This window comes from Burkholderia sp. SCN-KJ (genome assembly GCF_024656005.1).
Classification (GTDB): Bacteria; Pseudomonadota; Gammaproteobacteria; order Burkholderiales; family Burkholderiaceae; genus Burkholderia.
Genome location: NZ_JANKOG010000007.1, coordinates 1 through 351,379, shown reverse-complemented (window position 1 = coordinate 351,379; position 351,379 = coordinate 1). Strand labels below are relative to the sequence as shown.

Sequence of the window (351,379 nt, the reverse complement as noted above, 5' to 3'; positions counted from 1 at the left end):
GCTGGCGAAGGAAGGCGCGAAGCACAACGTGCGCTCGCACGTCGTATGTCCGGGCTTCGTGCGCACGCCGCTGGTCGACAAGCAGATTCCGGAGCAGGCGAAGGAGCTCGGGATCAGCGAAGAGGAAGTGGTGAAGAAGGTGATGCTCGGCAACACGGTCGACGGCGTGTTCACGACGGTGCAGGACGTCGCGCAGACGGTGCTGTTCCTGTCGGCGTTCCCGAGCGCTGCGCTCACGGGCCAGTCGTTCGTCGTCAGCCACGGCTGGTTCATGCAGTAAGGTCCTCGCCTCTGTAACGGGAGGCGACTTCCACACCACCATCCATACCAGGGACGGCGTGCCGTCGGTCGACGCCACGCCATCCGTCACCGCCGTCCACGGCGGGATTTCTCGGAGCAACTGATGAAACCGCACGCGCGTACAGAAAAGCAGGCCGTCGATGCGGCGGACCTGCATCACGAAGCCGGCGCGCCGGCCGCTGCGCGATCGCTGCCGTACGAAACCATCGCGCTCGTCCTGCAGGGCGGCGGCGCGCTCGGCGCGTATCAGGCCGGCGTGTTCGAAGGGCTGCACGAAGCGGGCGTTCCGCTCGACTGGATCGCAGGCATCTCGATCGGCGCGCTCAACACCGCGCTGATCGCCGGCAATGCGCCCGAACATCGTGTCGAGCGGCTGCGCCAATTCTGGGAAACGATCTGCCAGCCGGCGTTCTTTCCCGCGATTCCGGCCGCGTTCGAATTCGCGCTGTTCAACAGCATCGACCAGGTCCGCACGTTCTTCACCGCATCGCAGGCCGCAAGCGCGATGATGCAGGGCCAGCAGGGGTTCTTCTCGCCGCGCTTCCCGCCGCCGCTGCCGGGCGTGTCCGATCATCCGGAAAAGATCAGCTGGTACGACACGTCGGCACTGCGCGCGACGCTGCTCAAGCTGTGCGATTTCGACCGGATCAACTCGGGCGAGACGCGCGTGTCGGTCGGCGCGGTCAACGTCGGCACCGGCAACTTCGTGTACTTCGACAACTCGCGCATTCGCCTCGAACCCGAGCACTTCATGGCGTCCGGCGCACTGCCGCCCGCGTTCCCGCCGGTCGAGATCGACGGCGAGTATTACTGGGACGGCGGCGTCGTGTCGAACACGCCGCTGATGGAAGTGCTGCGCGCGCGTCCGCGGCGCGACACGCTCGCGTTCCAGGTCGATCTGTGGAGCGCGCGCGGGCCGCTGCCGCGCACGATGGCCGACGTCGCGGAACGCACGAAGGACGTGCAGTATTCGAGCCGCACGCGTTTCGTCACCGATACGCTGCAGCGCGAACAGCGCTACCGCAACGTGCTGCGCCACGTGCTCGAGCAGGTGCCGGAAGAGCAGCGCAAGAACGACCCGTGGTGCATCGAGGCCGAAGCGATGTCGAGCGGGAAGAAATACAACATCCAGCACCTGATCTATCAGCAGAAGGCGTACGAGCACCACTACAAGGACTATCAGTTCGGTCTGTCGACGATGCGCGACCACTGGTGCGCGGGTCTCGACGACATCCGCAAGACGCTCGCGGTCAAGGACGGCCTCGCGCTGCCCACCAACGACGCGGGCTTCGTCACGCACGACATTCACCGCCGCCGGTGATGCCGCGTGCGACGGACCGGCGCGCAGGCTGCGCCGGTCCGTCCTCTGTTCCGATTCGACATGCCGATCTTCATTGCGCTATTCGCGCTCATCGCCCTGGGATGGGGCGCCGTCCACCTGTTTCACGTCATCGCCGCGCAGTTCGGCCAGCCGGTCGCGATCGCGGCCGCCGTGCTCGCCGCCGCGATCCTGATCGCGCTGATCGCATGGTGGATCAAGCGCCGCCGCGACATCGCACCGAACACGAAGGAACAAGGCTGGACCCACATCGTGCATCGCGCGTGGGGCGAGGTGCGCGTGTCCGCGACGCAGGGGCTGCTGTGGCTGTCGCATGACGGCGCGGACGGCCGCTATACGTTGTCGCAGCTCGACGGCTGCGAGGCGGCGCCGATCGGCGGCCGCTGGCATCTCGTCGTGCGCGTGCGCGACGCGGTGCGCGGCGAATGGAAACTGCCGATGATGGACAAGCGCGATGCGCAGCGCTGGGCGCGCGTGCTGATGCTCGCGAAGGACAACCGGCTGTAGGACGGCGGCGCGGTTCCCCGAGCGCCCTAGCGCGCGCCGAGCGCCCACAACGCGTCGAGCACGTGCTGGGTCGACCGCTCGACCGGGCCGGCCCGATGCGCGATGCCCAGTTCGCGCCACAACGCCGGACGCAGCGGCCGCGTGACGATGCGCGGGTCGGGCAGCGGGGCGCCCGCCTCGTGCGGCAGCAGCGTCGCGCCGTAACCCGCTGCAACCAGGCTCTTGATCGCATCGTTGTAGTTGAGTTCGATGCGCGGCTCGGGCCGGTGGCCGCCGAGCGCGAACCATTCCGTCGTGAGCCGCGACAGGCGGGTGGTCGCATCGTTGAGAATCAGCGGGCGCGCGGCCAGATAGGCCGGCGTCACGCGTGCCGGCAGCCGCCAGTCCGCGGGCAGAAAGGCCAGCACCGGATCGCGCCGCCACGCGCGGATCGACAGCCCCGCGACCGCCGCCTGCGGCAGGGCGACCAGCCCGACATCGAGCGAGCCCTGCGCAAGCCGCGCCAGTGTGTCGTGCGACGTGAGCACCGCGATCTGGACATCGATGTCCGGATGCTGCTCGCGCAGCCGGGCCACCGCCTGCGGCAACAGATGGGCGATCGCCCCGGTCGATGCGCCGAGGCGCACCCGCCCGGTCAGGCCCTGCACCTGCCGCTCCACGTCGTCGAGGGTCGACTCGACCTCGGCCAGCAGACGGCGCGCCCGCTCCACCAGCACCGCACCGATCGTCGACGGCTGTACGTTGCCGCGCGTGCGCGACAGCAATGGCGCGCCGATGCGGCTTTCGAGTTCGGCGACATGAAGGCTGACCGTCGGCGGCGCAAGATGCAGCAGCTGCGCGGCGGCCACGAAGGATCCCTGGTCGGCGATTGCGACCAGCGTACGCAGCCGGTCCAGACTGATCTCGCGCATGCCCACCTCTCGTTCAGGAAAACTGAATCCGGTCATCAGGAAATTCAACTTTTCCTATTCTAGGCGTTCGATGGACGATACGGCTTTCCCGATGCCCGAAACGAGGAACGCGACCATCATGAGCCTCTCTACTGTCTATATCGACGGCGACCAAGGTACGACCGGACTGCAGATCCACGAGCGCCTGCGGGATCGCACCGACCTGCGGCTCGTCACGCTGCCGGATGCCGAGCGCAAGGCCCCCGCGCGGCGCGCCGAAGCGATCAACGCATGCGATATCGCGATTCTGTGCCTGCCCGACGCCGCCGCGCGCGAAGCGGTCGGCTTCATCCGGAATCCGGCGGTACGCGTGATCGATGCGAGCTCGGCCCATCGCACCGAACCGGAATGGGTCTACGGTTTCCCCGAGATGGCCGACGGGCACGCGCAGACCATCGCACATGCACGGCGCGTCACCAATCCGGGCTGCTATCCGACGGGCGCGGTCGGGCTGCTGCGGCCGCTGCAACAGGCCGGCCTGCTGCCGCGCGACTACCCGGTGAGCATCCATGCGGTGTCCGGTTACTCGGGCGGCGGCCGCGCCGCCGTCGACGCATTCGAATCGAACGACGCCGCGCGCGCGAAACCGCTGCAGGTCTACGGCCTCGCGCTCGCGCACAAGCATGCGCCCGAGATCCAGCTGCATGCCGGGCTCGCGCACCGTCCGCTGTTCGTGCCGGCTTACGGCGCCTATCGGCAAGGCATCGTGCTGACGGTGCCGATCGAGCTGCGCCTTCTTCCGGCCGGCGTGACTGGTGAGTTGCTGCACACGTGTCTCGCGCACCATTACGCCGGCGCGCGCCATGTCGAGGTCACGCCGCTCGCGGATACGCGCACGATCACGCATCTCGATCCGCAGGCGCTGAACGGTACGAACGACCTGCGGCTGAGCGTGTTCGTCAATGACGATCACGGTCAGGTGCTGCTGTCCGCCGTGTTCGACAATCTCGGCAAAGGGGCATCCGGCGCGGCCGTGCAGAATCTCGACCTGATGCTCGGCGCGGCGAGCGCGGCGAAAGCGGCTTGAACGCCTGAGCCGCGGGTGTGAGCCGCGGTTTGGGTGCGGGTGCGGGTGCGGGTGCGGGTGCGGGTGCGGGTGCGGGTGCGGGTGCGGGTGCGGGTGCGGGTGCGGGTGCGGGTGCGGGTGCGGGTGCGGGTGCGGGTGCGGGCATCATCGTCGGTCGGGCCCGTGCCTCGCGGCCATCGACGTATCGCTGCCTGTTGCATCGTGTCGGCCCATGACGCGATGGCAAGCCCAAAACGGGCATGTGCCGACGTCGCAGACATGCCCCCGTAAAAGCTCACCTTTCGCCGATTTCAGCCCGCATCGTCGCTCGCCGCGGCATTCAACCCGGCGAGCGCCTCCGCCAGAAAATCGACGCACACGCGCACCTTCGCCGAAGCCGCGACGCGTTCCGGATAGACCGCCCAGATGTTCGCCGGCTGAATCACGTCCGGCAGCACGCGCCGCAGCGCGCCGCGTTCGATCAGCGGCCCCGCCTCCCAGATCGAGCGCAGCACGATCCCGCGCCCGGCCAGCGCCCATTGCACGGCCACCTCGCCGTGGTTCGTCGACAGCGCGCCGCCGACCTTCACCGTGGCCGTTTCTCCGCGCAGGTTCAGCCGCCACACGCCGAACGGATGGTCGCGCTCCTTGATCGCGAGGCAGTCGTGCGACGCGAGATCCGCGAGCGTGCGCGGCGTGCCGCGTCGTGCGAGATAGTCGGGCGACGCACACAGCACGCGGTAGTTCGCGGCAAGGCGGCGCGCGATCAGGCGATCGGCGATCTCGTCGCCGATGCGCACGTCGAGGTCGTAGCCTTCGCCCGCGACGTCGACGAGCCGGTCGAACAGATCGAGCCGTACGTTCAGTTGCGGATAGCGCGCGGAGAAGTCGAGCAACGCAGGCGCGACGACATGGCGGCCGAAGCCGAAGCTGCTCGAAATGCGCAGCGTGCCGCGCGGCACCGTGCGCGTGGTCGAGACGTCCTCGACGAGATGATCGACGTCGTCGAGAATCTTCTCGGCACGCGCGAACACGCGTTCGCCGGCCTCCGTGACCGTCACGCGGCGCGTCGAGCGATGCAGCAGCCGCGTGCCGAGCTGCGCCTCGAGCAGCGCGATGCGCTTGCTGACGTACGCGGGCGACACCGCGAGCTGCTCGGCGGCCGCGCTGAAGCTCGTCAGGCGGACGACCAGGCTGAAGACGCGCAGGTCGTCGAGATTCGGCGATTTGTTCACGATTCGTGGAAAGTCGATTAACCTTTCGCACGATTTTAATCTGAATGGAAATAAATAAAATGGCGTCACGTTCCGCTGCGCACGCTGCCGGCGGCCCGAACAGCCAAGGAGGCTTGCATGAGCGACAAGACGTACAGGATTGCCGTCATCCCCGGTGACGGCATCGGCCGTGAAGTGATGCCCGAGGGCCTGCGCGCGCTCGACGCCGTGACGGCGCGCTTCGGCATCCGTTTCCAGTTCGAACAGATCGACTGGGCGAGCTGCGACTACTACGCACAGCACGGCAAGATGATGCCGGACGACTGGAAGGCACAGCTGTCGGACATGGACGCGATCCTGTTCGGTGCGGTCGGCTGGCCCGCGACGGTGCCCGACCACATTTCGCTGTGGGGTTCGCTGCTGAAATTCCGCCGCGAGTTCGACCAGTACATCAACCTGCGGCCCGCGCGCCTGTTCGACGGCGTGCCGTCGCCGCTCGCCGGCCGCAACGCGGGCGACATCGACTTCATGATCGTGCGCGAGAACACCGAAGGCGAATATTCGTCGGTCGGCGGCACGATGTTCGAAGGCACCGAGCGCGAAGTGGTCATGCAGCAGTCGATCTTCACGCGTCACGGCACCGAGCGCGTGCTGAAGTTCGCGTTCGAGCTCGCGCAGCGCCGCGCGAAGCGCCTGACCGTCGCGACGAAGAGCAACGGCATCGCGATCAGCATGCCGTGGTGGGACGCACGCGCGGCCGAGATGGGCGAGCGCTATCCCGAGATCGCCGTCGACAAGCAGCACATCGACATCCTGTGCGCGCGCTTCGTGCTGCAGCCCGACCGCTTCGACGTCGTGGTCGCGTCGAACCTGTTCGGCGACATCCTGTCCGACCTCGGGCCGGCCTGCACGGGCACGATCGGCATCGCGCCGTCGGCGAACCTGAACCCGGATCGCACGTTTCCGTCGCTGTTCGAACCGGTGCACGGCTCCGCGCCGGACATCGCGGGCCAGTACGTCGCGAACCCGATCGCGATGATCTGGTCGGCGGCGATGATGCTCGACTTCCTCGGCAACGGCGCGGGCCGCGAACGCGAAGCGCACGATGCGATCGTCGCGGCGATCGAGGACGTGCTGCGCACCGGGCCGCGCACGCGCGATCTCGGCGGCCAGGCAGGAACGCAGGAAGTGGGTGAAGCGATCGCGGCGCGGATCGCCGGCTGACGAAACGATGTGAAGGGTGCGCGCTGGCCAGGTGGTCGATGGATGCGTGTTCAGGGGTGAGCAACGCGACCGGCTGCCGCGCACCTTGGTTGAATCCGATGCGCGGGCCTGGATGCGCGTGTGTCGGTATCGATGTCGAACGGTGAGCAACGCGATGCGGTGACCCGCACGGTCACGCGTCGATCCATCGCTGTAACCTGCATCACGTCGAAGTCGAGCGGTGAATTGCATCGCGCATCGCTACACACCGATTGAATCCCGCCAGTGTCGATGTCGCATTCGATTCGCTCGCGGGCAACGAAAGCGCGAGCACTACAATGCGTACGGCGCTTCCGTCAGCGCAATCGCGCCGTTTCCTGCGAAGATTGATCGGTGAGACGCGGGACGTGAAGAATCACACCGTCCCGCACGGAATCGCCCCTTCTCCCGAAAACACTCACCTCAATACACGGCTCCCGAATTTCCTCACCGTTGAGCACAGGCGGCACGCTCGATGCATGATTGAACGCGTTCACGCGTCGTCATCGTGCTGCATCACAGCCCGAGATCGGACAGGCCGGGATGATCGTCCGGACGGCGGCCGAGCGGCCAGTGGTACAGGCGGTCCGCTTCGCGAATCGGCAGATCGTTGATGCTCGCGTGGCGATGCGCCATCAAGCCGTTTTCGTCGAACTCCCAGTTTTCATTTCCGTATGAGCGGAACCAGTTGCCGGCGTCGTCATGCCATTCGTAGGCGAAACGCACCGCGATGCGATTGCCGCCGAACGCCCACAGCTCCTTGATCAGCCGGTAGTCGAGCTCGCGCGTCCATTTCCGCTGCAGCAGGCCGACGATCTCGTCGCGGCCCGTCACGAACTCCGCGCGATTACGCCACCGGCTCTGCGGCGTATAGGCGAGCGACACGCGCAGCGGGTCGCGCGTGTTCCACGCATCCTCCGCGGCGCGCACTTTCTGGCGCGCCGTGTCGAGCGTGAAGGGCGGAACGGGCGGACGAACTTCCGGGGAAGCGGACATGGGATGCTCCTGTTCAAGGTTGGGGCTGCGCACGAACGCAGCCGGTTGGGACGCGTTACTTCGACGCTCGAGACACCGTATCGAGCAAGCATTCGGCAGCCGCGCGCGCATCGCGCGCCGCGACGGCATCGCCGCTGACGAGCGCCACGGCGATCGCGCCGTCGATCAGCACCAGCCATTGACGTGCGACGCGGGCCAGCCCGCGGCGCTCGATCCCGGCTGCGTCGGCATACGCGTCGAACCGCTCGCGCACGAACGCGAGCAAGCGCGCCTTGTGCATGCGCGCGACGATGCGCACCGGATCGTCGGCGTCGGCAATTTCACCGGACGCGTTCAGGAATGCGCAGCCGTGAAAATCGGGTTCCCCGAACCAGTCGCGCAGCACATCGAACATGCCGAGCAACTGCGCACGCGGCGACTTGCCGCGCGCCAGCGTCGCGTCGACGAACCAGCGCATCCAGCGTTCGTCACGGCGCTCAAGTGCGGCCACGACCAGCGCCTCCTTCGATTCGAAATGCGAATAAAAGCTCTTTCGCGCGGCACCGGATCGCTTCACGATCGCATCGACACCCGTGGCGTGGATGCCGCCCGAGTAGATCAGCGCTTCGGCCGCGTCGAGCAGCCGGTCGCGAACGGCCGGTTCGCCGGAGAGGTCGTCATGTGTGTTCATGGGTTTACGGTAGAACGATCGTTCTCCCTCGTCAACAGCCGCGTGAAAAGGCCCTGTCGTCGGAAGGGCCGATCGCCGCATGGTCCCGATGGCGAGCGGCGCATTGCAGCCGGCGTTTACGACATTTTTTCTTGAAGCTGGCGCGGGGGGCTCACTACACTTCGGTCACCCTGTCTGGCCGAAAGGACATCATGCAGCGACCGGAATCCGCACGCTCCGCGCGTGCCTATGCGGCTTATGCGAAGCGGCTCGACGGCCGCGTGGTGGTAAGGCGTTTCGATCCGCGCAGCGATTCGTATGAGTCGCTGACCGCGTTGCTGCATCGTGCGTACGCGCCACTCGGCGCTGCGGGCTTCAACTGTCCGGGTGTCGACCAGCCGGCGTCGGCGACGCGCGAACGCATGCTCACCAGCGAGTGTTTCGTCGCGCTCGGCAACGCGCATCTGGTCGCGACGATCACGATGCAAGCGCACGATCCCGATTCGCGTTGCGATCCGTATCGCAGCCGACGCGTCGCGACGCTCGGCCAGCTGGCCGTCGATCCGGTCTGGCAGGACCGCGGCATCGGCCGTGCGCTGCTCGCGTTCGCGCAACGGCGGGCTGCCGCGCGTGGCGCGACGCACATCGCGCTCGATGCGCCGCATGCGGCTGTCCGGCTCGTCGACTTCTATCGTCGCGAAGGGTTTCGGTTGATCGACGTGATGCGGTTTGCAGGACACAGCTACGACAGCGCAATCCTGTGCAAGGCGGTTGGCGTAGCAGTCGAGCCGATGCCTGTATCCGACACGACATCGATCGACGTCGCGCAGCGCGCCGGAGCGGCGTCGTGAGACACGAAAGCGACGACGATCGCGCGCGGCTCGCACTACGTCATGCCCGCACGCGGGCAGCACTGCGCATGCGCGGGCTGGCGAAGCTGACGGTCATCACGATCGCGGTCACGCAGATGCTGACTCTCGCGTTCGACAACCTGCTCGTGTTGCTGGGCGACACGCCGGAAGCCGCGACATTGCTGCTGTTCCGCTTCGTCACGTGCGCGCTGGTCAGCTTCTGGCTTCAGGCGGACGCATCGCGTGCGTATCGGCATGCAGCGCAACACGGACTCGTGACGGTGTCCGGTGCGTATGGCGATCTGATCGAAATCGCACCGCAATGCCCGAAACGCTGGCTCGTCGTGTTGAGTCTGCAACTCGAGCCGCGATGGCCGAACGGTGAGCGGATCGAATAGCAGGCAGCGCACCGAGCGATGCCGGCTGGCGGGCTGATGGGTGAGTTGCACGTCGGTGATCGGCTCACGCCTCGAGGCCGGGCTGTGACTGACGACGTTGAATTCCACGCCTGCGCGACACGCGGCAGCATGATCGAGCCGCCGTTCGGTACGCAAACACAGCTCCCGAATATTCTCACCTTACGCGTTTGTCGAAGCCGCCCAGCCCCGACAAACGCTCATGCCCGCACGAGCGGGGCAGCCGGCAAACGTACCGAACCGCCCCGCCGGCACTCAGACCGTCCAGTCGAGAATCACCTTGCCGCTTTCACCGGACAGCATCGCGGCGAAGCCTTTCTCGTAATCGTCCGCCGCAAAGCGATGCGTGATGATCGGCGACAGATCGAGACCGCTTTGCAGCATCGCGACCATCTTGTACCAGGTCTCGAACATCTCGCGGCCGTAGATGCCCTTGATCTCGAGCCCCTTGAAGATCACCTGGTTCCAGTCGATCGCCGTCTGCGCGGGCGGAATGCCGAGCAGCGCGACCTTGCCGCCGTGATTCATCGCCTCGAGCAGGCTCGTGAACGCGCTCGGCACGCCCGACATCTCGAGACCGACGTCGAAGCCTTCCGTCATGCGCAGGTCGGCCATCACGTCGCGCAGCGACTCGCGCGCGACGTTGACCGCGCGCGTCGCGCCCATCTTGCGCGCAAGTTCGAGCCGGTAGTCGTTGATATCGGTGATCACGACGTTGCGCGCGCCGACGTGCTTCGCGATCGCGACGGCCATGATGCCGATCGGGCCCGCGCCGGTGATCAGCACGTCCTCGCCGACGAGATTGAACGACAGCGCCGTATGCGTCGCGTTGCCGAACGGATCGAAGATCGACGCGAGATCGTCGGAGATCTCGGGCGGAATCTTGAACGCGTTGAACGCGGGAATCGCCAGGTACTCGGCGAACGCGCCTTCACGATTCACGCCGACGCCGACCGTGTTGCGGCACAGATGCCGGCGCCCCGCGCGACAGTTGCGACAGAAGCCGCACGTGATGTGGCCTTCGCCGGACACGCGATCGCCGATCGCGAAGCCGCGCACTTCCTGCCCCATCTCGACGATCTCGCCGACGTATTCGTGACCGACGTGCATCGGCACGGGAATCGTCTTCTGCGCCCAGTCGTCCCACTTCCAGATATGGATGTCGGTGCCGCAGATCGCCGTGCGGCGAATCTTGATCAGCACGTCGTTGTGTCCGACTTCGGGGCGCTTCACGCGCGTGAGCGTGAGGCCCGGGCCGCGTTCGAGCTTTGCCAGTGCTTTCATGGTCGCGCCTCCGTCAGACGATGCCGAGCGACTTGCCGACGCGCACGAACGCGGCGACCGTCTGATCGATCTGTTCGGGCGTATGCGCGGCGCTCATCTGCGTACGGATGCGCGCGCGACCGCGTGGCACGACCGGGAACGAGAAGCCGATCACGTAGACGCCTTCGGCCAGCAGCTTGTCGGCCATGTTGGTCGCAAGCTGCGCGTCGCCGAGCATCACCGGGATGATCGGATGCGCGCCCGGCACGAGCGTGAAACCCGCGGCCGTCATCTGCTCGCGGAAACGCGCGCCGTTCTCGCGCACGCGTTCGCGCAGCTTCGCCCCTTCGTCACTGCCGAGCAGTTCCAGCACCTTCAGCGACGCCGCGGCAATGCTCGGCGTCAGCGTGTTCGAGAACAGGTACGGGCGCGAACGCTGGCGCAGCAATTCGACGATCTCGCGGCGGGCCGCGACGTAGCCGCCCGATGCGCCGCCCAGCGCCTTGCCGAGCGTGCCGGTGATGATGTCGACGCGACCGTCGACGCCGCAGTGCTCGGGCGTACCGCGGCCATGCGCGCCGATGAAGCCGACCGCGTGCGAATCGTCGACCATCACGAGCGCGCCGTAGCGATCGGCGAGGTCGCAGATGCCTTTCAGGTCGGCGATGATGCCGTCCATCGAGAACACGCCGTCGGTCGCGATCAGCTTGTGGCGCGCGCCCGCGGCGTCGGCTTCCTTCAGCTTCGCCTCGAGGTCGGACAGGTCGTTGTTCTTGTAGCGGAAACGCTTCGCCTTGCAGAGACGGATGCCGTCGATGATGCTTGCGTGGTTCAGCTCGTCGCTGATCACCGCGTCGTTCTCGTCGAGCAGCGTCTCGAACAGGCCGCCGTTCGCATCGAAGCAGCTCGAATAGAGGATGCTGTCCTCGGTGCCGAGAAACGATGCCAGCGCGCTTTCGAGCTGCTTGTGCACGGTTTGCGTGCCGCAGATGAAGCGCACCGACGCCATGCCGAAGCCGTCCTGGTCGAGACCGGCCTGCGCCGCGGCGATCAGGCGCGGATCGTTCGCCAGACCGAGATAGTTGTTCGCGCAGAAATTCAGCACGCCGGCACCGCCGGCGAGCCGCACGGCCGCCGCCTGGGGACTCGCGATCTCGCGCTCGGTCTTGTAAAAACCGTCCGCGCGGATCTGGTCGAGCGTCCCGCGCACCTGGGCGAGAAAGGCATCACGCATCGCAAAGCTCCTGACAGGGATTCGCATCCCGTCGCGCGCCACTCGTGGCGGCCGCGCAACGGCCTGCTACTGTTATAGTCGGTCGTTCGGTTGACCGCATTTATCCGATATTCCGAACTAGAATTCGAAATACCGAACAACTCTAAGCGAACGGAAACCAAATGGCAAGTTCCTCCGCGTCGCGGCGCACGCCTGCCGGCGCCGCACCGCAAGCGCCGGGCGTGACGCCGCCGCGCGTCGGCGAGCAAATCCAGCGCCTGCGCAACGAGCGCAAGCTGACGCTCGACGACCTGTCGCGCGCGGCTGGCGTGTCGAAGTCGATGCTTTCCGAGATCGAGCGCGACAAGGCCAATCCGACGATCGCGGTCGCATGGCGGCTCACGAACGCGCTCGGCATCACGCTCGACGAGCTGTTCTCTCAGCCGAAAGCGCCGGAGACGATCCGCGTGGACGGCCCGCACGACATCCCGACGCTCGCCGGCCACGACGGCCGCTATCAATTGCGCGTATGGGGCCCGATCGACCTGGCCGGCAAGTTCGAGTGGTACGAACTGACGCTGCCGGGCGGCGGCGCGCTCGTATCGAACGCGCACGAACCCGGCACGCGCGAGCACCTCACCGTGCTGCAGGGCGCGATGGAAATCGAAGCCGCGGCGGCGAGCCGACGCCTGAAGGCGGGCGACACCGCACGCTACCCGGCCGACACGCCGCACGCGATCCGCAACCCCGGCAAGGCCGAAGCGCGCGCACTACTGATCGTGATTCATCGCTGACGATGCGGGTAGCTGGCCGAAAGGCCAGTTGCGGAAAATACTGTATGTTTGTACAGTATACGAACATTCCGCCATGCATGGCCGGGGCGGCGCACCGAGGCGCCCGCGCCGGTCGACAGGAGCCTGCGATGACAGAAGAACAAGATTTGGCCGCGCTCAGCTTCAAGGCTGCCGCGCACGACCTCGAACTGATCGTTCGCCATATAGCCGGGCGTTACATCCGTCAGCGCGTCCCGCTGTCGTGGCGCCTGCTGCACGCGATCGAAGCCGAGGCGCTCGCCGATCTCGGTTTTGCCAGCCGGCACGAGGCCGGCATGCGTCAACTGTTCGAACGGCCGTCGGACATGACCTTTCCCGAAACAGACGATCCGATCGACTTCGGCCGATCGAACGCGCTGCCCGCCGTGTTCTCGTTCGCGGTCCTCGCGTATGAAGCTGCGGCCAAATCGCAGGAAGCAGCGCCCCGCGAGCGCGTTCACCGCCCGTCGAAGGCGTGGGGCGACTGACGTCAGGCCCCGAGCGTCCGACACGGTGGACGGCTCCCGCATCCTGCTGTCCGCGACGTTGCGGAAAGGGCTACCATATACGCAACTAACGGAATAAATAACATGTCCCTTCCCACGCCCTCCGACACCCCGGCACGCCCGGAAGAAAAGGATCTGTTCGACCGCGGCGCGTCCGACTGGATCATCTCGCCCGAAGCCGCGTTCGACGCGTGGCTTGCCATGCAGGACTACCGCCGTTCGTCGGCCGACGTCTACCGCGCGCAATGGGGCGCCTTTCTTGCGTGGCTGCGTGCAAACCAGAAAAACCTGGCCACCGTCGATACCGCAACGATCGCGAACTTCGTCGCCGAGCTTCCGATCCGGAAAACGCAGCGAATGCGTTATTTGCGGCTGATCGAACGCGTGCTCGACCACATCCGGCGCACCGAGTTCGCGTCCACCAACCCGGCCCGCTTCATTGCTCAGGATGGCGAAGCGAACTGGCGTCAGGCACGCGACAACGAGCCAACCGGTTTCCTGACGCCAGCCGAACGCGCAAAGTTGCTGGCCTACCTGTTTTCGCCGATCGGCGTGTCGGGCTCCGCATACTGGAAAGAGCGGCGCGACCGCGCGCTCGTCGCCGCGTTTCTCGGCGCCGGCGTGAAGACCGGCGAAGCACGCGTGCTCACGATTAGTTGCATCAACACGAGCGGAACGTCGCTGCAGATCCCGTCGACGCATCCCGATTTCGCGCGCGAAACCCATCTGGCGTCGTTCGCGATCGCGTTGCTCGAAGCATGGCTCGTGGAGCGCAAGCGCCAGGAGATTCCCGGCGAGCTCGTGTTTCCCGCATCGCACGCCGGGCGGCCGATGCACAAGGCGACGATGCTGCGCGCGATCGATGCGATCGTCGAATCCGCGGGGCTGACGTCGTCGCGCACCGCGCGCGCAAGTCCGCAAACGCTGCGCAATACCTATGCGGCGGAGCTGTTCGAACACGACGTACCGCCCGAGCGGGTCGGCAAATGGCTCGGCTTCGTGCGGCCGATCTCGTCGAACCGGCTGCACCGCGCGTGGAAAAACTGGCGTGACGATCTCGCGAATGGTGACGCGTCCGACCAGGACGAAACTCACTGATGCCGAACCGGCTGCTCACGCGACGTGATCCGTGAGCAGCCTTGTGTGGCGTAGCCTCACCATTTCGCTGCTCCCGAAAAACCTCACCTCACGCGTCCCGAATCACCTCACCTGTGCGATCGCTGTGCCGACCGGCGCGTCAATCGCGTGCAAAGCGTGCGACCGCTTCGAATCGTGAAGGCCAGGGCCCCGATGCATGTTCGCATTCGGGGCACGATACTTCGAACCCGTCGTCGCCATGCGACAACTCCGGTTCGCCGTCGCAATGCGGACACTGGGTCGGCACCGGAATTTCATGGTCCAGTGACGTTCCGATCGCGGAAAACGCATCGGCATCCAGCTGACCGGCATCGGCCAGGCGCCGGATCAGCGCGGAAATCTCCGGGTTCATCCCGCGGCTCGCGCGCAGCGTATTCACCTCGCGCGTCGCGCGCTCCAACTCGTCGCCCTGGCTGCGAAGCTGTTCCTCGAGCCGGTCCGCGCGGGCCTTGGTCGAACTCAGTTGCTGAAGGAAATCGAATTCCTTGCGTTGCACGTCGCGCAAACCGCTCTGATAGGTCGACGCCATGCTGCGCAGCGAGTCCAGCTCGACCAGCATCGGTTTGACGCGGCGCTCGGCTTCGGCCACCGCATCCTTGATCTGCTGCGCATAGTGTTCGGTGCGCTGCTGCAATTCGGCTTGCAGCGTGTCGATACGGTCGCGCAGCGCTGCGTTCTGCGTCTGTTCGGCATCGACGCGGCCGGCCATCGCGGCCAGTTCCTTTTCGAGTCGGGCGACTGTGGTGAGCAGCGTCGCCTCGTTTGCCGAACCGTGCGTCGATTGCGAGGCCAACTGCACCTCGAGCTCGGTCACGCGCGCCTGCAGCTGCTCGTTGCGGGCTTCGCTGCGCGTCAGCGCGCCCTCGAGGGTTTCCTGGCGAACCGTGGCGTCGCGCAGCCGCTGTTCCGCATCGGTCACGCCGGCGCGAATCTGCTCGCGGTCGACATCGAGACTTTCCCTCGCCGCTTTCAACGCCTCTTCATATAGCGCGCCGAGCAATGCGCCCGCCTTTTCCTCGACCGCTTTCGGAATCGCCGCACCGTCGAGCCGAACCTTCGACGCGGCACGGATCCGTTCCCAGAAATGATCGATGTCCTTCGGAATGTCGCTGGCACTGCCGGTCTGGGTCAGATCGCGGACATTGGCGGCCGACGGCCGGATGCCGAGATCGAAAAACAGGCGCTTGCAGGCATGCAGCGACAACTCCTGGCGGCGCGCGCCGCTCGCGCGTAGCGATTCGAGTTCTTCCCGGATGGCTTCACGTATTTCATCCAGCGTCATGGCAGGACTCACAGACATTGAAATGTTGTGATCATAACGGAATACGTATGTTTTGATACCTGTTTTTGTCGGCCGTGGTGAATTTACGTCGCTGTGCAGAGAAATCGGCGCTGTGAGCCGATCTGGATGAGCCAGCGTCCCGATTCCGTGAAACAAAGCGAAGAAAGCGAGCCAAGTACTTGTGCTGAAAGTGTTTTTTAGGAAGCCCCGAAAAAGGGCATTTGTTTCACATGATGGGCGTCACGCTCGCTGTCGGTGTTCAGGGGTTGGGGTCTCTGTGGAAAACTCGACGACCGATGTCTTGAGAGTATTAGAAGTAAACACCCTTGAACCCTTAGTTAAAAACGTTAACGCCACGGCACAGCCTTATGTAGCAAGGCTTTCCGGCCGACAAGGTGAAGTTTTACGGGAACCAAGGTGATCTTCTGCGGGAGCTGAAGTGATGGGGTTCGGGGATCTGCGTGAGCCGATGCAGGAAAGGTCGTGAGCGGATTCGGGATCACAGTGAAATGCGAGATTTCCCAAAGGTGAGGCTTTTCGGGGCTGCACAGCCATGGAACCCGCGCTGTGCCTGCGTGCACAGTTTTCTGCCTGTGCAGACATAGGTGAGAATTTGCGGGACCTTACTCGCGCCCCCATTCTGCCCATCTTTTGGGCAGTTTTCATGAAAGGTGAGGTTTCACGGGACTCCACAGGGATTTGCTGTGAGGATTTCCGGGAAACGACGGTCATTTTGCACAGCAAAAGTGCCCTGTGAAGCCTGAAAGGTGAGGTTTTTCGGGGGCGAAATCCGGGTTTTCCTGGCCGGATCCCGCTTAGGTGAGCTTTTTCGGGACATCGATCACAGGCTGCCGTTTGCCTGATAGGTGAGCCTTTTCGGGAGCGCCATTTGCTCGAAAATAGGGCAAAGGTGAGGCTTTTCGGGACCCATGACGGGGCGAATTCGCTGAAAAGCCCGTCGGGACTGGCAGAAATCTGATTTTCGCTGTGCCACTTTTTGGCACAGGTGAGAGTTTTCGGGAGTCGATACACAGCTTCCGCCGACGCTCGCCTGCCGCAAAGGTGAGGCTTTTCGGGGGACGATCGCCGGACACAGCGGAACGCCTGCTGCACATAAGTATCGGACGGCATTGACATTTTTGATACCGCGGCGGTTACGGTGAGGTTTTTCGGGAGCCGTATCCGCATCCGTTGGAGCGTCGCTTTTTTCAATAAGGTGAGGCTTTTCGGGAGGTCCTGGCTGGCGATCCCGCGTGTGCCGGGGACTCGTCGGGATCCGGGGCACAGAATCCCGAGCCATTGAGGTGAGAATTTTCGGGACCGAACGGTTTCCGTGCGCTGTACAATGCGCGCCCGGGCCTGTGAATCGGCTTCGATGGCGTCGCGGCGCATCCTTTCTGGGTGCGGTTTCCGGGGCTCGGGCGCGGTTGCGTCGCTCCGGTCAGCCGCGCCTGTACATGCATACAGGCCGGTGCGGGCCTGTCCGCTAGATGTCGCGACGTCCAGTGGCGACCCTGTGACGAGGACCCGGAAGCGCAGTCGTAAAATTACGACAAATCGAAAGGTGAGCCGATACGGGAGCAAGTTTCGCACGTGTCGAGCACAGGCGAAAATCTGTGAATCCGCGCATCCCGCGACACGTCTGGACGAGTCCGAAACGCTGTAAATCCGGACCGGTGAGGGTTTTCGGGAGAGGGTTGGGGTGAGTGCCATTTCATACGCGCACTTCACCCGCTATGGTGAGCATGTCGTTCTGGACGCACATCACCACAGGCGCTATCCTTCCGTGAAACTTCTCCTCCGACCCGACGCATGGCCACGAAGCGCGCCAAGAAAACCGATGTGGATGTGGTGAGTGCCAGTTCAGCCGAATTGCGTAAGGCCGTCGAGGCGATCGCAATTCAGCCGAAGAGCGGCAAGATCACGCTCCTTACCCGCAAGCTGTTCAACGTCCTGCTCGCCGTCGCGCAGCAGGCCGACGACTCGGGCGATACGTATCGCGCGCTGCTGTCGGATATCGTCGCCAACTCCGCCTTCGATTCGAACGACACCGCGCTGGTGAAGGAACACCTGCGCCGCATGGTGTCGGTCCAGGTCGAATGGAGCACGGGGACGTCGAGCCAGAAGCCGGGCCGCAAGTGGGGGATCTCGACGCTGATCGCCGATGCCGAAATTCTCGAGGATCCGGCCACCCGCCGCGTGTGGGTCGAATTCTCGTTCGCACCGAAGATCAAGAAGAAGCTGCTCGACCCGGTCCAGTACGCGCGTCTGAGCCTGCAGTTCCAGAGCCAGCTGCGCAGCAGCGCCGGTCTCGCGCTCTACGAGATCTGCGTGCGCTACCTGACGAACCCGAGCCACCTGACGATGCGCGAGCCGTGGGAATGGTGGCGGCCGATCCTGTCGGGCACGCCCGATACGGAAGCCGGCGACGAGGCGAAGCGCGAGTACAAGTACTTCAAGCGCGACTACCTGCGTCCGGCGATCGCCGAGGTCAATGCGGTCACCAACATCTTCGTCGAACTGATCGAACATCGCGAAGGGCGCCGGGTCGCGGAGATCCAGTTCCGCGTGACCGAGCGCAAGCAGCCGATGCTCGCGCTCGACGAGCATCCGAACGTGTTCGACAGCACGCTGGTCGACCGGATGGTGAAGCTCGGGATTCCGCTCAAGGAAGCGCAGACGCTCTACGCGGACAGCGAGGAAAACCGGATTCGCGCCGCGCTGCAGATGACCGAACAACGGATGCGCAGCACGACGCTGCCGCCGGTGCGCAGCGCGCCCGCGTTGTTCAAGGATGCGCTGAAGAAGGGTTATGCGCCGCCGGTCGAGTCCGTCGACGCGCTGCCGTCGGGCACGCCTGCCGCGAAGGTCGTCGCGGCGCAGCCGGACGATCTGAAGGCGCGTCTGTTGAGCGAATTCGCGGCGTTCCGCCGCAAGGAAGCGAAGGTGCTGTACGAGGAGCAGGGCGACGCGGAGCGCGAAGTGGCGCGCGAGTCGTTCGAGTCGGAAGTGCTGCCGACGATGGGCTCGCACCTGCGTGACGACTGGCGCAAGCGCGGCCTCGATTCGAAGCTGGCCGAGACGGCGTTTTTCGACTGGCTGGCCCAGAAGACCTGGGGCGAGCCGACCGACGGCGACCTTCTGTCGTTCACCCTGAATCAATCGCGGGCCGCCTGAGGCCTGCTCAGGCCCCTCTGACGGGCCGCCGCCGGCCGCCCGCCCAACCGGCGGGCCCGGCGCATCGCCAGGCCCTGCCGGCCGTTTCCATCAGTCCGACAACAGCATCCGCTCGAGCTGCTCGAGGATCGCGTCGCGCTTGTCCTTCGGGAGGCCGCGCAGGCGCAGTTCGATGCGGTCTTCGCCATACGACTTCAGGTCGCCGACCGACTTGCCGCCGAGCTTGATCTCGAGACGCTGCGCATAGCGCTGGCGGCCCGCCGGCTTCGGCGTTTCCTGCGCCGCGACGCGGCCCTTGACGATGTCCGACACCTGACGCGTGCTGAGATCGTCGGACACGATCTTGTTGATCAGCCGCAGCGTCGCCTCGGTGCCGCGCGCGTTGTGATAACGGCCGACCTGATACGCCATGTTCGAACCGAAACGATCGGGGCGCGCGACCATCTCCTGCATCACGCTTTCCGGCAGCTTGCCGATCGACAGCGCGACCGCGACCGTCGACTCGTCGAGGCCGAGATGCTCGGACAGTTCCTTCTGACTCAGGAAGTGCTTGTCGTCGAGGAAGCGGCGCCACACGACGGCGTTGTCGAACACCGTCTGCGAATCGCGTTGCACGTTCAGGTCGTAGCCGAGCTTGTAGCTCTGGATCCCGATCGGCACGTCGATCACGATCGCCTTCACCGACTCCTTGTTCGCTTCCTTCAGCGCGCGCACGCGGCGGCCGCCGTCGCTGACGAAATACGAGCCCGGATTGTCGTAGTCCGGAATCACGTGGATCGCCTGCTGCTGCCCCTGCTTCGCGAGGTTGACCGCGAGTTCGGCAATCGACGACTTCAGATAGAAGTGCCGCGGGTTGAACGGACTATGCTTGATCGTCTTCAACGGCAGTTCGATTACCTGGCCGGGCGCATAGCGGTTCTCGAGGCGCCACGCGCGATATTGCGGCGACTCGTCGATCGACGGATCGAGCAGGACGTCCGGAGACGGTGGCGGCGTGATGTCCTTCTTGGCGGACTTCGTCGGGGCCGGCGTGGCTGTCTCGGATTTGACGATGCCGTCGATGGCATTCAGCCGATCAAGCGCCGTGCGCTTCTCGCTCGTCGTGATATCCGGGCGCGCTTGGAATCCTTTTGCAAATTGGGAGGGTTTCATGTGACTCCTTTATGCGCATAAAGTCAGGGCAGCATGGCGACGATTTCGTCGGCACATGCGCGAATTTCCGCGGCGGCCAGCTTGGCGCCGCGATCGTTCATCTGCAGCACGGTCTGACCGAGCGCCATTGCCTGCTTGTACGCTTCCCGGGTCGGGATTTGCGTCTTCAGCAACGGGAAGCCGAGCTCCTCGAGCGCACGCTTGAGCTCGCGGGTCAGCATGCGCTTCTCTTCGGTCTTGTTCAGCAGGAAGACGGCACGGAGGTCTTCGTTCATCACCTGCGCCTGCTGGATCAGCTTGACCAGCCCGACGCTCGACCAGTAATCGGCTGGCGACGACGAAGTCGGAATCACGGCGATCGATGCGGCCAGCAGCACGACGCCGGAAACTTTCTCGGTGATCGACGGAGGGCAATCGACGACGATGATGTCGTAGTCGTTGATGAACTTCTTGATCTCGCGATGGATCTGGCCGCCGGCTTCGGCGAGATTGACGACCGGGAACGGGATGCCGGCGTCGCTGTCACCGGATGCGCTCGACCAGTGAACCAGTGTGTTTTGACCGTCTGCGTCGATGACGAGGACGCGCTTCCCTTTCTCATGGAATGCCGCGCCGAGGTGCATGGCAATCGTGCTTTTGCCGACGCCACCTTTTTGTTGAGTGACTGCAATGATTTCCGCGGCCAATTTTCACTCCTGTTTTTGGTCGTTGGAATTCTACAGGACGATATTTATATTTCAATGAAATTGTCGTTTGCCAACTACGCGTTAGCCATTCGGGCTATCGGTTTATGCGCATAAACGAATGGGGACGCTGGCTGACTGCAGCGGATGGCGGCGAGATTGCTGCGGTGGATGATGAGCGGATGGATCGTCGTGACGACAGGCGTTTCTGCGCGTCGTTCGAGAAGCTGATCGGCGCAATGTGTTGGCGCCTGCCCTCTCGATAGCCGAACGCACGGGGCCTTGGTGACGGAGGAGTTTGTGCGCATAAACTTCGGCGGTGCAGGAGAGTATCTACGGGTCGGCGTCCTCGCTTGAGCACGGGCCTGGATGACGAACGCGGCGCGGCTCAGGCCGGCGCGATACTCGCGCTACGCGCCGTGTGCCGTGTGCAGAGACGAAGCGCTGGCCGCCCCAAGTGTTTATGCGCATAAACCATCGAGAGACTCGGTAGCGATCGACGGCCCCACGTCGGTAAGCGCATCAATACGCCCCGCGACAATACCCCGGACGGACGCGATCGCGTATCGCCCCGCTGATCGATCGAGGCATCGTAGAGTCCGAGCCAGTCGCAATATCAGTGGACCTCCCCTCCTCGGGAAGCGACAGCTTTATGCGCATAAACCCTGCGACGGATAAACCGTGCGGTGGCCCTAGCGTCGGAACCTGCAACACGCCAGAGCGATGCGTCGTTGTTCACCTGCGCTCGCCACCGCAAACGGCCTTGGCGATTGTCCATGCAACGCACTTTATGCGCATAAAGGCATCACGCGCACCGCGCGCTCGTCGGCGCGACCGATTCTCCCCGCACGCCGCACCGAGACTCCAACTCCCCTTTCGCCCGCGCGCCGGTCCCCGCCGAAACGCACGCAACCAGACTGGCTACAATACGTGCCTTTCCTATCCAGGTCCGAATGATGATCACGATCTACCACAACCCCCGCTGCTCAAAGTCCCGCGAGACGCTCGCACTGGTCGAGACGTTGAACACTGCCGGCACGCAGGTGAATGTCGTCGAGTATCTGAAGACGCCGCCGACGGTCGAGGAACTGGAAGCGTTGCATCGTCAGCTCGGGCGCCCGGTGCGCGACATGCTTCGCGACGGCGAAGAGCCGTACAAGACGCTGGATCTGGCCCGTGCGAGCCTGACCGACGCGGAGGCCTACGAAGCGATTGCGGCTCATCCGATTCTGCTGCAGCGTCCGATCGTCGTGTATCGAGGCAAGGCGGCCATCGGCCGTCCGCCCGAGTCGGTGCGCGCGCTGTTCGAATAATTGTTGTTCGGCGTATTTTTCTTATCGCATCATCCCGGCGCGAGCGCGCCGGGAATAAGCGGGTTGAATTCGTGGGCCGCACCCGTCCACCGTGACTACGTTGCCAGCCGTCATCAAACGAACCACTCGTAGCAGCGATCACAAAGCACGCCGGATCGCCAACCGAATTCACACACCGCCAACGCCGCCCCCCGACGTCACGCAGCGAGCAACTCGCATTCGACACCCGCGAGCCACGTCCAGCGCCCCCTTCGACGTCAACAACGACATCGCCCGCTGCGACCCGTAACCTCACAACGACATCAGCAACTCACCCCTGCCCGCTGCCCGACGACTCATCCCGATCGCCACCCGCTTCATCCCCCGTCCCCCGCCCCGCCGCCGCATGCGCTGCCGTCCGCAGCAGCGCGATCTGCCCGCGATACACCCGGCATCCGCTGCAAGTCGGCAGATGCACATGCACCTGCATGCGCTCATGAAGCGTCAAGGACCGGTCGAGCGCATCCGACAGCAGTCGCGTCACGTCCCTACATTTCCCCGGCAGCATCTTCGGTCGTCATTCCTTTTTCGCTGAGGCAGGTGCGCAGGCGCGTGCGCGCCCGATACAGCAGCACGCTGCAATGATTCGTCGTCAACGTCAGTTCGCTGCAGATGTCGGCAATCTCGACGTCGAGGAATTCGCGCATCATGAACACGCGTCCGATGTGTTCCGGCAAGTGGTCGAGGCACACCTGGAACAGCATCCAGAACTGCTGTTGCTGCAATAGCGTTTCGGGGCGCGGCCACGGCCGCGGCTTCGTGTGCGGCGCCCAATGCCCGTTTTCCTTGAAGAGTTCGCGATCGAGCGCGGATTCGCCGTCGAGTTCCGCATCGAGCGCGGACAGGCTCACCGTCCGCTGCCGCGCGCGCAGGATGTCGATCAGCTTGTTGCGCAGGATGCCGAACACCCAGGTCTTGTGGGCAGACCGTCCCGCGAACTCGCCCGCATGCGACCACGCGGCGGTCAGCGCTTCCTGCACGGCATCCTCGGCCGCATCGGCGTCGCGGAGCTGGAGTCGCGCGAAGCGCAGCAGGTCGCGCCGCAGTTGCGCGAGATAGGCAGGGTCGTCGTACGCGGACAGCATGGCAGGTCGGGAGCCTTACGAAGCGAAAGCGCTCGCTTGCGCGCCACCGGCGGCGGGCGCATCGCGGTGTGCGAGCAGCTTACTGGGCGAGACGCTGCGCTGCAACGCATGTTCCGTCGCGAATTCACGAAGCCGGCTGGCGCGCTGCGCTATGCTTGCCGAAGCCTGGCGTCGCGCGCCGCGAAATCGCGACGCGGGCGGTCTGTAACATCAGACCATAACGGTCAAGTTATCCACAATTTCTGTGGAAAACCTTGTGGAAAGTCGGCCGGTCGGCCCCGTGGGACGGCTCGCGGGCTGGCTTGCCTATAAACAGACCTTTGTCGCCTGTCCAGAATCAATCGACCCGATTCCTTACTCACCGGAAGGAGAAAGCCATGTCCTATCGTGTTGCAGTCGTCGTCGGCAGCCTGCGTCGCGGTTCCTGGAACCGCGCGCTCGCGCATGCCGTGATCTCGCTCGCCCCCGCCGATTTCTCGTTCGAATTCGTCGAGATCGGCGAACTGCCGCTCTACAGCCAGGACTACGACGCGGACTTTCCGGACGTCGCGAAGCGCTTCAAGCAGTCGATCGAGGCGGCCGACGCGCTGCTGTTCGTGACGCCCGAGTACAACCGCTCGATCCCGGGCGTGCTGAAGAACGCGCTCGACTGGGGCTCGCGCCCGTGGGGGCACAATTCGTGGTCCGGCAAGCCGGGTGCGGTGCTCGGCACGTCGCCGGGTGCGACCGGTACCGCGCTCGCGCAGCAGCACCTGCGCAACGTGCTTGCGTATCTCGACGTGAAGACGCTCGGCCAGCCGGAAATGTTCATCAAGCACGACCCGGCGCGTATCGACGACGAGGGCCAGATCGTCAGCGAAGACACCCGCAAGTTCCTGCAGGGCTTCGTCGACCGCTACGTCGACTGGGTGCGCGTGCTGAAGGCGGCCTGATCGCCGTTTCCTTGCCGCCGCCGGCACCGGCCCGCATGCCGCGGGTCAGGCGCCGGCGTGCCGTGCATCGCGCGCTTCGCGGATGCCGAGCAGGATCTCGTCGAGCAGCGCGATGTCGAACGGCTTCGACAGCACGCGCACGTCGACGGTACGCGTGCGGTCGAGTTCCTCCGCGTAACCCGTGACCAGGATCACGGGCAGCTTCCCCGGCCGCTTGTCGATCGCTTCGGCGAGATCGATGCCGTTCAGACGGCCCGGCATGTGGATATCCGAGATCACCAGGTCGAATGCGTCGTTCGCGGCCGCGCCTTCGATCAGGCGCAGTGCGTCGTCGGCGGTGGGCGCATAGGTGACGCGGTGCCCGAGCAGCGTGAGCAGCGCCTCGGTGCCGGCCGCGACTTCGCTGTTGTCCTCGACCAGCAGCACGTGCAGGCCCGCAAGCCCGCCCGCTTCCTGCGCGGCGGCCTGCGGTCGCGCGACGATGTCCTCGACGCGTGCGCGCGGCAGGTAGAGGCGCACCGAGGTCCCGGCGCCGACCGCGCTGTCGATCGTCGCGAGTCCGCCCGAGCGCTCGCAGAACGCGAACACCTGCGGCAGCCCGAGCCCCGTTCCCATCCCCTGCGCCTTCGTCGTGAAGAGCGGCTCGAACGCGCGCGCGAGCACGTCGGGCGGCATGCCCGAGCCCGTATCGTCGAGCGAGATCTGCACGAAGTCGCCGGTCAGCGGAAAGCCGTCCTCGCGGCGCAGCGTCACGTTGCGCGCGCCGACCGTGAAGCGGCCGCCGACCGTCATCGCATCGCGCGCGTTGACGGCGAGATTGATCACCGCGAGCTCGAGCTCCGCGACATCGACCCGGATCGGCCATACGCCGGGCTCGATCGCGACGACCAGCAGCGATTTCGAACCGAGCGACGTCTTCAGCAGTTCGCGGCACGTGCCGAGCCATTGACCGACGTCGATCGTCTCGCTGTGCAGCGGCTGCTTGCGCGCGACGCCGAGCAGCTGGCGCGTGAGCGACTGGCCGTTCTTCAGCGCGCGTTCGATCGCGCCGAGTTCCTTGTCGAGATGCTGGACGCCGCGTCGCCGCGCGATCTGCACGTTGCTCGAGATGATCATCAGCAGGTTGTTGAAGTCGTGCGCGACGCTGCCGACCAGGTTGCCGAGCGCCTGCATCTTGCGCGACTGCCGGTACGCCGATTCGATCGAGCGCCGCATCGACGCTTCGGCCTGCCAGCGGTCCCAGGCCTCCTCTTCCGCCTTCAGCCGCTTCAGCGACAGCCAGATCACCGACCACAGCGCGATCGACGGCGCGAACATCGAGATGAACAGCACGCTCAGGTGTTCGTACCATTCACGCCAGATCGCCGACGTGCGGTACGCACAGGTCACGTACACGGGGTAGCTGCCGACCTGGCGGTACGCGACGATCTCGCTGCTGGCGCCGTCGTGGCGCACCCGCACGACGCCCGCGCGCGGATCGCTTTGCGCGTTGCCGAAGGTGGCCGTGAGATCGGTGTGCGCGAGCGACGGCGGCGGCGGATACGACGCGATCACCGCGCCGTCGGAGCGCGCGAGCGCCATCGTCATCGGAGTGGCCGCACCGCCGAGCAGGTCGCGGTAGAACGCATTGAAATACGACGACTTCAGCGCGATCGACACCATGCCGGCGAACGAACCGTCGCTATGGCGTCGCGCGACGCCCGTGTTGAACACGGGGATGTTCTCGAGCTTGAGCGGCCCCATCATCAGCTTCGAGATGTGTTCGATCACCCGGCCGTCCCGGATGCCGGCGAAGTCGTCGCGGTTCGCGATCGACGCATAGGGCGCCGGATAGTAGAGGCTGTTGGCGAGCAGCATCCCGCTCGCACCGAAGATCGACACCGCGGCCACCTGCGGATAGCCGCCGCCGATCGTGTTCAGCGCTTCGTGGATGTCGGATTCGTGGCGGCGCACGGTGGCGTCGTCCATGTCCTGCACGAGGTCGACGATGCGCGCATCGAGCGTCTCGCTCAGGTCGAACACCTTGAGCGCATGTTCCTCGGCGACGCGCACGGTGCGCATCGTCACGTCGCTCGCCGCGGCTTCGCGGGCCTTCAGGTCGTTGTACGCCATGACCGACACGTAGATGCACGGCAGCACGATCGCCGCGACCAGCAGCACGATCAGCGTCACGCGCCGGACCGCGAAATCGTGCTCGGGCGCGCCGGACGCATAGTTGCCGTCGTCCTGCCAGTCATCGGCGGGCGGTGCGGTGTGCGTGCGGGAGTCGGCGGGACGTTCGGACGTCATCGAAGAAAGCGGGTGAAGCGGAGGTGTTCCATCATAAACGAGTTGCGCACGTGCGCCGTACCGCCGCACCGATGTGCAACCTGGTGATTCCGACAGGGGCACGGTGAAAGTTTGAAAACGCTATGAATCCGGCAGCGCAAACGTACACAAAGAAAAATTTTGCGTGCTTATCTCGAAAATGGTCGCGGCTGTTTTCAGAATGCAGGGCGAATGAATCGATTTTGTTCGAAATGGTGAAAATGGCGAGTTGCACCGCCTTCGGTTTACTCAGAGAATCGCGCCTTGCTTTCCCCATGACAGATATATGCGCCCGCCGGCGTTTGCGGCGCGGTGTGTCGCGTGCCTCGCGCCGCGGCGCCCGCGCGCGGCCGCACGGCGGTGGCCGCGCTTGATCGCATGGCGCCTAAAGAAGCGCGCCGCGCGGTCGTTAACGCGAGAGAGACCATTCCGTATACCGCTTCGCCGCCATGCCTTTGCCGATCGTGATCGCCGACGACTCCTTGCTCGCTCGCAAACTTCTGACAAAGGCACTCCCGGGGGACTGGGACGTCGACGTCACGTATGCGGCGAATGGTCGTGAGGCCCTGGCGCTCTATCGTGACGGCAAGGCTTCCGTGATGTTTCTGGACCTGACGATGCCCGACATGAACGGCTATCAGGTGCTCGAGACACTGCGCCACGAAGATCTGAACACGTTCGTGATCGTGGTATCCGCCGATATCCAGCCGCAGGCGCAAGCACGCGTGCGCGAGTTGGGCGCGATCGCATTCGTTGCCAAGCCCGTGACGTCGGAGGCGTTGCTGCCCATTCTCAAGGAGTATGGGTTGTATGCCTGAATCGGTGTTCACGGCGGAGCAACGCGACGCGTTGCAGGAAATCGCCAACCTCGCGATGGGCCGTGCCGCCGCACGGCTCGCGCTGCTGCTCGGGCACTTCATCGAGCTGTCGGTACCGCGCGTGCGCGTCGTGAAGGCCGCCGATGCGGGCGACGCGCTGCGCGAGATGACGGGCATCCACGATAACGTGACGGCCGTGCGCCAGGGATTCCGTTCCGACATCAAGGGCGAGGCGATCGTGCTGTGCCGCAGCGCGGGCGTCGCGCGGCTCATGTCGCTGATGGAGCGCACGTTCGGCGACGGCGTGTATGCCGGCATGGCCACGCAGGACGAACTCGTGTTCGATGTCTCGAACGTGCTGATGAGCGCATGCGTCGCGTCGATCCTCGACGAACTCGGCCGCAAGCCCGTGTTTTTCCCGCCGGGGCTGCTCGGCGCGAACGTGTCGTTCGACGACGTGTTCCAGCCGACCGCGCTGGCCTGGAGCGTCGCGCTGCTGCTCGAAGTGAACTTCGGCCTCGAGGATCACGCGTTCCGCGCACATTTCGTGATGCTGATGGCCGAGGACTCGATCCGGCTGATGGGCGACGCGCTCGACGCGTTGCTGTCCGCGCTATGAACGCGATCCCCGCCGCCACCGCCACCGCCGTGTCGCTGAGCGACCTCGTGATCGAACGGGTCGGCTTCGGCCTGTTCGTGCTCGACCGCGCGATGACCGTGCTGATGTGGAATCGCTTCATGCAGGACCACAGCGGCATCCCGGCCGCCGACGTGATCGGCCGCAACCTGTTCGACTGCTTTCCGGCGCTGCCGCGCGCGTGGCTCGAACGCAAGCTCGAGAGCGTGTTCCAGCTCGGCAGCTTCGCGTTCAGCTCATGGGAGCAGCGGCCCTACCTGTTTCGCTTCGAGCACGACCGGCCGATCACGGGCGGCGTCGACTACATGCAGCAGGATTGCACGTTCATGCCGCTCACGCGCGGCCGTGAAGTCGAGGCCGTGTGCGTGACGATCTCGGACGTCACGCACGTGAGCGTGATGCAGCGCGAGCGCGAGGAGGCGGTCGCGAAGCTGCGCGAGCATGCGAATCTCGACGGCCTCACCGGCATCGCGAACCGGCGCTTCTTCGAGGCGCGGCTCAGTGACGAGTTCGCGCGCTGGCAGCGCTACGGCGGCGACCTGTCGGTGCTGCTGTTCGACCTCGACCACTTCAAGACGATCAACGACCGGTTCGGGCATGCGGCCGGCGATGCGGTATTGCGCGAGACGGCGCGCCGCGTCGCGTCGATCGTGCGCGCGCAGGATACGTTCGGCCGCTTCGGCGGCGAGGAATTCGCGCTGCTGCTGCCGTGCACGAATCTCGACGAAGCGATGCGGGTAGCGGACAAGGTGCGCCACGCGATCGGCAGCACGCCGGTCGACGCGGAAGGCGTCAGCGTGCCGGTGACGGCGAGCGTCGGCGGCGCGTGCGCGACGGCCGGCGCGCTGGCGTGCGACGTGCTCGTCAACGAGGCCGATACCGCGCTCTATCGCGCGAAGCGGCTCGGGCGCGACCGGTCGATCGCATACGCGTAAGCGCGGCGCGGCCGCAGCGCGGTTACCTGCGGCGTACCGCACACCGCACACCGCACACCGCACACCGCACACCGCACACCGCACACCGCACACCGCACACCGCACACCGCACACCGCACACCGCACACCGCACACCGCACACCGCGCGTGCCGCGCCCCCGTCAGCTTTTCGCGATATCCGCCAGCACGCCGGCCAGCACGGCCGGCTGCGACACGAACGGCGAATGGCTGCTGTCGAGCTGGTGCACGTGCGTCGGATTGCCGGGCACGAACGCGTCGGCTTCGTCGATGAAGCGCTGCTGCAGCGCGGGCAGGATCACGCGATCCGCCAGGCACTTGATGTAGTGACGGTCGATCGCGCCCCAACGCGCGGCGGTCGTCGGGATCGCGGTCGCGAACGGCGCGGCCGGCACGTCGCAGGTCATCAGGTTCGCCACCGCCTCGAAGTCGGCCTGCGGCACGTCGTCATACAGTGCGCGCTTCACGAGCCCGCGATACGCGGCATCGCCGCTGTGCGGATCGATCCGCAGCGCGCCCGCGACGCGCGGGCTCGCGAGCATCAGCGGGCCCAGCATTTCGCCCTTGTTCTCGGGTGCGCGCACGTAGTCGAGGCCCGGCACGCCCGACGCGGGCATGAACGCCGCGAGATAGACGATCTTCGCGATCTTCTCCGGCGCACGCTCCGCCGCGGCCGTGATCGCGAGGCCGCCCATGCTGTGCCCGACGAGCACGACCTTGCCGCGGCCGAGCGCGTACGCGTCGTCGACGGCCTGCATTACCTGCGTCGCGTAATCGTCGAGCGTGGTGTTCGCGACCGGCGACGGCTCGGCGCCGAAGGCGTCCTTGTCGAGCGGCCGTTCGAGATAGGACGCGGGAAAGCGGGCGTTGATGCCGTGCGCGGGCAGGTCGCGCGCGATCGACAGGTAGCCGCGCTCGGCCAGCGCGGCCGCGACGTGCGCGTAGCACCACGCACCGTGCCACGCGCCGTGCACCAGCACGAAAACGGGATGGTCGGATGGCGCGGTGGCGGTTACGTTCGTCTCCATGGTGTCCGTGTTTTTTTGAGAAAGATGTTCATCTTAGACGAAGCCGCGTCGACGAAGCTGCGCGCACCGGCATGAACGCACGGCCCGAGCGTGCGCGGGCGCGCACCGGCTGTCGGGATGCGGCGCTTTTGTCTCGTACAGGCCACATTTCGTCTCGATCTGATTTGAATTTGCGCCGAAGCGCGCTAATTTGACGCTTTGCTCCCGATTGCGCCCCATGAACGTCGATTACCTCTTCTACCGGCGGCCGGACAAACCCGGCCCCTATTCCCTCGACGACCTGGGCGAGACCGCGCCGCCGATCGGCCCGAGCGACATGGTGCGCGCGGGAATCACGCGCGTGTTCGAGCAGATCGACTGGCGGGAATCGCCCGACGTGCCGGGCGCGTGGTTCGGCACCGGCGGCCCGTCGTTCCAGTTCACGGCGGAGCCCGACGGGCGCGTGACGAGCTTCATGGGCTCGCGGCTCGAACGCCGCTCGATGCTTCAGCTGACCCGCGAAATGGGGCTCATCGCGCTCGACCTGCAGCGCGACATCGTCTACGGCTGACGGGCGGCGCGGCGCCGTTCCCCGCCGCGGCCGGCCCGCCAGGCCCCGCGCGGGCCGCCGGGCGCGGCGCGTGTCCGCCATCGAACTTCAAAGATTGCTATACTTTCGCCCAATTCCGGCTTCCGGCCGGTAATTTGTGCCTGTCTGCGTCGATCGTTCGCATATCTCGCACGCATTTGACGCCCTGACCAACCCAGCCGGGCATGGCTTCTTCAATCGCCCCGCGTGGGTGTCTCCGTGGAGCTCGTCTTGGCCGTTTCCAATCTCGTCGTGGACGAACAAGAAACCGACGCCGCTGCCGTCACATCGGGCAGTTCTTTCTATCTGGCGATGCGCATCCTGCCGGCGGTGCAGCGCGATGCGATGTTCCAGGTCTACGCATTCTGCCGTGCCGTCGACGACATCGCCGACAGCGACCTGCCGCGCGCCGAGCGCAACGCAGGCCTCGATCGCTGGCGCGCGGACATCGACGCGTGCTTCGCCGGCCAGCCGCCGCGCCATCTGGTCGCGCTCGAGCGCGAGATTCGCGCGTTCGACCTGAAGCGCGAGGACTTCCACGCGATGATCGACGGGATGGCGATGGACGCCGCCGAGGACATCTGCGCGCCGGACGAACCGACGCTCGACCTGTTCTGCGATCGCGTGGCGAGCGCGGCCGGCCGTCTGTCGGTGAGGATTTTCGGGATCCCGGAGGCGGCAGGCATCAAGCTGTCGCACCACCTCGGCCGCGCGCTGCAACTGACGAACATCCTGCGCGACATCGACGACGACGCGGCAATCAACCGCTGCTACCTGCCGCGCGAGCTGCTCGCGCGCGAAGGCATCGCGATCACCGATCCGGCGACGATCGTGCGCGACCCGGCGCTGCCGCGCGTGTGCGCGACGCTCGTCGAGCGCGCGCTCGAGCACTTCCGCGAAGCGGATGCCGTGATGGATACGTGCACGCGTGCGCAGGTGAAGGCGCCGCGCATCATGTCGGGCGCGTATCGCTGCATCCTCGAAGCCGCGATCGCGCGCGGCTTCGCCGCCCCGCGCGCGCCGCTGCGCAAGCCGAAGGCGCGCATGCTGATGATCGCCGCGCGCTACGCGCTGTTCTGAGCCGATGCCCAGAACCGTCCACGTGATCGGTGCAGGACTCGCGGGCCTGTCGGCCGCCGTCGAGCTGCAACGCCGCGGGCGGCGCATCGTGCTGCACGACGCGCATGCGCATGCGGGCGGCCGCTGCCGCTCGTGGTTCGACGGCGTGCTGAACACGACGCTCGACAGCGGGCTGCATCAGGTTTTCGCGGGGCAATCCGCGACCCAGCGCTACCTCCGCGCGATCGGCGCGGCCGATCGGCTCACGGGGCCCGCGCTGCCTGAATGTCCGGTGGTCGACGTCGCGTCGCAGCAGCGCTGGACGCTGCGTTTCGGCAACGGGCGCTGGCCGTCGTGGCTGTTCGACGCCGCGTCGCGCGCGCCGGGCACCACGCCGCTCGATTATCTTGCGCTGGCCTCGCTCGCGTTCGCGCGCACCGGCCGCTCGCTCGCACAGACGATGCGCTGCGACGGCATGCTGTGGGATCGTTGGCTGCGGCCGTATTTCATCGGCGTGCTGAACGTCGAGCCGCGCCATGCGAGCGCCGAGCTCGCGCGCGCGGCGCTGTGCGGCACGTTTGCCGCGGGCGGCCCCGGATGGCGCCCGCTCGTCGCGCGCCACGGGCTCGGCAGCGCATTCGTCGAACCGGCGCTGCGGATGCTGCAGCACGGCGGCGCGCAGATCCGGCTGAACTCGCGGCTCGATGCGTTCGAATTCGGCGCGCACGGCAATGCGGTCGATGCGGTCGCGATCGGCGGCGAGCGCGTCGATCTCGCACCGGGCGACGCGGTCGTGCTGGCCGTGCCGCCCGAGGTCGCGCAGCCGCTCGTCCCGGATCTCACCGCGCCCGACACGTTCAGTGCGGTCGTGACCGCGTATTTCGCGGTCGATGCACCGGCCGACGGCCCGCTGCAGACGACCGTCGTCAACGGCGTCGTCGACGCGGTGCGCACCGGCGGCGGTCCGCTCGCGGCGACCATCCGCGACGCGGGCCGCTGGCTCGACATGCCGCGCGATGCGCTCGCGCGGCGCATCTGGGAAGACGTCGCGCGCGTGACCGGCGCGAACCCGGAAACCATTCCCGCGTGGCAGCTCGTGGTCGAGCCGCGCGCGGGGTTTGCGGCGGTGCCGTCGCAGGAAATGAAACGTCCGGCCGTGCGTACGCGCTGGACCAATCTCGTGCTGGCGGGCGACTGGATTGCCACCGGCTTGCCCGCCACGATCGAGGGCGCGATCCGTTCCGGCCAGCTGGCCGCGGACGTGCTCCAGACACAGTAAGCAACAGAGGGACCGATGAACGATCTCACCGAAATGGCCACCCTGTCCGCCGGCACCGTGCCGGCCGGGCTCGACGCGGCCGTCGCCGGCGCGACCGACGCGCTGCTGGCCGCGCAGAACGCGGACGGACACTGGGTCTACGAACTCGAGGCCGATTCGACGATTCCCGCCGAATACGTGCTGCTCGTCCACTATCTCGGCGAGACGCCGAACCTCGAGCTCGAACGGAAGATCGGCAAGTATCTGCGCCGCATCCAGCAGGCCGACGGCGGCTGGCCGCTGTTCACCGACGGCGCGCCGAACATCAGCGCGAGCGTGAAGGCGTATTTCGCGCTGAAGGTGATCGGCGACGACGAGAACGCCGAGCACATGCAGCGTGCGCGCCGTGCGATCCACGCGATGGGCGGCGCCGAGATGTCGAACGTGTTCACGCGCATCCAGCTCGCGCTGTACGGTGCGATTCCGTGGCGCGCGGTGCCGATGATGCCGGTCGAGATCATGCTGCTGCCGCAGTGGTTCCCGTTCCACCTGTCGAAGGTGTCGTACTGGGCGCGGACCGTGATCGTGCCGCTGCTGGTGCTGAACGCGAAGCGTCCGATCGCGAAGAACCCGCGCGGCGTGCGCATCGACGAGCTGTTCATCGACCCGCCCGTCAACGCCGGCCTGCTGCCGCGCCAGGGCCACCAGAGCCCCGGCTGGTTCGCGTTCTTCCGCGTGGTCGATCATGCGCTGCGCGCGGTCGACGGCCTGTTCCCGAACTACACGCGCGAACGCGCGATCCGCCAGGCCGTGTCGTTCGTCGACGAGCGCCTGAACGGCGAGGACGGTCTCGGCGCGATCTATCCGGCGATGGCCAACGCGGTGATGATGTACGACGTGCTCGGCTATGCGGAAGATCATCCGAACCGCGCGATCGCGCGCAAGGCGCTCGAGAAGCTGCTCGTCGTGCACGAGGACGAAGCGTATTGTCAGCCGTGCCTGTCGCCGGTGTGGGACACGTCGCTCGCCGCGCATGCGCTGCTCGAGACCGGCGACGCGCGTGCCGAGGAAGCCGTGCTGCGCGGCCTCGACTGGCTGCGCCCACTGCAGATCCTCGACGTGCGCGGCGACTGGATCTCGCGCCGCCCGCACGTGCGTCCCGGCGGCTGGGCGTTCCAGTACGCGAACGCGCACTACCCTGACGTCGACGACACGGCCGTGGTCGTGATGGCGATGGACCGCGCGCAGAAGCTCAGGCAGACGGACACGTATCGTGACTCGATGGCGCGCGCGCGTGAATGGGTCGTCGGCATGCAGAGCAGCGACGGCGGCTGGGGCGCGTTCGAACCGGAAAACACGCAGTACTACCTGAACAACATCCCGTTCTCCGATCACGGCGCGCTGCTCGATCCGCCGACCGCCGACGTGTCGGGCCGCTGCCTGTCGATGCTGTCGCAGCTCGGCGAGACGCCGCTGAACAGCGAGCCGGCCCGTCGCGCGCTCGACTACATGCTGAAGGAGCAGGAGCCGGACGGCAGCTGGTACGGCCGCTGGGGGATGAACTACGTGTACGGCACGTGGACGGCCCTGTGCTCGCTGAACGCGGCCGGCCTGACGCCGGACGATCCGCGCATGAAGCGCGGCGCGCAGTGGCTGCTGTCGATCCAGAACAAGGACGGCGGCTGGGGCGAGGACGGCGACAGCTACAAGCTGAATTACCGCGGTTTCGAGCAGGCGCCGAGCACCGCGTCGCAGACGGCCTGGGCGCTGCTCGGCCTGATGGCGGCCGGCGAGGTGAACAACCCGGCCGTTGCACGCGGCGTCGACTACCTGATCGCTCAGCAGAACGAAGAAGGCCTGTGGGACGAAACGCGCTTCACGGCGACCGGCTTCCCGCGCGTGTTCTATCTGCGCTATCACGGCTATCGCAAGTTCTTCCCGCTGTGGGCGCTCGCGCGCTATCGCAACCTGAAGCGCGCCAACGCGACGCGCGTGACGGTCGGGATGTAACGCGTGGCGCCGACGCAGCACAACGGCACGTTGCCCGTCATCGCCGTCACGGGGATGGCGTTCGAGGCGCGCATCGCGCGCGGTCAGGGCGTCGAGGCCGTGTTCGCCGCGCGGGCCGACCGGCTCGAGCGCGCGCTGGCCGAGGCGACCGCGCGCGGTTGCGCGGGCATCGTGAGCTTCGGCACGGCAGGCGGGCTCGCGCCCGATCTCGCGCCCGGCGCGCTCGTGATCGCGGACGCGATCGACGGGCCGTTCGGCCGCGTTCAGACCGATCCGGGCTGGAGCGCGCGGCTCGTCGCCGCGCTGCACGACACGCCGGTATGGGCGCGCGTCACGCGCGGCACAATGGCGGCGGTCGGCGCGCCGGTCGTCAGCGAACAGGAAAAGACGTCGCTGCATCGCGCGAAGGGCGCGCTCGCCGTCGACATGGAATCCCATATCGCCGCGGCCTTCGCGGCGTCGCGCGGCGTACCGTTCGCGGTGTGCCGCGCGATCGTCGACCCGGCGTGGCGCACGCTGCCGCGCGCGGCGACGGCCGGCCTGCGCGACGACGGCAGCACGGCGATCCTGCCGATCCTGCGCGAACTGCTGAAGCAGCCGTCGCAGCTCGGCCCGCTGCTGCAGGTCGCGGGCGACGCGCGCGCGGCACGCACGACGCTGATCCAGGCGCGGCACGCATTCGAGCGTGCGGGCGCGATGCGGATCGTCTGAGCGGCGTTCGCCGCTTCTCCTCTCCCCCTTCCGTTCCCGTTTTCCTGACGCACAAAAAAAGCGCGCTGCGTGATGCAGCGCGCTTCGGCTTGTCGGCGGGTTCCGTGCCGCGTTACTGCGCGGCCGGTGCGCTCGCGGGCAGGGTCGGCATCGCTGGCGCGATCGGCGCGCCGTTGGAGGCCGGTGCCGTCGTCGCCCTGCTCGGCGCCGTCACGGGCGCAGCGGCCGAGGCCGCGGCAGGCGCGCTCGCGGGCATCGCGCCGTCCGCACCCGGATCGTCGTACTGCGGCAAGCCCGGCGCCGCCGGCGCGTTGTTCGGCGCGCCGCCTGACTCGCCCGGATCCTCGTAGTTCGGCAAGCCCGGCACGGCCGGCGTGGCCGCCGGCACCGCTCCCGCTTCACCCGGCTCCGTGTAGTTCGGCGGCGCGGCCGACGCCGACTGGCCGTGATACGTCAGCGACTTGCGCTGCTGCAGATACGCATCGCGGACGAACGAGTACGGATCGAGTGCCGCCTGCTTCAGCAGATCGGTCGCGCCGAGCAGGTCCGAACGCGCGCTGATGAACTGCGCGATGTACATCGGATTGCGCACGGCCGGCTCGATGTAGTTGAGCAGGTTGAAGCGGACGTCCACCGCGCGGCCGACGCCGTCGCGGATCGTGCTGGGCCCGAACACGGGCAGCACGAGGTACGGGCCGGACGGCATGCCCCAGCGCGCCATCGTCAGCCCGAAATCCTGGTGATGCTTCGGCAGCCCGGCCGGCGTCGCGATGTCGATCAGGCCGGCGACGCCGAACACCGAGTTCATCGCCACGCGCATCAGGTCCTGCGTCGCATCGGTGATGCGCAGCTGCAACAGGTTGTTCGCCATGTTGCCGAGATCGCCGAGGTTCGAGAAGAAGTTGCTGATCGCGGTACGCACGGGCGTCGGCGTGATCTTCTGGTAACCCTTCGCGATCGGCACGGCGATGTTCGTGTCGACCGTGTCGTTGAACTTGTACATCGCCCGGTTCATCGGCTCGAGCGGGTCGTTGGGGTTGCGGTTCGGGCCCGTCGCACAGCCGCTCAGCACTGCGCTGGCAGCGACGGTCGCCGCAATGATTCGCACCTTATTCATTGTTTCCTTGCAATTGGTTCTTGGCGCGTTTGACGCGCGGTTTGCCCATCAGGACGGGCTGAAACACCACGGCGCCGATCAGGGTGCAGGTCAACGCCAGCGCGAGCAGCTTGCCCATGCTCGACGTGCCCGGATGATGCGACAGCCACAGGCTGCCGAAGGCGGTTGCGGTCGTCGCGGCGCTGAACAGCACCGCGTGCGTGAGGCTCGAATGCAGCAGGCCCGTCTGGCCCGCGCGCCACGCCATCACGAAGTACACCTTGAACGCGACGCCGACGCCGAGCATCAGCGGCAGCGCGATGATGTTCGCGAAGTTCAGCGACATGCCGAGCACGACGCACATCTCGAGCGTGACGAGCCCCGACACGAGCAGCGGCACCAGCGTGCGCAGCACGTCGCCGAAGCGGCGCAGCGTGATCCACAGCAGGATCGTGATCGAGAGGATCGACCACAGCGCCGCGTGCAGGAACGCGTTGATGATCGTGTCGGCCGAATGCAGGATCGAGATCGGCCCGCCGGTCGCGCCGGGTTCCGCCGCCTTCACCGTCTTCGCGAAGCGGCGCAGCATCGTGTCGTCGTTCGGATCGACGCCCTTCGGCACCTTCGGCGAAATCTGCACGAGCGCGTGGCCGTCCGGCGCGACCCAGTCGCGCACGATCTGCGGCGGCAGCGATTCGCGCGTGATGTCCTGCGGCTGCAGCAGCGCCGCGAGCTGGTTGAGCGCGATGCGCAGCGTGTCGGAGAACGCGCGTTCGGCGCGGTCGCGCGCCGCGCTGTCGGCGGCGGCCAGCTTCGCGAGCGACGCCGACAGATGCTGCGCGGCGGCGGCACCCGGGCCCGGGTGATCTTCCGCCGCGTAGCTCAGCAAATCGGACACGCGCTTGAGCGCGGCGACGCGCTGCGCATCGGTCGCGGCCGGCGCGGCCGGCTGCGTCAGCGCGGGCAGCAGCTCGCTCGCGGCCGCGGCGATCGCCGCGCGCTTGGCCGGCTGGTCGGCCGGCACGAAGGTCGTGAGCGTCGTCGTGCGGCCGACTTCCGGCAGCGCGTCGAGGCGCTTCGCGGCCGCGTCGGCCTCGGCGAGCGACGGCGCGAGCAGCGTGACGTCGTTGACGGCCGCTTCGGGCGAATCCTTCAGCGCGAGCAGCGTCGCCATCGATTCGCTGTTCGGATCCTTCAGGTGCAGCGGGTTGAAATCGAAGTGCAGGAACGCGAGCAGCGGCAGCGCGCCGATCACGACCGCGAGCGTGCCGATCAGGATCGGCTTGCGATGGCGATCGAGGAAGTCGTCGACGGGGGCGAGCCACGGAAAGCCCGGCGTCTTCGATTCGCCCGGCGGCGCGAACAGGCGCAGCAGCGCGGGCAGCAGCGTGAGCGTGGTCAGCAGCGCGACGAACATCCCGACGCCCGCGATCAGGCCGAGCTCGGACACGCCGCGATAGGCCGTGGGGATGAACGAGAAGAAGCTCGCCGCAACCGCCGCGGTGGCGAGCGCGAGCGGCATGCCCATCGAGTGCGCGGCGCCGATCAGCGCGTGATCGATGCGCGGATCGCGGAAGCGTTCCTCGCGGTACTTCACGCCGTACTGGATCGAGAAGTCGACGCCGAGGCCGACGAACAGCACCATGAACGCGACCGAGATCATGTTCAGCGAACCGACCATCGCGAGGCCGAGCGCGGCCGTCACGACGAGGCCGACGAACAGCGTGACGAGCACCGAGCCGATCATCCGCTTCGAGCGCAGCGCGAGCCACAGGATCACGAGCACCGCCAGCAGCGTGAGCACGCCGTTGAGCGCGGCGCCGTCTTGCACCGACGCGAATTCGTCGTCGGCGAGCGGCTGTTCGCCGGTCAGGCGCACGACCGCGCCGTAGCGTTGCTCGAGACCGAGCGCATTCGCCGTGTCGCGGATCACCCGGGTCGTTTCGGCACCGGCCTTCAGCGCGCCATAGTCGACGACCGGCTGCACCGTGACGAACGCGCGTGCCGGCTGGCGTGCGGCATCGCTGTCGACCAGCCCGCGCCACGAGAACGCGGCGGGCCTGCCGGCCAGCACGTCGTCGACCGTCGCGGCGCTGCGCGCGAGCAGCTTCGCCATCGCGGGCAGCTTCACCTGGCCGGTCAGGAGCGGCTGGCCGAGCGTGGTGGACAGCGTGGTCGCGAGCCCGGTCAGGCTCGGGTTCTTCGCGAGTTCGTTGACGAGCGGCCGCGCGCTTGCGAGCTGCGACGTCGTATTCGACACTTCCTGCGGCGACAGGAACAGCAGCCCGTTGTGCTCGAAGAACGGGCCGCCGCCGGGTTCGGCGACCTGGCCGATGCGGCCGGCGTCGGCCTGCTTGCGCAGGGCTTCGGTGAGCGCGTGCGCGGCGGCCGTCGCGAATTCGGGGGCCGGTGCCTCGACCACCGCGAGGATCGTGCCGTTGCGTTGCGGGAAGGCCTTGTCGACGGCCTGGCCGAGCGCGGCCCACTGCGGTTCCGCGTCGACGAGCTTGCTGATGTCCGTGTTGATCTTGAAGTGCTGCGCGACGTAGACGCCGCTGAAGACGGCGATGACGAGCGACAGCACGACGACCCAGACGGGGCGGCGTACCGACAATGCGACGAGTCGGACGATGAGAGAAGTCACCATGTGGCGGTGGGGAGGGGCTGGCAAGGACAAGGCAAAGAGTATACCGGCGCCACGTGGCGTCGGTCGCCACGTTGGTGCGTAAAGGGGCGGGAAGGATATTTGCTTCGCCGGGAGGGAATCGTTGCGAATGGTCGGACGAATGGGCGACGGAAATTGACATAATCGGCGCCGATCGCGCTGCGGCCGGCACCCTGTGACAAAAGGGGCTGAAAGGTAACAGTCGGTCACCGCGCGGCAGGCGGGCCGCCGGGCCGCTATACTTCGACCCACCGGCCGATGCGATCGACGCAATCCGCCGTCCGTTTTTTTCACCGAGTGCGAATATCCGTATGAAACGTCATCTGTTTGCTTTCGTCGCGGCGGCCGCCGTGTCGGTTTCCGCTTTCGCGCAGAGCGCGCCGGTCGACATCGTCCGCAATGCGGTCGAAGGCACCGTCAACGCGATGAAGGCCGATCCGGGTGCGCGCGGCGGCGACATGGCGAAAGTCACGCAAGTCGTCGAGCAGCGCTTCCTGCCCGCGACGAACTTCGAGCGCACGACCCGCATCGCGGTCGGCGATGCCTGGAAGCAGGCGACGCCGCAACAGCAGCAGGAGTTGTACAAGCAGTTCAAGCTGCTGATGACGCGCACCTATGCCGCGTCGCTCGCGCAGCTCGGCAACCAGGACGCGAAGTTCTCGTTCAAGGCCGGCGGCGCGTCGGGTGCCGATGCGCTGGTGCAGTCGACGGTCACGACGCCGGGCGACAGCCAGTCGGTCGGCTACCGGCTCGGCAAGGTCGGCAGCGACTGGAAGATCTACGACATCGACATGTCGGGTGCGTGGCTGATCCAGGTCTACCAGGGCCAGTTCAAGAGCCAGCTCGCGTCGGGCGGGATCGACGGCCTGATCGCGTATCTGCAGAAGCACAATTCGCGGACGAATTGAGCGTCGCTGCGCGCAGTCTGGATGAGTGAAAGGCGCCTTCGGGCGCCTTTTTCGTTCGTGGTCAGTCGAGCGGTTGAGCGGCGATTGCCACTGCGCGATGCCGACTCGGCGAATCACATGCGAAGCGAGAAAAAACAGCACCGTAGGGCTAATCAATGTGACCGAGGCGCACAGTGCCTTTGCGGCGCCGCACGTCGCCGCCCTACCGCCGCCGATGCTCGACCGCGAACTTGATCAGCTCCGCCTGCCCTTCGATCTCGAGCTTGCGCTTCAGGTTGAGCCGGTGCGTTTCCACCGTGCGGACCGACAGCCCCGTCTGCTGCGCGATCTGCTTGCTCGACAGCCCCTCGGCCAGCGCATCGAGGATGTCGCGCTCGCGCGGCGTCAACCGGTCGAGCGGCGACGCGGTCGCGCTTGCCTGGATCATCCGCGCGGCGAGCCCTTCGCTGAAGAACGTCTGCCCGGCCAGCACCGAGCCGATCGCGCGCACGATCTCGCTCGCGGGCGAATCCTTCAGCAGGTAGCCGCTCGCGCCGGCGCGCACGGCCTGCGTCACGTATTCGATGTTGTCGTGCATCGACAGCATGAGCACGCGAATCCCCGGAAAGCGCTCGTGGAACACGCCCGCGAGCGTGATGCCGTTCATCCCGTTCATGCCGACGTCCATCAGCGCGAGATCGGGCTCGAGCGACGCGGCGAGTGCAAGCGCCTCGTCCGCGTTGCCGGCTTCGCCGACCACCGACAGGTCGGCCGCCTCGAGCCGCATCCGCAGGCCGTCGCGCACCAGCGGATGATCGTCGACCAGCAGCAGTCGGGCAGCGGGCCGGGCGGTGTCGGGGGCGCTCATGGGCAAGGGTCTCCGGTGATGGGGATCGTGTTCAGGCGGCGCGCAGCGGCACGCGCGCGGCCACGACGGTATGGCCGACCTGCGACGTGATCGTCAGCATGCCGCCGAGCGCGTCGAGCCGCTCGCGCATGTTGCGCAGCCCGATGCCGCGGCGCGCGTCGGTCTGCGTACGCTCGGCGTCGAAGCCGCAGCCGTTGTCGGCGATGGTCAGCGTGACGGCATGCGCTCCGACGTCGAGCGTGACGGCCGCGCGCGACGCCTGCGCATGATGCACGATGTTGCTGAGCGCCTCCTGCGCGATCCGGAACAGCGCCGTGTTGACCGGCGCGGGCAGCGGTCGCGCGCCGCTGTGCGCGACCTGCGTATAGCCGATGTCGATGCCGCTTTCCGCGCCGAGCTCGCGCACGAGCTGTTCGAGCGCGGCGGCGAGGCCGAGATCGTCGAGCATCGCCGGGCGCAACGCGTGCGAGATGCGCCGCACTTCGCGCAGCGTGTCGCCGAGCCGCCCGACGCCCGACGCGAGCGCCTGCTCGGCCTCGGGCATGCGCGCGGTGCCGCGCTCGAAGCGCGCGAGCGCGGATTCGAGCATCAGCTTCGCGGACACCATCATCTGGCTGATCCCGTCATGCAGCTCGCGCGACAGTCGCTCGCGCTCCTGCTCCTGCGATTCGACGACGCGCTGCGCGAGCTGCTTGAGCTTCGCGTCGGCGCTGCGCGACTCGCTGACGTTCAGCACCAGCGCACAGACGGCGATCGCCGCCGCGCCGGTCAGCGCGATCGCGGTGAGCCAGCTCATCGTGCGCTCGATGTTCGCGGACGCGCGCGCGTCGATGCGCTGCAGCGCGGTGTCGACGTCGTCGAGATAGATGCCGGTGCCGACCATCCAGCCCCAGCGTTCGAGCGCGACGACGTAGCCGAGCTTCGGCGCGGGCTTGCCCGTCGACGGCCGCTGCCACGTGTAGCGCACGTAGCCGCCGCCGTGCGACGCGGCGCCGATCAGCTGCTGGATCGTCAGCGCACCCTGCGGGTCGCGCATCGACCAGTAGTTGTGGCCGACGCGCTCGGGCTCGCGCGGATGCATCAGCGCATTGCCGTGCAGGTCGTACACGAAGAAATAGCCGTCGGGGCCGAAATCCATCTTCTGCAGCATCGCGAGCGCCTGCGTGCGCAGCAGTCCGTCGTCGCGCGCATTGCGGCCGCTCGCATCGTACAGCGGCATGATCGCGCTCGTCGCGAGCTCGACGTAATGCTTCAGCTCGACTTCCTTGCTCGACAGGTAGGCGGCCTGGATCGTCGCATGCTGCGTGCGCGCGAGCGACGTCGCCTGCTGGCGCACGCCGAAGCCGATGCCGGCGATCGCGAGCAGGAACGGCACGATGGCCAGAAGGAAAATCTTTGCCTTGAGTCTCATGGTGGTGTGAAGCGGGCGCGGGCCGGCGGGCGCGCGTGTCGCGCGGCGGCGGGGCGAGCCGACATTGTCGGCGATTTCGCCCGCGGCCGGCGTTGCGGCGGCCGGGCGGCCAGCCGTGGCTCAGGCGCGCCGCAGCGAGCGCTCGGCGGACGGGGCCGTCTGCACGACGACCTGGTTGCGCCCGCCTTCCTTCGCGCGGTACAGCGCGTCGTCGGCGAGCTTCAGTGCGGCCTGGATGCTGTCGTCGCGCTCCGGATAGCAGGTCGTCACGCCGATGCTCGCGGTCAGGCGGTCGGACGCGTCCGTGTCGTGCAGGATGCCGAGATCGAGGATGCCGGTGCGGATCGACTCGGCGATCGCCACGGCGCCGGGCGTGTCGACGTCCGGCAGCACCACGACGAACTCCTCGCCGCCGTAGCGCGCTGCATAGTCGGCCGGGCGGCGCAGGCATCCGGCGATGCAGCGGCCGACCGCGGCGAGCGCGTCGTCGCCCGCCTGGTGGCCTTGCGTGTCGTTGTAGCGCTTGAAGTGATCGACGTCGACGAACAGCAGCGACAGCGCGTGCTGCGAGCGCGCCGCGCGGCGCCATTCGCGCGCGAGCGTGACGTCGAGCATCCGGCGGTTGTCGAGGCCCGTGAGGCCGTCGGTGCGCGCGAGCGCTTCCAGCTCGGTTTCCGCGCGGTGACGCTTGCGCAGCTGGATGTCGAGCAGCATCGACAGGCCGACGAAGCCGAGCGCGAGCAAGGCCATCGCCGAGCCGATCGGGATCGCGCGGTCGTACCACGCGGCGTAGGTGTCCGCCTCCGAGCGCGCGACCATGATGATCAGCGGCAGGTGGTCGAGGTGCCGGAATACGTACAGGCGCCGCACGCCGTCGATCGACGCGGTATCGGCGAAGCTCCCTTCGTTGGCGGTCATGAACCGGCGGAACGTGCTGGCCTTGCTGATGTTGCGGCCGACGATCGCCGGATCGTAAGGCTGGCGCGCGAGCATCAGGCCCTTCGTATTGATCAGCGCCATCGACCCGCGATCGCCGAGCGAGAGGCGCGAGAACAGGTCCTGGAAATATTCGAGCCGGATCGACATCACGGCGACGCCGCCGAACGACCCGTCGGGCCGCGTGATTCGCCGGCTGAGCGCGATGCTCGGCGAGCCGCCGCGCAATCGCGAGTGGTACGGGTCGCTGACGTACAGGCCGACGTCCGGGTTGTCGCGGTGCACCGTGAAGTACGATTCGTTGCCGAAGTTGGCCTTGCGCGGCACGTCGCTCTTGCCGTCGACCGCGATGTCGCCGTTCGAGTCGAGCACGTAGATGCCGCCGAGATACTTGGCCGTCGTCGCGCGATCGAACAGCACCTGGCGGCGCAGCGGCATCGGCAGCGCGAGGACCGCGGGATCGTTCTCGCCTTCGACGACCGCCTGCAGCGACAGCGCATAGAACTCGATGTTGCGCTCGATGTCCCACGACGCCATCAGCGCGATGTTCTGCTGGGTGGTGCGCGCGCGATCGCGTGCGTCGATCCGGCCTTCGTACAGCAGGACGCCGCACAGCAACAACAGGATCAGTGCGATCAGCAGCCCTGAATAGAAGATCAGGTGCGTCAGCAGGAACCGGCGCAATTGGGCGGCGACGCGGCTTGTCAGGCCGGATTCGCTGGGCATTGCGTAGTTGGTTTCTGCCATGGTCCGTGGATCGATGGGCATCGTCGCCGGGCGGCGGGCCGATGCGATTGTTCGTATGATTTGCCGGCGATGATCCGGAATGCACCCCCCGGTGCGCATTCCGCCCGACCGACCTGGAACACGGTGCCGATGATCGGTGATGGCGGCCGGATAAACCGCGGAATCACCTGCTCACCGGCAAGAATTGCCGCGATTCGACGATCCGACGAATCGGGCGGCGCGGATTGGTCCGAGTATAACGCGCGCATTCGTGCACGCGGAAAATGTTGCGGACCGTTGATCCGGATCAAATTATCGTCCTGGCAAAGACTTGCCAATCGCGTGCGGAACGTTGCAGCGCAAGGCTGTGCGCCAGGAGGGGGCGGCGCGCATTCCGCCGTCGCCGATTTACCTGCTTTAAGGGCAGGCGCACCCGGAATCTGAAGTCGCGCGCTACGGATCGATTATCCGTTTTCAGCGTTTGCATGAATTCGCATTTGAAAACGGGCAGCCGTAATGGCTGCCCGCTTCGTGAAAACCGCATGCGGGAAAGCCCGCATGCGAAGGCTTACGCGCCGTGCTGTTGCGCCTTGTACGCGAGTCGGAACCGATGCAGCAGCGGCTCGGTATAACCGCTCGGCTGCGACGTGCCCTGCAGCGCCAGTGCGCATGCGGCCTTGAACGCGGTCGACTGGTCGTAGCCGGGCGCCATCGGGCGATAGTTCGGGTCGCCGGCGTTCTGCTGGTCGACGACGCGCGCCATCCGCTTGAACACGTCGAGCACGAAGGCCTCGGTGATCACGCCGTGGCGCAGCCAGTTCGCGATGTGCTGGCTGGAGATGCGCAGCGTCGCGCGGTCTTCCATCAGGCCGACGTCGTGGATGTCCGGCACCTTCGAGCAGCCGACACCCTGTTCGACCCAGCGAACGACGTAGCCGAGAATGCCCTGCGCGTTGTTCTCGACCTCGCTCAGGATTTCGCTCTCGCTCCACGCGGCGCGCTCGACGACCGGCACGGTCAGCAGCCCTTCGAGCAGCGTGTCGCGCTCGCTTGCGTACGGCGTCTTCTCGAGTTCCTGCTGGATGGCCTGCACGTCGACGAGATGGTAGTGCAGCGCGTGCAGCGTCGCGGCGGTCGGCGACGGCACCCACGCGGTGTTCGCGCCGGCGCGCGGATGCGCGATCTTCTGCTCGAGCATCGCGTGCATCAGGTCCGGCATCGCCCACATGCCCTTGCCGATCTGCGCGCGGCCGCGCAGGCCGGCCGACAGGCCCGCGAGCACGTTGTTGCGCTCGTACGCCTGGATCCACGCCGACGACTTCATGTCGCCCTTGCGGATCATCGGGCCCGCTTCCATCGCGGTGTGCATCTCGTCGCCGGTGCGGTCGAGGAAGCCGGTGTTGATGAACGCGACGCGCGCGGCCGCCGCCGCGATACAGGCGGCGAGGTTCACGCTGGTGCGGCGCTCCTCGTCCATGATGCCCATCTTCAGCGTGTTGCGCGGCAGGCCGTACAGATCCTCGATGCGCGCGAACAGCGTGTCGGCGAACGCGACTTCGACCGGGCCGTGCATCTTCGGCTTCACGATGTAGATCGAGCCGGTGCGCGAGTTGCGCTTGGCCTTCAGGTCGTGCAGCGCGCACAGCGTCGTGACGACACCGTCGAGGATGCCTTCCGGAATCTCGTTGCCGTCGCGGTCCAGCACCGCGCCGTTGGTCATCAGGTGACCGACGTTGCGCACGAACAGCAGCGAGCGGCCGTGCAGCACCAGCGTGCCGCCGGCCGGCGTAGTGTACTCGCGATCGGCGTTCAGGCGGCGCGTGAAGGTCTTGCCGCCCTTCGCGACCTCCTCGACCAGCGTGCCCTGCATCAGGCCGAGCCAGTTGCGGTAGAGCTGGACCTTGTCGTCGGCGTCGACCGCCGCGACCGAATCCTCGCAGTCGATGATCGTGCTGACCGCGGCTTCGAGCACGACGTCCTTCACGTTCGCGAGATCGGCGCGGCCGATGGGGGTCGACGCGTCGATCTGGATCTCGAGGTGCAGGCCGTTGTGCTTCAGCAGGATCGCGGACGGCGCGCCGGCCGCGCCCTGGTAGCCGACGAACTGCGCCGGCTGCGCGAGGTGCACGACGCCCTTGCCGGTTTCGACGGCGAGCTGGCCGTCTTCCACGCGATAGCGCAGCGCGTCGCGGTGCGAGCCGCTTGCGAGCGGCGCCGCGTTGTCGAGCACGCCGCGCGCGTAGTCGATCACGCGCTGGCCGCGCGTCGGGTTGTACGCCGTGGTGCGCTCGGCGCCGCCGTCCTCGGGCAGCGCATCGGTGCCGTACAGCGCGTCGTACAGGCTGCCCCAGCGTGCGTTCGCGGCGTTCAGCGCATAGCGCGCGTTCGACAGCGGCACGACGAGCTGCGGGCCGGCCTGCGTCGCGATCTCGCTGTCGACGTTCGCGGTGGCTGCCGCGACGTTCGACGGGACCGGCACGAGGTAGCCGATCTGTTCGAGGAATGCGCGAAATGCGGCATGGTCGCGCACCGGGCCGGGGTGCGCGCGATGCCACGTGTCGAGTTCCTGCTGCAGGCGGTCGCGTTCCGCGAGCAGCTCGCGGTTGCGCGGCGCGAGGTCGTGCACGAGGGCCGAGAAACCGCTCCAGAACGCGGCCTTGTCGATACCGGTGCCCGGCAGTGCTTCGTTTTCAATGAACTGGCTCAGCGCTGGCGCGACTTGCAGTCCTGCTTGGTCGATCATCGTGATTCCTCCCGGGGAAAAAATTCGCGCGCGGCTTGGCTGACTCATGTCGCGACGCTTTGTACGCCGGCGCGGGCGATCAGCGCGTCCTGCTCGGACTTTACGCCAGACACGCCGATCGCGCCCGCAATCCGGCCGTCGAACGCTACCGGCACGCCGCCTTCGAGCAAGCCCGTCAGCGGCACGCTGAGAAACGCGGTGCGGCCACCGTTGATCATATCCTCATACGCTTTCGTCTCGCGCCGGCCGAGCGCCGCCGCACGCGCCTTGTCCTGCGCGATGACGGCGCTGGCCGGCGACGCGCCGTCCAGGCGCGCGAACGCGAGCAGGTGGCCGCCGTCGTCGACGATGGCGATCGATACGGCCCAGCCGTGCCGTGCGGCTTCCACGCGGGCGGCCGCGAGCATGCGTTCGGCGTCGGCGAGCTGGAGTTCGGGTTTGGTTTGCATCATGTTCCTCCGGAATCAGCGGTCGGTGGAATCAGTCGATCCGTCGGTCGTCGACGAGCTCGATCCAGTGGCGCACGCGCGTGCGGCCCGCGCCGTTCAGGTGAGTCTGGCAGCCGATGTTGGCCGTGACAATCAGGTCCGGCCGCGCGGCTTCGAGCGCGTCGAGCTTGTTGTCGCGCAGCCTGGCCGCGAGTTCGGGCTGCGTCAGCGCATAGGTGCCGGCCGAGCCGCAGCAGAGATGGCCGTCGGCGACATTCGTCAGATCGAAGCCGAGCCGCGTCAGGATGCTTTCCACCGCGCCGCCGAGCCGCTGCGCGTGCTGCAGCGTGCACGGGCAGTGGACCGCGACGCGGCGTCGCATCGATTCGGCCAGCGCGTCGAGCGGCTCGGCCGCGATCACTTCCGCGAGGTCGCGCGCGAGTGCGCTGACGCGCCGCGCCTTGTCCGCATAGACGGGGTCGGAGCGCAGCAGGTCGCCGTATTCCTTCACGAACGCGCCGCAGCCGCTCGCCGTCAGCACGATCGCCTCCGCGCCTGCTTCGATCGCGGGCCACCACGCGTCGATGTTGCGGCGTGCGCGCGCGAGCCCGGCATCCTGCGCGTTCAGGTGATATTCGGTCGCGCCGCAGCAGCCGGCTTCGCGCGCGGGCGTCACGCTGATGCCGAGCCGGTCGAGCACGCGCGCGGCGGCCGCGTTCGTGTTCGGCGACAGCGAAGGTTGCACGCAGCCTTCCAGCATCAGCACGCGCCGCGCATGGCGTACCGGCGGGCGCGGCATGGCGGCGGGCACGGCGGCCGGAATCTTGTCCTGCAGCGTGCCGGGCAGCAGCGGGCGCAGCGCGCGGCCGGCCTTCAGCAGCGCGGCGAAGGTTGCCGGCCGCGGCACCACGTGACGCAGGCCCGCGCGCAGCAGGCGCTCGCGCGCAGGCCGCCGCGCGCGCTTCTCGGCTTCCGTGCGGCCGATGTCGAGCAGCGTGTGATAGCGCACGCCGGACGGGCAGGTCGTCTCGCAGTTGCGGCACGTCAGGCAGCGGTCGAGATGCTGCTGCGTGCGCTCGCCGCACGGCTCGCCTTCGAGCATCTGCTTGATCAGGTAGATGCGTCCGCGCGGCCCGTCGAGCTCGTTGCCGAGCACTTGATAGGTCGGGCAGGTCGCATTGCAGAAGCCGCAGTGCACGCACGCGCGCAGGATCGCTTCCGCTTCGTCGGCCCGGTCGAGGGCCTTGCTGGCTTCGCTGAGATTGGTTTGCATATCGGCGGTTCGAAGTCGGGTTGGCGTCAGACGTTCGCGTACAGGCGGCCGGGATTGAAGATCGCATGCGGATCGAGCTGCGCCTTCAGTTGCCGATGCACGCGCAGCAGCGCGGGCGGCAGCGGCTGGAACGGCTCGGGCGTCGTGCCGGGCGTGAAGCAGCTCGCGTGGCCGCCCCACTGCGCGGCGAAGTGCTGCACGTCGGCCGGCGCGGCGTCGCTTTTCAGCCAGCGCTGCGCGCCGCCCCAGTCGACGAGCAGCGCGCCGGGCAGCGCATCGAGCGGCGCGGCCGCCGGCACCGATACGCGCCACAGCGGGCGCGGATCGTCGAAGAACGGCAGCGACAGGTCGCGCAGCCGCGCCCAGAACCCGTCGTCGCGATCGTCCATCCGCTCGCCGCCGATCGTGTCGCGCGCGGCCTTCACCGAGCCCTCGCCGCCTTCGAGCCGCACGCGCAGCACGCCGTCCGCGTGGCACGCACCCGCGAGCGGCAGCCCCGCGCGACGCCATGCCGCGACGCGCTGCACCGCTTCGCCGGCACCGAGCGCCAACGCGAGATCGCCGGTCGCGCGCGGCTTCGGCAGCACCTTCAGCGATACCTCCGTCACGACGCCGAGGCAGCCGAAGCTGCCCGCGAGCAGCCGCGACACGTCGTAGCCCGCCACGTTCTTCATCACCTCGCCGCCGAAGCGCAGGTGTTTCGCATGGCCGGTGATCACGCGACAGCCGAGCACGAAGTCGCGCACCGCGCCGGCCCACGGGCGGCGCGGCCCCGACAGCGCCGCCGCGAACATGCCGCCGACCGTTGCCGTGCCGCCGAACGTGGGCGGCTCGCACGGCAGCATCTGGCCGGCCGCGTCGAGCATCGCTTCCAGTTCGGCGAGCGGCGTGCCCGCGCGTGCGGTGATGACGAGTTCGGTCGGGTCGTACGCGACGATGCCGCGGTGCGTGCGCACGTCGAGCGTGCGGCCTTCGACCGCGCGGCCGACGAACGCCTTCGTGCCCGCGCCGCGGATGTGCAGCGGCTGGCCCGCGCGGATCGCGGCGTCGACCTGCGCGACGAGCGCCGCGCTGTCGTCGATCGATTCGATTTCTCGTTCGTGTCGCATCAGAAGCGCTCCAGTTCGGGAAACGGCAGCTTGCCGTGATGGACGTGCATCGCGCCGAACTCGGCGCAGCGGTGCAGCGTCGGGATGTTCTTGCCGGGGTTGAGCAGGCGCTGCGGATCGAACGCGGCCTTCACCGCATGGAAGAACGTGATTTCGTCGGCGTTGAACTGCACGCACATCTGGTTGATCTTCTCGCGCCCGACGCCGTGTTCGCCGGTGATGCTGCCGCCTGCCGCGACGCACAGTTCGAGGATCTTGCCGCCGAGCGCTTCCGCGCGGTCGAGCTCGCCGGGACGGTTCGCGTCGAACAGGATCAGCGGATGCATGTTGCCGTCGCCCGCATGGAACACGTTCGCGACCGGCAGCGCGTATTGCGCGGACAGCGCGGCGATTCCTTCGAGCACGCGCGGCAGCTCGCGGCGCGGGATCGTGCCGTCCATGCAGTAGTAGTCGGGCGACATGCGGCCGACCGCCGGGAACGCGTTCTTGCGGCCGGCCCAGAAGCGTTGCCGCTCCGCTTCATCGCGCGCGACGCGGATCTCCGACGCGCCGGCGTCGCGCAGCAGCGCGGCCACGCGTTCGGCGTCTTCGTCGACATCGGTCGCGGCGCCGTCGAGTTCGCACAGCAGGATCGCCTGCGCGTCGACCGGGTAGCCGGCGTGGATGAAGTCCTCGGCCGCGCGGATCGCGAGGTTGTCCATCATCTCGAGCCCGCCGGGGATCACGCCCGCGCCGATGATCCGCGCGACCGCCGCGCCGGCTTCGGCGACGTCGTCGAAGCTCGCCATCAGCACCTTCACGCTCGACGGTTTCGGCAGCAGCTTCACCGTCACCTCGGTGACGATGCCGAGCATCCCCTCGGAGCCGGTAAACAGCGCGAGCAGGTCGAAGCCGGGGGCATCGAGCGCGTCGGCGCCGAGCGTCAGCGTGTCGCCGTCGATCGTCAGGATCTCGACCTTCAGGATGTTGTGCACCGTCAGCCCGTATTTGAGGCAGTGCACGCCGCCCGCGTTTTCGGCGACGTTGCCGCCGATCGAGCAGGCGATCTGCGACGACGGATCGGGCGCGTAGTAGAGGCCGTAGGGTGCCGCGGCCTGCGAGATCGCGAGGTTGCGCACGCCCGGCTGCACGCGCGCGATGCCGGCGTCGGCGTCGATTTCCACGATCCGGTTGAACTTCGACATCACGAGCAGGATGCCTTTTTCGAGCGGCATCGCGCCGCCCGACAGCCCGGTGCCCGCGCCGCGCGCGACGACCGGCACGCCGTGCGCGGCCGCGACGCGCAGCACCGCGCGCACCTGCTCGACCGTGTCGGGCAGCACGACCGCGAGCGGCACCGTGCGGTACGCGGCGAGGCCGTCGCATTCGAACGGCTTCAGCGCCTCGCGCTCGTGCAGCACGTCGAGGCCGGGCGCCGCCGCGCTGAGCGCGGCGACGAGCGTGTCGCGGTCGACGGTCGCCAACGGGCCGTCGATCCGTTCGTCGTAGGTGAAACTCATCGTGTGTCTCCGTCTCCACCATCTTCATCGTGCAGGCGGCCGCGGGACGCGCGGCACGCCGATGGACGGCATTCTTGGCGGGCGGCGGGGGCGTGTCCAGATGCCGTTGATGTGGTCATACCAGTTTTTGTTAGAGTGCCTTTGAGGGGCGGCTGGATCTGACGTAAAACGCAATCAGCACAAGGGTTTGTGCGAAAATCGGCGAGGTCCGTCCGAAGTGGTCATACCAGTATGGAAATCCAGAATCGACAAGCGCCGGCGCGCAATGTCGCCGATGTCGTCGCCGAGCGGATCGAGCAGCTGATCGTCGACGGCGTGTTGAAGGCCGGGCAGGCGCTGCCGTCCGAGCGGCGGCTGACCGAGAAGCTCGGCGTGTCGCGCACGGCCGTGCGCGAAGGGATGAAGCTGCTGCGCGCGCGCGGGATCATCGACACGACGCACGGCAAGGGCTCGTTCGTCGCGAGCCTGACCCCGCAGCGCGAAGTCTCGCCGATGATGCATCTGCTCGGCTCGCAGCCGCGCACGCTGTACGACCTGTTCGAGGTGCGCGGCATGCTCGAGACCGAAGCCGCGCGGCTCGCCGCGCTGCGCGGCACACCCGCCGACTTCATCCTGATCAAGCGCCGCTACGAGGAGATGACGGCGGCCGATGCGCAGGATCTCGATTCGGCCGCGCGCGCGAAGCTCGACCATGCGTTCCATCTCGCGATCTGCGAGGCGTCGCACAATCCGGTGCTGGTCAACACGCTGCAGTCGCTGACCGACCTGCTGCTCAGCTCCGTGTTCGCGTCGGTGAACAACCTCTATCATCGCGAGCCGCTGAAGAAGCAGATCGACCGCCAGCACGCGCGGCTCTACAACGCGGTGACGGGGCGGTTGCCCGACCAGGCCCGCAAGGCGGCGAGCGAGCATATCCGGCAGTGCGTCGAGTATCTGCGCGAGATCGAAGAGGAGGAGCAGCGGCTCGTGCGCTCGACGTTGCGGCTCGAAGGGTGGACTTGAGAAAGCACCGGCGCGTTCGTACGATGACGTCAATCAAACGAAGTGCATTGACGATGCGGTTTGATCGACTATTACATCTTAATGTGATGTATCCGGTGCGCGGCACGCCAGCCGGTGCCGGTACGATCATCGGTGCGACGATGGCTGCCAATGTGCGTTAGCAGAAAGCGTGGCATATATATCGTTTTGCCACATTCTGTGAAATTTAACGGTTGCCATCCAATTTCCGTGCAGGAAGGGAACGGCTGCTAATTTGAGATACTCCCGGCCCGGAAACGGGGTTGTTGCGCTAATCTTTCGAAAATATTTGAGATTATGAGTTGAGCGCACGGGGATCTCCATTTTCAGAGATAAACCATTTTCAAGTACTTGGTCACATATATAGTTCTGCTCAATCCTGAATAGAATCGAGCGAGCGACTCATCGTCGCAATGGCCGACCGTCACCCGCGTCGCTTCCTTGGCGGTTGAACCTGAGAGACAAGGAAAGGAAATGGTTTTTCCACCCGTCGATCCCGCAAGATTGCGGGCGGCTACGCTTTACGAGTCGATACATCGGGGCTTGATGCAGCACGAGCGACTGCTCATGTTCCGCTCCCCGCTGCGGGCGCAAACGCTCATTCCAGTGCGCGCAAAGGGATGGTCCAGAGTCGGGCGAGGCTATCGCTGGGTGGTCGACGTCGTTTCGTTACGTGACGATATCGATAACCTGGAACTCGAGCATCAGCCTGTCACGCTGTTTATTCAGCAAACCTCCAAGCCATTTGTTGAATCAGTCTATCGCCCGATTCACGGTTTCGTTCACAAATTCCACACGCTCGGGCAAGACGGAAATCTGACCGTCTACCAGATTGAGTTCGAGTCGGCGCTTTTCTTTCTCGGCAAGGCGAGCAAGAACGATCATTGGTTCAATAAAAGCGCACGGGAAATTCTCTCTGAGTTGCTGGGAGCCTACCCGCAACTTGCCGGGCGAGTACGTTTCGTCCTGTGGGACGAGCCACGTGCGCGATCGTACACGCGGCAGAGCGAAACAGATCTGAACTTTTTCCATAGAATTCTCGAAGACGAAGGATGGTACTTTTATTTCGAGCATGCGCCAGTCCAGTATGAAGACGATCCACGCGTGTCAACACTCGTCATAGTCGATCGGCTTTCTGCCTTGCCTGATGCGAAACCGATCGAATTTTTCAACGGTGCAATTAGCGACGAGGTAGATGGCTTCACGCAATGGGCGGTGACTCAGACTGCACAAAGTCTTGCCTACGCGACAACCTCCTTCAATTACAAGAATCCGCAACAGAATTATTCGGTGCGCAGTGACTTGGGTGACAGCGCAAGCACCTATGTGACCGAAGAGCGACGTCAGCACGTGAGGCGCAGCGTTCCGTATGCGCCCATGATTATTCGTGAAGCCCTGTCGTATGCCTACCCGAACTCGGACGAGGGGCGACGACGTGCATCCAATAGAACCCAGGCTTGGACTTCCGCCGCCCGGCGATACATTGGTCTCGGCGGTGTGCGATGGCTCGACGCCGGATCGCGTTTCACGCTCGAGCATCACACGCGGCATATGACGTTCGATTCGAACCTTCGGGAGTTCATGGTCGTCGAGGTTGAGTGGCTCATTGAGAACAATGTGCCGCTATCTAATCACGCTGCGACCTATCCACTGAGTTTGCAGAGCGCATTGTCCGACTTGCGCCAGGACTATGGCACGCAGTTTAGCTCGCGAGCCAATCCCATCGATGGCCTGGGCGGCATCTACTTGGTCAAAGTAGAAGCGCAGCGGACCAACATCGAGTATCGCAGTCCATTCGAGCATGGAAAGCCGCTGATGTATGCCGAGCACGCGCTCGTGAATGGCCCGGATAATGAGGAAGCATGGGCCGACGAGCGCAATCGCATTTACGTGATCTACCCGTGGGACGAGCGCGACGGAACGAACCGGACGCAAACGTCACCGCCACTGCTGGTGATGCAGGCCGACACCGGATATGGCTATGGTGGCGTTCATGTGCCGCGCAAAGACGAATGGGTCCTCGTCGACTACTTCCAGGGTGATTGTGACCGGCCGTATGTGCTCGGGCGCCTGCCATCCCAAACGACACCCCCACAATGGCATACCAACGTGCTCCTCTCGGGCCTCATGTCGAATGGCTTCGGTAAGAGTGGTGCTTACAACGCGTTCGTACACGACGATGCGACACATCAAGGGGCTACACGACTGACCACCTACACGGGCAGGGTCGGGAACAGCTACAGCCTGTACCACCAAGGGGTTCTGATTGACCATGCGGGCAATAACAACGCGCGGGGCCGATACCTCGGAAAAGGGGCTTTGCTGCATACGGATGATTATCTCGGTATGCGGGCGAATCGTGGTGCATATATCGGAACGCACGCGAAGGCGCACAACGATGATCAGCTTGACGTCAAGGAAGCGCTGGGTCAATTGATTAGTGCCGAAAGCCTCGTTGAGGCGCTGTCGAACGTCGGCGTGCAGCACCACGCGGACAGCTTGAAAGAGAGCCATGCTTCGCTCAAGCAGTTCACGGACGCCACCCAGCAGCCGGAAACGCTGGAAGCCGGCGGCGGTCGTACTGCAGGGGGCGGGACTGGCAGTGCGAACGCGTTCAAGAAGGCGATTCTGCTACTCGCTAGCCCGTTCGGCATCGGCACGTCTACGCAAGACTCGCTGCACATGACGGCAGATCGCCATATCAATGTGGTCAGCGGCCTGAACACGCATATCGGATCAGCAGGAGCATTTATCGTAAATGCCGCCAAAGCCATCGGGATGTTCTCGCAGACGGCGATCAGGCTGTTCACCAAGGGACCCGTGCAGATCCAGTCGCATGACGCGAATGTCGAGGTGATCGCTAAAGCAGTCCTCAAACTGCTGGCACAAGGCGACATCGAGATCGCAGCGGGTGGAAAGCTGGTGCTCACCGCGGGCGGCGCATCAATCACCCTTGAAGGCGGCAATATCCGCGGGCATGCACCCGGGACCGTCGAGTTCAAGGGAGCGCAGCATGCGTTTAGTGGGCCGAGCAGTATGCGCTATTCCATCCCGCCGCTTCCTGTCAGCACGTTGCAGCAAAACCTGACCCATGAATATACGCAGACTTTCGACGTATCTTCGGTCATCGCGAATCTTGGTGTCGGGGAAGCGCTGCAAGCACAGACATATCGCATTTATTTGCCGGACGGAACACTTCAGCAGCAGGGCGGGCTACTCGACGGCGAAACGGCAGCCGTTCACACACCTACACCAATGAACGTGAAGTGTGAGATCGGTGGCGGCGACTGGCTAGCGATTGAAGATGCTTACGACCATGACGAAGCAGTCGACGACGCGAGCGAAGACCCGGTCGATGAGCAGCAGGAAACTTGACCGATTCAACTTCTGATATCCGCGAAATCGATAGGGAGAGCAAGTGTCGAACGCACAATCCGCCGACGCACCGGCAACGAAGGATAAGGCTCAACCAGCTGCATTCGTGGTGGTAACCGTGCTTTTTCGCGACGTGTTGAAAAAGCCTATCGAAGGCCTGGCCGTCCAGTTGACGTCTGGCAAAAACGCACCGCCGGCCCCCGCGTGGGAAACCGGCCCCGATCCAACGATCATCCAAGAGCATTCGCCAACACAGAGCAATGCGTCAGCTGCGACACCCGCTTCCGGTGCCGCGGCCTTACCTGAAGCGGTATCCAGCTCGGCGGCGGCGCCTGCAAAAACGCCACCGAATAGCAAAGCCGAACCGACCGCTCCGCGCTCGTCGCCCATTTTGGACAACAAGACGGAGGCGACCACCGACAAGGATGGCTTTGCGGTGACGATCACGAATGCGGCGCGCAATCAACCGATAGATGTGTTCGTCAAGAATCGTCGTGGGGAGTTTGCCTGGAAAGCCCAAATTGTCCCCAAGAAGGATATCAGCGCGTTCACCATCGTCAGTCCCGAATATCACTTGGAGTCCACTACACAACCCACCCCAAAGGACGAGTTTGAGCAGAATCTAAATCTTCCGGTTGTGAAAGAGGGCGAAGTTATGACGATCGAGAGATTGGTCAAGGAATTTGGCCAATACATTGCATGGACGCAAAAAGTCACCGAGCAAGGCCGGGTAAAAAAATATTTTCCCAAGAAGAACAAGGAAGTCACTGTCGATCAAAAAACGCACAAGAAGAAAACCAAGATTACAATTGAGCACCACTATAAGGTGGTGAACACTGGTGAGCCGCGCACCGTAGCATTCAGCATTTTTGGTTCGAGGCTGAGTTACCCCAAGCCAGAGTTTTTTTCGGATGTGCAGTATCAGCGCATGGCTAGCGAACTTAACGTAGAAGTCGCCGCCATTAAGGCGCTGGTTCAACAGGAATCTCAAGGCCATCCATTTCTGGAAAATGGACTCCCTCCCATACTGTATGAACGACGGCACTTCTTTGATCTATCCGTAAAGAAGCGCGACAAGGAGGCAGAGGAGAGGGAAAGGGGGGCGGAAAAGGAAGCGGCAGAATCGAAGAGCGCAAAAGCGACTGGCGCTGCCAAGAAGAACGTGCATTCGTCCAAAAGAAAAGATTTCCCCGAAAATCCTTATCCAAAATTTCCCGATCTCTGCTTCCCAACCGGAGATCAATATGGCGGAGGCGGCTTGAATCAATATGAAAAGCTGGTTCGTGCTGCGGCTCTTGATTTTGATATCGCCATACAATCATGCTCTTGGGGAGGTTTTCAAATTCTGGGGGAATACTATTCATCGTGTGGGTGTTCGACGCCGGCGGAATTTGCCAATAAATTCATATCTGGAACGGATGGGCAGATGGAAATATTTATTGCATTTATGAAAAAAGAGAAGCGTGCTGGTGTTGACGGATTGAGAGAGCGCAAATGGGAGCAGGTTGCGACTTCATACAATGGTAGGCACTGGCGCACGAAGAATCCTCACTACGCTGAAAATCTCAAAAAATTCTATGAGCAGTTCAAGTAAATTCATTGTGTTTTTATTTGTTGCGTCGATTTCGCGTTTGTCCTTTGCTGGCGAGGCGATTCTGTTCAATGATCCAAGTTTAATCGGATTTCGCGATGGGAGGGCTATATCGGGTTTTTATGATTCGGAGAATGAAAAATTTTCTTGCAGCTTCTTGTTTGTAGAGGGCGGTGATAGGTCAAGTAGTGTGAGTGTTGAGGGTTATGTTGATACACCGTTACTTACTTTCGTTTTGGGTGAGTTGTCCCCGGAGTTTCAGAATAGGAATAAAGTATTCGACATCAAAGGGATTTTGTATCGACGCGACAGTGAGTGGGTTATACAGACTGAGGTTGGTCAGGCTGGGTGTGAAAATGCAACAGGAGTATTCGCGTTTGGGCCAAAAGATTTTAGATCGGTCACTTATCATGTAATTCGAGAGGTCCCGGCCATCGGAATTCGTATTGTGAAGGGTAAAGCGGCTTTTTATGACAATCGCGACGGAAAATTTGTGGCGCGAAAATCCTATCTTGTAGAGGGAGATGGTGTGATTGTAATGAAAAATCAAGGTGATTTTTCATACATTCGTTACGTAGGTGCTGGGCCGAAGTTCGAGGGGCGCGTTACTTTTGGGTGGGTGCGTACAAGGGATTTGGTGAATCCGTTTCCTCGGAAATAATATATTAATAATTATTTATCGAGGCATCAGGTTCTGCGTTGACCGATGCTGCTTGATAAATGGGGTGGTCGCGATTTTGCGCACTAGGGCGCGAGCGGCATTGTCGGGTCGAGTGGGGCCGAAAATACCGCTGCGATGTATCAGGTTGATCAAAATACCGGAAAAATCGCTCGGGCTTTGACCCGGAAAACCTGGGCGAATCAGGAAACCGTTCTATAAAGTCTCAACTGGTCAGGATAATATTGTGAAATTTTATGGATCTTTTGGGTAAGAGGCTGTTGTTTGCGGCGGCGTTGACAATGTCTGGCTCGGTATTTGCTGGAAGTGTTGTTCTATTTCAGCAGCCATACTTGATTGTGTTTGTTAGTTCCAGTCATGTAACCGGCGTTTGTTCAAGAATTGGTGAAACTGGATCTTGCTATTTTTTATTTTATGGTGCGTTTGATAAAAAATATCCTGACAAAGCGGATTGCTCTACCTTTAGGATCAGTACTTTTCTTAGTGGAGATAGATATCTCGATTTTGAGGGCCGGAACAAAGATTACGACATCGATGGCTATTTATACAAAAAATATGACGGATGGGCTCTTAGAACAGTGAGTCCACAGGCTGGTTGTAGCAGCGCGCAAGGCATCTTCTCTGCTGACCCGCCGGATATTTCGGCGAAGGAATTTTTCACTTCAAGTGAAATTCCGGCATTAGGTATTCGTTTGGTCGCGAAAAAATCCAACTTGCATGATATAAAAGGCGGCAAATTTATAGTCAAAAATTCTTACCTCATAAGTGGCGATGCCGTCGTTGTTCTAAAAGTGCGTGGTGAGTTCTCATATGTCCGCTACGTCAATACAGGGCCGAAGTTTGATGGTCGTATCACGTTTGGCTGGTTGCGCTCAAAGGATTTGGTTGATCCCTTTCCCCGGGGAGCGCAATGAAATCGACGCAGAAGGCCGTTTATTGAACGTCTTGTGTGGTGCACAGTAGGCGGATTCGAAACATAGTCTTGCGGTTGATCTGGGGGCCAGTTACAAGGTCGTGGATTGCAACCGATGGCTTAGGGCGTTGTGGTTGAGCGCTTATCCGACGCGGTAGGCTTGCACATTGTGATCGTTGAATTTGGTCTATGGCGAAAGTTTGCATCGCGGCGTCAAGCGACATCCATCCAACCTCGAAAAAATAAAAAAAGCCCGCCGAAGCGGGCAATCCTCTCGATGAAGAGGGGGAGATGCGAATCCGCGAGCAGACAGCCGCGATCAGCGCTCAGCGTCGGCTCAACCTTTCGTCGCCCCAAACGTGAGCCCCGCGACGAAATGCTTCTGCATCGCGAAGAACATCGCGACCGACGGCAACGCAGCGAGAATCGACCCGGCCGAAACAAGGTTCCAGGAAGTCGTCCATTGCCCCTTCAGCGCCGCCACACCCGCGGTAATCGGCGCGGCCTCGTCACCTTGCGTGAGACACAGCGCCCAGAAGTAATCGTTCCACACGAACGTAAACACGAGAATCGCGAGCGCGGCCAGCGCCGGCCGGATCAACGGCAACACGATCCGCCAGAACACCGTCCACTCGCCCGCGCCTTCGATCCGCGCCGCCTCGATCAGCTCGAACGGCAGCTGCTTGATGAAATTCCGCAGAAACAGCGTACAGAACCCCGTCTGAAACGCGACGTGAAAGAGAATCAGCGCCTCGACCGTATTGAACACCCCGAGCCTGAGCGACAGGTCGCGAACCGGAATCATCAGCACCTGCACCGGCACGAAATTCCCCGCGACGAAGGTCCCGAACAGCGCGGCATTCCCGCGAAACCGGTAAGTCGCCAGCGCGAATCCGGCCATCGCCGCGAGCGCGATCGACCCGAGCACCGACGGCACCGTGATCTGCACGCTGTTCCAGAAGTAATGCAGCATCGGCGACGTGGTCAGCGCGTCGCGATAGTTCTCGATCATCGAGAAGTGCCGCGGCCAGCCCCAGTAGTGACCTTCGACCAGCTCCTCGGTTGAGCGCACCGACGTGACGAACACCGCGATCATCGGCAGCAGCCAGATCACGAGCGCGACGGGCAGCGACAGCTTGTACAGCCGGCGCGATACCGGCTTCCAGTGGGCAACGGGTGTCGGAAACATGATGAACGGATCCCCTGAAGGTCAGGTCACTGCTCGTTGCGCAACATGCGGCGCAACTGGAACACGATGTAGACGAGCATGATCGCGAACAGCACGACCGCGATCGACGCGGAATAGCCGAGCCGGTAGTACTTGATCGCCTGGTCGTACATGTAATACGCGAGCACGGTCGAGCTCTCGAACGGGCCGCCGCCCGTCATCACCGAAATCAGGTCGAAGCTGCGCAGCGCGCCGATCACCGTGACGACGATCGCCATGAACGTGGTCGGCCGCAATTGCGGCAGCACGACGTGCCACAGCAGCGCGAAGCCGCGCGCGCCTTCCATCCGTGCCGCTTCGATCTGCTCCGGGTTCACCGACGTGAGGCCGGTCAGGTACAGGATCATGCAGTACGCGGTCTGCGGCCACAGCGCGGCGAACACGATGCCGAAGGTCGCATAGCGCGCATCGCCGAGCACCGGGATCCCGTGCCCGGCGATCAGTGCGAGCAGCCCGAAGGTCGGATCGTAGAACCACGAGAAGATCAGGCCGACGACCACGCCGGACAGCACGAACGGCGCGAAGAACAGCGACTTCACGAGCCGGATGCCGGCGACTGCCTGGTTCAGGTACAGCGCGAGCGCGAGGCCGAGCGGCGGCGCGAGCATGAACAGCCCGAGCCAGATCACGTTGTTGCGCAGCGCGGTGTAGAACGTCGGCGCTTGCAGCAGCTCCGCGTAGTTCGCGAGCCCGACGAACGTGCGCTCGGTCATCCCGTCCCAGTTGCAGAGGCTCAGCCACAGCGTCGACAGGATCGGCCAGATCACATAGACGGCAACCATTGCGCACGCGGGCGCGAGAAAGAGCCACGCGGCGCGCCGTTGTCGCCGCACGGCCGGCGACGGCCGGCGCGCGCGCAGCGCGGCAGGCGAGCTGCGGGCCGGCGGCGCGGCGGCCGGTGCGGCCGGGGCAGCCTGCGTTGCGACGGGTCTGGACGTGATCGGACTGGACACGGCAAGCCTCCTGGGCGGACGCGGCGGCGCTCGGCCGCCGCTGGGGTCACGCGGTTACTTCTTGTAGATCCGCTTGCGGGTCTGTTCGAGTTGCGCGAGCACGGTGTCGAGCTGCGCGGGATTCGCGACGAACTGCTGCATCCCCTTCATCCCTTCGTCGGCCATTTCCTTCGTCATGTCGCGGTCGTAGAACTGCGCGACGCCGCCCCGGGTGTCGGCGAGGATCCGGAAGCCGATGCGTGAGACCGGATCGGCCGGCTCCGGCGACTTGCCATTGGCCGACAGCGAACCGAGCCCTTCGGCGAGCTTCGCGCCCATCTCGGGCGTTTCGACGAACGCGAGGAAGGTATGCGCGTCGGCCTTGTTCTTCGCCTTGGTCGGGATGTGCAGCGATTCGACCGGGCCGTCCTCGGCGGTCGGCACCTTCGGGTCGATGACGGGGAAGCGGTAATAGCCCATTTCCTGCTTCACGTTTGGCGGAAAGCCGGCGGCGATGAAGGTGCCCATCAGCATCATCGCGGCCTTGCCCTGGAACAGGAACGGCTGCGCGCCGTCGAGATCGTAGGACAGCGCGTTGTCGATGAAGTAGCCCGAGTCGATCAGCGATTTCCACGTCGTGTAGACCTTCTTCACGCGTGGATCGGTGTACGGCACGTCGCCGGCCATCAGCTGCTGGTGGAACGCGTTGCCGTTCAGGCGCAGGTCGAGATAGTCGAACCAGCCCGCGAGCGTCCACGCGTCGCGGCCGCCGATCGCGATCGGCGTGATGCCGGCCGCCCTCAGCTTCCTGCATGCATCGAGAAACTGGTCCCAGGTCTTCGGCTCGTCGGCGATGCCGACCTTGCTGAACAGGTCCTTGCGGTAGAACAGCCCCCACGAGTAATAGACGGTCGGCGCCGCATACTGCTTGCCGTTGTACGACGATGCGCTGCGCGTCGACGCGTACATCGCGTCCCAGCCGTTCTTCTTCCAGTCGCCGCTCAGGTCCTCGAACAGCCCGCGCTTCGCGTAGTACGCCATGCGCTCGCCCGCGTGCCAGTTCACGACGTCGGGCGCGACGGTCGTGAGCCACGCCGGGAGCTGCACCTTGTACGCTTCCTCGTCGACGAAGGTGGGCTTCACGTCGATGTCGGGATGGGCCTTGTGGAACGCTTCGATCGTCGACTGCCAGACCGCGCGCTGGCTGGCGCCCTTGAACGCGATGTTGATCGTCAGCGTGCCCGCGTCGGCCGGCGCCGCGGCGCCGAACGAAGCGAACGCGATGGCGGCGGCGGTCGCAAGCCGGGCGGCGACGCGAAGGGGGCGATGTGTCATGGGTGTCTCCATTCCTTTCTGTCGTTGTGCGTGACCGGCGCATCGCGGCGCCGGGGGCGGTTGCTACGAACGGCTTCGATACACGGCGACGCCTTGCGGCTCGACCTGCGCGGCGCCGACCACGAACGCGGACGGCGGCACCGCATCGATCGTGTGCGGCGTGCTGCCGTAGTTGAATACGTAGGTCAGGCCGCCGCGCCGGCTTACGCGCACGCCGTCGCCGAGCGGCGACGGTGTCAGGCCGGCTTCGGCCGCGACGTCGGCGAACAGGCGCGCGGTGGTCGCGTCGTCGAACAGCGCGGCCCAGTAGTGCAGCGTGCCGTGCGACACACAGGCCGGATGACCGTCGGCGAAGCGCGCGCGCACGACGCTGCGCGCGTCGTCGTCGCGCAGTTCGACGAGGTCGCGCCAGTGACGCGCGTCGCCGGTGAGCGGCGCGCCGTCGCGCAGCGTGCCGTCGATCCGCTCGGTCACGTTCGGCCGCAGCGATTCGACGCGCCACACGCGCACCGGCAGGATCGACGCGAGCGGGCCGGGCGGCAGCGTCGGCGGAATCCGCAGGTCGGCGGTCTTCGAGCCGGTGCGCGGACCGAACACCGCATGCGCGCCGGAGGCGGCGAGCCGTGCCGCGAAGTCGTCCGGCACGACCGGCAGCGGCGGCACGACGACGAGCCGGTAGCCGTCGAGCGGCGCGTGCGCGGAAACGATGTCGACGTCGAGGCCGAGCGAACGCAGCGCCGAGTAGTACTCGAACGCGAAGCGCGGGTAGTGGAAATCGGCGCCTTGCGGCTGCACTTCGAACAGCCACTTCGCTTCATAGTCGAACACGAGCGCGACGGGCGCACGCACCGCGCCGTTCGCGTCGGCATCGGCACCTGCGTCGAGCACGGCGGCGATCTCCTGCGCGACGCGCTGCGCTTCGCGGCCGCCTTCGTCGAGCCGGTCGTCGGGCGTGTGCAGGCCCGCATGCATCTGCTCCTGCGCGAACGGCGCCTGCCGCCAGCGGAAGTACGACACGCAGCCGGCGCCGTGCGCGAACGCTTCCCAGCTCCACAGCCGCACCATGCCCGGCAGCGGCGCGGGGTTCCACTGCGCCCAGTTCACGGGCCCCGGCTGCTGCTCCATCACCCAGAACGGCAGCTTCGACATGCCGCGATAGAGGTCGTGATTGAACGACGCGAAATCCGGATGGCCGGTGCGCAGCCAGCGCGCCTTCACGTCGGGCGCGAACCATTGCTCCTCGAGCGCGCCGAGCGGGTAGCTGTCCCACGTCGCGACGTCGAGGTCGCGCGCCACTTCGTAATGATCGAACTCGGTGAAAAGCTGCATGAAGTTGTGCGCGACGGGGCGGCCCGGCGAATGCGCGCGGATCACGTCGACCTGCATCCGGTGATAGCGCGCGACTTCATCCGACGCGAAGCGCCGGTAGTCGAGGCGGTGCGACGGATGCGCTTCGGTCACGGTGCCGACCGGCGCATCGACTTCGTCGAAATGCCGGTACTCCATGCTCCAGAACACGGTGCCCCACGCACGGTTCAGCGCGTCGATCGTGCCGTGGCGCGCCTGCAGCCATCCGCGAAAACGCACGAGCGCGGCGGGCGAGTAGCTGACCACCGTCTGATGGCAGCCGAGCTCGTTGTCGGTCTGCCAGTAGCGCACGGCCGGGTGGCGGCCGTAGCGTTCGGCGACCGCGGTGCAGATGCGGCGCGACGCTTCGAGATAGGTCGGCGACGAGAAGTCGTAGTGGCGGCGCGAGCCGAACTTGCGCGGCCGGCCGTCCGCGCCGATCGCGAGGATGTCGGGGTGACGGTCGACGAGCCATTTCGGCGGTGTCGCGGTCGGCGTGCACATCACGATCTCGAGGCCGGCCGTGCCGAGCACGTCGATCGCGCGGTCGAGCCAGCCCCAGTCGTATTCGCCCGGCGACGGCTCGATGCGGCTCCATGCGAATTCGGCGATCCGCACCTGCGCGATGCCGAGTGCCTTCATCCGGCGGGCGTCGTCGGCCCACATCGATTCCGGCCAGTGTTCCGGGTAGTAACAGACTCCGAGGCGCATGCCCGATCCCTATGCGTAGTGGTGGACGGGAAGGCCGGCGCACGCGGGCACCGCGCGGCCGTCTTCGGTGAAGAGGTGGCAGGCGGCGGCCGTCGCATGCGCGTGCACGCGTTCGCCGCGGCGCAGCGGGGCGTCGCCGGGCACCTTCGCGATCAGCGGCGTGCCGCCGGGCTGGTCGAGGTGCACGTAGGTCTGCTCGCCGAGGCGTTCGACGAGCGCGACGTCGCGCGCGAGCGTCGTCGCGTTGTGCTCGGTGCCGAGCGTCAGGTGTTCGGGGCGGATGCCGAGCGTGACGGCCGCGCCGACCGCGAGCGCGGAACCGTCGCGCGGCAGCGTGAAGGTTTCGCCGGATAGCACGACGGTGACGATCGTGCGCCGCGCGTCGCAGGCGGTGACGACGGCCGGCAGGAAGTTCATCCGCGGCGAGCCGATGAAGCCGGCGACGAAGCGGCTCGCCGGATGGTGATAGAGGTCGAGCGGCGCGCCGACCTGCGCGATGCTGCCGTGCCGCGCGGTGTCCGCGCCGGCGTGCAGCAGCACGATCTTGTCGGCGAGCGTCATCGCTTCGGTCTGGTCGTGCGTCACGTAGACGACGCTCGCGCGCTCGAACTGCCGGTGCAGTTTCGCGATCTCGATGCGAGTCTGGCCGCGCAGCGCCGCGTCGAGGTTCGACAGCGGCTCGTCGAACAGGAACACGCCGGGCTCGCGCACGATCGCGCGGCCGATCGCGACGCGCTGCCGCTGGCCGCCGGACAGCGCCTTCGGCTTGCGCTCGAGCAGCGTGTCGAGCTGCAGGATCCGCGCGGCGTCGCGCACCTTCCGGTCGATCTCGGCCTTCGGCACGCGCGCGAGCTTCAGCCCGAACGCCATGTTCTCGTAGACCGTCATGTGCGGAAACAGCGCGTAGCTCTGGAACACCATCGCGACGCCGCGCTCGGCGGCCGGCACGTCGTCGACGCGGCGGCCGTCGATCGACAGCTCGCCGTCGCTCAGGTCCTCGAGGCCCGCGATCATCCGCAGCAGGGTCGACTTGCCGCAGCCGGACGGGCCGAGGAACACGCAGAACTCGTGCGCGCCGATCTCCAGATCGACGTCGCGAATGACCGGCGCGTGCTCGCCATAGGCTTTCTGCACGCGTCGCATCGAGATGCTCGCCATTGTCTCCGCTCCATGTTCTAATGCGCCTTCGTTGATGCTTAAGCGCTTAAGCAACGCGATCAAAAAAGAGCCGATCGCGATCGCGGCCGAGCCGCGCCCGTCGGTCGGGCGGCAGGGTGTGCGGCGATAGTGCGCCGCTTCGGTGAGCGAAGCAAATACTGGATCGACGTCTCATATAGTGGACATTGCATGGCGACACTCGATGAAGTGGCCCGCCGCGCCGGCGTGACGGCCGCGACGGTCTCGAACGTGCTGCGCAACCGCGGCCGGGTCGGCGAAGCCACCCGCGCGCGGGTGCTCGAAGCGGTGCAGGCGCTCGGCTACCGGCCGCATCTGGCCGCGCGGGCGCTGGCGGAAGGGCGCGCGCCGACGGTCGCGCTGATGGTGTCGAGCATCGCGAACCCGTTCTATCCGGAGTTCGCGCTCGCGGTCGAGCGCGCGGTGCGGCGCAACGGGCAATTCCTGATCGTCTGCAATACGAACGAAGATCCGTTGCAGGGGCGCGCGTATCTCGACCAGATCGCCGGCACGATTTCCGAGGGGATTCTCGTGACCAACGCGAACCTGCACCTGCCGGATCTGGTCGACGTCGCGCGGCGCGGCGTGCCGGTCGTGCTGTGTCTGTGGGAGCGGCCCGATGCGCCGCCCGAAGGATTGCCGTGCGTCGCGGTGGATTTCCGCGAGGCGGGGCGGATTGCGACGCGGCATCTGGTCGAACTCGGGCACAAGACGATCGGCGTGATCGTCGGCGGCTCGGCGAGCGGCGTGCAGGCGGCGCGCTACGACGGCTTCGTCGACGTGATGCGCGAAGCGGGGCTCGACGCGTCGATCGTCGCGGCCGAGCCCGATTCGATCGAAGGCGGTGTGCGTGCGGCGGGCCGGCTGCTCGACGCGCATCCCGGGCTGACCGCGCTGGTCGCGACCAACGACCTGCCCGCGATCGGCGCGCTGCACGCGGCCGCCGATCGCGGCCGGCGTGTGCCCGACGATCTGTCGATCGTCGGCATCACCGATATTCATCTGGCGAGCGATACGCGTCCTACGTTGACGACCGTCGCGATTCCGACCGCCGAGGCCGCGGGGCTCGCGGTCGAACTGCTCAACGCGTTGCGCGAGGCGGGCGGTCAGGTCGACGATGCATCGCGCGTGCGGACGGCGTCGGTGCCGAGGCTGGTGGTGCGCGGGACGACGGGGGCGGTGCGGGGGCGGTGCGCGATGGCTTAGCGGGAGAAGGCGGCCACGCGGGGCGCGTCGCGTAGTGTCATGCTTGCCGAAGCCGAAGCCGAAGCCGAAGCCGAAGCCGAAGCCGACGGGCTAAGCCCGAGTAGAGGCCGGCCGCGGGCCGGTAGATGGAATCGCAAGAGTGGCTCGATCACGCCCCAAGGCGCAGATCGTCCTCGACGAGCCGCATCACGATGCGCCGGGCCGAATCGAGATGCGCGACCGTCATCGCGCGCGCGCCACGTGCGTTGCGTTCGCGGCACGCTTGCAGGATTTCTTCATGCTCGACCTGGAATGACGGCGTATCCGCGAGCAACGTTGTCTGAAGTCGCTCGTAGCGCTCGACCTGGCTGCGCAGCTCCGCGATCGCCTTCAACTGCCGCTCGTTGCCGCAGCATGAATACAGCAGCGCATGGAATTCGCGGTTCAGCTCGCCTTGCCGGCGCGGCACGTTCGATTCGCCGAGCAGCCTGTGCACGAGTTCGGCGCGCGCGAGTGTTTCGTCGTCGAGCCGCTTCACGCTGCGGTAGATCGCGTCGCCTTCGAGCAGCGTGCGCATGTCGTAGATCTCCTGCACGTCGGATGCGCTCAGCATCCGCACGACCGCGCCGCGATTCCTGAATATATCCAGTAATCCTTCGCGTTCGAGGCGCTGGATCGCCTCGCGCATCGGAATCCGGCTGATGCCGAAGCGTTCGGCGAGGTCGCGCTCGACGAGCCGCTCGCCTGCCTGCAACTCGCCGTTGATGATCATCTCCCGCAACGATGCAGCCACCGCGTCCGCCGTCGAATCGAGTCTGGCTTCCATGTTCCTGCGCTCCTCATTTTGGAATAATGGTATACCAAACCGCATTCCGGTGCCACAATGATGACCTCACGTTCCGATATCGAAGGAGAGCGAGATGGCGCATGGCGAACACAAGTACCGCGTGGCAGTGGAGTGGACCGGCAACCGGGGAACCGGCACGTCGGGGTATCGCGAATATGGCCGCGATCATGTGATCCGCGCGGGTTCGAAGCCGGACATTCCGGGCTCGTCGGACGCGGCGTTCCGCGGCGATGCGGCGCGCTGGAATCCGGAAGACTTGCTGCTCGCGTCGGCCTCGGCGTGTCACAAGCTCTGGTATCTGCATCTGTGTTCCGATGCGGGAATCCGCGTGCTGGCGTATGTGGACGATGCGGAAGGGACGATGCTCGACAGCCCCGGGCCGGGGCGCTTCACCGAAATCGTGCTGCACCCGCGCGTGACGATCCAGGCGGGCGACGATCGTGCGCTCGCCGAGCGGCTGCATCACGACGCGCATGCGAAGTGCTATGTGGCGAACTCCGTGAACTTCCCGATCCGGTGCGAGCCGGTGATCGAGGTCGCGGAAGCGTGATGCATGCCGGGGAACGGGCGGGGTTCGCCGCGTACCGGGCGTAACCGAAACGCGGGACGCGAGCGCACGCGTGTCTTTCGACAGGCGAGCAGGCTCGACGAAACCGGGCCGCGTCGCGTTACAACACAACCCCGTACACCTCCCGCGCCGCCGCCCGAATCGCATCGGCCATCACCTCGACAGCCGGCGACGGCAGCCGGTCCGTGCGCGTGATGATCCCGAAATCATCCATCCGGCAATCCATCTCCAGCGGCAGCACCGTGACGATTCCGTGGCGCGCATAGTACTGCGCGACGTCCTCCGCGAGCACCGCGATCATGTCGCTCTGCTCGATCAGCTGCGTGATGAACAGCAGCGCGGCCGTCTCGACCACGTTCGCGGGCGGCGCGAGGCTCGCGCGCTGGAACACCAGCTCGAAGCGGTGACGCAGCACGCTGCCGGCCGGCGGCATGACCCACGCGGCGCGCTGCACGTCGGCGAGCGACAGCGGCGCCTGCGCGAGCAGCGGATGGCCCGGCCGCACGACCGCGGCGACCGGCTCGCCGGTCAGCGGCTCGTAGCGCAGGTGCAGCTTGTCGTGTTCGGCGGACAGCCGGCCGAGCACGATGTCGAGCTTGTCCTGCGCGAGGTGTTCGAGCAGCACGTTGCTCGTGTCGATCGTCACCGACACGCGCACGTTCGCATGCGTCCCCTTGACGGCCGCGACGGCCGGCGGCACGAGCCGCAACCCCGGCGACGTGATCGCGCCCACCGCCACGTGCCCGAGATGGCCGGCCTTCAGCGCGGCCAGCTCCTCGCGCGCCTGGTCGAGGCTGCCGAGCGCCGCGCGCGCGTGGCGGATCAGCGCGTCGCCGTACAGCGTCGGCCGCATCCCGCGCGGCAGCCGCTCGAACAGCACCGCGCCGATCGATTCCTCGAGCTCGCGCAGCAGCTTCGACGCGGCCGGCTGCGTCATGCTCAGCGCGGCCGCCGCGCGGTGGATGCTGCCTTCGTCGGCGAGCGCGACGACCAGCAGGAGCTGGCGGGTCTTCAGGCGGCTGCGGTTTCCCCACGGGCTGGCTTCAGGCATCGTACGGGTTTATATCGATATCGGAATCGATATCGTAATCGCCTAAAACGTCATTAGCCAGTTATCAAAATTCTGCCTAGACTGCGCCGGTATCCCGTCACCACAGGACTGACGATGTCGGCAACGAAACCCAGGCTGCGCTCCACCCAATGGTTCGGCACCAACGACAAGAACGGCTTCATGTACCGGAGCTGGATGAAGAACCAGGGCATCCCCGATCACGAGTTCGACGGCCGGCCGATCATCGGCATCTGCAACACGTGGTCCGAACTGACGCCATGCAACGCGCACTTCCGCAAGCTCGCGGAGCACGTGAAGCGCGGGATCTCCGAAGCGGGCGGGTTCCCGGTCGAGTTCCCGGTGTTCTCGAACGGCGAATCGAACCTGCGGCCGTCGGCGATGCTCACGCGCAACCTGGCGTCGATGGACGTCGAGGAAGCGATCCGCGGCAACCCGATCGATGCGGTCGTGCTGCTCGCCGGCTGCGACAAGACGACCCCCGCGCTGCTGATGGGCGCGGCGAGCTGCGACGTGCCGGCGATCGTCGTGTCGGGCGGGCCGATGCTGAACGGCAAGCTCGAAGGCAAGAACATCGGCTCGGGCACGGCAGTGTGGCAGCTGCATGAAGCGCTGAAGGCGGGCGAGATCGACCTGCACCACTTCCTGTCGGCCGAGGCCGGCATGTCGCGCTCGGCCGGCACCTGCAACACGATGGGCACCGCGTCGACGATGGCGTGCATGGCCGAGGCGCTCGGCGTCGCGCTGCCGCACAACGCGGCGATTCCGGCGGTCGATTCGCGCCGCTATGTGCTCGCGCACATGTCGGGCATCCGCATCGTCGAGATGGCGCTCGAAGGGCTCGTGCTGTCGAAGGTCCTGACGCGCGCCGCATTCGAGAACGCGATCCGCGCGAACGCGGCGATCGGCGGCTCGACCAACGCGGTAATCCACCTGAAGGCGATCGCGGGCCGCATCGGCGTGCCGCTCGAACTCGAGGACTGGATGCGCATCGGCCGCGACACGCCGACGATCGTCGACCTGATGCCGTCGGGGCGCTTCCTGATGGAGGAGTTCTATTACGCGGGCGGGCTGCCGGCCGTGCTGCGCCGGCTCGGCGAAGGCGGGCTGCTGCCGCACCCGGACGCGCTGACGGTCAACGGCAAGTCGCTGTGGGACAACGTGCGCGAAGCGCCGAACTACGACGACGAGGTGATCCGCCCGCTCGACCGGCCGCTGATCGCCGACGGCGGGATCTGCATCCTGCGCGGCAATCTCGCGCCGCGCGGCGCGGTGCTGAAGCCGTCGGCGGCGAGCCCCGAGCTGCTGAAGCATCGCGGCCGCGCGGTGGTGTTCGAGAACCTCGATCACTACAAGGCGACGATCAACGACGAAGCGCTCGACGTCGACGCGAACTCGGTGCTGGTGCTGAAGAACTGCGGGCCGCGCGGTTATCCGGGGATGGCCGAGGTCGGCAACATGGGGCTGCCGCCGAAGCTGCTGCGCCAAGGGGTGAAGGACATGGTGCGGATCTCGGATGCGCGGATGAGCGGCACCGCATACGGCACGGTCGTGCTGCACGTCGCGCCGGAAGCGGCCGCGGGTGGCCCGCTTGCCGCCGTGCGCAACGGCGACTGGATCGAGCTCGACTGCGAGGCCGGCACGCTGCATCTGGACATTTCGGATGACGAACTGCAGCGGCGCCTGTCGGACGTCGATCCGACCGCGGCGCCAGGCGTGGCCGGGCAACTCGGCAAGGGCGGCTATGCGCGGCTGTATATCGATCACGTGCTGCAGGCCGACGAAGGGTGCGACCTCGACTTCCTGGTCGGCACGCGCGGCGCGGACGTGCCGAGCCATTCGCATTGAGCGGCGCATAGCCGCGCAGGGACGCGGACCGCGGCGGGGCCTGAGGGAAACGAGTTTTGACGCGCCGGCCTTGGTCGAGCGCGAAGCATGGGGGCACGCAAGCACTAAAGCGCTAATGCGGGCCGACCGTAAAGCTTGGGGCGTACGCAAGCGCTAAAGCGCCAACGTACGCCGACCGCGAAGCATGGGGCCCCCGTAAGCGCTAAAGCGCCAACGGTGGCCGACCGCAAAGCATGGGGCGTACGTAAGCGCTAAAGCGCCAACGTACGCCGACAGGAGACAAGATGACGACGCAGTACCCCCCCGCGCACGCCGTGGCGGACCAGTCCGATTCGCCGGCAGCCGTCGACGAACGGCAACTGACCCGCCTGCTCACGCGCAAGCTCGTGCCGTTCCTCGCGCTGATCTACGTGGTCGCCTACGTCGACCGTACCGTCGTCGGCTTCGCGAAGCTGCACATGAACGCGGCGATCGGCCTCGGCGATGCCGCATACGGACTCGGCGCCGGACTGTTCTTCATCGGCTACTTCCTGTGCGAGGTGCCGAGCAACCTCGCGCTCGGACGCTTCGGCGCGCGCGTCTGGTTCGCACGCATCCTCGCGACGTGGGGCGTGATCACGATGGCGATGGCGCTGGTACAGGGGCCGGCCAGCTTCTACGTGCTGCGCTTCCTGCTCGGCGCGGCGGAAGCCGGCCTCTATCCCGGCATCCTGTACTTCCTCACGCAATGGTTCCCGATGCGCGACCGTGCCCGCGTGATCGGCCTGCTCGTCCTTGCGCAGCCGCTCGCCGGCATCGTGACGGGCCCGCTCGCCGGTTGGCTGCTGTCGACGCACGGGCTGTTCGGCCTGTCGGACTGGCAGACGCTGTTCGTCGTCAGCGGCCTGCCGGCCGTGCTGCTCGCGTGGCCCACGCTGCGGCTGCTGCCCGAATCGCCCGCGCATGCGCGCTGGCTGAACGACGACGAGCGCCGCTGGATCGCGCGGCAGCTCGCCGCCGATCGCGACACGTATCGCCCCGATTCGCACGGCAATCCGCTCGCCGCATTACGTGACCGCCGCGTACTGCTGCTCGCCGCGCTGTTCCTGCCGTTTCCGCTGTGCATCTACGGGCTGTCGCTGTGGCTGCCGACGATCATCCACGCGTTCGGCACCGGCGATGCGGCGACGGGGCTGCTGTCCGCGGTGCCGTACCTGTTCGCGGTGGTCGGCCTGCTCGTCGTGCCGCGTCATTCGGATCGCAAGCGCGAGCGTTACTGGCACATCGTCGTCGTGTCGGCGGCCGCCGCCGTGACGATGGCCGCGAGCGCGTGGGTGCGCGAACCGGCGCTGCAGTTCCTGTTCATCTGCCTGACCGCGTTCTCGCTGTATTCGATCCAGGCCGTCGTATGGGCGCTGCCCGGCGAATTCCTCACCGGCACGAGCGCGGCGGTCGGCATCGCCGCGATCAATTCGCTCGCGAATCTCGGCGGCTACCTGGGGCCGTACGGCATCGGCCTGATCAAGGCGTCGACCGGCAGCCTCGCGGCCGGCCTGTACTTCCTCGCAGCGACGTTGCTGTTCGCGGTGCTGATGACGTTCGTGGTGCGCGCCGCGCTGCGCGCGCCCGAGCCGGCCGCGGGCACATTCGCCGGCGAATCCTGAACCCCGTGTTTTCCGGCTGAACGCCGCTTCGACCGACGCAGGACCGAACCATGACATCGAGCAGCACGCCGCGCTATCGCGGCATCTTCCCCGTCGTCCCGACGACGTTTTCCGAGACCGGCGAGCTCGACCTCGCAAGCCAGAAGCGCGCGGTCGACTTCATGATCGACGCGGGCTCGGACGGGCTGTGCATCCTCGCGAACTTCTCCGAGCAGTTCGCGATCACCGACGACGAACGCGACGTGCTCACGCGCACGATCCTCGAACACGTCGCCGGCCGCGTGCCGGTGATCGTCACGACGTCGCACTACGGCACGCAGGTGTGCGCGGCGCGCAGCCTGCGCGCGCAGCAGCTCGGCGCGGCGATGGTGATGGCGATGCCGCCGTATCACGGCGCGACGTTCCGCGTGCCGGAAGCGCAGATCTTCGAGTTCTTCGCACGCGTGTCGGACGCGATCGACATCCCGATCATGATCCAGGATGCGCCCGCGAGCGGCACCGCGCTGTCCGCGCCGTTCCTCGCGCGCATGGCGCGCGAGATCGAGCAGGTCGCGTACTTCAAGATCGAGACGCCGGGTGCGGCGAACAAGCTGCGCGAGCTGATCCGGCTCGGCGGCGACGCGATCGAAGGGCCGTGGGACGGCGAGGAGGCGATCACGCTGCTCGCCGACCTGCATGCCGGCGCGACCGGTGCGATGACGGGCGGCGGCTTTCCGGACGGCATCCGGCCGATCCTCGAAGCATTCCGCGAAGGGCGGCACGACGAGGCGTTCGCGCGCTATCAGACGTGGCTGCCGCTGATCAATCACGAGAACCGCCAGTCCGGGATCCTCACCGCGAAGGCGCTGATGCGCGCCGGCGGCGTGATCGCGTGCGAGCGGCCGCGGCACCCGATGCCGGAACTGCACCCGGACACGCGCGCGGAGCTGCTCGCGATCGCGCGCCGGCTCGATCCGCTCGTGCTGCGCTGGGCGCACTGAGCAAGTGGCGAAGGAGAAACGCAGATGAGCGACGTTATTTCACTGGGCGTGATCGGGATCGGCAAGATCGCGCGCGACCAGCATTTGCCGGCGATCGCCGCCGAACCGGGTTTCGTGCTGACCGCGTGCGCGAGCCGTCATGCGGAAGTCGACGGCGTGCGCAACTACCAGGACCTGGGCGCGCTGCTGGCCGCCGAGCCCGAGCTTGACGCCGTGTCGCTGTGCGCGCCGCCGCAGGTGCGCTACGCGCAGGCACGTGCCGCGCTCGAGGCCGGCAAGCACGTGATGCTCGAGAAGCCGCCGGGCGCGACGCTCGGTGAAGTGGCCGCGCTGGACGCGCTCGCGCGCGAACGCGGCCTCACGCTGTTCGCAACCTGGCATTCGCGCTGCGCGAGCGCGGTGGAACCGGCGCGCGCGTGGCTCGCGACGCGCACGATCCGTGCGGTCCAGGTGCGCTGGAAGGAGGACGTGCGGCGCTGGCATCCGGGCCAGCAGTGGATCTGGGAGCCCGGCGGCCTCGGCGTGTTCGATCCCGGCATCAACGCGCTGTCGATCGTCACGCGGATCCTGCCGCGCGAGCTCGTGCTGCGCGAGGCGACGCTCTACGTGCCGAGCGACGCGCAGATGCCGATTGCGGCCGACCTCGAATGCGCCGATACGCACGGCGTGCCCGTGCGCGCGGAATTCGACTGGCGGCACGGCCCGGTCGAGCAATGGGAGATCGCGGTCGACACGTCGGACGGCGTGCTCGCGATCAGCCGCGGCGGCGCGCAATTGTCGATTGCGGGCGAGCCCGTCGAGCTCGGGCCGCAGCGCGAGTACCCGGCGCTGTATGCGCAATTCCGCGCGCTGATCGCGCGCGGCGCAAGCGACGTCGACGTGCGGCCGCTGCGGCTCGTCGCCGATGCGTTCCTGTTCGGGCGGCGCGTCGGGACCGACGCGTTCGGCCGCTGATACCATGCCGGCGCGCGCCACGCGAGCGCGACCGCGCACGACGCGAGTTGAAGACCCAAGCCAACAGACAAGGAGACACCGCATGAACCGCACGACCCACACGATCCGCCGTCACACGCTGCGCGCGCTGCTGGCCGCGCTTTGCCTCGCGCCGCTCGGAATGCAGGGCGCCGCGCACGCCGACGCGCCGCTGAAGATCGGCTTCCTGGTGAAGATGCCCGAGCAGGCATGGTTCATCAACGAGCAGAACGCGGCGTCCGCGCTCGGCCAGAAGGAGAACTTCTCGGTGGTGAAGATCGGCACGCCGGACGGCGAGAAGGTGCTCGCCGCGATCGACAACCTCGGCTCGCAAGGCGCGCAGGGCTTCGTGATCTGCGCACCCGACGTGCGCCTCGGGCCGGCGATCGCGTCGCGCGCGAAGCGCTACAACATGAAGTTCGTGACGGTCGACGACCAGCTCGTCGACTCGACCGGCAAGCCGCTGCCGAACGTGCCGCACCTCGGGATGTCGGCGACCAAGATCGGCAACCAGGTCGGCCAGGCGATCGCCGACGAGATGAAGCGGCGCGGCTGGAAGCCGGAGGAAGTCGGCGCGCTGCGCGTCACCAACTACGAGCTGCCGACCGCGAAGCTGCGCACCGACGGCGCGACGCAGGCGCTGCTCGCGAACGGCTTCCGCAAGGAAAACATCTTCGACGCGCCGCAGAAGACGACCGACGACGAAGGCGGCTTCAGCGCGGCAGCGCCCGTGCTCGCGCGCCATCCGAACATCAAGAAGTGGGTGGTCTACGCGCTGAACGAGGAAACCGTGCTCGGCGCGGTACGCGCGACCGAACAGCTGCACATCCCGGCCGCGGACGTGATCGGCGTCGGCATCAACGGCGCGGGCGAGGCGTTCGCCGAGTTCCAGAAGAAGGAGCCGACCGGCTTCTACGGGACGATCGCGGTCAGCTCGACGAATCACGGCAAGGACAGCACGCAGAACCTCGTCGACTGGATCCGCAACGGCAAGACGCCGCCGGCCGACACGCAGACGAGCGGCAAGCTGATGACGCGCGCGAACTGGCAGGCCGTGCGCGCCGAACTCGGCATCTGAACGTGCGGGGCGACGACGCGATGACGATGCAGATGATGACGGCCAGTTCGCGCCACGACGACGTGGCCACGCCCGGCACCGCGCCGCCGCCCGGCGGCGCGCTGCTCGCGCTCGACGGCATCACGGTGACGTTCCCGGGCGTGCGCGCGCTCGACGGCGTGTCGCTGTCGGTGCGCGCGGGCGAGGTGCACGGGCTGATGGGCGAGAACGGCGCAGGCAAGTCGACGCTGCTGAAGGTGCTGTCCGGCGTGAACCAGCCACAGGCCGGCACGCTGACGCTGAACGGCACGGTGCAGCGCTTCGCGTCGACGCGCGCCGCGCTCGAGGCCGGCATCGCGATCATCTACCAGGAGCTGCATCTGGTCCCGGAGCTGACGGTCGCCGAGAACCTGATGCTCGGCCAGCTGCCGAGCCGGCTCGGCGTGGTCGACGAGCGCGCGCTTGCCGTGCGCGCGCTCGATGCGCTGGAGCGGCTCGGCGAGCACATCGATCCGGACATCCCGGTGAAATACCTGTCGATCGGTCAGCGCCAGATGATCGAGATCGGCAAGGCGCTGATGCGCGACGCGCGCGTGATCGCGTTCGACGAACCGACGAGCTCGCTGTCCGCGCGCGAGACGACGCAGCTGTTCCGCATCATCCGTTCGCTGCGCGCCGAGGGCCGCGCGATCATCTACGTCACGCACCGGATGGAGGAAGTCGACGCGCTGTGCGATCGCGTGACGGTGTTCCGCGACGGCCGCCGGATCGAGACGTTCGAATCGGTCGCCGAGCTCGACCGCGACCGGCTGATCGGCTGCATGGTCGGCCGCTCGATCGAGGACGTGTACGGCTACCGGCCGCGCACGGCCGGCGACGTGCTGATCGAGGCGAAGGGGCTCGTCGGGCCCGGCCTGTCCGAGCCGGTGTCGTTCGCCGCGCGGCGCGGCGAGATCGTCGGCTTCTTCGGGCTCGTCGGCGCGGGCCGTTCGGAGCTGATGAAGCTGCTGTACGGGGCGGCGCGGCCCACGGGCGGGCATGTCGAGCTGGGCGGCAAGCGCGTGGCGTTCGCGAGCCCGCGGCACGCGGTGCGCGCCGGCATCGCGCTGTGCCCCGAGGACCGCAAGCAGGAAGGCATCGTCGCGATCGCGTCGGTGGCCGACAACCTGAACATCAGCGCGCGTCGTCATTTCAGCCCGGCGCGCGTGCTGCTCGACGCGCGGCGCGAACGCGAGCTCGCGCAGCAATACATCGAGCGGCTCGCGATCAAGACCCGCGACGGCGAGACGCCGATCGGCGCGCTGTCGGGCGGCAACCAGCAGAAGGTCGTGCTCGCGCGCTGGCTGGCCGAGCGCATCGACGTGTTCCTGATGGACGAGCCGACGCGCGGCATCGACGTCGGCGCGCGCGCGGAAATCTACAACCTGTTCTACGAACTCGCGGAAGCGGGCCGCACGGTGATCATCGTGTCGAGCGATCTGGCCGAGGTGATCGGCGTGGCGGACCGCATCATCGTGATGAAGGAAGGACGGATCGCGGGCGAGGTCGCGAAGGCGCAGGCGACGCCCGACGCGCTGATCAAGCTCGCGCTGCCGCGCTAGCGGCCTGCAGTCAACCGGAAAGCAAACGTTATGAGCCAGGCAATGCAACCCCAACGCACTTCCCCGTCCCCCGATGCCGCAGCCGCGCCCGCGCGAGCGCGCGGCGGCGTGTGGCAACTGATCAACCGCTCCGGCATCGTGATGGTGTTTCTCGTGCTGTTCGCGACGCTGTCGCTGACCGTGCCGGACTTCCTCACGCCGCGCAACATCCAGGGCCTGCTGCTGTCGGTCACGCTGATCGGCTCGATCGCAGTGACGATGATGTTCGTGCTGGCGCTCGGCGAAGTCGACCTGTCGGTCGCGTCGATCGTCGCGTTCTCGGGCGTCGTCGCGTCGACGCTGATCACCGCGACGCACAGCGTCGTGCTCGGCATCGCCGCCGGCGTGCTCGCGGGCGGCGCGGTCGGGCTCGTGAACGGCGTGCTGATCGCGCGCTGGCGGATCAATTCGCTGATCGTCACGCTCGCGATGATGGAAGTCGTGCGCGGGCTCGCGTTCATCACGTCGAACGGCGATGCGGTGATGATCTCCGAGGAGCGCTTCTTCGATCTCGGCGGCGGGTCGTTCCTCGGCATCTCGTATCCGATCTGGAGCAACATCGTCGGCTTCGTCGTGTTCGGCTTCCTGTTGCGCAAGACCGTGTTCGGCAAGAACGTGCTGGCGGTCGGCGGCAACGGCGAGGCCGCGCTGCTCGCGGGGCTGCCGGTGATGCGCATCAAGATCGCGGTGTTCGTGCTGCAGGGCCTCGTGACCGGCTTCGCCGGCGTGATGCTCGCGTCGCGGATGAGCCTCGGCGACCCGAAGACGTCGGTCGGTCTCGAACTCGGCGTGATCTCCGCGTGCGTGCTCGGCGGCGTGTCGCTGACGGGCGGCGTCGCGACGATTTCCGGCGTGCTGGTCGGCGTGCTGATCATGGGCTCCGTGCAGGATGCGATGAGCCTCTTGAACGTGCCGACCTTTTACCAATATCTGATACGCGGCGGAATTCTGTTGCTCGCGGTGCTGTTCGACCAGTATCGTCGCAACCAGCGGCGCGCGATGAAGATCTGACCTGACGCACGCGCGGCCGCCTGCGAATGAGAACGATATCGGGAGACGGCATGCAACAGACTCATCCGGGCACGGCGGCAGCGCTGCTGGTCGACAGCCGCAACACGCTCGGCGAAGGCGCGACGTGGTGCGACGCGACGCTCGCGCTGTACTGGACGGACATCGAAGGCGCGCGGCTGTGGCGCTGCCGCGCGGACGGCTCGGACCTTGCGCAGTGGCCGATGCCTGAACGGCTCGCGTGCTTCGCGCTCACGCATGATCCCGACGTGCTGCTGGTCGGGCTTGCGACGCATCTCGCGTTCTTCGATCTGCGCAGCGGCGAATTCACGCGGATCGTCGACGTCGAGCCCGACCTGCCGACGCGACTGAACGACGGCCGCTGCGATCCGTTCGGCGCGTTCGTGTTCGGGATGAAGGACGAAGGCGGCGATCCGCCGCGCGCGGTCGGCGGCTTCTACCGGCTCAATCCGGACCTCACGCTCGAACGGCTTGCATTGCCGGCGGCCGCGATCGCGAACAGCATCGGGTTCTCGCCGGATGGGGCGAAGATGTATTTTTGCGATTCGATGGTGCGCGAGATTCTCGTCTGCGATTACCGCGCGGGCGGCGACGTGGCCGACGTGCGGCCGTTCGTGCGGCTCACCGATGCGGACGGCGACCCGGACGGCTCGATCGTCGATCGTGACGGCGGGCTGTGGAACGCGCAGTGGGGCGGGCGGCGGGTGGTGCGTTATGGGCCGGACGGGATCGAGACGAATCGCGTTGAAGTGCCGACCGCGCAGCCGAGTTGCGTTGCGCTCGACGGTGACGGTCGGCTGTATGTGACGAGTGCGCGGGTTGGGCTGAGCGATGATGCACTGGCGAGCGATGCGCACGCGGGCGGTGTGTTCGTCGCGCAAACGCGGCATACGGGGTTGGCGACCGCGCGGTTCGCGGGGACGCGTACTGGATGAATGGCGAGTGCTATCGGCTGGCAACCCGAAGTTGCACAGAATGACGAAAGCCCCCGGCTTGTGAAGGTTCGGGGGCTTTTCTTTTGCACACACTCACCACAATTAAAATAAAGGTAGTCGGGCGCGAATCCAATCCCATTTGGTAGGCGGAATCGCAAGTAACTGCATCACATCGCTGCTTGAGCTATCGTAATATACGATTCCGCCGACACCATCTACCAGTTCTCGCTCAGTTGCCGAATTTACGTAGTATGAAAAATAGCGTTGAGCGCGCAATTCCCCAGTTCCGTCAAAAAGCTGAAGCCTCACTTCATGCCCATTCCGAACATTCGCTCCGCACAACTTTGCGTAATATTCCACACCTCCAAATTCTTTCTTCCCTCCATTCAGTTCTTTTTCAAAAAAATCACACCGACCATAATTTGGCCTGGTCATATGAATGGAAAGGCCAATCACTAAAAGCACAAGAGTGGCTAGCCCAGTGATTCGGAGGGCGCTAATCTGCATATTTCGCCAAGTTTTATTTCGACAGGTTTCTTCAACTTCAGATAGACGGGTTTTGAATATATCATAAAGTCCCCGCCCCTATGATGCTTGGCGCGCCTTTTTTACGTCAGCCATAAATAGATTTCGCCAATAGAATAATTGCCTGTTTCGGAATATTTGGTAATTAACAAAATTCTCGTCTCATGCTAACCCTTGTTGATTCCGGTATCGCAGTCACTCCGCCATGTGAAGATTGGAATGAAGCTGTTCTTTTACCCCATCGCGAAGTGGCGAACCATTTTCAAGATGAGAATCGATTGTTTTTGGTAATTTAATTAGTGTGCCGATCGATGATTTCGTACTTATACGAGGCAATTGACAACATGGAGGAACGCTGAGCGTGATGTCGCGACTATGCGTTCGTCCCCCCACCTGCTGGTAAGATGGCCCGCAATTCCATCCAGCACGCGCCATGAGTTCCACTCCGACCAAGCCCGCGAAACCGAAAAACGCCGCGACGAGCGCCACGGCCGCCGCCGGGAAAAGCGCCGCCCGCGCGACGGGCGACAAGCCGAAGGCGCGCGTGCAACAGCGCCTGACCTACGTGATCGGCGGCCTCGACCGGCTGCTGCGCCGTCACATGACCGACGCGCTCGCGCCGCTCGGCATCACGCTCGCGCAATACACGGCGCTGTCGGTGCTCGAGGCGCGCGGCGCCTCGTCGAACGCGCAGCTGGCCGAGCGCTCGTGGATCACGCCGCAATCGGCGAACGAGGTGATGAGCGTGATGGCCGCGCGCGGTTTCGTCACGCGCGAGGCCGACCCGTCGCACGGCCGCATCATCCTGCTGACGCTGACCGACGCGGGCGCGGCGATGCTGCGTGAATGCGAAGCCGTGCTGCGCCCGCTCGAGGCGCGCATGCTCGGCGACATCTCCGCCGACGACGCCGCGCACGTGCAGCGCGCGCTCGAACTGTTCTCGCGCAACCTGCGCGGCTGATCCCTTTCCGAACCTGACGACGCGGGCCCGTGCGGCCCGCGTTGGCCGCGCACGCGCCGTCGCCGGTCGCCCGACCGCGCCCCGATTCCCTCGTCACCACCGCTTTCCGCTCCGGGTTTACACCGGCGCTCATGCCGCTTGCAATATCAGGTAGCCTGATATTAAATGAAGCCGTCCGCAGCAGGAATGCTGCGCACCGAATCGCACAGGAACGAACGACAGGAACGAACGACAGGAACAGACATGAGCAAGTACGACAACCGCTGGCAGACCGTGAAAGTGAACGTGGAGGCCGGCATCGCGTGGGTCACGCTGAACCGCCCCGAGAAGCGCAATGCGATGAGCCCGACGCTGAACCGGGAGATGCTGGAGGTCCTCGACGCGGTCGAGTTCGACGACGAGGCGAAGGTGCTGGTGCTGACCGGCGCGGGCGCCGCGTGGACGGCCGGCATGGATCTGAAGGAATATTTCCGCGAGATCGACGGCGGCTCCGACGCGCTGCAGGAAAAGGTGCGGCGCGACGCGTCGGAATGGCAGTGGCGCCGCCTGCGGATGTACAACAAGCCGACGATCGCGATGGTGAACGGCTGGTGCTTCGGCGGCGGGTTCTCGCCGCTCGTCGCGTGCGACCTCGCGATCGCGGCGGACGAAGCGGTGTTCGGGCTGTCGGAGATCAACTGGGGCATCCCGCCGGGCAACCTCGTCAGCAAGGCGATGGCCGACACGGTCGGGCATCGCCGCGCGCTGCACTACATCATGACCGGCGACACGTTCACCGGCGTGGAAGCGGCCGAAATGGGCCTCGTGAACAGCAGCGTGCCGCTCTCCGGCCTGCGCGACGCGACGATCGCGCTCGCCGCGCGGCTGATGGACAAGAACCCGGTCGTGCTGCGTGCCGCGAAGCACGGCTTCAAGCGCTCGCGCGAACTCACGTGGGAGCAGTGCGAGGATTACCTGTATGCGAAGCTCGACCAGGCGCAGCTGCGCGATCCGGAGCGCGGCCGCGAGCAGGGGCTGAAGCAGTTCCTCGACGACAAGACGATCAAGCCGGGCCTGCAGGCATACAAGCGCTGATACGGGCGCCGAAGCAACCGCCAACGCAGCCGCAAGAGACAGGCAAGGCAGGAGACGACATGACCGACAGACGGATGCTGATCGCGGGCGAGTGGTGCACCGCCCGCGACGGCCGAACCTTCGACCGATTCAACCCCGCGACGGGCGCGCTGGCGTCGCGCGCGCCGGCGGCCGGCGTGGCCGACGCCGACGCGGCGATCGACGCCGCGCACCGCGCATTCCCCGCGTGGGCGGCGCTCGCGCCGACCGAACGGCGCCGCCGGCTGCTGAAGGCGGCCGACCTGATGGACGCGCGCATCGACGAGATCATCGCGACCGGCGTCGCCGAAACCGGCGCGACGCCCGGCTGGCTCGGCTTCAACGTGACGCTCGCGGCGAACATGCTGCGCGAGGCCGCGTCGATGACGACGCAGATCGACGGCGACGTGATCCCGTCCGACGTGCCCGGCAATCTGGCGCTCGCGATGCGCGTGCCGTGCGGCGTCGTGCTCGGCATCGCGCCGTGGAACGCGCCGGTGATCCTCGGCACGCGCGCGCTGGCGATGCCGCTCGCGTGCGGCAACACCGTCGTGCTGAAGGCGTCCGAGGCGTGCCCGGGCGTGCACGCGCTGATCGGCGCGGTGCTGGATGAAGCGGGGCTCGGCGCGGGCGTGGTCAACGTGATCACGCACGCGGCGGCCGATGCACCCGCAATCGTCGAGCGGATGATCGCGCATCCGCACGTGAAGCGGATCAACTTCACCGGGTCCACGCACGTCGGGCGCATCATCGCGCGCCATGCGGCCGCGCACCTGAAACCCGTGCTGCTCGAACTCGGCGGCAAGGCGCCGGTGCTCGTGCTCGACGATGCCGATCTCGATGCGGCCGTCGACGCGATCGCATTCGGCGCATTCTTCAACCAGGGGCAGATCTGCATGTCGACCGAGCGCGTGATCGCCGCGCGGCCGATCGCCGATGCGCTCGTCGAACGCCTCGCCGCGAAGGCGCGCACGCTCGTCGCCGGCGATCCGCTGGCGGGCCATGCGCTCGGCACGATGGTCGATGCGGCGGCCGCCGCGCGTGCCGCGTCGCTCGTCGAGGATGCGCGTGCGCACGGCGCGCGCCTGCCGCTCGGTTGCCGGATCGAGGGCGCGACGATGCAGCCCGCGATCGTCGACGGCGTCACGCACGACATGCGGCTCTATCGCGAGGAATCGTTCGCGCCGGTGGTCGCAATCATGCGCGCGGACAGCGACGACGAAGCGGTCGCGCTCGCGAACGACAGCGAGTTCGGGCTGTCGGCGAGCGTGTTCAGCCGCGACATCGCGCGGGCGATGACGGTCGCGCGCCGGATCGAATCGGGGATCTGCCACATCAACGGGCCGACCGTGCACGACGAGGCGCAGATGCCGTTCGGCGGCACGAAGGCGAGCGGCTACGGTCGCTTCGGCAGCCGCGCGTCGATCGCCGAATTCACCGAGCTGCGCTGGATCACCGTGCAGACCACGCCGCGTCATTACCCGATATGAGCGAGCCGACGATGAATGTTGCGACGCCCGCCAGCGGGCAGGTAAATGAAACGGGCGGCGTGCGTTATCGCGCGGCGGCCGTCGCGGTCGGCGCGGCCGAGATTCGCCGCGCGGACAACGGCGCGTGGTACCTGCGCTCGCGCGAACCGCTCGGCGACTACCCGACGCGCGTGACCGACTGCCTCGTGCGCGGCGCGCAAGCGCACCCCGACCGCGTACTGGCGGCACGCCGCGGTGCCGACGGCCGCTGGATCGCGCTCACCTATGCGCAGATGCTCGAACGCGCCCGCGCGATTGGACAGGGCCTCGTCGATCTCGGGCTGTCGGTCGAGCGTCCGCTCGCGGTGCTGTCCGGCAACGATCTCGAGCATCTGCAGCTGATGTTCGCGGCGATGCTGGCCGGCGTGCCGTACTCGCCGATCTCGCCCGCGTATTCGCTGGTGTCGACCGACTACGGCAAGCTGCGTCACACGCTCGGCGTGCTGCGGCCGGGCGCGGTATTCGTCGCGGAACGCGCGCCGTTCGCGCGTGCGCTCGACGCGACGTTGCCGGCCGATGCGGCGCTGATCGTCGCGCACGATGCCGATGCGGATACCGACGGCGACGCGGCGGGCCGCATGGTGCCGCTGTCGCGCCTGCTCGCGACCGTCCCGCGCACGATCGACGCGATCCATTCGGCGCTCGGCCCCGACCATCTCGCGAAGATCCTGTTCACGTCGGGTTCGACGAAGCAGCCGAAGGCCGTGCCGACCACGCACCGGATGCTGTGCAGCAACCAGCAGATGCTGCGCCAGACGATGCCCGAGCTGACGCGCGAGCCGCCGGTGCTGGTCGACTGGCTGCCGTGGAATCACACGTTCGGCGGCAGTCACAACCTCGGCATCGCGCTGTACAACGGCGGCTCGCTGTACATCGACGACGGCCGCCCGGTGCCGGGCCGCTTCGACGAAACCGTGCGCAACCTGCGCGAGATCGCGCCGACCATCTACTTCAACGTGCCGAAGGGCTGGGAAGAGCTGACCGCCGCGCTCGAACGCGACGCGGCGTTGCGCGACACGTTCTTCTCGCGCGTGAAGCTGTATTTCTTCGGCGGCGCGGGGCTGTCGCAGGCCGCGTGGGACCGGCTCGACCGCGTGACCGAAGCGCATTGCGGCGAACGCATCCGGATCATGGCCGGCCTCGGGATGACGGAGGCGTCGCCGTCGTGCCTGTTCACGACGGGGCCGCTGATGCGCGCCGGCTATATCGGCCTGCCCGCGCCCGGCTGCGACGCGAAGCTCGTGCCGTGCGGCGACAAGCTCGAGCTGCGTTTCAAGGGGCCGAACGTGATGCGCGGCTACTGGCACGCGGACGTCGATCCGCGCGACGTGTTCGACGACGAAGGCTATTACCGCAGCGGCGATGCGGGGGTCTTCGCCGATCCGCAGCGGCCGGAACTCGGGCTGCTGTTCGACGGCCGGCTCACCGAGGATTTCAAGCTGAGCAGCGGCACCTTCGTCAGCGTCGGGCCGTTGCGCGCGAACGCGGTGTCGAGCGGTGCGCCGTACGTGCAGGACGTGGTCGTCACCGGTATCGATCGCGACGACATCGGCCTGCTGGTGTTTCCGCGCGTCGATGCGTGCCGCGCGCTGGCGGGGCTCGCGGCCGATGCGTCCGTGACCGACGTGCTCCGCGCGCCGGCCGTGCGCGCGGCGTTCGCGGCATGGCTTGCCGTGCTGAACCGGCATGCGAGCGGCGGTTCGACGTTCGTCGCGCGCATCCGGCTGATCGACACGCCGCCTTCGCTCGATCTCGGCGAAGTGACCGACAAGGGTTCGCTGAACCAGGCGGCCGTGCAGAAGCATCGCGCGGCGACGATCGACGCGCTGTACGACCCGGCGCGACGCGATCCCGACGTGATTTACGCGTAAGCAGAAGCAGACCGAAGCAAACCGAAGCAAGCAGGCACGACGACCGGCCGGCCACGATACCGGCAGGCATTCTTGCGGCCAGCGAATCAGGCTGCCTGATAAGGGAGGCCGTTCGGACGACACCGCGCGCGCCGCTCCGCCACTGGCCGGCGGCGGCGCGCGGCGGCCGTTGCAGGGCCGACGACTACAAGACATGGGATTGGAGACAGACACGATGAACACCTACGTTGCCGAAAAACCCACGGTCGCGACCACGCTCGCGCTGTGTTTCGCGATCGCCCTTCTCGAAGGGCTCGACCTGCAGTCGGTCGGCGTCGCCGCGCCGCGCATGGCGCGCGAATTCGGGTTGAGCGTGTCGCAGATGGGCATCGCGTTCAGCGCGGGCACCTTCGGGCTGCTGCCGGGCGCGATGCTCGGCGGGCGGCTCGCCGACCGGATCGGCCGCAAGCGCGTGCTGATCGCGTCGGCCGTGCTGTTCGGGCTGCTGTCGATCGCCACCGCGCAGGTCTCGACCTTCGCGATGCTCGTCGTCGTGCGCGTGCTGACCGGCATCGGGCTCGGCGGTGCGATGCCGAACCTGATCGCGCTGTCGTCCGAAGCGGTCGAGCCGCGCTCGCGCAGCAGCGCGGTGGCGACGATGTACTGCGGCATCCCTTTCGGCGGCGTGATCGCATCGCTGATCGGCGTGCTGCTGGCCGGCGACACCGAATGGCGGCACATCTTCTACGTCGGCGGCGTGGGGCCGCTGCTGCTCGTGCCGCTGCTGGTGTGGTTCCTGCCGGAATCGCGCGCGTATCTCGACGTCGCCGGCACGCCGGCCGCGCGCGCGAGCGTCGCGCGCACGCTGTTCGGCGACGGCCGCACGACGTCGACGGTCGCGCTGTGGATCAGCTACTTCTGCACGCTGATCGTCCTCTACTTCCTGCTGAACTGGCTGCCGTCGCTGATGGCCTCGCGCGGGCTCGATCGCGCGCACGTCGGCCTCGTGCAGATCGCGTTCAACGTCGGCGCGGGGCTCGGCGCGCTCGGCATCGGCGCGGCGCTCGACCGGATGCGCGCATCGCGCGTGGTCGGCGGCATGTATGTCGGGATCGTGCTGTCGCTCGCCGCGCTCGCGGCCGCACCCGGCTTCGCGTCGCTTGCCGCGGCCGCGTTCGCGGCCGGGATGTTCGTGGTCGGCGGGCAGTCGGTGCTGTATGCGCTCGCGGCGATCTATTACCCGACCGCGATGCGCGGCACGGGCGTCGGCGCGGCGGTGGCCGTCGGTCGGCTCGGTTCCGTCGTCGGGCCGCTCGCGGCCGCGACGCTGCTCGCCGCCGGCCGCAGCGCGCCCGTCGTGATCGGCGCGAGCATCCCCGTCACGCTCGTCGCGGCCTTCGCCGCATTCGTGCTGATTCGCCGCCCGCAAGCCGGCGACTGAGCTTGCGTTTTTTTCGATGCGCGCCGTCAGAGCGCGCGATTCAACAAGGTCTGGAGACACGACGACATGAAGACGAAGACAAGGAACGGCCTGCTGGCCGCCGGCGCGTGCTGCGCGCTCGCCGCGCCGGGCGCGCACGCGCAGTCGAGCGTGACGCTGTACGGGATCATCGATACGGGCGTCGAGTTCGTGTCGCACGCGAACTCGGCCGGCGACCACGTCGTGCGCATGCCGGGCGTGACGGGCGAACTGCCGTCGCGCTGGGGCCTGCGCGGCACCGAGGATCTCGGCGGCGGCTACCAGGCGGTATTCACGCTCGAAAGCGGCTTCAACGTGCGCGGCGGCGATCTCGGCCAGGGCGGCCGGCTGTTCGGGCGGCAGGCGTTCGTCGGGCTGAAGAGCGGCTTCGGCACGCTCGCGTTCGGCCGCCAGTACACGATGACTTATCTCGCGCTGCAGGGCGCGGACATCATCGGCCCCGACATCTACGGGCTCGGCTCGTTCGACGCGTACGTGCCGAACGGCCGCGCCGACAACGCGGTGACCTACGTCGGCACCTATCGCGGCGTGACGCTCGGCGCCGCATATTCGTTCGGCCGCGACGGCGCGGGCACCGGCAACTCGCCGGGGCAGGGCACGTGCGCGGGGCAGGTGCCGGGCGATGCCGTCCAGTGCCGCAACTGGTCGGTGATGCTCAAGTACGACAGCGCGTATTTCGGCGCGGCGGCGTCGTACGAGGAGCAGCGCGGCGGCACCGGCGCGGCCGCGAACTTCTTCGATGGCGTGGCGCCCGTTCCTTTCACGAGCAGCGGCGGCAAGGACGCGCGCACGCACGTGAGCGCGTATGCGCAGGCGGCAGGCGCGCGGATCGGCGCGGGCTGGATCGGGCGGCGCGTGTCGACCGGTTCGCCGGCCGCGCCCGGCGCGCATTCGGACCTGTTCTTCCTTGGCGCGTCGTATGCGGTGAAACCCGATTTCGTCGTCGACGGCGAAGGCTACCGGATCGTCAACAGCGCGCACGACACGCGCGCGACGATGGCCACGCTGCGCGCGACCTATCTGCTGAGCAAGCGCACGGCCGTCTACGCGCAATCGTCGTATCTGTGGAACAGCGCGCATGCACGCTACGCGGTCAGCGGCGGCGGGCCCGGCACGATACCCGGCGCAGGGATGGGGCAGCTCGGCGCGATGGTCGGCGTGCGGCACATGTTCTGATCCGGCAGCCTGACGAACGGGAGCTATCTTGAACAAGAAATCTGCATTCCTCTGTATTGCGCCGCTGTCCGCGGCGGCCATGCTCGCCGGCTGCGGCGGCGACGATTCGGTCAGCGCCACACCGACGCACCTGAGCGCCGCTACGCCGGCCGCGATGGCGCAGACGTGCGACGCGCTCGCCGCGAAGCTCGCGTATGCGAACACGTCGTTCACGTCGGTGACGACCGCGGCCGCCGGCGCGCTGGCGGTGGCTGGCAAGCCGATCGCCGAACATTGCGTGATCGAAGGGAAGATGAACGAGCGCGTGAGCGCGGTGGACGGCAACACCTACGCGATCGGCTTCGAGATGCGCTTGCCGAAAGCGTGGAACGGTCGCTTCTTCTACCAGGCGAACGGCGGGCTCGACGGCAACGTCGTGACCGCGACCGGCGAGGTCGGCGGCGGCGGGCCGCTGACCGATGCGCTGAACCAGGGCTTCGCGGTGATCAGCTCGGATTCCGGGCACAGCGCCGCGCAGAACCCGCTGTTCGGCCTCGATCCGCAGGCGCGGCTCGATTACGGCTACGGCGCGGTCGACGCGCTCACGCCGATGGCGAAGCAGGTGATCCGGCTCGCATACGGGAAGACGCCCGACCGCAGCTATTTCGGCGGCTGCTCGAACGGCGGCCGGCACGCGATGGTCACGGCGGTGCGCAACGCGGGCGACTACGACGGGATCATCGCGGGCGATCCGGGCTTCCATCTGCCGAAGGCGGCGATCGGCGAGATGTACGGCGCGCAGCAGTTCGCGAAGATCGCGTCGGCGACCGGGACGAACGGGCTGCCGGACATCCGCAGCGGCTTCACCGATGCGGAGCGCCGGTTCGTCGGCGCGAAGATTCTCGACAAGTGCGATGCGCTCGATGGCGTGGCCGACGGGATGGTGCAGGACGTCGCCGCGTGCCAGGCGCATTTCAGCGTAGAGACGGATGTCCCGACCTGCGCGAACGGCACGCGCACCGGCGCGTGCCTCACGACCGCGCAGAAGAGCGCGCTCGAGAACGTGTTCGGAGGCGCGCGCAACAGCGCGGGCATGGCGCTCTATGCGAGCTTTCCGTACGATCCCGGCATGGCCAGCGGCGGCTGGGCCGCGTGGAAGCAGTCGAATTCGGTCACGCTCGACCCGGCCGCGATGGCGTTCACGTTCATGACGCCGCCGAAAACCGCCGCGACGCTCGCGAACCTCGCCGGCTTCGCGCTCGGCTTCGACATGGACAACGACGCGCCGGCGATCTTCGCGACGAACGGCGTGTACACGCAATCGTCGTGGTCGTTCATGACGCCGCCCGACGAGACCAACCTGTCCGCGCTGAAATCGCGCGGCGCGAAGTTGCTCGTCTATCACGGCACCGGCGACCCGGTGTTCTCGTTCAACGACACGAGCGACTGGTACGGGCGGCTCGCGCAGGCGAACGGCGGCGACGCGTCGGGCTTCGCGCGCTTCTATCCGGTGCCGGGCATGAACCACTGCTCGGGCGGGCCGGCGGCCGACCAGTTCGACATGCTGACGCCGCTCGTCGCGTGGGTCGAGCAGGGGCAGGCGCCCGCGGCGATCGTCGCCACGGCGCGCGACACGACCAACGCGGTGCCGAACGCGGACGTGCCGACGTCGTGGGGCGCGGGGCGCACGCGGCCGTTGTGCCCGTATCCGCAGGTCGCGCGCTACAACGGCTCGGGCGACGTGAATTCGGCGGCGAGCTTCAGTTGTCGATGATGTAGGGAAGGGGGATGTACCGACGCGCGGAAGCTTCGGTACATTCGCCGCTGTTCGGTAGCGGATGGCGCGAGCGTGCCGGTCCGTCCGGATGGAAACGGCGGTGCGCCGCGCATGACGATCGAGTTTGCCGCCCGACGCGGCATCCGGGGATACACTGTGGCGCTTTCGCGTCGGCGAGACACGTCCCGGCCGACGTGCGCCGCCAGCCATCCTTCCTCCGATTCGACCATGCAAACCGTAGCGGTACTCGACTTCGAAACAACCGGGCTTTCTCCGAACATGGGCGACAGGGCGACCGAGATCGCCGTGATCCTTCTCCGCGACGGGGAGATCGTCGACCGCTACCAGAGCCTCATGAACGCCGGCCGCCGCATTCCGTCCGACGTCGTCGCGCTCACGGGGATCACGAACGACATGATCGCGTCGGCGCCGCCGGTGGAGAAGGTCATGAAGGAAGCCGCCGCGTTCGTCGGCAGCCATCCCGTCGTCGCGCACAACGCCGGCTTCGACAAGCGGTTCTGGCAGGCCGAACTCGGGATGCTCGGGATGGCGGCCGAGCATGCGTTCGCATGCACGATGCTCGTCGCGCGGCGCCTCTACCCGCACGCGCAAAGTCACCGGCTGTCGAACCTCGCGACCATGCTGCGCCTGCCGCAGACGGGCCGTGCCCACCGCGCGATGGTCGACGCGGAGATCGCGAGCCATCTGTGGTGCCGGATGCAGCGCGACATCGGCGAGACTTACGGGTTGCGGCAGGTCGATCACGGGCTGATGTCGCGATTGCAGACGACGAGCAAGGCGAAGGTCGCGTCGTTTTTCGGTTCATTGGCTGCCGACAGGCGCTGACGTTCGAGCGTCACTCGCCGGGATCCACCGGCACCTCGAGCCCGACCTTCACGCGGCTCATGCTCACCAGCGTCTTGAAGCGCTTCACGTTGTTGTTCGCGAAGAACAGCTCGCGCGTGAGCGCGTTGTACTGATCCATGTTGCGCACGGCGAGGATCAGCACGAAATCCCATTCCCCGGTCACGTAGTAGCACTGCTGGATCTGCGGGCAGCGCTCGAAGGTCCGCTTCATCGCGTCGAGCTGGTCGATCTGCTCGCGCTCGACCTCCACGTTCACGACGATCGTCAGCGGATGATCGACCTTCTCCGGCGCGACGACCGCCGTGTAGCGCTCGATCACGCCGTCTTCGGCGAGCCGCCGCAGGCGGCGGTTCACGGCGGCGGTCGACAGGTTCACGCGGGCGCCGAGTTCGGTCTGCGGCGTGTGCGCGTCGCGCTGGACTTCCATCAGCAGCTTGCGATCGAACGCATCGAGTGGGGTGGGCATGATGGTGCGGCAGCCTCGAAAGAATGAGAAATTTTTGCGTCCGGAGCGCCGATTTGGCGATTTTATTGACCGAGGCGCGCAATATTATTTTTCGGACTGACGGCGCACGCAACCCGTATGCGCCCGCACCGCATCCACGGCCGGGCCGCCCGCGCGGCCCATTTCCGGAGCCCTTCCAGCCATGCTGATCGCCAATCCCCGCGCGTCGCGCACCGACTATCCCGACACGCTGCGCCGCATCATGAACATCGCCGCGGCCGACGAGAGCGGCGCGTGGCTCGCGCACTGGCCGCTCGTCGGTGCGGCCCGAACGCCTTTGCGCGCGTTGCCTGATCTGGCCGCGCGGCTCGGCGTCGCGAGTGTCAGCGTGAAGGACGAGGCATGCCGTTCGCCGCTCGGCAGCTTCAAGGCGCTCGGCGCGCCGATCGCGCTGATGCGGCTCGTGAAGCGGTTGCGGCGCAACGAGGCGCTCGATCCGCAGGGGCTCGTCACGGGCCGCTATGCGGAGTCGCTGGCCGACCTGACGGTGATCAGCGCAACCGACGGCAATCACGGCCGCGCGCTGGCCGCCGCCGCGCGCGCGATCGGCTGCCGCTGCGTGATCGTGCTGCATGCGCACGTCGACGCGGAGCGCGAGCATGCGATCGCCGCGCACGGCGCGCGGATCGTGCGGATCGCCGGCAACTACGACGAATCGGTCGTGCATGCCGCGCAGCTCGCGGATGCGAACGGCTGGCACGTGGTGTCGGATACGTCGTACGACGGCTACGAGGCGATTCCGCGCGACGTGATGCAGGGCTACGGCGTGATCGCGGCCGAGGCGCTCGCGCAGGCGGCGGGAGAGGGCAACCTCGGCGATGGCGATGGCGACGGCGGCGGCAGCGGCGATCACCGGCCGTTCACGCACGTGTTCCTGCAGGGCGGCGTCGGCGGCCTTGCGGCCGGTGTCGCGAGCTATCTGTGGGAGCATGCCGGCGCACGGCGGCCGCATTTCATCGTCGTCGAGCCGCGCCAGGCCGATTGCCTGTACCAGAGCGCGCTCGCCGGGCGCGCGACGAAGGCGACCGGCAGCGTCGACTCGGTGATGGCGGGGCTCGCGTGCGGCGAGGCGTCGCCGCTCGCATGGGACTTTCTCGAGCCGGGCATCGATCAGTTCATGCTGATCGACGACGACGACGCCATGCAGGCGATGCGCGCGCTGGCCGCCGGCAGCGAACGCGACGTGCCGTTCGTGTCCGGCGAGTCGGGCGCGGCGGGCATCGCGGGGCTGACCGTGCTGATGCGCGATCCGGCGCTGGCGCGGCAGGCGGGGCTCGATGCGAACGCGCGCGTGCTGGCGATCAACACGGAAGGCGCGACCGCGCCGAGCGTCTACCGGCGGTGTGTCGGCGAGACGGCCGACGCGGTGCTGGCGCGCCAGCGCGACTGGCTGACGCGGACCCGCGCGGCCGCGGAAGCCTGAGCGACCCGAACGACATGACGACCGACGAGGCAAGCACGATGGACGCAATGGCGGAAAGCACGCTGCAGGGCCGGCTGAAAACCTGGCGCCGGCATCTGCACCAGCACCCGGAGACGGGTTTCGAGGAAGTGAACACGTCGGACTACGTCGCGCGGATCCTGACGACACTCGGGCTCGACGTGCAGCGCGGGATCGGCGGCACGGGGCTCGTCGCGAACCTGACGGTCGGCACCGGCACGCGCGCGATCGGCATCCGCGCGGACATGGACGCGCTGAACATCGCCGAGCACGCGCCGGGCCGCGAACATGCGTCGCGCACGCCGGGCAAGATGCACGCGTGCGGGCACGACGGCCACATGTCGATGGTGCTCGGCGCCGCGCAACTGCTGGCCGAGCGCAAGGACTTCGACGGCACCGTGCGCTTCATCTTCCAGCCGGCCGAGGAACATGGCCGCGGCGCGAAGGCGATGATGGCCGACGGGCTGTTCGAGCGCTTCCCGGTCGACGCGATCTTCGGCGCGCACAACATGCCGGGCATGCGCGCCGGCACGTTCGCGACGCGCGCGGGCGGCATCATGGCGAGCGAGGACAACTTCGTGATCCGGATCGACGGGCGCGGCACGCATGCGGCGCGCCCGCACATGGGCATCGATCCGATCGTGATCGGCTCGCAGATCGTGCTCGCGCTGCAGACGATCGTGTCGCGCAATCTCGATCCGGGCCGGCAGGCTGTGATCTCGTGCACGGAGTTCATCACTGACGGCTTGCGCAACGTGCTGCCGTCGACGGTGACGATCAAGGGCGATACGCGCAGCTATTCGCGCGACGTGCAGGCGCTGCTTGAAACACGGATGCGCGAGATCAGCGAAGGGATCTGCCGCACGCACGGTGCGGCGTGCACGTTCGAATACACGCACGAGTTCGCGCCGACGGTGAATTCGCGGGAATGGGTCGAGACGGCCGTCGAGGCTGCGACGCACGTCGCGGGCGCCGACGCGGTGAACGCCGACGTGCAGCCGATGATGATCTCGGAAGACTTCGGCGCGTTCCTGCAGGCGGTGCCCGGCAACTTCGTGTTCATCGGCAACGGCGAAGCGGCCGCGCGCGGCGGGGTGCCGCTGCACAACGCGGCGTACGATTTCAACGACGAGATTCTGCCGGTCGGCGCGCGGTATTTCGCGGAGGTGGCGCGACGGGCGTTGAAGGCGGCGTAGCAGGCCTCCGACGGTCTGTTCGCAGGCCCCCGCTACGTGTTCGGTTCGCCCGGCACGCCGTTACGCTTCGGCCGCCCGCTTGGCCGACACGTCGGCCGTGCCGGTGCGATCGAGGATCGCCAGCACTTCGCGCGCGGTGTTCTCCGAATGGCTGCGCAGCACCTGCGGCAGCCGCGCGTGGTCGGGATCGGCGAGCGCAGCCATGATCGCTTCGTGCTCGTGCAGCGATTCGGCCCAGCGCAGCGTGTCCGCGTTCGCGGCGCCGCGCGCGCGGTGCACCTTCGACATCAGCGACGCATAAATGCCCGACAGCACCGGGTTGCCGGCCGCGTCGATGATCATCTGATGAATCTGCTGGTTCAGCCGGAAATACTCGACCCGCTTGCCGGCCTCGTGACACTCGACCATCCGCCGGTGCTTCGCCTGCAGCGCGGCGAGCGTCGACGTGCCGATCCGCTTGCGCAGCAATTCGCCCGCCATCGCCTCGAGCCCGTGCAGCAGCTCGAACGTCGACACGAGATCGTCGATGTCGATCGACGCGACGCGATAGCCGATGTACTGGCGATGCGTGACGGCGCCTTCCGCGACGAGCACCTTCAGCGCTTCGCGCAGCGGCGTCTTCGACACGTCGAACGCGAGGCTCAGTTCCTTTTCGTCGATCCGCGCGCCGGGCGGCAGTTCGCCCTCGTCGATCATCACGCGCAGGCGCGCGGCGATCTCCGCGGCCATGCCGCGCGTGCGCAGAAGCAGGGGATTGCGGGGTGTCTGGCTCATGATGGCGCAAGCTTATCACGATATCGGGGCTTACCCTGCACCACGATAGTGATAAAACAAATTCAATGAAACCAAGCGTTTACGCTAACGGTAATTATAAATTTCTAATCCTATACTCGGCTCAACGTTGCGCGACGTCCTGACCATCCTCGTTCATCCCTGGAGTCCGTTCATGTCTTCAACCTCCGGTGTCGCTGCCCTGACGGTCGGCAAGTCCGCCGTCCGCTGGAAGATATTCGTCGTCATGCTGAGCCTCATCGCGATCAACTACGTCGATCGCGCGTCGCTGTCCGTCGCCATGCCTTACATCTCGCAGGAGTTCAAGATCGGGCCGGCGATGGAGGGCCTGATCCTCAGCTCATTTTTCTGGACCTATGCGGTGATGCAGATCCCGGGCGGGATGCTGGCCGACCGGTTCAAGCCGCGCATCGTGATCGCGACGGCGACCGTGTTCTGGGGCTTCTTCCAGGCGATCGCCGCGCTGTGCACGAACGCGCCGTCGCTGCTGCTCACGCGCCTCGGCCTCGGCGCATCAGAAGCGCCGATCTATCCGGCCGGCGGCAAGCTCAACGCGATCTGGATGACGCAGACCGAGCGCGGCCGCGGCGCCACGCTGCTCGACGGCGGCGCGCCGCTCGGCGCGGCCCTGGGCGCGGTGCTGATCGCCGGCCTGATCGCGCTGCTCGGCTCGTGGCGGCTCGCGTTCGCGGTGGCCGGCGTCGGCACCGTGCTGGCCGGTTTCCTCGCGTGGTACTACATCCGCAACACGCCGCGCGAGCATCCGGGCGTCAACGATCTCGAGGCCGACTACATCGAGGCGTCGCACGCGAGCGACCTCGCGGCCGAGCCGGCCGGTGCATCGGGGCGCTCGCGCGACTTCTTCAAGTACCGCTCGGTGTGGTGCATGTTCTTCGGCTGGATGTGCTTCAACAGCGTGTTCTACGGGCTGCTCACGTGGATGCCGAACTACCTGCACAAGGTGCACGGCTTCGACATCAAGCAGATGGGCGGGTCGACCTTCATCATCTTTTTCTGCGGCTTCGTCGGCGAGCTGCTCGGCGGCTGGATCGCCGACAAGTGGAAAGCCGCGGGCGGGCGTCCGAACGTCGTGATGCGCACGCTGTTCGGCATCGCCGCGGTGATCGCGACCGTGTCGATCTTTTCCGTCGCCTACGTGAAGAGCCCGGTCGTGTGCGTCGCGCTGCTGTCGACGACGCTGTTCTTCCTGCGCTGGTGCGGGCTGTACTGGTGCATCCCGTCGTCGCTCGGCACACGCAACAAGATCGGCTTCCTCGGCGGCCTCATGAACCTCGGCGGCAACATCGGCGGCATCACCGTGCCGATCCTCGTCGGCGCGATCGTGCAGTTCACCGGTTCCTACTTCCTTGCGCTGATGGTGTTCGCGGCGGCCGGCGTCGGCCTGCTCGTGTGCTCCAGCGCGATCGACTACGAAAACAAGCTCCCCGTCTGACCGACCCCTTTCACTGCATCGACTGCATTTACTGGTAGAGAGAAAACCACCATGAAGAAACGTACCCTGCTCGGCATGCTCACCCCTTCGTCCAACACGTCGCTCGAACCGCTGACGAGCGCGATGGTCGCCGGCCTGCCGGGCGTGTCCGCGCACTTCGCGCGCTTTCCCGTCACCGAAATCTCGCTGACGGGCCAGGCGCTCGGCCAGTTCGACGACGACAAGATCATCCAGGCCGCGATGCTGCTCGCCGACGCGAAGGTCGACGTGATCGCGTGGAACGGCACGTCGTCCGGCTGGCTCGGCTTCGAGGCCGACGAGCGGCTGTGCCAGCGCATCACCGCGGCGACCGGCATTCCGGCCACGACGTCGGTGCTCGCGCTTAACGAGATCCTGAAGAAGACGAACGCGCACGAGTTCGGCCTCGTCACGCCGTATCTCGACGACGTGCAGACGAAGATCGTCGACAACTATCGCCGCTCGGGGCTGAACTGCATCGCCGAGCGCCACCTGAACCTGAAGGTCAATTTCTCGTTCTCCGAAGTGACGGGCGACCAGATCGGCGGGATGGTGCGCGAAGTGGCGAAGGCCGGCCCGCGCGCGATCTCGATCTTCTGCACGAACCTGAACGCCGCGCACCTGGTGCCGGCGCTCGAGGAAGAGACGGGCATTCCGATCTACGACACGATCTCGACCGTCGTGTGGAAGTCGCTGCAGCTCGCCGACTACGACACGCGGCAGGTGAAGGGCTGGGGGCGTCTCTTCAGCGACGTGATCTGAGGCGCGCGTCATGTCGAACGATCTCGATTTCGTGATCCGTCACGCGGACGTCGTGACGGCGGCGGACCGGTTCTCGTGCGACATCGGCATCCGCGCGGGGCGCGTGGCCATGCTCGGCCACGGGCTGCCGCGCGCGCCGCGCGAGCTCGACGCGAGCGGGATGCTCGTGCTGCCGGGCGGCGTCGATGCGCACTGCCACCTCGACCAGCCGATGCCCGACGGGCTGAAGATGGCCGACGATTTCCTGTCCGGCACGCGTTCCGCGCTGTGCGGCGGCACGACCACCGTCGTGCCGTTCGCCGCGCAGGCGAAGGGGCAGTCGCTGCAGGCGGCCGTCGACGACTATCACCGGCGCGCGGAAGGGCGCGCGCTGATCGACTATGGTTTTCACCTGATCGTCGCCGATCCGACGCCGCACGTGCTGGCCGAGGAGCTGCCGCGGCTGATCGCGAACGGCTACACGTCGTTCAAGGTGTACATGACCTACGACGACCTGAAGCTGAACGATCGGCAGATGCTCGACGTGCTGTCGGTCGCGCGCGAGCACGGCGCGCTCGTGATGGTGCATGCGGAGAATTCGGACTGCATCGGCTGGCTGACCGAGCGGCTGCTCGGCGACGGCCACGTCGCGCCGCATTTTCATGCGCACGCGCGGCCGGCCGTGGTCGAGCGCGAGGCGACGCATCGCGCGATCGCGTTCGCGGAACTCGTGGACGTGCCGATCCTGATCGTGCACGTGTCGGGCGCCGAGGCGATCGAGCAGATCCGCTGGGGACAATCGCGCGGCCTGCCGATCCTGGCCGAAACCTGCCCGCAGTACCTGTATCTGACGGCCGCCGATCTCGGTCATCACGGTCACGACGGCTACGAGGGCGCGAAATGCGTATGCAGCCCGCCGCCGCGCGATCCGGCGAACCAGCAGGCGGTGTGGAAGGCGCTGAAGCAGGGCGTGTTCTCGGTATTCTCGTCCGATCACGCGCCGTTCAACTACGACGATCCGTGCGGCAAGCATCCGGGCGGGCAGGCCGTCTCGTTCGACCATATCCCGAACGGGATTCCGGGGCTCGAGACGCGGCTGCCGCTGCTGTTCGATGGCGTGCGCAAGGGGAATCTGTCGCTGCACCAGTTCGTCGAGTTGACGTCGCTGCGGCCCGCGAAGCTGTACGGGTTGTATCCGCGCAAGGGGACGATCGCGGTCGGCGCCGATGCGGATATCGTCGTGTGGGATCCGGACAAGCGCGTGCGGATCGCGAACGCGTCGCTGCATCATGCGGTCGACTACACGCCTTATGAAGGGATCGAGGTGACGGGCTGGCCGCGTCATTGCCTGTCGCGCGGCGAGCTGCTCGTCGAGGACGGCCGGCTGCTCGCGGCGGAGCCGGGGCGCGGGCAGTTCCTGCCGGCCGGCAAGCCGTGTCTCGATTGACGTCGCGCGATGCGATTGCGATGTGAGCGCCCGCGCGACGCGGCGGGCGCCGTTTCAACAGGAGCTACGATGAGCGTTTCCCTCGCAATGCGCGGCCTCGCGGCCGCGGCGATCGTCGCCGGGTCATGCGGCGGCGGCCCGGCGCTGGCTGCCGGCGGCGCGCCGCAGGACCCGCCGAGCGTCGTGCCTGAGTCGGCCGGCGTCGATTCGGCGCCGCTCGTGCGGCTGTCCGAATGGCTGCGCCGCGACCGAATGGACGTGCGCAGTCTCGTCGTCGTGAAGGACGGCAAGATCGTGTTCGAGCGCTACGGCGACGGCCTCACGCGCGACAACAACTACGAGCTGTATTCGGTGACGAAGACGATCACCGCGCTGCTCGCCGGCATTCTCGACGGCGAGGGCCAGCTCGGCCCGTCGACGAAGGTCGCGCCGCTGATCGCGGCCGCGCGGCCCGATCTCGCGAGCGAACTCGCGGACAAGCAGGACATCGAGCTGCGCCACCTGATGTCGATGTCGAGCGGGTTGCGCTACACGACGCGCGAAGGCACCGACCCGCTGTACTACGATGCGCCCGACCGGCTGCACGTCGCGGTGACGAGCCGCGCCGCGCAGCCGCCCGGCACGCATTTCGACTACATCGACGTGAATCCGGTGCTGGTCGGCACGACCGTGTCGATCGCCGCGGGCGAGCGCGAGGACGACTTCGCGCGCAAGCGGCTGTTCGAGCCGCTCGGCTTCGCGCACTACCGCTGGAGCGGCGCCGACGGCACCGGCGCGGTGGCGGGTGGCTGGGGCCTGCGGCTGCGTGCGGTCGACATGGCCAAGATCGGCATGCTGCTGCTCGACAACGGCCGCTGGAACGGCAAGCAGGTCGTGCCGGCCGGCTGGGTCCGGCAGATGACGACGCCATCGCCGGCCGCGGCCGACTACGGCTACTACTGCTGGATCGGCCACGTCGTCGAGCACGGCACGCCGGAATTCGGCGCGATGGGCTTCAAGGGGCAGTTCATCACGGTGCTGCCCGCGCAGCGCGCAGTCGTCGTGATGACGAGCCTGCTGCCGACCGACGGCGGCTTGCGCGACGCGACCTACCTGAACCTCTATCGGCGGATGGTCGGCGACTACATCCTGCCGGCGCTCACGCCCGCGCGGCCGCCGGTCGAAAGCGCGGCAGCCACGCAGGCGCTGCGCGACGAACTCGAGCGCAGCCGGCAGACGAAGGGGGTGCCCGGTACCGCCACCGCGTTCAACGATGCACCGGAGATTTGATGAGGATTGCAAACTTCAGTGACCATTCGTCCGCGTGGCGTTCCGATGCGCGGCGGCCCGCTGCGCCGTTCATGCGCCGGCTGCTCGCGCGGGTTGCCGCGTTGCTGATCGGCGGCGGGGCGCTGGCGTCGGCATCGGCACCGATACTGTCCGTGGCGCACGCGGCCGACGCGTTGCCGCTGCCGCCGCTGCATGAAACCGGCATCGCGGCGGCCGCGCCCGAAGACGTCGGCGTCGATTCGCGCAGGCTCGTCGCGCTGTCGCGCTGGATCCGCGAGCAGAAGCTCGACGTGTACAGCCTGCTCGTCGTGAAGGACGGCAAGCTGATCTTCGAGCGCTACGGCGCGAACGCGTCGCGCGACTCGACGTACGAGCTGTACTCGGTGACGAAGGCCGTGACGTCGCTGGTCGCGGGCATCCTGGTTGATCAGGGCGCCGTGTATGTCGACGAGACGGTGGCCGCGCGGCTCGCCGCGTGGCGCCCCGAACTCGGCGGCGCGCTCGCGGACAAGCGCGGCATCGCGCTGAAGCACGTGCTGTCGATGGCGAGCGGGCTGCATTACGACTTCAGCCCGAAGGACGATCCAATCTACTACACGGCGCCGGACCGGCTGAAGCTCGCCGCGTCGGCCGCGCCGAAGGTCGCGCCGGGCACCGCGTTCGAGTACACCGACGTGAACCCGATTCTCGCGTCGGCGATGTTGAGCGCGGCGGCCGGCGAACCCGTCGAGCGCTATGCGCGCACGCACCTGTTCGGCCCGCTCGACATGAAGCGCGCCGCATGGGAGCGCGCGGACCGCACGGGGCTCGTGTCGGCCGGCTGGGGGCTGCGGCTGCGTGCCGTCGACATGGCGAAGATCGGCATGCTCGTGCTCGACGGCGGGCGCTGGCAGGGGCGGCAGGTGGTGCCGCAGGCGTGGATCGCGCAGATGACGGCGCCGCGCGTGTCGCCGCACTTCGGCTACTACTGGTGGATCAATAACATCGTCGACAGCGAGCCGGAATTCGACGCGATGGGCTTCAAGGGGCAATTCATCACGGTCCTTCCGAAGCGCAATACGGTGATCGTGATGACGGGCGTGCTGCCGGTGGACGGTGGCCTGCGCGACGCGGAGAACGTGAAGCTGTTCCGGCGGATGGTGAACGGCTACATCCTGCCGGCGCTCGATGGCGGCGCGGTGTCGGGGCAGGGCGGCGGCGATACGCGTGCGGCGCTGCGCGACGAACTCGAAGTGAGTGCGCGCACCGCGGGCGTGCCCGGCACGCAGGTCGATCCGACCGATCTGCCAAAGTAGGCGCGTCGATACGTGTGGGGCACTGCGTGTGGAGCGGGAAGTGAGTGCGCGCTCCGTGGGCGTGCTGAGCGCGCAGGTCGATTCGACCGATTTGCTGAAGTGGCCGCGTCGATACGTGTGGGGCGCTGCGTGCGGAGCGGGAAGTGAGTGCGTGCTCCGTGGGCGCGCTGGGCACGCCGGTCGATTCGACGGATCTGCTGAAGTAGCGTCGGGCAGGCGTCCGGTCGACCCGATGCAGGCGAGCCGGACGCACCGCGTGTCTCACATCACACCAGTTCACCCAGGCACGCGTCGAACTGCGCGACGAGCGTGTCGACATCGTCGGCCGTCGTCTGCGGACACACGAGCATCATGTTGTGGAACGGCGTGATCAGCACGCCGCGGTTCAGCAGATACAGATGCACGATGTGCTCGAGCTCGCTGTCGAGCTGCTCGCCCGCGATCGTGCCGTTGCGTGGCGGCACCGGCGTGAACTGGAACTCGGTACGCGCGCCGATGCGCGTCACGCACCACGGCAGCCGATGCTTCGCGATCGCCTGTTCGAGCCCGGTCGCAAGCCGCGCGGCCAGTTCGAACATATGCGCATACGCGGCATCGGTCGCGACGTCGGCGAGCGTCGCGCGCATTGCATGCATCGCGAGCATGTTCGCGGTGAGCGTCGTGCCGATCCCGGAATGGCCGGGCGGCGCGCTCAGCTTCGCCTGTTTCGCGCGTTCCGCGAAGTCGGCGCTGAACCCGTACACCGCGCACGGCACGCCGCCCGCGATCGGCTTGCCGACCACCAGCGCGTCCGGTTCGAGACCATGCGCGGCCGCGTAGCCGCCCGGGCCGCTGCTGATCGTGTGGGTTTCGTCGATCACGAGCAGCGTGCCGTAGCGGCGCGTGAGTTCGCGCGCCGCCTCCCAGAAGCCCGGCTCGGGCAGCACCATCCCGATGTTCGTCATCGCCGGCTCGGCGAGCACGCATGCGACGTCGCCATCCTTCAGCGCCGCCTCGAGCGCGGCCAGATCGTTGAACTCGACCACGCGCGTGTTCGCGAGCAGGTCGTAGGACTGCCCGAGCAGGCTGTCGCGCTGCACCGGGCGGCCGTCGGCGAGATCGACGAACACGTCGTCGACCGTGCCGTGATAGCAGCCGTTGAACACGACGATCGTGTTGCGGCCGGTGGCCGCGCGCGCCCAGCGCAGCACGAAGCGATTCGCGTCGCTCGCGCTCAGCGCGAACTGCCAGACCGGCAGCCTGAAGCGGCGCGCGAGTTCGCGCGACACCCAGGCGGCGTCCTCGCTCGGCAGCATCGTCGTGTAGCCGCGCGTCGCCTGTTCGGCGAGCGCGCGTGCGACCGGCTCGGGCGCATGGCCGAACATCGCGCCCGTATCGCCGAGACAGAAGTCCGCGTAGCGATGACCGTCGACGTCGGTGAAGGTCGCGCCGCGCGCCTCCTTCACGACCAGCGAGAACGGGGTCGACCAGTCCTGCATCCAGTGCAGCGGCACGCCGAACAGCAAATGCTCGGACGCTTCCGCAGACAACGCGCGGGAGATCGGCATGGCTTCGGTGAATGCACGGCGCTCGCGATCGAACAGCGCGCGGGCGCGGATGAGGTCGACTCCGTGGCGGGTCTGCAATTGAGGCTCCTGTGACGGTTTGAATGGAATGTTGACGTCTCCGCGAGCTTGTCATATTCCATGCGCGTGGTCGACTCGGACTCGACCGTGTACTCGCCGGACATGGAGTTTGTGCGCATAAACATACGACAACGGATATCTATGTCGAACGATCAGGAGGTGAGTGTGCGCACACATACCGGTCGATATATCGGCAAAGACGGGGAAAACGACGGTTATGTACGTGGTGGCGGCCACATCTAAGCCTCGCGACGTAGTGCGACGACGTATGAGTAGAGATATACCGCCCGGCGTATCGATACCTGACCCGCTGAAGGAGCAGCGCCCACGGCCGCAAGCCGCCGCCGTTCGTTTTCGCCCGTCCGATTGCTCGCGTCGCGCCTTCATCGGCTGGACCGGCGCGCTTGCCGACCGTCGTGTCGCCGGGGCCGATCCATGCGTTCAACGTGAGCGTGATGACGCTGACGAACGTGTCGATCGCCGGGCAGGCGGTCAACACGACGATCGGCGAAACGCGGTGACGTGACGGGGCAGGAGAGCGATCGCGTGCGGACGGCCGATGCTTGCGATCGCGACGCGTCATGCGAGCGTCTTGACCATGTGGTGTTCGTCGTAGAAGCGGCCGTCGACGAACAGCGAGCGCGGTTCCGTGCCGAACCGGACGAACCCCTGCGACGCGTACAGCCGTTCCGCGGTGCCGTTGATCTCGTTGACGCACAGCATCAGTTGCCTGCATTCCCACGCCTGTGCCGCGTGCGCGGTCGCGCCGTCGAGTAGCGATTGCGCAATGCCGCGGCCGCGGTACGCGGGGTCGACGAACACGCCCCAGATCGTCGCCTTGTGCGCGACCTTGGCGCGCGCGTCGCGGCGCACGCCCGTGATGCCGACGAGCGATGCGTCGTCGAATGCGCCGAACACGGCGCGCTCGTGGGTGGGCGTGATGCGCGTCGCGAATTCGTCGACCGGGACGCCGGCTTCCTCGTCGCGGGTCGGCAGGAACGAAGTTGGCGACGTGGCGACCGCGCGCAGGCGGACGGACTGGAATTGCGCCGCGTCGGCGGCATCGAGCAGGCGGATCGTGATCATCGGTCGGTGTGGTCGTTGGTGTGCCGGAAGGTCGGAATCTGCGGCGCGGTGCGCGGCAGGGCATCGACCATGCTAATCGGAACCACACGCATTTGCTGGTGCGATCGACACGCCGCATCGACAGGCGTGAAGCGCGGTACCGAGGCGCGAATGATGGCGGGGGTGACGCGTGGAGAATCGATGCGCGTTCGCGAAGTCTGCAGGCAATCGCGCGCGGCGCCGAACGCATGCACGCGGAAACGAGCCGGATGATGCGAACGCACCTGCCGTTGCATTGGATGCGAACGCGACCGCGGGTGGCGCGCGACGTGAGGAACGTGACGACGCAGTGCCGTGCGCGACAGGCATGTCGCGCCGACTCGTGGAAGGGGGATGAAGTGAAGCGCGTGCCCGCCGTTGCGCCGAAGCGCCGCCGGACACGCGAAATACGTCCGCGACGTGAAGTGTCCGCGATACGTGTGATGCACCCGATCAACTCAGGCGCATGCGACCCACCTCAATACCGCGACAACTGATTCCCGTTGATCTGCACACGATCGCCCGGGCGCAGGTCGCCGGGCGACTGCACGTCGAACGAGCGCGTCGAGCCGTCGCTCACCCGCACGTCGATCCGGTAGCTGCTCGGCGGTTGGGCCGCGCCCATCTGCTGACCGATCTGGTTGCCGGCGACGGCGCCGCCGAGCGCGCCGATCACGGTGGCCGCATCGCGGCCGTGGCCGCGGCCGAACTGGTTGCCCACCAGGCCGCCGACCAGCGCACCGACGACGGTGCCGGCGACGCCCGACGTGCCGACCGAGCCGTTGATCGGCTGGATGTTCGCGACGGTGCCGTATTGCGTGCCGTAGCCGTTGCCGTACTGGCCGCCGTAAGGCTGCGGGTTACCGTACTGGTCGTACTGCGGCGCCTGGTTCGGATAGGCCGGCTGCTGCGGCTGCACGTAACCCGGTTGCGAATACGCGGGCTGCGCGTAGCCGGGCGTCGCGTACTGCTGCTGCGGATAGCCCGGTTGCGCGCCGTAGTAGCCCGGCGCGACACAGGCGGTCAGCGGAAGCGCCGCCACGGCGACGAGCGTGGCGAACAGAACGGTCTTCGTGGAAGGCATGCGCATCATGATGTTTCCTGCATCGGCAACGTGTTCGCCGACGAATACCGGGACGGGTGGCGAACTCGGCGTGAGTATAAGGAATGGGCGGATGCGCGTCCGGTGCGGCCGGGTAACAACGTGTAAAGTCTGTTGCCGCGCAAATCGCGGTGCGGCGCGGCCGAGATTCGACGATGCGGTTCGCCGTCTCGCAGCCGCGTGAGGGCGCCGATTGCGCGACGATCGGCACCCGCGGGCGCCCCGCCCGGTGATCACGCCCCATCTTCGCGCCACGCCCGACGCGCAGCCCGCCCGCATATCGCGAAATCGAATGCGCGGCATCGCGACATTTAATTGGCCACTGGCCGCCCCGTCCGATATCGTGACCGCACATCCCTGCCAACGGTCGCGCCGTGCCGGCTGCGATGCCTTTCCCTGTCCGCGTCGGCGTCGCGCAGCGGCCGCCCCACTCATCCCGACTCATGACCGATCGTTTCTTCACCAACGCCGTCGATGCCGGCGGCCAGCCCGTCAACCTCGTCGTCCATGACGGCCGCTTCGTCGCGATCGGCGCCGCTTGCACTGCCGCGCCCGGCGCCGAGACGATCGACCTCGGCGGCCGCGTCGTGCTGCCCGGCTTCGTCGACGGCCACATCCATCTCGACAAGAGTTTCGTCGGCGACCGCTGGGTGCCGCACCAATCGGTCGACTCGCTGCGCGAGCGGCTCGTGGTCGAGAAGCGCCAGCTCGCGGCCGCGCCGCCGATCGTCGAGCGCGCGAATGCACTGATCGCGCAGGCCGCCGCATTCGGCACGATCGCGATGCGCAGCCACGTCGACGTCGACGCGACGACCGGCCTGTCGAACCTGCACGCCGTAATGGCCGCGCGCGAACAGTGGCGCGGGATCGTCGACATCGAACTGGTCGCGTTTCCGCAGGCCGGCGTGGTGACGTGCCCGGGCACCGCCGCGATCCTCGATGCGGCCGTGCGCGAAGGCGCGGACGTGGTCGGCGGGATCGACCCGACGACGCTCGACGGCGACGCGGACGGCCAGCTCGACATCGTGTTCGGCATCGCCGAGAAGCGCGGCGCGAAGATCGACATCCACCTGCACGAACCGGGCGAGACCGGCGTCGCGCAACTGCTGCGGATCGCGGCGCGCACGCGCGCGGCCGGCCTCGGCGGCCGCGTGAACGTGAGCCACGCGTATGCGCTCGGCCAGGTCGAACATGGCGAAGTCGAGCGTGCGGCCGCGGCACTCGCCGACGCCGGCGTGTCGATCCTGACCAACGCGCCGGGCGACTGCGCATTCCCGCCGGTTCAGCAGCTGCGCGACGCGGGCGTGTACGTGTTCGCCGGCAACGACAACATTCGCGACGCGTGGTGGCCGTACGGTAACGGCGATATGCTGCAGCGCGCGATGATGGTTGGCTACCGCTCGGGCTTCCATACCGACGAAGCGCTCGGCATCGCGCTCGACATGGCGACGCACGCCGGCGCGCGCGCGCTCGGCCTCGCGCACTACGGCATCGCGGTCGGCTGCGACGCGAGCTTCGTCGCGGTGCGCGCGCCGAATGCGGCGGCCGCCGTCGCCGGCGTGCCGGCCGAACGCTGGGTGTTCCGGCGCGGCGAAAGCGACACCGGCGCGCCGTTCGCGCCGGCGCTGCGTTTCACGCGCTGACGACCCGACCGCCGTCGCGGTGCGTGCATCGCGGCTGCTTCGCACTGACTGACCGACTGACCGACTGACCGATTGACCGACCACACCGGAACCGACATGACGAACCTGCTGATCCGCAACGTCCGCACGCACGCCGACGAAGCGCTCGACATCCTGATCGACGGCGAGCGCATCGCGCGCGTCGGCCCGTCGCTCGACGCGCCCGCCGGCTGTGCGATCGAGGACGGCGCGGGCGCGCTCGCGCTGCCCGGCCTCGTCGAAGGCCACACGCATCTCGACAAGACCCACTGGGGGATGCCGTGGTATCGCAACGCGGTGGGGCCGCGCCTCGTCGACCGCATCGAGAACGAGCGCAATTACCGCGCGACGAGCGGCCATGACGCGGGCGCCGCGTCGCTCGCGCTGTCGCGCGCGTTCCTCGCGGCCGGCACGACGCGCATCCGCACGCACGTCGACGTCGACACCGAAGCCGGGCTGCGCCATCTGCACGGCGTGCTCGCGACGCGCGAGACGCTGCGCGGCCAGGTGGAGATCCAGATCGTCGCGTTTCCGCAGTCGGGCGTGCTCAAGCGGCCCGGCACGGCCGCGCTGCTGTCCGACGCGCTCGGCGCGGGCGCCGACCTGCTCGGCGGCCTCGACCCATGCGCGATCGAAGGCGATCCGGTCGAAGCGGTGGACGTGCTGTTCGGAATCGCCGAGCGTCATGGCCGCGGCCTCGACCTGCATCTGCACGAACGCGGATCGATGGGCGCGTATTCGCTCGATCTGATCCTGCAGCGCACGGCTGCGCTCGGCATGCATGGCAAGGTCACGATCAGCCACGGCTTCTGCCTTGGCGACATCGCCGAGCGCGAGCGCGATGCGCTGCTCGCGCGGATGGCCGAACTCGGCGTCGCGATCGTCACGACCGCGCCGGCCGCGGTGCCGGTGCCGTCGGTCGTTGCGTGCCGCGCGGCCGGCGTGACCGTGATCGGCGGCAACGACGGCGTGCGCGACACGTGGACGCCGTACGGCTCGCCCGACATGCTCGAACGCGCGATGCTGATCGGCATGCGCAACGATTTCCGCCGCGACGACGCGCTCGAAGTCGCGCTCGACTGCGTGACGCACGGTGCGGCACGCGGTTGCGGCTTCGCCGACTATGGTCTGGAAGCAGGCAAGCGCGCGGACGTCGTGCTGGTCGATGCGCTGACGTTCGCCGAGGCCGTCGTCGCGCGGCCGACGCGGCGGCTCGTCGTGTCGTCGGGGAAGATCGTCGCGCGCGACGGCGCGCTGGTCTGAACCGGGCGCCGCATCGTGCCGGGTATGATCGGGCTTCCTTCAGCCTGATCTTCCGGGAGATGACGATGCGACGCACCCGCACGATGGCCGCACGGGCCGCAAGATGGATCGCCGCGGCGACGTTCGCAGCGGCGGCCGCGCACGCAATGGCGGCCGGCCAGGATGGTGCGGGCGGCGCGGACAGCGCGCAGCAGGAAGCGAATCGCCGCACGGTGCTCGCGTTCTACGAGAAAGGCCTGAACGAGAAGGACGCGGATGCCGCGCTTGCGTACGTCGGCGACCGGTACGAGCAGCACAACCCGAACGCGGCCGACGGCCGCGACGGTTTCCGCAAGTTCGTCGCGTTCCTGCGCGACAAGTATCCGCAGTCGCACAGCGAGATCAAGCGCTCGTTCGTCGATGGCGACTACGTGATCCTGCACGTGCACGCGGTGCGCGAACCCGGCACGCGCGGCAGCGCGATCGTGGACATCTTCCGGCTCGAACACGGCAAGATCGTCGAACACTGGGACGTGAACCAGCCGGTGCCGGAGCAGGCGGCGAACGGGAACACGATGTTCTGACGGGCGTCGGTTTTCTCGACATGCGCCGCCGCCCGGTCGATGCCGGCCCGCATCGCTGCGCTCATTCCTGCTCGTGCTCCAGCATCGTTGCGAGCGCCTTCGTCAGTTCGCTGACCATCGGATCGGCGGTCGGCCGATGCAGGATCGCGATGTCCATGTGCTCGATCGGCGCGAAGCCGCCGTGCGCGTCGGTCAGCACGACGTGGTCGTCGGTCACCACGCGCGCGGGCAGCACGCTGATGCCGAGCCCGTCCGCGACGGCTGCCTGGATCCCGCTCAGGCTCGACGTCGTGAAGCTGATCCGCCAGCGGCGGCCGCGTTCCTCGATCGCCTTGATCATGTCGTCGCGATAAAGCCCGCGCGGCGGGAACACGACGATCGGCACCGGATCGAGGTCGATCGTCGGATGCTGCGCGCTGTCGATCCAGCGCAGTTTCTCCGGCCAGCGCACCACCGCCTCGCGGCTGTCGCGCCGCTGCTTGATCAGCACGAGATCGAGCTCGCCGCGATCGTAGGCCGCGCAGATGTCGCGGCTCAGCCCGCACGTCACCTCGAGCTTCACCTGCGGATGATCGCGCTTGAACGCGGCGAGCGCATGGGTCGTGCGGCCCGCCGCGAAATCGTCGGGCACGCCGAGCCGGATCGTCAGCGCGACGGTCGCGCCCGACAGCGCTTCCAGCATCTCGTCGTTCAGCGCGATCATGCGCCGCGCGTAGCTGAGCACCGTCACGCCGGCGTCGGTCGGCCGCACGTCGCGCGTGCCGCGGTCGAGCAGGCGATGCCCGGCGATCTCCTCCAGCCGCCGCACCTTCTGGCTGACCGTCGACTGCGTCGAATGCAGGCGCGCGGACGCGGTTGTGAAGCTGCCGCAGTCGGCGACCATCACGAGCGCGCGCAACAGGTCGAGGTCGAACAAAGGTCTATTCATTTCTGCACTTTTGCGGATTCGAGCATTTCATTTTCAAATGCGTGCGACGACTTTTAACATGGCCCGAGATCGCGGGCAATCGCGGTTTCGCCGGACTCGGCGCGGCTGTGCGGGCGGACCTGCTTTTCAAACGGATGGCGATCGTCGGCACGCTCGGCGGCGCTGCGCGGCCTGATGGCGGCGGGAGCGCGGTAGCATCGAGGTGGTATAGATCGGAAGGCCGCTTTTCGGCAGCCAGCGATGGGTGGCGGTCTGATTCACCGTGAAATTTGGACCGCCACGGCTTGTGGATATTGAATCGAACCTACTCTCGGCCGACTGTGCGCATTATCGGGTAAACGCCTGAGCGTCAGAAAAATTACCGTAAATTGTTGCATATGTCGCGTTACATCGCTCTTTTTTGGCGATCTCTCCGTCCAATTCTCCTGGTCGGCCGCACCTCCATTCCTTCCGCTTGCGCTTGAAAATCAAGCGGTCTAGACTGCATCGCAGATTCATCGAAGTCCCTGTCTTTCGCGTACCGCGCCGGGCCAGCCGGCACGACGCTCCCCAATGGACGCCCGGCGCCTTCCCCCGCCACGTCGAGACCAAAAGGACACACCATGAACCGCACTGCAAAGCTCGTCGCTTCCGCGCTGGCGTTCGCGCCGCTCGTCTCGTTCGCGCAGGACACGGCGACGATCCGCTGGGGCATCGATCCCACCTATCCGCCGTTCGAGGCGAAGCAGCCCGACGGCTCGCTCGCCGGCTTCGACATCGACCTGCGCAATGCGATCTGCGAGCAGCTGCGCGCGAAATGCGTGTGGGTCGAGCAGGGTTTCGACGGGATGATTCCGGCGCTGCGCGCGCGCAAGTTCGACGTGATCATGTCCGCGATGACGGCCACCGACGAGCGGCTCAAGCAGATCGACTTCTCGAACAAGCTGTATGCGTCCCCGGGCGCGCTCGTCGCACCGGCCGGCTCGAAGCTGCTGCCGACCGCGGCGTCGCTTGCGGGCAAGCGCGTCGGGATCGACCAGGGCACGACGCAGGAGGCCTACGCGAAGGCCGAATGGGCGACCAAGGGCGTGACGATCGTGTCGTACCAGAACCAGGACCAGGTGTATCAGGATCTGGTGAACGGCCGTCTCGACGCGACCTTCCAGGACAAGACGCAGGCCGGCTATTCGTTCCTGAAGACGCCGCGCGGCAAGGGCTACGCGTTCGCGGGCCCCGACGTGACCGACGTGCGCATCACCGGCTACGGCGTCGCGATGGGCGTGCGCAAAGGCGACGCCGACATGAAGAAGCGGCTGAACGACGCGATCGTCGCGATCCGCGCGAATGGCACGTACCAGAAGATCGCCGCGAAATACTTCGACTTCGACATCTACGGCGCGAAGCAGCAGCTGACTTCCGCGCCGTGAACCCGTGACCCTGCCATTCCATGACCCCGTGGCTCAATCAATCGACAGGCAACCCATGACGAGTATCCAGGAACGCGTCGCGAAAGCCGTGACGCCCGAACTGATCGCCGCCTTCCGCGACGAAGGCGCGGTATGCATCAAGGGCATCTTCTCGCCCGACGAAGTGGCCGCGCTGCGGGCCGGCATCGACGCGAACCTCGCGCAGCCGAGCGCGCGCGCGAAGGTCGCGAGCCGGCCCGACGATCCGGGCTGGTTCTTCGAGGACTTCTGCAACTGGCAGCACAACGACGCGTATCGCGACTTCATCGTGCGGTCGCCCGCGCCGTCGGTGGCCGCGGCGCTGATGGGCACGCAGACGGTGCGGCTGCATCACGACCACCTGCTCGTGAAGGAGCCCGGCACGCGGCAGCGCACGCCGTGGCACCAGGACCAGCCGTACTACAACATCGAAGGCGACGACAACGTCAGCATGTGGATTCCGGTCGATCCGGTGCCGCTCGAATCGACGCTGGAATTCGTCGCAGGTTCGCACCAGGGGCCGTGGCTGATGCCGCGCACGTTCATGGACAAGGAGGCGAAGTGGTTCCCGGAAGGCAGCCTCGCCGACCTGCCCGACATCGAAGCCGACCGCGCGGCGTTCCAGATCCGTCACTGGGCGCTCGAGCCGGGCGACATGGTGTGCTTCCGGATGCTGACGCTGCATGCGTCGGGCGGGACGCAGAACCGCCGGCGCGCGTTCTCGATCCGCTTCGTCGGCGACGATATCCGTCACGCGCCGCGCCGCTGGAAGACGTCGCCCGATTTCCCGGGGCTGGCCGACGAACTGCCCGACGGCGCGCCACTCGAGCATGCGCTGTTTCCGGTCGTATGGTCGCGCGGCGCGGGGCAGGTCGGGGCGATCTGAGCGGCGCGGATCGACGACGTCACGCGACATCGAGTGACGTCAAGCCACGTCAAGTGACATTCAGCGACGTCATGCGCGCGGTGGCCGTTTCTTCGCGAAGCGGCGCGCCGCGCGTGGTCTCTCACTCGCGCTGAAGAAGGTTCAGGTCTGGTGACGTCCGGCGCCCGGCTTGAAGCGCGAGCCGAGCCGGTAGCGGTTGCCCGGATGCAGGAAGTGCACGAACGTGACGGGCAGCCCGTTCGTCCAGGTGCGGCGCGTGAGCGTGAGGCACGGCTCGTCGGCGCGCATGTCGAGCAGCCGCGCCTGTTCACCGGACGGCAGCGACGCGTCGACCACGTGCTCGATCTCCAGTTCGTAGTGCGACACGTTGTTGAACAGGTATTCGGACGGCGGCTCGGCCTGGAAATCCTGATCGATGAATTCGGGCGCGGCGGCCGGGTTCACGTAGCGATCCTCGAGCTGGATCGGGCGGCCGTTTTCCTCGTGTACGCACACCACGTGAAACACCGGCGTGTTGACCGCCAGCCCGAACGCGGCCGCGACGTCGAACGACGCTGGCTCGCGCGACTGGCTGAGCACGCGGCAGCGGTACTCGTGGCCGCGCGCGCGGATCTCGTCGCGGATGTGCGCGATCATCAGCAGGTTCGACTGCGGCTTCGCCTCGGCGACGAAGGTGCCGACGCCCGCGATGCGCTTCAGCACGCCTTCCTCGGTCAGCTCGCGCAGCGCGCGGTTGACCGTCATGCGCGCGACGCCGAATTGCGCGGCGAGATCGAGTTCGGACGGAATGCGGTCCCCCGGGCGCCAGTCGCCCGCATCGACGTTCTGGCGAACGAGCGTCTTGATCTGCTGGAACGGTGCGGTGGTCTTCGTGACCATCGGGGGATCCTTGGGGAAGGGCAATCGCGAAATTCTATCCCGGATCAGGACGCGGGCAGTTCGCGAACGTCGGCCGTCGGCACTGAACCGAACGCGTCGCTCAGTGCATAGCCGATCAACTGCCGCGCGGCCGCCTCGGGCGTCGACAGCGCGCCGCTCGCCTTCAGCTCGTCGAATTTCTCGCGCATCGGGAAGTTCGCTTCGCTGGTCGAGCGGATCGTCGCCTGCATGCCCGTATCGACGACGCCCGGCGCGACGCTGCAGATCCGCAGCGCGCGGTTCGCATCGAGCGCGACCGCGCGCGCGTGATGATCGAGCGCGGCCTTGGTCGCGCAGTAGACGCTCCAGCCCGCGTACGCGTTGCGCGCGGCGCCGCTCGACACGTGCAGGATCCGGCATTCGGTCGGCGCCGCTGCCGCCTGCACGAGCGCGGCCGACAGCATCAGCGGCGCCGCGACGTTCAGGCCGACCGCGCGCGCGACGAGCGCCGGATCCTGCGCGTCGAGCGGCCCGATCGGATCGACGATGCCCGCGTTGTTGAAGAGCAGCACGATCGACGCGCCATCGACGAAGCGGCGCAGCGTGTCGCCGGCGAGCCAGGCCGCGACGGCCGACGTGTCCGACAGATCGAGTTCGATTTCGGCGAAACGGTCGCCGGCCTGCGCGGCGAGCGACGGATGACGGCTGCGCGACACGCCGAGCACGGCGATGCCTTCCTGCAGCAATTGTTCGGCAAGCGACGCGCCGAGGCCGCGCGTGTGTCCGGTGACGATGGCGCGCACGTGCGGGGCGAGAGAGGAGGCGATCATGGCGGTGAACGAGTGAACGGTTGAAGCGTGTCGACAGGCGCGGCGCGCAGGCGGGCGGGACGGCGTGCGGGACGGGCGATGCACGGGTTTGACCTGGCGGACGAATCCGGCCGAGCGCCGCGCCGCGTGTCCGGGTGAACGCGTATCGTAGCGCCGGCCTGCGCAGCGCGCAAACGCGGGACGATGCCGCGCGCGAGCGTGGAGCCTGCGTTCGTGCGGCCGAATGGAGGCGTCGTCGTGCGCCGCCGCACGGCCGAACCGTTGGACGAAAACCGGCCGCGGCAAGTGCGCGCGCGGCGGCGGCGGCTGGCGCCGGGCCCCACGCCGCGAGCTATCATATGGCTCGCCCGTTCGCGACGCCGGACGGGCCGCGACCGTTTCCCTTCACCTGCTGCACGCTGCGACGCCATCCATGAACACCACGCCGGACATGCCCACGCCACGCGCCCTGCGCGAACTCACGCCCCTCGAGGCCCGCATTCTCGGGGTGCTCGTCGAGAAGCAGCACACGGTGCCGGACACCTATCCGCTGTCGCTGAATGCGCTGACCGCGGGCTGCAACCAGAAAACCGCGCGCTCGCCGGTGATGAACGTCAGCGAGGACGAAGTCACGACCGCGCTCGACGGGCTCAAGCACCTGAGCCTCGTGATGGAGGGCAGCAGCAGCCGCGTGCCGCGTTTCGAGCACAACGTGAACCGCGTGCTCGGAATTCCGAGCCAGGCGATCGCGCTGCTGACGATCCTGCTGCTGCGCGGCCCGCAGACGGCCGCCGAACTGCGCCTGAACAGCGCACGCCTGCACGGCTTCGCGGACATCTCGTCGGTCGAGGCGTTCCTCGACGAACTCGCGACGCGTGCGCAGCCGCTCGTCGTCCGTCTGCCGCGCGCGCCCGGTGCGCGCGAGAACCGCTGGATGCACCTGATGTGCGGCGAGGTGAACGTCGCCGACTACGCCGGTGCGGATGCGGGCGGCGGCGCGGATTCCGTTCCGCCGTCGGAGTTCGAGGCGCTCAAGGCCGAGCAGAAGCGGCTTGCGGATGAAGTGGCGCGGCTGAACGCACTCGTGCAGCGGATGGCGACCGAACTCGGGATCGACGTCGATACCCCGGGCGACGCTGGCTGATCGCCGGCCCGAGCCAACTCGATACCGGCGCGCATGGGAATCGCGGACGGAGAAGCGATTCAGCCGATGCTGATTCGCGTGGCACCTGCGTCGACGAGCCGGAACAGCAGATCCTCGACGGCCGCGCCCGGCGCCGAGCCCAGGTCCGCATTGACGCGCCATCCTTGCTCCGTACCCGCCGGTTCCGGTTCCGACAGATAGTGAACGATGCCGTGCAGTCCGTCTTCGGCCGGCTCGCCTGCGTCGTCGGCGTCGAACCACGCGAAGAACCATGTCCTGAACGCGTCGGTGGCCGCAGCCTCGCCGATGCCGTCGGCTTCGATCGTCGCCCAGTCCCACACGAACGGCCGGATCGTCACGGCCGCCGTTTCGAGTTCGAACGCGAACGGCTCGAAGTCCAGTTGCGCGGTCGAGTCGACCATCGCCGGCTGGCCGGCCGATTCGCCTTCGGTGTGGACGATGTCGGCGCGGCACGGCAGTGCGAGCGGGCCTTCGGTGGCCAGCGTGCCGTCGGCTTTCCGGTAGGCCGGTTCGACGACGGCCGCCGGTTGCGCTGCCGCTTGTGCGAGCAGGTCGACGTAGGGCTGGCGGATGGCGCTGAGCAGTTCGGATACGGTCATCGTGGCGTGTCGGGTCATGTTGCGAACGATCAATCACAGACAGGTGGTGCGTCGTGCCGCCTGCGCCGAAGGCGAGGCGTCATCGGCAGCGGACAGGCATGATCGTACGGTACGTCGGCGACACGCGACCACTCGGCCAAACGGCCGGCGCCCCGGGTCGCGTTGCGGCTGGCGACCGGCGGCGCCTGCATGACGCCCGTTCCATGAAGCCCTGTCGACAGGCGCGGAAACGTCGGCAGGCGCGCGCCCGAAACGCGCGGCATCGGCGCAACGCGCCGAATGCCGGGGCGATCCGTTGCGGATCGTCGTTCTTTCGTCCGTCGTCTTGACGCCGATCGCATGCCCCCCGCCGCGCCTCGCTGCCGCCTTGCGCGAGTGCCATAATCGAGCCTGCAACTCATTCCAGACGTCCCCCGGAGAATCACCATGCAGAACCTCGACAATCCTTCCCACGATCGCGAGGTAGGCAGTGCCGACGCGACGCAGGACACCACGCGTATCGACGACGTCCGCATCGGCGCCGTGCGTCCGCTGATCTCGCCCGCGCTGCTGCAGGACGAACTGCCGGTGCCGGCCGCCACGCAGACGCTCGTCGAGGACACGCGCCGCGCGATCGGCGACATCCTGCACGGCCGCGACGACCGGCTGCTGCTCGTCGTCGGCCCGTGCTCGATCCACGATCACGACCAGGCGCTCGAGTACGCCCGCCGCCTGAAGGCCGCCGCCGATGCGCTGAAGGACGACCTGCTGATCACGATGCGCGTGTACTTCGAGAAGCCGCGCACGACGGTCGGCTGGAAGGGCTACATCAACGATCCGCGCCTCGACGGCAGCTTTCGCATCAACGAAGGGCTGCGCGCGGCGCGGCAACTGCTGCTCGACATCAACGCGCTCGGCCTGCCTGCGTCGACCGAATTCCTCGACCTGCTGAGCCCGCAGTACATCGCGGACCTGATCGCGTGGGGCGCGATCGGCGCGCGCACGACCGAGAGCCAGAGCCATCGTCAGCTGGCATCGGGGCTGAGCTGTCCGATCGGTTTCAAGAACGGCACCGACGGCGGCGTGCAGGTCGCATCCGACGCGATCGTCGCCGCGCGCGCGAGCCATGCGTTCATGGGGATGACGAAGATGGGCATGGCCGCGATCTTCGAGACGCGCGGCAACGACGACGCGCACGTGATCCTGCGCGGCGGCAAGAACGGGCCGAACTACGACGCCGAGCACGTCGAGGCGAGCTGCGCGGTGCTGCGCAAGAGCGGGTTGCGCGAGCAGGTGATGGTCGATTGCTCGCATGCGAATTCCAACAAGTCGCACGAGCGGCAGATCGAGGTCGCGCAGGATCTCGCGCGGCAGCTGTCGCAGGGCGAGCACCGGATCGTCGGCGTGATGGTCGAGAGCCATCTCGAAGCCGGGCGCCAGGATCTGAAGCCGGGCGTGCCGCTGCAGTACGGCGTGTCGATCACCGATGCGTGCCTGAGCTGGACGCAGACGGAGCCGGTGCTCGATGTGCTGGCGGAGGCGGTGCGGCATCGCAGGGTGTATTCGCGCAACGCGTGAGGCGGTGTGGCGGGGGCAGGGTGCCGTCCGCCGCGTAGTCCGTGCGCCGGTGACGACCGCATGCCCGTCTCCAATGTTGTCCTGATCGACATGCCGCGGCGCGCGCTTTTCTCCGCCGCGCGCGCATCCTGTCCGCACGGACATTGATCTTCATCCGTCTCGGCCCACTTGTCACGTCGCACTCCGAACGCACGATCCGGCGAATGCCGCTACCATGAAGCCGTGTTGCACGCTGCGGTCCGGCCACGCCGGTCCGTCATGCACACACGCAGTGGCGGTGCGGCCGGCCGTCACGCGACCGACGAAGCGCGGGGCGCTCACCGATCAGCCGTTGCGCCCGCGTCGCTTCGCTCCCGGAATCAACAACAACCGAACCGGAGTGCAATACATGAAGTTCTACAAGACCCTCATCGCGGCAACCGTCCTCGCATCGAGCGTCAGCGCGCACGCGCAGATCGCCGGCACGCAGCCGCTCAGCGTGACCGTCGAGCAATCGCAGGCGCTGCTCGAAGGCTGGAGCGTGAAAAAGAGCGTGCTCGGCAAGGCCGTGTACAACGACCAGAACCAGAAAGTCGGCACGGTGCGCGACCTGATCGTCGCGCCGGACGGCTCGGTGTCGGCGGCGATCGTGTCGGCCGGCGGCTTCCTCGGCGTGGCCGCACATGACGTCGCGGTGCCGATCGCGTCGCTCGACGTGCGCAACGGCAACATCTACCTGCCGGGCGCGACGAAGGACGCGCTGAAGGCCACGCCGGCATTCCAGTACGCGAAGGTGCCGTCGCCGCCGAAGCCGAAGAAGGCCGACGACAAGCACTGATCCACGCGGCCCGGCGCGCGACCTGCCATGCCCGGCCGGCCGCGCGCCGGGCCGCGCCACGTCGCGTCGCGTCGCGCGTCGATCCATCTCGGGCGCACCGCGCGCCCGCGCTCGGGCTACGTAATTCTACGTAGCCCCGCATACGTAGTTGTGCGCTTGTAAGCTGCCCCCGTCGCGCGGAATACTACGGCCCATCGCCGCGGCATCCACGAGACGCGGCACGACGCATCGACGTCACGCGGGTTCGGCGCCTGGCCGGATCCACTCAAAACCACATTGGAGACCAGGAGACGCCATGAATCGGGCTTCCAGTACCCTGCTATGGATCGCCGTCGCGCTGCTCGGCGCATTCGCGTTCGGGACGATCGCACTCGCGCACGGCGAACGCGTCAGCGCGCTGTGGATCGTGATCGCCGCAGTCTGCGTATATCTGATCGCATATCGCTTCTACAGCCGTTTCATCGCCAGCAAGGTCATGCAGCTCGACGGGCTGCGGATGACGCCGGCCGTCCGGCACAACGACGGCCTCGACTACGTGCCGACCAACAAGTACGTGCTGTTCGGCCATCACTTCGCCGCGATCGCCGGCGCCGGGCCGCTCGTCGGCCCCGTGCTCGCCGCGCAGATGGGCTACACGCCCGGCATGCTGTGGATCCTGGCCGGCGTCGTGTTCGCCGGCGCGGTGCAGGACTTCATCGTGCTGTTCATCTCGACGCGCCGCGACGGCCGCTCGCTCGGCGACCTCGTCAAGATGGAACTCGGCACGGTGCCCGGCGTGATCGCGCTGTTCGGCGCGTTCCTGATCATGGTGATCATCCTCGCGGTGCTCGCGCTGATCGTCGTGAAGGCGCTGACGAATTCGCCGTGGGGCACGTTCACCGTCGCCGCGACGATTCCGATCGCGCTGTTCATGGGCGTCTACACGCGCTACATCCGTCCGGGCCGCATCGGCGAAGTGTCGATCATCGGCTTCGTGCTGCTGATGGCGTCGATCGCGTTCGGCCAGACCGTGCACGATTCGGCGGCGCTCGCCGCGTGGTTCACGTTCAGCGGCACGCAGCTCACGTGGATCCTGATCGGCTACGGTTTCGTCGCATCGGTGCTGCCGGTGTGGCTGCTGCTCGCGCCGCGCGACTACCTGTCGACGTTCCTGAAGATCGGCACGATCCTCGGCCTCGCGATCGGCATCCTGGTCGTCGCGCCGGAACTGAAGATGCCCGCGCTGACGAAGTTCGTCGACGGCACGGGCCCGGTGTGGTCGGGCAACCTGTTCCCGTTCCTGTTCATCACGATCGCGTGCGGCGCGGTGTCGGGCTTCCACGCGCTGATCTCGTCGGGCACGACGCCGAAGCTGATCGACAACGAAACCAACGCGCGCTTCATCGGTTACGGCGCGATGCTGATGGAATCGTTCGTCGCGATCATGGCGCTGGTCGCCGCGTGCGTGATCGAGCCGGGCATCTACTTCGCGATGAACGCGCCGGCCGCCGTGCTCGGCTCGACGCCGGAAGCCGTCGCGAACACGGTCACGCAATGGGGCTTCGTGCTGACGCCCGACATGCTGACGCAGACCGCGAAGGCCGTCGGCGAAACGACGATCATCGCGCGTGCGGGCGGCGCGCCGACGCTGGCCGTCGGCATGGCGCACATCCTGCACCAGGTGATCGGCGGCGAAGCGATGATGGCGTTCTGGTATCACTTCGCGATCCTGTTCGAGGCGCTGTTCATCCTGACGGCGGTCGACGCCGGCACGCGCGCGGGCCGCTTCATGCTGCAGGACCTGCTCGGCACGTTCCACCCGGCGCTCAAGCGCACCGAGTCGCTGCCCGCGAACCTGGTCGCCACCGCGCTGTGCGTGGCCGCGTGGGGCTACTTCCTGTACCAGGGCGTGGTCGATCCGCTCGGCGGCATCAACACGCTGTGGCCGCTGTTCGGCATCTCGAACCAGATGCTCGCCGCGATCGCGCTGGTGCTCGGCACCGTCGTGCTGTTCAAGATGAAGCGCGAGCGCTACGCGTGGGTGACGATCGTGCCGACCGCATGGCTGCTGATCTGCACGCTGACGGCCGGCTGGCAGAAGATCTTCGATGCGAACCCGAAGGTCAGCTTCCTCGCGCATGCGGCGAAGCTGCAGGCCGCGGTGGACGAAGGCAAGGTGCTCGCGCCGGCGAAGTCGATCGCGCAGATGCAGCGGATCATCTTCAACGACTACATCGATGCGGCGCTGGCCGGCCTGTTCATCTTCGTCGTCGTGGCGATCGCAGGGTACGGGCTGCTCGCCGTGCTGCGCGCGCGCCGCGAGTCGAAGCCGACCGTGCGCGAGACGCCGTACGAAGCAATGCCGGCCGCGCAGGCGCTCGGCAGCGGACGTTAAAGGGAGGCCGCGATGTTCAGCGATCTGGGCAGCGACCTGCGCAGCGCGGGGCGTTACCTCGGGCAGGCGTTGCGGCTGATGGTCGGCCTGCCCGACTACGACACCTACGTCGCGCACATGCGCGACACCCATCCGGACCGCGAGCCGATGACGTATGAGGAATTCTTCCGCGAGCGTCAGAATGCGCGGTACGGGTCGGGGGCAGGGAAATGTTGCTGAAGCGGGCCGGCGAAGCCGGCCGGTAAAGGCACCACCAAGGGCAGTCCGGTGACGGACCAGGAAGCGCCGCGAAGGCATTCGCGGCGCTTTTTCTTTGGAGGGCCGGGGCGGGCATGTTTGCTGCCTGTCGTGGTTGCGGCGGTTGGCCAGCTTCAGCGCGGCTTGATCCGGCCGCCGGTATCATAGGGCTCTGCTTTTTTCCGAAGAATCCGCGCAGGAGAACCCGTCGTGCATGTCGGTGAGCGTTTCAACAGCATTTCCCATCTCGTCGGCGCGGTATTGTCGGTGGCAGGGCTGGTCGCGCTGGTGACGATGGGCGCGCTCGACCGCGATCCTTACAAGATCGTGAGCTTCAGCGTGTACGGCGCGATGCTGATCCTGCTGTACGGGATCTCGACCGCGTATCACAGCGTGCGCAACCCGCGGCTCAAGGCGATCCTGCAGAAGTGCGACCATTCGGCGATCTATCTGCTGATCGCGGGCAGCTACACGCCGTTCACGCTCGTCACGCTGCGCGGCCCGTGGGGCTGGTCGCTGTTCGGCGTCAGTTGGGGGCTCGCCGCGTTCGGGATCGTGCAGGAGCTCACGCTCGGACGGCGCACGCGCATCGTGTCGATGATCCTGTATGTGCTGATGGGCTGGCTCGCGCTCGTCGCGATCCGCCCGCTGATCCATGCGTTGCCGCCGGTGGGTACCGCATGGCTCGTGGCCGGCGGCGTCATCTACAGCGCCGGGATTTACTTCTTCATCAACGACGAACGCATCCGCCATGGGCACGGTATCTGGCACCTTTTCGTGCTGGCCGGCAGCCTGTGCCAGTTCGTCAGTGTCGCGATGTATGTCGCGTGAGCGACGCGGGACGCCGGCGAAGGCGCAGCCGCATGCGGCTGCGGCCGTGTCAGCCCGAGCAGGCGCGCCGCGCGTTCTTCGTGGTCGTCGGCATCAGGTGCGACCGGCCGCTGGCGCGACGTTGCGCAGCGCGTCGAACCCGACCCACCCCCAGTAGACGCGATGATGCGCGATCAGCCCGTCGCGCAGATCCATCACCTCGACGAGATCGACCTGATCGCCGTCCGGCGTTTCGCGCGGATATTCCCACGTGAGTTGCTTGCCGTTCGAAAAGAACAGGCCCGTGCGGTACCAGCGTCCGAGCCGGTTGCCCGGATTGCGCAGCCCTGCCGCGAAGAACGCGCCGATCGCGGGCTTGCCGTGCAGCACGCCCGAGTCGTGATCGGGCAGCGTGGCGACGATCAGCGGCGTTTCGAGGATCGCGCCGTCCGCGTACAGCGACATCAGCGCGTCGAGGTCGCGCGCGACGACGGCGGCGTGCCAGTCTCGATGGATGCGGTGCGCATCGGTGTCGGCGTGAGTCATGGCGGGTTCCGGCAAGCGTGGATAACGGCACCACTGTATTGATGCAACGCTGCCGGACGTTTCACCGCAGGCCGAAACGTGGATGTTGCGTGCGCCGAGCGCAACCGCAACCGCGTTCCGTCGTTCGCGTCAGCCGCCCAGCGCGCCGAGATTCAGTTCATGCGACTTGCCGATCCATACCGCGCTGTCGCGATGGTCGCGCAGTTCGTCGTTGGTATTCGGATGCAGGAAGATGTCGAGCGCGCCGTGATTCAGCACGAGCCACGGCACGATGGTGTCGAACCGCGTGGCGTCGAACGCGATCTGGTACGACCAGGCCGGATGCGGGCCGACGAGGCGTTCGTGAAAGCGGCCGAGCTCGATGATCGCGCCGAACCGCTCTTCGACGACGAGGCGAAACGCCCAGGCCGCGTCGCGGCTGGCGGCGTCGAAGTAGACGTGTGCGTGCCAACTGTTGATCGCGGTGGAATCGATGTCAGCCATGACTGAACTCGTGAGAAGAATAGGGCAGGCATGAGCGCCGTCGCTTGCGGCGCGATGCGCAATTATCGCGCGTCCTTGTCGGACACGTCTTGTCGAGAAGCGATAAATCGGCATGAAGAATGGTTGCGCGTCAGAGAAACCGGCGGGTTCGTTGAAGTATTTCCCGCGCGGGCCGGCATGCGCGGCATCGCGCCGAAAGCCTTGCCGGCGTGGGTTCCGCGCGAAATTGCTTCGGCAATACGTCATTTCGAAAATTGAAAAAGCGATTCGCGCACCCGCATCGAATCGTCTGCAAAAACGCGATCAGGTCGTTGAATGAAATAAAGAAATTCCGTTCGGGCGGTATTGGCGAATCAAGCGGATCGCGCTTCGGCTGTCAGTGCCGAAAATATCAATTGCGGAATCGGCTATTCAAGCGCGCGGCCGCGCGACATACGATGGTTTCACCGCATCGACGTCGAAGTTCGATGCGGACGCAACCATCTGGAGGCCATGATGCGATCCGTTGTTTCTCTTGCTGTCCTGTCCGGCGCGCTTGCCGCGCTGCCCGCCGCGAGCTTCGCGCAGTCCGTCGACACCGAGTGGCAGTCGAACGTCGCGCCGTTGACCTGGTCGGCGGCGCGTGCCGAAACCGACGTGCAGCTGATGCAGATGACGCGCGCCGGCTATCGCGCGACGACGGCCGGCAACCAGAACTATCCGCTCGCGATGCAGCGTGCGCTCGAACGCGTACGGAACCCGGTGCCCGACCGCTCGCGCGACGAGAAGGCCGCGATGGAAGCGCGCGCGGCCAGCGCCGCGCAGAGCGGCCATCCGATCAAGGCGTTCTTCGTGAAGACCGCGTACTTCCTGAAAGGCGAGAACACGTTCTGATGCAGGAGACGAGCATGGCATGCGCGAACCGACTCGCCGACGCGTGGCGCGCGTCGACGATCCGCCGGCTGCCGCACGCGTGCGCGACGCGGCGGCGTGACGATCCGCACGCCGCGCGGCGCCGCGCGAACGGCCACCGCGCCGCGCGCCCCGGCGCCGTCGCGTGCCGCACCGGGTGCCCGCGCTTCGACGCGGACGACGTTGCCGCCAGCGAGAGCGGATCATGAAGGCCGTCCGGAAAAGCCGCCGCCATCCGCCGCTGACGCGCGAATGGCTGCTGCCGTTGCCGCCCGCACATGTGCGCGACATCTCGCTGAAATGCCACATGGCGCTCGTCGCGCTGCGCGGCGAGCACGGCAGCGAAACGTTGCTGATGCGGCTGCGCACGAGCGTCTACCTGGTGTTCCTCGCGCTCGACGATGCGGTATCGGCGGACGCGAGCATCGACCTGTGCGTCGATGCGGAGCGCGTGCTCGACGCGAGCGTCGCGCGCGCGGCGGAAAGCGGCGCATGGACGCTGCACGACGACGAATGCGCGGTGCTCGAGCGCATCCTCGCCGCGAACGACGCATGCGTCGCGACGCTCACGCGGCACCGGCTCGCCGAGCTGTGGCGTCACGTCAGCGCGTTCGCGTCGGCCGACCAGCCGGCCCTCGTCGCGCAAGCCGCGGCGAAGATGCGGGAACCGGCCGTTCTGCATTGAGCATCGTCGACGCGACCGGTGCCGCGCGATGTTTCATACCTGTCCCATTCCCCGGCGCCGACGCTCGCCGTCTAATGTCATGACAGGAACCGGACGGGTTCGGTCGATGACGAGCCATCCTCGCGTAGGCGATGATCGAGCGTGTCGGCGTGAACGCATCCGTTTCGATCAGGAGGAGCGATGGCGCTATACAGGATCGGCGGCTACTTCACGTGCGGAAGCGGCCGCGCATTCAGCGAGAACCTGCCGCCGGGCAGCGAAGTGACGATCGCGGGCATCTATCGATGCACCGTATGCGGCGACGAGATCGGCATTGCGAAGCGGCAGACGCTGCCGTCCGAAGACGAGCATCGGCACGATCTCGATCCGCCGTCCGACCCGCTGCTCGACCCCGGCCCGACCGCATGGCAACTGATCGCGGCCGCGGAGTCGAGACACTAGGCGAGCGGCGTTCGCCCGCTCATGTGTGCGCGCATGCGCGCCGCTCCCCGCACGAAGGCCGACACAACCCAAGCCCGACAAAACAAAAGCGCCACGGAGCGAACTCCGTGGCGCTTCTTCGATGCCGGCCGATGCGGAGGCGCGAACCTCCGCATGGCGACACGCGCTTAAGCCGCCGTTGCCGGCTTGGCCGGCTTCTGCAGCTTGCCCTTGCCGGCGCGCTGGATTTCCTCGAGCTTGATCTCGACGTGGCGCGAGAACACGTACTCGGCCGGACGCTGCTTCGCGATCGAGATGTCCGGCGCGAACGCGCCTTCGGTCTTGATACCCTTCCGGCTCACGGCGAACGCCTTCAGCGGATGCGCGATCGTGTCCATCACGGCGGTGGCTTCGAAGCCGCAGTGGACCATGCAGTCCGCGCACTTCTCGTAGTTGCCGACGCCGTAGTTGTCCCAGTTCGTGTCTTCCATCAGTTCCTTGAAGGTCTTCACGTAACCTTCGCCGACCAGATAGCACGGCTTCTGCCAGCCGAACACGGTACGCGCCGGGTTGCCCCACGGCGTGCACTTGTACGTCTGGTTGCCGGCCAGGAAGTCGAGGAACAGCGACGACTGGCTGAACGACCAGCGCTTGCCGCCTTCGCCGCGCTTCAGGATTTCGCGGAACAGGTTCTTCGTCTTGTCGCGGTTCAGGAAGTGCTGCTGATCCGGCGCGCGCTCGTACGCATAGCCCGGCGACACGGTGATGCCGTCGACGCCGATCGGACCCAGCGTATCGAAGAACTTCGCGACGCGCTCGGGGATCGCATCGTTGAACAGCGTGCAGTTGATGTTCACGCGGAAGCCGCGGCGCTTCGCTTCCTTGATGGCCGCGACCGCCTTGTCGTACACGCCTTCCTGCGACACGGAATGGTCGTGCATTTCCTTGTCGCCGTCGAGGTGGACCGACCAGACGAAGTACGGATTCGGCTGGTAGTCGTCCATCTTCTTTTCCATCAGGAGCGCGTTCGTGCACAGGTACACGAACTTCTTGCGCTTCATGATGCCCTTGACGATCTCCGGCATCTCCTTGTGGAGCAGCGGCTCGCCGCCGGCGATCGACACGATGGGCGCGCCGCACTCGTCGACCGCTTCCAGGCATTCCTCGACGGACAGGCGCTGGTTCAGGATCGGGTCCGGATAATCGATCTTGCCGCAGCCGTTGCAGGCGAGGTTGCAGCGGAACAGCGGCTCGAGCATCAGCGCGAGCGGATAGCGTTTGTTGCCGGACAGGTGTTGGCGCATGATGTATGCGCCGACGCGGACTTGCTGGAGCAGCGGAATAGACAAGAGATGTCCTCCTTAAACTTCGCGGGCGACAGCTTGCGTAAGCTTCGCCGGCAACTTGAATTCGACTTTTTCCTCACGGCCCGCCATCGTCGTGACATCGACGGGCCCCAGCGCGCGCAGCGCGCCGATTACATCCTCGACCATTTCCTCGGGTGCCGACGCGCCGGCGGTCAGGCCGACCGTCTGCACGCCCGCGAACCATTCGGCCTTCACTTCCGAGCCGTCGGCGACGAGATAGCTCGGTACACCGCTTTCAGTGCCGATCTCGCGCAGGCGGTTCGAGTTCGAGCTGTTCGTCGCACCGACGACCAGCAGCACGTCGACCTGGCCGCTCAGCTCGCGCACGGCGGCCTGGCGGTTTTGCGTCGCGTAGCAGATGTCGCGCGTGTCCGGGCCGACGATGTCGGTGAACCGGCGCTGCAGCGCTTCGATGATGCCGCGCGTGTCGTCGACCGACAGCGTCGTCTGCGTGACGTACGCGACCGGGGTGTCGACCGGCAGCGTCAGCGTATCGACTTCGGCCTCGCTCTGCACGAGGATCACCTCGGCCGGGATCTGGCCGATCGTGCCCTCGACTTCCGGATGGCCCGCATGGCCGATCAGGATCAGCCGGCGGCCCGCCGCGACGTACTGGCGGCCCTGCACGTGCACTTTCGTGACGAGCGGGCAGGTGGCGTCCAGCACGTCGAGCCCGCGCGTTTCCGCGTCGCGTTCGACCGTCTGGGCGACCCCGTGCGCGCTGAAGATCGCCACGGCGCCGTGCGGCACCTCGTCGAGCTCCTCGACGAATCGAGCCCCTTTATTACGCAGGTTTTCGACGACGTGCCGGTTATGCACGATCTCATGACGCACATAGACCGGCGCGCCGTGCTGTTGCAGCGCGCGATCGACGATCTCGATCGCGCGGACAACCCCCGCACAAAAGCCGCGGGGCTGGGCAAGGATGACTCGCATAAGTGAGCGAACTCCGACGACAGACGCCGGGTTCGAAGAGCTGGCACCGCTCGCTCGCCCCGGCTTGATGTTATGAAGGCAGGAACGAACCGGCCAGGCCAGGCCCCGGAACCCCGAATTAATCGCGCATTTTAACCCTATCGGGCCGTCCTTGCTCTGGTGCTGTATCGGCCGTGTTGCATCCACCGCAGCGCCGCGTCGGCGCTCGCGCGCGCGGAACCCGGTAAACTGCGCGGTTTCGCGGGCAGCCCGTCCGGCTGCCCCGCGTCGCGCTCATTTCAAGGCCATTCGATGACCGTCGATTCTTACGCGTATTGCCCTGCCGCCGGTGCGGTCAAGGGTGTTTTCACTCCGACCCTGATTGAGATCGAACGATCCGGGGCTGCTGGCGCCGGCGTCCGGCAGGAGGCGTGCCGATGATGCTGGCGATTACCTTTCTGGTGTCCGGCCTGTCGCTGCTGATCTGGATCGTGCTGCTGGTCGCGCGCGGCGGCTTCTGGCGCGCGCGGCCCGCGCGGGCCCTGCCGCCGGAAGCGCGCGGCGCCGCGGCCGAGGCCGGCTGGCCGGCGGTCGTCGCGGTCGTGCCGGCGCGCAACGAGGTCGACGTGATCGCGCAAGCGGCGACGTCGCTGCTCGAGCAGGATTATCCGGGCCACTTTCATCTGATCATTGTCGACGACCACAGCGACGACGGCACCGCCGCCGCGGCCCGCGCGGGCGCGCTCGCGATCAACCGCGCCGACCGGCTGACGGTGCTGGCCGCGAAGCCGCTGCCGGCCGGCTGGTCGGGCAAGGTGTGGGCGCAGTCGCAGGGCATCGCCGCGGTGCGCACGCTCGGGCTGCCGGCCGACTACCTGCTGCTGACGGATGCCGACATCGGCCATCCGCCCGACGCGGTGGCGCAGCTCGTCACGCGCGCGCAGGCCGAACAGCGCGATCTCGTGTCGCTGATGGTGCGGCTGCGCTGCGATTCGTTCTGGGAAAAGGCGTTGATCCCGGCGTTCGTGTTCTTCTTCGCGAAGCTCTATCCGTTCTCGTGGATCAACAATCCGCGCAACCGGACGGCCGGCGCCGCGGGCGGCTGCATGCTGGTCAAGCGCAGCGCGCTGGAAGAGGCCGGCGGCATCGAATCGATCCGCGGCGCGCTGATCGACGACTGCAGCCTCGCCGCGCAGATCAAGCATCGCGGCAGCGGCCGGCATCCGATCCGGCTCGACCTGGCCGAGCGCAGCGTGTCGCTGCGTCCGTACGACAGCTGGCGCGACATCTGGAACATGATCGCGCGCACCGCGTTCACGCAGCTCCATTATTCGCCGCTGCTGCTCGCCGGCACGCTGCTCGGGATGACGATCATCTATCTCGTGCCGCCTGTGGCCGCGCTCGCATACGGCGCGCGGGCCTGGCCGGCGTGGCTGGCATGGGCGTCGATGTGCACCGCGTATGCGCCGATGCTGAGCTATTACCGGCGCTCGCCGCTGTGGGCGCCCGCGCTGCCGCTCGTCGCGCTGTTCTACGTCGGCGCGACGTTCGCGTCCGCGTGGCGCTACTGGCGCGGCAAGGGTGGTCAGTGGAAGGCGCGCGTGCAGGCGCCGGTGGAGCGCTGAAGCGGGCCGGCGGATGCCGGCCGTCAGGACCATCGGATCGCTGAAAACAGACAGCCCGAATCGACGTGAGCCGATTCGGGCTGTTTGCTTTCCGGCCGACGTCCGGTCGCTGCGCGCGTGCTTACCGCTGCGTCAGCATCATGTACATCTGGATCACGACGTCCGGCGAGAACGTGAACGGCACCCAGCCGTAGCCGGTGTGGCGCGCGACCAGCAGACGATCGCCGTTCGACTGCTTCTGCACGGCCATCATCGGGTTCTTCGTCGTCACGAAGCGCCAGCCGGCCGGGATGCCCGGCGGCGGTTCCGGCTGCATCGACGCGCGCGCATGCGCGAGTTCCTCGATCAGCTGGCCCAGCTGCTCCGGGTGCAACGTGATCGACTGGCCGTTGACGGTCAGCGTCAGTTCGTTCTGCGACGGGCGCGCGACGTGCAGCGTCGCCTTGTCCGCGGGGGCGTCGGCGGCTGCTTCGGCCGCGGGCGCGACTTCGATCGCGGTGTCGGCGGTGGTGGTCGCGACGACGTCGGTGATCGCGTCGGCCGCCGCAGCGGCGACTTCATCGGCGGCAGCCGGCGCGGTGGCGTTCGTCATCGGCTCAACGGCGGACTCGACGGCCGGTTCGACCACGTCAGCCGCGACGGCCGGCTCGGTGGCCAAAGCTGCCGCGTTCGTCGCGGCGTCCTTCACGACGGCTTCGACCAGCGCTTCCGCGTCGGCGATCGCCTTCGCGTGACGCTCGGCGGCCGCTTCGGCCTGCGCGATCGCTTCGGTATGGCGCTGCGCGACGGCCTCGGCCTCCGCAGTCGCCTCCGCATGGCGTTGCGCGGCCGCGTCGGCTTGCGCGATCGCTTCGGCGTGACGTTGCGTGATCGCTTCGGCTTCGGCGGTTGCCTCGACGTGGCGCTGCGCAGCCGCTTCCGCTTCGGCGATCGCCTGCGTGTGACGCTGCGCGAGTGCCTCGGCCTCGGCGATCGCGGCCGCGTGGCGCTGCGTCGCGGCCTCGGCTGCGGCGGTCGCCTCCGCATGGCGCTTCGCGGCGGCTTCGGCTTCCGCGGCGGCCGCTGCATGACGCTGCGCGGCCGCGTCCGCTTCGGTCGCGGCGGCGTGATGACGCTGCGCGGCGGCCTCGGCTTCGGCGATCGCGGCCGCATGACGCTGCGACGCGGCTTCGGCATCCGCATGGCGCTGCGCGAGTGCCTCGGTCAGCGCGGTCGCTTCGGCGTGCCGCTGGACGGCGGCCTCGGCCTGCGCGGCGGCTTCGGTGTGGCGTTGGGCGGCGGCTTCGGCCGCGGCGGTGGCGTCGGCGTGGCGCTGCTGCGCGGCATCGGCGTCGGCGGCTGCGGCCGTGTGGCGCTGCGCGGCGGCCTGTGCTTCGGCTTCCGCGGCGGCGTGACGTGCGGCGGCGGCCTGGGCTTCCGCCGCGGCGGCGCGCGCGAACGCTTCCGCGCTGCGTGCCGCCTGCTGCGCGGCGTGGTGATCGTGGAGGAGCTGATCGACGCCCGCGTTGAGCGAATCGATCTGTTCGTTCAGGTTCATGCGTGTCTTCTCTACGTAAGACCCGCGATTTTAACCGCTGCGCCGGTGCCGGTCCGTCAGCGACGTGTAACAAAGTGCGCAAAGCGGCGTGAAATACGCCGCTTTGTGTTACTTCAGGTAGCCCGCCGAGCCGAACCAGTCGAGCGCATCGCGCAGTCCTTCGCGGTACGGACGCGCACGGTAGCCGAGCTCGCGCTCGGCCTTCGCGGACGTGAAATACATCTTGTTCTTCGACATCCGCAGCCCGTCGACGGTCACGAACGGCTCCTTCTTCGTGAACTTCGCGACGGCCTCCGCACCGACGGCGAGCGGGTAGAGCGGCCAGCGCGGCAGCGCGATCGTCGGCGCCTTGCGGCCCGTCATCTGCGCGATGTCGGCCAGCATCTGCTGCAGCGGCAGGTTCTCGCCGCCGAGGATGTAGCGCTCGCCGATCCGGCCGCGCTCGAGCGCGAGGAAGTGGCCGTGCGCGACGTCGTCGACGTGCACCAGGTTCAGCCCGGTATCGACGAACGCGGGAATCTTGCCGAGCGCGGCCTCGACGATGATGCGGCCGGTCGGCGTCGGCTTTACGTCGCGCGGGCCGATCGGCGTCGACGGGTTGACGATCACGGCCGGCAGCCCTTCGTCGGCGATCATCCGCTCGACCGCGCGCTCGGCCAGCACCTTGCTGCGCTTGTACACGCCGATCGCCTGCTCGGCGGTGAGCGGCCGGTTCTCGTCGGACGGATCGCCGGCGCTCGTGACCTTCAGCGTCGCGACGCTGCTCGTGTAGACGATCCGTTCGACGCCTTCGGCGCGCGCCGCGCGCATCGTCGCGACCGCGCCTTCGAGGTTCGCGCGCTCGATCTCGTGCGGATCCGGCGCCCACAGCCGGTAGTCGGCCGCCACGTGCAGCAGGTAGCGCACGCCGCGCAGCGCGGCGCGCATCGACGTCTCGTCGCGCATGTCGCCGGTGACGATCTCGGCGTCGAGATCCGCGACGTTCGTGCGCGGGCTGGTCGGGCGCACCAGCACGCGCACCGCATAGCCTTTCTGCTGCGCGATGCGTGCGACGGCCGAGCCGACGAAACCGGACGCGCCGGTGACGAGAACGAGATCGCGGGAGGTATCAGTCATGCGTTTCCTTCAGGGCCGCGCGCGGGCGGCGCGGCGGTTGTGCGTCGGCGAGATTGTACGTGGTCGGCGCGCCCGGCGACGCGAGCGCCGTCCTCCGGCACGCACGCATCGCCGGGCAGCAAACCCGCAGTTGCATGCTCGCGCGGGCGGCTGCACTGGCGACGGCGCCGAGCCGGCCCGCCGGGCCCGTGTGCGAAGCGGCCGACGCGACTACAATGCCGGGCTTGAATGGATTGCACGACGGGAGGGCGACGCGATGAGCCGCAATGAACTGGACGAACGGATCGAGACCTACTACGTGCGGGTGCGCGGCGTCGTGCAGGGCGTCGGTTTCCGTCACGCGACGGTGCGCGAGGCGCATGCGCTGAAGCTGCGCGGCTGGGTCGCGAATCTCGACGACGGCAGCGTCGAGGCGATGATCCAGGGCCCGGGCGCGCAGATCGACCGGATGCTCGCGTGGCTGCGCCACGGGCCGCCGTCCGCGCGCGTGACCGAGGTGACGTTCGAGGAGCGCCACGTCGAAAAGCGCTTCGAGCGCTTCCAGCAGCAGTAACGCGCAAGGCTAAAACAACATGACGGGGTATCCGGAGGCCGGGCGCGGCATCGCGCTGTCGGTGATGGCGTCGGCGCTGTTCGCGCTGATGTCCGCCTACGCGAAACTGCTCGCACCGCTCACGGGGCTCGACATCTTCGCGTGGCGCATCCTGTGGACCGCGCCGGGCGCGCTCGCACTGATCGCGCTGCGCGGCCGCTGGCCGGCGCTCGTCGAACTCGTGCGGCGCGGCGTGCGCGACTGGCGCCTGCTGGTCGCGCTGCCCGCGAGCGCGGCGCTGCTCGGCCTGCAGCTGTGGCTGTTCCTGTGGGCGCCGCTGCACGGCCGCATGCTCGAAGTGTCGCTCGGCTATTTCCTGCTGCCGCTGACGATGGTGCTCGTCGGCCGCTTCTACTATCACGAACGGCTCGATCCGCTGCAATGGGCGGCGGTCGCCTGCGCCGCGCTCGGCGTCGCGCACGAGGTATGGGCGACGCGCGCGTTCGCGTGGCCGACGCTCGTCGTCGCGCTCGGCTATCCGCCGTATTTCGTGCTGCGCCGCCGGATCAACGCCGATTCGCTGGCCGCGTTCGCGCTCGAGATCGTGCTGCTGTGTCCGGTCGCGTTCGCGATGGTGTCGGCGAGCGCGACGCCGGTCGCCAGCCATCCGCTGCTGTGGGCCGTGCTGCTGCCGGGGCTCGGCGTGCTCAGCACGCTCGCGCTCGCGAGCTACCTGAAGGCGAGCCGGATGCTGCCGATGGCGCTGTTCGGGATCCTCGGCTACGTCGAACCGGTGCTGCTCGTCGCGGTGTCGCTGCTGCTGCTCGGCGAGACGCTGAGCGTCGCGCAGCTCGCGACGTACGGGCCGATCTGGGCCGCCGTTGCATTGACCGCGTGGCACAGCGCGATGCTGATGCGGCGCCTGCCGATGCGCGGCTGAGCGTCGTCGCCCGGCCGCGCGACGGCGGCAACGAACGTGCCGCGCAGCGCGCATCGCTTGCGTCGCGTCACGCGATGCCGGCGTCGAACTGGCATCGCGCCGATGTGCAGCTGACGTCTGGCTGGCGGCCTCGCCAGCGTTGCATCGCCGATGTCACGCCTGTAATCGAACAGAAGATTCCGTTGCACTTTGTTACTTAGGGTATCCCCCGACCGGCCGCTAGACTGATCTGACCGTCTCCTCTTCGTATGCGGCTTTTCCATGAACGGTCATTTCCGTGCCGGGCCGGCCGGGTTGGCGCGATACGAGCATACGCGTAGCGCCGCCGATCGCGTTCGCCTTCTCCCTTCCGAATCCTCCTTCGGTGCATGCCGCACCGTCGTCGTGCAGGTGCGGCCATGTCGTTGAACATGCCGCCTGCCGTCCCGATGCCGCCGACCCGCAGCGCCCGCCTGATCGAAGTCGATTTCTTCCGCGGCATCGTGCTGCTGATGATCGTCGTCGATCACATCGGCGCGAGCGTGCTGTCGCGCGTGACGCTCCATGCATTCGCGCTGTGCGATGCGGCCGAGGTGTTCGTGTTCCTCGGCGGCTTCGCGACCGCGAGCGCGTACGGCGCGATCGCCGACCGGCACGGCGCGCGCGCGGCGCAGCGGCGGTTCGTGCGCCGCGCGATGCAGATCTATCGCACGTTTCTCGCGACGTCGACGCTGATGCTGGTCGTGTCCGCCGTGCTCGACCATTACGGGATCGACACGCCGAACCTCGCGCTCGACGACGTCAGCGTGATGCTCGCGTCGCCGCTCACGGGGCTCGCCGAACTGCTCACGTTCCAGCGCCAGCCGTATCTCGCGTCGGTGCTGCCGATGTACGTGCTGTTCGCGCTCGCGTCGCCGGTGATCGTGCCGTTCGCGCGCCGCCATCCGTGGCTGCTCGTCGCGTTCGGCGCAACGTCGTGGCTCGCGGCGGGCTGGCTCGGCCCCGAGCTGCTGGACACCGATGCGTTCCGCTGGAACTTCAACCCGTTCGCGTGGCAACTGATGTTCGTCGCCGGCGTGCTCGCCCGCTGCCAGCCTTTCTACCGGTACGTCGCGCTCGGGCGGTGGAGCGCCGCGGCGACCGGCGTCGCGTGCGCGATCGTGCTCGGTTGTGCGAGCTACAAGCTGTTCTCGGGGCTGCCGTTGCCGGAAGGTATTCTCAAGCGCGATCTCGCGCTGCCGCGCATCGTGAGCTTCGCGGCGATTGCCTGGCTGATGGCCGACTGCGTGCGCTACGGCTGGATCGCGCGCATTGCGCGGGCCGTGCAGCCCGTCGTCGCGGTCGGCCGGCGCGGCCTGATCTGCTTCGTCGCGGGCGCGGCGATCTCGCTCGTCATCGATTCGCTGCTGCATCCGGTCGCGAACGGCGCCGAGCTGCGGCATATCGGCGTGGGCCTCGCGGCCGACGCATGCGCGGTCGGGCTGATGATGGCGGTGGCCGGTTCGGGAACGTGGTTCGCACGCCGGCGCGGCGCGGCCGCGTGAACGGTGCGGGAAAACGCGCAGGCGGCACGCAACGTGCCGCGCGGCGTCGGTGCGCTCAGTGAGGTGAGCCGATACGGGAGCGGGGGACGACGGTCGCGTCGTCGGATTCGGCGTCGTCGCGTTCGTCGGACTTCGGATCGTCCTGCTGCGCGAGCACCGCGTCGGCTTCGGCCGCGGCCCGGGCGGCGCGCAATGTGGTGCAGCGCTGCGCGTGCCGGATGTCCGACAGTATCCTCAAGAGCCGAGTCGTCTTGTTTTTCATGATCTTCTCCCGCCAGTGCGCATCACGACGGAGCGGATGCGCCGTTGCAACCAGTGTAGGACGTGCTGGCCGCGCTGGCGGGAGAATGTGGCGTGCACGCCGCACGCCGAGGGATAGTACTTACTGCGCCGAGGCCATCGCCTGCGCCTGCACCGCTTCTTCCTCGCGGCGCTCTTCCGCGCAGCGCTGATGCTGGCGCGACAGGCGGTTCATCATCGGCAGCAGCAGCAGGGCGAGCAGCATGCCGATCGCGGCGAGCCAGCCGAGCTTCTCGAACAGCGACAGGTACAGCGGCAGCGATTCGGTGGCCGGCAGGTCGTGCGACGGCATCTGCGCGAAGTTCGCGACGACGCTGCCCAGATACTGCGACACACCCGTCGCGACGAAATACGCGCCCATCATGAAGCCGCTCATGCGCGCCGGCACGTAGCGGGCGATCATCGCGAGGCCGAGGCCGCTCACCAGCAGTTCGCCGAGCGAGTAGAGGCCGTAGCCCCACACCATGAACCACGACGACACGCGGCCGTCCACCGCGTAGCGGCCGCTGATCGTGAACACCAGGTAGCCGGCGGCTACCGCGCCGAAGCCGAACGCATACTTCGCGGCGACCGGCAGGTCACGGCCGCTCTTCGAGAACGCGTTGTAGACCCACACGAGCACCGGGCTCAGCATCATGATCCAGATCGGGTTCAGCGCCTGGAACTGCGCGGCGCTCCACGTGAACAGCGTCGTACCGAACAGGATGAAGCGCGGATCGACGTTGCGCAGCGCGAACAGCGTGAGCGACGTCGACATCTGCACGTAGAAGATGAAGAACAGGATCACCTGGCCGATCAGCACGAGCGCCGCGATCAGGCCCGCGCGTTCCGAACGCTCCGACTTCGCGATCATGTACGCGAAGATCGCGAGGATCGCGAACGCCGCCGTCCATACGCTCGCGACCGCGAGCTGCTTGTGCTGCAGCACGTACAGCGTGACCAGCGCGAGCGCCACGCCGCCCGCCGCCACGCCGCCGAGACGCTTCCAGCGGATCGGTTCGTCGTCGGGCTGCGAGCCGATGTGCGCGAGCGTGCGGTGCATCAGCATGAAGTTCAGGATCGCGAGCAGCATGCCGGCGCAGCAGACCGCGAACGCGGTGTGCCAGCCCCAGTGATCCTTGATCCACGGCGTCGCGAGCATCGACACGGTCGAGCCGATGTTGACCGCCATGTAGTAGATCGTGAACGCGCTGTCGATGCGCGCATCGTCGCCTTCGTAGATGCGGCGCACGAGGTTCGCCGCGTTGGCCTTGAACAGGCCGTTGCCGACGACGATCACGCCGAGCGATGCGTACATGTACGCCAGCGCGTCGTTCGGGATCGCCAGCATCAGGTAGCCGGCGCACAGCACGGCCGCGCCGATGATCATCGTGCGACGTGCGCCGAGCACCTTGTCGCCGATCCAGCCGCCGATCGACGGCGACGCGTAGACGAGCGCGGTGAACGCGCCCCAGGTCAGGTTCGCATGGCTGTCGGTGAAACCGAGCCGGTCGACCATGAAGAGGACCAGGAGCGCGGCCATGCCGTAGTAGCCGAAGCGCTCCCACATTTCGATGAGGAAGACCGTCGTAAACGAACGGGTCTGTGAAACAGGTGCGTGCATCATCAATCTCGTTTGAAACGGACGGCGCGGATCGCGCGTCGCCTTGGGGGTCGAACTGGCGCCGGAGCACGGTAGCCGGGTAGGCTTTGCGTCGGCGATGGAGCAGTCGGGCGGGTTAGCCCGGGCCGGGGTCGGACTCCGCCCGATAAGGCGGTGCGAGGCCCCGACCGGCGCGCGAGTGGTAACGTTTGCCGGTCCGGTGCGTCAGGTCCGCGCCACTCAGGGAAACTCCCGATATGGCAGCAGCTTTCAGGAAAATTTGTCTCATCATCTATTTGTAAGCTTCGCGCCCGTTCTCCGAAAATTCCCGGAGAGCCGCTTGCAGCTTGCCTGTGAAGCCGGCGAGTCTGGCAAGATAGCGCGTCGTTTCGCCCGCTTCGTGCCCTGTTTAGTGCACCGGGCTCAACACCGAAGACGTGTGCGAACCCGAAGATTAAGCTATCTCGTATTAACTTAGTTACTTTCCATCAAACATTTTTTGACGACCACTTTTCGGCCTGCTATGGTTCCCCCCACTGAAAACTCGCGAGCGGCAGACGCTGCCGCACTCGGCAGCAAGATTCGCGCGTTGCGCCAACGACTCAAGCGCACGCTCGACGACACCGCTACCGCCGCGGGGATTTCGAAGCCGTTTCTGTCTCAAGTCGAACGCGGGCTCGCGTCGCCGTCACTGACGTCGCTGGCCGGTATCGCACAGGCGCTCGGCGTGACGGTGCAGTACTTCGTGGATACGCCGAGCGAGGAACGCTCGGTCTGCAGAGGCGATCAGTTGCGCTTCTTCGGATTCGCCGATTCGGCGAACCTGTTCGCGAGGCTGACCAACGTGACCGAAGGGCGTCAGCTCGAGGCGATCCTCGTGCGGATGCCGCCGGGGCAGAAGCGGTCGGAGGTGACGACCCATGCAGGAGAGGAATTCCTGTATGTGATCGAAGGGGAAGTGTCGCTGACGCTGGAAGGCAAGACGTTCGTCCTGCAGGCCGGCGACAGTTCGCACTATCAGTCGACGGTCCCGCACAGCTGGGTCAACACCGCGAAGGTCGAGTCGGTGGTGGTCTGGGTCGGTACGCCGCGGCTGTTCTAACGCACAGGTATTCCTTCGTTTCCAAGACGGAATGCCTGTCGAAAGAAACGTAAGGAATACTAAGATGCAATACGAGAATCACGGGCCTCCTCAATCGCTGTACCCGTCAGCGTCTCACGCGTAACCGCGGCATCCGCCGCGCATCGCTCGCCGAACAACTTTCTCAAGACTGCCACGATGAAATCCTTGCATGCCATGTCGGCCGTGCTGGCCGCGCTCGCCCTGACGACGCCCGTCGCCCACGCCGTTACCGTTCCGTCGAACGTCACGCTCGCTCCTCAACAGGACCTGACGCGCCAGGTGCCCGCCGAAGTCGAGTCGCTCGACCCGGCGCACATCGAATCGTGGACCGGCAACACGATCGGCCTCGACCTGTTCGAAGGGCTCGCCCGCATCGACGCGGCCGGCCAGGTCGTGCCGGGTGTCGCGCAGTCGTGGGAGCGCAAGACGCCGCAGACCTGGATCTTCAAGCTGCGCCACGATGCGAAGTGGAGCAACGGCCAGCCCGTGACGGCCGCCGATTTCGTCTATTCGTGGCAGCGCCTCGTCGATCCGAAGACGGGCTCGAAGTACACGATCCTCGTCGAGTTCGTGAAGAACTCGAAGGACATCATCGCCGGCAAGGCCGCGCCGACGACGCTCGGCGTGCGCGCGGTCGATCCGTACACGCTGGAAGTGACGACCGACGTGCCGGTCGCGTTCTTCCCCGAACTGACCGCGATGGTGCCGCTCGCGCCGGTGAACAAGGACACCGTCGCGAAGTTCGGCGACGCATGGACGCGTCCCGGCAACATCGTCAGCAACGGCGCGTACCAGCTCGTCGACTGGCAGCCGAACAACCGCATCGTGATCTCGAAGGACGCGAAATACTGGAACGCGCCGAAGGTCGTGATCAACAAGGTCACGTACCTGCCGATCGAAAGCGACGAAACGGCGATGCGCATGTACCAGGCCGGCCAGATCGACTACAGCTACTCGATCCCGTCGGGCATCTTCCAGCAGGTCAGCAAGCAGTTCGGCGGCGAACTGCGCCCGGGCCTGCAGCTCGCGACCTACTACTACTACCTGAACAACAGCGACGCGGCGCTGAAGGACAAGCGCGTGCGCCAGGCGCTGTCGATGGTGATCGATCGCGACGTGCTGACGTCGAAGCTCACGCAGGCCGGCGAGAAGCCGATGTACGGCCTGATGCCGAACGGCACGAAGGGCGTGCACCCGTTCACGCCGGAATGGGCGTCGTGGCCGATGGCCAAGCGCGTCGCGACCGCGAAGGACCTGCTGAAGCAGGCCGGCTTCTCCGATGCGAAGCCGCTGTCGTTCACGCTCACGTACAACACCAACGACCTGCACAAGAAGGTCGCGCTGTTCACCGCATCGGAATGGCGCACGAAGCTCGGCATCGACACGAAGCTCGAGAACGTCGAGTTCAAGGTGCTGATGAAGGAGCGGCATGACGGCAAGGTACAGATCGCGCGCGACGGCTGGTTCGCCGACTACAACGACGCGATGACCTTCTTCGACCTGATCCGCTGCGGCAGCTCGCAGAACACGGTCGGCTACTGCAACAAGCAGGCCGACACGCTCGTCGACGAAGGCAACCAGAAGCTCGACGACAAGGCGCGCGCCACGCTGCTCACGCAGGCGCACGACGCGGCGATGAACGACACGCCGATGGTGCCGCTGTTCCAGTATTCCGCGGACCGGCTCGTGAAGCCCTACGTGGGCGGCTACTCGCTGAAGAACGTGATCGACATGCGTGCTTCGCAGGACATGTACCTGATCAAGCACTGAGCGGAGCGATCATGCTGGCCTACGCATTGAGACGCACGTTGTGGGCGGTGCCGACGATTCTCGCCGTCATCACCGTCTGCTACCTGCTGCTGCACTTCACGCCCGGCGGTCCGTTCGATACGGAGAAGCAGCTGTCCGCGGCGACGCTCGCGAACCTGAACGCGAAGTACCACCTCGACGAGCCGCTGTGGAAGCAGTACCTGCTGTATCTCGGTTCGCTGCTGCACGGCGATCTCGGCCCGTCGTTCCGCTACGTCGACTGGTCGGTGAACGATCTCGTGAAGAAGGCGCTGCCCGTGAGTCTCGGCGTGGGCGGCATCTCGATCCCGCTCTCGATCGGGTTCGGCGTGCTGCTCGGCACCGTCGCGGCCGTGCGCCGCGACAGCCTGATCGACCGCTTCGTGATGCTGATCGGCAACTTCGGCAACGTCGTGCCGCCGTTCGTGCTCGGCCCGGTGCTGGTGTGGATCTTCGCGATCCTGCTGAAGACCTCCGCCGGCAACGGCTGGCTGCCGGCCGGCGGCTGGGGCGACGGCGGCTGGCAGTACCGGCTGCTGCCGATCGTGCTGCTGACCTTCATCAACGTATCGCTGCTCGCGCGCGTGATGCGCGGCTCGATGATCGAGACGCTGTCGAGCAACTTCATCCGCACCGCGCGCGCGAAGGGCCTGCCGGGCTCGACGATCGTGCTGCGCCACGCGCTCAAGCCCGCGCTGATGCCGGTCGTGTCGCTGTTCGGCACGGTCTGCATCACGTCGATCACGGCGGCCGTCGTCACCGAATCGGTGTTCGCGCTGCCCGGGCTCGGGCAGCTCGTCGTGAACGGCGCGATCAACCGCGACTACACGCTGGTGCTCGGCCTCGTCGTGCTGACGACCGTCTGTGCCGTGCTGTTCAACCTGCTGGTCGACCTCGCGTACGCATGGCTCGATCCGCGCATCCGTTATTGAGCGAGGCACTGCGATGACTCCGACTACTCCCGTCGTCAGTCTGCCTGTGCAGACCGACTCGCCGCCGCGTTCGCGCTCGCCGCTCGCGCTCGCGTTCGCGCGCTTCCTTCACAACCGGGCGGCCGTGTTCAGCCTCGTGCTGCTCGCGCTGATCACGCTCGCATGTTTCGTCGGTCCGTGGCTGCTCGCGGCCGATCCCGCCGCGAGCGACTGGGGCTCGATCAGCCTCGCGCCGACGCTCGCGAACCAGCACTGGTTCGGCACCGACGAGCTCGGCCGCGACCTGCTCGTGCGCACGCTGATCGGCGGCCGCGTGTCGATCGAGGTCGGCCTGCTCGGCACGCTGGTGTCCGGCCTGTTCGGCGTGGCGTGGGGCGCGACCGCCGGCTTCGCGGGCGGCCGGGTCGACTCCGCGATGATGCGCGTCGTCGACATGATGTACGCGATCCCGTACCTGCTGATCGCGATCCTGATGATGACCCTGTTCGGCCGCTCGTTCATGCTGGTCGTGCTGACCATCAGCGCGTTCTCGTGGATCGACATGGCGCGCGTCGTGCGCGGCCAGACGCTGTCGCTGCGCAATCGCGAGTTCGTCGACGCGGCGCGCGCGATCGGCGTGTCGCCGGCGTCGATCGTGCTGCGCCACGTCGTGCCGAACCTGCTCGGCGTGGTCGTCGTGTACGCGACCGTGTCGGTGCCGAACATCGTGCTGACCGAATCGGTGCTGTCGTTCCTCGGCCTCGGCGTGCAGGAACCGATGACGAGCTGGGGCGTGCTGATCCAGGACGGCGCGCAGAAACTGGAATCGATGCCGTGGCTGCTGCTGGCACCGGCCGTCATGCTGTGCGTGACGCTCTACTGCGTGAACTTCGTTGGCGACGGCCTGCGTGACGCGCTCGACCCGAAGGATCGCTGAAGATGGCTGCTCTGCTGGAAGTAGAAAACCTCGGCGTGCGCTTCTCGCGCAAGGACGCACCGCCGATCGACGCCGTGAGCGGCGTGTCGTTCTCGCTCGAAGCCGGCAAGACGCTCGGCATCGTCGGCGAATCGGGCTCGGGCAAGAGCCAGACCGTGATGGCGCTGCTCGGCCTGCTGGCCGGCAACGGCGCGACGACGGGCGCCGCGCGCTATCGCGGCGACAACCTGCTCGAGATGGATACGCGTGCGCTGAACGCGGTGCGCGGCGACCGGATCGCGATGATCTTCCAGGATCCGATGACGTCGCTCAATCCGTTCCTGACGATCGAGCGGCAGATGACCGAGACGCTGCAGCTGCATCGCAAGCTGTCGCGCAAGGAAGCGACCAAGCGCGCGATCGAGGCGCTCGAGTCGGTGCGCATTCCCGACGCCGCGCGCCGCATCCGCATGTATCCGCACGAGTTTTCCGGCGGCATGCGCCAGCGCGTGATGATCGCGATGGCGCTCCTGTCCGAGCCGGAAATCCTGATCGCCGACGAGCCGACCACCGCGCTCGACGTGACCGTGCAGGCACAGATCATCGACCTGCTGCGCGAGCTGAACCGCGAGCGCGGCACCGCGATCGTGCTGATCACGCACGACATGGGCGTGGTCGCGGGCCTCGCGGACGACGTGATGGTCATGTATGCGGGCCGCACCGTCGAATATGCGCCGGCCGACTCGATCTTCGCGGCGCCGTCGCATCCGTACACGATCGGCCTGCTCAACGCGCTGCCGCGCCTGACCGACGCCGACGACGCGCCGCTCGTCGCGATTCCCGGCAATCCGCCGATGCCCGGCACCGCGCCGGCCGGCTGCGCGTTCGCGAAACGCTGCACGTATGCGGAGGCGCGCTGCGGTACCGCGCGCCCTGCGCTCGAAACCTATGGCGCGGCGGGCGCGGTGCGCGCGTGCCACCGGCCGCTGGCCGATCTGACGGGAGGTCTGCGATGAGCGTCGATGAACGCCGCAATGCCGGCGCGACGGGCACGACGAGCGATACGCTGCTGTCCGTCGACGATCTGAAGGTGCATTTCCGCGTGCCGCTCGGCGGCTATCCGTGGTCGCCGAAGGGCACGCTGCGCGCGGTCGACGGCGTGTCGTTCGACGTGAAGCGCGGCGAGACGGTCGGGCTCGTCGGCGAGTCGGGCTGCGGGAAGTCGACGCTCGCGCGCGCGCTGATCGGCCTCGTGCCGATGACGGCCGGCACGGTGCGCTGGCGCGGCGAAGCCGTCGCGCCCGATCACCTGCGCGGCACCGCGATGCGCCGCGAAGTGCAGATGATCTTCCAGGATCCGCTCGCGTCGCTCGATCCGCGCATGACGATCGAACAGATCGTCGCGGAGCCGCTCGTCACGCACCACGCGGGCCTCGGACGCACCGAAGTGCGGCGCCGCGTGGTCACGATGCTCGAACGTGTCGGCCTGAACGCGCATCACCTGCTGCGCTACCCGCACGAATTTTCCGGCGGACAGTGTCAGCGTGTCGGCATCGCGCGCGCGCTGATCGGCGAGCCGAAGCTCGTGATCTGCGATGAGCCCGTATCGGCACTCGACGTGTCGATCCAGGCGCAGATCGTGAACCTGCTGCGTGATCTGCAACGCGAACTGTCGTTGTCCTATCTTTTCGTCGCGCACGACCTGGCGGTGGTGAAGGCCATCAGCCAGCGCGTGCTCGTGATGTATCTCGGCCGCGTGATGGAGTTCGGCACGCGGCATGACGTGTACGGCGTGCCGCAGCACCCGTACACGAAGGCGCTGCTCGATGCGGCGCCGACGCCGGAGCCGGCGCGCGAGCGTGCTCGCCGTCCGATGCTGCTGGCGGGCGAGATGCCGTCGCCGCTCAACCCGCCGTCCGGCTGCGCGTTCCGCACGCGCTGCCCGGTCGCGATCGACGCGTGCGCGCAGGACGTGCCGCTGCCGGAAGTGCGGCAGGGCTCGCCGGCGCGTGTCGCGTGCATCCGGGCGGGCGTGGCGGCGTGAAGTGACGCAGCAAACATAACCAGGCAGGTCAACAGGGGTAGGGTGCGGCGCGAATGATCTTCGCGCCGCGGGTAAAGGCGCGTCCTTAACCGGGCTCGCCGGGGGCTGGAAGCGGATCGCAACCGGCGTGGACGACATCAACACAAGACGAGAATGACGATGAACAAGCAAAAGACGATCGGGACGGCATCGAAGATGCTGCTTGCATGGGGCTTGCCGGCGCTGGCCGGCGTATCGCTGAGCGGCGTGGCGTACGCCGACGACGCGGCCCCCGCACCGCTGACGGTCGCGCAGGCCGCGCCGTCCGCCGGCGCAGGCACGTCGGTTGCGCAGGCAACGACCCCGAACGCCATTATCAACGCCGAGGCGACCCAGGCCGTCACGCCGCCCGACGAGCCTTCGGCACAGTCGAAGTCGAACGGCTTCATTGCCGACAGCCACCTGAATTTCCTGTTCCGCAACTATGCGGACACGCTCGACAACAAGGGCGGGCCGCACCGTCACGCGTGGGTCCAGGGCGCGATGGCGAACTTCGAGTCGGGCTACACGACCGGCCTGATCGGCATCGGCTTCGACGCGTCGCTGTATGCGGCGCTGAAGCTCGACGGCGGCGCCGGCGCGGGCAGCATGGTGCACATCGCGAAGGGCGGCGGCGGTTCGAACCAGCTCGCGTGGGCCTATCCGGGCATCTACGACGTGAAGGCGCGCATCTCGAACACGGTGGTCAAGTACGGTCTGCAGGCCGTCGACAACCCGTTCATGGAACAGCACGACAACCGCGCGCTGCCGCCGACGTTCCTCGGCGCGACGATCGTCAGCAACGAATTCAAGAACGTGATGCTCGAGGCCGGCAGCTTCACGAAAACCGATGCACGCGGCCACACGACGCTCACCAACCTCACGACGCAATACGGCGGCACGCGCGTCAATCGCCTGACCTACGTCGGCGGCACGTGGGACTATTCACCGAACGGCGAAGTCGCGCTGTACGCCAACCAGGCCGACGACGTGTGGCACCAGTACTACGCGTCGGTGAAGCACAGCATCGGCGATACGAAGTCGATCAAGTGGACCGGCTTTGGTAACGTTTACTCGACGCACGACACCGGCGACGCGCTGCAGGGCAAGATCAACAACAACGCGTACAGCCTGTCGGTGGCCGCGCAGCACGGCCCGCACGAACTGCTGCTCGGTTATCAGCAGGTGCTCGGCGACCAGTTCTTCGACTACCTGAACGAAACGAACGGCATCTTCCTGACCAACTCGATGGACGTCGACTACAACGCGCCGCACGAAAAGTCGCTGCAGCTGCGTTACACGTTCTACGGCAAGGAAGCGGGCCTGCCGGGCTTCAAGGCGATGGTCTGGGGCGTGACGGGCTGGGGCGCGGACGGCAGCGCAGGGGCGGCGAACGATCCGAGCAAGTCGAGCATCTACTGGAGCAACGGCGCGCCGGTGCAGGGCCGTCACCACGAGTTCGGCTTCATCCCGTCGTACACGTTCCAGAGCGGCAAGCTGAAGGACACGAAGGTCACGTTCATCGCGATGTGGCACACCGGTTCCACGCATACCGCGGACGCGACCAACAAGGAGTACCGCCTGGTCGTGAACGTGCCGCTGCACGCGTTCTGATCGAACGGGGACGCAACGTCCCCTTCAGTCGTTTTCGTCTCGCGCGGCCGGCCTGCGACCCGTTCGATCAGGCCGGCTTGTGCAACCCCGCCACCGGATCGTTCGCGGCGGGCATGTCCTCCACCAGCGACGTGAGCTGGCGGCCCGTGTCGCGCCAGGCGTCGAGGCCTCCGCGCAGCGGCAGCGCATCGGTGAAGCCTGCGTCGAGCAGGCGCTTGGCCATCAGCGCGGCCGTCACTTCGTTCGGGCACGAGCAATACACGACGAACTTCTGCGAGAACGGATAGCGCGCGACGATGTCCTCGATGTGCCGTTCGTCCGCGAACTGTGCGCCGGGAATCGTGAACGGGTCGAGCTTGCGGTGTTCGGGCGAACGCACGTCGAGCACCACCGGCGCGGCCGCATCGCGCAGCAGTTCTTCGAGCTCGTCGACGCCGATCCGCGCGCTCGCGAGCTGGCGGATCAGCGCGCGGCGGCGCATCCAGCGCACGGCCGCGTAGACGGCCAGCAGTGCGACGATCACCAGCAGTACGGCGCGGCCGAGCCGGCTCGCGCCGGCGAACAGCCAGTCGATCTGCCGATAGAACACGAGCCCCGCGAGGAGGCCGACGATCGTCCACAGCGCGGCGCCGAGCGCATCGTAGCCGGCGAACGTGCGATAGCGCGTGCCGAGCGCGCCGGCCATCGGCACCGACACGAGCGACAGCCCGGGAATGAAGCGGGCGACCGCGAGCACGCGCACGCCGTAGCGGCCGAAGAATCGTTCGGTCTTCTTCACGCAGGTATCGCGCGACAGCGACAGCCGGCAGATCGTCTTCAGCGTCGCGCCGCCGTAGCGCCGCCCGGCGACGTACCACACGGTGTCGCCGATCAGCGCGCCGAGCACCGACAGCGCCAGCACCGTCAGGAGCTGCGAGCCGATCATCGCCGGATTCATCGCGGCCATCGCGCCGAACAGCACGAGCGTCGGCATCGCCGGTACGGGCAGGCCGACGGCCGCCGCGAGCACGTTGGCGAAGACGAGAAGCGGCCCGTATTGGGCGACGAGGTCACGGAGCATGACGGCTGGCCGAAAAGGAAGCGCGTGAGGAAAGTACGAAGATGGGCCGATTATCGGCCATTTTCAGGCGGACGGCGGGGAATGACGCAAAGCGCCTGACGGCGGCAGGGTGATGCGGGCGGAACGGTGAGCCGGTGCGTTGTGCGCGGCTCACCGGTCGACATCAGGAAGGGGTGCGCACGAGCGAGGCGGCGCCGTGGTTTTCGCCAGGCAGCTCGGCGCCATGCGAGCGGATCGCCGCGATCAGTTCGGCCGGCGTGATCTCGTAGCGAACCTCGCGGTGAATGCCGGGCTTGCGTTCGTCGATGTCGATCAGCAGCACGCTCTTGCCGTCGTCGGTCGATTGGAGCCGGAGCGAGCGCAGTTCGCGGCCGTCGGCCGGGTCATGTTCGGTGAGCAGGGTCATTGCCCCGGATGAGCCGGTAGTGCGCATCGAACCTATCCTCGTATCGTGTGTGCCAGGTTGGCGAAGATGTCGTTGTTGAATGCAGCTTGACGAAGTTTAACGCGAATGGGCCACAACACGGAGCATTTTCGTGGCCCCTGAATGAGGGCTGTACCGGCCATCCTTCTGACGTTTGGGCCGCGTCGGGCGGGCGTTTCAGCCGGATCGGACCGATCGGATCGCGCCGCGCCCGGCGCCCGGCCGGTGCGCGGCCGGGCGGCTCGGGCGCCGTCAGAAGCGGTCGGGGAGGCCCATCGCCGGGTCGCTGATCGAGTGGCGGCCCGTTTCGACACGGCCGGCCACGCGGCGGGAGAAGCTGGCGTCGCTGTCGGCGGTGACGACGAAGTCGTACCAGTGGCCGGTCGAGTCGAGCTGCCAGTGCAGCTCCGACTGGCCGCCGGCGCGCACCGTGACTGTCCACGTCGTGCCGGCGTCGCTGCCGTGCCCGCGACTCTGGCTGATGCCGTCCTCGTTGCCGTGGCCGCGCGCCTCGTTCGCACCTCGGCCGGACAGCGGGCCGTACACCTTGTTCGACTTCACCGTGAAGCGCACCGTGCCGCCGCCGTCGTTGCGCAGCCGCAGATGCAGGTTGCCGCTCGCGCCCGCATAACCGACCCGGATCGCCGGATGCGGCGCGCGCGCGCCGGCCAGCCGGGCCAGGTCGCCGGTGAAGCGGCGGTGATAGCCGTTCGGGCCGAGCACCCACAGGTCATATTTACCGTCGTCGTCGGCGAGCGCCGCCCAGCCGCCGCGGCTCCACGGCGACACGACCCACATCGGCACGCGCGGGCCCGGGCCGTACGGACGGCCGTCGGCCGCGGGCTGGCTCGACGTGGCCGGCGTGAAGTCGTGGTACTCGACGGCGACGTCGGCGTCCGCGAGCGAGCCGTCCGCGTTGCGCGGCCGGCACATGCGAGCCCGGCGAGTGCCGGGCAGGGCGCGGCTAGTCTAGGGAGCGCAGATGACGTCGGCGTGATGTGGAAATGACAGGGTGTGTCGCGTTTATGACGTTGCGTGTGCAGCTAATATGCGACGCGCGGGGAAGACGGCGGAATGGTCGAAAATTACCAATTACGCTTGGTGAGAACGGTCAGGAATTGCCGATTTCGTGAAGCGGGCGTGACGCGATGTGGTTGTGCGTGCAACGGCATCGTGTCGTGCGGAAGCGATGTTTCATCGGCGTGAAATCGGATAAGCTCGATGCGTTGTTGCGTACGCGCGGCAACATGCCCCGGCCCGATACCTTCGACTCCATCCAGTCATGACCGATATCACGATCCGGCACAGCGAGACGCACGACGTCGACGCGATCCGGCACATCATCGCGCACCCCGCGGTGTACATGAACACGCTCCAGCATCCGTTTCCGTCGCACGAGAAATGGCAGCAGCGGCTCGAACGCCTGCGCGAACAGGGCGTGAGCCTCGTCGCCGAACTCGACGGCGCGGTGGTCGGCCATCTCGGGCTGCATCCGGAGCAGAACCCGCGCCGGCGTCATGCCGCGTCGCTCGGGATGATGGTCGATGCGTCGCATCACGGGCGCGGCATCGGCAGCCGGCTCCTGGCCGCCGCCATCGAACTCGCCGAAAACTGGCTGAACATCACGCGTCTCGAATTGACGGTGTTCGTCGACAACCCGGCGGCGATCGCACTGTACGAAAAGCACGGCTTCCGGATAGAAGGCGAGGCGCCGGACTATGCGCTGCGCGACGGTGCGTATGCATCGGTGTTTCAGATGGCGCGGATCAAAGGGCGGCAGTAATGGACGCGTGCTGAAGCGCGTGCGGGCCGGCGCGTCGTTGCGTCGGCCGCGGCATGTGCATGCATTGGCCATGCCGTGCGCCGTGACGTGCCAGCCTCCGTGTACCCGGTCGCGTGCAGCGACCGACGGCAGTCAATGCAGCGCTACATGCAGCGCAGTGCGTGGTCGTGTCGACCGTGCCGGCGCGCATGTCGGCGACGCCACACGTCATATCCATTAGAGAATTCATTCGTTTTCAATCGGCCGCGCGAATCGTATCGTCGAGCGATTTGCCGGTCACTGTGGTTGCCGTGGTCGTCGCGATTGGAACGGCCGCGCGGTGTGCGCATGCAGCGGCCGGTCGTGGCTTTTCGCGTCGATGCCTGCGTGGTGCCCACGGCCGATGCCGGCATGCGCGGTGCCATCCGTCGATGCCCTTCGTTGTTGCGTCGCTTCGTCGTGTTTTCGCTTCGCCGTTTCGTGCGCATGGGCCGGCCGTCGCAGCGTACCGGTTCCGCCGTCGCGCGCCGCCGCTATCCGCAACCGTCTCTTTCAACGGAACCCGCCTTGATGAAAACCGTTCTCCGTAACCTGACTGCCGCCTGCCTGTTCGCCGCCGCGGGTGCGGCGCTTGCCACCAACGCGCCGCAGGGCGCTCCCGTATCGGGCCCGTCGAGCGGCGGCGCGCATCTGCCGCCCGGCATCGCTTGGCAGCAGGGCGACGTCGATGCCGCGTTCGCGCTCGCGAAGCGCACCGGCAAGCCGCTGCTGCTGTACTGGGGTGCCGTATGGTGCCCGTCGTGCAACCAGGTGAAGTCGACGATCTTCAGCCAGCAGGCATTCAAGGCTCGCTCGTCGTTCTTCGTGCCCGTGTATCTCGACGGCGATACCGAAAGCGCGCAGAAGCTCGGCGAGCGCTTCAAGGTGCACGGCTATCCGACGATGATCCTGTTCCGTCCGGACGGCACCGAAGTGACGCGGCTGCCGGGCGAGGCCGATCTCGAGCGCTACATGCAGGCGCTGTCGCTCGGGATGACGGCCGCGCATCCGGTGCGGCAGACGCTCTCGACCGCGCTGAACAACGGCGCGGCGCTGACGCCGGCCGAATGGCATCTGCTGGCCGACTATTCCTGGGACACCGACGGCGCGCTGCCGGTGCCGGCCGATCGTGTCGCGCTGACGCTGCAGACGCTGTCGCAACGTGCGCGTGCCGCCGGCGCGAAGGCGGACGCCGCGCGGTTCGCGCTGAAGTCGGCGGTGATGGCGGCATCGGACGATCCCGCACAGGCCGGCGCGCTCGACAAGGCGGCGCTCGCCGACGCGCTGCGCGCGGTGTTGCGCGAACCGGCGCTGGCGCGGGCCGATTCGGACGTGCTCGTCGCGGCACCCGCGCGCGTGGTCGCGTACCTTGGCGGCGACGCCGCGCAGCGCGCGACGCTGCGCGATGCGTACGACACGGCGCTCGCGCGCCTGTCGACCGATTCGACGCTGTCGTCGATCGACCGGCTGATGGCGCTGCACGGCCGTGTGCTGCTCGCGCGCAATGACGCGCACGGCGGCGCGCCGCTCGCCGCGCCGGCGCTGGTCGACACCGCGCGCAAGCAGATCGCCGCATCGGTGCAAGGCGCCGCGAACGCGTACGAGCGGCAGGCGCTCGTCAGCGAAGCGGCGGACACGCTGACCGACGCGGGGCTGTACGACGAATCCGACGTCTTGCTGAAGGCCGAGTTGCCGCGTTCGGCGACGCCGTACTACTTCATGTCGGGGTTGGCCGCGAATGCGAAGGCGCGCGGCGACAAGGCCGCGGCGCTCGACTGGTACCGCAAGGCATACGACTCGGCGAGCGGACCGGCGACCAAGCTGCGCTGGGGCGCGACCTATTTCGCGAATGCGGTCGCGCTGGCGCCGGACGATTCGGCGCGGATCGAAGCGATCGCCGCGAGCGTGCTCGCGCAGGCCGGCAAGACCAAGGATGCGTTTTATGGGGCGAACCTGCGCGCGCTGACCAAGGTCGTCACGCAGCTGAATCGCTGGCGCGGCGGCGGCGCGCACGATGCGTCGGTCAGGTCGGTCGTGAAGCAGTTCGACGGAGTGTGCGCGAAGCTGCCGGCGGGCGATCCGCAGGCAGCGGCATGCGCGAAACTGATCGAGCCGGTGAAGGCGTGACGGCTCGCGACGGAGCGGTCGGGCGGGACGGCCGCGTCGTTGCGGCGATTACCGGGCCGACTCCGGTGATGCACCGCGGTCGTTGTCATATCCGGCACCTTGCTGGCGGGCGATCTTCGCTTCGGCGGAAACGATGCTGGCCGGATAGAACCAGTCGCTCGGCTGGAAGCCGGCCTGCTTGAGCGCCTTCACTTCGGCGTGGACTTGCGCGCGCGTGAGCGGCGGGTTCGACTGCGCTTGCGCGGCGAGCGGGGCGGATATAGCCAGGGCAACGGCAACTGCGTGAATCAGGCGCTTCATGATCGTGACCTCCATGTTTCCAACTAGGCGGCCGGACTTCGTTTGACGAAGCGGCGACGGTTGAAAGCAGTGTAGGCCCGACCACGCGCGGGAAAAATGCGATCGCTCCCAACGCAGTGTTCTGCTGCCGGAAACAATGAACGGTGGCGCGGACGGCGCCGGATGGCGGCGCGTGACGGCCGATAGGCCGTACAGTCTGCGCCGCAATGTGGCGCCGAGCGGTTCCGGTCGGTCGGGGACGAAGTGGCGGATGCGAATCCCGGCGATCCGCGCTGGTTTGCAAGCGGAGGCGGAGGTATCGGGAAGGTGCGGCGCTTCGCGACAAGCATCGCGCTGTGATGCCGCTGCCGGCGCGGCGATGCCGGACCGGTCGAACAGCCGCGAACACGCGGAGGGAGGAAGGCGCGCCGGCCGCGTCGATGCGGCCGGCAGGGTTGGGCGGCGCTCGGAACGCCGCCCGATGCGGCGGCTTACACGAGACCCGTCGTGTAGTACACGGCGATCACGAAGAACACCGCGAGCGTCTTGATCACGGTGACCGCGAAGATGTCGCGATACGACTCGCGGTGCGTGAGGCCCGTGACCGCGAGCAGCGTGATGACAGCGCCGTTGTGCGGCAGCGTGTCCATGCCGCCGCTGGCCATCGCGACGACCCGGTGCAGCACCTCCATCGGAATGTTGGCGGCCTGCGCGCCCTTGATGAACAGGTCCGACATCGCGGCGAGCGCGATGCTCATGCCGCCCGACGCCGACCCGGTGATGCCGGCGAGCGAGCTGACCGACACGGCCGCGTTCACGAGCGGGTTCGGAATGCTCTTCAGCGCGTCGCTGACGACGAGGAAGCCCGGCAGCGCGGCGATCACGCCACCGAAACCGTATTCCGACGCGGTGTTCATCGCGGCGAGCAGCGCACCGCCGACGGCGGCCTTCGAACCGGCGGCGAAGCGGTCGCTGACGCGCTTGAACGCGGTCAGGACGACCAGCACGATGCCGAGCAGCAGCGCGGCCTCGACCGACCAGATCGCGACGACGGTCTTGATCGACGTCGTGACCGGCGTGTGCACGCCGGGCAGCACGTCCGGCGCGACCGTGTACGACGCTGCGCCGTACCACTGCGGAATCAGCTTCGTGAACGTGAAGTTCGACGCGCCGACGAGGAGCAGCGGCAGGATCGCCAGCGCCGGATTCGGCAGTGCCGTCGCTTCGACGCGCTCCGGCTCGTTGACGAGCGACGTGCCGTAGCCTTCGCCCTTCGCCATCGCCGAACGGCGGCGCCATTCCAGGTACGCGAGGCCGACGACGATGATGAACAGCGAGCCGATCGTGCCGAGTGCGGGTGCCGCCCAGGCGGTCGTCTTGAAGAACGTGGTCGGGATGATGTTCTGGATCTGCGGCGTGCCGGGCAGCGAATCCATCGTGAACGAGAACGCGCCGAGCGCGATCGCGCCGGGCATCAGCCGCTTCGGGATGTTGCTCTGGCGATAGAGCTCGGCCGCGAACGGGTACACCGCGAACACCACGACGAACAGCGACACGCCGCCATAGGTGAGCAGCGCGCACACCGCGACGATCACCGCATTCGCGCGCGAGCGGCCGATGTAGCGGATCGCGGCGTGCACGATCGATTCGGAGAACCCGGACAGTTCGATCACCTTGCCGAACACGGCGCCGAGCATGAATACCGGGAAATACAGTTTGACGAAGCCGACCATCTTCTCCATGAAGATGCCGGAGAAGACCGGTGCGACGGCGGCGGGTTCGATCAGCAGGACTGCGCCGAGCGCGGCGATCGGCGCGAACAGGATCACGCTGTAGCCGCGGTACGCGGCGAACATCAGGAACGCCAGCGCGGCGAGGACGATCACGAAAGACAAGGGAGTCTCCTAATAGCTTGGAATGGCTTTGGTTGTTGTTCGATCGCGGAGCGCGCCGCGGACCGGCTCAGGTTCGTGCAGGTTTCGTGCCATCGGCCGCATTGCGCCGCCGGACATGGGTCCGGCGCAGGCCGGCGGGCCCGCGCCGGCCAATGTCTGAAGATTCTACATAAATCGTCTCCATCCGGAGACGAGTTGGCCGTCAGGACAGCCCATCGAAGCGGGCAGGGCTTTCCCGGACAAGGCATTCCGGCGTGTCTCCAAAATGAGATACTGCGTCCCGTTCCGGAGACATCCGGCCAAGCATACGCGGAGACGACGACACGATGATGAACGACTGGGCGCGCCTGCCCGTCAATTACGGCGACGTGCTGCGGCGCGCCGCCGAGTCGCTGTTTCGGACCTTCGAGGATTCGAGTGCGGGCACGGTGGTCGTCGATCGCGATGCGCGCGTCGTATGGATGAACGAGCGTTATGCGGCGCGCTTCGGGTTCGCCGATCCGCAGCAGGCGGTCGGCCTCGACTGCGAGGCGGTGATTCCGAACAGCCTGATGCGCGAGGTCGTGTCGACTGGACAGCCGATCCTGCTCGACATCATGGAGACGGGCCGCGAGCCGCTCGTCGTCACGCGCCTGCCGTTGAAGAACGAGGCGGGCGAGACGGTCGGCGCGATCGGCTTCGCGCTGTTCGACCAGTTGAAGACGCTCACGCCGATCTTTTCCCGTTACGCGCAGCTTCAGCAGCAACTGATCGCGACGCAGCGTTCGCTCGCGCAGGCGCGCCGCGCGAAATACACGTTCGCGAGCTTCGTCGGCACGAGCGCCGCGAGCCTCGAAACCAAGCGGCAGGCGCGGCGCGCCGCACAGGTCGATTCGCCGGTGCTGCTGCTCGGCGAGACGGGGACCGGCAAGGAACTGCTCGCGCATGCGATCCACGCGGCGTCGGCGCGCGCGCTCCAGCCGCTCGTGACCGTCAACGTCGCGGCGATTCCCGACACGCTGCTCGAAACCGAATTCTTCGGCGCGGCGCCGGGCGCGTATACCGGCGCCGACCGCAAGGGACGCGTCGGCAAGTTCGAACTGGCCGATCGCGGCACGCTGTTTCTCGACGAGATCGGCGACATGCCGTTGCCGCTGCAGGGCAAGCTGCTGCGCGTGCTGCAGGACAAGGAGTTCGAACCGGTCGGCTCGAACCGGATCGTGCGCGCCGACGTGCGGATCATCGCCGCGACGTCGGCCGACCTGCCGGCGCTGGTCGAGGCCGGCCGCTTTCGCGCGGATCTCTATTACCGGCTCAACGTGCTGACGATTCACGCGCCGCCCTTGCGCGAGCGCGCGTCCGACATCGCGGCGCTCGTCTATGCGACGCTCGAGGAACTGGCCGCGCAGCACGGCCGTGCCGCGCACTGCGAACTGACCGACGATGCGCTGCGGATGCTGTGCGCGTACCCGTGGCCGGGCAATGTGCGCGAGTTGCGCAATACGCTCGAGCGCGCGCTGATGCTGTCGGATCGCTCGGTGATCGATGCGGGTGCGCTCGCGCCGTTCCTCGGGCCGGTGCGCGTGGCGCCGGACAGCGTGCCGGCGGGCACGCGGGCTGTTCCGTTGCCGCTCGGCCGGGACGCGGGCGACGCATCGGATGCCGCCGGTGTGCCGGTCGTTTCGTATGCCGATGCATTGGCCGCGTGGGAGCGCCAGTTCCTGATCGACGCGCTCGCGGCCTGCGACGGGAAGGTCGTGGAAGCGGCCGCGCGCATCGGCATTGGCCGGGCGACGCTCTACAAGAAACTGGCGGCGCTCGGGATCGACCGGTAGCAAGCTGTGGCCGATGCGCCCGGACATGACGAACGGCACCGGTGACGTGCCCGACAGGAGACAACGATGAAGCGAATCGGCATGGCCGGATGGCTGGCCATACTGGCGGCGACGTCCTCGTTCGCTCAGGCGGGCGACGAGGATTCGCCCGCGGTGCGGCGCAACTGGTACAACGATCCGTTCGTCGCGTTGTCGCGAGGCTTCGCGGAATGCCCGCTGCCGCTCGGCCCGTGGATGACGCGTGCCGAGATGACGGACGACGCGCATTACCGCGCCGAGCGCGGGACCACCTGCTGGCTCGCTCACCGCTGCACGAAACCGAATTCCTATATGTACGACGCGCCGATCGCCGAGGCGGCGAAAGCGCATTTCGCGGGCACCGATCGTCTGCAAGGCACGAGCCTGTGGATCACCGTGCAGCGGCGCTTCATCTATGTCGAAGGGTGCGCCGATCCGGCATTCGATCGGGAGGCGCTGGCGCGCGAACTCGGCGCGCTCCCCGACGTCGAGCAGGTGTTCGTTCGCATCACCGACGATCCGCACCGGGCCGTGCCGTACAAGACGCGCGGCCGGCCGGACCGGACGCCGGACGGGGCGCGGGACTGAACGTGTGACGATGGTGCGTGGCATACTCGCGGCATTCAAAAATCGGTTGACGGAAAGAACAATGAATCACATGCTTGCGTCGGTCTGTCGGTGGCCTCGAACGCATTGGCGTCGGGCCGGATTGTTGGCCCTGGTTGCGGGGCTCGGCGGGTGCGGCGGTGGGGCGCCGCTGTTCACTTCTGACGGGCGCCCGACTACGCAGGTGCAGTGCACCGGCAGCGACTGGAGCAACTGCACGGACAATGCCCGCGCCATCTGCAATGGGGAATACGACGTCCTCCAGCAATCGACCGATGACGCCGTGCGAAATCTTCTCTTCGCATGCAAGAGGAAAAGCGGCTATTGATCCCGATATGTTTGGATAGGGAGACCATAATCGGGTGAAGCGCTTTTCCATTCGCTTGGAGTCGGCTATTTTTCATGAATAACACTCACGGAGTCCCATCCAATATGGCGACCTACAGGCAACTGACAGCGCAGCTCGAAAGACTTCAGCAAAAGATCGACAAGGAACGCGAAAAGGCGATTGCCGATGCGATTGCCGCCATTCGCGCGAAAATCGAGGAGTTCGACATTACCGCGGAAGAGCTCGGTTTCCGGCCGATCGGCACTGCTGCCGCCGCGAAACCGAAGCGTCCGTTGCCGCCGAAGTATCTGAATCCGAAGACGGGCGAAACGTGGAGTGGCCGCGGGCGTGCGCCGGCATGGCTCGGCAAGAACCGCGCGCGTTTCCTGATCAAGGACTGACTCCCGAAAACCCTCACCTTTCGTGCGCTGACTGACGGTGCGAACGGCCATGCGGCCGTCGCACCGTTTTGTTTTTGGGCAGCGGCAGCACGACTTGAAACCGCGAATTGAACGCCAATGCCGCGCGATTAACGGATGCCGTTTTGCGAATTCAACGCGATTCGACTGGATATCGCCGCGAATTCCGGTAAACAACCCCGCAATTGCGCGGCATGCGCGCATTGGCGTTTTCGATCGCCGCGGTGCTGACGTACCGCCGATTGCCATCACCTCTCGCGCATTGGCGCATTGCGCCGTGCAATTCCCGAACTTGCTCACCATGGTTCCTGTAAATCCTCACCTTTGAAGTGGCGGCCGGATGACCGCATCGTGTCGCCTTCGCCCGTTGCGTCGTGCGAAAGCGTCGGCGACCGGCCCATGTTGCGGGCATTGATGCGCGTCGCACAGTCGGCCGTTCGGCATATAGGCAGCCGCATCGGGTTCGCCTATGCTTGGAGTTCGCGTCGACCGGTGCACGGCCATCCGTGGCCGTGTGCCGGTCGGGTCGTCTTTCGTTACCGTATGGAGCCGATGTGACTGTCCGCCATCTCGATGCGTTGTTCCAGCCCAGGTCCGTCGCGGTCGTTGGTGCATCGTCGCGCGCGGGCAGTATCGGCGCGATGGTGTGGGCGCGCGTGCTCGACGGCGCGTTCGAGGGGCCCGTGTGGCCCGTCAATCCGAAGCATCGCGAGCTGAACGGGTACACGGTCGTGGCCGATGTCGACCGGCTGCCCGCGCCGCCGTCGGTCGCCGTGATCTGCACGCCGCCTGCCACGTGGGCCGGCATCGTGCGCAAGCTCGGCGAGATCGGCACGCGCGTCGCGGTGATCGTCGGCGAGGCGCGCACCGACGCCGATCGCGCCGCGCTCGAGCGCACGCTAAAGGCCGCGAAGCCGTTCGTGCTCCGAATCGTCGGGCCCGGCAGTCTCGGCGTGCTGTCGCCCGCGCGGCATGCGCATTTCGGCGCGCCGGCCTATACGGCACGATCGGGCGGCGTCGCGTGGGTGTCGCAATCGAACGCGCTGACGAACGCGGTACTCGGCTGGGCCGATGCGCGAGGCCTCGGTTTTTCGCATGTCGTCGCGCTGGGCCGCGAGGCCGACGTCGATGCGGGCGACGTGCTCGACTACCTCGCCAGCGATCCCGGCACGCGCGCGATCCTGCTGGAACTCGACACCGTGTGCGCCGCGCGCAAGTTCATGTCGGCAGCGCGCGCGGCGGCGCGCAACAAGCCGGTGCTCGCGCTGCGCACCGGGCGCGCCGATCCCGGCGACGCGCTTTACACGGCGGCGTTCCAGCGCGCGGGGTTGGTGCGTGTCGATGCGCTCGACGATCTGCTCGACGAGATCGAGACGCTCGGCGTCGGGCGCGTCACCGCGCGCGGCGCGGCGACGCTCGTGACGAGCGACGCAGGCGTCGCGAAACTCGCGGTCGATGCGGTCGCGGAAGTGCGCGACGTGCTGGCCGACTGGCCGGCGGCGGCCACGTCGGCGGTCGCGGCCGCGCTGCCGCATCTGGCCGCGCCCGGCAATCCGCTGACGCTCGGCGACGATGCGCGTCCCGAGCATTTCGGCGCCGCCATCAAGGCGCTCGCGCCGTTTCCGCAAACGGGCACGCTGTTCGTCGTGCATTCGACGTCTCACAGCGCGCCGGCCGACGCGGTCGCGCGCACGCTGATCGAATCGCGGCAGTACGCATACCGCGGCATCCTCGCGTGTTTCTTCGGTGCGGTCGACGCGGCGACGCGCGACGCACTGCACGCGAACGGCATTCCCGTGCACACCACGCCGCAGCGGCTTGCGCGCGCATACGCACGGCTCGTCGACTACAACCTCGGGCGGCAGTTGCTGATGCAGACGCCCGAGGGCACGCCGCCGCAGCCGGCCGAGTGCGTGGCATCCGCGCAGGCCGAGGCGCGACGGATGGTCGAGGCCGGCGAGCATGAACTGGCCGGCGAAGCGGCGTTGCATTGGCTCTCCCACTTCGGCCTGCACGGCGAGCCGGCCGATTCACCGGCCGACGAATCGGCCGGCGCCAGAATCGTCGATGTCACGGTCGACATGTACGACGATTCGAACTTCGGCCCGGTGTTCCGCTATGCCGTGCCGCCGGCGGATGGCGTATCGGCGCCGTTCGTCGTGTACGGGCTGCCGCCGTTGAATACGGTGCTCGCCCGCGCGGTGATGGAGCGTTCGCCGTATGCGCGCCGCACGCCCGTCGAACCCACGCTCGATGCGCTGACGGCACTGTCGCAAGTCGTTTGCGACGTGCGCGAAGTCGTCGCGATGTCGGTCACGCTGCGCGTGCTGTCCGATCGGGCATACGTGGTCGCGCCGCGCATCACGGTGGCGGCCGGGCGCAGCCGGCTCGCGATCATGCCGTATCCGCGCCATCTCGAGCAGACGCTCGAATGGCGCGGCGAGACCGTGACGATCCGTCCGATCCGTCCGGAAGACGAGGAAGCACACAACGAACTGCTCGGCGCGATGACGCCGGACGATCTGCGGATGCGGTTCTTCGGCGCGGTGCGCAGCTTCGATCATTCGCAGGTCGCGCGCATGACGCAGATCGACTACGACCGCGAGATGGCCTTCATCGTGTCGTTCACCGACGTGTCGGGCCGGTCGCACACGCTCGCGGTGGCGCGTGCGGTTACCGATCCCGACAACGAGACGGCGGAGTTCGCGATCGCCGTGCGGCCCGATCAGAAGGGCAAGGGGCTCGGGCGGCTGATGATGACCCGCATCATCGACTATGCGCGATCGCGCGGCACCGGATGGATGATCGGCGAGGCGCTGCGCGAGAACACCGCGATGATCTCGCTGGCGAAGTCGTGCGGCTTCGCCGTGTCGACGACGGAGGAACCCGGCGTGGTGGGGTTCAGGATGAAGCTGCAACCGTAATCGCGTGAGTGAGCGTGCTCGCGCGTCCGGCGGCAGCGTGCAGAGCCGGTACGGCATGCATGATGTCGATGATGCACAGGCGCTGCCGAGCGAATTCGTCGTCGTTCGGTGTGCCGATCGTTCGGCTGGTTCTCTCGACTGCGCGGATCGGTACAACGTTCGCCCGGTGACCGGCGGGGAATGTCGAACGCGTCGAGTCACGGCATCCGCGGCTGGGCGCGTCGCGTGTGCCGATGACCTCCGCGTATCGGCGGTTCCGGGGCCATGGTCGAGCGCACGGACCCCGACATTTCGCACGCGCAGCATCGGAAACAGAGCAAAGGTGAGAGTTTTCGGGAGCCGCGAGTGAGCTTTTCCGGGAGCGGTTGGGTGAGCCGATACGGGAGTACTCGGTGAGCCTTTCCGGGGACCTGCCGATGAGCCCTTGCGGGAAGCCCTGGTGAGCCTTTCCGGGAGGGCCCGGTGAGCATCTCCGGGAGGCGTCGGTGAGAACGTTCGGGAAGGGGTTGGTGAGCGTCTCCGGGGGCTTCAGGTGAGCTTTTTCGGGATGCCAGGGTGAGCGTTTACGGGACGCTTCGGTGAGACTTTTCGGGTGCTTGCGAACGCAGTGCTCCGGCTGGCGCGGCGCCGGCTTTTGCCGACGTCCGCGCCGGTGCGGGCACGCATGAACCGTGCCCGCAGCAGCGTTTATGCAGCGAGTTTCGACGCCGCGTCGTTCACCTGCTCACGCGAAATCGCGAGTTCTTCGAGGTGCGCGTCGGCATAGATGCCGCCGGTTTCGCGCTCGAGGCGGGCGATCGTCAGCGCGCAACGCGCGATGTCCTTCGGCATCGCGATGAAGCGCTTGACCGATTCGCCGGACGTGAATGCATCGAACAGCGCGCCGCGCACGTCGTCCGGAAGCGTCTTGGTCCATTGGTACGGCTTGCCGTTGAACGTGATCGACGGCGGCAGCGTGCGTTCCTTCTTGTTGGCCGTGATGAGGCCGTAGGTACGTGCGGCGTCGCCGATCTGCTCGGGCGAAAAGAGTTCGTCGGGCGTGATGTCGAACTGCTCGATGTAGTTCTCGATCGCCCGCATCGCTGCGGCACGGTCGTCGCGCTTCTTCTGCGCGCGCGCGACGATGTCGCGCAGCTCGTCCGCTTCCTCGGACGTGATCGTGAAGCTCGCCTGCTTCTGCTGAAGTTCGGAGAAACGCTGGAATTCTTGATCGTTCAGAAGTTTGGCCATGACATCCATCGGATACGACGGCCGCGACAGCCAGCCGCCGTAGTTTTTGAGAGGGCCGCTATTCTAGCGTAGCGCGGCGTCCGCGCATCCGGAAACGGTCTGCGGAATGCCGGTACGAACGCCTGCGCGACCGGCGCGCATCGCATACCGCGTGGGCGGCGTCGCACCGGCCTGCCCGACCCGCTGGCCGAGCGCGCGACCGCCCGACCGCCCGACCACTTTCAACGCGGTCGCCCGCTCAACCACAATCAGCAAGTCGCCGCGCGGCACATCGACAACTGGCCTGCCGCATCGCGCAGCCCTGCGACGACCACCTCGACGGACGGCGCCATGTGCGCGTCGATCCGGCGCATGTACGGGCAGGTCAGCACCGCGATCGCATGGCCGGCCGGGCCGAGGATCGGCGCGCTCAGGTCGGTGACGCCGTATGCCTGGCGGCTGTCCTGGCGCACGTAGCCGGACTGGCGGATGGACTGGCACGCGTGCGCGAGTTCCTGCTCGTTCATCGGCGTTTCGCCCTTGACCTTGCGATGCTCGGCCAGCATGTGCGCGCGCTGCTCGGGACCCTGAAACGACAGCATCACGCGCCCCGACGCCGTATCGGCAAGCCCGACGCGCGAGCCGAGCCGCACCGACACGCCCCACGGGCCGGGGCCGTCCACCTGTGCGATCACGAGCAGGTTGCCGCGATCGTAGACGGTCAGATGGCACGACTGTTCGGCCGCATCGGCGAAGCGCTGCATCAGCGGCAAGGCCTCGGCGATCAACCGGTTCATCGGCGGATGGCGGTGCGCGAGCGCGAACAGTTTCAGGCTGAGCGTGTAACGGTCGCCGCCGCTCGAGCGCATCACGTAGCGGCGCGCGACGAGACGTTCGAGCATCCGGTAGATCTCGCTCGCGTTGCGGCCGAGCTCCTTCGTGATTTCGGTGCGGGTGAGTCCTTCCTTTTGTTCCGACAGGAGTTCGAGAATGTCGAGCCCCTTGTCGAGGGCGGGTGCGCGATAGCGGTCGGCTGCACCCATCGACGCCCGTGCGTCGCTGCCGGGGAGCGGGTTATTGGTCGTTTGCGTCATGGGTAGGAAGTCCGGGAATGGCCAATCGGTTGGCGACGCACGCTGGCCGGTTTGCACGCGGATTTCGTGAAGCCGCATGCGGATGTGACTGTCGTCCGGGCGAGCCTCACAATAAACGTTCAGTGTGCAATGCGGCGTCTTTTTGCCGATCGTTACCCAGCAAGAACGGATCACGTGCCGTTCCCGATGACAGGGTCGTAAGAAATATTCGACATTCATCTTTCGGTATCGAAGGACGGCGGCATTGGCGTAAAGCCGGATGATTCGGCGGCCCCGATGCTGCGGTGCAATCTCCGCAGGCGCACCAATAGTCGGTATCCGTCGCGCGTCATTTCATGGCGGGCCGCCGATGGTACAAAGAGCGGCGGGCCAGCGACGGCGCGGCCGCGCGTGAAGCCGACCGGCCCCGGCCGGCACATGGCGCGGATGCCGGGCCGTCGTCGCCGATGCGCAGACCGGCGGCCGCCTGCTCGATGCGCGTCGCACCCGGTGCGGCGCCGCGATCGCTGCGCCTGCGCGAGCCTCGCGTGTCGATTGGCCTGCCGGATACGGGGCCGACGCGCGTCATCGACGATCGGCATTCAGTCCGGCGCGTGGCCGTCAGCGGCCGCGTCGGCCGGTACCCTGTCACATTCGACAATAGAGGTTGAGCACGATGAAACTGCTTCGCTATGGCCCGCCCGGCCAGGAAAAGCCCGGTATTCTCGACGCGGACGGCCGGATTCGCGACCTGTCCGCGCACGTGCCGGATCTTGCCGGCGACGCGCTGTCCGACGCCGGTCTCGCGCGCCTGCGCGCGATCGACCCGGCCACGCTGCCGCTCGTCTCCGGCGAGCCGCGCATCGGCGCCTGCGTCGGGCGCGTCGGCAAGTTCATCGGCATTGGTCTGAACTATGCCGATCACGCAGCCGAAGCCGGCATGCCGGTGCCGAAGGAACCCGTGGTGTTCGGCAAGTGGACCAGTTCGATCTGCGGCCCGAACGACGGCATCGACATCCCGAAGGGCTCCGTGAAGACGGACTGGGAAGTCGAGCTGGGCGTCGTGATCGGCGCGACGTGCAAGGACGTCGACGAAGCGCGCGCGCTGGATTACGTCGCCGGCTACTGCGTCGTCAACGACGTGTCCGAGCGCGAGTGGCAGATCGAGCGCGGCGGCCAGTGGGACAAGGGCAAGGGCTTCGACACGTTCGGCCCGATCGGCCCGTGGCTCGTCACGCGCGACGAGGTGCCCGATCCGCAGCGCCTCGACCTGTGGCTCGAGATCGACGGCCACCGCTATCAGAACGGCAACACGCGCACGATGGTGTTCACCGTCGCGCAACTGATCGCCTACCTGTCGACCTGCATGACGCTGCAACCGGGCGACGTGATCACGACCGGTACGCCGCCGGGCGTCGGGATGGGCATCAAGCCGTCGCCGGTGTTCCTGAAGGCCGGTCAGACGGTGCGCCTCGGGATCGAAGGGCTTGGCGAGCAATTGCAGAGCGCGCGCAACGCGCAGTAAGCGCTCGCGCGGCGCGGGCGCGGGTGGTGGGCATAACCGGCTGGCTATCCGCCAGCGTCACCGGACCCGTCGCCCGATCGCCGCCCGATCGCCGGCGGCGACCGACGCGAGTCGAACGCCGACCCCGATGCAACAAAGACAAGGGCCCGGTTCCGCATGACGCGGAACCGGGCCCTTGTCGTTCATCCGCGTTGGGACTCGGCGAATCAGACGACGTTGCCCAGCTCGCAATGGGCTTCGAGGCGATACCCGTCGGGATCGACGACGAACGCCGCGTAATAGCCGGGACCGTAGTGCTCGCGTTTGCCAGGCCCGCCGTTGTCCTGTCCGCCGTGCTGCAGCGCGGCGCGGTAGAACGCATCGACTTCCACCGGCGACGCTGCGCGAAACGACAGGTGCAACCCTGAATCGGGATCGGCGACGACCGGACGCGCCGCGTGCTGCAACCACAGCACCGGTTCGCTGGTGCCGTAGCCGAGGGATCCGTCGTCGCTGTACAGCCGCTTGTAGCCGAGCGCGCCGAGCGTGCTGTCGTAGAACGCGCGGCTGCGGTCGATGTGGGCAACGCCGAACGAAAGGTGATCGATCATCTGTGGCTCCTTGAACTGAAGGGGGGCATCAGTGCAGCAAACCTCGCTTACAACCACCAGGCCATCCGCTTGTGGCGAAGCGCGCCGAGCATGCTGTCGTGGAACGCGCGGCTGCGGCCGGTGTGGACAACGTCGTGCGAAAAACGATCGATCATCTGTGGCTCCTTGAACTAAAGAGGGGACATCACAGCAGCAAACCCGTTTTTAACCACCATGCTGGTTATGTTAGGAAGCGCCCGGATGCTTGTCAACCGGCATGGTGGTTAGATACGATCGCGTCATGAGCAAAACGCAACCTTCCGTCACGACGGACTGCCTGGTTCCGGCTCCGTCCGAAACGCTGAGCATCGATTTCGCGAACACGCTGTACTGGCGTGGCGCCGACGTGCCGACCGAAACCTTCGGCACGCTGGACGACCTGTTCACGTGGTGCCGCGAGCAGGCGGGCGTGCCGGCCGGCCTGACCGACGCGTGTCGCGCACAAGCACAAGCGAACGAGAAGGAGGACGCGCCGGCGATGCTGGCGCGCGCGCTCGCGCTGCGCGAGGCGTTGTACCGGCTCTTTCACGCGCAGGCCGAGCGGCGCGAGCCGCAAGCCGACGATCTCGCGCTGCTGGGCGGTTTTCTGGCGGAAGCGGCGCCGCGCGTCGCGCTCGCGCGGATCGACGGCGGCTACGCGTGGCGGATCGGGGCAGCGGGCGCGACGCTCGCGGGGCTGCTGAGCCCGGTGCTGTGGTCGGCGACCGACCTGCTGGGCGGTGCGCGCCTCGCGAAGGTCAAGCGCTGCGCGAACGACGCATGCCAGTGGCTCTTCATCGACGACAGCAAGAACGGCAGCCGCCGCTGGTGCTCGATGTCGTCCTGCGGCAATCGCGCGAAGGCGTACCGCCACTATCACAAGGCCGATTGACGGCGGCGCGCGTCCCGGTACGTCACGCGTCGATCGCGCCCATCCCGCCCGAACCTATTTCGCCGACAGCTTCCGCCACAGCGTCGTCTTGCTGATGCCGAGCATCGCGCACGCGCGATCGCGATCGCCGCCGCACGCATCGAGCACCGCGCGGATCTCGTCGGCTTCCGCGCGACGGCGGCGCGCGTGGAGCGTCTGCGCGTCGGCGTCGTCGGCATCGGCTGCATCGGCTGCATCGGGCAGCGCCGCGAACAGCTCGGGTGCGATCGCCTGCAGCGCATCGGGCGCGAGTGCCGCGCATGCCGCACCCGGATCGTTCTCGTCGACCTCTTCGGCCAGTTCCACCGCGATCCGCTCGATCACGTTCTGCAGTTCCCGCACGTTGCCGGGCCAGCGGTAGCGCGCGAGCGTCGCCTGCGTCGCGCCGAGCACGTGCATCGCATCGCCGGCCTCGCGCACGCGTTCGGCCAGCCGCGGCTCGCGCCGCGCGGCCTGCACGAGCAGCGTGGCCGCCAGCGCCGGAATGTCGGCGGCGCGCTCGCGCAGCGGCGGCAGGCCGACGTTCAGGATGTTGAGCCGGTAATACAGGTCCGCGCGGAACGTGCCGGCCTCGACGGCGGCGAGCAGCGGCCGGTGCGTCGCGGCGATCACGCGCACGTCGATGCGGATCGGCTCGGTCGAGCCGAGACGGATCACCTCGCGCTCCTGCAGCACGCGCAGCAGCCGGCTTTGCAGCGACGGCGGCATCTCGCCGATCTCGTCGAGAAACAGCGTGCCGCGGTGCGCGGCCTCGAACAGCCCGGTCTTGCCACCGCGCCGCGCGCCGGTGAACGCGCCTTCCTCGTAGCCGAACAGCTCGCTCTCGAGCAGCGCCTCCGGAAACGCGCCGCAGTTGATCGCGACGAACGGATAGCTGCGCCGCACGGACAGCGCGTGCAGGCTCTGCGCGATCATTTCCTTGCCGGTGCCGCTTTCGCCGAGCACGAGCACGGTCGCATCGGATTTCGCGTAGCGGCGCACGAGATCGCGCACGCGCGCCATCGGCGCGGACGCGCCGACCACGTCGTCGAGCGTGTAGCGCGCCGCGAACTGCTGCGTGTTCGGCTGCGAACGCAGCGCGCGGTCGAGCCGTTCGACCGCGCGCGATTCCTGGAACGTCAGCACGCTGCCCGACGTGACGCCGCGATCGACGAGCGGCCCGCGATGCACGACGTAGCGCACGCCGCGCACGGTCGCGAGCGCGTCGCCGTCCTCGCCGCGCAGCGTGCGCAGTTCCGGACGCAGGTCGACGAGCGCGCGGCCGACGGCCGCCGCGGGTTCGACCCCGAGCGCCGACGCGAGCCGCTCGTTGATGGCTTCGACGCGGCCGCGCGCGTCGAGCGCGACCACGCCGTCGCGCAGGTGCTGCAGCAGGTTGTCGAGCCGCTGGCGGCGAAACGCCTCGGCGTGCGTCGCGTACGCGACTTCGAGCGCCGTCTCGACCGCCTTGCGCACCGACGCGTGCGAATACAGGAACACCGCGCCCATGCCGGCGCTCGCCGCGAGATCGGTGACGAGGCCGGGGCCGACGATCGTCTCGATGCCGCGGTCGTGCAGGTCGTGCACGCAGGCTTCCGCTTCCTGCGCGGACTGATATGACGCAAACTGCACGTCGAGGCCGTAGGCGGCGACGAAGCGGCGCACTTCGGGCGGCGTCTCGCCGGCGCTGACGAGCGCGATGCGCGACGCGTCGCGCCGTGCGCGCGCGAGCGCCTGCATCACGTCGAAGCCGGTCGGCGACACGACCACGACCGGCACCTGCGCACGCGTTTTCAGGAAGCCGCCGTTCGAGCCGGCCGCGACGATCACGTCGGGGCGCGCGGTGCCGGCCTCCGCGATCGCGCTCAATGCGTCTTCGTACGCGCGCGTGACGATGCGCACGTCGGCGCGTTCGTCGAATTCGCCGGCGATCTCGCGAAACAGGTCGCGCAGGCGGCTGATGCCCATCGCCCAGATGCGCGGACGCACCGTGCGGTCGGCCGGGCCGACGGGCTTGGTCGAGGAGAGGTCCATGGCGACCGATTATGCGCGCGCGATTTCATTTTTGAAACCTGAAATTGCTGAAATGAAATCATCGGGCGCTGCCTCACCCATGCCGGTTGCTGAAGAATCAGTGGGTTAGCCCCGATTCACGAGCTGGCCCGGTCCTTGCTGTTCATGGTCATTCCTTCAGGAGGCCGTTCATGAGCAACACGCATCTTCAGAGCGCCGGCGCGAAATTCCGCGCGGCAGTCGCGGCCGAGCAGCCGCTGCAGGTGGTCGGCGCGATCACCGCGTACGCAGCCAAGATGGCGCAGGCCGTCGGCTTCAAGGCCGTGTACCTGTCGGGCGGCGGCGTCGCCGCGAATTCGCTCGGCATTCCCGATCTCGGCATCAGCACGATGGAAGACGTGCTCATCGACGCGAACCGGATCACCAACGCGACCGACCTGCCGCTGCTCGTCGACATCGATACGGGCTGGGGCGGCGCGTTCAACATCGCGCGCACGGTCCGTTCGTTCATCAAGGCCGGCGTCGCGGCCGTCCACCTCGAGGACCAGGTCGGCCAGAAGCGTTGCGGCCACCGTCCGGGCAAGGAAGTCGTGCCGACCGACGAAATGGTCGATCGCGTGAAGGCCGCGGTCGACGCGCGCACCGACGACCAGTTCGTGATCATGGCGCGCACCGACGCGGCCGCCGCCGAAGGGATCGACGCCGCGATCGAGCGCGCGATCGCCTACGTGGAAGCCGGCGCGGACATGATCTTCCCGGAAGCGATGAAGACGCTCGACGACTATCGCCGCTTCAAGGCCGCGGTGAAGGTGCCGATCCTCGCGAACCTGACCGAGTTCGGCTCGACGCCGCTGTTCACGCTCGACGAACTGCGCGAGGCGAACGTCGACATCGCGCTGTACTGCTGCGGCGCGTATCGCGCGATGAACAAGGCCGCGCTGAACTTCTACGAGACGCTGCGCCGCGACGGCACGCAGAAGGCGGCGGTGCCGACCATGCAGACCCGCGCCGAGCTGTACGACTTCCTCGGCTATCACGCGTACGAGCAGAAGCTCGACGAACTGTTCGCGCAGGGCAAGAAGTAACGCGGCCCGCGCGCCGGGACACGGTTCCCGGAACGCTTTGCATGAAGCCGGGCCGCGCGCACGCGCGCCGCGCCCGGCCGACGTGACACCCCAGATACCCATTGGAGAACGGAAACATGAGCGAGACGAAAGACGCAGCAGCACCGGCCGCCGCAGGCGCATTCAAGCCGAAGAAGTCGGTGGCGCTGTCGGGCGTGACGGCCGGCAACACGGCGCTGTGCACGGTCGGCAAGACCGGCAACGACCTGCACTATCGCGGCTACGACATTCTCGACGTCGCCGAATCGTGCGAGTTCGAGGAAATCGCGCACCTGCTCGTGCACGGCACGCTGCCGAACCTGACCGAACTGGCCGCGTACAAGACCAAGCTGCGCGCGCTGCGCGGCCTGCCGAGCGCGCTGAAGGCCGCGCTCGAGCAGATCCCGGCGTCGGCTCATCCGATGGACGTGATGCGCACCGGCGTGTCGGTGCTCGGCACCGTGCTGCCGGAGAAGGACGATCACAACCTGCCGGGCGCGCGCGACATCGCCGACCGCCTGATGGCGTCGCTCGGCTCGATGCTGCTGTACTGGTATCACTTCTCGCACAACGGCAAGCGCATCGAGACGGAAACCGACGACGACTCGATCGGCGGTCACTTCCTGCACCTGCTGCACGGCAAGACGCCGTCGAAGTCGTGGGTCGACGCGATGCACACGTCGCTGATCCTGTACGCGGAGCACGAGTTCAACGCGTCGACGTTCACCGGCCGCGTGATCGCGGGCACGGGCTCGGACATCTATTCGGCGATCACCGGCGCGATCGGCGCGCTGCGCGGGCCGAAGCACGGCGGCGCGAACGAAGTCGCGTACGAAATCCAGAGCCGCTACAGCTCGCCGGACGATGCCGAAGCCGACATCCGCCGCCGCGTCGAGAACAAGGAAGTCGTGATCGGCTTCGGCCACCCGGTCTACACGATCTCCGATCCGCGCAACAAGGTGATCAAGGGTGTCGCGCACAAGCTGTCGAAGGAAGCGGGCGACCTGAAGCTGTACAGCATCGCCGAGCGCCTGGAATCGGTGATGTGGGACGCGAAGAAGATGTTCCCGAACCTCGACTGGTTCAGCGCGGTGTCGTATCACATGATGGGCGTGCCGACCGCGATGTTCACGCCGCTGTTCGTGATCTCGCGCACGTCCGGCTGGAGCGCGCACATCATCGAGCAGCGCGTCGACAACAAGATCATCCGCCCGAGCGCGAACTACACGGGTCCGGAAGACCTGCAGTTCGTGCCGATCGAGAAGCGCTGATCTTCGGCCGCGCGCGCCGGCGCCCGTGATGCGGGCCGCCGGCGCGCGCGCAACGTCTTACCCCGAATTCCGCCCCACATCATGAATACCGCCAACCGCAAACCCCTGCCCGGCACGTCGCTGGACTACTTCGACGCGCGTGCCGCGGTCGAAGCGATCGCCCCCGGTGCGTACGACACGCTGCCGTACACGTCGCGCGTGCTCGCCGAAAACCTCGTGCGCCGCTGCGATCCGGCGATCCTCGTCGAGTCGCTGAAGCAGATCATCGAGCGCAAGCGCGAACGCGATTTCCCGTGGTTCCCGGCGCGCGTGGTGTGCCACGACATCCTCGGCCAGACGGCGCTCGTCGACCTCGCGGGCCTGCGCGACGCGATTGCCGAGCGCGGCGGCGACCCGGCCAAGGTGAACCCGGTCGTGCCCGTGCAACTGATCGTCGACCACTCGCTCGCCGTCGAGTGCGGCGGCTTCGATCCGGACGCGTTCGCGAAGAACCGCGCGATCGAGGATCGCCGCAACGAGGATCGCTTCCACTTCATCGAATGGACCAAGCGGTCGTTCGAGAACGTCGACGTGATCCCGCCGGGCAACGGCATCATGCACCAGATCAACCTGGAGAAGATGTCGCCGGTGATCCAGGCGCAGGACGGCGTCGCGTTCCCGGATACCTGCGTCGGCACCGACAGCCATACGCCGCACGTCGACGCGCTCGGCGTGATCGCGATCGGCGTGGGCGGGCTGGAAGCGGAGAACGTGATGCTCGGCCGCGCATCGTGGATGCGCCTGCCCGACATCGTCGGCGTCGAGCTGACCGGCAAGCGCCAGCCCGGCATCACGGCAACCGACGTGGTGCTCGCGCTGACCGAGTTCCTGCGCAAGGAAAAGGTGGTCGGCGCGTATCTGGAATTCCGTGGCGAAGGCGCCGCGAGCCTCACGCTTGGCGATCGCGCGACGATCTCGAACATGGCGCCCGAATATGGCGCGACGGCCGCGATGTTCTTCATCGACGGCCAGACGACCGACTACCTGCGCCTCACCGGCCGCAGCGACGAGCAGGTGAAGCTGGTCGAGACCTACGCGAAGGCGGCGGGCCTGTGGGCCGATACGCTGAACGATGCGCAGTACGAGCGCACGCTGACGTTCGACCTGTCGAGCGTGGTGCGCAACATGGCCGGCCCGTCGAACCCGCACAAGCGGCTGCCGACCTCCGACCTCGCCGCGCGCGGCATCGCCGGCCAGTGGGAAGAGAAGGCGGGCGAGATGCCCGACGGCGCGGTGATCATCGCCGCGATCACGAGCTGCACGAACACCAGCAACCCGCGCAACGTGATCGCGGCCGCCTTGCTCGCGCGCAACGCGAACGCGCGCGGCCTCACGCGCAAGCCGTGGGTGAAGAGCTCGCTCGCGCCCGGCTCGAAGGCGGTCGAGCTGTATCTGGAAGAAGCGAACCTGCTGCCGGAGCTCGAGAAGCTCGGCTTCGGCATCGTCGCGTTCGCGTGCACGACCTGCAACGGGATGTCGGGCGCGCTCGATCCGAAGATCCAGCAGGAGATCGTCGAGCGCGACCTGTACGCGACGGCCGTGCTGTCCGGCAACCGCAACTTCGACGGCCGTATCCACCCGTATGCGAAGCAGGCGTTCCTCGCGTCGCCGCCGCTCGTCGTCGCGTATGCGATCGCCGGCACGATCCGCTTCGACATCGAGAAGGACGTGCTGGGCCACGACCAGGATGGCAAGCCCGTCACGCTGAAGGACATCTGGCCGACCGACGAGGAAATCGACGCGATCGTCGCATCGAGCGTGAAGCCCGAGCAGTTCCGCAAGGTCTACGAACCGATGTTTGCGCGCGCGGCCGATTCGGGCGAACGCGCGGCGCCGCTGTACGACTGGCGCGCGCAGAGCACGTACATCCGCCGCCCGCCGTACTGGGAAGGCGCGCTCGCAGGCGAACGCACGCTGAAGGGCATGCGTCCGCTCGCGGTGCTCGGCGACAACATCACGACCGACCACCTGTCGCCGTCGAACGCGATCCTGCTGGATAGCGCGGCCGGCGAATACCTCGCGAAGATGGGCCTGCCGGAAGAAGACTTCAACTCGTACGCGACGCACCGGGGAGACCACCTGACCGCGCAGCGCGCGACCTTCGCGAACCCGACGCTGATCAACGAGATGGCGGTCGTCGACGGCGCGGTGAAGAAGGGCTCGCTCGCGCGCGTCGAGCCGGAAGGGCAGGTCATGCGGATGTGGGAAGCGATCGAGACGTACATGAATCGCAAGCAGCCGCTGATCGTGATCGCGGGCGCCGACTACGGCCAGGGCTCGTCGCGCGACTGGGCCGCGAAGGGCGTGCGGCTCGCGGGCGTCGAGGCGATCGTCGCCGAAGGCTTCGAGCGGATCCACCGCACGAACCTGATCGGGATGGGCGTGCTGCCGCTCGAGTTCAAGCCGGGCACGAACCGCACGACGCTCGGCATCGACGGCACCGAGACCTTCGACGTGATCGGCGAGCGTACGCCGCGTGCCGATCTCACGCTGGTGATTCACCGCAAGAACGGCGAGCGCGTGGAAGTGCCGGTGACGTGCCGGCTCGATACGGCCGAGGAAGTGTCGATCTACGACGCGGGCGGCGTGCTGCAGCGCTTCGCGCAGGACTTCCTCGAATCGTCGCAGGCGGCTTGACCGGGTCATACAGGGACAACGCAAACATGGCTCACATTCCTCAAATCAGGATTCCCGCGACCTACATGCGCGGCGGCACCAGCAAGGGCGTGTTCTTCCGGCTGCAGGATCTGCCGGACGCCGCGCAGGCGCCGGGCGCCGCGCGCGACGCGCTGCTCTTGCGCGTGATCGGCAGCCCCGATCCGTACGGCAAGCAGATCGACGGGATGGGCGGCGCGACGTCGTCCACCAGCAAGACGGTGATCGTGTCGAAGAGCACGCGGCCGGGGCATGATGTCGACTACCTGTTCGGGCAGGTCGCGATCGACCGCGCGTTCGTCGACTGGACCGGCAACTGCGGCAATCTGTCGGCGGCGGTCGGCCCGTTCGCGATCAGCGGCGGCCTCGTCGATGCGTCGCGCGTGCCGCGCGACGGCGTCGCGACCGTGCGGATCTGGCAGGCGAACATCGGCAAGACGATCGTCGCGCACGTGCCGGTCACGAACGGCGCGGTGCAGGAGACGGGCGATTTCGAGCTGGACGGTGTCACGTTCCCGGCCGCCGAAGTGCAGCTCGAGTTCATGGACCCGGCCGCCGACGAAGAGGGCGCGGGCGGCTCGATGTTCCCGACCGGCAATCTCGTCGACGACCTCGCCGTGCCGGGCATCGGCACGCTGAAGGCGACGCTGATCAACGCGGGGATTCCGACCATCTTCGTCGACGCAGAGGCGATCGGCTATACGGGCACGGAGCTGCAGGACGCGATCAACGGCGACCCGAAGGCGCTCGAGAAGTTCGAGACGATCCGCGCGCACGGCGCGCTGCGCATGGGCCTGATCGATACGCTCGATGAAATCGCGACGCGGCAGCATACGCCGAAGGTCGCGTTCGTCGCGAAGCCGGCCGACTATGTCGCGTCGAGCGGCAAGCGCGTGAATGCGGGCGACATCGACCTGCTGGTGCGGGCGATGTCGATGGGCAAGCTGCACCACGCGATGATGGGCACGGCGGCGGTCGCGATCGGCACGGCCGCGGCGATCCCCGGCACGCTCGTCAACCTTGCGGCGGGCGGCGGTGAGCGTAATGCGGTGCGCTTCGGGCATCCGTCGGGCACGCTGCGCGTCGGCGCGGAAGCGCAACTCGAGAACGGCGAATGGACCGTCACGAAGGCGATCATGAGCCGCAGCGCGCGCGTGCTGATGGAAGGCTGGGTGCGGGTGCCGGGGGATGCGTTCTGAGCATGCCGCGGTTCGTGCGTGCAACCCTGCAGCGCTGAACCGGACCGATCCCTGCGAAGCGGACCCGCTGCGCAGGGATTTTTTCGTTTGGCGCACGAGTGACGAAGGCAATTCGCTACGCAACGCGTCGGATCGGTGACCGTACTGGTGCGGGGAAGCGCACTCCGGTCGTGATGCGCGAATCCGCGCTGGCTTGAGTCATCGCAGATCGATCCCAAGGCATGGGACCATGCGTAGGCGCTAAAGCGCTAACGCTGGTCGACCGCGAAGCATGGGATCCACGTAAGCGCTAAAGCGCTAACGTGGATCGACAGGAGAATCGCATGTCGCTTGATGCGCCGCTTGCCGGCGTCCACATCGTCGAATTCGAAGGCCTCGGCCCCGGCCCGCTCGCGGGCTGGATGCTCGCCGGGATGGGCGCGCGCATCACGCTGATCGCACGTCCGGCGGGCCGCACCAGCGCGCCGGACGCGCTGCAGGCCCGCGACGGCGACCTGCTGCGCGAAGGCAAGACGATCGTCGAACTCGATCTGAAGACGCCGGCCGGCCGCGATGCGGCGCTCGCGCTGATCGCGCAGGCCGACGCGCTGATCGAGGGGCTGCGGCCCGGCGTGATGGAGCGCCTCGGGCTCGGGCCCGACGATTGCGCGCGCCACAACCCGAAGCTCGTGTATGGACGCATGACGGGCTGGGGCCAGGACGGCCCGCTCGCGACGGCCGCCGGGCATGACCTGAACTACGTCGCGCTGACGGGGCTGCTGTCGCTGTCCGCGCCGCGCGACGGCCGGCCCGGCGTGCCGCCGACCGTCGTCGGCGATGCGGGCGGCGCGCTCGGGCTCGCGTTCGGGATCGTCTGCGCGCTGTTCGACGTGCGCGGCGGCGGCCCGGGGCGCGTGGTCGACGGCGCGATCGTCGACATCGTGTCGATGCTCGGCTCGCTCGCGTTGTGGGCACGCGCGAACGGGCAGCTCGATGGCGCGCAGCCGAGCCTCTTCCACGATGCGCCGTTCTACGACGTGTATCGCTGCGCGGACGGCGAATGCGTGACGATCGGCGCGCTCGAGCCGCCGTTCTATGCGTTGCTGGTCGAGCGGCTCGGGTTGAGCGACGTCGATCCGGCGTCGCAGTACGATCGCGCGCGCTGGCCGGCGCTGAAGGCGCGTTTCGCGGAGGTGTTCGCGCAGCAGCCGTCCGCGCACTGGCGCGCGCTGCTCGAAGGGACGGACGCGTGCTTCGCGCCGGTGCTGAGCGTGGCCGATGCGATGGAGCATCCGCACAATGCGGCGCGCGGGATCTATCGTACCGATGCGAGCGGCAACGTTCGGGCGCGCGTGGCGCCGCGGTTTCTGCCGTTGACGGACGATGAAGCGTAAGCGCATCCCAAGTCGGATATATCTCGGATAATGCCGACCGCATCGAGGTATTGAGGCAGAAAAAAATAATCCTCGTTGTCGGTAGGAGTTTCGAATTCGTCTGATTGTTTTTCCTTTCTCGATCACGCAAATTTTTGCGTCGAACAATCCTTATCCATTCGTCGAGAAAGGACATCCAGATGAAGAACGAGCAGAGCGCGCCGACTTATCTTTTCGCCACCATCGGAGCGCTCACTGAGCGCGGTGGTCGTGTGACCCAAGCTAGCAGCGGCCTTGCTGTCGCCGGGCTTGCTGTTGCCCGGGTTGGCGATGTCGTCACGTACGAGGATGGCAGTGAGGCAGTCATTACCGACGGCGCGGGCAATTATGCGGTTTGCCGAGAAAAGCCATTTGCACTGGTAGGTAGCCGATTGAGCAATGGCGATCGTATCGTCGAAACACTTCAGCGGTTATGGGGCATTCATGTCCCGGCGGGTGAGACCGTCGATGGCTTGTTCGATGCGGCTTATGTGCCTTCGCCTGAGCCGCCGCGCTACCGGCTCGCGGTGCGAGGCGCAACGACTGCGCGAGGTGGCGTGCTGCGCAACGCTACCGGTGCATTGAGCACCGGTGTCCGGCTTGGCAAGGCTGGTATCGTGGGTAATCAGGTCCACTATGCGGACGGTTCGACCGCGCGAATCGTAAGCGGCCTTGCGCTGGCGGATAACCGTGACTTCGAGCCGCTGGCTTTCGTCGGAAGCGAACTCGATAACGGCGACATCATTACGGACAGCCCGGAGCGCGAGGGTCTCGTATCCGCCTTTACCTTCACGCTGGTGAAGCGTTCGACTACGGCACGCCCAGGAGACGTCGCGTGATCCGCTATTTCCTTGCGAAGGGCGATCAGGGTGGCAGTGCGAGCATTACGGAAGGATTGGAGCACGTCACGTGTTCCAATCCGCCGCCACGCGTGCATATCGCGACGCTCTACATGAAAACGTACTGCGCAGCCTGCAAGCAGGAAGGATTTATTGCGCCGGCAGGTCCACGCTGGCCGGGTACCGGGCCGAATGGCAAGCCTTGGGCGTTGAGCGGTGACATCAACGTCTGTGGTTGCAATCCGCCGCCCGTTTTTTATGCGGAGCGCGGCATGAGCATGTCTTTTACGGCAGAGGAAGCGGCGACTCTTGTTGCTCCACACGCTCGCACACATAGTCGGGCGCACGTGGACGTAGATGACGATCTCGAGTGCTACTTCGAAATCCGTGATGCGATGACCGATACCCCTGTCGAGGGAATGATCTACAGGCTCTCGAGTGACGAGCAATCCCTTGTCTGCGACGCGGCGCTAACGGAAGGGGAAACTCGCGCCTTCTCGGTGAAGGCGCATCCGAATCTCATCTTCGTGGCATGGCGCGAGGGTGACGCACGATGAGAGGCATGATTGATGGGAACGTGCGATTACTTGCCGCGATTGCGTATGGGGAGGCGTCCACGGCGAACGATTCGCAGGAAATCGGAGGGATTGCGTTTGCCGTCGCAAATCGGTGCCGAGCGTGGGGAGGAAAAATGGTGTCGGAACTGCGTGCGGCGGACCCGAATTACTCGTATGCATGGGATGGCTCCAACGCAAGATTCAACAAATTGATGCGCACGCCTGACAGCGAAATTGTGTTGAACCCTGGCATGGCGCTGGCTGTTGACTGGGCTCAAAAAGCATTGGCCAACGAGCGGCCGGACCCGTCGAATGGGGCATTTTGGTGGGACGGCCTGGACTTCAAAACCAATTACGGAAACCATCCCAAGGTTCGTGATGGCTTCAAATGGGGTTCGCAATCGGACAACATTTTTGGCGTGCCGGAGAAGCGGCGCGAGGTCATTGTTCGATGGAAAATCCGCAATAAAAGGACCGGGAAGATCGTCGATGGAGGTGAGCGCGGGCGTTACGATTCGGTGTGGGTTTCGACAGCCGCGCACGGGGGTACGGTATTTTGGCAGCACAATCCTGACTATCTGAAGGCGAGCGGAGGAAAAGCATACCGATGAAATCCGCAATGACGTTGGTGGCAATCCTGGTTGCCTTCGCAAGGGGCGCTCATGGCGCTACCATCTACGACAGCTATGACGAGTTCTATGCGGCCCAATCGAGTGCATTGTTTGGCAGTCCAGTCGAGCAACGCGCAAGCGTTCTATATTCCGATCGCGGCAATGGAGGCGTATACCAGGATTTTCAAATCGACTTGGACGGGAAGACGGTACACGTCACAGTAGCGGAGCACCAGATATCGATTGGCGGCAGGATCTATCGCTTTTCGAACGCAACGACTTTCCCAGGTGAACATCCGGTGGACATCTACCCCGGAAGCGCGAGCATATTTTTTACTGGAGCCGCGGACCATCGTCCGTCGGCTCTTTGTGTGGAGGGAAACAGCAACGGGTCTGGTGAATCTGGCCGCCATCGCCAAATCTACTTGCTGATCAACCCGTTCGAGTCTAGAAAAAGCGCGGCATTTCTTCATTTGCCAAGTCTGCTTTCGTCCTGTCGGGCCGTATTGGCAACAAAGGCCGGATTGCTTGCATTTCCGAAGAACAGCTATCTGTTCGATGGTGCACAAGAGACCCGTCTCGGCCTATTAATTTCGTACTACACGTTTGAAAAGCGGCGCTTTGTTCCGGCCCTGAACGAGGTTCGGCTTCGATTTACGCGTCCCGAGATTCCATTTCAATTTTCGGTTCAGGGCGAGCAATAAGACAGCCGAACGATTCGCCGACGAATCTGCCTCACGCCGTTTCCTCCCGCGCATCCGGCATCTTGCCGTCGCCGACGCGGTTGATCGTGCCTTGCGCGATCGCGACGAGCCGTTCGTGATCGCCGTCGATGACGAACACGTGACACTGGCAGGTCGCCTGGTGCCGGCCCGCGTAGACGACCTTCGCGCGCGCAACGAGCGTGCCGTTCACGGCCGGCCGCAGGTAGTTGATCTTGTATTCGGCGGTGATGACGCGCGGGCCGAGCACCAGCGCGCCGGCGAACGTCAGCGCGTTGTCGGCGAGATAGCCGATCACGCCGCCGTGCACGAAGCCGTGCTGCTGCCGCAGTTCTTCCCGCACGGGCAGGCACAGCGACACTTCGTTGTCGCCGATATGCATCAGCTCCGTGCCCAGCAGCATGCTGAACGGTTGCGCGCGCAATGCGCCGCGCGCGTGGTCCGTGATGTCCGTCATCGACTTCCCCAATGCGTGTCCGCTTGCGCTGAACTCTAGGAAGGGGGCCGCGGATAAGCAAGGAAATTCGTCCGCATTTCGTGCAGATGCCGGCGCGATGCGACGTGATGATTGCGTCGAACGCGCGCGTTGTCCTCGTTTGCCGGCGATTCGACGGGAATGGCGGGGACTGGCCGGGCGCCTCTCGCCGGATGTTCCTAAAGTCCGACGAAGAAATGCCGCTAATGCCGGGGCATTGCTTCATCGTCGGCTCTCCAGGAATCTCCCCCATGTTCGGAAAAATCAAGCTCGCGTCGGGTCTGCTCGGCGTGTTGACCGTGTTTTGCCTCTTTCTGTTCGCGATCGAGGCGCTCGGCTTCTGGGCGCTCGCGTCGACGCGCAGCGGCGTCGACGATCTGTCGAACGTCGCGATCGCGCAGGTCGACGCGGCCAGCCAGGCGACCGAGCGCCTGCTCGACGCCCGCGTGAACCTGTCGCGCGCCGGCACGCGGATGGTGCGCGGCGGCCCGAAGCCCGACGAGATCATCCGCCATGCCAGCGCTTCGCTCGGCGAAGCGGACAAGGCGTTCGCCGCGCTGACGGCCGCGCAGGCCGTCGACGAAACGAACCGCGCGCGCGTTGCCGCGCTCGCCGAGCGCTATCGCGCGCTGCGCGGCGCGCTGGGCGAACTCGTGCAGTTCCTCGACGCCGACAACATCCAGGCGTTCCTCGACCAGCCGACCCAAGGCTTCCAGGACGCGTATCTCGCCGAACTGCACCGCTTCGCCGACTACGGCCGCGCGTCGAGCCGCGACGCGCTCGCCACGATCGACAGCGGGATGCAGTGGTTCAAGTGGGTCGGCATCGTGCTGCTGGTGGCGATGCTCGCGGCAAGCGCGGCCATCTACGCGGCCGCGCGGCGCGCGGTCGTCGCGCCGCTGGACGAAGCCGGCCGCCATTTCGAGCGGATCGCGCAGGGCCGCCTCGACGAAGCCGTGCGGGCAGGCGGCGTGTTCGAGATCGACCGGATGCTGCGCGGCCTCGCCGCGATGCAGGCGAGCATCGCGGACACCGTGCGCACCGTGCGTCACGCGTCCGACGCGATCCACCTCGGCGCGGGCGAGATCGCCGGCGGCAACGCGGACTTGTCCGCGCGCACGGGCACGCAGGCCGCGTCGCTCGAGGAAACCGCCGCGAGCATGGAGGAACTGACCGCGACCGTGCGCCAGAACACCGACAGCGCAAGGGCGGCCAGCGCGCTGGCCGACGCGGCGCTCGACGCGACGCGTCACGGCGGCGGCGTGGTCGACAGCGTGATCGACCGGATGCGCGGCATCGCGCAGAGTTCCGGGCGGATCGCGGAGATCATTTCGGTGATCGACGGCATCGCCTTCCAGACCAACATCCTCGCGCTGAACGCGGCGGTCGAAGCCGCGCGGGCCGGCGAGCAGGGCCGCGGCTTCGCGGTGGTCGCGGGCGAAGTGCGCTCGCTCGCGCAGCGCAGCGCGCAATCGGCGAAGGAGATCAAGGCGCTGATCGAGGAGTCGGTCGCGCAGATCGACGGCGGCTCGGAACTCGTCGAACGGGCCGGCGACGCGATGCGGACGGTCTCGGCGTCGATCACGCGGGTCGTGCAGACGATGTCGGAGATCACGGCCGCGTCGGTCGAGCAGAGCGTCGGCATCGAGCAGGTCAACCAGGCCGTCACGCAAATGGACCAGCTGACGCAGCAGAACGCGGCACTGGTGGAGGAAGTCGCGGCGGCGGCCGCGTCGCTGAACGACCAGACCGCGCACCTGATGCAGGCGGTGTCGGTGTTCGAACTGGGCGACGCGCGCGCGGCTCGCGGGGTTCGCGACGAGCGCGGGTCGCCGTCGCCGGCCGACGCCGGTTACGAAACGGCGGGCAGCGCCGCGTAAGCGGTCGCGAGGTGGTAGGGCGTCGTCGACGGCATGTCGGCGCGCGACACCTGCCCGTCGGCCGTCTTGCACTCGAACCAGCCGCGCGGATGCAGGAAGCGCGCGGCGAAGCGCTCGATCTGCCGCGCGAGCGGCGCGGACGCCGGCGTGCCGCCGTGCGTCGCGAGCGCGCGCAGGTATTCGGTCTGCGCCCAGATCCGCTGCGTGCCGTCGAGGCATGCGCCTCGTGCGTCGACCGCCGCGCACACGGCGCCCGTCTGTGGATCGACCCCGTGCTGCTCGGCGAACGCGAACGCGCGCGCGAGTGCGTCGGGCAGCCCGGTTTGCGCGAGGCGTGCGCCGGCCGCGTCGACCAGATAGAACCATTCGAACTGATGGCCGGGCTCGAAGCGGTTGTCGGCCGCCCCGAGCGGCAGCTCGGCGACGCAGCCGGTCGCGGTATCGACGAACGTGCGTTCGACGGCCTGCGCGGTGCGCGCGAGCGCATCGTCGAACGCCGCGTCGCCGAACGCATCGGCGGCCGCGAGCCACGCTTCGGTCAAGTGCATCAGCGGGTTCTGCAGCGCGCCGCTGCCCGACGACGAGAAATCGGCGTGACGCGCGGCGTCGAGCAGCGCATCGCCCGGCTGCGGCGCGAAGCGGTCCTGGATCAGCGCGGCGGTGTCCTCGGCGGCCGCGCGCGCCGCGGCGTCGCCCGACGCTGCATGCCATGCGGCACACGCGAACACGACGAACGCATGCGTATAGAGGTCCTTGGTCGTGTCGAGCGGCGCGCCTTGCGCGTCGACGCTGTAGAACCAGCCGCCGTGGCGCGGGTCGCGGAAGCGGCCGCACAGCGAGTCGAACAGCGTGGCCGCGTGCGCGATGTTGCCGGCCTGCGCGAACACGAACAGCTGCCGCGCGCAGGCCATGGCGCGATAACGGGTGACGGGCAGCGGTGCATGGCTGGCCGGATCGACGGCCTCGAACGGTAGCCGCAGCGTGTGGTCGAACCCTGAACCCTGCCAGATCGGCAAGACGACGTGCGCGAAATGACGGCGCAACTGGGCGGCCTGGGCGGAAGCGGAGTCGGAAACGGACATGACGGGGTTATGCGCTTGGATCGAAACGTGTCGGCGCGGCCCGGAGGATCGGCGCGGCCGGGGCCAAGGATAAAACATTCCGCGCGGCCGACGCCAAAAAAGGAGAGAAATCGGATGCTCGGCAACCTGGAACTCGTGATGCGGCTGGTTCTCGCGGCGGCGCTCGGCAGCGTCATCGGCTTTGAGCGCGAGCGCCTTTCCTGGGCGGCCGGCCTGCGCACGCACATGCTGGTCTGTGTCGGTTCGACGCTCATCATGATCGTGTCGGCATTCGGTTTCGCCGATGTGCTGGGCAGCAGCGACCACGTCGTGCTCGATCCGTCGCGGATCGCCGCGCAGGTGGTATCGGGGATCGGTTTCCTCGGCGCGGGCTCGATCCTGCTGCGCGGCGAGATCGTGCGCGGGCTGACGACGGCCGCGAGCCTGTGGTCGGTCGCCGCGATCGGCCTCGCGGTGGGCGGCGGCCTGTACGTCGCGGCGATTGCCGCGACGGTCATCATCCTGATCATCCTGGCCGGCATCAAGCCGCTCGAGCGGCGCTACTTCACTGTGCGGCAGCGGCGCCAGCTCGCGCTGACGGTGGTGAGCGGCGCGCTGACGTTCGATTCGCTGCACGCGGCGCTCGGCCCCGACAGCGCGCGCGTGAAGCAATTCATCGTGCAGCGCGCCGACGACACGGGCGAGCACGACGAGGTGCGCATCGCGCTCGGGCGCGTGTCGGATCTCGAATACCGCGCGATCTGCGACAAGCTGCGCGGGCTGTCGTGCGTGACGCGATTCGAGCAAGGCGGCGGGTTGCCGGGCGACGAATAGACGGCATCCGATCGGCCGGATCGGCGATCGGTCATGCGACAATGGCCGGTCACTGATTCCGTTCGACCTTCGGTTCCGCGCTCGCGGGCCTGCAATCCGACTCCATGACCGAATCCGTTTCCGTGCCGCGCTCCCGTTCCGATTCCCGCTCCGACCGTTCATCGGCCCGTTCGCGCCCGCGTTCCGCCGCGGCCGCGGCAGACACCGCCGCCAAGGCAACCGCGCGGTCCGGCAACGCGGGCGGCGATGCGCCGCGGGACGAACACACGCTCGACCTGTTCGGCGATCCGGTGCGCGAGCCGGCTGAGCGTGCGCCGGCCGTCACGCGTGATGACGCGGTGGCGGACGCCGAGACGGTGGCCGCCGTTGCGGACGGCGAGGACGCCGCTCGGCAGGCGACGCTGGACGGATTCGCGACGCCGGGCGCTGCTGCCGGTGCGGTCGAGCCGGCGCCCGACGTCGCGACGGCGACGGAGTCTGCTTCGACGCGGGGAAACGGCGATGCGCTTGATGCCGATGTCGTGCCTGCGCCCGCTGCCGACACGACGAAGCCGGGCGGGGCGCGGCTGTCCGATGATGGCGCCGCGCGCGCAGCCGGTGAGCAGGCAACCGACGGCGGCCCGATGAAGGCCGGCAGCGTGTCGGAAGCCGGCGGCGCGGCCGGGACGAACACCGATCGTTCGACCGCGAATGCCGATGCGGTCACCGCCGATCGTCTCGTGAAAGCGGGCGGCGAGGCCGAAGGCGCCGCCGTGCCGGTCACACTCGATGACGCGGCGCGGGCGCCCGGCGAGACCACGAAGGGGCGTCGCGCATCCTCCCGCGGCAAGCGACGTGCGACTGCCGGCACGCGCGAAGCGGCAGCGCCAGCGGTGCGTAGTGCGCCGGGAGCAGCGGCTGTCGGCGCCGGGTCGGAAGCGGCTCCGGCGCAGCACACTGCGCCGACCGCCGAACCGCAGGCAACCGCCGAACCACAGGCGACGGCCGAACCACAGGCGACCGCCGAACCGGCCGAGCCCGTCGCTGCCGCGATTGCCGCGAGCGCCCGCGATGCTGCGCGAGCAGCCGCCGCGCCGGCCTCGCCGGTCGTGCAGCCGGTGGCGTCTGCGGCGTCGTTCGTGACGAAGCCGTCGGCGGATCGCGCGCAACCGGCCGCGTCGAGCGGGCCAGCCTTCGATCCCGACACGCATCTGCGCCCGCTGTCGGATCGGCTCGCCACCCTGCAGGCCGAGACGGCCGGCGTGAAGCAGGCGGCCGATCGCGAGATGCGTCGCGTCAACCGGCTGCTGCTGGCGCTGGCGATCGTCGTGTTCGCGGGGCTCACCGCACTGGTGCTGCAAACACGGCAGATCGCGCACCTGAAGCAGGAACTGGACGCCCGGCAACAGCGGATCGACCGGCTGGCTGCCGATCTGTCGACGCAGCAGGCAACGTTGATGACGCTTGCAGAACACCAGGAAGCGATGCTGTCGCAGGTCGACCGGCTGCAGCGCAATGCGAACCGCGAGGCGGCGGCCGCGAAGCGCGTGCGTCGAACGCACTAAATCGTCCGACCCTACCTGCAAACCCCGGCCTGGCAAGGTTCGTCGTAGGAGACCGTCCGTTGGCGGTTGCACGGGTGCGGCAAACTGATGCGGTGTGCTGGCAGAGTTAAGGGAAAACCCTTAGAATGGAGTCCATCTAAGGGAAAACCCTAGCGCCATCTGTCAGGAGTCTCACATGAGCTTCATTCTTGCCCTGCTGCAAAAGATCGACGACCTGTTCGTCTCCCCGCACCTGCCGCTCGACGCGGAATATTCGTACGCTGCGCGTCGCGCCGAAGCCGAGCGCGTGCGTCGTGCGAACCTCGTGCCGATCGTCCTGTACCGTCGCTGATTCGCTGATTCGCTGATTCGCTGATTCGCTGATTCGCTGATTCGCTGATTCGCTGATCCGCCGATCCGCCGATCCGCCGATCCGCTGATCCGCTGATCCGGCGCAGCGCTCGCCGCGACTGCCTGCCCGCTTTCCGCCGTCGCATCGCGCGCCGGTGTGACCGTCCCGCTACACTGGAAGTCCCACTTCCCTCGCGACACCCGGGCCATGCTGCAGATGCGGCCAATGACGGCCGGTGAATTCCACGCATACCGCACGCGCGCCATCGACGGCTACGCGCGCGATCTCGTGTCATCCGGGCAGAATGCGGCCGACGACGCGGCGAGCCGCGCGCGCGCCTGCTTCGATACGCTGCTGCCCGACGGCCTGCTCACTTCCGGCCAGACACTCGTCCAGCTGATCGACGCCGCCAGCGGCGACACGGTCGGCGATCTCTGGTACGCGATCGTGCCCGAAGGGCCGAACCGCACGCTGTTCATCTACGACCTCGACATCGTCCCGGCCCGGCGCCGCCAGGGCTGGGCCACGCGCGCGCTCGATGCGCTGGAGGCCGAGGCGCGCCGCCATGGTGTCACCGAGATCGGGCTGTCGGTGTTCAATCACAACACGGCTGCCCGTGCGCTGTATCGCGCGTGCGGCTTCGCGCCGATCACGACGACGCTGATCAAGCCGGTCATCTCTGGCTAACGACGAAGATTCGACACCGCAGGCGCAACGTTTTCGTTTCGACACGATTTCACGTAAGCGCGCGTGGGCCGTGGCGCGCTCTGGATGGGCCCGCGAGCCCGATTTGGCCTTTTGAACGCGGGGCGCCCCAACCGGCATGGCAACCGAAATCCAGTGTGGACCTATGATGAGCGGGCCAACAATTTGGCGTACTCATATGCAGCATGGGGCGATCACCGACTGACCATTCATGTCATGCCCGGAACCCGAGCGTTCGGTCGCGGTGGATTCTTCATCCATGGTGGCACGAACGCGGGATCTGCCGGACGCATCAATCTTCATTCCGGAATGGAAAATTTCGTTCGAGACATCGAGGCGGCGACGAAGGACGCGCCCGAGTGCTACGTTCCACTGACGATTCAATACTGACATGCGAAAACGCCCGTTGCATATCTTGATTGGTGTGGCGCTGCTGATTTCGATCCTGCTCGTTTTTGCGTTCAACGCGATCAATCTCGAAGAGGCATACGGCGACGGACCACCCTACTACGCGCGGACGACCAATATGGACAAGTGGACGAATCCGCTCCCGTTGCTGGGTATTGTCGATGGCGCAATGCTGGTCGCGATCGGCGCGTATTGTTTCTGGATTCGTCGAAGCCGTTGAATCCTGCGCGCGGCGGCGAGCGTGCGGGTTGCAGTCCCGCCCGTTTTCGCGCCGCGCCGGCTCATCGCGCCCGCCCTTTCCATCTCCTCAGCAGCAACGCATTCGTCACGACGCTGACGCTGGAGAACGCCATCGCCGCCCCCGCGATCACCGGATTCAACCAGCCGAGCGCCGCGAGCGGCACGCCGATCAGGTTATAGACGAACGCCCAGAACAGGTTCTGCTGGATCTTCCGGTACGTCCGCTTCGAGATGTCGATCGCATCGGCGACGAGCGCCGGGTCGCCGCGCATCAGCGTGATGCCGGCCGTGTGCATCGCGACGTCGGTGCCGGTGGCCATCGCGATGCCGACGTCGGCCGCGGCGAGCGCGGGCGCGTCGTTGATCCCGTCGCCGACCATCGCGACGATTCCGCCGTGCGTGCGCTTCAGTTCGGCCACCACGCGTGCCTTGTCGTCGGGCAGCACCTGCGCATGCACTTCGCCGATCCCGAGCGTCGCTGCGACTGCCGCCGCGCTGCCGCGGTTGTCGCCCGTCACGAGCACGCTCGCGACGCCCCGTGCCGACAGGGCCGCGACCGCGTCGCGCGCGCCGGGCTTCACGGTGTCGCCGAACGCGATCAGCGCGAGCAGCGCACGCGGCGCATCGGCGCGCATCAGCCACGAAATCGTGTTGCCCGCGCGTTCGAGTTCCGCGGCACGCGCGTCGAGTTCGGGCGGCACGACGATGCCGAGTTCATCGCGCCAGCGGGTGCTGCCGAGCGCGAGAAGCTGCCCGTCGACACGCGCTTCGACGCCGCGTCCGGCCACCGCGCGCGCATCGGCCGCGACGACCTCGGCCGAACCCGCGCCGCCGCCGCGGGCCAAGACGTCCGCATCGTGTGCGGCGACCACCGCGCGCGCGAGCGGGTGATCGCTTTGCCGCTGGACCGCGGCCGCGAGCGCGAGCGCCTGCTCACGCGGGATGCCGACGGCGTCGAACGCCGTCACGGACGGTTTGCCTTCGGTCAGCGTGCCGGTCTTGTCGAACGCGATCACGGTGGTGCGCTGCGCGAGTTCGAGCGCCTGGGCGTCCTTGATCAGCACGCCGTGGCGGGCCGCGACGCCGGTGCCGGCCATGATCGCCGCGGGCGTCGCGAGGCCGAGCGCGCACGGGCACGCGATGACGAGCACCGCGACCGCGTTGAGGATCGCCGTTTCGGTGCCGGCGCCGGCGATCAGCCAGCCGATCAGCGTCAGCACGGCGATGCCGAGGATCGCCGGCACGAACACTTCACTGACGCGATCGACGAGCCGCTGGATCGGCGCTTTCTCCGCCTGGGCGGATTCGACGAGGCGGATGATGCGCGCGAGCGTCGTTTCCGCGCCGATCGCGGTGGTTTCGACGACGAGCGCGCCTTCGCCGTTGATCGACCCGGCCGTGACCGGGTCGCCGCCATCCTTCGGCACCGGCAGGCTTTCACCGGTGATCAGCGATTCGTCGACGTGCGAGCGGCCCGACACGATCCGGCCGTCGACGGGCACGCGCTCGCCGGGACGGATGCTGACGGTCGTGCCGACGCGCACCTGCGCCAGCGGCACGTCGCGTTCGACGCCGTGCTCGACGATGCGCGCACGGTCAGGACGCAGCGCGTTCAGCGCGCGGATCGCCTCGGTCGTCTGGCGTTTCGCGCGCGCTTCGAGCCATTTGCCGAAGCGCACCAGCGTGACGATGACGGCCGATGCCTCGAAATACAGGTGGCCGGGGTGCGCGGGGTCGCGCAGCAGCATCCACAGGCTCAGGCCGAACGCGGCCGACGTGCCGAGTGCGACGAGCAGGTCCATGTTGCCCGTGCGTGCCTTCACCGCATGCCAGGCGGCGCGGTAGAAGCGCGCGCCGAAGCCGAACTGGACGATCGACGCGAGCACGAGCTGCAGCCAGCCGGGCAGCATCGCGTCGAAACCGAACGGCGCGACAAGCATCGGCACGACGAGCGGCGCACTCAGCACGGCCGAGCCAATCACGAGATTGCGCTCGCGGATCGCTTCGCGTTGCTTGCGGGCGTCGGGGGCTTGCGCGGCGGGGCCGGTGTCGGCGCGGGCGGTGGCGTCGGTCGAGGCGCCCGCGTCCGCGGTGGCGGCGAGCGACGCCTGGTAGCCGGCCGTCGTGACCGCCGCGATCAGCGTGGCGGCGTCGAGTGCGCCGGTGCCATGCACCGACGCGCGTTCGGTCGCGAGATTGACCGACGCATGCGTGACGCCCGGCACCTTCTCCAGCGCCTTTTCGACGCGCGACACGCATGACGCGCAGGTCATCCCGTCGATGGCGAGTTCGAGGCTGGCGGATGCCGGAGGCACGGACGGGGCAGGGAGGGCGGCGGTATCCGGCGCGAGCGGCGTCGCACCATAGCCGGCCTGCCTGACGGCATCCGCCAGTTGCGACGCGGAAACGTCCGCTGCGGCGTCGACCGTCGCGCGTTCGGTCGCGAGGTTGACCGTTGCGCGCGTGACGCCCGGCACTTTCGCGAGTGCCTTCTCCACGCGCGACACGCACGACGCGCAGGTCATGCCGTCGATATCGAGTTCGATCGTGGCGGCGGTGGGGGTGGTGGGCAATGCCGTTGCCGTTACCGGCGGTGCTGCGACGCGCGTCGCGTGCCCCGCGGGCGCGGCCGCCGCGGCTGCGCTCGTCGCTTCGCGCACGGCAGCGCGATAGCCTGCGGCGCCGACCGCGTCGACGAGCTGCGCCGGCGTGACCGCATCATGCGCGGTGACCGTGGCCGCATGCGCGTCGAGATCGACCGCGGCCTCGACGACGCCCGGCACCGCAGCCAGCGCACGTTGCACACGGCCGGTGCAGCCGCCGCAATGCATGCCGTCGACGGTCAGTTCGACCGTTTGCAGGGCTGCGGTGGCGAGTGGTTCAGTCATGTCGGATTCCCCAAGAGCGCGGATCGAGCCGCGAATGATGGCAGTATCAACATTCCCATGATGGGAAGGTCAAGGGGGGGATGCAATACAGGATCGTGTCGACGGCCAACGCATTCTCGCCTGCCATGCCCGGCCAGCGCAGGCGGCGGACCGCTTCGTACAAGGGGCCGGATCAGCGGAAATTCAGGCTGACGACAGGCCGGCTACTGCTCCGCCCGTTATTCGGCATATTGGGGGATGCCCTTAGGCGCTATGATACCGGCCTGACATCAGCGTCCGCCTGGCGAAGCGGCGACCGGGCAGGCTGGGGTGCCTTGCCTTCGCCGATCGTGAGTCGAACAAGGCGTTGACTGACAAGAACGATATTCGGCCAGTACTCAATGATTGAAAACCTACGAGAATCAATTTCTCTGCGGCGCGCGGCAGGCGCGTCGCTGGCCCTGGCGACGCTGCTGGCAGGATGCGCGTCGCAACCGGATGCGATCCAGCGGAAAACCGGCTGGATGCGCGCCGAAGTGGCCGACTCTTATGTATACGCGTATCCGCTCGTGCTGATGGACGTCGCGAAGGAAGCCGCGACGGGCGGCGACGGCGCGCAGCCGGGCCAGGCGCCGCTCAACACGCTGCGTCACGCGCAGGCGCTGCCGCCCGTCGGCGCGCTCAACCCGCCGCTGCCGGGCGTCGACACGCTAGACTCGACCGGCTGGCTCGACGTCGGCGCCGAGCCGGTGATCGTGACGCTGCCGGACACCCGCGGCCGTTACTGGGATGCCCGCGCGCTCGACATGTGGACGAACGTACTGTGGTCGGCGTCGAGCGTGGCGGCGCGGGGCGCTCGCGGCGCCGTGCGAGCGCAAACGATTGCCTTCGCCGCGAAGGACTGGCAGGGCACGCTGCCGAAGGGCGCATTGCGGATCGACGTGCCGTCGGCCAACGCGTGGCTCGAAGTGCGGCTGCAGACGAGCGGCGGGCGCGACCTCACGAACGTGAAGAAACTGCAGCGGACGATCCGTGTGGTGCCGCTGTCCGTCTATACGGGCAGCGCGCGCGGCGCGTCGGTCGCGGTCCATGCGGGCAGCGCACCGTCGGAAGCGGCGAGCGGCGGCACGCCGGCCGAGCAGGTGGCCGCGCTCGACCCGAAGGCGTTCTTCACGCGCTTCGCGCAGGCGCTGCAGGACAACCCGGCACCCGCCGACGATGCGCACGCGCAGGAACAGCTGAAGGACATCGGCGTGACGGCCGGCTACCCGGTGCTGTGGACGGGCGATCGCCTGAACGCCGCGACGGCCGGCGTCGCCGAGGCGCGCGCGCGGCTCGCGACGCCGCCATCGAACCTGCTCAACGCGAACGGCTGGAGCTGGATCGGCGACACGGCCGGCAAGTACGGTCAGGATTACACGCTGCGCGCGTACGCGGCCTACACGCAGTTCGGCACCGCGACGCGCGACGACGAGACGCTCGCGTTCGTGCGCGTCGACAGCGACGGCCATGCGCTGAACGGCGCGAACCGCTACGTGCTGCACTTCGCGCCGGGCGCGCTGCCGCCGGTGCGCGGGTTCTGGACGCTCACGCCGTACGCGACGAACGGTGCGCTGCCCGACGTCGGCTCGGCGCGCCGCTCGCTCGGCGACCGCGACCGGCTGCGCCGCAACCACGACGGCTCGATCGACGTGGTCGTGTCGGCATCGCCGGGCGGCACGCATGCGGCCAACTGGCTGCCGGCGCCGCGCACCGATTTCGCGCTCGCGCTGCGGCTGTACGCGCCGAAGCCGCAAGCGAGCGACGGCTCGTGGATGCCCCCCGTCGTCGTCCGGAAATGAACCGACGGGCGCCGCCGCTGTCCGATCCGCGGGCGCGGCGGCCGCGCCCGAACGTCGTTCCGTCACCACCTGAGCCTATACTTTCGGGATAGCGTGCACGGCCGTGCCGGTTTTCCGGCGCGGCCCGGCATCCATTCCCGAGGCATCCAAGCATGGCAAGCGCAGACAAAGAAACCGTACCCTCTACCCTCCATGCCCTCGGCGGCGTTGCACGCTCGCGCCGGACCCGGCGTATCGGCCTCGGCGTGCTGATCTTCCTCGTTTTATTCGGACTGCTCGGGTTCTTCGCGGCGCCGCCGCTGATCCGCCACATCGCCGAACAGCAACTGAGCCAGCAGCTCGGCCGGCCGTCCACGGTCCAGCGCGTCGCGCTGAACCCGTACACGCTGAACCTCGAAGCCGACGGCGTGCACGTCGGCGAGCGCGGCGGCCAGGGCGATTTCATCGACATCGGCAAGCTCGTCGTCAGGCCGTCGTGGTCGTCGCTGTTCCGCGGCGCGCCGATCGTCAACGAAGTGCGCGTCGACTCGCCGCGCTTCCATATCGTCCGTTACGACGCGCAGCGCTTCAACTTCACCGACCTGATCGAGAAGTTCTCGACGCCGTCCAAACCCGAAAGCAAGCCGACACTTTTCTCGGTGTCGAACATCCAGGTCAACGACGGCCGGATCGACTTCGACGATCGCCTGCTGAACGAAAAGCACGTGGTCGACAACTGGACGCTCGGCATTCCGTTCATCGCGACGCTGCCGTCCAAGACCGACATCTTCGTGCAGCCGCGGCTGCGCGCGCGGTTCGACGGCAGCCCGATCGCGATCGACGGCAGGACGAAGCCGTTCGCGCAGTCGCGCGAGTCGGAAGTCGCGCTGACGTTCGACCGGCTCGACGTGCCGAAGCTGATTTCGTACGCGCCGGCGAAGCTGCCGGTGATCGTCACGAGCGGCCTCCTGAGCAGCGACCTGAAGCTGAACTTCGTGATGAGCGGCGACACGCCCGCGCTGCGCGTGTCGGGCACCGTCGATCTCAACGACGCGAAGGTGACCGACCGCGCGTCCGCGCCGCTGTTCGCCGCGCGCGGCGTGCACGTCGCGGCCGCCGGCCTCGAGCCGCTGCGCAACGTGCTGCATTTCGACGAGATCCGGCTCGACCAGCCGGTCGTCGACCTGGCGCGCGACAAGCAGGGCGTGCTGAACGTCGAGAAGCTCGCCGGCCAGCCGTCTGCCGCGCCGAAGGCGGCCGCAGGCAAGCCGGCCGCTGCCTCGTCGGCCGCTGCCGCATCGGGTGCCACCGCATCGAGCGAAGCCGCCGCCGTCGCCGCCGCGAGCGGCGCGAAGGCCGAAGCCGTCGCGAAGGAAGCGCCGCCGCTCGATCTGACGATCCGTCATTTCGCGATCGACGGCGGCACGATCAACGTCGACGACCGCGTGCCGGCGACGCCGACCGCGCTGTCGCTGACGAAGCTGGCCGCGACGCTCGACGGCTTCACGCTGCAGGGCAAGACGCCCGCGAAATACACGTTGTCGACGTCGTTGTCGCGCGGCGGCGACCTGAAGGCCGAAGGCGCGTTCAGCCTGGCGGCGAAGCAGGCCGACACGAAGCTGGCGGTCGATGCGCTCGCGCTGCCGGCGCTGCAGCCGTATCTCGGCGAGGCGACCCGCGCGCGCGTGCTCGACGGCACGCTCGGCGCGAGCGTCAACGCGAAGGCCGACTGGGGCAAGACGCCGCTCGACGCGCAGGTCGCCGACAGCACGGTGAGCCTGAAGTCGCTGAAGCTCGCGACGCCGGACGCGAAGGCGCCCGCGATCGTGCTGCCCGACGCGAGCGCGAAGATCGCGAAGGTCGACGTCGCCGCGCGCAGCGCGGAAATCGCGAGCATCGACGCGACCGGGCTCGCGCTCGACGTGAAACGCCTGAAGGACGGCAAGATCGACCTGGCGGCGCTGGGCGAACCCGCGCAGGCGGCGGTGCCCAGGCGCACGGTCGCGCGCAAGGCCGAGGCGGTCGCGCCGTCGTGGCATTACCGGATCGACGCGCTGAACGTGAAGGAATCGTCCGCGAACTTCACGGACCTGTCGACGCCGCGCCCGGTGAAGCTCGCGATCAAGCCGCTCGACCTGTCGGTGCAGAAGATCAGCGACGACCTGACGAAGCCGCTGCCGGTGCAGCTGAAGGCGACGCTGAACCGCAAGGGCTCGGTGAACGTGTCGGGCGACGTGACTGCGCAGCCGCTGAAGCTCGGCCTGAAGATCAACGGCAACCGCCTCGACGCGGCCGCGTTCGAGCCGTACTTCGGCAGCGCGCTGAACGCGACCATCGCGAGCGCGCTGCTCAACGCGCAGGGCAACCTGACGTTCGCGCAGGTGAAGGACACGCCGCGCGCGACCTATCGCGGCGATGTCGCGCTGGTCGACGTGCGGATGCTCGACAAGGCGACGTCCGACCCGTTCGCCGGCTGGCGCTCGCTCGCGCTGTCGAACCTGAAGGTGAACCACGACGAGAAGGGCACCGACGTCGACGCCGCGCGCGTGACGTTCTCGAACTTCTACGGCCGCGTGCTGCTCGATGCGCAGGGGCGGCTGAACCTGAAGGACGTCGTCGCGAAGGAGACGGGCCCCGCGCAGTCGCTGACGCGCGACGCGAGCAAGCGCGAACCGGTGCCGCTGTCGCCGGGCATGACGCCGCCGGCCGCCGCCGCGCAGGCCTCGTCGGCCGCGGCCGCGCAGCAGGCGTCGGCGCCGGCCGCCGCATCGGCGACGGTCGTCGTGAAGGCCGCGCCGCCGCCGCAGAATCCGGTGCGCATGCATTTCGGCGAGCTGCTGCTGCAGGACGGCCGCGTGACCTACACCGACAACTTCATCAAGCCGAACTACACGGCGAACCTGGTCGCGATCAAGGGGACGGTCGGCGCGTTCGGCACGGACTCGACGACGTCCGCGCCGGTCGACGTCGCCGCGAACCTCGCGGGCAACGGGCCGATCTCGATCAAGGGCTCGGTGAACCCGCTGATCGACAAGCCGGCGCTGGATCTCACGGCGACCGCGCACGACATCGAGCTGACCAACCTGACGCCGTATTCGGCGAAGTACGCCGGCTACCCGATCACGAAGGGCAAGCTCAACGTCGACCTGCACTACCAGCTCGAGAACGACCAGCTTCAGGCGAACAACCACATCTTCATCGACCAGCTCACGTTCGGCGATCACGTCGAAAACGACACGGCGACCAAGCTGCCGGTGAAGCTCGCGATCTCGCTCCTGAAGAACACGCGCGGCCAGATCGACGTGAACCTGCCGGTGTCGGGCTCGCTGTCGAATCCCGAGTTCAGCGTCGGCGGGCTGATCTGGCGCGCGGTGCTGAACCTGATCGCGAAGGCCGTCACGTCGCCGTTCACGCTGCTCGCGAATGCGTTCGGCGGCAGCGGCGGCGAGGATCTCGGCTACGTCGAGTTCGCGCCGGGCGCGTACGAGCTGACCGACGCGCAGCAGAAGAAGCTCGATACCGTCGTGAAGATGCTGACCGAGAAGCCGTCGATCCGGCTGGACCTGATCGGCCGCGTCGATCCCGCGAAGGACACGCCGGGGCTGCGCGACGCGTACGTCGAACGGCTGGTCCGCCAGCAGAAGCTGAAGGACGTGGTCGGCCAGGGCGAGAGCATCGATCCGATGTCGGTGAAGGTCGAACCGGCCGAGTACACCAAGTACCTGACGCGCGCGTACAAGGACGCCGACTTCAAGAAGCCGCGCAACCTGATCGGCCTGCAGAAGACGCTGCCCGATGCGGACATGAAGCAGGCGCTCGCCGATCACGCGCCGGCCGACGACAACGCGCTGCGCGCGCTCGCGCAGCAGCGCGCGCAGGCCGTGCGCCAGTACCTCGACGGCAAGATCGATGCGAGCCGCATGTTCGTCGTGGCGCCGAAGCTCGATGCGAAGGGCATCGAGGACAAGGGCGCGACGACGCGCGTCGACTTCGGCCTGCAGTAAGCGTTACGCCCTCATCCGCCGCCGCCGCGTCCGATCGGCAATCGGGCGCGGCGGCGCGCTCCCCGTCAGCGCGCCTCGATCGCCGGTTCGCGCTTGTCCAGTTCCTTCCTCGCGGCCAGCGGCAGGCGCGCATCGTCCCACTGCGTGAGCCATTCGACTTCCTTCGCGGTGAATACCTGGCCGTAGTTGCGCAACGCGTACTGCAGCGCGTCGACGACGTGGTGGCGAATGATTTCGGGGGTGCGTGCATCGTCCAGCACGAACCGGAGAGCTTCCAGGGTCGACATACTCGTGCTCCGGGTCAGGGAAAACCCTTTATCACACGCCAATAGTCATACGCCAAGCGCGAAAAAAATTCGCGCGGCGGGCGACGGCTCGCCCGATGCACCGACCCGGTGCGAACCTCGCGCGCATACGTCGCGGCGTGCGCCGGGTCGCCTCGTTTTGCGACCGCGTCGTGTCACTTGCGATTGGTTACGTTTGACAGAAAACAGAAAGCCCCGCTTCACGCGAGCGCCCCACGGCGCGGCGATATTTTGCGCGCCTGATGGCAGGTCACGCAGTTCAACGTCAATCGATGAGGTGGGGTGATGATTTCCAGGTTCGCTAAGCAACGGAAAATGGCGGTGATGGTGGCGGGCGCGCTGGCGCTCGCAAGCGCCGGCGCCTACGCGGCGCAGCAGGACGGCAACAGCCAGGGCAGCGACACCGGCCACGGCCGGCGCGTCGTGAAGCACGTGCTGCTGATCAGCGTCGACGGCCTGCACGAGCAGGATCTCGCACGCTGCATCGGCGCGAACACGTGTCCGAACCTCGCCGTGCTCGCACAAAGCGGCGTCACGTACACGAACGCCTATACGCCCGGCCTGTCGGACTCGTTCCCGGGGCTCGCCGCGCTCGTGACGGGCGGCTCGCCGAAGACGGCCGGCCTGTTCTACGACGTGTCGTACGACCGCAACCTGTACGCGCCGAGCGACACGACCTGCTCGGGCAAGCAGGGCTGGAACGTCGTGTTCGACGAGACGACCGGCATCGATGCGTTCAACGGTGGCGCGCTCGTGCACCTCGACGGCGGCGGCGCATTCAACCCGCAGGCGATTCCGCATGCGAAGGTCGGCGGCCAGTGCGTGCCGGTCTATCCGCACGACTACGTGAAGACCAACACGGTGTTCGAGGCCGTCAAGGCCGGCGTGCCGAACGCCTACACCGCGTGGGCGGACAAGCACGCGTGGGGCTACGACTGGCTGAACGGCCCGTCGGGTACCGGCGTCGACGATCTGATGCGCACCGAGATCAACTCGATCGACCCGGCGACGAACACGGCCTACACCGACGTCTATTCGCACACGGCGCGCTTCGACAACCTGCACGTGCAGGCGCTGGTCAACCAGATTGACGGCCGCGATTCGACGGGCACGAAGAACGCGCCGGTGCCGACGCTGTTCGGCGCCAACTTCCAGACGCTGAGCGTCGCGCAGAAGGCGCCGGTCGCGAAGGGCGGCGGCTACCTCGACGCGAACTTCACGCCGAACGGCCAGGTCGCGAACGCGATCACGTACGTCGACAACTCGATCGGCCGCATCGTCGCCGAGCTGAAGCAGCGCAACCTGTACACGTCGACGGCCGTGATCGTCACGGCGAAGCACGGCCAGTCGCCGACCGATCACACGAAGCTCGTGAAGAACGGCGACACGCTGACGAAGCTGCTCGAAGCGAACGGCTATCTCGACCCGAACGGCAACTTCGGCCAGAACAACACGACGACCGGCAACCCGAACGACGGCTCGGGCCTGGTCGGCACGGGCTTCGTGCAGACCGACGACGTCGGCCTGATCTGGCTGCGCGACCGCAGCCAGCGTACGGCCGTGGTGCAGACGCTGAAGGCGAACCTCGGCTGCAACGCGCCGGGGATCTGCGCCGACGGCGCGCAGGCATCCATCCTGTACGGCGCGGCGCTGGCCGACCGGTTCGGCGATCCGGCCAACGGCCGCACGCCGGACATCATCGTCCAGCCGAATCCGGGCGTGATCTACACGTCGAGCACGAAGAAGGACGAGGAACACGGCGGCAACGCGCCGGACGACAGCCACCTCGGCCTGCTCGTGTCGTACCCGGGCCTCCATCGTGCGCGTACCGTGAGCGATGTGGTCGGCACGAAGCAGGTCGCGCCGACGATCCTCGGGCTGCTCGGCGCCGAACCGAAGCTGCTGCACGCGGTCGTTGTCGAGAACACGCACGTGCTGCCGGGGCTCGGCATCGACCACTGACGCAACGGCACGGGCGGCACGGCGCAGTGTTACCGGCGCCGCCGTGCCGTCCGGGCGTGCCCGGCCATGCCGGGCACGCTCAGCGCTCCGCGCATGCGCCGAGGATCCATTCCCTGAAGCGCCGCAACGCGGCGCTCGTCTCCAGGCGCTCCGGCGCGTAGCACAGGTAGTGCCCCTGCGCGTCGACGTCGACGGGCGCGTCGAACGGTTCGACGAGCGCGCCGCTCGCGAGTGTGTCGACGATCAGGAAGCGCGGCACGAGCGCGAGCCCGAGCCCGGCTTGCGCGGCCTGGATCAGCACCGAATACTGTTCGAAGCGCGGCCCGGCCAGCGCGTTCATCCGGGCGACGCGATGGCGCTCCGCCCAGAGCGACCACGCGATTTCCGCCTGCTCGTGCACGAGCCGCGGCGCGGCGGCCGTGTCGGCGGGCGTGCGCAGCGCATGTCGCGCCGCGAATTCGCGGGAACAAACCGGCACGAACGTGCGGCCGTCCAGGTAATCGCAGCGGACGCCTTCCCATGCGCCGTCGCCATAGCGTATCGCCGCGTCGAGTCCGAACGGAAACACGTCGCCGTGCGCGAGATGGCGGCGAAAACTCAGCGTGACGTCCGGCGCGCCGGCCAGAAAGCGCGCGAGGCGCGGCACCAGCCACTTCGTCGTGAAGGTCGGCACGCTTGCGATCGTCAGCAGGTCGCTGTCCTCGCGCGCGCTCAGCAATTCGATCGACGCGTTGCCGATCTCGCGCAGCGGGCCGATCACGCGTGCGTGATAAACCTGCCCGGCCCGCGTGAGCGCGAGATTGCGCCCCTCGCGCACGAACAGCTTCACCCCGAACAGCGTCTCGAGATTCGCGATCTGCCGGCTGACCGCGCTCGGCGTCAGGCCCAGCTCGCGCGCCGCATACGAGAAGTTCAGGTACTTCACGGAAGTCGCGAACGCGTGCAACTCCGCGACGTTGGGAAACAGGTGCTTCACGGCGAACTATTCCTTGCGCGCACAGATCGATGCGGGCGTTGTACGTTTTTTTCATGACGATGCCATGTCGGATCCGCACACTGCGGCCGTCATGACAACGCGTGCCGGCCCTGCCCGGCGGGCGTTGCGTGACCCGTTCCGTGTCCGTCAGCGAGATTCGCCATGCATCCGCCAGCCGCTCCGGCCCTTGCCGAAGCTATTCCGATTCGTCGTAACAAACGGCCGCGCGCGATCGCGGGACGCCTGCTGCTGCAGGCGCTCGTCGCGGTCTTCGGGCTGTACCTCGCGTTGCCGATCGTGCTGCTGCTGATCGGCTCGGTCGGCCAGTCGTGGACGAACACGCTGCTGCCGACCGGCATCACGTCGCACTGGTTCGCGGACCTGGCCGCGAATCGCAGCTTCACCCGCGCATTCGGCACGAGCCTCGTCGTCGCGCTCGCCTGCTGCGCGATCAATGCCGTGCTGGCGCTGCCGCTCGCCTATGCGCTGCATCACCGCGCACTGGCCGGCCGCGGCTTCGCGGCGCGCATCGTGATGCTGATGCCGATCGCGGTGCCGGCGCTGACACTCGGGTTCGGCTACATCGCGATCTTCAGCGGCGATGCGCTGCCGTGGCTCGGCACGCTGCCGCTGATGATCGCCGCGCACGCGGTGCTGACGCTGCCGTACCTGCTGCAGACGCTGCTGAGCGACCTGCGCCACCTGGGGCTCGCGCATCTCGAGGCGTGTGCGGCGACGCTCGGTGCGACGCCGCTGCGCCAGTTCTTCACGGTCGTGCTGCCGAACCTGCGGCACAGCCTGTTTTCCGGCCTCGTGATGGTCGCCGCGCTGTCGATCGGCGAATTCCAGATCTCGAACCTGATCGCGGGCTTCCGTTACCGCAACTATCCGATCGTGCTGCTGCAGGCGTTCTACGGCGCGTCCGGGATGGCCTGCGCGGCCACCGTCGTGCTGCTCGTCCTTGCCGTGCTCGCGACGCTCGCCTCCGTCCTCACCGTGCCACGCCTGAAGTGAAACCGTCATGAGTCTCGATTTCGAAAACGTCAGCTTCCAGTATCCGGGCGCCCGTCACGGCGTCGACGCGGTCACGCTGTCCGCTGCCCAGGGCGAACTGCTCGCCGTGATGGGCCGCAGCGGCTCCGGCAAATCGACGCTGCTGCGCCTCGCCGCCGGCCTGCTCGACGGGTACGGCGGCCGTATCGCGATCGGCGGCCGCGACATGGCCGGCGTGCCGGTGTGGCAGCGCGAGGTCGGGATGGTGTTCCAGCACTACGCGCTGTTTCCGAACCTGTCGGTCGTCGACAACGTCGCCTACGGCCTGAAGATGCGCGGCATGGCCGCGGCGCCGCGCCGCCGCCGCGCGCTCGAGATGCTCGAACGCGTCGGCCTCGCCGCGCAGGCCGGACGCAGCACGGCGCTGCTGTCCGGCGGGCAGCAGCAGCGCGTCGCGCTGGCTCGCGCGCTCGTGATCGAACCGAAGCTGCTGCTGCTCGACGAGCCGCTCGCGGCGCTCGACGCCGGCATTCGCCACCAGCTGCGCGACGAGATCCGCGCGCTGCAGCGCGCATGCGGCGCGACGACGCTGCTCGTCACGCACGACCAGGACGAAGCGCTCAGCATGGCCGATCGCGTGGCGATCGTCGACGGCGGACGCATGCTGCAGGCCGGCACCCCGCGCGACCTGTACGAGCGTCCGGCGACCGCGCAGGTCGCGCGTTTCGTCGGCCATTCGACGCTGCTGCGCGGCCGCGTGCTCGCGCATGGCGCGGTCGACGTGCGGTTCACGACGCTGCGCGCGGATACGGGTGCGCACCGGCCGGGCGACCCGGTCGAGGTGCTGATCCGGCCGGAACACCTGCAGCCCGATCCACCCGAGTCCGTCGCGAACCGCATCGACGGCCGGGTCGGCGAGGTGCGCTACTTCGGCGCGACCCAGCGTTTCGACTTCGTACCGGCCGGCGCGACCGACGCACTGCTCGGCGAAGGGCGCGAGCTGCCCGCGCGCTGCGTGTCGATCGAGCCGCGCCATCTGCTCGTGCTGCCCGCCGCGTGAGCGCGGGCGACCCATTCATTCAACGGAGAATCACGATGTCTGCACGCCGCCACTTCCTTCATGCGACGCGCCGCCGCCTGCTGGCGCTCTGCGCGTTCGCGACCCTCGCGCCGGCGCTGGCCCATGCCGCGCCGCTGTATCCCGGCGAGGACGCGCTGTACGAGAAGGCCGCCGACGAAGGGCTCGTCGTGTCGTTCGACACGGGCCCGGAATGGGCGAACTGGAAGTCGCTGTTCGCCGAATTCCGCAAGCGCTACCCGAAGGTCGAGATCACGTACAACGACATCGGCTCGGCGGCCACGGTCGTCGCGCTCGACAAGTCGCGACGCCGCCCGCAGGCCGACACGGCGTACTACTTCGCGGCGTCGGCGCTCGATGCGACGGCCAAGGACGTCGTCGCGCCGTTCAAGCCGGTCAATTTCGACAAGCTGCCCACGGTGTTCCGCGCGGCCGACGGCCGCTGGTTCGCGGTGCATTCGCTGAACATCGCGCTGCTCGTCAACAAGAAGCTCGTGAAGAACGTGCCGCAGCGCTGGTCGGACCTGCTGAAGCCCGAATATCGCAATGCGGTCGTCTATCTCGATCCGCGCTCGACCGGGCAGGGGCAGGTCGCCGTGTTCGCCGCCGCCTATGCGAACGGCGGCAGCGTCGACAACCCGAAGCCGGGCGCGGATTTCTTCGGCAAGCTCAAGCAGGCGGGCAATGTGCTGCGTGTCGAGGGGACGACGCCGTACGCAAAATTCGTCAAGGGCGAGATTCCGGTCCTGATCGGCTACGAGAACGACGGGCTCAAGGCCAAGTACGCGGACGGCATGGGCGATGCGGCCGAAGTCGTGATCCCGCAGGACGGCAGCGTGTCGGCGCCGTACGCGATGAGTCTCGTGAAGAACGGCCCGAATCCGGCCGCCGCGCAGTTGTGGCTCAACCTCGTGATGAGCGACGTCGGGCAGGGGTTGTTCGCGCAGGGCTTCGTGCGTCCGGCCGTGCCCGGCACGCCGGTCGCGCAGGACGTCGCCGCGAAGCTGCCGAACGCGCCGCAGGTGCGTCCGCTCGACGTCGCGAAGGCCGCGGCGCACAAGGCCGAAGTCGACCAGCTCTGGTCGCAGGCCACGCTCGGCAAGTAAGGGGCGCGCGATGCGGGTTTCGTCCATGCAGCGCGGCGTCCTGCGCCGCTACGGCGCGGTGCCGGCGGCCGGGCTGTTCGCGGCGTGCTTCGTGCTGCCGCTCGCCGCGCTCGTCGGCGCCGCGTTCGACGGCGGCGGTCGTGCGTTCGCCGCGGTGTTCGGCGATCCGCTCGTCGCCGACGCGATCGTGCGCTCGCTGGCGCTCGCGATCGGCGCCGGCACGCTGTCGGTCGCCGTCGGCGTGCCGGTCGCGTTCGTGCTGGCCGGGCAGTCGCCGGCGCGGCGCCGCTGGTCGCTCGCGCTGCTCGGCGTGCCGCTTGCCTTCTCCGGCCTCGTGATCGCGTACGGCTTCATCCTCGTGTTCGGCCGCGCCGGCTTCGTGACGATGCTGCTGGCGTCGCTCGGCGCGGACCCGACCGTGGTCGGCGGCGCGATCTACACGATGCCGGGGCTCGCGTTCGCCTACGCGTACTACCTGATCCCGCGCGTCGCGCTGATGCTCTACCCGGCGCTCGCGAATCTCGACCGGCGGCCGCTCGAGGCGGCGCTGACGCTCGGCGCGCGGCCGTGGCGCGCGTGGATCGACATCGCGTGGCGCGAGCTGTGGCCGTCGATCGCGTCGGCGTGGTGCCTCGTCGGTGCGATCGCGCTCGGCACGTACGGCACGGCGCTCGCGCTGGCCGGCACGCAGGTCAATATCCTGCCGCTGCTGATGTACCTGAAGCTGTCCGACGGACAGACCGATTTCTCGCAGGCCGCCGTACTGTCGATCGTGCTGACGGCGCTTTGCACCTGCGTTCTTGCACTGGGGGAAGGACTTGCACGGCAACGACGTCATTGAATGGTCGGACGACACGCGCGCCGCGCTGGCGCAGGTCGCGCAGCGACAGCGCGGCGCACGCCGGCACCGGATGCCGGTCGGCGTGATCGGGCCGCGCGACGCGACCGACGCGCAGCTCGCCGTCGCCGAGCGGATCGCGCACGCGATCGCGGGGACGGGCATCGCGATCGTCGGCGGCGGCAAGCAGGGCGTGATGGAGGCCGCGGCGCGCGGCGCGCGGGCCGCGGGCGGATGCGCGATCGGGCTGCTGCCCGAGGACGATGCGCGGGACGCGAATCCATACCTGTCGGTCGCGCTGCCGACCGGGCTCGGCATCACGCGCAATGCGCTGATCGCGCGCGCGTCGCTGTGCCTGATCGCGGTCGGCGGCGGTCTCGGCACGCTGTCCGAAATCGCGCTGGGGCTGCAATGGGGCAAGCCGGTGTTCGCGATCTGCGACGCGCCGCAGGTGCCGGGCGTCGAGCGTTTCGACGAAGCGGATCCGCTCGTCGCGCAGGTTGCGCGATGGCTGTCCGGTTCGGCGTAGGTCGGCATCCAGGCTGACGGGAACACGCGGACGCGAGCGGATCGGCATGCGGCACACGTTCCGGGCGCGGCGCGGTACCTTCTCCAGCGATTCCGATACGGCTCTCGCGCGATGCGAGGGCCGTTTTTTTGCGGCCGGCGGGTGAAGAAGGCGGGGGCGGTGCGGATGTTCCGGCGCGGGGCCTCGGTTGCGTGCCGGGCGCGCGCCGGCTTGAAATGGGGTGCGTCACGCGCCATATTGGCCGCGTACGCTGTTCTTCAACGATGCGAAAAGGAAATCCGATGCGTCTGCTGCTTGCCCTCTTGCTGCCGTGGTTCCAGTTTTTCACGATCGGCCGCCCGATCGCCGGCGTGATCTGCCTGATCCTGCAGCTCACGATCATCGGATGGCTGCCGGCCGCGATCTGGTCGGTGTATGCGCTGAGCCAGTACAAGACCGATCGCAAGATCGAGGCGGCGCTGCGCGAGCGGCGGTAAGCGGCGGCAGTTTCCCTCGACCGCTGCTTCCGGAGTTCAAGGGGCTCGATTCCTATTTCGGTAGAAATTTATATAATTCAGCTACGAAGAACGGCATGATTTGTATAGATTTCTGCTGAAATGAACGCTTCCTGCACGATCCAACTCCACGCCGATGGTATTTGGCACGACGTCGGCGTCGTCACCCTTTTCGGCGAGCCTGACGAGGGCTGGCGCAGTCGTGCCTATACGGGTTACGACGTCGAATGGATCGTTCGACATCAATTCGCCCGCGATGCGCACGCGATGGCATGCGGTTTTCCGGTCGATCTCGAGCCACTGGTGACGCCCCATTGGCCGATTTTCCTGATCGATTTGCTGCCGCAAGGCTTCGGCCGTCAGGAGTTGTTGCGCCGCCTCGATCTGCCGGAAACAGCCGAGGAGCGTGCCGACTGGCCGTTGCTGCTCGCGGGAGCCGGTAACTCGATCGGCAATCTGCGGATCAAGGAAGCCGCGCAGTGGCTCGCCGAGCGCCAGGGGCCGCGGCAAGGATTTACCGACGATGACGTTGCCGCACGCGGAGACGCATTCAGCGAATACCTCGCCGAACATGGATTCTTCGTCGCGGGCTCCTCGGGTGTGCAGGGCGAGTGGCCGAAGCTGCTGCTGACCCGTGCCGACGACGGACTGCTCTATCTCGATCACACGCTGCCCGATGCGCGCGCGGTCGCGCACTACATCGTCAAGTTCGGACGTGGCACGAACGAGCGTCTTGCACAGATCCTTCGTCACGAAGCGCCCTACATGGCATTGGCCCAGCGTCTTGGATTGCGCGTGCATGCGCCGCTGACGCTGCGCGATCGGTCGCTATTCATTCCGCGGTTCGATCGCGCGCGCGTTGGTGGCAGCGTTGTCCGGTTCGCTCAGGAAAGTATTGCGTCGCTGACCGGAAAAGCCGGCTTCGGCGTCGTGCCGAGTCACGACGAGGTGTGCGGGCATCTCGTGCGCCGATGCACGGATCCTCAAGCCGAGGTGGCCGAGTATCTGTGCCGCGACGTCGCGAATCTCGCGTTGGGGAACAAAGACAATCATGCACGGAACACGGCATTGCAACGCGACTTCGATGGACGCGTTGCGTTGACGCCGCTTTACGACTTCGCACCGATGTATCTGCATCCCGACGGCATCGCACGGCGCATCCGCTGGGAAGGAAATGACGGTGGTCAGCCAGACTGGGCGCGGGTACTCGATGCGGTCGTCCGGTCGAGCGAGCCGCAGGCGGGGGAGGCGCATGCCGCGCTGGATCGCGACGCATTGTGGGCACGGCTGCACGCAATGGCGCCGCGCTTGCAGGAGATCGCCGATCGGGGTGTCGATCTCGGACTGGAGCACGATGTGCATGCTTTCCTGAAACCGGGCATCGAGCGGCTCGCCCGCGAACTGGATGCACTGCGCTAGGCGAGGGCGACACGATGGACAAACGCTATAACGCGATGTCGCTTCCCGATCAGCTCGCGTTGCGCCGGCAAGCGATCGAGGACGTTCTCGCGCATCCCGAGTGGTCGCTGCGCGAATCCGTGCGTCATCTGAAGCAGACGATGCGGCTGACGAGCGCCGAAATGGCGAAGCTCGCCGGTGTGTCGACAAAGACGATTCAGGATATCGAGCAGGGCCGCAGCGACGGGACGGTTCAGACGATGAACCGCATATTCGGCATGCTGGGATTGAAGCTCGGCGTCGTGCGGCGGGCGCCGCAATAACGCACGCGGAGGAAGAGGCAGCGGATCACGCATCCATCGGGCGATCGATGCGCGCCGCGTCCGGGCCGCGCGCGTGACGCGATCGCCCGGCCGGCGCGCTGCCTTTTACTTCACCGCGAACAGCGTCAGGTTCATGAAGATCTTGAACGCATAGCCGAGCGTGACGGCGCCGAGCACGCCGCCCGCCCACAGGACGACGAACCACATCCAGCCGCGCATCCGCGGCCGCGGCGCGTCGGGCCGGCGGGCGGCGGGATCAGTGGTGGTAGTAATGCTGGTCTTCATGGCGCACCTTGCCTCGGAATACCCAGTAACCCATCGTCGTGTAGGCGATGATGATCGGGAGGATAACCGCTGCGCCGACCAGCGTGAAGGTCTGGCTCGACCGCGGCGCCGCCGCTTCCCAGATCGTCATCGTCTGAGGAATCGCATACGGGAACATCGTGACGAGCAGGCCGACGTAGCCGAGCAGCACGAGTGCCAGCGCGAGCACGAACGGCGTCATGTCGTGCCGGTGGCGTACCGCGCGACGCATCCACACCGCGCACCCGGCGACCAGGAACGGCACCGGCAGCAGGCGCCAGAACAGCCCCGAATCGAACCAGCGCTGCGCGACCGCCGGATCCTGCAGCGGCGTCCACAGGCTGACGACCGCGATGAAGCCGAGCAGCACGACGGTCAGCGGCCACACGACGCGATGCAGGCGCCGCTGCAGGTCGCCTTCCGTCTTCGCGACGAGCCAGCAGCAGCCGAGCAGCGCGTACGTGACGATCAACCCGAGGCCCGTCAGCAGGCTGAACGGCGTGAGCCAGTCGAATGCGCCGCCGGCGTACACGCCGTCCTTCACGTCGATGCCCTGCAGGAACGCGCCGAGCGCGATCCCCTGGAACAGCGTCGCGCCGGCCGAGCCGCCGATGAACGCGAGATCCCACAGCTGCTTCGTGCGCCGCGCCTTCGCGCGGATCTCGAACGACACGCCGCGGAAGATCAGGCACACCAGCATGAAGATCAGCGGCAGGTACAGCGCCGACAGCACCGTCGAATAGACGATCGGGAACACCGCGAACAGCCCGGCGCCGCCGAGCACGAGCCACGTCTCGTTGCCGTCCCACACGGGCGCGACGGTGTTCATCATCAGGTCGCGTTCCTTCTCGTCCGGGAAGAACGGGAAGACGATGCCGATGCCGAGGTCGAAGCCGTCGAGCACGACGTACATGAAGAGCCCCAATGCGATGATCGCGGCCCAGATTACGGTGACGTCCATAGGTTTTCTCGTTTGCGGAAGTGGGTGGGCTCAGACGGTCTCGATCAGCTCGTCGACGGCCGACATCGGGCGGCGCGCGGTGTGATCGGGGCGCGTGTCGGGCTCGCCGTGCCGCGCGTCGTGCTTGACGTCGGGCAGCGCGGGGCCGGCCTTCATCAGCTTCAGCATGTAGTACACGCCGGTGCCGAACACGAGGAAGTAGACGATCACGAACGTCATCATCGACAGGCTGACCTGCTGCACCGACAGCGGCGACACGGCCTGCGCGGTGCGCATCACGCCATACACGACCCACGGCTGGCGGCCCGCTTCGGTCGTCACCCAGCCCGCGAGCAGCGACACGAAGCCGGTCGGGCCCATCACGAGCGCGAGGCGCTGGAACCACTTCGATTCATACAGGCTGCCGCGGCGGCGCAGCAGCCACGCGAGCGCGGCGAGGCCGATCATCGCGAAGCCGAGGCCGACCATGATCCGGAAGCTCCAGAACACGACCGTCGAGTTCGGACGATCCTCGGGGCGGAATTCCTTCAGCCCGCGGATCTCGCCGTCCCAGCTGTGCGTGAGGATCAGGCTGCCGAGGTGCGGCACCTGCACCGCGTAGCGGGTCGTTTCGGCCTTCATGTCCGGAATGCCGAACAGGTTGAGCGCCGTGCCGCCCTTTTCGGTTTCCCACAGCCCTTCGATCGCGGCGATCTTCGCGGGCTGGTGCTTCAGCGTGTTGATGCCGTGCTGGTCGCCGATCACGGCCTGCAGCGGCGCGAGCACCAGCAGCAGCCACAGCGCCATCGAGAACATCTTCTTCACGCCCTTGTCGCGGCGGCCCTTCAGCAGGTGCCACGCGCCCGTCGCGGCCACCACCAGCGCGGCGACGATGAACGCGGCGATCGCCATGTGGAACAGGCGGTACGGGAACGACGGGTTGAAGACGATCGCGAACCAGTCGGTCGGCACGACGCGGCCGTCGACGATCTCGAAACCCTGCGGCGTCTGCATCCAGCTGTTCGACGCGAGGATCCAGAACGTCGAGATCAGCGTGCCGATCGCGACCATCAGCGTCGCGCCGAAGTGCGCGCGCGGGCTGACGCGGTTCCAGCCGAACAGCATGATGCCGAGGAAGCCGGCTTCGAGGAAGAACGCCGTCATCACCTCGTACATCAGCAGCGGGCCGGTGACCGAGCCGGCGAAGCTCGAGAAGCCCGACCAGTTGGTGCCGAACTGATAGCTCATCACGACGCCGGAAACCACGCCCATCCCGAACGCGACCGCGAAGATCTTCGACCAGAACAGGCAGAGTGTCTTGTAGTACTGCTTGCCGGTCTTCAGCCAGCGATATTCGAGCACGGCGATGAAGCTGGCGAGGCCGATGCTCAGCGCCGGGAAGACGATGTGAAAGGAGACGGTGAACGCGAATTGCAGGCGGGCCAGATCGAGGGCCGAAAATGCGGTGTCCATACCAGTTGACCGAGGCTTGACGATACCCGCCGGCGGGGTGCCGGCGGACCCCGGCCGGAGGGGGCATCGGGGTTGGCTGGAGTATGTGCCGCGATGTTGCGCCGCGAAATGCGCCAACTCGTCGCAGATGTCCAGCCCGGCGCGCGCGGTTTCGGGATAAATCGTTGATTCGTATCAAGATCGCGGCGCGCGCCGCAGGCGGGCCGTGGCGTGGCGGTCTGCCGCACGTGCGGCAATATGGCGCGTCGCATCACGGGAACGATGCGGCGTGCGCGAAGGCGCCGCGCGATGCATCGGCAAGCGCTGCGCGAATTGCGTACACTCTGAGTCTCGTTTCGGCAGGGCCGGGCGCATCGGTACCGGTCCGCGTTCACTCAGGGCACGAAGATGATCGATTTACGCAGCGATACCGTGACACGTCCGAGCCAGGCGATGCTGGCCGCGATGACCGCCGCCGAAGTCGGCGACGACGTATGGGGCGACGACCCGACCGTGCTGCGTCTGCAGGCGGTCGCGGCCGAGCGGGCCGGCAAGGAAGCCGGCCTGTTCTTCCCGAGCGGCACGCAGAGCAACCTCGCCGCGCTGATGGCCCATTGCGAACGCGGCGACGAATACATCGTCGGCCAGCTCGCGCACACCTACAAGTACGAAGGCGGCGGCGCGGCCGTGCTCGGCAGCATCCAGCCGCAGCCGATCGAGAACGCGCCTGACGGCACGCTGCCGCTCGCGAAGATCGCCGCGGCGATCAAGCCGCTCGACAATCACTTCGCCCGCACGCGCCTGCTCGCGCTCGAAAACACGATCGGCGGCCAGGTGTTGCCGGACGGCTATGTGCAGGAAGCCGTCGCGCTCGCGCGCAGCCGCGGGCTGGCCACGCACCTCGACGGCGCGCGCGTGTGCAATGCGGCCGTCGCGTCGGGCCGTCCGATCGCGGAACTGTGCGCGCCGTTCGATACCGTGTCGATCTGCTTCTCGAAAGGGCTCGGCGCGCCGGTCGGTTCGGTGCTGGTCGGCAATCGCGCGCTGGTCGAGCGCGCGCAGCGCTGGCGCAAGGTGCTGGGCGGCGGGATGCGGCAGTCGGGCATTCTCGCGGCGGCCTGCCTGTATGCGCTCGACCACAATGTCGAGCGGCTGGCCGACGATCACGCGAACGCCGCGCATCTCGCGGCAGGCCTCGCGCGCATCGAGCCGGTGAAGGTGCTGTCGCATGCGACGAACATGGTGTTCGCGCAATTCCCCGAAGCCGATTGCGCGCCGCTCGAGGCATGGCTCAAGGCGCGCGGGATCCTCACGCAGATGCTGTACGCGTCGCGCTTCGTCACGCACTGCGACGTGTCGCGCGCGGACATCGATACCTTCATCGATGCGGTCGGCGCGTATTTCGCGCAGCGGCGGACGTAAAGCGGAATGCGCCGGCCGGCGGGGGCGCCGGCGCGTCGTGGCGCGAAGCAGGAGCAGGGAGGCGACGGGGGCGGCGATGCGGCCCGTCTGTCGATATCTGGCGTGCCGGCGGGTTACGCTTGCCGGGGCATGTCGGCGGGCGGCGTGCCGTCGCGGAACAGTGATTTCAGCTGCGTGCGCAGTTCGGCGCTGTCGGTGTGCTGGTGCACCGAGACCGCGTGTTGCACGGCGGCCTCCAGCAGTTCGTTGTCGGAGTCGGCGGAAATTGCGACCGAGCAATTCATCGCGCTGGGAAACTCGCGGCAATCGATATAACGGCGGGGCATGATGTTCTCCTCACGGGAAAGGGAACGGCCGGATGTGCGTGATCGGCCGCGCGGCGCGTTCGCGGGGCCGATGGAAAAAGTATAGGCGGCGCGGCGGCGTTTCTCTTGGCCACGCATGCCGCACATGCCGCGCGACGTGCCGCGCCGGCGGTGTCGATCATCCGCTCGTCACGGCAGCGGCGCGAGCAATCGGCGCGCCGCTTCGACCACCCGTGCGGACAGCGACGCCATCGTCGGCGATTGCACGGTCCATGCGTGCCAGTACAGCGTGACGTCGGTCGGATGCAGCGGCGCGAGATCGACGAGCCCCTGCGCGTCGAGCGGTGTGCCGCCGAGCAGCGGCTCCGGCACCATCGCGTAGCCGAGCCCGTGCCGCACCGCCGCGAAATGCGCGTGCGTGCCCGGCACGTAGTGGCACGGATACGCGCCTTCGGGCAACCCGAACTTCTCCTTCAGGAACGAGGACTGCAGCGTGTCGCGCCGCGAATACGCGACGACCGGCGCATCGCGCGCGCCCGTGCGGTTCAGGCCGCGCGGAAACCAGCGCAGCGCGAACGCGGCGGCCGCGAGCAGCCGGTAGCGCATCGTGCCGAGCGGCGTCGCGACGCAGCCGCGCATCGGCTTCGGCTCGGTCGTCACGCAGCCGACGGCCATCCCGCTTTCGAGCAGCGCGAACGTGTGGTCCTGGTCCTCGACGATCAGCTCGAACAGGATGCGCTCGCCCGCGAGCACCGACGTCAATGCGGGCAGGAACCAGGTGCCGAGGCTGTCGGAGTTCAGCGCGATCGTGACCGAGATCGGCGATTCGCGCTCGGTCGCGAGCGTGCTTTGCAGGTCGGCCTGCAGCAGCGCGACGCGGCGCAGGTGCTGCAGCACGCGCTGCCCGGCCGCCGTCGGCCGGCACGGCCGCGTGCGCAGCACGAGCGGCGTGCCGAGGCTCGCCTCCAGCGCGCGGACCCGCTGCGTGACGGCGGACGCGGTCACGTGCAGGCGCACGGCGGCCTGCTCGAAGCTGCCGGTGTCGGCGACGGCCAGCAGCGCGGCGGCTTGCTTCGGATCGATCGTCAGAGACATGTCGACGCAATTCTTGTGAACGTAAGACGAGAACAGGCGGTAGTGTAAGGCAGCACGTGCGACGGACCGGGTGCGGCGTGACGTCTCGCCGCGTGCAACGACGCCGGTGGCACGCGCGTTTTGAACTACGCTGTATGAAACGTGTGCGCCGCGAGCCGGCGCTACACGCGGTGCGGGTTGCATGACCCGCATCCTCTACCCGACCGACACGCCCAGCCGACGGAGCGACTTCGCGATGATCTTCCGGCAACTCTTCGACCCGCAATCGTCGACCTACACGTACCTGCTCGCCGACCGCCCATCGCGCGAAGCGTTGCTGATCGACCCGGTGTTCGAGCAGGTGCGCCGCGATGCGGCGCTGCTCGACGAGCTCGGGCTGCGGCTCGTCGCGACCGTCGATACGCACGTGCACGCCGATCACGTGACGGGTGCGTGGCTGCTGAAGCAGCGCACCGGCAGCGCGATCGCGATTTCGGCCGCGAGCGGCGCGCAGGGCGCCGACCGCTACCTGAACGACGGCGATCGCTGCGCATTCGGCGCGCGCTACCTGACCGTGCGCGCGACGCCGGGCCACACGAGCGGCTGCATCAGCCTCGTGCTCGACGATGAATCGATGGCGTTTACCGGCGACTGCCTGCTGATTCGCGGCACCGGCCGCACCGACTTCCAGCAGGGTGACCCGCGCGCGCTGTATCGCGCGGTGCACGGCCGCCTATTCACGTTGCCGGCTGCATGCCTGCTGTATCCCGCGCACGACTATCGCGGGCTCACGGTCACGAGCGTCGGCGAGGAGCGGCGCTTCAATCCGCGCCTCGGCGGCGATCTCAGCGAGGACGATTTCGCGGGCTACATGCGCAACCTCGGGCTCGCGCATCCGCGCCAGATCGACGTCGCGGTGCCGGCGAACCTGCAGTGCGGGCTCGCCGCGAACGCGCCCGACGTGCAGGCGGCGCCCGACTGGGCGCCGCTCGTCTATACGTTCGCCGGGTTCTGGGAAATCGATCCGCAGTGGCTCGAGGATCACCTGCCGGCGGTGCAGGTCGTCGACGTGCGCGAGCCGGACGAATTCACGGGCCCGCTCGGCCACCTGCCGGGCGCGACGCCGATTCCGCTCGGCGAACTGGCCGCGCGCACCGGCGAACTCGCGCGCGACCGGCCGATCGTGACCGTGTGCCGCGCGGGCGGCCGCTCCGCGCAGGCGACCGTGATCCTGCTGAAGGCCGGCTTCGATGCCGTCGCGAACCTCGGCGGCGGGATGCTGCGCTGGCGCGGCGAAGGCCGCGTCGTGATGGATGGCCGGTCGTAGCGGCGCGATGCCGCGCAACGGAAAAAAAAATGTTCGGCCCGGTGTCGATTCGGCCCGGCGCCGTTCGTCGTCAAGGTATCCGATCACGTGGCGCCGCATCACGCGGCGCCGAAACCCCGAGAGACCCACGATGACGCCGACGCTTTACGCCCATCCCTTTTCGTCCTATTGCCAGAAGGTGCTGACCGCGCTGTACGAGAACGGCACGCCGTTCGACTATCGCGTGCTCGCGCACGACGATCCGAAGCCGATGCAGGAACTGGCCGCGCTGTGGCCGCTGAAGCGCTTCCCGGTGCTCGTCGACGCGGGCCGTACCGTGATCGAGGCGACGATCATCGTCGAGTATCTCGATCTCTACCACCCGGGCCCCGCGCGGCTGGTGCCCGACGACCGGCGCGCGGCGCTGGAAGTGCGGATGATGGATCGTTTCTTCGACAACTATGTAGCGACGCCGCAGCAGAAGGTCGTGTTCGATGCGTTGCGGCCGGAACACGAGCGCGATGCGCGGGGTGTCGCCGATGCGCGCGCGATGCTCGAAACGTCGTACGCATGGCTGGATCGCACGATGGCCGATCGCGAATGGGCGGCCGGCGACCGTTTCAGCCTCGCCGACTGCGGCGCGGCGCCGTTCCTGTTCTACGCGGACTGGACGCACCGGATCGATCCGTCGTTCGCGAACGTGATCGCATATCGCCGGCGGCTGCTTGCGCGGCCGTCGTTCGCGCGTGCGGTCGACGAAGCCCGGCCGTATCGCTCGTTCTTCCCGCTCGGGGCGCCCGACCGCGACTGACGTGCGCGGCCGCCGTCGCCGCGGCGGCGACGATCCGGACGGCGGCGCGCGCCGGGCGCGATGCCGCCGCGCAGGGCCGGCAGCGCGTGCCCGGGCGTCGTGTCGACAGCAGCGGATGCATGGCGGCGCCGTCCCGTCACATCGCCGTATGCTTGACCGACTGCGCGAGCGTCAGCAGTTCGTCGAACTGCGTGATCAGCTCGAAGCACAGCAGGAACGCGAGCGTATAGGCCGGCGCGGGGAAGCGCCGGATCGCCTCCAGCACCTGCGGCGCGAAGCGCGATCGAATCGCATCGCGCGTCAGCAGCCACGCGAGCGCGATGCCGATCGCGGCACCGGCGATCAGGTCGGTCGGGTAGTGATAGCCGAGATACGCGCGCGGCACGCAGATGAACACGACCGCGTACAGCAGCGAGAACACGCCCGCGCGTCGCGCGATGATGAAGATGCCCGTCGCGATCGCCATCCACAGCATCGCGTGATCGCTCGGAAACGAACTCCAGGCCTGCAGCGTGGCCGCGCGCAATTCCTCGGACGGGAAGTGCAGGTGCAGGTCGGGGTTGTAGATCGGCCGCACGCGGAACGGCAGGACTTTCGCGAGCAACCGGCCGAACGCGAGCGCGACGAGCCCGCTCGCGACCGTCGCGATGACCAGCTCGCGTTGCCGTTCGCGCTGCGGTCCCGGCTGGAACCACAGCCAGCACAGCACGGGGATCAGGACGAAGCCCTTGAACGTATAGAGGCCGGCGATCACGCGGATCGCATGATTCATCAGCGGTCCGAACGTAATGTGGGTGAGGAAGATCTGGATCGTGGTGTCGAAATTGTTCATGTTCTGCGACCCCGGCGGACACGCAGCACAGGACATGCGACCGGCAGGGATCAGGAAGCGCGCTCGCACCGGAGCGCAATGGGGGGCAAGTATGTCACCGGTAATTTCGAAGAAAATGGGAAAAAATACCGGGAATCCCCTGAGAACACGTACTTTGCCGATGGGGCCGGATTGCGGACGGCCGTGCGGTGCGGCCGTGGGAAATGATCCGATGATTGCGCGCGCGTGCCGGACGCGGGCGAAAAAATAATCGGTTGAACTGCGCAATCCGGCGACGCGTTCCGAATATTGCATCGGATGAACGAATGCCGGCTGTCTGTCGCACGAATCGGCCGTGCCGCGCGGGGCCGCACAGCACCGATCGAAAATAAAAGAAAAGGCGGGCAACCCCTGCGGCCCCGTTCGCCTTCCAATCGCGAAGCCGAAAATCGACGGCGCCACGTGCGCACGGCCAGTGCCGCTGGCGGCGTCGTCGGCGCCGGCGCGATCACCGCATGCCGGTCAAGTTGCGCGAGCAACGAACCGCCGAGCGCGGCGCCGCTCGTCATCCCGATGAACATGCCGAGAACAGCACGCGCATCGAGGCGGCTGCGCGTCGAACGACGCGACACGTGAGCCGCCAGCGCCGAGGCGCGCCGTCAGCCGCGCCGGATGCCTTCGGGCAGCGCGCTGATGCGGCGCACTTCGGGCGAGTCGAGCCACGCGCGGGACGTCGCGCAGTCGACGAACATGTCGGTCGCATCGTCGCCCCAGAACAGGTCGCCGTCGAGTTCGAAGGTCGGCACGCCGAACACGCTATGCGCGATCGCCTGATCGGTGTTCGCGCGCAGCGCGTCCTTCACCGCTTGCGCGTCGACCGCCGTCACGCCTTCCGGAAAGCCGACCGCCTCGCACAGCGCGGCGAAACCCTCTGGCGTCGATACGTCCTGGCCGTCGCGCCAGATGTGCCGGAAGATCCGCCGGATCGCATCGGGCGTGTTGCCCATCGCGATCGCGAGACGCAGCGGCCGGATCGGGTTGAACGGATGCGCGGGCGGCATCCGGAATGGAATGCCGAGCTTGTCCGCGCGGTACTGCGCGTGGCGATAGGTGAAGATGCGCTTTGCCGCGATCTCGGCCGGCGCTTTCTGGCCCCAGTGCGTGAGCACGGCGCCGAGCACGATCGGTTTCGGCTCGTAGGCGGCGGCAGGCGGCAATTGGTCGAACCGTTCCTGCTGCAGGTAGGCGAACGGCGAGACGAAATCGAAATACCAGGTGGCGGTGCGCGGGGCGTTCATCGTGGGGTTCCCTTGTGCGTGTCCGGACGGCAGTGGCATGGGCCGCGCCGGCGGGCGGCGCGCTGCATGCGGCAGCGGCCAGTGTCGCATGCGGCTGGCGTTTGCGCTGCCGCGTCGCCGGACGCGCGTGCCGGCTAGGACTGCGCGGGTTCGCCCGCCGCCGCGGTGAAGCGCGCGAGACTGTCGCGCACGGCCTGCGCGTCGTAGCGCGCGCCGGCGCCACCGAGCGCGACGGTCGCCTTCTGCGCGAGCGGCAACAGCAGCGCGAGCGCCGCGGCCATCGCCGGCGCGGCGGCCAGCCGCGATTTCGGGCCGGACACCGTGAGCGCGCCGACGCAATCGCCGGCCGCGCCGAACACCGGCACGGACGCCGACGCCGTCTCCGGGTCGCGCTCGCCGTACGACGCGGCCCACAACTGTTCGCGTATGTCGTTCCAGCGTGCATCGTGCGGGTCGGTGAACGCGAGCAGCACCTTCCCGGACGCCCCCTGGTGAACCGGAAACTCCTCGCCGACCCGGATCGACACGCGCACCGTCCGCGCGGGTTCGACGCGGTAGAGCACCGAGCGCATCTCGCCGTGGCGCACGTAGAACGACGCCGTTTCGCCGAGTTCGCGGCTCAGCGTCTCGAGCAGCGGTTCGACGACCGGGCCGACCCGGAACGAGCGCTGATACAGCGCGGCGAGCCGCAGCGGCTCGTGTCCGATCGCGTACTGGCCGTCGTCGAGCTTGCGCATGAAGCCGCCGTGCTCGAGCGCGGCGAGCAGGCGCAGGATCGTGCTCTTGTACAGCCCGGTGCGGCGCGACAGTTCCGCGAGCGACAGCCGGTCGTCGGTTTGCCCGAACGCATGGAGGATCGCGAACGCGCGATCGAGGACGGCGACGCCGCTGGAGGCGTCGGCCGACGAGTCGGGTGCTGCGCCGGTGTGTTCTGCGGGGAGCGAGGTCGGAGGCACGGCTTGCTGGTCCTTGGGTGACGGTCGATCCACTATATCGTTCTGTCTGATAGAACACAAGTTCCAGAAAATCGCAATTTCACGGGTATACCCCGCTTACAGGCGATTCGACGCGCCTCTAAAGTTCCGTCAAATAGAACGTTGTTCTTTTGAATAGAACTATGAGGTGTCGAATGAGCGTTTCCGGGTATCCAGAGGTGCTGGTCAGCGAGGTCGGGCCGCGAGACGGCCTGCAGAGCATCAAGGCCGTGATGCAGACGGCCGACAAGCTACGGTGGATCACCGCGCTCGCCGCGGCCGGCCTGCGCGAGATCGAGGTCGGGTCGTTCGTGCCCGCGCGGCTGTTGCCGCAGATGGCCGACGTGCGGGAAGTCGTCGCGCATGCGCTGGCGATTCCCGGGCTGCACGTCGCCGCGCTCGCGCCGAACCTGCGCGGCGCCGAAAGCGCGTTCGAGGCGGGCGTCCACAAGCTGACGTTGCCGGTCTCGGTGACCGAGGCGCACTCGCTGGCGAACATCCGCAAGACGCCGGCGCAGATGATCGACGAGGTGCGCGCGATCGTCGCGCTGCGCGATGCGCGGTTTCCGTCGGTGCGGATCGAGGCCGGCGTGTCGGTCGCGTTCGGTTGCACGCTTGCCGGCGCGGTCTCCGACGACGAGACGATCGCGATGGCGGCTGCGATGGCCGAATGCGGGGTCGACGAGATCGGTCTGTCCGATACGAGCGGCTATGCGAATCCCGTGCAGGTGCGCCGGCTGTTCGCGCGCCTGCAACGCGAAGTCGGCGACAAGGCCGGCGGCGCGCACTTCCACAACACCCGCGGGCAGGGGCTCGCCAACGTCGTTGCCGCGCTCGACGCCGGCGTGACGACGATCGACGCGAGCCAGGGCGGTCTCGGCGGCTGCCCGTATGCACCGGGCGCGACCGGCAACATCGTCACCGAGGATCTCGTGTTCCTGCTGGAGTCGATGGGGATCGACACGGGCATCGACGCCGATGCGCTGCTCGCCGCGCGCGCGATCCTGCACGCGGCGCTGCCTGCCGAGCCGCTGTACGGCCACGTGCCGGACGCGGGGCTGCCGAAGGGATTCCGTTACGCGGACGGCCGTGCGCCGTCGGCGGCCCAGCCGGAAGGTTGCCTGACGGGAGTCGCGCAATGAACGATCGCCAACCGGCCGCGGCGCTGCCGTACGAAGGCGTGCGCGTGATCGAGATGACGCACATGGTGATGGGCCCGACCTGCGGCATGCTGCTCGCGGATCTCGGCGCGGAAGTCATCAAGATCGAACCGATCGCGGGCGACAGCACGCGTGCGCTGCGCGGTTCCGGCGCGGGCTTCTTCGGGATGTTCAACCGCAACAAGAAAAGCCTCGCGGTCGACGTGAAGGATCCGCGCGGGCTCGAGATCGTGCGGCGGCTCGTCGCGACGGCGGACGTGTTCAGCGAGAACTTCAAGAGCGGCACGATGGATCGGCTCGGGCTCGGCCATGCCGCGCTGTCCGCGCTGAATCCGCGCCTGGTGTACGTGTCGCACAAGGGTTTCCTGCCGGGGCCGTACGAACATCGCACCGCGCTCGACGAAGTGGTGCAGATGATGGGCGGTCTCGCGTACATGACGGGCCCCGAAGGCCGGCCGTTGCGTGCGGGCTCGAGCGTGAACGACATCATGGGCGGGATGTTCGGCGCGATCGGCGCGATGGCCGCGCTCGCGCAGCGCGAACGCACCGGCCGCGGCCAGCAGGTGCAGAGTTCGCTGTTCGAGAACAACGTGTTCCTCGTCGCGCAGCACATGATGCAGTTCGCGGTGACGGGGCAGGCCGCGTCGCCGATGCCGAGCCGCATTTCCGCGTGGGCGGTCTATGACGTGTTTTCGGTGAGGGACGGCGAGCAGATCTTTCTCGCGGTCGTATCGGACACGCAATGGGCGCTGTTCTGCGATGCATTCGGCCTCGCCGCGCTGAAGGACGATGCGCGTCTTGCAACCAACAACTTGCGCGTGCAGGCCCGCGAGTGGCTGCTGCCCGAACTGCGTGCGCGGCTCGCCGCGCATTCGGCCGCGGAGATCGGCGCGATCTTCGAATCGATCGGCCTGCCGTATGCGCCGATCACGAAGCCGCAGGACCTGTTCGACGATCCGCATCTGCTCGCGACGGGCGGGCTCGAAGCCGTGACGCTGCCGGCCGACGCGAGCAGCGCCGGCCGGCCGGTCGACACGCGTACCGCGCTGCTGCCGCTCACGCTCGCGGGCGAGCGCCTGCGGCTGCGCGCGGCGCCGCCCGCGCTCGGTCAGGACACGTGCGCGTTGCTCGGCGAACTCGGCTATACGCCGGACGAGGCCCGGGCGCTGATCGCAGCCGGCGTCGTCGCCGGGTCGCACGGACACGGCGCGGACGGCCAACCGCCGGACGTGGCGGCCGATGCGCCTTCGGCGAACGAAGTGGCGAGCGCGTAGCGCCGCCGCGATCCATCGAACGAACAAAAGGCGTCGTGCCCGTGCGATCGCGCGGGCACGGAGCGCCGCATCCACGGAGACAACCATGACATCCGCTTCCCCGGCGCTGGCCGCCGATCGCGAAACCGACGCGTCGATCGAGCAACGGGCCGTGCGCAAGGCCGCGTGGCGTTTCATTCCGCTGCTCGCGCTCGCGTACTTCTTCAACTACCTCGACCGCACGAGCGTCGGGTTCGCGGCGCTCACGATGAACCGCGATCTCGGCTTGACCGCGACGCAGTTCGGCTGGGGCGCGGGCATCATGTTCGCCGGCTATTGCGTGTTCGAGGTGCCGAGCAATCTCGCGCTGTATCGCTTCGGTGCGCGCCGTTGGCTCGCGCGCATCATGATCACGTGGGGGCTGATGGCGGCGGCGACCGCGCTCGCGACCGGGCCGACGAGTTTCTATGCGATCCGGCTGCTGCTCGGCATCGGCGAGGCCGGGTTCTTTCCGGGCGTGATCTTCTTCCTCGCGGTGTGGTTTCCGGCGAGTTACCGCACCCGCGTGCTCGCGTGGTTCACGGTGTCGACACCGCTGTCGTCGCTGATCGGCGGCCCGTTGTCGACGTGGCTGCTGCAGCTCGACGGCGCGCTCGGCCTTGCGGGCTGGAAGTGGATGTTCATCGTCGAAGGGCTGCCCGCGTGCGCGCTCGGCTTTTTCGTGCTGAAGCTGCTGTCCGATTCGCCCGCGGATGCCGCGTGGCTGTCGAGCGACGAGCGTGCCGCGCTGCAGCGCGCGTTCGAGCGCGAAGGCGCGGCCGCCGGCCGCAAGAAGCACTTCGGCGTCGCGCTGCGCGACGTGCGCGTGTACGTGCTCGCGCTGATCTCGTTCGGCTTCACGATGGGTTCTTACGGGATCGGCATCTGGTTGCCGCAGATGCTCAAGGCGCACGGCATGTCGACGATGCAGACGGGCTGGCTTTCCGCGGTGCCGTACTTCTTCGCGACCGTCGCGCTGCTGTGGTGGGCGAAGCGGGTGGACCGGCGCGGCGGCCCGGTCGCGAACCTGGCGATCGGGCTGGCCATCGGCGCGGTGGCGCTCGGCGTGTCGACCCACTTCCTGACGCTCGGGCCCGCACTCGTCGGCATCACGCTCGCGCTGATCGGCACGATTGCCGGCCGTACGATCTTCTATACGCTGCCTTCGCGCTTCCTGTCCGGCCAGGCGGCGGCCGGCGGGCTCGCGCTGATCAATTCGATCGGCGCGCTCGGCGGATTCGCGGGCCCTTATCTCGTCGGCTACCTGAAGGACGGCTTCGGCACCTTCACGGCCGGGATGCTCGGCCTCGCGATCGTGCTGGCGATCACGACGCTGCTCACGCTGTCGCTGTACGCATTCGACCGGAGCGAATGACATGGATGCGACCATTTCGATCAAACGACGCCGGTTGCTCGGTGCGGCCGCCGCATCGCTTGCGCTCCCTGCATGGGCCGATACGCGCGCGCCGGCTGAAAACGGACCCTCCCGCATGACGACCCAAGGCAACTATCTCGCAGTGCGAAGCAACTGGCTCGCGTCTGCGCTCGAACCCGCACTCGATCCGGATCTGCCGATCGTCGATGCGCATCATCACTTCTACGAGCGGCCGGGCTGGATCTACATGCTCGACGACTATCTGCAGGACGCGCGATCCGGCCACAACGTCCAGGCATCCGTCTACATGCAGGCGCTGACGCGCTATCGCGACGCGGGCCCGGCCGAACTGAAGCCGGTCGGCGAGACGGCCTACGTCGCCGGCGTGACGGAGCCGCTGCAACGCAGCGGCCCGGCCGTCGCGAAAGGCATCGTCGGGCACGCGGACCTGCGGCTCGGCGAGCGCGTGCGCGACGTGCTCGAAGCGCATGTCGACGCGGGGCGCGGACGCTTTCGCGGCGTTCGACACCTGAGCACCTGGGATGCCGATCCGTCGCTCGCCAACCCGTTGTCGGCGGTGCCGCGCGGGCTGCTGCTAGACCCCGCGTACCGGGCCGGCGTCGCGCAGCTCGCGCCGCTCGGTCTGTCGTACGACGCGTGGCTGTTCTTTCCTCAATTGCCCGAGCTGTTTGATCTGGCGAAGGCGAACCCCGACACGCGGATCGTCGTCAATCACTGCGGCGGCGTCGTGCGGATCGCGAGCTACGCGGACCAGCGGCCGGAAGTCTTCCAGCGCTGGTCGGCATCGATGCGCGAACTCGCGCAGCTGCCGAACGTATTCGTGAAGGTCGGGGGCCTCGGCATGCGGATCAACGGGTTCGATTTCGAGAAGGGCGCGCGGCCGCCGTCGTCAGAACAGCTCGCCGCCGCGTGGAAGCCGTGGATGCTCACGTGCATCGAGGCGTTCGGCGCGAAGCGCTGCATGTTCGAGAGCAATTTTCCGGTCGACAAGGGCTCGTATTCGTACGTGAACGGCTGGAACGCGTTCAAGCGGCTGACCGCACACGCGAGCCCGGACGAGCGCGATGCGCTGTTCCGCGGGACCGTCTCGCACGCGTACCGGCTCGGTTGACGCGTACCGCGCACGTCGCGTCGCGCCAGCTAGCCCGTCTCGACCAGCGCCGCCAGCCGGGCGAGCGCCATGCGCCAGCCGGTCTCGTTGTCGGCCGCCGGCACGCCGGGCGGCACACCGTCGTGCACCGCGTCGACGCGTGTGCCGCCAGCTTCGTCGGACAGCGTGATCGTGATCGTCATCGCGCCGCGCAGCATCGGATCGTCGGTTTCGAACACGTCGATTTCGACGATCCGTTCGTCGGGCACGAGCGTCACGAAGCGGCCGTGATAGGTGTCGGTGTGCGCGGTGGTCTTGCCGGTGCCGTCCGACGGTTCGTCGTAGCTCAGCGACACGCGCAGCGCGCCGCCTTCGCGCGCGTCGTAGGCGAGCACGCGGCACGTCATGCCGTCCGGTACCTTCCATTGTTCGACGGCGTGCGGATCGAGCAGCGCGCGATAGACGCGCCCGCGCGGTGCGTTCAGGTGCCGGCTGACCCGGGTCGAATGCGTGTGCATCTGCAGCATGTGGCCTCCCGCGGAGCGCGCGCGACGGTGCACGCCGGATGCCGGCGTGTCGTCACGCTTCCTTCAGGAATCCTAGGCGCGCGCGCGGCGGCATGCAATGGCCCGCGCACGTGCTAATTCAGCGCAATGCGGACGCGAATTCGTCGAGCTGCGTGATGCAGGTGTTCCAGCCCTCGAAGAAGCCGAGGGCTTCGTGGCGCTCGCGCGTCGCGGCGTCGGGATGCATCACGCGCGCCTCGTAGCGGCAACCGGCGGCGTCATCCGCCATCGTGATGATCGCCGTGAAGCCCAGCCACGGCACCTGCGGCCGCCAGCCGCCCGCGAGCATCGACGTGAACGCGATGCGCGCTTCCGGCACGATGTCGAGGAAGCACCCGGGGTTGTCGCTCGTGCCGCCGTCGGGGCCGCGCATGAACGTGTGGAAGGCGCCGCCCGGGCGCAGGTCGAATGCACGGACTTCGGTGGTCCACGGTTTCGGGCACCACCATTCCTTCAGCAGTTCGGGATCGGTCCACGCGCGCCAGAGCGCCTGGCGCGGCGCATGCAGCGTGCGTGTGATGACGAGGTCATGAGCTTCGGCGGGGTCGACGTGGCGGGTTGACATGCGCGTGCTCCTCCTGGTGGCGGCGTTCGACGAATTCCACGAGACGATCGGCGCGCGCTTCCCACAGCGCGCGCTGCGCGGCGAGCCACTGCTCGGCTTCGGCCAGCCGGCCGCCGACCAGCTCGCAGGTGCGCGTGCGGCCGGTTTTCCGCGTCGTGACGAGGCCGCTGCGCTCGAGCACCGCGACGTGCTTCATCAGCGACGGCAGCGCCATGTCGAACGGCGCGGCCAGTTCCGAAACGGTCCGCACGCCGTTGCCGAGCGCGCTGACGATCGCGCAGCGCGTCGGATCGGCGAGCGCCTGGAATACGTCGTTGATGCCGGGTTGAAAGTTAGCCATGCGGCTAAGTATAGGCAATGCAACGGGAATTTTCGTCGCTTAGGATGATGGGGTGGCAACACGCGCCGACCGGGCCGGGCGTCGTGTTGCCGGGCATTCGCCGACGTTGCGCGGGGCGCGACCGCACGGCGGCATTCCATTCGATCCGGGCGCACGCCGGCCGAGCGCGCGCCCCGCCTGATATACCGGAGAGGGTATGACAGAACCTGTGACCGTCCGCCGCGTCGACGCGAGCGAAGCCCGCGCCTGCATCGACGCGCTGGCCGACGTGCTGATCGATTGCGTCGAAGGCGGCGCGTCCGTCAGCTTCATGTTGCCGATCGAACGCCCGACGGCCGTCGCGTTCTGGACGCGGGTTGCCGACGGCGTCGCGCGCGGCGAGCGCATCCTGCTGATCGCCGAGGACGCGGCCGGCCGGATCGTCGGCACCGTACAACTCGTGACCGCGCAGCCGGAGAACCAGCCGCATCGAGCGGACGTCGCGAAGATGCTCGTGTCGCGTCGTGCGCGCCGGCAGGGCGTCGCCGCGCGGCTGATGGCGGCCGCCGACGACGCCGCGCGCGCCGCCGGCAAGACCGTGCTCGTGCTCGACACCGTGACGGGCGGCGATGCCGAGCGCCTGTACGAGCGGGCCGGCTGGCAGCGCGTGGGCGTCGTGCCTAACTATGCGCTGATGCCCGACGGCGCGTTGTGCGCGACGACGTATTTTCACAAGCAGCTCGCGTAACGGGGCCGGATGCGGTCGCGATCCGGGTTGCGACCGGCGCGCGTGCGCGGCGGCGCAGCAGTACCGGCGCCGGAAGCCGGGTGAACCAGAAAAGCCGGCCGGCGGCGCCGCGGCTCCGATATATTCGTGCTGGAACACGTCACCGCCACGCCAACGGAATTGCCGCCTCGATGAAACGCTCCCGTATCGCCTTCGCCCTCACGGGCCTGCTCGTCGCGGTGCCGATCGCCGCCTACGCGCTCGTCAAGCCGCTGCGCGTCGTCGCGCCCGCGCTGCTGCCCGGCGTGTCATGCCCGAGCGCGGACATCTGCACCGACGATGCCGCGAAGCTCGGCATCGCGCAGCAGCTCTATCGCGACGGCTACGCGCGCGCGGCCGCGGCCGTCGGCCCGTTTCGCGACGCGCCGCGCGTCGTGTTCTGCTCGACGCGCGCGTGCGCCGACCAGTTCGGTCTCGGCGAACGCGCGGCACTGACGCTCGGGGATTTCGGCGTGGTCGTCGCGCCGCGCGGCTGGCAGACCTACTTTCTCGCCCACGAGCTGATCCACCACCGGCAGGCCGAAGTACTCGGCAACCTCGCGGTCGCGACCAAGCCGCGCTGGCTGATCGAGGGGATGGCGTATGCGTTGAGCGACGATCCGCGTCATCCGCTGACGGAGCCGTTCGAGTCGTGGCGCACGCAATTCGCGGCGTGGTATGCGGCGCTCGGCCAGCGGCCGTTGTGGGACGCCGCCAGGGCCGTGCAATAGCGACCGCGCGCGACCGGCGCCGGTCGTGCCGCTACGCCGGCACGGCCGGACCGCCGGGCTGCGCGCCGAGCGTGCGCCGACCCGCGTCGAGGATCTCGTCGGCCAGCGCCGGATCGGCGCCGGCGATCGCGCGCGACAGCACGAGCGCACCGACCATCTGGCTGAAGACGGCGATCGCGTCGCGTCGCGTGTCCGCCGCGGCCGAGCCTTCGGCGGCCACCATCCGTTCCAGCCGGTCGAGATACGCGGCGACGCCGTGCGCGTAGCACGCGCGCGCCGCGTCGGTCAGCCGGGGGGCATCGCCCGCGAAACCCGACAGCGGGCAGCCGGCTTCGACGTTGTCGCGATGCGCGGCCGACAGATACGCCGTCGCCTGCTTCGCGACGCTGCCGGCGTTCGGTGAATCCGCGCGGTCCTGGATGGCCTTCTCCACCACCGCGGCGACCAGCGCATCCTTCGATTTGAAGTGGTTGTAGAAGCCGCCCTGCGTGAAGCCGGCTTCCTTCATCAGCTCCGTCAACCCCACCGCGTCGACACCGCGCACCCGGAACAGCCGCTCGGCGGCCGCGACGATCGCGTTGCGGTTTTCGGCGGCCTGTTGTCTCGAGACGCCCATCGATCCCTCCCTCATTCCGGCAATTGCGTCGATTGAAAAACACAATGGTGATCGCCATTGACGTGTCGAAATCGCGCTGACACAATGCACCGCAAAGACAATGGTGATCGACATTGACATCGAGTGTAGCCGACTTCGCGAATGAAGCGAAGCGACCGGCGCGGCACGGATGGATGTCGGTCCCGGGTGCGGCGTGGCGTGGGCGGCGGACTGCCCGGCTTCCGGCACGGCACCGGCGGAGCAACGGTTCGGTCCGCAATGGCGGCGTGGTTTATCACCGGATCCCGGGCGCGCGGCGAACCGGCGCGAGCGGGACCCTTTCTCCGAAAGGAACGAGCATGAAGATCGAAGGTGCAGTGGTGTTCGTCACGGGCGCGAACCGCGGGCTCGGCCGCGAGTTCGCGAAGCAGGCGCTCGAACGCGGGGCGCGCAAGGTCTATGCGGGCGCGCGCGATCCGGCCAGCGTGACGCTGCCGGGCGTGGTGCCCGTGAGGCTCGACGTGACCGATCCGGCGACGGTCGCCGCGGCCGCCGATATCGCGCGCGACGTCACGCTGCTGATCAACAACGCGGGCATCGCACGACTCGGCAGCCTGACCGACGACGGCGCGCTCGACGCGTTGCGCGATCACTTCGAAACCAACGTGTTCGGGATGCTGGCGATGTCGCGCGCCTTCGCGGGCACGCTGGCCGGCCACGGCGGCGGCGCGATCCTGAACGTGCTGTCGGTTGCGAGCTGGGTGAACCGGCCGATCCTGTCGGGCTACGGCGTGTCGAAGTCGGCCGCGTGGGCGCTGACCAACGGGCTGCGGCATTCGCTGCGCGAACAGCATACGCAGGTCGTCGGGCTGCATGCGGGGTTCATCGATACCGACCTGACGGCCGGCCTCGACGTGCCGAAGGCCACGCCGGCCGACGTCGTGCGCCAGGCCTACGAGGCAATCGAAGCAGGGGAGGAGGAAGTGTCGACCGACGAGTTCACGCGGCAGGTGAAGGCCACGCTGTCGTCGGGCGTCTATCTGGAAGAGCCGGCGCCGCGTTGACGCGGCCGGCAACGCGATCCCGCCGCCCGCTCGATGAGCGCGTCGGCGGGGCGTTTCGTCAGGCCGTCGTGTCGATGATGCCCGGGATCTTCACGTCCGGGTTCACGTCCGCGTCGTAGTCGACGCCGGCGATCTCGAAGCCGAACAGGCGCAGGAACTCGGTCTTGTAGCCCGCGAAGTCGGTCATCTCGTACAGGTTCTCGTTCGTGACCTTGTCCCACATCGCGACGACCTTGTCCTGCACTTGCGGGTCGAGCTCCTTGTAGTCCGCGCGCAGACGGCCTTCCTCGTCGATGTGCGGCGTCGCGCCGTACAGGCTGTCCTTCAGGAGCCCGTACACCTGCTCGATGCAGCCTTCGTGCGTGCCCTTTTCCTTCATCACCTTGAACAGCAGCGACAGGTAGAGCGGCATCATCGGGATCGCCGAGCTCGCCTGCGTGACGACGGCCTTCAGCACCGACACGCGCGCGTCGCCGCCATGCGCGGCCAGCTTGTCGCGGATCGACAGCACCTTCTTGTCGAGATCCTTCTTCGCTTCGCCGATCGAGCCGTTCCAGTAGATGTCGTGCGTGATCTGTTCGCCGAGATACGTGAACGCGGTCGTCTTCGCGCCGTCGGCCAGCACGCCGGCTTCATCGAGCGCGTCGATCCACATCTGCCAGTCCTCGCCGCCCATCACGGCGACGGTGCCGTCGATCTCTTCCTGCGTCGCCGGCTCGAGCGACACTTCGCGGATCACTTCCTTGTCGGTGTCGAGGCCGCGGAACGTGACCGACTTGCCGACCGGCTTCAGCGTCGAGCTGATCGTTTCGCCCGTCTTCGGGTGCGTGCGGCGCGGTGCCGCGAGGCTGTAAACGACCAGGTCGACCTTGCCGAGATCCTGCTTGATGGTGTCGATCGTGATCTGCTTGACCTTGTCGGAGAAGGCGTCGCCGTTGATGCTGCGCGCATAGAGCCCCTTTTCGGCGGCGAATTTCTCGAACGCGGCGCTGTTGTACCAGCCGGCGGTGCCCGGCTTCGTTTCGCTGCCGGCGCGCTCGAAGAACACGCCCAGCGTGTCCGCGCCCGAGCCGAAGGCGGCCGAGATCCGGGCGGCGAGGCCGTAGCCGGTCGACGCGCCGATCACGAGCACCTTCTTCGGACCGTTGGCGATCGGGCCGTGCGAAGTCACGTAGTCGATCTGTTCCTTGACGTTGGCTTCGCAGCCGACCGGATGAGTCGTCACGCAGATGAAGCCACGCACGCGCGGTTTGATGATCATGGGAGAACCTCTAGTCAGAAAGGCGCGGACGGCCTGAAATCGGAAAAATCCCGCGCATTGTAATGGAAGCGGGCGGCAGGGCGGGAAAGGCGAGCCGTGACGGCGGTCGCAGTTGGCCGCGGGCGGATCGTCGAGGCAGCCATTCGCGGCGCCGCCCGTTATTTCTCTCTTGACAGAAATAACTGAAAAAACTAAATTCCCCGACATGGAACTCACACCGATTGCCGAACGATTCATCCTCCACTGGGGCGAAATGGGCTCGCGCTGGGGCGTCAACCGCACCGTCTCGCAGATTCACGCGCTGCTGTACCTGGCCGGCCGGCCGGTTGCGGCCGACGAGATCGCCGAGACGCTCAACGTCGCGCGTTCCAACGTCAGCACGAGCCTGAAGGAACTGCAGGCGTGGCGGCTCGCGAAGGTCGTGCACGTGCTGGGCGACCGGCGCGACCACTTCGAGACGTCGACCGACATCTGGGAACTGTTCAAGCTGATCGTCGAAGGGCGGCGGCAGCGCGAGATCGAACCGACGCTCACGGTGCTGCGCGATTGCCTGACGAGCCCGGAGATCGCCGACGAGAGCCGCGAAACCGAACAGCGCATCCGCGACACGCTGCAGTTCGTCGAGACGCTCACGACCTGGTCGGACGAGATGCTGCGGCTCAAGCCCGACACGCTGATGAAGGCGCTCGGCATCGGCGCGAAGATCAGCCAGACGGTCAGGCGCAAGTCGTCGAAGTAAGCGGTACCGGACGTGCGGGCACGCAGCCCGCTTTTTTTGAAAGTTAAATTTCTGTTTTTACAGAAATAACTGTAGGTAAAGGACGAAAATGAACAGGGCATCGCGATCGACCCGCCGGCATGCCGCACCGCGGAGTGCGACATGAACATCCTCCTCTGCGGCGCGAACGGCTTCATCGGGCGGGCGCTGGGCGCGCGGCTCGAAGCCGGCGGCCATCGCGTGCTGCGCGGCGTGCGGCATGCGGTCGGCCCGCACGACGTCGCGATCGACTTCGCGAAGGACGTCGATCCCGATGCGTGGCTCGCCAGGCTCGACGGCGTCGACGTGGTGATCAATGCGGTCGGGATCCTTGCGGACCGGCGCGACGCGACGTTCGACGCCGTGCATCGGGCGGCGCCCTGCGCGCTCTTCACCGCGTGCTGCCGTGCCCGCGTGCGACGCGTGATCCAGATCTCGGCGCTGGGCGTCGAGCGCGGCGACACGCCGTATTTCGCCAGCAAATACGCAGCCGACACCTTCCTGCGGACGCTGCCGATCGATTACCGGATCGTGCGCCCCGCGCTCGTCTACGGCGCTTCCGGCACGTCGGCACGATTCTTCCGGATGCTCGCGAGCCTGCCCGTGCACGCATTGCCGGCGGGCGGCCAGCAACGGCTGCGCCCCGTGCACGTCGACGATCTCGCCGAACTCGTCGCGCGGCTCGTCGATGCGCCGGCGGCCGGCAACCAGGTCATCGACGCGGTCGGCGGCGACGAAGTCGAGTATCGCGAGATGCTGAGCGTCTATCGCGCCGCGCTGGGCTTCCCGCCGGCGGCGCGCATCGCGCTGCCGGGCCCGCTGGTCGGTGCGGCGGCCGCGCTGCTCGGCATGCTGCCGGGCGCGATGCTGACCCGCGACACGTGGACGATGCTGCGCGGCGGCAACACCGGCGATCCCGCGGCGCTCGCGGCCGTGCTCGGCCGGCCGCCGCGCGGGCTGCGGCATTTCATCGGCGCGGACGCGCCCGCACTGCGCCGCGACGCGCTCGCGATGTGGCGGCGGCCGCTGCTGCTGGGCGCGCTCGCGATCGTCTGGATCTGGACGGCCATCGTCAGCGCGTTCATCCATCCGCGGCACGACAGCCTCGCGATGCTCGCCCGCGCGCACCTGACCGGGCTGCCCGCGCTGATCGCGCTCTACGCGGCCAGCGCGCTGGACTTCGCGTTCGGCGTGGCGACCGTCGTCGCGCCGTCCCGCCGGCTGTGGGCCGCGCAAGGCGCGCTGATCGTCGCGTATTCGGCCGTCATCGCGGTCACGATGCCCGGCCTGCTCGCCGAGCCGTTCGGCCCCGTGCTCAAGAACGTGCCGATTCTGGCGATCCTGTTGATCCTCTTTTCAGAAGAAGAACACGCATGAACACCTATCTCGTGATCAAGACGCTGCATATCCTGTCCTCGGTGCTGATGGTCGGCACGGGTTTCGGCACCGCGTTCTATCTGTTCTTCGCGAACCGCACGCGCTCGGTGCCGGCGATCGCCGCCGTGTCGCGCCTCGTCGTGCGCGCGGACTGGTGGTTCACGACGCCGGCCGTGCTGTTCCAGCCCGCATCCGGGCTGTGGCTCGCGCATACGGCCGGCTGGCCGTGGACGACGCCGTGGCTGGTCGCGTCGATCGTGCTGTATGCGGTCGCGGGCGCGTGCTGGCTGCCGGTCGTATGGCTGCAGATCGAACTGGCCGCGATGGCGAAGCTCGCGCATGCGAACGGCGATGCCGCGCTGCCGGAACGGTACTGGCGCTATGCGAAGCGCTGGGAGCTGCTCGGCTATCCGGCGTTCTTCGCGATGCTGAGCGTTTATTTCCTGATGGTGCTCAAGCCGATGTGAGCGAGGCAGCGCGGCCTGAAACAGCGATTTCGCCTGACGCGCTGTCGATTCTCGCGGGCTCGTGTATAACTTCGACGGGAGCGCGTCCGGGCCGTGTCGCGCCTCCCGAACGCTTCGCATTCGACCTCACAAGGAGCCTGCATGCTGCACATCCTCGGCAAGATCCCGTCCATCAACGTCCGCAAGGTGCTGTGGCTGTGCACCGAACTGAACCTGCCGTTCGAACAGGAAGACTGGGGCGCGGGCTTTCGCACGACCAACGATCCGGCCTACCTCGCGCTGAATCCGAACGGCCTCGTGCCGGTCATCAAGGACGACGACTTCGTGTTGTGGGAGTCGAACACGATCATCCGCTATCTCGCGAACCGCTATGGCGGCGACGCGCTCTATCCGGCCGAGCCGCAGGCGCGCGCGCGGGTCGATCAGTGGATCGACTGGCAGGGCACGGACCTGAACCGCTCGTGGGTCGGCGCGTTCCTCGGCCTCGTGCGCAAGTCACCCGATCACCAGGACCCGGCGGCGATCGCGCAGTCGATCGCGGGCTGGACGAAGCACATGCAGATACTGAACGCGCAGCTCGAAGCGACCGGCGCGTTCGTGGCCGGCGATCGCTTCACGCTCGCGGACATTCCGATCGGCCTGTCGGTGAACCGCTGGTTCGGCACGCCGTTCGAGCATCCGGATTTCCCGGCAGTGAAGCGCTACATCGAGCGCCTGGCGACGCGCGAAGGTTTCCAGCAGTACGCGGGCAGCGCGAACCCGTAACGCATCGCATGTCGCGCGCGGCGCGGCGGCGTGATTTGCCGCCGCAGCGCCGCCGCGCCGCGGCCGTCACGAGCCCGATGCCGGTACGGCCTCGAGCACGCGCGCGAGAAACGCCTCGTGATTCCATGCGGATTCCGGCCGCGACAGCCCGAGCCGCACGACCACCAGCTCGCGACTCGGCACCACGCTCACGAACTGGCCTTCATGGCCGACCGCATGAAACGCGTCGACGGGCAGCGGGCTCGCGTGCGCATTGCGATCGTTGAACGGCTCCGGCACCTTCACCCACAGATGCGCGCCGAATTCCTGGCGCGTCGACAGCGGCGTCGCGCGCGTCAGGTAGCGCACCCAGCCTTGCGGCAGCAGCCGCTGCCCGTCCCACACCCCGTCCTGCCGCAGAAGCTCCCCGAAGCGCGCCCAGTCGCGCGCGCTCGCATACATGAACGACGCGCTGCCGAGCGTGCCGGCCGCATCGGGCTCGAACACCGCGCTGCGCATGCCGAGCGGCGCGAACAGCGCGCGGCGCGGAAACGCGAGGTAGTCGCCTTCGCTGCCGCCCATCGCCTCGCGCATCACGCGCGCGAGGATCGCGCTCGTGCCGCTCGAGTAGTACCACTGCGTGCCGGGCTGCGCGGCAAGCGGCATGGCCGACGCGAAACGCGCGGTGTCCGGCTGCGTGAACAGCATCACGGCGACGTCGGACAGCGGGTCGTCGTAGTCCTCGTTGAATTGCAGGCCGCTCGTCATCCGCAGCAGCTCGTCGAGCGTGATCGCCGCGCGCGGATCGCCGCTGTCGCGCCATTCGGGCAGCAGCGCCGACGCGTCCGGCGACAGCTTGTGCTGCGCGACGAGCATGCCGGCCAGCGCGGCCGTCACGGTCTTCGTCATCGACCAGCCGGGCAGCGGCGTGTCGGCCGCGAAGCCGGGCGCATAGCGTTCGGCGATCACCTGGCCGCGCCACATCACGACGACCGCGCGGGTGCGCCGCGGCCGGGTCGGATCGGGTTCGTCGAACGCGCGGTCGAGCGCGGCCTGCAGCTTGCGCGCGTCGATGCCGGCGGGCGGTGCGGCCGGCGCCGCTTCGTGCGCGGGCGGCGGATCGGGGACGGGCGACAGCGCGGCCGGCAGCACGCCGGGCGACGGTCCGAGCGCGAGCGTGCAGCCGAGCCCGGGCCGGAAGTCCGCCTCGCGTCGCGCGAATCCGGCGAAGGTCGCGACGGCGCGACGATGCTCGGGATCGATCGACGGACGCACCAGCTTCAGCAGCGGATGCACGCCGGCCATGATGTCGACGTCGATCACCGACGCGGCCGGACGGCCCGACACGAACACGCCGGAACACAGCGCCTTCGCGGCATAACCCGTCGCGATCGGCGCGAGCCGCGACAGCATGTAGCCGGTATAGCCGAGCGCGGCGACGAGCGCGACGGCGGCACCACGCAGGATCAGCGATTTGAAGGGGATCGTCATGCGCGAGCGTCCTCGGTGGCGTGCCGGCCGGCAACGATGGCAACGATGCGGCAGTGTCGCAGGTTCGGGCGAGCGGTGGCAATCGCGGGGGCGGGTGACGCCGGGCGGCGTCGGTCAGGCGGCATGGTGCCCGGCGTCTGCGAATCGCATGTGTCGATCGCGCAGGTTCGAACGGGCCGCATGCGGCCCGTTCGCGTGATGCGTCATTGTGCGTTGCCGTTGTCCGAACGCAGTGTCCAGACCGTCGCGGTATTCGTGTTGTCGTCGACGGCCGCGAACTCCGGCTGGCCTTTGCTGCCGCGTCCGAACGCAAGTCCGAATGCCGCGCCCGGCACGGTATCGACCTGCATCTGCGCGACGAAGCGCCCGTCCACCGTGAATTCGACGATCTCGCTCGGTTGCAGCGGGTCGGGGTTGACCGCGTCGCCGTTCGCGGTCACGAGATGGCCGTTCGGCGCGAGCGCCAGCGCGAGCGGGCCGTGCAGGTGAGCCGCATCGAAGTAGATCATCCGTCCGACGCCGCCGTTGCGATGCGTCGTCGCGGCATTCTGGATCGCGAACACCGCGTTGTCGCCGGTCGAGGCGACATACAGGACGTCGATGTCGGGATCGTACGCGAGGCCGGTCGGGCCGACGACGAGCGCAGCGGGATCGGTCCGGTTCACGTAGCCCGATGCGATGATCTGCGAGCCCGGCAGCATCCTGACGCCGTCGCTGCCGATCATCAGCTCGATCCGTGCGACCGTCCCGTTCAGCACGTTCGACACGAACGCGGTCACGCGCTGGCCGCGGTCGATCACGGTCATGTCCCACGGTCCGTCGAGCAGTGTGCTGCTCGACAGTTGCGTGACGAGATTGCCTTGCGGACCGATGACGAGCAGCGAGCCCGGGGGGACCACGGTCTTGCCGTCCGGCGCCGGCACGTTGCCGACCAGCACGAAGCCGCTGCGCAGCACCGCGAGCGCGGTCGTCAGGCCGAGATTGCTGCCCTGGAAGAACGTTGCCGGCGTCTTGCCGGGCGACAGCTTGACGACCGTCGTGCCGGTGCCTTGCGTGTTCGATGCCGCGTTGAAGTTGGATACGACGACGTCGCCCGGTTTCAGCGTGCTCCAGCTTGGCACGCCGCGCGGCACGAACGCGATGCCGTACGGATTGACGTCGCCGTTGGCGGGCACGGTCGACGCCGTGACCGACGAGACCGGCAGGATGGAATTGCCGCCGCCGGCCCACGCGAAAGCCGACGACAACGCGATCAGCCCCGCGCCGAAAGCCGCGCGGCATAGCGTGCGCGCCATCGTGCGGCAGGCGTGGGCGAGGATCGGCGGATGAACGGCAAACACGGGCGGGGCGGGCGAACGACAGGAGGGGAGAGGGTCCATGGCATGACTCCGGTTGATGATCGCGAGCAGTCATCCCGGCTGCCGGCCTGCGCAGCGCGCGGATGTCCGGCGCGGATCCGCAGTCTTGCCGTGCGAGTCCGCACTCGAAATAAACGGATCGCGACGGCCGGATATTCCATCCGGCGACGGGCATTGCACGCGAGTCGGCGCGCATTGTTCGCCGCCATGGCGCCACGGCCTGACAAGTTGAAATCCGGACCGCCGTCGCCCGATAATCGTCCGGCATCGTTCCCAGTCACACTGCAATCGCAAACATCGGAAAACGCCCATGTCCTACGACAACAACAACCCGTTCGCCCGGATCCTGCGCGGCGAACTGCCGTGCGTGAAGGTCGCCGAAGACGACGCGACGCTCGCGATCATGGATCTCATGCCGCAGGCCGACGGTCACGTGCTCGTGATCCCGAAGGAGCCGGCCGCGCAGATCTTCGATCTGTCCGGCGACGCGGCCGCGGCCGGCATCCGCATGACGCAGCGCGTCGCGGCGGCCGTGCGCGCGGCGCTCGGGCCGGACGGCGTGTTCATTGGCCAGTTCAACGGCGCGGCGGCGGGCCAGACGGTCCCGCACGTGCATTTCCACGTGATTCCGCGCTGGGAAGGCGTCGAGCTGCGGATGCACGCGCGCGACATCGCCGATTCGGCGACGCTCGAATCGGTCGCCGAGCGGATCCGCGCGCGTTTCGTGTAACGCGTGGACGGCGCGTGGTTCGGGCGGCGCCAGCGGGCGCGTGCCGCGACGCCGTGCGCGCCTGTTTCAGCGGTCACACCACGTAACACGTGTAACCGCTCGCGAAACGTGTCCCGGTGGCCCCGGGCGCTAGACTCCGCGCATTGCCGCATCGAGCGACGGGAAGGGCCGGTTGTCTCTTCCGTGCCGGCCGTCGCAGGCTGCGACGGCGCGGCTTTCGCGAGATGCAACGTGCCCTCTTCGCCGGGAATCGAGCCATGTACAAAATCCTCATCACGTTTGCGCTGATCGGCGGCCTGTCCGGCTGCTATGTCGCGCCGCCTTACGGCTACTACGCGCCCGCGCCGGCCTACTACGGCTATGCGCCCGCCTATTACGCACCGCCCGTCAGCGTCGGCATCGGCGGCAACTTCCGCATTCGCTGACCGGGCGGCAGGTGCGGGCGCCGCCCGCACGTCGATCGGCCCCGTCGTTCGACGCTCGGCCGCCGCTTTCCGCAGGGACGACTCGCGCGCCGCATGATGGCGCGCGTGCGCATGGCCCGCCCGGGTTCCTATACTTCACAGGAAAGCCCACTCCGGCGAGGCAGCCATGGCCGTTACGCGCAAGGTCGCAATCGTGACGAGCGTGTCCACGCTCGTCTATCTCGGGCTCGCCGTGCTAGGCATCGGTGGGTTCGCCGCCTTCTTCTCGCATCCGCAACTGACCGTCATTGCCGTCGCGACGCTCGCGCTGGCCGTCGCCGCGTTGTTCACCGAAGGCAACCTGAGCGCCGGCGAACGCGAGAACCGCGACAACCGCTGGGTGCTCGCGGCGTTCGCGGCCAGCGGGTTCCTGCTCGCTTACCTGCCCGCGCTGACCGACCGGCTCGACGTATGGACCTTCGGCGGCGACACGGTGCGCTGGATCGGCGTCGTGCTGTACGTCGCGGGCGGCGTGCTGCGCATCTGGCCCGTGTTCGTGCTCGGCAAGCGCTTCAGCGGGCTCGTCGCGATCCAGCCTGGCCACACGCTGGTGACGGACGGTATCTATCGGAGAATTCGCAACCCGAGCTATCTCGGCCTGCTCGTCAATGCGGCCGGCTGGGCGTGCGCGTTCCGCTCGGGCATCGGGCTGCTGCTCGTCGCGTTGACGATGATCCCGCTGGTCGCCCGCATCCGTTCCGAGGAAGCGTTGCTGCGCGCGCAATTCGGCGCCGAATACGACGCGTACTGCGCGCACACGTGGCGGCTGCTGCCGGGCGTGTACTGACCCTCGTTCGTCCTGGATGGCCCGGTCGATCCCGGCCGGCTCGTGGCGCACCCGCGATGTGTTGCCACGTGTGTCCGAACCCGCGCGACGGGCGCTTCCGGCACCGCCTTCGAGTGCGGCCGGCCCACGGCCGGAGCCCGTGCCGGCGGGCTTTGCAGGCAGTTTTCGGCAACCTTTTCCGGTCCTGTTGCGGTAAACAACTTGTTACCAGAATGTCGACGGCAACGGGGCGCGACCGATGCTATTCTTCGCCGCAAGCTCATTGAAATGAATTGGTCCGGGATTCGGCACAATGCCGGCATCGACGTCGATCGATTCAGATCGTCGTATCGAGCGGACCTTCAATAACCAGATTGCGAACAAGGAAGAATACGGGAATGTGGAAGAAAATCGCCCCCACTCTCGTCGTCGCCGTGCTGACCGGCGCGACCGCACTGCCGGCAATGGCCGGTGACATGAACAACGCGCTTGGCGGCGCGCTCGGCGGGGTTGCCGGCGCAGCGGTCGGCGGCGCAGTCGGCGGCAGCACGGGCTCCGTGATCGGCGGCGCGATCGGCGGCGGCGCGGGCGGTGCCGTGACGTCGAACCGTCGCGAACGCACCGGCGCGATCATCGGCGGCGCACTCGGCGGCGGCGCGGGTACCGCGGCCGGCAACGCGATGGGCGGCCGCACGGGCGGCCTGCTGGGCGCAGCCGTCGGCGGCGGCGCCGGCGCGGCGCTCGGCGGCAACCTGTCGCGCAACTCGTACGACCGCGGCGACTATGGCGATCGCGGCCATCGTCACCGCAAGCATCGCCATCACCGCGACTGGGACTGATCCCCGCGGGCGCGGCACGGTGCGCGGTTCGCGCACCCGCGCGCCCGACGCGGTGGCACCCTCCGACAGCCGGCCCGGCAGCTTCAGCCGGGCGGCCGTCGCCGGCAAGACCGGCACCTTCTCCCCTTCGGCAGTTCATGCCCAGCCTCGTTCGACGGCTTGGCGCCTTCTCTCCCGCCTGACTTTTCCCAATTGTAGACGGCATCTCCCGTTGCATCGACATGCAGCCGGGCAGGTTCGGCCGACCCCGTTTCGATATTGCTGATCGACGCGCTGGCGTCCGGTCATCAGGATTTCCCTCATGCGCCGACGCATCCGCGACACGCGTTCGCCGGCCGTCGCGCACCGCGGCGGGTAGTGGGAAATCGAATGGATGGCATCGCAACATTTAATTGGTCGATCAGGATCGACTTCGCTATTGTCAACGCTGCCCGCGTACGGAATCGAACCGTGCCGTCCCCCGTGCCCCGCCGCATCACCCCGAGTGTCCGCGGCCCGGCCGCCGGACCCCAAGCATGGCGCGCCCCGCCCGCTGAACCGGGCGGACCCGTCGCGAAGCCTGGCCGACCGTACGAAGGCGCCCGCGCTTTCAAGCCACCCCGGCAACGATGTCCCGCCGCCGCATGCGTGCCCCACGCGCGTGCCGCGCCTGCCGTTGCGACCCGGGGCCGGACCAACCCATTGCCTGGATGCTTTATGTCTAAGACAACGTATTACGCGCCGCATGGCGGCCACCCGCCGCAGACCGATCTGCTGACCGATCGCGCGATGTTCACCGAGGCGTATGCGGTCATTCCGAAGGGAGTGATGCGCGACATCGTCACGAGCTGGCTGCCGTTCTGGACCAACACGCGCCTGTGGGTGATCGCGCGTCCGCTGTCGGGTTTCGCCGAAACCTTCTCGCAGTACATCGTCGAAGTGAACCCGGGCGGCGGCAGCGACAAGCCCGAGCAGGACAAGAACGCCGAAGCCGTGCTGTTCGTCGTCGAGGGCGAGGCCGAGCTGACGCTGCAGGGCAAGCAGCACACGCTGAAGCCGGGCGGCTACGCATTCATTCCGCCGGGCGCCGACTGGACGCTGCACAACGTCAGCGATGCCGCCGTGCGTTTCCACTGGATCCGCAAGCACTACCAGGTCGTCGACGGCATTGCGCTGCCGGAAGCGTTCGTGACCAACGAGCAGGACGTCGAGCCGATCCCGATGCCGGGCACCAACGGCGCATGGGTGACGACGCGCTTCGTCGACATGAGCGACATGCGTCACGACATGCACGTGAACATCGTGACCTTCGAGCCGGGCGGCGTGATTCCGTTCGCCGAGACGCACGTGATGGAGCACGGCCTGTACGTGCTCGAAGGCAAGGCCGTCTATCGCCTGAACCAGGACTGGGTCGAGGTGGAAGCGGGCGACTTCATGTGGCTGCGCGCGTTCTGTCCGCAGGCTTGCTATTCGGGCGGCCCCGGCCGCTTCCGTTACCTGCTGTACAAGGATGTGAACCGTCACATGAACCTGACGCTGAATCCGGCGCGTTAAGCGTCGCGCGCGTCGGACACGAAAACCCGCTGGTGCATGCCGGCGGGTTTTTTTTATTTGGTTCATTGACCCAACCTGAAACAGATTGACACCTTTTCGCAGAGACGAAGATGTACCAAATGGAGCAAGGGATCAGGCGGACGCAGTGTGCACTATAGTCGCGCTTTCAAGCTGTAGGCGATGGCCCGCTAATATGTGATGCCTCGACGGCCGGGCGCTCGGCAACCCGTAGACGCCAGGATTGCCGGATTGAGCTACCCGTGCATGTCTGGTAGCGTCTCGGCCAAAACTACGAGGGCTGAACCATGCCGGCATCATGCATTTTCGTTTTGAATGGTCGACCGATTTCTTCCCTGTCCTGCGCGGGCGCAGGGTCCGTTCCGGCTTTCAGCGGTATGCCGGAAGATCGCGACAAACCGGAGTCGGTTGCCAAACCGAAATCGGGTCCGCTACCGCGCGGTCTCTACTACATTGTCGATAGACAGACCGGCGGCCGCTTGGGATGGCTCTACGATTTCGCACGCGCGAACCTGTACGGAACGAACCGGGAAAAATGGTTCGCGCTGTACCGCGCCGACGGAAATATCGACGATTCGACAATCATCAACGGCGTGCGCCGGGGTGCGTTCCGACTCCATCCGAACGGCCCGCTGGGGCGAAGTGAGGGCTGCATCACTGTGAACGATCCTCAAGACTTCGAAAGATTGTCTGCATTCATTCGCGCGCAAGGTGCAACGGTTCCGATTCCCGGCACCGACATCAAGGCATATGGAATCGTCGAGGTCAGGTAATGAAAGCGGTCCGCTACAGCATCAATGTTCTTGCAACGGGCGCTCTCGGCGTGCTGCTCGCGCGCTGGTTCGTCCGACTTCCAATCGAGACGTCGATCCCGTCAACCATCGAATCGATGATGGCGCTTTTCGGCGTCGACACGATCGCACATGCCGATGAGGTTGAAGGAATCGGGCTCCTTCTCGTTCTCGGTGTTTGCCTTGGAATCGCGGGTCTGATCGTATGGGGCGTGAATCGGTTGATGCGGCGATCGACGCGCCCGGTTGACCGATGACATTCGCACGAATCAACTCGCCCATCTGACGTGGGCTTTTTTCGGGCGATGCGATGCGATTCGATGCGACCGGAGCGGCAGTGCGCGCGTGCTACAGACCCAGCGCGTTCGCGGCCAGCCTCGCGACCTCCAGCCGCGTATCGGGCGGCAACTCATTTTCCATCAGCCACACCGCCGACAAGCCCGCCCACGCGAAGATCCACTGCAGCAGCCGGCGCCGCTCGAGTTGCGCTGCCTCGGCGACGAGCACGACGCGACGCTCGAAGCGCGCGGGATCCACAGCGATGTCGTGCGCGGGATTGCAGAACAGGTTCGCGTAGTCGAACGCGCGATCGCCACGCAGCCCCTTCGGGTCGATCGCCAGCCAGCCGCGATCGCCGAAATACAGCAGGTTGCCGTGATGGATGTCGCCGTGCAGCACGACGTCGTCGACGGGCGGCACGGCCAGCAGCCGGTGCGCCGTCTCGGCCGAACGCCGCAGCACGTCGTCGTCCGTGTCGTGCGACAGCAGCGCGTGGAACCAGTCGGGCAGCGGCACGACCGCGGGCGGAGCCGGTGCGCGATGCGCATGCAGCCGCGCGACCACGCGGCATGCGATCCGGATCGCGTCGTCGTCGTGTCCCGCGGCGGACAGGCCGGTGAGCGTCGGCGCCGGCTGCGCGCGTTCGAGCAGCACCGCGTCGCTGTCGTGCAGCCACACGCGCGCGGCGCCATCCCCGTTCCACCAGGTCATCAGCGCATTGCCGCGACGCTCCTCGTCGCAGGTCGCGACTTTCAGCATTGCCGGCCGTGTGCGCCAGACGACCGGCAACAGGCCGCCGCTCGCGGTCAGGATCGGGCCGCCGTCGGGAACGAGGCCCCACAGGTCGAGGTATCGATCGAACATCCGACGATGGTACAAGCGAACCGGCTCGCGCGCCCGGTGCGCTCGGCCGTGACGGCATGCCATAGGCCTGCGTGCACCGCGCGAGCGGCCCCCGCCGCGCTTTCCTAAATAAAATTTAGCCAGCCAAACTTTGGCTAAAGAATGTTCCGGTTTCGCGCCATCCCTTCGACAATGCGCGCCTTTCGCGACGATCGGCGCCGCTCGCGCGCCGGCCGTCGCGGCACTGAAGAAGGAGCCCGACATGACCGACCCCACCGCCAACCCATCGCCGCCCCCCGCGCCGCCGTCCGCACCGCCACGCCGCCGCCGCGTCTGGCGCGTGCTCGCGGGCGCGCTGCTCGGCCTGACGCTCGCGTGCGCGGGCATCGGCGCATGGACGGTTCACCGCATCTGGACGCAACTGCCGTCCGTCGAACATCTGGCCGCCTACCGTCCCGCGCTGCCGCTGCGGATTTTCTCGCGCGACGGCGACCTGCTCGCCGAGTACGGCGTCGAGCGCCGCGAGTTCGTGCCGCTCGAACGCATTCCGCCGCTGATGCGCCACGCGCTGCTCGCGGCCGAGGACGCGAAGTTCTACCAGCACGGCGCGATCGACGTCGGCGGCCTCGCGCGCGCGACCTTCGCGAACGTCGTGACCGGGCAACCGGGGCAGGGCGGCAGCACGATCACGATGCAGGTCGCGCGCAATTTCTACCTGACGCGCGACAAGGTGCTGAGCCGCAAGCTCGCCGAGATCCTGATGGCCATCAAGCTGGAGCGCGAATACGGCAAGGACAAGCTGCTCGAGCTGTACATGAACCAGATCTATCTCGGCGAGCGCGCGTACGGTTTCGCAGCGGCCGCGAACGTGTATTTCGGCAAGCCGCTCGACGCGCTGAGCGCGGGCGAGGCGGCCGTGCTCGCCGGATTGCCGAAGGCGCCGTCCGCGTTCAACCCGGTCGTCAATCCGGCGCGCGCGACCGCGCGGCGCAACTACGTGCTCGGCCGCATGCATGCGCTCGGCGAACTCGACGATGCGACCTATCGCGCGGCGGTCGACCTGCCGATCGCGCTGGCGGCCACGCCGCCGCCCGGCATCGTCGCGGCGCCGTACGTCGCGGAGCGCGCGCGTCGGATGATGGTGGAGCGCTTTCACGACGACGCCTATACGCTCGGCCTCGACGTGACGACGACGATCTCGATGCGCGACCAGCGCGCGGCCGAGGCCGCGCTCGGCCGCACGCTGCGCCGCCAGCCCGGCAAGCGCGATGCGCGCAACGGGCTCGAAGGCGCGCTCGTGTCGCTGGATGCGGCGACGGGCGACATGCTCGCGCTCGTCGGCGGCGCGGATTTCGGCCGCAACGTGTTCGACCATGCATTGCAGGCGTATCGCCAGCCGGGGTCGAGCTTCAAGCCATTCGTCTATTCGGCGGCGCTGGAGAAGGGCTACTTCCCGGGCGTGCTGGTCGACGATACGCAGCGCACGCTCACGCATGCGGAGACCGGCGCGCGGCCGTGGCGTCCGCGCAATTTCGGCAACCGCTACGAGGGCTTCATCCCGGTGCGGCGCGGGCTCGTGCGCTCGAAGAACCTCGTCGCGGTCAACCTGATGCAGGCGGCCGACGCGCGCTACGTGCAGCGGCATGCGGTGGGCTTCGGTTTCGACGCGCGGCGCAATCCGGCGTCGCTGCCGCTCGCGCTCGGCGCGGGCGCCGTGACGCCGCTCGAACTCGCGAGCGCATACGGCGTGTTCGCGAACGGCGGGATGCGGATGGTGCCGCGGCTGATCCTGTCGGTGAAGCAGCGTCATGGCGGCGCGATGTACGAGGCGACGACGCCTGAAGGCGCGCGCGTCGTGTCGGCGCGCAATGCGTTCGTGATGGACAGCATGCTGCGCGACGTCGTACGGGCCGGCACCGCGCGCGGCGCGCTCGCGCTGCGTCGCGACGACGCGGCCGGCAAGACCGGCACGTCGAACGGCTCGAAGGACGCGTGGTTCGCCGGCTATTCGTCGGGCATCGTCGCGGTCGCGTGGCTCGGCTACGACACGCCGCGCACGATGGGGCGCGCGACCGGCGCGACGCTCGCGCTGCCAGTCTGGCTCGACTACATGAAGACGGCCGTCGACGGACGCACGCCGGTCGATGCGACGCCGCCGCAGGACGTCGCGCTCGTCGACGGCGATTTCGTGTACGCCGAATACACGCGCGGCACCTGCACCGGCGACATGCCGCCGTTCATCCGCAGCCGTTTTGCCTGTGGCGGTGCGCCGGCGTCCGATGCGCCGGACGGGCGCGGCATGCCCGGCGAGCCGATGCCGGCCGCCGTCGACGCGGCCGAGCGCGAACGCGTGCTCGACCTGTTCCGTACCGAAGACTGAGGCGCGCGATGCATACGCTTTATCTGATCGCGATCGTCGCGGAGGCGATGTCGGGCGCGCTGATGGGCATGCGGCGCGGGATGGACCGCTTCGGGCTCGCGCTCGTCGGCGCGGTCACGGCGCTTGGCGGCGGCACCGTGCGCGACGTGCTGCTCGGCCACTATCCGCTCGGCTGGATCGCGCATCCCGAGTACCTCGTGATCACGCTCGCCGCGGCGACCGTCGCGTCGTGGGCCGCGCGGCACGTCGCGCGCATGAAGACGCTGTTCGTCACCGTCGACGCGATCGGCCTCGCGGCGTTCACGATCATCGGCTGCGACATCGGCGCGTCGACGGGCACCGCGCCGATCATCGTCGTGCTGGCCGGTGCGATCACCGGCGTGTGCGGCGGGATGCTGCGCGACCTGCTGTGCAACGAGATGCCGCTGATCCTGCGCGAGGAACTGTATTCGAGCGTCGCGTTCTTCACGGGCACGCTGTACGTCGGGATCCAGCATCTCGGCATCGACGCGGGGTTCGCGACGGCGGTTGCGCTGGCGGCGGGCTTCACGATGCGGATGCTGGCCGTACGGCTCGGGTGGAAGATGCACACGTTCGGTGTCGCGGACGTCGAGCGTTGAGCGGCGGCGCGACGTGCGGATGCGACGATGCGCCGGTTCTACACGGGCACCATGACCGGCGGCGCCCCCTCGCCCGCGTCCACCATCTTCACCGAAAATCCATAGCATTGCGAAATATGCGCCGGCGTCATCACGTCGCGCGGCGCACCCTGCGCGACGATCGTGCCGTCCGCGAGCATCGCGATCGTATCCGCGTGCCGCGCGGCGAGGTTCGGATCGTGGACGATCGCGAGCACGCCGAGCCGCCACTCGCGCGCGACCGTGCGTACGGTATCGAGCAGCCGGTGCTGGTGCGCGAGATCGAGCGCGGCGGTCGGTTCGTCGAGCAGCAGGTAGCGCGGGCCAGGTTCCGCGTCGTCGTCCGGCCACAACTGCGCGAGCACACGCGCGAACTGCACGCGTGCGAGCTCGCCGCCCGACAGCGTCGTCACGTCGCGGCCGACGAGCGCGTCGGCGCCCGCGCGTTCGAGCGCCTGCCACGCGATGTCGCGATCGCGATGCGCGATCACGTGCCGCGCACCGCCGCGCCGCGCATGCGGATAGCGGCCGAGCAGCACGATTTCGTCGACGCTGAACGGAAACGCCGGTTGCGCGGCCTGCGGCAGCACGGCGCGCAGGCACGCGAGCCGTGGCGCGTCGATGTGCGCGAGCGGTTCGCCGTTCAGCGTGATGTCGCCGGTCACGCGCACGCCGTTCGGCGCGACGCTGCCGGTCAGTTCGCCCGCCAGGGTCTTCAGCAGCGTGCTCTTGCCCGCGCCGTTGCGGCCGAGCAGCGCGGTCACGCGGCCGGGTTCGATCGACAGCGACAGGTCGTGCAGAACGGCGCGGTGCCGGCGGGCGACGTCGAGATGATGGGCAGTCAGCATGATGGGTGCATGAAGGATCAGCCGCCGAGCGCGCCGCGGCTTTTCCACAGCAGCGCGAGAAAGAACGGCGCGCCGAGCAATGCGGTGAGCACGCCGAGCGGAATCTCGGCGGGCGCGGCGACGGTGCGCGCGGCGAGATCGGCGGCGAGCGTCAGCAGCGCGCCGAGCAATGCGGCGCCGGGCAGCACGATGCGCTGGTCGGGGCCGCACGCGAGGCGCACGCAGTGCGGCGCGACGAGGCCGATGAAACCGATGATGCCCGCGCACGATACGAGCGCGCCGACCGCGAGCGCGACCGCGACGAGCACGCGCCGCTTGAGCCGCTGCACGGGCACGCCGAGGTGCAGCGCCTCGGTTTCGCCGAGCTGCAATGCGTTGAGCGCGTCACGGTCGCGCGCGAGCAGCCCGCCGCCGATCGCGACGCACGGCGCGACGGCCGCCAGCGTGGACCATTGCGCGCCGCCGAGGCTGCCGAGACTCCAGAACGTCAGCGAACGCAACTGCGCGTCGTCGGCGACGAACGTGAGCAATCCGATCGCCGCGCCGACCAGCGCGTTGATCGCGATGCCGGCGAGCAGCAGCAGCGGCAGCGCGAGCCGGCCGCGCGACGCGGCGAGCCGGTAGACGAGCGCCGCGACCGCGAGCGCGCCGGCGAACGCGGCGACGGGCAGCACGGCCGCGCTCGCGTGCGCGGCGAACAGCGCGGGGCCGAGCACGATCGTCGTCGTTGCGCCGAGCGCCGCGCCGCTCGACACGCCGACGAGCCCCGGGTCGGCGAGCGGATTGCGGAACAGCGCCTGCATCGCGGCGCCGGCCGCGCCGAAGCCGCCGCCGACCAGCAGCGCGAGCACCACGCGCGGCGCGCGGATGTCGAACAGCACCGCGCGCGCCTGCCGGGCGGCCTGGTCGCCGCTCAGCGCGGCCCAGGCCTCCACCAACGGAATGCGGTACGCGCCCACGCACAGCGCGATGACGGACATGACACACACGAGCGCGGCGAGCGCGGCCAGCGCGAACGGTACGAGGCGGCGCGACGCGCCGACGCGCGCGGCACCGGCATGCGATACGTGCGACCGCGTGGGGAAAGGCGAAGCATGAACAGGCATCGGGACGCTCCGGAATCAGGCGAGCGCATCCGACAGGCGCCGGTGCAGGGTCGTGACGGCGAGCGGCAGGCGCGGACCGAAGCCGAGCAGGAACAGCGCATCGAGCGACACGACTCGCCGCGTGCGGCCGGCCGGCGTCGCGCCGAAGCCGGGCGCGGCGAGCAGCGCGGCGCGGCCGCCGACCGCCGCGAGCCCTTCGTCGGAGATCAGCACGATGTCGGGGGCGGCGGCGGCCAGCGCCTCGGTCGTCAGCGGCTTGTAGTGATCGAAACCCTGCATCGCATTGCACGCGCCCGCGTAGCGGAGCATCGCGTCGGCGGCCGTGCGCTGGCCGGCGACGAGTGCCTGGTTGCCGGTATGGTTCAACACGAACAGCACGCGCGGCGGCTGCGCGCCGCCGGGCACGCGCACGGCGACCGCGTCGCGCGCGGCCTGCCAGTCGCGATCGAAGCGTTGCAGCAGCGCGGTGCCCGCGTCGCGCACGTCGAGCGCTTGCGCGACGCCGGTGATCTTCGCGCGCACCGAATCGACGTCGTGCCGCTCGTCGAACGTCGTGACCGCGACGCCCGCGCTTCTCACCTGCGCGATCGCGGCGGGCGGGCCGGCCTCCGCCGACGCGAGCACGAGATCGGGCCGCAGCGACAGCAGCCCCTCGGCCGACAGCGCGCGCTGGTAGCCGACCTTCGGCAGGCGCTTCGCGGCGTCCGGGTACGTGCAGGTCGTGTCGGTGCCGACGAGCCGGTAGCCGCGCGCGTCGGCGCCGCCGAGCGCGAATGCGGTTTCCGCGAGCGCGCCGCCGATCACGACGATGCGCTTCTGCGCGGCTTGCGGGTGCGCGCGGCTGGGCAGCGCGCCCGCGAGCGCACCGGCCACCGCGCTCGCGAGCACGACGCGGCGTCGCGGCAGGAACGATCGCGCGCTCACCGCGCGTCTCCACGTGCCGCCGACGGAAGTGTCGCGATGAGCGCGCGCCAGTCGTCGCGTTCGACCTTGCCGGGCTTGCGTTCGCCGAACAGCAGCGCGACGTGGTCGCCCTGGCGATCGAACAGTTCGAGCGACGTGACGATGCCGTCGCTCGTCGGCTTCTTCACGACCCACGCGGCGGCGATCAGGTCCTCGCGCACGTGCAGGTTGAAGCCCGGGTCGAGCACGTTGATCCACGCGCCGACCTCGCGCACGTTCGCGACGGGGCCCGTGTGGATCTGGATCATCCCTGCATTGCCGACGAACACCATGATCGGCTGGCCGCTGCCCGCGGCCCGTTCGAGCACGTGACGCAGCGCGCGCGTCGCCTCGACCGGATACGCGTACCGCGGCTCGGCGAGGCGCAGCGCCTGCATGCGGCTCACGCCGAAGCGCTGCGTGATGCCGAAGAACTGGTGCGTGTCGGTCATCGCGTCCCACGCGGCGCGAAAGCCCGCGACGTCGATCCCGGTATCGGCACGCTCGGGCGTTTTCGGTGCGGCGGGCACGACGTCGAGCCCCGGCTCCTGCGACGTCGCGCGCCAGCGTTCGACGAACGCGTCGTACGCCGCGTGATCGCTGTGCGCGCGCAGGTAGACCTTGTGGATCGCATGACCCTGCGCGTCGAAGAACTGCAAACTCTTCAGCGGACCGTGCGCGGTCTCGTCGCGCACCGCGAACGCGGACGCCCAGTGACGGTAGAAGATGCGCAGGTCGATGTCGCCGAGCGCGAGGCCGACCGGGCCGTCGTGGCTCATCTGCGCATATTCGCCGTCCTTCTCGTGGACGGCCGTGTCGTTGCGCGTGAGCGCCATCACGCGACCGAGGCGCGGCATTTCCTCGAACATCGCCGGAAAGCGCGCGTCGAGCCGCACCACGTGCTCGCCGACGAATGCGGCGAGCGCCTCGCCTTCGCTGACGCCGAGCGCCTGCGCGACGTCGCGGTTGCGCAGCTGGCGCTCGGCCTTGAGCTTGACGAATGCGTCGCGCAATGCGGCGGACGCGCGGGCCGGCGTGGCCGGCTGGCCGGGAAGGGCGGAATGCATCATGTCGGACTCCTTCAAGTAACGGTTGGGCAGGAACGCGCGATCGCGCGCATCAGAAATCCACTTTCATGCTGACGGCGACGGTGCGTCCGGACGACGTATACGCGTCGAGCACCTGTGAATCGGCGGCGATGCCGCGCACGTCCGACCAGTTCCAGTATTTGCGGTCGAACAGGTTGCGGATGCCGATCGTCGCGCTCACATGCTTGTTGAAGCGGTAGCCGCCGCGCAGGTCGACGACGAACGACGACGGCGGCGCGAAGCACGCCTTGTTCGAGCAGTCGGACTTGTCGATGTCCTTGTCGCGTTTCGCGGCCTGGAACAGCAGGTCGGTCTGCACGAACCAGCGTTCGCCGGGTTCGTAGCGCACGCCGAACACCGCCGAGAACGGATTGACCGTGTTCAGCGGCTGGCTCGCCGCGCCGTCGTTCCGTGTCGAGCCCTTCGTGAACGCCATCGCCGTCTTCAGCGTGATGCCGTTCGGCATGATCCATTCGGCGCGGCCTTCGAGGCCGTGGATCCGCGCGTCGGCGAAGTTCACGTACTGGAACACGAACGGGTCGGTTGGCCGGCCGCTGCCCGCGATCGTCGTGCGCGAGATGAAATTGCGGTAGCGGCCCGTGAACGCGGCCGCGCTGTAGCGCACCACGCCGTAGCCGGTGCCGGCCTTGCCGCGCAGGCCCGCTTCGAACGTGTCGCCGGTTTCGGGCTTCAGGTTCGGATTGCCGATCGACGTGTAGCCGTACACCGGGTTCGAGAAGCTGCTGTTCACCTGGTCGGGCGTCGGTGCGCGGAAACCGTGCGCGTACTGCGCATACGGAATCAGCGCGGGCGTGATCTCGTACAGCACCGCGACGCGCGGCGACACTTCGTTCGCGCTCGTCGACACCGCGGTGCCGGTGAACAGCGGATCGTTGCGCGTCGGGCTCAACCGGTACGTGTCGAAGCGCAGCCCCGGCGTGACGAGCAAGCGCCCATAGCCGATCTGGTCCTGCACGAACGCACCGAACAGCGTGTAGTCGGTATCGGGAAACGCCTTGTTCGGGAACGCCTCGCCGACGCCCGGCACCGAGCCGTCGCGCAGGTTCGTCACGCGCGACAGGCTGCCGTCGACGCCATACAGCAGCTTGTGCGCGAGCGGGCCCGTCGAGAAGCCGCTTTCGGCGAACGCGGCGCCGCCGAACGTGCGCTCCTTGTACTGGTTGTCGCGCGAGCGCGATTTCAGCGGCGCGCCGCGTGTCTCGAACGCGTATTGATCCTGCTTCGCATCCTGGTAGTAGAACTGAACGTGTGCGTTCTGAAACCAGCGGAACCCATCGTCGCGGAAGTCGTAGTCGATGCTGAAGCGGTTGCGCTCGAGCCGGTCGTGCGTCGTGAGCCCGAGCGTGCCGGGCGGGTTGATCGCCGACAGCACGTCGGTGCTCACGCGGCGCTGCACGGTTTCCGCGGTGAATTTGATCGTGTCGCGCGCGGTGGGCGTCAGCACGAGCTTGCCGAGCAGCGATTCCGAATAGACGTCCTGCGGGTTCGACGTCGTGCGCAGCGTGCTCGCGGAATTGTTGCCGCCGCGCGTATCGACTTCGTGGCCGCGGCGGCCGTCGGCGATGATCATCCCCTGCACGCGGTCGTTGCCGCCCGCGGCCGACACCGTCGCGCCGACGCTGCGGTCGGCCGAGTCGTAACCCGGCCGGAGCGAGAAGTAGGTGGGTTTGCCGTAGATCGACAGCAGGTCGCGCGGGTCCTTCGTGATGAAGTTCACCGCGCCGGTCAGCCCGTCGCTGCCGTACAGCGCCGACGCCGGCCCGCGCAGGATCTCGATGCGCTTGAGCATGTCGAGATCCGCGTAGTCGCCGCGGCCGGCTTCGAGCGGCCCGAACGAGAACGCGTTCGGCAGGCGGATGCCGTCTTCCATCAGCAGCACGCGATTGCCTTCGAGGCCGCGGACGTTGATGCTGGAATCGCCGTCGCGGCCGCCGCCGAGCGCGGCGCTGCCGGGGCGGTACGCGGTGCGGCGCACCGTGACGCCCGGCTCGTAGCGCAGCGCGTCCTTGATGTTGGTCGCCTGCTGCTCGTCGAGATCGTCGTCGGTGATCACCGACACGGACGCGGCCGTGCGGCTTGCGGCGGTGGCGGTGCGGGTGGCCGTGACGGTGACGGGGTCGAGCAGCGACGCATCGCCGCGCGTGGATGCGGCGGCGGTGGTCAGCACGGCAGATGAAGGGTTGGCGCCTTGCGGCGACGGATCGGCATAAGCCGGGGCGGCGGACAGGCCGAACGCGCCGAACAGCGCGGCACAGATCGGCCGCCGCGCCAGCGGATAGCAATGCACAGGTGGTCTCCCATTGACGATGACTAGCCCGAAGGCTGGCTGGGTGACGCGTTCACCTGGCTGGCCCGTTCGCGCGCGGCAGGCGGCGAACGGCGAATTGAAAGGGAATTGATGATTCGTTAAGTGTAAATGAGAATCATTACCAGTACAAGAACGGACAGCGGCATCCGCGGACGTGCGCCGTTGGCGCGGACCGGACGCGCCGCGCAGGGGCAAATTCGGGAGAAGCGGGCCGGCGCGGGCCCGTTATAGGCGTGTGAGCAGAGGCCCTATGCGAGCGATTCGAGGCGAATCAACAGGTTGCGCGCATGCGCGATGTACGCGTCGTGCGTCGCGCGATCGCCGTGGCCTTCGAAGCCGGCCTGTTCGGCGAACGCGAGCTGTTCGGCGTAGAGGTCGACGAGCGCGCTGCGTGCGTCGGGCGGCAGTGCGCGGATCATCGTGACGAGCAGCAGTTCCTGCGCGCGCAGCATGCCGGACAGCGATTGGGGGTTCATGCCGACCTCCTCGAACGACGCGGCGGCGTGCCGCTCATTTCATAGTAGGTGGTCGGCGCGCGCAGCGGAAATCAGCCGGCGGCCGTCGCCGTCCGTGCCTCGCGCACGACCTGCGCGACGCGTTCGACGAATTCGGCGTCGACGCTCGACAGCGCTTCGCGCTTGCCGTCGGGCATCTCGACCATCAGCCGGTACGTGATGTCCTGCGTGGTCCAGGCGAGATAGCCGACGACGGCGAGCATCACGCCGACGACCAGCGCGGCGCTCGATCCGCCGATGCCGCCGGCGATGGCGGCGACCACGCCGATCAGCGAGATCAGCGACGGCACGAGGCGATTCTTCGGGATCTTGACGACGTCGACGTTGCGGATGTCACGCAGCGGGAAGACCTGCCCGGCGGCCGACAGGCCGTTGCGCGTGACCATCACGCCGCGTTCGTTGAATGCGTTTTCCATCGTGTGGTGCGTGGACGAAAACGCGCAGCGTAGCAGACTTCGTTGCCGCGTCAAACGAGACCGAGTGCCGCACGATGCGTGCGGGCCGGCCGCGCTGCGGGCAGTGACGGGTAGCGAGGCGTAACCAGGCGTAACGAGGGGAAGTCAGAACTGCAGCCGGCCGTCGCCGTACAGGCGGCCCGGCACGTGCGACGCGACGACCTCGGCGATCTCTTCGTCGGTCGATTCGGCCGGCACGATCTGGCGCCGCGCGGGCGCGTCGAGATGCATCGTCCATTCGACGAGCCGGTACGGGCGGCCCCACGGGCGCTGCATTTCCACCGACACGCGGCAGCTCTGGACCGGTAGCGAATGCTGACGCGTCAGAATCGCGTGCAGATGGCTGAAAACGGTATCTTCGATCATCTTGGCCTCCGATCCTGTCTTGCGGGCAGTTGATGGCGGTGCCGTAGTGGGTCTCAAAAAAAAGAAGCCGCCGATGCTCAGGCGGCCAACAGGGGGGGTGAGAGCATCCTCTCAGCCCAGAATTAAGCGAAACTTAAAAGCCCATAAAAAAGCGCCCCGCATGGAGCGGGGCGCTTCGTGCCGTCGTCATCCGCGCGATGAGCGGACGAGTTAAGCGGATGCTTTAGAACTTGTGGCGGATACCGACGCGCGCGGCGATCTGGTTCGTCGCACCGTTGCCCGACGTGCTGAAGTAGCTCGTGCTCGAGCCGATCTGCGCCTGCACGTTGTTGCCCGACGCCTTCTGGCCGATGACCAGCGCGTACACGTCCGTACGCTTGCTGAGTGCGTAGTCGAGGCCGAGGTTGCCCTGGTTCCAGTGTGCCGAGTTGCCGCTTTGCGTGGCGTTCGTGTACGTGTAGCCGACCGCTGCCGACAGGGCCGGCGTGATCGCGTACTTCACGCCTGCTTCATACGCGTTGTAGAACGTGCCCGATGCGCCAGCCGCGATCGGGGTGAACTGCGTGCGCGTCCAGAGCAGCCATGCCGTTGCCGGGCCGAAGATGTAGCGGCCGCCGACGCCGTACGTGCGCAGGTCGCGGATGTTAGTCAGCGCGATGTTCGCGATCGACGTCGAGAATGCCGGCGTCGACTGGCTCGGGAAGCGGATGTCCGTGTAAGCGGCGCCGAGCGCGAACGGGCCGTTCGCGTAGTTCAGGCCGAAGCTGTATGCGCGCGACGAACCGGCCGTCGTCGTGGTGCCCGTCGTGGTCGACGGTGCGCCTGCGAAGTCGGTCGAGTTCGAGAAGCCGTACAACGCGCCGAACGTGAAGCCGGCGTAGTTCGCGCTCTGGAACTTCACCGAGTTGTTGATGCGGCTCGACGTGAGCTGGTCGACGTCGTTCACGTGGTACGCGTAGTTACCCGCGACCGTGTTGCCGCCCGTCGAGTAGTTCGAGCCGAGGATGTCGGTCGAGAACGAGTACTGACGGCCGAACGTGACCGTGCCGTATTGCGCCTGGCTCAGGCCGACGTACGCTTGACGGCCGAAGATCGCGCCGCCCTGGCCGATCGTGCCGTTGCCGCTGTTGAAGCCGTTTTCGAGCACGAAGATCGCCTTCAGGCCGCCACCGAGGTCTTCGGTGCCGCGCAGGCCCCAACGGCTGCCCTGGGCCACGCCGTCGTCGTACTTGAACAGCTTGCCGCTGCCGCCGTTCGCGGTCTTGCTGTGGTTCACGTAGCTGATACCGGCATCGATGACACCGTACAGGGTCACGCTGCTTTGTGCGTGCGCCGTGCCAGCCGTTGCTGCGAGGATGGCGATGGTCAACAGTTTCTTGTTCAAAGGATTCTCCGAGCGAGTAAATGGCGTGTCCAGTTGCGGTTCCGGCGCTCTCTATGGGCGCTTTCACGGACCGGTCGCAACTTTATCGGCGGGCCACGTAATGAATGTGACAGCCTTGTCATATTACGAATCTGTGGTGCCGATGCGACATTGGATTCTGCCCGGTTGTACAGCAGGGAGTTATACCGATTCCGCCTGAGATTCGATCGGAGTGAGGAATATGCACATGAAATAAGCTTGGTTGGTGCCGGTCCGGCCCCGTGTCACGATGCGCGCTTCAACAACGACACGGGACAAGAGGACACCATGCGACGTTCGATCCTGACCGGCCTCGGCGCGCTTGCCGCGGCGCTGGCCTTTGCCGCGCCCGGCGCGCACGCCGATTCCCAGACGCTGAAGATCGGCACGATGAGCGGCCCCGACGCGCAGATCTGGACCGAGGTGACGAAAGTCGCCGCACGCGAAGGGCTCGCGATCAAGGTCATCGAATTCAACGACTACGTGCAGCCGAACGCGGCGCTCGATGCGGGCGACCTCGATGCGAATGGCTTCCAGCACCAGCCGTTCCTCGACAGCCAGATCAAGCAGCGCGGCTACAAGATCGTCAACGTCGGGCTGACCTACACGGCGCCGATGGGTTTCTATTCGAAGAAGCTGAAGTCGCTGAAGGACTTGCCGGCCGGCGCGAAGGTCGGGATCCAGAACGATCCGTCCAACGGCAACCGCGCGCTGCTGCTGCTGCAGAAGTACGGCGTGATCAAGCTGAAGCCGGGCGTCGGCAGCAACGGCGTGAACGCGACGCCGCTCGACATCGCCGAGAACCGGAAGAAGATCAGGATCGTCGAACTCGACTCCGCGCAGTTGCCGCGCGCGCTGCCCGATGTCGACGCCGCATCGATCAACACCGACTACGCGGTGAAGGCCGGGCTCACGCCGGTGAAGGATGCGATCGCGATCGAGGACCTGCGCGGGCCGTACGCGAACCTGATCGCGGTGCGCGCGCAGGACAAGGACAAGCCGTGGGTGAAGAAGCTCGTCGCGGCCTATGAATCGGACGACGTGCGCAAGTTCATCGACCAGAAGTTCGGCGGCGCGATCGTGCCGGCGTTCTGAACGCTGCGCCCGGCTGCTCCCCGGCCATGCCGTCAGGCCGAAAAGCAAATCGCCCGCGCAAGCGGGCGATTTCGTTGGTGCGCGTCGCGATGCGGCGCGCGGGCCGGCCGTTCAGGCGGCCCGGACCGGAGGCGACTCAGGCCGACAGCAGCGACCCGGTGCGGATCGGGTTCGCGCCGGCAATCCGCGCGACTTCCATCCCGGCGGTCGCGAAGCGCACGATCTGGCGCGCGTACAGCACGCCCGACACGCTGCTCTTCAACGTGATCACGCGATCGGTCAGCGGATCGACGATGTCGGCGACGTCCTGGCCGGCCTCGATCCATGCGCCGACCGGCGTGCGGAACACGATCACGCCGGACACCGGTGCGACGAGCGGATCGGTGCCCGCGAGCGGCGTGGCCGGATGCGCGAGCGGCGGCAGCGGTGCCGGCGTGCCGTCGATGACGCCGCGCTCGGTCAGGTATTCGACGATCGCTTGTGAGTCCTTCTCCGCGAATTCGTACGACACGTCGCGTTCGCTGCGCAATTCGACCGTGACGGAAATCGCACCGTTCGGGATCGGGAAGCGATCGCCGAACCGGCTGCGCAGATCCGACCAGCAGAAACTGTGGATCTCGTCGAACGGGTTGCCGACCGAATTCAGCGCGAGCAGCGACGCCTGCGCGTCCAGGTAGCGCGACAGCGGCTCGACGTCTTCCCACAGATCGGGGTTCGTATACAGGTGCATCACCGCGTCGCTGTCGCAATGCAGGTCGAGCACGATGTCGGCGTCGAACGACAGCTTCTGCAGCGCGAGGCGCTGCGATTCGAGCTCGGTGCGCGGCTTCTGTTCGTCGAGCGCCTCGCGCATCGCGGCGCGTACCGCGGCGAGGTTGCGCTGCGCGTCGTTCGTCAGGCGGCCTTCGATGCGCGGCAGCACGAGCGCCGCGAGATCGTAGAAATTGCGGTTGAAGTTCTGCATCGAGCCGAGCTCGAAGCGGCCGAGGTGATCGCCGAACACGTGCTGCGACAGGCCGATCGGGTTCGGTACGGGGACGATGACCACTTCGCCGCGCAGCTTGCCGGCCGTCTCGAGCGCGGCGATCTTGCGGCGCAGCAGCGCGGCGACCAGCATGCCGGGCAGTTCGTCCGCGTGCAGCGACGACTGGATGTAGACCTTCTTGCCGCCGCGCGGGCCGTAGTGGAAGCTCGTGATCTGGCGTTCGGTGCCGACGGCGGGGGAAATCAGCGGATGGGTCTGCGTTTGCATGATGAGGGGAGGGCGGCGCAGCCGCGAGTGATCCGGTATGCGTGGAAGATCGATTGTACGTTGCCTTCCGCGAACCTATCAAACCGCGCGCCGGCCATGTCGATTTCCTTTACGAATCATCGGGTTGGCGCGTAAAAAATAACGGCGCCGCAGCCCTTCGTCCCCGCGTGTTTCGCGGCCTTTCGCCGCGCGCGAGCAAAAAAAACGGGCTCCTTGCGGAGCCCGTCTGCGCGGTCGCGAAGCGCGCGTTGCGCGGTGTTACTTGCCGTACACGTCGAAATCGAAGTACTTCTTCGCGATCTTGTCGTACGTGCCGTCCTTGCGCATGCCGGCGATCGCGCCGTCGATCTTCGCCTTCAGGTCGGTGTCTTCCTTGCGCAGGCCGATGCCGGCGCCGTTGCCGAGCGTCTTCGGATCGTCGATGTCCTTGCCGGCGAAATCGAAGTTCGCGCCGCGCGGCGTCTTCAGGAAGCCGATTTCAGCCTGCACCGCGTCCTGCAGCGCGCCGTCCAGACGGCCCGAGATCAGGTCGGCGTAGACCTGGTCCTGGTTCTGGTAAGGCACGACGTTCACGCCCTTCGAGGCCCAGTACGTTTTCGCGTAGGTTTCCTGGATCGTGCCCTGCTCGACGCCGACCGACTTGCCCTTCAGCGATTCGGCCGTCGGCATCAGGCCGGCGCCCTTCTTCGCGACGAGGCGCGTCGGCGTGTTGAACAGCTTCGACGAGAACGCGATCTGTTCCTCGCGTGCCGGCGTCATCGACATCGACGACAGGACGCCGTCGAACTTGCGAGCCTTCAGTGCGGGGATCATCCCGTCGAAGTCGTTCTCGATCCACACGCATTTCGCGTTGATGCGGCGGCAGATTTCGTTGCCGAGATCGACGTCGAAGCCGACCACCTTGCCGTCAGCCCCTTTCGATTCGAAAGGCGGGTAGCTTGCGTCGACGCCGAAGCGTACGGTCGTCCAGTCCTTCGCGTATGCAGTGCCGGCCGATACGGCGAGCAGGGCCACGGTCACAGCCGCAAGAATCTTTTTCACTCGGTGACTCCTCGTTTTGTTCGATGGGTGCGCGGTTGTGCCGCGCCGTAAGCCTTCGGCCCGGCGCGGCTTCGCGTCGGACTGTCCGTTTCGCTGCCCGATGCGGGCGCGCGACGTGCGCAAGATTATCAAGACAAAATACCGGCAGGGCGCCTAGGACAAGCCCCGATACCGGACCCGACGGCCGCGCATGCGGCGCGCGACCGTTTCAGAGGAAGGAACGATTCAACCTAGCGTTTCGTTGACCGCGCGCTGCAGGCAGGTGACGAATTGCGATACCGCCGGCGTCGGCAGCAGGTCGCGGCGCGCGATGATCGACAGGTCGAAGCGCGGCATGCTTTCGTCGAGTTCGGCCGTGCGGATCCCGAGCGGCGCCACCATCGCGGCCAGCGGGCGCGTGAAGCAGCCGATCACGTCGGAGCGGGCGACGAGCCCGAGCGTCACCGCGAACGACATCGGCGAGCGCAGCAGGCGCTTCGGCAGCGGCAGCCCGCGCGCCTCGAACATCCCGACCATCACGCTGTGCGGAAACTGCTCGGCGCCGACCGTGACGATCCATTCCGCGTCGAGCAATTCCTCTAATCGGCGCGCGTGCGCGAGCGGGTGGCCTTCGCGCATCACGACGGTGAACTCGGTCGACAGCAGCGGAACCTGCGTGAAATCGCGATCGAGCGCGGGCACATGGTGCATCGCAGCGATGTCGAGCGTGCCGTTGCGCAGCTGCGCGAGCGCGTCGGGCACCGTCACTTCCTCCAGATGCAGGCTTACGTTCGGCATCGACCGGCGGAACGCGGTGACCGCGTGCGGCAACGCGGTCAGCGCGATCGACGGCATCGTGCCGACCGCGACGCGCCCCGACATTTCCCCTTTCACCTGCTCGACGGCCTCGACGGTGCGGCGCATGTCGCCGAGCAGCTGCTCGGCGCGCGGCAGCAGCGCATGGCCGCACGCGGTCAGCTCGACGCCGCGCACGCTGCGCACGAGCAGTTCCGCGTTCAGCGCCGTTTCGAGTTCGCGGATCGTGTGCGTGATCGCGGGCTGGGTGACGCCGAGCTCGCGCGCGGCGGCGCGCAGGCTCTTGTGATGCGCGGCGGAGACGAAGGCCTGGAGCTGCGCGATGTTCAGGTGGTTGCGGATGCGGGTCATCGATCGGTTCGGATCTGGCGGCGGGCCGGGGCGCCGGCGCGAAGATCGATAGGGTAGCGCGAGGCGACGGCGGGCGCGGGGCGGAACAAAAATCGCGCGGCGGTGCGCGGCACAGTTTCGCCGTGTCCGGCGGCAAACCGATCAGGATTGCAGATGATGGCGCGTGTGTGTTCGAGATGCCGTCGATGTACGCCGCGATACGACATCATCGCGTTTCCGTTCGACGGCGTCCCGGCGTGTCAGGCGAGCGCCAGTTCGACGGCCGCGAGCGTGCGGCGGCGGATCCAGCCGCTCCCGAGCCGGATCGCGAGCCAGTACGGCAGGAACAGCAGGCGCGTGCGCGCGCTCGGACAGTGCACGAAGGTTTCGGTGCGCAGCAACCGCGTGCCTGACGACAGCCCGACGACCTCGAAGCGCAACACCAGCTTCGCGTCATCCGGATCGTCGTGCCGCACGAACGCCGCGGCGTCGTCGATCGTGCGCACGTCGGGCGTCGGACGCCAGAAGCGTCCGACGAGCCCGAGCGACAGCGACGTGTCGTCGCGATGCAGCAGCGTGAACGAATCGAAGCCGAAGCGTTCGCGGGCGGCGCCGGCCGGACGCTGGCCCAGCGCGCGGGCGATGGCCGCCGGCGCTTCGCGCACGGCAAGCAGCGCGTCGATGACGGGATCGGCGCGCATGTCGAGCGTGGCCACCGCATCGATGATGCGCGACGGCGGCGCGTCGATCGGCCGCGATTCATGAACTTCGACGAAACCGAACGACGGGATGAACGGCGGCTTGCGCGCCGCGGTCCGCGTGTCTGATTCGGAGACGATGCCGAACGGATTCATGAGCGTTCCGGAGGATAAAACGCGATCGTAGCACCGCGCGCGGATTCGCGATGCGCGGCACGCTGCCGCGGTTTCCCGGCCCGGCCGGGGGGGCCGGCGGAACCCCCGTCGCACCGACGAAAAAAAGCCCGGAAACATCTGTTCCCGAGCCTGGAGACCATCAACGACGATGGTGGAGGAGACGATGCCGTCCCGATGCGCGCCGCCCTTCGGCAGGCGACGCCGCGCATGATCCGCGGTCAGATCGCCCAGCCGCCGAGATAGAACGTGACGAGCACGGCCGCGATGAGCACGGTGCCGACGTTGAGCTTGCGGAATTCGCCGCTGGCGACGCGGCCGATCACGAGCGTCGAGAAGCCGAGCATGATGCCGGTCACGATGTTCGCGGTCAGCACGATGAACACCGCGCACACGAGGCCCGACATCGCGTCGACCATGTCGTCCATGTGCAGCTTGCTCACGCTGCCGAGCATCAGCAGGCCGACGTACATCAGCGCGGGGGCCGTTGCGTACGACGGCACGAGGCCCGCGAGCGGCGAGAAGAACATCACGACCAGGAACAGCACGCCGACCACCGCGGCGGCGAGGCCTGTCTTCGCACCGGCGGCCACGCCGACGCTCGACTCGATGTAGGCGGCCGCCGGCGCGCCGCCGAGGAAGCCGGAGAAGATCGAGCTGACCGAATCGGCGGTCAGCGCGCGGCCGCCGTTGATGATGCGGCCGTTCTCGTCGAGCTGGCCGGCCTGGCCCGCGACCGCGCGGATCGTGCCGGTCGCGTCGAACACGGCGGTCATCACGAGCGCCAGCACGCTCGGCAGCACGGCCATCGACAATGCGCCCTTGATGTCCATCGCGCCGATCAGCGACGCGTGACCGGGTGCGCTCAGCGACGGCAGCGCGAAGATGCCGCGGTACTTCACGGCCGGATCGAACGCGAGGCCGATCAGCGAGATCGCGACCACGACGAGCAGGATGCCGCCCGGCACGCGACGCTTCTCGAGCCCGAAGATCGCGGCGAGGCCGACGACCGACATGATGACCGGGAACGCGGTGATCTGGCCGAGCGAGACCGGCAGGCCGGCGCCCGGATTCTTGATCACGAGGCCGACGTCGTTCGACGCGATCAGCAGCAGGAACAGGCCGATGCCGATCCCGGTGCCGTGCGCGACGCCCGCGGGCAGGTTGCGCAGGATCCACGAACGCACGCCGGTGACCGAGATGCCCGTGAACACGAGACCCATCAGGAACACGGCGCCGAGCGCGACGGCCGGCTGCAGGCCCTTGCCGAGCACGAGCCCGAACGCGGTGAACGCCGTCAGCGAAATCGCGCAGCCGATCGCGATCGGCAGCTTCGCCCACAGGCCCATCAGCAGCGAACCGAACGCGGTGGTGAGGCAGACCGCGACGAATACCGCGCTCGTGTCGAAGCCGGCCTTGCCGAACATGCCGGGCACGACGAACACGGAGTAGACCATCGCGAGGAAAGTGGTCACGCCCGCGACGATTTCGCGACGCTGCGTGCTGCCGCGCGACGAAATGCCGAAGTACCGGTCGATGACTCCCTTGGTGCCGAAGTCCGTTTCTTCCGCGCCGACGCCGACCGTCGGCTGCACCGGGGTATCACTCATGAGCTTGCTCCTTTATCAGCATGCTGAAACGGCCCGTGGCGGGCCGTCGTCAGGGTGTCTCGAATCTGGTTGGAATGATCGGCGGCGTCGTGGGGACGCATCACGCGTGAGTCGTGTCGGTCGTACGCGCGTCGAAGGGGGCGCGTGTGCCGCGTCGTGCGACGCGTGGTGCGGTCGACCCCGTCACGTGTGCTTTGCCGTAGCGAAGGTTAGGCGAACGGCCCATCACGTCCCATTGGGGGAAGAGCATGCAGCGCATGTCGCAGCGCTTATATCGGCGTGCAACGGGGCTTTGTCGTCGCGGAACGCGTGTATACGCCTAGTTCGAATCCGTTAAGGCGACTATTTGAATGCAGGGTCGGCGGGCAGGGTGGGAGCGGGTGATGCATCGACTCTTACGAAGGACTTTCGGAGGGGCTGCGCGGGCGCGCGGAAACAGCCGCGCCGGATGTGAAAACGCGGCCGTGCGCAACCCGCATCCGGATGATGCCGGTGCCGCGCGCGGGCCGCGCCCGCGCTCGTCCTGGCCTGCCACTGCATCAGACACGCGCGAGATGCGCGAGGTACGTGCAGAACATGTCGGCCATCGCGGTCGCATATGCGTCGATTTCCGCAGGCGTGCGCGCGGTTTCGGAGAATGCCTTGCCGCCCGTCGTGAGCGTCGTCATGATCAATTCGCACGCGAGCGCATGCGTGGCGTCGGGCACGTCGGGCAGCGCTTCGCGCATGAACGCGCTGAAGATCCGGTTGCACGCGGCCTTCACTTCCTGCGCCTCGGGGGCGTCGCGATAAAGGGGCGCGGCATCGTCGAGCGCGATGCGCATGGGCGCCTCGTCGCATTCAGAACGGATGAACGCGTGGACGGCGGTGCGCAGGCGCTCGGGCGGCGTCTGCCGCGAGTCCTGCAGAATCGCGCACAGCATCCCGGACGTCTGCCGCCACTCGTCGTGCTGGAGCCGGAACAGCACGGCCGCCTTGTTCGGGAAGTACTGGTAGAGCGAACCGACGCTCACGCCGGCGCGCTCGGCGACGCGCGCCATCGTGAAGCGCTGCGCGCCTTCGGTCGCCAGAACCTGAATAGCGGCCTGCAGCACGTCGTCGACGAGCTGGGTCGAGCGGGCCTGCCGAGGCAGTCTGCGCGAGGCGATCGGGGTGTTGCGGCGGTCGGTCATGACGGGTCTGCCAATGCGAATAGTAAAACCTGAATAGTTCGTCATATTCTAGTCGGGCGCCCTGGCGCACTCAACCTGACACCGGAGATCCGCATGACCACCCTGATTCACGACCCGCTGGCGTCGCTGCTCGCGCGCCTGTTCGACGAAGCCGAGGCATCGTCGCCCGCGTCGAGCCCGGACTTCGCCGACCTGTCGCACGACGAGCACGCGCGGCTGATGCGCAGCAAGACCGGTTACGCCGATTTCTATGCACGCCTGAAGGACTATCCGCTCGCGGTGTCGCGCGAGACGGGCACGCTGCTGTACATGCTCGCGCGCGGCTGCGGTGCGCGCTCGATCGTCGAATTCGGCACGTCGTTCGGCATCTCGACGCTGCACCTCGCGGCCGCGCTGCGCGACAACGGCGGCGGCCGGGTGATCACGAGCGAGTTCGAAGCGTCGAAGGTCGAACGCGCGCGCGCGAACCTGGCGGCGGCCGGGCTGGCCGATCTGGTGGAAATCCGCGTGGGCGATGCGCTGCGCACGCTGGCGGCCGATCTGCCGGAGACCGTCGATCTCGTGTTGCTCGACGGCGCGAAGGCGCTGTATCCGGAGATCCTCGCGCGGGTCGAGCCGCGGCTGCGGCCCGGCGCGTTCGTCGTCGCCGACAACGCGGAATACAGCCCCGACTACCTCGCCTACGTGCGTGCGCCGGAGAACGGCTACCTGTCGGTGCCGTTCGGCGGCGATGTCGAGCTGTCGATGCGCATCGGCTGAGCGGCGAGACGTTGCGAGCATGCGAGCCGCGCGCCGCGGGCGGCCCGAGCGGTGCCGCCGGTCGACCCGGCGGCACCTGCGTGACTTACAGGCGGTAGCCGCCGCTCGCGTCGATGACCTGGCCGGTCGTCCATTGCGACGCCGGGCTCGCGAGAAAGCCGATCACGCCCGCGATGTCTTCCGGCGTGCCGACGCGGCCGAGCGGGCTGGCCGACGTCATCGTCGCGCGGCCGTCGTCGGTGCGCAGCCAGCTCGCGTTCATGTCGGTATCGACCGGGCCGGGCGCGACCGCGTTGACGACGATGCCGCGCGGGCCGAGTTCGACCGCCCAGTGGCGCGTCAGCGTGTCGACGGCGGCCTTCGACGCGGCGTATGCGGAAATCGCGCTGAAGTTGCCGCCGGCTTCGAACACGCGGCTCGACAGTACGCTCGACAGGTTCACGATCCGGCCGCCGCGCGGCATGCGCTTCACGGCCTGCTGCGTCGTGAAGAACACGGCTTTCACGTTCAGCGAGAACTGGCGGTCGAACAGCGCGACCGACGTGTCGTCCAGCGTGCCGCCGTCGGCGACGCCGGCGTTGTTGACGAGCACGTCGAGCGTGGCCGGCAGGTTCTGTTCGGCGACCGCGCGATCGAGGGCATCGTACAGCGTGGCGACGCCGTCCGGCGCGTCGAGGTCGGCCTGGATCGCGAAGCCGCGGCCGCCGAGTTCGCGGATGCCGGCGAGCGTCTGTTCCGCCGCCGCGCGATCGGCGCGATAGTGGACCGCGACGACGAAGCCCTGTCGCGCGAGTTCGTACGACGTGGCACGGCCGATACCGCGCGAGCCGCCGGTGACGAGGGCGAGTTTCGATGCTTGCGTGCTCATGTTCAGTTCCTGCAAATCCTGCAAAAGGAACGGCGCCGCCGGCCGAAGCGGGCGGCGCCGGAAAAGGGAAACCGTCGTTGCGGGCCGCCGGCAACCGGTCGACGAGCGGCCCGCCGGATCAGCGGATCGCGACCGGGTTGATGTTGACCTGCGTGGAGCCGACGTACAGCGGCTGACCGAGCACGAACAGGAATTCCCACGCGTTGTCGCGCACCAGCGCGCGGCTGTCGATCAGCTCCAGGTTGTAGATGCCGCGCTTCGCGAGCATGTACTGGTTGATCGGGAATTCGTCCTTCGTGTGCGGATTCGGGTAGACCTCGGACGCCCACGTGTCGCCGCCGAACGCGACGATGCCCTGGTCGGCGAGCCACTTCGCGGCTGCCATGCCGATACCCGGCTCGACGTCGAGGAACTGTTTGTTGTCCTTGCCGATCAGCTCGAGCCAGCCGGTATTGAACAGCACGACGTCGCCTTTGCGCAGCGTCAGCCCTTCCTTCTTCAGCACGGCCTGGATGTTGGCGACCGTGAACTCGGTGCCGCCCGGCACGATCGGCTTGCCGTAGTAGGCGGTCATGTCGAGCACGACGCCGCGCGTGACGATCGGCGGCACCTTCTCGACGCCGAGCTTCTTCACGCCGTCGACGGTCACGAAATCGGCCGCCTTGTTGCCGTTGTAGTACACGTTGTCGATGCCGATGTGGCCGATGCCGTTCAGCTGCGTGCCGACGCCGGTCCACGCGTTGACGAGTTCGTCGTTGAACGTGAACTTGTTCGGACCGAGGCTCTTGCCGGCCTGCTGGCCGACCTGCACGTTGTACAGCCGGAAGCTGCGGTGGCGGAATGCCGGCAGGTCCTTGTCCACCGGCACGGCCAGCGGATAGGTCTTGCCGGCCTTCACGAGGCCGACCGCCTGCCTGACGACGTCGGGCGTCAGCAGGTTGGCCGCGCCGATTTCGTCGTTCGCGCCGTACACGGACGGATACCAGTCGGCCGCGGGCGCGGCCGGCGCGGCGTGCGCCGCCTGGGCCGCCGTGAACGGCAGGATCGCGGCGAGCGCGAGCCGGGCGAGCGTTGCTTTCATGCAGGATTCCTTCGGATCATTTACGCCGCGGCTTGCGCGAGCGTCGGATAGTCGGTCAGGCCCTGTGCGCCGCCGCCGAACAGCGTATTGCGGTCGTGCGGCGTGAGCGCGGCGCCGGTGCGCAGGCGCTCGGGCAGGTCGGGGTTCGCGACGAACGGGCGGCCGAAGGCGACGAGGTCGGCCCAGCCGGCGGCGATCGCTTCGCGGGCGCGCTCGGCCGTGTACGCGCCGGCGTAGATCAGCACGCCCGGGTACGCGGCACGCAGCTGCTGCTTGAATTCGACCGGCATCAGCGGCGCGTCGTCCCAGTCGGCTTCCGCGATGTGCAGGTAGCCCACGCCGAGTTCGCCGAGCAGCTTCGCGGCGGCGAGGTAGGTCGTTTCCGGATCGTCGTCGACGCAGCCGTTCAGCGTGGTCAGCGGCGCGAGGCGGATGCCGACGCGCGATGCGTCGCCGGTGCCTTCGATCAGCGCCTGCGTGACTTCGTGCAGGAAGCGCAGGCGGTTTTCGAGCGAGCCGCCGTACGCGTCGGTGCGCGTGTTCGCGTTCGAGTCGATGAACTGGTTCACGAGATAGCCGTTCGCGCCATGCAGCTCGACGCCGTCGAAGCCTGCCTCGATCGCGTTGCGCGCGGCGGCGCGGTATTGATCGACGATCTCGCGGATTTCGTCGACGGACAGCGCGCGCGGCTCGGAGGCCTGCACGAAGCCCGGCGTGCTGCCGTCTTCACCGGCGATGAACACGTTCACGCCCTTCGCCTGGAGCGGCGACGACGACACGGGTTGCCGGCCGCCGAGCAGGCTCGTGTGGCTCAGCCGGCCGACGTGCCACAGCTGCGCGAAGATGCGGCCGTGCGCGGCGTGGACGGCGTCCGTCACCTTGCGCCAGCCGGCGACCTGCGACGGCGTGTGGATGCCGGGCGTCCATGCGTAGCCCTTGCCGAGCGGCGCGATGTAGGTGCCTTCGCTGACGATCAGGCCCGCACTCGCGCGCTGCGCGTAATACGCGGCCATCAGTTCGTTGGCTTCGTCGCCGGGCTGGCTCGCGCGCGAGCGCGTCATCGGCGGCATCACGATGCGGTTCGGCAGCGTCAGCGCGCCGAATTGCAGCGGTTGGAACAGCGGGTCCTGGGTCATGATGGATTCCTGTCGGTGCCGCGGCCGGCTGGCCGCGGACGGGTCGATTGACGGTGTGGCGCGCTTAGTCCCACGTCGGCGCGAGGCCGGCCGGGTCGACTTCGCGGCCGTTGCGCTCGAGCGCGGCGATCTGCGCCATGTCTTCGTCGGTGAGGCGCAGCGTCTGCGCGAGCAGGTTGCTCGCGAGGTTTTCGCGCTTGGTCGACGACGGGATCACCGAGTAGCCGAGCTGCAGTGCCCAGGCCAGCGCGACTTGCGCCGGCGTCGCGTCGTGACGCTGCGCGATCGCGCCGATCACCGGGTCGCCGAGCACCTTGCCGTACGCGAGCGTCATGTACGACGTCACGTGGATGCCTTCGGCGTTCAGGAACTCGACCAGCTTGCGGTTCTGCAGGTACGGGCTCAATTCGATCTGGTTCGTCGCGATCGCATCCTTGCCGACCACCGCGATCGCTTGCTTCGTCAGTTCGATGTTGAAGTTCGAGATGCCGATCTGGCGCGTGAGGCCCTTCGCCTTGGCTTCGGCGAGCGCAGTCATGAATGCCTCGAGCGACACGCCGTTGTCCGGGGCCGGCCAGTGGATCAGCGTCAGGTCGACATAGTCGGTGCGCAGCTTGCGCAGGCTCTCCTCGAGGCTCGCCACCAGCTTTTCCGGTGCGTAGTTGTCGACCCAGATCTTCGTCGTGAGGAACAGGTCTTCGCGGCGCACGCCCGACGCGGCGATCGCTTCGCCGACTTCGGCTTCGTTGCCGTAGATCTGCGCGGTGTCGATCGCGCGATAGCCGACTTCGAGGCCGTTACGGACCGAGTCGATCACAACCTGGCCTTGCAGGCGGAACGTACCGAGGCCGAATGCGGGAATGTTGCTCATCTTGTGCTCCTGGGATAGGTGGACCGATTGCGGTATGGAAGTCATTCTGGCGTTTGATACTGATGAGATAAACGCCTTTAGAGGTCAAAAATATTTGATTTCAAGTCAAATATCGGTCGTGGGTCGAGCCGGCTGCCGGCGTGCCTTCGTCAGGCCGTGGCCGTGCGCGCGTTCGTGTCGGCAGCGTCGTTCGCATTCGCATGGAATGCCGGCAGCACGTCGGACGCGATCTCGGCCATCGTCTCGTCGAGCGGACGGCGGTTGCGGCGGAAATGCAGGCCGATGTGCTGCACGCCCGCGTCGCGCATCGCCGCGAGTTCCTCCGTCAGCGCGATGCGCCCGGCGCGCGCGCCGAAGCGGTGCCGCTGCAGCGGCTCGTGCGGATCGTCCGCGAGGTCGAGGTGGATGAAGCTCACGTACGGCTTGTCGCCGGCCACCGCGCGCCAGTTCGCGACCCGTTTCAGGTGATCGTCCGGCGTGCCCGGATACGCGAGACAGCCGTCCATGTGTTCGCCGATCCAGGCGGGCGTCTGCTGCGCGAGACCCGCGACGAGCAGCGGCACCGGCGAGCGCGCGGCCGGCAGCACGTCGAGGCCCGGCGGCAGGTGAGCGCGCGCGCCGTCGCGCAGCAGCGCGATCTGCTCGCGGAAATTCGCGCCGCGCGATGCGAAGTCGCGGCCGAACAGCGGATATTCGACCGGCCGGTCGCCGCTCGCGACGCCGAGCAGCAGGCGTGAGCGGCTCAGTTCCTGGATCGTCGCGGCCGATTTCAGCGTCAGCAGCGGTTCGCGCAGCGGCAGCACGACGGCCGCCGTGCCGAGCAGGATGTCGCGCGTGATGCCGGCGAGGTAGCCGAGATACGAGAAGGTCTCGAACACCTGCGCGGCGTCGCCGAACGACGGGTCGTACACCGGCACGTCGCGCACCCAGAGCGCGCGGAAGCCGAGCGTGTCGGCCAGTTGCGCGAGTTCCGCGTGAATTTCCAGGTCGGGCACGCCGGGGCGGCGGCCGTCATGCTGGCGCTTCGCGTCGCCGGCCGGCGACCAGTCGTTGTCGAGCGGCAGTTCGATGCCGATGCTGAAGCCGCCGGCGGTGAGCTTGTCGAGTGAGGTGGACATGGTCGGGCGTCTCCGTTCAGACCGCGCGCAGGCTGCCTTCGAGCCGGTAGAAATCGAGCGACGCCGCGGTGAAGAACGAGCGCGACGTGCCGGCGGCGAAATCGTCGATGTGCACCACGGTGGCGCGGTCGGCTTCCTGCCACGAGATCGCATAGGTCTCGCCGGCGACGTGCTGCCACGTGCAGGCGACTTCGCCCTTCGCGCCGGCGTACGCGCCTTCGGTGATTTCGTAGCGCATGCGGAGGCCGTCTTCGTCATAGGCGTTGAGCGCGGTGAGGCCCTCGTAACGGACTTCGAACGTCTTGCCGGCGAACGGCGGGCGTTGGGTCGATGCGTTCATGCTGAGTAGCTCCTGCAAAAAGTTGACGTTCAATGGGCGAGTTCGACGGGTTCGGCCGTGCGTTCGGGCAGGCCCTGGCCGCGGTCGAGACGGCCGCTCAGCGCGGTCAGCGCGAATGCGCCGAGCGTGACGGCGGCCGCGATCCACGGCGTATGGCCGAGGCCGACGTTCGCGACGATCAGGCCGCCGAGCGACGAGCCGCCCGCGACGCCGAGGTTGAACGCGGCGATGTTGAAGCCCGATGCGACGTCGGTGGCGTCCGGCGCGAAGTGGCGCGCCTGCTTGACGACGTACACCTGCAGGCCCGGCACGTTGCCGAACGCGACCGCGCCCCACGCGAGCATCGTCAGCACCGCGAGCCACTTCACGTGCACCGTGAAGGTCAGCGCGAGCAGCACGATCGCGAGCAGCAGGAAGATCCGCTTGAGCGCCTTGACCGGGCCGACGCTGTCGGCGAGCTTGCCGCCCCACACGTTGCCGACCGCGACCGACGCGCCGTAGCCGACGAGCACCAGGCTGACCTGCGACGGCGTGAAGCCGGCGATCTGTTCGAGCAGCGGTGCCATGTAGGTGAACGCGATCAGCGAGCCGCCGTAGCCGACCGCCGTCATCGCATAGACGAGCAGCAGGCGCGGCTGGGCGAGCACGCGGAACTGGCGGGCGAGCGGCGCGGGCGGCGTTTGCGGAAGACCGCGCGGCACGAACGCCACCGCGCCGAGGAACGCGATCAGGCCGAACAGCGCGACGATCAGGAACGTCGCGCGCCAGCCGAAATGCTGGCCGATGAAGGTGCCGAGCGGAATGCCGGCGACGAACGCGACGGTCATCCCGCTGAACATCGTCGCGATCGCGCTGGCGGCCTTGTCCTTTGGCACGAGCGTGGTCGCGATGATCGAGCCGACCGAGAAGAACACGCCGTGCGCGAGGCCGGTGAGCACGCGCGCGACGATCAGCGATTCGTAGCCCGGCGCCTGCCAGGCGACGAGGTTGCCGACGGTGAACAGCGCCATCAGCGCGGCGAGCAGCGTCTTGCGCGGCACGCGGCCGGTGAGCGCGGTGAGGAGCGGCGCGCCGATCGCGACGCTCAGCGCGTAGAGGCTGACGAGCAGGCCAGCCGACGGCAGGCTGACGCCGAGATCGGCGCCGATCGTCGGGATCAGCCCGACGATCACGAATTCGGTCGTGCCGATGGCAAAGGCGCTGATGGTCAGCGCAAGCAGGGCGAGTGGCATGGCGGGATCCTGGTTCCAGTGAGGATGGATCGCAGTGTGCCGCCTTTACTTTTGCGGAAAAACTGGTCTATAAACCAAATTGTTTTGATTTCAGATCAACAATGAAGATCACCCTCGACGAACTCCAGGCCTTTGCCGCCGTGGTCGACACCGGTTCGATCACCGCCGCCGCCCAGCAGCTCGACCTCACCGTGTCGGCCACGAGCCGCACGCTCGCGCGCCTCGAGGAGAAGCTGAAGACCACGCTGCTGCGCCGGACCACGCGCCGGCTCGAACTGACCGAAGAGGGGCGCGCGTTCCTGCAGGACGCGCGCGCGATCATCGAATCGGTCGAGAACGCCGAGGAGCAGATGCTCGCGCGGCGCGAGATGCCGTCGGGGCGGCTGCGCGTCGATGCCGCGACGCCGTTCATGCTGCACGTGATCGTGCCGCTCGTGCGCGGCTACCGCGAACGCTTCCCGAAGGTCGACCTGGAGCTGAACAGCAACGAAGGGATCATCGACCTGCTCGAGCGGCGCACCGACGTCGCGATCCGGATCGGCCGGCTCAAGGATTCGACCCTGCACAGCCGGCGGATCGGCAACAGCCGGCTGCGCATCCTCGCGAGCCCCGCCTATATCGAAGCGCACGGCCAGCCGCGCAAGGTCGAGGATCTCGGCAAGCACACGCTGCTCGGCTTCACGCAGCCCGAATCGCTGAACGTGTGGCCGATCCTCGGCGCGGACGGCGAGCCGAACCGCATCGAGCCCGGTATCTGGTCGTCGAGCGGCGAGACGCTGCGGCAGCTCGCGCTGGAGGGCGCCGGCATCGTGTGCCTGTCGGATTTCATGACCGCGCAGGATCGCGAGGCCGGGCGGCTCGTGCAGGTGCTCGCGCGGCAGACGCTCGACGTCGAGCAGCCGATCAACGCGGTGTATTACCGGAATACCGCGATTTCGTCGCGGATCGCGTCGTTCGTCGATTACATGATCGAGGTGCTGGGCGGCGGGAGCGGCGGCAGCGATGCGCCGGCGCGGCGCAAGGCGGCGTGGATGGGGACGGTATAGCCGGGGCCGCTGCAGCGTGGAGGCCGGGTGCCGTTCCGGCGCGGGACGGCTCAGGGGATTTCCTCTGGCCGAAGGTTACGGCCGGGAGGCGGGCGGTGTGCGGCGGGCGCCCTGATGTGACCCGGCATGCCAACGGCGCTCGCGTCGCCGGCATGCCATCGTGTGCTGCGCTTCTTAAGCTTCCTACGCTTCCTCGGACCACGACATGTTGTCGCGCGCCAGCAGCGCCGACGATGCCGCCGGCCCGAACGTGCCTGCGGTGTACAGGCGCGGACGGTCGCCGAGCTGCTTCCAGCCGTTGAGGATCGGCTCGACCCAGGACCAGGCGGCCTCGAGTTCGTCGCGGCGCATGAAGTGCGTGAGGCGCCCGCGGATCACGTCGATCAGCAGCCGTTCGTACGCTTCCGCGCGCCGTTCCGGAATCGCCTGCTGCAGGTCGAGGTTCAGGCTCACGGGCACCATCTTCATCCCGCTGCCCGGCTCCTTCGCGAGCATCTGCAGCTGGATCGACTCTTCCGGCTGCAGTTGGATCACGAGGCGGTTGCTGTAGTGGCGCGGGCCGGTCGGGATGATCGAGAACGGCATGTCGGCGAACTCGATCACGATTTCCGACTGGCGGCGCTGCAGCCGCTTGCCGGTGCGCAGGAAGAACGGCACGTTCGCCCAGCGCCAGTTGTTGATGTGCGCACGCAGCGCGACGAAGGTTTCCGCGTGGCTGTCCGCCGGCACGTTCTCCTCGTCGAGATAGCCCTTGACCGGCTGGCCGTCGACCGCGCCGGCCGTGTACTGGCCGCGCACGGTATCGCGCGCGACGTCCGACAGCGCCATCGGCCGCAGCGAGCGCAGCACCTTCAGCTTCTCGTCGCGCACCGCGTCCGGGTCGAGCGACACCGGCGGCTCCATCGCGACGATGCACAGCAGCTGCAGCAGGTGGTTCTGCACCATGTCGCGCAGCGCGCCGGTGTGATCGTAGAAGCCCGCGCGGCTGCCGACGCCGACCGTCTCCGCCACCGTGATCTGCACGCTGCGGATGCTCGGCGCCTGCCACAGCGGCCCGAAGATCGGGTTGCCGAAGCGCAGCACCATCAGGTTCTGCACGGTTTCCTTGCCGAGGTAATGGTCGATCCGGTAGATCTGCGATTCCGCGAAATGCTTGCCGACCGCATCGTTGATCGCCTTCGCCGACGCGAGATCGTGGCCGAGCGGCTTTTCGAGGACGACGCGCGAGCGCGCATCCACGAGGTGCGCGGCCGACAGGTTGTCGCAGATCGTCGTGAACAGCTCGGGCGACGTCGACAGGTAGAACACGCGGATCGCGTCGCTGCGCGCCGCTTCGGCGAGGCGCGCGTAGTCTTCCGGCGCGCTCACGTCGATCAGCACGTACTGGAACAGGTCGAGGAAACGGCTCCACGCGTCGGCGTCGAAGGCCTTGTCGTCGATGAACGGGCGCGATTGCTCGTCCATGAACTTGCGGTAGCCGTCGATGCCCCAGTCGCGGCGGCCGACCGCGATGATGCGCGTCTCCGGCGGCAGGTTGCAGTGCAGGTGCGCCATGTACAGCGCGGGCAACAGCTTGCGGGCGGCCAGGTCGCCGCCGCCGCCGAAGATGATCATGTCGACGGGTTGGTCGGCTTCGGTCTGGTTGGGCTTATTCGTCATGAGTGGTTCGCGGTCTGAAGCGGTGTGAGCGTGGAACGAACGGCGAGCGCCGGGCGCCGGTGGGTTGGCGCGCCAGTACGTGAAAACGCTAATAGTGCACGCTTTTGATCGATTGCGGATCGGTTCCCGCGTATGTAACAGGGCTTGCACGGCGACGTTGACGTGATTATGATTGAGCGCTCACTCATTAAAGGAGTCGAACGTGGCCCGACCGCGCAGTCCCGACAAGCACGACGCCATCCTCGCCGCTGCCGCCCGCGCGCTCGCGGAGGACGGCGCGGGCGCGACCACCGCGCGCATCGCGCGGCTCGCCGGCGTGGCGGAAGGCACGGTGTTCACCTATTTCGAGACCAAGGATGCACTGCTGAACGCGCTGTACCTGAGCCTGAAGGCGGACATGCGCGACGCGATGATGACCGGGTTTCCGGAGCACGCGCCGGCCGAACAGGCGATGCGGCATGCGTGGAACGGCTATGTGTCGTGGGGCGTCGCGAACCCGGACGGGCGGCGCGCGCTGCAGCAGCTCGGCGTGAGCGGCCGTATCGACGACACGCATCGCGCGGCCGGTGCCGAAGGCTTCGGCGCGATCAGCGCGTTGCTGCGCGCGCAAGTCGCCGCGGCGGGCGGGCTGAAGACCGACGACGCGCACGCGTTCTGCGCGGCGCTGTTCACGTCGATCGCGGAAACGGCGATGGAGTCGATCGCGCGCGACCCGGCGTTGGCCGATGCGTATCGCGAGGCCGGGTTTCGCGCACTGTGGGCCGTGTTGCACGCGGTGTGAGTGGCGATCGGCGTGACGGAAAGCTGAAGACGGGTGATCGGCGGGGCCTTGAGGTTCGGGCGCTGCCGCACCGATGGAAGGCGGTTTCAGGCAGGGCGAGGCGCGGCGAAAACGACCGTTTCATCGCCCATATTAATGAGTGAGTAATCATTCATTTTTCAGTTTCAACTTTGTCGAGGAGTGGAAAAATGTCGAAAGTCTGGCTGGTAACAGGGGCCGCACGCGGCCTGGGGCGCTCGATCGCGGAAGCGGTGCTGGCGGCGGGCGATCGTCTGGTGGCCGGCGCGCGCGATCCCGCGCGGCTCGCGGATCTGGAAGCACGGTACGGCGACCGGCTGCTGCCGATGGAACTCGACGTGACCGACGCGGCGGCGGCGGAGCATGCGGTGGCGGCGGCCCGCGACGCGTTCGGCCGCATCGACGTGCTGGTGAACAACGCGGGCTACGGTCATACGGCACCGTTCGAGCAGATGGGCGCCGACGACTTCCGCGACCAGATCGAAACGAACCTGTTCGGCGTGGTCAACCTGACGCGCGCGGTGCTGCCGACGATGCGCGCGCAGCGCGCGGGCCACATCTTCCAGGTGTCGTCGGTCGGCGGGCGCACGGCGACGGTTGGCCTGTCCGCGTATCAGGCCGCGAAGTGGGCGGTCGGCGGGTTCAGCGACGTGCTGTCGAAGGAAGTCGCGCCGTTCGGCGTGCGCGTGTGCACGCTGGAGCCGGGCGGGATGCGCACCGAATGGGCGTCGGAGGCGAAGCGAGCGGTCGACGGCCTGCTGCCCGACTATCAGCCGTCGGTCGGGAAGATGCTCGAATTGCTCGGCGCGTATGGCGGTCACGAGGTCGGCGATCCCGCGCGGATCGCGGCGCTGATCGTCGAACTGTCGCGTCGCGACGACGTGCCGATGCGCTTGCTGCTCGGCGGCGATGCGCTGTTCGTGTGCGAGCAGGCGGAAGCGCAGCGCGCAGAGGAGGCGGCGCGGTGGCGCGATACGACGCTGTCGACGATGTTTCCCGATGCGAAGCTGCCGGATGGGCTGCAGGCGTTGAAGCAGGTCGGGTAAGCGCGGGAGCCGGGGCAGCGCGGGTTTGCGCGAGCGTCGCGCCGCGTCGTCGATCAGCGATCACCGATCAGCGATCACCGATCACCGATCACCGATTGCCGACGCCGACGCCGATTGCACGCGGCGACCCGAGGAAGCCCGGGCGCATGCACGCCCCGGTCTTCGACGGCGATCGCCGTTGCCGGCGGCCCTCAGCGCCCCAGCGCGTAGAACTCCGCGTTCGGCCGCATGTTCGTCACGTTCGCGATGCGGTTCGACATCCCGAAGAACGCCGAAATCGCCGCGATGTCCCACGCGTCCTCTTCGGTGAAGCCATGCGACTTCAGCGTGTCGAAGTCCGCTTCGCCCACCTGGTGCGCGGTCTGCGAAACCTTCATCGCGAAGTCGAGCATCGCCTTCTGTCGAGCGGTGATGTCGGCCTTGCGGTAGTTGGTCGCGACCTGGTCGGCGATCAGCGGATCCTTCGCGCGGATGCGCAGGATCGCGCCGTGCGCGATCACGCAGTACTGGCACTGGTTCACGCTGCTGGTGGCCACGACGATCATTTCGCGTTCGGCCTTGGTGAGGTTGCCCGGCTTGTCCATCAGCGCGTCGTGATACGCGATGAACGCGCGAAACTCGTCCGGGCGATGCGCGAGCGTGAGGAAGACGTTCGGGATGAAGCCCGACTTTTCCTGGACGGCCGCGATGCGTTCGCGAATGTCGTCCGGCAGGTCTTCGAGCGCGGGCACCGGAAAGCGGCTGACGGGCGCGTGGTCTGCAGCGGTCATGAGGTCTCCTGGATAAAGCGGCACGGACGAACGCGATGCGCGCGCCGCCGGCCGGATATGAAACGATGCGTCGCCGTCGCCGTCGCCGTCGCCGTCGTCATGCGTTGACGTCCACGACGATGCGGCCGCGCACCTTGCCGCCGATCAGGTTCTCGGCGAGCGGGATGACATTTGCGAGGCCGACCTGATGGCTGATGGTGCCCAGTTTCTCGACGTCGAGATCGGACGCGAGCCTGCGCCATGCCTCCAGACGCTCGGCGCGCGGGCACATCACGCTGTCGATACCGACGAGCGTCACGCCGCGCAGGATGAACGGCGCGACGGTCGCGGGGAAGTCCATGCCGGCGGCCAGGCCGCAGGCCGTCACCACGCCGCGATAGCGCGTGGTCGCGCACACGTTGGCGAGCACATGGCTGCCGGCGACGTCGACCGCGCCGGCCCAGCGTTCCGTGCCGAGCGGCTTGCCGGGCGCGCCGAACTGCGAACGGTCGAGGATCTCAACCGCACCGAGCTGGCGCAGATAGTCGGCATCGGCCGGGCGGCCGGTCACGGCGACGACGCGATACCCGAGCCGCGCGAGGAGGGCGGTGGCGACGCTGCCGACGCCGCCGGCCGCGCCGGTCACCACGATCTCGCCATCGTCCGGGCGCACGCCATGCCGTTCCAGCGCCATCACGCACAGCATCGCGGTGTAGCCGGCCGTGCCGATGGCCATCGCCTGTTGCGGCGAAAACGCGGACGGCAGCGGCACCAGCCAGTCGCCGTCGACGCGTGCCTTCTGCGCGAGGCCGCCCCAATGCGTTTCGCCGACGCCCCAGCCATTCAGCACGACGCGGTCGCCTGCCCGGTAGTCCGGGTGCGTGCTGTGTTCGACCTCGCCGACGAGGTCGATGCCCGGCACCATCGGGAATTTGCGGACCACCGGGCTCTTGCCGGTGATCGCGAGCCCGTCCTTGTAGTTCAACGTCGAATAGCCGACCCGGATCGTCACGTTGCCCGCAGGCAGCTGCGCGTCGTCCAGCGTCTGCAGCCGCGCGTGCTGGCCGGTCTCGTCCTTGTCGATCACGATGCCCTGGAACATCCATCCTCCTTTCTAGACCGATCGTCTAGGTAATGGCAAAAAAAACTCAGCGGCGAGGCAATCCATTGAAGAAAAACTGTGCGAACAGCGCGAGCGGCACGTCGCTGCGTTCGAGTTTCGCGCGCAGCACGGCGCCTTCCCAGCCGATCCAGAAGAACGCGGCCAGCTCGGCGGGATCGGCTGAGGCCGCCAGTTCGCCGGCTTGCTGTGCTGCGACCAGGCAGTCGGCCAGACGGCGCTGCCAATCCTCGAACGTCTCACGCAGGCGTGCGCGGAAACGCTCGGGCAGCGCGCCCATTTCCTGGCCGAGGTTGCCGATCAGGCAGCCTCGGCTGTATTCGTAGCGGGCCATGCCGTCGCGCGCATCGTCGACGAACGCGCGCACGCGCGCCAGCGGCGTTGCTTCAGTCTCGCTGAAATGACGGTCCAGCTTGCGCGCGAAGAACTCGGCGTAGCGATCGATCAGCTCGAGGCCGAACGCCTCCTTGCTGTCGAAGTAGTGATAGAACGAGCCCTTCGGCACGCCGGCGCGCCCGAGGATCTCGTCGAGCCCGGTGGCGGAAAAGCCCTTTTCGGTGAGCACCTCCAGCCCGGTGCGCAACAGCATGTCACGTGTCGCGACGAGGTCTTCGTGCTGCTTCGGTGGCCTGCCGCGCCGGCGCGGCGGATCGGTTCGAACGTCCATGGGTGAATAATAGACCGTTCGTCTCAAAAATCAATAGCGGGCGTGTCGATCGCGCCGGGCGAACGCGTGCCGGCGACCTTTGTCCGCGTTAACCCTGATTAATAAAGCTTATCGCGGTGAAAAATTCCGCATCTTATTGAACCGATATCGGCTCGCTATAGTGGCTCGCTTTCCCGCACGCACCGTTTGCGTGCGGCTGACACGCTGACGATCAGCAGGAGCCGCTTGATGACCACCGACGCCCGATTCACCGAAATCGAGGATCTGCAGCCCGCCGCCGGCGGGCTGCGCGAGATCCGCCATCACATTCACCGCCACCCGGAACTCGCGTACGAGGAGCACGAAACGGCGGCGCTCGTCGCGGACAAGCTCGAGCAGTGGGGCTGGCAGGTGACGCGCGGGGTCGGCAAGACGGGTGTGGTCGGCACGCTGCGCGCGGGCGACGGCACGCGCAGCATCGGCATCCGCGCGGACATGGACGCGCTGCCGATCCTCGAGGCGACCGGCCTGCCGTATGCGAGCGGCACGCACGGCAAGATGCACGCGTGCGGCCACGACGGCCACACCACGATGCTGCTCGGTGCCGCGCAACACCTCGCGAAGACGCGCAATTTCTCCGGCACCGTGCACCTGTATTTCCAGCCGGCGGAAGAGCACGGCGTCGACAGCGGCGCGAAGAAGATGATCGACGACGGCCTGTTCGAGCGCTTTCCGTGCGATGCGGTGTTCGGCATGCACAACCATCCGGGCGCGGCGCCCGGCGTGTTCCTCACGCGGCGCGGCCCGTTCATGTCGGCCGGCGACAAGGCGATCATCTCGATCGAGGGCGTCGGCGGCCACGCGGCGCGGCCGCACCTGACGGTCGATCCGGTGGTCGTCGCGGCCAGCATCGTGATGGCGCTGCAGACGATCGTCGCGCGCAACGTCGACCCGTCGCAGCCGGCGGTCGTCACGGTCGGCTCGATGCACGCGGGCACCGCGAACAACGTGATCCCGAACGGCGCGCGTCTCGAACTCAGCGTGCGTTCGTTCAGCCCCGACGTGCGCGCGCTGCTCAAGCGCCGCATCGTCGAGCTCGCCGAGTCGCAGGCCGCGAGCTATGGCGCGACCGCGCACGTCGAGTACATCGAAGGCTATCCGGTCGTCGTCAATACGGATGCCGAAACGGATTTCGCCGCGCAGGTCGCGCGCGAACTGGTCGGCGACGCGCATGTGGTCGAGCAGGCCGACCTGCTGATGGGCAGCGAGGATTTCGCGTTCATGCTGCAGCAGCGGCCCGGCTCGTTCGTGCGGCTCGGCAACGGCGAAGGCGAGGACGGCTGCATGGTGCACAACCCGAAGTACGACTTCAACGATCGCAACCTGCCGATCGGCGCGGCGTTCTGGACGCGCCTCGTGGAGCGTTACCTCGGGCAGTAACCCCGGCGGCGGCACGCGACGAGCGGCCGGCGCTTCCGGCCGCATTGAGAGGAGAGACGAACGATGCAGAAAGACCATCTCGCGCTGCACCCCGCGTCGACGGGCGCCGCCGCAACCGATGCGCATGGCGCGCCGGCCGTCACGAAGCGCGGCGCGATCGCGGCGGCCGTGATCGGCAACTGGCTGGAGTTCTTCGATTTCACCGTGTACGGCTTTTTCGCGGTGCTGATCGGCAAGCTGTTCTTCCCGTCGAGCGATCCGACCACGTCGCTCTTGCTGTCGGTCGCGACGTTCGCCGCCGGTTTCTTCACGCGGCCGCTCGGCAGCGTCGTGCTCGGCGTCTATGCGGACCGCAAGGGCCGCAAGGCCGCGCTGAACCTGACGATCATGCTGATGGCGCTCGGCACCGGCCTGATCGCGATCGCGCCGACCTACGCGCAGGTCGGCGTGGCCGCGCCGCTGCTGGTCGTCGGCGCGCGGCTGATGCAGGGCTTCTCGCAGGGCGGCGAGTTCGGCGCGGCGACGTCCACGCTGATCGAGCAGGGCGGCACGTCGCACCGCGCGTTCCGCGCGAGCTGGCAGCTCGCGACGCAGGGCGGTGCGGCGCTGATGGGTTCGGGCTTCGCGGCGCTGCTGTCGAACACGCTGACGAAGGACGCGCTCGAGGGCTGGGGCTGGCGCCTGCCGTTCCTCGTGGGCGTGCTGATCGCGCCGGTGGGCATGTACTTGCGCCGCCGGCTCGCGGACGATGCGCCCGGCGACAACCATCACGGGATCGAACGCGGCGTGCTGCGCGAACTGTTCTCGCAGCACACGCGCACGGTGCTGCTGCTGATGCTGACGGTGATGGGCGGCACGGTGTCGACCTACATCCTGACCTTCTACATGCCGACCTATGCGATCCATACGCTCGGGCTGCCGATGAAGCTGTCGATGTTCGTCGGCGTCGCGTCGGGCTGCGTGATGCTGGTGACGTGTCCGCTGTTCGGCTGGCTGTCGGACCGCCTCGGCAGCCGCCGCATGCCGATCTTCATCGGGCGCGGCGTGCTGGTGCTGCTGCTGTTTCCGGCGTTCTGGCTGATGAACCATCATCCGACGCTGTCGGTGATCCTGCCGCTGACCGCGCTGATGCTGCTGTTCTATTCGCTCGGTTCGGCATCCGAAATGGCGCTGATGTGCGAATCGCTGCCGCGCCACGTACGCGCGACGGGCATCTCGATCGCGTATGCGCTCGCGGTGACGATCTTCGGCGGCACCGCGCAGCTGGTCGCGACCTGGCTGGTGAAGACGACCGGCAGCAAGCTCGCGCCGGCCGGCTACGTGGCCGCGTGCGTGGTGCTGTCGCTGATCGCGGTCGCGATGCTGCGCGAGACGGCGCGCGAGTCGATGGACTGATGCGGGATGCCGCTGTCCGAAGCGACGCTGTGCAATTTCGTTCTCGTCAAATTGACGGGACTGTGCCGCATCCCTAAATTGGGCGATGCGGAGAGGGCTCCGCGTTCCGTGAGAAGGACGTTGCAAACAGAGTCTGAGGGTTGAGCGGGCGGCTTATGCCGCCCGTCTTTATATCCGCGCTATCCGCGTTTATATGCGCGAATGACCGTATTGCCGATCCGGCGGGCGAAGTCACCGCTCACCCGCGCCGCGCGACCAGTTCCGACACCGTCTGCGCGGCCTGCTGCAGCGGCCCGAGAAACTCCTTCACCATCTGCTTCGCGGTGTGCCGCTGCGCGTTGCCGCTGATGTTCATCGCGGCGATCACCTGCCCGCGCCGGTTGCGGATCGGCGCGGAGATCGACATCAAGCCCACCTCGAGTTCCTGGTCGACCACGGCCCAGCCTTGCTGGCGCACCTGTGCGATCGTCGCCTTCAGTTCGCCGATGTCGGTGATCGTGCGCGGCGTATGCGCGCGGATGGCGCTCTGCGCGAGCGTTTCGTCGAGCGCCGCGTCGTCGAGCGCCGACAGCAGCACGCGGCCCATCGACGTGCAGTACGCGGGCAGGCGGCTGCCGATCGACAGGTTGATCGTCATGATCTTGCGGGTCGGCACGCGCAGCACGTAGACGATCTCGGTGCGGTCGAGCACGGCGGCCGAGCAGCTTTCGTGGATCTGCGCGGACAACTGCTCCATCACCGGATCGGCGAGATTCCAGAACGGCATCGACGTGAGATACGCGAAGCCGAGCTCGAGGATCTTCGGCGTGAGCCGGAACAGCCGGCCGTCGGCCTCGACGTAGCCGAGCGTCTGCAGCGTCAGCAGGATCCGGCGCGCGCCGGCGCGCGTGAGCCCGGTGGCCGAGGCGACCTCGGTGAGCGTCTGCTCCGGGCGCTGGGCGTCGAATGCGCGGATCACCGCGAGGCCGCGCGCGAACGACTGCACATAGGAGTCGCCCGGTTTCGTCTGGATGTCTTCGGTTGTCATGAACGGTCGGATTGTCGTGCAGCCGAGAAGATAGCGCATGGGGCCCGACACGCCAACCGCACCGCGGACCGGGCGCTTGACAGGTCGTCCCCGCACTCCCTATGATGCGTTGAACGTTCGATACACGATCTTATGTTCGTATATAGAACATTTAAGCGCATCCCGGCGGGCAAAGCAAGGGGCGCGTTTCACTCACTTCCCAGCTTGCATGAGACCGGAGACACTGATGACCGAAGCTTTTCTGTGTGATGCGATTCGTACCCCGATCGGCCGCTACGGCGGCGCGCTGTCCGGCGTGCGCGCCGACGACCTCGGCGCGGTGCCGCTCAAGGCGCTCGTCGAGCGCAACCGCGACGTCGACTGGACGGCGATCGACGACGTGATCTACGGCTGCGCGAACCAGGCCGGCGAGGACAACCGCAACGTCGCGCGCATGTCCGCGCTGCTCGCGGGTTTGCCGGAGGGCGTGCCGGGTTCGACGATCAACCGCCTGTGCGGTTCCGGGATGGACGCGGTCGGCGTGGCCGCGCGCGCGATCAAGTCGGGCGAGGCCGCGCTGATGGTGGCCGGCGGCGTCGAAAGCATGACGCGCGCGCCGTTCGTGATGGGCAAGGCCGCCAGCGCGTTCGCGCGCCAAGCCGACATCTACGACACGACGATCGGCTGGCGCTTCGTCAATCCGCTGATGAAACAGCTGCATGGCGTCGATTCGATGCCGGAGACGGCCGAAAACGTCGCGGTCGACTACAACGTCAGCCGCGCCGATCAGGACCTGTTCGCGCTGCGCAGCCAGCAGAAGGCCGCGCGTGCGCAGCAGGACGGCACGCTTGCCGAGGAAATCGTGCCGGTCACGATTCCGCAGAAGAAGGGCGATCCGGTTGTCTTTGCGCGTGACGAGCATCCGCGCGAAACGTCGCTCGAGACCCTCGCGAAGCTGAAGGGCGTCGTGCGCCCGGACGGCTCGGTGACGGCCGGCAACGCGTCGGGCGTCAACGACGGCGCCGCCGCGCTGCTGCTCGCGAACGCGGAAGCCGCGAAGCGCTTCGGCCTGACGCCGCGTGCGCGCGTGCTCGGCATCGCGACGGCCGGCGTCGCGCCGCGCGTGATGGGCATCGGCCCGGCGCCGGCCACGCAGAAGCTGCTCGCGCGGCTCGGGATGACGATCGACCAGTTCGACGTGATCGAGCTGAACGAGGCATTCGCGTCGCAGGGTCTCGCGGTGCTGCGCATGCTCGGCGTCGCCGACGACGATCCGCGCGTGAACCCGAACGGCGGCGCGATCGCGCTCGGCCATCCGCTCGGCGCGTCGGGTGCGCGTCTCGTGACGGCCGCGATGTACCAGCTGCAGCGCACCAACGGCCGCTTCGCACTGTGCACGATGTGCATCGGCGTCGGCCAGGGTATCGCGATCGCGATCGAACGCGTCTGATCGCGCGATGCGTCGAAGCGCGCGGAATGCGCGCCGCTTGGCCGTACCTTTCCGGACGATGTGGCCGGCACGAGAAGATCGTCGTGTCGGCCACATCGTCGTTCAGCCTCGTGATAGCCGCGCGATGCGTGCCGCGAGCGCGTCGATCTCGGTGTCCGCGAACACCTCGATGCCATGCTGGCGCAGCAACGCCGCCGTCACACCGGCGCCGGCATGCCGCCGGCCCGCAAAACTCCCGTCGTAAATGAAGCTGCTTCCGCACGACGGACTTCCGTCCGCCAGGATCGCGAAGCGGCAGTCGTGCGCGCGTGCCAGCGCGAGCGCGGTGTGCGCGCCGTCGACGAACGGGGCCGTCACGTCGGTGCCGTGCACGTCGACGATGCGCGCGGCACCCGACAGCACGCGTTGCCCCGATTCGCCTGCCGCGATCTCGGCGGGCGGACGCGGCACGCTCAATCCTCCTGCCAGTTCCGGACATACAGTCACCAGACGCCCTTCGCGCTGCCACCGTGCGAGCGTTTCATGCGCGGCGGTCCTCGCCGAGCCGTTGTAGCGGACGGGGTGGCCGAGCACGCACATGCTGACGAGGATCTTCGGCGTGACCGGCTGCTGCGGCGTGTTCTGCAATGTCGTTCTCCGTGCGGGCGCTGTCGGGCGAGCGGAAATGCTGCGCGCAGGTGGCGTGCGCGCGCATCAGGCCGTCGGCGCTTCCAGATGGATGTCCTCTGGCTCGAGCGCGTACAACGCCGGGTCGGGCGATGCGCTGACGGTGAAGCCGAGGCGCAGGTAGAAGTCGATCGTGTGCTGCGACGGCGTCGCGGACACGTAGAGCCGTGCGGCGCCCATCGTCCGTGCCTGCGCGCGGGCCGCGTCATAGAGATGCTCGCCGAGCCCGCAACCGCGCCAGTCCCGGCTCACGTGCAGGAACTTCAGCTGCAGCATGTCGCGTCGCGGGCCGAGCGGATCGGCGTCCACGATGACCGCCGCGACCAGCCGCGCGCCGTCGAACATGCCGAGACACCAGCCGCCGCGATCGTGGCAGTCGAGCAGGATCGGCGTGTAATGCTCGGCTTCACCGTCGGGCCAGCCGTGCACGTCGTAGAAGTCGGGGACGAGCTGCAGTTCGCCGTCGCGCAGCGCGTACAGATGATGGATGATCTCGCGCCGGTCGATGGTCCAGACGAGCGGCAGTTCGTCGCGGGTGAGCAGGCGTGCCGAGAGTGAGTCGCGTTCGGTGGCGGTGCGGCGTGTCATGCGGTGGTCCGGTGTGCAGCGCGTTGCGTGTGGTTGGGTGTGTGTGGCCGCGTGCCTGCTGCGTCGCCGCGCATGTCGTGCATGTCGTGCGTTTGCTGAACGCGCAGCGTGTCGCGATCGCGGAAAAGCGCGGCCTGATCGTGTCTATCGCCGTCATGCGCAGCCCGTGCCGTATTCCGGGGCGGCCGATTCAATTGCAGCCGGGATTTTTTCATCGAGTTCAAATGCCGATCGAATGGAGCAGATCAGGCAGAGTCGTTTCGTTTCGTGCAACGGCTGCGTAGATTGGCTCGTTTCGCGAGGTTATTCCATCAAGCATCGGTTCACTTCCGCAAAGCGTCGGACGTGATTATCGCCGGATGACTTGATCGAAATCATGCCGATGACCGAATTCGATCTTTCACGCGCGTCCGGATTAAGGTTTTTCCGGAGCTTGCCGACAGTAAGGACGAGACCGTCGTAAAGCGATAAACCGTTTTTCGGCTACTGAGCGTGATTTTCGCGCTGCGCGGATCCTGCAGCCGGATCCGCCTTTCGGAGCCCTGCATGCGCAACAACCAGCCTGTCACCCAACAAGAATTCGAATTTCCCGACGACGTCACGCTGATGTCGACCACCGATGCGGACAGCATCATCACATACGCGAATACGACCTTCGCGCAGGTGAGCGGCTACTCGACCGACGAACTCGTCGGTGAGCCGCACAACGTCGTGCGGCACCCGGACATGCCGAAAGAAGCGTTCGCCGACATGTGGGCGACGCTGCAGAACGGCGAACCGTGGACCGCGCTCGTGAAGAACCGCCGCAGGAACGGCGATCACTACTGGGTGCGCGCGAACGCGGTGCCGGTGATGCGCGACGGGCAGCCGACGGGCTACATGTCGGTGCGCACCAGCGCGCCGCGCGACGAGATCGCGGCGGCCGACGCGCTGTACCGCGCGTTCCGCGAAGGCAAGGCCGGCCAGCGCCGTTTCCACAAGGGATTGGTCATCCGAACCGGGCTGCTGCGCATCGCGTCGCTGCCGCAGACGATGTCGGTGCGCGCGCGCGTTCATTCGGCGCTGTGCGCGCCGGCGCTGGCCGTCGTCGGCGCGGGGTGGGCGTGCGGGCTGAGCGGCGGCGGGCTCGCGGCGTTTGCCGCCGTGACGGCCGGAGTGGCGGTGGCGGCCGGCCTGTGGCTCGACGCGCAGATCGTCCGTCCGCTGAAGCGGCTGCACGACCAGGCGCTGAATGTCGCGACCGGCGCAAGCCGTCGCGGCGTGCGGATGAACCGCGTCGACGAGATCGGCATGACGTTGCGTACGATCAACCAGCTCGGGCTGATGTTCCGCTGGCTCGTCGACGACGTCAGCGAGCAAGTGCACAACGTGCAACGCGCGAGCAACGAGATCGCCCAAGGCAACAACGACCTGAGCGCGCGCACCGAACAGGCCGCGTCGAGCGTGCAGGAGACCGCCGCGTCGATGGCCGAGATGACGGCCACCGTCGACAGCAATGCGGAGATCGCGCTGCAGGCGAACCGGCTCGCCGTGTCCGCGAGCGAGGCGGCCGAGCGCGGCGGGCAGGCGGTGAGCGAAGTCGTCACGACGATGAACGACATTACCGACAGTTCGCGCAGGATCGCCGACATCATCAGCGTGATCGACGGCATCGCGTTCCAGACCAACATCCTCGCGTTGAATGCGGCGGTCGAGGCGGCGCGCGCGGGCGAACAGGGGCGCGGTTTCGCGGTGGTCGCCGGCGAGGTGCGGGCGCTCGCGCAGCGCAGCGCGAACGCGGCGAAGGAAATCAAGACACTGATCGGCGCGAGCGTCGAGCGGGTCGAATCGGGCGCACGAATCGTCGACGGCGCGGGCAAGACGATGGAGGACATCGTCACGCAGGTGAAGCGCGTGTCGGACCTGATCGCGGAAATCAGCTCGTCGACGGCCGAGCAGAGCACCGGGGTTGCGCAGGTCGACCAGGCGGTCGTGCATCTGGACAACATCACGCAGCAGAACGCGGCGCTGGTCGAGCAGAGCGCGGCGGCGTCGGAAAGCCTGAAGCAGCAGGCGACGCGGCTCGTCGATGCGGTGAACGTGTTTCGCTAATCGTCGGGGGCGTGTGCTTGCGCGTTCCCGCCACCGTGAGGCAAGGCGAAGCAAAGCAGGGCAAGGCGGCGAAATCCTCGATTTCCGTTTCGATTTGCCGGCATTGAACGAGAGAGATTCGCATTCGTGCTTCCGGGGCGACTCGGGAATCCCGGCGGAACAAGTGCCGAGATGGGTCGGATGATTGACGCCGCAAGTATTTGATAAAACCGGACATTTATTTGCGTATAAATAAAGTGTTCGCTGAATCAAGATGATGCGAAATTGATGCATATTTACCCGCAGCCGGCATAATGTTTTCGCCGGATTTGCCGAAAGCGCAGGAGTCTGATCGAACGCATGCGGGACGACCGCGATGCGTACGGTCTCGGTTCAATCCACAAGCGGACGCAAAGATCCGCAATCCGGAAACTCCAACCATGCGCAATAACCAGCCTGTCACGCAACGCGAATTCGAATTTCCCGACGACGCGACGCTGATGTCGACCACCGACGCGGACAGTTACATCAAGTACGCGAATGCCGCGTTCATCCAGGTCAGCGGATTTTCCCCCGAGGAGATCGAAGGCCAGCCGCACAACGTCGTGCGACACCCGGACATGCCGAAGGAGGCGTTCGCCGACATGTGGGCGACGCTGCAGAACGGCGAACCGTGGACCGCGCTCGTGAAGAACCGCCGCAGGAACGGCGATCACTACTGGGTCCGTTCGAATACGGTGCCGGTAATGCGCAACGGGCAGCCGACGGGTTACATGTCGGTGCGCACCAAGGCGTCGCGCGACGAGATCGCGGCGGCCGACGCGCTGTACCGCGCGTTCCGCGAAGGCAAGGCCGGCAACCGCCGTTTCCACAAGGGGCTGATCGTCCGTACCGGGCTGATGCGTGTCGCGTCGCTGTTCCAGACGATGTCGGTGCGCGCGCGCGTTCATTCGACCCTGTGCGTGCTGGCGCCGGCCGTCGTCGGCGCGGGGTGGGCGTGCGGGCTGAGCGGCGGCGGGCTCGCGGCGTTTGCCGGTGCGGCGGTCGGTGTGGCGGTGGCGGCCGGCCTGTGGCTCGACGCACAGATCGTGCGTCCGCTGATTCAGTTGCGCGACCAGGCGTTGCGCGTCGCGACCGGCGAGAGCCGCTCGGGCGTGGCGATGAACCGGGTCGACGAGATCGGCATGACCTTGCGCACGATCAACCAGCTCGGGCTGATGTTCCGCTGGCTCGTCGACGACGTCAGCGAGCAGGTGCACAACGTGCAGCGCGCGAGCAACGAGATCGCGCAAGGCAACAACGACCTGAGCGCGCGCACCGAACAGGCGTCGACCAGCGTGCAGCAGACGGCTGCGTCGATGGCCGAGATGACGGCCACCGTATCGAGCAACGCGGAGACGGCGCTGCAGGCGAACCAACTGTCGGTTTCGGCGAGCGAGGCGGCCGAGCGCGGCGGACGGGCGGTGAGCGAAGTCGTCACGACGATGAGCGACATCACGGCGAGTTCGCACAAGATTTCCGACATCATCGGCGTGATCGACGGCATCGCGTTCCAGACCAACATCCTCGCGCTGAACGCGGCGGTCGAGGCGGCGCGCGCGGGCGATCAGGGACGCGGCTTCGCGGTGGTCGCCGGCGAGGTGCGGGCGCTCGCGCAGCGCAGCGCGAACGCGGCGAAGGAAATCAAGACACTGATCGGCGCGAGTGTCGACCGGGTCGAATCGGGCGCACGGATCGTCGACGGCGCGGGCAAGACGATGGAGGACATCGTCACGCAGGTGAAGCGCGTGTCGGACCTGATCGCGGAGATCAGCTCGTCGACGGCCGAGCAGAGCACCGGGGTTGCGCAGGTCGACCAGGCGGTCGTGCATCTGGACAACATCACGCAGCAGAACGCGGCGCTGGTCGAGCAGAGCGCGGCGGCGTCGGAAAGCCTGAAGCAGCAGGCGACGCGGCTCGTCGATGCGGTGAACGTGTTTCGTTGAAGGCGGGGAAGGCAGGTGACGCGGCACGGCGGAGAGGGGCGGCCCGCGCGTCACCTCGATGGGGGCATAGATCAAATCAGCGCCGGTTGCAATGGTGCACGGTGCTCGCGAACCTTGATGATCCGGTATTCGTTGCGAAGCCCGTCGTCGGTGACGATCTGCGTCTGACGCAGATCGACGACCAGCACGTCGCCCTTTCCGAAGCGCTCGCCGGCATCGATCTTCGCGATGAACCGTTCGTCGTCCAGCGACGCATAGAACGCGGACGTGCCGTCGTGCACGCGCCATTTGTTGCCGTCCTTGAACACGACGGATTCGAGCTTCAACATCTTGAGTGCGATCGTGTCGGTGACGATTTCGCCGGGATCGTCGCTGCTCGCGAACGTGCCGAGTTCGTCGCGTTCGATCGAGAGTTCGACGATGTCGTCGCGGACGATGCCGAAGCTGTCGATGCCGTCATGTTCGAGCGGCGAGAGCATTTTCTGCAGGTTGACGCGAACGGCCCGGTTCCGATACAGCCGGACGATGGGTTCATCGACGACGAAGCATTCCTGCTCCGACATCCAGATCCTGACATGCGCTCCGTCCGGCTCGGTGCGATGCGGTTTGCGCCCGCGCAGCGTGCGAATGAGGCCGATCAGCCCGCCGCCGCCGATGATCCCCAGTGCGGCGAGGATTGCCGGTGCGTTGCTGAACGCATTGGCGTTCGGCCCGGCGAACAGGTCGCGGATCTGGCTCGCGAGCGACTGGACGAAGATCAGCTCTGCATGGAACGAGCCGGACTTGAAGCCGCCCCTGACCTCGAGACGAACCTCGGAGTGGTCGCCATTGAGTTCCTTGTTGGCGGACGAGAACAGGTCGGCGATCGCGAGCAGCACCGGTGCGAGGTCACGCACGTCCATCCGGTGCTCGCCGAGCGCGGGCCCGTCATAGATGACATTGAACGGCTGGTGATTGCTCGGGCCGCCGCGCTTTTCTTCGGGCGGGCACGTACGACGATCGGCTGATCCGACGCTCATGTGCGGGCTCCCTTCGTGCGGGGCGCGATGCCGGGACGGGTGCGAGGAAGCGCGACGAGGGCGCGGTGCGCGGGGGATACGCTGGTCGGGCGGACGGAGGAACTGTTCATGCGGAGGCAAACCGGATCGAGGTGGAACGCTCAATCTAGCGGCTGGCAGCGGAACGAGAAATGAGACTTGAACGAAATTGCCGAACGGCATGACGTTTGGCCGATGCGGCATCGACGTCGCGCACGGGAGGCGTGTCGACATTACGCACGGCAAGGTGACGCGGGCACGGCGGAGAGGAGGTACCGGCCCGCGTCGTGACCGCCCGGTTCCGGCCGGGCGGTCAGGGCCTGTCGCCGAAGCGCCAGGCCCCGAACCGTCAGACGGCGAGGCAGAGGTACTTGATCACGACGTAGTCGTCGATGCCGTAATGCGAGCCTTCACGGCCGAGGCCCGACTGCTTGACGCCGCCGAACGGCGCGACTTCGTTCGAGATCAGGCCCGTGTTCACGCCGACCATCCCGTACTCGAGCGCTTCGGCGACCTTCCACACGCGGCCGATGTCGCGGCTGTAGAAGTACGCGGCGAGACCGAACTCGGTGTCGTTCGCGAGGCGGATCACCTCGTCGTCGCTGCCGAACTTGAACAGCGGCGCGAGCGGCCCGAACGTCTCTTCCTTCGCGACCTTCATCGCCGGCGTGACGCCGGTCAGCACGGTCGGCTCGAAGAAGCCGTGGCCGAGCGCGTGGCGCTTGCCGCCCGTCACGACGGTCGCGCCCTTCGCGAGCGCGTCCTCGATGTGCGCCTCGACCTTCAGCACGGCCGCTTCGTTGATCAGCGGACCCTGCGTGACGCCCGGCTCCGTGCCGCGGCCGACCTTCAGCTGGCCGACCGCCGCCGCGAGCTTCTGCGCGAACTGGTCGTACACGGCTTCGTGCACGTAGAAGCGGTTCGTGCACACGCACGTCTGGCCGCTGTTGCGGTACTTCGATGCGATCGCGCCCTGCACGGCGGCATCGAGATCGGCGTCGTCGAACACGATGAACGGTGCGTTGCCGCCGAGTTCCAGCGACACCTTCTTGACCGTCGCCGCGCATTGCGACATCAGCAGGCGGCCGACCGGCGTCGAGCCGGTGAACGACAGCTTGCGCACGATCGGGTTCGACGTCAGCTCGCCGCCGATCGCCTTCGGATCGCCCGTGACGACGCTGAACACGCCGGCCGGCACGCCCGCGCGTTCGGCCAGCACGGCCATCGCGAGGGCTGAGAACGGCGTCGCTTCAGCCGGCTTCACGACGATCGGGCAGCCTGCCGCGAGCGCCGGGCCGACCTTGCGGGTGATCATCGCCGCCGGGAAGTTCCACGGCGTGATCGCCGCGCACACGCCGATCGCTTCCTTCGTCACGACGATGCGCTTGTCGCTCGCCGGCGTCGGGATCGTGTCGCCGTACACGCGCTTGCCTTCCTCCGCGAACCACTCGAGGAACGAGGCTGCGTAGCCGATCTCGCCCTTCGCCTCGGCGAGCGACTTGCCCTGCTCGGTGGTCAGGATCAGCGCGAGGTCGTCGGCGTTTTCCATCATCAGGTCGTGCCACTTGCGCAGGATCGCCGCGCGCTCCTTCGCGGTCTTCTTGCGCCATGCCGGCCATGCGGCGTTCGCGGCCTCGATTGCGTGGCGCGTCTCGGCCGTGCCCATCGCCGGCACGGTGCCGAGCAGGCCGCCGGTTGCCGGATTGCGGACCTCGAACGACTCGCCGTTCGCCGCGCCTTGCCATTCGCCGTTGACATACGCCTGCTGGCGGAACAGCGACGGATCTTTCAGTGCCAGGGTTTCCTGAACGGTGCTCATATGAATCGCCTGCCTTGAAAATGACGGATAAAAAGGCCGCCGCCGTCCTGACGACGGCGGCGGCGCATTCAGTTGACGTGGACCGGAACTCAGGCCGGCACGCCGACCGTTTCCTTCAGCACTTCCTCGAGGATCACGAGCGCTTCGTCGAACACGGCCTGCGGGATCGTCAGCGGGAACAGGAAGCGCACGACGTTCGAGTACACGCCGCACACGAGCAGCAGCAGCCCGCGCTCGAGCGCGCGCGTCTGCACGCGCTTCGTGAATTCCGCGTCCGGCTCGCCCGAACCCGGCTTCAGGAACTCGACCGCGATCATCGCGCCCGGGCCGCGCACGTCGGCGATCTGCGGCACGTCGGCCTGCAGCGAATTCAGCTTCGCCTTCAGCACGTCGCCGAGTTGCGTCGCACGGTCGCACAGCTTCTCTTCGTCGATGATCTCGAGCACCGCGTGCGCCGACGCGACGGCCAGCGGGTTGCCCGCATAGGTGCCGCCGAGGCCGCCGGGCGCCGCTGCGTCCATCACGTCCGCACGGCCGACGACGCCCGACAGCGGCATGCCGCCCGCGAGGCTCTTCGCCATCGTGATCAGGTCGGCCAGCACGTCGTAGTGCTGCATCGCGAACAGCTTGCCGGTGCGCGCGAAGCCGGTCTGCACTTCGTCGGCGATCAGCAGGATGCCGTGCTCGTTACAGATCTTGCGCAGCGCGCGCACGAACTCGGCCGGCGCCGGGTTGAAGCCGCCTTCGCCCTGGACCGGTTCGAAGATGATCGCGGCGACGCGCTTCGGATCGATGTCGGCCTTGAACAGCATCTCGATCGCCTTGATCGAGTCGGCCGTCGTCACGCCGTGCAGCGCGTTCGGGTACGGCGCGTGGAACACGTCGCCCGGGAACGGGCCGAAGTTCAGCTTGTACGGGGCGACCTTGCCGGTCAGCGCCATGCCCATCATCGTGCGGCCGTGGAAGCCGCCCGAGAACGCGATCACGCCCGGACGGCCGGTCGCGGCGCGCGCGATCTTGATCGCGTTTTCGACGGCTTCGGCCCCGGTGGTGAAGAACGCGGTCTTCTTCGGGAAGTCGCCCGGCGCGCGTTCGTTGATCTTTTCCGCCAGCTCGACGTACGACGCGTACGGGACGATCTGGTAAGCGGTATGCGTGAAGCTGTTCAGTTGATCCGCGATCGCCTTGACGATCTTCGGGTGGCGGTGGCCCGTGTTCAGCACCGCGATGCCGGCGGCGAAATCGATGAAGCGGCGGCCTTCGACATCCCACAGCTCCGCGTTCTCGGCGCGGGCTGCGTAGAAATCGCACATCACGCCGACGCCGCGCGGGGTGGCGGCGTTCTTGCGGGCCTGCAGGTCGGCATTCTTCACGGTCATCTCCTTGATGTTCTGTCCGGTGGGATAAAAATCGGCCGCATTGGCAGCCCATGGAGGCGACTATAATCACATTTGGCTCTGGCAATCAGAGCCATTTCAATAAATATTCAGGAGCCAATCATGCGCGCAAGCGTGTTGTCGGACTGGCTGGCGCAGCGCCTCGTGCGCGGCGGCGAACAGCCGATCTACCGGCAGCTGCACCGGCTGCTGCAGCAGGCGATCCTGTCGCGCGAACTGCCGGCCGGCACGCGCGTGCCGTCGTCGCGGCTGCTGGCGGCCGAGCTCGGGATCGCCCGCAACACGGTCACGCAGGTTTACGAACAGCTTGCGCTCGAAGGCTATGTGAACTCGGCGACGGGGCGCGGCACGTTCGTCGCCGACAGCGCGCCGGACGAGATCGTCGGCGCGTCGCCCGACCCGGCCGCCGGCCTGGCGGTGGCGCCATCGTCCGCGCGGCGGCTGTCGGCGCGCGGCACGCGGCTCGTCGAGGGCGCGGGCGTGTCGAAGCGCCAGGGCGGCGCGTTCATGCCCGGCGTGCCCGATGTGTCGCGCTTTCCGGCGCGCGTGTGGACGCGGCTGCACAACAAGTACTGGCGGAGATTGCGCCCCGATTTGCTGACCTACGCGCCGGGCGGCGGGCTCGCGTTGCTGCGCGAGGCGCTGGCCGACTACCTGCGCACGTCGCGTTCGGTGCGCTGCACGCCCGAGCAGATCGTGATCACGACCGGGATCCACCAGTCGATCGACCTCGCGGTGCGGCTCCTGACCGATCCGGGCGACGCGATCTGGACCGAGGATCCGTGCTACTGGGGCGTGCGCAGCGTGCTGAACGTGTCGGGGCTGACCACGCGGCCGATTCCGGTCGACGACGAAGGGATCGCGCCGTCGGCCGCCGATCTCGCCGAGCCGCCGAAGCTGATGCTCGTCACGCCGTCGCACCAGTATCCGCTCGGGATGGTGATGAGCCTCGCGCGGCGGCGGATGCTGCTCGAATACGCGCGCCAGCACGGCTGCTGGATCATCGAGGACGACTACGACAGCGAATTCCGCTACGGCAGCCGGCCGCTTGCGTCGCTGCAGGGGCTCGATACGGCCGGGCAGGTGATCTACGTCGGCAGTTTCGGCAAGACGCTGTTCCCGGGGCTGCGGGTCGGCTATCTGGTCGCGCCAGAGCCGCTCGCGGAAAGCTTCGCGACCGCGAGTGCCGAGCTGTATCGCGAAGGGCAGCTGCTGCAGCAGGCGGTGCTCGCCGAGTTCATCGCGGAAGGGCACTTCGTGTCGCATATCCGCAAGATGCGCACGCTGTACGGGCAGCGCCGCGAGGTGCTGCTCGATGCGGTCGCGCGCCGCTACGGCGACACGCTGCAGGCACTCGGCAGCGACGCGGGGCTGCATCTCGTCACGCGGCTGCCGGACGGGGTCGACGATCGTGCGGTCGCGCAGGCCGCGCTCGAACGCAACATCGTCGTGCGGCCGCTGTCCGGTTACTACGCGGAGCGCGAGCGCGCGGCGTCGGGTTTGCTGCTCGGCTATGCGTGCGTGCCGGAAGACGAGATCGCGACGGCGTTCGCGACGCTGGCCGAGGCGATCGACGAGCGGGCGTTCGACGGGATGATTGCGGCGGCTTGACGTGTGCGGCAGTTGATGCGACGACCAACGCTCGAGACGGCAGAGCGCGATGCGAAAGTCACGTATGAGAGTGAGTCGATATGGATCAGCGTTTTCAAGCAGGTCCAGGTCACGTCTGGAAAAACCTCGGCTGCAAGCACACAACGGCCCGACTGCCGAGTGCACGGGACCTGCCGTGACGACCAGTCCTTCCTGAGGGCGCACGCACGCGCATCAAAGCCGGATCAGCGCCGCGCCCGCGACCACCAGCGCGCACGCGGCGAGCCGCTGCGCGCCGGGCCGCTCGCGCATCACGAACCAGCCGATCGCCACCGCGAAGATCGAGCTTGTCTCGCGCAGCGCCGATACCGTCGCGACCGGCAGATGCCGATACGCGAGGATCACGATTCCATAGGCGGCGAGCGAGATCGTGCCGGCGATCGCGCCTTGCCGCAGCGACGCGCGCGAACCGAACACCACGCGCGGGCCGCCGCGCATCGCGCACACCAGCACGAGTTGCGGCACGCTCCACAGCAGATAAACCCACGCGATATAGCCGAGCGCGCTGCCCGACACGCGCGAGCCGATGCCGTCGCAGATCGAATACGCGGCGATGAACACGCCTGTGAGCAGTGCGTACGGCACGCCTTCGCCGGAGAACCGGAAGCCGCGGCGCAGCGCGAGCGACATGATGCCGAACGACACGAGCGCGATGCCCGCGAAGCCGAACGGCGTCGGCCGCTCGTGCAGCATCGCGAGCGCCAGCACCGATACGATCAGCGGCGAGATCCCGCGCGCGATCGGGTAGATCTGCCCGAACTCGCCGTTGCGGTAGGCACGCGCCAGCGTGAAGCAGTACGCGACCTCGAGCACGGCCGACGCCGCGACATACGGCCACGCGGCGGGCGCCGGCGCGGGCAGCAGTACGACGCCCGCAATCCCGAACGCGAGATACGGCAGCGACATCGTGCCGAGCTGGGCGAGGCGGTCTTCGCTCACGTGGAGGAACGCATTCCAGATCGCGTGCAAGAGGGCGGAGCACAGCACGAGGCCGATGAACAGGTGATCCATGAATGAGCGAGCGGACGAGGGCGGGCGCCGTCAATTATGTGGGTATCCGGCGCGCTCGCGCGGAATTGCCGATAATAGAACGTTGTTATTCACCGGATGCCGACGATGACCGAAGCCCCCCTCACCCCGCCCGCCGTTCCGCGCCTCACGAGCCTGTCGCATGGCGGCGGCTGCGGCTGCAAGATCGCGCCGGGCGTGCTGTCCGAGCTGCTGAAGCGGGCGACGCCGCCCGCGTTGTTCCCGGACCTGCTGGTCGGCACCGAGACCTCCGACGACGCGGCCGTCTACCGGCTGAACGACGAGCAGGCGATCGTCGCGACGACCGACTTCTTCATGCCGATCGTCGACGATCCGTTCGACTTCGGCCGTATCGCTGCAACCAACGCGCTGTCCGACGTCTACGCGATGGGCGGCAAGCCGATTCTCGCGCTCGCGCTGGTCGGGATGCCGATCAACGTGCTGCCGCACGAGACGATCGCGGCCGTGTTGCGCGGTGGCGAATCGGTGTGCGCGGATGCCGGCATTCCGGTCGCGGGCGGCCATTCGATCGATTCGGTCGAGCCGATCTACGGGCTCGCGGCGATCGGCGTCGTGCATCCGTCGCGCGTGAAGCGCAACGCGGCCGCGCGCGCGGGCGACGTGCTCATGCTCGGCAAGCCGCTCGGCGTCGGCGTGCTGTCGGCCGCGCTGAAGAAGAACCAGCTCGACGACGCGGGCTACGCGCAGATGGTGGCGACGACCACCAAGCTGAACCGGCCGGGCGCCGAACTCGCCGCGCTGCCGGGCGTGCACGCGCTGACCGACGTCACGGGCTTCGGGCTGCTCGGCCATACGCTCGAACTGGCGCGCGGCGCGAAGCTGACCGCACGCGTGCATTACGCGTCGCTGCCGTGGCTGGCGGGCGTCGAGGCGTTCGTTGCCGACGGCGTGTTCACCGGCGCATCGGGCCGCAACTGGGCCGCGTATGGCGCCGACGTGCGGCTCGCCGACGGGCTGCCGCCCGTCGCGCAGGCGCTGCTGACCGATCCGCAGACGTCCGGCGGCCTGCTGGTCGCGTGCGCGCCGGATGCGGTCGACGACGTGCTCGCGTGCTTCCGCGCCGACGGCTTCGACCGCGCGGCCGTGATCGGCGAGATGGCGGACGGGCCCGCGCGCGTCGACGTCGCCTGACGCGGTTTTTTCACGCTGGATCGCTGTCGGTCGCTAGAATCGATGCCTTCCCTCGAAGGCATCGACGACCGATGAACGATTTCCTGTTCGGGCTGTGGATCGAGAGCCACGCAAGGCTCGTCGTAGTTTGCATCCAGTGATTCGCATCGACGTCGACTCGTGCGTCGGTCGATTAGATAGTATTCCTGATGTTATTGCGCGGCGCGCATGTCGATCCAGTCCGCGTTTCATGCGAATCCTGGAGCCGCGCACACCGCCCGCCGTTTCGTAGTCGGGTTCCGCGTCGCACACGCGCGTTCTATACTCCTTCGCGCAGTCTCCGAGAGCCGTTCTCACCCAACATCACCGAAACAAGGAACGCCGATGCTGACTCGCTCCATCCTTTCCGCAGCTGCATTCTCGCTTGCCGCCTGTGCGACCGCGCCGTCGATCGCGCAGGACAACCAGGGCAACGATGCGGGCAACGCTGCATTCGCCGAGACCGGTGCACAGGGCCGCCCGGTCAAGGTCATGATCATCACGATGTTCGGTCCGGAAGGCCAGGCATGGCTCGACCGGCTCGGCCCGTGGCGCGACATCACCGTGCCCGGCCTGTCGCCCGACTACCCGAACGTTCATTGCAACAAGCAGGACGTGTGCGTGGTGACGACCGGCATGGGCTATGCGAACGCGTCCGCGACGATCATGGCGCTCACGTTCTCGCAGCGCTTCGACCTGCGCCGCACGTACTTCCTCGTGTCGGGCATCGCGGGCGTCGACCCCGCGCAAGGCACGGTCGGTTCCGCCGCCTGGTCGAAATACCTGGTCGACTTCAGCCTGCAGTGGGAGCTCGATGCGCGCGAGATTCCGGCCGGCTGGAATACCGGCTTTCTCGGCATCAATACCAAGAGCCCGAACGACAAGCCGCCGCTCGACTACCGCACCGAAGTGTTCCAGCTCAACCCGCAGCTGACCGATGCTGCGTATGCGCTGTCGCGCAACGTCGTGCTCGCCGACAGCGCGCCGGCCCAGGCCGCGCGCGCGAAGTTCACGTATGCGCCGGCGAATCGGCCGCCGACGGTGATCCAGTGCGACACGTCATCGGGCAATACGTGGTTCTCGGGCACGCTGATCGGCGAGCGCGCGCGCCAGTGGACCAAGATCCTCACCGACGGCAAGGGCACCTACTGCATGACCGCGCAGGAAGACAACGCGACGTATGAAGCGCTCAAGCGCGCGGCGAGCGTGAAGCGGGTCGACCTGTCGCGCGTCGCGGTGCTGCGCACGGGTTCCGATTTCGACCGGCCGTATGCAGGGCAGACGAGCGCGGACAACCTGCTGAACTATGCGGACCAGGGTGGTTTCGCCCCGGCGACCGAAAACCTGTACCGCGCGGGCAATCCGCTCGTGCAGGACATCGTCACGCACTGGGGCGAATGGCGCGACGGCGTGCCGCGCCGGTGAGGGGGTAGCGCCGCGCTGGAGTCACTCGATCATTCACGCGTAGCCGGGCTCCGGGCGAGTCAATATCGCCTGGAGCGACCGGATTGGGGCCCGCGGGACCGGCTGCGGAGGATCACGGGCCGGGGCGCGCGAGTTTGAGTTCGATGCGCGTATATTCCGGCCCCAATAACTGCATGGGCGCAGTCTCACCGTGCTCGTCCGTCATGCCGATGTATTGCGTGGCACTGGTGCTGATGCGGTAGCAAGTGTGCGTTAGCGGCCGGTGGTCTTGATTTCGCAAAAGCAAGGTCTGGTTGCGCGTGCGTGCGGTCCAGCGCTCCGTTGTCACGAAACGTGCCGACGTGGGTTCCCGACTGTCGCCGCATGAAAAGCGGCTCGAGTCGGGCTCGGGCCCCGGCGTCTCGGGTGTCGGTGCATGACTGGCGACACCGGGCGTACCTGCCGAGTTGCAAAGACTCTGACACCCCGCAGGCGGGCATTTCGGAACGAACTGGACCCAAAGCTGCTTCCTGTCATCGGGATCGAGCTTGCCGTTCCTGCGCGACACGATTCGCTCGTCGATGTAGATGTCGTCGGGCGACATTCCGAGTTGCACGAGAAACGATTTCATCTGCGCACCGCGTTGCCGCGCGAGTTGATCAGGGCGGCTTTCCCAATCGTAGGCCGTCGCGTCGATCGAGGCCGCCGCCCCTTCGCGCGTCCATTCCCTGGCGGTCAGGTAGTGTCTGACGATGGAGAGTCTGTCGCTGTTGGCGATCTCGGTCGAATTCAGCGGCAGTTCCATGCTGTCGGTCAACAGGACCTTGCACGCATTGGCCTGTATCGGGAGTGACAGGAGGGCGCCGAATATGACAGGGAGGGCACGTCGCATGAGTTGCTCGATTCAACGTGCCAGAATGAACCACGCGATGTTGTCTGCATTACCGATCGCCATGCCCGGGTAGCGTTTCGCGAACTGGGCGCTGGCCCGTCGACCGTATGCCGCTGGATGGTCGCCCGCGTCGAAAGTGTCTGCAAAATGCGCGCATTCGTGAACGATGGTCAATTGCTGCGAGGAGAGGTTCCCGGCTGATCGCTCGGGTAGCGAGCAGAACGGGAGATTGATGGTGATTGTATGAGTTGCGGTGTCGGGGCGACAGACATGCGCGACCTCGGCGTCGAGATGTTTCATGTTTGGAAGACATCCTGTTGCGCGGTCGGCATCGGAACCGATGCGGACGAAATTTTCTGGCCCGAGACTGGCCATCACCCTGGCGAGGGCGTCGAGCCCCGAAGTAAGTCTGCGTCTTGTATCGCTATTTGCCGAACCGAACCACTCGATGACTCGCGCTTCCGTGGCCGGATTCCAGAGCATCAGTTCCCTGCGCCGTCGCAGTGTGATCTCGACTGCTTCGTCCCGCAATTCGAGTATCCGTTTCCTGAACGCCGCGTCCGTCATGTTCGGACAGATTGGTGGTCCATCGAGCGATACACCGGGCAGTGGCGATGTTGTCATATGCACTCTCCATATGGAAATCATTTGGAGTGCCGATGCTATGTGCCTGAAGTAGACCGATGGTGTACCGGATTTCGGTCGACGCAACGAATGAGTATTGGGAAGTGTGAATGGAAAGGTGGGAAAGACGGCGGGTTCTTGCGGCGAACAGGTGACCTTTCGCTGGCTCAACCGGCGAGAAGATCTGGATTGAGCCCGCTGGACATGCAATATGCAGCCGATAGACCATCGACTACAACGGCGAACGCGACCAACAGACTAATCAGCCCGTGTCAATCGCTATATCGGGCATGGATGCGACTTGGTCGTTGGATTGACCTTGGATAACGTCACCAATTGTGTCGCTACAGTGGTGCAGTGACTACGGAACAAATACGCCGCAGTGGCCGACGCTTCGCCCCGGCGACCGAAAACCTGTACCCTGCGGGCAATCCGCTCGTTCAGGACATCGTCACGCACTGGGGCGAATGGCGCGACGGCGTGCCGCGCCGGTAAAGGCCAGCGTCTTCAGCGAGAGAGATCGACGCGAAGTTCAATGCGCGTGCGGCGCGGAACGGAACGGCGTCCAGACGGGCGTCGTGTCGTCCCAATGATCGAGCGGCGAAGGAAGTTGATCGTTCATCACAGGCTCCTGCAACTAACTGACTAATCGGGTGGTCGATGGCGGTGTCTCGACGCCGCGCCGCGGATCATCCGCTGCGCGGCGTCGCGCGTTGACCGATGCTCAACGGCCTGCGCCGGCGAGCTGGTTGCCTTCCGGTGTCGGGCGATACGGGCCTTGCGCGAGTTCGAGCCCTTGCGGATACGAATTCGCCTTGCGCAGCCAGGCCAGCGTGCCGTCGCGGCGGGCCTGCTCGACTTCCGCGCTGACTTCGGCGCGCGTGCGCGGGCCGTTGTTGTGCTGCGTGTACCACGACGTGTTCGCGTAGTCGCCGGCGTGCGGGGTGGTCGTATCGGCGAAGGCCGGTGCGGACACGGCAAGTGCGAGTGCGACGGCGGAGAGAAGGTGGCGGCGGTTCATGACGTAACTCCTGTGTTGGTCGGAGTTGGCGCGTCGGCGCTTGCTCCGGTCCCATCAAGCGGGATCTGTTCGATGCGCAACGAGGTGCGCGACAGGGTTTACTCTAGGGGGACGTTCCGGCGCGATAAATGCGGCTGACGCGAATTGAATTGTCGTGATGGTGGAACAATCGCGATCCGTACTGTCGGCAGGGTTACTCGAAAATCGCGCACAGCCGCCTGGAGCGGGGCTCCCGGCGATGCGGCGCGGCGCGCGCCGTCACGCACGCGGCCGATTGCCGCGCACGGCGCAAAGGTGTGATGCGGATTGAGGAAAGGCGCTGTGCGGGGCGGGGAAGGCGGCACGAACGTGACGCCGCGGCGGCGCGAAGGCAGGACGGCGCGCGGGCCGCACAGCCCGCGCGTCGCCGTTCAGACGATTACGCAACCCACTCGTTGATGACCGGCGTGTCGAGCGCCGGTGCGCGCTCGGCTTCCTCGAACGTGCGCTTGCTGCACGTCGCGTCGAGGCTGCCCTTGCCGCTCAGCAGCGGGCAGCGGTCGAACACTTCGGCGATCCAGTCGACGAACACGCGTACCTTCGGCGACAGGTGCCGGCTGTGCGGATACACGACCGAGATCGGCATCGGCAGCGGCTTGAGGCCGGGCAGCACTTCCTTGAGTCGGCCGTCGCGCAGGTGCGGCAGCACCATGAACAGCGGCGGCTGGATCAGGCCGAAGCCTTCGAGCCCGCACGTCACGTACGCATCGGCATCGTTGACCGACACGATCGCGTTCATCTTGACCTCGACTTCGTTGCCGTCGGTCAGGAACGTCCAGTCGATCGTGCGGCCCGTGCGGCTCGAGAAGTAGTTGACGGCCTTGTGGTCGTTCAGATCCTCGATCGTCCGCGGCTCGCCGAACTTCTCGAGATACGCGGGCGCAGCGACCGACACGCACTCGAACAATCCGACCCGGCGCGCAACCAGCGACGAATCCTGCAGCGCACCGACGCGGATCACGCAGTCGACGCCTTCCTGCAGCAGGTCGACCGGCCGGTCGGACAGGCCGAGCTGCAGGTCGATGTCCGGATAGCGCGTGTGGAATTCGCACAGCGACGGAATCACGAGCAGCCGCCCGATCGAGCCCGGCATGTCGATACGCAACTTTCCGTGCGGCTTCCGGTTGTTGTTCTGGAAGCTTGCTTCGGTTTCCTCGACATCGGCGAGGATCCGCACGCAGCGTTCGTAGTACGCGGCGCCGTCCGGCGTGAGCGACAGCCGGCGCGTGGTCCGGTGCATCAGCCGCACGCCGAGGAAGGCTTCGAGATTCTGGATGATCGTCGTGACGGACGCCCGCGGCAGGCTGAGCGACTCTGCTGCCTTCGTGAAGCTGCTTGTATCGACGACGCGAGTAAACACCTGCATGGCCTGAAGCCGGTCCATCACAACCTCCGCAATCTAATTTGCCGCCCGAACGACAAGGCTGCGCTACCTCATGGGTAAGCGCAGCCTGGATTGTTCGGGGGCGTTGAATTGTGTTGCCGGATTATAGGCATTTATCCGGATGTCTGCCGGACCCAGAATTCGTTCCATCTCGAAATGGATGCTGCATCGTCATGGACGCTTCTGAATTCAGCAAATTCCTGAAAGCCGCGTTGCCCGCCGAAGCCAGAGCCGGCGCGGCACTGACGGTCGCGGAGGTGGAAATCCCCGGCTACGCGCAGGACATCGTGCTGCGCCTCTATCGGCGCGCGGACAAGACCGGATTGCCGGTAGTGCTTTATTTCCACGGCGGCGGTTTCGTGCGCGGCACGCTGGATGACGCCGATTTCGCCGCGCGCTTTTTAGCAGAACGCTTACCGGCTCTCGTAGTGTCGGTCGATTATTCGCTCGCGCCGGCCTTTCCTTTTCCGGCCGCGCCGGAGGATGCGTATCGCGCGGCCGTGTGGGCCGCGACGCGCGCCCGCGCGTTCGGCGGCAATCCGAAGAAGATCGGCGTCGCGGGGCACGATGCGGGCGGCCAGCTCGCGAACTGCCTCGCGTTCATCGCGCGCGATCGCGGCGAAGTGTCGATCGCCGCGCAGGCCCTGTTCGGACCGATGCTCGACCCGAGCATGACGCGCATCGGCGACGCCGAACGCCTTGCGTCGGACATCACCGCGCGCGAATGCGCGGCCTGTTATCGCGCCTATCTGCCGCAGGCGGCGCAGCGCATGCACCCGTATGCGGCGCCGCTCGAATCGGTGCGCCTCGCGGGCCTGCCGCCGACGCTCGTCGTCACCGCGCAGAACGACGTGCTGCACGTCGAAGCGGAGAAATATGCGGGCTGCCTGATTTCATCGGGCGTGCTCACGCAGGTGATCCGCTACCCGGACGTCACGCACGCGGCGCTCGCGACGCACGAAGCCGCGCTCGAGGAGGCCGTGCGCTTCTTCCAGTGCCGCTTCCAGGCGCGCCAGCCGAACCGTTCCGAATAACCAGAACCAATCCACGCTTATTGGAGATCCACATGGCCATCCTACGCACCTCCCGTTCCCGAATCGCGACCGCGGCGATCGCGACGCTCGCCGTCGTCGGCCTCGGCACGTTCGGCGCGATGCGCGTGAACGCGAACGCGCCCGAAAAGGCGGCAGCGCCGCTGCCCGAAGTCGACGTCGCGACCGTCGTGCCGCAGACCGTCACCGACTGGCAAGGCTATTCGGGCCGCCTCGAGGCGGTCGAGAAAGTCGACGTGCGCCCGCAGGTGTCGGGCACGATCGTCGCGGTGAACTTCAAGGACGGCGCGCTCGTGAAGAAGGGCGACGTGCTGTTCGTGATCGATCCGCGCCCGTACCAGGCGGAAACCGACCGCGCGGCGGCGCAGCTCGCCGCCGCGCAGGCCCGCAACGGCTATGCGCAAAGCGACTGGCAGCGCGCGCAGCGCCTGATCGGCGACAACGCGATCGCGAAGCGCGACTACGACGAGAAGCAGAACGCGGCGCGCGAAGCGACGGCGAACCTGAAGGCCGCCGAAGCCGCGCTGGAAACGGCGCGTATCAACCTCGGCTATACGCGCATCACCGCACCCGTGTCGGGCCGCGTGTCGCGCGCGGAAATCACGCTCGGCAACGTCGTGTCGGCCGGCGCGTCCGCCGCGCCGCTGACGACGCTGGTGTCGGTGTCGCCGATCTACGCATCGTTCGACGCGGACGAGCAGACCTACCTGCAATACATCAACGGCGCGCGCAACGGCCGCAAGGTGCCGGTCGAGCTCGGCCTCGCGAATGAAACCGGCTATTCACGCAGCGGCGAGATCGACTCGGTCGACAACCGGCTCGACACGTCGTCCGGCACGATCCGCGTGCGCGCGCGCTTCGACAACGCGGACGGCACGCTCGTCCCCGGGCTCTACGCGCGCGTGAAGGTGGGCGGCAGCGCACCGCACGAGGCGCTGCTCGTCGACGATGCGGCGATCAACACCGACCAGGACAAGAAGTTCGTGTTCGTCGTCGACCAGCAGGGCCGCGTGTCGTACCGCGAAGTGCAGCCGGGCATGCAGCACGGCAACCGGCGCGTGATCGTGAGCGGCCTCGCCGCCGGCGATCGCGTGATCGTGAACGGCACGCAGCGCGTGCGGCCGGGCGCGCAGGTGAAGCCGCACATGGTCCCGATGACGGGCGGCGATGCGCCGTCCGCGCCGCTCGCGGACAACGCGAAGCCGGCCGCACCGGCGAAGGCGGAATCGTAAGCGGCCCGCCGCTTCGAATTCCGCGTTCAACCAGACAGAGCAACCCATGAACATTTCCAAATTCTTTATCGACCGGCCGATCTTTGCAGGAGTCCTATCGGTGATCGTCCTGCTCGGCGGGGTGATCGCGATGTTCCTGCTGCCGATTTCGGAGTATCCGGAAGTCGTGCCGCCGTCCGTGATCGTGAAGGCGCAGTATCCGGGCGCGAACCCGAAAGTGATCGCCGAGACGGTCGCGTCGCCGCTGGAAGAGCAGATCAACGGCGTCGAGGACATGCTCTACATGCAGTCGCAGGCGAACAGCGACGGCAACATGACGATCACCGTCACGTTCAAGCTCGGCACCGATCCGGACAAGGCCACGCAGCTCGTGCAGAACCGCGTGAACCAGGCGTTGCCGCGCCTGCCGGAAGACGTGCAGCGGCTCGGCATCACCACGGTGAAGAGCTCGCCGACGCTGACGATGGTGGTCCACCTGATCTCGCCGGACAACCGCTACGACATGACCTACCTGCGCAACTACGCGCTGATCAACGTGAAGGATCGCCTGTCGCGGATCCAGGGCGTCGGCCAGGTGCAGCTGTGGGGCTCGGGCGACTACGCGATGCGTGTGTGGCTCGATCCGCAGAAGGTCGCGCAGCGCGGGCTGTCGGCCGAGGACGTCGTGCAGGCGATCCGCGAGCAGAACGTGCAGGTCGCGGCCGGCGTGATCGGCGCGTCGCCGTCGCTGCCCGGCACGCCGCTGCAGCTGTCGGTGAACGCGCGCGGCCGTCTGCAGACGGAAGACGAGTTCGGCGACATCGTCGTGAAGACGACGCCGGACGGCGGCGTCACGCATCTGCGCGACATCGCGCGCATCGAGCTGGACGCGTCCGAGTACGGGCTGCGCTCGCTGCTCGACAACAAGCCGGCCGTCGCGATGGCGATCAACCAGTCGCCGGGCGCGAACTCGCTGCAGATTTCCGACGAAGTGCGCAAGACGATGGCCGAGCTGAAGCAGGACATGCCGGCCGGCGTCGACTACAAGATCGTCTATGACCCGACGCAGTTCGTGCGCTCGTCGATCAAGGCCGTGGTGCACACGCTGCTCGAAGCGATCGCGCTGGTCGTGATCGTCGTGATCGTGTTCCTGCAGACCTGGCGCGCGTCGCTGATTCCGCTGATCGCGGTGCCGGTGTCGATCATCGGCACGTTCTCGCTGCTGCTGGCGTTCGGGTATTCGATCAACGCGCTGTCGCTGTTCGGGATGGTGCTCGCGATCGGTATCGTGGTCGACGATGCGATCGTGGTCGTCGAGAACGTCGAGCGCAACATCGAAAGCGGGATGAACGCGCGGGCGGCGACCTACAAGGCGATGCAGGAAGTGAGCGGGCCGATCATCGCGATCGCGCTGACGCTCGTCGCCGTGTTCGTGCCGCTCGCGTTCATGTCGGGCCTGACCGGCCAGTTCTACAAGCAGTTCGCGATGACGATCGCGATCTCGACGGTGATCTCGGCGTTCAACTCGCTGACGCTGTCGCCGGCGCTGTCCGCGATCCTGCTGAAGGGCCACGGCGACAAGGAAGACTGGCTCACGCGCGTGATGAACCGCGTGCTCGGCGGCTTCTTCCGCGGCTTCAACAAGGTGTTCCATCGCGGCGCGGAGAACTACGGCCGCGGCGTGCGCGGCGTGCTGTCGCGCAAGACGCTGATGCTCGGCGTGTACCTCGTGCTGGTGGGTGCGACCGTGCTCGTGTCGAAGGTCGTGCCGGGCGGCTTCGTGCCCGCGCAGGACAAGGAATACCTGATCGCGTTCGCGCAGCTGCCGAACGGCGCGTCGCTCGACCGCACCGAGAAGGTGATCCGCGACATGGGTTCGATCGCGCTGAAGCAGCCGGGCGTCGAGAGCGCGGTCGCGTTCCCGGGGCTGTCGGTGAACGGCTTCACCAACAGTTCGAGCGCGGGCATCGTGTTCGTCACGCTGAAGCCGTTCTCGGAACGGCACGGCAAGGCGCTGTCGGCCGGTGCGATCGCCGGTGCGCTGAACCAGCAGTACGGTGCGATCAAGGATTCGTTCGTCGCGGTGTTCCCGCCGCCGCCCGTGCTCGGCCTCGGCACGCTCGGCGGGTTCAAGATGCAGATCGAGGATCGCGGCGCGGTCGGCTATGCGAAGCTGTCGGATGCGACCAACGACTTCATCAAGCGCGCGCAGCAGGCGCCTGAGCTGGGCCCGTTGTTTACGAGCTACCAGATCAACGTGCCGCAGCTGAACGTCGATCTCGACCGCGTGAAGGCGAAGCAGCTCGGCGTGCCGGTCACCGACGTGTTCAACACGATGCAGGTGTATCTCGGCTCGCTGTACGTGAACGACTTCAACCGCTTCGGGCGCGTGTACCAGGTGCGCGTGCAGGCCGATGCACCGTTCCGTCAGCGCGCGGACGACATCCTGCAGCTGAAGACGCGCAACGACAAGGGCGAAATGGTGCCGCTGTCGTCGCTCGTCACGGTGACGCCGACGTTCGGCCCGGAAATGGTCGTGCGCTACAACGGCTACACGGCAGCCGACATCAACGGCGGCCCGGCGCCGGGCTTCTCGTCGGGTCAGGCGCAGGCCGCGATCGAGCGTATCGCGCATGAAACGCTGCCGCGTGGCGTGCGGTTCGAATGGACCGACCTCACGTACCAGCAGATCCTGGCAGGCGATTCGGCGATGTACGTGTTCCCGATCAGCGTGCTGCTCGTGTTCCTCGTGCTCGCCGCGCTGTATGAAAGCCTGACGCTGCCGCTTGCGGTGATCCTGATCGTGCCGATGAGCATTCTGTCGGCGCTGACGGGCGTGTGGCTCACGCAGGGCGACAACAACATCTTCACGCAGATCGGCTTGATGGTGCTGGTGGGGCTGTCGGCGAAGAACGCGATCCTGATCGTCGAATTCGCACGTGAACTGGAGCACGACGGCAGGACGCCGCTCGAGGCCGCGATCGAGGCGAGCCGGCTGCGGCTGCGCCCGATTTTGATGACATCGATCGCCTTCATCATGGGCGTCGTGCCGCTCGTCACGTCGACGGGCGCGGGTTCGGAAATGCGCCATGCGATGGGTGTCGCGGTGTTCTTCGGGATGCTCGGCGTGACGCTGTTCGGGCTGATGCTGACGCCGGTGTTCTATGTCGTGCTGCGCACGCTGGCGGGCGGCAAGATCCACGTCGCGGGCAAGGACTCGGCCGGCTATGGCGTGTCGCCGTCGGGTGCGTCGGCTTCGGATGCTTGAGGACAACAAGATGGACAACATGCACAACACGAATGGCCTGATGCGCTTCGCGAAGGTGGCGGCCGCGAGCACCCTGCTCGCGACGCTGCTCGCCGCGTGCGCGGTGGGGCCCGACTACAAGCGCCCGGACGTGTCGACGCCCGCGGCGTTCAAGGAAGCGCCGACGCTCGCGGCCGGCGAACAGGCCGGCACGTGGAAGACCGCCGAACCGGCGGACGGCGAGCATCGCGGCGAATGGTGGAAGGTGTTCGGCGATCCGGTGCTCGACTCGCTCGAGTCGCAGGCGCTCGCCGCGAACCAGAACCTGAAGGCCGCGGCGGCGCGCGTCGAGGAAGCGCGTGCGGCGACCCGCACCGCGCGCTCGCAGTGGTTCCCGCAGGTCGGCGCCGGGTTCGGGCCGACGCGCGAAGGGCTGTCGTCGGCGTCGCAGTTCCAGCCGCAGGGCACGGGCCCGACCACCGCGACGCTGTGGCGCGCGCAGGGCACGGTGTCGTACGAGGCCGACCTGTTCGGCCGCGTGAGCCGCAACGTCGAGGCGTCGCGTGCCGACCAGGCGCAGAGCGAGGCGCTGTTCCGTTCGGTGCAGCTCGCGCTGCAGGCGGACGTCGCGCAGAACTACTTCGAACTGCGCCAGCTCGACTCGGACCAGGACTTGTACCGCCGCACGGTCGAACTGCGTGACCAAGCGCTGAAGCTCGTGCAGCGCCGCTTCAACGAAGGCGACATCAGCGAGCTCGACGTGTCGCGCGCGAAGAACGAGCTGGCAACCGCGCAGGCCGATGCGGTCGGCGTCGCGCGCCGGCGCGCGGCGTCCGAGCATGCGCTCGCGATCCTGCTCGGCAAGGCGCCCGCGGACTTCGCGTTCAAGGAAACGCCGATCGTGCCGGTCGCGGTGAAGGTCCCGCCGAGCCTGCCGTCCGCGTTGCTCGAACGCCGCCCGGACGTGTCGGCGGCCGAGCGTGCGATGGCGGCCGCGAATGCGCGGATCGGGCTCGCGAAGTCGGCGTACTTCCCGAAGCTCGATATCACGGGGGCGTTCGGCTATGAGGCGTCGACGCTCGGCAACCTGTTCATGTGGTCGAGCCGCACGTTCCTGCTCGGGCCGTTCGCCGGCACCGCGCTGACGCTGCCGCTGTTCGACGGCGGGCGGCGGGCGGCCGGCGTGCAGCAGGCGCGCGCGCAGTACGACGAGCAGGTCGCGAACTACCGGCAGCAGGTGCTCGTCGCGTTCCGCGAGGTCGAGGACAATCTCGCCGATCTGCGTCTGCTCGACGACCAGATTCGCGCGCAGGATGCGGCCGTCAATGCGTCGCGCCGTGCGGCGACGCTGTCGCGGACGCAGTATCAGGAAGGCGAAGTGGCCTATCTCGACGTGATCGACAGCGAACGGTCGGTGCTGCAGTCGCAGTTGCAGGCGAACCAGCTGACCGGTGCGCAGGCGGTGTCGACCGTCAACCTGATCCGTGCGCTGGGCGGCGGGTGGGGTACGGTGCCGACGGCAGTCGGTGGCACGTCGTCCGGCAAGGAGGACGTCGCCGCACGTTGATGCAGCGGCGGCATCGCCGCCGCAGGAAGCAGTCGATGAACAAACCCCGGTTCGTGACGACACGAATCGGGGTTTTTTATTGGCGGTCGGCCTCGGCGCTTGCTCCGGCGCGTGCGCAGCGGCGGCAGTTGCAACTAACGGTCTATCCGGCCGAGCGTTGACGAATGCGGCGGTGCGGGGCGCCGCGCTGCCTACTCGGGTTACTCGCTACGCAATTTCCCGACAGTCTGCAATAAGCCGATATCTCGCCGCGGGGGCCGTCACTACCATCCATCGATATCGATTCCGCGTCGTTCGCGGATGACCTGATGGAGCCATATCGGATGGCGCGAGCACTCATGGAGCCCGTGACGAGCATCGACGCGGGACGGCGGTTCAGGCGAAGCCGCGCGCTTGCCTGGATGGCGATCGGATTGACGCTGCTGCTTGCATACGGCATTGCGCGGTATGTGTCGCGCGCCGCGCCGGCGGTCGTGCTGCCGCAGCGCTTCAGCGTCGACGTCGATCGGGCCCGGCCGCCGTGGGCGCGGCCCGTGATCGCGATTCGCGACGGCGTGCCCGCGCATATCGACGTGCATTCGAAGGAAGCGGGCGTCCTGATGGCGCACGAAATCCCGGGCGCGCTCGCGGTGTGCGCGTCCGGCCGCGAGCAGTCGATGGACATCGTTCCGGTCGGCATCACCGGGCGTTTCTCGCTGCATTTCCACAGCCGGACAGGCGACCCGATCGAGGTCGCCGTGATCGAGATCTACCCGCGGCCGTGACCGCACCGTTATTCCATCACGACAAACAACACGGAAGGAGACGACGATGCAATTACCGATTCGCGCAGCGATCGCGCTGTCGCTCGGCATGTTCATGCTGGCCGGCTGCGGCGGAGAAGCCGACGACACGCCGGCGGCCGCACCCGGCGTATCCGTCGCCGACTATGTCGTGCCGCGCGTGCCGAGCTGCAGTCCGGGCGATGCGCTCGAGACCGCGCTGCAGGGGCAGGTGCCGGCCGCGCTTCGGCAGGCCGGCTTCGGCGGCTTCAACTGTAACCTGAAGCGCGTCGGCCAGGTGCAGGGCGAAGGCGCGTCGTGGTCCGCCGCGACGTATACCGACCGAAAAGGCCAGACCTGCTTCTACCACGCAACGATGGGCGCAAGCGCGCAGTTCAACAATCCCGACGCGCCGCCGCGCGTGAATCCCGGCGTGCCGGTGATCGACATCACCGATCCGGCGCAACCGATGCGGGTGAGTTCGCTGACGTCCACGTCGATGATCGATCCGTGGGAATCGCTGCGCGTGAACGTCGCGCGCGGAATTCTGGCCGCCGACAACGGACTGGGCGGCGCTGGCGGTCCGGAGATCGACCTGTACGACGTTGCTTCGGACTGCACACGGCCGCAGTTGCTGGCCAGCGTGCCGGTCGGCACCGGCACGGACGGCGGCGTCGTCGCGGCGACTGCGCCGCTGGGTCACGAAGGCGGATTCTCGCCGGACGGACTGACGTACTACGTCGGCGGGGCGTTCACGAAGTCCTATTACGCAATCGACCTGACCGTACCGACCCGGCCGAAGATGATCTCCGCCATCAGCCTCGCGGAGCTGGGCATGGGCTCGTTTTCGCACGGCCTGTCGGTGAGCGAGGACGGGACCCGCGCGTACTTCGTCGCGTCGGGAAACGGCGGCCCGGCGGTCGGCATGAGCGCACCGCCGCTGAACGACGCGAACGCGAGCGGCGACAACGGCTTCTTCGTCGTCGACACCAGCGAAGTACAGAGCCGGCGCCCGAATGCGCGGATGCACCGGATCGCGACGGTGCCGGTACGGGACGGCAGCATCGCACAACATACGATCTCGTTCTCGGTGGCGGGAAAACCGTATCTGATCGAAGTCGACGAGGGCGGGGCCGGCGGGATTCAGGATCCGGGTGCAACGGCCGTCAAGGCCGCATGCAATGCCGGCATGGCGCCGTTCCCGATGGGGCACATCTACGACATGTCCGACGAAGCGGCGCCGCTGCTGGTGTCGGAACTCCGGCTCGAAACGCACGCGATCGCGAACTGCAGCAAGGTCATTCCCGATGTCGTGGGCCTGAACACGTTCACGTACGGCGCGCACTACTGCAGTGTCGACAACCGGCAGAACGCGACCGCGCTCGCGTGCAGCTACTTCAATTCCGGCATTCGCGTCTTCGACATTCGCGACCCGTCGAAGCCGAAGGAGATCGCGTACTACAACCCGGCGTCCGCGAAGTCGCCGGGCGCGGGCTCCGCGCATCTCATGTTCGGCCAGTACCGCGCAGGCGGGCCGGACTGGTGCGCGGCGCGCCTCGATTTCGACTTCGACCGGCATCTGCTGACCACCGCGTGCCAGGACAACGGCATGCTGGTCCTGTCGTTCGAGAACGGCAGCTGGCCGTTCCCGCAAAGCACGAAAGCATCGGGGATCGGCAATTGACGCGCGTGAGCCGTTGCCTGCTGGCGTGCGCGATCGCACTCGCGATGCCGCTGACCTGTGCCGGCTTCGAGGCCGACGTGCATTTCGGCCTCACGCTGTGGCTGGCGCAGCAGGCCGGTTTCGCGCCGCGCGACGCGGAAGCGATCGCGCTCGCGGATCAGCGTATCGACGCGGGTTCGATCGAGTACATGACGTCGCCGCTGCAGTACGCGTGCCTGTCGCGGTTCGTCCCGGATGCCGTCGATGCGCAGGTCCGGCACTATCCGGGCGCGCGCAGCGTGCCGGCCGATGCGCAGGCCAGAACCGTCGTGCCCGGCGGGCAGGCCGCGCTGGCGCCGGTCGACGCGGCGCTCGGCAAGGCCGGCGGCGGCAAGGCCGCGTTCATGCTCGGCGAATTCGGCCGCGCACTCCATGCGTGGCAGGATTCGTGGGCCCATCGCGGCACGCCTTCCGTCCCGGCGTGGCATCGCGACGGGATCGAATGCGATGCCGGCCTGGCAATGGCGGCACCGCTCGATCAAGGCGCGCCGTCGAGTCATGCGGCGGAGCTCACCTGGCGTCGTTCCGCCGACGTGGAGGAAATGGCGAAAGCGACCTATCAGCAGATGATCAGGTATCCGAAGATCGATGGTGCAACCCGGCGTGCGACGCCGTGGGATCAGGTGCGGCCGCGGCTTGCCGGCTTCGTCGATGCGAGAACGAAGCGGGCCAAGTCGGACTGGTTCGTTGCGAACGGCATCGCGGATACGTCGTTTCTCGACGGCATCAGCCTGCCGGACGGTTCCGTGTGGAAAGCCGTCAGATGGCACGGGCGGCGCGACCTGCCGCCGCCGCTGTCGCCGACGGTGCAGGCCGGCATCGATCGTGATCTCGTCGATTTCTACACGCGCTTTTTCAGCGACTGGGTCACGACGTCGCCGGTCGACACGCGCTGGCTGCCCGCTCTTTTCGCCGAACGCGGGCACCCGCCCGACGCTGCGCTGGTCAACGCGCTCGTCGGGTGGCGACTGAGGGATCACGGTGCCTGTCTCGCGGCTGGCGGCGCGCAGCGTTCGGCAGCGCAGTCGTACGCTGCTGCGCGCAGCCGGGCATCGTTCGAGGTGTTCAAGTCATTGAACGACGCCGTGCTGCCGCTGATCGTGGAAGGGGAAAAGCCGTCGCCGGTTCTGCCTTTCCTGGTGTTTCCGCTAGCGCGTTCGAGCGACGGAACCAAGCGTGCCGTGGCACTGATCAAGTTGCTCGACGCACCATACGACACCGTGGGTATCGTGTCGGAGAAGCGCGACGGTTCGGGCTGGAAGGTGACGGGATGGATTTCGTCTGCTGATTATTGAGCGGGAAGATCTTGAAATGCCGGAAGATATTGCATACGGCGCGGCGCGCGCGAGGAACCGCTTCGAAGGAGCTGCATCGGGCAGGAAGAGGTGGCTGGCAGCGTCGCCTTTGTCGCTTGTCATGTTCATCATGCCGGCTGACGCGAGCGCGCATGCCTGGAACATTCCGTACTACTTGCCGGTTCCGTTGTGGCTGTATGCGTATGCGGCCACCGGCACGCTGATGGTTTCGTTCATGATCCTGGCGTTTGCGTCCGGCACGCGTGTTCCCGATCCGGGATGGCATCCGGGAACACGCGTACACGCGCTGCGAATCCCGGCTGCGATCGTGAAAACAGGGCAAATCCTGAGTGCAGCGTTCGTCGCGCTCCTCATCGTCGCTGGCATTGCGGGAACTGCGAACCCGTTCCTGAACCTCGCGATGTCGGGTTTCTGGCTCTGGTTCTATCTGGGTTCGGGCTATGCCAGCGCGATACTGGGCGACGTCTACGCATTGTCCAACCCGTTTGCGCTGCTGCTGCGAATCGCCGCGCGCCGTTTCCCTGCGATGGAACGCGGGCGCTATCGCTATCCGCCACGCCTCGCGTCATGGCCCGCGCTGGGCGGCTATATCGCGCTCATCGCGCTGGAACTGTTCGGGGCCGCACGGCCTCGGGATGCGAGCGTGTTTCTCATTGCGTATGCTGTGTACGCGCTGATCGGCGCGTGGTGCTTCGGGCGCGAGCGGTGGCTCGTCCACTGCGATACGTTCGGCTTGCTGTGCAGGTTGTGCGCGAAACTGTCGCCGCTGAAATGGCGCACGACGGGCGGCCAGCGCGTGATCGTCGAACCGCGAAACCCGCTTGCCGACCTGTCGCGCGCACCGGCGGATACCAGCATCGTCGCGTTTCTGTCGTTCATGCTGTCGTCGACGGCCTACGACGGGTTGCGCGACACGGCTACGTGGAACGCGTTCTTCTGGCGCCGCATCTATCCGCACGTCGTCGATCTGCTTCCGTCGCTCGGGAAAAGCTATGCATGGTCCGCGGAGATCCTGCTGACGTGGCAATGGCTCGCGTTCGCGGCCGTCGGCGTCGCGTATTACCTGCTGTTCCGCGGGTGCTGCGCGCTGGGTGCGATCAGTTCGCGGTCGTCATCGGATGGGGCGGTCTTTTCGCGGCAGTTCTGTCTGATTTTGCTGCCGATCTCGTTCTTCTATAACGTCTGCCACTACTTCACGCTGTTCCGGGACCAGGGGCGGCAGATCGTCCGGCTTCTATCTGATCCGCTCGGGTTCGGCTGGACGCTGTTGCCGGTCGCGGCCGCGGATGATCAGGTGTCGGCGGCACAGGCGCTTATCACCGTCGAATACATCTGGCATGCGCAAGTCCTCCTGATTCTCGCCGGACATATCCTGAGTGTGATGCTTACGCACGCGATCGCGCTGCGCAGCGGCAATCCGGCCGGTCGCGCGATCGTCGGCCAGTTGCCGCTGCTGGCCTTGACGATCGCACTGACGATCAGCGGCCTGTGGATTCTGTCGCTTCCGCTGGCGTAACGGCCGCGGCACGCGGCTTGAGTTCGGACGGCGACACGCCCCAGCGCTTGCGGAACGTCGCCGAAAAGTGGCTCGCCGACGAGAAGCCGCAGTCGAGCGCGGCTTCCGTCACGTCGCAGCGGCCGTGCTCGATCAGGCGGCGGGCGGCTTGCAGGCGGCTTTCGATGATGTACTGATGCGGCGTCAGCCCGTTGGCCTTCCTGAAACTCCGGATGAACGAATAAAGATCGCCCGGGTAGCCGACCGCATCGGCCACTGCCGTCAGCGTCAGCGGGCCCTGGAAATTGTCCCGGATGTACTCGCCGGCCCGGCGCATCATCGCCTCGTGCGCATATTGCTTCGCCTGCGGCCGCGCTTCCAGATGCAGCATCCGGTGCAACGCGGCGGCCCCGAGTGCTTCCGCGTAGGTCGGGCCCTGCGGCATCCCCGCGACGGCGTCTTCGTGGAGGCTGCGGACGATCTGCGTGAGCAGGTCGTCGATCACGTCCATCCGCAGCGCCGCCGACGCGAACCACAGGTCGGACTGAAGCCCCGTTCGCGACAGCCAGGCCGAGTCGAAGTGAACACTGAGCCATTCGATTTCGCTGGACCATCGGCCGGAAAACGAGAATCCGGGCGGCGCATAGGCGAGCGGCCCGCGGATGCGCGTCGCTGCCCACCGGCCGCCGCTCGTGCGCAACTCGAGCGTCGTCGGTGCCTGCAGGTACATGCCGAGGATCGGGCCGGTCGTCTCCAGATCGACGACTTCGGTGGCGCCCGCGATGTAGTGCTCGATCGCGACGGCCGCGCGCGACGGCGCGACGGGCTGCCGTCTCCACTTCTGCGGCGGATGCCAGCTGACGCGGCTTCCGTTCGGCGCAATCGTGCAGACGTCCCTCATGGCTGGGCGGCTGACCACGCGTTCTCCTATCGTCTGATCTGGCGAGCGGTTCGTTCGAGCGACGCCATCGGGATGGCGTCGCTCGAACGAACACACTGTAGGTCGCGATGCTTACTCGATTCTTACCTCGCGGCGCGCGTGCGTCGACGTCGTGATCGGCCGGCGGCACGCGATGTGCCGGCTGCTGCCGCGACGATCAGGTAGGGTCGGCTGCCGAGCGCAGCGCACGCACCAACTCGCTCGCCGCCTTGCCGAGCCCCGTGTGCTTCGGTCGCCGCAGATACACGGGCAGCGGCAGCCCGTTGCGGATGTTCGCGAACACGAGCGGCGCGAGTTCGCCGTCGGCGACATACCGGCCGATCAGCGATTCGGGCAGGTTCGCCCAACCGTGCCCGGCCTTCACGAGCGCGATCGCGGTCGCCATGTCGGTCACCTTCCACGTGCGGTTGCCGATCACGGGACGCACGTCGGTGAGCGGCCGTTCCGGGTCGGCGATCACGATCTGCCGGAACCCCGACAAGCGCTCGATCGCCTCGGGATGCGCGGCTTCGGCGATCGACGGATGACCGGGCGCGGCGACGGCGATCAGCGTCTCGGTCCACAGCGCGTGGATTTGTTCCTGCGGATGAAGATCGAGCCCGCCGTACGCGACGCAGAGATCGACGGCGCCGCGATGCAATGCGTCGACGATCGCGTCCTGTGGCGCGGTGACGATGCTGATCGCGAGCGCCGGATACTTCGCGGCGACGGCCGTCAGCGCACGCGCAACGGGCGCGCTGTCGAGCTCCGCGGCAAGGCCGAGCCGCAGCGTGTCCTCGACGCCTTCCGACAGATGCTGCGCATGCGCGCGCAGCGCCTGCAGCCGTTCGGCGATCGACCGTGCATCGGGCAGCAGCGCGGCCATCGCGGCGGTCGGCGTCGGCTCGCGCGTGCCGCGGTCGAACAGCACGAGGTCCAGCTCGGCCTCGAGATTCGCGATCGCCATGCTGACCGCCGACGGCGTGCGGCCGAGCGCACGGGCGGCCGCCGAGAACGAGCCTTTGTCGATGACGGTCAGCAGCATGTCGATGTGGTCGCTGGTCAGCATGCGTGGCTTCCTGTCAGAAAAATTGAAAGGACCTGACTTTTGCCGGCGAAATGCCCGCTGTAGTCTCGCCACCTTGTTCGATATGAAGGTGGTGGGTCATGCAAGGTTGGAAGAGACGCATAGTCTACGTCGCGATGTTCGAGGTGCTCGGCATCGTCGTCGCGTCGTCGGTGCTCGGCATGCTGAGCGGCGCGAGCGCGACGGCGAGCGGCCTGCTCGGCGTGATGATCTCGACGACGGGCGTCATCGTCAATTTTCTGTACAACCTGGGGTTCGAGGCGTGGGAGCGGCGGCGTGCGGAAACGACGCGCACCGTCGCGCGGCGCGTCGTGCATGCGATCGGTTTCCAGGTCGCGCTCGTGACGTTCCTGATTCCGCTGATCGCGTGGTGGCTCGGCGTGTCGCTGTGGCAGGCGTTCCTGTACGACGCCGTGCTGATCGTGTTCTTCCCGATCTTCACGTTCGCGTACAACTGGTCGTTCGACAGCGTGTTCGGGTTGCCGGATGCGGTGACGCGCAAGCCCGAACCGATCATCTGACGCGGAGGCGGGTGAAGCGATGCGGGGCGGCCCGTATCGCTTCGTTCAGGAAAGGGACGGGCGGAGCGAATGCCACCCGCGAGCGTTACGCGGCGACGAACTCGTGCACGTAACGGTTGAACACGGCGGGGCTCGCCGCGTTCATCCCGTGCGACGCACCGGCGACGGTCTGCCGTTGTGCATCGCCGATCCACTGCGACAGCGTGTCGACGTTGTTGCGGAACATCTTCGGGCTGCGCTGGCCGTCGATCAGCAGCGTGCGGCACGCGATATCGCCGGCCGTGTGCTGCGAATACGCGGGCAGCGGATCCTGCAGCTGCTTCGGCAGCGTGCTCGCGTTGTCGATCGCCATCGTGCGAAAGCGCGACGTGCTCTTCTTCCACGCGCCGGGCAGGCTCACGGAGTCGACGAACATCTCGAGGCCGGCTTCCACTTCGCCTTGCCCGATCAGGTTCACGGCCTGCGTGCGCAGGGCGATCGCGGCGGCCGGCAGCGCGGCTTCGCGCACGCCCGGCTGTTGCAGCGGGCCGCCGGGATCGGCGAGCGTCAGCGTGTCGACGAGCTGCGGATGCTGGCGCGCGACGTTGAACGCAACGCTGCCGCCACGCGAGTGGCCGACGAGATGCACGGGGCCGAGATCGAGCGCGTCGATGAATTCGGCGAGCTCGTCGACGTGGTTCTGCCAGCTGAACTCGTCCTGGATGCCCGCCTCGACGGCCGGCCAGTAATGGCTCAGGCTCGGCGCGATGCAGCGGTAGTGGGCCGACAGCGACGCGAGTTGCGGATCCCAGTAACGGTAGTCGCACAACGATCCGTGCACGAACACCATCGGCGCGCCGCTGCCCCGCTCGACATACGGCAGGCTGATGCCTGACGAAAGCGTCGCAAATTGCAGGTCGGGGTTCGCGAGCACCGAAGGCTCGATTCGCATGTTCATGACTGAAAACTCAATGGGTGCGTCATCACGTCGCAACTATGCCTCACGGCAAGCTGCAAGGAAAACGCATAATTTTCATCGTGACGATCAATTTTATTGATGGCTCGGCTGAAAACCCTTGTCGCAGCGTGGGGAAGTGCCGAAGTCTTCAATCATCTGATGATTTATTTGGCGGCTGAACGCGCGTGTCAACGCCTGCGCAGGCGCGCATCGGAGCGGGGGAAAACGGGAGAAAGGGCCGCCGCACGCGACCCGCGCATCACCGCACCACCAGCGCGGGCGCGGTCTGAAGCTCGACGGGAAGGTCGTTGTCGGCGGCGAACTGCATCGCGAAGTCGAACGCGTCGGCGCATACGTCGCGCAATTCGTCCGACACGAACAGGCATTTGGCGCCGCAGTCGACGACCGGCATCGCGAGCCGCGACAGCGCGCACGGATAGCCGGGCCGCCGCTCGCCGACGAACAGCGTGATGACACCCGCGAGGCGCTCGGGCCAGTCGCTCGGTCGGAAGGTTTTCTGCGCGCGCGTGACGCCGCGGATCAGGTGCCCGGTGATGCGGCCGTGTTCAGTGACTTCGATGCGATCCATGTTGTTCTGCGTATCCTCGTTCGCGTCATTCGCCACCGTCGGCCGCCGCATCGCCGCGCGCGGGAATCCGCAGGTTGCGCAGCTTGTGATAAAGCGTCTTCTTCGGCATGCCGAGCGCGACGCTCGCGTCCGCCACGTTGCCGTTGTGACGCCGCAGCATGTCTTCGATCAGCATCCGCTCGAAATACGCCATCTGCTCGGCAAGCGTGCCGCCGGCCGCCGGCGCGCCGCCGGACGACAGCAGGCTGTCGCCGGTCAGCCCGAGCACGAAGCGATCGGCCACGTTCTGCAGTTCGCGCACGTTGCCGGGCCATGCATGCGTCATCAGTTCGGACACCTGCGCAGCCGTGACGACCGGCGCCGGCTGCCCGAAGCGCCGTGCGGCCGCGAGCACGAAGTGCTCGAACAGCAGCGGCACGTCCTCGCGCCGTTCGCGCAGCGGCGGCAGCTCGATCTGCGCGACGTTGAGCCGATACAGCAAGTCCGCGCGAAAGCGTCCGTCGGCCGCGAGTTCGGCGAGATCGGCCTTCGACGCGGCCACCACGCGGCAGTCGACCGGAATCAGCTCGTTCGCGCCGAGCCGCTCGACCACGCGCTCCTGCAGCACGCGCAGCATCTTGATCTGCAGCGGAATCGGCATCGTCTCGATTTCGTCGAGGAACAGCGTGCCGCCGTGCGCCCATTCGATCTTGCCGATGCGCTTCTTGATCGCGCCGGTGAATGCGCCGGCCTCATGGCCGAACAGTTCGCTCTCGAATACCTGCTCGGGCAGGCCGCCGCAATTCAGCGCAACGAAATGCGCATCGCGCCGTCCGCCGAAGTCGTGCAGGCTGCGTGCGATCAGTTCCTTGCCGGTGCCCGTCTCGCCGGTGATCAGCACCGACACCGACGTATCGGCGAGGCGCAGGATCTTCTTGCGCACGTCGGCCATCGCGGGCGACTTGCCGAGCACGAACGCCTCGATGCCCTGCCAGTTGTTCAGCGCCGCGCGCAGCCCCTGCACCTCGAGCGTCAGGCGGCGCTTCTCGACCGCGCGCGCGACGCGGCCGGCGATGACGTCCGACGAAAACGGCTTCTCGATGAAGTCGTACGCGCCGACCTGCATCGCGCCGACGGCCGTCGAGATGTCCGCGTGGCCGCTGATCAGCACGACCGGAATCTGCGCATCGACGGCCATCACGCGTTCGAGCAGCTGCAGCCCGTCGATGCCGGGCATCCGCACGTCCGACACGATCACGACCGGGGCGCCGGGCGCGACATGCGTGAGCGCGTCGGCGGCCGACGCGAATGCGTCGACCGGGAACCCGGCGAGCGCGACGGCCTGCTCGACGCCGATCCGGACGTTTTCATCGTCCTCGACGACCAGCACGCGAATCTCATCTTCCATGCTCTATCCTCTGTTGCGGCGTTGCCGCCGCGAATTCGATACTGAACTGCGCGCCGCCTTCGTCGCGGTTCGTCGCGGCGATCTTCGCGCCGAACGCCTCGACGATGCGCGACGTGATCGCGAGGCCGAGCCCGAGGCCCTGGCCGCGCGGCTTGGTCGTGACGAACGGCTCGAACAGGTGCGGCAGCACGTCGGGCGCGATGCCCGCGCCGCTGTCGGCCACCGAGAAACGCACGCGGCCGGCGTCGTCCGGCCCGGCGGCTTCGATCACGATGCGCCGCACCGGCGCGTCGTGCACCGCGTCGAGCGCGTTGCCGAGCAGGTTGACGATCACCTGCTGCAACTGGCTCGATTCCGCGGACACCGTCGTGCCGGGCGCGATGTTCACGTCGAGCTGCACGCCTTCGTCGCGGATCCGCGCGTCGTAGATGAGGCGCGCATGCGCGACGGCCTCGTTCAGCGACACCGCGACGCGCTCGACGTCGGGTTTGCGCGCGAAGGTCTTCAGCTCGCCGGTGAGCACGGCCATGCTGTCGACGAGCTTGCCGATCCGTTCGAGATTCGCATACGCCGGCGCCGGCTGGCCGCGCTCGAAGAACGTGCGCGCGTTGTCGCACAGCGTGCGGATCGCGACGAGCGGCTGGTTCAGCTCGTGCGTGAGGCCGGCGGCCATCTGCCCGAGCACCGCGAGCTTGCCCGCGTGCACGACTTCCTGTTGCGACGCGCGCAGCCGCTGCTCGGTGCGCTCGCGCTCGACGATCTCGCGCTGCATCCGCTCGTTGGTCGCCGTCAGCGCGGCCGTGCGTTGCGCGACGGTCAGCTCGAGCTGGTCGTTCGCGCGGCGCAGCGCGTCCTGCGCGTTCAGCTGCGCGACGATCGCCCGGCGCCGCTGGATCGCGTAGCCAGCCAGCAGCGCGGCGATCAGGAATGCGCCGGTGACGAACGCGAACGCGGTCTGCTGCTGGCGCCGCGCGCCGGCGATGTCGAGCAGCACCATCAGCGAATCGCCGGCCTGCGGCGCGGGCCGCGACATCACGAGATAGCGCGTGCTGCGGCCGGCGTGACGCGGATCGGGGAACGTGCCGAACCATGCAGCGGCACTGCGGTCGCCGAGGTGGCGGTAGGGCAGCATGTCGACCGTGCGGCCCGCGTATTGCCGCGACGCCTGGATGTCGCGCTGCTGCTGCGCGGTGATCGGGCGCAGCGCGGTGAATTTCCACGCCGGCTCGGTCGAAATCACGACCACGCCGTTGCCGTCGACCACCATCGCGGCGACGCCCGGCGCGCGCCACGCGGATTCCAGCGGGTCGACGCTGATCTTCACGGCCGCCGCGCCGATCGGCACGCCGCCGTCGCGCACCGCGCTCGCGAAATAGACGCCCGGCACGCCGGTGTTGGTGCCGATCCCGAAGAAGCGGCCGCTGCCGTGCGCCAGGGCATCCTTGAAGTACGGCCGGTACGACACGTTGGTGCCGACGAAGCTGATCGTCTCGTTCCAGTTGCTGGCGGCGATCACTTCGCCCTGCAGGTCGATCACGTCGACGGCGCCGCTGCCCGCATCGCGGTTCACGGCTTCGAGATACGTGTTCACCGTGTGCGCGAGCGCGGGCCGGTCGTGCGGCGCGGCCCGCAGCAGCGCGCGCACGCCGTCTTGCCGGGCGACCAGGCCGGGCAGGATCTCGAAGCGGCCGAGTTCGCTCTTCAGGCTCGACGCATACAGGTCGAGCCGGTGCGCGCCGGTTTCCTCGAGCGCGTCGATCGCGCGTTCCCACGCGAAATCGACCGCCGCGCCCGCCACGCCGACATACAGCGCCGCGGCCGACGCCCAGCCCCACCACGGGATTCCCTTGAAGCTCTTCTGCACGTTCGCCCTCATCGATGCCCGCAACCGGTCGTCCGCAACCGGTCGTCCGCAACCGGTCGTCCGCAACCGGCCGTCCGAGACCGGTCGTCCGAGACCGGCCGTCCGCAACTCCGGCCGTCCCAAACGCCCCGCCACAACGACGCGCGCCGCGCGCCGGCAAAGCCGGCGGCGGCGCGTGCGAAGCAGCCTGCGCGACGGTGCGCGCAGCGGCGCGTCATCCGAAGTGCGCGACCAGGATCAGCGTCACGGTGACGACGATCGCGCCGCCGATCCGCGTGGCGATCTGCGCGAACGGCATCAGCTGCATCCGGTTCGCGGCGGTCAGGATCGCGACGTCGCCGGTGCCGCCTTGCCCGCTGTGGCAGGCGTTCACGATTGCGGTGTCGATAGGGTACATCTTCAGCAGGCGGCCGACCACGAAACCGGTGCCCATCAGCGTCGCGACGGTCGACACGATCGTGATGACGTTGACGATCGTGAAGGCGGCGGTCAGCTTGTCCCACGGCGTCATCGCGACGCCGATCGCGAACAGCAGCGGGTACGTGACGGCGGTCGAGAAGAACTTGTAGACGACGAACGCGCCTTCCTGCAGCGGCGGCGACACGGCGCGCGCGAGCTTCACCAGCACCGCGAGGAACAGCATCGCGACCGGTGCGGGCAGGCCGAACAGCTTGTGCGCCATCAGGCCGACGAGGTACAGCGTGATCGCCGTGATGCCGGCGCCCGCGATGTGCGTGACGTCGACGTGGCCGCGGATTTCCTCGCTTTCCGGCGTCATGTCGCCGCTTTCGCCGACCTGCAGGCGACCGTTGCCGGTCAGGTGCGGCAGGCGCTTGCCGAGCATGTCGAGCGCGCCCGACAGGATGATCGCGGTCAGGCTGCCGAGCATCACCGACGGCAGCACCATCGCGAACATCTCGCCCTGCGGCAGGTGCATCAGTTCCGAATAGCCGATCGACAGCGGAATCGCACCTTCGCCGACGCCGCCCGCCATGATCGGCACGACGATGTACAGCAGCGTGTGGCGCGCGCCGAGGCCGAGCGCGGTGCCGACCGCCGTGCCGACGATCGCGGCCGCCACCGAACCGACGGCGAGCGGAATGAAGATCTTCACGAAGCCCTGGATCAGCACGCGCCGGTCCATGCTCAGGATGCTGCCGACGATGATCGACGCGATGAACAGGTACAGGAAGTTGGTCGACTTCGTGAACTCGACGGTGAGGTTCAGCACCGGCTTCGGCAGCACGTGGTAGTAGGTGAGCGCCGACGGCACGAAGGTCGCGAAGATCGCGGCGGCGCCGATGTTGCGCAAGAGCGGCAGGCGCTTGCCGAGTTCCGCACAGGTGAAGCCGAAGAACGCGAGCACCGCGATCGCCATCGAGATCTCGCCGGGCACCTTGCCCGTCACCGCGAAGCCGACGATCAGCCCGAACAGGATCACGTAGACCGGCAGCGGGATGATGCCGATGCGGATTTCCATCAGCTTCCACCAGCCTTCCGGCCAGAAGCGTGCGCGCGTGGCGGGACCGGCTTCGGCAAGTGCCTCCGGACGGGATTGGGTAGGGATTGAGGTCTGCAAGACGTGTCTCCTGATGTTTGGAATGCCCGCATTGCTACGCGGCATCGTGTGGCGTCTATTAATGCAACCCCCGTGCCAAGCATTCCGGCCTGCCGGAATATTTTTTAGTGCATTGATTTATAAGGATTTTGTTTCGTCTGCGGAAAGGATGGCAGCGGCCGGTTGGCCGAGATTTCGGAATTCGCCCGGCGGGCAGGCCGAGATTTCGGCCCGATGGCCGGCCGGGCGCCGCCCGCGCATCGGACGCACATAAGACGCGCGCGCTGGCGCCATATCGCCGCACGCGATTTTCTTCGCACAATCGCTTCGTAGACCGCCTTCCTGCCGCTCTCTATCATCGGCTGATCTTTTTCCGATGCGACGACGACTGTCCGGAGAACGCCCGCGCGTTCGCCGCGGCGCCGCTCATCCGTCGATACCGTCTTTGGACAGGAGAGTGGTTCCCATGCTGCATGCCGTTTTTTCCGCCCGCTTTTCCTCCGGCCGCGTGGCCCGCCTGCTGGCAACCGCGCTGCTCGGCGTCCTGATGCTGAACGGCGCCCGTGCCGACACCGCGCCGCTGAAGGTCGGCATCTCGACGAGCCCGCAGATCGACGCGCTGAAGATTGCCGCGAAGGAGGCGAAGGAGCAGGGCCTCGACGTGAAGATCGTCGAGTTCACCGACTGGAATACGCCGAACGCGGCGCTCGCGAACAAGGACATCGACGTCAACTACTTCCAGCACATCCCGTTTCTCGAGAACGCGAAGAAGCAGGGCGGTTACAACTTCGTGTCGATCGCGCCGGGCACGATCATGAAGATCGGCCTCTACTCGAAGAAGGTGAAGCGCTTCGACGAGTTGAAGGACGGCGCGCGCGTCGCGATCGCGAACGATCCGGTAAACGGCGGGCGCGGGCTGCTGCTGCTGCAGCGCGCGGGCCTCATCACGCTGAAGCCGGACGCGGACTACCGCGCGACGACGCACGACATCGTGTCCAACCCGAAGCACCTGAAGATCATCCCGCTCGAAGCGTCGCAGCTCGCGCGCTCGCTCGACGACGTCGACCTCGCGCAGGGCTATCCGAGCTTCATCAAGCTCGCCGGCACGACCGATCCGAACAGCGCGCTGCTGTTCGACGGCACCGAGAACAAGAACTTCGCGATCCAGTGGGTCGTGCGGCCCGAGAGCGTGAACGACGCGCGCATCCGCAAGTTCATCGCGATCTACCAGCATTCGCCGGCCGTGCGCCGTGCGCTCGACAACGCGTTCGGCTCGCTGTACGCGATCGCGTGGTGACGGAGCCAGACATGACGACGGCGAACCGCAAGAAGATCCTGCTCAACGCGTTCAACATGAACTGCGTCGGGCACATCAATCACGGGCTGTGGACGCATCCGCGCGACCGCTCCGCGCACTACACCGATCTCGACTACTGGGCCGATCTCGCGAGGACGCTCGAACGCGGCAAGTTCGACGGGATCTTTCTCGCGGACATCGTCGGCGTGTACGACGTGTTCGGCGGCGGCCCGGACGCCGCGCTGCGCGAATCGGTGCAGGTGCCCGTCAACGATCCGCTGCTGCTCGTGCCCGCGATGGCGCAGGTCACGCAACATCTCGGCTTCGGCGTGACCGCGAACCTGACCTACGAGCCGCCTTACCTGTTCGCGCGCCGCATGTCGACGCTCGATCACCTGACGAAGGGGCGCATCGGCTGGAACATCGTGACCGGCTATCTCGACAGCGCCGCGCGCGGGATGGGCCTCGCCCAGCAGATCGGCCACGACGACCGCTACGAACGCGCGGACGACTACATGGACGTCGTCTACAAGCTGTGGGAACAGAGCTGGGACGACGACGCGGTGATCCGCGACGCGCAGGCGCGCGTGTTCGCGCAGCCTGGCAAGGTGCGGCGCGTGAAGCACGACGGGCCGTTCTATTCGGTCGACGCGATCCACCTGAGCGAGCCGTCGCTGCAGCGCACGCCGGTGCTGTACCAGGCCGGCTCGTCCGCGCGCGGCGTCGAGTTCGCGGGGCGGCATGCGGAGTGCGTGTTCGTGAACGGGCAGAGCAAGGCCGCGGCGCGCGCGGCGGCGCTCGACATCCGCGCGGCCGCCGCGCGGCAGGGGCGCGATCCCGCATCGATCAAGATTTTCGCGGGCGTGAGCGTCGTGACCGCCGAAACCGAACGGCTCGCGCGCGAGAAGTTCGACGAATATCGGCGCTATGCGAGCCCTGAAGCCGGCCTCGCGCATTTCGCGAGCTCGACCGGCATCGATTTCGCGAAGTACGGCCTCGACGAGCCGATCTCGTACGTGAAGACCGACTCGATCCAGTCGGCCGTCGACGCGATCTCGCGCAAGAGCACGACCGGCACGTGGACCGTGCGCCGGATGCTCGAGCAGATGTCGCTCGGCGGCCGCTATGCGCCGATCGTCGGCTCGCCGTCGCAAGTCGCGGACGAACTGCAGTCGTGGATCGACGAGACGGGCATCGACGGTTTCAACCTGACGCGCACCGTGATGCCCGAATCGTTCGAGGACTTCGTCGACTGGGTCGTGCCCGAGCTGCAGAACCGCGGCATCTACAAGGAAGACTACGATCCCGCGCCGACGCTGCGCGAGAAGCTGTTCGGCGCCGGCGCGCGGCTGCCGGCCTGGCACACGGGCGCGCAGCACCGGCCGGCCGCCGTGCCGGCGCCGGAATCCAAGCATCCCGCGCATGCGTGAACGTGACGGAGCGAAGCGATGACGCAATTGTTCGACACGCTGGGTTTCATCGAGGCATCGGCCGTGCGGGCCGGTGCGGGCGCAGATGTGCGTGACGCACGTGAGGTACATGATTCGTATCACGAAGCAAACACGCTGACAGACGAGGTCGCCGCCGTATCGTTCGCACACGTCGGCAAGGTGTTCGCGACGTCGCGCGGCCAGGCCGCCGCGCTGCGCGACGTGACGCTCGACGTGCGGCGCGGCGAGGTGTTCGGCATCATCGGCCGCAGCGGTGCCGGCAAGTCGACGCTGCTGCGGCTCGTGAACGGCCTCGAACGTCCGAGTTCGGGCAGCGTGCGCGTGCAGGGCGTCGACGTCGGCGCGCTCGACGAGGACGGGCTCGTCGCGCTGCGGCGTCGCACCGGCATGGTGTTCCAGCGTTTCAACCTGCTGTCGGCGAAGACGGTGTTCGAGAACGTCGCGCTGCCGCTGAAGATCGCCGGCGTGCCGAAGGCCGAGCGCACGCGCAAGGCCGAGGCGCTGCTCGATCTCGTCGGGCTGGCCGCGAAACGCGACGCGTATCCGGCGAGCCTGTCGGGCGGCCAGAAGCAGCGCGTCGGCATCGCGCGGGCGCTGGTGCACGACCCGGAGGTGCTGCTGTGCGACGAGGCGACGTCGGCGCTCGACCCCGAGACGACGCAATCGATCCTCGCGCTGCTCGCCGACATCAACCGCCGCCTCGGACTGACGATCGTGCTGATCACGCACGAGATGGAAGTGATCCGCGCGGTGTGCGACACGGTCGCGGTGATCGAGCAGGGCGAGGTCGTCGAAACGGGCCCGGTGTGGCGCGTGTTCGGCGATCCGCGCCACGGCGCGACGCGCGCGCTGCTCAGCACGCTCGTGCACGACCTGCCGGCCGAACTCGCCGCGCGCGTGCAGCCGTTGCCCGAGCTGGCCGCGCTGCCCGACGGCGCGCAAGTCGTGCTGGACGTCCGTTATACGGGCGAAAGCGGCGGCGAGCCGGACGTCGGCGCGCTCGCGGCGGCGCTCGGCGGCTCGGTGCGCTTCCTGCACGGCGGGATCGAGCGCATTCAGGGGCATGCGCAAGGGCGCCTCGTGATCGCGGCGTCGCCGCGCGCGGACGACGCCGGCCACCCGCCGGCACGCGGCGGCGCGGTCGCCGCGTTGCTCGAGCGCGCGCGCCGCCACGCGAATCATGCGGAGGTGCTCGGCTATGTTTGAACTCTGGTGGCCCGAACTGCTCGACGCGATCCGCGACACGCTGTCGATGGTCGCCGCGTCTGCCGCGATCGCCGCGCTGATCGGCATCCCGCTCGCGGTGATCCTGGTGACGACCGCGCCCGGCGGCATTTACGCGCGGCGTGGCCTGAACGCGGTGCTCGGCGCGCTCGTCAACGTGTTCCGCTCGACACCGTTCATCATCCTGCTCGTCGCGCTGCTGCCGTTCACGCGCGTGCTGATCGGCACGACGATCGGCGTGTGGGCGGCCGTCGTGCCGCTGTCGATCGCGGCGATTCCATTCTTCGCGCGGATTGCGGAAGTGAGCCTGCGCGAAGTCGATCGCGGGCTGATCGAGGCGGCGCTCGCGATGGGCGCGAAACGCCGCCACATCGTGTGGCACGTGCTGTTGCCGGAGGCGTTGCCCGGCATGCTCGGCGGTTTCACGATCACCGTCGTCGCGCTGATCGGCTCGACCGCGATGGCGGGCGCAGTCGGCGCGGGTGGGCTCGGCGATCTCGCGATCCGCTATGGCTATCAGCGTTTCGACACCACGGTCATGGTGACCGTGATCGTGATCCTGATCGCACTCGTTTCGGCCGTGCAAATCACGGGCGACCGCCTGGTCCGACGCGTGACCCGGCGTACCTGAGCGGCGCCACGAGCGCCGGCTCTTTTCATTGAAGACCCTGAGAGAACGATACCCATGACCTTGCCCATCGGCGCGCCGCGCGAATGGAACGGACAATTCGAGGAAGCCCTGTTTCTGGACGTCGCACGACGCCATCGCCCCGGCTTCCCTGACAAACTGGCGACGCCGCCGCGCGAGCCGCACGGCGCGGACGAGCTCGCCGCCGTCGCCGACTACTACACGAAGATGGCGTCGCACGACCTGTTCATCGTGCAGGTCGTCGCGAAGGCGATCGACACGCTGTTTCGCGATGACCCGCATTTCCAGTTGATCCTGTCGCGCCAGCTCGGCGACGACGGCGCGCACGCGGTGATCGGGCGCGAGCGCGTGACCGAACTGACGGGCCGCGATCCGCTGCCGGAGGTCGAGCGGCTCGTCGCCGCGCACTGGGAACGCATCGGCGACATCGCGGTGCGCGACGTCGCGGGCTTTCTCGCGTTCGAATGGCATTACGAGCTGCACATCCTCGCGAAGCTGTGGATCCAGCGCAAGACCGGCCGCATCGCCGACGGCGCGATGCGCGAGCACGGCGAGAACCGGATCCGCCCGGACGAGGAGTGGCATCGCGTGCAGATCGTCCAGTGGTGGTTCGACACGTTGAACGCGCTGCCGCCCGCCGAGCGCGACGCGCTGGTCGACCGCGTGATCGCGGCCGACGAGGAAACCCAGGCGCGGCTCGACGGTTATCTGCATGACGAATACGCGCACACCGCGCACGTGTTCGGTGCGGATATCGCCGAATACCGCGCGATCTACGACGACTGGCGGCGCGAGATCCTGTCGCGGCTGACCGGCCGCCGGCTCGGCGCGCTGGTGCCGTTGTCGGGCGAAATCGTTGCGCACGAAACCGTTGCACAGGAAGCCGTCGCATGAACGATCCCCGCGGCCCGGCGACGCTGGCGCCGGAAACCGACGCACGCGCGCTCGACGCCGATGCGCTGGCGCGTGCGATCGACGCGCTGCGTGCGACGGCTGCCGAGCGCGACCGCGCGGGCGGTCACGCGGCCGACGAGAAGCAGCGGCTCGCCGACGCGGGCCTGCTGACGCTCGCGGTGCCGCGCGAATTCGGCGGACAGGAAGCCGAGTGGCCGGCGATCTACGACACGATCCGGCGGATCGCGCGCGTCGACAGCGCGCTCGCGCATCTGGTCGGGTTCCAGATCCTGCAGGTGGTGAGCGTCGACGTGTGGGGCAGCGCGGCGCAGCGCGAACGCTATCTGCGCGGCACGGTCGAGCATCGCTGGTGGTGGGGCAATGCGGTCAACCCGCTCGACACGCGGCTCGCGGCGACCGCGACGCCGGACGGCGGCTACCGGCTCGACGGCGTGAAGGGCTTCTGTTCGGGCACGCGCGGCTCGCAGCGGATGACCGTGTCCGCGCACGATCCGGAAACGGGCCGCGCCGTGTTCGGCGTGGTGCCGACCGATCGTGACGGGATCACGGTCAACGAGGACTGGGATCCGATCGGCCAGCGCCAGACCGACAGCGGCAGCGTGCGCTTCGACGGCGTGACGCTCGCGCCGGACGAGGTGCTGCACCGCTCCGAGACGCCGCCGACGCCGCGCGCGACGCTGCGCACGCTGGTGTCGCAACTCGTGCTGACGAACCTGTTCGTCGGGCTCGCGGAAGGCGCGCTGGCCGAGGCGCGCGACTACGTGCTGAAGCACGGCCGGCCGTGGATCAACGCGGGTGTCGCGCAGGCGAGCGACGATCCCTATACGCTGCAGCGCTTCGGCGACATGCGCGTGCAGGCGGTCGCGGCGGCGGCGCTCGCCGACCGCGCGGCCGTCGCGTTGCAGCGCGCATGGTCGCGGCGCGAAGCGCTGAGCGCCGACGAACGGGCCGACGTGGCGCTCGCCGTGTCGGACGCGAAGATCGTCGCGCAGCGCGCGGCGCTCGAGAACGGCGAGGCGCTGTTCGACACGTGCGGCGCACGTGCGACGGCCGCGTCGCTCGGCCTCGACCGCTTCTGGCGCAACGCGCGTACGCATACGCTGCACGATCCGCTCGACTATCGGCTGCGCGACGTCGGCCGGTTCGCGCTGACGGGGGAATTGCCGCAGGCGTCGCTTTATACGTAGCGTCGGCAAACCGTCCGGCGACGCCATGCCGCTCGGTGTGGCTTGCCGGCGATAGCCGACGCCCGCGCCCGCGTCCGTGCGGGACTTCGGCATTTCTGCGCGAACCGTGCAATCACCATTCCGCTGCGCTCGCACCCGGCCGCCAGCCGGTGATGGCGCAGCGCATTCAGTCGGTACGACCCGGGAAGATCGCGTAAACCTTTCCCGAAGGCGCCTGTACGACCGACGCACCATCGGCGATCGGTCCCGTGTTCTTGTCGACCGCGTGCTGGCGCCCGACTGTCCTGAAGCGCCACGCACCGGGGTAGTCTTCGCGCAGCCCGCGCACCCCGAACGTGACTTCGGTGCCGGCCGGATAGGTGAGGTTACCGACGCTCGCCGCACGCGCCAGCGTCGCGTAGTCGAACGCGAGAACGGTGCGTTCCCGATCGAGTCGCAGTTCGGGGTGACGCAGCGGTAGCGATGACAATTCGAACACGTCGTCTTCCGCGACCCTGATCTCCCAATAGTCGTTGTCGCGCATGCCGTCCCCATAGGTGGTGGTGCTTCTCATGACTCGCGACCCGGCGGGTACGGCACCGCCGGCCACGCGATTGCCGTCGGCCAGATGGCATGACCAGAGTGTCCTGGTCCGCGCATCGTTGCGCAGCACGATCTCCAGCGGTGCTTTCGAACCACAGGTCCATCCATCGATCGTCTGGGGCCCGGCGGTGGTGAGCGTCAGTGCGGTGAGGGTGGCGAGGTCCCGGCCGTTGCGCGGCGCTTCATCGTCGAATTCCGTCCCGACCGTCAGCGCGACGGCCGCAATGCCGTAGACATCGACCGCGTGCGGAAACTCGACTTTCTCGATCGAGTTCATGTCGCCGGCAGTCGAGAGCGACAGCCGCGTGCCGGGCGGCATGTCGATGCCCAGCAGACGCTCGCTCTTCACGAGCGCGGGATGCTTCGCGGCCTCTTCCTTTCTGATGTTCGCCTCGGCCTGCAGCCCGATCGCCACCATCGCGACGACGAAGCTGCTCGTCACGCACAGGGCGGCGAAGATGGCGGTGGAGCGTCGCCGATATGCACGAAACGATCGCCGTACAGGCGGAAACAGCACCAGCGCAACGATCCAGAGCACGACTGAGACGGCCGCCAGAAACGAAATGCCGAGAACGATGAAGAAGGTGCCGGAGAAAAGCGGAGCGGGAATCATGAGACAGGCGAACGACCGAGCGGAATCATTGTTGGAATGGCCGCGGTAGACCGGGGCGTGCCGGCATCGTCAAGTGAAGGGTGCCGCCGCCGGCGTGGCCCGGGTGGCGAACGACATTTCAGGATCTTGTACGAACGGACGTCATTGTAGTGTTCTGGCGCCTGATCCGATGACAGCGGTGCGCACGCCGTTGTCTTTCCGCCTGCCTAGATCGGCAGACGCACCGTCTGCTTGATGCGCTTCAGCGGAATCTCGGTTTCGACGTTGCGTACGCCTTCGATCTGCGTGAGCGTCTCCATCTGAAAGCGCTGATAGTCGTCGAGATCCTTCGCGATGACGCGCAGCAGATAGTCGTAGCTGCCGGCCATCAGATGGCATTCGAGCACTTCCGGCGCCTGCTCCATCTCGCGCGCGAAGCGCTCGACGGTCGTCTTGTCCTGGCGTTCCAGCGTGACGCGCACGAAGGCCGTGAACCGCAGCTCGACGGCCGCCGGGTTCAGCAGGGCGACGTACGCGTCGATCACGCCCTGTTCCTCCAGCAGGTGAACGCGGCGCAGGCAGGGCGTGGGCGAGAGGCCGGCCTGCTGCGCGAGTTCGGCGTTCGTCTGGTTCGAGTTCCGTTGCAGCGCGCGCAGAATGCGCCGGTCGATGGCATCCAGCTTGATTGGCATTTTTGACTACCGATGAAGTCGATTTTGGAGAATAACGCCAAATCATGCCTTGAAAGTAGCCGACTTCGCAGCCATTCTCCACGGCAAGTTGCCGATAATCCGATGACTGCCCGGCTGATCGGACGCGTGCGATTCCCGCCCGTCCCGCCCGGCGCCGCTTTCAGGAGTTCCGATGCCGCACGTAGCCTGGTTGCCGTTCATGGCCACTTCCCTTCTGATCATTCTGACGCCGGGCCAGGACATGGTGCTCGTGATGTCGCGCACGCTATCCGGCGGCACGCGGGCGGGCCTCGTGACCGCGGCGGGCGTCAGCGTCGGGCTGCTCGTGCATACGATGCTCGCGACGCTCGGGCTGGGTGCGCTTCTTCAGGCGTCCGAATGGCTGTTCACTGCATTGAAGATGATCGGCGCGCTGTATCTGCTGTACCTCGGCATCACGCTGCTGCGGTCGTCGGGCGAGCTGACGCTCGCGAGCGGTCGCGACGCGCCGGCGTCCGGGTTGCGCACGTTCGCGCAAGGCGCGCTGTCCAACGTGTCGAATCCGAAGGTCGCGCTGTTCTATCTCGCATTCCTGCCGCAGTTCGTCCCGGCGGGCGCCGCGCATCCGATGCTGTCGCTGTTCGTGCTCGGCGCGACGTTTGCCGGCCTGACGTTTCTCGTCAAGGGGCCGGTCGCGCTGTTCGCCGGCCTGCTGTCGACGTCGATCCGGCGCAATCCGCGCATCCTGACCCGCATGCACCGGGTGAGCGGCGCGGTCCTGCTCGGGCTGGGCGTGAAGCTGGCGTTCGAGCGCCGCTGACGATACTCACTGCGCCGGCAACGCGTCCGCCAGCGCGCGCATCGCGTCCGCCGTCTCCGGATTCGCCGGGAAAAACGCCTCGATCGCGAGCTCCGACAGCGTGACGTCGACCGGCGTGCCGAACACCGTCGTCGTGCTGAAGAACGTCAGTTCGCCGGCTGCCGTGCGCAGCCGCAGCGGCACCGCGATGTCCGCGTAGTCGGCGCGTGCCTGCGTGTCGGCGGGCTGGCCGGCCGGTGCCGGATAGGTCGCGAGTTCGTCGCGCAGCGCATGCAGCGTGCGGTCGCCGCTCGCGTCGATCTGCCGTTGCAGCCGGTGCAGGATATGCGCGCGCCATTCGTGCCAGTTGACGATCTGCGGCGCGAGGCCGTCCGGATGCAGGCTCAGCCGCAGCACGTTGACGGGCGGCCGCAGGAGCGCCGGATCGGCCTGCGCGACCAGCGCACCGAGCATCCGGTTCGCGGCGAGCAGCGTCCAGTGGCGATCCACGGCGAGTGCCGGGTAGGGCTCGTGGCCGCGCAGCACGGCTTCGACCGCCTGGCGCGCCGCATCGAGCTGCGGATCGGAGAACGGCCGCTCGCGAAACAGCGGCGCATAGCCGGCCGCGACGAGCAGCGCATTGCGCTCGCGCAGCGGCACGTCGAGGCGCTCGGCGAGATGCAGCACCATCTCCCGGCTCGGCTGCGCACGCCCCGATTCGACGAAGCTCAGGTGCCGCGCGGACACCTCGGCCTCCAGCGCGAGCGCCATCTGGCTCAGGCGGCGGCGTTGACGCCAGGTGCGCAGCAGCGAGCCGATGCCGGACGCGCGGCCGGCGGACGGGGGCAGGGATTGGAGGGTGGCGGTCGAGTTCATGACGAAGATGATAGGCATTCGCGCGCGTGCCGGGCATTACCTGCGAGGTAAGCATTCCGGATCGGTGTGCCGGTGATCGACGGTATCGCGCGGTCCGCACCGTCGAGCGTCGTGACGACGAACAGCCGCGCCAGGATCCAGCAGTGCACGGCGGTGCGGCGCGCGCTGCCGGCGAGTTTGATCGGAAGATCTCTAGAGGTGCGCCGATTGCGTGCTTAATATATGTCGTCGTATGACATGGGCCAAAACTTACCTGCAACGAGGGCGTGCGGACACCTCGGGCTTTCCCTTCGGACGGCCGCGGGAGAGGCAAGAATTTCCTGCTTGTGCCGAATGGGTAAGGGGTTGTGGCCTGCGGTCGAGTAACTGTGGAGCGACGGGAATATGGCCATGTCGTCAGCAGACATCATATCTGTTGGGCTACAATGAGCGAACCATTCCCGAACCACGGAGCACACCCATGCAACTGACTGGAGAGATGCTGATCGGCGCCGACGCGGTGGCCGGCTCGGCCGGTACCCTGCGCGCGTTCGACCCGACGAAGGGCGCGCCGATCGATGCGCCGGCCTTCGGCGTCGCGACGCAGGCCGATGTCGAGCGCGCGTGCGAACTCGCGCGCGACGCCTTCGCCGCGTATCGCACGCAGCCGCTCGCGGCCCGCGCGGCGTTTCTCGAGGCGATCGCCGACGAAATCGTCGCGCTCGGCGACGCGCTGATTGAACGCGCGCACGCCGAAACGGGCCTGCCCGTCGCGCGGCTGCAGGGCGAGCGCGGCCGCACCGTCGGCCAGCTCCGGCTGTTCGCGCGCGTCGTGCGCGACGGGCGCTTCCTCGCCGCGTCGATCGACCCCGCGCAGCCCGCGCGCACGCCGCTGCCGCGCTCGGACCTGCGGTTGCAGAAGGTCGGGCTCGGGCCCGTCGCCGTGTTCGGCGCGAGCAACTTCCCGCTCGCGTTCTCGGTGGCCGGCGGCGATACCGCGTCGGCACTCGCGGCCGGCTGCCCGGTGATCGTGAAGGCCCATGAGGCGCACCTCGGCACGTCCGAGCTGGTCGGCCGCGCGATCCGCGCGGCGGTCGCGAAATGCGGGATGCCGGCCGGTGTGTTTTCGCTGCTGATCGGCCCCGGCCGCGTGATCGGCGCGGCGCTCGTCAGCCATCCGGCGATCCAGGCCGTCGGCTTCACCGGGTCGCGGCAGGGCGGCATGGCGCTCGTGCAGCTCGCGAACGCGCGCCCGCAACCGATTCCCGTCTATGCGGAAATGAGCAGCATCAACCCGGTCGTGCTGTTTCCGGCCGCGCTGGCCGCGCGCGGCGATGCGATCGCGACCGGCTTCGTCGATTCGCTGACGCTCGGCACCGGCCAGTTCTGTACGAACCCGGGTCTCGTGCTGGCGGTCGACGGCCCCGATCTCGATCGCTTCGAGTCCGTCGCCGCGCAGGCGCTCGCGAAGAAGCCGGCCGGCGTGATGCTGACGCGCGGCATCGCCGACGCGTATCGCAACGGCCGTGGCAAACTGGCCGAACTGCCGGGCGTGCGCGAAATCGGCGCGGGCGAGGCGGCGCAGACCGAATGCCAGGCAGGCGGCGCGCTGTACGAAGTCGCCGCGCAGGCGTTCCTGGCCGAGCCGGCGTTCGGCCACGAGGTGTTCGGGCCGGCGTCGCTGATCGTGCGCTGCCGCGATCTCGACGAAGTCGCGCGCGTGCTCGACGCGCTGGAGGGCCAGCTGACGGCCACGCTGCAGATGGACGCCGACGACAAGCCGCTCGCGCGCCGCCTGCTGCCGATCCTCGAACGCAAGGCCGGGCGCCTGCTCGTCAACGGCTACCCGACCGGCGTCGAGGTGTGCGATGCGATGGTGCACGGCGGGCCGTTCCCGGCGACGTCGAACCCGGCCGTCACGTCGGTCGGCGCGACCGCGATCGACCGTTTCCTGCGGCCCGTGTGCTATCAGGACTTCCCGGACGACCTGCTGCCCGAAGGGCTGCAGGAACGCAATCCGCTCGACATTCCGCGGCTGCGGGACGGGAAGGCGGAGTGAAGGCGCAGGACGACTGAAGGCCGCGTCCCGGGAGGGACGCGTTCCGGCAAGGTTGAAACAAGGCGGCGCACGGTGCCCACGGGTACCCCGCCGCCTTTTTGATGGAGGGCCGGTTTTGCTCGATTAGAGAGTGGGGGGCATCGAATGATGCTTCTCATGATGCGCCGCCTTGACGAGATGGATGGCGGCTTCCACGCCGCCGGAATTTCTCCTACATTAGCGAGGCCTCGGACCCGCCGGTCCGCAGGCGAGCCTGAGAGACCGACAAAAACCAACAAGGAGCCCTCCGATGAATATCAGCAAGCGTGGCGACCACCTGTTCGCGGCCGGATTGTGGAAAGCGATCGGCGACGTCGCGAAATCGGTGCGCACCCAGATCGGCGAGACCAGCGAAGGGCGCGTACTCGCCAATGCGCTGTTCGAATTGCAGCGCGACCTGGGCGGCAGTGAATTCGACGTGACGATCAATCAGGGGCGGCCCGTCACCGGCTCCGATCCGCATTCGCTCAGGTTCGGCCAGGCCGTCAAGCGGTTCCGGCTGGACATGGAGGCGCTGGTGTTTGCGCTGAAGCATCGCCGCAGCATCGACGAACGCGATCCGGGCCTGCGCACCGAGGCGCTGATGCAGGCCAACAGCCAGCTCGCGACCGCGAAACAGTATGCGACGCTCACGCTCGGCCGGTTTTTCGATGCGGTCGTGGATCCCGACGTGCTGGATCAGATTCTCGCCGACGATCCGAACACGCGCTTCCGGCGGTCGGCGGCCGGCACCGATATCGCCGCGACCCGTCTCAGGCTCGGCAGCCTGCGCTACCGGATCGTCGGAACCATCGCAAAGATGTAATGAAAACGGCCGGCCCGCGAAGCACGGGGCGGCCGTCGAAAGGGGGCGCCGGGCGGAACCGCCGGTCCCGCGCGGGCCGGCACGCACTGGATCGCGTGCCGTTGGTCGGCCCGCCGCTTACTGCGCCCCCATCTTCTTGATCAGCGCGTCCAGTTCGGCCATTTCGGCGTCGGTGAGGTCGACGAGCGGCGCGCGCACCGGGCCGGCGTCGTGGCCGACGAGCTTCGCGCCCGCCTTCACGATGCTGACCGCGTAGCCCGCGCGACGGTTGCGGATCTTCAGGTACGGCAGGAAGAACTCGTCGAGCAGGCGGCCGACCGTTGCGTGGTCGTCCTTCGCGATCGCTTCGTAGAATGCCATCGCCGTCTTCGGGATGAAGTTGAACACGGCCGACGAGTACACCGGCACGCCGAGCGCCTTGTACGCGGCCGCGTAGACTTCGGCCGTCGGCAGGCCGCCGAGGTACGCGAAGCGGTCGCCGAGGCGGCGGCGGATCGTGACCATGCTCTCGATTTCGCCGACGCCGTCCTTGAAGCCGATCAGGTTCGGGCAACGATCGGCGAGGCGCTCGAGCATGTCGGCATTCAGCTTCGAATTCGCGCGGTTGTACACCACGACGCCGATCTTCAGCGCGCGGCACACCTGCTCGACGTGCTCGGCGATGCCTTCCTGGCTGGCTTCGGTCAGGTAGTGCGGCATCAGCAGCACGCCGCTCGCGCCGAGGCGCTCGGCTTCCTGCGCGTATTCGATCGCGACGCGCGTCGCGCCGCCGGCGCCGGCCAGGATCGGCACCTTGCCCTTGCAGGTTTCCGTCGCGACGCGGATCACGTCCGAATACTCGCGCTGCGTGAGCGAGAAGAATTCACCGGTGCCGCCGGCCGCGAACAGCGCGGTCGCGCCATACGGCGCCAGCCATTCCAGACGCTCGGCATAGGTGGCCGGGCGGAAGTTGCCGTCCGCGTCGAAATCCGTCAGCGGAAACGACAGCAGGCCGTGGGAAATGATCTGTTTGAGTTCTTGCGGTGAAGTCATGGTTGGGTCGTCCGTCCAGCGCGAGTGCTGATGGGTTCGTCGGGTACGGCATCCGGGCCATATTGGCGATGTCGTTGTATGTCATCGTACAACGCGGAAAAGCGCGGCGCAAGCGGTTTGCCGGCCGGCGAGAGATAGGGTCTTTCCGGATAAGGGTTTACGCAGCATCGCGGCTCGGTGCCGAATGTCATATGATGACTAACGATTTGACCGGTAGCCCCCAGGAATTCCGATGACTGCTTCCCCGCTTTATATCCGCGTGCATCCGGACGACAACGTCGCGATCGTCGTCAACGACGGCGGCCTGCCCGAGGGCGCGACGTTCGCCGACGGCCTGACGCTGCGCGAAGGCGTGCCGCAAGGGCACAAGGTCGCGCTGGTCGACCTCGCGGCGGGCGACCCGATCGTCCGCTACAACGTCGTGATCGGCTACGCGCTCGCGGAGCTGCGCCGCGGCAGCTGGGTCAACGAGCGCACGATGCGCATGCCCGAGCCGCCGGGGCTCGACGACCTGCCGCTCGCCACGCGGGCCGCGCCGCCGCTGGCGCCGCTCGAAGGCTATACGTTCGAGGGCTTCCGCAATGCCGACGGCTCGGTCGGCACGCGCAACATCCTCGCGATCACGACGACCGTGCAGTGCGTGTCGGGCGTCGTCGAGCATGCGGTGAAGCGGATCAAGGACGAACTGCTGCCGCGTTACCCGAACGTCGACGACGTGGTCGGGCTCGAGCACACGTACGGCTGCGGCGTCGCGATCGACGCGCCCGATGCCGACATCCCGATCCGCACGCTGCGCAACATCAGCCTGAATCCGAACTTCGGCGGCGAGGTGATGACGGTGAGCCTCGGCTGCGAGAAGCTGCAGCCCGAGCGCCTGCTGCCGCCGGGCTCGATTCCGGTGGCGGCCGACGGCGCGCCGGACAACGGCGGCGTCGTGTGCCTGCAGGACGCCGCGCACGTCGGCTTCAACTCGATGATCGACTCGATCATGAAGATGGCCGAATCGCATCTCGAGCGGCTGAACCGCCGCCGTCGCGAAACCTGCCCGGCGTCGGATCTCGTCGTCGGCGTGCAGTGCGGCGGCAGCGACGCGTTCTCGGGGCTCACCGCGAACCCGGCGGTCGGTTTCGCGGCCGACCTGCTCGTGCGGGCGGGCGCCACGATCATGTTCTCGGAGGTGACCGAAGTGCGCGACGGCGTCGCGCAGCTCACGTCGCGCGCGGCGAACGAGGACGTCGCCCGCGAGATCATCCGCGAGATGGACTGGTACGACCGCTACCTGCAGCGCGGCCGCGTCGACCGCAGCGCGAACACGACGCCCGGCAACAAGAAGGGCGGCCTGTCGAACATCGTCGAGAAGGCGATGGGCTCGATCGTGAAGTCGGGCAGCGCGCCGATCGCGGGCGTCGTGCGTCCCGGCGACCGGGCGCGGCAGAAGGGGCTGCTGTACGCGGCGACGCCCGCGAGCGATTTCATCTGCGGCACGCTGCAGCTCGCGGCGGGGATGAACCTGCACGTTTTCACGACGGGGCGCGGCACGCCGTACGGCCTCGCGCAGGTGCCGGTGATCAAGGTCGCGACGCGCAGCGATCTCGCGCGCCGCTGGCACGACCTGATGGATCTCGACGCGGGGCAGATCGCGACCGGCGCGGCATCGATCGAGGACGTGGGCTGGGAACTGTTCCGGCTGATGCTCGACGTCGCGAGCGGCAAGCGCCGCACGTGGGCCGAGCAATGGAAGCTCGCGAATGCGCTGACGCTGTTCAATCCGGCGCCGGTGACCTGACGCGCGCCGCGACGGCGGCAGACGATGCGATGCGGGCGCCTTCGGGCGCCCGTTTTTGATGGCGGCGGCGGGTTCGCGGTTCGGCGCATGCGTGTTTTCCGCGGCCGGCACGAATTCCTTACCTCGCACGTAATCGACCGTCCACGCGAGGCCGGCGACGATGGCGGCACGCGAACACGAAACGTTTGCGACATCGTCCCCCCATCGACACAAGGAGCCTCGCCATGAACACCGCCCAATCCGCCCGGTCGGCTCACGCCGACCTGATCGACCGCTATTTCGATGCCTGGAACGAGCCCGACGTCGCACGCCGGCGCGCGCTGATCGATGCGACCTACGCGAGCGATGCGGCCTATCGCGATCCGCTGATGGCCGGCGACGGCCATGCGGGCATCGACACGATGATCGCCGCGGTGCAGGAGCGTTTCCCCGCGTATCGCTTTCGCCGCACGACCGACGTCGACGGGTTCGGCGAGCACCTGCGCTTCTCGTGGGCGCTCGTGTCGCCCGACGGCGCGGCGGTCGTGAAGGGTTCGGACTTCGGCACCGTCGATGCGTCGGGCCGCCTGAAGTCGGTCACGGGTTTCATCGACGAAATGCCGGCCGCGGCGTCGTGATGCGAGCGACGCATGCCCGGTGCCGGCCGGGATCGGGTAACGTTATGCAATTCGTTCCCGATCCCGGAGCCTTTCCCACATGTTGAAGAATCTCGATCCGCTGTTGCACGCCGACATCCTGCACGCGCTGCGCGCGATGGGCCACGGCGATGAAGTGGTGATCTGCGATGCGAATTTTCCGGCGGAATCCGTCGCCGGGCACACGGTGGTCGGCCGCGCGCTGCGCATCGACGGCGCCGACTCGGCGCGCGTCGCGCGCGCGGTGCTGTCGGTGCTGCCGCTCGACACGTTCGTCGAAACGCCCGCGTGGCGCATGGAGGTGGTCGGCGATCCGGCCGCGGTGCCGCCCGTGCAGCGCGAAGTGCAGGCCGAGATCGATCGCGCGGAAGGGCGCGCGGTGCCGCTCACGGGCGTCGACCGTTTCGCGTTCTACGAGCGCGCGCAGCAGGCGTATGCGGTGATCGTCACCGGCGAGACGCGCGGCTACGGCTGTTTCATCTTCAAGAAAGGCGTGCTGTTGAGCGACGCCGGTTAGGGCCTGTTCCGTTATTTGTCCGCCAAGGCCGAACGCCGTGTTTCGCGGTGCCGCCGCGCCTGCACGACCGCCGCAGTGTAAAGATTTGCTACAACCTTTTTCTTGGACACTGCGGAAAGACCCTCTATGCTGGCCCATTTGCCGCCGGCCCGGCAGGGCTGCGCGACCCCGAACCGCACGGGCACGCCCCGTGCGGACGGCCGAATTGCATACGAGGAGAGAGGCATGACGCGTTCCGTCGATTCCGGCGTCATTTTTTTCGCGCGCCTGGCGCTGGCGGCGTTGTTCTTGTGGGGCGGCGTGATGAAGCTGCTCGGCTACAGCGATTTCATCGGCTATCTGCACGGGCTGAACGTGCCCTATCCGCAGGTGATGGGGCCGGTCGTCGTCACGATCGAAGCGCTCGGCGGCCTGCTGCTGATCGTTGGCTACAAGGTGAAGCCGCTCGCGTTGCTGATGGCGTTCTATACGATCGCGACCGCGATGGTCGGACACAATTTCTGGGACGCGACGGACGCCGCGGTCCAGCACGACATGGTGATCCACTTCTGGAAGAACGTCGCGATCGCCGGCGGTTTCCTGCTGCTCTTCGTGACCGGCGCCGGCGGCGCAAGCATCGACGCGTTGCGCCGGCCGAGTTCGTCGTACGGCGCGCTGCGCTGAATTGAACCCCGGTTGAACGGCGCGACGCGCGCACGTCGCCGCGTTGAAGCCAAACAAAAGGGCCGAATCCCGCACGCCGCGGGATTCGGCCCTTTGTTCATCCGGCCGGCGCGTGCGCGCCGACGTTCAGCGCGTGTCCTTCAGGTCCTTCGCATCCTTCGAGAACTGCACGGCGATCGCGCCGAGCACGCAGATCGCCGCGACGTACACGACCGGCGCGAGCGGATTCGACTTCATCATCAGCGACACGATCACCGGCGTGAGGCCGCCGAAGATCGCATACGCGACGTTGTACGAGAACGAGATGCCCGAGAAGCGCACGACGGGCGGGAAGCTCTTGACCATCACGAACGGCACCGCGCCGATCGTGCCGACCATGAAGCCGGCGATCCCGTAGTACAGCGGCAGCGTCGACGCGTCGGCCGCGACCTGCGCGAACAGCAGGTAATAGCACGCGGCCAGCACGAGGCCGCCAATGCCGAGCACGCGCTTCGCGCCGATCCAGCCCGCGAGCGAGCCGGCGGTGATGCAGCCGGCGGTAAGACACAGCGTCGCGACGCTGTTCGCGAACAGCGTGGTCGCGGGCGTCAGGTGAAACTGCTTCTGCAGCAGCGCGGGCGTCATCAGGATCACGACGACGATCGCCGCCGACAGCATCCACGTGAGCAGCATCGACACGATCACCGCGCGGCCGTGGTCGCGCAGCACGGCCTTCAGTGGAATCTCGGCCGCGAGCGCCTTCTTCGCCTTCATCTCGGCGAACACCGGCGTCTCGTGCAGCCAGCGGCGCAGGTACACGGAGAACAGGCCGAACACGCCGCCGAGCAGGAACGGAATGCGCCACGCGAACGCGGTGACTTCGGCGCCCGAGTAACGGCTGTTGATGCCCGCGGCGACCAGCGAGCCGAGCAGGATGCCGGCCGTGAGGCCCGCGGTCAGCGTGCCGCACGCATAGCCGATGTGGCGCGACGGCACGTGTTCCGACACGAACACCCATGCGCCCGGCACTTCGCCGCCGACCGCCGCGCCCTGCAGCACGCGGAACAGCAGCAGCAACACCGGCGCGAGGATGCCGATCGAGTCGTAGGTCGGCAGCAGGCCCATCAGCAGCGTCGGCACCGACATCATCAGCACGCTCAGCGTAAACATCCGCTTGCGGCCGAACAGGTCGCCGAAGTGCGCCATGATCACGCCGCCGAGCGGGCGCGCGAGATAGCCGGCCGCGAAGATGCCGAACGTCTGCAACTGGCGCAGCCAGTCGGGAATGTCGTGCGGGAAGAACAGCTGCCCGATCGCGGGTGCGAAGAACACGAAGATGATGAAGTCGTAGAACTCGAGGGCGCCGCCGAGTGCGGCAAGGCCAAGGGTCTTGTAGTCGCTGCGCGTGAGCGCGCGTTCGGCGGCGCGAGGCACGCCGCTCAATTCGGAAGCTTGCATGGTCAGGACGATCGGTTTTCGAATGTAGTTGTCGGTGCTGCGTCTCCAGAACCCGCTATCGGCATGGACTGGCAAGGCGCGGCCTGCGTCGTCGAGCGTGCGTCGAGTGCCGGATGGGGCATGTGACACGCAGCGTCGCACCGGGATGGGGCACGACGCAGACGAAGCGTCAAAGCGGGTGGGGGGATTCTACAGGAGCGCGAAATGCGCGCGCGCGGGGCCGCGCCGAGGCATGCTTCGAACTTCGTCGAGCCCGAAACGCACGCGGCGCGGCAGGCGGGAGAACCGCTTGCCGCGCCGCGTGTGACGGGGTCTGCGCGATCAGTTGCCGGCGATCGTGTCGACCGGCTTGAACGCGCCGTGCTCGACCTTGTAGATCGTCACCGGCGCATCCTTCAGGTCGCCCTTTGCGTCGTACGCGATGCTCGGGGCCGACACGCCCTTGATCGACACCTTGCCGAGATACGGCGTATAGACCTTCGGGTCGGTCGAGTTCGCGTCCTTCATCGCGGTGAGCAGCGCAATCGTGCCGTCGTACGAATAGGGCGAATAGGTGATCACGTCTTCGTTGAAGCGTGCCTTGTAGCGCGATGCGTAGCCGGCGAAGCCCGGCATCTTTTCCTTCGGCAGCCCGCCCATGTAGACGATCGCGCCTTCGGCCGCGTCGCCGCCGACCTTCAGGAACGTCGGCGAGCGCGACATCTCGCCGGTCACGAAGGCGGACTTCATCCCGAGCTGGCGCATCTTGCGGATCATCGGCGACGACTGCGCATCGCCGCCGCCGTAGAAGATCGCGTCCGGGTTGATGCCCTTCAGGTTGGTCAGGATTGCGGAGAAGTCGAGCGCCTTGTCGTTCGTGAAGTCGCGCTTGACGATCGTGCCGCCCGCGGCCTGCACGGCCTTCGCGAATTCGTCGGCGATGCCCTGGCCGTAGGCCGTGCGGTCGTCGATGATCGCGATGCGCTTGAAGCGCAGCGTCTTCACCGCATACGTGCCGACGATGCGGCCGGCCTGCGCGTCGCTCGTCAGCAGCCGGTAGGTCGTCTTGTAGCCGCGCGCCGTGTATTGCGGCGACGTCGCCATCGAGATCTGCGGCAGCCCCGCGCGATCGTACAGGTCGGACGCCGGAATGCTCGTGCCCGAGTTGAAGTGGCCGATGACCCCGCGGACGTTGTCGTCGATCAGCCGCTGCGCGACCGTCGTGCCGGTGCGCGGGTCGGCCTGGTCGTCCTGCGAGTCGAGCTGGAACGTGACCGGCTTGCCGCCGATCGTCGGATTCGTCGCGTTGAAATCGGCGATCGCGAGTTGCACGCCCTTCTGCATGTCCGAGCCGTAGTTCGACTGCGGCCCCGTCAGCGGTGCGGCGAAACCGATCTTGACGACGTCGGCGGCGATGGCGTGTGCGCCCGACAGTGCGCAGGCAGCAGCCAGCGCGACGTGCGATACCTTCAGCTTCACTTTCACTTCCCCTTGATGGCATGGTTGGGCCGCCGCCGGCCAGCCGGCCGGCGCGGTAAACCGGGCGAGACGTATCGGGTTGCAGGCGTTTCCGAAAGCCGTGCGGGGTGTGCCATGCGCTGCGCGGGTTGTGCCGGAATCGGCGTGCGCGGCGACGGCGGGATGTCGTCTCGTAACCGTGGATCGAAGTCTAGGTAGCGAAAATGCGCGCGTCTTGCGCGTTCGGAGCGCAGCCGGCGACGATTTCGGCATATCGTCGATAACCCTGATATATGCTGAAATCGTCATGCCCAGTGCGCAAACGCGCCAAGACGCGACACGCCGGCATTTTTAGGATGGCGGGTTCGGGCGCGCGGAGTCTCGGTGCGGGCGGGGTGAGCCGATCGCGTCGGCAGCGCCGGCCGTGCGCGACGCCAGGCAACGTGCCGATGCGAAATCGTGCCGGCCGGACATGCGTGCGGCGCAGTGGTTGCGCGCACAACCGCACGGCGCGTGGCGTGCTTGCCGGCCCACGCGGTCGCCCGATCAGTGCCGATCGGCGGCGCGTTGCGCTTGCCGCCATTCGCCGGGCCGCCCGATCGCTGGCCCGCGATCGCCGCGACGCGTTCGAGACGGCGCTCCTATAATCGACGCCATCAGCCACCCCCTTCGCAGATGCCGGGATGACGACCTTGCTTGCCGCACCGCCCATGAGCCTGTCCGATACGTTGCGCTACCAGCCCGACAACGCCGATCTCGGCGCGATGCTCGCGCACTTCCGCCTGCTCGAGCCGGTGTTCGATGCGCTGCCCGACGTCGCGTTCTTCGTGAAGGACGCGAACGGCCGCTACGCGCTCGTCAACCGCACGCTGGCGATGCGTTGCGGCTACAAGGACAAGCGCGACCTGCTCGGCAAGACGACCGACGAAGTGTTTCCGCGCCGCTTCGGCAAGACCTATTTCGAGCAGGACATGGCGACGATCACCGCAGGCCAGCAGCTGATGGACCAGCTCGAGCTGCATCTGTATCCGGGACGCCAGCCGGGCTGGTGCCTGACCTGCAAGGAGCCGCTGCGCGACGCGGCCGGCAAGGTGGTCGGCCTCGCGGGCATCTCGCGCGACCTGAAGGCGCACGAGGGCTCGCATCCGGCCTACAGCAAGCTCGCCGACGTGGTGCAGCACATCCAGGATCACTACGTGCAGCCGCTGAACCTGAAGCAGCTCGCGCAGATGGCGGGGATGTCGGTCGCGCAGCTGGAGCGCTACTTCCACAAGGTGTTTCACCTGACGCCGCGCCAGGTGCTGCTGAAGACGCGGCTCGATGCGGCCACGGCGCTGCTGGTCACGCACGACAAGGTGACCGACGTCGCGGCGCTATGCGGGTATACGGATCACAGCGCGTTCACGCGCCAGTTCAAGGCGACGGTCGGCGTGACGCCGACGGAATACCGGCTGATGCTGCAGGACCGGGCCGGGTGAAGTGACGCGCCGGCCGGGCCGGCGGATCTGAAGGGGCGAGACGGGGTTCGGCGCGCGGCGGCTCAGCGGTAGCCGAGCCCTTTCAGGACGGCCGTGCCGTTTTCGGTCAGCCGGAAGCTCGGCGCCGTGTCGGCGTCGAGCTTGATCATCTCGACGAGGCCGGCTTCCTGCAGCGCCGGCAATTCGGGTTTGGCGTTCGCGCCGATCGGCGCGTGCAGCAGCACGAGCAGCGTCGCGATTTCATGATGGCTGAGCAAACGGCGCAGCATCGTCTTTTTCACTGGGGGGGCGGCCGGGCGGCCCGCGGGTGCATCTACGGCGCTCATCGCTGTCCTCCTTTTCGGGATATCCGTCGGGTACTGGTTGCGGATGGTGCCGTCGGAGACTTAAGCGATTCTTAAAACGGCCGCGGCCGCGCGGATGCTGCGGTGCGGTGTGCGTTACCGGATGTTAACGCCCGCCGGGCGGCGGTTTCCGGCCACCCGCGGCCAGCCTTGCCGGGCGAGGCGCCGCAGCGGGATTCACCACGTTGGTGCGCCGGCGCGGCGCGCGTCGCGGGGTCGGCGTGTTTTTCTCATTCGATTCGACCCCGGAACGAAATTCCCTTGCTCCGTTATTTCCTGCGCTGGGCCTGCGCGGCGAGCCGCACGGCCGCGTTGGCCGCGCCGTAGCCGTCGTAGCCGCCGCGCCGCTCGACGATTTCGAGCGAGAAGCGGTTGTCGACCAGCTCGGTATACGCGTGCAGGAATTCACCGCCGTTTTCGTCGCGGTCGTACAGCAGGTGGTGGGCGCTCAGCGTGTCGATCAGCTCGTCCGGCAACGCATAGCGCGCGGCCAGATCGTCGTAGTAGTTCGGCGGGATCCGCAGGAACGGCACCCCGTCGGCCGCGAACGCGGCGACCGTCTTCACGATGTCGTCGGTCCGGAACGCGACGTGGTTCAGCCCCGTGCCGTGATAGCGGTCGAGCGATTCGGCGACGGCCGTATGACGGTCGACCGACGCATTCAGCGCGATCCGCACCGAACCGTCCGTGCTGCGCACTGCGCGGCTGCGCATCAGGCCGTACGGATCGGGCACGAGCCAGCTGCGCTCGGCCTCGAAGCCGAAGGCGGTCTTGAAGAACAGGATCCACGTGTCGAGTGCGTCGGCCGGCAGCGCGAGGCAGACGTGGTCGATGCCCGTCAGCGGGCCGACCTCGCTCGGGCCGTCGATGTCGGTCAGCACGAAATCCGATTCATACAGCGTCGGCGCGTTCGGCGTCTCGTCGACGAAGTATTCGAGGCTGCCGTCCGGCGCCTGCACGCCCGGCAGCACGCGCTCGTTCGGGCCGACACGCCCGGAAAACGGCGCGTAGCCGAAGCCGGCCGCGCGCTCGAATGCCACTTTCGCATCGTCGACGCGGAACGCCGACGCACACAGCGACAACCCGTGCTGCTGGAAGAACGCGTCGGCGAACGAGTCGCGCTCGGCGTTCAGCACGATCGACGCGGCACCGTGCTGGAACAGCGTCACGTCCTTCGACCGATGGTGGCCTGCGAGCCGGAACCGCATCCGGCCGAGCCATTCGCCGACGGTGGCCGCCGCCTGCGCGTCGACCGCGAATTCGATGAACTGGAACCCGACGTGCGCGGGCGGTGCCGGCGGCGCGAACAGCGGCTGGTCGGCAGCCGGCGCGCGGCCGTCCTGCGCGAGTCGCGCGCGCGTCAGTTCTTCCAGATAGAGCAGCGAGCGGTGGCCGTCGGCGGCCGTGATCGCGGTCGGCGCGGCGCGGAAGCCGTCGTTGAAGATCTCGAGCGACAGCGGCCCCTTGTAACCGGACTCGATCACGCGGGCAGTGAAGTGCGCGAGGTCGAAGTCGCCCTGGCCGGGGAACGAGCGGTAATGGCGGCTCCATTCGAGCACGTCCATCGCGAGCTTTGGCGCATCGGCGATCTGCACGAACGCGATCCGGTCGCCCGGGATGTCGGCGATCGCGTCCGGCGAATCGTCGAGCGACAGCGTATGGAAGCTGTCGAGCGCGAGGCCGAGGTGCGGGCTGTTCACCGCGTTCACGAGCCGCCACGCATGGCCGTACCGGTTCACGACGCGGCCCCACGCGAGCGCCTCGTACGCGGCGATCACGCCCGCCTGCCGCGCGGCTTCGGCGAGCGCGCCGAACTGGTCGACCAGCAGCGCGTCGTCCGCGATCGTGTCGGGCGCCACGCTGCTGCACACCAGGATGCGGTCGGTGCCGAGCGCGTGCATCACGTCGAACTTGCGGCGGATGCGGTCGAGATTGCGGGCGAGTTGGGCCGGGCTCACGCCCTCGAAGTCGCGAAACGGCTGGAACAGCACGATGTCGAGGCCGAGATCGGCAGCCATGCGCCGCACGTCGGCGGGCGATCCGTCGAAGTAGACGAGGTCGTTCTCGAAGATTTCGACACCGTCGAAGCCGGCGGCCTGGATGGCGGCGAGCTTCTCGGCGAGCGTGCCGGACAGTGACACGGTGGCGATCGAGCGCTGCATGGGCGAATCCTGCGGATGAGCGGGGTGTGGCGTCGGCCGGATCGGGCCGGAATGAACCAGTCGTTGAATTACCGGTGAGCGCCATATCCCGAATTTACTAGGGGAGTGAGTGAAATTATACAAACTAACTAGGTGGTACAAATTAGCGAAAACCCGAAAAGACATTGCGCTTGCGCAAGCGCACACTAGCGCCAAATCTTGACGTCAGAGGGCGAAGTCGACTAGCGATTCGCCCCTGTTTTAGGAGCAGAAACACCATGAGCAAGCACAAGGTGCTGGTGCTGAACGGCCCGAACCTGAATCTGCTGGGGACCCGCGAGCCCCATATCTACGGCGCGGAGACCCTCGCCGACCTCGAGCAGCGTTGCCGCACGGCGGCCGACGGGCTCGGGCTGGAGATCGACTTCCGCCAGTCGAACGCCGAGCACCAGCTGATCGACTGGCTGCATGCCGCGCGTCACGACACGCACGGCATCGTGATCAACCCGGCCGCCTACACGCACACGTCGGTCGCGCTGGCCGACGCGCTGTCCGCGATCGCGAAACCCGTGATCGAGGTGCATATCTCGAACGTGCATCGCCGCGAGGCATTCCGTCACCACTCTTATGTGTCGGCGGTGGCCGAAGCCGTGATTTGCGGCTGCGGCACCGAAGGCTACGTATTCGCGCTGCAGCGCCTGTCGACCATTTTTGCCCAAGGAGCCGCACGATGAGCCGCCCGTCTTTTCTGATCGGCCTGATCGGCCAGGGCATCGGCGGTTCGCTGTCGCCCGCGATGCACGAGGAAGAAGGCTTCCGCCAGGGATTCGGCTACGTGTACCGGCGCATCGATCTGGACGTGCTCGGCGTGACCGCCGACGCGCTGCCGGAACTGCTCGATGCCGCGCAGCGGATGGGCTACAACGGGCTCAACATCACGCATCCGTGCAAGCAGCGCGTGATCGAGCACCTCGACGCACTGTCGGACGACGCGCGCGCGCTCGGCGCGGTCAACACCGTGCTGTTCAAGGACGGCAAGCGGATCGGCCACAACACCGACTGGTCGGGTTTCGCGAAGTCGTTCCGCCGCGGGCTGCCCGATGCGTCGCTCGAACGTGTCGTGCAGCTCGGCGCGGGCGGCGCGGGCGCGGCCGTCGCGCATGCGGCGCTGCAGATGGGTGCCGCCGAACTGACGATCGTCGACGTCGACGGCACGCGCGCCACCGCGCTCGCGGGTGAACTGCAGCAGCGCTTCCCGGCCGCCCGGGTCACGCCGGGCAGCGATCTCGCGGCCGCGATGCAGGCCGCGACCGGCCTGATCCATTGCACGCCGACCGGCATGGCCAAGCATCCGGGCCTGCCGTTGCCGGCCGAGCTGCTCCGCGCGGGCATGTGGGTCGCCGACATCGTGTATTTCCCGCTCGAAACCGAACTGATCCGCGCCGCGCGCGCGGCCGGCTGCGCGACGCTGCCGGGCGGCGGGATGGCCGTGTACCAGGCCGTCGATGCGTTCGAGATCTTCACCGGACGAACGCCGGACGACGAACGGATGTTCGAACACTTTCAGTCGCTAGTCGCACGCTGACCCTACCGACTAGCTGAAAAATAGACCAGGAGACAACCATGCAGCACACCACCCACACGAACGCCGCGCCCGCGGCGGCCGGTACGGTCCGGCGGACCTCGGCGCGCTACAAGATCCTCGCGCTGCTCGCGATCGGCACGATGATCAACTATCTCGACCGTACCGTGCTGGGGGTGGCTGCGCCGCAGCTCACCAAGGAGCTCGGCATCAACGCGGCCGTGATGGGCATCATGTTCTCCGCGTTCTCGTGGACGTACGTCGCGATGCAGGTGCCCGGCGGCCTGTTCCTCGACCGCTTCGGCAGCAAGATCACCTATTACTGGTCGATGACGCTGTGGTCGCTGTGCACGCTCCTGCAGGGCTTCGTGCCCGGCGTCGGGACGCTGCTCGCATGCCGGCTCGGCCTCGGCGTGACGGAAGCGCCGTGTTTCCCGACCAACAGCCGCGTCGTCGCGACGTGGTTCCCGCAGAATGAACGTGCGATGGCGACCGGCACCTACACCGTCGGCGAGTACATCGGTCTCGCGTTCTTCAGCCCCGTGCTGTTCGCGCTGATGGGTGCGTTCGGCTGGCGTTCGCTGTTCTGGGTCGTCGGTGGGGTCGGCATCGTGTTCGGCCTGGTCTGGTGGAAGTTCTATCACGAGCCGCGCAACCATCCGGCCGCGAATTCGGAAGAACTCGCGTACATCGAAGCGGGCGGCGGTCTCGTGCACGGCGCGCGCAAGGACGGCGACAAGGGCGGCAAGCCCGCCCAGGCCAAGTTCAGCTGGGCGATGGCCGGCCAGCTGCTGAAGAAGCGCCAGCTCGCGGGGATCTGCCTCGGCCAGTTCGCCGGCAACTCGACGCTTGTGTTCTTCCTGACCTGGTTCCCGACCTATCTCGCGACCGAGCGCCATATGGGCTGGCTGAAGATCGGCTTCTTCGCGATCATGCCGTTCATCGCCGCGTCGGTCGGCGTGATGTTCGGCGGGATCTTCTCCGACTGGTTGCTGCGCCGCGGCAAGTCCGCGAACCTCGCACGCAAGCTGCCGATCATCGCCGGCCTGCTGCTCGCGTCGACGATCATTCTCGCGAACTACGTGCAAAGCAACGAAGCCGTGATCGCGATCATGTCGGTCGCGTTCTTCGCGCAGGGGATGGCCGCGCTCGGCTGGACGCTCGTGTCCGACATCGCGCCGGACGGCCTGCTCGGCGTGACCGGCGGCATCTTCAACTTCGCGGCGAACCTCGCGGGCATCATCACGCCGCTCGTCGTCGGCTTCATCGTCGCGTCGACCGGCTCGTTCGTCGGTGCGCTGGTGTTCATCGGCGTGATCGCGTTGATCGGTGCGCTGTCGTACATCTTCGTCGTCGGCGATATCAAGCGGATCGAACTGTAAGCACCGGCTCCACGCACTCTCGGTGCGTTCGCCCGGCGACCTGTGGGTCGCCGGGCTTTTTTGTATCCGTTCGCGACTGCGGAGCGGTTCAGGCCGCCGCGCTCACGCGTGCTGTATCGTGATCCCGAGCGATTCGACCGCCTGCGCGATCGCCGCCACCGCCCGCAGGATGTCGCCGGCATCGATCGCGCCGATGCAGCCGACGCGGAACGTCTCGAGTTGCGTCAGCTTGCCCGGATACAGGATGAAGCCCGCGTCGCGCACCGCGTCGTAGAAGCGGCGGAAGTCGTAGGCCGGATGGTCGGGCGCATGGAACGTGACGATCACCGGCGCCTGCACGCCGGCGTCGAGAAACGGCGTGAAGCCGAGCGCGCGCATCGATTCGATCAATGTCCGGCAGTTTTCCGCATAGCGCGCACCGCGCGCGGGCTGGCCGCCTTCGGCCAGGTACTGGTCGAGCGCGGCGCGCAGCGCGGCGATCACGTGGGTCGGCGGTGTGAAACGCCACTGGCCCGTCTTGCACAGGTACGCGTACTGATCGTGGAGGTCTAGCGCGAGCGACCGCGAGTTGCCTTCGCACGCGTCGAGCGCAGCGCGCCGCACGATCGCGAACCCCATCCCCGGCACGCCTTCCAGGCATTTGCCGCTCGCCGAGATCAGCGCGTCGATCCCGCTGTCCGCCAGCGTGATCGGCAGCGCGCCGAACGAACTCATCGCATCGACGATCAGCCGCTTGCCGTGCCGCCGGCACACGGCCGCGATCGCGTCGAGCGGATTCAGGATGCCGGCACTCGTTTCCAGGTGCACCAGCGCGACGTGCGTGATGCGCGGCTCGCGCGCGAACGCGGCTTCGACCGTCGCCGGGTCGACCGCCGCGTTCTCGCCGAACGGCAACGCGATCGCCTCGATGCCGAGCCGGCCGAGGATCTTCAGGATGCGCGCGCAATACGCGCCGTTGTCCGGCACCAGCACGACGCCGTCGCGCGGCACCAGCGTGCCGAGCGCGGCTTCGACCGAAAACGTGCCGCTGCCTTGCATCGGCACGCACACGTATGCGTCGCCGCCGCGTGCGATCGCGACGAGATCCGCGCAGACGCTCGCCGTCAATTGATTGAAAGCGGCGTCCCACGAGCCCCAGTCGTGCTGCATTGCGTGGCGTGTTGTGGTGGACGTGGTAAGTGGGCCGGGCGTGAGCAGAATCGGGTCCGGCATCATTTTTCTCCAGCAAAGATCGGATGAAACGCCAGGGCGGCATTTCTGAATGACTTGCATGATATTGGCAAAATGTGTCATTTTTTGGAAATTGTGGCGCGCGTCACGGCGGTGTCATCGAACGCTGTGATCCTTCGGTTGCCGCGCGAAACCACCTGCAGCGCGGCAGCGAGGCAGGCCGGTTGTCGGTCTGTCCGACTGACAGGAGCCGGATCGTGCACCGGCCGTCTGGTGTTCCGCCTACGGAGAAGTGAGATGACACTGCAGAATTCCTCGCGCGCCGCCGCCGGCGCGTTCCGCAAGCTCGCGCTGGCCGCCTGCGCCGCCGGTCTGCTGCAAGGCGCCGCGATGCCCGCGCACGCGGCGAACGCGGTCGTGCTGTATACGGCGGACGGTCTCGAGAACCTCTATCGCGATGTGCTGCCGGCGTTCGAGAAGAAGGAAGGCGTCAAGGTCAACATCGTGACGGCGGGCAGCGGCGAGGTCGTCAACCGCGCGAACATCGAAAAGAATTCGCCGAAGGCGGACGTGATCGTCACGCTGCCGCCGTTCATCCAGCAAGCCGGCCAGATGGGCCTGCTGCAGCCGTACCAGAGCGTGAACTACAAGAACGTGCCGGCGATCGCGAAGGCGGAAGACGGCACCTGGGCGACGTTCGTGAACAACTACTTCTCGTTCGCGATCAACCCGGACGTCGTGAAGAACCAGCCGAAGACGTTCGCCGACCTGCTGTCGCCGGCCTACGCGGGCAAGGTTGCGTACTCGAACCCGGCCACCGCCGGCGACGGGATGGCCGTGCTGATCCTGACGACGTCGCTGATGGGCGAGGACAAGGCGTTCGACTACCTCGCGAAGCTGTCGCAGAGCGTGAAGTTCCACACGAAGGGCACCGGCTACCTGAACGTGCTGCTGTCGCGTAACGAGATCAGCGTCGCGAACGGCGACCTGCAGATGGACCTCGACGACGCCGAGCACGGCGCGCTGTCCGTCAAGCCGATCTTCCTGTCCGCGAAGGACGGCGACCAGCCGACCACGTTCCAGCTGCCGTACGGCATCGGCCTGATCAAGAGCGGCCCGAACCAGGACGCCGGCAAGAAGCTGATCGACTACCTGATGTCGACCGACGTGCAGTCGAAGGTGCCGGACATGTACGGCATCCCGGGCCGCACGGACGTGCCGCTGGCCGGCAAGAACGGCGAGGCGGTGAAGAAGGCGATCGCAGGCGTGAAGCTGATCCCGGTCGACTGGACCCAGGTGATGGCGAAGAAGCCGGTGTGGATCGAGCGCTGGAAGAAGGACGTGATCGGCAGCTCGGGCAAGCAGCTCGATGTCGTCAAGCCGAAGTGATCGGCGCACGCTGCCTGTATTAGTGAGCAAGAGGATGAACCCGGTGGAAACCACCCTGACCCATCCCGGCGCATTCGGCGCCGCCGAACCGTACGCCACGCTGCGGTCCGGCGCGCCGGGCGGCGTGCAGATCGAGCACCTCAGCGTGCGCTACGGCGCACGCACGGTGCTGGAAGATCTGTCGCTGTCGATCGGCGCCGGCGAATTTCTGACCGTGCTCGGCAAGAGCGGCTGCGGCAAGACCACGCTGCTGCGCTTCATCGCCGGGTTCGTGAAGGCCGACGGCCTGACCGGCACGCTGACCGTGGCCGGACGCGACCTGACCCATGCGCCGCCGCACAAGCGCAATCTCGGTCTGCTGTTCCAGAATTACGCGCTGTTCCCGCACCTGTCGGTGTTCGAGAACGTCGCATTCGGGCTGCGCGCACGCGGCATGGCGTCGCCGGAAGTGACGCGTCGCGTCGCCGACGCGCTGAAGCTCGTGCAGCTCGGCGACGCGGGCCACCATCTGCCCGCGCAACTGTCCGGCGGGATGCAGCAGCGCGTCGCGCTGGCGCGCGCGCTCGTGATCGAGCCGGACGTGCTGCTGCTCGACGAGCCGCTGTCGGCGCTCGACGCCAACCTGCGCGCATCGGTGCGCAGCGAACTGAAGGCGCTGCACGAGCGGCTGCCGAACCTGACCGTCGTCTGCGTGACGCACGACCGCGACGACGCGCTCGTGCTGTCCGACCGCGCGCTGCTGATGCGCGACGGCCGCATCGCGCAACTCGGCACGCCGCAGCAGCTGTACGACGCGCCGCGGGACGGCTACGTCGCGCGCTATCTCGGCCCGGCCAACCTGCTGCCGCCGCACGTGATCTTCCCGCTCGGCGACCCGCGTCACGACGTGCGCGGCAAGGTCGCGTGCGTGCGCCCCGAGCGGCTGACCGTGATGCCGCTCGCGGCGGGCGGCCTGCACGGCACGGTGTCGTCGGTCGAATGGCAGGGCGCGGACCTGTCGATCGCGGTCATGATCGACGCGGCGCCCGACGAACCCGTGCGCGTGACGATGCAACGCGGCCGCGGCGCGGCTCCCGAGCGCGGTGCGCGCGTGTCCCTGCATTGCGAGGCAGACGATGTCGTCCTTATCGAGCCCTGAAGCCGGCCTGCCGCCGCACGTGCTCGCGTCGGCCGCCGCGCATGCCGCCGCCGCGCGGCGCCGCAAGCGCATGGGCGACCTGCACCTCGCCGCGCTCGCGATCGTCGTGCTCGGCCCGCTCGTCGTCTATCCGCTGGTGCGGCTCGTGCTGCTGAGCGTGTCCGGCGATCACGGGCTGAGCTTTGCCGCATACCGGACCTTCTTCGGCAACCCCGATACGCGCAACGTGCTGCTGACGACGGTCGGCGTGCTGTTCGCGAGCGCCGGCACCGCATCGGTGCTCGGCGTGCTGCTGGCCGCGCTGCTGTTCTTCAAGCCGTTCCCGGGCGCGTCGCTCGTCACGCGCTTCCTGGAACTGTACGTCGCGTTCCCGTCGTTCCTCGTCGCGTTCACCTTGATCTTCCTGTACGGCTCGCAAGGCTCGATCAGCATCGCGCTGCAGCACCTGTTCCATCTCGAGAACCCGCCGCTCGACTTCCTGTTCGGCATCGGCGGCGTGATCCTCGCGCAGACCGTGTTCTATACGCCGTTCGTCGTGCGGCCGACGCTCGCGTCGTTCGCGACGCTCGACCTGCGCCTGATCGAAGCGGCGCGCAGCCTTGGCGCGTCCGGCTGGATGCTCGCGCGCCGCGTCGTGCTGCCGATCGCGTGGCCGGGCATCGCCGCCGGCACGGTGCTGTGTTTCCTGCTGACGCTGAACGAGTTCGGGATCCTGCTCGTGCTCGGCAGCGCGCGGCTCGTGACGCTGCCGGTCGCGATCTACAGCAGCGCGACCGTCGACCTCGACCTGCCGACCGCGTCGGCCGGCGCGGTCGTGATGCTCGCGCTGTCGCTGGCGCTCTATACGGTTTATCGCCGGGTGAACCGGCGTGCGACGGGAGGGAACGATGTCCGCTGAATTCCGTATCGGGCAAGCCGTGCCGCGTCACCGGATCGGCTGGAGCGACACGCTGCTCAAGCATGCGTCGCGCGCCGTGCTCGCGCTGGCCGCGTTCGCCTGCTTCTGGCTGTTCGTGCTGCCGGTCGTCGTCGTCGCGCTGTCGAGCGTGTCGACGCAATGGTCGGGCACGATCCTGCCGGCCGGCTACAGTCTGCGCTGGTTCGAGCGGCTCGGGTCGCCGGAATACGACGCGCTGCTGACGAGCCTCGAAATCGGCTTCGGCGTGTCGGCGATCGGCACGATCCTCGGGCTGTGGCTTGCGCTTGCACTCGAGGGACGCGACCGGCGCGGTCTCGGCGCGGTCGTCGACGCGCTCGTGATGGTGCCGAACGGCGTGCCGAGCGTCGTGCTCGGGCTCGCGGTGCTGATCGCGTATCACCAGAAGCCGCTCGACCTGTCGAGCTCCGCGGCGATCGTCGTGCTCGTGCAGCTCGCGCTGATCCTGCCGTTCTGCTATCGCTGCGCGGCCGCCGCGCTGCGCCCGGAATTGACCGTGCTGCGCGAAGCGGCGGCGAGCCTCGGTGCTCCGCCCGCGATGGTGCTGCGCCGCGTGCTGCTGCCGCAGCTCGTGCCGGCGCTGCGCGCGAGCCTCGCGCTCGGCTTCGCGCTGTCGCTCGGCGAACTCGGCGCGACGCTGACCGTCTACCCGCCGGGTTTCGCGACCGTGCCGATCGTCGTGATCGGCCAGGTTGAGCGCGGCTATTACCTGCCCGCCTCGGCGTTGTCGCTGCTGATGCTCGGCGCGTCGCTCGCGGCGCTGCTGCTGATCGCCGCGCGCGTGCCGCGCGGCAAGCGGGCGGCATCATGAACGCCGCATTCGCATTGCGACAGCCCGGCGAGCAATCGGCCGCGGGCAAGGGTTCGGCGGATCTCGCGGGACGTTCCGTCGACGTCAACGGCCGACGCTACCGGCTACCGGTCGAACCGACCGTCGTCATCTGCGTCGACGGCTGCGAGTACGACTATCTCGAGCGTGCGGTGGAAGCGGGCGTCGCGCCGTTCATCGGCCGGATGATCGCGCAAGGCACCGCGTGGCGCGCCGACTGCGTCGTGCCGACCTTCACCAACCCGAACAACCTGTCGATCGTCTGCGGCGTGCCGCCGTCGGTCCACGGAATCTGCGGCAACTACTTCTGGGATCCGGTTGCCGACGGCGGTCGCGGCGCCGAAGTGATGATGAACGACCCGGCCTACCTGCGGGCCGGCACGCTGCTCGCGGCGGCGTCCGACGCCGGCGCGCGGGTGGCCGTCGTCACGGCGAAGGACAAGCTGCGCCGGCTGCTCGGCTGGCAGATGAACGGCATCTGTTTTTCCGCCGAGAAGGCCGCGCAGGCGAATCTCGCGGAAAACGGGATCGTCGACGTGCTCGACTGGGTCGGCCTGCCGTCGCCGGACGTGTACAGCGCGGCATTGTCCGAATTCGTGTTCGCGGCCGGCGTGCGGCTCGCGCAGACGCGCCAGGTCGACCTGATGTACCTGTCGACCACCGACTACGTGCAGCACAAGTGCGAGCCGGGCAGTCCTGGCGCGAACGCGTTCTACGCGATGATGGACCGCTATCTCGCGCAGCTCGACGCGCTCGGCTGGGCGATCGGGCTCACGGCCGACCACGGGATGAACGCGAAGCACGATCCGGCCACGGGCCGCCCGAACGTGATCTATCTTCAGGATGCGTTCGACGGCTGGTTCGGTGCGCGGGCCGCACGCGTGATCCTGCCGATCACCGATCCGTACGTTGTGCACCACGGCGCGCTCGGCTCGTTCGCGACCGTCTACCTGGCGCCCGGCGTCGACCGGATCGAAGCGATGTGGCGCGTCGGCGGGCTCGACGGCGTCGAGCTCGTACTCGACAACGCGGAAGCGGCCGCGCGCTTCGAACTGCCGGCCGACCGGATCGGCGACCTCGTCGTGATCGGTCGGCGCGACATGACGCTCGGCACGCGCGAGCGCGAACACGACCTGTCCGGCCTGACCGTGCCGCTGCGTTCGCACGGCGGCGTGTCCGAGCAGGAGGTGCCGCTGCTGTTCAACCGTCGGATCGAGCGGGACGACCCTGCACGTCGTCCGCGCAACTTCGACGTCTTCGATTTCGTGCTGAATCGGGTCGCGACATGATGGCTCACCCCCGACAGGATCACCCCGCGTTTCGCGCCGAGGCGCTGCGCTGGTGCGGCACGCGCGCGACGCGCGACCGTGTGCTCGACGTCGCCGATCCGTACACCGGCACGCGCGTCGGTACGGCGCCGCTGGCGAGCGTCGACGATGTGCGCGCCGCGTTCGACTACGCGATGGCGTACCGGCCCGCGCTCACGCGCTACGAGCGTTCGCAGATCCTCGAGCGCGCGGCCGCGCTGCTGCGCGAGCGTGCCGAGGAGGCGTCCGACCTGATCACGCTCGAGTCGGGATTGTCGAAACAGGATTCGCGCTACGAGATCGGTCGCGTTGCCGACGTGCTGAAGTTTGCGTCGGTCGAGGCGCTGCGCGACGACGCGCAGAGTTTCTCGTGCGACCTGACGCCCCACGGCAAGGCGCGCCGCGTGTTCTCGCAGCGCCAGCCGCTCGACGGCGTGATCGTCGCGATCACGCCGTTCAATCACCCGATGAACCAGGTCGCGCACAAGATCGCGCCGGCGATCGCGACCAACAACCGCGTGATCGTGAAGCCGTCGGAGAAGGTGCCGCTGTCGGCGTTCTATCTGGCGGACCTGTTGTATGAAGCCGGTTTGCCGGAGCCGATGCTGCAGGTGCTGACCGGCGACCCGCGCGAAATCGCGGACGAACTCGTCACGCATCCGCATGCATCGCTGATCACCTTTACGGGCGGCGTGTCGATCGGCAAGGCGATCGCCGCGCGGGCGGGCTATCGGCGCATCGTGCTGGAGCTGGGCGGCAACGATCCGCTGATCGTCCTCGACGATGCCGATCTGGAACGTGCGGCATCGCTGGCCGTGCTCGGTTCGTACCGGAATTCGGGGCAGCGCTGCACGGCCGTCAAGCGGATCCTGGTACAGCGCTCGGTCGCGCCGGCGTTCACTGAGTTGCTCGTCGAGAAGACACGCGCCTGGAAGTACGGCGATCCGTTCGATTCCGCGAACGAAATGGGCACGGTGATCGACGACGTGGCGGCGCGGCTGTTCGAGGCGCGTGTGAACGAGGCGGTCGCGCAGGGCGCGCGCCTGCTGACCGGCAACGTGCGGCGCGGCGCGCTGTATGCGCCGACCGTGCTCGACAACGTCGATCCGTCGATGACGATCGTGCGCGAGGAGACCTTCGGCCCCGTTTCGCCCGTCATCGCGTTCGACACGATCGACGACGCGATCCGGATCAGCAACGGCACGGCGTTCGGGCTGTCGTCGGGTGTCTGTACGGACAGTACGGCCGCGGTCGTGCGGTTCGTGAACGAGCTGAACGTCGGGACGGTGAATGTCTGGGAGGTGCCCGGATACCGGATCGAGCTGTCGCCGTTCGGCGGGATCAAGGATTCGGGGCTCGGCTATAAGGAAGGCGTTCAGGAAGCGATGAAGAGCTTCACGAACCTGAAGACGTTTTCGCTGCCTTGGGAGTGAGCGGATGGCACTGACGGTAGACGAGATTCGCGGGCTGTATCGCGAACACGGCCACGTCGCGTACAGCGGCGAACCCGTCACGCAGCTGGAGCATGCGTTGCAGAGCGGCTTGCTGGCAGAGGAGGCGGGTGCTGACGACGCGCTAGTCGCGGCGGCGTTCCTGCACGACCTCGGCCATTTGCTGAATCGGCAGGGCGAGACGCCGAGCGCGCGCGGGATCGACGACCTGCATCAGTATTACGTGTTGCCATTCCTGCGGCCGCTGTTTTCGGACGCGGTTCTGGAGCCGATCCGGCTGCACGTCGACGCGAAGCGTTGCCTGTGCCGCACGGACGCCGGCTACTTCGAGAGCCTGTCGCCGGATTCGGTGCGTAGCCTCGCGCTGCAGGGCGGCATCTTCAGTGAAGCGGAGACGGCGGCATTCCTGCAGCGCCCGTTCGCGGAAGACGCGCTGCGCCTGCGCCGCTGGGACGATACGGCCAAGGAGGCGGGCAAGGTGACGCCGGGTCTCGATCACTATATGGAGATCGTGGCGCGCCAGGTGCGTATGACCTGACGATTCGGCTGCATCCATATAAGGCCCCGCACGCGGCAGCGTGCGGGGCCTTATATTTTTCGCGAAACCCCTTGCGCGATTGCCGGCAGGTGCTTAGAATCACGCCTCTTTCGCGCTAACGGAAACGCAGCGCGGGGGAAGAAGGGAAGCGGTGCGGTGGAGGGCGGGTTGTACGAGCCCCGGCGCACACGAAGTTGAACCCCAGCCGTCGCAACGAAGTAGTTAAAAAGTTGTTGACGAACTGAAAAAGACGGTTCATAATCTCGCTTCTCTGCTGCTGAAAACGCAGCGCTGCTGAGAAGCACGAAGTTTCTCGCAGAC

318 protein-coding genes and 3 pseudogenes are annotated in these 351,379 nt (G+C 67.4%); 184 read left to right on the top strand and 137 right to left on the bottom strand.

The window, feature by feature from the left end; all coding sequences use genetic code 11:
* The 3 genes from NQV17_RS14830 to NQV17_RS14820 form a co-directional block, all read left to right on the top strand.
* A partial coding sequence (locus tag NQV17_RS14830) for an SDR family oxidoreductase (RefSeq protein ID WP_257772836.1) occupies positions 1 to 280 on the top strand: 280 nt, incomplete at its 5' end.
* A gap of 123 nt (positions 281 to 403) precedes the next feature.
* Positions 404 to 1,621 (top strand): patatin-like phospholipase family protein, encoded by a 1,218-nt coding sequence (locus tag NQV17_RS14825; protein WP_044849279.1) that lies wholly within the window; start codon positions 404 to 406, stop codon positions 1,619 to 1,621.
* Positions 1,622 to 1,681: 60 nt separating this feature from the next.
* The gene (locus NQV17_RS14820) at positions 1,682 to 2,146 is read left to right on the top strand and encodes a hypothetical protein (protein WP_124520195.1); all 465 of its coding nucleotides are present in this window, start codon (positions 1,682 to 1,684) and stop codon (positions 2,144 to 2,146) included.
* Positions 2,147 to 2,172: 26 nt separating this feature from the next.
* Here NQV17_RS14820 and NQV17_RS14815 read toward each other — a convergent pair whose 3' ends face one another.
* Positions 2,173 to 3,057: a LysR family transcriptional regulator gene (locus NQV17_RS14815; RefSeq protein WP_257772846.1), complete on the bottom strand. Its 885-nt coding sequence runs from the start codon at positions 3,055 to 3,057 to the stop codon at positions 2,173 to 2,175.
* A gap of 118 nt (positions 3,058 to 3,175) precedes the next feature.
* Here NQV17_RS14815 and argC point away from each other — a divergent pair, with 118 nt between their 5' ends.
* Entirely contained in the window at positions 3,176 to 4,123 is a 948-nt protein-coding gene (argC, locus tag NQV17_RS14810) for an N-acetyl-gamma-glutamyl-phosphate reductase (protein WP_257772835.1), read from the top strand.
* Positions 4,124 to 4,413: 290 nt separating this feature from the next.
* On the opposite strand, the gene NQV17_RS14805 is transcribed toward argC, so the two are convergent.
* Positions 4,414 to 5,337, bottom strand: a complete 924-nt coding sequence (locus tag NQV17_RS14805; RefSeq protein WP_257772834.1) for a LysR substrate-binding domain-containing protein — start codon at positions 5,335 to 5,337, stop codon at positions 4,414 to 4,416.
* Between the two features lie 117 nt (positions 5,338 to 5,454).
* On the opposite strand from NQV17_RS14805, the gene NQV17_RS14800 reads away from it, so the two are divergent.
* Positions 5,455 to 6,540 (top strand): tartrate dehydrogenase, encoded by a 1,086-nt coding sequence (locus tag NQV17_RS14800; RefSeq protein WP_044848750.1) that lies wholly within the window; start codon positions 5,455 to 5,457, stop codon positions 6,538 to 6,540.
* Positions 6,541 to 7,074: 534 nt separating this feature from the next.
* Here the strand turns inward: NQV17_RS14800 and NQV17_RS14795 are convergent.
* Both NQV17_RS14795 and NQV17_RS14790 read right to left on the bottom strand, forming a co-directional pair.
* On the bottom strand, positions 7,075 to 7,554 hold the full coding sequence (locus NQV17_RS14795) for a nuclear transport factor 2 family protein (RefSeq protein WP_257772833.1): 480 nt from the start codon (positions 7,552 to 7,554) through the stop codon (positions 7,075 to 7,077).
* Positions 7,555 to 7,609: 55 nt separating this feature from the next.
* Positions 7,610 to 8,224 (bottom strand): TetR/AcrR family transcriptional regulator, encoded by a 615-nt coding sequence (locus tag NQV17_RS14790; protein WP_257772832.1) that lies wholly within the window; start codon positions 8,222 to 8,224, stop codon positions 7,610 to 7,612.
* Positions 8,225 to 8,415: 191 nt separating this feature from the next.
* Between NQV17_RS14790 and NQV17_RS14785 the strand changes: the two genes are divergently transcribed.
* Both NQV17_RS14785 and NQV17_RS14780 read left to right on the top strand, forming a co-directional pair.
* The gene (locus NQV17_RS14785) at positions 8,416 to 9,054 is read left to right on the top strand and encodes a GNAT family N-acetyltransferase (RefSeq protein WP_257772831.1); all 639 of its coding nucleotides are present in this window, start codon (positions 8,416 to 8,418) and stop codon (positions 9,052 to 9,054) included.
* Positions 9,051 to 9,452, top strand: a complete 402-nt coding sequence (locus tag NQV17_RS14780) for a hypothetical protein (RefSeq protein WP_257772830.1) — start codon at positions 9,051 to 9,053, stop codon at positions 9,450 to 9,452. Before NQV17_RS14785 ends, NQV17_RS14780 begins: the two co-directional genes overlap by 4 nt.
* Positions 9,453 to 9,725: 273 nt before the next feature.
* Here NQV17_RS14780 and tdh read toward each other — a convergent pair whose 3' ends face one another.
* Both tdh and NQV17_RS14770 read right to left on the bottom strand, forming a co-directional pair.
* Entirely contained in the window at positions 9,726 to 10,754 is a 1,029-nt protein-coding gene (tdh, locus tag NQV17_RS14775) for an L-threonine 3-dehydrogenase (protein WP_044848754.1), read from the bottom strand.
* Positions 10,755 to 10,767: 13 nt separating this feature from the next.
* Complete coding sequence (locus NQV17_RS14770) at positions 10,768 to 11,967, bottom strand: glycine C-acetyltransferase (protein WP_124485968.1); 1,200 nt, start codon at positions 11,965 to 11,967, stop codon at positions 10,768 to 10,770.
* 161 nt (positions 11,968 to 12,128) lie between these two features.
* Here NQV17_RS14770 and NQV17_RS14765 point away from each other — a divergent pair, with 161 nt between their 5' ends.
* From NQV17_RS14765 to NQV17_RS14755, 3 genes are all read left to right on the top strand, one after another.
* Entirely contained in the window at positions 12,129 to 12,740 is a 612-nt protein-coding gene (locus NQV17_RS14765) for a helix-turn-helix domain-containing protein (protein WP_044848756.1), read from the top strand.
* A 128-nt stretch (positions 12,741 to 12,868) separates the two neighbouring features.
* The gene (locus tag NQV17_RS14760; RefSeq protein WP_124485970.1) at positions 12,869 to 13,246 is read left to right on the top strand and encodes a DUF2471 family protein; all 378 of its coding nucleotides are present in this window, start codon (positions 12,869 to 12,871) and stop codon (positions 13,244 to 13,246) included.
* 102 nt (positions 13,247 to 13,348) lie between these two features.
* Entirely contained in the window at positions 13,349 to 14,362 is a 1,014-nt protein-coding gene (locus NQV17_RS14755) for a site-specific integrase (protein ID WP_257772829.1), read from the top strand.
* A 139-nt stretch (positions 14,363 to 14,501) separates the two neighbouring features.
* Here NQV17_RS14755 and NQV17_RS14750 read toward each other — a convergent pair whose 3' ends face one another.
* The gene (locus NQV17_RS14750; RefSeq protein WP_257772845.1) at positions 14,502 to 15,683 is read right to left on the bottom strand and encodes a DNA-binding protein; all 1,182 of its coding nucleotides are present in this window, start codon (positions 15,681 to 15,683) and stop codon (positions 14,502 to 14,504) included.
* Positions 15,684 to 17,495: 1,812 nt separating this feature from the next.
* On the opposite strand from NQV17_RS14750, the gene NQV17_RS14745 reads away from it, so the two are divergent.
* The gene (locus tag NQV17_RS14745; protein WP_057925458.1) at positions 17,496 to 18,860 is read left to right on the top strand and encodes a replication initiation protein; all 1,365 of its coding nucleotides are present in this window, start codon (positions 17,496 to 17,498) and stop codon (positions 18,858 to 18,860) included.
* A 90-nt stretch (positions 18,861 to 18,950) separates the two neighbouring features.
* On the opposite strand, the gene NQV17_RS14740 is transcribed toward NQV17_RS14745, so the two are convergent.
* Both NQV17_RS14740 and parA read right to left on the bottom strand, forming a co-directional pair.
* Entirely contained in the window at positions 18,951 to 20,012 is a 1,062-nt protein-coding gene (locus NQV17_RS14740) for a ParB/RepB/Spo0J family partition protein (protein WP_257772828.1), read from the bottom strand.
* Between the two features lie 23 nt (positions 20,013 to 20,035).
* Positions 20,036 to 20,698: a ParA family partition ATPase gene (gene parA / locus NQV17_RS14735; RefSeq protein ID WP_040138954.1), complete on the bottom strand. Its 663-nt coding sequence runs from the start codon at positions 20,696 to 20,698 to the stop codon at positions 20,036 to 20,038.
* A gap of 953 nt (positions 20,699 to 21,651) precedes the next feature.
* Here parA and arsC point away from each other — a divergent pair.
* Entirely contained in the window at positions 21,652 to 22,008 is a 357-nt protein-coding gene (gene arsC, locus NQV17_RS14730; RefSeq protein WP_044848770.1) for an arsenate reductase (glutaredoxin), read from the top strand.
* A gap of 310 nt (positions 22,009 to 22,318) precedes the next feature.
* Here arsC and NQV17_RS14725 read toward each other — a convergent pair whose 3' ends face one another.
* Complete coding sequence (locus tag NQV17_RS14725; protein WP_257772827.1) at positions 22,319 to 22,555, bottom strand: zf-HC2 domain-containing protein; 237 nt, start codon at positions 22,553 to 22,555, stop codon at positions 22,319 to 22,321.
* A complete protein-coding gene (locus NQV17_RS14720) occupies positions 22,536 to 23,132 on the bottom strand; it encodes an RNA polymerase factor sigma-70 (protein ID WP_257772826.1) in 597 nt (198 codons plus the stop codon). Before NQV17_RS14720 ends, NQV17_RS14725 begins: the two co-directional genes overlap by 20 nt.
* 377 nt (positions 23,133 to 23,509) lie before the next feature.
* Here NQV17_RS14720 and NQV17_RS14715 point away from each other — a divergent pair, with 377 nt between their 5' ends.
* Positions 23,510 to 24,064, top strand: a complete 555-nt coding sequence (locus NQV17_RS14715; protein ID WP_257772825.1) for an NADPH-dependent FMN reductase — start codon at positions 23,510 to 23,512, stop codon at positions 24,062 to 24,064.
* Positions 24,065 to 24,109: 45 nt separating this feature from the next.
* Here the strand turns inward: NQV17_RS14715 and NQV17_RS14710 are convergent, their stop codons facing one another.
* Positions 24,110 to 26,353 carry a hybrid sensor histidine kinase/response regulator gene (locus NQV17_RS14710; RefSeq protein WP_257772824.1) on the bottom strand — a complete coding sequence of 748 codons (2,244 nt, stop codon included), beginning with the start codon at positions 26,351 to 26,353 and terminating at the stop codon, positions 24,110 to 24,112.
* Positions 26,354 to 26,820: 467 nt separating this feature from the next.
* On the opposite strand from NQV17_RS14710, the gene NQV17_RS14705 reads away from it, so the two are divergent.
* From NQV17_RS14705 to NQV17_RS14695, 3 genes are read left to right on the top strand one after another with little or no spacing between them, the layout of a single operon-like run.
* Complete coding sequence (locus tag NQV17_RS14705; RefSeq protein ID WP_044848766.1) at positions 26,821 to 27,189, top strand: response regulator; 369 nt, start codon at positions 26,821 to 26,823, stop codon at positions 27,187 to 27,189.
* Complete coding sequence (locus NQV17_RS14700; protein ID WP_257772823.1) at positions 27,182 to 27,808, top strand: chemotaxis protein CheC; 627 nt, start codon at positions 27,182 to 27,184, stop codon at positions 27,806 to 27,808. Before NQV17_RS14705 ends, NQV17_RS14700 begins: the two co-directional genes overlap by 8 nt.
* Positions 27,805 to 28,761, top strand: coding sequence for a GGDEF domain-containing protein (locus tag NQV17_RS14695; protein ID WP_257772822.1), 957 nt, complete (start codon positions 27,805 to 27,807; stop codon positions 28,759 to 28,761). The genes NQV17_RS14700 and NQV17_RS14695 overlap by 4 nt, the downstream gene beginning before the upstream one ends.
* A gap of 161 nt (positions 28,762 to 28,922) precedes the next feature.
* On the opposite strand, the gene NQV17_RS14690 is transcribed toward NQV17_RS14695, so the two are convergent.
* The gene (locus NQV17_RS14690) at positions 28,923 to 29,807 is read right to left on the bottom strand and encodes an alpha/beta fold hydrolase (RefSeq protein WP_257772821.1); all 885 of its coding nucleotides are present in this window, start codon (positions 29,805 to 29,807) and stop codon (positions 28,923 to 28,925) included.
* A 217-nt stretch (positions 29,808 to 30,024) separates the two neighbouring features.
* Here NQV17_RS14690 and NQV17_RS14685 point away from each other — a divergent pair, with 217 nt between their 5' ends.
* The 5 genes from NQV17_RS14685 (at position 30,025) to NQV17_RS14665 (ending at position 35,413) form a co-directional block, all read left to right on the top strand.
* Positions 30,025 to 30,357, top strand: coding sequence for a hypothetical protein (locus NQV17_RS14685; protein WP_257772820.1), 333 nt, complete (start codon positions 30,025 to 30,027; stop codon positions 30,355 to 30,357).
* A gap of 249 nt (positions 30,358 to 30,606) precedes the next feature.
* Positions 30,607 to 31,455, top strand: a complete 849-nt coding sequence (gene hpnD / locus NQV17_RS14680; protein ID WP_044848864.1) for a presqualene diphosphate synthase HpnD — start codon at positions 30,607 to 30,609, stop codon at positions 31,453 to 31,455.
* A gap of 4 nt (positions 31,456 to 31,459) precedes the next feature.
* Positions 31,460 to 32,713 carry a hydroxysqualene dehydroxylase HpnE gene (gene hpnE, locus NQV17_RS14675; RefSeq protein ID WP_257772819.1) on the top strand — a complete coding sequence of 418 codons (1,254 nt, stop codon included), beginning with the start codon at positions 31,460 to 31,462 and terminating at the stop codon, positions 32,711 to 32,713.
* A gap of 15 nt (positions 32,714 to 32,728) precedes the next feature.
* Positions 32,729 to 34,702, top strand: a complete 1,974-nt coding sequence (gene shc / locus NQV17_RS14670; RefSeq protein WP_044848866.1) for a squalene--hopene cyclase — start codon at positions 32,729 to 32,731, stop codon at positions 34,700 to 34,702.
* A gap of 3 nt (positions 34,703 to 34,705) precedes the next feature.
* A complete protein-coding gene (locus NQV17_RS14665; RefSeq protein WP_082088758.1) occupies positions 34,706 to 35,413 on the top strand; it encodes a phosphorylase in 708 nt (235 codons plus the stop codon).
* A gap of 112 nt (positions 35,414 to 35,525) precedes the next feature.
* Here the strand turns inward: NQV17_RS14665 and NQV17_RS14660 are convergent, their stop codons facing one another.
* Both NQV17_RS14660 and NQV17_RS14655 read right to left on the bottom strand, forming a co-directional pair.
* Positions 35,526 to 36,530: a VacJ family lipoprotein gene (locus NQV17_RS14660; RefSeq protein WP_257772818.1), complete on the bottom strand. Its 1,005-nt coding sequence runs from the start codon at positions 36,528 to 36,530 to the stop codon at positions 35,526 to 35,528.
* On the bottom strand, positions 36,523 to 39,156 hold the full coding sequence (locus tag NQV17_RS14655; protein WP_257772817.1) for an MMPL family transporter: 2,634 nt from the start codon (positions 39,154 to 39,156) through the stop codon (positions 36,523 to 36,525). The genes NQV17_RS14660 and NQV17_RS14655 overlap by 8 nt, the downstream gene beginning before the upstream one ends.
* 329 nt (positions 39,157 to 39,485) lie before the next feature.
* On the opposite strand from NQV17_RS14655, the gene NQV17_RS14650 reads away from it, so the two are divergent.
* Entirely contained in the window at positions 39,486 to 40,082 is a 597-nt protein-coding gene (locus NQV17_RS14650; RefSeq protein ID WP_044848870.1) for a phospholipid-binding protein MlaC, read from the top strand.
* Between the two features lie 202 nt (positions 40,083 to 40,284).
* On the opposite strand, the gene NQV17_RS14645 is transcribed toward NQV17_RS14650, so the two are convergent.
* The 8 genes from NQV17_RS14645 to glcD form a co-directional block, all read right to left on the bottom strand.
* Positions 40,285 to 40,929 (bottom strand): response regulator transcription factor, encoded by a 645-nt coding sequence (locus NQV17_RS14645; protein ID WP_044848871.1) that lies wholly within the window; start codon positions 40,927 to 40,929, stop codon positions 40,285 to 40,287.
* A 31-nt stretch (positions 40,930 to 40,960) separates the two neighbouring features.
* Positions 40,961 to 42,340, bottom strand: a complete 1,380-nt coding sequence (locus tag NQV17_RS14640) for a cache domain-containing protein (RefSeq protein WP_044848872.1) — start codon at positions 42,338 to 42,340, stop codon at positions 40,961 to 40,963.
* Positions 42,341 to 42,460: 120 nt separating this feature from the next.
* A complete protein-coding gene (locus NQV17_RS14635; RefSeq protein ID WP_257772816.1) occupies positions 42,461 to 44,023 on the bottom strand; it encodes a sensor domain-containing diguanylate cyclase in 1,563 nt (520 codons plus the stop codon).
* Positions 44,024 to 44,570: 547 nt separating this feature from the next.
* Positions 44,571 to 46,745, bottom strand: coding sequence for a malate synthase G (locus NQV17_RS14630; protein WP_257772815.1), 2,175 nt, complete (start codon positions 46,743 to 46,745; stop codon positions 44,571 to 44,573).
* A gap of 44 nt (positions 46,746 to 46,789) precedes the next feature.
* Complete coding sequence (locus NQV17_RS14625; protein ID WP_044848880.1) at positions 46,790 to 47,194, bottom strand: heme-binding protein; 405 nt, start codon at positions 47,192 to 47,194, stop codon at positions 46,790 to 46,792.
* A 31-nt stretch (positions 47,195 to 47,225) separates the two neighbouring features.
* Positions 47,226 to 48,446 carry a glycolate oxidase subunit GlcF gene (gene glcF / locus NQV17_RS14620; RefSeq protein ID WP_257772814.1) on the bottom strand — a complete coding sequence of 407 codons (1,221 nt, stop codon included), beginning with the start codon at positions 48,444 to 48,446 and terminating at the stop codon, positions 47,226 to 47,228.
* Positions 48,447 to 48,472: 26 nt separating this feature from the next.
* Complete coding sequence (gene glcE / locus NQV17_RS14615; protein ID WP_257772813.1) at positions 48,473 to 49,555, bottom strand: glycolate oxidase subunit GlcE; 1,083 nt, start codon at positions 49,553 to 49,555, stop codon at positions 48,473 to 48,475.
* On the bottom strand, positions 49,555 to 51,054 hold the full coding sequence (glcD, locus tag NQV17_RS14610; protein ID WP_257772812.1) for a glycolate oxidase subunit GlcD: 1,500 nt from the start codon (positions 51,052 to 51,054) through the stop codon (positions 49,555 to 49,557). The genes glcE and glcD overlap by 1 nt, the downstream gene beginning before the upstream one ends.
* Positions 51,055 to 51,285: 231 nt before the next feature.
* Between glcD and glcC the strand changes: the two genes are divergently transcribed.
* The 5 genes from glcC (at position 51,286) to NQV17_RS14585 (ending at position 58,633) form a co-directional block, all read left to right on the top strand.
* The gene (gene glcC / locus NQV17_RS14605; protein ID WP_257772811.1) at positions 51,286 to 52,056 is read left to right on the top strand and encodes a transcriptional regulator GlcC; all 771 of its coding nucleotides are present in this window, start codon (positions 51,286 to 51,288) and stop codon (positions 52,054 to 52,056) included.
* A 585-nt stretch (positions 52,057 to 52,641) separates the two neighbouring features.
* Positions 52,642 to 55,449, top strand: a complete 2,808-nt coding sequence (locus NQV17_RS14600; RefSeq protein ID WP_257772810.1) for a type VI secretion system Vgr family protein — start codon at positions 52,642 to 52,644, stop codon at positions 55,447 to 55,449.
* Between the two features lie 43 nt (positions 55,450 to 55,492).
* On the top strand, positions 55,493 to 57,043 hold the full coding sequence (locus NQV17_RS14595) for an N-acetylmuramidase family protein (RefSeq protein ID WP_257772809.1): 1,551 nt from the start codon (positions 55,493 to 55,495) through the stop codon (positions 57,041 to 57,043).
* On the top strand, positions 57,027 to 57,701 hold the full coding sequence (locus tag NQV17_RS14590; protein WP_257772808.1) for a hypothetical protein: 675 nt from the start codon (positions 57,027 to 57,029) through the stop codon (positions 57,699 to 57,701). Before NQV17_RS14595 ends, NQV17_RS14590 begins: the two co-directional genes overlap by 17 nt.
* Positions 57,702 to 57,955: 254 nt before the next feature.
* Complete coding sequence (locus tag NQV17_RS14585; protein ID WP_257772807.1) at positions 57,956 to 58,633, top strand: hypothetical protein; 678 nt, start codon at positions 57,956 to 57,958, stop codon at positions 58,631 to 58,633.
* Between the two features lie 336 nt (positions 58,634 to 58,969).
* On the opposite strand, the gene NQV17_RS14580 is transcribed toward NQV17_RS14585, so the two are convergent.
* The 5 genes from NQV17_RS14580 to NQV17_RS14560 all read right to left on the bottom strand — a co-directional run bounded on the left by NQV17_RS14580 (position 58,970) and on the right by NQV17_RS14560 (position 65,343).
* Positions 58,970 to 59,821: a carbohydrate ABC transporter permease gene (locus tag NQV17_RS14580; RefSeq protein ID WP_039318652.1), complete on the bottom strand. Its 852-nt coding sequence runs from the start codon at positions 59,819 to 59,821 to the stop codon at positions 58,970 to 58,972.
* A 26-nt stretch (positions 59,822 to 59,847) separates the two neighbouring features.
* On the bottom strand, positions 59,848 to 60,813 hold the full coding sequence (locus NQV17_RS14575; protein ID WP_257772806.1) for a carbohydrate ABC transporter permease: 966 nt from the start codon (positions 60,811 to 60,813) through the stop codon (positions 59,848 to 59,850).
* Between the two features lie 54 nt (positions 60,814 to 60,867).
* Positions 60,868 to 62,127, bottom strand: coding sequence for an ABC transporter substrate-binding protein (locus tag NQV17_RS14570; protein ID WP_257772805.1), 1,260 nt, complete (start codon positions 62,125 to 62,127; stop codon positions 60,868 to 60,870).
* A 63-nt stretch (positions 62,128 to 62,190) separates the two neighbouring features.
* Complete coding sequence (locus NQV17_RS14565; protein ID WP_257772804.1) at positions 62,191 to 64,185, bottom strand: beta-galactosidase; 1,995 nt, start codon at positions 64,183 to 64,185, stop codon at positions 62,191 to 62,193.
* 9 nt (positions 64,186 to 64,194) lie between these two features.
* Positions 64,195 to 65,343: an ABC transporter ATP-binding protein gene (locus NQV17_RS14560; protein WP_257772803.1), complete on the bottom strand. Its 1,149-nt coding sequence runs from the start codon at positions 65,341 to 65,343 to the stop codon at positions 64,195 to 64,197.
* Between the two features lie 189 nt (positions 65,344 to 65,532).
* Between NQV17_RS14560 and NQV17_RS14555 the strand changes: the two genes are divergently transcribed.
* The gene (locus NQV17_RS14555) at positions 65,533 to 66,567 is read left to right on the top strand and encodes a LacI family DNA-binding transcriptional regulator (RefSeq protein ID WP_257772802.1); all 1,035 of its coding nucleotides are present in this window, start codon (positions 65,533 to 65,535) and stop codon (positions 66,565 to 66,567) included.
* 148 nt (positions 66,568 to 66,715) lie between these two features.
* Here the strand turns inward: NQV17_RS14555 and NQV17_RS14550 are convergent, their stop codons facing one another.
* Positions 66,716 to 67,372 carry a GntR family transcriptional regulator gene (locus tag NQV17_RS14550; RefSeq protein WP_257772801.1) on the bottom strand — a complete coding sequence of 219 codons (657 nt, stop codon included), beginning with the start codon at positions 67,370 to 67,372 and terminating at the stop codon, positions 66,716 to 66,718.
* A gap of 94 nt (positions 67,373 to 67,466) precedes the next feature.
* On the opposite strand from NQV17_RS14550, the gene NQV17_RS14545 reads away from it, so the two are divergent.
* Complete coding sequence (locus NQV17_RS14545) at positions 67,467 to 67,943, top strand: OsmC family protein (RefSeq protein ID WP_124485997.1); 477 nt, start codon at positions 67,467 to 67,469, stop codon at positions 67,941 to 67,943.
* A gap of 118 nt (positions 67,944 to 68,061) precedes the next feature.
* On the opposite strand, the gene NQV17_RS14540 is transcribed toward NQV17_RS14545, so the two are convergent.
* On the bottom strand, positions 68,062 to 69,012 hold the full coding sequence (locus NQV17_RS14540; protein ID WP_257772800.1) for a LysR family transcriptional regulator: 951 nt from the start codon (positions 69,010 to 69,012) through the stop codon (positions 68,062 to 68,064).
* A gap of 114 nt (positions 69,013 to 69,126) precedes the next feature.
* Here NQV17_RS14540 and NQV17_RS14535 point away from each other — a divergent pair, with 114 nt between their 5' ends.
* The 8 genes from NQV17_RS14535 to NQV17_RS14500 all read left to right on the top strand — a co-directional run bounded on the left by NQV17_RS14535 (position 69,127) and on the right by NQV17_RS14500 (position 79,134).
* Positions 69,127 to 70,878: an IlvD/Edd family dehydratase gene (locus NQV17_RS14535; RefSeq protein WP_257772799.1), complete on the top strand. Its 1,752-nt coding sequence runs from the start codon at positions 69,127 to 69,129 to the stop codon at positions 70,876 to 70,878.
* Positions 70,879 to 71,162: 284 nt separating this feature from the next.
* A complete protein-coding gene (locus NQV17_RS14530; RefSeq protein WP_257772798.1) occupies positions 71,163 to 72,521 on the top strand; it encodes an MFS transporter in 1,359 nt (452 codons plus the stop codon).
* Between the two features lie 50 nt (positions 72,522 to 72,571).
* Positions 72,572 to 73,501, top strand: a complete 930-nt coding sequence (locus tag NQV17_RS14525; protein ID WP_044847381.1) for a dihydrodipicolinate synthase family protein — start codon at positions 72,572 to 72,574, stop codon at positions 73,499 to 73,501.
* Between the two features lie 24 nt (positions 73,502 to 73,525).
* Positions 73,526 to 74,455 (top strand): Gfo/Idh/MocA family protein, encoded by a 930-nt coding sequence (locus tag NQV17_RS14520; RefSeq protein WP_044847380.1) that lies wholly within the window; start codon positions 73,526 to 73,528, stop codon positions 74,453 to 74,455.
* A gap of 82 nt (positions 74,456 to 74,537) precedes the next feature.
* Positions 74,538 to 75,551, top strand: coding sequence for an arabinose ABC transporter substrate-binding protein (locus NQV17_RS14515; protein WP_124486002.1), 1,014 nt, complete (start codon positions 74,538 to 74,540; stop codon positions 75,549 to 75,551).
* Between the two features lie 20 nt (positions 75,552 to 75,571).
* Positions 75,572 to 77,131, top strand: a complete 1,560-nt coding sequence (gene araG / locus NQV17_RS14510; protein ID WP_257772844.1) for an L-arabinose ABC transporter ATP-binding protein AraG — start codon at positions 75,572 to 75,574, stop codon at positions 77,129 to 77,131.
* 30 nt (positions 77,132 to 77,161) lie between these two features.
* On the top strand, positions 77,162 to 78,181 hold the full coding sequence (gene araH / locus NQV17_RS14505) for an L-arabinose ABC transporter permease AraH (protein ID WP_044847378.1): 1,020 nt from the start codon (positions 77,162 to 77,164) through the stop codon (positions 78,179 to 78,181).
* Between the two features lie 50 nt (positions 78,182 to 78,231).
* Positions 78,232 to 79,134 (top strand): SMP-30/gluconolactonase/LRE family protein, encoded by a 903-nt coding sequence (locus tag NQV17_RS14500; protein ID WP_257772797.1) that lies wholly within the window; start codon positions 78,232 to 78,234, stop codon positions 79,132 to 79,134.
* A 102-nt stretch (positions 79,135 to 79,236) separates the two neighbouring features.
* Here NQV17_RS14500 and NQV17_RS14495 read toward each other — a convergent pair whose 3' ends face one another.
* Positions 79,237 to 79,641: a hypothetical protein gene (locus tag NQV17_RS14495; protein ID WP_257772796.1), complete on the bottom strand. Its 405-nt coding sequence runs from the start codon at positions 79,639 to 79,641 to the stop codon at positions 79,237 to 79,239.
* A pseudogene (locus NQV17_RS14490) lies at positions 79,608 to 79,724 on the bottom strand (hypothetical protein); the annotation flags it as partial. The pseudogene NQV17_RS14490 and the gene NQV17_RS14495, both read right to left, overlap by 34 nt.
* A gap of 368 nt (positions 79,725 to 80,092) precedes the next feature.
* On the opposite strand from NQV17_RS14490, the gene NQV17_RS14485 reads away from it, so the two are divergent.
* The 8 genes from NQV17_RS14485 (at position 80,093) to NQV17_RS14450 (ending at position 90,349) form a co-directional block, all read left to right on the top strand.
* Positions 80,093 to 80,620: a MarR family winged helix-turn-helix transcriptional regulator gene (locus NQV17_RS14485; RefSeq protein ID WP_257772795.1), complete on the top strand. Its 528-nt coding sequence runs from the start codon at positions 80,093 to 80,095 to the stop codon at positions 80,618 to 80,620.
* 243 nt (positions 80,621 to 80,863) lie between these two features.
* On the top strand, positions 80,864 to 81,694 hold the full coding sequence (locus NQV17_RS14480) for a p-hydroxycinnamoyl CoA hydratase/lyase (RefSeq protein WP_257772794.1): 831 nt from the start codon (positions 80,864 to 80,866) through the stop codon (positions 81,692 to 81,694).
* A 59-nt stretch (positions 81,695 to 81,753) separates the two neighbouring features.
* Positions 81,754 to 83,202, top strand: a complete 1,449-nt coding sequence (locus NQV17_RS14475; protein ID WP_257772793.1) for an aldehyde dehydrogenase — start codon at positions 81,754 to 81,756, stop codon at positions 83,200 to 83,202.
* Complete coding sequence (locus NQV17_RS14470) at positions 83,199 to 85,112, top strand: feruloyl-CoA synthase (protein ID WP_257772792.1); 1,914 nt, start codon at positions 83,199 to 83,201, stop codon at positions 85,110 to 85,112. The genes NQV17_RS14475 and NQV17_RS14470 overlap by 4 nt, the downstream gene beginning before the upstream one ends.
* A gap of 214 nt (positions 85,113 to 85,326) precedes the next feature.
* On the top strand, positions 85,327 to 86,532 hold the full coding sequence (gene mhpT, locus NQV17_RS14465; RefSeq protein WP_257772791.1) for a 3-(3-hydroxy-phenyl)propionate transporter MhpT: 1,206 nt from the start codon (positions 85,327 to 85,329) through the stop codon (positions 86,530 to 86,532).
* A 66-nt stretch (positions 86,533 to 86,598) separates the two neighbouring features.
* Positions 86,599 to 87,747 carry a porin gene (locus NQV17_RS14460; RefSeq protein WP_257772790.1) on the top strand — a complete coding sequence of 383 codons (1,149 nt, stop codon included), beginning with the start codon at positions 86,599 to 86,601 and terminating at the stop codon, positions 87,745 to 87,747.
* A gap of 28 nt (positions 87,748 to 87,775) precedes the next feature.
* The gene (locus tag NQV17_RS14455) at positions 87,776 to 89,500 is read left to right on the top strand and encodes a tannase/feruloyl esterase family alpha/beta hydrolase (protein ID WP_257772789.1); all 1,725 of its coding nucleotides are present in this window, start codon (positions 87,776 to 87,778) and stop codon (positions 89,498 to 89,500) included.
* Positions 89,501 to 89,731: 231 nt separating this feature from the next.
* Positions 89,732 to 90,349 (top strand): PolC-type DNA polymerase III, encoded by a 618-nt coding sequence (locus tag NQV17_RS14450; protein WP_257772788.1) that lies wholly within the window; start codon positions 89,732 to 89,734, stop codon positions 90,347 to 90,349.
* A 10-nt stretch (positions 90,350 to 90,359) separates the two neighbouring features.
* Here NQV17_RS14450 and NQV17_RS14445 read toward each other — a convergent pair whose 3' ends face one another.
* A complete protein-coding gene (locus tag NQV17_RS14445; RefSeq protein WP_044847368.1) occupies positions 90,360 to 90,836 on the bottom strand; it encodes an Lrp/AsnC family transcriptional regulator in 477 nt (158 codons plus the stop codon).
* Positions 90,837 to 91,017: 181 nt separating this feature from the next.
* On the opposite strand from NQV17_RS14445, the gene NQV17_RS14440 reads away from it, so the two are divergent.
* Positions 91,018 to 92,298 (top strand): diaminopropionate ammonia-lyase, encoded by a 1,281-nt coding sequence (locus tag NQV17_RS14440; RefSeq protein ID WP_257772787.1) that lies wholly within the window; start codon positions 91,018 to 91,020, stop codon positions 92,296 to 92,298.
* A gap of 14 nt (positions 92,299 to 92,312) precedes the next feature.
* A complete protein-coding gene (locus NQV17_RS14435; RefSeq protein WP_257772786.1) occupies positions 92,313 to 93,512 on the top strand; it encodes a M20 aminoacylase family protein in 1,200 nt (399 codons plus the stop codon).
* A gap of 60 nt (positions 93,513 to 93,572) precedes the next feature.
* Here the strand turns inward: NQV17_RS14435 and NQV17_RS14430 are convergent, their stop codons facing one another.
* Positions 93,573 to 94,286: a GntR family transcriptional regulator gene (locus NQV17_RS14430; RefSeq protein WP_124666302.1), complete on the bottom strand. Its 714-nt coding sequence runs from the start codon at positions 94,284 to 94,286 to the stop codon at positions 93,573 to 93,575.
* A gap of 172 nt (positions 94,287 to 94,458) precedes the next feature.
* Here NQV17_RS14430 and NQV17_RS14425 point away from each other — a divergent pair, with 172 nt between their 5' ends.
* The 5 genes from NQV17_RS14425 to NQV17_RS14405 all read left to right on the top strand — a co-directional run bounded on the left by NQV17_RS14425 (position 94,459) and on the right by NQV17_RS14405 (position 100,527).
* Positions 94,459 to 95,757, top strand: coding sequence for an MFS transporter (locus NQV17_RS14425; protein ID WP_044847365.1), 1,299 nt, complete (start codon positions 94,459 to 94,461; stop codon positions 95,755 to 95,757).
* 51 nt (positions 95,758 to 95,808) lie between these two features.
* The gene (locus NQV17_RS14420; protein WP_044847364.1) at positions 95,809 to 96,537 is read left to right on the top strand and encodes an aspartate/glutamate racemase family protein; all 729 of its coding nucleotides are present in this window, start codon (positions 95,809 to 95,811) and stop codon (positions 96,535 to 96,537) included.
* 10 nt (positions 96,538 to 96,547) lie between these two features.
* Entirely contained in the window at positions 96,548 to 97,963 is a 1,416-nt protein-coding gene (gene hydA / locus NQV17_RS14415) for a dihydropyrimidinase (protein ID WP_257772785.1), read from the top strand.
* Between the two features lie 69 nt (positions 97,964 to 98,032).
* Positions 98,033 to 99,232, top strand: a complete 1,200-nt coding sequence (locus NQV17_RS14410; protein ID WP_257772784.1) for a serine hydrolase — start codon at positions 98,033 to 98,035, stop codon at positions 99,230 to 99,232.
* Complete coding sequence (locus NQV17_RS14405; protein WP_257772783.1) at positions 99,232 to 100,527, top strand: serine hydrolase; 1,296 nt, start codon at positions 99,232 to 99,234, stop codon at positions 100,525 to 100,527. The genes NQV17_RS14410 and NQV17_RS14405 overlap by 1 nt, the downstream gene beginning before the upstream one ends.
* Before the next feature lie 266 nt (positions 100,528 to 100,793).
* Here NQV17_RS14405 and NQV17_RS14400 read toward each other — a convergent pair whose 3' ends face one another.
* From NQV17_RS14400 to NQV17_RS14380, 4 genes are all read right to left on the bottom strand, one after another.
* Positions 100,794 to 102,152: an aspartate aminotransferase family protein gene (locus NQV17_RS14400; RefSeq protein ID WP_257772782.1), complete on the bottom strand. Its 1,359-nt coding sequence runs from the start codon at positions 102,150 to 102,152 to the stop codon at positions 100,794 to 100,796.
* A gap of 579 nt (positions 102,153 to 102,731) precedes the next feature.
* On the bottom strand, positions 102,732 to 103,238 hold the full coding sequence (locus NQV17_RS14390; protein WP_257772781.1) for a GNAT family N-acetyltransferase: 507 nt from the start codon (positions 103,236 to 103,238) through the stop codon (positions 102,732 to 102,734).
* Positions 103,235 to 103,513, bottom strand: coding sequence for a hypothetical protein (locus NQV17_RS14385; RefSeq protein ID WP_257772780.1), 279 nt, complete (start codon positions 103,511 to 103,513; stop codon positions 103,235 to 103,237). The genes NQV17_RS14390 and NQV17_RS14385 overlap by 4 nt, the downstream gene beginning before the upstream one ends.
* A 221-nt stretch (positions 103,514 to 103,734) precedes the next feature.
* Positions 103,735 to 104,349, bottom strand: coding sequence for a glycine zipper 2TM domain-containing protein (locus NQV17_RS14380; protein ID WP_044844961.1), 615 nt, complete (start codon positions 104,347 to 104,349; stop codon positions 103,735 to 103,737).
* Positions 104,350 to 104,801: 452 nt separating this feature from the next.
* Between NQV17_RS14380 and NQV17_RS14375 the strand changes: the two genes are divergently transcribed.
* The 3 genes from NQV17_RS14375 to NQV17_RS14365 all read left to right on the top strand — a co-directional run bounded on the left by NQV17_RS14375 (position 104,802) and on the right by NQV17_RS14365 (position 107,845).
* A complete protein-coding gene (locus NQV17_RS14375; RefSeq protein WP_257772779.1) occupies positions 104,802 to 106,001 on the top strand; it encodes an amidohydrolase family protein in 1,200 nt (399 codons plus the stop codon).
* A gap of 96 nt (positions 106,002 to 106,097) precedes the next feature.
* Complete coding sequence (locus NQV17_RS14370) at positions 106,098 to 107,282, top strand: amidohydrolase family protein (RefSeq protein WP_257772778.1); 1,185 nt, start codon at positions 106,098 to 106,100, stop codon at positions 107,280 to 107,282.
* Between the two features lie 65 nt (positions 107,283 to 107,347).
* Entirely contained in the window at positions 107,348 to 107,845 is a 498-nt protein-coding gene (locus NQV17_RS14365; RefSeq protein WP_257772777.1) for a nuclear transport factor 2 family protein, read from the top strand.
* Positions 107,846 to 107,906: 61 nt separating this feature from the next.
* Here the strand turns inward: NQV17_RS14365 and NQV17_RS14360 are convergent, their stop codons facing one another.
* Positions 107,907 to 108,773: a LysR family transcriptional regulator gene (locus NQV17_RS14360; RefSeq protein ID WP_044844964.1), complete on the bottom strand. Its 867-nt coding sequence runs from the start codon at positions 108,771 to 108,773 to the stop codon at positions 107,907 to 107,909.
* A 602-nt stretch (positions 108,774 to 109,375) separates the two neighbouring features.
* Here NQV17_RS14360 and NQV17_RS14355 point away from each other — a divergent pair.
* Both NQV17_RS14355 and NQV17_RS14350 read left to right on the top strand, forming a co-directional pair.
* Complete coding sequence (locus NQV17_RS14355; protein WP_257772776.1) at positions 109,376 to 110,179, top strand: ABC transporter substrate-binding protein; 804 nt, start codon at positions 109,376 to 109,378, stop codon at positions 110,177 to 110,179.
* Positions 110,180 to 110,234: 55 nt separating this feature from the next.
* Entirely contained in the window at positions 110,235 to 111,083 is an 849-nt protein-coding gene (locus NQV17_RS14350) for a phytanoyl-CoA dioxygenase family protein (protein WP_257772775.1), read from the top strand.
* 141 nt (positions 111,084 to 111,224) lie between these two features.
* On the opposite strand, the gene hutC is transcribed toward NQV17_RS14350, so the two are convergent.
* Positions 111,225 to 111,962 carry a histidine utilization repressor gene (gene hutC / locus NQV17_RS14345; protein WP_257772774.1) on the bottom strand — a complete coding sequence of 246 codons (738 nt, stop codon included), beginning with the start codon at positions 111,960 to 111,962 and terminating at the stop codon, positions 111,225 to 111,227.
* A 44-nt stretch (positions 111,963 to 112,006) separates the two neighbouring features.
* A complete protein-coding gene (locus tag NQV17_RS14340) occupies positions 112,007 to 112,771 on the bottom strand; it encodes an SDR family oxidoreductase (RefSeq protein WP_257772773.1) in 765 nt (254 codons plus the stop codon).
* A 412-nt stretch (positions 112,772 to 113,183) separates the two neighbouring features.
* Between NQV17_RS14340 and NQV17_RS14335 the strand changes: the two genes are divergently transcribed.
* A complete protein-coding gene (locus NQV17_RS14335; RefSeq protein ID WP_257772772.1) occupies positions 113,184 to 113,894 on the top strand; it encodes a YceH family protein in 711 nt (236 codons plus the stop codon).
* Between the two features lie 59 nt (positions 113,895 to 113,953).
* Here the strand turns inward: NQV17_RS14335 and NQV17_RS14330 are convergent, their stop codons facing one another.
* Positions 113,954 to 114,514, bottom strand: a complete 561-nt coding sequence (locus NQV17_RS14330) for a hypothetical protein (RefSeq protein WP_257772771.1) — start codon at positions 114,512 to 114,514, stop codon at positions 113,954 to 113,956.
* Between the two features lie 426 nt (positions 114,515 to 114,940).
* Here NQV17_RS14330 and NQV17_RS14325 point away from each other — a divergent pair, with 426 nt between their 5' ends.
* The 5 genes from NQV17_RS14325 (at position 114,941) to NQV17_RS14305 (ending at position 120,330) form a co-directional block, all read left to right on the top strand.
* Positions 114,941 to 116,071, top strand: coding sequence for a 3-deoxy-7-phosphoheptulonate synthase (locus NQV17_RS14325; protein ID WP_014900794.1), 1,131 nt, complete (start codon positions 114,941 to 114,943; stop codon positions 116,069 to 116,071).
* A 388-nt stretch (positions 116,072 to 116,459) separates the two neighbouring features.
* Positions 116,460 to 116,888: a PRC-barrel domain-containing protein gene (locus NQV17_RS14320; RefSeq protein WP_257772770.1), complete on the top strand. Its 429-nt coding sequence runs from the start codon at positions 116,460 to 116,462 to the stop codon at positions 116,886 to 116,888.
* A gap of 295 nt (positions 116,889 to 117,183) precedes the next feature.
* The gene (locus tag NQV17_RS14315; RefSeq protein WP_044844972.1) at positions 117,184 to 119,262 is read left to right on the top strand and encodes a carbon starvation CstA family protein; all 2,079 of its coding nucleotides are present in this window, start codon (positions 117,184 to 117,186) and stop codon (positions 119,260 to 119,262) included.
* Between the two features lie 12 nt (positions 119,263 to 119,274).
* A complete protein-coding gene (locus tag NQV17_RS14310) occupies positions 119,275 to 119,481 on the top strand; it encodes a YbdD/YjiX family protein (protein WP_006766647.1) in 207 nt (68 codons plus the stop codon).
* Positions 119,482 to 119,709: 228 nt separating this feature from the next.
* Positions 119,710 to 120,330, top strand: a complete 621-nt coding sequence (locus NQV17_RS14305; protein ID WP_044844973.1) for a hemolysin III family protein — start codon at positions 119,710 to 119,712, stop codon at positions 120,328 to 120,330.
* A 93-nt stretch (positions 120,331 to 120,423) separates the two neighbouring features.
* On the opposite strand, the gene NQV17_RS14300 is transcribed toward NQV17_RS14305, so the two are convergent.
* Entirely contained in the window at positions 120,424 to 120,855 is a 432-nt protein-coding gene (locus NQV17_RS14300) for a nuclear transport factor 2 family protein (RefSeq protein ID WP_257772769.1), read from the bottom strand.
* 129 nt (positions 120,856 to 120,984) lie between these two features.
* On the bottom strand, positions 120,985 to 121,338 hold the full coding sequence (locus tag NQV17_RS14295; protein WP_044844975.1) for a DOPA 4,5-dioxygenase family protein: 354 nt from the start codon (positions 121,336 to 121,338) through the stop codon (positions 120,985 to 120,987).
* A gap of 30 nt (positions 121,339 to 121,368) precedes the next feature.
* Between NQV17_RS14295 and NQV17_RS14290 the strand changes: the two genes are divergently transcribed.
* The 5 genes from NQV17_RS14290 (at position 121,369) to NQV17_RS14270 (ending at position 123,355) form a co-directional block, all read left to right on the top strand.
* Positions 121,369 to 121,596, top strand: coding sequence for a hypothetical protein (locus NQV17_RS14290; protein ID WP_257772768.1), 228 nt, complete (start codon positions 121,369 to 121,371; stop codon positions 121,594 to 121,596).
* A gap of 237 nt (positions 121,597 to 121,833) precedes the next feature.
* On the top strand, positions 121,834 to 122,211 hold the full coding sequence (locus tag NQV17_RS14285; protein WP_257772843.1) for a hypothetical protein: 378 nt from the start codon (positions 121,834 to 121,836) through the stop codon (positions 122,209 to 122,211).
* Positions 122,212 to 122,225: 14 nt separating this feature from the next.
* Complete coding sequence (locus NQV17_RS14280; protein ID WP_257772767.1) at positions 122,226 to 122,438, top strand: hypothetical protein; 213 nt, start codon at positions 122,226 to 122,228, stop codon at positions 122,436 to 122,438.
* Positions 122,435 to 122,914 (top strand): hypothetical protein, encoded by a 480-nt coding sequence (locus NQV17_RS14275; RefSeq protein ID WP_124666318.1) that lies wholly within the window; start codon positions 122,435 to 122,437, stop codon positions 122,912 to 122,914. Before NQV17_RS14280 ends, NQV17_RS14275 begins: the two co-directional genes overlap by 4 nt.
* 180 nt (positions 122,915 to 123,094) lie before the next feature.
* A complete protein-coding gene (locus tag NQV17_RS14270) occupies positions 123,095 to 123,355 on the top strand; it encodes a hypothetical protein (RefSeq protein WP_044844978.1) in 261 nt (86 codons plus the stop codon).
* 167 nt (positions 123,356 to 123,522) lie between these two features.
* Here the strand turns inward: NQV17_RS14270 and hpnH are convergent, their stop codons facing one another.
* Positions 123,523 to 124,683: an adenosyl-hopene transferase HpnH gene (hpnH, locus tag NQV17_RS14265; RefSeq protein WP_059467317.1), complete on the bottom strand. Its 1,161-nt coding sequence runs from the start codon at positions 124,681 to 124,683 to the stop codon at positions 123,523 to 123,525.
* A 12-nt stretch (positions 124,684 to 124,695) separates the two neighbouring features.
* Positions 124,696 to 125,637, bottom strand: a complete 942-nt coding sequence (gene ispH / locus NQV17_RS14260) for a 4-hydroxy-3-methylbut-2-enyl diphosphate reductase (RefSeq protein WP_044844980.1) — start codon at positions 125,635 to 125,637, stop codon at positions 124,696 to 124,698.
* A gap of 416 nt (positions 125,638 to 126,053) precedes the next feature.
* Here ispH and NQV17_RS14255 point away from each other — a divergent pair, with 416 nt between their 5' ends.
* Positions 126,054 to 127,241 (top strand): glycosyltransferase, encoded by a 1,188-nt coding sequence (locus NQV17_RS14255; protein ID WP_257772766.1) that lies wholly within the window; start codon positions 126,054 to 126,056, stop codon positions 127,239 to 127,241.
* 121 nt (positions 127,242 to 127,362) lie between these two features.
* Here the strand turns inward: NQV17_RS14255 and NQV17_RS14250 are convergent, their stop codons facing one another.
* Together NQV17_RS14250 and hpnA are read right to left on the bottom strand one after the other, a co-directional pair.
* Positions 127,363 to 128,778: a phage tail protein gene (locus tag NQV17_RS14250; RefSeq protein WP_257772765.1), complete on the bottom strand. Its 1,416-nt coding sequence runs from the start codon at positions 128,776 to 128,778 to the stop codon at positions 127,363 to 127,365.
* Between the two features lie 108 nt (positions 128,779 to 128,886).
* Positions 128,887 to 129,894, bottom strand: a complete 1,008-nt coding sequence (gene hpnA / locus NQV17_RS14245; protein ID WP_044844982.1) for a hopanoid-associated sugar epimerase — start codon at positions 129,892 to 129,894, stop codon at positions 128,887 to 128,889.
* Positions 129,895 to 130,150: 256 nt separating this feature from the next.
* On the opposite strand from hpnA, the gene NQV17_RS14240 reads away from it, so the two are divergent.
* The 3 genes from NQV17_RS14240 (at position 130,151) to NQV17_RS14230 (ending at position 132,889) form a co-directional block, all read left to right on the top strand.
* Entirely contained in the window at positions 130,151 to 130,447 is a 297-nt protein-coding gene (locus tag NQV17_RS14240; protein WP_257772764.1) for an acylphosphatase, read from the top strand.
* A gap of 19 nt (positions 130,448 to 130,466) precedes the next feature.
* Positions 130,467 to 131,366 (top strand): EamA family transporter RarD, encoded by a 900-nt coding sequence (gene rarD / locus NQV17_RS14235; RefSeq protein WP_257772763.1) that lies wholly within the window; start codon positions 130,467 to 130,469, stop codon positions 131,364 to 131,366.
* A gap of 398 nt (positions 131,367 to 131,764) precedes the next feature.
* Positions 131,765 to 132,889: an OpgC domain-containing protein gene (locus tag NQV17_RS14230; protein ID WP_257772762.1), complete on the top strand. Its 1,125-nt coding sequence runs from the start codon at positions 131,765 to 131,767 to the stop codon at positions 132,887 to 132,889.
* A gap of 55 nt (positions 132,890 to 132,944) precedes the next feature.
* Here NQV17_RS14230 and NQV17_RS14225 read toward each other — a convergent pair whose 3' ends face one another.
* Together NQV17_RS14225 and NQV17_RS14220 are read right to left on the bottom strand one after the other, a co-directional pair.
* On the bottom strand, positions 132,945 to 133,151 hold the full coding sequence (locus NQV17_RS14225) for a hypothetical protein (protein WP_044844987.1): 207 nt from the start codon (positions 133,149 to 133,151) through the stop codon (positions 132,945 to 132,947).
* A 120-nt stretch (positions 133,152 to 133,271) separates the two neighbouring features.
* Positions 133,272 to 134,795: a peptide MFS transporter gene (locus NQV17_RS14220; protein WP_044844988.1), complete on the bottom strand. Its 1,524-nt coding sequence runs from the start codon at positions 134,793 to 134,795 to the stop codon at positions 133,272 to 133,274.
* Between the two features lie 499 nt (positions 134,796 to 135,294).
* Between NQV17_RS14220 and NQV17_RS14215 the strand changes: the two genes are divergently transcribed.
* The 7 genes from NQV17_RS14215 (at position 135,295) to NQV17_RS14185 (ending at position 143,185) form a co-directional block, all read left to right on the top strand.
* Positions 135,295 to 135,873 (top strand): cupin domain-containing protein, encoded by a 579-nt coding sequence (locus NQV17_RS14215; protein ID WP_044844989.1) that lies wholly within the window; start codon positions 135,295 to 135,297, stop codon positions 135,871 to 135,873.
* Positions 135,874 to 136,050: 177 nt separating this feature from the next.
* Complete coding sequence (locus NQV17_RS14210) at positions 136,051 to 137,664, top strand: peptide ABC transporter substrate-binding protein (RefSeq protein ID WP_124486047.1); 1,614 nt, start codon at positions 136,051 to 136,053, stop codon at positions 137,662 to 137,664.
* An 11-nt stretch (positions 137,665 to 137,675) separates the two neighbouring features.
* A complete protein-coding gene (locus NQV17_RS14205; protein WP_257772761.1) occupies positions 137,676 to 138,614 on the top strand; it encodes an ABC transporter permease subunit in 939 nt (312 codons plus the stop codon).
* A 13-nt stretch (positions 138,615 to 138,627) separates the two neighbouring features.
* On the top strand, positions 138,628 to 139,530 hold the full coding sequence (locus NQV17_RS14200; protein ID WP_044844992.1) for an ABC transporter permease: 903 nt from the start codon (positions 138,628 to 138,630) through the stop codon (positions 139,528 to 139,530).
* A gap of 2 nt (positions 139,531 to 139,532) precedes the next feature.
* Entirely contained in the window at positions 139,533 to 140,525 is a 993-nt protein-coding gene (locus NQV17_RS14195) for an ABC transporter ATP-binding protein (protein ID WP_044844993.1), read from the top strand.
* Positions 140,522 to 141,553, top strand: a complete 1,032-nt coding sequence (locus NQV17_RS14190; protein WP_257772760.1) for an ABC transporter ATP-binding protein — start codon at positions 140,522 to 140,524, stop codon at positions 141,551 to 141,553. The genes NQV17_RS14195 and NQV17_RS14190 overlap by 4 nt, the downstream gene beginning before the upstream one ends.
* Positions 141,554 to 141,712: 159 nt before the next feature.
* Positions 141,713 to 143,185 carry an OprD family porin gene (locus tag NQV17_RS14185; RefSeq protein ID WP_257772759.1) on the top strand — a complete coding sequence of 491 codons (1,473 nt, stop codon included), beginning with the start codon at positions 141,713 to 141,715 and terminating at the stop codon, positions 143,183 to 143,185.
* Positions 143,186 to 143,252: 67 nt separating this feature from the next.
* Here the strand turns inward: NQV17_RS14185 and NQV17_RS14180 are convergent, their stop codons facing one another.
* The 3 genes and pseudogenes from NQV17_RS14180 to NQV17_RS14170 form a co-directional block, all read right to left on the bottom strand.
* On the bottom strand, positions 143,253 to 144,245 hold the full coding sequence (locus tag NQV17_RS14180; RefSeq protein ID WP_257772758.1) for a DedA family protein/thiosulfate sulfurtransferase GlpE: 993 nt from the start codon (positions 144,243 to 144,245) through the stop codon (positions 143,253 to 143,255).
* Between the two features lie 163 nt (positions 144,246 to 144,408).
* Positions 144,409 to 144,678: a hypothetical protein gene (locus NQV17_RS14175; RefSeq protein ID WP_257772757.1), complete on the bottom strand. Its 270-nt coding sequence runs from the start codon at positions 144,676 to 144,678 to the stop codon at positions 144,409 to 144,411.
* Between the two features lie 243 nt (positions 144,679 to 144,921).
* Positions 144,922 to 145,590: pseudogene (locus tag NQV17_RS14170) on the bottom strand (phospholipase domain-containing protein); the annotation flags it as partial.
* Positions 145,591 to 145,951: 361 nt separating this feature from the next.
* Between NQV17_RS14170 and NQV17_RS14165 the strand changes: the two are divergent.
* On the top strand, positions 145,952 to 146,452 hold the full coding sequence (locus NQV17_RS14165) for a GNAT family N-acetyltransferase (protein WP_124921176.1): 501 nt from the start codon (positions 145,952 to 145,954) through the stop codon (positions 146,450 to 146,452).
* Between the two features lie 549 nt (positions 146,453 to 147,001).
* Positions 147,002 to 148,597 (top strand): thioredoxin family protein, encoded by a 1,596-nt coding sequence (locus NQV17_RS14160; protein WP_257772756.1) that lies wholly within the window; start codon positions 147,002 to 147,004, stop codon positions 148,595 to 148,597.
* Positions 148,598 to 148,645: 48 nt separating this feature from the next.
* Here the strand turns inward: NQV17_RS14160 and NQV17_RS14155 are convergent, their stop codons facing one another.
* Both NQV17_RS14155 and NQV17_RS14150 read right to left on the bottom strand, forming a co-directional pair.
* Complete coding sequence (locus NQV17_RS14155; protein WP_257772755.1) at positions 148,646 to 148,897, bottom strand: DUF4148 domain-containing protein; 252 nt, start codon at positions 148,895 to 148,897, stop codon at positions 148,646 to 148,648.
* 470 nt (positions 148,898 to 149,367) lie between these two features.
* Positions 149,368 to 150,771, bottom strand: coding sequence for a GntP family permease (locus tag NQV17_RS14150; RefSeq protein WP_044845000.1), 1,404 nt, complete (start codon positions 150,769 to 150,771; stop codon positions 149,368 to 149,370).
* A 326-nt stretch (positions 150,772 to 151,097) separates the two neighbouring features.
* Here NQV17_RS14150 and NQV17_RS14145 point away from each other — a divergent pair, with 326 nt between their 5' ends.
* The 5 genes from NQV17_RS14145 to NQV17_RS14125 all read left to right on the top strand — a co-directional run bounded on the left by NQV17_RS14145 (position 151,098) and on the right by NQV17_RS14125 (position 156,880).
* Positions 151,098 to 152,585 (top strand): sigma-54-dependent Fis family transcriptional regulator, encoded by a 1,488-nt coding sequence (locus NQV17_RS14145; protein ID WP_257772754.1) that lies wholly within the window; start codon positions 151,098 to 151,100, stop codon positions 152,583 to 152,585.
* A gap of 66 nt (positions 152,586 to 152,651) precedes the next feature.
* Positions 152,652 to 153,191, top strand: a complete 540-nt coding sequence (locus NQV17_RS14140; protein WP_257772753.1) for a BON domain-containing protein — start codon at positions 152,652 to 152,654, stop codon at positions 153,189 to 153,191.
* Positions 153,192 to 153,252: 61 nt separating this feature from the next.
* Positions 153,253 to 153,537, top strand: a complete 285-nt coding sequence (locus tag NQV17_RS14135; protein ID WP_235879175.1) for a hypothetical protein — start codon at positions 153,253 to 153,255, stop codon at positions 153,535 to 153,537.
* A gap of 104 nt (positions 153,538 to 153,641) precedes the next feature.
* Entirely contained in the window at positions 153,642 to 153,938 is a 297-nt protein-coding gene (locus tag NQV17_RS14130; RefSeq protein WP_044845003.1) for an H-NS family nucleoid-associated regulatory protein, read from the top strand.
* Between the two features lie 572 nt (positions 153,939 to 154,510).
* Entirely contained in the window at positions 154,511 to 156,880 is a 2,370-nt protein-coding gene (locus tag NQV17_RS14125; protein ID WP_257772752.1) for a GNAT family N-acetyltransferase, read from the top strand.
* Positions 156,881 to 157,567: 687 nt separating this feature from the next.
* On the opposite strand, the gene NQV17_RS14120 is transcribed toward NQV17_RS14125, so the two are convergent.
* Both NQV17_RS14120 and NQV17_RS14115 read right to left on the bottom strand, forming a co-directional pair.
* The gene (locus NQV17_RS14120; RefSeq protein WP_257772751.1) at positions 157,568 to 158,119 is read right to left on the bottom strand and encodes a hypothetical protein; all 552 of its coding nucleotides are present in this window, start codon (positions 158,117 to 158,119) and stop codon (positions 157,568 to 157,570) included.
* A 239-nt stretch (positions 158,120 to 158,358) separates the two neighbouring features.
* Complete coding sequence (locus tag NQV17_RS14115) at positions 158,359 to 159,183, bottom strand: IclR family transcriptional regulator (protein ID WP_257772750.1); 825 nt, start codon at positions 159,181 to 159,183, stop codon at positions 158,359 to 158,361.
* Positions 159,184 to 159,838: 655 nt separating this feature from the next.
* Here NQV17_RS14115 and NQV17_RS14110 point away from each other — a divergent pair.
* Positions 159,839 to 160,687 (top strand): ureidoglycolate lyase, encoded by an 849-nt coding sequence (locus tag NQV17_RS14110; RefSeq protein ID WP_257772749.1) that lies wholly within the window; start codon positions 159,839 to 159,841, stop codon positions 160,685 to 160,687.
* Between the two features lie 206 nt (positions 160,688 to 160,893).
* Here NQV17_RS14110 and NQV17_RS14105 read toward each other — a convergent pair whose 3' ends face one another.
* Positions 160,894 to 161,277: a VOC family protein gene (locus tag NQV17_RS14105; RefSeq protein WP_044845007.1), complete on the bottom strand. Its 384-nt coding sequence runs from the start codon at positions 161,275 to 161,277 to the stop codon at positions 160,894 to 160,896.
* Positions 161,278 to 161,533: 256 nt separating this feature from the next.
* Between NQV17_RS14105 and NQV17_RS14100 the strand changes: the two genes are divergently transcribed.
* Entirely contained in the window at positions 161,534 to 162,187 is a 654-nt protein-coding gene (locus NQV17_RS14100) for an ABATE domain-containing protein (protein ID WP_257772748.1), read from the top strand.
* A gap of 54 nt (positions 162,188 to 162,241) precedes the next feature.
* Here the strand turns inward: NQV17_RS14100 and prpR are convergent, their stop codons facing one another.
* Entirely contained in the window at positions 162,242 to 164,239 is a 1,998-nt protein-coding gene (gene prpR / locus NQV17_RS14095; protein ID WP_257772747.1) for a propionate catabolism operon regulatory protein PrpR, read from the bottom strand.
* A 170-nt stretch (positions 164,240 to 164,409) separates the two neighbouring features.
* Here prpR and prpB point away from each other — a divergent pair, with 170 nt between their 5' ends.
* The 9 genes from prpB to NQV17_RS14050 all read left to right on the top strand — a co-directional run bounded on the left by prpB (position 164,410) and on the right by NQV17_RS14050 (position 174,587).
* Positions 164,410 to 165,303: a methylisocitrate lyase gene (gene prpB, locus NQV17_RS14090; RefSeq protein WP_044845010.1), complete on the top strand. Its 894-nt coding sequence runs from the start codon at positions 164,410 to 164,412 to the stop codon at positions 165,301 to 165,303.
* Between the two features lie 116 nt (positions 165,304 to 165,419).
* Positions 165,420 to 166,592 (top strand): 2-methylcitrate synthase, encoded by a 1,173-nt coding sequence (gene prpC, locus NQV17_RS14085; protein ID WP_044845011.1) that lies wholly within the window; start codon positions 165,420 to 165,422, stop codon positions 166,590 to 166,592.
* Positions 166,593 to 166,673: 81 nt separating this feature from the next.
* On the top strand, positions 166,674 to 169,268 hold the full coding sequence (gene acnD / locus NQV17_RS14080) for a Fe/S-dependent 2-methylisocitrate dehydratase AcnD (RefSeq protein ID WP_257772746.1): 2,595 nt from the start codon (positions 166,674 to 166,676) through the stop codon (positions 169,266 to 169,268).
* A gap of 26 nt (positions 169,269 to 169,294) precedes the next feature.
* Positions 169,295 to 170,485: a 2-methylaconitate cis-trans isomerase PrpF gene (gene prpF, locus NQV17_RS14075; RefSeq protein ID WP_257772745.1), complete on the top strand. Its 1,191-nt coding sequence runs from the start codon at positions 169,295 to 169,297 to the stop codon at positions 170,483 to 170,485.
* Positions 170,486 to 170,808: 323 nt separating this feature from the next.
* Positions 170,809 to 171,858: a CaiB/BaiF CoA-transferase family protein gene (locus NQV17_RS14070; RefSeq protein ID WP_257772744.1), complete on the top strand. Its 1,050-nt coding sequence runs from the start codon at positions 170,809 to 170,811 to the stop codon at positions 171,856 to 171,858.
* Between the two features lie 179 nt (positions 171,859 to 172,037).
* A complete protein-coding gene (locus tag NQV17_RS14065) occupies positions 172,038 to 172,715 on the top strand; it encodes a PAAR domain-containing protein (protein WP_257772743.1) in 678 nt (225 codons plus the stop codon).
* Complete coding sequence (locus NQV17_RS14060; protein WP_257772742.1) at positions 172,712 to 173,272, top strand: hypothetical protein; 561 nt, start codon at positions 172,712 to 172,714, stop codon at positions 173,270 to 173,272. Before NQV17_RS14065 ends, NQV17_RS14060 begins: the two co-directional genes overlap by 4 nt.
* 5 nt (positions 173,273 to 173,277) lie before the next feature.
* The gene (locus tag NQV17_RS14055; RefSeq protein ID WP_257772741.1) at positions 173,278 to 173,883 is read left to right on the top strand and encodes a hypothetical protein; all 606 of its coding nucleotides are present in this window, start codon (positions 173,278 to 173,280) and stop codon (positions 173,881 to 173,883) included.
* The gene (locus NQV17_RS14050) at positions 173,880 to 174,587 is read left to right on the top strand and encodes a hypothetical protein (protein ID WP_257772740.1); all 708 of its coding nucleotides are present in this window, start codon (positions 173,880 to 173,882) and stop codon (positions 174,585 to 174,587) included. The genes NQV17_RS14055 and NQV17_RS14050 overlap by 4 nt, the downstream gene beginning before the upstream one ends.
* Positions 174,588 to 174,618: 31 nt before the next feature.
* Here NQV17_RS14050 and NQV17_RS14045 read toward each other — a convergent pair whose 3' ends face one another.
* On the bottom strand, positions 174,619 to 175,062 hold the full coding sequence (locus NQV17_RS14045) for a PaaI family thioesterase (RefSeq protein ID WP_044845017.1): 444 nt from the start codon (positions 175,060 to 175,062) through the stop codon (positions 174,619 to 174,621).
* 269 nt (positions 175,063 to 175,331) lie between these two features.
* Between NQV17_RS14045 and NQV17_RS14040 the strand changes: the two genes are divergently transcribed.
* Complete coding sequence (locus NQV17_RS14040) at positions 175,332 to 176,960, top strand: methyl-accepting chemotaxis protein (protein ID WP_257772739.1); 1,629 nt, start codon at positions 175,332 to 175,334, stop codon at positions 176,958 to 176,960.
* Here the strand turns inward: NQV17_RS14040 and NQV17_RS14035 are convergent.
* Positions 176,933 to 178,042 carry an AGE family epimerase/isomerase gene (locus NQV17_RS14035; RefSeq protein WP_257772738.1) on the bottom strand — a complete coding sequence of 370 codons (1,110 nt, stop codon included), beginning with the start codon at positions 178,040 to 178,042 and terminating at the stop codon, positions 176,933 to 176,935. The two genes, NQV17_RS14040 and NQV17_RS14035, sit on opposite strands and share 28 nt — an antisense overlap.
* A gap of 114 nt (positions 178,043 to 178,156) precedes the next feature.
* Between NQV17_RS14035 and NQV17_RS14030 the strand changes: the two genes are divergently transcribed.
* The 4 genes from NQV17_RS14030 to NQV17_RS14015 all read left to right on the top strand — a co-directional run bounded on the left by NQV17_RS14030 (position 178,157) and on the right by NQV17_RS14015 (position 181,417).
* Positions 178,157 to 178,855, top strand: a complete 699-nt coding sequence (locus tag NQV17_RS14030; protein ID WP_257772737.1) for an MgtC/SapB family protein — start codon at positions 178,157 to 178,159, stop codon at positions 178,853 to 178,855.
* A 104-nt stretch (positions 178,856 to 178,959) separates the two neighbouring features.
* Positions 178,960 to 180,399 (top strand): flagellar hook-length control protein FliK, encoded by a 1,440-nt coding sequence (locus NQV17_RS14025; protein ID WP_257772736.1) that lies wholly within the window; start codon positions 178,960 to 178,962, stop codon positions 180,397 to 180,399.
* Positions 180,400 to 180,574: 175 nt separating this feature from the next.
* The gene (locus tag NQV17_RS14020) at positions 180,575 to 180,730 is read left to right on the top strand and encodes a hypothetical protein (protein WP_167359264.1); all 156 of its coding nucleotides are present in this window, start codon (positions 180,575 to 180,577) and stop codon (positions 180,728 to 180,730) included.
* A gap of 207 nt (positions 180,731 to 180,937) precedes the next feature.
* Positions 180,938 to 181,417: an N-acetyltransferase gene (locus tag NQV17_RS14015; RefSeq protein WP_257772735.1), complete on the top strand. Its 480-nt coding sequence runs from the start codon at positions 180,938 to 180,940 to the stop codon at positions 181,415 to 181,417.
* A 192-nt stretch (positions 181,418 to 181,609) separates the two neighbouring features.
* Here NQV17_RS14015 and NQV17_RS14010 read toward each other — a convergent pair whose 3' ends face one another.
* On the bottom strand, positions 181,610 to 181,828 hold the full coding sequence (locus tag NQV17_RS14010; RefSeq protein ID WP_257772734.1) for a hypothetical protein: 219 nt from the start codon (positions 181,826 to 181,828) through the stop codon (positions 181,610 to 181,612).
* Between NQV17_RS14010 and NQV17_RS14005 the strand changes: the two genes are divergently transcribed.
* A complete protein-coding gene (locus tag NQV17_RS14005; RefSeq protein ID WP_124520069.1) occupies positions 181,827 to 182,063 on the top strand; it encodes a hypothetical protein in 237 nt (78 codons plus the stop codon). The genes NQV17_RS14010 and NQV17_RS14005 overlap by 2 nt on opposite strands.
* A 61-nt stretch (positions 182,064 to 182,124) precedes the next feature.
* Here the strand turns inward: NQV17_RS14005 and NQV17_RS14000 are convergent, their stop codons facing one another.
* Positions 182,125 to 184,971, bottom strand: coding sequence for a heavy metal translocating P-type ATPase (locus tag NQV17_RS14000; RefSeq protein ID WP_257772733.1), 2,847 nt, complete (start codon positions 184,969 to 184,971; stop codon positions 182,125 to 182,127).
* A gap of 380 nt (positions 184,972 to 185,351) precedes the next feature.
* On the opposite strand from NQV17_RS14000, the gene NQV17_RS13995 reads away from it, so the two are divergent.
* Together NQV17_RS13995 and NQV17_RS13990 are read left to right on the top strand one after the other, a co-directional pair.
* Entirely contained in the window at positions 185,352 to 186,791 is a 1,440-nt protein-coding gene (locus NQV17_RS13995) for a DUF1254 domain-containing protein (protein ID WP_124921158.1), read from the top strand.
* A 152-nt stretch (positions 186,792 to 186,943) separates the two neighbouring features.
* Positions 186,944 to 190,774, top strand: a complete 3,831-nt coding sequence (locus NQV17_RS13990) for a DUF748 domain-containing protein (RefSeq protein WP_257772732.1) — start codon at positions 186,944 to 186,946, stop codon at positions 190,772 to 190,774.
* A gap of 65 nt (positions 190,775 to 190,839) precedes the next feature.
* On the opposite strand, the gene NQV17_RS13985 is transcribed toward NQV17_RS13990, so the two are convergent.
* Positions 190,840 to 191,061: a hypothetical protein gene (locus NQV17_RS13985; protein WP_257772731.1), complete on the bottom strand. Its 222-nt coding sequence runs from the start codon at positions 191,059 to 191,061 to the stop codon at positions 190,840 to 190,842.
* Between the two features lie 303 nt (positions 191,062 to 191,364).
* Between NQV17_RS13985 and NQV17_RS13980 the strand changes: the two genes are divergently transcribed.
* Positions 191,365 to 193,041: an alkaline phosphatase family protein gene (locus tag NQV17_RS13980; protein ID WP_257772730.1), complete on the top strand. Its 1,677-nt coding sequence runs from the start codon at positions 191,365 to 191,367 to the stop codon at positions 193,039 to 193,041.
* A gap of 79 nt (positions 193,042 to 193,120) precedes the next feature.
* Here NQV17_RS13980 and NQV17_RS13975 read toward each other — a convergent pair whose 3' ends face one another.
* Entirely contained in the window at positions 193,121 to 194,017 is an 897-nt protein-coding gene (locus NQV17_RS13975) for a LysR family transcriptional regulator (RefSeq protein WP_044845028.1), read from the bottom strand.
* Positions 194,018 to 194,179: 162 nt separating this feature from the next.
* Between NQV17_RS13975 and NQV17_RS13970 the strand changes: the two genes are divergently transcribed.
* The 8 genes from NQV17_RS13970 (at position 194,180) to NQV17_RS13935 (ending at position 200,776) form a co-directional block, all read left to right on the top strand.
* Positions 194,180 to 195,031, top strand: a complete 852-nt coding sequence (locus tag NQV17_RS13970; RefSeq protein WP_124529187.1) for an ABC transporter permease — start codon at positions 194,180 to 194,182, stop codon at positions 195,029 to 195,031.
* Between the two features lie 7 nt (positions 195,032 to 195,038).
* A complete protein-coding gene (locus NQV17_RS13965; protein ID WP_257772729.1) occupies positions 195,039 to 196,070 on the top strand; it encodes an ABC transporter ATP-binding protein in 1,032 nt (343 codons plus the stop codon).
* A 35-nt stretch (positions 196,071 to 196,105) separates the two neighbouring features.
* Positions 196,106 to 197,194 carry an extracellular solute-binding protein gene (locus tag NQV17_RS13960; RefSeq protein ID WP_124486086.1) on the top strand — a complete coding sequence of 363 codons (1,089 nt, stop codon included), beginning with the start codon at positions 196,106 to 196,108 and terminating at the stop codon, positions 197,192 to 197,194.
* Between the two features lie 10 nt (positions 197,195 to 197,204).
* Positions 197,205 to 198,035 carry an ABC transporter permease gene (locus NQV17_RS13955; protein WP_257772728.1) on the top strand — a complete coding sequence of 277 codons (831 nt, stop codon included), beginning with the start codon at positions 197,205 to 197,207 and terminating at the stop codon, positions 198,033 to 198,035.
* A gap of 70 nt (positions 198,036 to 198,105) precedes the next feature.
* Positions 198,106 to 198,561: a TIGR00725 family protein gene (locus NQV17_RS13950; protein WP_374692711.1), complete on the top strand. Its 456-nt coding sequence runs from the start codon at positions 198,106 to 198,108 to the stop codon at positions 198,559 to 198,561.
* Between the two features lie 281 nt (positions 198,562 to 198,842).
* Positions 198,843 to 199,037: a YqaE/Pmp3 family membrane protein gene (locus NQV17_RS13945; protein WP_044848494.1), complete on the top strand. Its 195-nt coding sequence runs from the start codon at positions 198,843 to 198,845 to the stop codon at positions 199,035 to 199,037.
* A gap of 120 nt (positions 199,038 to 199,157) precedes the next feature.
* Complete coding sequence (locus NQV17_RS13940; RefSeq protein WP_257772726.1) at positions 199,158 to 200,474, top strand: type II toxin-antitoxin system HipA family toxin; 1,317 nt, start codon at positions 199,158 to 199,160, stop codon at positions 200,472 to 200,474.
* A gap of 14 nt (positions 200,475 to 200,488) precedes the next feature.
* On the top strand, positions 200,489 to 200,776 hold the full coding sequence (locus NQV17_RS13935) for a helix-turn-helix domain-containing protein (RefSeq protein WP_044848495.1): 288 nt from the start codon (positions 200,489 to 200,491) through the stop codon (positions 200,774 to 200,776).
* Between the two features lie 105 nt (positions 200,777 to 200,881).
* Here the strand turns inward: NQV17_RS13935 and NQV17_RS13930 are convergent, their stop codons facing one another.
* From NQV17_RS13930 to NQV17_RS13920, 3 genes are read right to left on the bottom strand one after another with little or no spacing between them, the layout of a single operon-like run.
* Positions 200,882 to 201,061 carry a hypothetical protein gene (locus NQV17_RS13930; protein WP_044848496.1) on the bottom strand — a complete coding sequence of 60 codons (180 nt, stop codon included), beginning with the start codon at positions 201,059 to 201,061 and terminating at the stop codon, positions 200,882 to 200,884.
* On the bottom strand, positions 201,033 to 202,040 hold the full coding sequence (gene cydB, locus NQV17_RS13925; RefSeq protein ID WP_257772725.1) for a cytochrome d ubiquinol oxidase subunit II: 1,008 nt from the start codon (positions 202,038 to 202,040) through the stop codon (positions 201,033 to 201,035). The genes NQV17_RS13930 and cydB overlap by 29 nt, the downstream gene beginning before the upstream one ends.
* Positions 202,041 to 202,070: 30 nt before the next feature.
* Positions 202,071 to 203,492: a cytochrome ubiquinol oxidase subunit I gene (locus NQV17_RS13920; protein WP_257772724.1), complete on the bottom strand. Its 1,422-nt coding sequence runs from the start codon at positions 203,490 to 203,492 to the stop codon at positions 202,071 to 202,073.
* Between the two features lie 387 nt (positions 203,493 to 203,879).
* Here NQV17_RS13920 and ltaE point away from each other — a divergent pair, with 387 nt between their 5' ends.
* Positions 203,880 to 204,893, top strand: coding sequence for a low-specificity L-threonine aldolase (ltaE, locus tag NQV17_RS13915; RefSeq protein ID WP_044848499.1), 1,014 nt, complete (start codon positions 203,880 to 203,882; stop codon positions 204,891 to 204,893).
* A gap of 113 nt (positions 204,894 to 205,006) precedes the next feature.
* Here the strand turns inward: ltaE and NQV17_RS13910 are convergent, their stop codons facing one another.
* Together NQV17_RS13910 and NQV17_RS13905 are read right to left on the bottom strand one after the other, a co-directional pair.
* Complete coding sequence (locus NQV17_RS13910) at positions 205,007 to 205,219, bottom strand: DUF1059 domain-containing protein (protein WP_257772842.1); 213 nt, start codon at positions 205,217 to 205,219, stop codon at positions 205,007 to 205,009.
* A gap of 168 nt (positions 205,220 to 205,387) precedes the next feature.
* Positions 205,388 to 206,293 (bottom strand): HTH-type transcriptional regulator ArgP, encoded by a 906-nt coding sequence (locus NQV17_RS13905; protein ID WP_257772723.1) that lies wholly within the window; start codon positions 206,291 to 206,293, stop codon positions 205,388 to 205,390.
* Positions 206,294 to 206,528: 235 nt separating this feature from the next.
* Here NQV17_RS13905 and NQV17_RS13900 point away from each other — a divergent pair, with 235 nt between their 5' ends.
* Together NQV17_RS13900 and NQV17_RS13895 are read left to right on the top strand one after the other, a co-directional pair.
* On the top strand, positions 206,529 to 207,599 hold the full coding sequence (locus tag NQV17_RS13900) for an MBL fold metallo-hydrolase (RefSeq protein ID WP_257772841.1): 1,071 nt from the start codon (positions 206,529 to 206,531) through the stop codon (positions 207,597 to 207,599).
* Positions 207,600 to 207,729: 130 nt separating this feature from the next.
* Positions 207,730 to 208,389, top strand: coding sequence for a glutathione S-transferase family protein (locus NQV17_RS13895; RefSeq protein ID WP_124486094.1), 660 nt, complete (start codon positions 207,730 to 207,732; stop codon positions 208,387 to 208,389).
* Between the two features lie 136 nt (positions 208,390 to 208,525).
* Here the strand turns inward: NQV17_RS13895 and NQV17_RS13890 are convergent, their stop codons facing one another.
* From NQV17_RS13890 to NQV17_RS13875, 3 genes are all read right to left on the bottom strand, one after another.
* Positions 208,526 to 209,221 carry a phosphatase PAP2 family protein gene (locus tag NQV17_RS13890; RefSeq protein WP_044848504.1) on the bottom strand — a complete coding sequence of 232 codons (696 nt, stop codon included), beginning with the start codon at positions 209,219 to 209,221 and terminating at the stop codon, positions 208,526 to 208,528.
* 638 nt (positions 209,222 to 209,859) lie between these two features.
* Positions 209,860 to 210,498 (bottom strand): 2-hydroxychromene-2-carboxylate isomerase, encoded by a 639-nt coding sequence (locus tag NQV17_RS13880; protein ID WP_257772722.1) that lies wholly within the window; start codon positions 210,496 to 210,498, stop codon positions 209,860 to 209,862.
* A gap of 134 nt (positions 210,499 to 210,632) precedes the next feature.
* Positions 210,633 to 211,454 carry an IclR family transcriptional regulator gene (locus NQV17_RS13875; RefSeq protein ID WP_257772721.1) on the bottom strand — a complete coding sequence of 274 codons (822 nt, stop codon included), beginning with the start codon at positions 211,452 to 211,454 and terminating at the stop codon, positions 210,633 to 210,635.
* Positions 211,455 to 211,627: 173 nt separating this feature from the next.
* Between NQV17_RS13875 and NQV17_RS13870 the strand changes: the two genes are divergently transcribed.
* From NQV17_RS13870 to NQV17_RS13855, 4 genes are all read left to right on the top strand, one after another.
* Positions 211,628 to 212,614 carry a hydroxymethylglutaryl-CoA lyase gene (locus NQV17_RS13870; protein WP_257772720.1) on the top strand — a complete coding sequence of 329 codons (987 nt, stop codon included), beginning with the start codon at positions 211,628 to 211,630 and terminating at the stop codon, positions 212,612 to 212,614.
* Positions 212,611 to 213,906, top strand: coding sequence for a CaiB/BaiF CoA-transferase family protein (locus NQV17_RS13865; protein WP_257772719.1), 1,296 nt, complete (start codon positions 212,611 to 212,613; stop codon positions 213,904 to 213,906). Before NQV17_RS13870 ends, NQV17_RS13865 begins: the two co-directional genes overlap by 4 nt.
* Positions 213,907 to 213,991: 85 nt before the next feature.
* Positions 213,992 to 215,299: an MFS transporter gene (locus NQV17_RS13860; protein ID WP_044848509.1), complete on the top strand. Its 1,308-nt coding sequence runs from the start codon at positions 213,992 to 213,994 to the stop codon at positions 215,297 to 215,299.
* 1 nt (position 215,300) lies between these two features.
* On the top strand, positions 215,301 to 216,431 hold the full coding sequence (locus NQV17_RS13855) for an amidohydrolase (protein WP_257772718.1): 1,131 nt from the start codon (positions 215,301 to 215,303) through the stop codon (positions 216,429 to 216,431).
* A 29-nt stretch (positions 216,432 to 216,460) separates the two neighbouring features.
* Here the strand turns inward: NQV17_RS13855 and NQV17_RS13850 are convergent, their stop codons facing one another.
* The 3 genes from NQV17_RS13850 to NQV17_RS13840 all read right to left on the bottom strand — a co-directional run bounded on the left by NQV17_RS13850 (position 216,461) and on the right by NQV17_RS13840 (position 217,881).
* Positions 216,461 to 216,937: an SRPBCC family protein gene (locus NQV17_RS13850; RefSeq protein ID WP_044848511.1), complete on the bottom strand. Its 477-nt coding sequence runs from the start codon at positions 216,935 to 216,937 to the stop codon at positions 216,461 to 216,463.
* Positions 216,938 to 217,055: 118 nt separating this feature from the next.
* Complete coding sequence (locus NQV17_RS13845) at positions 217,056 to 217,541, bottom strand: SRPBCC family protein (RefSeq protein ID WP_124486100.1); 486 nt, start codon at positions 217,539 to 217,541, stop codon at positions 217,056 to 217,058.
* Complete coding sequence (locus NQV17_RS13840; RefSeq protein WP_257772717.1) at positions 217,504 to 217,881, bottom strand: helix-turn-helix transcriptional regulator; 378 nt, start codon at positions 217,879 to 217,881, stop codon at positions 217,504 to 217,506. The genes NQV17_RS13845 and NQV17_RS13840 overlap by 38 nt, the downstream gene beginning before the upstream one ends.
* A 196-nt stretch (positions 217,882 to 218,077) precedes the next feature.
* Between NQV17_RS13840 and NQV17_RS13835 the strand changes: the two genes are divergently transcribed.
* Together NQV17_RS13835 and NQV17_RS13830 are read left to right on the top strand one after the other, a co-directional pair.
* The gene (locus NQV17_RS13835; RefSeq protein WP_257772716.1) at positions 218,078 to 218,608 is read left to right on the top strand and encodes a GNAT family N-acetyltransferase; all 531 of its coding nucleotides are present in this window, start codon (positions 218,078 to 218,080) and stop codon (positions 218,606 to 218,608) included.
* A 170-nt stretch (positions 218,609 to 218,778) separates the two neighbouring features.
* On the top strand, positions 218,779 to 219,357 hold the full coding sequence (locus tag NQV17_RS13830; protein ID WP_257772715.1) for a hypothetical protein: 579 nt from the start codon (positions 218,779 to 218,781) through the stop codon (positions 219,355 to 219,357).
* Between the two features lie 31 nt (positions 219,358 to 219,388).
* On the opposite strand, the gene NQV17_RS13825 is transcribed toward NQV17_RS13830, so the two are convergent.
* Positions 219,389 to 219,973, bottom strand: coding sequence for a TetR/AcrR family transcriptional regulator (locus tag NQV17_RS13825; RefSeq protein WP_257772714.1), 585 nt, complete (start codon positions 219,971 to 219,973; stop codon positions 219,389 to 219,391).
* 338 nt (positions 219,974 to 220,311) lie between these two features.
* On the opposite strand from NQV17_RS13825, the gene NQV17_RS13820 reads away from it, so the two are divergent.
* Positions 220,312 to 221,016 carry an SDR family oxidoreductase gene (locus tag NQV17_RS13820; RefSeq protein ID WP_044848517.1) on the top strand — a complete coding sequence of 235 codons (705 nt, stop codon included), beginning with the start codon at positions 220,312 to 220,314 and terminating at the stop codon, positions 221,014 to 221,016.
* 58 nt (positions 221,017 to 221,074) lie between these two features.
* Here NQV17_RS13820 and fabV read toward each other — a convergent pair whose 3' ends face one another.
* Positions 221,075 to 222,277: an enoyl-ACP reductase FabV gene (fabV, locus tag NQV17_RS13815; protein WP_257772713.1), complete on the bottom strand. Its 1,203-nt coding sequence runs from the start codon at positions 222,275 to 222,277 to the stop codon at positions 221,075 to 221,077.
* 205 nt (positions 222,278 to 222,482) lie between these two features.
* Between fabV and NQV17_RS13810 the strand changes: the two genes are divergently transcribed.
* From NQV17_RS13810 to NQV17_RS13795, 4 genes are all read left to right on the top strand, one after another.
* A complete protein-coding gene (locus tag NQV17_RS13810) occupies positions 222,483 to 223,016 on the top strand; it encodes a GbsR/MarR family transcriptional regulator (protein ID WP_006760784.1) in 534 nt (177 codons plus the stop codon).
* A gap of 141 nt (positions 223,017 to 223,157) precedes the next feature.
* Positions 223,158 to 224,411, top strand: coding sequence for an SDR family oxidoreductase (locus NQV17_RS13805; protein WP_257772712.1), 1,254 nt, complete (start codon positions 223,158 to 223,160; stop codon positions 224,409 to 224,411).
* Entirely contained in the window at positions 224,408 to 224,878 is a 471-nt protein-coding gene (locus NQV17_RS13800; RefSeq protein WP_124666353.1) for a DUF2269 domain-containing protein, read from the top strand. Before NQV17_RS13805 ends, NQV17_RS13800 begins: the two co-directional genes overlap by 4 nt.
* A gap of 141 nt (positions 224,879 to 225,019) precedes the next feature.
* The gene (locus tag NQV17_RS13795) at positions 225,020 to 225,643 is read left to right on the top strand and encodes a glutathione S-transferase family protein (RefSeq protein ID WP_044848521.1); all 624 of its coding nucleotides are present in this window, start codon (positions 225,020 to 225,022) and stop codon (positions 225,641 to 225,643) included.
* Between the two features lie 66 nt (positions 225,644 to 225,709).
* Here NQV17_RS13795 and NQV17_RS13790 read toward each other — a convergent pair whose 3' ends face one another.
* Together NQV17_RS13790 and NQV17_RS13785 are read right to left on the bottom strand one after the other, a co-directional pair.
* Positions 225,710 to 227,113 (bottom strand): serine hydrolase, encoded by a 1,404-nt coding sequence (locus NQV17_RS13790; protein ID WP_257772711.1) that lies wholly within the window; start codon positions 227,111 to 227,113, stop codon positions 225,710 to 225,712.
* Between the two features lie 203 nt (positions 227,114 to 227,316).
* The gene (locus tag NQV17_RS13785; protein WP_257772710.1) at positions 227,317 to 228,492 is read right to left on the bottom strand and encodes a hypothetical protein; all 1,176 of its coding nucleotides are present in this window, start codon (positions 228,490 to 228,492) and stop codon (positions 227,317 to 227,319) included.
* Positions 228,493 to 228,781: 289 nt separating this feature from the next.
* On the opposite strand from NQV17_RS13785, the gene NQV17_RS13780 reads away from it, so the two are divergent.
* The 7 genes from NQV17_RS13780 to NQV17_RS13750 all read left to right on the top strand — a co-directional run bounded on the left by NQV17_RS13780 (position 228,782) and on the right by NQV17_RS13750 (position 233,869).
* A complete protein-coding gene (locus NQV17_RS13780; protein WP_257772709.1) occupies positions 228,782 to 229,201 on the top strand; it encodes an HIT family protein in 420 nt (139 codons plus the stop codon).
* A 257-nt stretch (positions 229,202 to 229,458) separates the two neighbouring features.
* Entirely contained in the window at positions 229,459 to 229,626 is a 168-nt protein-coding gene (locus NQV17_RS13775; RefSeq protein WP_185500310.1) for a hypothetical protein, read from the top strand.
* Positions 229,627 to 229,792: 166 nt separating this feature from the next.
* Positions 229,793 to 230,452, top strand: coding sequence for an isoprenylcysteine carboxylmethyltransferase family protein (locus NQV17_RS13770; protein ID WP_257772708.1), 660 nt, complete (start codon positions 229,793 to 229,795; stop codon positions 230,450 to 230,452).
* A gap of 377 nt (positions 230,453 to 230,829) precedes the next feature.
* Positions 230,830 to 231,270, top strand: coding sequence for a hypothetical protein (locus tag NQV17_RS13765; RefSeq protein WP_124486109.1), 441 nt, complete (start codon positions 230,830 to 230,832; stop codon positions 231,268 to 231,270).
* A 696-nt stretch (positions 231,271 to 231,966) separates the two neighbouring features.
* On the top strand, positions 231,967 to 232,803 hold the full coding sequence (locus tag NQV17_RS13760; RefSeq protein WP_059608096.1) for a bifunctional allantoicase/(S)-ureidoglycine aminohydrolase: 837 nt from the start codon (positions 231,967 to 231,969) through the stop codon (positions 232,801 to 232,803).
* 305 nt (positions 232,804 to 233,108) lie between these two features.
* Positions 233,109 to 233,594, top strand: coding sequence for a DUF2778 domain-containing protein (locus NQV17_RS13755; protein ID WP_257772707.1), 486 nt, complete (start codon positions 233,109 to 233,111; stop codon positions 233,592 to 233,594).
* Positions 233,594 to 233,869: a hypothetical protein gene (locus NQV17_RS13750; protein ID WP_257772706.1), complete on the top strand. Its 276-nt coding sequence runs from the start codon at positions 233,594 to 233,596 to the stop codon at positions 233,867 to 233,869. Before NQV17_RS13755 ends, NQV17_RS13750 begins: the two co-directional genes overlap by 1 nt.
* 91 nt (positions 233,870 to 233,960) lie before the next feature.
* Here NQV17_RS13750 and NQV17_RS13745 read toward each other — a convergent pair whose 3' ends face one another.
* Complete coding sequence (locus NQV17_RS13745; protein WP_257772705.1) at positions 233,961 to 234,755, bottom strand: aminoglycoside phosphotransferase family protein; 795 nt, start codon at positions 234,753 to 234,755, stop codon at positions 233,961 to 233,963.
* A 241-nt stretch (positions 234,756 to 234,996) separates the two neighbouring features.
* On the opposite strand from NQV17_RS13745, the gene NQV17_RS13740 reads away from it, so the two are divergent.
* Positions 234,997 to 237,114: a penicillin-binding protein 1A gene (locus NQV17_RS13740; protein WP_257772704.1), complete on the top strand. Its 2,118-nt coding sequence runs from the start codon at positions 234,997 to 234,999 to the stop codon at positions 237,112 to 237,114.
* A gap of 8 nt (positions 237,115 to 237,122) precedes the next feature.
* Complete coding sequence (locus NQV17_RS13735) at positions 237,123 to 237,734, top strand: trimeric intracellular cation channel family protein (RefSeq protein WP_257772703.1); 612 nt, start codon at positions 237,123 to 237,125, stop codon at positions 237,732 to 237,734.
* Positions 237,735 to 237,772: 38 nt separating this feature from the next.
* On the opposite strand, the gene NQV17_RS13730 is transcribed toward NQV17_RS13735, so the two are convergent.
* From NQV17_RS13730 to NQV17_RS13690, 9 genes are all read right to left on the bottom strand, one after another.
* Positions 237,773 to 238,600, bottom strand: a complete 828-nt coding sequence (locus tag NQV17_RS13730; RefSeq protein ID WP_257772702.1) for a heme ABC transporter ATP-binding protein — start codon at positions 238,598 to 238,600, stop codon at positions 237,773 to 237,775.
* 17 nt (positions 238,601 to 238,617) lie between these two features.
* The gene (locus NQV17_RS13725) at positions 238,618 to 239,706 is read right to left on the bottom strand and encodes an iron ABC transporter permease (protein ID WP_257772701.1); all 1,089 of its coding nucleotides are present in this window, start codon (positions 239,704 to 239,706) and stop codon (positions 238,618 to 238,620) included.
* Positions 239,707 to 239,721: 15 nt separating this feature from the next.
* The gene (locus NQV17_RS13720) at positions 239,722 to 240,630 is read right to left on the bottom strand and encodes a hemin ABC transporter substrate-binding protein (RefSeq protein WP_374692709.1); all 909 of its coding nucleotides are present in this window, start codon (positions 240,628 to 240,630) and stop codon (positions 239,722 to 239,724) included.
* Positions 240,627 to 241,718, bottom strand: a complete 1,092-nt coding sequence (locus NQV17_RS13715; RefSeq protein WP_257772700.1) for a hemin-degrading factor — start codon at positions 241,716 to 241,718, stop codon at positions 240,627 to 240,629. The genes NQV17_RS13720 and NQV17_RS13715 overlap by 4 nt, the downstream gene beginning before the upstream one ends.
* Before the next feature lie 49 nt (positions 241,719 to 241,767).
* On the bottom strand, positions 241,768 to 244,044 hold the full coding sequence (locus NQV17_RS13710) for a TonB-dependent hemoglobin/transferrin/lactoferrin family receptor (RefSeq protein ID WP_257772699.1): 2,277 nt from the start codon (positions 244,042 to 244,044) through the stop codon (positions 241,768 to 241,770).
* 269 nt (positions 244,045 to 244,313) lie between these two features.
* Positions 244,314 to 244,541 carry a hypothetical protein gene (locus NQV17_RS13705; protein ID WP_044849044.1) on the bottom strand — a complete coding sequence of 76 codons (228 nt, stop codon included), beginning with the start codon at positions 244,539 to 244,541 and terminating at the stop codon, positions 244,314 to 244,316.
* Between the two features lie 71 nt (positions 244,542 to 244,612).
* Entirely contained in the window at positions 244,613 to 244,996 is a 384-nt protein-coding gene (locus tag NQV17_RS13700; protein ID WP_257772698.1) for a DUF6232 family protein, read from the bottom strand.
* Positions 244,997 to 245,140: 144 nt separating this feature from the next.
* The gene (locus NQV17_RS13695) at positions 245,141 to 245,401 is read right to left on the bottom strand and encodes a DUF2866 domain-containing protein (protein ID WP_059448988.1); all 261 of its coding nucleotides are present in this window, start codon (positions 245,399 to 245,401) and stop codon (positions 245,141 to 245,143) included.
* Positions 245,402 to 245,624: 223 nt separating this feature from the next.
* Complete coding sequence (locus tag NQV17_RS13690; protein ID WP_044849041.1) at positions 245,625 to 246,785, bottom strand: porin; 1,161 nt, start codon at positions 246,783 to 246,785, stop codon at positions 245,625 to 245,627.
* 306 nt (positions 246,786 to 247,091) lie between these two features.
* Here NQV17_RS13690 and NQV17_RS13685 point away from each other — a divergent pair, with 306 nt between their 5' ends.
* Entirely contained in the window at positions 247,092 to 247,898 is an 807-nt protein-coding gene (locus NQV17_RS13685; RefSeq protein WP_257772697.1) for a MetQ/NlpA family ABC transporter substrate-binding protein, read from the top strand.
* A 136-nt stretch (positions 247,899 to 248,034) separates the two neighbouring features.
* Here NQV17_RS13685 and NQV17_RS13680 read toward each other — a convergent pair whose 3' ends face one another.
* The 7 genes from NQV17_RS13680 to NQV17_RS13650 form a co-directional block, all read right to left on the bottom strand.
* On the bottom strand, positions 248,035 to 249,150 hold the full coding sequence (locus NQV17_RS13680) for a succinylglutamate desuccinylase/aspartoacylase family protein (protein WP_257772696.1): 1,116 nt from the start codon (positions 249,148 to 249,150) through the stop codon (positions 248,035 to 248,037).
* Positions 249,151 to 249,408: 258 nt separating this feature from the next.
* Complete coding sequence (locus NQV17_RS13675) at positions 249,409 to 250,191, bottom strand: ABC transporter substrate-binding protein (RefSeq protein ID WP_044845853.1); 783 nt, start codon at positions 250,189 to 250,191, stop codon at positions 249,409 to 249,411.
* 225 nt (positions 250,192 to 250,416) lie between these two features.
* The gene (locus tag NQV17_RS13670; RefSeq protein ID WP_257772695.1) at positions 250,417 to 251,337 is read right to left on the bottom strand and encodes a LysR substrate-binding domain-containing protein; all 921 of its coding nucleotides are present in this window, start codon (positions 251,335 to 251,337) and stop codon (positions 250,417 to 250,419) included.
* Entirely contained in the window at positions 251,334 to 251,546 is a 213-nt protein-coding gene (locus NQV17_RS13665; protein WP_257772694.1) for a hypothetical protein, read from the bottom strand. Before NQV17_RS13665 ends, NQV17_RS13670 begins: the two co-directional genes overlap by 4 nt.
* A 30-nt stretch (positions 251,547 to 251,576) precedes the next feature.
* On the bottom strand, positions 251,577 to 252,170 hold the full coding sequence (locus NQV17_RS13660) for a hypothetical protein (RefSeq protein WP_257772693.1): 594 nt from the start codon (positions 252,168 to 252,170) through the stop codon (positions 251,577 to 251,579).
* A gap of 239 nt (positions 252,171 to 252,409) precedes the next feature.
* On the bottom strand, positions 252,410 to 253,798 hold the full coding sequence (locus NQV17_RS13655) for an NCS2 family permease (RefSeq protein ID WP_124892060.1): 1,389 nt from the start codon (positions 253,796 to 253,798) through the stop codon (positions 252,410 to 252,412).
* 539 nt (positions 253,799 to 254,337) lie between these two features.
* Entirely contained in the window at positions 254,338 to 255,015 is a 678-nt protein-coding gene (locus NQV17_RS13650; protein WP_257772692.1) for a TetR family transcriptional regulator, read from the bottom strand.
* A 48-nt stretch (positions 255,016 to 255,063) separates the two neighbouring features.
* Here NQV17_RS13650 and NQV17_RS13645 point away from each other — a divergent pair, with 48 nt between their 5' ends.
* Positions 255,064 to 255,729: an O-methyltransferase gene (locus tag NQV17_RS13645; RefSeq protein WP_124666375.1), complete on the top strand. Its 666-nt coding sequence runs from the start codon at positions 255,064 to 255,066 to the stop codon at positions 255,727 to 255,729.
* Positions 255,730 to 255,814: 85 nt separating this feature from the next.
* Here NQV17_RS13645 and NQV17_RS13640 read toward each other — a convergent pair whose 3' ends face one another.
* The 7 genes from NQV17_RS13640 to NQV17_RS13610 form a co-directional block, all read right to left on the bottom strand.
* Positions 255,815 to 256,597, bottom strand: a complete 783-nt coding sequence (locus NQV17_RS13640) for an SDR family oxidoreductase (RefSeq protein ID WP_044845847.1) — start codon at positions 256,595 to 256,597, stop codon at positions 255,815 to 255,817.
* Between the two features lie 118 nt (positions 256,598 to 256,715).
* Positions 256,716 to 257,678: a cyclase family protein gene (locus NQV17_RS13635; protein ID WP_257772691.1), complete on the bottom strand. Its 963-nt coding sequence runs from the start codon at positions 257,676 to 257,678 to the stop codon at positions 256,716 to 256,718.
* Positions 257,679 to 257,698: 20 nt separating this feature from the next.
* A complete protein-coding gene (locus NQV17_RS13630; RefSeq protein WP_257772690.1) occupies positions 257,699 to 258,814 on the bottom strand; it encodes an alkene reductase in 1,116 nt (371 codons plus the stop codon).
* A gap of 64 nt (positions 258,815 to 258,878) precedes the next feature.
* Positions 258,879 to 259,685, bottom strand: coding sequence for a 2,5-didehydrogluconate reductase DkgB (gene dkgB / locus NQV17_RS13625; RefSeq protein WP_044845844.1), 807 nt, complete (start codon positions 259,683 to 259,685; stop codon positions 258,879 to 258,881).
* A gap of 149 nt (positions 259,686 to 259,834) precedes the next feature.
* A complete protein-coding gene (locus tag NQV17_RS13620) occupies positions 259,835 to 260,803 on the bottom strand; it encodes an LLM class oxidoreductase (RefSeq protein ID WP_257772689.1) in 969 nt (322 codons plus the stop codon).
* 16 nt (positions 260,804 to 260,819) lie between these two features.
* Positions 260,820 to 261,143 (bottom strand): hypothetical protein, encoded by a 324-nt coding sequence (locus tag NQV17_RS13615; RefSeq protein ID WP_044845842.1) that lies wholly within the window; start codon positions 261,141 to 261,143, stop codon positions 260,820 to 260,822.
* A 29-nt stretch (positions 261,144 to 261,172) separates the two neighbouring features.
* The gene (locus NQV17_RS13610) at positions 261,173 to 262,375 is read right to left on the bottom strand and encodes an MFS transporter (RefSeq protein ID WP_257772688.1); all 1,203 of its coding nucleotides are present in this window, start codon (positions 262,373 to 262,375) and stop codon (positions 261,173 to 261,175) included.
* A gap of 101 nt (positions 262,376 to 262,476) precedes the next feature.
* Here NQV17_RS13610 and NQV17_RS13605 point away from each other — a divergent pair, with 101 nt between their 5' ends.
* Positions 262,477 to 263,421: a LysR family transcriptional regulator gene (locus NQV17_RS13605; protein WP_257772687.1), complete on the top strand. Its 945-nt coding sequence runs from the start codon at positions 262,477 to 262,479 to the stop codon at positions 263,419 to 263,421.
* 183 nt (positions 263,422 to 263,604) lie between these two features.
* Here NQV17_RS13605 and zwf read toward each other — a convergent pair whose 3' ends face one another.
* A complete protein-coding gene (zwf, locus tag NQV17_RS13600) occupies positions 263,605 to 265,080 on the bottom strand; it encodes a glucose-6-phosphate dehydrogenase (protein ID WP_124530123.1) in 1,476 nt (491 codons plus the stop codon).
* A gap of 202 nt (positions 265,081 to 265,282) precedes the next feature.
* On the opposite strand from zwf, the gene NQV17_RS13595 reads away from it, so the two are divergent.
* Complete coding sequence (locus NQV17_RS13595) at positions 265,283 to 265,861, top strand: TetR/AcrR family transcriptional regulator (RefSeq protein WP_044845838.1); 579 nt, start codon at positions 265,283 to 265,285, stop codon at positions 265,859 to 265,861.
* A gap of 188 nt (positions 265,862 to 266,049) precedes the next feature.
* A complete protein-coding gene (locus NQV17_RS13590; RefSeq protein ID WP_124486141.1) occupies positions 266,050 to 266,925 on the top strand; it encodes an SDR family NAD(P)-dependent oxidoreductase in 876 nt (291 codons plus the stop codon).
* 191 nt (positions 266,926 to 267,116) lie between these two features.
* On the opposite strand, the gene NQV17_RS13585 is transcribed toward NQV17_RS13590, so the two are convergent.
* The 3 genes from NQV17_RS13585 to NQV17_RS13575 all read right to left on the bottom strand — a co-directional run bounded on the left by NQV17_RS13585 (position 267,117) and on the right by NQV17_RS13575 (position 269,461).
* Positions 267,117 to 267,695: a peroxidase-related enzyme gene (locus NQV17_RS13585; protein WP_044845836.1), complete on the bottom strand. Its 579-nt coding sequence runs from the start codon at positions 267,693 to 267,695 to the stop codon at positions 267,117 to 267,119.
* 97 nt (positions 267,696 to 267,792) lie between these two features.
* Positions 267,793 to 268,776, bottom strand: coding sequence for an MDR family oxidoreductase (locus NQV17_RS13580; RefSeq protein WP_257772686.1), 984 nt, complete (start codon positions 268,774 to 268,776; stop codon positions 267,793 to 267,795).
* Between the two features lie 46 nt (positions 268,777 to 268,822).
* Positions 268,823 to 269,461, bottom strand: coding sequence for a TetR/AcrR family transcriptional regulator (locus NQV17_RS13575; protein WP_044845834.1), 639 nt, complete (start codon positions 269,459 to 269,461; stop codon positions 268,823 to 268,825).
* Positions 269,462 to 269,689: 228 nt separating this feature from the next.
* On the opposite strand from NQV17_RS13575, the gene NQV17_RS13570 reads away from it, so the two are divergent.
* Positions 269,690 to 270,880 (top strand): M20 aminoacylase family protein, encoded by a 1,191-nt coding sequence (locus NQV17_RS13570; RefSeq protein ID WP_257772685.1) that lies wholly within the window; start codon positions 269,690 to 269,692, stop codon positions 270,878 to 270,880.
* 63 nt (positions 270,881 to 270,943) lie between these two features.
* Positions 270,944 to 272,275: an MFS transporter gene (locus NQV17_RS13565; protein ID WP_257772684.1), complete on the top strand. Its 1,332-nt coding sequence runs from the start codon at positions 270,944 to 270,946 to the stop codon at positions 272,273 to 272,275.
* 238 nt (positions 272,276 to 272,513) lie between these two features.
* On the opposite strand, the gene NQV17_RS13560 is transcribed toward NQV17_RS13565, so the two are convergent.
* Positions 272,514 to 273,302 carry an IclR family transcriptional regulator gene (locus tag NQV17_RS13560; protein ID WP_257772683.1) on the bottom strand — a complete coding sequence of 263 codons (789 nt, stop codon included), beginning with the start codon at positions 273,300 to 273,302 and terminating at the stop codon, positions 272,514 to 272,516.
* 226 nt (positions 273,303 to 273,528) lie between these two features.
* Between NQV17_RS13560 and pcaF the strand changes: the two genes are divergently transcribed.
* Positions 273,529 to 274,731: a 3-oxoadipyl-CoA thiolase gene (pcaF, locus tag NQV17_RS13555; RefSeq protein WP_257772682.1), complete on the top strand. Its 1,203-nt coding sequence runs from the start codon at positions 273,529 to 273,531 to the stop codon at positions 274,729 to 274,731.
* 102 nt (positions 274,732 to 274,833) lie between these two features.
* Here the strand turns inward: pcaF and NQV17_RS13550 are convergent, their stop codons facing one another.
* Both NQV17_RS13550 and NQV17_RS13545 read right to left on the bottom strand, forming a co-directional pair.
* Entirely contained in the window at positions 274,834 to 275,310 is a 477-nt protein-coding gene (locus NQV17_RS13550) for a DUF523 domain-containing protein (protein WP_257772838.1), read from the bottom strand.
* A 114-nt stretch (positions 275,311 to 275,424) separates the two neighbouring features.
* Entirely contained in the window at positions 275,425 to 275,985 is a 561-nt protein-coding gene (locus tag NQV17_RS13545) for a GNAT family N-acetyltransferase (protein WP_257772681.1), read from the bottom strand.
* 546 nt (positions 275,986 to 276,531) lie between these two features.
* Between NQV17_RS13545 and NQV17_RS13540 the strand changes: the two genes are divergently transcribed.
* Positions 276,532 to 278,076 (top strand): PAS domain-containing methyl-accepting chemotaxis protein, encoded by a 1,545-nt coding sequence (locus tag NQV17_RS13540; RefSeq protein ID WP_257772680.1) that lies wholly within the window; start codon positions 276,532 to 276,534, stop codon positions 278,074 to 278,076.
* Positions 278,077 to 278,495: 419 nt separating this feature from the next.
* Positions 278,496 to 280,040: a PAS domain-containing methyl-accepting chemotaxis protein gene (locus tag NQV17_RS13535; protein ID WP_257772679.1), complete on the top strand. Its 1,545-nt coding sequence runs from the start codon at positions 278,496 to 278,498 to the stop codon at positions 280,038 to 280,040.
* 71 nt (positions 280,041 to 280,111) lie between these two features.
* Here the strand turns inward: NQV17_RS13535 and NQV17_RS13530 are convergent, their stop codons facing one another.
* The 3 genes from NQV17_RS13530 to NQV17_RS13520 form a co-directional block, all read right to left on the bottom strand.
* Positions 280,112 to 281,260, bottom strand: a complete 1,149-nt coding sequence (locus tag NQV17_RS13530) for a hypothetical protein (RefSeq protein ID WP_257772678.1) — start codon at positions 281,258 to 281,260, stop codon at positions 280,112 to 280,114.
* 166 nt (positions 281,261 to 281,426) lie between these two features.
* Entirely contained in the window at positions 281,427 to 282,896 is a 1,470-nt protein-coding gene (gene gabD, locus NQV17_RS13525; RefSeq protein WP_044845770.1) for an NADP-dependent succinate-semialdehyde dehydrogenase, read from the bottom strand.
* A gap of 89 nt (positions 282,897 to 282,985) precedes the next feature.
* The gene (locus NQV17_RS13520; protein ID WP_044845769.1) at positions 282,986 to 284,275 is read right to left on the bottom strand and encodes a 4-aminobutyrate--2-oxoglutarate transaminase; all 1,290 of its coding nucleotides are present in this window, start codon (positions 284,273 to 284,275) and stop codon (positions 282,986 to 282,988) included.
* Positions 284,276 to 284,395: 120 nt separating this feature from the next.
* Between NQV17_RS13520 and NQV17_RS13515 the strand changes: the two genes are divergently transcribed.
* Positions 284,396 to 285,904, top strand: coding sequence for a PLP-dependent aminotransferase family protein (locus NQV17_RS13515; protein WP_257772677.1), 1,509 nt, complete (start codon positions 284,396 to 284,398; stop codon positions 285,902 to 285,904).
* 213 nt (positions 285,905 to 286,117) lie between these two features.
* Here the strand turns inward: NQV17_RS13515 and NQV17_RS13510 are convergent, their stop codons facing one another.
* Positions 286,118 to 286,954, bottom strand: a complete 837-nt coding sequence (locus tag NQV17_RS13510; RefSeq protein ID WP_257772676.1) for a DMT family transporter — start codon at positions 286,952 to 286,954, stop codon at positions 286,118 to 286,120.
* A gap of 105 nt (positions 286,955 to 287,059) precedes the next feature.
* On the opposite strand from NQV17_RS13510, the gene selD reads away from it, so the two are divergent.
* Together selD and NQV17_RS13500 are read left to right on the top strand one after the other, a co-directional pair.
* Positions 287,060 to 288,124, top strand: a complete 1,065-nt coding sequence (gene selD / locus NQV17_RS13505; protein ID WP_257772675.1) for a selenide, water dikinase SelD — start codon at positions 287,060 to 287,062, stop codon at positions 288,122 to 288,124.
* Between the two features lie 363 nt (positions 288,125 to 288,487).
* Positions 288,488 to 289,567, top strand: coding sequence for a purine nucleoside permease (locus NQV17_RS13500; RefSeq protein ID WP_257772674.1), 1,080 nt, complete (start codon positions 288,488 to 288,490; stop codon positions 289,565 to 289,567).
* A gap of 112 nt (positions 289,568 to 289,679) precedes the next feature.
* On the opposite strand, the gene NQV17_RS13495 is transcribed toward NQV17_RS13500, so the two are convergent.
* On the bottom strand, positions 289,680 to 290,351 hold the full coding sequence (locus NQV17_RS13495; protein ID WP_257772673.1) for a hypothetical protein: 672 nt from the start codon (positions 290,349 to 290,351) through the stop codon (positions 289,680 to 289,682).
* Positions 290,352 to 290,450: 99 nt separating this feature from the next.
* Positions 290,451 to 291,062: a M35 family metallo-endopeptidase gene (locus NQV17_RS13490; RefSeq protein ID WP_257772672.1), complete on the bottom strand. Its 612-nt coding sequence runs from the start codon at positions 291,060 to 291,062 to the stop codon at positions 290,451 to 290,453.
* Between the two features lie 336 nt (positions 291,063 to 291,398).
* Between NQV17_RS13490 and NQV17_RS38070 the strand changes: the two genes are divergently transcribed.
* Positions 291,399 to 291,557, top strand: coding sequence for a hypothetical protein (locus tag NQV17_RS38070; RefSeq protein ID WP_374692708.1), 159 nt, complete (start codon positions 291,399 to 291,401; stop codon positions 291,555 to 291,557).
* Positions 291,558 to 291,786: 229 nt separating this feature from the next.
* Here NQV17_RS38070 and NQV17_RS13485 read toward each other — a convergent pair whose 3' ends face one another.
* On the bottom strand, positions 291,787 to 292,083 hold the full coding sequence (locus tag NQV17_RS13485) for a DUF4148 domain-containing protein (protein WP_044845765.1): 297 nt from the start codon (positions 292,081 to 292,083) through the stop codon (positions 291,787 to 291,789).
* Positions 292,084 to 292,501: 418 nt separating this feature from the next.
* On the bottom strand, positions 292,502 to 293,506 hold the full coding sequence (gene ceoR, locus NQV17_RS13480; RefSeq protein WP_257772671.1) for a putative multidrug efflux transcriptional regulator CeoR: 1,005 nt from the start codon (positions 293,504 to 293,506) through the stop codon (positions 292,502 to 292,504).
* 173 nt (positions 293,507 to 293,679) lie between these two features.
* Between ceoR and NQV17_RS13475 the strand changes: the two genes are divergently transcribed.
* The 8 genes from NQV17_RS13475 to NQV17_RS13440 all read left to right on the top strand — a co-directional run bounded on the left by NQV17_RS13475 (position 293,680) and on the right by NQV17_RS13440 (position 305,899).
* Positions 293,680 to 294,540, top strand: a complete 861-nt coding sequence (locus NQV17_RS13475) for an alpha/beta hydrolase (protein ID WP_044845763.1) — start codon at positions 293,680 to 293,682, stop codon at positions 294,538 to 294,540.
* A gap of 32 nt (positions 294,541 to 294,572) precedes the next feature.
* Positions 294,573 to 295,790 (top strand): multidrug efflux RND transporter periplasmic adaptor subunit CeoA, encoded by a 1,218-nt coding sequence (ceoA, locus tag NQV17_RS13470; protein ID WP_257772670.1) that lies wholly within the window; start codon positions 294,573 to 294,575, stop codon positions 295,788 to 295,790.
* 46 nt (positions 295,791 to 295,836) lie between these two features.
* A complete protein-coding gene (gene ceoB / locus NQV17_RS13465; RefSeq protein WP_044845761.1) occupies positions 295,837 to 299,037 on the top strand; it encodes a multidrug efflux RND transporter permease subunit CeoB in 3,201 nt (1,066 codons plus the stop codon).
* Positions 299,038 to 299,047: 10 nt separating this feature from the next.
* The gene (gene opcM / locus NQV17_RS13460) at positions 299,048 to 300,583 is read left to right on the top strand and encodes a multidrug efflux transporter outer membrane subunit OpcM (RefSeq protein WP_257772669.1); all 1,536 of its coding nucleotides are present in this window, start codon (positions 299,048 to 299,050) and stop codon (positions 300,581 to 300,583) included.
* Between the two features lie 323 nt (positions 300,584 to 300,906).
* Positions 300,907 to 301,347: a hypothetical protein gene (locus tag NQV17_RS13455; RefSeq protein ID WP_257772668.1), complete on the top strand. Its 441-nt coding sequence runs from the start codon at positions 300,907 to 300,909 to the stop codon at positions 301,345 to 301,347.
* A gap of 46 nt (positions 301,348 to 301,393) precedes the next feature.
* A complete protein-coding gene (locus NQV17_RS13450) occupies positions 301,394 to 303,028 on the top strand; it encodes an LVIVD repeat-containing protein (protein ID WP_257772667.1) in 1,635 nt (544 codons plus the stop codon).
* Between the two features lie 5 nt (positions 303,029 to 303,033).
* Positions 303,034 to 304,362 (top strand): DUF6765 family protein, encoded by a 1,329-nt coding sequence (locus tag NQV17_RS13445; RefSeq protein ID WP_257772666.1) that lies wholly within the window; start codon positions 303,034 to 303,036, stop codon positions 304,360 to 304,362.
* A 109-nt stretch (positions 304,363 to 304,471) separates the two neighbouring features.
* The gene (locus NQV17_RS13440; protein WP_257772665.1) at positions 304,472 to 305,899 is read left to right on the top strand and encodes a hypothetical protein; all 1,428 of its coding nucleotides are present in this window, start codon (positions 304,472 to 304,474) and stop codon (positions 305,897 to 305,899) included.
* On the opposite strand, the gene NQV17_RS13435 is transcribed toward NQV17_RS13440, so the two are convergent.
* Both NQV17_RS13435 and NQV17_RS13430 read right to left on the bottom strand, forming a co-directional pair.
* Positions 305,862 to 306,779 carry an AraC family transcriptional regulator gene (locus tag NQV17_RS13435; protein WP_257772664.1) on the bottom strand — a complete coding sequence of 306 codons (918 nt, stop codon included), beginning with the start codon at positions 306,777 to 306,779 and terminating at the stop codon, positions 305,862 to 305,864. The genes NQV17_RS13440 and NQV17_RS13435 overlap by 38 nt on opposite strands.
* 196 nt (positions 306,780 to 306,975) lie before the next feature.
* The gene (locus NQV17_RS13430) at positions 306,976 to 307,866 is read right to left on the bottom strand and encodes a LysR family transcriptional regulator (protein ID WP_124530219.1); all 891 of its coding nucleotides are present in this window, start codon (positions 307,864 to 307,866) and stop codon (positions 306,976 to 306,978) included.
* A gap of 98 nt (positions 307,867 to 307,964) precedes the next feature.
* Between NQV17_RS13430 and NQV17_RS13425 the strand changes: the two genes are divergently transcribed.
* Positions 307,965 to 308,405 carry a PACE efflux transporter gene (locus NQV17_RS13425; protein ID WP_257772663.1) on the top strand — a complete coding sequence of 147 codons (441 nt, stop codon included), beginning with the start codon at positions 307,965 to 307,967 and terminating at the stop codon, positions 308,403 to 308,405.
* Between the two features lie 85 nt (positions 308,406 to 308,490).
* Here the strand turns inward: NQV17_RS13425 and NQV17_RS13420 are convergent, their stop codons facing one another.
* The 5 genes from NQV17_RS13420 to NQV17_RS13400 form a co-directional block, all read right to left on the bottom strand.
* On the bottom strand, positions 308,491 to 309,342 hold the full coding sequence (locus NQV17_RS13420; protein ID WP_257772662.1) for an alpha/beta fold hydrolase: 852 nt from the start codon (positions 309,340 to 309,342) through the stop codon (positions 308,491 to 308,493).
* A gap of 259 nt (positions 309,343 to 309,601) precedes the next feature.
* Positions 309,602 to 309,931 (bottom strand): DUF3579 domain-containing protein, encoded by a 330-nt coding sequence (locus NQV17_RS13415; protein ID WP_257772661.1) that lies wholly within the window; start codon positions 309,929 to 309,931, stop codon positions 309,602 to 309,604.
* 25 nt (positions 309,932 to 309,956) lie between these two features.
* The gene (locus NQV17_RS13410; protein WP_257772660.1) at positions 309,957 to 311,318 is read right to left on the bottom strand and encodes a sigma-54 dependent transcriptional regulator; all 1,362 of its coding nucleotides are present in this window, start codon (positions 311,316 to 311,318) and stop codon (positions 309,957 to 309,959) included.
* On the bottom strand, positions 311,308 to 313,194 hold the full coding sequence (locus NQV17_RS13405) for an ATP-binding protein (protein WP_257772659.1): 1,887 nt from the start codon (positions 313,192 to 313,194) through the stop codon (positions 311,308 to 311,310). Before NQV17_RS13405 ends, NQV17_RS13410 begins: the two co-directional genes overlap by 11 nt.
* 202 nt (positions 313,195 to 313,396) lie before the next feature.
* Entirely contained in the window at positions 313,397 to 314,761 is a 1,365-nt protein-coding gene (locus tag NQV17_RS13400; RefSeq protein WP_257772658.1) for a 2-hydroxycarboxylate transporter family protein, read from the bottom strand.
* Positions 314,762 to 315,206: 445 nt separating this feature from the next.
* On the opposite strand from NQV17_RS13400, the gene NQV17_RS13395 reads away from it, so the two are divergent.
* The 6 genes from NQV17_RS13395 to NQV17_RS13370 are packed head-to-tail and all read left to right on the top strand — an operon-like array spanning position 315,207 to position 321,463.
* Entirely contained in the window at positions 315,207 to 316,037 is an 831-nt protein-coding gene (locus tag NQV17_RS13395; protein WP_257772657.1) for a MetQ/NlpA family ABC transporter substrate-binding protein, read from the top strand.
* Positions 316,038 to 316,048: 11 nt separating this feature from the next.
* Positions 316,049 to 317,467, top strand: coding sequence for an LLM class flavin-dependent oxidoreductase (locus tag NQV17_RS13390; protein WP_257772656.1), 1,419 nt, complete (start codon positions 316,049 to 316,051; stop codon positions 317,465 to 317,467).
* An 18-nt stretch (positions 317,468 to 317,485) separates the two neighbouring features.
* Entirely contained in the window at positions 317,486 to 318,694 is a 1,209-nt protein-coding gene (locus tag NQV17_RS13385) for a methionine ABC transporter ATP-binding protein (RefSeq protein ID WP_257772655.1), read from the top strand.
* Positions 318,687 to 319,343, top strand: a complete 657-nt coding sequence (locus NQV17_RS13380) for a methionine ABC transporter permease (protein WP_044845749.1) — start codon at positions 318,687 to 318,689, stop codon at positions 319,341 to 319,343. Before NQV17_RS13385 ends, NQV17_RS13380 begins: the two co-directional genes overlap by 8 nt.
* A 54-nt stretch (positions 319,344 to 319,397) precedes the next feature.
* Positions 319,398 to 320,255: a hypothetical protein gene (locus NQV17_RS13375; protein WP_124530210.1), complete on the top strand. Its 858-nt coding sequence runs from the start codon at positions 319,398 to 319,400 to the stop codon at positions 320,253 to 320,255.
* Positions 320,252 to 321,463: an acyl-CoA dehydrogenase family protein gene (locus NQV17_RS13370; protein WP_257772654.1), complete on the top strand. Its 1,212-nt coding sequence runs from the start codon at positions 320,252 to 320,254 to the stop codon at positions 321,461 to 321,463. The genes NQV17_RS13375 and NQV17_RS13370 overlap by 4 nt, the downstream gene beginning before the upstream one ends.
* Positions 321,464 to 321,629: 166 nt before the next feature.
* Here the strand turns inward: NQV17_RS13370 and NQV17_RS13365 are convergent, their stop codons facing one another.
* Both NQV17_RS13365 and NQV17_RS13360 read right to left on the bottom strand, forming a co-directional pair.
* The gene (locus tag NQV17_RS13365; protein WP_257772653.1) at positions 321,630 to 322,658 is read right to left on the bottom strand and encodes a hypothetical protein; all 1,029 of its coding nucleotides are present in this window, start codon (positions 322,656 to 322,658) and stop codon (positions 321,630 to 321,632) included.
* 206 nt (positions 322,659 to 322,864) lie between these two features.
* Positions 322,865 to 323,329 carry an Lrp/AsnC family transcriptional regulator gene (locus NQV17_RS13360; RefSeq protein ID WP_044845745.1) on the bottom strand — a complete coding sequence of 155 codons (465 nt, stop codon included), beginning with the start codon at positions 323,327 to 323,329 and terminating at the stop codon, positions 322,865 to 322,867.
* Positions 323,330 to 323,501: 172 nt separating this feature from the next.
* Here NQV17_RS13360 and NQV17_RS13355 point away from each other — a divergent pair, with 172 nt between their 5' ends.
* Positions 323,502 to 324,128 carry a LysE family translocator gene (locus NQV17_RS13355; RefSeq protein WP_257772652.1) on the top strand — a complete coding sequence of 209 codons (627 nt, stop codon included), beginning with the start codon at positions 323,502 to 323,504 and terminating at the stop codon, positions 324,126 to 324,128.
* 6 nt (positions 324,129 to 324,134) lie between these two features.
* On the opposite strand, the gene NQV17_RS13350 is transcribed toward NQV17_RS13355, so the two are convergent.
* Both NQV17_RS13350 and NQV17_RS38065 read right to left on the bottom strand, forming a co-directional pair.
* Entirely contained in the window at positions 324,135 to 324,983 is an 849-nt protein-coding gene (locus tag NQV17_RS13350; protein WP_257772837.1) for a helix-turn-helix domain-containing protein, read from the bottom strand.
* 47 nt (positions 324,984 to 325,030) lie between these two features.
* A pseudogene (locus NQV17_RS38065) lies at positions 325,031 to 325,242 on the bottom strand (MFS transporter); the annotation flags it as partial.
* 201 nt (positions 325,243 to 325,443) lie between these two features.
* Between NQV17_RS38065 and NQV17_RS13345 the strand changes: the two are divergent.
* Both NQV17_RS13345 and NQV17_RS13340 read left to right on the top strand, forming a co-directional pair.
* Positions 325,444 to 327,021, top strand: coding sequence for an aldehyde dehydrogenase (NADP(+)) (locus tag NQV17_RS13345; protein ID WP_257772651.1), 1,578 nt, complete (start codon positions 325,444 to 325,446; stop codon positions 327,019 to 327,021).
* Between the two features lie 289 nt (positions 327,022 to 327,310).
* On the top strand, positions 327,311 to 327,865 hold the full coding sequence (locus NQV17_RS13340; protein ID WP_257772650.1) for a hypothetical protein: 555 nt from the start codon (positions 327,311 to 327,313) through the stop codon (positions 327,863 to 327,865).
* Between the two features lie 117 nt (positions 327,866 to 327,982).
* Here NQV17_RS13340 and kdgD read toward each other — a convergent pair whose 3' ends face one another.
* On the bottom strand, positions 327,983 to 328,897 hold the full coding sequence (gene kdgD / locus NQV17_RS13335) for a 5-dehydro-4-deoxyglucarate dehydratase (RefSeq protein WP_257772649.1): 915 nt from the start codon (positions 328,895 to 328,897) through the stop codon (positions 327,983 to 327,985).
* A 232-nt stretch (positions 328,898 to 329,129) separates the two neighbouring features.
* Between kdgD and garD the strand changes: the two genes are divergently transcribed.
* From garD to NQV17_RS13315, 4 genes are all read left to right on the top strand, one after another.
* Positions 329,130 to 330,683, top strand: coding sequence for a galactarate dehydratase (gene garD, locus NQV17_RS13330; protein WP_044845739.1), 1,554 nt, complete (start codon positions 329,130 to 329,132; stop codon positions 330,681 to 330,683).
* A 224-nt stretch (positions 330,684 to 330,907) separates the two neighbouring features.
* Positions 330,908 to 331,300 (top strand): nuclear transport factor 2 family protein, encoded by a 393-nt coding sequence (locus NQV17_RS13325; protein WP_257772648.1) that lies wholly within the window; start codon positions 330,908 to 330,910, stop codon positions 331,298 to 331,300.
* A gap of 79 nt (positions 331,301 to 331,379) precedes the next feature.
* Positions 331,380 to 331,835, top strand: a complete 456-nt coding sequence (locus NQV17_RS13320; RefSeq protein ID WP_257772647.1) for an RbsD/FucU family protein — start codon at positions 331,380 to 331,382, stop codon at positions 331,833 to 331,835.
* A gap of 225 nt (positions 331,836 to 332,060) precedes the next feature.
* Positions 332,061 to 332,498: a DoxX family protein gene (locus NQV17_RS13315; protein ID WP_124497162.1), complete on the top strand. Its 438-nt coding sequence runs from the start codon at positions 332,061 to 332,063 to the stop codon at positions 332,496 to 332,498.
* 126 nt (positions 332,499 to 332,624) lie between these two features.
* Here the strand turns inward: NQV17_RS13315 and NQV17_RS13310 are convergent, their stop codons facing one another.
* Positions 332,625 to 333,935, bottom strand: a complete 1,311-nt coding sequence (locus NQV17_RS13310) for an MFS transporter (protein ID WP_257772646.1) — start codon at positions 333,933 to 333,935, stop codon at positions 332,625 to 332,627.
* Positions 333,936 to 334,256: 321 nt separating this feature from the next.
* On the bottom strand, positions 334,257 to 335,393 hold the full coding sequence (locus NQV17_RS13305; RefSeq protein WP_257772645.1) for a branched-chain amino acid ABC transporter substrate-binding protein: 1,137 nt from the start codon (positions 335,391 to 335,393) through the stop codon (positions 334,257 to 334,259).
* A 662-nt stretch (positions 335,394 to 336,055) separates the two neighbouring features.
* Between NQV17_RS13305 and NQV17_RS13300 the strand changes: the two genes are divergently transcribed.
* Entirely contained in the window at positions 336,056 to 336,850 is a 795-nt protein-coding gene (locus NQV17_RS13300) for an AraC family transcriptional regulator (RefSeq protein ID WP_044845733.1), read from the top strand.
* Between the two features lie 62 nt (positions 336,851 to 336,912).
* Here the strand turns inward: NQV17_RS13300 and NQV17_RS13295 are convergent, their stop codons facing one another.
* Positions 336,913 to 337,176, bottom strand: a complete 264-nt coding sequence (locus NQV17_RS13295; protein ID WP_257772644.1) for a hypothetical protein — start codon at positions 337,174 to 337,176, stop codon at positions 336,913 to 336,915.
* A gap of 287 nt (positions 337,177 to 337,463) precedes the next feature.
* Complete coding sequence (locus tag NQV17_RS13290; RefSeq protein WP_257772643.1) at positions 337,464 to 339,356, bottom strand: bifunctional sugar phosphate isomerase/epimerase/4-hydroxyphenylpyruvate dioxygenase family protein; 1,893 nt, start codon at positions 339,354 to 339,356, stop codon at positions 337,464 to 337,466.
* Positions 339,357 to 339,613: 257 nt separating this feature from the next.
* On the opposite strand from NQV17_RS13290, the gene aroQ reads away from it, so the two are divergent.
* Genes aroQ through NQV17_RS13275 form a run of 3 tightly spaced genes read left to right on the top strand, consistent with a single transcriptional unit; the run spans position 339,614 to position 342,299 of the window.
* Positions 339,614 to 340,069, top strand: coding sequence for a type II 3-dehydroquinate dehydratase (aroQ, locus tag NQV17_RS13285; protein WP_044845730.1), 456 nt, complete (start codon positions 339,614 to 339,616; stop codon positions 340,067 to 340,069).
* Positions 340,066 to 340,920 carry a shikimate dehydrogenase gene (locus NQV17_RS13280; RefSeq protein ID WP_257772642.1) on the top strand — a complete coding sequence of 285 codons (855 nt, stop codon included), beginning with the start codon at positions 340,066 to 340,068 and terminating at the stop codon, positions 340,918 to 340,920. Before aroQ ends, NQV17_RS13280 begins: the two co-directional genes overlap by 4 nt.
* A 38-nt stretch (positions 340,921 to 340,958) precedes the next feature.
* Complete coding sequence (locus NQV17_RS13275) at positions 340,959 to 342,299, top strand: MFS transporter (protein ID WP_124489359.1); 1,341 nt, start codon at positions 340,959 to 340,961, stop codon at positions 342,297 to 342,299.
* 102 nt (positions 342,300 to 342,401) lie between these two features.
* On the opposite strand, the gene NQV17_RS13270 is transcribed toward NQV17_RS13275, so the two are convergent.
* The gene (locus NQV17_RS13270; RefSeq protein ID WP_257772640.1) at positions 342,402 to 343,511 is read right to left on the bottom strand and encodes a 2-aminoethylphosphonate--pyruvate transaminase; all 1,110 of its coding nucleotides are present in this window, start codon (positions 343,509 to 343,511) and stop codon (positions 342,402 to 342,404) included.
* A 255-nt stretch (positions 343,512 to 343,766) separates the two neighbouring features.
* Between NQV17_RS13270 and phnS the strand changes: the two genes are divergently transcribed.
* The 7 genes from phnS to NQV17_RS13235 are packed head-to-tail and all read left to right on the top strand — an operon-like array spanning position 343,767 to position 351,058.
* Entirely contained in the window at positions 343,767 to 344,858 is a 1,092-nt protein-coding gene (gene phnS, locus NQV17_RS13265) for a 2-aminoethylphosphonate ABC transporter substrate-binding protein (protein ID WP_226115160.1), read from the top strand.
* A 34-nt stretch (positions 344,859 to 344,892) separates the two neighbouring features.
* Complete coding sequence (gene phnT / locus NQV17_RS13260) at positions 344,893 to 345,996, top strand: 2-aminoethylphosphonate ABC transport system ATP-binding subunit PhnT (RefSeq protein WP_257772639.1); 1,104 nt, start codon at positions 344,893 to 344,895, stop codon at positions 345,994 to 345,996.
* Positions 345,974 to 346,894: a 2-aminoethylphosphonate ABC transporter permease subunit gene (locus NQV17_RS13255; protein ID WP_124489363.1), complete on the top strand. Its 921-nt coding sequence runs from the start codon at positions 345,974 to 345,976 to the stop codon at positions 346,892 to 346,894. The genes phnT and NQV17_RS13255 overlap by 23 nt, the downstream gene beginning before the upstream one ends.
* A complete protein-coding gene (gene phnV, locus NQV17_RS13250) occupies positions 346,884 to 347,744 on the top strand; it encodes a 2-aminoethylphosphonate ABC transport system, membrane component PhnV (RefSeq protein ID WP_257772638.1) in 861 nt (286 codons plus the stop codon). The genes NQV17_RS13255 and phnV overlap by 11 nt, the downstream gene beginning before the upstream one ends.
* Positions 347,741 to 349,051 carry a phosphonoacetate hydrolase gene (gene phnA, locus NQV17_RS13245; protein ID WP_257772637.1) on the top strand — a complete coding sequence of 437 codons (1,311 nt, stop codon included), beginning with the start codon at positions 347,741 to 347,743 and terminating at the stop codon, positions 349,049 to 349,051. Before phnV ends, phnA begins: the two co-directional genes overlap by 4 nt.
* On the top strand, positions 349,048 to 350,502 hold the full coding sequence (phnY, locus tag NQV17_RS13240) for a phosphonoacetaldehyde dehydrogenase (RefSeq protein ID WP_257772636.1): 1,455 nt from the start codon (positions 349,048 to 349,050) through the stop codon (positions 350,500 to 350,502). Before phnA ends, phnY begins: the two co-directional genes overlap by 4 nt.
* A gap of 4 nt (positions 350,503 to 350,506) precedes the next feature.
* Positions 350,507 to 351,058: a phosphonate degradation HD-domain oxygenase gene (locus tag NQV17_RS13235; RefSeq protein ID WP_257772635.1), complete on the top strand. Its 552-nt coding sequence runs from the start codon at positions 350,507 to 350,509 to the stop codon at positions 351,056 to 351,058.
* A 50-nt stretch (positions 351,059 to 351,108) separates the two neighbouring features.
* On the opposite strand, the gene NQV17_RS13230 is transcribed toward NQV17_RS13235, so the two are convergent.
* Positions 351,109 to 351,379 (bottom strand): hypothetical protein (locus tag NQV17_RS13230; protein WP_257772634.1); only part of this gene is annotated, 271 nt, incomplete at its 5' end.

Excerpts from the sequence above, each read along its gene's own strand:
- NQV17_RS13385 (WP_257772655.1), top strand. The coding sequence starts at position 317,486 with ATGACGCAATTGTTCGACACGCTGGGTTTCATCGAGGCATCGGCCGTG.
- glcD (WP_257772812.1), bottom strand. The coding sequence starts at position 51,054 with ATGAGTTTCACCTACGACGAACGGATCGACGGCCCGTTGGCGACCGTC.
- NQV17_RS14115 (WP_257772750.1), bottom strand. The coding sequence starts at position 159,183 with ATGACGCAAACGACCAATAACCCGCTCCCCGGCAGCGACGCACGGGCG.
- NQV17_RS14755 (WP_257772829.1), top strand. The coding sequence starts at position 13,349 with ATGTCCCTTCCCACGCCCTCCGACACCCCGGCACGCCCGGAAGAAAAG.
- NQV17_RS13560 (WP_257772683.1), bottom strand. The coding sequence starts at position 273,302 with ATGACAACCGAAGACATCCAGACGAAACCGGGCGACTCCTATGTGCAG.
- NQV17_RS13255 (WP_124489363.1), top strand. The coding sequence starts at position 345,974 with ATGTCGTCCTTATCGAGCCCTGAAGCCGGCCTGCCGCCGCACGTGCTC.
- NQV17_RS14555 (WP_257772802.1), top strand. The coding sequence starts at position 65,533 with ATGGCGACACTCGATGAAGTGGCCCGCCGCGCCGGCGTGACGGCCGCG.
- acnD (WP_257772746.1), top strand. The coding sequence starts at position 166,674 with ATGAATACCGCCAACCGCAAACCCCTGCCCGGCACGTCGCTGGACTAC.
- NQV17_RS13610 (WP_257772688.1), bottom strand. The coding sequence starts at position 262,375 with ATGCCACTCGCCCTGCTTGCGCTGACCATCAGCGCCTTTGCCATCGGC.
- NQV17_RS14110 (WP_257772749.1), top strand. The coding sequence starts at position 159,839 with ATGAAACTGCTTCGCTATGGCCCGCCCGGCCAGGAAAAGCCCGGTATT.
- ispH (WP_044844980.1), bottom strand. The coding sequence starts at position 125,637 with ATGCGAGTCATCCTTGCCCAGCCCCGCGGCTTTTGTGCGGGGGTTGTC.
- NQV17_RS13510 (WP_257772676.1), bottom strand. The coding sequence starts at position 286,954 with ATGGATCACCTGTTCATCGGCCTCGTGCTGTGCTCCGCCCTCTTGCAC.
- NQV17_RS14485 (WP_257772795.1), top strand. The coding sequence starts at position 80,093 with ATGAGTTCCACTCCGACCAAGCCCGCGAAACCGAAAAACGCCGCGACG.
- NQV17_RS14660 (WP_257772818.1), bottom strand. The coding sequence starts at position 36,530 with ATGAATAAGGTGCGAATCATTGCGGCGACCGTCGCTGCCAGCGCAGTG.
- NQV17_RS14545 (WP_124485997.1), top strand. The coding sequence starts at position 67,467 with ATGGCGCATGGCGAACACAAGTACCGCGTGGCAGTGGAGTGGACCGGC.
- NQV17_RS14295 (WP_044844975.1), bottom strand. The coding sequence starts at position 121,338 with ATGGCTGACATCGATTCCACCGCGATCAACAGTTGGCACGCACACGTC.
- NQV17_RS13650 (WP_257772692.1), bottom strand. The coding sequence starts at position 255,015 with ATGACGAACTATTCAGGTTTTACTATTCGCATTGGCAGACCCGTCATG.
- NQV17_RS13920 (WP_257772724.1), bottom strand. The coding sequence starts at position 203,492 with ATGGACACCGCATTTTCGGCCCTCGATCTGGCCCGCCTGCAATTCGCG.
- NQV17_RS13395 (WP_257772657.1), top strand. The coding sequence starts at position 315,207 with ATGCTGCATGCCGTTTTTTCCGCCCGCTTTTCCTCCGGCCGCGTGGCC.
- NQV17_RS14430 (WP_124666302.1), bottom strand. The coding sequence starts at position 94,286 with ATGAGCCAGACACCCCGCAATCCCCTGCTTCTGCGCACGCGCGGCATG.
- shc (WP_044848866.1), top strand. The coding sequence starts at position 32,729 with ATGAACGATCTCACCGAAATGGCCACCCTGTCCGCCGGCACCGTGCCG.
- NQV17_RS14390 (WP_257772781.1), bottom strand. The coding sequence starts at position 103,238 with ATGATCACGATCCGCCTGCTCGATGCCGCCGACGCGGCGCAATTCCAG.
- aroQ (WP_044845730.1), top strand. The coding sequence starts at position 339,614 with ATGAGCAAGCACAAGGTGCTGGTGCTGAACGGCCCGAACCTGAATCTG.
- NQV17_RS14120 (WP_257772751.1), bottom strand. The coding sequence starts at position 158,119 with ATGGATGTCATGGCCAAACTTCTGAACGATCAAGAATTCCAGCGTTTC.
- NQV17_RS13490 (WP_257772672.1), bottom strand. The coding sequence starts at position 291,062 with ATGACAACATCGCCACTGCCCGGTGTATCGCTCGATGGACCACCAATC.
- selD (WP_257772675.1), top strand. The coding sequence starts at position 287,060 with ATGACCGAAGCCCCCCTCACCCCGCCCGCCGTTCCGCGCCTCACGAGC.
- NQV17_RS14725 (WP_257772827.1), bottom strand. The coding sequence starts at position 22,555 with ATGCTGCCGGGGAAATGTAGGGACGTGACGCGACTGCTGTCGGATGCG.
- NQV17_RS13985 (WP_257772731.1), bottom strand. The coding sequence starts at position 191,061 with ATGTCGACCCTGGAAGCTCTCCGGTTCGTGCTGGACGATGCACGCACC.
- NQV17_RS14050 (WP_257772740.1), top strand. The coding sequence starts at position 173,880 with ATGAAATCCGCAATGACGTTGGTGGCAATCCTGGTTGCCTTCGCAAGG.
- NQV17_RS13865 (WP_257772719.1), top strand. The coding sequence starts at position 212,611 with ATGAACGATCGCCAACCGGCCGCGGCGCTGCCGTACGAAGGCGTGCGC.
- NQV17_RS14140 (WP_257772753.1), top strand. The coding sequence starts at position 152,652 with ATGAAGCGAATCGGCATGGCCGGATGGCTGGCCATACTGGCGGCGACG.
- NQV17_RS14300 (WP_257772769.1), bottom strand. The coding sequence starts at position 120,855 with ATGACTCACGCCGACACCGATGCGCACCGCATCCATCGAGACTGGCAC.
- NQV17_RS13900 (WP_257772841.1), top strand. The coding sequence starts at position 206,529 with ATGATCTTCCGGCAACTCTTCGACCCGCAATCGTCGACCTACACGTAC.
- NQV17_RS14180 (WP_257772758.1), bottom strand. The coding sequence starts at position 144,245 with ATGCTCCGTGACCTCGTCGCCCAATACGGGCCGCTTCTCGTCTTCGCC.
- gabD (WP_044845770.1), bottom strand. The coding sequence starts at position 282,896 with ATGAGCACCGTTCAGGAAACCCTGGCACTGAAAGATCCGTCGCTGTTC.
- hpnE (WP_257772819.1), top strand. The coding sequence starts at position 31,460 with ATGCCCAGAACCGTCCACGTGATCGGTGCAGGACTCGCGGGCCTGTCG.
- argC (WP_257772835.1), top strand. The coding sequence starts at position 3,176 with ATGAGCCTCTCTACTGTCTATATCGACGGCGACCAAGGTACGACCGGA.
- NQV17_RS13705 (WP_044849044.1), bottom strand. The coding sequence starts at position 244,541 with ATGAACCCCCAATCGCTGTCCGGCATGCTGCGCGCGCAGGAACTGCTG.
- NQV17_RS14445 (WP_044847368.1), bottom strand. The coding sequence starts at position 90,836 with ATGCCCACCCCACTCGATGCGTTCGATCGCAAGCTGCTGATGGAAGTC.
- NQV17_RS14695 (WP_257772822.1), top strand. The coding sequence starts at position 27,805 with ATGAACGCGATCCCCGCCGCCACCGCCACCGCCGTGTCGCTGAGCGAC.
- NQV17_RS14380 (WP_044844961.1), bottom strand. The coding sequence starts at position 104,349 with ATGATGCGCATGCCTTCCACGAAGACCGTTCTGTTCGCCACGCTCGTC.
- NQV17_RS13575 (WP_044845834.1), bottom strand. The coding sequence starts at position 269,461 with ATGGACGTTCGAACCGATCCGCCGCGCCGGCGCGGCAGGCCACCGAAG.
- prpB (WP_044845010.1), top strand. The coding sequence starts at position 164,410 with ATGAGCAACACGCATCTTCAGAGCGCCGGCGCGAAATTCCGCGCGGCA.
- cydB (WP_257772725.1), bottom strand. The coding sequence starts at position 202,040 with ATGGACGTCACCGTAATCTGGGCCGCGATCATCGCATTGGGGCTCTTC.
- NQV17_RS14210 (WP_124486047.1), top strand. The coding sequence starts at position 136,051 with ATGAAATCCTTGCATGCCATGTCGGCCGTGCTGGCCGCGCTCGCCCTG.
- NQV17_RS13760 (WP_059608096.1), top strand. The coding sequence starts at position 231,967 with ATGTCTAAGACAACGTATTACGCGCCGCATGGCGGCCACCCGCCGCAG.
- NQV17_RS13670 (WP_257772695.1), bottom strand. The coding sequence starts at position 251,337 with ATGACCCGCATCCGCAACCACCTGAACATCGCGCAGCTCCAGGCCTTC.
- NQV17_RS14425 (WP_044847365.1), top strand. The coding sequence starts at position 94,459 with ATGTCTTCAACCTCCGGTGTCGCTGCCCTGACGGTCGGCAAGTCCGCC.
- NQV17_RS13620 (WP_257772689.1), bottom strand. The coding sequence starts at position 260,803 with ATGTCCACCTCACTCGACAAGCTCACCGCCGGCGGCTTCAGCATCGGC.
- NQV17_RS13725 (WP_257772701.1), bottom strand. The coding sequence starts at position 239,706 with ATGCCTGTTCATGCTTCGCCTTTCCCCACGCGGTCGCACGTATCGCAT.
- NQV17_RS14770 (WP_124485968.1), bottom strand. The coding sequence starts at position 11,967 with ATGCGTGATGCCTTTCTCGCCCAGGTGCGCGGGACGCTCGACCAGATC.
- NQV17_RS13630 (WP_257772690.1), bottom strand. The coding sequence starts at position 258,814 with ATGACCCAGGACCCGCTGTTCCAACCGCTGCAATTCGGCGCGCTGACG.
- ceoA (WP_257772670.1), top strand. The coding sequence starts at position 294,573 with ATGGCCATCCTACGCACCTCCCGTTCCCGAATCGCGACCGCGGCGATC.
- NQV17_RS13365 (WP_257772653.1), bottom strand. The coding sequence starts at position 322,658 with ATGATTCCCGCTCCGCTTTTCTCCGGCACCTTCTTCATCGTTCTCGGC.
- NQV17_RS13790 (WP_257772711.1), bottom strand. The coding sequence starts at position 227,113 with ATGACGATCCCCTTCAAATCGCTGATCCTGCGTGGTGCCGCCGTCGCG.
- NQV17_RS13665 (WP_257772694.1), bottom strand. The coding sequence starts at position 251,546 with ATGATGTCGTATCGCGGCGTACATCGACGGCATCTCGAACACACACGC.
- NQV17_RS14480 (WP_257772794.1), top strand. The coding sequence starts at position 80,864 with ATGAGCAAGTACGACAACCGCTGGCAGACCGTGAAAGTGAACGTGGAG.
- NQV17_RS13880 (WP_257772722.1), bottom strand. The coding sequence starts at position 210,498 with ATGAACGCCCCGCGCACCGCCACCTGGTATTTCGATTTCGTCTCGCCG.
- NQV17_RS13380 (WP_044845749.1), top strand. The coding sequence starts at position 318,687 with ATGTTTGAACTCTGGTGGCCCGAACTGCTCGACGCGATCCGCGACACG.
- NQV17_RS13475 (WP_044845763.1), top strand. The coding sequence starts at position 293,680 with ATGGACGCTTCTGAATTCAGCAAATTCCTGAAAGCCGCGTTGCCCGCC.
- NQV17_RS13635 (WP_257772691.1), bottom strand. The coding sequence starts at position 257,678 with ATGAAAGCAACGCTCGCCCGGCTCGCGCTCGCCGCGATCCTGCCGTTC.
- NQV17_RS14525 (WP_044847381.1), top strand. The coding sequence starts at position 72,572 with ATGACATCGAGCAGCACGCCGCGCTATCGCGGCATCTTCCCCGTCGTC.
- NQV17_RS14515 (WP_124486002.1), top strand. The coding sequence starts at position 74,538 with ATGAACCGCACGACCCACACGATCCGCCGTCACACGCTGCGCGCGCTG.
- NQV17_RS13435 (WP_257772664.1), bottom strand. The coding sequence starts at position 306,779 with ATGAGGGACGTCTGCACGATTGCGCCGAACGGAAGCCGCGTCAGCTGG.
- NQV17_RS14765 (WP_044848756.1), top strand. The coding sequence starts at position 12,129 with ATGGCAAGTTCCTCCGCGTCGCGGCGCACGCCTGCCGGCGCCGCACCG.
- NQV17_RS14005 (WP_124520069.1), top strand. The coding sequence starts at position 181,827 with ATGCGAAAACGCCCGTTGCATATCTTGATTGGTGTGGCGCTGCTGATT.
- NQV17_RS13550 (WP_257772838.1), bottom strand. The coding sequence starts at position 275,310 with ATGTGCGTGCTCGGCCACCCCGTCCGCTACAACGGCTCGGCGAGGACC.
- NQV17_RS14625 (WP_044848880.1), bottom strand. The coding sequence starts at position 47,194 with ATGCAAACCAAACCCGAACTCCAGCTCGCCGACGCCGAACGCATGCTC.
- NQV17_RS14760 (WP_124485970.1), top strand. The coding sequence starts at position 12,869 with ATGACAGAAGAACAAGATTTGGCCGCGCTCAGCTTCAAGGCTGCCGCG.
- garD (WP_044845739.1), top strand. The coding sequence starts at position 329,130 with ATGACTGCTTCCCCGCTTTATATCCGCGTGCATCCGGACGACAACGTC.
- NQV17_RS13590 (WP_124486141.1), top strand. The coding sequence starts at position 266,050 with ATGTCGAAAGTCTGGCTGGTAACAGGGGCCGCACGCGGCCTGGGGCGC.
- NQV17_RS13580 (WP_257772686.1), bottom strand. The coding sequence starts at position 268,776 with ATGTTCCAGGGCATCGTGATCGACAAGGACGAGACCGGCCAGCACGCG.
- NQV17_RS13855 (WP_257772718.1), top strand. The coding sequence starts at position 215,301 with ATGGATGCGACCATTTCGATCAAACGACGCCGGTTGCTCGGTGCGGCC.
- NQV17_RS14570 (WP_257772805.1), bottom strand. The coding sequence starts at position 62,127 with ATGACACATCGCCCCCTTCGCGTCGCCGCCCGGCTTGCGACCGCCGCC.
- NQV17_RS14370 (WP_257772778.1), top strand. The coding sequence starts at position 106,098 with ATGACGAACCTGCTGATCCGCAACGTCCGCACGCACGCCGACGAAGCG.
- NQV17_RS13770 (WP_257772708.1), top strand. The coding sequence starts at position 229,793 with ATGGCCGTTACGCGCAAGGTCGCAATCGTGACGAGCGTGTCCACGCTC.
- NQV17_RS13995 (WP_124921158.1), top strand. The coding sequence starts at position 185,352 with ATGATTGAAAACCTACGAGAATCAATTTCTCTGCGGCGCGCGGCAGGC.
- NQV17_RS13270 (WP_257772640.1), bottom strand. The coding sequence starts at position 343,511 with ATGCCGGACCCGATTCTGCTCACGCCCGGCCCACTTACCACGTCCACC.
- NQV17_RS14820 (WP_124520195.1), top strand. The coding sequence starts at position 1,682 with ATGCCGATCTTCATTGCGCTATTCGCGCTCATCGCCCTGGGATGGGGC.
- NQV17_RS14310 (WP_006766647.1), top strand. The coding sequence starts at position 119,275 with ATGTTCAGCGATCTGGGCAGCGACCTGCGCAGCGCGGGGCGTTACCTC.
- NQV17_RS13700 (WP_257772698.1), bottom strand. The coding sequence starts at position 244,996 with ATGGAAAACGCATTCAACGAACGCGGCGTGATGGTCACGCGCAACGGC.
- NQV17_RS14270 (WP_044844978.1), top strand. The coding sequence starts at position 123,095 with ATGGCGCTATACAGGATCGGCGGCTACTTCACGTGCGGAAGCGGCCGC.
- NQV17_RS14100 (WP_257772748.1), top strand. The coding sequence starts at position 161,534 with ATGGTGGTTAGATACGATCGCGTCATGAGCAAAACGCAACCTTCCGTC.
- NQV17_RS14495 (WP_257772796.1), bottom strand. The coding sequence starts at position 79,641 with ATGCAGATTAGCGCCCTCCGAATCACTGGGCTAGCCACTCTTGTGCTT.
- phnY (WP_257772636.1), top strand. The coding sequence starts at position 349,048 with ATGATGGCTCACCCCCGACAGGATCACCCCGCGTTTCGCGCCGAGGCG.
- NQV17_RS14160 (WP_257772756.1), top strand. The coding sequence starts at position 147,002 with ATGAAAACCGTTCTCCGTAACCTGACTGCCGCCTGCCTGTTCGCCGCC.
- NQV17_RS13450 (WP_257772667.1), top strand. The coding sequence starts at position 301,394 with ATGCAATTACCGATTCGCGCAGCGATCGCGCTGTCGCTCGGCATGTTC.
- NQV17_RS14560 (WP_257772803.1), bottom strand. The coding sequence starts at position 65,343 with ATGGCGAGCATCTCGATGCGACGCGTGCAGAAAGCCTATGGCGAGCAC.
- NQV17_RS14250 (WP_257772765.1), bottom strand. The coding sequence starts at position 128,778 with ATGAACCTGAACGAACAGATCGATTCGCTCAACGCGGGCGTCGATCAG.
- NQV17_RS13685 (WP_257772697.1), top strand. The coding sequence starts at position 247,092 with ATGCGACGTTCGATCCTGACCGGCCTCGGCGCGCTTGCCGCGGCGCTG.
- NQV17_RS14165 (WP_124921176.1), top strand. The coding sequence starts at position 145,952 with ATGACCGATATCACGATCCGGCACAGCGAGACGCACGACGTCGACGCG.
- NQV17_RS14240 (WP_257772764.1), top strand. The coding sequence starts at position 130,151 with ATGAGCCGCAATGAACTGGACGAACGGATCGAGACCTACTACGTGCGG.
- NQV17_RS14205 (WP_257772761.1), top strand. The coding sequence starts at position 137,676 with ATGCTGGCCTACGCATTGAGACGCACGTTGTGGGCGGTGCCGACGATT.
- NQV17_RS13835 (WP_257772716.1), top strand. The coding sequence starts at position 218,078 with ATGACAGAACCTGTGACCGTCCGCCGCGTCGACGCGAGCGAAGCCCGC.
- phnV (WP_257772638.1), top strand. The coding sequence starts at position 346,884 with ATGTCCGCTGAATTCCGTATCGGGCAAGCCGTGCCGCGTCACCGGATC.
- NQV17_RS14020 (WP_167359264.1), top strand. The coding sequence starts at position 180,575 with ATGAGCTTCATTCTTGCCCTGCTGCAAAAGATCGACGACCTGTTCGTC.
- NQV17_RS13290 (WP_257772643.1), bottom strand. The coding sequence starts at position 339,356 with ATGCAGCGCTCGATCGCCACCGTGTCACTGTCCGGCACGCTCGCCGAG.
- tdh (WP_044848754.1), bottom strand. The coding sequence starts at position 10,754 with ATGAAAGCACTGGCAAAGCTCGAACGCGGCCCGGGCCTCACGCTCACG.
- NQV17_RS13960 (WP_124486086.1), top strand. The coding sequence starts at position 196,106 with ATGTCTGCACGCCGCCACTTCCTTCATGCGACGCGCCGCCGCCTGCTG.
- NQV17_RS14055 (WP_257772741.1), top strand. The coding sequence starts at position 173,278 with ATGATTGATGGGAACGTGCGATTACTTGCCGCGATTGCGTATGGGGAG.
- araH (WP_044847378.1), top strand. The coding sequence starts at position 77,162 with ATGAGCCAGGCAATGCAACCCCAACGCACTTCCCCGTCCCCCGATGCC.
- NQV17_RS14745 (WP_057925458.1), top strand. The coding sequence starts at position 17,496 with ATGGCCACGAAGCGCGCCAAGAAAACCGATGTGGATGTGGTGAGTGCC.
- NQV17_RS14565 (WP_257772804.1), bottom strand. The coding sequence starts at position 64,185 with ATGCGCCTCGGAGTCTGTTACTACCCGGAACACTGGCCGGAATCGATG.
- NQV17_RS13825 (WP_257772714.1), bottom strand. The coding sequence starts at position 219,973 with ATGGGCGTCTCGAGACAACAGGCCGCCGAAAACCGCAACGCGATCGTC.
- NQV17_RS13845 (WP_124486100.1), bottom strand. The coding sequence starts at position 217,541 with ATGTCAACCCGCCACGTCGACCCCGCCGAAGCTCATGACCTCGTCATC.
- NQV17_RS14800 (WP_044848750.1), top strand. The coding sequence starts at position 5,455 with ATGAGCGACAAGACGTACAGGATTGCCGTCATCCCCGGTGACGGCATC.
- NQV17_RS14520 (WP_044847380.1), top strand. The coding sequence starts at position 73,526 with ATGAGCGACGTTATTTCACTGGGCGTGATCGGGATCGGCAAGATCGCG.
- NQV17_RS14280 (WP_257772767.1), top strand. The coding sequence starts at position 122,226 with ATGGCATGCGCGAACCGACTCGCCGACGCGTGGCGCGCGTCGACGATC.
- NQV17_RS13940 (WP_257772726.1), top strand. The coding sequence starts at position 199,158 with ATGAACGCTTCCTGCACGATCCAACTCCACGCCGATGGTATTTGGCAC.
- NQV17_RS14630 (WP_257772815.1), bottom strand. The coding sequence starts at position 46,745 with ATGATCGACCAAGCAGGACTGCAAGTCGCGCCAGCGCTGAGCCAGTTC.
- NQV17_RS13535 (WP_257772679.1), top strand. The coding sequence starts at position 278,496 with ATGCGCAATAACCAGCCTGTCACGCAACGCGAATTCGAATTTCCCGAC.
- NQV17_RS13300 (WP_044845733.1), top strand. The coding sequence starts at position 336,056 with ATGACGACCTTGCTTGCCGCACCGCCCATGAGCCTGTCCGATACGTTG.
- NQV17_RS13750 (WP_257772706.1), top strand. The coding sequence starts at position 233,594 with ATGAAAGCGGTCCGCTACAGCATCAATGTTCTTGCAACGGGCGCTCTC.
- NQV17_RS14500 (WP_257772797.1), top strand. The coding sequence starts at position 78,232 with ATGCAACAGACTCATCCGGGCACGGCGGCAGCGCTGCTGGTCGACAGC.
- NQV17_RS13735 (WP_257772703.1), top strand. The coding sequence starts at position 237,123 with ATGCATACGCTTTATCTGATCGCGATCGTCGCGGAGGCGATGTCGGGC.
- NQV17_RS14190 (WP_257772760.1), top strand. The coding sequence starts at position 140,522 with ATGAGCGTCGATGAACGCCGCAATGCCGGCGCGACGGGCACGACGAGC.
- glcE (WP_257772813.1), bottom strand. The coding sequence starts at position 49,555 with ATGCGACACGAACGAGAAATCGAATCGATCGACGACAGCGCGGCGCTC.
- phnT (WP_257772639.1), top strand. The coding sequence starts at position 344,893 with ATGAACCCGGTGGAAACCACCCTGACCCATCCCGGCGCATTCGGCGCC.
- NQV17_RS14320 (WP_257772770.1), top strand. The coding sequence starts at position 116,460 with ATGAAGTTCTACAAGACCCTCATCGCGGCAACCGTCCTCGCATCGAGC.
- hutC (WP_257772774.1), bottom strand. The coding sequence starts at position 111,962 with ATGGTCACGAAGACCACCGCACCGTTCCAGCAGATCAAGACGCTCGTT.
- NQV17_RS13275 (WP_124489359.1), top strand. The coding sequence starts at position 340,959 with ATGCAGCACACCACCCACACGAACGCCGCGCCCGCGGCGGCCGGTACG.
- NQV17_RS14535 (WP_257772799.1), top strand. The coding sequence starts at position 69,127 with ATGTCGGCAACGAAACCCAGGCTGCGCTCCACCCAATGGTTCGGCACC.
- NQV17_RS14010 (WP_257772734.1), bottom strand. The coding sequence starts at position 181,828 with ATGTCAGTATTGAATCGTCAGTGGAACGTAGCACTCGGGCGCGTCCTT.
- NQV17_RS13405 (WP_257772659.1), bottom strand. The coding sequence starts at position 313,194 with ATGAGGGCGAACGTGCAGAAGAGCTTCAAGGGAATCCCGTGGTGGGGC.
- NQV17_RS14645 (WP_044848871.1), bottom strand. The coding sequence starts at position 40,929 with ATGAGCGCCCCCGACACCGCCCGGCCCGCTGCCCGACTGCTGCTGGTC.
- NQV17_RS13530 (WP_257772678.1), bottom strand. The coding sequence starts at position 281,260 with ATGCCGTTCGGCAATTTCGTTCAAGTCTCATTTCTCGTTCCGCTGCCA.
- prpF (WP_257772745.1), top strand. The coding sequence starts at position 169,295 with ATGGCTCACATTCCTCAAATCAGGATTCCCGCGACCTACATGCGCGGC.
- NQV17_RS14750 (WP_257772845.1), bottom strand. The coding sequence starts at position 15,683 with ATGACGCTGGATGAAATACGTGAAGCCATCCGGGAAGAACTCGAATCG.
- NQV17_RS14105 (WP_044845007.1), bottom strand. The coding sequence starts at position 161,277 with ATGATCGATCACCTTTCGTTCGGCGTTGCCCACATCGACCGCAGCCGC.
- NQV17_RS13315 (WP_124497162.1), top strand. The coding sequence starts at position 332,061 with ATGACGCGTTCCGTCGATTCCGGCGTCATTTTTTTCGCGCGCCTGGCG.
- NQV17_RS13340 (WP_257772650.1), top strand. The coding sequence starts at position 327,311 with ATGAATATCAGCAAGCGTGGCGACCACCTGTTCGCGGCCGGATTGTGG.
- NQV17_RS13780 (WP_257772709.1), top strand. The coding sequence starts at position 228,782 with ATGTCCTACGACAACAACAACCCGTTCGCCCGGATCCTGCGCGGCGAA.
- NQV17_RS13390 (WP_257772656.1), top strand. The coding sequence starts at position 316,049 with ATGACGACGGCGAACCGCAAGAAGATCCTGCTCAACGCGTTCAACATG.
- NQV17_RS14635 (WP_257772816.1), bottom strand. The coding sequence starts at position 44,023 with ATGGCAGAAACCAACTACGCAATGCCCAGCGAATCCGGCCTGACAAGC.
- NQV17_RS14130 (WP_044845003.1), top strand. The coding sequence starts at position 153,642 with ATGGCGACCTACAGGCAACTGACAGCGCAGCTCGAAAGACTTCAGCAA.
- NQV17_RS14220 (WP_044844988.1), bottom strand. The coding sequence starts at position 134,795 with ATGATGCACGCACCTGTTTCACAGACCCGTTCGTTTACGACGGTCTTC.
- NQV17_RS13515 (WP_257772677.1), top strand. The coding sequence starts at position 284,396 with ATGCGCGCAAGCGTGTTGTCGGACTGGCTGGCGCAGCGCCTCGTGCGC.
- NQV17_RS14785 (WP_257772831.1), top strand. The coding sequence starts at position 8,416 with ATGCAGCGACCGGAATCCGCACGCTCCGCGCGTGCCTATGCGGCTTAT.
- NQV17_RS13410 (WP_257772660.1), bottom strand. The coding sequence starts at position 311,318 with ATGGAAGATGAGATTCGCGTGCTGGTCGTCGAGGACGATGAAAACGTC.
- NQV17_RS13820 (WP_044848517.1), top strand. The coding sequence starts at position 220,312 with ATGAAGATCGAAGGTGCAGTGGTGTTCGTCACGGGCGCGAACCGCGGG.
- NQV17_RS14135 (WP_235879175.1), top strand. The coding sequence starts at position 153,253 with ATGAATCACATGCTTGCGTCGGTCTGTCGGTGGCCTCGAACGCATTGG.
- hydA (WP_257772785.1), top strand. The coding sequence starts at position 96,548 with ATGTCGAACGATCTCGATTTCGTGATCCGTCACGCGGACGTCGTGACG.
- opcM (WP_257772669.1), top strand. The coding sequence starts at position 299,048 with ATGGACAACATGCACAACACGAATGGCCTGATGCGCTTCGCGAAGGTG.
- NQV17_RS14035 (WP_257772738.1), bottom strand. The coding sequence starts at position 178,042 with ATGTCCGTTTCCGACTCCGCTTCCGCCCAGGCCGCCCAGTTGCGCCGT.
- NQV17_RS14230 (WP_257772762.1), top strand. The coding sequence starts at position 131,765 with ATGTCGTTGAACATGCCGCCTGCCGTCCCGATGCCGCCGACCCGCAGC.
- NQV17_RS13840 (WP_257772717.1), bottom strand. The coding sequence starts at position 217,881 with ATGGCTAACTTTCAACCCGGCATCAACGACGTATTCCAGGCGCTCGCC.
- NQV17_RS13955 (WP_257772728.1), top strand. The coding sequence starts at position 197,205 with ATGCGGGTTTCGTCCATGCAGCGCGGCGTCCTGCGCCGCTACGGCGCG.
- NQV17_RS14650 (WP_044848870.1), top strand. The coding sequence starts at position 39,486 with ATGAAACGTCATCTGTTTGCTTTCGTCGCGGCGGCCGCCGTGTCGGTT.
- NQV17_RS13455 (WP_257772668.1), top strand. The coding sequence starts at position 300,907 with ATGGCGCGAGCACTCATGGAGCCCGTGACGAGCATCGACGCGGGACGG.
- NQV17_RS14070 (WP_257772744.1), top strand. The coding sequence starts at position 170,809 with ATGTCGCTTGATGCGCCGCTTGCCGGCGTCCACATCGTCGAATTCGAA.
- NQV17_RS14030 (WP_257772737.1), top strand. The coding sequence starts at position 178,157 with ATGCTCGGCAACCTGGAACTCGTGATGCGGCTGGTTCTCGCGGCGGCG.
- phnA (WP_257772637.1), top strand. The coding sequence starts at position 347,741 with ATGAACGCCGCATTCGCATTGCGACAGCCCGGCGAGCAATCGGCCGCG.
- NQV17_RS13645 (WP_124666375.1), top strand. The coding sequence starts at position 255,064 with ATGACCACCCTGATTCACGACCCGCTGGCGTCGCTGCTCGCGCGCCTG.
- pcaF (WP_257772682.1), top strand. The coding sequence starts at position 273,529 with ATGACCGAAGCTTTTCTGTGTGATGCGATTCGTACCCCGATCGGCCGC.
- NQV17_RS13680 (WP_257772696.1), bottom strand. The coding sequence starts at position 249,150 with ATGCAAACGCAGACCCATCCGCTGATTTCCCCCGCCGTCGGCACCGAA.
- ceoR (WP_257772671.1), bottom strand. The coding sequence starts at position 293,506 with ATGGACCGGCTTCAGGCCATGCAGGTGTTTACTCGCGTCGTCGATACA.
- NQV17_RS13935 (WP_044848495.1), top strand. The coding sequence starts at position 200,489 with ATGGACAAACGCTATAACGCGATGTCGCTTCCCGATCAGCTCGCGTTG.
- NQV17_RS14145 (WP_257772754.1), top strand. The coding sequence starts at position 151,098 with ATGATGAACGACTGGGCGCGCCTGCCCGTCAATTACGGCGACGTGCTG.
- araG (WP_257772844.1), top strand. The coding sequence starts at position 75,572 with ATGACGATGCAGATGATGACGGCCAGTTCGCGCCACGACGACGTGGCC.
- NQV17_RS13730 (WP_257772702.1), bottom strand. The coding sequence starts at position 238,600 with ATGCTGACTGCCCATCATCTCGACGTCGCCCGCCGGCACCGCGCCGTT.
- kdgD (WP_257772649.1), bottom strand. The coding sequence starts at position 328,897 with ATGACTTCACCGCAAGAACTCAAACAGATCATTTCCCACGGCCTGCTG.
- NQV17_RS13425 (WP_257772663.1), top strand. The coding sequence starts at position 307,965 with ATGCAAGGTTGGAAGAGACGCATAGTCTACGTCGCGATGTTCGAGGTG.
- NQV17_RS13890 (WP_044848504.1), bottom strand. The coding sequence starts at position 209,221 with ATGAACAATTTCGACACCACGATCCAGATCTTCCTCACCCACATTACG.
- NQV17_RS14200 (WP_044844992.1), top strand. The coding sequence starts at position 138,628 with ATGACTCCGACTACTCCCGTCGTCAGTCTGCCTGTGCAGACCGACTCG.
- NQV17_RS14340 (WP_257772773.1), bottom strand. The coding sequence starts at position 112,771 with ATGATCGCCTCCTCTCTCGCCCCGCACGTGCGCGCCATCGTCACCGGA.
- NQV17_RS14600 (WP_257772810.1), top strand. The coding sequence starts at position 52,642 with ATGTTCCGCTCCCCGCTGCGGGCGCAAACGCTCATTCCAGTGCGCGCA.
- NQV17_RS14690 (WP_257772821.1), bottom strand. The coding sequence starts at position 29,807 with ATGGAGACGAACGTAACCGCCACCGCGCCATCCGACCATCCCGTTTTC.
- NQV17_RS14045 (WP_044845017.1), bottom strand. The coding sequence starts at position 175,062 with ATGACGGACATCACGGACCACGCGCGCGGCGCATTGCGCGCGCAACCG.
- NQV17_RS14540 (WP_257772800.1), bottom strand. The coding sequence starts at position 69,012 with ATGCCTGAAGCCAGCCCGTGGGGAAACCGCAGCCGCCTGAAGACCCGC.
- NQV17_RS14405 (WP_257772783.1), top strand. The coding sequence starts at position 99,232 with ATGAGGATTGCAAACTTCAGTGACCATTCGTCCGCGTGGCGTTCCGAT.
- NQV17_RS13930 (WP_044848496.1), bottom strand. The coding sequence starts at position 201,061 with ATGAAGACCAGCATTACTACCACCACTGATCCCGCCGCCCGCCGGCCC.
- NQV17_RS13310 (WP_257772646.1), bottom strand. The coding sequence starts at position 333,935 with ATGCAAGCTTCCGAATTGAGCGGCGTGCCTCGCGCCGCCGAACGCGCG.
- NQV17_RS14460 (WP_257772790.1), top strand. The coding sequence starts at position 86,599 with ATGAAGACGAAGACAAGGAACGGCCTGCTGGCCGCCGGCGCGTGCTGC.
- NQV17_RS14705 (WP_044848766.1), top strand. The coding sequence starts at position 26,821 with ATGCCTTTGCCGATCGTGATCGCCGACGACTCCTTGCTCGCTCGCAAA.
- ceoB (WP_044845761.1), top strand. The coding sequence starts at position 295,837 with ATGAACATTTCCAAATTCTTTATCGACCGGCCGATCTTTGCAGGAGTC.
- NQV17_RS14420 (WP_044847364.1), top strand. The coding sequence starts at position 95,809 with ATGAAGAAACGTACCCTGCTCGGCATGCTCACCCCTTCGTCCAACACG.
- NQV17_RS14025 (WP_257772736.1), top strand. The coding sequence starts at position 178,960 with ATGACCGAATCCGTTTCCGTGCCGCGCTCCCGTTCCGATTCCCGCTCC.
- NQV17_RS14655 (WP_257772817.1), bottom strand. The coding sequence starts at position 39,156 with ATGGTGACTTCTCTCATCGTCCGACTCGTCGCATTGTCGGTACGCCGC.
- NQV17_RS14720 (WP_257772826.1), bottom strand. The coding sequence starts at position 23,132 with ATGCTGTCCGCGTACGACGACCCTGCCTATCTCGCGCAACTGCGGCGC.
- NQV17_RS14350 (WP_257772775.1), top strand. The coding sequence starts at position 110,235 with ATGACGAGTATCCAGGAACGCGTCGCGAAAGCCGTGACGCCCGAACTG.
- NQV17_RS14790 (WP_257772832.1), bottom strand. The coding sequence starts at position 8,224 with ATGAACACACATGACGACCTCTCCGGCGAACCGGCCGTTCGCGACCGG.
- NQV17_RS13765 (WP_124486109.1), top strand. The coding sequence starts at position 230,830 with ATGTGGAAGAAAATCGCCCCCACTCTCGTCGTCGCCGTGCTGACCGGC.
- NQV17_RS13320 (WP_257772647.1), top strand. The coding sequence starts at position 331,380 with ATGTTGAAGAATCTCGATCCGCTGTTGCACGCCGACATCCTGCACGCG.
- NQV17_RS13910 (WP_257772842.1), bottom strand. The coding sequence starts at position 205,219 with ATGCCCCGCCGTTATATCGATTGCCGCGAGTTTCCCAGCGCGATGAAT.
- NQV17_RS14255 (WP_257772766.1), top strand. The coding sequence starts at position 126,054 with ATGATGCTGGCGATTACCTTTCTGGTGTCCGGCCTGTCGCTGCTGATC.
- NQV17_RS14355 (WP_257772776.1), top strand. The coding sequence starts at position 109,376 with ATGAACCGCACTGCAAAGCTCGTCGCTTCCGCGCTGGCGTTCGCGCCG.
- NQV17_RS14410 (WP_257772784.1), top strand. The coding sequence starts at position 98,033 with ATGAGCGTTTCCCTCGCAATGCGCGGCCTCGCGGCCGCGGCGATCGTC.
- dkgB (WP_044845844.1), bottom strand. The coding sequence starts at position 259,685 with ATGAGCAACATTCCCGCATTCGGCCTCGGTACGTTCCGCCTGCAAGGC.
- NQV17_RS13695 (WP_059448988.1), bottom strand. The coding sequence starts at position 245,401 with ATGATCGAAGATACCGTTTTCAGCCATCTGCACGCGATTCTGACGCGT.
- zwf (WP_124530123.1), bottom strand. The coding sequence starts at position 265,080 with ATGACGAATAAGCCCAACCAGACCGAAGCCGACCAACCCGTCGACATG.
- NQV17_RS13660 (WP_257772693.1), bottom strand. The coding sequence starts at position 252,170 with ATGAATCCGTTCGGCATCGTCTCCGAATCAGACACGCGGACCGCGGCG.
- prpC (WP_044845011.1), top strand. The coding sequence starts at position 165,420 with ATGAGCGAGACGAAAGACGCAGCAGCACCGGCCGCCGCAGGCGCATTC.
- NQV17_RS13745 (WP_257772705.1), bottom strand. The coding sequence starts at position 234,755 with ATGTTCGATCGATACCTCGACCTGTGGGGCCTCGTTCCCGACGGCGGC.
- NQV17_RS13545 (WP_257772681.1), bottom strand. The coding sequence starts at position 275,985 with ATGACACGCCGCACCGCCACCGAACGCGACTCACTCTCGGCACGCCTG.
- NQV17_RS14815 (WP_257772846.1), bottom strand. The coding sequence starts at position 3,057 with ATGCGCGAGATCAGTCTGGACCGGCTGCGTACGCTGGTCGCAATCGCC.
- NQV17_RS13420 (WP_257772662.1), bottom strand. The coding sequence starts at position 309,342 with ATGAACATGCGAATCGAGCCTTCGGTGCTCGCGAACCCCGACCTGCAA.
- NQV17_RS14710 (WP_257772824.1), bottom strand. The coding sequence starts at position 26,353 with ATGACGTCCGAACGTCCCGCCGACTCCCGCACGCACACCGCACCGCCC.
- NQV17_RS13640 (WP_044845847.1), bottom strand. The coding sequence starts at position 256,597 with ATGAGCACGCAAGCATCGAAACTCGCCCTCGTCACCGGCGGCTCGCGC.
- NQV17_RS13375 (WP_124530210.1), top strand. The coding sequence starts at position 319,398 with ATGACCTTGCCCATCGGCGCGCCGCGCGAATGGAACGGACAATTCGAG.
- NQV17_RS13850 (WP_044848511.1), bottom strand. The coding sequence starts at position 216,937 with ATGCTGCAGATGCACACGCATTCGACCCGGGTCAGCCGGCACCTGAAC.
- NQV17_RS13905 (WP_257772723.1), bottom strand. The coding sequence starts at position 206,293 with ATGTCTCTGACGATCGATCCGAAGCAAGCCGCCGCGCTGCTGGCCGTC.
- NQV17_RS13755 (WP_257772707.1), top strand. The coding sequence starts at position 233,109 with ATGCCGGCATCATGCATTTTCGTTTTGAATGGTCGACCGATTTCTTCC.
- NQV17_RS14795 (WP_257772833.1), bottom strand. The coding sequence starts at position 7,554 with ATGTCCGCTTCCCCGGAAGTTCGTCCGCCCGTTCCGCCCTTCACGCTC.
- NQV17_RS13980 (WP_257772730.1), top strand. The coding sequence starts at position 191,365 with ATGATTTCCAGGTTCGCTAAGCAACGGAAAATGGCGGTGATGGTGGCG.
- NQV17_RS13795 (WP_044848521.1), top strand. The coding sequence starts at position 225,020 with ATGCTGCACATCCTCGGCAAGATCCCGTCCATCAACGTCCGCAAGGTG.
- NQV17_RS13965 (WP_257772729.1), top strand. The coding sequence starts at position 195,039 with ATGAGTCTCGATTTCGAAAACGTCAGCTTCCAGTATCCGGGCGCCCGT.
- NQV17_RS14715 (WP_257772825.1), top strand. The coding sequence starts at position 23,510 with ATGTCCTATCGTGTTGCAGTCGTCGTCGGCAGCCTGCGTCGCGGTTCC.
- NQV17_RS14590 (WP_257772808.1), top strand. The coding sequence starts at position 57,027 with ATGAGCAGTTCAAGTAAATTCATTGTGTTTTTATTTGTTGCGTCGATT.
- NQV17_RS14530 (WP_257772798.1), top strand. The coding sequence starts at position 71,163 with ATGACGACGCAGTACCCCCCCGCGCACGCCGTGGCGGACCAGTCCGAT.
- NQV17_RS13945 (WP_044848494.1), top strand. The coding sequence starts at position 198,843 with ATGCGTCTGCTGCTTGCCCTCTTGCTGCCGTGGTTCCAGTTTTTCACG.
- NQV17_RS14225 (WP_044844987.1), bottom strand. The coding sequence starts at position 133,151 with ATGAAAAACAAGACGACTCGGCTCTTGAGGATACTGTCGGACATCCGG.
- NQV17_RS13615 (WP_044845842.1), bottom strand. The coding sequence starts at position 261,143 with ATGAACGCATCGACCCAACGCCCGCCGTTCGCCGGCAAGACGTTCGAA.
- NQV17_RS13500 (WP_257772674.1), top strand. The coding sequence starts at position 288,488 with ATGCTGACTCGCTCCATCCTTTCCGCAGCTGCATTCTCGCTTGCCGCC.
- NQV17_RS13485 (WP_044845765.1), bottom strand. The coding sequence starts at position 292,083 with ATGAACCGCCGCCACCTTCTCTCCGCCGTCGCACTCGCACTTGCCGTG.
- ltaE (WP_044848499.1), top strand. The coding sequence starts at position 203,880 with ATGATCGATTTACGCAGCGATACCGTGACACGTCCGAGCCAGGCGATG.
- NQV17_RS13495 (WP_257772673.1), bottom strand. The coding sequence starts at position 290,351 with ATGGAACTGCCGCTGAATTCGACCGAGATCGCCAACAGCGACAGACTC.
- NQV17_RS13990 (WP_257772732.1), top strand. The coding sequence starts at position 186,944 with ATGGCAAGCGCAGACAAAGAAACCGTACCCTCTACCCTCCATGCCCTC.
- NQV17_RS14195 (WP_044844993.1), top strand. The coding sequence starts at position 139,533 with ATGGCTGCTCTGCTGGAAGTAGAAAACCTCGGCGTGCGCTTCTCGCGC.
- NQV17_RS13540 (WP_257772680.1), top strand. The coding sequence starts at position 276,532 with ATGCGCAACAACCAGCCTGTCACCCAACAAGAATTCGAATTTCCCGAC.
- NQV17_RS13565 (WP_257772684.1), top strand. The coding sequence starts at position 270,944 with ATGCAGAAAGACCATCTCGCGCTGCACCCCGCGTCGACGGGCGCCGCC.
- NQV17_RS13295 (WP_257772644.1), bottom strand. The coding sequence starts at position 337,176 with ATGAGCGCCGTAGATGCACCCGCGGGCCGCCCGGCCGCCCCCCCAGTG.
- NQV17_RS13605 (WP_257772687.1), top strand. The coding sequence starts at position 262,477 with ATGAAGATCACCCTCGACGAACTCCAGGCCTTTGCCGCCGTGGTCGAC.
- NQV17_RS14275 (WP_124666318.1), top strand. The coding sequence starts at position 122,435 with ATGAAGGCCGTCCGGAAAAGCCGCCGCCATCCGCCGCTGACGCGCGAA.
- NQV17_RS13430 (WP_124530219.1), bottom strand. The coding sequence starts at position 307,866 with ATGCTGACCAGCGACCACATCGACATGCTGCTGACCGTCATCGACAAA.
- NQV17_RS14640 (WP_044848872.1), bottom strand. The coding sequence starts at position 42,340 with ATGAGACTCAAGGCAAAGATTTTCCTTCTGGCCATCGTGCCGTTCCTG.
- NQV17_RS13370 (WP_257772654.1), top strand. The coding sequence starts at position 320,252 with ATGAACGATCCCCGCGGCCCGGCGACGCTGGCGCCGGAAACCGACGCA.
- NQV17_RS13740 (WP_257772704.1), top strand. The coding sequence starts at position 234,997 with ATGACCGACCCCACCGCCAACCCATCGCCGCCCCCCGCGCCGCCGTCC.
- NQV17_RS13520 (WP_044845769.1), bottom strand. The coding sequence starts at position 284,275 with ATGACCGTGAAGAATGCCGACCTGCAGGCCCGCAAGAACGCCGCCACC.
- prpR (WP_257772747.1), bottom strand. The coding sequence starts at position 164,239 with ATGGACCTCTCCTCGACCAAGCCCGTCGGCCCGGCCGACCGCACGGTG.
- NQV17_RS13235 (WP_257772635.1), top strand. The coding sequence starts at position 350,507 with ATGGCACTGACGGTAGACGAGATTCGCGGGCTGTATCGCGAACACGGC.
- NQV17_RS14470 (WP_257772792.1), top strand. The coding sequence starts at position 83,199 with ATGAGCGAGCCGACGATGAATGTTGCGACGCCCGCCAGCGGGCAGGTA.
- NQV17_RS13800 (WP_124666353.1), top strand. The coding sequence starts at position 224,408 with ATGAACACCTATCTCGTGATCAAGACGCTGCATATCCTGTCCTCGGTG.
- NQV17_RS14740 (WP_257772828.1), bottom strand. The coding sequence starts at position 20,012 with ATGAAACCCTCCCAATTTGCAAAAGGATTCCAAGCGCGCCCGGATATC.
- NQV17_RS14315 (WP_044844972.1), top strand. The coding sequence starts at position 117,184 with ATGAATCGGGCTTCCAGTACCCTGCTATGGATCGCCGTCGCGCTGCTC.
- NQV17_RS13415 (WP_257772661.1), bottom strand. The coding sequence starts at position 309,931 with ATGGATCGCATCGAAGTCACTGAACACGGCCGCATCACCGGGCACCTG.
- NQV17_RS14440 (WP_257772787.1), top strand. The coding sequence starts at position 91,018 with ATGCTGATCGCCAATCCCCGCGCGTCGCGCACCGACTATCCCGACACG.
- NQV17_RS13785 (WP_257772710.1), bottom strand. The coding sequence starts at position 228,492 with ATGGACCCTCTCCCCTCCTGTCGTTCGCCCGCCCCGCCCGTGTTTGCC.
- NQV17_RS14550 (WP_257772801.1), bottom strand. The coding sequence starts at position 67,372 with ATGGAAGCCAGACTCGATTCGACGGCGGACGCGGTGGCTGCATCGTTG.
- NQV17_RS13805 (WP_257772712.1), top strand. The coding sequence starts at position 223,158 with ATGAACATCCTCCTCTGCGGCGCGAACGGCTTCATCGGGCGGGCGCTG.
- NQV17_RS14450 (WP_257772788.1), top strand. The coding sequence starts at position 89,732 with ATGCAAACCGTAGCGGTACTCGACTTCGAAACAACCGGGCTTTCTCCG.
- arsC (WP_044848770.1), top strand. The coding sequence starts at position 21,652 with ATGATCACGATCTACCACAACCCCCGCTGCTCAAAGTCCCGCGAGACG.
- NQV17_RS13830 (WP_257772715.1), top strand. The coding sequence starts at position 218,779 with ATGAAACGCTCCCGTATCGCCTTCGCCCTCACGGGCCTGCTCGTCGCG.
- fabV (WP_257772713.1), bottom strand. The coding sequence starts at position 222,277 with ATGATCATCAAACCGCGCGTGCGTGGCTTCATCTGCGTGACGACTCAT.
- rarD (WP_257772763.1), top strand. The coding sequence starts at position 130,467 with ATGACGGGGTATCCGGAGGCCGGGCGCGGCATCGCGCTGTCGGTGATG.
- NQV17_RS14215 (WP_044844989.1), top strand. The coding sequence starts at position 135,295 with ATGGTTCCCCCCACTGAAAACTCGCGAGCGGCAGACGCTGCCGCACTC.
- NQV17_RS14330 (WP_257772771.1), bottom strand. The coding sequence starts at position 114,514 with ATGACCGTATCCGAACTGCTCAGCGCCATCCGCCAGCCCTACGTCGAC.
- glcC (WP_257772811.1), top strand. The coding sequence starts at position 51,286 with ATGGAAATCCAGAATCGACAAGCGCCGGCGCGCAATGTCGCCGATGTC.
- NQV17_RS14435 (WP_257772786.1), top strand. The coding sequence starts at position 92,313 with ATGACGACCGACGAGGCAAGCACGATGGACGCAATGGCGGAAAGCACG.
- NQV17_RS13355 (WP_257772652.1), top strand. The coding sequence starts at position 323,502 with ATGCCGCACGTAGCCTGGTTGCCGTTCATGGCCACTTCCCTTCTGATC.
- NQV17_RS14385 (WP_257772780.1), bottom strand. The coding sequence starts at position 103,513 with ATGCAACGGCAGGTGCGTTCGCATCATCCGGCTCGTTTCCGCGTGCAT.
- NQV17_RS14285 (WP_257772843.1), top strand. The coding sequence starts at position 121,834 with ATGCGATCCGTTGTTTCTCTTGCTGTCCTGTCCGGCGCGCTTGCCGCG.
- NQV17_RS13325 (WP_257772648.1), top strand. The coding sequence starts at position 330,908 with ATGAACACCGCCCAATCCGCCCGGTCGGCTCACGCCGACCTGATCGAC.
- NQV17_RS13775 (WP_185500310.1), top strand. The coding sequence starts at position 229,459 with ATGTACAAAATCCTCATCACGTTTGCGCTGATCGGCGGCCTGTCCGGC.
- NQV17_RS14365 (WP_257772777.1), top strand. The coding sequence starts at position 107,348 with ATGCGACGCACCCGCACGATGGCCGCACGGGCCGCAAGATGGATCGCC.
- NQV17_RS14700 (WP_257772823.1), top strand. The coding sequence starts at position 27,182 with ATGCCTGAATCGGTGTTCACGGCGGAGCAACGCGACGCGTTGCAGGAA.
- NQV17_RS14825 (WP_044849279.1), top strand. The coding sequence starts at position 404 with ATGAAACCGCACGCGCGTACAGAAAAGCAGGCCGTCGATGCGGCGGAC.
- NQV17_RS14475 (WP_257772793.1), top strand. The coding sequence starts at position 81,754 with ATGACCGACAGACGGATGCTGATCGCGGGCGAGTGGTGCACCGCCCGC.
- NQV17_RS13585 (WP_044845836.1), bottom strand. The coding sequence starts at position 267,695 with ATGACCGCTGCAGACCACGCGCCCGTCAGCCGCTTTCCGGTGCCCGCG.
- NQV17_RS14175 (WP_257772757.1), bottom strand. The coding sequence starts at position 144,678 with ATGCGCACTACCGGCTCATCCGGGGCAATGACCCTGCTCACCGAACAT.
- NQV17_RS14325 (WP_014900794.1), top strand. The coding sequence starts at position 114,941 with ATGCAGAACCTCGACAATCCTTCCCACGATCGCGAGGTAGGCAGTGCC.
- NQV17_RS13280 (WP_257772642.1), top strand. The coding sequence starts at position 340,066 with ATGAGCCGCCCGTCTTTTCTGATCGGCCTGATCGGCCAGGGCATCGGC.
- phnS (WP_226115160.1), top strand. The coding sequence starts at position 343,767 with ATGACACTGCAGAATTCCTCGCGCGCCGCCGCCGGCGCGTTCCGCAAG.
- NQV17_RS14685 (WP_257772820.1), top strand. The coding sequence starts at position 30,025 with ATGAACGTCGATTACCTCTTCTACCGGCGGCCGGACAAACCCGGCCCC.
- hpnA (WP_044844982.1), bottom strand. The coding sequence starts at position 129,894 with ATGACTGATACCTCCCGCGATCTCGTTCTCGTCACCGGCGCGTCCGGT.
- NQV17_RS13970 (WP_124529187.1), top strand. The coding sequence starts at position 194,180 with ATGCATCCGCCAGCCGCTCCGGCCCTTGCCGAAGCTATTCCGATTCGT.
- NQV17_RS13570 (WP_257772685.1), top strand. The coding sequence starts at position 269,690 with ATGACCACCGACGCCCGATTCACCGAAATCGAGGATCTGCAGCCCGCC.
- mhpT (WP_257772791.1), top strand. The coding sequence starts at position 85,327 with ATGAACACCTACGTTGCCGAAAAACCCACGGTCGCGACCACGCTCGCG.
- NQV17_RS14335 (WP_257772772.1), top strand. The coding sequence starts at position 113,184 with ATGAACACCACGCCGGACATGCCCACGCCACGCGCCCTGCGCGAACTC.
- NQV17_RS14000 (WP_257772733.1), bottom strand. The coding sequence starts at position 184,971 with ATGACTGAACCACTCGCCACCGCAGCCCTGCAAACGGTCGAACTGACC.
- NQV17_RS14290 (WP_257772768.1), top strand. The coding sequence starts at position 121,369 with ATGAGCGCCGTCGCTTGCGGCGCGATGCGCAATTATCGCGCGTCCTTG.
- NQV17_RS14585 (WP_257772807.1), top strand. The coding sequence starts at position 57,956 with ATGGATCTTTTGGGTAAGAGGCTGTTGTTTGCGGCGGCGTTGACAATG.
- NQV17_RS14375 (WP_257772779.1), top strand. The coding sequence starts at position 104,802 with ATGACCGATCGTTTCTTCACCAACGCCGTCGATGCCGGCGGCCAGCCC.
- NQV17_RS13345 (WP_257772651.1), top strand. The coding sequence starts at position 325,444 with ATGCAACTGACTGGAGAGATGCTGATCGGCGCCGACGCGGTGGCCGGC.
- NQV17_RS14015 (WP_257772735.1), top strand. The coding sequence starts at position 180,938 with ATGCTGCAGATGCGGCCAATGACGGCCGGTGAATTCCACGCATACCGC.
- NQV17_RS13810 (WP_006760784.1), top strand. The coding sequence starts at position 222,483 with ATGGAACTCACACCGATTGCCGAACGATTCATCCTCCACTGGGGCGAA.
- NQV17_RS14040 (WP_257772739.1), top strand. The coding sequence starts at position 175,332 with ATGTTCGGAAAAATCAAGCTCGCGTCGGGTCTGCTCGGCGTGTTGACC.
- NQV17_RS13360 (WP_044845745.1), bottom strand. The coding sequence starts at position 323,329 with ATGCCAATCAAGCTGGATGCCATCGACCGGCGCATTCTGCGCGCGCTG.
- NQV17_RS13350 (WP_257772837.1), bottom strand. The coding sequence starts at position 324,983 with ATGAACTCGACCGCCACCCTCCAATCCCTGCCCCCGTCCGCCGGCCGC.
- NQV17_RS13870 (WP_257772720.1), top strand. The coding sequence starts at position 211,628 with ATGAGCGTTTCCGGGTATCCAGAGGTGCTGGTCAGCGAGGTCGGGCCG.
- NQV17_RS13655 (WP_124892060.1), bottom strand. The coding sequence starts at position 253,798 with ATGAGTGATACCCCGGTGCAGCCGACGGTCGGCGTCGGCGCGGAAGAA.
- NQV17_RS14360 (WP_044844964.1), bottom strand. The coding sequence starts at position 108,773 with ATGAATAGACCTTTGTTCGACCTCGACCTGTTGCGCGCGCTCGTGATG.
- NQV17_RS13715 (WP_257772700.1), bottom strand. The coding sequence starts at position 241,718 with ATGATGCATTCCGCCCTTCCCGGCCAGCCGGCCACGCCGGCCCGCGCG.
- NQV17_RS14065 (WP_257772743.1), top strand. The coding sequence starts at position 172,038 with ATGAAGAACGAGCAGAGCGCGCCGACTTATCTTTTCGCCACCATCGGA.
- NQV17_RS13895 (WP_124486094.1), top strand. The coding sequence starts at position 207,730 with ATGACGCCGACGCTTTACGCCCATCCCTTTTCGTCCTATTGCCAGAAG.
- NQV17_RS13950 (WP_374692711.1), top strand. The coding sequence starts at position 198,106 with ATGCCGGTCGGCGTGATCGGGCCGCGCGACGCGACCGACGCGCAGCTC.
- NQV17_RS13860 (WP_044848509.1), top strand. The coding sequence starts at position 213,992 with ATGACATCCGCTTCCCCGGCGCTGGCCGCCGATCGCGAAACCGACGCG.
- glcF (WP_257772814.1), bottom strand. The coding sequence starts at position 48,446 with ATGCAAACCAATCTCAGCGAAGCCAGCAAGGCCCTCGACCGGGCCGAC.
- NQV17_RS14185 (WP_257772759.1), top strand. The coding sequence starts at position 141,713 with ATGAACAAGCAAAAGACGATCGGGACGGCATCGAAGATGCTGCTTGCA.
- NQV17_RS14155 (WP_257772755.1), bottom strand. The coding sequence starts at position 148,897 with ATGAAGCGCCTGATTCACGCAGTTGCCGTTGCCCTGGCTATATCCGCC.
- NQV17_RS14580 (WP_039318652.1), bottom strand. The coding sequence starts at position 59,821 with ATGTTTCCGACACCCGTTGCCCACTGGAAGCCGGTATCGCGCCGGCTG.